This is a genomic window from Arthrobacter arabinosi (genome assembly GCF_054511115.1).
In genome coordinates, this window is record NZ_JBTNDF010000003.1 from 388,742 (window position 1) to 716,045 (window position 327,304).

The window sequence follows — 327,304 nt, forward strand, 5'->3', positions numbered from 1 at the left end:
GGCGGCGATCCGGAGGCGAGGAGTGCCATGAGCTACATCATCGAGCGTGAGGACGGGTTCGACTTCCTGTCCGCCCAGTACGGCGCCCTGCACGCCGCCTCAGCCGCGACGGCGTTCCAGCACGGCGTCTGGCTGCACTGCCTCTACACGACACTGGTTCCGGCGCGGGGCGCCCGCCCGGTCGTGGTGACGGTGCGCCGGGAGGCCGACCGGGAGCTCGTGCTGGTACTGCCGCTGGTCCGCACGGGCGGGGTCGTCCGGACGCTCACCTTCGCCGACCTCGGAGTCGCGGACTACAACGCCGCCGTCGCCTCATTACCCGTGCTGGTGGAGCTCAGCTGCGACCCGGAGGTCGTCGCCGGGATCCGTCGCGCCCTCGGACGCTTCGACCTGCTCCGGGTGGACCGGGTCGCGGGCTCCCCGGATGCGACGGCGGCCCTGCTCGGCGGCGCGATCGTGCAACGCCACCACTACGACACCCACCTGATGACGCTGGAGGACACCCCGGAGGCGTGGCGCCGGACCCTGGATGCGGCATTCGTGCGCCACCTCGAGCGCAAGTACAAGCGTCTGCGCCCCAGGGGGGAGCGGGTCCTGCGAGTGGTGACGGACGTCGCGGAGGTCGAGCCCCTGATGCTGAGGCTGCGCGCCTTCCGGGCGGCCCGGTTCGCCGAACGGCGCGGCGTGGACCTCGTGCAGGACGATGCCACCTTCGCCTTCTATCAGGCCGTCGCCGAGGACAGCGTGCGACGGGGAGGCCCCGGACGGGTGGTCGTGCTGGACGTCGCGGGCGAACCGGTCGCGATCGCCCTCGACCTGGTGGAGCCCGACCGCGAGCTGTTCCTGCTCGTGGGCTACGACGTCGAACGTCTCCGGAACTACTCGCTCGGCCTCCTGATCGTCGACGGCCTCGTGCAGGACGCGATCGCCCGGGGCAAGTCCTACTTCGACCTCACCGTGGGTGACGAGTCGTACAAGTCGGACTTCGCCGCGCGGCCCCTGCCGCTCCACCAGGTGCGGGTACCCCGAACGGTGCAGGGCCGGGTGGCCATGGTCTCCGACGACGGCGTCCTCGCGGCGCGTCGCCTCGCCAAGCGGACTCTGGTGGCGTGGGAGGCACGGCGTCCGCGGAAGCAGGCAGTAGCGGTGAGCGCCGGAGCGGAGGGATCAGCGCCGCCGGTGCAGTCTCAGGCGCAGTGAGTGCCGTGCCATGCGAGCCACCAGGTGCGCCGGGGTGTCGCGCGGGCTGACGTAGCAGCGCGGCAGGGCGAACCGGTCGCCGGGGTCGTAGCTGCCGATCACGCATCCGTGGTCGTACCCGGCGGCACGGACGGCTTCCGTGGCTGCGTCGTCGAACTCGCCGTACGGGTAGCAGAAGCTGGCGACTCCGGCCTGCAGGACGTCCTGCAGGACCTCACGGCTTCCGCTGATCTCCTCGCGCAGGAACCGCGGACCGGCGCCCCGAAGGTGGGGGTGGGTCATGGTGTGGCTGCCGATCTCCTGCCCGGCGGCGGCGACGGTGCGCACCTGGTCCGCGTCGATCAGGTCGAACCGGGGGCCCCCGTCCCACTCGTTGGTGCCACCGAGCCGGCCCGCCACCACATACAGCGTGCTGGTCATGCCGTACCTCCGAAGGGTCGGGAGTGCATGCTCGAGGTAGTCGGTGTAGCCGTCGTCGAACGTGAGCCCGACCAGGCGGTGAGCCTCCCCCCGTTCCTCCGCGTGCAGCAACTCGGACAGGGACACCCCACGCAACCCCAGCCGCCGTAGCAGCCTCAGGTGCCGGTCCAGCCGGTCCGGGTGGACCCGCAGCCGATGGGGGTCCGGCAGGGTCGACGGGCTGATGGAGTGGTACATGAACACCGGCGGCGTGGCCAGTCGGACCTGCTTCGCGGGTGCGGCAGCTTTGTCGAACAACGCGGTTCCCCCTGATCGACGTGCGACGTGTGCCGACAGCGTATCAACGGGCCCGGTCAGCCCCGGGCACACTGCCCTGCGGAGACGGCGTCGCCGAGCCCGGGCGCACCCGCCGCGATGGGGCGCAGCTCCTCGAGGGACAGGGCGTAGCCCACGGGCGCGTCCGCCGTGGACTTCGCGAAGACGACGCCGACCACCCGTCCCTGCAGGTCCAGCAGCGGACCGCCCGAGTTCCCCTGCCGCACGTCGGCGGCGAGGGTGTAGATCTGCAGGGGCTGGGGGTCCGCGCCGTGGATGTTGTTGACGAGCACGGGCGAGAGTCCCTGCACGCTCGCCGGCTGGATCCGGTACGGACCGCCCGCCGGGTAGCCCGCGAAGGCCGCCGTCGCACCGTTCCCGAGGTCCTCGCCGAGGGCCAGCGGAGCGGCCTGCAGGCCGTCGACGGCGATCACGGCGATGTCACGAGCGGTGTCGAGCTGCACCACCCGGCCCGGCAGGGCACCGCCGCCGGGGACCTCGACGACGGGCTGGTCCACGCCGGCGACGACGTGCGCGTTCGTGATGACGCGGTCGGGTGCGACGACGAAGCCCGAGCCGGTCTGGTTCTGCCCGCACTGGAACGCCGTGCCGGTGATGCGGACCACCGAGGCCCCGGCGGCGGCGAGCTCGGGCGTGTCGACGGAGGCGTCGGGCACCTGTGCGGGGGCGGCGGGCCCGACGCTCTCGAGGATGGTGGGGATGCCGTCGTCGACCGCGATGGACCGCAGCTGGGCGGTCCACGAGCGGACGGGCCCGGGCGTCGCCGCGTCGATGGAGCGGATGACCTGCGATGACGCGAGCTGCTGGGACAGGAACGGCACCCCGAGGGTCCCGACGCTGAAGGCGAGCATCGACAGGACCAGGGCGGCGACGACGACGTTCACCAGCCCGCCGAGGACCCGGTCGATGACGCGCAGCGGCGGAACGTCGGTCCAGCGGCGGATCGACGCCCCCAGGGCGGAGCCGATGCCCTGCCCGACGACGATGAGGACGATGACCGTGCCGATGACCGCGATCAGGCGCCAGGGGTTGTCGGGCACCCAGCCGACGACCAGCGGCACGGCGAAGAAGGCGGCAACGGCCCCGGTGACGAAGCCCGCGATCCCGCCGAGGGTGACGAGGAACCCGTTGCGCAGCCCGGCGACCAGATACCCGAGGAGGACCACCACCAGGATGATGTCGAGGAGGGTGAGCCCCCCGAGATTGACTTCCGGCACGAACGTTCTCCCCTGGCTATGGTCACGGGACGGCTGCACAGCTCCCGGCACTGCGAGCGATTCTAGCGGCGAAGAGTGGGAGAAGGGTGGGAGGGACCCCGCCCCGGCCTGCAATACGGGCGATCGCGGTGTGTATCAGTCGTCACAGCCGCCCGGGTACGGCAAGATGGACAGGAGCAGACAGCGGTGACCGCTGCGGAACGACGCACTACAGACGCATCAGGAGAATTAATGGACATCGAGGTACTGCGCCGGGCACCCCTCTTCGCATCATTGGGCGACGACGTCTTCGCCGCGCTGACGGACGAGCTGATCGAGGTCGATCTGCCCCGCGGGTCGTCGGTGTTCCGCGAGGGCGACCAGGGCGATCAGCTGTACTTCATCGTCTCCGGCAAGATCAAGCTCGGGCGCACGGCCCAGGACGGCCGCGAGAACCTTCTCGCGATCCTCGGGCCCGGCGAGCTGTTCGGCGAGATGGCGCTCTTCGACCCGAGCCCCCGGACCGCGACGGCGACCGCCGTGTCCGAGACGCGGCTGGCCGGGCTGAAGAACGAGGACCTGCGCTCGCTGCTCGAGACCCGCCCCGAGGTCTCGGCCCAGCTGCTGCAGGCCCTGGCCCGCCGCCTGCGCCGCACCAACGAATCCCTCGCCGACCTCGTGTTCTCGGACGTGCCGGGTCGCGTCGCCAAGGCCCTGCTCGACCTCGCGGATCGCTTCGGCCGGCCTGCGACGGACGGCATCCTCGTAGCGCACGAACTCACGCAGGAGGAACTGGCGCAGCTCGTGGGTGCTTCCCGCGAGACCGTCAACAAGGCCCTGGCCGAGTTCGTCCAGCGGGGCTGGCTGCGCCTCGAGGCGCGTGCCGTCGTCATCCTCGACATCCAGCGTCTGCGCCAGCGCAGCCGCTGACCCTCGGGGTCCTGGCCCTCCCGGCCTGAGGGTGCGGTTGTGGTGGGTGTCAGGCATGACGGCACCCACCACACGTGTACGACGAATCGCGACGAGCCCGGGGGAAGACGGCAGACCCGGTCAGCGCCCCCGCTGGACCGACCCGCCCTCGGTGAGCTTGGGGCACTCGACCTTCAGCAGGAGGTCGCCGTCGTGCTCCGAGAGCTCCGGATGGTAGACCGTCACGGGGCGCTTGTGGGACAGGTAGGCGATGCAGCCACGCGAGGACCCGATCTTCTCGAGGATGATCTCCACGGCGGGCACCGCGAGTTCGCTGAGCGTGCGGCCCACGGTGTTCGGCTGGCCCACCTCGTCGCCGAGCCGCGCGGTGTCGCGGTCGGCCACCTCCTGGGCCGCCCAGCGCCACTGACCCCAGACGCCCTTGCTCTCGAGGATGCTGGGTTCCTGGTTCACGGGCTGCGCGGCGGCGAAGTAATGCGTGTCGAAGCGGCGGTGCGCGAAGTCGGGGGTCAGCCAGTGCGAGAGCGGTTTGATGAGGTCCGTCCGGACGCCGAGGCCACGGCGGCCCAGGATGTCCGCGAACCGGCACTCCCCCTCGTTGATGGCTTCGCGCGCCTTCATCCATTCCCTGGCCTGGGTGCCCTCGACCAGCGAGGACGCATCGGGCCCGGCCAGCAGCACGCCGGTCTCCTCGAAGAGCTCCCGGATGGCGCACAGCACGTGGCGCCGCGCGGCCTGGTGGTCCTCGACGCCCAGCGTCCTCGCCCACATGGACGGCGTCGGGCCGAACCACAGGACGTCGTCGTCGTCGGACTCCTCGACGCTGCCGCCCGGGAAGCCGAGGACGCCCAACGGGGACTGCCCGCGGCGGTAGGTGAGATACGTCTCCGTGCCGATCGCGCTGTCACGCAGGAGGACGACGGACGACGCCGGGCGCGCCTTGAGCGGGGTGCGCTCCCCGTGTTCGATCCAGCTCCGGGCCGCCGAGCGCTGGTCCGGGGATACGGGGAAGAGCCTGGTGCTGAGACGGTCCACGGTCTAGGTGAACTCCGCGACGATCTCGACCTCGACGGGAGAGTCGAGGGGAAGGACGGCCACGCCGACGGCGGACCGCGCGTGCACGCCGGCGTCGCCGAGGGCCCTGCCGAGGAGGTCCGACGCGCCGTTGATCACGCCGGGCTGGCCGGTGAACGAGGGGTCCGAGGCGACGAAACCGACGACCTTCACGATCCGCGTGACGCGGTCGAGGTCGCCGATCACGCTCTTGATCGCGGCGAGCGCGTTCACGGCGCAGGTCGCGGCAAGGCTCGTGGCGGTCGCGGCGTCGACACCTGCCCCGACCTTGCCCGAAGCTGGGAGTTTGCCGTCAATGAAGGGGAGCTGTCCGGAGGTGTACACGTGGTTGCCACTGATCACGGCGGGCACGTACGAGGCGACCGGCGGGACGACATCGGGCAGCGTGATCCCGAGGTCGGCGAGACGCGCTTCGACCCCCGGGACCACCGGATTCCCTGCGGACACTGCTAGCTCTTCTCCCTCTTGAGGTACGCGACGAGGCCGTTGCCGTCGGGCCCGGGAACCACCTGGACCAGCTCCCAGCCATCGTCGCCCCACTGATCGAGGATCTGCTTCGTCGCGTGGATGATGAGCGGAATCGTGGAGTACTCCCATTTCGTCATGAAGAAAGCCTAGCGCGTGCTTGTAAACTGGAATAATGGCTGCGCGCAAATCACCCCTCTTCGACACGGCTACCACTCTCGGCAGGATCACCGCATTCCTCGGAATCAGTGGCCTCGCCGGTGTGCTCGCCGCAGGGCTCCTCGTACCGGTGGCCGCGGCTGCCGGCACCGGCGCGTCCGCTTCGATCCAGTTCTTCGAGGAACTGCCGGCGGAGCTGGAGCTGGAGGCGCTCGCCCAGCCGACGAAGATCCTGGCGGCCGACAACTCCCTCATCGCCACCCTGTACGAGGAGAACCGGCAGCCGGTGACGCTCGACCAGGTGTCGCCGACCATGAAGGACGCCCTCATCGCGATCGAGGACTACCGCTACTACGACCACGGCGGCGTGGACCTCGAAGGGATCTTCGGTGCCATCGCCAGCAACGTCTCGAGCGGGACGAGCCGCGGCGCGTCCACGCTGACACAGCAGTTCGTCACCAACGTGCTGAACGACTCCGCCCGGCAGAACGGCGGGACGGTCACCCTCAACGGTGGCGGGAAGTCGGTGGGTGACAAGCTCCGCGAGATGAAGCTGGCCATCGCCGTCGAGAAGGAACTCTCCAAGGACGAGATCCTCGAGGGGTACCTGAACATCGTGCAGTTCAGCGGCACGAGCTACGGCGTCCAGGCCGCCTCGAAGTACTTCTTCGACGTGGACGCGAAGGACCTCAACATCCAGCAGAGCGCGTTGCTCGCCGGCGTCGTGAACGGTCCGACCTACTACAGCCCCACGGAGAACCCGGAACGCGCACTGGAGCGCCGCAACCTCGTCATCGACGCCATGCTCACCCGCGGCAAGATCACCCAGGAAGAACACGACGCAGCGATCGCGACGGACCTCGGACTGAAGGTCACCCCGACCCTCAGCGGCTGCGTCGGCGCGGCCCAGGCACCGTACTTCTGCGACTACGTCTCCCACCTCATCCTGAACGACCCGGCCTACGGCGAGACGCCGGAGGATCGCCAGAAGGTCCTCTACCGTTCCGGGCTCACGATCAAGACCACGCTCGATTCCCGCGTCCAGGCCGCCGCCCAGACCGCCGTGACCGAGACCGCCAACCCGGACACCACCGACGGCAAGGTGGGGCACACGATGGTGAGCCTCGATCCGAAGACCGGCAACATCCTGTCCATGGCCCAGAACACCCGGTACAACCCGGAAGCGGGTACGGGCAACACGGTCCTGAACTTCAACGTCGACCAGTTCGACGGCGGCGACCCCACCAAGAGCCTCGGCGGCGGCGGCGGTTTCCAGCCCGGCTCGACCTACAAGCCGTTCACGGTGGCCGCGTGGGTCGAGGACGGCCGGTCGCTGAACCAGTACCTCGACGGCGGCAAGCGAACCTATCCCCAGAACGACAAGTGGAAGGCGAGCTGCGCCCAGGGCGGGCAGTTCCTGGTGCAGGAGGAGGACGGCTACACGCCGCAGAACTACGGGGACACGAACTACTACACCACCACCGTCCTCGAGGGCCTCGCGAAGTCCTTGAACACCATCACCATGGCCAGTGCCCGGCAGCTCGACCTGTGCCGGATCCGCGACATCGCCTACGACCTCGGCGTCCACCAGGCCAAGAGCTCGGAGGGCGAGGAGGAGCGCTTCGGGTTCCAGCCCTCCGCCCTGATCGGTGGCGGTGGCGAGGCCGCCCCCATGTCGATGGCCAAGGCCTTCTCCGGTTTCGCCAACGAGGGTGTCGTCTGCGACCCCCGGGCGCTGACCGAGGTGACCGCGGTGGACGGCACGAGCTACCCCGTCCCGGCGGAGTCCTGCGAACGCAAGATCTCCCAGGACGTGGCGCGGGGAGTGAACTACGCCACCGAGCGCGTGATGACCGAGGGTTCGGGCCAACTGCTCGAGTACGGCGACATCCCGATGGCCGGCAAGACGGGCACCAACGACGCCCGCTCGCAGACCTGGTTCATGGGCTACAACTCGGGGATGGTCACGGCGAGCTGGATCGGCAACTGGCAGGGCGAGGGCCCCGACAGCTCGCTGGGCGGGCTGCAGATCGGCGGCCGGGTCTACCCGGAGATCGACGGATCGCTCATCGCCGGTCCGTCCTGGGCCCGCTTCATGCAGCAGATCCCCGGACTGTACGTGGGGAAGCCCTTCGTCGACCCGCCGTCGCGCATGATCAACGGTCCGCAGCGCAGCATCACGGATCCGAGCAACCGCGGGACTGGCACGGGTGGCGCCAACGGTGGTACCACTGGAGGAGCTGCCGGCAACGGCGGAACGACCGGGAACGACGGCACTGGAGGAAACGGCTAGCGTGACATCGACTCAGACATCCCGGAGCGGGGCACCGCTCGGCTGGGCGGCAGGGCTCACCCTGACCGCCGCGGCCGCAACCCTCGCCTACGCCTCGGCTGTCGAGCGCACGCTGTACGAGGTACGGGAGGAAACCGTCCCGGTCCTCCCGCCCGGCTCCGCTCCCCTGCGGGTGCTGCACCTCTCGGACATCCACATGGTGCCCCGGCAGAAGTCCAAGGCCGACTGGCTGCGCAGCCTCGCGAGCCTGAAGCCCGACCTGGTGGTGAACACCGGCGACAACCTCAGCCATCGGAAGGCCGTCGGACCCCTCCTCGACGCGCTGGAACCGCTTCTGCGGTTTCCCGGCGTCTTCGTCCCGGGCTCCAACGACTACTACGCGCCGACGCTCAAGAATCCGCTGCGCTACTTCGCGGGACCCTCGATCGCGCCCAAGGAGTCGACACCGAAGGACCTGCCCTGGGCGGACATGTTCAGTGCGTTCGGCGCGGCGGGCTGGGTGGACCTGACCAACAGGTCACAGTCGGTCGGCTTCGGGAACATGCGCATCGACTTCACGGGCGTCGACGATCCGCACCTCGACCGCGACCGGTACGTGCCGTATCCCTCCGGGAGCAGCACCTCGGCCCAGGCTCCGCACATCAGGGTGGCCGTGGCCCACGCGCCCTATCAGCGCGTCCTGGACTACTTCACGGCCGGCGGTGCGGACCTCATCCTCGCCGGTCACACGCACGGGGGCCAGGTGTGCGTCCCGGGCTACGGCGCGCTCCTGAGCAACTGCGACCTGCCACCCTGGCGCGCGCGGGGGCTCACCCGGTGGGAGTCGGACGGGCGATCCGTCCCGCTCAACGTCTCCGCGGGCATCGGGACGTCGCGCTTCGCGCCCGTCCGGTTCGCCTGCCGACCGGAAGCCGTGCTGCTCACGCTCACCCCTCGGAGTGGGAGCTAGCCGACAGCTGCCTGCTTCTTCAAGTCCCGCCGTCGTGACCGGCACCACAGGCTCCGTGCCCTAGGATCGTTGCTGAGGGACACCAACAACCGTCGATCACCGAAGAGTTGGCATGAAGAACCAGAACACGCTGTGGGAATCGCTCGGTCGCCTGTACCCGCACGTCCGGCCCATCCTTCCGCGGCTGCTCCTCGGCCTGCTGTGCGCGCTCGGTGCCAGCCTCATGGCCCTCGCGATCCCCCAGGTGCTGCGCGTCCTCGTCAACGACGCCCTGGCCGAGGGCGGGTCGGCCCGCACGGTGTGGGCGGCGTCCGGCGTCGTCCTGCTCCTCGGGGTGCTCGAGGCCACGTTCGTGGCGCTGCGGCGCCAGTTCGTCATCACGCCGGCGACGACCGTCGAGACGGCCATGCGCACGTCCTTCTACCGCCACCTGCAGAACCTGACCATCGAGTTCCACGACCGCTGGGGCAGCGGGCAACTCCTCTCCCGCGCCATGAGCGACCTCAACCTGATGCGGCGGTGGATGGCGTTCGGGCTCATCATGCTCGTCGTCACGTCGCTGACCGTGGTGATGGGCGTCGTCGTCATGTTCTTCATGAGCTGGGTCCTCGCGCTCATCTTCCTCGCGGCCGCCGTGCCGCTGATGGTCTACGGCTACCGCTTCCGCACGTCCTACAGCCGCGTGTCCCGCAAGAGCCAGGACCAGGCCGGCGACCTCGCGACGACGGTCGAGGAGTCCGTGCACGGCATCCGGGTCCTGAAGGCGTTCGGCCGCAGCCGCGAGGCACTCGAGGACTTCGAGGAGCAGGCCGAGGAGCTCCGCCAGACCGAGATCTTCAAGGCGCGATCCCTCGCGAACTTCTCGATGATCGTGACCCTGCTGCCCGAACTCGCGCTCGGCGCGTCCCTCGTCGTGGGAGTGATGCTGGCCGCAGGCGGTGATGTCAGCATCGGCGCCCTCGTGGCCTTCTTCGCCACGGCCGCCGCGGTGGCCGGGCCCGTCGAGTTCATCGGCCCGCTGCTCGCCATGACCTTCACCGCGAAGACGGCGATCGACAGGCACTACGAGGTCATGGAGTCGGAGAACACCATCACCGACCCGGCCACGCCCGTGCACCTCGAGGCACCGCGGGGTGACATCGTGTTCGATGCCGTCCACTTCCGCTACCCCGACGCGCCGGAAGGCACCCGCGACGTGCTCGACGGCGTCGACCTCACCCTGCGGGCCGGGGAGACCATGGCCCTGGTCGGGGTGACGGGATGCGGCAAGAGCACGCTCCTCCAGCTCGTCCCCCGCCTCTACGACGTCACGGAGGGGAGCATCACGATCGACGGCGTGGACCTGAGGGACGTCACGCTCGGGGAGCTGCGGACCCTCGTGGCGGTGGCCTTCGAGGACACCACGCTGTTCTCGAACTCCGTCCGCGACAACGTCCTCATGGGCTCCGACGCCGCGGGTGCCGAGGCCGAGCGGATCCTCGCCGAGGCCCTCGACGTCGCGCAGGCCCGGTTCGCCCACGACCTGCCCGAGGGTCTCGACACCCTCATCGGCGAGGAGGGCCTCAGCCTGTCCGGCGGGCAGCGCCAGCGCATCGCCCTGGCCCGCGCGATCGCCGCGCAGCCGACCGTTCTGGTCCTCGACGACCCGCTCTCGGCGCTCGACGTCGCCACCGAGGAGCGCGTCGAGCAGGGGCTCCGCGCCCTGCTGCGCGCCACGACGACGCTCATCGTCGCCCACCGCCCCTCCACCGTCGCCCTCGCGGACCGCGTGGCCCTCATGCAGGACGGGCGGATCGCCGACGTCGGCACGCACTCGGAACTGCTGGCCCGCAACGACCACTACCGCTACGTCATCGCCAGCCTCGACGACGAGGAGATCGCGCAGCTCGGACGCACCGTCCAACCCCTACCCGACGACGAGGAGGCGCTGGCATGAGCCGCACCACGGCGGCGCCAGGCGGGACGCCCAAGGACGAGGACGGGCAGGGGGCGACGTCGTCCGGTGTGCTCAACGAGGACGACGTCCTCCTCGGCCGGGCCCAGAGCAGGTCCGTGCGGTCGAGGTCCTTCCGCCTCCTCGGCTCGCTGATCCGGCCGAACCGGCGGCAGTTCGTCTGGACCGTCCTGCTGGTCGTCATCTCGCAGGCGGCGCGCGTGGCCGGACCGGCGATCATCGCGTTCGGCATCGACCGGGCCCTGCCCGCCCTGATGGCGGGTGATCCCCGGTTGCTGTGGGTCGCCGGCGGCACGTACCTGCTGGCCGCCGTCCTCGCCTCGGTCCTCACGGCCGGGTACGTGCGGGCGACGGCGCAGCTCAGCCAGGCCATGCTGCTGGATCTGCGGGTGCGGGTCTTCCGGCACACGCAGCGCCTCAGCCTGGAATTCCACGAGAAGTACACCTCCGGGCGCATCATCTCCCGGCAGACCTCGGACCTCGAGGCGCTGCGGGAACTGCTCGATTCGGGGGTCAGCTCGCTGGCGTCCGGCGCCGTCTTCATGCTGTTCACCGCTGCCACGATCGCCGCCCTCGACTGGCGGACGGGCCTGCTGATCCTGGCCGCGGCGGTCCCCATGTTCTTCCTCGCCCGCTGGTACCAGAGGCACTCGCAGATCGCGTACCGCGAGTCCCGCGTGGTGTCGGCGAAGCTGATCGTCCACTTCATCGAGACGATGACCGGGATCCGCGCCGTGAAGGCGTTCCGGCGGGAGACGGTCAACGCCGACCGGTACGACGAGCTGGCGGAGGACTACCGGCGGGTCACGGTCCGCTCCATCAACCTCAACGGCGTCTTCCAGCCCGGGCTCGTACTGATCGGCAACGTGACCGTCGCCGTCGTCCTGGTCTTCGGCGGGTTCCGGGTGCTCGGCGGCACACTCGAGGTCGGAGCGCTGCTGGCACTGCTGCTGTACAGCAAGCGGTTCTTCCAGCCGGTCGACCAGATGGCGATGTTCTACAACTCGTTCCAGTCCGCGGCCGCCGCGCTGGAGAAGGTCTCCGGCCTGCTCGAGGAGGTGCCCACCGTGCGCCCCCCGAAGCACCCGGTGTCCCTCCCCGATCCCCGCGGCACCGTGGAGTTCCACGACGTCGCGTTCCGTTACGGGAACGGACCCATGGTGCTGCCCCGCATGGACCTGACCATCCACGCCGGGCAGACGGTGGCCCTCGTGGGCCGGACGGGTGCCGGCAAGTCCACGCTGGCCAAGCTCATCGCCCGGTTCTACGACGTGTCCGAGGGCCGCCTCACGCTCGACGACGTCGACCTCCGTGATCTCGCGCCGACCGACCTCCGGCGCGCCGTGGTCATGGTGACGCAGGAGGCGTTCCTCTTCAGCGGCTCCGTGGCGGACAACATCGCCCTCGGCAGGCCCGAGGCAGGCCGCGACGAGATCGTCGCGGCGGCCCGGGCCGTGGGTGCCGAGGAGTTCATCCGGGAGCTGCCCGAGGGCTTCGACACGGACGTCAACAAGCGCGGCGGGCGCGTCTCGGCCGGCCAGCGGCAGCTCATCAGCTTCGCCCGCGCGTTCCTGGCCGACCCGGCGGTCCTCATCCTCGACGAGGCGACGTCGTCCCTGGACATCCCGAGCGAGCGCCTGGTGCAGGAGGGCCTGCAGAAGCTGCTGGGGAACCGCACGGCGCTGATCATCGCGCATCGGCTCTCCACCGTGGCCATCGCCGACCGCGTGCTCGTGGTCCATGACGGCCGGGTGGTGGAGGACGGCACCCCCGCGGAGCTCATCGCCGGCACGGGACGCTTCGCGACGCTGCACGCGGCGTGGAAGGACTCCCTGGTGTGAGCAGCCGCGCCGGTTTTCCTCGCCGCTGATCCTCCGCTATCCTTGGACAGTTGCTGTTCGGGAGGTCCGCCTCCCGGGAGCGGCACCGGGGTGTGGCGCAGCTTGGTAGCGCGCGTCGTTCGGGACGACGAGGTCGCAGGTTCAAATCCTGTCACCCCGACCAGTGGGAGGCCCGCCGGCAGCAGCCGGCGGGCCTCTCGCATGTCCGGCCGCGGAAGCCGGGAACGGCGACACGTCCGGGGAGGATCAGGCGAAGGTGCGGCCCGTCAGGCGTTCGTACGCCTCGATGTAGCGGGCGCGCGTGCGCTCGACGACGTCGTCCGGCAGGGCCGGCGGCTCCGACCGCCGGTCCCAGCCGGAGGCGCCGGAAGTCAGCCAGTCGCGGACGAACTGCTTGTCGAACGAGGGCTGAGCCTGCCCGGGCGCGTAGAGCGCGGCGTCCCAGAAGCGCGAGGAGTCCGGGGTGAGCACCTCGTCCCCGAGGGTGACGCGGCCGGTGAACGGGTCGAGGCCGAACTCCACCTTCGTGTCCGCGAGGATGATGCCGCGTCCCCGCGCGATCGCCTCCGCCGCGGTGTAGATGTCGAGGGTGAGGGACCGCAGCCGGGCCGCGGTGTCGTCACCGACCGTCATGACGACGGCGTCGTACGTGATGTTCTCGTCGTGCTCGCCCACCTCCGCCTTCGCCGACGGCGTGAAGAGGGCCGGCTCGAGGCGGGACCCGTCCACGAGGCCCTCGGGTAGCGGCAGGGAGCAGACGGTCCGGGACGCCCGGTACTCCAGCAGCCCGCTCCCGGTCAGGTAGCCGCGGGCGATGCACTCGATCGGGTACATCACGAGCCTCCGGCAGATCATCGCCCGGCCCTCGACGGCGGCCGGCACGCCGCCGGCGACGTCGGCGGCGAGCACGTGGTTCGGGATGCCGGAGAGCCGCTCGAACCACCAGAGGCTGAGCTGCGTGAGCACGCGCCCCTTGTCGGGGATCGCGGTGGACAGGACGTGGTCGTAGGCGCTGATGCGGTCGCTCGCGACCACGAGCACGACGTCGTCGCGCCCGTCCTCCGGCTCGTACAGGTCGCGGACCTTGCCCGAGTAGACGTGGCGCCAGCCCGGCAGGTCGGGGTGCTCGGGGGCGAAGGTGCTCATGCCGTGGCCGCCGCGGGGCCCGCGACCGTGATCTCCGAGCGGGACGCCCTGAGGGCGATGTCCGTCCGGAACTGCCCGCCCTCGAGGTCGATGCGGCCGAGGCTCTCGTACGCGGTGGCCCGCGCGTCCGCGAGGTCGTCCCCGAGCCCGACGACGGCCAGCACCCGACCGCCGGAGCTCACCACCCTGCCGTCCCGCAGGGCGGTGCCTGCGTGCAGGACCTGCGCGCCCTCCACCTTCACGGCCCTCTTCAACCCGCGCACGCGCCGGCCGGTCACCGGGGCGTCGGGGTAGTTCTCGGAGGCGAGCACGACGGCGACGGCGGTCTCGGGCGACCAGTTGAGGGGGTCGATCTCCTCCAGGGCGCCCTTCGCCGCGGCGAGGAGCACCCCGCCGAGCGGTGTGGTCAGGCGGGCGAGGACGGCCTGCGTCTCCGGGTCCCCGAACCGTGCGTTGAACTCGATGACGCGCGGGCCGCGCGCCGTGAGCGCCAGGCCGACATAGAGGACGCCGACGAAGGGGGTGCCGCGGTGCGCCATCTCGTCGATCACGGGCTGCGCCACGCGCGTGACGACCTCCTCGACGAGGCCGTCCGGCACCCATTCGAGCGGCGAATAGGCGCCCATGCCGCCCGTGTTGGGACCCTGGTCGTCGTCGTGGATGCGCTTGAAGTCCTGCGCGGGCGCCAGCGGGACGACGGTGCGGCCGTCGGAGAGGACGAACAGCGAGACCTCGGGTCCGTCGAGGTACTCCTCGATGACCACGGAGCCTCCTGCGGCGAAGCACGCGGACGCGTGGGCCCGGGCCTCGTCGACGTCGTCGGTGACGACCACCCCCTTGCCGGCGGCGAGCCCGTCGTCCTTCACCACATAGGGGGCTCCGAAGCTGCTGAGCGCCTCATCGGCCTCCTCGTCGGTGGAGGCCACGTGGGCCATCGCGGTCGGCACACCGGCGGTAGCCATGACCTGCTTGGCGAAGGCCTTGGAGGCCTCGAGCTGGGCGGCAGCCCGTGTCGGGCCGAAGACGGGGATGCCGGCGTCGAGCAGGGCATCCGCGACGCCGGCGGCGAGCGGCGCCTCGGGTCCGATCACCACGAGGCTCGAACCCAGTCGACGGGCGAGCTCGACGACGGCGCCGGGATCGTTCGCGTCGATGTCGTGGGTGGGGACGTCCTCGGCGATCCCGGCGTTGCCGGGGGCCGCATGCACCTCCCGGACGAAGGGATCGGCCAGCAAGGCCCGGACGATGGCGTGTTCGCGGCCGCCGGGGCCCAGTACAAGAACCTTCACAGTAGGACAGCGTACTGGAGGGGTCCGCGCCCGGCACGGCACCGGGCGCCTGTTACGCCGACCGCGGCCACCCATACGCCCTCCGAACCTCTCCGAATACTTCGCATGAGCAACTCCACGACGCCCCGCCGCAGCCTTCCCCTGGCGGCCGCACTGGCCGGCATCGTCGCGGCCGGGGTGGTGCTCGGGGTCGCCGAACTCGCCGGGGCCTTCTTCCGGGCAAGCGCCACCCCGGTGATCGCCATGGGGTCCACCTTCATCGACTTCACCCCGCCGTGGATGAAGGACTTCGCCATCGCGACGTTCGGCACCGACGACAAGCTGGCACTGCTCGTGGGCATGGGCATCACGATCACACTGCTGGCGGCGGTCCTCGGGATCGTGGCGTTCCGCCGGTGGGCGCTCGGCGCCGCCGGGGTGCTGCTCATGGGCGCGATCATCCTGGCCTGCGTCCTCACCCGGGCGGGAGCCGCCCTGCCGGACGCCATCCCGACCGTCGTCGGCACCGCCGCCGGGCTGCTGGCGCTCCGCTGGCTCATCGCCCGCCTGCGACACGCCGCCGTCGTTCCCGCGACGACGACGGTCACCACAGGTTCCACAGGTTCCCTGGCCGCCGACGCGTCGGCGGCTTCCGGCGGTTCCGGTGCGACGGGCTTCCGGTCTACCTCGCGACGCGGTTTCTTCGCGGCCGCGGGCGTGACCGCCGTCGTCGCGGCCGCGGCTGCCGGCGGGGGCCGCCTGCTGGCAGGCGCCCGCACCAACGTCGCCGCGCTCCGGGACAGCCTGCAGTTCCCGGTTCCGGCCAGTCCCGCGCCGGCGCTGCCGGCCGGCGTGCAGTCTCCCGTGGCGGGCGTGACACCCTTCGTCACCCCGAACGGCGACTTCTACCGGATCGACACGGCGCTCAGTGTCCCGCAGCTCACCACCGACGACTGGGTGCTCCGCGTGCACGGCATGGTGGAGGAGGAATTCGAGCTCACCTACCAGGACCTCCTCGACGCCGACCTCATCGAACGCCACGTCACCCTCACCTGCGTCTCCAACCCCGTGGGCGGTTACCTCTCCGGGACCGCGAAGTGGCTCGGTTACCCGCTGCGCGAGGTCCTCGCGCGAGCGAAGCCGCTGGACGGCGCGGACATGGTCCTGTCCACGAGCTCGGACGGCTTCAGCGCCTCCACTCCCCTGCCCGTGCTGCAGGACGACCGCGACGCCGTCCTCGCCGTCGCCATGAACGACGAGCCGCTGCCGGTGGAGCACGGGTTCCCGGTCCGCATGGTCGTCCCCGGCCTGTACGGCTACGTCTCGGCGACCAAGTGGGTCGTCGACCTGGAGGTGACACGCTTCGCGGACCGGACGGCGTACTGGACGGACCGCGGGTGGTCCGAGAAGGGCCCCATCAAGACGATGGCGCGCGTGGAGGTCCCGAAGTCCTTCGCGCAGGTCGACGCCGGCAGCGTCGTGCTCGGCGGTGTCGCCTGGTCGCAGCGGCGCGGCATCACCGCCGTCGAGGTCTCGATCGACGGCGGCGACTGGGAAGAGGTGGATCTCGCCGCCGAAGCCTCCGTGGACACCTGGCGTCAGTGGTCGCACGAGGTCCCGCTCGAGCCCGGGCTGCACACGGTCAGGGCGAGGGCAACCGACGCCGTCGACGGCCTGCAGACCGACGAGCGGGCGGATACCGTCCCGGACGGCGCATCGGGCTGGCAGTCGGTGCAGTTCACGGTGACGTAGCCGCCCGCCCCGACGTTCCCCGGGCCTGCGCCCACCGGATGACCGTCCTCTCCGGTGGGCGCAGCCGTGCAGGAGGAGAATGCCCTCTCCGGGCGCAGCGGATGGTGAATACTGGGACCATGCCCTCCACCTTCACCACGGCTGACGCCGTTGACTTCGCCGTCCTCGAACGCAACGGTTTCATCGAGTCCCGCCACGTGGGCGCCGCCGTCGTGCTGGCCGCCGACGGCTCCGTGGTGACCGAGCTCGGGGACATCACGAGCCCCATCTTCCCGCGCTCCACCCTCAAGCCCTTCCAGGCCCTGGCCAGCATGAAGGCGGGGGTTCCCCTGCGGGGTCCGCAGGTGGCCCTCGCGGCCGCCAGCCACGTGGCCAGCAAGGAGCACATGGACGTGGTGCGCACCATGCTCGACGCCGCCGGCGTCACCGAGGACCACCTGCAGTGCCCCGCGGACTGGCCGCAGGACGAGGAGGCCCGCAACGGGCTCGTGCGCAGCGGCAAGGGCAGGCAGCGCATCGCGTTCAACTGCTCCGGCAAGCACGCGGCCTTCCTGTGGGCCTGCACGGAGAACGGCTGGGACACCGACACCTACCTCGACCCCACCCACCCGCTGCAGCGGGCCGTCGCCTCCGTCATCGAGGAGTACACGGAGGAGTCCGTGTCCGCGTGGGGCGTCGACGGGTGCGGCGCGCCCGTGGCCGCCGTCTCCCTGACGGGCCTCGCCCGCGGGATCGGGAGGATCGCGAAGGCGCCGTCGGACAAGCACGCGGACGCGCGCGCCGCGACGATCGCGACCGCCATGCTCGACTACCCGTGGGCCGTGCACGGCCACGGCATGGAGAACTCGGTGGTCATGGAGGATCTCGGCGTGCTCGCCAAGAGCGGGGCCGAGGGCGTCCTCGTGCTCGCCGCCCCGACCGGCGCCTGCCTGGCCCTCAAGGTCCTCGACGGCAACGCCCGCGCGGCGACCCTCGTCGGGCTGACGCTCCTCGCGGCGTCCGGTGCCATCGACGCCGACAAGGTCGGGGCCACCCTCGAGAAGGTCGTCTCCCCGGTCCTCGGCGGAGGCCGCACCGTGGGCAGCCTGCGCCTCGCGGCCCCGGTCCTCGCCCTCCTCGACTAGGAGCGGCAGCGCATGGCACGACGACGTATCTCCGGGGAGGACGGCCACCGCGCGCTGGCGCAGGTGGCCGGCGGCTCTGCCGCCCGCGCCGACCTCGCGACGGCGGTGCGGTTCACCCTCGAGGAACTCGCGGAGCTCGCGCCCGGGAACAGCGTCGAGGTGCGCGTCCCGCCGTTCGGGGTCACCCAGTGCGTCGAGGGGCCGCGCCATACCCGCGGCACCCCGCCGAACGTCGTCGAGACCGACGCCGCCACCTGGCTCGCGCTCGTCACGGGTGCGGAGGCGTGGCCGGACGCCGTGGCCGCGGGGAGGGTCGCTGCCTCGGGCCAGCGGGCCGACCTCAGCGCCTGGCTGCCCCTCGTCGGGCGCCGCCCGTGACCGGCGGCGCGGCGAGCTCGGACCCGGCCCCCGGGAGGACCCGACAGGCGCGGCCGCTCGGAGCCGGTTCGGACCCCCTGCCGATGGCGACGGCGCCCGGGCGGCGCGCGACCGGCCCGGCCCGGCCGACGGGGAGCCGCCCCGCCGTCGTCCGCGGACGGGCGGCGGCTGCGATCCGGCGGCAGCCGCTCGGCGCCTGGCTGACCGGCATCGGGGCCATTGTCCTCTACACCGTCTTCTCCGTCTCCCAGTGGTTCCGGCTGGATTCGCCGTCCTGGGATCTCGGGATCTTCACGCAGCTCGCGAAGACCTATGCGGGCTTCGACGCGCCGATCGTCCCGATCAAGGGCGAGGACTTCAACCTCCTGGGTGACCACTTCCACCCGCTGCTCGTCCTGCTGGGACCCGCGTACGCCGTCGTGCCGTCCGGCCTGACCCTCCTGATCGTGCAGAACCTGCTCTTCGGTCTGTCCGTGGCGGTCGTCGCGCGCACCGGCATGCGGCTGCTCGGGCCCGTCGCAGGCATCGCTGTCGGCATCGCCTACGCGCTGTCCTGGGGCCTGCAGTCCGCCGTCGCGGCGCAGTTCCACGAGATCGCGTTCGCGGTCCCGCTCCTGGCGCTCAGCCTCGAAGCCGTGCTGGCGCGGCACGTCCTGTCCGCCGTCCTCTGGGGCGGGCTGCTCGTCTTCGTGAAGGAGGACCTCGGGCTCACCGTCATGGCCCTCGGGCTGGTCGTCGCCTGGCGGCTCCGCACGGCGGCCGGCCTGTGGCTGGCCGCGTGGGGCGCGCTGTGGCTGGTCCTCTCCGTGCGCGTGATCCTGCCGGCGCTCAACGCCTCCGGCCAGTACGACTACTCGGACCGCATCGACGCCGGCGCGATGGTCGCGGACCCCGCGGGCGCCGTCGTCGGCCTCCTCACCGGCTCCGCGAAACACGAGACGCTCCTGCTGCTCCTGCTCGCGGGCGGCGTCCTGTTCCTCCGCTCGTCGCTGAGCCTGGTCCTCCTGCCCACCCTGCTGTGGCGGTTCGCCTCCGGACAGGAAGGCTACTGGGGGCCGGAATGGCATTACAGCGCGGTCCTCATGCCCGTGCTCTTCCTGGGCCTCGTGGACGGCGTGCACTCCCTCCGGACAAGCCGCCGGCGCTGGGTGCGGTCCGCCGCCCTGCTCGGTGTCCCCGCCGCCGTCGCCGCCTGCCTGGTCCTGCTGCCGGGCCAGAAGTTCGCCGCCCTCGCCGACCCTGCCACGTACCAGCGGTCCGCACGCTGGGATGCCGCCCACCGCATGATGGGCCTCGTTCCCGAGGGGTCCACGGTGGAGAGCGGCGTGGTCCTCATGGCGTACCTCGTACCGGAGACCCGCGTGTACTGGCTGGGCAACACCAACCCGGCGCCCGACTACCTCATCGTCGACGCCGACGACTGGAGCTGGGGACCGACCCGCCCGAGCGACGCCGAGGCCCACGCCGAGCAGCGCTACCCGGGCACCGACTACACCCCGGTGTTCGACGAGGCCGGCTACCAGCTCGTCCGGCTGGAACGCTGATCCCCGGTAGCCTTAAAGCATGACCCCCGAGCAGCCGATGCCGCACACCTCCCCCGACCAGCCGGACCCGCGGGGCGACGACGGGACGCCGTCGTCGGACGGTCCGCAGATCCCCGAGGATCGCCGGGCCGGCCGCGGTGAGGCGCAGATCGACGGCGCCCCCGCGGCAGGACAGCCGGCCTCACCCGTCCCGTCCGTCGCGCCCGACGTCCGTGAGGTGACCGTCCGCCGGGCGCCGAAGTTCATCCCCTTCATGGCGCTCGGGGCGATCCTCGGTTTCCTCGCCGCCCTGGTGCTCGCCTACACCGGCCCCGAGGACCCCACGCTCACGCGCGAATCGCTCCTCGGCTTCTTCAGCGTGGCCTTCGCCCTGCCCGGACTGCTCCTCGCCGCGATGCTGGTCCTCGTCATCGACCGCCGCAGCATCAGGCGTGCGGAACGTGCCCGCGCGGAGCGCACCGACGACGCCTGACGACGCCTGACGCCGCACCGAATCCTCGGCGGATCGTCTTACACCGCGGTCCAGGATGACGACAGTAGGGCCTGATGGGGGGCAACCACCGAGCCTGAGAAGAGGACTGTGCCATGAAGGCATTCGCATGTGGAGACGTCGTACCGGGCTGTGAAGCCCGCTGGGTCTGCAGCACGGAGGATGAGATCCTCGCCCGGGTGGGCGCGCACGCCGCGTCGGCCCACGGCCTGACCGTGATCACGCCGGAGCTCGTCGGCGCGGTCCGCGGCAGCATCATCGCCGCCTGAGCCCGGCCCCGGTGGAAGCCCCTGACCAGGCCGCGGTGCGGGAGGCCGCCGAACTCGCTGCCGCATGCCGCGGTCAGGGGATCACCTCCGCCTACCAGCCCATCATCGACACCGCCCGCGGCACGGTGGTCGGCTACGAGGCCCTCGTGCGCTTCCCGGACTACGGCGAGAAGAACCCCGAGGTGTGGTTCGCCCGTGCGCGGCGCGAGGGATGCGCGGCGGAGCTGGAGGCGGCGGCGCTCCGCAGCGCGTTCACGCACCGGAGGACGCTCCCGTCGAACTGCTTCCTCACCGTGAACGTCTCCCCCGCTCTGCTCGCCTCACCCCTGGTGCGGCGGGTGTGGGCCGAACAGGGGGACCTCGGCGGCCTCGTCGTCGAACTGACCGAGCAGACGCCCATCGATTCCTACCTCGCGCTGGAACCGCACCTGAACGCGCTGCGTGCAGCCGGCGCCATGATCGCCGTCGACGACGCCGGGTCGGGGTACGCCGGACTGCAGCACCTGCTCGCCCTCAAGCCCTCCATCATCAAGATGGACCGCGAGCTGGTGCGGGACATCGACGCGGACGAGGCCAAGCGTGCCCTGATGGAGATGATCGGACGCTTCGCGGGCAGGGTCGACGCCTGGATCCTCGCCGAAGGGATCGAACGGGTCGAGGAACTCGACACCCTCACCGCCCTCGGGGTCCCCCTCGTGCAGGGGTACCTGCTGGGACGGCCGGGTCCGCCCTGGCAGACGCTCGACCTCGACCTCGCGCTCCGACTGTCCGCGCGGTCGCGCGACGCCGCCGCGTCGACGGTCCGCGGAGTGCTCGAACCGGCAGCGACCGCGCCCTCCCCCGGTACGGCGGCGTCGCTCTTCACGGAGAACCCGCAGCTCACCGACGTCGTGCTCCTCGACGGCCTGAGGCCGCGGGTGGTCCTCACCGAGGAGGCGGCCCGCCTCGGCAGCGTGACCACCGGTCTCGTCGTCAACGTGGACACCCCGATCGGTGAGGCCCTCGCCCGCTCCATCACGCGGGAGGCGGCCTCCCGCTTCGCGCCTCTGCTCGTGACGGACAGCGCCGGACGGTTCCTCGGGATCGCCCGGATGGAACGACTGATCGGGAAGCTGTCCGGCGCGCAATAGGCGCTCCCCGAAGAGGGACGGTCGGGCGTGCCGTGAGAGAATGGCGGCATGCTGCGCGGCGACGGACACCTCTCCCACGATCTTCTTCCCGGCGAAAAAGGACCCCAGGACGCCTGCGGGGTCTTCGGCGTCTGGGCGCCCGGTGAGGAGGTGGCCAAGCTCGCCTACTACGGCCTGTACGCGCTGCAGCACCGCGGCCAGGAATCGGCGGGCATCGCCACGAGCGACGGCCGCCGCATCAACGTGTACAAGGACATGGGCCTCGTGTCGCAGGTCTTCGACGAACCGACGCTCAACACCCTGACCGGGCATATCGCCGTCGGCCACTGCCGCTACTCCACCACCGGCTCCTCGCACTGGGCCAACGCGCAGCCCACCCTCGGCGCCACGGCCGCAGGCACCGTCGCCCTGGCCCACAATGGCAACCTCACCAACTCGGCCGAGCTCTACCAGATGGTCCTCGCCCGCCACGGCAAGCCGCGTGCCGGGGAGATGGCTCAGGGCAACACCACGGACACCGCCCTCGTCACAGCGCTCCTCGACGGCGACGACGACCGCTCGCTCGAGCAGACCGCCCTCGAACTGCTGCCGAGCATCCGCGGCGCCTTCTGCTTCGTCTTCATGGACGAGGGCACGCTGTACGCGGCCCGCGACACGTTCGGCGTCAGGCCCCTCGTCCTCGGCCGGCTGGAGCGCGGCTGGGTCGTCGCCTCCGAGCAGGCGGCGCTCGCCACCGTGGGGGCGAGCTTCATCCGCGAGATCGAACCCGGCGAGTTCATCGCCATCGACGAGGACGGCGTGCGCAGCAGCCGCTTCGGCACCCCCACCGCCGCCGGCTGCGTCTTCGAATACGTGTACCTGGCCCGGCCGGACGCCGCGATCGCCGGGCGCTCCGTGTACGAGGCCCGCGTGGAGATGGGCCGCCAGCTGGCCCGCGAGAACACGGCCGAGGCGGACATCGTGATCCCCGTCCCCGAATCCGGGACCCCCGCGGCCGTGGGCTTCGCCGAGGAGTCCGGCGTCCCCTTCGCCCACGGCTTCGTGAAGAACGCCTACGTGGGCCGCACGTTCATCCAGCCCAGCCAGACCCTCCGCCAGCTCGGCATCCGGCTCAAGCTCAACGCCCTCGAATCCGTCATCCGCGGCAAGCGCATCATCGTCGTGGATGATTCCATCGTCCGCGGCAACACGCAGCGCGCCGTCGTCCGGATGCTGCGCGAAGCGGGCGCCGCCGAGGTCCACGTCAAGATCTCCTCGCCTCCGGTGCGCTGGCCCTGCTTCTACGGCATCGACTTCGCCTCCCGCGCGGAGCTCATCGCCAACGGTGCGGCGGTCGACGAGATCAGCAAGTCCGTCGGCGCCGACAGCCTCGCGTACATCACCGAGGACGGCATGATCGATGCCACGCAGCAGCCCCGCGAGCGCCTGTGCACCGCCTGCTTCACCGGGCAGTACCCCATCGAACTGCCCGACGACGACCGCCTGGGCAAGAACCTGCTCGAACGCCTCGACCCCGCCGACCGGTCGGGTGCCACCGGCTGCGATCCCGGGCCGGACGCCGAACTCGAAGCCGTACTGACCGTCGACGACAAGAAAGAGCGGGTATGAGCTCCCCCAACCCCATCACGTACGCCAGCGCAGGAGTGGACGTCGAGGCGGGTGACCGCGCCGTCGAGCTCATGAAGGACGCCGTCCGGGCCACGCACGGCGAGCAGGTCATCGGCGGGGTCGGGGGTTTCGCGGGGCTCTTCGACGCGTCCCGCCTCCTCTCCTACACGCGGCCGCTCCTCGCGACGTCGACCGACGGCGTGGGTACGAAGGTCGCCATCGCGCAGGCCATGGACATCCACGACACCATCGGCTTCGACCTCGTGGGCATGGTCGTGGACGACATCGTGGTGGTCGGCGCCGAACCGCTGTTCATGACCGATTACATCGCGTGCGGGAAGGTCGTCCCCGAGCGTATCGCGGACATCGTCCGCGGCATCGCGGCCGGCTGCTCGGCCGCCGGGACCGCCCTGGTGGGTGGCGAGACCGCGGAGCACCCGGGGCTGCTCGGCGAGCACGAGTACGACGTCGCCGGCGCCGCGACCGGCGTCGTCGAAGCGGACCGCGTGCTCGGCCCCGAGCGTGTCCGTGCTGGCGACGTCGTGATCGGCATGGCGTCCTCCGGGCTGCACTCCAACGGCTACTCGCTCGTCCGCCGCGTCATCAACCAGGCGGGCTGGGCGCTGGACCGGCAGGTCTCCGAACTGGGGCGGACCCTCGGTGAGGAACTGCTCGAACCCACCCGCGTCTACGCCTCGGACTGCCTCGCGCTGGCCCGGAACGACGCCGCGCAGGTGCACGGGTTCAGCCACGTCACCGGCGGCGGACTCGCGGCGAACCTCGCCCGCGTGCTGCCCCGCGGACTCGAAGCCGGCGTGGACCGCTCCACCTGGGGACTGCCCCCGATCTTCACGCTCGTCGCGCAGCTCGGCAACGTCCCGCTGCCGGACCTCGAGCGCACCCTCAACCTCGGCGTCGGCATGGTCGCGATCGTCGGAGCCGCGGGTGCCGACGCCGCGCTCGCGCAGCTGAACGCGGCAGGCGTGCCGTCGTGGGTCATGGGCACCGTGCAGGCCGCCGACAGCGGCAGCACCGACGGGCCGGACTACGTGCAGGGCGCCAAGGGCGTCGACGGCGGGTCGGTGCGGCTCCTCGGGGACTACGCCTCCTAGCCCCGGGCCGCACTCCTGATACCAGGTCGCCGTCGTGACGTCCCTGCCGGGTCACCGTCTCGACCTTTCTGCCCACTGACTCGCCGGGATCGGCGGGCATCCGTACTCATGCCCGCCGAGCAGACCGGCTGAGTGGGCAGGAGCGTCTGCCCGGGACGCTCCCGTCGTGCCCCGGGCCAGCAAGGAAGCCCCTGCCCTCGGAGAGGACAGGGGCTTCACTGCTGCCGCGGAACGGTCAGGGCTTCCCGGGCTGCTTGCGGACCACGATGACGTCGAAGGAACTGGTCCGGGTGTTCCCGGCCTCGTCCGTCGCCGTGCAGGTGACCGTCGTGGTGCCGATGACGAAGCGTGAGCCCGACGCCGGATCGCAGACCAGCGGCACCTCCCCGTCAAGGGTGTCGATGCCCGACGGCAGGGTGTACTTCACCTTCACGCCGCCGGCACCGTTGGAGACGGCTCGGACGTCCGACCGGTCGGCGATCCGCGGCGGGAGCACGTCGGCCGGCCGGGCGGGGAGCCTGGACGGGTCCACGATGCCCCAGTACGCCGGGGTGACCTGCAGGTCGTCGTCGAACGGCAGCGGCTGTTCCCACGGTCGGGCCATCGGCCACGTGCGCAGCCAGGTGCGGGCGTTGCTGATGCCCCAGAACGTCACCGAGTCGACCGACTCGTTGTGCTCCCGCAGCATCGCGAACAGGTCCCGGTAGTAGTAGCCCACCTCGGCCGCCGCGTCCTCGTCGTTCCCGAAGGCGGGGCTGTAGGGATCGACCGGAGCGCCGCTGACGTCGGCGCCCTGGTTCTCCGTCGACGCGTTCACGTCGAGTTCGGTGATCGCCTGCAGGAGATCGGGGTCGAGGGCCTCGACCGCCTCGATGGAGTCCTCGAGCCACTCCACCGGCCGGGCGACGTCCACGTGGGCCTGGTGCCCCACGCCGTCGATCGGCACGTTGCGCGCCTCCAGCGCCCGGATCAGGTCGAGATAGTCCGCGCGCTTCTCCGGCATCTCCGTGTTGTAGTCGTTGATGAACAGGGCCGCGTCGGGGAAGTGACGGTCGGCCAGGCGGAAGGCCTCGTCCACGAAGCCCTCACCGAGCACCTGGAACCAGCGGCTGTCCCGCATGTCGTGCGGGTTCGCGGTGTCGCCGTCGGCGATGACCTCGTTGACCACGTCCCAGGCCCAGATGGGGCTGTCGCCGTCGGGGTAGCGGGCGTTGACATGGTCGGCGATGCCCTTGATGTGGGCCTCCATGCGGGCCTTCAGCAGTGCCTGGTCGGCGGGGCTGTCGGTCAGGTCGCGGGTGCCGTCCTTGAAGAACCACGCCGGCGTCTGCGAGTGCCAGGCGAGCACGTGGCCGTAGACCTGCACGTCGTTGGCGTCGGCGAAGTCCAGCAACTGGTCGAGCTGGGTGAAGGAGAACCGACCCTCGACCGGCTGCACGCTCTCGGGCTTGCCCGCGTTCTCGGGGGTGAAGGCGTTGAAATGCTTGCGGACGAGGTCCGCCGCCGTTCCCACGGTCTCCCGCGCGTCGATGGCGACACCGACGTGCTCGATCCCGTCCGCCCCGAGGACGTCCTTGAGCCCGGGCACATCGGCCTGGATGGGCTTCTCGCCGAAGGGGGCGAGGCTGAAGTCGTCGAGGAGGAAATCGACGCCGACGGGGCCCTCGACGTAGATCTGCGCCTTGTCGGCCGCCGCCCCGAGGGTGTAGGTGCCCTTCAGCTGCGTCCAGCCGTCGGCGGTGACGGTTGCCGCGGCACCGGCCACGCCCTCGTACGCACTTGCGCCGCCGTTGTCGCGCTGTACGGACACCTTGAGGGAGGCGGGTGACTCGCCCGGAGCGAGCTTCGCCCAGACCGACACCTCCATCGCCGATCCCACGGGGAGCCCGGCGGTGACGTCCAGGGCTGCACCGTGCCAGGGCTGGGTGCGGTTCGTGACGAGCAGGCTGCCGGTCCCGGTCCGGGCATCGGTGCCCGGGGCGACCGCGACGCCGTCGCCCCGGGGCGTCCAGCCGTCGGTCCCGGTCTCGAAGCCCGAGGTGATCGCGGTCGGCGTGTCGGCCGCTCCGCCGGCCGGCAGGGCGAAGATCCAGCCCTCGGCCAGCTTCTCGGTCACCACCGTCGTCACGGCCCTGACCGTGGCGGACCGGTCGCCGCCGCCGTCGTGCGCGAGCACGACGGCACCGGGCGTGAACGCCTTGCGGAGGTTCGCGGTCAGCGTGGCCTCGCCGAGGTCGTTGCCGTCCCAGTCGAAGATGACGTTGCCGAGGCCCAGCGGCTGCATGCCGAGGGCGGCCGCGACCTCGCCGGTGGCACCCCAGCTGCCGTTCGGCGCCCGGAAGTACGGCACCTGCAGGGACGGGTCCCCGGCCGCTTCGCGGATGATCCGGAGGTTCTCCTTGAGGTCGGTCTCGACCTGGGCCTGCGTCCACGAGCCCATGTCCGCGTAGGACGTGCCGTGGTTGCACAGCGTGTGCCCTTCGGCGACGATGCGCCGCAGCAGGTCCGCCCCGCCGTCCGCCTGCACGTTCTGCCCGATCAGGCAGAAGGTCGCGGTGATGCCCTTGTCCTTCAGGAGGTCGAGGAGCGCGGTGGTCTCGCCCGGGTTGGGGCCGTCGTCGAAGGTGAGGGCGACGACGTTCCCGGTGCCACGGGCCGAGGCGAGGGGGGTGGAGGTGGGGTTGGCGGCCCCGCCGGGGACGAAGGCCGGATCGGGCGTGGGCTGCCAGGTCCCGCCGTCGCCCGGTCCGGCGGTGCCGGTGATCACGACGTCGTCCACGAGGTAGTCGTACGGTGCACCGAGGTCTCCTGTCCCGAGGTAGGCGCGCAGGGTGGCCGGGTCGGCTCCGGCAGGGGCGTTGAACGTGCCGCTCACCGTCGTCCATGCGTCGGCCGACACCGTGGTGTTGCCCACCCAGCTGTACGCCGGTTCGACGACGAAGCGTGCCGACGTCGTCGTGCCGGCGGCGGCTGCGAGCTTCACCTGTGCGGAGAAGGAGTAGGTGCCCCCTGCCTGCAGGAGGTTGGCGGGCGTCTTCACGCCGTCGTAGTCGTTGGCCCTGCCCTTCACCAGCAGTGCCTTGTCGCCGTCGGCGTCGACCACCGAGAGGGCGGCCCCTCCGTTCTGGACCAGCGGCCCGAACGCGCCGTCCTCGAAGTCCTCGTTGAGGAGCACTGCGGGCTCCTCGGCGTTCGCCGCGGGCAGCGCCAGCGCGCCGGCTCCGGCCACCAGGCCGAAGGCCGTGGCGCCCGCGATCAGACAACGTCGTCTCATGGTTCTTCCTGTCCTGTCGTCGATCATCAGCGGTTGCCGCGCCCGGGGGACGCCTGCTCGAGGGTGCGCTGCAGCGCGTAGTAGGAGGGCTTGCGGGTGAAGTCGTTCCACATGACCGTCGCCTCCCCCTCACCGCTGAAGAACACGGGCACCCAGGAGTACTTGTCGGTGAAACCCCAGATGGTGAAGGAGTTGCACTCCTCGACCGAGACGCAGGCCTCGAGGGCCCGCTGGTAGTAACTCGCCTGCTTGGTCAGCTGCGCGTCGGTGGGTGACGTCCCCGCCGCGACGTCCATGCGCACGTCGATCTCGGTGATGGCGGTCTCGAGGCCGAGGTCGTCGAAGCGCTGCAGGTTGGCCTGCAGGTCGCCCGGGAAGCCGTACCGCGTGCTGAGGTGGCCCTGGATGGCGAAGCCGTCCACCGGCACCCCCTCGGCCTGCAGCCGCGGGATCAGCTCGAGGTAGGCGTTGCTCTTCGCGTTGATGCCCTCGACGCCGTAGTCGTTGAAGAACAGCTTGGCCTTGGGATCGGCCTCGTGGGCCCAGCGGAAGGCGTCGGCGATGATCTCCGGGCCGAGTTCGCGGATCCAGATGTTGTCCGTGGTGCGCAGCGTACCGTCGCCGTTGAAGATCTCGTTGGCGACGTCCCACTGCTGGATCTGGCCCGCGTACCGGCCCACCACGGTCTCGATGTGGTCCTTGAGGATGGCGCGCAGCTCGTCCTTCGAGAAGTCGCCCTCCTCGAGCCAGGCCGGGTTCTGGCTGTGCCAGAACAGGGTGTGGCCGCGGACCACCTGCTTGTTCTCCTGCGCGAACTTCACGATCGCGTCCATCTCGGCGAACCGGTAGGTGCCCTGCTCCGGGTGGACGAACTCCCACTTCAGCTGGTTCTCGGGTGACACCGAGCTGAATTCCGCCGCGAGGTGCCGGCGGTATTCCTGGTCGAAGGTGAACGGTGCCGGGTAGGGCTGCGTCTCGTGGTGACCGCCGCCCGCGACGGCCGTGCCGATCTTCAGGTCCTGGGGGGCGACCCCGCGGAGGGTGTCCTTCTTCTCGATGCCCTGCGGGCGGGGCGACTGGTGCTGCGCCGCGAGTGCGGGCGCTGCCGCGGGAAGGATCATGGCGGACGCCAGGACTGCCGCGGCGATGGATGAACGAACCTGCATGAGCTCTCCTTTGAGGTACCTGAGGCACGGTGGCCGACCCGATGATCGGAACATTTCCGGAAGTTTCCGGAAATACCGTTGCTGTAGGTTAGGAACAACGCCCCAGGCAGGTCAAGGGTGCGGTGATTTTCGCCCTGGGGATGCCCCGCCGCAGCGTCGGGGCTTCCCGAGGAGGACGACATGCAGGACAATGCCCAGCCCGCAGTGACGATCTCCGCCATCGCCTCCGCGGCGGGCGTCTCGATCCCCACGGTGTCCCGCGTCCTGAACGGACGGTCCGACGTCGCCCCCGCCACCCGCGAGCGGGTCGAGGTCCTGCTACGGGAGTACGGCTACCGACGGCGCGGAGTGGGGCGGACGGCGTCGTCAGGACTGGTGGACCTGGTGTTCAACGATCTCGACAGCCCCTGGGCCGTCGAGATCATCCGGGGCGTCGAGGAGTTCCTGAACACCGAGGGACTGTCCGTGGTGGTCTCCGCGATCCACCGCCGGGGCGGCAGCGACTCGACGCGCAAGTGGCTCGATACCCTGGCCGCCCGGCCCAGCGACGGCGCCATCCTCGTGACGACGGACCTGGATTCGTTCCTGCACGCTGAGCTGCAGCGCCTCAACCTCCCCCTCGTTGTCGTCGACCCCGCCGGAGTACCCGACCTCGAGGTGCCGACCATCGGGGCGACGAACTGGACCGGCGCGGTCACCGCGACCGAGCACCTGCTGCAGCACAACCACCGCCGGATCGGGTACGTGGCCGGCCGCCCCGGCCTCTGGTGCAGCAGGGCGCGCCTCGATGGCTACCGCGCGGGACTCGACGCCGCCGGCATTCCCTTCGACCCGGACCTCGTGATCGGCGGGGACTTCGATTACGCCTCGGGATTCGCGGCCGGCACCGAACTCCTCACGGGACCCGGCCGGCCGACCGCGATCTTCGCGGCGAGCGACCAGATGGCGCTCGGGGTGTACGAGGCGGCGCGCCAGCAGGGTCTGCGCATCCCGGACGACCTCAGTGTGATCGGCTTCGACGACCTCCCCGAGGCGGGCTGGGCCTCCCCTCCGCTGACGACCGTCCGCCAGCCCCTCTCGGAGATGGGGAGCCTCGCGGCCCGCACGCTCGTCCGGCTCATCCGCGGCGAGACCGTCGACAGTCCGCGGATCGAGCTCTCCACGCGCCTCGTCCAGCGGGCGAGCGTCCGCGCACTGCAGCCGTAGGCACGTCGGGGAAGCGGGATTTTCCGCTTGACTCCAGCCGTGAACCTAATATGTTTGTAACGGCAACATATTAATCACTTCTTCCCTCTGGAGCACTCAATGGCGATCGAGCCCACCCGCGACGACAAATTCTCCTTCGGCCTCTGGACGGTGGGCTGGGAGGCCCAGGACCAGTTCGGGTCGGCCACCCGCGCGCCCCTCGACGTCGTCGAGGCCGTCAACCGCCTGAGCGACCTCGGCGCGTACGGCATCACCTTCCACGACAACGACCTCTTCCCCTTCGGCTGCTCGGCAGCGGACCGCCAGCGAGAGATCGACCGGCTCACCGGCGTCCTGAAGTCCACCGGCATGGTGGTGCCCATGGTGACGACGAACCTCTTCAGCCACCCGGTCTTCAAGGACGGCGGCTTCACCAGCAACGACCGCGGCGTCCGCCGCTTCGCCATCCGCAAGGTGCTGGACAACATCGACCTCGCCGCCGAGCTCGGCGCCAAGACGTTCGTCATGTGGGGCGGCCGCGAAGGCAGCGAGTACGACGCCGCCAAGGACATCCGCGGCGCCCTCGAGCGCTACCGCGAGGCCGTGAACCTGCTCGGCGACTACGTCACCGACAAGGGCTACGACATCCGCTTCGCGATCGAGCCCAAGCCGAACGAACCGCGCGGCGACATCCTCCTGCCCACGCTCGGGCACGCGATGGCGTTCATCGAGACCCTGGAGCGTCCCGAACTGGTCGGCATCAACCCCGAGACCGGCCACGAGCAGATGGCGGGCCTGAACTTCACCCACGGCATCGCCCAGGCCCTCTACCAGGGCAAGCTGTTCCACATCGACCTCAACGGCCAGCGCAGCATCAAGTTCGACCAGGACCTCGTCTTCGGCCATGGCGACCTGCAGAACGCGTTCTCGCTCGTCGACCTGCTGGAGAACGGCGGCCCCACGGGCGGCCCCTCCTACGACGGGCCGCGCCACTTCGACTACAAGCCCAGCCGTACCGAGGACATGGACGGCGTGTGGGACTCCGCGGCCGCGAACATGCAGACCTACCTCCTGCTCAAGGAACGCGCCGCCGCGTTCCGTGCCGACCCCGAGGTCCAGGCGGCCCTCACGGCCTCCCGTGTCTCCGAGATCAACGAGCCCACGCTCAACGAGGGCGAGGGCTACGAGGCCCTCCGCGCGGATCGCGCCTCCTACGAGGACTTCGACGCCGACGCCTACTTCAACGGCAAGGGTTTCGGGTTCGTGAAGCTGCAGCAGCTCTTCATCGAGCACCTGCTCGGAGCCCGCTGACCCATGGCCCTCGTTGCGGGCGTCGACTCGTCGACGCAGAGCTGCAAGGTCGTCGTCGTCGACTCCGTGACCGGCGCCGAGGTGCGCGCCGGCCGTGCCGTCCACCCGGAGGGTACGGAGGTGGATCCGGAGGCGTGGTGGCAGGCGCTGCGCGCGGCGCTGGACGCCGCGGACGGGCTGGGCGGCGACGTCGAGGCGCTCTCCATCGCGGGGCAGCAGCACGGGATGGTGCTGCTGGGCCGGGACGGGCGGGTCCTCCGTGACGCGCTGCTGTGGAACGACACGCGGTCCGCGGGCGCCGCCCGGGACCTGATCGGCGAACTGGGCGTCGAGGAGCTCGTCGCCCGGACCGGGTCCGCGCCCGTGGCGTCCTTCACGGGCACCAAGGTGCGGTGGGTGCGCGACGCCGAACCCGGTGTCGTTCCGTCCATCGCCGCCGTGGCACTCCCGCACGACTGGCTGACCTGGCGGCTGCGCGGGTACGGCCCCGAAGGCGAGTCGCCGCTCGGCCCGGTGCTCGAGGAACTGGTCAGCGACCGCTCGGATGCGAGCGGTACAGGCTACTGGAACCCCGCGGAGGACGCGTACGACCTCGCCCTGTTCGAGCACATGCTCGGTCGCCCGGCCCGCGAAGCGCACCCGGCTGGTGGGGCACACCCGGACGAAGGGGCGCACCGGGACGGGGCGGCCGGCGCCGACGCGGTGGTCCTCCCCCTCGTCCTGCGTGCGGATCAGGCCGCCGGCACGGTGCACCCCTCCCTCACCGCCTCGGGTGACCGGCGCATCACGCTCGGCCCGGGTGCGGGTGACAACGCCGGCGCTGCCCTGGGGCTCGGCGCCGAGGAGGGCGACGTCGTCGTGTCCCTCGGCACCAGCGGCACGGTCTTCGCCGTCGCGGCCGACCCCGTGGCAGATGCCAGCGGGACCGTCGCGGGCTTCGCCGACGCGAGCGGCCTGTTCCTGCCCCTGGTGGCCACCCTCAACGCGGCGCGGGTCCTCTCCTCGGTGGCGGGGGTCCTCGGCGTGGACCATGACGGCTTCGCGGAGCTGGCCCGGGCAGCCGGGCCGGGCTCCGACGGCGTGGTCCTCGTCCCCTACTTCGAGGGGGAACGCACACCCAATCTCCCGACGGCGAAGGCCAGTTTCCACAACCTGAGCATCGCCTCCGCCACACGGGAGAACCTGGCGCGGGCCGCCATCGAGGGCATGCTGTGCGGACTCGCCGACGCCCTGGACGCGGTGCGTGCCACGGGCGTCGAGCCGCGCCACCTGCTGCTGATCGGTGGCGCCGCCCAGAACGCGGCGGTGCAGGAGGTCGCGGCGCAGGTGTTCGATCTGCCCGTGCGCATCCCGGCACCCGGGGAGTACGTGGCGCGGGGAGCTGCGGTACAGGCCGCCTGGGCGTTGACCGGGTCGAGGCCGCGCTTGGCGCTCGACACCCGCGAGCGCGCCGCCGATCATCGGCCGGTCATCCGCGAGCAGTACCGGGCGGCGGTGGGGTCCCTGCGTCTCTGAGGTCCCGGAACGGCGAGAGGCACCACCCGCAGGGGTGGTGCCTCCCGCCGTCTGCGGTGCTCCGGGTCGGCCAGGGGCCGGCGCGGTGGTTGATGCCGGCCCGATCCACCATGCGGTGGACGTGCATGCCGGCCTTCCCGTCGGCGCCCGGTGCCTCCTAGCGTGCGGTCGCCGGGGAGGGGAGTTCGCCGCTGGTGATGAGGTGGTCGGCGACGCCCCAGAGCTTCAGGTGCGTGCGCTGGCTGGCCATCGACAGCACGATGAACGCCTGGGCCCCGGTGATCTTGTGACGTTCCATGAGGATGCCCTTGGCCTGGCCGATGATGTCCCGGGAGTCCACCGCCGCACGCAACTGCCGGCTCTTCTCGGCCTCGGCGAACGCCACCGAGGCATGGGAGGCCACCAGCAGACCGATGTTCTCCGACTCGTCGGTGAACGCGTCCGCCTCGTGCGAATAGAGATTCAGGGCCCCGAGGTCATCGCCCTCGACCCACAACTGGATCGACAGCATCCCCCGGGCGCCGGCCTCCGTGGCCCGCCGGGCGAAGAGCGGCCACCGCTCTTCGTGCGCCATGTCCGGCACCCGGACGGTCCGGTGCTCGTACGCCGCCTCCAGGCACGGACCCTCCCCGGTCTCCATCTGCAGCGCGTCGATGCGCTCGGGAAGCTCCCCGGACGGCGCCCGCGACCCCACGTTCTCCCGTCCCAGGACCACGCTGACGGACCCTTCGTCAGCGCCCGGGATCAGTTCCAGGGCCGCGTGGACGAACCCGGCGAGGACCGCCTCCGAATCCGGTTCCTGCTGCAGCGACCGGGCCAGCTCCGCCAGCTCCGTGGCGAGATCACGCTCCCGGTCCTCATCCCCGTACTGCGCCGATGTCCCGCCCCGACTCCCGCGGGGCTCCTCATCGGTGATGGGCCCCTTCCCGCTGGTCGGCTCCTCGTCGATACGGCTCCCACTGCTCTCATCCATACCGTTCATGGTGTCAGACGGGACGCGCGCCTGGTTGCGCAGGTCGGTTCCGGCGGAGGAATCCGGCGATGGTGGTCGCCACGACGCGGGCGGCGCTGTGGTGCGCGGCGTGGGGTGCGCCGTCGATGGTGGCCGATTCCCCTCGCGGTACGGAGCGCGCGAGCCTGTCCGACCAGGCGACGCCGGCAACGACGTCGCGCGAACCGCGCAGCACGAGCACGGGCTGTTCCACCCGGGGCAGCCGCTCCTCCAGCGGGTAACCCATCGCCAGCCCGAGCTGGGCGACGTACCAGCGCGGACCGCAGCGCAGGACGTCGAGGAACTGCACCATGCTCAGCAGTGGCTTCTCGAAGACCGAGTTGATACCCAGCCTCAGGGCCTGCTGGTGAATGGTGCGGTGCTCGGCGTCCACTGCGGCGCCGATCAGGACGAGGCGGGAGACGAGGTCCGGATGTTCGATGGCCAGTTCCGTGGCGCTCTGCACGCCCATGGAGTGGCCGACGACGACACAGGATGATGCACCGGCGTCGTCCAGGAGCTTCCCCACGAGGTCCGCCGTCCCCCCGATGGTCCTCGCGTGCGTCGGTCGGCGGGTCCACCCGTAGCCGGGCAGGTCGATGAGGTGCACCGTGCCGTAGGCGGAGAGGAGGGCCCCGAGCCGGCGGAAGTAGCGGTGGGACATGCCGATCCCGTGGATCAGGACGAAGACCGGCGCGGGCGTGCCGTCGTCGGCTCCGACCGCGGGCGCGCCCGAGCCGTGGCTGCCCGGGTAGGAGCGGCACTGCGTGTCCCCCACCATGACGCTCCGCATCTCGACGACCTCATCGGGCGCCTGCGAACCGGGCCGGAAGGTCCTCGAGGTCCGGGTGAAGTACAGCGGGGCCGGCTCCGCCTCCAAGGTCCCTCGACCGGGGAGGGAGTCGAGGAGCGCGGCCGCGATGGCGACGGCACCTCCCCGGTGGGCCGCATGGGGCAGGCGGGCCAGTTCGAGCAGGGAGCCGTCGCGTGCCGTGCGGGCGAGCTTCTCGCACCAGCCGCGGCCCGAGATGATGTCGAGGGACCCCCGCACCACCAGGACCGGGCAGGAGACCAGGGGGAGCCTGTCGTCGAGGCGGTAGTCGAGCATGACGGGCAGCTCCCCGAAATACCAGCGGATGCCGCACTGGGCGTAGGCCGTCCCGACCATCAGGTTGGTGACAGGGTGTTCCAGGAGTGTGTCCGCCGCGAGCATGAGGGTGTGCTTCACGGGGGATGCGTGGGCGGTGTCGGTGACGGGACCGATCAGCACGAGCCGGGACACGAGATCCGGGCGGCTGACGGCGAGCTCGGTCACGAACTGGGCGCCCATGGAGTGGCCGATGAGCACGCACCCCTGCGCGCCGTCCTCGTCCAGGGCGCGTGCGATCACCGCCGCGTAGGCATCGACGCCGAGCGGGTGGTCCGGGGAGGGCGTACCGCCGAAACCGGGAAGGTCGAGGACGAGCGTGTCCCCATGGCCGACGAGCGCGCGCTGCAGGTCGTCGTAGTACCGGTGGGACATCCCGAGCCCGTGGACCATCACGAAGAGCGGCCGCGGCGATCCCGTGGCGGGGATCCGCCGGGCACGATGCACGCGGCAGGTCAGCTCCTCCTGCTCCGGCAGGCGGGCCATCGGCCCGTCGCGTGTCACGGCGGGGGAATCGGCGGCGCCATCGGCGATGTCGTGCACGTCGATGACGGTGGGCGGCTGGTCGGCCATGATGGTCCTCGACGGTCGGAGTGGGTGCCGCATGCAGGTCATCCCCGTGCCGGAGGATCCATGGCACGGGGATGAGCGGAGGGGCTAGGCGTTGTAGTACTCGCGGCTTCCGGACTTCGCCAGTCCGCGGGACACCATGTAGCCGATGGTCAGGTACGTGATGAGCTGCATGGCGTCGCGACCGTCGAAGATGTCATCGCCGCCACCGTCGCCATTACCCACCATCACCGAGGTGACGACGGTGGCGAGGACCATGGCGACGTAGGCGAAGAACTCGGTGGTCTTGGTGGAGGCCTTCGTCTCGGTGGAGCGACGGGTCTCGACCACGTGGTCACCGGTGGCGCTGTTGGAGCGGGAGTTGGTGTGGGCGTTGCTGTTTGCCAAAGGATTCTCCTGGAAGGTGAGGGGCCGGGATGCGGCGATGGGGCCCTGCTCGGGCTCGTCCATGGGGTGTGAGCTGGAAGGTCCGCAGTGTTCTCTACGACCGCTCTCCACCCCGAGCCTACGGGGTTGCGTCCGAGATGCCAAGCCGGCTTACTAATGCGCGGCGGAGAAGGCGGCCGGAACCCTCCACGCCGGGGCCACCCTCCTGCGCCCCCGGCACGCGGGGACGATTGCCGGCAGCAGCCCCGACGCCCTGCAGCTCGACAGGACCCAGTACCCGGAAGGTAAGCTTGCTTGCAATAGGTGTCTGCCCGGGGCTATTCCGGTTCCCCGGTGGTGTTTTGAAGAGCACAGGCACGCGTCACTTCCCGGTCGAAGCCCGAGCAGGCATCCGCATGACCACACACGCGCAGCACCCCGTGGGTGCACCCCGGGGTCCGTGATGTCCGGCCCCACTCCCGAGGACCAGCGGCGACGCACCCTCGACGCCATCCGCGCGGTCGGTCTCGACCTGCAGGCCGTGTGGATGCGCTACTTCGAACTCACCGGGGACGCCGACAAGATCGACGTCGACGCCTATCTCAACGGCCTGCTCAGCCTCCCCCCACTGGACCGCGACCTCATCTCCCACGCGGTGAACGAACTCATCAGCGAGATCCCCCCACCCACGGCCCCGTACAGCAGGGACGACGCGTAGGCGGGACGCGAGCGTCCGAACAATCTCCGGCTCGATCCGGCCACGAGCCTCGTGGTGCGCCGGAGCACCGCCGGGCCGCCCGTCTCCCGCGCGGGCGGCGCGGCCGGCGCAGCAGCGCGCCTGACGGACGGCAGCCCGGGAGGAGCTGGATACGATAGGGCGAGGCAACGGCGCAGGGGACTCCTGCAGGACGAAGGAGAACCCAGGGCTGTGCGATCACTACCCGGCGTGGCGAACGGCACCGAGGGCCTGCGCGCACAGAATCTCTCCCAGATCCTCACGATGGTCCACCGGAGCGGCCCGCTGTCCCGCTCCGAGCTCACCCGGCGCAGCGGCTTCAACCGCTCGACGGTCGGCGCCCTGGTGTCCGCGCTCGCCGGGAAGAACCTCGTCCGCGAGACGGACCCGGCCGCCGCCGGCCGGGTGGGCCGCCCGAGCCCCATCGTGCAGGCGAACCCGGACGTGGCCGTGATCGCCGTCAACCCGGACATCGACGCCCTGACCGTGGGCGTCGTCGGGCTGGGCGGGCACGTCCACCGGAGGGTGCGCCGCGAGACCCGCGGCATCCCCTCGCTCGAGGACGCGATCGGGCTCACCCGCGAGATCGTGTCCGGTCTCCAGCCCACCCTGGCCGGCCTCGACCGGGTGCTCGGCGTCGGCATCGCGCTGCCCGGGCTCGTGAACGCGGGCACGGGCCGCGTGCTCGTCGCTCCGCACCTCGGCTGGCACGACGCCGACCTCACGGGACCCTTCGGCAGCGCCCTCGGGCTTCCGGCGGTGGCCGCGAACGACGCCTCCCTCGGGTCCCTCGCCGAGAGCATCTTCGGTGCGGCGCTCGGCGTCGACGATGCCGTCTATCTCAACGGCAGCGCGAGCGGCATCGGCGGCGGCATCGTGACCGGGGGCGCGCAGCTGGTCGGCGGCCGCGGGTACGGCGGCGAACTGGGCCACACGCTCGTCAGCCCGGGCGGGCGGGCATGCCACTGCGGACGGTCGGGCTGCCTGGACGCGGAGGTCCGCCTCGAGCGCCTGCTGGAGGCGGCGGACCTGGACGGCGGGGGCATCGAAGCCCTGGAAGGCGTGCTGTCGGGCGACCCGCCCGCCGGCGTCCGGAGGGAGGCCGACCGGCAGCTGGGGCTGCTCGCCGTCGCCCTCACCGACTTCGTCAACATCTTCGACCCTGCGCTGATCGTGCTCGGCGGATTCCTCGGATCGCTCGTCGGCTTCGGCGGCGGGCAGCTGGCCGACGCCGTCAACGCGGCCTCCCTGGCGGGCCGTGTGGAGGTGCGGCGCGCGGCGCTGGGGCCGGAGCTCCTGCTCGTCGGCGCCGCGGAGCTCGCCCTACAGCCCCTCCTCGCGTCCCCCTCCTGAGGCGTGACGTCCCGGGCCGGGACGCGGTCCCGGGCGGATCCCGTCCGGGCACACAGAACGGCGCACCGCCCCGGAGGGGCGGTGCGCCGTGTGGTTCGCAGGAGGACGGCCGACCGGGGTCAGCCGGTGCGGCGCGAGCCGCTCCCCTCGCCGTCGTCGTCGAGCTCGTCGGCGTACTTGTCCGCATACTCCGAGTAGTCCGGTTCGACCGGCTCGAGAGGTTCGGTACGTCGGGCGGATGCGCGACTGCCCGGGCCTGTGAGCTCTCGCTGCAGTGCCGAATAGTCAGTGGCCGGGCTGAAGTACTTCATGTCCCGGGCCTGCTTGGTAGCTTTTGCCTTTTGACGGCCGCGCCCCATGGCGTGACCCCCTTTGTGCGTCGATCCGAGGTGGTCACTGGGGCACGAGGCCCAAGGCTGCAGCGAGGCCCCGGAGTATTTGGTCGATTTGTCGTAAGTATAGGTTACATGTTTTCGGGGGCACCCGAGTGCGCGCCCACCGAGGTCCCGCAGAACGCCGGCGCAGGCGATCCCGCGCCGCACGGTCCCTCCGCGGGCGATTGTGGATAGAGTCGACCCGACGTCGGAGCGCCGGCCATGGGACGGACCATGCGGCACCGGGAGGGCAAGGAGACAGCGAGCCGCCATGAGCAACGAGGAACAGGTACCCCGGGGCCCCGGGCACGAGTCCGGGCCGGACGAGACCGAGGAGCCCGGGACCGCCGCCGTGGTTGACCCCGACACCGTGATCCTCGACGACGGTGTCATCTCCGCCGAGGCGCTGGAGCCGGAGCTGACCGTCTCCCCCGACACCCTCGACCTCGAGGAGCCCGCCCTCGGACCCGCACGCATCAGCCCGGAGATCGCGGAGGCGGCGTCGCTCGACGATGCCGCCGCCGAGGCCCGCGCCCTCGCTGCCGAAGCCGAGGAGGCAGGGACCCTGGTGGGCGGGCCGATGCCCCCGAACGCCCCGTCCGTCGAGGCCGCGCCGGACGTCACGGCGCCGGCGGGAGGGGCCGCGGGCGATCGGGCGGACCAGGCGGCGCACAGGACTGAGGAAGCGGAAGCCGGCCCCGTCGGCGATTCGGCGGACGGCCCCGTCGGGGGCGCCTACGCCTTCTCGCCGGAGGGAGGCGGATCCGGTGCGGGACATCCCGGGCCGTATCCCGGTTCCGACCCGGGACGCACCGGCCCTTCGGCCCCCGGAGACCCAGGAGACCTCGGCAGGGACCCGGGCGGGACCGGCGGAGCCACCCGCGCAGGGTGGATCCCGACGACGACGGACAGCGACGCCTCCGCCGAGGGCCACCCGAAACGTGACCGGACCCGGGCCGGGAACAGCAGCCTCCCGCTCCTGCTGATCATCGGCGGCGCCGCCGTGCTGCTCGGGCTCCTCATCTGGCTGCTCGTCTCGCTGTTCGGCGGGGCCGGGGACGAGGCCCGCGTGGACCCGTCCTCGCTCGCCGCCGGGGAGTGCCTCGCGGAGTTCACTGACATCACGGAGGAGGCCGTCCTGGTGGACTGCGGGGAACCGCACAACGCGCAGCTCGTGGCGAGTGAGAACTACGCCGAGGACGCCGCGTTCCCGGGGCGTGACCAGCTGGGCCTGCGCGCGGAGGCTGCCTGTGCGGCGGCGTCGGCCGGCATCGACCCCGACGTCCTGGCGGGAGACCTGCAGGTCACGCTCCTGCGCGCCACACCGACGGAACGGACCTGGGCGGACGGGGACCGCCGCGTGGACTGCTTCGCCGTCGTCGAGGACGGCGGCCCCGTCCGCCAGAGCCTGCTGGCCCGCTGACACGACCCGCCGGGTCAGCGGGCGGCGTGCACCAGCAGTCCGCCGCCCTTGGACCCGTCCTCACCGAGGGCGTCCACGTCCGGTTCGGGACGGTCGACGACGACGGTGTCGCCGTCGACGATCTCCCCCGCGAGGATGCCCTTCGCCAGCCGGTCGCCGATCTCGCGCTGCACGAGCCGGCGGAGCGGGCGGGCCCCGTATGCGGGGTCGAACCCGGTGAGGGCGAGCCATTCACTGGCCGCCGCGCTGACGTCGAGCTCGAGCCGGCGGTCGTGCAGCCGGTCGCCGAGGGCCCTGACCTGCAGGTCCACGATCCTCGAGAGCTCGTCCAGGCCCAGCGGATCGAAGATCACGACGTCGTCGAGGCGGTTGAGGAACTCCGGCCGGAAATTCGCGTTGACCGCGGACATCACGGCGGCGCGCTTCGCCGCGTCGTCGAGGGATGGGTCCACGAGGAACTGGGAGCCGAGGTTCGAGGTCAGCACGAGGATGACGTTGCGGAAGTCCACGGTACGGCCCTGCCCGTCGGTGAGGCGCCCGTCGTCGAGCACCTGCAGCAGCAGGTCGAAGACCTCCGGGTGGGCCTTCTCGACCTCGTCGAGCAGCACCACGCTGTAGGGACGGCGCCGGACGGCCTCGGTGAGCTGCCCGCCCTCCTCGTAGCCCACGTAGCCGGGGGGCGCTCCGACGAGGCGCGCCACCGAGTGCTTCTCCGAGTACTCGGACATGTCGATGCGGATCATCGCGCGCTCGTCGTCGAACAGGAAGTCGGCGAGGGCCTTCGCGAGCTCCGTCTTGCCCACGCCCGTAGGGCCCAGGAACAGGAAGGACCCGGTGGGGCGGTTCGGGTCGGACACCCCGGCCCGGGCGCGCCGGACGGCGTCGGACACCGCGTTCACCGCGCGCTTCTGGCCGATCAGCCGTGCCCCGATGACGTCCTCCATGGCGAGCAGCTTCTCGCTCTCGCCCTGCAGCATGCGCCCGGCCGGGATGCCCGTCCAGGCGGAGATGACCTCGGCGATGTCGTTCGCCGTGACCTCCTCGGCGACCATCAGCTCCGGCGACGTCGCGGTCTGCTCCTCGGCGGCCTGCGCCTCGCGCAGCTCGCGCTCCACGCCCGGGATCTCGCCGTAGAGGATGCGCGACGCCGTCTCGAGGTCGCCTTCGCGCTGGGCGCGGTCCGCGTGCGAGCGCAGCTCGTCGAGGGACGCCTTGAGGTCGCCCACGCGGTTCAGGCCCGCCTTCTCGGCCTCCCACCGCGCGTTCAGGGCGTCGAGTTCCTCCTGGCGGTCGGCCATCTCGGCCCGCAGGGCCTGCAGCCGTTCGAGGGACGCCTCGTCCTTCTCGCGGGAGAGTGCCATCTCCTCCATGTTCATGCGCTCGAGGGAGCGGCGCAGCTCGTCGATCTCGACGGGCGCGGAGTCGATCTCCATGCGAAGCCGCGAGGCCGCCTCGTCCACGAGGTCGATCGCCTTGTCCGGGAGCTGCCGGCCGGGGATGTAGCGGTGGGAGAGGGCGGCTGCGGCGACGAGCGCGGAGTCGGCGATGGAGACCTTGTGGTGGGCCTCGTAGCGCTGCTTCAGCCCGCGGAGGATGCCGATGGTGTCCGTCACGGACGGCTCGCCCACGTAGACCTGCTGGAACCGGCGCTCCAGCGCCGGGTCCTTCTCGACATTCTCGCGGTACTCGTCCAGCGTCGTCGCGCCGATCAGCCGGAGTTCGCCGCGCGCCAGCATGGGCTTGAGCATGTTGCCGGCATCCATCGACCCCTCGGACGCGCCGGCCCCCACCACGGTGTGGAGCTCGTCGATGAACGTGACCACCTGGCCGTTGGAGCCCTTGATCTCCTCGAGCACGGCCTTCAGCCGCTCCTCGAACTCGCCACGGTATTTCGCGCCCGCGATCATGGACCCGAGGTCCAGGCTGATGAGCCGCTTGCCGCGGAGCGATTCCGGGACGTCCCCGGCGATCATGCGCTGCGCCAGTCCCTCGACGACGGCGGTCTTGCCGACGCCGGGCTCGCCGATGAGCACCGGGTTGTTCTTGGTGCGGCGGCTGAGCACCTGCACCACGCGGCGGATCTCGGCGTCACGGCCGATCACCGGGTCGAGCTTCCCGCTGCGGGCCACCTCGGTCAGGTCCACGCCGAACTTCTCGAGCGCCTGGAACGTGTTCTCGGGATCCGGCGTCGTGACGCGCTTCTCGCCCCGCACGCCGGGCAGCTCCGCGGCGAGCGCCTCGCGGGTGAGCCCGACGGACCGCAGGATCCGGCCCGCCGCTCCGCCGTCGGCGGCCAGGGCCAGCAGGAGGTGCTCGGTGGACACGAACTGGTCCCCGAGCGTCTCCGCTTCCTGCTGTGCGGCGCTGACCACCTGCAGGGCGCCCCGCGAGAGCTGCGGCTGCGCCACGGACGAACCCGACGACGACGGCAGGGCCTTGATCGCGGAGCTCGCCTGCACGCTCACGGTGTCGGGATCCGCGCCCGCCGCCCGCAACAGGGCGACGGCGATGCCGTCCCGCTGGTCGAGCAGCGCCTTGAGGAAATGGGGCGCCTCGATCTGGGCGTTGCCCGCCGTCGAGGCGTTCATCGCCGCGGCTGACAGCACCTCACGGCTCTTGGTGGTGAAGTTGGTATCCACGCGCGGTTCCTTTCTGGCCTGGGCCGACATCCTTCTGACGCCTTGAGTGTACCCGACTCAACTTTGACGGACAGTCAGGAATTCCCCGACCGTCGAAGCTCCGCGTCGACGGCGGCGGCGAGCACCCGGACGACGGGCCACGCACCCTCGGAGCTGTTGCCCAGCACGCTCACCGTGGTCTGCCTCCCGAGGATGTGCGTGGAGCGGAAGGACGCGCCGGCGTCGTACCCCTCGAGGACGGCCGCCGGACCCGAGGGGTGCAGCCAGAAGCCCATCCCGTACCGCAGCCCCTCCTCCGGCACGTCGTGGCGCGGGCGGATCATCTCCGCGACGGTGCCGGGCGCGACGATGCGTCCGTCGAGGAACGCACGCCAGAACCGGTGCAGGTCCGCCGCCGTCGTGAACGCGCCGCCGTCACCGTTGCCGAGCACCGGGAGGTGCAGGGTGTTCACCAGATCGCCGTCGTCGAGGACGTAGCCGGGAGCGGCGTCCGCCGGCAGGTCGTTGAGTGGCAGGAATCCGGTGCGATCCAGCTCCGCGGGGTCGAGGACGAGCCTGCGGACGGCGTCGTGGTAGGTCATGCCGGTCACCCGCTCCAGCAGCACCGCCAGCACCATGTACCCGCCGTTGCAGTAGGCGAACCGCTCCCCCGGAGCGGACCGCTGCGGGCGGCCGCCGAGCAGAGGCAGGAACGCCCTGGCCGTGGTGAGCGTATGCACGGGCACGGGGAGGACGTAAGCGGACGCCGTCCAGTCGGCGCCCTCGTCCAGGTAGTCGCCGATGCCCGAGGTGTGCGTCAGCAGGTGCTCGATCGTCACGGCGTCGTCGATCAGGGGCAGGTCGTCGCCGAGGAGCCCGCGCACCCGCTGCCCGAGCCCGAGCGTGCCGTCCTCGACCAGGCGCATCAGCGCGAGGGCGGTGAAGGCCTTGCTGCCGCTGGCGATCGCGATGCGCGCGTCGGGCGTCATCGGCACGCGCAGACCCCGGTGCAGGAAGCCCTCGCAGCGCTCCAGGGTCCGGCGCTCTCCGACATCGATCGTGGCCACGCCCGTGAACGCGTTCCGCACGACCGCGTCGTCGAGTGTTCGTGGCTCGATGTGCATCATTGCCCCCGGGGGTCGTGGACCTCGAATGGTACGCCGCGTCCACGACGGGCGCGACGCCCCGGGGAACAGGCGGAACGGGGCGTGGCGGGCTCCTCGGACATAATGGGCCGTATGGGGAGAATTCAGCGTGCCACGTCCGTCCTGACCACCGTCGCCCTGGCCCTCGCGCTCGCGGCCTGCACGGACGACCGGCCGACCGCCGAGGACGCCGCCGCCACGCTGGCCGAGGGGCTCGCACGGCTCGACGTCGGGCGGTCCACCTTCACCGCCGCGGAGCCCGCCGACGTGACCGCCCAGCTCGCGGCGATCACCGAGGGCTTCGCGCCGGAACCGCCGAACGTCACCGTGGCCGGCGTCGAGGAGACCGGCGAGGACACGGCGACCGCGACGCTCGAGTACACCTGGGACCTCGACGCGACGGGTCAGGACTGGACGTACAGCACGACGGCGGACCTCACGCGCGTCGGGGACTCGTGGCGGACGGCCTGGGAACCCGGTGTCTTCGCCCCCGACCTCCTGCCGGACGAGAAGCTCACCCTGACGCGCACCCCGGGGGACCGCGGCGACATCACGGGTGCGGGCGGCGCGGTCATCGTCACGCAGCGGCCCGTCCTCCGCGTGGGCATCGACAAGACGCTGGTCCCGGAGGCACAGCGGGCCGCCTCCGCACGCGCCCTCGCGACGCTGCTCGACGTCGACCCCGCCGGCTACGAGGAGCAGGTGACGACCGCCGGCGCGGAAGCCTTCGTCGTGGCCCTCGTGCTGCGCGACGACGCCTCCCGGACCGTGACCGACGCGCAGATCGACGCCATCCCCGGAGCGCTCCGCCAGGCGGACACCCTCGAACTCGGGCCCACCCGTACCTTCGCCCGGGAGCTGCTCGGCGGCGTCGGGGAAGCCACCGAGGAGCTCGTCGAGGAGTCCGACGGCGCCATCAGGGCCGGGGACATCACCGGCATGGGCGGCCTGCAGCTGCAGCACAACGCCCGGCTCGCCGGCACCCCGGGCCTGTCGGTCGACGCGGCGCCTGCGGGCGGTGGATCGACGGCCCCCCGGAGCCTCTTCACCACGGCGCCCGTGGACGGCGAGGACCTTGCCACGACCCTCGACCCGCGGCTGCAGAGCCTCGGCGAGGAAGTGCTCGCGGACGAGCCGTCGGCGTCGTCGATCGTGGCGATCCGCCCGAGCACGGGTGAGATCCTCGCGGCCGCCAACGGGCCGGGCAGCGAGGGCCTGCAGACGGCGCTCCTCGGCCAGTACCCGCCGGGCTCCACGTTCAAGGTCGCCACGAGCCTCGCGCTGCTGCGCAAGGGGTTCACGCCCGGGACGCCGACCGAGTGCAGCGAGGAGGTCGTGGTGGACGGCCGGAGGTTCACCAACGCCGGCACCTTCCCCGCACGGTTCGTCGGCACCATCCCCCTCCTCGAGACCTTCGCGCAGTCCTGCAACACGGGGTTCATCTCCGCCCGGGACAGGATCAGCCAGGCGGACCTGGAGGGCGCCGCCACCGACCTCGGGATCGGCGTCGAGGCGAGCATCGGGACACCCGCCTTCTTCGGCTCCGTACCGGACACGGCCGAGGGGACCGCCCATGCCGCCGCCATGATCGGCCAGGGCGAGGTCCTCGTCTCGCCCCTCTCGCTCGCCACCATGGCGGCCTCCGTCGGTGCCGGCGCCCGCGTCACCCCGACGCTCCTCGCACCCGGGGAGCCCACGGACCTCGAACCGGGGTCGGAGAGCGCCGCGGCATCGCAGGAGCCCGACGGCGATTCCACCGGGTCAGCGTCGCCGTCCGGTCCCGCTCCGTCCAATCCCGCTTCGTCCAATGCCGCTCCGTCCGGTCCCGCTTCTTCCAATCCCGCTTCGTCCAATCCCGTGGAGCCGAGCGCGCTCACGGCCGCGGAGTCCGCGACGCTGAAGACCCTGATGGGCGCCGTCGTCAGCCAGGGCGGCGCGCAGCTGCTGCAGGACGTCCCGGGGGCTCCCGTCCTGGCCAAGACCGGCACCGCCGAGTTCGGCAGCGAGACTCCCCCGCGCACGCACGCCTGGGTCGTCGCCCTGCAGGGGGACCTCGCCGTGGCAGTCTTCGTCGAGGAGGGCGAACTGGGCTCCACCTCCGGCGGGCCCCTCATGCAGGCGTTCCTCACCGGAGCCGCCGCCTAGAACCACCGGCCCGCGGCGCGGGTCGTCCACTTCGACGACATGGGGGTCGGATCAGCACAGTGCACGCATCAGCTTGATCATGCTCCGGCGCGCACCCGCGCCCCCGGAGCCTCCTCGAAGACCATTGAAAGGGTCGCAAGTGGATCTCACGTTCATCCCGCTCATCATCGGCGCGGTGGTACTCCTCGTCCTCGTCGTCGCCGCCGTCGTGCTCGCCCGGATGGCGCTGCACATCGCCAGCCCGGACCAGGCGCTCATCATCTCGTCCAAGGACAGCAAGGGGCAGCCCGATCCGGACAGCCAGCGCGTCGTCTTCGGCCGCATCTTCATCAATCCGTTCTCCCAGCGGGCCTACCCGCTGTCCCTCGCCTCCCGGCAGGTGTCGCTGCGCATCGAGGGCATCTCGAAGAACGGGATCAAGCTCCACCTCACCGGCGTCGCGCAGGTCAAGGTGGGCGGCGACGCCGACGCCGTCCGCAAGGCGGCCCAGCGCTTCCTCAACCAGCAGGACGCCATCGACCACTACACGCAGGAGACGCTGTCCGGTTCGCTGCGCTCCATCGTGGGCACCCTGACCGTGGAGTCGATCATCCGGGACCGCGCCACCTTCGCCAAGAGCGTCAAGGAGGAGGCGGAGCACTCCATGCACAACCAGGGCCTGGAGATCGACACGTTCCAGATCCAGTCCGTGGACGACGACTCCGGGTACCTGAAGAACCTGGGCCGGCCCGAGGCGGCCCTCGCCGAACGGAACGCGAAGATCGCCGAGGCGCGGTCCATGCAGGAGTCGGAGCAGGCCCGTGCCCTGTCCGACGAGCAGGTGGCCCTCGCGCAGCAGCAGCTGATCATCCGCCGGGCGGAACTCAAGGAGGAGGCCGACGCCCGTCAGGCGCGGGCCGACGCCTCGGGTCCGCTCGCCCAGGCGGAGCAGCAGGAGCAGGTCATCATGCGCGAGCAGCAGGTCGCGCAACGGCGCGCGGAGCTGCGCGAACGTGAACTCGACACCGAGGTGCGCAAGCCCGCGGACGCCGAGAAGTACCGCCTCATCCAGCAGGCCGACGCGAAGCTCGAGGAGCGCCGTCGTGCCTCCGAGGCGACGGAGATCGAGGCCCGGGTGGACCTCGCGCGCCGCAAGCTCGTCGCCGAGGGCGACCGCGTGGCCGCGGAGGCCGACGCCGCCGCCAACACCGCGCGCGGCACCGCCGAGGCATCCATCAGCGAGGCCAGGGGCCGCGCCGACGCCGCCGTCATCGCATCCCGCGGCGACGCCGAGGCCGGGTCCACGGAGGCCCGCGGCAAGGCGGAGGCCGCGGGCATCGCCGCGCAGGCGGAGGCCTACGAGAAGTTCAACCAGGCCGCCATCCTGTCCAAGGTCCTCGAGGTCCTCCCAGCGATGGCCCGCGAGATCGCCGCGCCGATGTCCGCGATCGACACGATGACCGTGGTCTCCAACGACGGCGCGAGCCAGCTCAGCAGGAACGTCTCCAACGGCGTCCACCAGACCACGCAGATGGTCAAGGACACCACCGGCCTGGACATCATCGCGCTGCTCGGGGACCTGCTCAGGACAGCCGACAAGCCCGGGCAGAACGGGGCGGCAGTCCGCAGCTCCACGGCGGACTAGCCGTCGGGCACCGGTGGGCCGCCGCCGGGTGTCCGGCGGCGGCCCGTCGGCCGGGAGGTCAGCGGTACGTCGGCAGGTACGTCCCCTGCGACGGGACGATCACCTTGCCGAGCGGTGCCAGGGACACGGGGATGAGCTTGAGGTTCGCGATGCCCAGGGGGATGCCGATGATGCTCACGAACATCGGGATCGCCGTGACCACGTGGGCGATGGCGATCCAGATCCCGGCGACGAGCAGCCAGATCACGTTGCCGATCGTGGACCACGCACCCACGCGCCCGCCCCGGTTCACGACGGTCTGCCCGAAGGGCCAGAGCGCGTAGACGCCGATCCGGAAGGAGGCGATACCGAAGGGGATGGTCACGATCAGCAGGCAGCAGACCACGCCCGCCAGAAAGTAGCCGAGAGCGAGCCAGATGCCGCCGAACAGGAGCCAGATGACGTTCAGGAGTGCGTTCATCCGGCCATTGTTCCCCACGCGGCACGCTCCCGCACCACCCGGAACGCGTGAGGCCCCCTACCCGGGCGGGTAGGGGGCCTCACGGACGTGCGGAGTGCTAGCGCGGGCGGCGGTCGTTCGACGCCGGCGCGCTGGCCCTGCGGGTGCCGCCGGCGCGGCGGGCACCCTCGGGACGTGCACCCTCGGAGCGCGGGGCCGACGACGGCGCGTGGCTGCGCTGGCCGCCGGCCGCGGGAGCACCCGCGGCGGTGCGGCGGACGGCGTCACCGACGCGCTGGCCCGACGCCGGACGGCGGCTGCGGGTCGTCGTCTCCGATGCGGTGCGGGGCTCCTCGGTCCGACGGCGGGAACCGCCGGACTTCGCTGCCGCGCCGGTGTCGGTGCCGAAGCGGGGTGCCTGCGGCTGGTCCTTGCGGCGGTCGGCGCGGTTGCCCTGGGCGGCCTGCGGATCAGCGGAGACGCGTCCGCGCCCGCCCCGTCCTCCACGGCCTCCGGCCGCCGGAGCGGCCGTGCCGCGACGGGCGCGCTTGCGCTCGGCGTTGGCGCCGGTCGAGGTGCCCTGGCCGCGGGATGCGTCGCGGGAGGCGATCAGCGCCGCACGCGTGCGGGGATCGATCTTGTCCGCGAGGTCGCCGATCAGGGACATCACGAGCGGTGAGGTCGCCTTGACGTTCTCGAACGCGACGTCGACGCCCGCGGCCTTCATCAGCTTCTGCACCTCGGACTTCTGCTCGGGCAGCGTGATCGTGACCACGGTTCCCGAGGAGCCCGCGCGGGCCGTACGGCCGGAGCGGTGCAGGTAGGCCTTGTGCTCGGTGGGCGGGTCCACGTGGACCACCAGTTCGACGTCGTCCACGTGCACGCCGCGGGCGGCGACGTCGGTCGCGACGAGGACTCGGACGTCACCGGAGGAGAATTCCGCGAGGTTGCGGTCGCGGGCGTTCTGCGACAGGTTGCCGTGGAGGTCGACGGCGGGGATCCCGGCGTCGGTGAGCGTCTTGGCGAGCTTCCGCGCGTGGTGCTTGGTGCGCATGAAGAGCAGGCGGCGCCCGGTTCCCGACGCGAGCTGCACGATCAGCTGCTTCTTCTGCGTCTGGTCGCCGATCAGCAGCACGTGGTGCTCCATCGTGGTGACCGCAGCCTGCGGGTCGTCCACCGAGTGGGTGACGGGGTTGGTCATGTAGCGGTTGACCACCTTGTCCACGCCGTTGTCGAGCGTGGCCGAGAAGAGCAGTCGCTGACCGTCCTTCGGGGTGGTGTCGAGGAGTTTCTTCACGACGGGGAGGAAACCGAGGTCCGCCATGTGGTCGGCCTCGTCGAGGATGGTGATCTCCACGGACTCGAGCGAGATGACCTTCTGGCGCATCAGGTCCTCGAGGCGCCCGGGGCAGGCGATGACGATGTCGACACCGGCGCGCAGGGCCTTCTCCTGGCGCTGCTGGGAGACACCGCCGTAGATGACGGTGGTGTTCAGTCCCAGTTCCTTGGCCAGCGGCTCGACCGTGGCGTTGATCTGCGTGGCGAGCTCACGCGTGGGAGCCAGGACCAGGGCCAGCGGGCGTCCCGGCTTGCGGCGGTAGGCCGCTTCCTGCTCGGCGAGGCGCGCGACCATGGGGAGCGCGAAGGCGAGGGTCTTGCCCGAGCCGGTGCGGCCGCGGCCGAGGACGTCGCGCCCGGCCAGCGAGTCGGGGAGCGACTTGACCTGGATGGGGAATGGTTCGGCGATCCCCTGCGCGGCGAGGTTCTCGACCAGCGCTTTGGGCACACCGAGGGCAGCAAAAGTAGTCATGTGAGGTACACGAACTTTCTTCTCATGTTCCCCGGCGCCGGTCGGCGCAGGGGTTCGCCGAAGAAGAGTCAGACAGTGTCCACCGCGCTCGCGATCGCGCGAGCTGGATGCGGGACAAAAGAATGCGTTCTATCGACGCAGGCTGCGCACTGGTGCGGCTGACGTGGTCGGCCGTGCGCAGGCAAGTCTGTCCAGTTTACCAGCCGGAACGCCGGAAACCCGCATCGAGGCCCCGGCCGGTAGCCTTGGGAACGATGGATTCTCACGTACAGACCCCCGATCAGCCGCACCGCACCCAGCCCGTGTCCTTCGTCCGGCGGGGCTCCCGCCTGCAGGGCAGGCGGCGGGAGGCATGGGACGAACTGGCCGAGGCCTTCCTCCTGGACGTACCGCGCGTCCACACCGCCGACACCTCGGTGGCACCCGGCTTCGTCCTCGACGTCGACGCCGCCTTCGGCCGGTCCGCGCCGCTCGTCGTCGAGGTCGGATCGGGCCTGGGCGAAGCCATCACCCACGCCGCCGAACAGGACCCGCACCGCGACTACCTGGCCCTCGAGGTGTACCGTCCCGGCCTCGCCCAGACCATGCTGCGCATCAGCCAGAAGGACCTGACGAACGTGCGGACCGCGCAGGTCGACGCGGCGGCGGCCTTCGCGGGGATGATCCCGGCGTCGTCCGTCGCCGAACTCTGGACCTTCTTCCCCGACCCCTGGCACAAGGCCCGCCACCACAAGCGCCGGCTCGTGAAGGAGGACTACGTCGAGCTCGCCGCCCGCATCATCGCCCCCGGCGGCCTCTTCCGCCTCGCCACCGACTGGTCGAGCTACGCCGTGCAGATGCGCGCCGTCCTCGATGCGCACCCGCACTTCGAGAACCTCCACGCCGGTGAGCGCACCGGTGCCGACAGTCCGCTCACCCAGGTGTGGGACAGCGGCGTGGAATCCGTGGTCGGCGGGGCCCCCGTACGGGCGGGCCGGGACCCGGTGAGCACCGGGAACACGGGCGTCAACGAGGGGACGGACATGCTGGGCGGCTGGGCCCCCCGCTTCGAGGGCCGCACCCTCACCAGCTTCGAGAACAAGGCGATCGAGGCCGGTCGCATGGTCTTCGACCTCACCTACCGTCGCTGCTGAGCGGTCGCGAGCACCGGGGGATGCAGGAGTGATGGGTATTTTCAGCCGCCGGAGCGCGTCCGGCCGCAGGGCGGGCACGGACCCGATCGACGCCTTCTGGCGGTGGTGGTCCGAGGACGGCGAGGACCTCCTGACCACGGCCACGCGGGCCGGGGACTTCGACGCGTACGTGGAGGTCATGACACGGCGCGTGACGGCGATCGCGCGCGGCCTCGAGTGGGAGACCCGGGCGGGCACCGACGCCGAGCACACCCTGTGCGTCTCCAGCGGCGGCGACGCGTCGCTGCGCCCGGTCGCCGAGCGGTGGTACCGGGCGTCCCCGCCGCCGAGCCCCCGGTGGGACTTCGTGCCGGCCCGCAGCGCCAAGCCGGACATGCTGGACTCCACCATCACCTACCGCGGTCGGACCTTCGATCTCCGCCTCACCCGCGTGCATGCCGCCGCGACCCGCGAGGGTGACGGCTTCATCATCTCGGTGTACAACCCCGGTTTCACCGGACAGTGGGACGACGAGTACGGATTGTGCGTCCTGCTGCTCGAATGGCTGCTCGGGGAGGACGACGTCGAGCGCTGGGTCCGCCGGGTGGACTGCATCGTCCACGACGTCGTGGACAGCATCCCGGCCGCCGCGCTGCCGGCCCGGGTGGCGGAGCTCGCCGCCTCGCTCCCCGCGCCGACCTGGCTGCTGATGCAGGGGACGCTCGGTGCGGGTGATCCGATCCTCGTGCGGGTCCTGCGCCCGCTGCGCTGGATCGACCACCCGCGTTTCGACCTCCACACGGCGCTGCGGGTCCCGTTCGACGCCGACGAGCAGGGCCTGCCCCGGCCCGCGGCCTTCGATGCCCTAAACGACCTCGAGGATTCGCTCGTGACGGCTCTCGGGATCCGCGGGATGCTGGTGGCCGCCGAGACGTCGAAGGGCGTGCGGACCTTCCACTTCTACTCCGATTCGGAGGACCAGAACGGCAGGGACGCGCTCGACGCCGCGGCCCGCGGGCAGCGCGGCATCACCGCGAAGCACTCGCTGGACCCGGGCTGGAAGAAGGTCCGGGACTTCGCCTGACCCGCCCGCCGGCGGTGTCCGGGAGGGCCCCGGCGCTCAGGGCACAGGGGGCGTCGGTCCGGCGACGGCGCGCAGGGCCGTGCCCGCGATATGCCGGCCCTCGGCGGTGGCGGTGTCCACGTCCGTTCCGCGCAGGATCATTCCGAGGACACCGGTGTAGACGAGAACGAGCCGACCCGCCAGCAGCGGCGCCTGCTGCGCGCCGACAAGGGGCTCCGCCAGTTCCTCCAGCCGGCTCAGGAGCAGCCGGGTGTCGGCGGCGAGTGCGTCCTCGAGGTCCCGCCCGGGGTGCGGGGTCTCCGCGGCGACCCCGAGGAACACGCACCACCGCGAGGGCGTGAGGACGTGCCGGTGCCGGGAGAGTGCGGTGAAGACGGCGAGCAGCTTCTTCTCGGGAGTGGGTGCCTCGTCGACGCATTCCTGCCACGTGGTGTCCCACCTGGCCAGCCGACGACGCAGGGCCTGCGTGATCAGGCCCTCCTTGTTGCCGAAGTGCGCGTAGAGCGTCGCCGGCGACACCCGGGCGCGCTGGAGGATCGCATCGACGGGGGTGACGCTCACCCCCTGCGTCGCTGCGAGGTCCTCCGCCGCATCGAGCAGCCGGTCCCGTGCCGTTGGTTGTGACGCCATGGGACAAGGGTATAACGTTCGTTTCAATGAAACGGTCGTTACAGTCATTCGCCCCTCCCCACCCCCTGCTTTTCGCGACGTCCGGTGTCGCGCTCGTCGCCGTCACCTACGGTCTGGCCCGCCTCGGGTACGGACTGTTCCTGCCGGCTTTCTCCGCGGCGTTCGCCCTGACTCCCGCGGTGAGCGGGCTGCTGGCGTCCGGCGCTTCGGTCCTCTACTGCGTGTCCGCCGGGATCGGCTTCCGCCACGCCTCCCTCCGTCCCCGCGCGGTGACCGTGCTCGCCGGGCTTTCGGCGGCCCTCGGCAGCCTGGGTATCGCCGCCGCCTCGAACACCCCGGTCTTCGCGGGAGGAGTCCTGCTTGCCGGGATGGGAGCGGGGTTCGCGTCGCCTGCCATGGTGGAGCTGGTCCGCCGCAACGCCGACGCTTCGGCTCAGGGGTGGCTCCAGTCGGTGGTGAATTCCGGGACGGGGTTCGGCGTGGTCCTCGCAGGCGCCCTCTCCCTCGTGCTCGGCGAGGCGTGGCGCCTGGCCTGGGTACTGGTGGCGGTCCTCGCCGTGGCATCCATGGCCGCTGTCCTGCGGCTGGACAGGAGGAGCGGCACGCCCGGCCCCCGCCCGGCCGAGCAGCGGGCCGTCCCCTCGCCGGTCGCGCGGTCGCGCGTGCACGGACTGGCCAGGCCGCTCGCCGGGGCCCTCGTCTTCGGGAGCGGGTCCGCCGCCGTATGGGTCTACGGCAGGGTGACGCTCGAGCAGGCGGACGGCATGGGGATCGGTCTGTCCGCCGGCGCCTGGATAGCCCTGGGGCTGGGTGGCGCCGGGGCCGCCGGGGTGTCCCGCTGGCTCGCAGGGCACTCCATCCCCGTGACGTGGTCGCTGTCGACCGGCGTCACGGCGGCGGCGACCACACTCGTCGGAACAGCACCCGACTCCCTCCTCCTGGCCTACCTCGCCGTCTTCTCCTTCGGGCTCGCCTACACGGCAGCGACGTCCGTGCTCATCCTGTGGGCCTCCGCGGCGGCGACCGACAGCGCGGCCGGGACGTCGCTCCTGTTCATCGCCCTCGTCCTCGGGCAGGCTGCCGGAGCGTCGCTCACAGGACTCCTGCTCCAGACGGGCAGCACCGCTGTCGCCTTCCCGGTGGCGGCTCTTGCGTGCGCGGCCAGTGCCGTCGCCGCCGTCCCGACGACGGCCCGCGTCACCCGGATGCGGCAGGCCGGGGCCGCTCCCCGGGCTGCCGGAGTCAGAACGACGACGACGGCAGGTCCCGCTCGCCGTCGCGGATCCCGGTGACGATGCGCGCGGCGACGGCCACCGGGTCCTTGCCCTGCGGCAGCCTGGGGGCCTCCCCTGCGATGGGCCGGGTGGCCAGCCCGGTCTCGGTGTGCGGCGGACGGACATCCAGGATGCGGACGCCCTGGCGGCGCAGCTCCAGCGTGAGCGCCTTCCCGTACGCGCTGAGGCCGGCCTTCGTCGCCGAGTACGCCGCCATGCCCGCCGTCGGGCTTTCCGCGACGACGGCGCTGATCTGCGCCACGAAGGAATCCTTGCCGAGCCTCGGGCCGACCTCGCGCATGAGCCGCATGTAGCCGAGGAGGTTCACGAGCACGAGCTCGTCGAGGGTGTCGTCGTCGACCTCCATGGCCGGCCCGAAGGCGACCACGCCGGCGGCGAAGACGACGCCGTCGAGCTCACGACCGTAGACCGCCGCCGCGATGTCGGCGGGCCCCGACGGCTTGCCGAGATCGGCAGCGACGGACCCGACGACGGCGTCCCCGAGCTCGTCGACGAGACCCGCCAGCTTCTCCCGGGAGCGGCCGGACACCGTGACCCTGGCACCCTGGGCCGCGAGCTGGCGGGACAGTTCCGCCCCGAGGACTCCGGTGGCACCGACGACGAGGACGTGGGACCCGCTCAGCTCAGTCATGCGCCGAGTGTAGCAACGCCCGTCGGCGCCTCTCCGGTGTGCGGATCGGGCGTGCGGACCAGGCGCGCGGACCCCGAGAATCATGCGCCACCGCTGCCGCTACAGTGTGGGCATGGCCGAGATGCAGAGCTGGCAGTCGAAGGTGGATGCGAACGCGGCACGCCTCCTCCGGACCACCGGGCGGACGTCCTCGGACTGGGCCGACGACGCCCGCGCCGCGGGCATCACGACGCGCGAGGACCTGTCGCGCTGGCTCAGGGAGCAGGGGGTCACCGGGTACAACCTGATGAGCGTCGACTGGGAGGTCTTCGGGCTCCCCGAGATGTTCCTCCGGTCCGCCGACGAGCTCTACGACGCCCAGTACGCGGACCGGCCGGCCCTCAGACCCGTCGCCGACCGGATCCTGCTCTGGGCCGCGGCGACACCCGGGACGATCATCCAGATGCGGAAGACCTATGTCTCGCTGCAGTCGTCACGGCGGAAGTTCGCGCAGCTCGCCCCGACCACCCGTACCGCCGTCGATCTGTCCTTCCGCCTGGCGGTGCCGGACCTGCCAGGACTCGAGCCTGTCCGTGGCGACGACCCGTTCGCCTGGCGCGTCCGGCTGCGGCACGAGGACGACGTCGACGACGCCCTCCTGCGGGCGCTCAGCGCTGCACTGGAGGATAGCCTCGGTCGTTCCGCCGCTTGAGGTCCTCGAGCTCCTGCTGCATCGCCGCTTCGGCCTCGAGTTCCTCGAAGGCCTGCTGCAGGCGCGGTGAGGACGGGTCGGTCCAGGAGAGCTCCTCGCGCGCCTGCGCCTGGGCCTCGAAGCGCCGCACCTCGAGCTCGGCGTTGCGGCGGGCGGCGTCGATCGCCGCCGCTTCCCGGGAGGAGGAGGCGAGGGCGTCGTGCACGCCGATGGTGGCCTGCGCCGCGGCACGCCGGGCCCGCATGGCGTCGTACTCCATGGCGTTCTGCTGCACGCGCTGTTCGAGCCGCTGGACGTCCTGCTGCAGCCGGCGGGACTGCTCCTCCGCCTCGCGGAGCTGCCGGGTCAGGGTGTCGAGGCGTCGTCGAGCCGTCATCCCCTCGCGGATCGCGGCCCGGGCGGCGTCGTCGTCCCCGCGGCGGACCGCCGCGGCGGCGGCCGCCTCGACCCTGTTCAGGTAGGCGGCGGCCTCGTTGGCCGCGAGCCCCACGCGGTGGTGGTGCGCCGCGACGTCGGCCGCCCCCCGACGCGCCTGGTCCAGCAGGGAGTGCTGCGCCATTTGGGCGTTCTGCGCCTGGACCCGTGGGTCCTGCTTCGCTTCGGCCGCCGCGTTCCGGTTGGCCTGCACGATCCGCGTGATGCGGCGTTTGATCGACATTGCTCCCCTGGCTACTGGTTGGTGTGTGGCTGTCCGGTCGAACCGCTCACCACGTCTGCCGGTTCCCGTAGGTGTCCCGCCACGTGCCCATGGCCGAGATCTCGGTGCGCAGGCGCGTGGTCGCGCGCTCGAGCTGGAGCGTGTCGATGGACCGGGACGTCTGCAGGAGGCACCGGCGCAGGTCTGCCGAGAGTTCGTCGAGGGCGTGCGCCTGGGCGGAGAGGTCCCTGGTCCATTCCTGCTTGAGCGCGCGGTTGGGCTCCCGGTCCGCGGCACGGAGCAGGTTCTCGAGCGATGCGGCCGCCTGGTCGATCTCGGCGGCAGCCCGCGGCAGGTCGCCGACAGGGCGCCCCTGCGACGTCGCCTCCACCAGGGCCAGGTGCGTGGCACGCGAGGACCGGGCCAGAGCGCCGATCAGCCGTGCCGGCTCGCGTGTCAGCGCGTCCGGGGAGTAGGCGCGGGCGGCCAGCATGCCGCGGTCCCGGGTCCGCTCGATGATGCGGGAGTTCCTGACCCTCCGCACGACCACCCAGCCGGCGACCCCGGTGCCGGCCCCCAGGGCGAGGAGCACCCCGAGGCCGATGGCGAAGGCTTCGACGAGCGGCTCAAGCATGATGGTGCTCCGGGAAGTGTTCCATCCCTCCAGTCTGACGGCCTCCCCTGACAAATTCCACCCGTCAGGGGGACCCGCGGTCACTCCGGGGCAGGGGTCGGCACGCCGGGCAGACGCCACACCTGCACGCCCGGCCCGCGACCCGAGACCACCAGCGCGTCGGTCGCCTCGGCCGCCGACGCCCCCGGCATCCCCAGGTCGACCGGCCGCGCGGCGGCCCATCGCCCGGGCAGCAGATCGAGCGGCACCCGGACGCCGTCGAAGTCCGTCCGTGCGGCCGCGACGAGGAGGCATTCCTCCTCGTGTTCGCGCACGAACACGACGACGTCCGGCGTGGCGGCCAGCCAGCGTACCGCGCCGTCCCGCAGCGCCGGGGAGGAACGCCGCAGCGCGGCCAGGTCCGCGATCAGGGGCCGCAGGTCGGAGGGCCTGCGGTCCGCGTCCTCCCACGGCATGGGCGTCCGGGCGTCCTCGCCGTTGATGCCGTGGAGGCCGAACTCGTCACCCGCGAAGAGCGTGGGCAGCCCGGGCAGCAGGAAGGCGAGGGCCAGCCCGACGGCGGGCCCGCCGTCGACCATCACCGTGGCGGCGCGTGCGGTGTCGTGGGTGTCCAGCGCCGTCATGTTCTGGGAGCGGACCCGCCAGGAGAAACCCGAGGACAGGGCGGTGTGCGTGGCGACGAGATCACCGCCGTCGATCCGCGGCACGCCGGGCGCGGGCGTGCCGAACAGGTTGATGCCCCTCGTCTCCTCGTACTCGCGGGCCAGCCACTGCCAGAGCGGGCGCGTGAGGTTCGAGTAGGTCATGCCGCCGTCCCAGGTCCGCCCGGACAGGTCGCCGGTGGCGTCGCCCGTGGATTCGGCGAGCAGCATCAGCCCGGGCCGGACGGCGTCCATGGTGTTGCGGATGAGCGCGGCGACCTCCCGGTTGAGGTCGACGCTCCCGTGCCGTCCGATCATGTTGGCGACGTCGATGCGCCAGCCGTCCAGGTTGAAGGGAGGGAGCAACCACCTGGCCACCGCCGATGACGGGCCCTCGACGAAGCGCCGCCGCAGTTCCTCCGAGGACCAGTCGAGTTTCGGCAGGCTGGGCACGCCGAACCAGCTGGCGTACTCCGTGCCGTCCTCGCTGACGTAGTAGAAGCCGGCCTCCTCGGAGGTCGGATCGGCAGAGGCCTTCCGGAACCAGTCGTGGGCGTCACCGGTGTGGTTCACGGTGAGGTCCCCGAGGACGGCGATGCCGCGGGCGTGCGCTGCCTCGACGAGCCGGACGAGGGCGGCGTTCCCGCCGAGAAGCGGGTCGACCTCGTCGAACGTCGAGGCGTCGTACCGGTGGTTGGACCGGGCCGGGAAGAAGGGGGTCAGGTACAGGACCGTGGCGCCCAGCGCCCGGATGTGATCGAGGTGTTCGGTGATGCCGTCGAGGTCTCCCCCGTACACCTGCCGGGGCGTGAGCTCGCCGCGCGGCTGCACCGCATCGTCCCAGGAACAGGCGACCGCCCAGTCGGGGAGGGCGTCGAGGGGCACTGCGGCGGACGACCTCGCGTACCGGTCGGGGAAGACCTGGTAGATCACGGCGTCGCGCGCCCACGGCGCCGGCGCGGGACGGCAGTCGATCCGGAAGTCGTCGCGGTCGGGGGTGTCCAGGCGGGACGCGCCCACGGCGTTGAGCCACAGGAGCGTGGGCCCGGCGGCGCCCGGCACCTCGAACAGGAACCGGTAGCGGAGCGTGGGGTTGACGGCGGTGACGCGCGCCTCCCAGCATGCCCAGCCGCCGTCGTCCGCCTCCCCGGGAAGGAGCCGCGCCTCGTCGTAGTGGCCTTCGCCGTCGCGCAGCGACCGCACGAACACCCGCCCCGGTGTTCCCCACCGGGCGGGGATCCGCACGCGCACCGCGAGGGTGTCCCCCACGCCCGGTGACTGCTCGGGCACGTACAGGCGCGAGCCGTCGTGGTGCGGTGCGAGGAACGGTTCCTGCACGGTCAGCCCTTGACGGAGCCGGAGACGAGACCCGTGGTGATGTACTTCTGCAGGAAGAGGAACAGGGCCATGACGGGCACTGCGGCGAGCACCGCGCCCGCCGCGAAGACGCCCCAGTTCTCCGACCGCTGCTGCGCCACGTAGGAGTACAGGCCGACGGCGAGGGTCTGCGAATCGGGATCCGTCAGCACCACGCTGGCGATCACGAATTCGCTGCTCAGTCCGATGAACGCGAGGAGCCCGACGACCGCGAGGATGGGCGTGACGAGCGGCAGGATGATCGTGAAGAACACCTGCACGTGGCTGGCGCCGTCGATGCGCGCGGCCTCGTCGAGGGACTTCGGGACGGTGTTGAAGAACCCGTACATGAGGTACGTGTTCACGCCCAGGGCGCCACCCAGGTAGACCATGATCAGGCCGAGCTGGCTGCCGAGGCCCAGCCACGGGACGACGTCGGTGATGGCGTTCAGGAGCAGGAAGATCGCGACGACGGCGAGCAGCTGCGGGAACATCTGCAGGATCAGCAGCGAGAGCAGGCTCACCCGGCGGCCCTTGAAGCGCATGCGGCTGAACGCGTAGGCGGCCAGCGCCCCGAGGAACACGGTGGCCGCGGAGGTCACCACGCCGATGATCATGGTGTTCATGAACCACCGGCCGAAGGGCCTGCTCGGGTTGCTGAACAGCGCCTCGAAGTTGCCGGTGTCGAACCTGCTGAAGAGGGCGTTGGAGCCGGCCATGGTGCCGTTGGAGTTCAGCGCGGCGGAGAGCACGTAGAGCAGCGGGAACACGGCGAAGACCGTGGTCACGACGCCGACGACGTGGCGCCAGCCCTTGTGCCTGAACCACTGGCCGAACGTGCGCCGGCGCTGCGCCGGGACGCGGCGGGACCCGCCCGCGCGCGTCTCGGCGGGGGCGGCTGCCTGGGGATCGGTGAACGTGCTCATCAGTTGATGTCCTCCAGGGCCTTGGTCTGCCGGAAGCTGAGGGCGGAGATCACGGCGACGATGATGAAGATGATGATGGACAGGGCGCTGGCGAGGCCGTAGTCGCGGCCCACCCCGGTGCCGAACGCGATCTCGTAGACCATGGTGATCAGGATGTCGGTGTGGCCGATGTTCGCCGTCGTGTCGGAGAAGCGGGGTCCCCCGTCGGTCAGCATGTAGATGACGTTGAAGTTGTTGAAGTTGAACGCGAAGCTCGCGATCAGCAGGGGCGCGACCGAGACGAGCAGCAGGGGCAGCTTGATGGCGGTGAACGTGCGCCAGGCGGTCGCGCCGTCCATGCGGGCCGCCTCGTTGACCTCCTCGGGCAGCGACTGCAGGGCGCCGGTGCACACCAGGAACATGTAGGGGAAGCCGAGCCAGAGGTTCACGACCAGGACGCTGATCTTCGCGAGCAGCGGGTCCGTGAGCCACGGGATGTCCGCGCCGCCGAAGAAGGTGTTGTTGACGAACCCGAACTCGGGGTTCAGCAGGCCCGACCACACGAGGCCGGCGAGGAAGGCCGGGAAGGCGTAGGGCAGGATCATCAGGATGCGGTAGATCCGCTTGCCGCGGAGGTCCGGGAGGTTGAAGGCGTTCGCGAGGAACAGGCCGAGCGCGAACGTGGACAGGACGGAGACGATCGCGAAGGTGAAGGTCCACAGGATCACCTGCAGCAGGGGTCCGCGGATGTTCGGGTCGGAGAACGCCTTCACGAAGTTGTCGAAGCCCACGTTGATCTTCCAGCCGGTGCTCAGCTGCTCGCCGTCCGCGGACCGGAAGGAACCCTCGCCGGTGTCGGAATAGGTGGTCCCGGTCTCGAGGTCGGTGAACGTGCTGGTGGCCTCGTCGTAGCTGAGCGACGGCCGGTAGACGTAGGCGTTCGAGCCGTCGCTGGTCTTGAGGCTGCCGTCCTCGGGGTCGTCGGAGAACGGGACGGTGATGGCCAGGATGTCCTCCTGGTTCGCGAGTACCTCCCCGAACTGGAGCGTCCGGTAGCCCTCGAGTTCCACGCCCTTGCCGGTGCTGTCGGTGACGGCGTCGTCGGCCTCCTCGAGCGGCACGCCGGTGGTGCCCACCGACACCCCGCCGTCGGGGTCGGTGGCGAGGAGGTGGAATACACCGTCGGCCTCGAGGACCGAGACGCGGTAGGCGGGGGAATCGGGGACCCGCTGCTGCGCGGAGAGCTGGATGGCGCTCACGGCGTCGGCCTTGGTGCTGTTGTGGCCGTCACCGTAGTTGGTGAAGGCCACGTAGCCGCTGTAGATCATGACGAACACCTGGAAGACCACCAGGAAGAAGATCCCCGGGGCGAGGTACTTCGCCGGCAGGCCGCCCCTGCGCAGGTAGATCCAGTTGATGAGGACCGTCACGGCCGCGCCGACGAGGAGGATCACCCACTTCTCCTGCAGGAAGAGCGTGATCAGGACGTAGACCGCGAAGGCGTCCACGAGGCCCAGCAGCGCGATCTTCGCGAGCAGGCCGAGGGTGGAATCGGAGCGGACGGCGGTCGTGGACGGACGCGGTGCGGCCGGGCCGGGAGGGGCCGTTGTGAGCATGGCGGAGGCTTTCGGTGATCGGCGCGGAAGGCCGCTGCTGCGGTGCCGCCACCTCGAAGGGGTGGCGAGGAAAAGGGTGGCGCCCGTCGCCGGGGCGACGGGCGCCGATGGTGCTGCGTTGATGCATCACTGCGGGTACTACGGGTACTACGGGTACTACTGCGCGGCGATCTTCGCCTCGATGTTCTCGACCATGGTCGGCCAGGCCGTGGCGGGGTCGGCGCTGCCCTTGATCAGGGCGAGCTCGGTGCCTCCCCAGTCGGCCCAGACGGCCTGCATCTCGGGCAGCGCGGGCATCGGCACGCCGTTGGCGCCGATCTCACCGAACGCGGCGACGATCGGATCGGTCGCTGCCTTGTCGAAGCTGGTCTTGAGCGCCGGCGGGCGGCCACCGACCTTGTACATGGCATCCTGTGCGGCTTCGGTGCTCAGGTAGTTCACGGCGAACTCGTTGGCGGCGAGTGCGTTGGCGCTCTTCGAGGAGATGAAGAAGCCGTTGACGCCGATGAACGGCTGGGCGTCCTGGTCGCCGACGGTCGGCAGCTTGTCGACGGCGAGCTCCAGGCCTGCGGCCTGCGCGTCGGGGACGTTCCACGGGCCGGTCAGGAAGTAGGGGGACTCGCCGGCGTTGAACTTCTCCTTGGCGATGTCACCCGTGATGTTCGAGTTGATGATCTTCGATCCCTTGTCGCCCCACTCCACGAGTTTCTTGGCGAATTCCACGCCGTTCGGCTCGCCGAGCAGCAGTTCGTCGGCGTTGTAGCTGCCGTCCTCGTTCTGCCCGAACACCGGCACGCCCATGGAGGTCTGCAGCGGGTACAGGTGGTACGGGTCGCCCTGCTTGGGGTCCATGCCCACCAGGAACGGGTAGGTCGCCTTGCCGTCGGCGACGGCGGCCTCGCCGTTGGCGATGACCTCGTCGAACGTGGCGGCAGCCTCGGGGACGAGCTCCGTGTTGCGCAGCAGCGCGATGTTCTCCAGCGCGTAGGGCACGCCGTAGACGCTTCCGTCGTAGGTCATGGCCTGGATCGCGGAGTCCTGGAACTCGGACGCCTTGTCGCCGAGCTCCACGGGGGCGACGACGCCGTTCTGCACGAAGGTCCCCAGCCAGTCGTGCGGGCCCACGATCAGGTCGGGGCCCTTGCCGGTGGGCACCTGGGTGATGAAGTCGTCGCGGACGGCGGCGAAGTCCTTGACCGCGAGCTTGACCTCGATGCCGGTGTCCTCCTTGAAGGACTTGGTGATCTCCTCGAGGGCGGGAGCGCGCTCGGCGTCGACCCACATGGTGAGGGTGGTGGCGCCGCCCTCGGCGAGGTTCGGGGCGGCAGAGCTGGATGTGGCCGAGGAGGACTCGGTTGCCCCTCCGCCGCAGGCCGTGAGGGCCAGGACGGCGACCGACATGACGCCGGTGATCAGAGCGTGCCGACGCGTCGGCTGGGTGGATCGCACCTTCATTGGTGAACCTTTCATGAGCGGCTTCTGTCGATCCCCCGGACGAGGCCGGGGCCTTCGTGAGCCGGGAGACGTAGGTGTCGCAGCCGCTCCCCAACGGAGGCGACGGTGACCCGAGTCACAACTGTAAACGCTTGCATCACTTTTGATCAAAGCTGAACCCGCGACGCGCCGGAACCTGAAGAAAGTCGCAGAAACAAGAGGTTCCCCGTTGAAAACGCTTCCATAATCCGGTCCGCAGCAGTCTAGGATGATCCGCATGTCTGAGATTGCCCCCCTCCTGCACGGCGAGGACCTGTCCGCGCCCGATGCCTTCCATGCCCCGCTCCACGCCGCGTCCGACGGCGACCAGTGGTGGCGTTCGTCCGTCATCTACCAGGTGTACCCGCGCTCGTTCCGCGATTCGAACGGGGATGGCATGGGCGACCTCCCCGGCATCACCGCCGAACTGGCGCACCTGGCAGAGCTGAGCATCGACGCGGTGTGGCTCTCGCCGTTCTTCACCTCGCCCCAGCGGGACGGCGGCTACGACGTCGCCGACTACTGCGACGTCGACCCCCTGTTCGGCACCCTCGCCGACTTCGACGCGCTCGTGGCACGCGCGGACAGCCTGGGCATCCGCGTGATCGTGGACCTCGTGCCCAACCACTGCTCCAGCGAACACGTGCTCTTCCAGGCCGCCCTCGCGGCTCCCGCGGGGTCCGCCGAACGCGCGATGTTCATCTTCCGGGACGGCCGCGGCACCGACGGCAGCGAGCCGCCCAACAACTGGCAGTCGCACTTCGGCGGGCCCGCCTGGACCCGCGTCCTCGATGCCGACGGCACGCCGGGCCAGTGGTACCTGCACCTGTTCGACTCCTCGCAGCCCGACTTCAACTGGGACAACCCCGCGGTGCGCGCCGAGTTCGAGAGGGTCCTGCGCTTCTGGCTCGACCGCGGCGTCGGCGGTTTCCGCGTCGACGTGGCGCATGCCCTCATCAAGGCCGAGGGGCTGCCGGACTGGGGTGGGCGCGCCGACGGCGGATCCTCCGAGGGCTTCCCCGGCTCGGAGGCGCCCATGTTCGGCCAGGAGGAGATCCACGACATCTACCGGCAGTGGCGGTCCATCCTCGCCGAGTACGACGGCGAGCGCATCCTCTGTGCCGAGGCTTCGATCGATCCCCTGCCGCGGCTCACGAACTGGGTGCGCCCCGACCAGATGCACCAGGCATTCAACTTCGCCTACCTCCACCACCCGTGGGACGCACACGGCCTCCGGCACGTCATCTCCTCCTCCCTCACCGCGTTCGACGCCGTCGACGCGCCCACCACCTGGGTGCTCAGCAACCACGACGTCGTCCGGCACGCCAGCCGCTTCGGGCTGACGGACGGCCCGCCGCGCGGCGGCGACGGCATCGGGCGCTCGGATGCCCAGCCCGACGCCGCGACCGGCCTCGCCCGTGCCCGCGCCGCGTCGCTCGCCATGTTCGCGCTGCCCGGCGGGATCTACCTCTACCAGGGCGAGGAGCTGGGACTGCCCGACCACACGGCCATGCCCGACGACGCGCGGCAGGACCCGACGTTCGTCCGCACGGCGGGCGAGAGGATCGGCCGTGACGGCTGCCGCGTCCCCCTCCCCTGGCAGGCGGAGGCGCCGGCCTTCGGGTTCGGCGATGCCTCCGTGACGCCCTGGCTGCCGCAGCCCGAGGGCTGGGCGGAGTACGCCCGCGACACGCAGGCCGGTGACCCCGAGTCCACCCTCTCGCTGTACCGGACGGCGCTGCAGCTTCGTCGGGACCTGCGCCTGGGCGCCGGGTCCCTCGCCTGGTCCCGTGACTTCGAGTGCTCCGACGTCGTCGCGTTCCGCAACGGGGAGGTGCTGGTGATGCTCAACATGGGCGAGTTCCCCGCTCCCCTGCCGGACGGCACCGTCATCGCCGACAGCACGCCGGGCGCGGTCGCGGACGGCATGCTCGCCCCCGACGCCTGTGTCTGGCTGATGGCCGCAGCCGGGTAGGAGATCCGGGCAGCATCGGCGATGATCGGACGGGGACGCCATGTTGGGGTGTCCCCGTCACCGCCGCCCACACGGAAAGGGGACCATGGCCGGCATCAAGGACGTCGCCCAGCTGGCCGGCGTGTCCACGGCGACCGTCTCCCGGGCCCTCAGCGGCAACGGCCGGGTCTCCGAGCGGGCGCGCGCCCGCGTGCTGCAGGCGGCGAGGGAACTCGGCTTCGTCGTGAGCTCGACGGCGTCCTCCCTCGCGTCCGGACGGCACCGGAACATCGGCGTCGTCGTGCCGTCGGTGGCCCGCTGGTACTACTCGCAGATCGTCGACAGCGTCGCGGCGTCGCTCCTCACCGCCGGGTACGACCTCACCCTGTACAACCTCAACGAGGACGCCGGCATCCGCGACCGCGTCCTCTCCGAGTTCCTCCTGCGCCAGCGCTGCGACGGCGTCATCGCGGTCTCGCTCGAGCTGAGCCGGGAGGAACTGGGGCAGCTCCTCGCGGTCGGCAAGCCCGTCGTCGGGATCGGCGGCCCGCTCCCCGGCGCGGAGACCTACAGCGTCAACGACCGCGAGATCGCGGAGCTCGCCACCGAGCACCTCATCACCCTCGGGCACCGCCGCATCGCGCACATCGGCGGGTCCGACGCCTTCGAGAACGACTTCCGCATCTCGGGCACACGCCGTCACGGCTACGAATCGGCGATGGCCGCTGCGGGCCTGGAGATCCTCGACTCCTGGCGTGTCGACGCCGACTTCACCATCCAGGGCGCCCGGAGCCAGGCGAAGCAGCTCCTCGGCTACCCGCGGGACACCCCGACGGGCATCTTCTGCGCCTCGGACGAGATGGCCATCGGCGCCGTCCTGGCGGCCCGCGAGCTGGGCCTGCGCGTCCCCGAGGACGTGTCCGTCATCGGGATCGACGGGCACGAGCTCGGCGAGGCCCTCGGCCTGACCACCGTGGCCCAGTTCCCGCAGCAGCAGGGCAAGCGGGCCGTCGAGCGCCTGCTGCAGATCCTGCAGGATCCGGATGACTACCGACCCTTGAACCACTCCGCCCGGACGGCGCTGATCATCCGGTCGAGCACCGCCGCCCCGGCGGCCTGACGCCCCCGGCCCGCCCCTGAGCCGCCCCCGACCCGCCCCCTGAGCCGCCCCTGAGCCGGCCCAGGCGCGGCCCTGCCCCTGACCCCTTACCGGTTCCGGGGCCTTTCCACCCCCGAGCGGCGTGTCGGGCTGCGACCCGCCGTGCAGCCCTGCCCGATCCGCGCCGAAGTCCCCGGCTCCGACCGGGAAGCAGAACGGCCCGGCACCCCGTGAGGGGCGCCGGGCCGTACGGGAGGCCGGTCAGCGCGCCTCGAACACCGCCACGGTCCGGGCAGGGACCGTGAAGACCCCGTCCGTGGTGGCCGTGGCCCCGCGGACGACGTCGTCGCTCCCGCCCGCCTGGACGGCGTGCAGGGCGAAGCCCTTGCCGGCGGCGGCCGGGACGCGCTGCGTGGTGGGCTCGTCGGCGGCGTTGAAGACCACCACGATGCCCTTGCGCCCCGGGTCGACGTCGGGACCCACGGTGTCGTCCAGGTGCATCACGATGACGCCGGGCGCCTGGTCGGGACCGCTGCCCGGGAAGGACAGCTTCTGCTGGACCAGGCCGGCCGTGCCGAGGCTGAACAGGGGGCTGCCCTGTCGGATCCGCAGCAGCTCCTGCGCCTGCTCGCTCGCGGCCTCGATGTCCGCCGGTGACGGCTTGAGCGCCGGATCGGCCAGCAGCGGCCGCATGAACGCGTACTTGCCCTCGTTGTCCGCCCGCGGCGGCAGGCCCCGGCCGAAGCCGTTGTCCGCGCCCGTGTGGTCGAGGATGTTGAACCAGTCACCTGAATCGTAGCTGTTGCGGTCCAGGGACTTGCTGCGCAGCGCGTCGCCGCCGGCGTGCCAGAAGGAGACGCCCTGGCCCAGGGCCGTGGTCGAGAGCGCGAGGGTCTGCATCCTGACGCGGTCGGCCATCGGGGTGCCGGCCGGCAGCTTGAACGCGAGGGCATCGAAGAGCGTCTCGTTGTCGTGCGCCTCGACGTAGGTGATGCTCTCCTGCGGGTCGGTGGTGTATCCGGTCGGCGACCCGTTGTAGTCGACCTCGGCGCCCGTGACCTGCCGGCCGGTGCGGTCGGTGAACGTGTAGTCCTTCAGGTTGCCGGTCAGCCCCACCCGGATCTGGTCCTGCGACAGGAGCAGCTCGGCGCGCTGGTCGGCCTCGGTGCCGTTGCCGGCCACGCCGTTCGGGTCGGTCAGGAGCCCCGAGGCGAAGCCCTGGATCCGCGGGTCGTCGTCGAACGGTCCGCCGCCGCGCACGGCGTCGCGGAGCCGGTCGTTGAACGTGCCGATGCCGGTCCCCGCCATGGTGACCTGCGTGGCCTGCACGAACCGGGCGTTGTTCGCGACCTCCCCGAAGTTCCAGCCCTCCCCGTAGAGGTAGATGGACGTACCGTCCACGCCGTCGCGCTCGAGGGTCAGCCTGTCGAGGGCCGCGCGGACGTCGAGGATGTTCTGCCGGGAGTGGTGCCCCATGAGGTCGAACCGGAAACCGTCGAGCTTGTAGGTGCGCGCGAGCGTGACGATGGAGTCGACCATCAGCTTGCCCATCATGGTGTGTTCCGTCGCCGTGTTCGGGCAGCAGGTCGAGGTCTCGACGGCGCCCGACTCGGGGTCGAGGCGGTGGTAGTAACCGGGGACGATCCGGTCGAGGTTGTTGTCCGAGGACTGCCCGGCGCCGGCGGTGTGGTTGTAGACGACGTCCTGGATGACCCGCAGCCCCGACGCGTTCAGGGAGGCGACCATGCCGCGGAACTCGCGGATGCGCGTGGCATCCGCGGGGTTGGTCGAGTAGGAGCCCTCGGGCGTCGTGTAGTGCAGCGGGTCGTAGCCCCAGTTGAAGCCGTCCCGCCCGGCGACCTCGGTGACGCACTCCTGCTGCCCGGTGCTGTCGGGGGCGAAGGAGGGGAGGTCGCAGTCGGGTTCGGCCTGCTGCGCGCGGTCCTCCTCGATGGTGCCGATGTCGTTCACGGGCAGGAGGTGGACGGCGTTGAGCCCGTTGTCGGCCAGGTCCGAGAGGCGCTGCATCCCGGCGCTGTCGGGCCGGCTGAAGGCCGCGTAGGTGCCGCGTTCGGCTTCGGGCACCGTGGTGTCGGTGATCGAGAAGTCGCGCACGTGGAGTTCGTAGACGGACAGCTCCTCGGGCCGCTCGAGGGCCGGCTTCGCCAGCCGGGACCACGACGACGGCGTGAGCGCCGGATCCGTGAGGTCCACGAACAGGGACCGCTCCGAGTTGGTGGACAGGCCGACGCTGTAGGGGTCGGTCACGAGGTTGTGTTCCACCGCGCCGGTCTCGGGGACGAAGACCTCGACGTCGTAGAGGTAGTAGGCGCCGTTCCAGTCCTTCTCGCCGTCGACGCTCCACACGCCGTCCTTGCCTGCGCGCAGGGGGCGCGTCGCGATCGGGTCCCCGCCGGAGCCGTCGCGGAAGACCTGCACGGAGACGCTGCGGGCCGTCGGGGCCCAGAGATCCAGGTGCGGCTTCCTGCCCTTCCAGCTGAGGCCGAGCTGCTGGCGGGAGGCTCCGGCGTAGAGGTCGTCGAGCACGCCGGGCACCTGGACGCCCGTGGTGGCCAGGACCGTCCCGCCGGGCGAGACGGCGGCGAGGAGCAGCTGTCCCTTGAGCAGGTCCCCGGCCTTCCGGGCATCCTTCTTCCCGAGCGTCACCGTCGTCAGGCCGGCCAGATGCGGGTACCGGGCGGCGAGCTCGGCGGGCAGGGCGTCGCTGCCGCGCGCGAGGTCGATGTACGTACCGCCCGTGACGCCCTCGTCGTCGGCGACGAGTCCGCCCTCCGGGGCGGAGTAGAGCCGGAAGCGGGCGTCGGCGGGCACGTCCGGGCCCCACGCGAGGGTGTCCGCGGTCAGCCAGTGCGCGGACGTCGATCCCGTGGGCGCGGAGGGCGCGTCGCTCGAGATGACGTGCGTGCGGTGGTTGTAGGTGAAGGTCACCGGACCGCCCGGCGCCTGCAGCGCCAGGTTCGCGCCTCCGGCAGCGCCGTCGGCGCCGTAGTTCTCACCCCAGGACTCATTCAGCGCCACCTTGTACTCGTAGGATCCGGCGGGGACGTCGAAGGTCGCCGACCAGGTGTCCGGAGAACCGGCCACGGGTACGAGTCTGGTGGCCGCACACTCCGGCTGCCAGTCGCCGGGGCACCCGAGTTCTCCTTGCAGGGAGCCCACGAGCGCCACCGTGCCCGGCGTGGTGGTGTGGTCGGCCAGCGCGGGAGCGGGCGTGAAGGTCGCGAGAAGGGGTGCGGCCAGGACGACGGCGGCCAGCCGGGACCCGCGCCGCAGGGCTGGTCTCCCGCCGGTCCGGTCGGTCTCCGAGGTGTTCAGGGTCATGGTGGTCCTTCCCCGGCCGTGCGTCGCTGCAGGCCGGACTGGGGGTGGGTACCTCGATCATAGGGACGCCGCACGGCGAGCAACAGGACTTTCCAAAACTTTCACGCAATCTTTCTGATGCCGATCCGGGGCTGCGTTAGATTGGGACCATGACCCCCGCCAAGCGCACCGAGCGGCCGCGCCTGGACGACGTCGCCCGCACCGCGGGCGTGAGCGTCCCCACCGTGTCGCGCGTGCTGAACGGCAAGGGCGGCGCCTCGCAGGAGACCCGGCACGCCGTCCTGGCGGCGATGGACAGCCTGGGCTACGAGCGGCCCGCCCGCTCCGCCGGCCGCTCCAAGGGGCAGATCGGCGTCGTCGTCCCGGACCTCGTCAACCCGATCTTCCCGGCGTTCGCGGGTGCCATCGCGGCCCTGCTGGCGCCCAACGACTACATCCCCGCCCTGTGCACCCTGCCCGGCGGAGGCATCACCGAGGACGAGTACGTCGCCCTCATGCTGGACCAGGGCGTCAGCGGGATCATCTTCGTCTGCGCCGCACACTCCGACGGCCGGGCGAGCATGGAACGCTACCGGCGCCTGCGCGGCCGCGTGCCGTTCGTCCTCGTCAACGGGTCCCGGCCGGAGATCGACGCCCCGTCCGTCGCCAACGACGACGCCTCCGCCATCCGCACGGCCGTCCGGCACCTCGTGGCGCAGGGCCACCAGCGCGTCGGCTTCGCGACGGGGCCCGACCGCTTCATCCCCACCCGGCGCAAGCTGGAGGGATTCCGGTCGGGCCTCACGCAGTTCCTCGGCGAGGACGACGGCGAATCACACGTCGCGACGAGCATGTTCACCATCGAGGGAGGGCAGAGTGCTGCGAACGAGCTCATCGACAGCGGGCACACGGCGATCGTCTGCGCCTCCGACGTCATGGCCCTCGGCGCCGTCCGCGCCGCGCGGACGCGCGGCCTCCGGGTCCCCGAGGATATCTCGGTGGTCGGCTTCGACGACTCCCCGCTCATGGCCTTCACCGATCCCCCGCTGACGACCCTGCGGCAGAACGTGGCGGCGATGGCTGAAGCCGCCGTCCACGCCCTGGTCACGGAGCTGGACGGGGACCGGGCGCCGCGGAACGAGATCCTGTTCCAGTCGGACCTGGTGGTCCGCGGGTCCACCGGGGCGGGACCCGCGGTGCGGGCCGGCGCCCACCCCTAGGACCGATACGTCTCGTCCCCTGCCCGGCTGCACGCGGGCGGTATGCGCGGCGGCGCGCTCAGTTGCGCGGCTGCTTCGCGGTACGCGCCGGCTCGGGACGCCACACCATCAGGGCCTGGCTGCGGGCGCGGGGGCGCTGCCCGCGGACGAGGGTGACGACGTCCCCCGCCAGGCCGGCAGCGAACACCCGGCTCGACTCGGCCTGCACGCGGCGAGCCGACAGTTCCGCGGTCAGCTCCGCGACGCGCGACTGCAGGGCCGCGACCTGGTTCTCGAGGTCGAGGATCCGCCGGATGCCCTCGAGGGACACGCCCTCCTGCGACAGTCGCTGGATCTCGCGCAGCGTGCTGACGTCCTTCTGCGAGTAGCGCCGGGCGCGGCCCGGTGCCCGGCTGGGCGTCACGAGGCCCAGGCGGTCGTACTGGCGGAGCGTCTGGGGATGCATGTCCGCGAGCTCGGCAGCCACGGAGATGACATAGACGGGTACCGTGTGGTCCACCCTGGTCTCCTTCCGTCCCCGGCACTCCCGGGTAGTGCTCGTGCTGCAGGGCTCGGACGTACTGCTACAGGCGCGCCTTCGCGGCCAGGCCCGCCCGCGGATCGGCGTCCCGCGTGGCGGCGCGGAACGCGTCCACGGCGTCCTGCGCCTCCTTCGACAGGTTCTGCGGGACGACGACGTCGACGGTCACCAGCATGTCTCCGGTGGTCTTCGACGTCTTGACCCCTCGGCCCTTCAGCCGGAGGGTCCTGCCCGACGGCGTGCCGGCGGGAACGCGCATCGTGACCATCTCGCCGGAGAGCGTCGGCACCTGGATCTCGGCGCCGAGCGCCGCCTCCGGGAAGCTGACAGGTACGTGTACACGGATGTTGTCGCCGTCGCGCTTGAAGAGCGGGTGCTCCTTCACGCTGACACTGACCATGAGGTCGCCGGGGCCGGCCTGGCCCGGCTGGCCCTTGCCCTTGACGCGGACCTTCTGGCCGTCGCGGATGCCTGCCGGGATGCGCACGTCGATCTGCTCCCCGGAGGGTTCGCGCAGGCCGATCGTCGTGCCGTTGATGGCACCCGCGAAGGAGATGGACGTGCTCGCCGTGCGGTCCGCGCCCTTCTGCGGGCGCGTGGACTGGAAGCCGCCGGGGAAACCGCCGCCGCCCATGCCCCCGCCGCCGAACAGGTCGGCGAACTCCGGGGGCAGGTTGCCGTTCGAGAAGCCCGTGCGCTGGCGGGTGCCGGCGCCCTGGCCGAAGAGGTTGCCGAAGACGTCCTCGAAGCCGCCGCCGCCGCCCGGGCCGCCGCCGGCCCCGCCGGCGGAGAAGCGGGCGCCGCCGCCCATCGCGCGGATAGCGTCGTACTGCTGGCGCTGCTCGGCGTCGGACAGCACGGAGTAGGCCTCGGAGACGTCCTTGAACGTCCGCTCCGACGCCGCAGCCCCCTGGTTCTGGTCGGGGTGGTGCTTGCGGGCGAGCTTCCGGTACGCCTTCTTGATGTCGTCACCGGACGCGTCCTTGGAGACACCCAGGATCTTGTAGAAATCCTTGTCGACCCAATCCTGACTGGCCAATGGGCGTCTCCTTCCGTTGTACTGCTGAAAAATTGGGGCCGACGTGGTGGTCGCAGCTTCCTGCACCCACCACGTCGGGAAAGCCGGGTGGGGTGGTCTTCTGTAGGGCCTTTAATATTCCTCCGCGAGCTCTGCGAGCGCAGGAATTTCGTTGGCCCGGGAAGACCATCCCACCCGGCGGGAAGAGCTACTCGGGCACTGCCACGATCACCTGGGCGGCCCGCAGGACGCGCTCCCCCTTGCGGTACCCCGCGCGGAGGATCTGGCTGACACTGTCGGCCTGCACGTCCGCGCTGGGCTGCTGCATGAGCGCCTCGTGGATGGTCGGGTCGAACGCGACGCCCACCTCGTCGATGGGGGTCAGCTCGTACGTCTTCAGGACGTTCTCGAGCTTCCCGGCGATCGCCGCGAACGGGCCCTCCGCGAGGTCGCCGTGCTGGCGTGCGGCGTCGATGTCGTCGAGGACGGGCATCAGCGAGTTCAGGACGCCGATGACCGCCTGGTCGCGGGCGACGTCCCGGTCACGCTCGACGCGCCGCCGGTAGTTGACGTACTCCGCCTGCAGGCGGAGCAGGTCGTTGCGGAGCTCGGCGACGACGTCCACCGCGGGGTTGCTCTCGCCGTCGGCGCCTGCCTCGTTCAGGATGGCCTCGGCCTGGGCCAGTGCATCCCCCTCGGAAGCGTCGGCCGCCGGAGCGGCCTGCGCCCCGGCCGCGGATTCCTCCGCGGCCGGCTCGCCTGCGTCCTTGTGCTGCCCACGGACTTCGCCTGTCTCAGGGTCGATCTTCCGGTTGTCGGATGAGGTCACCGGCTCTGACTGGTGCTCTTCTTCATTTCCGTGGTGCGGCATGACTACTTCTTCTCGTTGGTGTCTTCGTCAACCACCTCGGCGTCGACGATGTCCTCGTCGGCACCGGCGGAGGCTGGCTGGTCGTCGGCGGACGGGGCGCCGGGCTGGCCGGCCTCCTGCTGCGCCGAGGCGTAGATGGCTTCACCGAGCTTGGACTGCGACGCCTGCAGCTTCTCGAAGGCCGTCTTGACCTCGTCGTCGTTGTCCTGCGTCTCGAGGGCCTTCTTGAGGGCGTCGACGTCGGCCTGGACCTCGGTCCTCACGTTCTCGGGCAGCTTGTCCGAGTTGTCGGCGATGAGCTTGTCCACCGAGTAGGCGAGCTGCTCGGCGCCGTTGCGGATGTCGGCGGCCTCACGGCGCTTCTTGTCCTCGGCGGCGTGCTCCTCGGCCTCGCGCACCATGCGGTCGATGTCCTCCTTGGAGAGGGATGACCCTCCGGTGATGGTCATCGACTGCTCGGTCCCGGTGCCCTTGTCCTTGGCGGACACGTGGACGATGCCGTTGGCGTCGATGTCGAAGGTGACCTCGACCTGCGGGACGCCGCGCGGAGCCGGTGCGATACCGGTCAGCTCGAACGTGCCCAGGGGCTTGTTGTCGCGGGTGAACTCGCGCTCGCCCTGGAACACCTGGATCGCCACGGACGGCTGGTTGTCGTCGGCCGTGGTGAAGGTCTCGCTGCGCTTGGTGGGGATGGCCGTGTTGCGCTCGATGAGCTTGGTCATCATGCCGCCCTTGGTCTCGATGCCGAGGGACAGCGGGGTGACGTCGATGAGGAGGACGTCCTTGCGCTCGCCCTTCAGGACACCGGCCTGCAGTGCGGCGCCAACGGCCACGACCTCGTCCGGGTTGACGCCCTTGTTGGGCTCCTTGCCACCGGCGAGCTCCTTGACGAGCTCGCTGACGGCGGGCATGCGGGTGGAGCCGCCGACGAGGACGATGTGGTCGATGTCCGAGACCTTGATGCCGGCCTCGGTGATGACGTCGTGGAACGGCTTCTTCGTGCGGTCCAGCAGGTCCTTGGTGAGGTCCTGGAACTTGGCGCGGGAGAGGTGCTCGTCGAGGTGGACGGGTCCGTCCGGCGTCACCGAGAGGTACTGCAGGGAGATGTTGGTGGACGTCGCCGAGGACAGTTCCTTCTTGGCCTGCTCGGCGGCTTCCTTCAGGCGCTGCAGCGCGATCTTGTCCTTGGAGAGGTCGGCACCCTTGGACTTGGCCTGCGAGAGCAGGTAGTCCACGACGCGCTGGTCCCAGTCGTCGCCGCCGAGGCGGTTGTCGCCGGCGGTCGAGCGGACCTGGATCGTGGAGAAGGCGTCCTCGTCCTTGCCGACTTCGAGCAGGGAGACGTCGAACGTTCCGCCGCCGAGGTCGAACACGAGGATCAGCTCGTCCTCCTTGCCCTTGTCGAGGCCGTAGGCGAGGGCCGCGGCGGTGGGCTCGTTGACGATGCGCAGCACCTTCAGGCCGGCGACCTCGCCCGCCTCCTTGGTGGCCTGGCGCTCGGCGTCGTTGAAGTACGCGGGAACGGTGATCACGGCGTCGGTGACCTTCTCGCCGAGGTAACTCTCGGCGTCGGTCTTGAGCTTCTGGAGGATACGCGCCGAGATCTCCTGGGGCGTGTACTTCTTGTCGTCGACGGCGATGGTCCAGTCGGTGCCCATGTGGCGCTTGACCGACGCGATGGTGCGGTCGATGTTGTTGACGGCCTGGCGCTTGGCGATCTCGCCGACCAGGACCTCGCCGGACTTGGAGAATGCGACGATCGACGGCGTGGTGCGGGCGCCCTCGGCGTTCGCGATGACGGTGGGCTCGCCGCCTTCGAGAACCGAGACGACCGAGTTGGTGGTTCCGAGGTCAATACCTACTGCACGTGACATGCAAGTTCCTTTCGACTGCCCGGGGTTTGCGAGGCGCTCATCCGCCGGGCGCGTAGATTGAGCGTTCTGCACTCAACTATACGGGCCGGCCGGGCCAGGTCAAAACGGAGTTGAGTCCCGCCGACTCAACTTCGGCCGTCAGGCGGCCGGCACGGCGGTGATGAGCCCTTCGCGGAAGGCGTCGACGAAGAGCGTGTGATCCTCGCGCACCGTCTCGCCGTAGGCCTCCCCGAACGCGACGATGTCCTCGAGGAAGTCCTCGCGCGCTCGGTCGACGACGGCGAGGATGGCGGTCTCCGTGCGGAACGGCACCAGATCATGGTCGCTGTCCTCGTCGGTCGAGCAGTGGATCTTCGCCGTCGCCTGGCCGAGGGCCTCGAGCACCGGCACCATCTGCTCGGGCTCGGTCAGGTCCTCCCAGGACAGGTCCCGCTTGTAGGGCGAGAGTTCCGACACCACGAAGGAGACCCCCCGGATGGTCGTGTAGCCGAGGAACGGGTCGGTGTGGGTCTGCAGGGACCGCTGGCTGATGACGGCACGGTGTCCGTCGTCCTCGAAGTAGCCGCGGACCCGCTCGTCGTCGACGATCCGGCTGGGCGCGGCGATGTTCGACTGCTTCATCGTCAGGATGATGTCGTTCTCCTGGGCCTCGTCGAAGCCCTCGATGAGCACGTTGTAGGTCGGAAGGCCTGCGCTGCCGATCCCGAACCCCTTCTTGCCGACGATGCCCTTCACCCGGTAGAACACCTGACGCCGGGACCGCTCGCCGTCGGGGATCGTACGGAGGTAGCGGTCGAAGGCGTCGGCCACCTCCCGGTGCTCGTCGTCGTCGAGCACCCGGATGGATCCGTCGTCGCGGAACTTCCGCTCGTAGTCCTCGATGAGCGTGAGGGCGTCGAGGAGTCGCGTCCGCCGGGCCGCCCGGGCCTGCTGGAGGACCTGGTAGACCGGCCCGTCGGTGTTGTCGAGCCCGAAGGCGAACGCGGACTGCTCGTCGTCCACATAGTCAGCGACCCGGCCGAGGTAGGCCTCGAGGTAGACGCGCGAGAGGTCGCGTACGGACTGCGACGGCAGCGCCTTCTGCCAGCAGAGCAGCGTCAGCGAGGCGACGAAGCGGCGCAGGTCCCAGGAGAAATGGCCCACGTACGCCTCGTCGAAATCGTTGACGTCGAAGGTGAGCCGGCCCTCGTTGCTCATGTAGGTCCCGAAGTTCTCTGCATGCAGGTCGCCGTGGATCCAGACCCGGCTGGTTCGCTCGTCCGCCCAGGCGTCGTCGAGCCGGGCCATGTCGGTGTAGAACAGGGCCGCGCTGCCCCGGTAGAAGGCGTAGGGATCCGCTGCCATCTTCCGGAAGCGTGCCCGGAAGGCGAGGGGGTCCGCGCCCATGAGGTCCCGGTGGGCCTCGACGAGGGTGCTGACGATGTGCTGCTGACGGGACTCGGTGGCTGCCATCAGGCCACCGTACGCGCGTCGCCCGTCATCGCGGAGTGCCCCACCCGCGGCGAGCCGGCCGTGGACTACTCGCGGTGGTCCCCGCGCGGATCGCCTCCGTGGCTGTCACCGGCCTGGCTGGTCACGGTGGTCAGCAGGAACACCGAGTCCTCCAGCGCCTCGACACCATGGCGCACGTGGGTCAGCGCGACGATCTCCCCGGCAGCCACCTCGGACGGGTCCTGTCCGGTGACCCGCACCCGACCCCGCAGGACATACATGCTCGCAGCAGGCGGGGAATTGTGCTCGGCGAGGACCTGACTCCTCCTGAGCCCGATCACGGTCTGACGAAGGGGCCCGTCATGGACGAGGATCTCCGCCGAGCGGCCCTTGTCACTGGTGGTTGCTCCGCGGAGTGCCTTCGCGAGAGCCGACTCGACGTCGGGCATGGTGCCTCCTGTGATCCATTCCTGTCGCGGGTCCGACCGGTCGGTGCTGGCAAGTCTAGGGGGCGAGGCGTCCACCGTGGCGGCGCGCCGGGGAGAACGCCCGCGGATGCCATACTGGCGGGCATGGATCTCGAACACTGGTGGAACAGCGTCACGCCGCAGAGCCGGGACTGGCTGATCGCCCACAACGGGGAGGCTCTCACCCCCGAAGTGGTCGCCGACATCAGCAACGCCGGCGGACTGGTGGCCTCCAAGTCCTGGTGGATGGGTGAGCGAGGCCCCGACGGCCTCTTCCTCTCCGACGCGGCGACGGACTGGATCGAGGAGCGCGCCAACCAGGAGTAGCCGCGGGCAGGGCGGTCGCCACCGACGCTCGTGCCACCCCGTCGAGGTCGCCGCGTGGCCTTGTCGCGCTGGACGGTCCTCCGTACCGTGACCTCGCACTTCAGGGATCAGGAGCCGCGGCGGATCGTCTCCCAGGACCAGTTCGAGACCAGTTCGGTGACCCCGAGCTCCAGCAGTCGTCGGTTCCCGAGCAGGCTGTCGTCGAATCGAGCACCGCCGCACCACGCACCCACCCGCGGTGCGCGGCCGGCGAGACGGGTGAGCCGGCGCACGACGTCGGTCACTTCCGAGGTCACGGACGCGGGTGTGATCTCGTCTGCCGAGCGGTGGGTGAGCGTGTGGAAGCCCAGCGTGTGTCTCCGAGCCAACCGGGCCAGCTCGTCGTCGCCCACGGTGCCGGCACGGTGATCCGCGACTTCGAGGGCGATCGGCAGGATCACGACGGGGAGACCGAGTCGTTCGCAGATCGGCACGACCATCTCTGCGGCATCCCTGTACCCGTCGAACAGGAGAACGACGATGCGCGGGCAGGGCCCTGCGGTCCCGCCCTCCTCCAGGAGATCCCGGAGCCGCGCCAGCCCGGTCAGCCGTCCGTCCGCGATCCCGCGGTGCTCCGGTGAGACATCGTGGAAGTTCAGGGTCAGGCGCGGGATCGCCGACAGTTCGTCCCGGGACCAGCCGGCGCCTTCACTCTCGAGCAGATGTTCCCCGAGGACGCTCTGCAGGACGTAGGCCTCGTACGTGAACGGCGTGGGCCGTCGGATCGGTTCCGGGAGTGGGCGCAGGATCCCGGGGATCAACCTGGACGGGTCGGCTCCGGCCGCGACGGCGGTGTCGTCGAGCAGGACCACGGGTGCTCCGCCGGGCCGTCCACCCTGGTCGAGGATGTACGTCTCGAGTTCGCCGGCGTCCTGGCCGCCGCTCATCGTCGCGTCCGCCATGGATGCGGGAGCATCAACGCTCACCGAGGACGAGTCGGGCGGCGTGCCGGCCGGGCTCCCGGTACAGCGGCAGCAGTCCGGCCGCGGCGGCGTCGACGGCGTCACGATCCAGCCACGCCGGGCCACCGAGACGCTCGGCGGCTTCGGACGTCAGGATCACTTCCCGCCACCCGTCGCCTTCGGGCCGTCGGCCCACGCGCGCAAGATCGTCCCGACCGTCGTCGACCAGTCGCCGCACCCCTGCCTCGCCGATCCGGCCGTAGGCGACGGTCTCGACCTCTGTCCCGGGCACCACGACCTTGACCGCCCGAGCCGCGCCGTCGTCGTCGGTGGATCCGGGCGGCGTCAGGTCGGCGACGAGAACCTCGAGGCCACGCCCCGCCATGAGCGCCAACGGGTCGGCCGTCGGGCTGGAGGGCAGGTCGTGGAACCGCACGACGGATCGGCGGGAGAACACCGTCGCGTCGAGGCGGGCGCGCACCGCTGCATCCTGCTCCGGGCCGACGGTCAGCCAGGCCAGGGTCGCTTCGAGGACGCGTGGCTCCTCGGCCGCCGGATCGACGACGGTCAGCGCGTCGTCCAGGTAGTCCTGCGGGGCGACCCGTCGGACCGCGCCCAGGGGACCGTGCATGAACGCCTTGCGTGCCCGGGCGGAAGCGAACTCGAGCACCGCTTTGCGCAGCGCCACCTCCCGGTCGGGGTGTGCCGCCTCCCCGCATGCCGTAGCGACGACGAGATCGTCGCCGGGCGCGTACCCGACGACGTAGAGGTTGGGTACCCCCCGGTCGATCGAGGCGAGCTTCACCATCACCTCCACCCCGGCCCTGCGGAGGGCTTCGAGCGCCCGGCGCGTCCCGGCGTCCCCGTCGCCGGGGCGCAGGTCGACGACGGCGCCCCGGTCGAGCGCCCGGAACGTCAGACCGTTGCCATCGCGTTGGAGGATCTCGAGGACGCCGTGGACGACGGCCTGCCGCAGGCTCGTGCCCGCTCCCATCCCGTTCGCGACGGGCATCAGGAGGCGCCCGCCTGCATCCCGGCCGTTCAGCTCCGACGGGCTGCTCGCGACGAGATCGACCGGGACGAGCACGGCGTCCTCGTCGAGCTGAAGGGTCGGCACGCCCGTCCGGGGCGAACCGGGGCCGCCTCGACCGGCCCGGGCACGGCGCATCGGCAGCCAGGCCAGGACCATGTCCTCGTGATAGGGGGAGCCCGCCGGGAGCCCCAGGGTCCGTGGATCGGCGACTCCCGCCGGGCCGCGACGGCGTCGGAGTTCGCGGTAGGACGCCACGGTCCGCTCGAGGCGCGCCGCCGCGAGGAGGGAGAAGGCGTTCTCGACCGTCTCGCCCAGGGCGCCGACCCGCGCGTGCGCCGCCGACGCACCGTACCCGATCCCGCCCAGCGCCCCGACCGGGCTTCGCCACCACGTCGCCCATGTCGGGACTCCTGCCCGGTCGAGGCCGTCGATGGCGAACTGCGCACGCAACCCCGGCAGAGCGGTCTCATAGGCGTCTGCGGCCGCGGCCAGCGCTCCCCCAGCCGGTCGAGAGGGCCCGCCCCTGTCCGTCATGCCCCCAGTAGAGCACACGGTCCGTCGGTCCCGTCAGGGGGCTCCTGCCCCTCTGCAGTGTCGGAACGGTGTTGTAGGTTGTGACCTACCTCACCCGAAAGGCAGGACGATGACGGTTTCCAGGCGGCAGATCCTTGGCGGAGCAGGTTTCCTCGCGGCGGCGGCGGCGCTGAACGGATGCGCCGGTTTCTCGGGTGGCGCGAACACCGGCGGTGATGACAGCGGGGAGAAGACCCTGAGCTTCACCACCTGGGGCAGTCCTGCCGAGGAGGAGGGCTTCCGCCGCGGGATCGACGCCTTCAAGGCAGCGAACTCCGGCGTCGACGTCCAACTCAATCTCGTGCCCTACGAACAGATCTTCCAGAACATCGACGCCCAACTGCAGGCGGGCACGGCGCCGGACCTGTTCCGCGTCGACTACGGCACCATCGGTGCCTACAGCAGCCAGGACCAGCTCCTGGACCTCAGCAGCTACATCGACACGGCGGCCGGGGAAGAGTTCCTGCCCGCCATGTGGCAGGCGGTCCAGTTCGACGGCAAGCCCTACGGAGTCCCGCACCAGACCGACACCTCGGCCCTCGTCTACCGCACCGACCTCTTCGAGCAGGCCGGGATCACGGGCGTCCCCGACAGCCTGGACTCCGCGTGGACGTGGGAGGAGTTCCGGCAGGTCGCGGAGCAGCTCCGCGGCTCGCTCCCTGACGACCTCTACCCCTTCGTCTACAACTGGCAGCTCGGCGGCTCCACGCGCTGGTTGAGCTGGCTCTTCCAGGCCGGCGGCCGGCTTCTCGACGACGATCTCACGGGGTCGGCCATCCAGTCCGACGCCGGGGCGAAGGCGCTGGAGTTCACGCAGGGCTTCTTCACCGACGACCTCGTACCTCCCAGCAGTTCCGTGAAGTCCTCCACCTACGCGGACAGCGCCTTCTCCGCCGGGACCACCGCGATGGCCTTCGTGGGCAACTTCGTGCTTCCGGGCCTGGATGAGGCAATCACCGACTTCGAATGGAGTGCCACCTATCTGCCCCGTGATGAGCGTGGTGCGTGCGACCTGGGCGGCAACGCCCTCGTGGCCACGAAGAACGCCCGGAACCCCGAGCTGGCAGCCGAGTTCCTGAAGTTCATGACCCAGCCCGACCAGATGTCGGACTTCTGTGCACGCGCCATGGAACTGCCCACCCTGAACAGCCTCGTCGACACGGAACTCGACTACCAGACGCGGCCCGACATCGCGGGCATCTGGGTCGAACAGGCGACCACCCTCGAGCCGTCCGACGTGGAGCAGCTCACCTCCCCCGCGATGGCGGCCATCAATCCGAAACTGCGCGACCAGCTCGAGGCCGCCTTCACGCAGGGCCAACCCGTCGAGGAGACCCTGGCGAACATCGCGGCAGCTGTGGATGAGGCAGCCGGCTGATGTCGGCCGGCACGTCGGCCCGCGAGGAGTCCACCGGTGACATGCAGGGGCTGCCCCCGCCGGTTGCCACCTATGCGGCCCGGCCCGCGCGAGCCGCCCGGGGCCGGCGGACCCTCGCCTCCTACGGCTTCCTGGGACCCAACCTGGTGCTGCTGGGGATCTTCCTCTTCCTGCCCCTGGGGTGGGCCTTCCTGATCAGCTTCCAGGAATCCAAGGGCTTCGGGGCCAGTGGCTGGGTGGGGCTGCAGAACTACCAGCGGCTCGTCACCGACCCGACGTTCTGGCAGTCGGCGGTCAACACCGCGGCCTTCACCGTGATCACCGTGCCCGCGAGCCTCGCCCTCGGGCTGGCCCTCGCCGTCCTCATGAACTCCGTCCTTCCGGGTCGCAGGCTCTTCCGGACCCTGATCTACCTGCCGATGGTCATCTCGGGCGTCGCCACGGCACTCATGGGGGTACTGCTCTTCGACGAGGCGACGGGCATCATCAACAAACTGCTCCGCGGGGGCGGTCTGGCGGGCATCCCCTGGCAGTCGCAGGGGTCTGCAGCATTCGCCTCGGTCGTCCTCGTCACCCTGTGGATCCGCGTCGGGTTCAACATGGTCATCTACCTCGCCGGGCTGCAGAGCATCTCCCCGGAGCTCTACGAGGCGGCGACGCTGGAGGGAGCGAGTTCATGGCAGCAGTTCCGCTATCTCACCGTGCCGCTCGTCGGCCCGTCCACGTTCTTCCTGCTGATCATGGACGTCATCTACTCCTTCCAGGTCTTCGACACCATCTTCGTGATGACCGGGGGAGGTCCCGGCCGCTCGACGTCGGTGCTCGTCACCTACGCCTATGAGAACGGCTTCGTCACCCGCGACCAGAGCTACGCGGCGGCAATCGGCATCGTGATCTTCCTTCTCACCCTCGTCTTCACCGCGATCCAATGGCGAGGCAACCGCACCCGCGACACGACCGGCTAGCTGCGCGTGATCCCGGCCGCCACTGCTCCCGGGACTTCCGGGGATCACGAGCCCACCAGGACAGGATTCACCATGGCGCATCCACCTCCCTCCGAAGGCGGCGACCCGACGGTCCGCGCCGCCGCGCCCACCGCCGCAGCGGACGTCGTCGTCCCCCGCGTCAAGCGGGTCTCGCCCGCCCAGCGTGCCTCCGCGGCCGCCCGGCTCGTGGCCGCCGTCGTCGTGGGCCTCGTCATGATGTTCCCGCTGTACTGGATGGTGACGCTCGCCTTCTCCCCGAACACGGATGTCTTCAGCCGCGAGCTGCGCATCTGGCCGTCGGAGTGGACGCTGGAGAACTTCCGGACCATCTTCAGCCGCTTCCCGACGGCCACGTGGTTCGGCAACTCCGTGGTCATCACCGCGATCGTCACGGTCCTCACCGTGACCGTGAACCTGCTGGCCGGCTACGCCTTCGCCAAGCTCGACTTCCGGGGCAAGGGAGCGATCTTCCTGCTGGTGCTGAGCACGATGATGGTCCCCGTCCAGGTGCTGATGGTGGCGCAGTTCCGCCTCGTCACGGAACTCGGGATCTACGGCACGTTCTGGGCGGTCATCCTCCCGTCCGCCGCCTCCGCGTTCGGGATCTTCCTCGCCCGCCAGTTCATGATCGCCATCCCCGACGAACTCGTCGAGGCAGCGAAGGTCGACGGCGCGGGTACCCTCCGGATCTTCCTGCAGATCATCCTCCCGCTGTGCAAACCGCTGATCGCCGTGCTCGTGCTCCTCACGGTCATGTACCAGTGGAACGACTTCGCGTGGCCACTCATCGCGCTCAAGGACAGCCGGCTCTTCACCCTGCCCATCGGCCTGCTGTACCTGAGGGGACAGTACGGCGCGGACTACGGCGCCATCATGGCGCTGGCACTGGTGTCCATCACGCCGATCATCCTCATGTTCCTGGCGTTCCAGAAATACTTCGTGCAGGGCCTGGCACGCAGCGGCATCCGGTAGGCGCAGGGCAGGCTCCCGACCCCCGACGCCCGCGCTATCGCAGGACGAGGAGCACGGCCAGCAGGAGCATGACGGCGGCGATCACCGCATCCAGGATGCGCCAGGCCCAGGGGCGGGCGAAGACCGGGGCCAGGAAGCGGGCGCCGACACCCAGCACCGAGAACCAGAGGACGCTGCCGAGGGCGGCGCCCGCGGCGAACCACCACCGCCCCGGCGTGCCGTGCGTGTTCGCGAGGGATCCGAGCAGCAGGACGGTGTCCAGGTACACATGCGGGTTGAGCCAGGTCAGGGCGAGGCAGGTCCCCAGCGCGGCGCGCCAGGACATCGATGCGGGTCCGCCGCCCACGTCGAGTCGCTCGCCCCGGACAGCGCGCCAGGCGGCCAGGGCCGCGTATCCGGCAAGGAAGGCCGCACCGGCCCACCGCACCACCTCCAGGATCACGGGGGCCCGCTCGATCGCCGCCCCCAGCCCTCCGACGCCGAGGACGATCAGCACGAGGTCGGAGACGGCGCACACCGTCACGACCAGCGCCACGTGGGATCGCCGCAGGCCCTGGCGCAGCACGAAGGCGTTCTGCGAACCGATGGCGACGATCAGGGTCAGGCCGGCGGCGAGGCCGGTGGCCGCAGTGGACATCATGGACTCACGCTAGGCCCGCCCTCCATTTTCAGGCCAGCTAAAGATTCTTCAACATGGTAAGAGTGGCTTATGAAATCCATCGATCCGGGCCAGGCCGAGGCTCTCGCGGCCATCATCGACCAGGGCAGTTTCGAGGCAGCAGCCTCCAGGTTGTCCGTCTCCCCCTCGGCGATCAGCCAGCGGATCCGCGCCCTCGAGACGGCCGTCGGCCGCCCGGTCGTCACCCGGACGCGACCCCTGCGCCCCACCGACGCAGGCCGGTCGATCATCCGCTTCGCGCGGCAGCTCGACCTGCTGACGGCGGATCTCGCCGCCGAGCTCGGTTCCTCCCGGAACGATGCCCACCGGCGCATCACGATCGTGGTCAACGGCGACTCGCTGCACACCTGGGTACTGCCGGCCCTCGCCCGGGTCGCGGACACCCTGCAACTCGAGATCCTGCGGGAGGACGAGGAGTACTCGCTCGAACTGCTGCGCAGCGGAGCCGCCTCGGCGGCCATCACCTCCGTGGCCTCCCCCGTGCCGGGGTGCTCCTCGCAGCCGCTCGGCGTCATGCGCTACGTGCCCGTCTGCTCCCCGGATTTCAGGGACACCTGGTTCGCGGCCGGGGCGACGCCCGAACGGCTCTCCCTCGCCCCCGTGGTGCTCTTCGACCGCAAGGACGACCTCCAGGACCAGTACCTGCGTTCACGCACCCGCCGGTCCCTTGATCCGCCCCGCCACTACGTACCCGCGGCACAGGAATTCGCGGATGCGGTCCGCCTCGGCATGGGGTGGGGCCTCCTGTCCGACCTGGAGCTGCGCTCCGACCCGCGGGACCTCGTCCCGCTCGACCCGGGAAGCCACGTGGACGTCCCGCTGTACTGGCAACAATGGCGCCACGGTTCCACGACTCTCGCCGCTGTCGGCGAAGCGGTGCTGCAGGCCGCCGCACCGCTCCTCCGACCGCGTGCGCGGAGGAGCTGACCGCGAGGGCGGCTCCTCGGGCGGGCGCCCGTGGCGCCACGCTTCGACGCCGCTCCCGGACGGGCTACAAAGGTGTCGGTGGGGGTTGCTACTATCGTCGGGCGAGCAGCCGCTCGTCGACAAAGGCAAACCCGGTGCGAGCCGGGGACGCAAAGCCACGGGACCCTCGAGGTCAGCCGGGCCGCCGAAGAGAACAGGTCCATGGAATATGCCTCGGACACGCCAAGTCCCCACCGTTCCTCCACCGGCCTGCCCGCAGGCACCGGCCGCCCTGCACGGCCGTCCCGGGACAGCACGCGATGAATAGCCCGGCACCCGGAGACCGCCGCGCGGCTGTCGTCATCGAGGACGATCTCGACATCCGGAACCTGGTCTGTGCCGTCCTCGAGCAGGGCGGCTTCGTGGTCAGCAGTGCGACCACCGGGCGCGAGGGCGTCGCCGTCGTCCGCCAGGAGCACCCGATGGTGGTGACCCTGGATATCGGGCTTCCCGACATCGACGGGTACGAGGTCCTGCGTCGGATCCGCAACAGCACCGACTGCTACGTGATCGTGCTCAGCGGCCGCAGCGACGAGATGGACATCCTCACCGCGCTCCAGGCAGGAGCCGACGACTACGTCGTGAAGCCGTTCCGGCCCCGCGAACTCCGGGCGCGTATCGACGCGATGCTACGCCGCCCCCGCGTCGAGCAGAACGCGAAGCATCCGCCGGGCCAGTCCGCGGCCCCCGCGGCGTCCGCAGCGTCCGACGGCGGCGACACCGTGCAGGTGAAGTCCGCGAACCTCCTGCGGAACGGAAGCATCGTGGTGGACGGCGACGCGCGCATCGCCCGCTGCGACGGGGTGGAGCTGCAGCTCACGAAGACCGAGTTCAACCTGCTTCATGACCTGATGCGGAGCAACGGCGCCGTGCGGACGAAGGAGGATCTGGTCCGTGTGTCCCGGGGAGCGGACTACCGGGGGTACAACTTCGTCAGCCGTACGGACGAGCGCGCCATCGAGGTGCACGTCGCGAATCTCCGTCAGAAGCTGGCGCGTTTCGACGGCGGCCCGGAACTCATCACGACGGTGCGGGGCGTGGGGTTCCGCATCATGCCCAGGAGCACGGACGAGCCCCCGACCGACGCCGCATCACGGTCCGTCCGGATAGCCCGCCCGTAGCTCGCGGAGCGTGCCGGCTGCGCATGCGTGCAGCAGGGCGAGCGTGCGCCGGGCGCCCTCGATGTCGGCGGCGCCGATCAGCCTGTGGGTCGCGCGGGCAGCGTGGTGGAGGCGTACCGCGCCCACCATCAGGGCCGACGTCGTCACGCTGAGGACGGCATCCTCAGCGCCCGGGGCGTCGCCGTCCCGGAGCCGCGACTCCAACCGCTCGATCTTGCCCTCCAGCGTCGCGCAGAAATCTTGCGCGAACCGGGCGACGACGGCGGGGTCGGAGAAATCGCGCACCATGTCCGCGAGGACGGTGGGATCGACGAGGGGCGCGGCCGTCCCGGATCCGGCAAGGGGCTGCCCTGCATCATCAGGAAGGCGTGCCGCGCCGCCCGCGGGGTACCGCGCCTGATACTGGTCAGGGCCTGACGGAGTCGAAGGTAGGGGCACGATCCAAGGGTACCGAGGGCGGGTGCGCGGCGTGCATCCCCGGGCGTTCTTGCGCAAAGCTTGCGCTGGAACATACCGTTCCCCGGCAGGACCACTGCGCTTCACCTCAGCACCCCCGTACCGGACCCCCGTACCGGGGCGGGGGGGGGGGGGGTGGCGCGGCACCCGTCGGCGTCCTCGGATCAGCCGGACGAGGCCCGCCGCCCTGCGGTCGGCATCGGGTGCTGCCGCCGTCCCTGGATGATCTGTTCCAGCTCGTCCAGGACAGCGAGCAGAGGCCCGTCGGCGTCCACGCGCCGGAAGCCGGTGAACTCGGGGAGCCCCAGATAGCCGTCGCGGTAGGCCCGCAGGTCCTCGACGCGTTCGGTGTCGGTCCCCCGGGCGGTGATCCGGCGGGCGGCCTCCTCCGGGCTGACATCGAGGAAGACGACGACGTCCGAGGCCGGCAGCAGCCGGGTCAGCAGGGCGAGCAACCTGCCGCGCGGCAATCCGCGGGCGGCGCGCAGTGCCTGCTGGCAGTACAGGTGCCGGTCCAGGATCACGACGCCGTCGAACCGGCGGGCCCGCACGTGATTGGCGAGCACGTTGGCTGCCCGGACCACCGATTCGAGGAGATCGAGGATCCGTGGCGGGACGGCGATGCCGAGCTGCGCCGTCCACGCCGTCATCGTGCGCCGCCCCGAGGGGTTGGCGAGGACGAGGGCGGGCGTCGCCGTTCCCAAGAGGTCGCCAAGCGCGCGGGTTGCCGTCGTCTTGCCGGCGCCGTCGATCCCCACGACCGCGACCACGACGCGGCTGGGCCCGGCGGTGCGGCCTCGGGGAGTCATCCTCCACTTGTACCGACAGATCCTAGGAGGCATCTCCACCCACCATGTGAGGGGGCTGTGAGACGGGAAGCTCCCCGCGGACCCGGGTCTGTCCCGGTCCGCTGCGGGGACCCGTCACGGCTGCGCTCCCAGCACCCGAAACCCGGCCGGGCGTCGGAACCCCTACCGCGGGGACGGCACCATGCCCAGCTTGGACGGCCACCAGATCTTCGGCCCGATGTCGTACGAGAGCGCGGGGATGAGCAGCGAACGCACGAGGATGGTGTCGAGGAGGACGCCGAAGGCCACGATGAACGCGATCTGCGCGAGGAACAGGATCGGGATCACGCCCAGCGCGGCGAACGTCGCCGCGAGGACCACGCCGGCCGAGGTGATGACGCCGCCCGTCACGCCGAGTCCGCGCAGGATGCCGGGCCGCGTGCCGATGCGGAGGGCCTCCTCCCGGACCCGGGTCATCAGGAAGATGTTGTAGTCCACCCCGAGGGCCACGAGGAACACGAAGCCGAACAGCGGCACGGACGCATCCGCCCCCTCGAAACCGAAGACGTTGTTGAACACCAGCGCCGAGACGCCGAGGGCCGTCGCGTAGGAGAGCGCCACGCTGGCCACGAGGAGCACCGGGGCGAGCACGGAGCGGAGCAGGAGGATCAGCACGACGAGGATGACCGACAGGACGATCGGGATGATCTTGACGAGGTCCGCGAGCGCGGTGTCGTTCGTGTCGATCGCCACCGCCGTGACACCGCCGACGAGCGCGTCTCCTCCGCCGGCGTCGTCGAGCACGGTCCGCAGCTCACGCACCACGTCCTCGGCCTCCTCGGAGTCGGCCTGGTAGGCGAGCGTCCCGCTGATGAGGACCCGCCCGTCCTGGACGACGGCGGCGCCGCTCCGGTCCGCGGTCAGGGCGACGTCGGAGATGCCCGCCTGCGCCGTGACGACGTCGAGCGTCGCGGCCTGGTCCGCCTCGGGTGCGACCACGTAGACGGGGCTGCCGGAGCCTGCGTCGAAGTGGCGCGCAAGGGCCTCCTGGCCGTCGACCGCATTGGACGGCGTCAGGATCACGGCGGACTGCGGGACCCCGTTCGCCTGCAGCTGCGTCAGCCCCAGGGCGCCTGCGCCCAGGACGAGCACGGACGCGATCCACAGCACGCGGGGTCGGCGGGCCACGAGCAGGGCCACACGCCGCCAGAGGCCCTTGAGCTGTTCGAGCCCGGTCTCCGGCCCCGCATCCGTCACCGCCGCATGCCTGCCGTGGTGGGGCGCGACGACGGCGGCCGCCGCGGGGTCGTGGCGCGGGATCATGGGCCAGAAGGCCGCCCGGCCCAGGAGCAGCAGGAGCGCGGGCAGGAGCGTGAGTGCCGCGGCGAGCGAGAAGGCGATGCCGATGGCCGCGATCGGCCCGAGGCTCCGGTTCGAATTGAGGTCGGAGAAGAGCAGGCACAGCAGGCCGAGGATCACGGTGGCGCCGGAGGCGAGGATCGGCTCGAAGGAACCACGGAAAGCCTCGCGCATGGCCTCCCACTTCGTCGCGTTCCCCACCAGGGCCTCCCTGAACCGGGCGACGAGCAGCAGCGCGTAGTCCGTTGCCGCGCCGATCACGAGGATCGAGAGGATGCCCTGGCTCTGGCCGCTGAGCTGGATCACGTCGAGCTTCGCGAGCCCGAAGATCAGCAGGATCGACGTCGCCAGGGCGAACACCGACGTCAGCAGGACGAGGAACGGCAGCACGATGGACCGGTACACGGCGAGCAGGATGACGAACACCGCGCCGAGCGCGACGGCGAGCAGGATGCCGTCGATCCCGCCGAAGGCGTCGACGAGGTCGTTGGTGAGCCCGGCGGGGCCGGTCACGTAGCCGGTGACGCCGTCGGGCAGTTCGTCGTCGAGGATGGTGCGCAGTTCGCCGACCACCTCGGTGAGTTCGGCGTCGGCGGAGACGAAGGCGATGTACTGGACGGCGAACCCGTCCTCCGAGGGGATGGGACCGGCGACCGCCGGCGCCCCCTCGGCCGGGGGCTGGAGTCCCTCGACCTCCCCGAGCGTCGCGCCCAGCTCCTCGTAGGTGCCGAGGTCGCGCGGGTCGATCGCGGTGTCCGATTCGGCGACGATCACTGCGGGGAGGGCGTCCGAGTCACTGAACCCCTGCTGCAGCTCCCCGGCCTCGGTCGACTCGGCGCTGGCCGGCAGGAAGGACGCCTGGTCGTTGCTCGAGACCTCCTCGAGCCGCCCGAAGGTGGGGCCGCCCACCGCGGCACCGACCAGCCAGATCAGCACCACGACGACGGGCAGGAGCACCCGCAACCACTTGTTCTTCATCGATGTCAACGCCTTCCTCGGATTCCTTCTGCAACAAAGTATATCTATGATGGAGATAAAGGGAATCGGCCTAAGCTGGAGGGAAAGAAGAAGGCGAGGATTCATGGCCGCGAGGGACGAACTCATGGCACTCATGCGGCAGTTCACCATCGAGACCGAGCGTTACGTGGAGGCCGTCAGTGACCGCGACCGCCTGTACCGCACGGATCTCCACGCCCTGAGCATCATGATGGGCGCGGCGCGGGCCGGCCTCACCGTCACCCCCGGGCTGCTGCGCGAGGAACTCAATCTGAGCTCGCCGGCCACCACCGCCCTGGTCGACCGCCTCCATTCCGCCGGCCATGTCACGCGGCGCCGCAGCGAGACGGACCGGCGGCAGGTCCACCTCCAGATGACCGACAAGGCCCTCAGCACCGGCGCGATGCTGTTCGCGCCCCTCGCCCGCCACATCAACGGCGTCCTCGACCGGTACACCGACGAGCAGCTGGGCCTGCTGCGGGACATGATGCAGGAGGTCACCGACGCCACGATCGCCGCGAAGGACGAGGCGCGGGACGGCGTCGGGCTGGCTGGGGACCGGCCCGACGGTTAGCCTTCGAAGCATGAGTGATGAGGTCTACTCCCACGGACACCACCCGAGCGTGACGTCCGCGCATGCGCTGCGCACCGTCGCGTCCTCGGCCGCCTACCTCGAACCCCTCCTCGAGAGCGGGATGGACCTGCTGGACATCGGGTGCGGGCCGGGCAGCATCACCGCCGGGTTCGCGGATCTCGTGGCGCCCGGGTCCGTGCTTGGCCTCGACCGGTCCGCCGACGTGGTCGCGCAGGCGTCGGACACCTACGCGGACGTGGCCAATGTGGAGTTCCGCGAGGGCAACGTGTACGACCTCGACGTCCCCGACGAGTCGTTCGACGTCGTGCACGCGCACCAGCTGCTGCAGCACCTCGCCGATCCGGTGGCGGCGCTCCGGGAGATGCGGCGCGCCGTGCGGCCCGGCGGGATCGTGGCCGCCCGCGAGGCGGACTTCGGCGCGATGACCTGGTATCCCGCCGTGGCCGAGCTCGACGCGTGGCGGGACCTCTACGGGGGGCTGGCGCGCGGGAACGGCGGCGAGCCCGACGCCGGTCGGCGCCTCCCCGGGTGGGCGGCTGCGGCAGGCTTCGCGGAGGTCGAGGTGTCGTCGTCGACGTGGGTGTACGCCACCCCGGCGGACCGGCGCGCGTACGCGGAGTCCTGGGCCGAGCGCGTGCTGCACTCGGCCTTCGCGGAACAGACCCTGGAGCGCGGCCTCGCCGACCAGCCCACCCTGCAGGGCCTCGCAGAGGGGTGGCGCAGGTGGGGGCGCGCGGACGACGGCGTGTTCCTCCTGCCGAGCGTGGAGATCCTCGCGCGCGCCTGACCGGCCGCCGATAGGCTGGCGGGATGTACCGCATCGTCACCGTCTGCACCGGCAACATCTGCCGCTCCCCCATGGCCGAGCTCATGCTCGCGCACGCCTTCAGGCGGGCGGGCCTGCAGGACGACGTCGCCGTCGACTCCGCGGGGACCACCGACTGGGAGGCCGGCCGGCCGATCGACCGGCGTGCGGCAGCCAGGCTGGCGGAACTCGGCATCGAGAGCCACCTGCACCGTGCCCGACGCTTCGAGGCCGACTGGTACCACGAGCGCGACCTCATCCTCGCCCTGGACCTGGACCACTACCGCGTGCTGCGCCGGGACGCGCCCGACGGCGACGCACGGGACAGGATCCACCTCCTGCGCGAGTTCGACCCGTCGACCACGGACACGGACCTGCAGGACCTCGGCATCTACGACCCCTGGTACGGGGACGCCAGCGACTTCGACGCCACGTGGCGGATGGTCGACGGAGCGGTGGACGGCGTCGTCCGGTTCGTGCGCAACGAGCTCGGCGCGTAGCGTTCCGCCGCCCCGGCCGGCGATGCGTACCATGAACGGGTGAATCCCTCCCTCTGGCTGGCGCTGCTCGGCGCCCAGACGCTCATCAGCTTCATGCCCGGGGCGGGAGCCGTGAACACCATGAGCAACGCGCTGACGGTCGGGTTCCGCCGCTCCATCTGGGGGATCCTCGGCCAGCAGGCGGCCCTGCTGGTGCACGTCGGGATCGCCGGCGCGGGGGTCGGCCTCCTCGTCGCCAACTCGCCGCTGGCCTTCAACCTCATCCGGTACACCGGCGCCGCGTACCTGGTCTACCTGGGCGTGCGGAAGTTCCTCGCTCCACCGGAGCCCGGCGACGTCCGCGCCCGGCAGGTCGACGAGGGCGCACTCTCGATGGCCCGCCGCGGCCTCTGGGTGAACCTGCTCAACCCGAAGGCCATCGTGTTCTTCCTCGCCCTGATCCCGCAGTTCATCCGCCCGGACCGCCCGCTGCTCGCGCAGTACGCCGTCCTGGCCGTGACCGTCGTCGTCATCGACGTGCTCGTCATGTGGTTCTTCTACGCCGGTGCCGCCCGCTCGTTCCGCCGGTTCACGCGCGACGACCGCGGGCAGGTCATCCTCAACCGCACCTTCGGCTCGCTCTTCGTGGGCGTCGGCGCCCTGCTCGCCGCGGCCTGACCGTGCCCTCCGACGCGCCCCTGCTCATCGCCCTCGACGGGCGGTCCGGGGCCGGGAAGACCACCCTCGCCGTCGAGCTCGCCGCACTCCTCCGCGAACACCACAGCGTCAGCGTCTTCCACCTCGAGGACATCTACCCGGGCTGGGACGGGCTCGACGACGGCATCGGCCGCTACGTGGAGCGCGTGCTGCGCCCCCTGCGGGCCGGCCGGCCGGCCCGCTGGAGCGCCTGGGACTGGGACCGCGGGCAGGACGGCCCGGAACGGACGACGGCGCCGGCCGAGATCGTACTCCTCGAAGGCGTGGGAGCGGCGGCTGCCGCGGCCCGGCCCCACCTGGACGCCGTCATCTGGATCGAGGCGGACGCCGAGGTACGGCACCGGACCGCGATCGCACGCGACGGCGAGGCCTATGTGCCCTTCTGGCAGCGCTGGGCGGACCAGGAGGAGGCCTGGCTCGCGCACGACGATCCCGGGGCCGCCGCCGACGTCGTCGTGCAGGGCCACCGGGGGGTCCCGTCACCGCACGCCGTCCGCCTCGCCCTCACCGGGGTGCCGGCGTGCGCGATCCTGCTCGCGCCGGAGCGCGCGGGCCGGCGCGGGCTCCGGCTGGACTGCGAGCGCATCGACGCTGTACCGGACACCGCGGCGCTGTTCTCGTCCCTGTACGGAGCGTCCCCCGCGGCGGTCTGGCTGGACAGCTCCGATGCCGCGACCGCGACGCCCCTGCCGGACGGGCGGAATCGCTTCAGCATCCTGGCGGACGCGTCGGGCGTCTTCGGGCAGCAGGCCCTCCACCGGGACGGCACCACGGAGATCACCGCCGGCCCGGTCACCACGCGCATCCGCGAGCCCTTCTTCCGCTGGCTCGACGACGTCTGGGGCCGCCGGGCGGTCCGCACCCCGGAGGGCTTCGACTGCGGCTTCGCGCTGGGGTGGCTGGGCTACCTCGGCTACGAGCTCAAGCGGGAGACGGGAGGCTCGGCCGTGCCGACCCCGGCCGGGGCCCTCCCCGACGCCGCGTTGCTCTTCGCGGGCCGAGCCGTCGTCGTCGACCACGCGGAGAGTGCCGTCTTCCTGCTCACGCTCGCGGATGGCCGGCGCGACCCGGACCGTGAGGCCTGGCTGGCGGAGGCGCGCCGGGCCGTCGCGGCCCCGGCGCCCGTCCCGCCGTCGGCCCCGCCCCCGGCGCCCCGCTTCACCGCCCGGGATTCCCGCGAGGAGTACCTCGGGAAGACCCGGCGCGCGCAGGCCGAGATCGCCGACGGCAACACCTACGAGGTCTGCCTGACGACGTCGCTCTCGTCGCGGGTCGAGCGCCTCGATCCGCTGGCGACCTACCTCCGCCTGCGCGCCGCGAGCCCGGCGCCCTTCGCGCACTACCTCCGCTTCCCGGGCTTCGCGGTCGCCAGCACCTCCCCCGAACGCTTCCTCAGGCTCACGCAGGACGGCCGCATGCGGGCCGAACCGATCAAGGGCACGCGCGGGCGGTCCGCGGACCCGGCGGAGGACGCCGCCCTGCTCGAGGACCTCCGGGGCTCGGCGAAGGACCGCGCGGAGAACATCATGATCGTCGACCTGCTCCGCAACGACCTCTCGCACCACGCGGTCCCGGGCTCGGTCACCGTGAGCCGGCTGTGCGACATCGAGTCCTACGCCACCGTCCACCAGATGGTGAGCAGCATCGACGCCCGCCTGCGCCCCGGCACTGCGCGCGCCGGGGTGGTCGCATCCGCCTTCCCGGCCGGCTCCATGACGGGTGCGCCGAAGATCAGCACCATGGGCATCCTGGACCGCCTGGAGCAGGGTCCTCGCGGCCCCTACTCGGGCGCCGCCGGGTACTTCAGCCTGACCGGCGCCACGGATCTCGCCGTCGTCATCCGCACGCTCGTGCTGGCGGACGACGGCGACGCCACGCGCCTCACGCTGGGCGTCGGCGGGGCGATCACCGCCGACTCGGACCCGAACGAGGAATGGGCCGAGGTGCGGACGAAGGCGCGCGGTGTCCTGTCCGCCCTGGGGTCCGACTTCCCCTCCGATGCCCCGGCCGCGGCGCCGGGACGGCACCGATGACCGGCCGCAGGGCTGGTGGGCGGTGGGGGCGGACCATGACTGCCTCTCCCCGATGACCCTGCACGGGACACGCGTCCGGGGCCGATCCTCCCCGAGGGCGGATGTCAAGCGGATCCTGCCGGTACCGGGGCCCTCCCGTCGGGTGGACGATGAACGGGTCAGACTGCGGCAGCCCACGGCGGACCGCGGACCGGTTCGGCTGGAAGAGGACTGTATGGCGGACAGTGGTGGAATGGCCGACACGGCCAAGGATCATGCACAGGACAACGATCGGAAGTAACCGATCCCGACCCTGGGCCGGGCCGCATCCCTGCGGCCCGGCCTTCCTGTCTCCGCCTCCCCGGTCGGTGCCGAGCGGATACGCTGTGGCCCATGACAGTTCTCGTGTTCCTGGACCCGGCCCACGACGACGGCGAGGTCGTCGACGCGTCGCGGCCGCAGCTGATGGCCACCGATCTCGGCGCCACCCGCGGGGACGGCATCTTCGAGTCCCTGCTCGCCGTCGACGGCTCCCCCCGCAAGGAGCAGGCGCATCTGGCCCGCCTGGCGTCGTCGGCCGCCGCCCTGGATCTCACCGTGCCGGCCGCCGACGCCTGGAGCCGCGCGATCCGCACGGGCCTGCGCGAGTTCGCGGCGGCGGAACCGGACCAGGGACACGCCGTCGTGAAGCTGATCGCCACGCGCGGTGTCGAGGGCGCCGGGCGGGCCACGGCCTGGGTGCAGGTGTCGCGCGTCCCGGACGCCACCCTCCGGCAGCGCGAGACGGGCCTGAAGGTCCTCTTCCTCGAGCGCGGCTACGACAGCACCGTCGCCCAGCGCGCGCCGTGGCTGCTGATGGGCGCCAAAACCCTCTCCTACGCCGTCAACATGGCCGCCGTCCGATACGCGAAGGCGCACGGCGCCGACGACGTCATCTTCACCTCCTCCGACGGCAAGGTCCTGGAGGGCCCGACGTCGACGGTGCTCCTCGCCCACGACCGCGACGGCCGGAAGACCCTCCTCACGCCGCAGCTCGAGAGCGGCATCCTTCCGGGCACCTCCCAGAGCGCGTTGTTCGCCGCCGCGAAGGAGCAGGGGTGGGAGCTCGGCTACGGGCCGCTGGAACCGCACCACCTGCTCGACGCCGACGCCGTATGGCTGATCTCGAGCATCCGGCTCCTCGCGCCGGTGCTCTCCCTGGACGGCCAGGAACTCCGCACCTCGAGCGCCCTGACCGCGGAACTCACGGACCTCGTGGACCGTTTCGTGTAATCTCCGCCACACAAGGGCCCTCGAACGCCCCTGTGCTACGTCACGTGTCGCATTTCGGCCCTTCTCGTTTTGACCCGGCGCTCCGTGCTGCCCTAGCGTTTTGCCTGCAATCAAGAGTTCCAGCCCTCGGCCCTGGCCGGCTGGACAGCAACCCTCTCCCGTAGTGGGGTGCTCCAGGTGAAGATTCGGCCGCCGGGACAAGTCCCCCGGTTGGCAAGTACGGCGTCGTGCGGCCCCCGAACCCTCCCGGTGACGGCGACCGCGCCTGCGCACAGCCCAGAACAGTGAGCGTGTCACCCAGCAGCCCAGCATCCTCCTCGCCGTGATCCGGTCCCCGGCACCACCCGTTCCCGCGCCCCCACCCGGGGCCAGCATTCCCGAAGGACACCATGAACCTCTCCCGCAAGGCCCTCGCGGCCCTCGCCGTCCCCCTCCTCGCCCTGACCGTCTCCTGCGGCAGCGGCAGCAGCGAGCCCGCCGAGACCACCGACGCGCTGGCCGGAAGCGACCAGCAGTCGCTCGACCAGTACACGACCGACTCCACGACCCCGGTCGACGAGATCGACACGTCGAAGCTCGGCCTCATCTCCGACGGCACCCTGCGCGTCGGCACGCTCTCCGACGCCCCGCCGAACATCTTCCTCAAGGACGGCGTCTTCACCGGCTACGACAACGAGCTGCTCCGCGCCATCGGCGACGAACTGGGCCTCGAGGTCGAATTCGCGTCGACGGACTTCTCGGCGCTCCTCGCCCAGGTGCAGAACAAGCAGTTCGACGTCGGATCCTCCTCGATCTCCACCACCGCCGAGCGCCGCGAGAACGTCGGCTTCAGCAACGGCTACGACTTCGGCTACATGGCCGTCGTCACGAAGAACGGCTCCTCGGTCACGGGCTTCGACTCCCTCTCGGAGGGCACCCGCATCGGCGTCGTCCAGGGCACCGTGCAGGACGACTACGTCTCCAACACCCTCGGCCTCGAGCCCGTGCGCTTCCCCGACTACAACACCGTCTACGCGAACGTGAAGAACGGCCAGGTGGACGCCTGGGTGGCCCCGTCGCAGCAGGCCACGGGACAGGTGAAGGACGGCGACGACACCACGATCGCAGAGACCATCATCAACACGGAGAACTTCACCGCGTACGCCGTGAACAGCGACAACCAGCCGCTCATCGACGCCCTCAACGCGGGCCTCGACGCCGTGATCGCCGACGGCACGTGGAGCGAACTGACCAAGGAGTGGTACCCGGACCGCGAGATGCCCTCCGACTGGAAGCCCGGCAGCAAAGCCGTGGAAGTAAAGTAGCGGTTCCTGCATGGATGCCCTCGAACAGCTCGGGAAGACCTTCTTCGACTGGGAGGCGATGGCGGCGGTCCTGCCGGACCTCCTGACCGTCGGACTGCCCAATACGCTCATGCTCGCCCTGGTGTCGGGGATCATCGGCACGATCGCCGGGATGATCCTCGCCGTCATGGGGATCTCCCGCAACCGTGTGCTGCGGTGGATCGCGCGCATCTACACGGACATCTTCCGGGGCCTGCCCGCCGTCGTGATCATCCTGCTCATCGGCCTCGGGCTCGGACCGATCTTCCGGCAGGTCACGGGCAGCACCAGCCCGTACCCGCTGGGCATCCTCGCCCTGTCGCTGATCGCCTCCGCGTACATCGGCGAGATCTTCCGCTCGGGGATCCAGAGCGTGGAGAAGGGCCAGCTGGAGGCGTCGCGGGCCCTGGGCTTCAGCTACAGCTCCTCGATGCAGCTCGTCGTGATCCCCCAGGGCGTGCGGCGCGTGCTGCCCGCCCTGGTGAACCAGTTCATCTCGCTCATCAAGGAGTCCTCGCTCATCTACTTCATCGGCCTCGTGGCCAGTGAGCGCGAGCTCTTCCGGGTGGGTAACGACGCCGCGAGCAACACCGGCAACCTGTCACCGCTCATCGCCGCCGGCGTGCTCTACCTGTGCCTGACCATCCCGCTCACGCACCTGGTCAACTTCATCGACAACCGGCTCCGTGTGGGCAAGAAGCAGAAGCCCGAGCCGGACGAGCTGGCCGCGAAGATCGGCGAAGGAGCCAAGGCGTGAAGACGATCGAATCAGGCACCCTGACGGGCAGGAACCTGCACCTGTCCTTCGGCTCCAACCACGTGCTGCGTGGGATCGACCTGCACGTCGAGCAGGGCACGACGGCGTCGGTCATCGGCCCCTCCGGGTCCGGCAAGTCCACCCTCCTGCGCGTCCTGAACCGGCTCATCGAACCCGACCAGGGGGACATCCTCCTGGACGGCCGGTCCGTCCTGAAGGACAACCCGGACGAGCTGCGCCGGCGCATCGGCATGGTGTTCCAGCAGTTCAACCTGTTCCCGCACAAGAGCGTGCTCGACAACGTGTCGCTGGCGCTGCGGAAGCTCCGGAAGATGCCGGCGGACGAGGCCCGGAGCAAGGCCCTCGCCCAGCTGGACCTGGTGGGACTCAGGCACAAGGCGGACGTCCGTCCCGGCAACCTCTCGGGCGGGCAGCAGCAGCGCGTGGCGATCGCCCGTGCGCTGGCCATGGACCCCGAGGTCATGTTCTTCGACGAGGCCACCTCGGCGCTGGACCCCGAGCTCGTCAAGGGCGTCCTGGCGCTCATGGCGGATCTCGCGACGGCGGGCATGACCATGGTCGTCGTCACCCACGAGATGGGTTTCTCGCGCAACGTCTCGGACACCGTGACGTTCATGGACGGCGGCGTCGTGGTGGAGTCCGGCCCGCCGGCCGCGATCTTCGACGATGCGCAGACGCCCCGCCTGAGGTCGTTCCTCTCGGACGTGCTCTAGCCGGTCCCGTCCACGCTGTCCCACCCGGCACCGGGGGCCCGCTCGAGCGGGCCCCCGGGGGCCGAGACCGCGTCGGGACGCCGGATCAGGACAGGACGAAGTTCCACGTGCCGGCGAGGACGGCCGCCGTCGTCGCCCCCACCGCGATGCCGAGCCCGACGACGGCCACGCCGACGTCGAGCACCGAGAACGTGCTCGTTCTCGCCCACGTGCGTGTACCTCCGCCGAAGCCGCGGGCCTCCATGGCCGTCGCGAGCCGGGTGGCACGCCGGATGGCCTGCACGATCAGGCCGAACGACTGCCCCAGCAGGTTCCGGGTCCGGGCGACGACGGATCCGTCCGAGCCGATGCCGCGGGCGTGCCGGGCGAGCCCGAGCATCTCCCACTGCTCCACCAGCAGGCCCACGAGCCGCAGCGACGCCAGCGCCCCGAGGACGAAACGGTGCGGGAGGTGCAGCTTCTGCGCCAGGGCGTCGGCCAGGTCCGTGGGGTCCGTGGTGAGCAGGATGAAGATCCCCGGCAGGGCGAGCGCCAGGCCGCGCAGCCCGACGGCGATGCCCCCGGCCACGGAGCCCTCGGTGAAGAGGAACGGCCCGACGTCGAGCAGGACGTCCCCCGTCTTCTCCGCGAGCAGCGCCGTCCCGTACGCCCCCAGCAGGGCGGCGACCAGCAGGGGCCAGATCCGCCGGGCGAGCCCCACCACGCTGATGCCCAGCAGCGGCAGAAGGGCGAGCTCGCAGCCGAGGACCACCGCGGCGCTGACCCAGTCGATGCTGGCCAGGAGGGCCAGCGTGATGACGGTGGCCGCGAACAGCTTCGACACCGGGTTGGCCCGCAGGAGGGTCCGGCCGGTGAGGACCGGCGTCAGGTGGTCGCCGCTCACCGGGCCACCAGCCGGCCCGCCCCGCCGCTGACGCGCAGGGTCGCCCCGCCGAGGGCCGCGATGAACTCGGCGTCGTGCGTCACCGGGACGACGGCGACGCCGTCGCCGATCAGTTCCCGCAGGAGCGTCACGAGTTCCGCCCACGTGAGGGCGTCCTGGCCGAACGTCGGCTCGTCGAGGATCAGGACGCGCGGCGCGGTGGCGAGCATCGTCGCCACCGACAGCCGCCGCTTCTCCCCGCCGGAGAGCGTGAACGGGTTGGCCTGCAGCAGGTGGGTGAGCCGCAGCCGTTCGGCCAGTTCCGTGGCGCGCCGGGGGTCCGGGGGCCCGCCGACCCTCCGCGGCCCGAACGCGAGCTCCTCCCCCACGCTCGGGGTGAGGAACTGGTGCTCGGGTTCCTGGAAGACCGTCCCGATGCGCTGCACGAGCTGCGCGGAGCGCCAGCGGAACGGGTCGGCGCCGGCGGTGCCGGCGAGCTCCGGCGACGCCTCGATCCGTCCCGCGCGGGGGCGCAGCAGGCCGCCGAGCGTGAGGGCGGCCGTGGATTTCCCGGCGCCGTTGGGCCCGGTGATGCTCAGCGCCTCCCCGGCCCGCACGTCCAGTGCGAGGTCCGCGACGGCGGCGGGGCCACGCTTCGACCGGGCGACCGCCAGGCCCCGCGCGGACAGCAGGACCGCCCCGCCGCCGTCGGGCACCGGTCCGCCGACCGGCGGTTGCCGGCCGGGGAGCCATACGCCCGCCTCGGCGAGCCGGGCGCGTGTGTCCTCCCGGACCAGCACCGTCCCGGGGGCGCCGTCGGCGAGGACGCCGCCGGCGGCGTCGAGCACGATCACGCGGTCGACGACGTCGGCCCAGACGGCGACGCGGTGTTCGACGACGACGAGGGTCGCGCCGGTGCGCTCGAGGACGCGGACGACGGCATCGCGGACCTCCAGGACGCCGTCGGGGTCGAGGTTCGCGGTCGGCTCGTCGAGCAGGAGCAGGCCCGGTTCCATGGCGAGGACGGCGGCGAGGGCGAGACGTTGCTTCTGGCCACCGGAGAGCGCGGTGGTCGGGTGGTCGAGCGCCAGGTCGAGGCCGACGTCGTCGAGGGCGCGGTGCACGCGCCGCCAGATCTCCTCCCGCGGGACCGCGAGGTTCTCGGCGGCGAAGGCCACCTCGTCGCCGACGCGCGCGAGGACCACCTGGGTCTCGGGGTCCTGCAGCACCAGGCCGGCGCGGCCCCGTACGTCGGCGGGGCGGGCGCCGTCGAGCAGGAGCTCGCCCTCCTGCTCGCCCTCGTCCTGGCTGCCGAGCAGCCCGGCCAGGCCGTGCAGCACGGTGGACTTGCCCGCACCGGACGCGCCGAGGAGCAGGACGCGCTCACCGGGCCGGAGGTCGAGGTCGAGGTGGCGGGCGGCGAAGGCCTTCCGGCCCGCGTGGCGCCAGCCCCACCCCCGGGCGCTGACCGAGACAGCGCCCGGGGACGGCACCTGTGCTGGTGTCACACGTCCGCCGTGCGGCCGGCGGCGAAGGAGGACAGCACGCCCGTCCTGGCGAGCCCGCGCATGGCCAGCCACGACAGCAGGCCCGCGATGACGACGCCGGAGACGGCAGCGAACACGACGTACAGGAGCTTGAACTCCAGGCTCCAGAGCGCGTTGTAGAGGATGTTCTCGCTGATCGCCAGCGCCAGGCCCGCGCCGAGGCCCGCGAGGAGGGCGACGGGCAGGTTCCACTTCCGGTAGAGGAACAGCAGGAACACGAGTTCGGCGCCCGCCCCCTGGATGGCGCCGGAGAGGAGGACGCCCACGCCCCACTGCGTGCCGATCAGGGCGGAGACCGCGGCCGCGAGGACCTCGCAGTAGATCGCGGCGCCGGGTTTCCGGATGATCAGCCCGCCGAGCACGCCGGCGATGAGCCACCCGCCGGAGTACAGGCCCGCGAGCGGCGGGAAGCCCGCAGTGAGCACGCTGATGCCCGAGTAGCCCGCGGACCAGGCGAAGAACAGCACGCCGACGGCGACGGCGATGACCGAGGCCACCACGATGTCGACGACGCGCCACTGGCTGGTGCGGGGGGAGAGGCCGTTGAGGGCCGTTGATGATGCCATGCTGATTCCTCCTGGGTGGCAGGAGGGGAGGGCGCACGGTTGCCGCGCGCCCTGAGAACTCGACTCCCTTCGCCGGTACTAGCCGGATCAGGTTCGAGGGTCTGCGGCGGTCCGCACTCTCAGCGCCCGCTCCGGCAGCATGCTGCGGATCGGCGCTCCCCTGTCGTTGTTGCTTGAGCGCTACCGAGCCTACACCTGCGTCGAGGGGATCGGCCCGGCTAGGCTGGACGCAGGAACCAACGGACCAGAAGGAGAAAACCATGAACGTCGTGTTCAAACTGCTCGGTGTGGGATTGAGTGCGGGCGCGGGCTTCGTCGGGACGAAGCTCGTCGACTTCCTGTGGGAGAAGATCACGGGCGAGGCACCGCCCAAGAGCAAGGACGGCCTGGAGAACACCCTGCGCTCCGCCCTGGTGTTCGCCGTCATCTCGGGTGCGGTCAGCACCACCATCCAGGTCCTGACCAACCGGTCGACGCAGAAGGCGATCGCCCGCTACTCGAAGACCCGCGACCTGACCTGAGCCGCACGCAGCACGGAAAGGGCGCTCTCCGGGGCGCCCTTTCCGGCGTCCTGGGTCAGGGCTCCCCGGCGGCGCGCGGCTCGGGCCGGACGGCCTGCAGGATGCGGTGCAGGTTCATGCCGATCGCGGCCGCCGATCCGAACGGGACGGTCGCCGAGGAGGACTCGTAGGCCGCCCTCTCCAGGTCCTTCAGTGCCCGCTCGGCGTCCTCGACGGTCCCGGCGTCCATCTCCTCGACCGTCCACAGGTCCAGGACGTTTCCCACGGCCACGAACGCCGCCTGCAGGGGCACGCGGACCGCCGCGGACAGGGGACGCTCGGTGGCCGTCCCGTGCAGCCCGTCCTGCAGCATGTTGGTGATGTTCAGGGTGTGGGCGGCGACGACCTCCAGGACCTCGACGTGCCGGTAGTCCTGGGTCATGTCCCGCGGGTGGAAGCGCCGACGCACGTTGCCCTTCCGGCTCTCGTCCGCGAACTGCAGGGCGCTCCGCGCGCTCCGGGCCGACGCCGTGAGATCGTCGCGGCGCTCCGTCCACCGCGGGTCCTCCTCCGCCCAGTCCTCCTCGAGCGCCTCACCCATCTCCTGGAGCTGGCGTGCCGCGGTCCGGCGCAGGCTGCTCATCTGCCCGACGGCGTCATCGAGGTGGAGTGGCGGCAGGATCAGCGCACTGACCGCGAGTCCGACGCCGACCCCCACGACGGTCTGGACCAGGTAGCCCAGCGAGTAACCCAGGTCCTCATTGCCGATGACGAGCACGAACAGTCCGGCCGACGCGATGCCCGACCCCCCGCCGGCCGTCCGCCTGAGCACCCCGCCGAGGAGCACTCCGACCCCCACGACGAACGCGATGGTCAGCCAGTTCGGGTCCCCCGCCCACACCGCGACGTACGCGAGGAGGATCCCGATGGTGAGCCCGACGACGGTCTGCAGGCCGAGCTTCACGGTCCCCGCGACGGTCGGGTAGATCGCCAGGAGCGCGCCCAGTGGGGCGTAGTAGGGGTACTGGGAGGCGGTGCCGGGGATGGCGAGGGCGATCGTCCAGGCGAGCGCCGCGGCGAGCGCTGCCTTGGCCGCCAGGAGCAGCTGCGGAGTGATCGCCGCGGCGCGGAGCCGGTCCCTGAGGCCGCCGTCGAAACGGGCCCTGAGGGCGCCGAGGCCCGGGTGGATTCGGAGTCGGGGCATCCCGCAGTATGGCAGCCGAACCTTGACGCCCCGTCGGAGAGGTGGGGAGGTGCCCCTCCCGGCCGGGCGCACGCGGACCACGGCGGCCGCCGACACGACGGAGGGCCGCCCCCGAGGGGACGGCCCTCCCGATGGCGGGGCTAGCCGCGAGCCTCGACCAGGGACCGCTCCGCCTCCAGTGCGGCACGGTGCTTCTCGATGCGGGCCTGCTGGAGGGGCGTCCTACGGTTGACGGACCACGCCGCGCCGAGGAACAGGAACCACAGAGGAGCCACGAACAGGGCCAGGCGGGTGTCGTCCGCCTGCGCGAGCGCGACCAGCATGAACAGGAAGAACGCCAGGACCACGTACGGCATGAACGCGGACCCGGGCATCTTGAACGCCGACTGCTCGTGCAGTTCCGGGCGGCGGCGGCGGAACGCCAGGTAGCTGATCAGGATCATGGACCAGACGAACATGGTGAGGACGGACGCCACCGAGGTGACGATCGTGAACGCGCCGATCACGGAATCGCCCGAGTACAGCAGGATCAGGCCGGCGAGGAGGAAGATGCACGAGAAGAGCAGCGCGTTCTGGGGTACCTGGCGTGGGCTCAGCTTCCCGAAGGACTTCGGCGCGTTGCCGTCCTGCGCCAACCCGAACACCATGCGCGACGTCGAGTAGATCCCCGAGTTCGCGCTGGAGGCGGCGGAGGTCAGCACCACGAGGTTCACGACGACGGCGGCGATCCCGAGCCCGGCGAGCGTGAACATGCCGATGAACGGACTGTTGGCGGCGTCGATGGTGCGCCACGGGTTGACGGCCATGATGACGGTGAGGGCGCCGACGTAGAAGAGGAGCACCCGGACGGGGATCGAGTTCACCGCGCGCGGGAGGGTCTTCTCGGGGTCCTTCGTCTCCGCCGCCGCGGTCCCGACGAGCTCGATGCCGGCGAAGGCGAAGATCGCGATCTGGAAGCCGAGGATGAAGCCGAACAGGCCGTGCGGGAACATGCCGCCGTCGTTCCAGATGTTCTCCAGCGCCGCGACCTGGCCGCCGGGCGAGGTGAAGTGCGTGGCGATCATGACGATGCCGGTGACGATCAGCGCCACGATGGCGACGACCTTGATGATCGCGAACCAGAACTCCGCCTCACCGAACGCCTTCACCGTGGGCAGGTTCAGGAGCAGCAGCACCACGGGGGTGGCCAGGGCGGGGATCCACAGCGGGGTCCCCGGGGCGAGGATGTCGACGTAGCCCGCGATGGCGACGATGTCCGCCACCCCGGTGACCACCCAGAAGAACCAGTAGGACCAGCCGGTGAAGAACCCCGCCCACGGTCCGAGGAGATCGCCGGCGAAATCGCTGAAGGACCTGTACTCGAGGTTGGAGAGCAGGATCTCCCCCATGGCGCGCATGACGAAGAAGAGCATGAACCCGATGATCATGTACACGAAGATCACGGAGGGCCCGGCGAGCGAGATGGTCTTCCCTGACCCCATGAAGAGCCCGGTGCCGATGGCACCGCCGATCGCGAGCAGCTGGATGTGGCGGTTGCTCAACGCCCGGGTCAGGTGGGGGGACTGATGGTCACCGGCGGGCGCGTGGGTGGACGCGGGCGCCGGAAGGGAGGAGGCAGGCATGGGGGTGGGGGTCCTTCCGCGCCCGCAGGCTCCGGAACGGAACCGCGACCGCGTGGTGTGAACGGATGTGACAGACATCAAACCCTGAACGGTGGCCGACGGCGAGTCAAATCGACGGCCCCCGGTGCCCGGGCCCCTGCGGGGTGCTCCGCCCCCGCACTGGCCGTCGGACCGGCTCCGGGACCTTCACGGACCCGGGGTCTCCGGGCCATACTGGCCGCATGACCATCCTCACCACGCAGCAGCTCCTCGATGCCGGCCTGGACGACTGGCGCAAGCTGGCCCGGGCCCTGCACGCCCGCTTCGTGACAGGCGATTTCGCCACGGGCCTCGCCCTCGTCACGGCAATCGGTGAGCTCGCGGAGCAGGCGGGCCATCACCCCGACGTCGTGCTGACCTACCCGCACGTCGACGTCACGCTCCTCAGCCATGACGCCTCCGGCGTGACGGAGCGGGACGTCGACCTCGCCCGCCGGATCAGTTGGATCGCCGGCGAGCGGGGCATCGCGGCGGACCCTGCGGCGCCCGCCGTCGTCGAGCTCGCCCTCGACACGGCCGACGTCGCCGCGATCGGACCGTTCTGGGCGGCCCTGCTGACCGGCGACGCGGGCGTGGTGGACGGTGACGACGTCGCCGACCCGGGAGGGCGCGTCCCCCTCCTGTGGTTCCAGCACACCGACGCCCACGAGACCCCCCGACAGCGCTTCCACATCGACCTGTGGGTGCCGCACGACGCCGCGGAGGCCCGGATCGCGGCCGCCGTCGCCGCGGGCGGTACGGTGGTCGACGACGCGGAGGCGCCGTCGTTCACGGTCCTCGCCGACGCCGAGGGCAATCGCGCCTGCGTCTGCACGATCCTGGGGCGCTGAGCGGCGCCCGCCGCCGATCGCCATGGGGGATACGACAGGACGGGACACCGACGTGCTGGTGGTGGGCGCGGGTCCCACGGGCCTCATGCTGGCCAACTGGCTGACGAGGCTCGGCGTCCGCGTGGTCGTGGTGGACGGCAAGGACGGCCCCACCCTGGAGTCCCGCGCCCTCGGCGTGCACTCGCGGTCCATGGAGATCTACGACCAGCTCGGCGTCGTCGACCGCGTGCTGGCCGCAGCGGAGCACGCGGATTCGATGCGGCAGGGGTTCGGCCGGAAGGCCTTCGCACCCATCCCGCTGACCGGGCTCGGGCGGGGCCTGACCCCCTACCCCGGCATGTACATGCTGGAGCAGAGCGCCAACGAGAGGATCCTCGCCGGGCGCCTCGGCGAGCTCGGCGGCGCCGTCCGCTGGCGGCACCGCCTGGCAGGCCTGGAGCAGGGCGACGACGGCGTGGTCGCCCTGATCGACGGGCCGGACGGGCCGTCCTCCCTCCGGGCCCGGTTCGCGGTCGGGTGCGACGGCGCGTCCTCGACGGTCCGGTCCCTGTGCGGGATCCCGTTCGAGGGCACGACGAACCGGCAGACCTTCTACCTCGTCGACGCGGTGGGCGTGCGCGGACTCGCACCGGCCACGGTGAACATCCGGCAGGGCGCCGAGGAGTTCCTCCTCGCCTTCCCGATGCGGCCCGAGGGCACAGCGCGGTCGAGGCAGCGGCTCATCGGGATCGTCGACGACGGTGCCGCGGCGGTGACGGAGGCGTACGCGCGGCATCACGTGGCGGAGGTGTTCGGCGTCACCTACGAGGACTACCGCTGGTTCTCCACCTACCGCGTCCACCACCGGGTCGCCGCGCACTTCCGTGACCGCTCGGTGTTCCTCGCAGGCGACGCCGCCCACGTCCACTCGCCGGTCGGCGCCCAGGGCATGAACACCGGGCTCCAGGACGCCCACAATCTCGCGTTCGCGCTCGCCGACGTCCTCGCCGGGCGGGAACCCGCGGCCCGCCTGGACCGCTACGAGGCCGAACGCCGCCCCGTGGCGCTGCGCCTGATCCGCACCACCGACCTCGTGTTCCGCGGCGTGACGTCCCGTTCGCGGGCTGTCACGTTCGTGCGCAGGTACGCGCCCCGGCTGGTGCTGCCCGTCGGGGTCGCCCTCCTCCCCCACCTGCCGATCGGGCGGAGGATGGCCGGCTACCTGGGTCAGATCCGGATCCACTACCGGATGGACGGGTCATCCCGACGGCGCCGGGACCGCGTGGTCGGCCGCCGGCTGCAGTGGACCGGGGAGAACTTCGACGTGCTGCGGTCGGCGTCATGGCAGCTGCACCTGTACGCCGCCGACGACGCCGCGGTACGCGGCGCCGAAGCCGCTGCCGTCGACCTCGGGCTCCCGCTCCACACCTTCGGCTCCACCGGCTCCACGCCCCTGAAGCCGGGCACCCTGTACCTCGTGCGGCCGGACGGCTTCGTGGCCGCAGCGTCGCCGCCCGCCGAGGCCGTCGCCGCGTTCCGCGCTGCCCGGCAGGACACCACTCGGCCGACCGGGAAGGAAGGACCGCCATGACAGGCGCTTCGGGCCGTTCCGGGACGCCTTCGCCGCCGCCTTCGAGGGGCGGCCCCGCAGGGGCGCGGCCCTCGCCGTCCGTCCTCATCGCCCGGCTCGTCGAGGCGGGCAGGCTGGACCACGACACCCGGGTGAGCGAGCTCCGGTCCGGGTTCGGGGCCCGGGGGAAGGGCGGGATCACCGTGGGGGATGCGCTCGCACACCGCGCGGGGGTGTCCGCACTCCGGCACCCTGTCAGCCTCGACGAGGCCCTCGACCGGCGGACCATGGCGGGCCCGCTCGCCGGACAGGAGCCCCTGTGGGAGCCGGGATCCGGGTACGCGTACCAGCGCTGACCCACGGCTGGCTCACGGGGGAGATCATCCGCCGCGTCACCGGGAGGATGCCCGGCGCCCACCTCGAGGACGCGCTGTCCTCCCCGCTCGGGGCCGAGGTCCGTCTGGGCGTCCCCGCCGGCCGGCAGTCCGGCGTCGCCCACCTCGAAGCGTCCGACACCCTGCGGGACATGGTGCGGGCTCCACGGGCTGCCGACGGACCCGGCGGAACGGACCTGCCGACCCTGGCCGTGACGCTGGGGGACGCCTTCCCCCAGGAGGTCACCGGTCCGGACGACGGCTCGGACAGGTGTCGTTCGCGCAGCCTGATCTGGGCGTGAGCATGGCGTTCCTCACCAACCGGATGGAAGCCGGCGACGACACCCGGCCACGACCGTCGTCGATGAACGGCGGACCGTGCTGGCGACATAGGACGCAGCTCCTCGCGCCGGGGTGCACTCCTCGGCGTCGGGGACAGTCGGGAGCGCCGGCGGGCGCTACGCGGCGTCGGGGAGGGGGAGGACCCCGTCAAGGTAGGCGCGCAGCGCGCGCGGACTGAAGGGCTTCGCCATGAACTGGTCTGAACCCGCGGCCAGGCACTGTTCCTCGGTGAGCTGCGGGGGTCGCGCGGAGATCGTGAGGATGTGCGCGTCCGAATGGGTTCGGAGCCGCAGGCAGAGATCGAGGCCGTCCACATCCGGCAGGTTGAGGTCCAGCGTGATGAGGGCCGGCTGGACCGCGTCGACGAGGCGCTGTCCCTCGGCGCCCGTGCCGGCCTCGTGCACGGTGAACCCCCGCCCCGTCATCACGATCACGAGCAGTCGGCGGATGTCGGCGTCGTCCTCGATGACGACCGCGCTGCGCTGCAGCATCTCCATGCCGAACCCTCCAGTACCGTGTGGATCATCAGCAGCAAGCTTATCGTTCGCGGGGAGTGAGACACGGGAGCGGCGTCCTCCCGCCATTGGTTGACACGCCGGCGCCACCGGCGTCAGGCGCGCGTCGGTGCTGGCGCACCCCGTCAGGGCGTCCTGCCGCCGGTCCTGTGGTCCGAGCCTCCGGCCCAGCCGCGGTGTGCCGGATCCTCCCCCGCTGCATGCGCCACGACGTCGTCGAGCTCGTCGAGGGTGAGCAGGTCCCGCCGCAGGTGCCGCGTCCGGTAGCCTGCCCGGCCCACCATGTGCGCCGACACGGGGCTGGTGAGGAGCTGGAAGATCCAGCACAGCGCCAACAGGGGCACGAGCAGCCAGTTCTCGAACTCGACGGCGAGCGCGAGGAGGAACAGCAGCAGTCCGAGGACCTGTGGTTTGGTCGCCGCGTGCATGCGCGAGAGCAGATCGGGGAAGCGCACCAGCCCGATGCCGGCCGCCAGGGACATGAGCGCGCCTCCGATCAGCAGGACCGAGACGATGGCGTCGTTGATCACGGCGCTACTTCCTGTCCGTGACGAACCGGGCGACGGTGACGGAGCCGATGAACCCGATGAGCGAGATCGTGACGAGCAGCACGAGGTTGTCGAGGTGGCGGCCCATCACCATGTTCAGGACGAGCCCGGCCGCGATGATGGCGAGCACGACGTCGAGGGCGAGGACGCGGTCCAGGATGGACGGGCCGCGAACCGCCCGGGAGAGAGCCAGCAGGACGGCGACCGCGAGTATTCCACCGGCCACATATATTGCTGCCGTCATCGGGCGGTCTCCTCTGCTGCGAGTCGGTCCAGGTCGGCGCGGCTCCCCATGATCCGGATGAGCCAGATCTCCGTGGCGCGGACGGCCCGCCGGACGGCCTCGGCGTCCTCCGCGGACCGGATGTCGAGGCAGTGGAGGTAGAGCGTCGACGTCGATCGGTCGACCTCCAGCACGAGGGAACCCGGGATGAGCGAGATCGCATGGCCCGTGGCCGTGACGAGGAAGTCCGAGTGGCTGCGGAGGGACACGGCCACGACCGCGCTCCGGAGAGACGGCCCCCTCCTCACGGCCAGCCAGAACACCTGGGCACTGGCGACCACCAGCTGGTACAGGAACCGGCCGAGGAACGGGAGGACCCACAGCACGTTGAACCGGCCCGTCAGCTCGACCGGCGGCAGGTAGAAGACGTTCACGACGCCGTACGCGATGACGGCGCCGAACACGAGGGTGCCGGGGCTGAAGTCCTGCCACAGGGCACCCCACACGAGGACGAGCCAGATGACGAGTGGCAGCTCGGTGACGAGGGGGATGCGCTGGCGGCTCATCCGTCCGCTCCCGGCCCGAGGACGGCCTCGATGTACGGTGTCCGGTCGAGCATCTCCTGGGCTGCGTCGTCACTGAGCGTGAACAGGGGCCCGGCGAGGACCGTGAGGGCGAGGCCGAGGGCGACGAGGCCGATCGTCGGGCCCGTCATGGTGCGCGGCAGGAGCGTCACGGGATCCTTGCCGGCGAAGCGGCCGGTGTCCTCGCCCGTGACGTGGCGCGAGGTGCCGAGGCTGGAGCCGTCGGCCTTGCTCGCCAGCAGGATGGGGTCCGGGTCCTCGGCGTCGGCGGGGCTGCGCCAGAACGCACGGTTCCAGACCCGGGCCATGACGAGGAGGGTCAGCAGGCTCGTCAGCACGCCCCCGGCGACCAGCAGGTACGCGAGCGGGGTCCCGAGTTCCACGCCCGCCTGGATGAGCCCGAGCTTGCCGAGGAAGCCCGAGAACGGGGGGATCCCGGCGAGGTTCATGGCGGGCAGGAAGAACAGGACGCCGAGGAGCGGCGAGAGTTTCGCCAGGCCACCGAGGCGGTCCACGTTCGCCGTCCCGCCGCGGCGCTCGATCAGCCCGGTGACGAGGAAGAGGCTCGTCTGCACGGTGATGTGGTGGGCGACGTAGTAGACGGCGGCACCGAGTCCGATCCGCGAGGACAGGGCCAGCCCGAAGACCATGTAGCCGATGTGGCTGACGAGGGTGAAGGACAGGAGCCGCTTGATGTCCGCCTGGGCGAGCGCCCCGAGGATGCCCACCACCATCGTGAGCAGCGCGACGACCATGAGGAGGGAGTTGATGCGGTCGCCGGGGAAGAGCAGCGTCTCCACCCGGACCATCGCGTACACGCCCACCTTGGTCAGCAGGCCGGCGAACACGGCGGTGACCGGGGCCGGGGCCGTCGGGTAGGAGTCCGGCAGCCAGAAGGAGAGCGGGAAGACCGCGGCCTTGATGCCGAAGGCGACGAGGAGCATGAGGTGGAGCACCAGCTGCGTGGCGGGGTCCACCGTCTCCAGCTTCACCGCGAGATCGGCCATGTTGACCGTCCCGGTGGCACCGTAGATCATCGCGATACTGATGAGGAACAGCATGGAGGACACCACGCTGACGACGACGTACGTCACGCCCGCCCGGATGCGGGGTGCGGTGCCGCCGAGGGTCATGAGGACGTAGCTCGCGGTGAGCAGGATCTCGAAGCCGACGTACAGGTTGAAGAGATCGCCCGTCAGGAAGGCATTGGACACCCCGGCCACGAGGATCAGGTAGGTGGGGTGGAAGATCGAGACCGGCCCCTCCTCGTCGCCGTCGGCCATGCCCTGGCCGGCGGCATAGACCAGCACCGCGAGGCTGATGGCGGAGGACACCACGAGCATCAGGGCGGAGAACTGGTCCACCACGAGCACGATGCCGAACGGGGCCTCCCACCCGCCGAGCCTCACCGCGTGCGTCCCGGAGGACGGTGCGGCGAGCAGGATCACCACCTCGATGATCAGGGTCACGCCGAGGGTCGAGATGCTGACGACGCGCTGCGCCCGGGAATGGCGGATGAGCAGGAACGTGACGGCCGCCCCGAGGAACGGCAGGACGACGGCGAGGGGCGCCAGGTCGGCGGCGATCACAGGGCATTCCCCCGCCGGGGCACCCGGGCGGGGGGCCCGTCGTCACCGGGTGCTGTGCCTCCGGCGGGCGTCGCGGCGCTGCGGGCACCGGGCCCGTCCGCGTCGTCGAAGAACTCCGAGGTCTCGGCAACGACGTCGGCGTCGTCCTCCCAGTCGTAGCTGTCCTGGTCGGCGACGCGGAGATCCTCGGGATCGTCCTGCACGTCGTCCTCGCGCCCGAGGACCCATGAACGGTAGATGATGCCGAGCATGAATGCGGTGACGGCGAAGGTGATGACGATCGCCGTCAGGATGAGGGCCTGCGGGAGGCTGTCGGTGTACTCCTCGGCGGGGGTCCCGGAGACGTAGAGCGGCGACTTCCCGCCGCCCCCGCTCATCGCGAGGATCAGGATGTTCGCGCCGTTGCCGACGAGGATCAGGCCGAGCAGTACGCGGGTCAGGCTGCGTTCGAGCAGCAGGTAGATCCCGGCGGCGAAGAACGCGGCCATGAGCACGATCAGCGTGAGGTTGACGGTCATGGCTGGGCTCCTTCGGCGGCGGGCGGGACGAGGGCGTCGGACCCGGGGTCCTCCTCGACGGGCCCGTCCGCCTCGCTGCGCTCGTCGATCTCCGAGCCCAGGCTGCGCAGGACGTCGAGGACGAGGCCGACGACGATGATGTACACCCCGATGTCGAAGATGGTGGACGTCACGAACTTCACGTCCCCGAAGACCGGCAGCCAGAACTCGAGGATGTAGCTCTCCAGGACCGCACCACCGATCAGCAGGGGCGCGGCCGCGGTGAGGGAGACGATCGCCAGCCCGACACCGAGCAGGGTGCCGGCGCTGACCGGGCTGGCTTCGGCCAGTTCGAACCGGCCGCCCGCCAGGTACCGGATGGCGAGGGCGAGCCCCGCGGTGAGACCGCCTGCGAAGCCGCCGCCGGGCAGGTTGTGACCGGCGACGAGCAGGTAGACGGAGAGCACGATGACGGTGTGGAACAGCAGCCGTGTGATGACCTCGAAGATGATCGACCGGCGCTCGGGGGCGAGGGTGCGCCCGGCCACGAGCCAGGGGTCGCGGGGGACGTCGGTGAACCGCGCGGCGAGCTCCCGGGCGGCGCCTGCCCGGCCGCCGGCGTCCAGCGGCTCCTGGCCGCGGTCCACCGACCCGTCCTCGACGCCGTGGGCCCGGTGACGCTTGTCGCCGCGCCCGCGGATGAAGATGAGGCTCGCGATCCCGGTCGCGGCGATCGCCAGGACGGTGATCTCGCCGAAGGTGTCCCAGGCCCGGATGTCGACGAGCAGGACATTGACGGCGTTGGCGCCGCCACCGTCGTCGTAGGCCAGCCCCGGGTAGGCCAGGGAGACGGGCGCGGCGTTGCGGGATGCCATGGCGGACATCGCGATCACGGCCATGATGCCGCCGAACGCCAGGCCGAGCCCGGCCCGCAGGAGTCGATGCCGGCTCCCGGCGCGGTTCCAGAGCCGGGCCGGGAGGGAGCGCAGCGCGAGCACGAACGCCACCAGCACGATCGTCTCGACGAGCATCTGGGTGAGCGCCAGGTCGGGGGCGCCGTGCAGCGCGAAGATCGCAGCCATCCCGTACCCGGTGATCCCGACCATCAGGACGGCCATGAACCGCTTGGTGGACCGGAGCGCCGCCAGGATGCCGATGATGATGACGATCGCGGCGACGACCTGCGCGGGCGACTCGGCGATCCGGATGTCCGAGGGCAGGGGGGCGTCGAAGAGGATGAGCGCGGCGAGCGGGGTGACGACGGCCGTCGTCAGGATGACGAAGAGGTAGAAGGACAGCGAGCCGCGCTGCGTACGCCCCGTGACCCACACGGCGACGTCGTCGAGGACGCCGATCAGCGAGCGGTAGACCACCTCCGCCTCGCGGACCGTCGGGACGCCGTCCTGCAGCCGCGCGAACGGCGCGCGCAGCAGATACAGCGCGGTGCCGCCCACGAGGGTGACGGCCGAGAGCAGCAGCGGCAGTGTGAAGCCGTGCCACAGGGCCAGGTACGGCGCCTCCCCCTCGCCGGGGAACAGGGCGGCGTACGGCTGGACCACGGCGTCCAGCGGTGCCGGCCAGAGCCCGAACAGCACGGTGGCGACCGCGAGCACGGCGGGCGCCAGCAGGAAGGAGGTGCGGACGTGCTCGAACGGGGTCTGCGGGCGGCCGTGCTTCAGGGCGAAGGCACCCCACACGAAGCGCGCGCTGTAGGCGAAGGTGAGGATGGACCCGAGGACGACGCCGCCGAGCAGGAGGGTGCCGGCGGTCCCGTCCTCGGCGCGGTGGACGAACGCCTCCAGGACGGACTCCTTCGCCACGAAGCCCAGCAGCGGCGGCACGCCTGCCATGGAGCCGGCGGCGACGAGCGCGACGGCGAACAGGGCGGGCGACGTCGAGCCGACCCCGGACAGGACCCGCAGGTCGCGTGTGCCGGACTGGTGGTCGATGATGCCGACCACCAGGAAGAGCGTGGCCTTGAAGAACCCGTGCGCCAGGAGCAGCCCGAGACCCGCGACGGCGCCGTCGGGCCCGCCGAGGCCGACCACCATGGTCAGGAAGCCGAGCTGGCTGACCGTCCCGTAGGCCAGCACGAGCTTGAGGTCGAACTGCCGCAGCGCGCGCCAGCCCCCGATCAGCATGGTGGCCATCCCGAGCCCGAAGATGACGGGGTACCAGAACGTGGTCTCCGCGAACCCGGGGGCGAAGCGCGCCACGAGGAAGACGCCCGCCTTCACCATCGCGGCCGCGTGCAGGTAGGCGCTGACGGGGGTGGGCGCGGCCATGGCCCCGGGCAGCCAGAAATGGAAGGGGACGAGCGCCGACTTGGTGATGGCACCCACCAGCACGAGTCCGATGGCGACGTCGATCAGCAGCCCGCCGGCCGTGAGGGTCCCGGCGTCGGCCATGATCTCGGAGATGCGGTAGGTCCCGGCCTCCTGCCCGAGGACGACCAGGCCCACGAGCATCGCCAGGCCTCCGAACGTCGTGACGATCAGCGCCTGCAGTGCCGAGCGCCGGGCGGAGAGCCGCTGCCGCGAGTAGCCGATGAGCAGGTAGGACAGGATCGTGGTCAGTTCCCAGAAGATGAACATGAGGATCAGGTCATCGGCGGTGACCAGCCCGAACATCGCGGCGGCGAAGGCGAGGAGCTGGGCGCCGAACGCGCCCACGTCGGGATCGTCGTTCTTGAAGTAGCGCGCGCAGTAGAAGAGGACGAGGGCCCCGACGCCGAGGATCAGGATGCACAGGACCGCCGCGAGGGCGTCGAGCCGGAAGGCGAGCTCGAGCTGCAGTGCGGGGATCCAGGGGACGGTGAGCGACGGCGGTGCCCCGGGGCTGCCGTTCGGCGCCTGCTGGTCGGCGGCCATGACGTCCGGGAGCCGGGTCAGGAGCCAGACGAAGCCGGCGGCGGGGGCTGCGGCGAGGACGAAGAAGGCCGAACGGCCGAACCGGGAGAAGAGGACGGGCGCCCCGAGTGCCAGCGCGAACATCGCGAGGAGCACGGTGAGCATGAAGGTCTCGATCTTCCGCTGGGGGACGGTCGGGCTGCAGCCAGTCTATCGGGCGCATTGCTTGAGGGTTCCACTATCCCCTCCGGCGGGTGCTGGGACGCGGGGTGCGGGACCCGGGCCTGCGCCTCGCCGTGACGGGGATCACGCGGCGCTAGCATTCACCGTATGAGCACTCGTGAGCCACTTCCGCTTCCGGCCGAGGCACCCGCTCCCGCGCCCCCCGGGTCCGGCCGCATCTTCAGCCGGCCCGTCCTGGCCTGGGCGTCGTGGGACTGGGGATCGGCCGCCTTCAACGCCGTGATGACGACCTTCGTGTTCACGGTCTACCTCACCTCCGACGCGTTCGGCGGCGAGGAACGCGCCTCGCAGGTGCTGGGGTGGGGCCTCGCTGCCGCGGGGCTGCTCATCGCACTGCTCGCCCCGGTCACCGGCCAGCGCTCCGACAGCGGGGGCCGCCGGAAGCTGTGGCTCGGGGTGAACAGCGGGATCGTCGCCGTCCTGACCGCCCTGTGCTTCTTCGTCTCCCCCAGCCCGGAGATGCTGATCCTCGGGGTCGCGCTGATCGCCGCGGCGAACATCTTCTTCGAGTTCGCGGGCGTCAACTACAACGCGATGCTCACGCAGATCTCGACGCCGGCCACGATCGGACGCGTCAGCGGGTTCGGCTGGGCCATGGGCTACGTGGGCGGCATCGTGGCCCTCGTCGTGGTCCTCGTCGTGTTCATCCAGCCCGTCGTCGACTGGCCGGGGGCGTCGAGCGAGAACGGGCTGAACATCCGCCTCGTGGCCGTCTTCTCGGCGCTGTGGTTCGCGGCTTTCGCCCTGCCCGTGCTCCTCACCGTGCCGGAGGTCCCCCGGAAGGCCCGGGCCGCGCAGCTGCCCTTCCTCGCCTCCTACGGCCTGCTCCTGCGCCGGGTGAAGGCCATCTACCGCGAGAGCCCGCACACCCTCTACTTCCTGCTGGCCAGCGCCATCTTCAGGGACGGACTCGCGGCGGTGTTCACCTTCGGCGGCATCCTGGCGGCGGGCACCTTCGGCTTCTCCACCAGCATGGTGATCGTCTTCGCCATCGCGGCGAACGTCATCGCCGCGATCGGGGCTGTGGTCGGCGGGTTCCTCGACGACCGCATCGGACCCAAGCGGGTCATCATCGGCGCCCTGGTCGGCCTGCTCCTGGCGGGGACGGCCATCCTCGTCCTCGGAACGGGATCGTATTCCTTCTTCGGCATGGAGTGGACCGCGGACACGACGTTCTGGGTGTTCGGCCTGCTGCTGACGCTCTTCGTCGGCCCGGCGCAGTCGTCGTCCCGCGGGTATCTCGCGCGCCTCGCCCCGGTGGGGGACGAGGGAGAACTGTTCGGCCTCTACGCGACGACGGGGCGGGCCGTCAGCTTCCTGGCGCCCACGCTCTTCGCGCTGTGCATCGGCATCTTCGGCGCGCAGCTCTACGGCGTGGTCGGGATCCTCGTCGTCCTGCTCGCGGGGCTCCTCGTCCTGCTCCCGGTCAAGCCACCGTCGCAGGTGGCGCGCGCCGTCGTACCCGAGGCCTGAACGGCCGCCGGATCAGATGCCGGTGCGGTGGAAGTTCAGGTGGCTGCGCGACGCCGTCGGGCCCCGCTGCCCCTGGTAGCGGTTCCCGTACTCGCCCGAGCCGTAGGGGTGCTCCGCGGGGGACGTGAGCTTGAAGAAGCACAGCTGGCCGATCTTCGAGCCCGGCCACAGCTTGATCGGCAGGGTGGCCATATTGGACAGCTCGAGGGTCACGTGGCCGGAGAACCCGGGATCGATGAACCCGGCCGTGGAGTGGGTGAGCAGCCCGAGCCGGCCGAGCGAGGACTTGCCCTCGAGGCGCGCGGCGATGTCGTCGGGCAGGGTCACCGTCTCGTAGGTGGAGCCGAGGACGAACTCGCCGGGGTGCAGGATGAACGGCTCGTCGGGCGCCACCTCGACCAGGCGGGTGAGCTCCGGCTGGTCCTCGGCGGGGTCGATGTGTGCGTACTTGTGGTTGTCGAAGAGCCGGAAGTATCGGTCGATGCGGACGTCGACGCTGGAGGGCTGCACCATCGCGGGATCGTGCGGGTCGAGGACGATCCGCTGGGCTGCCAGTTCTGCTCGGATGTCGCGGTCGGAGATCAGCACCGTCCAAAGTTACCAGTCCGGCGCGTGTCTCCCGGCGGCGATCAGCGTCCGATCTCGGTGCGCACGGCGAAGAGTTCGGGGAAGAACGTGAGCTCGAGGGCGCGCTGCAGGAAGCCGACACCGGAGGACCCGCCCGTCCCCGCCTTGAACCCGATGGTCCGCGCGACGGTCTTGAGGTGCCGGAAACGCCACAGCTGGAAGTTGTCCTCGAGGTCGACGAGCTCCTCGCATGCCTCGTAGACGTCCCAGTGACCCGCGGCATCCTCGTAGACCTGCTTGTAGACCGCGACGAGCGCGGGGGTGAACTCGTGGGCCAGCCGGACGTCGCGGGCGAGCAGGTCCTCGGGGACGGCGTATCCGCGCCGGGCCAGGAGGGCGATGAACTCGTCGTAGACGCTGCTCGTCGCCAGCAGTTCCGCGAGCAGGGCGCGCGCCGCCGGGTCGGCGTCGAACACCTCGATCATGGCGGCGTTCTTGTTGCCGAGCAGGAACTCGACGGCGCGGTACTGGTAGGACTGGAAGCCGCTCGAGGACCCGAGGTCCCCGCGGAACTCCGCGTACTCGGACGGCGTCAGGGTCGCCAGGACGGACCACTGCTCCGTCAGCGAGCGCTGGATGTGCTTGATGCGGGCGATGCCCTTCATCGCCGCCCGCAGGTCGTCGGCCCGCAGGTGCAGGCGGACGGCGCGGAGTTCGTGGAGCACGAGCTTCAGCCACAGCTCCGAGGTCTGGTGCTGGATGATGAACAGCATCTCGTCGTGGTGTTCCGGGGAGCTGACGGGGTGCTGGGCGTCGAGCAGCCTGTCCAGCCCGAGGTACGAGCCGTAGCTCATCCTGTCCGAGAAGTCCCGCTCGATGCCCTGCTCCAGGTCGCGGGTGTTCCGCTCCACGCTCATGCGGCCAAGCCTACGTGCCGTGCCGTGCTGCGGGAATGTCGGCCCGTCGGCCTACCGTGGGGACCAGTCGAAGGAGGCCCCCTTGCAGCGCATCCACTGCAGCATCGTCCCGCCGCACCTGCTCACCCGCCTGGCCGGTCTGCGGGACACGCGGCATGCGGCCGCCGCGGAGGCGGCCAGGCACGCCCTGCTCGAACTCGACCCCCTCCGGCTCGCCCGTGCCGAGGCCTTGCGGGCACCCGTCCGGCGCGGGTCCGCCGTCGCCGGGACGCTGACGCGCCGCGTGTACGACGCCGGCGGCAGGGAGGAGCTCCCCGGCTCCCTGGTGCGGGGCGAAGGAGCCGCGGCGACGGGAGACCCGGCGGCCGACGAGGCCTACGACGGGCTCGGATCCACCTACCGGCTGTTCAGCGAGGAGTACGGGCGCGCGTCCATCGACGGTGCGGGCAAAGCGCTCGAAGCCTCGGTGCATTACGGGACCGGCTACGACAACGCCTTCTGGGACGGCGACCGCATGGTCTTCGGCGACGGCGACGGCGAGATCTTCGGCCGCTTCACGGCGTCGCTCACGGTCATCAGCCACGAGCTCGCCCATGGTTTCACGCAGTACTCGACGAACCTCGAGTACCAGAACCAGTCCGGGGCGCTGAACGAATCGATCTCGGACGTCTTCGGGGTGCTCGTGGAGCAGCGGCAACTCGGGCAGGATGCCGCCGCGGCGTCCTGGCTCGTGGGTGCCGGCATCTTCACGGCGGCGGTGCAGGGCGTCGCCCTGCGGTCGCTCCGGGCGCCCGGGACCGCGTACGACGACGACGTCCTGGGCAGGGATCCGCAACCGGCGATCATGGCGGATTACGTGGAGACGGTGTCGGACAACGGCGGGGTGCACATCAACTCGGGGATCCCCAACCACGCCTTCTACCTCGCCGCCACCGCACTGGGCGGCCGCGCCTGGGAGGGGGCGGGGCGCATCTGGTACGACGCCATCCTCAGCGGCGGCATCCCGCCGGACTGCGATTTCCCGACGTTCGCCGCCGCGACGCGGGACGCCGCCGCCGTGCAGTTCGGGACCGGCAGTCGCGAGGCGGGCGCCGTCGCCGACGCGTGGACCGCCGTGGGCGTCCTGCCGTGAGGATCGAGATCACCCGGTCGGGCGGCATCGGCGGGATCACCAGGACGTGGAGCCTCGAGGTCAGCCGGGCGGAGGCCGAGCAGCGGTGGCTGCCGCTCGCCGAGGCGGAGGAGGCCTCCGGGGAGGGGTTCGGGGAGGGGGACACCGATCCGCCGGCGCCCGACGCCGCGCGGGACCGCTTCACCTACCGCATCACCGTCGGTTACACCGAGGTCTCCGTCCCCGAGAGCAGGCTCGCGGAGCCCTGGCGGGAACTCATCGAGCGGGCCAGGGCGGCGGCGCGGAGCGCGCCCGAGGCGGACCCCGGTCCAGCGCTCGATGCAGCCCCTGATGCGGCCCCTGATGCGGCGTCCGGCGCGGTCCCCGGCACAACCCCTGGCGGGGCGACCGCACCGGGCTCGGACGGCTCCCCGGGGGCGGGGCACGGCACGCCCCGAGAACTGTTGTAAGGTGATGGAGCGGTTCCAGACGCCGTGCGGGCGTAGCTCAATGGTAGAGCGCTAGCTTCCCAAGCTCGATACGCGGGTTCGATTCCCGTCGCCCGCTCCCTTCCGTCCCGGCCGGGCCTTCGAGGCCGCCGCGTGTGCCGCAGGACACCCTGGCGACCGGCCCGCGCACGGCCTCATCGGCAGTATCCTTGAGTCGATGAATCGCACATTGTTCAAGTCGAAAATCCACCGCGCCACGGTCACGCACGCGGACCTGCACTACGTCGGCTCGGTCACCGTGGACCTCGACCTGCTCGAAGCCGCCGACATCCTGCCCGGCGAACTCGTGTCGATCGTCGACATCACCAACGGTGCCCGGCTCGAGACGTACACCATCGCCGGCGTCCGGGGATCCGGGGTGATCGGCATCAACGGAGCCGCAGCGCACCTCGTGCAGCGCGGTGACCTGGTCATCCTCATCACCTACGCGCAGATGACCACCGAGGAGGCCCGCGCGTTCACGCCCACGGTCGTCCACGTCGATGCGGCCAACCGGATCATCGAATCGGGCACCGATCCGGCCGAGGCCGTCGCGGAGGGCGTCCGGCGCCCGCCGTTCGCCCTCGACAACACCACCGCCTCTGCCTGAGCCGCCCTACACCTCCGGCCGCACCATCCGGGCTGCCGCCTCCCGTCGCGTAACACCAGCATGCTGCCTAGCGCTTCCTGCCCACAGGGCATAGGGTCGAAAAGCAAGCTTGCTTAGGCTGTCGATTCGATCGAACCGTCAGCCGGGCTGTCTACGAGGATGTGGAGGCTCGGTACGAATGCCGACTAGTCGAAGAACGCGCAATTCCGTGAAGGGCCGTCCGAAGGCCGCCGTCCTGGCCGGCCTGGTGATCGGCACGATGGCCATGAGCGGGTGTGGGCCCGCGGAGGCCGACAACAGCCTGACCTGGTACATCAACCCCGACGCCGGGGGCCAGGCGGCAATCGCCCAGAAATGCAGTGACGAGTCCGGTGGCCGCTACCGCATCGAGACGTCGCTCCTGCCGAGCGACGCCGCCTCGCAGCGCGAACAGCTCGCCCGGCGCCTCGCCGCGGGGGACACGTCGCTCGACATCATGAGCCTCGATCCCCCGTTCATCGCCGAACTCGCCGAGCCGGGCTTCCTCGCTCCCGTTCCCGACGACGTCGCCGCGGCCACCACCGAGAACGTCGTCGAGGGCGCCCTGGCCGGGGCCACCTGGAAGGACGAACTCGTCACCGTCCCGTTCTGGGCCAATACGCAGATCCTGTGGTACCGGAAGTCGGTCGCCGAGGCCGCGGGCCTCGACATGTCGAAGCCGGTCACGTGGGAGCAGATCATGGAGGCCGCCCGGAGCCAGGAGAAGAGCCTCGGGGTGCAGGGTGCCCAGGCCGAATCGATGACCGTGTGGGTGAACGCGCTCATCGAATCCGCGGGCGGATCCATCATCGTGGACCCCGAGGCGACCGCCGAGACGATCGAACTCGGCCTGGATTCCGACGCCGGCGTCGCCGCGGCCGAGGTGATCTCCACGATCGGCGAGGACGGCCTCGGCGGTCCCGGCCTCCCGACGCAGGACGAGAACGGTTCGCTCATCGCCTTCCAGGGCGATTCCGGCTCCTTCATGGTCAACTACCCGTTCGTCTGGCCCGCCACCAACGGGGCCGTCGAAGCGGGCACGCTGGACCAGGCGGTCCTGGACGACATCGGTTGGGGCATCTTCCCGCGGATGTCCGCGGACCAGGAGTCCGCGCCACCGCTGGGCGGCATCAACCTCGCCGTCGGCGCCAAGAGCGACAACCCCGAACTGGCGTACGAAGCCATCCAGTGCATCGTCTCCGTGGAGAACCAGGCGGAGTACTTCGTGACGAACGGCAACCCGCCGGCGAACACGGAGGCCTACGAGGACCCGCGGATCGCGGAGTCCTTCCCCATGGCGGACACGATCAGGGATTCCCTCCAGGTGGCGGCACCGCGCCCGCAGACACCCTTCTACAACGAGGTATCCACCGGCATCCAGCAGACCTGGGCGCCGCCCGCAGGCGTCGACCCGGAGAGCACTCCGGAGACGTCGAGCGACTTCATCACTTCGGTCCTCAGAGGGGAGCAACTCCTGTGACCTCCGCCATCCCAGCGAGAACAACGACGGCGGCCTCCGCCGAGCCAGGCCCGCGGCTCGACCCGGGCAAGGGCAGCGGCAACGGCAACGGCAAGAAGCCCCGCAAGCAGTACAGCGATCGGGCGCGGGCGGAACGACGGCTCGGGTGGATACTCGCCGGACCGGCGTTCATCATCATGCTGCTGGTCACCCTGTACCCGATCCTGCAGGCGGTCTACGACTCCCTGTTCCAGTTCCGCCTCACGGCGCCGGACGAGCGGGCCTTCATCGGCCTGGAGAACTACGCCGTGATCCTCACCGACCCGGTCTGGTGGAGCGGGCTGAGGACCACGGTGTTCATCACCGTGGTCACCGTGCTCGTCGAACTCGTCCTCGGTTTCGCCCTCGCACTCGTGATGCACAAGGCCCTGAAGTCCGTCCGTGGGCTGCTGCGCACGGCGATCCTCGTGCCGTACGGCATCATCACCGTGGTGTCGGCGTTCGCCTGGTTCTACGCGTTCGACATCAACTCCGGCTACGTGAACAACTGGTTCGACTGGCTGCCCGGCATCGACGAGAACCTCAACTGGTTCGCCCAGGGCGGCACCGCCCTGTTCGTCATCATGGCCTCCGAGATCTGGAAGACCACGCCGTTCATCTCCCTGCTGCTCCTCGCGGGCCTCGCTCAGGTCCCGGACGAGCTCACCGAGGCGGCGAAGGTCGACGGCGCCACCTGGTGGGAGCAGATGCGCAAGGTCATCATTCCCAACATGAAGGCCGCGATCATGGTCGCGGTGCTGTTCAGGGCACTGGACGCGTTCCGGATCTTCGACAACGTGTTCATCATGACCAACGGCGCCTACGGCACGGAAGTGCTGTCGCTGCTCGCCTACCGCCAGTCGATCAGCAGACTCGAGATAGGCCTCGGATCCGCCGTGTCCGTCCTCCTGTTCCTCTGCGTCCTGCTGATCTGCTTCGTGGCGATCAAGCTGTTCAAGGTCGATCTCGCCGGATCGCAGGGAGGAAAGTAATGACCAACAACAGCACCAGGCACAAGGTTCTGTGGGCGATCGTCTCCGTCCTCGTGATCGTCTACGCCCTGTTCCCCGTCCTCTCGATCCTCGCGACGTCCTTCAAGGCGCCCAGTGATCTCACGAGCGGCAAGTTCCTCCCGTCGTCGGGCACGGCCACGACGAGCAACTACGAGCAGATCCTGGTCGGCGACGCCCAGGGCCTGTTCCTCTCGGCGCTGCGCAACTCCGTCGGCATCGCCCTGATCGCGACGTTCATCGCCGTCGTGCTCGCCACGCTGTGCGCCTACGCGATCGCCCGCCTGGACTTCCCCGGCAAGAAGCTGATCCTCACCACGGCGCTGGCCGTCTCGATCTTCCCCGTGATCTCGATCGTGACACCGCTGTTCAACCTGTGGCGCACGATCGGCCTCTACGACACCTGGCTCGGCCTCATCATCCCGTACCTCTCGCTCACCCTGCCCATCTCCATCTGGACCCTCGCCGCGTTCTTCCGGCAGATCCCGTGGGAGCTGGAGCAGGCCGCCCAGGTGGACGGGGCGACGACGTGGCAGGCGTTCCGCAAGGCGATCGTGCCGCTGGCGGCGCCGGGCGTGTTCACGACGGCGATCATCGCGTTCTTCATCGCGTGGAACGACTTCGTCTACGGCATCTCGCTGACCTCGACCGAGGCGGCCCGCCCCGTTCCGGCGGCGCTCGCGTTCTTCACCGGCGCCTCACAGTTCGAGGCACCCACGGGAGCCATCTCGGCGGCCGCGATCATCGTCACGATCCCTGTCGTCCTGCTGGTCCTGCTCTTCCAACGCCAGATCGTCTCAGGCCTGACCTCGGGCGCCGTCAAGGGCTAACGCCCCCGGTTCAAGTAAAGGATTCGCACCATGGCTTCAATCACCCTCAACCACCTGGTCAAGAAATACGGCGACGGGTTCCCCGCCGTCAACGACATCAGCATCGACATCGCCGACGGCGAGTTCATCATCCTGGTCGGCCCGTCCGGCTGCGGGAAGTCCACGCTGCTGCGCATGATCGTGGGCCTCGAGGACATCACGGAGGGCGACCTCCTGATCGACGGGCAGCGCGTGAACGACAAGGCGCCCCGCGACCGCAACCTCGCGATGGTGTTCCAGAACTACGCCCTGTACCCCCACCTGACGGTGTACGAGAACATCGCGTTCCCGCTGCGCCTGGCCAAGGGCAAGCACACCGAGGAGCAGGTGGACAAGCTCGTCACCGAGGCCGCGGCAACCCTGGAACTCACCGACCACCTGCAGCGCAAACCCGCGAACCTCTCCGGTGGGCAGCGGCAGCGCGTCGCCATGGGCCGGGCGATCGTCCGGCAGGCGGACGCCTTCCTCTTCGACGAGCCGCTGTCCAACCTCGACGCCAAGCTCCGCGGCCAGATGCGGTCCGAGATCTCGCAGATGCAGCGGCGCCTCGGCGTCACATCGGTCTACGTCACCCACGACCAGACCGAGGCCATGACGCTGGGCGATCGCGTGGCCGTCCTCAAGAAGGGCGAACTGCAGCAGATCGCCTCACCGCGCGAGCTGTACGAGCAGCCGGTGAACCTCTTCGTCGCCGGCTTCATCGGTTCGCCGTCGATGAACTTCCTGCCCGCAACCCTGGAGGGCACCACGCTCAGGACCGCCATCGGCGACCTCCAGATCCCGCAGGAGAAGGCGCAGAAGGCCGCCGGCAAGAGGGTCGTCCTCGTGGGCGTCCGGCCGGAGTTCTTCGAGGACGCCAAGCTGGTCGAGGACAGCAAGCGACCCCACGGATCGACCTTCGCGGCGACCCTGACGCATACCGAGTGGCTCGGCAACGAGCAGTACGGGTACATCAACTTCGACCCGGCACCGGAGATGCGGGAACTGCTCAACAGCCTCGCCCGGGAGATGGACGCCGACGAGCTGCGCCCGCAGGTCGTCGTCACCCTCGACGCGTCGAGCCGGATCCGGGGCGGGCGCGAGTCGGAGCTCTGGGTGGACACCCGGAAGCTCCATCTCTTCGACGCCGAGTCCGGGGAGAACCTGACGCGTGACGTAGAGGCCGGTGCCGCGCTGACCCGCGAGGCCGCCGAGGAGCGCGCCGAGGAGATCGCGACCGCCCAGCAGGCCGACGGCCGGGGGGACGGCAGCGGATTCGGGGGCCCCAACGGGGCGCCCGGCGGCCGGGACGCGGCCACGGTCGACGCCGGCCGGACCGGTGGCGCGACGGCGGCAGGCGGCAAGCACGCCGACGGCTGACACGGAGCCGCGCGCGGCCGCACGGGCGCCCGCCGCAGGACCACCGGACAGGACCGGCGCCCGGGAGGGTGCCGGTCCTGCTGTGTAGTCTGGCCCTATGGTCGAACACGACGGCGCCGCCCGGGTCACCGCCATGAGCGCCGGATACGTCGTCGACGGACCGGGGCGGGGCCTCTCCCACGGGAAGGCGCACGGACGCTTCGGCACCAGCCCCCGCAGGCCGCGGTACTGACGCGATGCGCCGTGCGGCCGGGCCCCGATCATGCTGATCGAGATCGTCAGTTCCACCCTCGTCGTGCTGGGGCTGGTGCTGCTCGCCGCCGCGCTCGTCGTCCGGCTCGTGTACGGCTCCTGGACGAAGACGCAGGCCATCACGTTCGAGCACGAGGGACACCCCTACCTGCGCTGGCACGACCACCGCTTCCGCATCGTCGAGGCCCTGTGGTCCAGCGGCTCGCGACGACGGCGTGGCCGGGTCCCCGCCCCTCCCCCGCTGCCCCCGGGTCAGGACGTCACCATGTTCTACTCGGCCCGCCATCCCACCCACTGGTCGCTCGAGGAACCGTATCGCGGCTCACGGCTGATCGCCGTCGTCGGGCTCGTGTGCGCCGTCGCCGGCGCCGCCCTGGGCTTCCTGCCCGGCTGACCCCGGGGCCGGCCAGCCGGTAACGTGGGACCGTGCACATCACCCCGGTCGTGAAGGTCCTCGCCGCGTGGCTGATCGGACTCCTGCTCGTGGGAGTTGCGTTCTTCGCCACCGTCGCCTTCCTGAACGGGCGGCTCTACAGCCCCGAACACCAGGTGGATCTGTACCTGGACGCGCTGCACGACGGCGACGGCGGAAAGGCCCTGGGACTGCTCAACGCGTCGGTCCCGGAGGGAGCGAACCCCGCCCTGCTGGACGGCGAGCCCCTCCGCCGGGCGAGCGCCCCCGTGGAGGACGTCGAGATCGGGGAGGCGCGGGAAGCGGGCGCGGACCGGGTCGAGGTACCGGTGAGCTACACCCTGGACGGCGCGGAGACGACGACGGTCTTCACGCTCCAGCGCATCGGCACCGAGTGGGGCTTCTTCAACGTCTGGCGGTTCGAGCGGACGGTGCTGCCCACGGTGCAGGTCACGGCCCTGAACAGCGTGGAGGCCGCGGTGAACGGCCTCGACGTGGGGTTGCCCGAGGGTGCGGCCGTCCTCGCCTCCTTCTACCCGGCCGCCATCACGGCGGAGTACGACGGGCGGTACGTCGCCGCCCCCGAGCAGCATGCGATCGTGACCACCCCGGAGCCGGCCCCGCCTCCCCTCGCCCTGGCCACGGAGGCGACGCCCGAACTCACCCGGGCCGTCGACGGCAAGCTGCACGCGTTCCTCGACGGGTGCGCGGAGCAGACCGTCTTCCAGCCCACGAACTGCCCGTTCAACTACGTGACGAACGAGCGCCTCGCCGGGGACATCACCTGGTCCATCGAGGAGTACCCCGCCGTCGAGATCACCCCGGCCGACGGCGCATGGCTCCTGGCGCCGCTGCGCGGGTCCGCGCGGATCGACACGCAGCTGCGCGACTTCTTCTCCGGGGCGGTCCGGGACGTCTCGGAGACGGTCCCGTTCGAGTTCGAGGCGGACCTCACGGTGACCGAGGACGAGATCACCGTCACGCCCGTCGTCCGGTACTAGCGCCCTGCAGCCGCTCCCGCTCGTCAGGGGATGAGCCCCTCCGCCCGGTAGCGCTCGAACAGGGCCGTGAACGCATCGGGGGTGCGCCGGTACCCGGTGAAGCCGGCGACCCGGCTCTTGCCCATGTCGGTGACCACCTCGATCCCGCGTCCGAGGTCGCCGTCCGTGTGCCACCAGGACGCCATCCGGTCCAGCCGGGGTTCAGCGAGGCCGTGACGCGCGGCGAGGTCCGCCCACTGGTCCTGCCGCCCGGCCATCGCCTGCTCCAGCGGCCGGGGCGCGCCCTCGTACCCCTCCCACTCGACGCCGAACCAGGCGGCGAGCTGCGGCCACATCCAGCGCCACCGGAAGACGTCGCCGTTGACGACGTTGAACGCCTCGTCGGCGGCCGCCGGGGTCGTCGACGCCCACACCATGTGTTCGGCGAGCAGACCTGCGTCGGTCATGTCGGTCAGGCCGTTCCACTGGGTCTCCGACCCGGGGAACACGAAGGGCTCGGCCGCGTCCCGGCAGAGTGCCGCCTGCGTGGCGAGGGTGAGTCCCATGTTCATCGCGTTGCCGACCGCGTGGCCGATGACGGTGTGCGCGCGGTGCACCGACCACGTGAATCCCTGGTCGGCCGCGGCGGCGAACAGTTCGTCCTCCTGCGCGTAGTAGAAGTTCCGGACCGGCAGGCGCGGCTCCTCCTCGTGGAAGGGCGTGTCCGCCATCTCCCCGGCCGCGTAGGCCTCGAAGGGGCCGAGGTAGTGCTTCAGCCCGGTCATGAGGGCCACGTGGGCCACGTCCTTGCCGCGGAGTGCGGCGAGGAGGTCGCGGAGCATGGCTGCGTTGACCTCGATGTTCTCCTCCTCGGTGTCCCTGCGGGACCACGCCGTGAAGAAGACGTGCGTCGGGTGCTCGGGTGCGAGGACGGCGGCCAGCGCCTCGGCGGAGGTCAGGTCCGCGGACAGCCAGCGCACGCCGTCGCGCTCGGCCCCGGGCCGGCGGGACAGCGCCAGCACGGGCCACCCTGCGGCGGTGAGCGCCTCGACGAGCGCGGAGCCGGCGATGCCGGTCGCCCCCACCACCAGTGCCGTGCGTTGCGTGGGTGCGGGGCTGGTATCGGTCGTCATGGGTGCTCCTCGTGGTCGGGCGGCCGACGTCGGGTCGGCACGGTGGGTGGGACGCGGTCGGCCGCGCCCCGCTGTGCGACGGGAGTCGGCGCCGAAGCCGGGGTGTCGGAGCGGTCCCGGGGGAAGGCCGCATCGGGTCGGGACGGCGCTCCCCGGCGGCGGCTTCCCTACCGCGGGTCAGTCGAGGCCGCGCAGCTCCAGGGTCAGACTCGTGTCGCCGCCGTCCGAGACGGTGACGGGGATCCCCCAGTCCTGCTGGTACAGGTGGCAGGCCGCGTGGTCGGGGATCTCGCCGCCCGGCTCGCCGTCGCAGGACGCCGCGCGGGCCGTGATGTGCAGGACGCCGCCGCCGGCCTCCGGGGAGAGCACGAGGTCACGGGTCAGGCCCGGGGACGTGCCCCCGCCCGAGACGAGGAGCGATTCCGGTGACGCACTGATCTTCAGCTGCGTGGGATCACCCCAGCGGTCGTCGAGCTTCTGGCCCGTCGGCGCGGTGAAGCGCACGGTGAGGCCCACGGGGCCCGGCGCCATGGCCGTGGTGGGCCGCTGAGTCTGGGAGGCCCCCTCGTCGACGGCGAGGGCTTCCTTGGGCAGCGGGACGCGGACCAGCTGGTGCCGGTTGGTCTCGACGACGATCAGCAGCGGGTCCCCGCCGTCGGCCACCGGCGTCAGGTCGACGAGGACGTCGGACGGCTCGGAGAGGCCGCGGAGCAGCGTGGACACCTGGCGGGTCGCGGGATCGTACCGGCGGACGGCACCGTTGTAGGTGTCGGCGATGGCGATGGAGCCGTCCGGGAGGGCCGTCACCCCGAGCGGGTGCTGCAGGCGCGCCTGGTCGGCGTCGCCGTCACGGAAGCCGAAGTCGAACAGGCCCGTCCCGACGGCGGTCTGCACCTGCACGCGGCTGCGGCCGTTGACCTCGAGGAAGGACAGGATCCGCACGGAGGAGGTCTCCGAGTCGGCGATCCAGATGCTCCCGTTCGCGTCCTCCGCGAGGCCCGAGGACTGGGCGAACCATGCGGCCGACGCGTCGCCGTCGAGCAGTCCCTCCAGGCCCGTGCCGGCGAGGACGTCGACGGCGTGGGTGCGGGGGTCGTAGGTGAAGATCTGGTGCGTGCCCGCCATGGCGATCACCACGCGGTCCAGGACCGTCGAGTGGAGCACGTCCCACGGCGAGGACAGCGATACGTTCAGCGCGTCGCTGCCCAGCTGCGTCTCCGTGAGGCGCGGTGCCTCGCTCTCGGCGTCCACCTCGAAGGCGTTCTCCTGGAGTCCGGCCTTGCTGTGGTTGGCGGCGTCGAGCAGTCGCTGCGTGCCGTTGCCGGCGAGGGTACGCACCTCGCCCGTGGCGAGGTCCACGCCGCGCAGGCGGTGGTTCACGGAGTCGGCGACGACGACGTCGTATCCGACCTCCACGGCCAGCGCTGCCGGGAGCAGGGCGAGGCCCTGCGGCTCGTTGAACTCGGCCTCGCCGGGACCGCCGTCGCGGAAGCCCTTCGCGCCGGACCCGATGGTGCGGCGCACGGTGACGAGGTCCGCCTCGAGCTCCACGAGCCGGTGATGGCCCGTGTCGCCGGCGAGGAAGGTCCCGGTGGCGGGGAGGGCGAGGAGCTTGCCGGGGAACTTGAGGTCCCCGGCGGTGCTTGCCGCGGGGACGTAGGGGCCGTCGCCGCGGTGCAGCGTGCCCTTGGCCTCGTGCTCGGCGACGAGCTCCTCGACGAGCGAGGTGAGCCCGGCGGCGTGCCCCTCACCGGAGAGGTGAGCCACGATGTAGCCCTCCGGGTCGATGACGACGAGCGTGGGCCAGGCACGCGCGGTGTAGGCCTGCCAGGTGGTCAGCTCCGGGTCGTCGAGCACGGGGTGGTGGATGTCGTAGCGTTCGACGGCGGCGGCCAGCGCGTCGGGGTCGGCCTCGTGCTCGAACTTCGGCGAGTGCACGCCGACCGTCACCAGGACGTCGGAGTACTGCTCCTCGAGGGGACGGAGCTCGTCGAGGACGTGCAGGCAGTTGATGCAGCAGAAGGTCCAGAAATCGAGGATCACGATCTTGCCGCGGAGGTCCTCGAGCTGCAGTTGCCTCCCGCCGGTGTTGAGCCAGTTACGGCCGGTCAGGGCTGAGCCGCGCACGCGGTAGTCGGCGCGGGCACGCACAGTGGTCTCGGTCATTCATCGTCTCCTGCGGTGGTGGTCACCCGCGGCGTGGACTGCCGGCCCGGGCGGGCGGGGCCGGCGTCGCGCGCGGCGAGGTCGGCGAACATGCTGTTGTAAGCCGCGAGGTCGGCGTCGTTATTCCTGTCCGCCGCGCGGTCCTTGCGCTTCGTCTCCCGCGCGTCCGACCGCGACCACACGATCGCGACGCCGATCGCCAGCAGCAGCGTGGGGATCTCGCCCACACCCCAGGTGACGGCGCCGCCCACTTGCTGGTCCGCGAGGGCGGAGACACCCCACTCGCGGCCCATGTTGCCGAACCAGGACGCCTCGAGCAGCGACGTCGAGCCCATGAGGGTGACGCCGAAGAAGGCGTGGAAGGCCATGGTCGCGAAGAGGAGCAGCAGGCGCATCGGGTAGGGGGCGCGGAACGGGACGGGGTCCGAGCCGATCATGGACAGCACGAAGATGTAGCCGGTGATCAGGAAGTGGGTGATCATCAGCTCGTGGCCCACGTGCTCGCGCAGCGCGAAGCCGAACAGCGGCGAGTAGTAGAAGACGACGATCGACGCCACGAAGTTGCCGGCCGCGAACAGCGGGTGCGTCACGAGGCGTGACGGCCGGGAGTGGACGATCACGAGGATCCACTCGCGGATGCCGCGGGTGCCGTCCCGCCGGGCGCTGAGGGCCTTGAGCGCGAGGGTGACGGGCGCGCCGAGGACCAGGAACAGCGGCACCACCATGGTGAGGGCCATGTGGTCCACCATGTGCGCGCTGAAGAGCACCATGCCGTAGATCGCGGGCGCACCGGAGGTGAAGTAGGTGAGGAGCGCGAGGCCCACCAGCCAGCTCACGAGTTTCAGCGGTGACCAGGAGTCGCCCCGACGGTGCAGCTTCACCACCCCCAGGACGTACGCGACGGCGAAGGTCAGGGCGACCGCGATCCACAGCCAGTCGGGCCGCCACTCCGTCAGCCAGCGGGCCGGGGTGGGTTCGGGCGGGAGGTCGTAGCCGGTCAGGATCCGCCCGGGCCCCGCCTCGGTGGGCAGGACCTCGGACCGGGGCGGGGCCGTGCGCCCGAGGGCTCCGGCCACGCCGGACACGGCGGCCATGATGACGAGTTCGACGACGATCAGCTGCCACAGGACGCGGCGCGCGGTCATCCTCGACGCGCTGGTGCCGTCCGGCGCCTCGAGCTGCGGGATGATCCACTGCCGGTGCATCCAGCCGATGCCGCCGAGCAGGATCGTGGCGATGGTCTTGAAGGTGACGAGCAGGCCCCACGACGAGCTGAGCTGCGCCAGGTCGGTGATCCGGAGGCTTGCGTTGACCACGCCGGAGGCGACCACGAGGATGAACGCGAACCCGGCCAGGGCGGAGAAGCGCCTGAGGACCGGGAGGGTCTGCTCGCCGAGCCTGCCGCTCACCGAGGCGAGCGCGATGATCCCGCCGACCCACAGGCAGACGCCCACCAGGTGCAGGGCGATCGAGTTCACTGCGGCGTTGTGGTCGTCCCCGCTGGCGGAGTGGCCGATCAGGGCCATGGGCAGCAGGTTCAGGAGCGCGAGCACCAGGGTCAGTGCCAGGCCGGTCTGCGACCGCACCCCGAACAGGAGGGTCGCCAGGAGGGCCGCGACGATGGTGGTCACGAGCCAGGCGCGCCCGGTGGAGAAGTCGGTGAGGAAGGAGGCGAGCCCCTGCGTGTAGGCGGGGTCGGCGCTGAGCGGCAGACCGGCCGCGTCGGAGTAGGTGAACACCAGGACGCCGAGCGCCCCGAGCGTCCAGGCGACGGCGGCGACGGCGGCGAGCAGCATGACGCGCGAGAAGGCCGGATGCTCCGCCGCGGTGTCCGCGGGCTTCCTGCCCGGGCGCCCGACCCTGCGCGGGAGCATGACGACGGCGAAGACGAGCGCACCGATGGTCGCTGCGGCCGCCGTGTTGTTGAGCACCTTCGCGACGGGCAGCCCCCACCGCGTCAGCGCACCGGGGTCCCCGAGTTGCCGGGCGGCGGCCGCACCCGAGTAGAGCAGGGCGACGGCGAGGGCGACGAGGACCACGACGCCGGCCAGGACGAGCCAGCCGGTCCCGACGGCGCGCTCGGGGGCGGCGGCGGCGGTCTCCCGGGGTTGCTTCACAGTGGTCGGCACATCCACCATTCTCTACCCCTAGTAGAAATAGGGCCAATCTCCGGCCGGCCCGCGCCGGGTGCGGAAGTGCCCCGCAACACGAGGGGACCACTGCCTGACGGCAGCGGTCCCCTCGTGTGTCATGCCTGGAACTACTTGGCGGAAGCCTTCAGCTTCGAGCCGGCGGTCAGCTTGACGCTGTGGCCGGCGGCGATCTGGATGGTCTCGCCGGTCTGGGGGTTGCGCCCCGTGCGGGCCGCGCGGCTGGTGCGCTCGACGGCGAGCCAGCCGGGGATGGTGATCTTCTCGTCCTTGGCGATGGACTCGGAGAAGACGTCGAACAGCGCATCGAGGACGCTGTTGACTGCAGCCTGGCTGGTGTCGGCCTTCGCTGCTACCTCTGCGACAAGTTCACTACGGTTCTTAGCCAATGTTTGTCCTCCTGGACGTCACTCTTCGGAAAGAGCTTTTCGCGGTGTTCGAAAAGCCTCTGTGCGAAAACTTACCAGCTTGGGCGCCCCGACCCGCGTGTTTACAGGGCTTTTCGGCACAAAGAGGGCGTGTGGCGGCTGTTTCCGTCCGCCCTCCCCATGGGCCACCAGCGCGAAGAAGCCGCCACCCCGGAGGGTGGCGGCTTCTTCGGTGACCGCGCGCGGCGGCCGGTGGGGCGTCGTGCCCCGGGCGCTGTCTACCAGCTCGACTTGGTCACGCCGGGCAGCTCGCCCCGGTGCGCCATGTCGCGGAAGCGGACACGCGAGATGCCGAACTTCTGGAGCGTGCCGCGGGGGCGGCCGTCGATCTGGTCGCGGTTGCGCAGGCGCACCGGCGAGGCGTTGCGGGGGAGCTTCTGCAGGCCGAGGCGTGCGGCTTCGCGTGCTTCGTCGGTGGCGTTCGCGTCGACGAGGGTCTTCTTGAGCTCGAGGCGCTTGGCCGCGTAGCGCTCGACGATGACCTTGCGCTGCTCGTTACGAGCAATCTTTGACTTCTTGGCCATGGTTAGCGCTCCTCTCGGAATTCGACGTGCTTGCGGATCTTGGGGTCGTACTTCATCAGGACCATGCGGTCCGGGTCGTTACGACGGTTCTTGCGCGTCACGTAGGTGTAGCCCGTCCCTGCGGTGGACTTCAGCTTGATGATCGGACGTACGTCCTTGTCCTTGGCCATTAGAGCTTCACTCCCCTCGCGAGGATGGACGCGACAACCGCGTCGATGCCGCGCACGTCGATCGTCTTGATACCGCGGGCCGAGACCTGCAGCGTCACGTTGCGGCGCAGGGAAGGCACGTAGTAGCGCTTCTTCTGAATGTTGGGGTCGAACCGGCGCTTGTTACGGCGGTGCGAGTGCGAAATGCTGTGTCCAAAGCCGGGCTCGGCTCCGGTCACTTGGCAGTGGGCTGCCATAACTCTCCTCCAGATTAGATGAACGTGACGGAATCACTTGTCGAGCGTCCCGCCACCAGTAATGACACCGTTATTACTGCAGCTTTCCGGAGGTTGACCTGGCAGGGTGAGAACCTGCCGAAGCGCCTCGCCGCGGGGAAGACGGTGAAGTTCAGGCGGCGCGGCCTTGCGGCCGGCACAGCCTTGAATTCTAGGTAGTCGCGGGTAGCTGGGCAAGTTCCTCCCGTCCGTGGACGGGCGGCACGAGCCACAGCCAAACGCCTTACCATACTACCGGCAGGATCAGGCGTCGCCAAAACGGGTCAGTCGTCGATCAGCCCGTCCCGGCCGACGACGGCGGGCGCGTCCGGCCCGGTGCCGAGGCGGTCCCCGTCCACGACGGCGTCCGAGTCCACGACCGCGTTGCGGACGACCGCCCCGGCCTTCACCCGGACGCGGTTCAGCAGCACGGAATCCTCGACGCGAGCGCCGGTCTCGACCGTCGCCCCGGACCCGATGACGCTCCGCCGCACGGTGCCGTGCACGCGTGCCCCGGGGGAGATCAGCGAGTTCACGACGACGGCACCGTCAGCGATGAACGCGGGCACCAGCTCCGGGGGCTCGGTCAGGATGGGCCAGGCCGGGTCCGCGAGGTCCAGGCCCTCGCCGTCCACGAGGTCGAGGTGGGCCCTGAGGTAGTTGCTCGGCGTCCCGAGGTCGCGCCAGTACCCGCGGAGCCGATGCTCGACGACGGAGCCCTGCTCCACGAGGTGCGGCACGAGGTGGTTCCCGTAGTCCCCCAGTCCGTCCTGCGTGTCGTCCAGGTGCTCGAGGGCGTCGAGGAGGGCTGCGGTGCTGTAGAGGAAGATCTCCGCGCTGACGAGGCGCGTCTGCGGCTCCTCCGGCTTGTAGGCGAAGTCCGTCACGCGGCCGGCGTGGTCCACGGCGACGACGCCGTGGGCGGAGGCGTCGCCGTCGAAATCGACGGTGACCATCGTGAGCGCGGCCCCGCTGTCCAGGTGGGTGTCGACGACGTCACGGTAATCGAGGCGGTAGAGGTGGTCGGAGCTGAGGACGAGGACCACGTCCGGCGCGAAGTCGCGGATCGCGGAGGCCTGCCGGAGCAGTCCGTCGGCGTTGCCCTCGGCGAATCCCTCCCCCCTGTCCCCGCTGAACGGGGGCAGCATCAGGAGCCCGCCGCGCGTGCGGTCGAGGTCCCAGGGCCGGCCGTTGCGGAGGTGGTCGTTGATCGTCTTCGGCTGGTACTGCTCCATGACCCACACGTCGGAGATCCCGCTGTGGTGCAGGTTGGACAGGGGGATGTCGATCAGCCGGAAGGTGCCACCGACGGGCATGACGGGTTTGGCCCGGTGATCGGTGAGCGCCCCGAGACGCCCTCCCGCACCGCCGGCGAGCACGATCGCGAGGATGCGCGGCTGGTGCCGGGCCTTCGACTGCTGGTCCATGGAGCGTCCTGTCGTGTCATGTGGTCTCGGGGGCCCTGCGCGGGCCGGGTGGCCCTAGGGACCGTCGGGCGAGTCTCCCCGTGCTGCCGGGGCGCCGCTGAGCGCGGCCTCCGGGGCCGCCGCACCGTCGGCCAGGATCCAGTGCGCGCTGTCCATCCCGCGGAGGATCTTGCGGCCCACCCGATCGAGGTCGGCGACGTCCTGGTCGTCGAGGGCATCGAAGACGGTGGAGCGCACCAGCGCGACGTGGGCGACCGCGAGTTCCGTCAGCATCGCGAGCCCGGCCGCGGTGAGGGAGGCCGTGGTCACCCTCCCGTCGGACGAGGACGGCAGCCGGGTGACCCAGCCGCGGCCCTCGAGCTTCTTGACCACGTGGCTGAGCCGTGAGAGGGAAGCCGTGGACCGGGCGGCGAGCTCGCTCATGGGCAGGCAGGTGCCCTCCGCCTCCGAGAGCATCGCCAGGACGTGGTAGTCGAAGAGGGTGATCCGTGCTTCGCGGAAGAGGTGGGCGTCGAGGTGCGCGGGGAGCAGTGAGGTCAGCGCATAGAGGGCCAGCCATGCCCGCCGTTCGTCCGGTGTGAGCCAGTGCGCCGCCATGCGCTCATTCTGGCATATCGCCTCCCCCGCCCGGCGGGGCCCGGCCCGGGAGCAGGCGTGGTTGCGGGCACGGCTGCAGCCGTGCAGGGGCGGGCCTCAGGCGGTGATCGACACCCACGGGGGGCGGCCAGGGACCGGGTATTTCGGCGTCAGGTCGTCGCCGGAGGAGACACCCCGCAGGCGCCTGCCCACCCAGGGCGTCAGGTACTCCCGCGCCCACTGGGCGTCGGCCCGCAGCTGGTCCGCCCGCTTCAGGGCGGGGCGGGCCTCGAGCTCGGGGAGGTCGATCCGGTGGGAGGCCTTCATGGCCTCGAGGACGCGCGTGGCCATGAGCGTGTGCCCTGCGGCGGACATGTGCATGCGGTCGACGTCCCAGTAGCGCCAGTCCTGGAATTCACGCAGGCGCCAGTAGTCCACGATCGTCGCGCCGTGCCGGTCGGCGATCTCACGTACCCACTCGTTGTACAGGGCGGTCCGGCCGCGGGTCCTCGCGAAGACGGCGGACCCTGCCGTGTCGAAGCCGGTGAACAGCACGACGTCGGCTCCCGCCGCGCGGAGCCGGCCCACGCCGTCGTCGTACCGGGACATCAGGAGGTCGATGTCGACGCGTGGCCGCAGGATGTCGTTGGCGCCGGCATAGACGGTCACGAGCGTCGGCTCGAGCGTCAGGGCGGCGTCGATCTGCTCGTCGAGGATCTGGTCCATCTTCTTGCCGCGGATGGCGAGGTTCGCGTAGCCCCAGGACCCGTCGGCGAGGATCAGCTGCTCGGCGACGCGGTCGGCCCACCCCCGGACGCCGTTGGGTGACGCCGGGTCCCAGTCACCCACCCCTTCGGTGAAGGAATCGCCAAGGGCCACGTATCGCTGGGTGAAGGTCACGACCAAAGATTACCCCCGGCGCGTGCATGCCCCGGGATAAGCTCGACCAAACCCTTCCTTCCCCCTGCCCAAAGGACATCATGCCCACCGAAGCAACACTCGAAGCGTCCCCCGAGGCGGCCCCCGATTCGGGGTCCGGCCGCCGCCGCGCCGCGCTCATCGTCAACCCGATCAAGGTCACCACGGTGGACGTCGAGGCGGCGGTGAAGCGCATCTCGTCCGAGGACGGGTGGGAGGAGCCGCTGGTCATCGAGACGACGGCGGACGATCCGGGCCACGGCCAGGCCAGGGAGGCGCTCGAGGCCGGCGTGGACCTGGTCATCGCGGCGGGCGGGGACGGCACCGTGCGGTGCATCGCCGAGGAACTCTCCGGTACCGACACCATGATGGCCCTCGTGCCGCTGGGCACGGGAAACCTCCTGGCCCGCAACCTGGACATCGCCGTCGACGATCCCGATGCCGCCGTCGAGGCCGCGTTCCGCGGGACCGAGCGCACCATCGACGTCGTGCACGTGACCGTGGACCGGGCGCAGGACGCCCACGTCTTCCTCGTCATGGCCGGCATGGGCTATGACGCCGCCATCATGTCCGACACGCGTGACGACCTGAAGGACAAGGTGGGCTGGCTCGCCTACGTGGACGCCGGGATCAGGAACCTCCCGGGCAAGCCGGCCCGGACCACCATCTCGGTGGACGGGGGCAAGCCTTTCCACCGCCGCCTGCGCAGTGTCATGGGCGGCAACTGCGGCAAGATCATGGGCGGCCTGGAGATCTTCCCGGGCGCGAAGATCGACGACGGCCTGATGGACCTCATGACCGTCGCCCCGAAGGGGAAGCTCGGCTGGCTCGCCGTCGCCGGCAAGCTCTTCGCCCGCGGCAAGGGCAAGGATTCCTCGCTCGAGTACTTCCAGTGCCGTACCGCGGAGATCACCCTGCACGAGCCCCTGGAGGTGCAGCTCGACGGCGATCCCCTCGGCAAGGCGACCCACATGGCGTTCGAGGTCAAGCCCGATTCGCTGCGCCTCCGGATGCCGCTGGGCTACAAGGACCCTGCCGTCGTGAGCGAGCCGCTGCCCTGACGGTCGGCCCGCCCGCGGCGTGGGTCGGTCGCGGCGGTTCGGGCTGCCGCGAGGCGCTCCAGCCAGGGCTGCGGGTCCACCGTCCCGTCGTCGACGAGGACCTCGACGTGGAGGTGGCGCCCGGTGCCGGTGCCGGTGCCGGACCCGGCGGGTGCCGCCCTCGGCCTGCTGCGGTGGGACGCAGGAGGGGCCGGCCCTTACGGGCGGGGTGCGTGGTCGTACGGCGTCAGGACAGCTCCGCGCGCCCCCTGCGCCAGTAACCCATGAACGCCACCTGCTTCCGATCCACGCCGACGTCGCGCACGAGGTAGCGGCGCAGGCCGCGGACCACGGCCGCTTCGCCCGCGATCCAGGCATAGAAGGGCTGCGTCCCCGGGGGTCGCTGGGGGTTGACCGTGGACTGCACGACGGCCGTCTCCAGCAGCTGCGGCGTCTCCCAGAGGATCGCGCCGTCGATGTCGACGTCCTCCGGCTCGCGTCCACCGCTCGCCGCGGTCCGGCCGGACAGGGAGACCCAGCCGGGGACACGCACCGCATCCCGGACCGCCGCCTCGAGGCGCTCACCGTGCGGGCGGCCGTCGCGGGCCAGCCAGGTGGCCCGGACGGAGGACCGCGAGCGGAGGGGCTGGATGTCCTGCTCGCCCGGCACCTCGAGGAACGCATGGCCGCCGACGTCCTCGGGGAGCGATTCGAGGATGGCACTGATGGCGGGCACGGCGGTCTCGTCGCCGGCGAGGAGGACGTGCTGCGCGAGCCCCGGGCTCCACTCGATCCCCCCGTACGCACCGGCCGTCCGGCACTGGGCCGCGGAGGCGTTCGGTCCGATCATGCAGACCCTGTCCCCGGGCTGCGCCGCCGCGGCCCATTCCGACGCCGGACCACCCCGGCCGTGAGCGTTGAGGTGCAGCACGAAGTCGACGTCGATCTCGGGGCGTGGACCGTCGCAGCGGGACGCCCGGACCGTGTAGGTGCGCATGGAGCCGCGCGCGGCGGGGTCCAGGCCGAGCCAGCGCTGGTACCAGCCTCCCGTGTCACCGCCGGTCATCATCGCCGCGAGGTCGGGGCAGGCGCGGCCCTCGGAGGGGATGACGATCTTGATCCGCAGATCGAGGGTGTCCCCCGCCACGCCGAACCCGGCAAGGCATGCGCCACCGAAGGTGATGCGGCGGAAGGTCGGCGTGAGGTCCCGGACGGCCGTGACGACGACGTCGAACGCCAGCACCATCGGCTCGGTGTCCGCGGCGGTCCGCCGCGCGCTGCGCCGGGTGGTCCCGGTCATGATGCGGCCTCCACGGGAGTGGGCACGGCGTCCTGCGGGACGGGCGGGCGGTCCCTCACCGGGGCCGTCCTCGAAGGGGTCCGCGTCCCGGATCCTCCCGCCACGGCGCGGCCGTGGTGCCGGCCGTGGTGCCGGCCGACCGGGACCACCATCGGGGTCCCGGAGACCGGGTCGGCGATGACGCGGCACTCGAGGTTGAAGACCTCCGAGACGGTCTCCTCCGTCACGACGACCGAGGGCGGGCCCTCGACCACGATCCGGCCGTCCCGCAGGGCGATCAGGTGATCCGCGTAGCGTGCGGCGAGGTTGAGGTCGTGCAGCACCATGACCACCGTGGTCCCCGCCCGCCGGTTGAGGTCCGTGATGAGGTCGAGCACCTCGATCTGGTGGGCGACGTCGAGGAACGTGGTGGGTTCGTCGAGCAGCAGGATGTCGGTCTGCTGGGCGAGGGCCATCGCGATCCAGACGCGCTGGCGCTGCCCGCCGCTCAGTTCGTCCACGGAGCGCCCCGCGAGCGCCAGCGTGTCCGTGGCCTCGAGCGCGCCCGCGACGGCGTCGTCGTCCTCCGGCGTCCACTGGCGGAACCAGCCCTGGTGCGGGTACCGGCCGCGGCCCACAAGGTCGGCGACGCTGATGCCGTCGGGAGCGAGCGGAGTCTGCGGGAGCAGGCCGAGGACGCGGGCGACGGCCTTGGTGGACTGCGTGGCGATGTCCGAGCCGTTGAGCAGCACCGAGCCCCCGGCGGGCTTGAGGAGGCGCGCCAGCCCGCGCAGCAGTGTGGACTTGCCGCACGCGTTGGCGCCGACGATCACCGTCACCTTCCCGGCGGGCAGCGCGACGGTCAGCTGGTCGACGACGGTGCGGTCGTCGTACGCGAGGGTGAGGGACTCGGCGGAGAGCGTTCCCTCCGTCGTCGGGTTCCTGGACTGGAACATGGTCAGCCTCCCTGGCCTGATCGGTTCGCCGTGGCGAGCAGCCACAGCAGGAACGGCGCGCCGAGTGCGCCGGTCACGACGCCGACGGGCAGCGACGTGCCGGGTACGAGGTTCGCGGCCACGAAGTCGGCGCCGAGCACGAGGGCCGCACCCACGAGGGCCGCCATGGCCAGCGACGGCCGGTTGCCGAGCAGGCGCCGGGCGATCGGGCCCGACAGGAAGGCGATGGAGGCGACGGGGCCGGCCGCGGCGGTCGCGACGGCGGCGAGGGCGACGGCGGTGGACATCAGCCCGAGGCGCGAGGCCTCGACGCGGAGCCCGAGACCGGCGGCGGCGTCGTCGCCCAGTTCGAGGCCCTGAAGGCTGCGTGCGAGGACAGCGGCGGCCGGGAGCAGGACGCCGAGGCACGCGGCCAGGACCGTGGCGCGGTCCCAGGTGCTGGAGTTCAGCGACCCGTTGAGCCACAGCAGCGCCGCCGACGCCGTGCGGAGGTCCGTCCGGGTGATGAGGAAGCTCACGAGCGCATGCATGACGGCCGCGAAGCCGATGCCGACGAGGATCAGGCGGTAGCCTGCCACGCCGCCCCGACGGGAGATCAGGTAGATCGCCGCGGCGATCACCATCGCGCCGACGAGGGCGGCGACGGACACCGCGGCACCCGCGGCACCGAAGAGGACGATCGCGGTCACGGCGGACGCGCTGGCACCGTAGCTGATGCCGATGATGTCCGGGCTCGCGAGCGGGTTCCGCAGCATGGTCTGGAACACGGCGCCCGCGATCCCGAAGGCGACCCCGATGAGGAGCCCGATCACCGCGCGTGGCAGCTTGTTCTCCAGCACGATGAAGCTGGCGCCCGGGATGTCGGCGCCCCCGAGGATGCGGAGGAAGTCGGGGATGGTGACCGTGTAGGAGCCCAGCAGGACGTCGACGGCGAAGAGCACGACGACGACGCCGGCCGCCAGGGCGAGGCGGGCTCCCGTACTCCTGCGGCTGCGGGCGCGGGCGGTGGCGAGGCTTCCGGCGGTGCGGCCCGCGCGGGGCGTACCGCCGGGAGCCTGATCCAGGGACACGCTCACAGCTGTGCCATCCGGCGTCGACGGACGAGCCAGACGAACACGGGGGCGCCGAGGACGGCGGTCATGATCCCCACCTGCACCTCGCCGGGCGGCAGGATGATCCGGCCCACGATGTCCGCCCCGAGGAGCAGCACGGGCCCCAGCAGCGCGGAGAAGGGCAGGATCCACCTGTAGTCGGAGCCGACCACGAGACGCACCAGGTGCGGGATGACGAGTCCCACGAAGGCGATCGGCCCGGCGGCGGCCACGGCCGCGCCGCACAGCACCACGACGCCGACCGCGGTGACGGCGCGGGCGAGGGGGACGTTCTGGCCGAGGCCGCGGGCCACGTCGTCGCCCAGCGCCAGGGAGTTGAGGACCCGGCCGGTGGCCAGGGTCAGCACGAGGCCCACCGCGAGGAAAGGGGCCACCGCGCCGATGACGTCCCAGCCGCGGCCGGCGAGGGTGCCGACCTGCCAGAACCGGAAGGCGTCGAGGGTCTCCTGGCTCGAGACGAGGACGGCGTTCGTGAGACTCCCGAGTCCGGCGGCCAGGGCGGCGCCGGCGAGTGCCAGCTTGACCGGCGTCGCGCCGTCCCTGCCGAGGCTCGCCACGGCGTAGACGACTGCCGCCGCGGCGCCCGCACCGGCGAAGGCGAACCAGAGATAGCCGGAGGCGCTGCGGAGGCCGAAGAGGTAGATGCCGACGACGACGGCGAGGGCCGCGCCGGCGTTGATGCCGAGGATGCCGGGATCCGCCAGCGGGTTGCGCGCGATCCCCTGCAGGGCGGCGCCCGCGGCGGCGAGAGCTGCACCCACGAGCAGCCCGACGACGGTGCGGGGGACGCGAGAGAGGACGACGGCGTGGTCGCCGTTCGCCGGGTCGAAGTCCGTCACGGCGTCGAGCATCGTCGGGACACCGACGGAGCGAGCCCCGATGGTGAGCGACGCGAGGCAGAACAGTCCGAGGACCAGGGCGGCGAGCAGCAGCTTCGCGATATTCCGTGCACGCGGGGACCCTCGGAGGGGTCGGGCAGCAGGGCCGCCGGCGGGGCGCAGGGCGGAGGCCTGGACTGCCATGTGCCTCCCTCGGACGGACGATCGGTCTGAGGTAAGGCTAGCCTATGCTCGGGGCCATTACGAAACGTGTTTGTTTCCTAATAGCTCCTGGCAGGACCGCTGCAGTGCACGCGGCAGCCCCGCCCGGGTCAGGCGGCGGCCGGGGGCGTGCCGTCACCGAAGGGTCGACCGCCGAGAGCCTCGCGCCCATGGTCCGTGCTCCAGTCGGCGAGGTCCGGGCCCTTCGGGACGATCCCCGTGGGGTTGATGTCCTCGTGGACGATGTAGTAGTGCTGCTTGATCTGCTCGAAGTCGATCGTGTCCCCGAATCCGGGCGTCTGGTAGAGGTCGCGCGCATAGCCCCACAGCGCGGGCATCTCGGTCAGCTTGTTCCGGTTGCACTTGAAGTGGCCGTGGTACACGGGGTCGAAGCGGACCAGCGTGGTGAACAGGCGCACGTCCGCCTCGGTGATGGTGTCACCCACGAGGAAGCGCCGGCCGGCCAGCCGCTCCTCGAGCCAGTCCAGGGCTGTGAAGAGGCGGTCGTAGGCGGCCTCGTAGGCGTTCTGCGATCCCGCGAATCCGCAGCGGTAGACCCCGTTGTTGACCTCGGTGAAGACCCGCCGGTTCACGGTGTCGATCTCCTCGCGGAGGTGTTCCGGGTAGAGGTCCGGCGCTCCCTCGCGGTGGAATTCCGTCCATTCCCCGGAGAAGTCCAGGGTGATCTGCGGGAAGTTGTTCGTCACGACCGCCCCCGTGGTGGTGTCCACGATGGCCGGCACCGTGATGCCTCGGGAGTAGTTCGGGTCCCGCTTGAAGAAGGCCTCCTGCAGGCGCTCGATGCCGAGCACCGGGTCGCGGCCGCCGGGGTCGAGGTCGAAGGTCCAGGACCGGCTGTCGTGCGTGGGCCCCGGGGTGCCGAGCGAGATGGCGTCCTCCAGCCCGAGAAGCCTCCGCACGATGATGGTCCGGTTGGCCCAGGGGCACGCCCGGGCCGCGATGAGGCGGTAGCGGCCGGCCTCGACGGGGTAGCCGTCGGAGCCGTCCCGCGTGATCCGTGTCTCGATGTACTGGGTGTCCCGGGTGAACTCCTCGCCCGAGGTCACGTAGGACCCCTTCGTGGAGTGCTCGGACGGCTCCGCCTGCTGCATGTCGGTCATAGTGCCAGTCTAGGTCGGCGGACATGCGGGAGGCCCGGCCGTTTCCACGACCGGGCCTCCGCAGGGTTACGGAAGGACTGTCAGTGCCGCGCGGACTCGCGCCCGTACTTCTCGCGGAGTTCGCGACCCTGGTTGACGAGCTTGAGGTGCTTCTCGCTCTTCTTCTCGGCGGCCTTGGTGTCGCGCGGGGGAAGCTGGATGGTCTCCTCGGCCTCGATCCCGCCCTGCAGCTGGCGGCCACGCTCCATCTCGGCGTCGAACTCGACACCGAACAGGAGCGAGATGTTGGCCAGCCAGAGCCACAGGAGCAGGACGATGACGCCGGCGATGGCACCGTAGGTCGCGTTGTAGTTGCCGAAGTTGGCGACGTACAGGGAGAACGCGGCCGTCGTGATGGCGAGGACGAGCAGGGCGATGAACCCGCCGAGGCTCATCCAGCGGAACTTGGGCTGCTTGATGTTCGGGGCGCCGTAGTACAGGACGGCGATCATCAGGACGGCGAAGAGGACCATGACGGGCCACTTCGCGATGTTCCAGATGGTCACTGCGGTGCTGCCCAGGCCGATGGCGTTGCCGACGGCCTCGGCCACGGGGCCGGAGAGCACGAGCATGAGGCCCATGGCGACGATCAGGAGCAGGACGATGATGGTGATGAGCAGCATCTGGGGGCGGAGCTTGATGAAGCCCCGGCCTTCCTCGACCTCGTAGACGCGGTTCATGGCGCGGGAGAACGCGTTGACGTAACCCGAGGCCGACCAGATGGCACCGAGGAGGCCGATGATGAACGTCAGGCCCGCGGCCTGGTTGGACGCCAGGTTCTCGATGGTGGGCTTGATCGTGTCGAGGGCGTCCTTGGGCGCGAACTGCCCGATGATCCCCATGACCTGGTCGGTGGTGGCCTGCGCCTGCCCGAAGAGTCCGAGCAGCGAGAGCAGGGCGAGGATACCGGGGAAGATCGCGAGGACCGCGTAGTACGTCAGGGCGGCGGCGAGATCGGTGCACTGGTCCTTGCCGAACTCGTTGACCGAGCGCTTGAACACGTACTTCCAGGCCGGCTTCTTGACGTCCTTCGGGTCGTCCGGCTTGCGCGGATCGTTCGGGTCGGGTGCGCTCTGGGCCTTCTGCCCGGCTGCACTGCGGGGCTCGCTGCCCACCCTGCTGTTGCTGCTCACGGATACCTCCCGGTCTGGCCCCGCAGACGGTGTGGGGCACTCTTTCGGCTATGCGTCTGCTTCAACTGCACCATAAGCTCACTTAGTAGTCCAGTTCCGTCGGGTCACCCCATGCACCTCCACCCACCACGTCAGGAGCAGCAATGCGCATCGCAGTCATCGGCGCCACCGGAAACGTCGGCACGGCGGTCCTCTCGCGGCTCCGTCGCGCGGCCGGCAGCACGGACGGACTCTCGATCACAGGGATCGCCCGGACCCTCCCGGACACGACCCGGTTCCCCTACGCGGACGTCGACTGGCAGTCCCTCGACATCGGCACCGACGAGGGCCGGGACGCCCTGACCGCTGCACTCGCCGGCGTGGACGCCGTCGTGCACCTCGCCTGGGCGATCCAGCCCAACCGGGACGAGGAGGCCATGTACCGGACGAACGTCACGGGCACCGCCAACGCCCTGCGGGCGGCAGGGGCGGCCGGTGTGCGGCAGTTCGTCTGCGCATCCTCCGTCGGTGCCTACTCCCCCTCGGACAAGGCCGTCCGCCGGGACGAGTCCTGGCCGACCGGCGGCATCCACTCCTCCCACTACAGCCGGCACAAGGCCGACCAGGAGCGGCTGCTGGATGCCTTCGAGCAGGACTTCCCGGAGATCGCGGTGGCACGGCTGCGGCCGGGGCTCATCTTCCAGGGCCAGGCCGGCAGCGAGATCGGCCGATACTTCCTGGGCCCCCTCGTGCCGAAGATCCTGCTCGGCGGCCTGCCGCTCCCGCTGCTGCCCGTCCCCGCGTCCTTCATCTTCCAGGCCGTGCACGCGGAGGACGTGGCGGAGGCCTTCTGGCAGGTGGTGGCGCAGCGTGCCTCCGGCGCCTTCAACATCGCGGCCGAGCCGGAACTCACCCCCGAACGCGTCGCCGACCTGCTGGGGGCCCGACGGGTGATCGGCCTGCCCGTCCGCGTTCTCCGCCTGCTGGTCGGGGCGAGCTGGGCGCTCGGCGTCCAGCGGACGGATCCGGGCTGGATCGACATGGCCGCCGGGAGTCCCGTCATGGACACGACGCGGGCACGCGAGGAGTTGGGCTGGGAGCCGCGCCATTCCTCGCGGGACGCCCTGGCCGAGGTCCTGGCGGGCCTCCGCGGCGGGGTCGGTCGTGGCGGCTCCCCGAAGCTGTACCCCCGCTCGGGGTCCTGAGCGGCCTCAGCGCGTGGGGACCCGCGGGTCCTCGTCCACGCCGACCAGCGGGATGCCCTCCGGGAGCTGATCCGGCGCTCCGGGGAGTGTGACCGTGAATTCGGCGCCGCCCCCGTTGACATTGCGGACCCTGATCGAGCCGCCGTGGCTTTCCGCGATCCGCCGGCAGATCGCCAGCCCCAGCCCGGTGCCGGTCGCCTGACCCAGTCCGTTCTCCGAGCGGTGGAACTCCTCGAACACACGCTCGAGATCCCCGCCCGGGATGCCGATGCCGTTGTCGCGCACATGGACCTCGGTCCTGCCGTCCGCGTCGTCCATCGAGGTGTAGACGGCGATCTCTCCCGAGCCGTCGGTCCGCCCGTATTTCATCGCGTTGCCCACGAGGTTCTCCATGAGCTGCAGGAAGAGCCGCTCGTCCGCGTACACGGGGTGGAGGGCACGCACGTCGAAGCGCATCGCGGGCAGTTGCGTCCCGGGCAGCGCGGTCCGCAGGTCGATGATGCCCTCCACGACACGCCCGACGTCGATCCTCGAGGCCGTCAGTCTCTCCTCCTTGGCCAGGCTGTAGGCGAGGAGGTTGCGGATGAGGTTCCGCATGCGCAGGCTGGCATGCTGCAGGCGTTCGATGCTGGCCTGCCGTTCGGACGGCGGCAGGTCGGGGTCCTCGAGCATCTCGAGCCAGCCGTCGAAGACCGTCAGGGGTGTGAGGAGGTCATGGGCGACGACGGACGCGAACCGGCCGAGGTCCCGCTGGTAGGCGCGCTCGTCGGTGACGTTCCGCATCACCACGAGCGCCCCACGCTCGCCCGGCAGCGGCATCGCATCGACGGAGAGGTGCACGCGCTCACCCGACGCGTGCGTGAGGTCCACGTCCATCCGCTCGGTCGCCGATCCCTGCAGGGCCAGGGTCAGCGGGTTGTCTGCCTCCCCCAGCTGCTCGCCGTCGGGTCGGGTGACCTCGTAGTCGCGCCGCCACACCTCGCCGGGGCGGGCCGTCCCCGGTCCCAGCCAGCGCTCGCTCGTAGCGTTCTGGAAGATCAGGCGACGGTCCGGCCCCGCGACGAGCACGCCGTCGTTCATGCGGCCGATCACGAGGTCGCGCAGCTCCGCCGCCGCCTTCGCCTCGTCGGTGGCGCGGTACAGGCGCTCGATCAGCCGGCGTCGCTCGTCCATGCTGAGTGCCAGGACGGCGGAGAGCGAGAACGCGATGAACATGAACGACTGCGCCACGTAGGCGCCCGCACCCGGTTCGAGGTCCTGGAACGGACCGAGGCCGGCGAGGGTGAAGAAGACGAGGAATCCTCCACTGACGAGTCCGTGCAGCATGGCCCACCCGGCGCGCAGGCGGAGCCCGGCCCACATGTGGGCCGGGATGGTGGTGTAGGCGATGGGCAGCGCCGCCCCGGCTCCGAAGGTGACGACGTAGAGCAGCACGGACACCAGGGTGAGGAGCGCGTATTCGGCGCGTCGGGCGCTGGTGAGCGGGGGCTGCACCTCGCCCGCGGCGCGGGCACTGAGGCTGGCAGCGGCCACGATGCCGAGCGAGCCGATCGCGGTGAGCGAGACCGCATGGCGCACCAGCCACGGGATGAAGGCCGAGAACGGGTGGGCGTCGCCCTCGAGCGCGACACCGAGGACGATGAACAGCGCCCCGATGGAGCAGGCGCCCAGCGCCACCAGGCCGAGGCGCAGGTAGTCCCCCACGCTCCGCACGCCCATGGACGGCACGAGGCGCCGGAACGTGACGGCGGCCACGGCGGTCTGCGCCACGCTTCCGAGGGCGACCGCGAGGGCCAGTTGGGGGCTGAGTCCGGTGGCCAGGTTCACTCCGGTCAGCAGCGGTACGGTCGCGACGAGGGCGACGGCGAGGTCACGCCGGGAGCGGGCGGCCCACAACCCCCAGAGGAAGTTGATCCCTGCCGCAGGCCAGACGAGCGCGAGGCTGGAGGATTCCAAGGTCGTGTAGCGGCCGAAGAGCGCCGCCACCACGAGCATCGCCGCGAAGGCTGCATGGGCAGCCGCAGGAGGCATCCGTATGAGTCCCCCAGCGACCGTCCGCATCCGCCCCTCGTCCATCCCATGTCCTGCCAGAGTCATGTGTCCCGCGGTCGAGACCAGACCCCGCGGAGGTGGCCGAAACTAAGCCACCGAGGCATATCCTACGTGCTGCCTCCCCCATCGTGCCTGCCCCTGCGTCCGACGGCGCGGGCAGAGGGACCAGGGCGGCGGTCGGCCCGGGCCGGGCCGACCGCCGAGCGTGGCCGCCTAGCCCAGGGTGGCGGTGTCGATCACGAAGCGGTAGCGGACGTCGGAGGACAGGACGCGCTCGTAGGCCTCGTTGATGGTGTCCGCGGAGATCAGCTCGATCTCGGGCGCAATGCCGTGCTCGGCGCAGAAATCGAGCATCTCCTGGGTCTCGCGGATGCCGCCGATCCCGGACCCGGCGAAGGACCGCCGCTGGTTGAAGAGCGTGAACACGTGCAGGGGAAGGGCGTCGGCCGGGGCCCCAACGTTGACCATGGTGCCGTTCAGGCCGAGCAGCCCGAGGTGCGCGTCCAGGTCGATCTTGGCGCTCACGGTGTTGATGATCAGGTCGAAGGTGTTCGCGAGCTGCTTGAACGTATCGGGGTCGCTCGTGGCGTAGTAGTGCTCGGCGCCGAAGCGCTTGCCGTCATCCTGCTTGCTGAGGCTCTGCGAGAGCACCGTGACCTCGGCCCCCATCGCCGAGGCGATCTTGACGGCCATGTGCCCGAGCCCGCCCATGCCGACGACGGCGACCTTCTTGCCGGGACCCGCATTCCAGTGGGACAGCGGCGAGTAGGTGGTGATGCCCGCGCACAGCAGGGGTGCGGCAGCCTCGTAGGGGATGCTCTCGGGCACGGTGAGGACGAAGTCCTCGTCGACCACGATGTGCGTCGAGTACCCGCCCTGCGTGATCGACCCGTCGCGGTCCACGGAGGCGTAGGTCCCGACGTTGCCGTTGAGGCAGTACTGCTCCTCACCCTGCAGGCAGTTCGCGCACTCGCGGCACGAGTTCACCATGCAGCCGACGCCCACTCGGTCCCCGACCGAGTGCCGCGTCGCCTCGCTGCCGGCCTCCTCGACGACGCCGACGATCTCATGGCCGACCGTCAGCGGGTACTGCTGGGGGCCCCATTCGCCGCGCACCGTGTGGATGTCGGAGTGGCAGACCCCGGCGTAGGCAATCCTGATCAGGACGTCCCTCGGTCCGACGTCGCGGCGTTCGATGGTCGTGGGGATGAGCGGGTCCGTGGCGGACGGCGCTGCGTAGGCCTTGACGGTCTTCATGGGGTTCCTCCTGGGGGTGTCGGGCAGACGGCTCGCAGGGTGCGGGCCGCGGGTCTGGTGGTCGGGGGTGCGATCCTGCACCGTGATGCGGGCACGCCTCGAGGTGGGGAGGTCGCGGACGTCCCGGTGGCCTCCCCTGTTCCAACGGTAAGCCGGATCGCCGGCGCATGGGGGGTCTTCCGGGCGCCGCACCGTCCTTGCCACCACCCCGGCGGGGAATCCGTTGTGGCCCCGGTGGGATCCGGTGGAGGATGGGACGAGCCACCCCGGACGACCTCAAGGAGCACTCCATGGACTACACGTTCGATGTCCTCGTCATCGGCGGGGGGCCAGCCGGCATGGCGGCCGCCACGCGCGCAGCCGAACTCGGGGCGCGTACCGCCGTCGTCGAACGTTCGGCGCTGGGCGGGACGTGCGTGAACTCGGGGTGCGTCCCCACCCGCGTACTCGCCAAGACCGCGCGGCTGTTCCGCGAGGTCCGCACCGCCTACGACTACGGGATCGTCGTCGCCCAGCCGGCCGTGGACTGGGACAAGACGGTGCAGCGGGTGCGAGCCACCGTGGCCCGGGTGCTCGACGCCAAGGGCTACGGGCCGACCATGGAGCGTCTCGCCATCGAACTCGTCGAGGGTGACGCCGAGCTCACCGGGGAGCACAGCGTGGTCGTGGACGGGCGGGAGATCACCGCAGCCGCGATCATCCTCTGCATCGGCGGGAGCGGCCGCCGCCTGCCCATCGAGGGCGCGGAACTGGCCGTCCTGCCACATGAGGTGCTGGACCTCCAGAACCTTCCCCGCACGGTCGCGATCATCGGTGGCGGACACACCGGCGCCCAGATGACCACCATCTTCGACGCCATGGGCTCGGAGGTCCTCCTCCTCGACGTCGCGCCGCGCATCCTGATGACGGAGGACGAGGACGTCGCCGCCGTCGTCACCACCAGCTTCAGGAGCAGGGGGATCCGCGTGGAGGCCGGCATCGGCGGTATCGACAGCATCCGCCGGGGCGATGACGGCAGTCTCACCCTCACCTGGCAGCGTGACGGCGAACCGGAGTCCCTCGCCGTGGATGCCGTGGTCATGGCGGCCGGCTGGCCCGCGAACCTCGCCGGGCTGGGCCTCGACGCGGCGGGTGTCGGTGCTACCCGCTCCTTCATCCCCGTCGACAACTACCTGCGGTCCAACGTGCCGCACATCTTCGTCGCGGGGGACGCCAACGGCAGCAGCATGCTGGTGCAGGCGGCCGTCTTCGAGGGCGAGACCGCGGCCGAGAACGCCGTGATGGGCGCCATGCGGACCACGCCCCATCACCTCCTGCCCGAGGGCGGCTTCACCGACCCGGACTATGCGGGCGTGGGGTTGACGGAGGCGCAGGCGAGGGACCGCGATGCGGAGTGCCACGCCGTCACCGTGCCCTACGCCGCCGTCGAACGGCCCATCATCGACGACCGCGAGCAGGGCTTCCTCAAGCTCGTCGTCGACCGGCACCGCGAACTGATCCTCGGCGCCCATGCCGTGGGTGAGAACGCTGTCGAGGTCATCACCGCGGTGGCCGCCGCCATGGCCGCGGGCACCGACCTGGCGACGCTCGCCCGGGTGAAATTCGCCTACCCGACGTACAGCGCGATCATCGGGCACGCGGCGAGGGCCGGCCTGCGCAGTTAGCGCCGCCCTCGCAGGCGACCATCCCGGGTGCGCCGATGCAGTGGTGCACCGTCGCCTCGGCGCACCGTTGCGTCGGGCGCGCCGTCGCTGCCGGGGCGCGGAAACGTCAGGAGGTGCGGGCCAGCGTGCGGTACTGCGGATTCTGCTGCAGGAAGAGCTGGGCCTCGGCGCATCCGGCCACGAGGTCCAGCCGCCGCCCGTGGGCGCTGAGCACCGCGCGCCGTATGAGGACGGGCCCCAGTCCGCGCTGCTCGAAGCCCGGCATCTCGACCAGCGCACGCAGGGTGAGGCGGCTGCCGAGCATCGAGTACCTGAGGTACGCCGCCAGGCCGCCGTCGACGAACAGTTCGAAGCGCGAGCCGAGGGCCGAGTCCTTGAAGACCTCCCGCGTGGTGGCGCCGCCTCCGCGTGCCGCAGCCCGGCGGGCACGGTGCTCGATCTCGCCGACAGCCGCCGCGTAGCGTTCGGCGGCGTGCGGGGGCGGGACGGCGGCGTCGAGCAGGCTGAACATCCTGTTCGCCAGGGTGCGGAGATCGGCGAGGGACGCGGTGCCGACGTCGGACGCCGTCGCGGCCTCCATCCACTGCGCCTCGCGCTCCCGCTTCGTGGGAGGCGCGACGACGGCGGGGCCCGGGTCCTCGGGCAGGACCGGCAGGGTGTGCAGTGCGCGGCCACCGGCTGTGCCGGTGGCATCAGGAACGATCGATGGGTCTGTCATGGGAGGTCCGATGGTGTGGAGAGAACCGAGGCCTGCTACTAGACCGCGACAGAAGGGATGCTAACCGCTGCCACCCCCAGAAATTCCCTGCCCCGGCCGGCGCGAGGGCCGGGCCCATTCCGGCCCGACTGCACCTGCCGACACGCAGGTGGCGCTGCTAGTCTTGCACTCAGCCGAATGGCAAGTGCACTTAGTTCTTCAGGATCGGCAGGGACGGCGAGGGCTATGACCGACAAGAAATTCACTGCGACCGAGGGTTCGACGAGCAAGCATCCGCACGACTGGGGACGCGCCATGGCGGTCGCCATCAGCCGCCTGACGGACATGGCGCGCGAGGCCGGCGACACCGTGCACGACGAGGCCCTCATCGGCGAGGACCTCCAGCTCTTCGTGGAGGACACCGAGGACGGCGTGGACATCTCCATCTCCTGGACCCCCCGCGAGCAGGGAGAGCACTTCGATCCCACGGGCGGCAGTACGGCCGGCGTGGGGCAGTGAGCGCAAGTATGAGCTGCCCGAGGAAGCAGTAAGCAAGCTGATGGTTCTTTGCGTAGGGTGGAGGGAGCAGCCGGCCAACCACGCGGAGGACAGCATGAGCGAACGAAAGAACCCGGATCCCTCGAATGCGGGAAACCCCGATCCGGAGGAGATGAACCTGACGGGACTCGAACCGGGCGGGGGCGTCCCTCCGGGCGAGACACCTCCCGGCGAGGCCAGCACCACCTGGCAGCAGCCGACCATCGAGAACAAGACGCAGTCCAAGGGCATCACCGGCCTGTGGATCGGCATCATCGCCGTCGTCGTCCTCCTGGTCCTGCTGTTCATCGTCGGCAACATCGTCGGGCTGTTCAACCTGACCTGAGCCGACCGGACCAGCGAAGCCCCCGTCCACGTCCGCGGGCGGGGGCTTCGTCGTGCAGGAGCGGTCAGCCCTGTGCGCCGTCGCGCAGGCCGTAGTGGTCGATCAGGACCGACTCCTCCTCGGGCGAGAGCTCGATGCTGCTGTTGGCGCTGGGGGCGTCGGAGATCTGCTTCTTCGTCCAGGCCAGGTGCAGGGCGTCGCCCTCGAAGCGCGAGTTCGCGAGGGGCACGTAGTGCTTCCGCGAGTTGAGCAGGCCGAGTGACACCGTCACCCACGCGGGGATGCCCGATTCCTTCTCGAGGTGCACGTCATTGACGTCACCGAGCTTCTTGCCCTTGCTGTCCCAGGCCGTTGCCGACTGGAGTTTCGTGATTTCCGCCTGAGCCATCGGGCATTTCCCTTCGTTGGACGCTGTTCGGTACTCCCTCCATTCCAGCCCAGATACGGCCTGAGGGCAATCGGGCTCCGCGCTGCCGGTCCGCTCAGGCCTTGTCGGCGGCCTCACCGAGCAGGGGCAGGAAGCGGTCGAGCGCCCACGGCAGACTCAGCGGGTTGGCTGCGGAGATGGACAGCGTCAGCGTGTCGTCACTGTCGGCCACCAGCGCCCCGCTCTCGACCGCCGGGATCTGGCCCAGCAGCGGGTCGGCGGCGATGGCCTGCTTGGTGGCGTCGTCCGCGACCCAGGTCACGAAGAGGTCGGAGTCGAGCTCGTCGGCTCGCTCGGCCGACCACGGGATGAAGAACTCCGTGGAATCCTTCGTGTTCTCGGTGATGACGTCGGCCTGGACCATGCCGAGCTCCGCCAGGAAACGCGGGCGGTTGTCGTTGGCGGTGTAGATGCTGACGCCGTCGGCGGCGGCCGGGTCGAGGCTGCCGTAGATGAAGGTCTTGCCTTCGAGCTGCGGGTACTCGGCGGCGGCGTCCGCGATGGCCTGCTCCGTGTCGGAGACGAGGCGCTCGGCGTCCGCGGACAGGCCCAGGGCCTCGCCGATGATGCGCGTGGAGTCCTGCCACGCGGTCCCGTAGGCGATCTCGGGGTAGGCGACGACCGGGGCGATCTTGCTCAGGGTGTCGTAGTCCTCCTGCGAGAGGCCCGAGTACGCGGCGAGGATCACGTCCGGATCCGTGGCCGCGATGTCGTCGAAGGCGATGCCGTCGGTCTCCGAGTACTGGGCGGGGGCGTTCTCGGAGCCGATGGCGGCGCCGAGCTCCTCGAGCCTTGCGTCCTTCCACGGGGTGGACTCGTTCTCGTTGCCGCCGTAGGTGTCGGCGGGCATCCCCACGGGCACGACGCCGAGCGCCAGCACCACATCCGCGTTCACCCAGGAGACCGTGGCCACGCGTTCGGGCTTCTCGGTGAGGGTGGTCTCGCCGAAGGCGTGCTCGATGGTGACCGGGAAGGCGCCCGCATCGGCAGGGGCTGTGGCGCCGTCGGCTGCGCCGGACCCGGTGTCGGCCGGGCCGGTAGAGCATGCGGAGAGGGACAGGACGGCAATCGCGGCAGCGGCCACGAGGCTGCGCAGGCGGGAGGGGGCCATGAGGCTCCTTGACTTCTGGGCCTCGGGAGGCCTCGGGAGGGACAGAAGTAAGGCTAGCCTAAGGTGGATGCGATTACGAAACGCTTTCGTTGCGTAATGGCTGGTCTGCGCGGGCCCGCCGCGTCTCGCGGTCGTTCGCCTTCTGCAGCGCGTCGACGAGTTCGGCCTTGGTCATGCCCGACCGGCCCGGCACGTCGAGCTTCCTGGCCAGGTCGTAGAGATGCCGTTTGGAGGCGTTCGCGTCCACACCGCCCGCCGTGCGTCCCGTGCCGGCGCCGGCAGCCTGCTCGTCCGAGGGCCCCTTCTCCTCCTTCGGTTCCCAGTGGTCGCCCACCTTCTCGAAGCCGTGCTTCAGGGAGGCGAAGGCCGTGCGGCGCGCGCGTTCGCCGTCGCCGTACTGCTCCTCCGCGGAGTCGAGGGTCGCGGCGAAGGTGTCCTGGGCCTTCTCGTCTGAACGCTGGAGCGTGCTCGGGAGCGTCTCCGTCTTGACCTTGCCGTCCTTCGTGAACCGGGACATCGCTGCATCCTTCCGGGTCGTGGCCCCGGGCTGTCGGGGGTCTGCCAGCACGCTACAGCAGCCGGACGGGGGGGTGCCGTCGTCGTCGTGCCGTCCCGCAGCCCACCACCGAGCCGCTCGCGAGGAACGACGGCGTCAGCCGAGCGTCGCGAGGTATCGCACCAGCTCGCGGGGAGCGGATTTCGGGGCTGCCGCCTCCACCGCAGCGTTGTAGTTCGTGTTGGTGTTGACGTCGTAGGTGAGGACGCGCCCGTCCGCGGTCTCGATGAACTCGATGCCGCAGACCTCCAGGCCGTTGCGCCGCGCGAAGTCCTCGAACTGTGCGATCACGGGGTGGTCGAACCCCTCGCGGAGGGTGAAGAGCTGCTGGCCCGGCTCGGGGGCGATCGTGGCTCCCGGGGGCATGATCGGCCTGCCGGTCGCCGGGTCGATGGCGCAGGCGTCGGCGGGGCAGAGCTGGAAGCCGCCGCGGGCCGTGTCCGCCTTGATCGCGTAGACGAACCGCCCACCGACGATCTCCGCGCGGGTGATGAAGGGTTCGGCGGCCTGGATGTACTCCTGCACGAGGGTGATGCCGTCCTGCGGTTCTTCGAACCCGTCCGACCCCACGTACTCGGCGAGCTCCTCGTGGGAATCGAACTTCCGCACCCCGAGGCCCTTGCCGCCCTGGTTGTGCTTGACGATGAACGGCGTCGCGAAACCCTGCGCCGCCTCGATGATGCGGTCGCGTCCGACGGCGGCGACCGTGCGCGGGGTGTCGATGCCGGCGGCCTTCAGGGCCGTCAGCTGGTCCACCTTGCTCATCTCGAGCTCGAGGACGCGGCGGCCGTTCACCGTGCGGCGCCCGTGGGCCTCGAGCCAGGAGAGGACGGACCGCGCGTAGTCCTTCGACAGGCCGTGGTCACGCGTGTGGGCGGAGGCGCTGATGCGCGACCAGAAGATGCCCTCCGGTGGCACGGCGTCGAGGTCCAGCACGCCGTCCGTGAGCAGCCACTCGACCACCTCGACGCCCTCGGCGTCGAAGGCGCGGGCGAACGGGGGGAACCACTCGGGGTTCTCGTGCAGGGCGTAGACCGTCGTCACGGGGGGCCTCCTAGGGAGTCGATGAGCCTGTCCGGGTAACCGGTGGCCCCACGCACCTATTCCGGTCCGCTCCGCGTCGAGAACATAACGTCCCGGAAACACAGCCGCAACAGCGCTGGCGAAGGATGAGGGGAGCCCGTCGTCTCAGCGGGCAGCACCGAACCAAGGAGCACCGATGACCGTCATCGCCACCCGCACCACCGCCCGCGTCCTCGACCTCGGCATGCTGCGCACCGGCACACTCCTCGAGGCCCGCCGCCGGAACGAGGTGCACTACCGCGGGTACGTCGAGGAGACCGCCCCCGGCCTCGGCGTCGTCTGGATCCGCGACGACACCACAGGCCACCGCGCCATCCTCCACCTCGACGAGTACAGCATCTGGCACGTCACGGCCTGAGCGCCCCGGTTCGCGGTGCAGCCCATCCACGGGACCTGCGCGGTGGGCATCCGCGTCTCTGCCCACCGACCGGCCCGGGCCGGTGGGCAGAGACCGCGAGCCGGCGGGGAACGCCCCGCCGGGAAGGCCTGCCCTCCTAGACTGGAGGGATGACTGCAACCCTCGTGGCGAAGGACCTGTCCGGGGGCCACGCCCACCGCACCCTCTTCTCGAAGCTCGACCTCACCGTCTCGCCCGGGGACGTCGTGGGCGTCGTGGGCGCCAACGGTGCCGGCAAGACCACGCTCCTGCGCCTCCTCGCCGGAGCGGACGCACCGCTCGCCGGTACCGTCCGCACCACCCCGGCGGACGCCTTCGTGGGCTGGCTCCCGCAGGAGCACGAGCGGGTCGAGGGGGAGACGGTGGCCGCCTACCTCGGCCGCAGGACCGGCACGACGGCGGCGACCCGCGCCATGGAGGACGCCGCCGCGGAGCTCGGCGGCGGGGCGAAGGGCGCCGATGACGCCTACGCCCTGGCGCTCGACCACTGGATGTCCTCCGGTGCCGTGGATCTCGAGGACCGCATGCCGTCCGCGCTGGCCGACGTCGCGGACGGCATCGACCCCGCATCCCTGACCACCGACCTGTCCGGCGGGCAGCTCGCACGGGTTGCCCTGGCCGCCCTGCTGCTGAGCCGCTTCGACATCGTGCTCCTCGACGAGCCGACCAACGACCTCGACCTCGCCGGCCTGGACCGTCTGGAATCCTTCATCCGGAACCTGCGCGGCGGCGTGGTCCTCGTCTCGCACGATCGCGAGTTCCTGGCGCGCTGCGTCACCACCGTCGTCGAACTGGACCTCGCCCAGAACAAGGTGGCGGTGTACGACGGCGGCTACGACGCCTTCCTCGAGGAGCGCGCCGTGGCGCGGCGGCACGCCCGGGAGGCGTACGAGGAGTTCTCCGAGAAGAAGCAGGACCTCGTGGGCCGGGCCCGGACGCAGCGCGAGTGGAGCTCGCAGGGGGTCCGCAACGCGATGAAGAAGAACCCCGACAACGACAAGATCCGGCGCAAGGCGAGCGCCGAGTCGTCCGAGAAGCAGGCGCAGAAGGTGCGGCAGATGGAGTCGCGCATCGCACGGCTGGAGGAGGTCGAGGAACCCCGCAAGGAGTGGCAGCTGCAGTTCACCATCGGCTCCGCGCCACGATCGAGCGCCGTCGTCGCGACCCTGAACAACGCCTCCGTCACGCTGGGCGGCTTCACCCTCGGGCCCGTCTCCGCCCAGGTGAACGCCGGTGAGCGCATCGGCATCACCGGTCCCAACGGAGCCGGGAAGTCCACGCTGCTGCGCCTGCTGCTCGGTCACCAGCGGCCCGACGACGGCGCGGCGGCCCTCGGCCCGAGCGTGGCCGTCGGCGAGATCGACCAGGCGCGCGGGCAGCTCGCCGACGCCCTCCCCCTCGGTACGGCGTTCGAGTCCCTGGTGCCGGAGCTCTCCCAGGGTGAGGTCCGGACCCTGCTCGCGAAGTTCGGGCTGAAGGCCGACCAGGTCCGTGCCGCCGTCGGGTCCCTCTCCCCCGGCGAGCGGACCCGCGCCGGGCTCGCCCTGCTGCAGGCCCGGGGCGTGAACCTCCTCGTCCTGGACGAGCCGACGAACCACCTCGACCTGCCGGCGATCGAGCAGCTGGAGGACGCCCTCGAGTCCTACACGGGCGCGCTCCTGCTGGTCACGCACGACCGTCGGCTGCTGGAGAACGTGCGCCTCGACGAGCGCTGGCAGGTGGAGGCCGGCAGGGTCACGGTCGGCTGAGCACCGGCATGCTACAGGCGCCGGACCCCTTCCACGCCCCTGGATGCAGACCTCCCCCGCCACGCATCCGTGACAGCATGGAACGTGGAGCGCGCGATGCCGCTTCCCGGACGAGAGGCGCCGTACCCGGTGTGCGACAAGACGGCCCAGAGAGAGTCATGGCCTGGATCGTCCTCGTAATCTCCGGAGTCCTCGAAGCCGTGTGGGCGACGGCCCTCGGCAAGTCGGAGGGCTTCAGCCGGCTGGCCCCGACCGTCGTGTTCGTCGTCGCCATCGTCGCGAGCATGGCCGGCCTCGCCTACGCGATGCGGACCCTGCCGATCGGCACCGCGTACGCGGTCTGGGTGGGCATCGGCGCAGCGCTGACCGTCGTGTACGCGATGGTGACCGGCACGGAACCGGCGTCGCTCCTCAAGATCGTGTTCCTGCTGATGATCGTCGGTGGCGTCGTCGGGCTGAAGCTCACGCACTGACCTCCTTGCGTTAAAACTGAGCCTGGACCCACGGTTCAGTTGACGTTGGCCCGGCAGGATCGGAGGAGGCTCCGTCGGAGCCACGACGAGGGGCTGAGCATGACGCAGAACAACGAGACGTTGATGGCCATGGAGTTCGCCGGGCTTTCCGCCTACGAGACGTGGATGCACCACTGCAACATGGGCGGCGCCGTCGACTACCTCGAGTTCGACGCGTACCTCCACGGGCTCCTCACCCTCGACGCCGAGGACGCCGACCTGGTCTCCCAGGCCGTCAACGAACTGATCGACGACGTCCTCCCGGCCGAGGAGTCCCGCTTCAACCGGGCCCCCTACTCGTGGAGCCGCTCCCCGGGCCCGGTCGGCGCCGCACCGTGCGACCTCGGAATGCCCGACGGCGGGGTGGCCGACGACGCGCCGGTCCGCGTCCCGGTCGACGACCTCGTGGGCCCGCACTCCGCACATACCTTCGGCTCCAGTTCACTGGCCGGGCTCGACGTCGACGGACTCACCGGGCGCCCCGGCGTGCCCCTGCCGCCCGGCGCTCCGCTGGAACTGCTCGGCGACGTCCTGGACAGCGGTGTCATCGGCCGCATCGTCGCGGGCGAGCGGGCCTGAAGATCCGGCGCCCTACCCGCGCGGCTCCCGCTCGAGCGCGGCGTCGTGCTCGACGTGCGCCGTGCGGATCAGCTCCATGAACTCGGTCTCGTTCCGGATGAGGCGCTTGAACCTCTCGGGCAGCTTCTTCAGGCCCTCCTCCTCCGCGCACAACCTGGCGAAGATCTTCTCGCGTTCCGCCATGTCGGTCTCGTAGTTGAGGTCCAGGTATTCGGTCGCGTGCCGCTTGGCGCCGGAGATGGCGTTCTTCGCCCGCCCCTTGGGGCTCAGGACCGAGGCCAGGACGGTCACGGTAAGCACTCCGAGGATCACGCCCAGGGAGAGTCCGGTACTGATCTCGACCACCTCGACGTGCTCACCGCCGTTGATGAACGGCAGGGTGTTCTCGTGCAGGGCGTGGAGGATGAGCTTCACGCCGATGAACCCGAGGATCACGGCGAGGCCGTAGGAGAGGTAGATCAGGCGGTCCAGCAGTTCGTCGATCAGGAAGAACAGCTGCCGGAGGCCCATGAGCGAGAACGCCGTGGCGGTGAACACGATGAACGTGTTCTGGGTCAGCCCGAAGATCGCCGGGATGGAGTCGAGGGCGAAGAGGATGTCCGTGCCGCCGATCGCGATCATGACCAGCAGCATCGGGGTGAGGACGCGCTTGCCGTCCACGATCGTGAACAGCTTGTCGCCGTCGTAATGCTCGGACGCCGGGAGGAAGCGCTTCGCGAGCCGGATGACGAGGCTGTCGCCGTCGTCGTCGTGGGCGTCCGGTGTCAGCAGGTTGCCCGCGGTGAGCAGGAGGATCAGGCCGAAGACGTAGAACACCCAGGCGAAGCTGTTGATCAGCGCGGCACCCAGGAAGATGAATCCGGTGCGGGCGATCAGCGCGAAGACGATCCCGAAGAGCAGCACCTTCTGCTGGTCGGCGCGGGGCACCTTGAAGCTCGCCATGATGATGAGGAAGACGAACAGGTTGTCCACGGACAGTGCCTTCTCCGTGACGTAGCCGGCGAAGTACTCGGTGCCCATGGTGGGGCCGCCGAAGACGAGCACACCGACGCCGAACAGCAGTGCGATGCCCACATAGATCGAGGACCAGACCGCCGATTCGCGCAGCGTCGGGGAGTGCGCCTTGCGCACGTGGAAGAAGAAGTCGAACAGCAGCAGACCGACGATACCGATGATGGTGCCGATCCAGACGTAGAACGGTACTTCCATGCCGCACATCTCCCGCCGTCGTTGGTGATGGTCCTGCCTGTTCCGCCAACGGTACGGGCACGACCCTAGACTGGCTCCGTCCGTACCTTTATGACGAGGGATGCCATGAGCCCGATGATGCGCGCCGCGGTGCTTCGCGCCGCCGAACTGCCCGCCCCCTACGGGGACAGCGCCCCGCTCTCCCTGGAGACGGTCGCCGTCCCGGAGCCGCGCCGGGGTGAGGTGCTCGTGCGGATCGCCCGGGCGAGCCTGTGCCACTCGGACCTGTCGGTCATCGACGGGTCCCGCATCCGGCCCCTGCCCATGGCGCTCGGCCACGAGGCGACCGGCGTCGTCGAGGACGTCGGCGAGGGCGTCGACGACGTCCGGGCCGGCGACCATGTGGTGCTCGTCTTCGTCCCCGCCTGCGGACAGTGCCGTGCCTGCTCGGCCGGCCGGCCGGCGCTCTGCTACCGGGGCGCGGAGTCCAACGGCAGCGGCGACCTGCTGCACGGGCCCGCCCTGCTGCGCGACGCCGACGGCGGGCGCATCAACCACCACCTCGGCGTCTCCGCGTTCGCGGAGTACGCCGTCGTCGCCCGCGAATCGGTCGTCGTGATCGACGACGACGTCCCGTTCGACATCGCCGCGATGTTCGGCTGTGCGGCCCTCACAGGGATCGGCGCCGTCCTCAACACGGCCGCGGTGCAGGAGGGGCAGTCGGTCGTCGTCTTCGGCCTCGGCGCGGTGGGCCTCATGGCGGTGATGGCAGCGGCCCAGATCCCCGGCACCACCGTGATCGCCATCGACCCGCTCGCGTCCAAGCAGGACCTCGGCCTGCGCTGCGGCGCGCAGCATACGGGCGCGCCCGACGACGCCGCCGACCTGGTGCGGCGTGTCACGGACGGCGGGGCGGACGTCGTGATCGAGGCGGTGGGCAGCGCCCGCGTGATGCAGGCGGGCCTTCAGCTGCTCGCGCGGGGCGGCGCCCTCGTCTCCGTGGGTCTGCCTCATCCCGATCAGGAGCTCTCGACGCAGGCCCTGCAGTTCGCCGGGCTGGGGAGACGCCTGCTCGGCTCCTACATGGGGGACGCCGTCCCGGAGCGGGACATCCCCGCCTTCCTCGAGCTGTGGCGGCAGGGGCGGCTGCCGGTCGAGCTGCTCCACACGGACACCCGGCCCCTGGAGGACCTCAATGAGAGCCTCGACGCACTGGCGCAGGGCCGCGTGGTACGGCGGATCTTCACTCTCGGCTAGTACCGATACCGGGCGCCGCACGCTGCGAAGCATGCTTACCATGTGGTCGGCACGTCTATCCAAAGGAGAACGACCATGCAGCAACGCACGCTCGGCGGTACCCCGGTCAGCGCCCTCGGTCTGGGCGGCATGCCCATGTCCATCGAGGGACGTCCCGACGAGGACCGTTCCATCCGCACCATCCACGCCGCGCTCGACGCCGGGGTCACCCTGATCGACACCGCGGACGCCTACCATCGCGACGCGGACGAGGTGGGCCACAACGAGCTGCTGATCGCGAAGGCGCTGGCCCACTACGGCGCGGACAGTTCGCGTGTCCTCGTCGCCACCAAGGGCGGGCACCTCCGGCCGGGTGACGGGTCCTGGACGCTGAACGGGCGTCCGGAGTACCTGAAGGAGGCGGCGAAGGCCTCGGTCAAGCGGCTCGGCGTCGACGCGATCGGCCTCTACCAGTTCCACCGGCCCGACCCCGAGGTCCCCTACGAGGACTCCGTGGGTGCCCTCAAGGACCTCCTCGACGAGGGCGTCATCCGCATGGCCGGGATCTCCAACGCCACCGTGCACCAGATCCGGAAGGCGAACGAGATCCTCGGCGGCGCCCTGGCCTCGGTACAAAACCAGTTCTCCCCGGCCTTCCGGTCGAGCGAGGACGAGCTCCGGTACTGCGGCGACAACGGGATCGCGTTCCTGCCGTGGAGCCCGCTGGGCGGCATCAAGAAGGCCGGCGGACTCGGCGAGCAGTTCACACCCTTCCAGGAGATCGCGGACACGCACGGCGTCAGCCCGCAGCAGGTGTGCCTGGCGTGGGAACTGGCCCTCGCGCCGACGGTCATCCCGATCCCCGGCGCCTCCCGACCGGAGAGCATCCAGGACTCGGCCCGCGCGGTGGAGCTCGAGCTGTCGGCCGACGAGATCGCGACGCTCTCGCACACCGACTAGCCGCCCCGTGCGGCGCCGGTAAGGACGCCCGACCGTCGACGCAGGAACGCCCGCACTCCCTCAGGGGATGCGGGCGTTCCTGCGTGAGGCGTCAGGCAGGCAGTTCCATCGCGACGGCTCGGATGGGAGCGCCGTCCGTCCCGGCCAGGGCCAGCGGGAGCACCGACACCAGCGGGCGGTCCCACGTGACCTGCGCCAGGTTCGCGAGGTTCTCCACGATCACGCCGTCCGCCCCGAGGAAGACGGAGTGGAACGGCAGCTCGTCCCCGTTGTCGAGGGTCGCGTCGGGGTTGAGGGTGTCGACGCCGACCACGGTGATGCCGGCTTCCAGCAGCCGGTGCGCCACCTCGGCCGCGAGGACCGGGTGTTCGAGGTAGCGCTCGGATCCGAAGTGCTCCGACCAGTCCGTGCGGAACAGCACCATGGCGACGCCGTCGAGGTCCTGGAGCTGGTCCGCGACGGACGACCACGTGATCGTGCCGCGGGCGGCGAGGCCCGTGCACTGCACGATCCTCGCGGGCCCCACGAGCCGGTCGAGGTCGATGGCGTCCACGGCCCGGCCACCGGGGATCGAGTGGAGGGGCGCGTCGAGGTGGGTCCCCGTGTGGGAGCCCGCGTGCAGCGAGGCCACCTGGTAGCCGTCCTCGACGACGGTTGCCACCGTGGTCAGCGTGACCTCGGGGTCCCCGGGATAGACCTGCATCCCGGTGTGGACCGGCTGGGACAGGTCAACGATCCGCACGGGCGCGGCTCTCCTCCGGCAGGTCGAGGAGGTGGGTGTGCGGGCGCCGCGTCCGCTCGATCCGCCCGGTGCCCGCAGCCCAGGCCAGGTACAGCAGGGCCGAGAGCACGAAGGTGGGGATGGTAGCGCCGATCGGGCTCGGGACACGGTAGGTCAGGACGAGGGAGGCGCCCGCCCCGATCAGCCACACCAGCACGGCGGCGATGTTGACCCCGCCGCGGTACCAGTACTCCCCGCCGCGGGCGCGCAGGATATCGCGTCCGTAGCGGCGCGACTTCACCACGTAGTAGTCGACGAGCATGACGGCGAACACCGGGATGAACAGCGCGCCGATCAGCACGAGGAAGGCGGTGAACTGGTCGAGGAGGGCCAGCCAGGTGGAGCCGAGGATCGAGATCACGCCGAGGACGATCGCCGTCGGCAGGAAGGTGACGCGGCGCGACGGCGCCATGTTCACCACGGAGGCGACCATCCCGTAGACCACCATCGTGTTCGTTGCCATGACGGACAGGAAGATCACGACGGCCAGGGGCGCGCCGAACGCCGCGACGATCACGGTGGGGTCGAAGGGCACGGCCTCACCGCCGTCGAGCACCACGTAGCCGATGGCCGTGGCGCCGAGGGTCATGGCGAGGACCGTGGACAGCACGTAGCCCACGCCGGAACCGATGATGCCGGCCGACTGCGTCCGGGCGAGGCGGTTGAACTCGGCGGAGAGGACGGTCCAGGAGATCGCGGTCGCGATGACCACGTCGAGGGTCGCGACGGGCGTCCACCCGGCGGCGGCGTCCTGCGGGATCGACGCGAACTCGGCGGGACTGTGGGCGAGGAACGCCGTGATGAAGATGTAGGCCATGAACGCGAGGATCACGAGGGCCAGCCACGGCTCCACGCGGGCGATGCCCGAGTGGCCGAAGATGGCGAGGCAGACCACGAGCAGCTGGCAGAGGACGGAGAACAGGACCGGGCTGGAGAACCCGGTGGCCTGCTCGACGAGGAAGTTGACCGTGACCCCGGCGAGCATCGCCTGGACCCAGCTCCAGCCCATCAGGATGATCACGTTCGCGGCGACCGGGAGGAAGGATCCGCGGAGCCCGAAGGACCCCTTGGTGAGGGACATCGTGGGCAGGCCGGTGCGCGTGCCCATGTTCCCGACCAGCACCAGCACCGAACCGCCGATCAGCGTCCCGAGGACGATCATCCCGACCGCGAGGCCCCAGCTGATGCCCGGGACGAAGAGCGTCCCGGTGAGCAGTGTCGTCACGACCAGGTTGGCGGCGAGCCAGATCATGCCCATGCGCGCGGTCCCGAGCGTGCCGCGGAGGGGACCGTAGCCGTCGGAGTTCTTGTCGAGGTGGTCGGACAGGCGGCGGTACGCCGAGGTCCGGGTGGCCTGCGTCATGCGGCACTCTCTTCCGTGGAGTCGTCGGCGGCGGGGCTCAGGTGTTCGTGGACGGCGTCGATCGAGGCCCCTGCGCGGCGGAAGACGATCGTCTCCCGCTCGCTGGTCGTCTCGCTCGTGCCACCGACCGCGGTGGTCGTCCGGACATGGTGGCTGAAGACGGCGGTCGTCCCGAACACCTGCACGCGCGGATCGCTGCTGATGCAGTCCGTCACGCGCCAGCCGTCGGCCATCCATCCGGCCCACAGCTCCTCGTACGCGGCGCGGTCCTCGAGCCGGCGGGGTTCCGAGTGGAACACGAAGGAGGCGTCCGGGGCGAAGCACCGGAAATAGGCGTCGGTGTCGGTCGCCCGGAAGGCGACGACGAGGGCGTCGGCTGCCGCGAGGACCTCGGCCTCCGTGAGGGACCCATCGGGCGGATTCAAGTCAGGCATGTGCGCTCTCATCTCGTGAAGTTGTCCCCCAGTGAACTTTTGTTGTCAAGCGATCTTGGGTGACGTGGACCGCATTGTCAACGCACGCCCACGGGACGGGCAGGGCGGCGTCCGGCGGGAAGGGGCGCGTTGCTAGGGTTGGGCGCATGTCCTCCTCCCCCGTCGCCCTCATCACGGGTGCTTCCCGCGGCATCGGCCGCGCCATCGCCGACGAGCTCGGCTCCACGCACCACCTGCTGCTCGGCGGACGCGATCTGACCGCGCTGGCGGAGCTGTCGTCGTCGTTCCCCTCGGCCGAGCCGTTCGCAGCGGAACTGCGCGATTCCGGCCAGGTGGCCGCGGCGGTTGCCGGCATCCCGCGGCTCGACGTCCTCATCCACTCCGCGGGGGTCCTGCGGATGGGCGCGGTGGCGGACCTGTCCGACGACGCCTGGCGGGAGAGCTTCGAGGTCAACGTGTTCGCCGTCGCCGGCCTCACCCGTGCCCTGCTGCCGGCGCTGCGCACCGCCGGCGGCCAGGTCATCGCCATCAACAGCGGTTCCGGCTACAGTTCCGGCGCAGGCTCCGCGGTGTACAGCGGGACGAAATTCGCGCTGCGCGCGCTCACCGACGCCCTGCGCGAGGAGGAACGTCCGCACGGGGTCCGGGTCAGCTCCATCCACCCCGGCCGGGTGGCCACGGACATGCAGGTGGAGCTGCATGCCTGGGAGGGCAGGGACTACCGTCCCGAGGCGTGGATCCAGCCCGACCAGGTGGCCCGGGCCGTGCGCCTCGCCGTGGATGCGACGCGTGAATCGACGATCGAGACGCTCAGTATCCGGCCCTCGGGCATCGCGCTGTCCTGACGGCACCGCAGCAGCCTGACGCCGTGGGAGGTCCTGACGGCGTGCCTCTGCGGTACCGGACGGGGAGCGCGCACGTCAGCTGATGCAGAGGCAGAACGGGTGCCCGGCCGGATCCAGGAACACGCGGAACGTGGTGCCGGGCTGGTGTTCGTGCTTGACGGCGCCGAGGGCGATCACGGCGGCTTCGGCCTCGTCGAGGTCGTCCACCACCACGTCCAGATGCGCCTGCTGGGGCCGCTCGGAGGACGGCCACTCCGGGGCGGTGTAGTGCTCCACCTTCTGGAAGCACAGGCTCTGCCCGTGGTCGGCCCTGATCTCTGCCCAGTCGTCCTTCATATCGCTGGTCCAGCCCAGCATCTCGCCGTAGAAGGCCGCGAGCGCGGCGGGGTCGGGGCAGTCGAGGACAGTGGTGGGGAAACGTGCGATGGCCATGCGCCGACGCTACCGCTGCATGGGGACGGATGGTGTCCGCATCGACCGCAGGACGTGGGGCCCGGGATCAGCCGGCGTGGACGACACGGGGCTTCCCGAACTGCGTCTGCACTCCCGGCGAGAACAGGACGGACTCGGGCGGACCCTCGACGAGGAGTCCCGCCGCGCCCAGCAGTCCGTCGTCGAGTTCCGTCAGGGTGGCCGGGTGGAGCGGCCACGGCGTGTGGGTGTTGGGGATGTAGAGGGTCCGTCCGGCGAGCACGCTGTGCAGGCCAAAGCGTGCGGTGAGGTCCAGGGACAGCGCATCCGCCGCCGTCCTCCCCGTGTCCGGTCGCACCGCGAAGCGGGAGTCCGCCTGCCGCCTGTACCGGACGACGTCGTACCCGTACTCCTGGCGCGCACCCTCCCCGCGCGTGATCGGCGTGCACTTCGACCACACGTACGGGATGCCGCCCGCACGGGCCGCGAGGACGACGGCCAGGCGGGATGCGTCCAGCGTCACGAAGACGACGCCGCGGGTGCCGTCGGGGCCGCGCGAGTACAGCCTCACGTTGATCTCGGTGAAGGAACCGAAGTAGGGGACGGGCAGGCCGCGGCCCAGTCCGGCGCCGACCATCCGGAAGCCGATCAGACCCACCCAGGAGGAGCCGTCGACCTCGTCCGGCACGACGCCGGGCGGCATGAAGCCTGCCACGGCAGCGGCGTCGATCCGCCAGTGCAGGAAGACGGCGTCCGCCCAGTACTGGTCCATGATCACGGGGCGGGGCAGCTCCGGGGCGAGATGCCGGCCCAGGTCCTGGTGATGATCGGTGGTCATGACAGCGGCTCCCACAGTCCTCGGGTCGGTCGGCGAAGCGGTACCGGTCGGGCAGCACCGCCGTGAAGTCGGAGCGGACGGCCGGGTCCCCGACCACGGTCCGGTCCACGACCGAGCCCACCTCGGGCTCGGACGTGTTCCACTCGAACCAGTTGACCACGGCGAGCCGCGGAAAGTGCTCGTGGGTCGGCAGATCGAAGACCTGCTGCCACCACGCACGCGTGATGTTCACGGTCCGGTGACCGCCTCGATCCCCTCCCGGGGCTCCGGCGTCAGCAGGAGCACGAGCGCTGTCAGGAGGCGCGCTGGGTTCGGGACCACGGCCACGATCCACCGTCGCCCGGGCCGTGTCCCCTGCGAGCGCCGAGGTCAGAAGGCGTAGCGGATCCGGCAGTACGGCAACCGCTCGGCGGCCAGGCGGAGGAACTCGTCGAGGTAGCCGCGCTTGTCGTAGGCGACGTAGCGCACGTTGGTGAAGCCGTTCTGGGACTGCTTGGTCTCCTGGAGGTCGGGCCGCCACAGGATCTCCTCGGCCTGCGGGTGCCATCCGAGGTTGACCTCGTGCAGTTGCTGGTTGTGTGTCAGGAAGATGACCTCGGCGGCGAGCTGCTTCCTGGCGGCAGGTGACAGGGCGGCGTCGAGCTGGTCGAACAGTTCCCGCCAGTCCTCCTGCCAACCGGGCGTGATGATCACCGGGGAGAAATTGACGTGCACCTCGTAGCCCGCCTCGACGAAGTCGTTGATGGCGGCGATCCGCTCCGCGACCGGCGTGGTCCGCACGTCCACCATGCGGGCGAGCTTCCCGGGCATCAGGGAGAAGCGGATGCGGGTACGTTGCTGGGGATCCCAGGCCAGCAGGTCCCGGTTCACGAACTTGCTGGCGAAGGAGAGCTTGGCGGTCGGCAGGTCCCGGTACAGCTCCACGAGGTCCCGGACGTTGTCGCTGACGAGCGCGTCCACGGAGCAGTCACTGTTCTCCCCGATGTCGTACACCCAGGCGTGCTCGTCGCACTGGTTGGGCTCGAGCTTCATGCCCTGACGGGCCACGTGCCGTTCGAGGTAGCCGCTGATCTGGTCGATGTTGGCGAAGACGGTGATGGGGTTGCTGTAGCCCTTGTGGCGTGGGACGTAGCAGTAGGCGCACGCCATGGCGCAGCCGTTCGCCGTGGACGGCGCGATGAAGTCCGCCGATCTCCCGTTGGGCTTCGCGGTGAGAGACTTCTTCACGCCGATGATCAGGGCCTCGGTCTTGATGCGCACCCATCGGCGCACATTCGCCTCGTCCCCGCTCAACTCCGGGATGCGCCAGTGGCTCGCCACCTCGACGACGTCCGCGTCCGGCCAGCGCGCCAGGATCTCCTGGCCCCGGGGCAGTACGGCCGCAGCCGGTTCCACATAGATGCGACTGATCTGGAGGAGCTTGTCGGCCTGGAGCATGCGACCCTTCGAGGTGTCCGTTGTTGCCCTGACGGTACCGCCCGCCACCGACACTTCCGGCCCGCCGCGTGCCGGTCTACTGTGGCTGCACGGGCGCCGACGGCGCGCCCCCGGGGAAAGGGCCGGATCGTGGCCGAACCGCTGACGCAGCCGACGGATCAGGACCCGCGCTCCTTCATCGAGGCGGTCGCGCACCCGACGCGACGCGCCGACGCGCTGGTCCTGCTGGACCTCATGGGCCGGACCACGGGTGAGCGTGCCGTCATGTGGGGTCCCTCGATGATCGGCTTCGGCCGGTACCACTACCGGTACGCGTCGGGGCGCGAGGGCGATGCCCTGTGCGTCGGGTTCTCGCCCCGCACCACGGCGCAGGCACTCTACGGCCTGCTCGCCGCACCCGGGGCGGAGGATCTGCTGCCACACCTCGGCAGGCATCGGCGGGGTGCCGGGTGCCTGTACGTCACCTCCCTGGCCGCCGTCGACCTCGCCGTCCTCGAGGACCTGGTGCGGCGGGGGCACGATTTCATGACGACGGAGAACTTCGCGTAGGCGCCGTACGCCGTCCTCCCTGCCCGGAATCCCTAGTACCCTGACCAGTAGTTCCCTGCCTCCAACCGGTAAGCAGCGCGGAGATCGCCCTCCCTGCTCGGGACGCCGAAAGGAACCACCAGTGAGCGCGAAGGATCCGCTGTCGACCCGCTTCATGCAGGCCACCGGCAAGCTCCGCATGTTCTTCGGTCCCGCGCAGCGCGGCAGCACCACGGGCCCGATCGTCTACCTCGACGACGACGCGCACCGCGCCCGACAGGAGGAGCTGCAGCAGTGGACGGTGGTGCGCAACCCGGATGGATCGACCTACCTCACCTCGAGACGGGAGCCCTGACGGACGGTGAGGGGCGCACTGCCCGTACTCGTCGGTAACCCAGGGACTTCTTGCGGCACGGGATCCCGCGGAATATGGCGGGCAGGTGGCACACTGTCCCTGTCAATGCCTTTTTCGCCCCGGACCAGTGCCAGGGTGCCCCACACACCGAGGTCTCAGATCCATGAGCACACAGTGCCCGCCTGCCCCCACAGCCGCGGACCAAGCCACACCGCACCGGACCGCGCTCCTCATGGTGCCCGACGTGCGCGATGCGCAGGGCAGGGACGCCCTCCTCCATCCGCTCCGGGCCGAGACGGACGCCCTGCTGGGGCAGCTCGAGGGGACCGTCGAGCGCCTCGCCCTCGCGCACCGTTCGATCACTCCTGACGCCGAGACGCAGAGGACGGACGACGAAGCCTTCGCGTGGGTCCAGCAGTCCATCGAGGACATCGCGGCGACCCTGCGGGGACTGGCTCCGCAACGGTCGAGGGAGCACGCGACCGGGGGACGGCTCCACGCCGTCGCCGACCACCCCTGAGGCGCACCGGGTGGTGGCGGACGCGGTCCCCGACGTCGATCGGGTAGCCGGAATCGGCGCCGGGCCCCTAGACCCTAGATGGACTGGCGGGCGCGGATACCGGCCCGGCCCATCGCGTCGGTGTAGGCCGCCTGGATCTCCTTCAGCCACAGCTCCTGGTTGGCGGGCGTTCCCTTGAACGCCCGCTCCCCGGGGGAGCGCACCTCGTAGATCTTGAAGCCGCGCTTGGCGATGGCCCGGTTCTCGAGCTTCATGAGCCGGCGGGCAGCCTTGTGCGCGTCCGCGCCGTGCGCCACGAGTGCCGACGCCCGGGGGACCTGCTGCAGGAAGGTGAGAAGGGGTTTCACGCCGTCGGCGATCTGGTCCATGGTCAGCGCCCGTTCCTTGCCCTCGGGCAGGTACCAGGGGTGGGCGTTCCACGGCATGAAGGCATCGGGCCTCAGGCCGACGGCGTCGTAGATCCCGGCCATGCGGACCGAGCTCGGATCGTCGTTCTCGAAAGAGACGAAGCCGGAGGGCAGGGATGCTCCGGGGTTCGAGAAGAGACTGACGATCTTGCAGCCGTCGACGTCATGGATCGGGTCGATGTAGGGGACCGCCGAACCCGGCTTCGACTCGGCCAGGGTGTCACACAGCCGGTTCACGTCCTCGATCTGCGGATCGTATCGTTGTTCCCACTGCTGCGCCCTGTACGTGGGGTCTGCCATACGCTGTACCAATTCCGCCTCCTCGCGGACGGCGCCAGAGGTGGCGCGAACGTGTCCGCACTTCCTACCCTACGCCAGTACCCGGCGGGCGTCCCGGCCACCGGCCGCCGCCGGGTACCCGACCTCGCCGGCGCGCCGGCGGCCACCGGGTCGTGCGGGGGAACTCAGGTCAGGGTTGCGGCGTACGGGTCCCAGTCCTCGGGCAGCGGTTCGGCGGCGGTCGCCGTGCTGGAGAGCGGGACGAACCCGCCGGTGGCGATGCTCTCCGCGATCGAGACCATGGCGTCGAGGACGTGGTAGGCCATCTCGCCCTGGGCGCGGTGCGGGCGCCCCTCGCGCAGGGCGCGTGCCATCTCGAGCACGCCGCTGCCGCGCGTCGCCGTTGCACCGACCGCCGGGATGACCTCCGGCTCGTCGCGTCCGCGGCGCGTGAGCACGAGCTCCCCGGTGAAGGTGTTCGGGTCGGGGAACGCGAGGGTCGCCTCCGTGCCGGTGACCTCGATGAAGCCGGTGCGCTGGAGCGGAGAATCGAAACTGAAGATGCTCTGCGAGGACTCGCCGCCCGCGAACTGGGCGATCGCGCTGACGTGGGAGGGCACCGTGACGTCGAAGACCTCTCCGGCCCTCGGCCCGGATCCGATGGTGCGTGTCCGCCTGGACGTCGACCCGAAGCCTCCCACCGTCGTGATCGCGCCGAAGGTCTGGACGAGGGCGGTCAGGTAGTAGGGACCCATGTCGAACAGCGGCCCGGCGCCCTCCTGGAAGAGGAAGGCGGGGTTCGGGTGCCACGATTCGGGGCCCGGGGACTGCATGAGGGTGAGCGCCGTCAACGGGACGCCGATGTCGCCGCGTGCCACGAGGCGCAGCGCGGTCTGCAGTCCCGCGCCGAGGAACGTGTCGGGGGCGCAGCCGAGGCGCATGCCGGCGGCGTCGGCGGTCTTCAGCAGGCCGATGCCGCTCTCGCGGTCCAGCGAGAAGGGCTTCTCGCTCCACACGTGCTTGCCTGCTTCGACGACGGCGGTTGCGACCTCGACATGCGCGGCGGGGATGGTCAGGTTGACGACGATCTCGACGTCGGGGTGGTCCAGTGCATCCTGCAGGCCGCCGGAGGCGGGGATGCCGAACTCGGCGGCTCGGGCCGCGGCCACCTCCTCCACCATGTCGGCCACGATGTGCACCCTCACGTCCGGGAAGGCCGTCAGGTTGGTCAGGTACTCCTTGCTGATGACCCCTGCGCCGATGACGGCGACACCGACGGGCCCTGTCCGCCGGGCGGAGGTGCTCATTTCCTTCCTCCGTCCAGGTACGCGAGGCTGCCGGCGACGGCGCTGAAGATGTCGCCGTCGAAATCGTCGAGTTCGACGACGGCGGCCTCCAGCCCGGGGGCGGCGTCGAGCACGTCCCAGACACGCATGCTGCCGGAACCGACGGCCACCTGCTCCTTGTCGTTCCTGGTGAGCGGGCCGTCCTTGATGTGGACGAACCGCACGCGGTCGCCGAGGCGGCGGAGCAGCTCCACGGGATCCTCGCCGCCCACGGCAGCCCAGTAGGTGTCCACCTCGAGGACCACCGCGGGGTCCAGGTACCCGGCGAGGACCTCCAGCGCGGAGGTGCCGCCGATCCGCTCTTCGAGCTCGAATTCGTGGTTGTGGTAGCCGACGGTGATGCCGTACTCGGCACCCTTCTTCGCGGCCTGGTTGAGCGCCTCGGCGGTGGCCCTGATGTCCTCGTCCGAGGTCCAGTGCGAGCGCTCCACGTGGGGGTCGATCACGGTGCCGATGCCGAGCGTGCGCGCGGCTTCGAAGATCTCGTCCTGGTCCGCCCGGAGGAGCGGCGCGTGGCCGGAGGGTGCGGCGAGCCCGCTCTGCGAGAGGGCGGCCGCGAGTTCGTCTGCGGTGGCCACGAAGTTGTAGGGCTCGACGGCGGTGTAGCCGAGTGCGGCGACGCGCTTGATGGTGCCGGGCAGGTCCTCCCCCAGTGCTGTCCGCAGGGTGTAGAGCTGAAGTGAATACTTCACGGGGATTCTCCTCGCTGGGAAAGGGGTGCTGAACCGGTTCAGGTCTGACCCGAACCTAGGTGATCCACCGGGGCCGGTCAAGCACTGCGTGGAGTTATCGTTTAGGCCATGGCCAAGGAAACCATCGCCGGCCTGGCGAAGAGACTGGGCATCTCGAAGGCGTCCGTCTCCTACGCGCTCAACGGCCAGCCCGGGGTCAGCGAACTCACCCGGCGCCGCGTCCTGGACCTCGCCGAGGAACTCGACTGGTACCCCAGCTCGTCCGCGCGCGCCCTCTCCCGGTCCCGCGCGGGCGCGGTCGGGGTGGTGCTGTCAGCCGATCCCCTGCTGATCGGTACGGAGCCCTACTTCATGGGGCTGCTTGCGGGCGTCGAGACGGCCCTCGCCGAAGGGGACATGGCCCTGATGCTGCGCATGGTGGGCAGGGATCCCGCCCAGGAGCGGACCACCTACGCACGCTGGGCGGGTGAACGGAAGGTCGACGGCGTCCTCGTGTTCGATCACCTGCACGAGGATCCGCGGCCCGCGCTGCTGGACCGGCTGGGCATGCCGTTCGTCCTGCACGGAGCACCGGGATCACCCGTGGCCCCCGGGTTCTCCGGGACGACGACGGACCACGCCGCCGACGCCAGCACCATCGTCGAGCACCTCCACGACCGCGGACACCGGCGGATCGCGCATGTCTCGGGCCCGCGCCGGTTCGTGCACGAGAAGGAGCGCATCCGGGGTGTTCGGGAGCGAGCGGCACGCCACGGCATCGAGGTGACCCAGGTGGAGGCGGACTACGCGCTCATGTCCGGGCATGACGCCGCGGCGACCCTCCTCGGCGCATCGGAGGCGGGTCCCGGTGAGGCACCGGTGACCGCCGTGGTGTTCGGCAACGACCTCATGGCGATGGGCGGCCTCCTCGCCCTCCGCGAGCTCGGGCTGCGCTGCCCCGACGACGTCGCGATCGTCAGCTGGGACGACTCCCTGCACTGCCGACTCGCCGCTCCCGCCGTGACGGCCCTGTCCCGCAACCCCGCCATGCAGGGGCGGGTGGCGGCGGAACTCCTGCTCGCCCTGCTCGACACCGGGCGCATCCAGACGAGGTCCATGCCTCACGGCGACCTCGTGGTGAGGTCCAGTACGGCCCCGGGCTGATCATCCCGGGCTGCGCTGCGCGCCGCTGTCACAGACCGCCCGCGAGCGGTGTCCGAAGTGTGTCCGAGGATTCCTGAGGAAGTGAGGCGTGATGAGCGGGACGATGCGCGTTGTGGTGGTCGGCGGAGGATACGCGGGGGTGATGGCGGCGAACCGGATCGCGGGAGGCACGAAGGCCGGGCCCCCGGTCGAGGTCACCCTGGTGGATCCGGGGGCACAGTTCACGGAGCGGATCCGGCTGCACCGCGTCGCCGCCGGCAGCCGCGACACGGCGGGCGTGCACTGGGCGGCGGTGCTGCACCCTCGGGTACGGCGCGTCGCCGCCCGGGCGCTCCGGATCGACGCCGATCGTCGGCTGGTCATGCTGCAGGGCCGCGACCCGATCGGTTTCGACCGGCTCGTGTACGCGGTGGGCAGCGGCGAACCGCCCACTCCCCTGCTGTCGGTGACCAATGCCGCGGCAGCAACCGCGACACGGCACGCCCTCACGACCTTGGCCCACGGCGCCACGGTGACGATCGCCGGTACCGGGCCCACCGGCGTCGAGCTGGCGTGCGTGCTCGCGGTCGCGCGGCCCGATCTGCTGATCACCCTCGTCGCGCCGTCGGGACTGACCCATCCCCTCACCGGCAAGGACGCGGTGGCCCGCCGCCTGCGCCACCTCGGCATCACCGTCGAACGCGGGAGCGTGGATACGGCCACAGGGTCGGTGACTCCGGCGGCGACGGCGGCGAGGGCGGCGGAGGCGACGACGGCGACGACGACGACGGCGACCGTGATGACGGCGGCGAGGGCGGCGGAGCCCACCGGCGCGCAGCCCCGCCCCGCCGCGGCGGCGACCATCTGGACGGCAGGCCTCGCCGTGCCGTCCCTCGCGGCGGACAGCCGGCTGCCCGTGGACAGCCGGGGCCGGCTCCTCGTGGACGCCACACTCACCGTTCCGGGACAGGGGCGTATCCTCGGTGCCGGTGACTCGGTGTCCGTCATCGGAGCGGCTGGGGACCACCTGCGCGCGTCCTGCGCAATCGCCCTGCCGATGGGCGCCCATGCCGCGGACAACGTCCTCGCCCGCCTGGCCGGCTCTGCCCCTGCGGCGATCGACATCGGCTACCTCGCGCAGTGTCTGGACCTCGGCGCGGGGCGGGGGCACGTGCAGTTGGTGCACCCCGATGACACCGCCCGCCGCTGGGCGCTCGCCGGGCGTCCCGGAGGATGGGGCAAGGAGAAGGTCTGCCGCCTGACGGTCGGTTGGCTGGCCGGGGAGGCGCGCAGGCCGGGGTCCTACACCTGGCCGGCCGGCCCCGCGGTGCCCGTAGGCTGAGGTCCATGGCCCCCTCGACGGAGCAGGACGAGCTGTTCACGGCGCACCGCCCGATGGTGTTCGCGATCGCCTACGAGATCCTCGGCACCCGGGCCGACGCCGACGACGTCGTCCAGGACAGCTACCTCCGCTGGGCGGGCGTCGATGCGACCGGGGTCCGGGACCCGCGGGCCTACCTCGCGACGATCGCCACCCGGACGGCGCTCAACGCGATCCGGACGGTCTCCCGCCGCCGCGAGTCCTACCCCGGGCCCTGGCTGCCCGAGCCCCTCGTGGCCGAGACCGACGACCCCGAGCATCGCCTGCTCCTGAGCGAGCAGCTCAGCTACGCCCTGTCGGTGGTGCTGCTGCAGGCCACCCCCGAGCAGCGTGCCGTGTTCATGCTCCACGACGTCTTCGGGCTGCCCTACCCTGCGGTTGCCGAGGCGCTCGGCAAGAGCCAGGCCGCCGTGCGGCAGATCGCCGTGCGGGCCCGGGCCCGGATCGGCGCCGCCGATCGTCCAGTGGCCGGCACGGGGGACGGCGCGGCAGCGCTCGAGGCCTTCCGGTCCGCCGTGGGCACCGGCGACCTCCAGGCCCTGATGGATGTACTGGCCCCCGACGCCGTCCTGCTCTCGGACGGGGGCGGCAGGGTGGTGGCGGCCCGCAAGCCGATCCTGGGGGCCTCGGCGATCGCGGGGTTCCTGCTGAAGATCGCGCGCACGCTGACGCCGGAGGCGCGCGTGGACATCGGCCCGCTCAATGGCGGCCAGGGGATCCTGGTCCGTGCGGGGGACCGACTGGAACTGACCGTGGCGGTGAGGGTGGACGGGCTGGGCAGGATCAGCGGGATCTACCTGGTGCGCAACCCGGACAAACTGGGCGGACCCGGGGTGTCAGGCCTCCCGCCGGGTGGTTCCCGCGGAGGGCACCTCACCGGCCCGGGGCAGTCGAGCGGGTGAGGTGAAGTGGAAGGCCCGCCGACTGAGGTGGTGGGTCGCGTGCCGTCGGGGAACGCGGTACGGCGTGACGGGCAGGTCCTGGCGTGCCCGGGAGAAGAACCACTGTTTGGCGATCTCGACGAGGGCCAGGTACACCAGCACCATGCCCGCGAGGGCGAGGAAGAACGGTGCAGGGAGCGGGTCGAAGCCCAGGACGGGACCCAGGGGCGACAGCGGCAGGGCGACCCCCGCGACGACGACGCCGAGGGATGCGACGGTCAGACCGATGGAGGGCCGGCTGCGCAGGAACGGGACCCTGCGCGTGCGGATCACGAAGATGATCAGGGTCTGGGTGGCGATCGATTCGATGAACCACCCGGCGCGGAACTCGCCGGGCACGGCGTCGAACGCGATGAGCATGAGGGCGAAGGTGGCGAAGTCGAAGATCGAACTGATCGGCCCGAAGAGGACCATGAAGCGGCGGATGAAGGCGATGTCCCAGTGGGCGGGGGCCTGGAGTTGTTCCCTGTCCACCCGGTCGCTGGGGATGGCCATCTGCCCGGTGTCGTACAGCAGGTTGTTGAGCAGGATCTGCCCCGGGAGCATGGGCAGGAAGCTCAGGACCACCGACGCCGTCGCGGCGCTGAACATGTTCCCGAAGTTGCTGGACGTCCCCATGAGGACGTACTTGATCGTGTTCGCGAAGATCCGCCGTCCTTCCCTGACGCCTTCGGCCAGGACGCCGAGGTCCTTGTCGAGCAGGATCACGTCCGCGGCTTCCTTGGCGACGTCCATGCCGGTGTCGACGGAGATCCCGATGTCGGCCCTGTGCAGGGCCAGGGCGTCGTTGACGCCGTCCCCCATGAACCCGACGGATCCCCCGCTCCGGCGGAGCGCGGTGATGATGCGCGCCTTGTGCTCGGGTGAGACCCGGGCGAAGATCGTCGCGTCCCGCGCAGCGGACGCCAGGGCCTCGTCGGAGAGCGCATCGACGTCGGCGCCGGTCAGTGTGCCGCTGGACACCACGCCGATCTCCGCGCAGACGGACTCCGCGACCCTGGCATTGTCCCCCGTGGCGATCTTCACCGTGATGCCCAGTGCTTCGAGCTGGTCCAGTGATTCCTTCACGTCGGCTTTGGGCCGGTCCAGGAAGACCAGGAGGCCGGCGAGGGTGAGGTCGAGTTCGTCGGCCTCGGTGAGGCTGCGCCGTCCCGGCATCCTCCGGGTGGCCACCGCCACCACGCGGGCTCCGGCGTCGAACTGTTCATCCAGGGCCGCCAGCATGGCGGGTGATGCAGGGCGGCAGAGGGCCAGGACGTCCTCCGGTGCGCCCTTGGTGATGAGCAGTTCCGTGCTTCCCGCCTCCTCGACGAGCACGGTCGTGCGTCGTCGCTGATGGTCGAAGCCGATGACTCCCAGGCGGAGGAAGCGCGTCAGGTCGAGCCGCGCGGCGTCCGGACTGGCCCAGAGCGCGGCATCCAGGGGATTCTGCCCCGCTGCGGAGAGCCTGGCCGTGGCGTAGTCAGCCTCCGTTGCCAGCAGCCCCAGGGTGAGCAGGTCGTCGCCGGTCATCGCGGGGTTCGCAGGGACGACGCCCGTGTAGGCGATCCTGCCATCGGTCAGGGTTCCGGTCTTGTCCGTGACCAGCACGTCCATGTCGCCCAGGTCCTCGATGCACACGAGGCGTTTCACCAGCACCTTCCGCCGGGCCAGTTGGCGCGTGCCCGTCGCCAGACTGGTGCTGACGACGGCCGGCAGCAGTTGCGGCGTGATGCCGACCGCGATGGCCAGCGAGAACAGCAGGGATTCCAGGACCGGGCGCTGCAGGAGCAGGTTGCCGACGAAGATGAGGGTGGTCAGTCCGAGGGCGACCTGCAGCAGCAGGAACGAGAACCGTTTGAGCCCGGTCTGGAACTCCGTCTGCGGCTGTCGTTCTCCGAGCCCTGACGCGATCCGGCCGAACTGGGTGCTGCTTCCGGTGGCCACGACCACGCCGGTCCCGTCACCGCCGTGGACGACAGTGCCCATGAACGCGCACGAGGCGAGCTCAGCCAGAGCCGTGCCCGGCACAGGCGCCGCATCCTTCAGGGCCGGCAGGGATTCCCCCGTGAGGATGCTCTCGTCGCAGAGCAGGTTCCCCGTTTCCAGCAGCCGGAGATCAGCGGGGACGATCGTGCCGAGGCCGAGCTGGACGACGTCGCCCACGACCACCGCCGTCACGTCCGTCGTCACCGTCCTGCCGTCGCGACGCACCAGGGCCTGGTGCGTGATCCGGGAGTGCAGGGATGCCGCCGCGCGTTCGGCCCGGAATTCGTTGAGGAAGCCGAGCCCGACACTCATCAGGAGGATCACCCCGATCACCAGCGCGTTCGTCGTGTCCCCCAGGACCATGGACACCGCCGCGGTGATCAGCAGGAGGATCAGGATGGGGCTGGCCCACTGCCGCCGCAGGACCAGCCAGCCGCTCACCCGGTGGGAGACGACGGCATTGGGGCCGAGCTCCGCAAGCCGCGCGGCCGCTTCCTGTTCCGACAGCCCTGCCGGACCCGAGCCCACCCGGTCCAGGACCTGCTCGACGCCGACGCCGGCCACGCTCACGATGGGTGGCGGCGCAAGGGCCCGCTGATCGTGGTCGAAGTGGGGCATGCCGGATCCGTCCGCTGGTGCGACTGCTCGAGCTGTCGGAACAGAGTACGACCACCGTCGACGAAAAGGGAGGAGCGGAATACCCTTCCGGGGTGAACAGCATCGCCCGGGCCGGCGGACCTCACACGCGGGAGAGCAGCTCGAGCACAGCATGCCCGCATCGGAGGGTGTCGAGGTCCACGCGGGACAGGGAGACCCCTTCCGTTCTCGACGGACCGTGCACAGGGGATCTGCGCATCCCACTGGATTCTGCTGTCCGCGGCTGGTGCTGGTGTGGTTTGCTGTCGTTAGATTCTTTAGCAATCACCGATGGTCATCAGAAGGTCTCACGCCCATGCATCCTGCCCAGGTCCCGGTTCGCGCTCTTCTCACGCCCCCGACAGCCCCCGGCCCTGGATCTGCATCATCCGGTGCGTCCGCCGTGATCGGCGACGGCCGCCGCGTGTGGGACATCGAGTCCTTGCTCCTCCGGGTCGGGCAGGGTGACGCACAGGCGCTCGAGGACCTGTACAGGCAGACCTCCCCCCGCGTGTACGGGCTTGCCCGGAAGGTGCTCCTCGATGCCGAGATGAGTTCGGAGACGACGCAGGACGTCTTCCTCGCCCTCTGGCAGGGCGCCGCCGCGCGCTTCGACCCCGGCCTGGGGAGCGCGATGTCGTGGATCATGACGGTCACGCACCGGCGCGCGGTGGACAAGGTCCGGTCCGAGGAATCCCACCGGACCAGGGACCTGAAATGGGGCATCACGAATCAGGACATCGCCTACGACCAGGTCGCGGACACGGTCCTGCAGCAGGCGGAGGCCGAGACGCTCCGGGCAGGCCTTCGGACCCTGTCCGCGGCTCAGCGCGAGGCGATCCACCTCGCCTACTACGCGGGTCTGACCTACCTCGAGGTCGCCGAGCACCTCGGCATCCCAGGGTCGACGGCCAAGACCCGGATCCGGGACGGGATCAAACGCCTCCGGACCTCCCTGCAGGACACTCAGGTCGTATAGTTCTCTGGAGGATTCCGCGTCTGCACCTCGACACAACCAGGGTTCCGGACCCGCCGACCGCTTCGTTCAAGGAATCAGCCCCATGCCCGACGAGAAGGACCTTGCCCGCGAGATCGACCGCGACCCGGTCACCGCGCTCCTGCAGGACATGGTCCTCGAAAGCGGCGACGTGAAGGACTTCCTCACGGGGCTGGCGACCATAGCCTCCGAGGCGTTCAGCGGCGCATACGGTGAGGTGTTCTGCGGCGTCACGCTCCTCCGCCCACGATCCATGATCACCGTGGCCAGCAGCAGCGACAGGGCCCGTGAGGTCGACGAGGTCCAGTACGGGTTCGACGACGGCCCCTGCCTCCGGGCTGCGCGTACCGGGGAGACCATCTACATCCGGGACTTCCTCACGGAACGGCGCTTCCCCGAGTACCGGAGGGCCATCGCGTCCCACGGCCTGCGGTCGGCCCTCGGCATTCCCATCCGTCTCGAGGACGGGGCGAGCGCCGGGCTGGATTTCTACTCCACCTCCCCGGATGCCTTTGACGCCAAGGGCATCACCGTGGCGGAGGGCCTCGCGCGCGACGCCTCACGGTCCCTTCGCTTGGCCGTCCGGATCGCGAAACTCAGCGAGGACACCCAGCACCTCAAAGCCGCCATGGCGAACCGCACCACCATCGACACGGCCATCGGGGCGATCATGGCCCAGAACAGGTGTACGCAGCAGGAGGCGTTCGCGATCCTCCGGCAGGCGTCCTCCACACGGAACGTGAAGCTCGCCGAGCTCGCCGCCGGCATCCTGGCCTCGGTGGGGCAGTCGGAACCTCTCACCACGCACTTCGACCACTGACGGAGGTCATCTGCAGCGGGCGCCGGCATCCCTGGTGCGCTAGCGCGCCTTCCGCTGGGGGAGTTCGCCGCTGTTGATGAGGTGGTCGGCGACGCCCCAGAGCTTCAGGTGCGTGCGCTGGCTGGCCATCGACAGCACGATGAACGCCTGGGCCCCGGTGATCTTGTGACGTTCCATGAGGATGCCCTTGGCCTGGCCGATGATGTCCCGGGAGTCCACCGCCGCACGCAGCTGCCGGCTCTTCTCGGCCTCGGCGAACGCCACCGAGGCATGGGAGGCCACCAGCAGACCGATGTTCTCCGACTCGTCGGTGAACGCGTCCGCCTCGTGCGAATAGAGATTCAGGGCCCCGAGGTCATCGCCCTCGACCCACAACTGGATCGACAGCATCCCCCGGGCGCCGGCCTCCGTGGCCCGCCGGGCGAAGAGCGGCCACCGCTCTTCGTGCGCCATGTCCGGCACCCGGACGGTCCGGTGCTCGTACGCCGCCTCCAGGCACGGACCCTCCCCGGTCTCCATCTGCAGCGCGTCGATGCGCTCGGGAAGCTCCCCGGACGGCGCCCGCGACCCCACGTTCTTCCGTCCCAGGACCACGCTGACGGACCCTTCGTCAGCACCCGGGATCAGTTCCAGGGCCGCGTGGACGAACCCGGCGAGGACCGCCTCCGAATCCGGTTCCTGCTGCAGCGACCGGGCCAGCTCCGCCAGCTCCGTGGCGAGATCACGCTCCCGGTCACTGCCACCGAAATGGGACGAGGGCATGCCCCTGTCGACCGCGGAATCCTCGCTCATCGTTCGTGCCTTCCAGCAGCCGGACCGCATCCACCACGGGTCATCTCCTGCTCGTTCGAAGCGTTCACCACTACAGATTGGCACATGTACCTGCATTCCACCGCTGCTGCCTCGAGCACCTCCCCCGGCCCGCCCCTCTCCGCCACCCGCATCGACTGCTTCCACACACACTTTCCTGACGGATGGGCTGGAAGTGCACGAGTTGATCCCCTGCCGGATCGGCTCTTGACTGGGAAGAGTCCTCGGGTCAAGCAGCCGGCACCGGGGGCGGCAGGGGTGCAGGGCTCACCGCCCTGCACTCCTGTTCAGGCCTCCCGTGGGCCGACCGGGCATATGCAAGTCACGGACCGTCGGGAAATACCCCTGCGGCAGACCGCCTCGATCATGCATCCTGAGACAATGAACGACGCGCCAGGGCTCGTGGCTCCTGCACAGCATCTCCCGGCAGTGACCGCCCCTGGGACGACGCTGCTCCCCGGGACGTCCGCCGGCCTCGGCGCCCTCGTCGGGGCGTTCGGTGCCATGGCCGAGGACATCGACCTCAACAGCGTCCTGGAGCGGGTCGTGTCGGCTGCCTGCGAACTGGTCGGTGCACGCTACGGGGCGCTGGGTGTGATCGGGCCGGACGGATTGCTCAGCGCCTTCATCACCGTCGGATCCGGGACCGACGAGACCGCTCCCCTGCCCCGGGGACAGGAGGATCCACGGAAGCCGGGGGTGAGAACCTTCGTCGACGTCCCCATCCGGATCCGGGACAGGGTCTTCGGGAACCTGTACCTCACCGAGAAGAACGACGGAGGCGGATTCACCGGCATCGACGAGAAACTCCTCGTCGCTCTGGCCGCCGCGGCCGCCATCGCCATCGCGAACTCCCGGCTGTTCGACGACTCGACGCGCCGGAGCCGGTGGCTCGAGGGAGGCCTCGAGGCCGTCCGCGGGATCCTCGAACAGACCGATCCGGCCCGAACCGACTCGGAGTCGGTCGCGCACTTCGCGCTGCGGGCATCGCACAGCGACGTCGTCCTCGTTCTCCGCGAGGTCGGCGACCAGCAGGGCCTCCACTGCGAGGCAGCTGCCGGAGCGGACGCCGGCTCCTATAACGGCGGCTCCGTGAACTATCCGGCACTGCTGGACGGTCTCACGGCAGCCTCTCCTCCGCTGCTGCTGACAGCCGCGGATATCGCGCTCCTGCTGCCCTGCTCCTCCCCGCTTGTCCCGTCCACGGCCCTGTGTGTCCGGTTGGCAGGGTCGGGAGAGCGGGAGTACCTCCTGTTCGGCCGCCGGGCAGGTGTCCCGTTCACCGACGTCGACCACGACATGGTGCGGACGTTCACGTCCCATGCGTCGTTGGCCCTGGAACTCCTGCGGGCGCATCGGTGGCGGGCGCAGGAAGCGGTGTTCGGCAACCGGGACAGGATTGCGCGCGATCTCCACGACCTCGTCATCCAGCGCCTGTTCGCGGCAGGGTTGAGCATCCAGGTCCTCCGCGGGCACCTCACGGATCGCAAAGCGCTCGAACGCATCGGCACTGTGACCACCGAACTCGATGCCACGATCAGGGAGATGCGCGACACCATCTACTCACTGCGGTCGGTCCCGCGGATCACCTCGACCTTCAGCGCCGGGATCTTCGCCCTCGTGGCGACCACGGTCGAAGGGCACCTCCCTCATCCCGTGCTGCACCTCTCCGGCCCCCTCGACGCTGCAGTCGACCCCGAACTGGCCGATCATGTGCAGGGAGTCCTCCGGGAGAGCCTGTCCCGCGCACTCCGTCACGCCGCAGCGCGCTCCATCATGATCACTCTGCAGGCACACCCCGATCGCCTCGAGATGGGAGTCACCGACGACGGGCGGGGACTCACGGACCCGTCGTCCTGGCCCGGCCTGGCCCGGATGCAACGCCAGGCCGAACTCTGCGACGCCACTCTGTCCATCTCGAGCACCCACGGCCAGGGGACACAGGTTCTGCTCGTCGCACCCCTCAGCACCCAGGAAGGCTGAGCGTCCCCGCCCCCTCCGGGGCGAGGGGAGGGACCACTCGGAACTTCCGAAGACGGTGAGGTAGTGTCGTTCTCGCCTCTAGAAGCGGGGCCCTTGAGTTCTTGGTACCTGAATGAGGCACTTCGTGAGTGATAGCAGCAGGTTGGACCCGGAGAAGATCTTCCCGGAGGATCTGACGTCGATCGATCGGGATGACCTGGACATCCTGAACAGCAGGAATCACCGGTCCAGGGATGCACAGTACATCCGGGACGGTGAGGTGGACCCGGAGACCGAAGGACAGCACCACGAGCTGCGGGAGGAACTCGACCGCCGCCAGCTGGTCCGCGACGCCCCGGCCCCCGAGGTCGACGCCGACAGCGAGGCGAAGGAGGCCTGATCCCGCCGGCGACGGTCGCGCCGGGACGGCACCCGACGGACCTCGCTCAGAGCGCTACGAGGGCATCGATGATGTCGCGGGTCTCCGTGCGGCTCGTGTAGTCGGCGTGCACGTCGATGAAGCGGATGGTGCCGGTCGCGTCGGCGACGATCACCGTGGGGAAGGGGATCCTCGGCGTCCGGTCCATGTTGGACCCTGCGACGTCCACCCCCAGGGCGATCCGCGCCAGCGTCGACTCGGGGCTCGGCGAGGCGACGATCCCGAGCCGGGAGGCGAGGGTGTTCCCCGCGTCGGAGTACAGCGGGAGGTACAGGCCCCTCTCCCGCGCCGTCTTGTGCGCGATCTCCGGGTCCTGCGGGCTGATCGCCATGAGCTGTGTCCCGAAGGATTCCGCGAGGGGGCCCAGTTCCCGCTGGTAGGTCTGCAGGGTGATTCTGCAGTAGGGGCACCAGCCGCCGCGGTAGAAGACGATGATCGCGGCAGCGGCCCCGAGGACCTCACGCAACTGCACCGGGCATCCCCCGTCCCCGTACAGGAGGGCATCGGGAAGCTGCTCGCCGACGCGGGCGATTCCTTCCGGGACCCCCGCGCGGCGGAGGTCCTCCTGCTCCAGTGCGAAGACCTCTGCGAGCGCCGGACCGATCTGCGCGTCGAACATCGTGTTGAACTCGTCGACCTGCGCAGCGATCGTGTCCGTGAATGCCTGTTTCTGATTCATCAGTTCCCCCTCGGCGCATCGGCGGCGGGTGCCTCGAACCCGTCGCTGCTCCAATTGTGGTGCAGGGCACACGTTTTCCCAAGACCGGCCGCCGTTACGCTGCGTCACAAACCCGTCGAGCACGCTGCGGAAGACCTGCCGGATTCCTGTGCCATCCCTCGGCGGAACCCGACCCCTGCCCTGCAGGTGCGGCAGGACAATGGGGTGGGACCCGCTGCCGCGCGGGGACCGACCACGCCCGGGCGAGCGCCCGGCGCCAAAGGCAAACCCGGCGCGAGCCGGGGACGCAAAGCCACGGGACCCTCGAGGTCAGCCGAGCCACCGAACCAGCGAGGTGCAGATCATGCTTCCCCTCCCCCCTCCCGCCGTCCCGACCACCGCCGGTGCAGTTCGCGCGGGCGCCGCGCGCCTCGCCGTCGTCGTCGCGACGCTGGCCGTCCTGATGGTCGGGATGACGCCGGCGAGCGCCCAGGCCGCACCCACGATCACGCTCAGCGCCACCTCCGGGACACCGGGCACCGCCGTCATCGTGACAGGGGCCGGTTTCCCGAAGAAGACCAGGGGGACCGTGGTCGCCGGGACCGCGAGCGCGCCGCTGACCACGACGGCGGCCGGCAGCGTCACGGTGTCGATCGTCCCGGCCGGGACCGGGCCGGTGAACATCACGGTGACGGTCGGCGCCGCCTCCGCGACCGCCCGCTACACCGTTGCGGACCCGACACCCGCCCCGGGCACGCCGAAGGGCATCCGGTTCGGCGTCGGCACCGACGGCGGGCCCGCGGCCGGCGGCGAGCTCGACGAGGTCAGCGCGCTCGCCGGCGAGGCGCCCTCGCTCGTGCTGTCCTACAAGGACTTCGACCAGCCCGCGCCCATCGCCGAGCTGGACGCCGTGCGCGCCCGCGGCGCCGAGACGCTCCTGACCTGGGAGCCGTGGACGTGGGGTGGCGGGACCGAGCAGCCCGCCTACTCCCTCGACCGCATCGCCGCCGGCGAGTACGACGCCTACCTCCGTGACTGGGGCACCGCCCTGGGCCGCTGGGGGCAGCCCGTCTACCTGCGTTTCGCGCACGAGATGAACGGCGACTGGTACCCGTGGGCCACGGGCGTCAACGGCAACGCGGCGGGCGACTACATCGCCGCGTACCGGCACGTGCACGACGTCGTCGCCTCGACCGGCGCGACCAACGTCAGCTGGGTGTGGAACCCCAACGTCCCCTACTGGGGCTCCACACCCCTGGACGAGCTGTACCCCGGTACCGGTTACGTCGACGTCGTCGCGCTGGACGGCTACAACTGGGGAACGTCGCAGTCGTGGAGCTCCTGGCAGGATCCCGAGGCGCTGTTCGGCGACGGCATGGCGCAGCTCAGGCAGCTCGCGCCCGGGACGCCGATCATGATCGCCGAGACGGCGTCGTCCGAGCTCGGCGGCTCCAAGCCCCAATGGATCTCCAGCCTGTTCCGGTACGTCTCCGCACAGCAGGACGTCGTCGCGGTCGTCTGGTTCCATATCGCCAAGGAGACCGACTGGCGCATCAACAGCACCACCGCGTCCGCCGACGCCTTCGCCGCAGCCCTCGCCGCGCGGCGCTGACCGTCACCGACCCGGCGGGCCGAGGGACTCGGGCCGGCGGCGTCACCCCCTCGACGGCAGCGGCTGGCAGCGCGGGCACCACCAGGTGCGACGGCGGCCCGGGTCGTTCGGCACCTCCGCCCGAAGGCGCACGGCGGCGCCGCACCGGAGGCAGGGCCTGCCCGCACGGCCGGCCACCCAGTGCTTCTCCCCACGGCGGGTGTTCCCCGTGGTGACCTGGAGCGCGCCCGGCTGCGTCGCCGAGAACCGCAGGCACCGGGCGCCGAGGGCCACCAGCGCTGGGACGTCGACGTCGGCGACGGCCGTGTCGGGGTGGATGCCGCGCAGGAAGCAGAGCTCGTTCGCCCACAGGTTCCCGAACCCGGCGACGTTCCGCTGATCGAGCAGGGCCGCCGCCACCCGTTGCCCCGGGTCGCGGCGCAGCCTGCGCACGGCCTCGTCCGCCGACCAGTCGCCGCGCAGCGGGTCCGGGCCGAGGTGGCCGACGGCCTCGCCCTCCGCCCGGGTGGGCAGCAGGTCGACGACGGGCAGGTCCAGTCCGTACGCCGTCGGGCCGTCCCGCACCGCCAGGATGACCCGCGCATCCGGCAGGAGCGTCCGCGGCAGCGACTTCCCCGGGGCCGTGACCGTCCACGATCCCTGCATCAGCAGGTGGGTGTGGAGGGTCAGTCCGCCGTCGAACCGGGTCAGCAGGTGCTTGCCGTGGGTGACGTGCTCCGTGATCCGCAGGCCGTCGAGCGGCGTCGTGGCGTGGGCGGGAACCCGGAGGTCGCCGCGACGGAGCGTGCGTCCGTCGAGGGATCTCCTCAGGCGGACCGCGAGCCGGAAGACGCTGTCCCCCTCGGGCATCGGGCCTCCCTGTCCTGTTGCTGACGGCGCCACCCTAGCGCCCGGCACCGACGCTTCGGCACGGCATGGGCCGCACCACGTGACCCCTTACAGCATGGCGCCGGTGGAGACCACTCTCGCCGCGGTCGGCGTCGTGGTCTAGATTCGGAGGGAACGCAGTCCGACGAAGGGAGAGCACCATGAAGAACAAGCTTGTTTTCGCCGCCGGCATGGCGGCCGGCTACGTCCTCGGGACGCGCGCCGGCCGGGAGAGCTACGAGCAGCTCAGGACCAAGGCTCAGGAGCTGTGGAACAGCCCGAAGGTCCAGGACAAGGTCTCGTCGACCACCGGCACCATCAAGAGCAAGGCCCCCGAGGTGCAGGAATCCCTGAAGGGTGTGCTGAAGAAGGGCGCCTCCGGCCCGGCCGGGGGCGGCACGCCGACGCCCGCCACGGGCACCACGCCCACGACGGGCACGGGGACCACGGGACCCAGCGGGGGCAACCCCCGCGACATCGAGGACACGCCGTTCCAGGCCCAGGACGGCGAGACCCGCCCCGACCTCGGGAAGGATCTCGGGAAGTAACCGTTCCGGCAGGAGGCGGGCCCGGGCAGCACGCCGGGGCCCGCCTCCTGTGCTGTCCGGGCCCGTCAGACGCCTCCGCTGACCGCCTCCTGGGCGTCCAGCAGCTCCGCGCAGTCCTCCTGGACCAGGACGGCATTGACGGCGACCGCCGTCCGGTAGGCGTCGCCGGCTGCGGTGACGAGGTGGGCGGAAGGATCCGCGGCATTGCCGACCGCCCAGATCCGTTCGTGGGACGCCCGTCCCCGATGGTCGGTGACGATGCAGCCGTCGTCGCCCAGCTCGGATGCCAGGGAGGCGACCAGCGGCGATCCCGCATCGGCTCCGGGCTCGCAGAACACCGCGATGCACGGGACCCGCTCCCCGCCCGTGGACCCGTCGTCGACCTCGACGGCGAGGAGCGCCCTCGGGCCGTCGTCGTCGGCATCGTCCAGGAGGAACTCCCTGACCGTGCCTTCCACCACCCGCACGCCCCTGGCGCGCAGGCGGCGTGCGTCCTCCTCCGGCACCGGCCCCAGCAGGTGCGGGAAGTAGGTCACATCCGCCGACCACTGGCCGAGCAGGAGCGCCTGGGCCAGCGAGGCCTCGGTGGAACCGATCACGCCGAGCGCCTGGTCCCTGACCTCCCAGCCGTGGCAGTACGGGCACTGCAGCAGGCCGCGGCCCCACGCCTCCCGCGCGCCGGGGACCTCCGGGAGGACGTCCCGCAGGCCGGAGGCGAGGATCAGGTGCCGCGCCCGTGCCGTGCCGCCGTCCCTGATCCTCACGGTCCATACATCGGCACCCTCCTGCGCGCCGTCGTCCTCGACGCCGTCCACGACGCCGTCCACGACGCCGTCCACGAACTCCACGCCGTAGGGTTCCAGTTCCGCCCGGCCCAGTGCCACGAGCCGCTCCGGGGTCGTGCCGTCGCGGGTGGGAAAGCCGTAGGCGGCGTCCGCCGGCGCGTTGCGGGGCGTCCCCGCGTCGATCACGAGGACGCGCCGCCTCGACCGCCCGAGCACGAGGGCCGCACTCAGGCCTGCGATCCCGCCGCCGACGACGATGACGTCATGAATTCCTGGCTTGTCCATACCGTCATCCGACCACGGAGCCGGGAAGCGGCGCGACCGCACGTTCCGCTTGCGCTCCGGCTGCCGGTCCCGTGGCGGGGCGCGGGGTCCCCGGAGCGGCGGACAGGCCCAGTGACGCCACGAGGGACGAGAAGCGCTCGTTGGCGGCGAGGTCCTCGACCAGGACGGCCCGGCCGTCGGCGTCGGCAAGGGGGATCCTCCAGTTGGGGTACTCGTCCTTGGTGCCCGGCTGGTTCTGGGTGCGCCGTTCCCCGACGGCGTCGGCGAGCGCGACGCCCAGCAGGACGGACGGCGTCTGCGCGATGAACGCGTGCAGCGCTTCGACGGTCTCGGGGACGCCGGCCGGGCCGTCCGCGAGCAGATGGCGGTTCCGGAGGAGGGCCAGGAACTTCTCCTGGACAGCGCGGTCCTCGGCCTGTTCCTCCTCGACGGACCGGCTGAGGAGGCCGAGCCTCTCGCGCAGCATCACGTGCTCCCCTGCCAGGTAGCCTGCGCTGGGCGGGAGGTCGTGCACGGTCACCGTCGTGAGGCAGCCCTTGCGGTAGGCCTCGGGAGGACGGGGCCCGTCCTCGTCCTGCTCGAACCACAGGATCGAGGTGCCGAGGATGCCGCGCTCGGCGAGGTACTCCTGCACGCCGGGCTCGAAGACCCCGAGGTCCTCCCCGACCACGATCGCGCCGGCGCGTTCCGCCTCGAGGGCGAGGATGCCGATCAGCGCCTCGTGGTCGTAGTAGACGTAGGCTCCCGCGCCGGGCGCGGCGCCCTGCGGGATCCACCAGAGCCGGAACAGGCCGAGGATGTGGTCCACCCGGATGCCGCCCGCGTGCCGCAGGATGTTGCGGAGCATGTCCCGGAAGGCCGCGTACCCGGACGCGGCCAGGCGGTCCGGATGCCACGGCGGCTGGCTCCAGTCCTGGCCGAGCTGGTTGAACATGTCCGGCGGTGCGCCCACGCTGATCCCCGCGGCGAGGACGTCCTGCAGGGCCCACGCATCGGCCCCGCTGGGGTGGACGCCCACAGCGAGGTCATGCACCACGCCGATGGACATCCCGGCGTCGGTCGCGTCCAGCTGGGCCTCCTGCAGCTGTTCGTCGAGGAGCCACTGCAACCAGGCGTGGAACTCGATCCGGCCCGCGTGACGCCGGGCGGCCTCTCGGGTTCCGGGCGAGCCGGGGCGTCCGACGGCCTGCCATTCCGGGGCGTCCGGCGCATACGCCTCCGCGAGCGCCGACCACAGCGCGAAGTCGGCCAACCCCTGGCCCTGGTGTGCACGGTAGGCGTCGAAGTCCTGCTGGCGCTGGGCGGGGCGTTCGACGGCGAAGACCAGTTCGAGGGCCTCCAGCTTGGCGGCGTAGGAGGAGTCCCGGTCCAGCAGGTCGGTGGCCGTGTTCGCCGCGGCGAAACCCACGGCAAGCCCCTCGATGCGGTCCCGCGCCGCGGCGCCGAGCCTCGCGTACTCGGGGATGTCCTCGACCCGCAGGTACAGGGGGTGGAAGTAACGGCGTGTGGTCGGGAGGTAGGGCGAGGGCTCCACCGGCGGGACCGGCTCCGCGGCGTGCAGGGGGTTCACCAGCACGAAGTCGCCCTCGTGCTGCGCGGCCGCCTGCGCGATCCGCCCGAGGTCGGCGAGATCGCCGATACCCCAGGAATCGGCGGAGCGGACCGAGTACAGCTGCGCCATGAGGCCCCACCGGCGGTGCTCGGCCAGCGCCGTCGTCGTGCTCAGCCGGTCCGGCGTGACCACGAGGGTGCACGAGCTCTCCTGCCCGTCGATGGCGGCGCGGAGCGTGTGCCAGCCGAGCGGGAGGGCGTGGGGCAGGGTGGCGTCGCGCCGCTCGAGGTGCCGGCCGTCGACCGTCCGTGTCTCCCGCGCCTCGCCGACCGTCACCGTGTAGTGGACGCCGTCCTCGCCCACGGCGCTGAGCTCCACCGCCGCTCCGGCGGGCACGTGGAGGGCCACGGGGTCGGCGCGGCCCCGGCGCACGACGACGACGGCGGGCAGGACCGAGCGCCACGGGCCAGTCACGGCGTCCTCGAGGGCCTGCGCGACGGCGGTGTCGGACGAGGCGTCGACGCCCAGGGCCGCGAGGACCGTCACGAGCGTCTCGGGGCTCACCCGGGCGGGTTCGCCGTCCCATCCCTTGGAGGTGGTCCCCACCCGGTGCGCCTCGGCGAGCTGTTCGAGGGGCGAGGGGGCGGGCGGGCGTGGGTCGTCGTGCTGCGTCGTCTCGGCCATGGCTTCAATCTAGGCGGCCATCGGCAGGCTGTGCATCCGCTCCTGCGGTGCATCACGGATTTGACGGGGACCGGAACGCCGCGCCGCGCGGTTCCGGGGCCGCTACCAGGTGTCCTTCGTGTAGGTGCTGTTCAGGCGGGCGATCAGCGCTCCGAGCGTCTGCACGTCCTCGGGTTTCCAGCTGCGCATGAGGGCCGTGAACGCCGTACGCCGGCCGCACTGTGCGGCTGCGAGCTGCTGCTGTCCGAGCGGGGTGAGGACCACGCGCTGGGAGCGGGCGTCATGCGGGTCGAGCTGGCGGAGAACGAGCCCCAGCCGTTCGAGCCCGGCGAGCTGGCGGCTCACGGACGGCTTGCCCACCCCGATGCTCAGGGCGATGTCCGTCGCCCGGAGGGAGCCCTCCCGCTGCAGGAGGGTGAGGATGCCGTAGGCGGCAGGCTCCATCTCGGGGTGCACGTGCTTCGCGAGCGCATGCGACGTGGTCCGTTCCCGGCGCCACAGTACGCTCGTCTGCTCCTCGAGCACCTCGATGGCGTGGTCGAATTCGACGTCACCGGCCTCCGCTGCTGTCTCCATCCCCGAAGCGTATAGAGGACCGGCCCGGGCCGGGAGGGCCTCCGGCCAATAATCCGAAGATTTCAGGGCACAGGCGGCGTGGGCGCGCTGACGAAGTCCCGGTGCATCTCCGTCTGGGAGAGGGCGGAGAGCAGCTGGAAGCCCTGCAGCCCCTCCCAGCCCGCGGTCCAGGTCAGCCGCGAGGCGAGGTCCCAGACGCTGGGATCCTCGCCGGCCTCGAGGATCGCCGCCACCTCCCGCGTGCGCGTCAGGTGATGGCCGGCGCTTGCTTCCGCTCGGCCCCCCAGCCCCGTGAACCGGTAGCCGTGGCCGGGAAGTGCCTCGTAGTGCCCGTAGCGGCGCACGCGGTCGATCGAGGCCAGGTAGTCGGCCAGCGGGTTCGACGGCGTCGGCCCCCCGAGCCCCAGCCCGGCGAACACCGCGGGCAGCACGTGGTCCCCGGTGACGAGGAGCCCGCGGTCGTCGTCGCGCAGGCAGACGTGGCCGGCCGTGTGCCCCGGTGTGCCCATCACGACCATCCTGAACCCGGGAACCGGCAGGACGTCGCCGTCGGACAGGGTGCGGTCCACGGCCGGCACGAGCCCGACGGGCGACCGGTCCACGAACCGGGTCAGCTCGGCGTGGCGCTCGGGCGGGACGCCCCACGCTCGGAGCCGCCGGGCGTTCTCCTGCGGGTCGAGCAGCCGGGTGCTGTGCCGCTCGAGCGCGGCACGCTCCGCGGCGTGCATCGCCAGGGGTGCGCCCGAGGCCTGCCGCAGGCGGGCTGCCATGCCGACGTGGTCGGGGTGCAGGTGTGTCCCGGTGATCCCGGTGACCGACGCCGCACCGCCCGGTGCGATCCGGGCGAGCGCCGCCGTCAGCCGGGCCCAGTTCGCGTCGGAGTCCCACCCGGGGTCGACGACGTGGACGCCGCCGTCGGCACCCAGCAGCAGGTACGTGAGGGAGTAGGCGAGGTGCCCGCCCGGCATGGGCTGCGCGAGGGACCAGACGTCGGCGCGCACCTGCTCCAGCGGCGGAAGCTCTCCGCGTTCGAGGGCCTCGACCTGCTGCGTACTGGTGCTCTTCATGCGTCCTTCCCGACGGTCTCCCCCCACGATGGGACCTCGCAAGGGCGTCCCGGTCAGCCCCCGAAGAGGGCCGCTGCTTTGGTGAGGGTCTGGAAGACACCGTAGGCGAGGGGCACTCCTACGAGTGCCCAGACGGCGGTGATTCGTGCACGGGCCATGTCAGGCCTCCTTCGCAAATTCTCGGGGCGCGTTCCGGACGGGTTCGTGGTAGCGGGCGTTCACGGGCTTGACGAGCAGGTTGGCGATGAATCCGATGATCAGCAGCGCCACCATGGTGAGCAGGGCGGGCTGGTACGCACCCGCGGTGAGCTCGCCCGGGGTGCCCTGGGCATCGAGGAAGGCGTTCACGATCAGCGGTCCGGCGATCCCGGCGGCGGACCACGCGGTGAGCAGGCGGCCGTGGATGGCGCCGACCTGGTAGGTGCCGAACAGGTCGCGCAGGTAGGCCGGTGCGGTGGCGAAGCCGCCGCCGTAGAAGGAGATGATCACGAAGGCGAGCGCCACGAACAGCAGAGTCGTGGAGGAGCCCGCCAGGGCGAGGATCAGGTACAGGACCGCGCCCACGCCGAGGTAGACCATGTAGATGCGCTTGCGGCCGACGAGGTCCGACATCGTGGACCACCCGAACCGACCGCCCATGTTGCCGATGGACAGCAGGCCCACGAAGCCACCGGCGACGGCGACAGAGACCGCCGTCGTGCCGTCCGCGCCGCGGAAGAAGTCCTGGATCATCGGGGAGGCCTGCTCGAGGATGCCGATGCCCGCCGTGACGTTGCAGAACAGGACGACCCACACGAGCCAGAACTGGGGTGTCCTGATGGCGTTCGCGGCCGAGACGTTGTCCGTGGTGATGAGCGGCTTTGACTTCAGCTGGGAGGGATCGAAGCCGTCCGGCTTCCAGCCCTCGGCCGGCACCTTGATGGTGAAGGCCCCGAACATCATGTAGACGAAGTAGATGACGGCGAGGGTCAGGAACAGCTTCCCGACGGCGTCGCCGCTGGCCACCCAGCCCTCGGTGCCGGACTCCGGGTCGTACATGCGGAGCAGCTGTGTGGACAGGGGGCTCGCGATGAGTGCGCCGCCGCCGAAGCCCATGATCGCCATGCCCGTGGCGAGGCCCGGGCGGTCCGGGAACCACTTGATCAGCGTGGACACGGGAGAGATGTAGCCGATACCCAGGCCGATGCCGCCGATGAACCCGTACCCGAGGTAGACGAGCCACAGCTGGTTCGTGAAGATGCCGAGCGCTCCCACCAGGAAGCCGGAGGTCCAGAGCACGGCCGAGGTGAACATGGCCTTGCGCGGACCGTTGCGGTCCACCCAGGTGCCGAGGAGCGCCGCCGACAGGCCGAGCATCACGATCGCGATCGAGAAGATGATGCCGATCTGCGTCAGCGAGGCGTCGAAGTGCGTGGTCAAGGCGGTCTTGTAGACACTGGTCGCGTACGCCTGGCCGATGCACAGGTGAACGGCCAGCGCGGCGGGCGGGATCAGCCAGCGGTTGAATCCCGGTCGGGCGATGGTGTGGTCGCGGTCGAGCCAACTCATCGGTGGCCTCTCTGTCAGCTGGAGCGGCCTCCCCCGGCCATTGTTGTCGAGAGCAATTATGCTGTGCGTCACAGCGATCGGCGTGCACGCCACGATCGGCGGTAGTGGTGGCGCGTCGAGCGGTTCTGTGATCCGGCAAGTACGCAGCCGGCTTAGCAATCTCGCCTACACTGGCGCTCATGACCATCACCGAGCAGGGCGCCGACACCAGACTGAGACGCGGGATCACCGGACCGCTCCTGTATCTCTTCATCCTCGGTGACGTCCTCGGAGCCGGTGTCTACGCCCTGGTGGGCGTCATCTCCGCGGAGGTGGGCGGCGCCATCTGGATGCCGCTGATGGTCGCGCTGGCCCTCGCCCTCCTGACGGCCGGCTCCTACGCCGAATTGGTCACCAAGTACCCGAAGGCCGGGGGAGCCGCGGTCTTCGCAGAGCGCGCCTTCAAGAGGCCCTTCATCTCGTTCCTCGTCGGCTTCTGCATGCTCGCTGCCGGAGTGACCAGTGCCGCCGGACTCGCCCAGGCGTTCGCCGGCGGGTACCTCACCACCTTCATCGACGTGCCCACGACGCCGGCCGCGCTCGTCTTCCTCGTCCTCCTGGGCCTGCTGAACATGCGCGGCATCAAGGAGTCGGTGCGCAGCAACGTGGTCATGACCGTCATCGAGGTGTCGGGCCTGGTCCTGGTGATCGTCGTCGTGGGGATCTTCGTGGCCGATGGCAACGGCGACCTCTCGCGTGTCAACGAGTTCCCTCCCGGTGTGGGCGCGGCGTCGGCCGTCCTGGCGGCGTCGCTCATCGCCTACTATTCCTTCGTCGGCTTCGAGGTCTCCGCGAACGTGGCCGAGGAGGTCCACGACATCAGCCGCGTCTACCCGCGGGCCCTCTTCGGCGCACTCCTCACGGCCGGCGTCGTCTATCTCCTGATCGGGCTGGCATCCTCCGCCGCCCTCGCCCCCGACCAGCTCGCCGGGTCCAGTTCGCCGCTGCTCGACGTCGTGGCTGCCACCGGCGCAGGCGTGCCCGGCTGGCTCTTCAGCTTCGTGGCCCTCATCGCGGTCGCCAACGGCGCCCTCCTCACCATGATCATGTCGAGCAGGATCACCTTCGGGATGGCCGAGCAGGGCCTCTTCCCGTCGGTCTTCGACCGCGTGCTGCCCCACCGCCGCACCCCGTGGGTGGCCATCGTCGCCACGACCCTGGTCGCGATGGCACTGACGCTGACCGGTGGCCTCGAGTCCCTCTCCCAGACCGTCGTCCTGCTGCTGCTGTTCGTCTTCCTCAGCACCAACATCGCCGTGCTCGTCCTGCGGAAGGACGCGGTGGAGCACAAGCACTTCCGCATCCCGGTGGTCTTCCCCTACCTCGCCATCGCGTCCTGCATCCTGCTGCTCACCCAGCAGACGGCCGAGATCTGGGTTCGCACCGGCATCCTCCTCGCCATCGGCCTGGCCCTGTACGGCGTGCAGCGATTCGCCCGCAGGCGGGCACCGAGGGCCGCCGACCAGTAACTTCTCCCGCAAGGTGGCAACGGGCAGCGCCACCCTCACGGAGGGCGCGGCGAAGCTCGCGGACGGTACGAGCCGCCTCGCGGACGGGACCGACCGGCTGGCCTCAGGATCGACGGAACTCGCCGCCAAGACCCCGGCGCTCGTGGACGGTGCGTCCACAGCGGCCACGGGGGCGGTCGCCCTGAACGACGGCGCCGTACGCCTGGGCGAGGGCACGGCGAAGCTCGCCGACGGCGCAGCCGACCTCACCGTGGGAACGCAGAGGATCGCGGACGGGACGGCCAGCCTGGATGAGGGCCTGGTCGCCCTGAACAGCGGTGCAGCGGCCCTGGAGACCGGGTCGGGCGACCTCGATGACGGCGCCGCGGCACTCACCGACGGCAATGCACGCCTCGCGGACGGGGCGGCCACGCTGGCGTCCGGCAACGGGGAGCTGGCCGAGGGAACCAGCACGATGCACGCGTCCACCGCGGCAATGACACCGGCATCGATCGCAGGGTCGCCCGGCATCGCGGCCCTGGCCATCCCGTTCGCCGTCGTCGTCGGACTGCTCGCAGCCATGCTGCTCCCCCGCACCCGCCGGGCACGCTAGCCTCCGGCGCGCGGACGAAGGGAGGCGGCCCGCGGGGCCGCCTCCCTTCACGGTTGCCGCCTGCACCGGACGCCTGACGTCACGGCGCCTGGCTACCAGGCGTGGGGTGCGGGCTTCCTGGTGCTGGGCAGCGCGTTGTTGAGGCGCCACTCGTGGATCCACCCGGGCAGCACCAGGTCCGCCGGTGGCGCCCCGAAGGCTGCGATGATCTCCTCGTTACCGACCGGACCCGACGGCGAGACGAGCCTCGTGGCGATGAAGGCACGGGCATGGATCTCGCCGTCGGCCACGGCGCGCTGCTCGAAGTAGACGGCTCGCTCGTCGAGGCCGATGATGCGGGTCTCGACGGCGTAGCGCTGCCACAGCTGGAGCGACCGGCGGAAACTGATGGTCTCCCCGGCGGCGACGGGCGTCCAGCTGCGCCGGCGCATCTGCCGCCACACCCCGCTGCGCACCATCAGGTCGAAGCGGCCGAGGTCGAAGACCGAGAAGTACATCCCGTTGTTCATGTGCATCGCGATGTCGATGTCTGTGGGGAGGACCCGGAAGGTCGCGCTGCCGGCTCCCCAGATACTGAGGCGCGAACGTCGGCCGGACAGGAAGAGCTGCAGCATCGTGCGGAAGATCAGGTGCATGGCCCCGATATTACCGGGCAGTAACATCACCCCGTCGAAGGTGCCCCGCCTAGACTCGGTGGATGGACCAGGCTTCCCCGCACGCCCTCCCGATGGACCGGTACCGGGAGTTGCTGGACAGGGCGTACCGGACCCTGGCGGACCTCGTCCCCGCCACCCTCGACCTGCCGGTGCCGGCGTGTCCGGGCTGGACGGGTGAGGACCTCGCGCGACACACCGCGATCGTCTTCCTCCACAAGGCCGAGACCATCCGGACGGGGGAGCGTCCGAGCCATGGCTGGCCGCCCGTGAGCATCGGCAGTCTCCCCCCGCAGGCGCTGCTCGCCCACTCCTTCACCAGCCTCACCGACCAGTTCGACCGACACCGCCCCGAGGACCGTGCGGAGACGTTCGTTCCGTGGGACCAGACCGTGGGCTTCTGGATCAGGCGGCTCACCCACGAGACCACGATCCATCGCATCGACCTCGAGGACGCGGCGGGAGGCGAACCCACCCCCGTGGACCCGGACCTGGCCCTCGACGGCATCGACGAGGTGCTGACCGTGATGCTCGCCCGGAGCCGGCCCGACCGCACGGCCTCCGGGGCGGCGCTCCGCCTCGAGGCGGGCGGGCACTCCTGGGACCTGCACCTCGACCCGGAGCGTGTCGCCGTCACCCGCGACACGGCGGCGCGTGGGCAGCCCGTCCTCCGGGCCGATCCCGACGCCCTGCTCCTGTGGCTCTGGGGCCGGGCACTCCAGCCGACCCCGCCGTCGGACGCGGCCCGGGAGCTCCGCGACCGCCTGGCCAGGGCGCTGTAAACGGAATAGATCCTCCGGATCCGGGGTTGGCACGTTCAGGAAGCACCCGAGCACCAGGAGCAGCAATGAACGTCAGTACCCAGATCCAACTCGTCCGCCGTCCTGTGGGCACGCCCGTCCCGGAGGACTTCGCCACCGTCACGGTGGAGCTGCCGGCACTCGGCCGGGACGAAGTACGCGTCCGCAACGAGTACGTGTCCGTCGACCCCTACATGCGGGGCCGCATGAACGATTCGAAGTCCTATGTGGCACCCTTCGGCCTGAACGAGACCATGACCGGCGGAGCAGTGGGCCGCGTCATCGAGTCGACGTCCGAGGCGATGCCCGTCGGCACGGCGGTCCTGCACGGCGAAGGGTGGCGCGACGTGGCCCAGGGCCCGGCTGCACTCTTCTCGCCCCTGCCGGACACGGAACTGCCCCTGTCCGTCTTCCTCGGTGCCGCCGGCATGACCGGCCTCACGGCCTATGCGGGGCTCAAGCGCGTCGCGGGGCTCAAGGAGGGAGACGTCGTCTTCATCTCCGGCGCTGCGGGCGCCGTCGGCTCCATCGCCGGCCAGATCGCCCGCAAGCTCGGCGCCTCGCGCGTGATCGGCTCGGCCGGCTCGGCGGAGAAGGTGGCCCTGCTCAAGGAGAAGTACGGCTACGACGAGGCCTTCAACTACAAGGACGCCCCCGTGCGCCGGCAGCTGCGGGACCTCACCCCGGACGGGATCGACGTGTACTTCGACAACGTGGGCGGGGACCACCTCGAGGCCGCCATCGATCGCCTCACCACGGGAGGCCGTGCGGCCCTGTGCGGCGCGATCTCCCAGTACAACAGCACCGAGCGCGCCCCCGGCCCCGACAACCTGTCCAACCTGGTCACGCGGTCGCTCAAGCTGGAGGGTTTCATCGTGGGCCGGCACCAGGACCTGCGGGCCGAGTTCGCCGAGCGCATGACCGGCTGGCTCGCCGAGGGCAGCGTCGTGTTCGACGAAACCGTGGTGGATGGCATCGAGAACGCCGTCGGAGCCTTCCTGGACATGATGGACGGCGCCAACACGGGCAAGATGCTCGTCCGCGCCTGAGCGCCCAGGCGCGTGTCGCGGCTGTCACCCGACGCACCCCGACGGCCCGCGACGATACTGGGGTCATGACCGCAGCCTTCACATGCACGACGACGACCACCGTGGGCGTGGCCGAACTGTTCGACCGCTCGCGCAGCATCGACGCCCACGCGACGTCCATGCGCTTCTCCCGGGAGCGGGCCGTCGGAGGGGTGACCAGCGGGCTCATCGGCCTCGGCGAACACGTCACGTGGCGTGCCTGGCACTTCGGGGTGCCCATCAGGATGACCAGCGTCATCACGGAGTTCGACGCACCTCACCGGTTCGTGGACGAACAACGCACCGGGCCGTTCCGGGACTTCCGGCACGTCCACGAGTTCTCGGAGGCCGGCGGCATCACGACGATGGTGGACACCATCCGGTTCACCGCGCCGTTCGGACCGGCGGGTGCGGTGGCGGAGCGGCTATTGCTCCGGCCGTACCTGCGCTATCTGATCACGGTGCGCAACCGCTTCCTGACGGCGGACGCCTCGTGACGGCTCAGGCGTCCACGGAGACGCGGAGGGTCGCTTCGAGGCGCTTGCGCTGGTCCACGGGCAGGAGCGCGCGGTACTGGGGGAAGTCGCGGAGGAACTCCCGCACCCTCGGGCAGTAGGGGACGACGGCGATGCGCCGCTGGTGGGCGTTCAGGAGGACGCGGCGGATCAGGGCGGGTTCGATGTCGACGGGGTCGAACTGCGGGTCGACTACCGCCTGGATCAGCACGGCGTGCGCGCCCTTCATCTCGTACTTGACGTGGCCCACCATGGTGCCGTCGCTGAAGAGCTCGAAGCGCGAGAACAGGGAGTTGTCCCGGAAGCCGCCGCGTGCCTTCGTGGGCTCGCTGCGGGTCTCGGCCTGGACCTCGCGCCGTTCGATCTCCTCGACCAGCAACTCGTAGTGGTGGACGGCTTCCATGGGCGGGAAGTCGCGGTCCAGTACCCGGTAGGTCTGGTTGCAGAGGACCCTCAGCTGCCGGTTCGACACGACCGAGAGGTCGGTGGGGAATTCGGCGTCATCCGCACGGGGTGCGGGCGCGGGGGCACCTCCGGGAGCCACAGCCCAGCCGAACTGCTGGGGATCGACGGCCTGCGCCGTCTGGGTGCCGGGATCGGCCAAGAGGGAAGTTTGCATGGTCAGCTCCACGATGGTGGTTCAATGGCCCGCTGCTAGGCCCGTCCTTAGACTATAGGCCTGTCCGGGCCCGATGTGAAATTAAGCGGACCGGGCGTACCTTTCCGGCCGTCGAACAGTCCGTGCTGCGCGTCGGAACGAGTCCTGGGCGGCCGCGACCGAAGCCCTGCCGTGGGGAGCCATCGTGACGGCCGTTTGACGGCGGGTGCGGCGCGGGACAGGCTGGTACCGACCCAGCATCCGTCGAGCAGGAACACCACCATGGCACTCGCCCCCACCGTCCAGCTGCGCAGCGGCGCCCACCTCCCCCTCCTCGGCCTCGGGACCTGGCCACTGGACGACGCCGAGGCAGCGGACACGGTGGCCCTGGCCCTCGATGCCGGCTACCGGCTGGTCGACACGGCGGAGAACTACCGCAACGAGTCGGGCGTCGGCGAGGGGATTCGTCGCTCCGGCGTGCCGCGGGAGGAACTGTTCGTCACCACGAAGTTCAACCGGGAACACCACAGCCGGGACGGCGTCCGGCGCGCCTTCGAGACCAGCGCGGACCTGCTGGGGCTCGAGTACATCGACCTGCTGCTGGTCCACTGGCCCAACCCGGGCCAGGGGCGCCACGTCGAAGCCGTCGAGGGCATCGCCGCGCTGATGGAACAGGGCCTCGTGCGCGCGGTAGGTACCTCGAACTACAAGCCCGCGCACCTGCAGCAGGTCATCGACGCCGGGATCGTCCCCGACGTGAACCAGATCCAGCTCGACCCCCGGCGGCCCCGCATCGTGGAACGGGCGTTCCACAACGAGCACGGCATCGTCACGGAGTCCTGGAGCCCGCTGGGCCAGGGCGGCGGGCTGCTCGACGAGCCGGCCGTCACGGCGATCGCGGAGGCCCATGGCCGGACACCCGCTCAGGTGGTGCTGCGATGGCACGTGCAGCAGGGCATGGTCGCCATCCCCAAGTCCTCCAACCCCCAGCGGCTTGCCCAGAACCTCGACATCTTCGACTTCGAACTCTCCGGGGCGGAGCTGGCTGCCGTCTACGCGCTCGACTCCGGCCGCGCCGACGTCGTCGACTCGGACGAGTTCGGGCACTGAACCGGCCCTCCGTCGTCCCGCAGTGATCCCCTGACGATCCCGGAAGGACGTCCAGCACGTGCTCGAGATCGCCGTGATCCTCCTTGCCGGGTTCTGGGCGGGCATGATCAACGTCGTCGTGGGGTCGGGTACCCTCGTCACGTTCCCCACCCTGCTGCTCTTCGGCTACCCGCCGATCGTCGCGAACATCTCCAACAACATCGGCCTGGTCGGCGGCGGGCTCTCCGGCTCGTGGGGCTACCGCCGGGAGATCGCCACCAACAAGCGGCTCCTCCTGCGACTGCTGCCGCTGTCGGCGGTCGGCGGCCTGATCGGCGCGCTCCTGCTGCTGGTCCTCCCGCCCGAGGCCTTCCGGGCGATCGTCCCCGTCCTGATCATCATCGGCCTCGCCATGGTGGCGCTCGCGCCGCGCGTCCAGCGCGCAGCAGCAGCGAAGGCCCTCGAGGCCGCCCCCGACGCCGCGCCGTCGCGGCGCCGCTCCCTGCTGCTGCTCACGGGGATCGGGGTCCTCGGGATCTACGGCGGGTACTTCGGTGCCGCGCAGGGCATCCTCATCGTCGGGCTGATGAGCATGGTGACCATCGAGAGTCTCCAGCGGATCAACGCCATCAAGAACGTCCTGACCACGGCCGTCAACGGCGTCGCGGCCGCCACGTTCATGATCTTCGGCCGGGAGTCCATCGACTGGACGGTCGTCCTCGTGATCGCCGTGGGGGCCACCCTCGGCGGCCTGCTCGGCGCGCGCGTGGGACGCCGGCTCTCCCCGGTGGCGCTCCGCGCCACGATCCTCGTGATCGGCGGGGTCGCGCTGATCCGGATCGTCTTCTTCGGCTGACCTGCCGGCGGCGGGGCGGGCCTAGGGCCAGAGCATCTCCCGGCGCCAGCCCTCGCCGAACCGGGTGTACAGCAGGCGGGTGTGGCGCCGCTCCTGGTCGGCCTGCCAGAACTCGACGGCGTCGGGCGCCACCGTGAACACCGTCCAGGTCGTCGACGCGACGCCGCCCTCGGCCTCGATGTGGTGCACCTGCTCCGCCACCGCGGCGGCGACGTCGCCCCGGCTCCGCACCACCGCGCTCTGGCTGCCGGCCAGCACCAGGGCGCGGGCCACCGGGTGGCGGCGCTGGAAATCGGCGTCGTTCTCCTCGGTCGTACCGGTGGACACGGGACCGCGGATGCGGATCTGCCGGCCGGCCTCCGGCCAGAAGAAGGTCAGCGCGGCGGCGGGGTTCCCCGCCAGCTGCCGGCCCTTCGGGCTGTCGCTGCTGGAGGCGACCTGCCATCCGTCGGGTGTGAGGTCCTTCAGGATCACGACGCGCGCATCCGGCAGGCCGTCCTCCCCCACCGTGGCGAGGTTGACGGCGTGGGGAGCCGCGACGCCGTCGTCCACCGCGCGCTGCAACCACTCGACGAACAGCGGGAGCGGGGAGTCGGGGGCCGCCTCCGGATCGAAGGGCGGCATCTCGTCGGGGAACACCGGAACGCCGCGTACGATGTCGCGGATCATGCCTGGATCGCTCATGCGGCCAGCCTAGCCCCCACGCCCCTGGAACCCCGCCGCCGCGATCGTGCAACCCGGCCTCGCGGAACACCCTCCAGGGATGCCCTTCCCGGGGCCGCAGCATAGAGTCGGTGGATGCCAGCGCACCAGGACCAATACGTCGGACCACGAGACCTCACCCGGTGGACATCCCCGGTGGGCCGCTTCCTCGTCCGGTGCGTCCGCCCGCTCGCCCGCTGGGTCGGCCCGCACGCCGCACTGCTGCTCCTCATCGCGATCGGCGGCGGCGTGGCCGCGGCCCTCACGGCAGCGTCCGCCGAGGTGTACGAGTCCGTGATGGAGGCCGACGGCGTGGCGGCCCTCGACCACCCGGCCCTCGACCTCGCCGTGTCCCTCCGCCAGGACTGGCTCAACGCCTCCGTCACCGGGTACACCAACATCGGCGGACCGATCGGCATGCCCGTCCTCGCCCTCTCGATCATGGTGCTGCTCGCCGTGCACCGCCGCTCCTGGACTCCCGTGATCCTGCTGCCCGCGGCAGCATTCGGCTCCCTGCTCATGACGATCGCGGGCAAGGACGCCATCGGGCGCCTCCGCCCTCCCACCGACCTCGCTGTCCCGCCCTACGAGACCTCGCCGTCGTTCCCCAGCGGGCACTCCCTCAACGCCGTGGTCATCGCGGGCATCGTCGCGTACCTGCTGGTCCTGCGGGAACACCGCAAGCGGACCCGCGCACTGACCGTCGCTCTCGCCGTCGCCTTCGCCGTGACCATGGGACTCAGCCGGGTCTACCTCGGCCACCACTGGCTCACGGACGTCCTGGTCGCCTGGACGCTCGGGGTCGCCTGGCTCGCCGTCGTCATCACTGCGCACCGGCTCTTCCTGACGTTCCGCCTGCGCCGGACAGCCACCCGTGGCGCCCCCGTCTGAGCAGCCCCCGCCCGACGCCGGCCCCCTCCCGCCAGGTCCCCTTCCCGCCGCGCGCCCGCTCCGCCGCGACGCCCGCCACAACCGCGAGGTGGTCCTCGCGGCCGCCCGGCGCATGTTCGCGGTCCACGGCGCGGACTGCAGCTTCGAGCACATCGCCCGCGAGGCCGGCGTGGGCGTGGGCACCGTGTACCGCCGGTTCCCCGATCGCCGGACGCTCATCGAGGCCATTCTGGAACAGCGGGTGGCCGACGTCGACGCGGCCGTGTCCCGGGCCCTCACCCTCGAGGATCCGTGGGCGGCCGCCCGGCTCTTCCTCGGCGCGGCGGCCCGCATGCAGCTCGAGGACCGCGGACTGCGGGAGCTCCTGCACGACCACGGGTTCGTCTCCGCGGGGCTCGCGGTGCTGCGACGGCGGATCGCTCCCGCCGCCGAGGAACTCGCCGCCCGCCTGAGACAGGGCGGCGCGCGGCCGGACCTCGGCGGCGACGACGTCCTCATGCTCGTCCGCATGCTCGGCTCCCTGCCGCCCGAAGCCGCCGCGACCACCCGGAACGCGGGGCTCGAGAGGTATCTCGACCTCGTCCTGGACGGTGTCCGTCACCGCCGGACCGGCGAAACGTAAGCAGAACCGACGAATTCCCATCACCAAAAATGATTACCCGCGAACGTCCCGCCGCCCCATACTGGGTGGTGCACACGAGCACCCCCCACCCAGAACGGACGATGATGTCGGAGAACCCAACCCTGCAAGGGTCGCAATCGGTGTTGCGGCGCAAGCCGATCGACAACGTGGAGGACGAGACGGGCCGCAGCGGCCTGTTCAAGAGCCTCGGCCTATGGCAGCTGACGGCCATCGGCGTCGGCGGCATCATCGGGGTCGGGATCTTCACGCTCGCCGGACTCGTCGCGAACGGCGGCCCGGACGGCACCCCGGTGGGCCCGGCCGTCCTGATCTCGTTCCTCATCGCCGGCCTGGCGAGCGCGGCCGCCGCGCTGTCCTACGCCGAGTTCGCCGGGATGATCCCCCGCGCCGGCTCCGCCTACACCTACGGCTACGTGGCCCTCGGTGAGATCATCGGCTGGTTCATCGGCTGGGACCTGCTGCTCGAGTACATCGCCATCGTGGCCGTCGTGGCCATCGGCATCTCGGGGTACTTCACCGAGTTCATGTCCGGCATCGGTGTCGACGTACCCACCTGGATGCAGGGGACGCCGGACACGATCGAGGGCGGCGTGATCAACCTCCCCGCCATCATGGTCTGCCTGCTCGTCACCTTCATCCTCAGTCGCGGCACCAAGACCTTCGGCCGGTTCGAGCTCGTCGCCGTGGGCCTGAAGATCCTGCTCATCCTCGGCATCGTGGGTCTGGGCTTCTTCTACGTGAACGCCGAGAACTACTCGCCGTTCGTCCCGTCGGGCTTCGGTGCCGTGTTCGCCGGGGCCGCCACCGTCTTCTTCGCCGTGTTCGGCTACGACGCCATGAGCACCGCCGCCGAGGAGGCCAAGGACGGCAAGAAGCACATGCCGAAGGCCATCCTCCTGTCCCTCCTGATCGCGATGATCCTGTACGTCCTGGCGACCCTCGTCCTCACCGGGATGCAGAACTACAAGGACATCAGCCCCACCGCGGGCTTCGCCTCCGCCTTCCAGTCCGTGGGCCTCCCCGTCGTCGCGACGGTCATCTCGGCGTTCGCCGTGATCTCCATCCTCACCGTCATGCTGACCTTCCTCCTCGGCGTCACCCGCGTCTGGTTCTCCATGAGCCGCGACGGGCTCCTGCCGGCCTGGTTCTCGACGACGGACCGCAACGGCACGCCGCAGCGCGTCACCTGGATCGCCGGGATCGCCTCGGCCCTGCTCGCCGGGGTGTTCCCGATCCGCGCCGTCGCGGACCTCACCAACATCGGCATCCTCGCGGCGTTCGTCGTCGTCTGCATCGCGGTGATCGTCCTGCGGCGCACGCGGCCCGAGGTGCCCCGGACGTTCAAGCTGCCGCTCATGCCGATCGTCCCCGCGTTCGGCGTCCTCGCGTCGCTGTTCCTGATGCTGCAGCTGCACTGGGAGACGTGGGCGCGCTTCGGCGTGTGGCTCGTGATCGGCCTGGCCATCTACTTCTTCTACGGCCGGAAGCACTCGCTCATGAACCCCGACAGCCCGCGCCACGCCCTCCTGAAGCGGCAGGGCTGACCCCTCCCGGCGGCACCCCGGGGCGTGAGGTGCCCGCCGTCCGCGTCACGAACGTGCGGCGGGCCCCCTCACCTCCTATCCTCGACAGGGGTCGCGGGCTCCCTCCGCGGCCGCAGACCCATCCCCACCACCGAAGGACCCGCCCTCCATGGACCTCTTCCGGACCAAGTCGATCGAGCAGTCGATCAAGGACTCCGATGAGAAAGGGCACGGTCTCAAACGGTCCCTCACCGCATGGGACCTCATGATCATGGGTGTCGCCGTCGCGGTCGGCGCCGGGATCTTCTCGGTGGGCGCGCAGGCCGCCGCCTTCAACGCCGGCCCCGCGGTGACCATCTCCTTCGTCCTCGCCGCGATCACATGCGCCCTGGCGATCATGTGCTACGCGGAGTTCGCGACCGCACTGCCCGTCGCGGGCAGTGCCTACGTCTTCACCTACGCCACGATGGGCGAGCTGATCGCCTGGATCATCGGCTGGAACCTGATCCTCGAGCTGCTCATGGCGGCGGCCGTCATCGCGAAGTTCTGGGGCGTGTACCTCTCGGACCTCTTCAGCGCCCTCGACCTCGACGTACCCGCGGAGGTCAGCCTGCTGGGCCTCGACCTCGCGTGGGGACCGCTGCTGATCGTCGCCGTCTTCACCGCCGTCCTCGTCTGGGGCACCAAGCTCTCCGCGCGCGTCAACAGCGTCTTCACCGTCATCAAGATCGGCATCGTGCTGTTCGTCATCGTCGTCGGCTTCTTCTACGTCAACCCCGAGAACTACACGCCGTTCGTGCCTGCCTCACAGCCCGCGGAGGGCGGCGCCGGCTGGGCCGAGCAGCCCTTCCTCTCCTTCCTCAGCGGTGCAACGCCGGCAGCGTTCGGCTTCACCGGCATCATCTCGGGGGCGGCGCTCGTGTTCTTCGCGTTCATCGGGTTCGACGTCGTCGCCACCTCCGCCGAGGAGGTGAAGAACCCGAGCCGCACGCTCCCCCGGGGCATCTTCGCGGGGCTCGCCGTCGTCAGTGTCCTCTACATCCTGGTGACCCTCGTGGTGACCGGCATGGTCCCCTACACCGAACTCGGGGCCTCCGGCGCGCCGTCGCTCGCCACCGCCTTCCAGCTGGTCGGCGCGGACTGGGCCGCCGGCGTCATCTCGGTGGGCAGCCTCATCGGCCTGACCACCGTGATCATGGTGCTGCTGATGGGCCTCGCGCGGGTGATCTTTGCACTCAGCCGCGACGGGCTGCTGCCCCGCGTCCTCAGCCGCACCTCGGACAAGCACGGGACGCCGGCGCGCACGCAGGTGCTCTGCGGCGTCGTCGTCGCCCTGCTCGCCGGGTTCACCCAGGTGGAGATCCTCGCCGAGATGATCAACATCGGTACGCTGTCCGCCTTCATCACGGTGAGCCTCGGGATCATCGTGCTGCGCCACAGGCGCCCGGACCTGAAGCCGGCCTTCCGCGTCCCCTTCGGCTCGGTCATCCCCATCGCGTCGGCCCTCCTCTGCCTCTACCTGATGTTCAACCTCGCCACCATCACCTGGCTGTTCTTCGCCGTGTGGCTCGTGCTCGGCTTCGCCCTCTACTTCGCCTACGGCAACCATCACTCCCGCCTCGGGGCGCAGCAGCGCGCGGACCGCAGGGCTCCCGCGTCCGCATGAGGTGCGCCGGCGCCGCGGACACGAGATGATGGTGCCCCCGGAGCAACCCTTCCCGGGGCCCGCCGAGCAGGAGAACCACGATGTCCCAGGATCCTTATCCCAGTGAACTCCCCTCCCCCGGCCGCAGGGATCCGTACGACGGCGGTGCCTACGGCTACCCGCCGAACCGGACGGGCAGCCCCTACCAGCCGACCGGCAGCTACCCGTCGGGCCTCTACCAGTCCTCGTACCAGACGATGGAGGGTGAGAAGGCCGCCCAGCTCTCCCTGATCCTCGGTCTCGTGGGGTTCTTCGTGGCGGGCATCATCCTCGGGCCGCTGGCCATCTGGCAGGCCCGGAAGGCGGAGCGGCTCGGCGTCCCCGCGACGGCGGGGAAGGTCCTCGGCTGGGTCGTCACGGCGCTCTATGCGCTGGCGATCCTGGCGGGCATCCTGTTCTTCGTCCTCATCTTCGTGGGATTCGGCGCCACGGCCCGCTACAGCTACTGAGTCACGCCGGGTGCCCCGGGCCCGGAGGGGACGTCAGAGCGTGGGGAACAGGTGGGTGGACTGCTCCCCCGCCTCGAACACCCGCGAGTGCGGGCCCGTCCCGACGATCAGCGGATCGGGCGTGCCGACGACGTCGTGGTCCTTCTCGTCGTAGTCGAGGACGTGGAGGACGTAGCGCATGGCTTCGATCCGGGCCCGTTTCTTGTCGTTGCTCTTGATGACCGTCCACGGGGCGTCCGCCGTGTTGGTGTAGAAGAACATGGCCTCCTTGGCCGCCGTGTAGTCGTCCCACTTGTCGAGGGACTGCAGGTCCATGGGGCTGAGCTTCCAGCGCCGCACCGGGTCCGTGTGGCGCTTGGCGAAGCGGCGGCGCTGTTCCTCCTGCGACACCGAGAACCAGAACTTGGTGAGGTGCGTGTCGCTGCGCACGAGCATGCGTTCGAATTCAGGAGCCTGCCGCATGAACTCGAGATACTCCGTGGGCGAGCAGAAGCCCATGACGCGCTCGACCCCGGCCCGGTTGTACCAGGAGCGGTCGAACAGCACGATCTCGCCGCCCGACGGGAGTGTGGAGACGTAGCGCTGGAAGTACCACTGGGTCTTCTCCTTGTCGCTCGGCTTGTCCAGGGCGACGATCCTCGCCCCGCGGGGGTTCAGGTTCTCCATGAAGCGCTTGATGGTCCCGCCCTTGCCGGCGGCGTCACGCCCCTCGAACACCAGCGCGACCTTGGCCTCGTTCGCCCTGACCCACCCCTGCATCTTGAGCAGTTCGATCTGGAGGGCCCTCTTGGCCTTCTGGTACTCGCGCTCCGTCATCTTCTGCTCGTACGGGTAGTCCTCGCGCCACGTCGGCTGGTCCGGGTGCGGCAGGAGCACCTGGTCCTCGCCCTCCGGGCGGGGGACCGGGACCGGGATGGCGGGGGCTTCGGGGGCGGGGGCTTCGAGGGCGGGCACCGCGTCGAGCACTGCGTCGTCGGGGGTTGCTTTTCCTGAACTCATCCCTGGTCCTCCGGGTTCGACCGTGCCGCACGGATGCCCATCTTCTCAGAGAAAGCCTCGGCGAGCACCCGCGCCGGGGAATCCCCTGCAGCCCCAGCGGGTTACAGCCCACACCCGGCCCGTCGAGCAAGGAGACCCGTGAGTACCGACCAGACCCCCGAGGAACGCTGGCGCCGTTTCCGGGACGCCCGGAATGCCGCCCTGGCCGAGGACCACGGCTGGCTGACCCTGACGTCCTTCCAGTGGCTGGGCGGGGAGCCGGCGCAGGTCGACGGCGTCCCCGGCGCCTGGTCCTCCACGGGCGATTCCGCCCGGCTCACCGCGCGGGCCTCGGGCGGCCTGACCGATCTCACCGACCCGACGGGCGGCAGGGTCGAGGGGACCATCACGGCCACCCTCGACGACGAGGACTCGCTTCTGTGGGTGGCGTACGGCGGGGAGGACGGACGCCGCGTCGTCGTCGAACTCGCGCGGCGCGCCGGCCGTTACGCCCTCCGGACCAGGGATGCCGCCTCGCCCGTGCTCACCGGTTTCGCCGGTGTCCCGACCTTCGGCTACCGGCCCGATCTCGTGGTGGAGGGACGGTTCGAGCCCTACGGGGAGCCCCGCCACGAGCCGATCGCCACCGCGCACCCGGAGGTGCCGGGATCGCACGAGACGGCAGGCGAGGTGGTCTTCTCGCTTCCCGGTGACAGCCGCAGGTTCCGGCTCCGCGCCGCCCAGGACGGGGCCGGGTCGCTCTCGATCACCTTCCACGACGCGACCAACGGCGTCAGCACCGCGGCCTGGCGCTCGGTGACCACACGCCGCCCCCGCCCGGACGGCGGCGTGGTCCTCGACTTCAACCGCGCGATCAACTACCCGAGCGCGTTCACGCCCTTCGGGACGTGCCCGGCGCCGGTCGGCGCGAACGTCGTCGACGCGCTCATCGAGGCCGGCGAGAAGGACCCGGGGGGCGGTCAAGCCGCGTCCCGGGCGTCCGTGTCGCGGTAGCTGCTCCGGGTCCCGGTCCGGCGGTCCCCGGCGGTCGGCCACCGGGGATCGGGTCGACGAACGGCGTGGCCCTCCCGAAGCACAATGGTGGGGTGACCGATCCGTTCGACGCCCTGATCCCGCGCCCGCCGCAGCAGCTCGCGCCCGGGGCCGTGCACATCCCCGACTGGCTGGACCCCGGGCAGCAGCGCCGCCTGGTGGACGTCTGCCGCACCTGGGCCAGCGGGCCCGTCCCCATGCGTGCAGTGACCATGCCGAACGGCGGCGTGATGTCCGTGAAGAGCATGAGCCTCGGCTGGCACTGGCTGCCGTACCGTTACAGCCGCACCGCGGACGACGTCGGGGGCGCCGCCGTCGCGCCCTTCCCGCAGGTACTGCGCACCCTGGGGCGCGACGCCGTCACAGCGGCGTACGGGGAGGAGGCGGGGGCCGCCTACGAGCCCGACGCCGCGCTCGTGAACTACTACGACGACGCGGCCCGGATGGGCATGCACCAGGACCGCGAGGAGCGGATCGATGCGCCGGTCGTCTCGCTCAGCCTCGGTGCGGCGTGCGTGTTCCGGTTCGGCAACACGGAGAACCGGAACCGGCCCTGGCAGGACGTCCAGCTCGCCTCCGGTGATCTCTTCGTCTTCGGGGGCCCCTCACGCTTCGCCTACCACGGAGTCCTGCGCACCCTGCCCGGGACGACGCCGGAAGGGCTCGGCCTCGAGGGGCGGCTGAACATCACGCTGCGGCAGACGGGCCTGGTCTAGCGCTTCCCGTCGGCGAGGATGATCCCCCGGGCGTAGGCGGCCTGACCGGCGTGCTGCACGGCGTCGTCGATCACGCTCACGAGCCGGACCAGCAGGGTGACCGGCGGATCCCACCGCTCGTCGACCACGCGGTGCAGGTCCTGTTCGTCGAGGTCCGCGACGAGGCCGAGGGAGAGCCCGTGGACCGCGTCGAAGTAGTCCAGCAGCTGCTGCGTCGAGGCCACGCGCACGGCGTCGACCTGCTCCTGCGCATGCCCGTACCCGGTGTCGCCGCGGTCCAGCGCGAGGTCCCAGCGATCGGCGAAGCCCTGGGCCAGCCAGACCTGGTCGTGGCCGAACGCCTCGGCGAAGTGGCTGTCCTCCACGCGGGTCAGGTGCCAGACCAGCCAGGCGATCGGGTTCGCGGATCCTCCCGGCCGGACGGACAGCTGATCGGCGTCGAGACCGCGGACGGCGCCCCGGACGAGGTCCGGCAGCCGACCGAAGGCTTCGGAGAGGACCTCGACGGACGTCACCGGCCGTCCTGCCCGGGCGCCGTGACGCGAGCCGCCCTCGGCAGGCGGAGGCGACGTCGCCTGCCGGAGGGGACGAACGGGAGGACCAGGGCGTCGCCCCGGATCGGCACGGGCCCGCCCTCAGGCGACCGCTCCGCGTGGGCTTCGCGCCGCTCGAGCTCCTCCACGAGCTCGTGATAACGCTCCCGGGTCTCGCGGGACGGACGGTCGCGCTCGAGGAGCTGGTAGGTGCGGTTGCAGAGGATGCGCAGCCGGCGGGTGGACACCTCGCGGAGGTCGTCCGGGACGCGGAGCTCCGCGCCGAGGAGGAGACCGGGCAGGTGGGCACGCCGGGTCTCCCGGACGGCGCTCATCCCGGTCGGCCGAGCGATGGGATGGTCGGTGATGCGCGAACGAGGATCCATGGCCTGCTCCCGATCGGGGTTCCATGGCCCGCTGCTCGACCAGTTCCTGCAGTCTAGGTGTCGGGCACCGTGAGGGAAAGCCTTCCGGACCGGAAGGAATCGGTTGCATCCCGGTGGACGCCCGCCTCCCGGTAGAAACCCTCGATGTGGTGGCGGATGAGGTCCGCCGCCGCCTCGCCCCGACCGGCCAGCACCGCCTCGAGGATGGCGCGGTGCTCCCCCCTGAGGCGGTCCGAGGTGGTGCTCCAGTCCGGGAGCCCGGCGGTGAGCCGCTGCGTGTACGCGGCGATGGACCCGCGGAGCGATCCCATCATCGCGCCGATCAGCACATTGCCCGCGGCTTCCGCGAGCGCCACGTGGAAGAGGGCATCACGCTCCAGGAAGTCGCCGGGGCCGTCGTCGTGCCGGTCCATCCCGTCGAGGAGGTCGGCCGCCCGGGCCAGGGCGGGCGAGTCCGGGGAGGCGTGGGTGACGGCCCATGTCTCCAGCAGCAGCCGGGTCTCGACGACGTCCCTGACGGGCAGGTGCGTGCTCGCGACGTGCAACCGCAGCGCGGAATCCAGGGCCAGCGCGGGATTGCCGGTGATGACCGTCCCGGACCGCGGTCCCGAGCCCACACCTGCGCGGACGACGCCGAGCGCCTCCAGGACGCGGGTGCCCTCGCGCACGGAGGCGCGGGAGATCCCGAGCTGGTCCGCCATCGCGCGCTCCCCCGGCAGTCGCGATCCGATGGCCAGCCGGCCCGCCGCGAGTTCCTCCTCGAGCCATGCCGAGACCACCTGGTGATTGCGCATGCCGCAAGCATAGCTTGTGTGGTCCGACCACAGACCGTAGGATCTGTGGTCAGACCTCGCGAACGGCCCATGGCTCAGCGTGGACCGGGGCCCGACGACGAGCAAAGGCAGACCATGCAGACACCACCGGATGCACCCGTCCCCCCCGCCCTGCGGCGCCGGGTCCCCCGGGTCGCCCACCTCGCCCCGCTCCTGCAGTTCACGAAGCCGGAGTTCAGCGCCGCCGGGCGGCTCCGGCGGGCCAACACCGTCTGGGACCTCCGGGACCTCGCCAAACGGCGTACGCCCACAGCACCCTTCGACTACACGGACGGCGCCGCGGAGGCCGAGATCTCCCTGGGGCGCGCGCGGCAGGCGTTCCTCGATCTCGAGTTCCGGCCGGGCATCCTGCGGGACGTGGCAACCGTCAGCACGGTCACCCCCGTCCTCGGAAAGGAATCCGCGCTCCCGTTCGGCATCGCCCCGACCGGCTTCACCCGCATGATGCAGTCCGAGGGCGAGTACGCCGGGTCCCAGGCTGCCGCGGCGGCGGGCATCCCCTACACGCTCTCGACCATGGGCACCGCGTCCATCGAGGACGTGGCGCAGGCGGCTCCCGGCGGTCGCAACTGGTTCCAGCTGTACCTGTGGACGGACCGGGACCGCTCCCGGGAACTCATCGACCGCGCCGCCGCCGCAGGCAATGACACCCTCATGGTCACAGTGGACACCGCCGTCGCGGGGGCCCGCCTCCGGGACGTGCGGAACGGGATGACCATCCCGCCCGCGCTCACCCTGAAGACCGTCGCCGACGCCTCGTACCGGCCGGCCTGGTGGTTCAACTTCCTCACCCACGAGCCGTTGTCCTTCGCCTCCCTCTCGCGCTACTCCGGCACCGTGGCGGACCTCATCAACTCGATGTTCGACCCCACCCTGACGTTCGAGGACCTCGACTGGCTGCGCAGCGTGTGGAAGGGAAACCTCGTGGTGAAGGGCATCCAGACGCTCGACGACGCCAAGAAGGCCGTGGACCACGGCGCCGACGGCATCATCCTGTCCAACCACGGCGGGCGGCAACTGGACCGTGCGCCCGTCCCGCTGCACCTCCTGCCGCGCGTCGCCGCCGAACTGAAGGGCCGGACGACGATCATCCTCGACACGGGCATCATGAGCGGCGGCGACATCGTCGCCGCCATGGCACTCGGCGCGGACTTCACCCTGATCGGCCGGGCCTACCTGTACGGGCTCATGGCCGGCGGCCGCAGGGGCGTGGACCGCACCATCGAGATCCTCGGCACGCAGACCGCACGCACCATGCAGCTCCTGGGCGTGAACAGGATCGGCGACCTCCACCCCGACCACGTGCGGCTGCTCGGCGAAGCCCCCGCCGGTGCGGATCTGCCGAGGGACGCGATGACCTTGTAGGCGGTGCGGACGGATGTCCCAGATCTCGATTCGGTATCGGATCGAGGGACAGTCCCGAATCGGCCCTAGTCTTTGCTCCAATGGTCCTGCCCTGGGCGGACCCGAGGGACGAGTCCGGGGAGACGACCATGGAGCGCAGGCGGGTGCACCAGCCGTTGCCGTACAGGCGCGCGCGGTCCGTGCTCTACCTGGTCGGCCTCTTCTGGCTGTGGCTGTGGCTCGGCAGCACCGCCCTCCTGGCCGGCCTCCACGAATCGCCGGTCCACGCGGCCCTCGCGATGTACGCCGTCGCCGTCCTCATCCCCGTGTCCATCGCCGCCGCGCTGCTCGCGGTGGTGCGGATGCTCCTCACGCACCCGGGCCGGAACGCCGTCGTGGTGGCCCTGCCCGTTGCTGGGCAGGCACCGCGCGGGGAGGCGCACTGGTGGTACGGCGAGAAGGCCTCCTGAGGACAGCCCGCGACACGCGGAACGGCGCCCCCGGAGGGAGCGCCGTCCGTCGGCAGGAACGGAGGGCCTAGCCCTCGCAGTCGCTGCAGTACTGCCGGCCGTTCTTCTCGAGGGCGATCTGGCTGCGGTGCCGTACCAGGAAGCAGGACGCACACGTGAACTCGTCCTCCTGGGGCGGGATCACCTGGATGAGCAGTTCCTCGCCGGACAGGTCGGCGCCCGGCAGGTCGATGCCTTCCGCGGTGTCCGCGTCCTCGACGTCGACCGACGACGACTGGGCGTTGCTGCCGCGGTTCGCCTGGAGCGCCTCCAGGGAGTCCGCTTCCTTGTTCTCGTCGTTGTTGCGCGGTGCGTCGTAGTCCGTTGCCATGCCGATGCCGTTCTTCGTGGGGGATCTGGTGCCCGCTGGGGCGCGTGCAGCACCTGAGTCTAGTGGCAAGAATCGGCGCGGATGCGGCTTCCGGCGCTCCCCGTGACGCTTGTCATACCATCGGTTCCCGGCCCCCGGCGACGGGGAAAACCGTGGACGGCGGCAGGGCGCCGCTGACACGCTGGACACAGCCGAACCCATCGACGACGGGGCATGCCATCGCTTCATCCACCCGACCTCCTCCACCCGCTCCAGCGACCGGGCCACGCCGCTCCGGGCGTCGGAACGTCCTGGTCGGGGTCCTCTTCGGCTGCGGGATCATCGCCTTCGTCGACGAGGCCGTGTTCCACCAACTGCTCCACTGGCACCATTTCTACGACCGGTCGACACCTGCCGCCGGGCTGGTGTCGGACGGCTTGTTCCATGCCTTCAGCTGGTTCGCGACCGTGGCGTCGCTCTTCCTGTTCGCCGACCTGCGGCGCCGCGGCGCGCTCGACACGCGCCGGTGGCTGGGCGGCACCCTCGTGGGGACCGGCGCCTTCCAGCTGTACGACGGGCTGATGCACCACAAGGTCCTGGGCCTGCACCGGATCCGCTACGGCGTCGACCTCCTTCCCTACGACCTGCTGTGGAACGGCGCGGCCGTCGCGTTCGTCATGGCGGGCCTCCTCGTGCTCCTGTCGGCCCGGCGCAGGAGCAGGAACGACACCGCGGATCGTGGCTGACGGCCCGCACCACCCGGGCGGTCCGGCGTCGGGCCTCGGCGATCCGACTGCCTTCCTCCAGGACGCCGCCGCCGTCATCGCCTGGCTCTGCCTCGCCGGGCTGTACCTCGCCGGCGGGCGGATCGCCGCGCTGCGCGGGCGGCCCGCCCTCCCACTCCGGCGGCCGGTCGCCTGGCTGTCCGGGACCGCCCTCGGGCTCGCGGTGACGGCCGGCCCCCTCGCCCGCGCCGCCGCGGGGAGCTTCACGGGGCACATGGCCGTGCACCTGGTCCTGGGCATGCTCGTGCCGCTGCTGCTCGTCCTCGGTGCTCCCGCCACGGTCCTCCTGCGCGCCGCGCCGACCCGGGTGGCGCGCCGGTACAGCAGGACCCTCCGAAGCCCGGCCCTGCAGCTGCTGACCCACCCCGTCCCCGCGATGCTCCTGGCCACGGTACCCATGGCCCTCCTGTACTGGGACGGCGCCGGGCTCGCCCTGGTGCATCACCGCATCCTCGGGCCGCTCCTGCACGTCCACTTCGTGGCAGCGGGCACCCTCTTCGCCTATGCCGTCGTCGGTATCGATCCGCATCCCCACCGGGCTCCCGTGTGGGTCAGGGCGGGTGTGGTCGTTGCCTCCATCGCCGTGCACGGGATGGTCGCGAAGCACCTGTACGCCGTCGCGGGTCGCGGCATGCCACCCGACACGGAGCAGGCTGCCCGACTCATGTACTACGGCGGCGATGTGGCGCACGCGCTGCTGCTCGTGCTGTTCTGCGCGCAGGCCTATCGCGAGGCCGGACGGCGCCTCCGCCGGGCCGGGACGCCGGAGCCGGGCCCTCACCGCCGGGCCGACACGCGAAATGGACACCGGTCCGTCCGTCCGCATATAACTAGGTTGTCGAACTAGTTGACAGAATCGTTCGTTGTTCCGAGTCGAAAGGTCAGGCCATGACGCAGACCACCGGGACCACGCTCAGCGGGGAAGAGGCCGCCGTCGGCGCCCCACTGCACTGCGGGGACCCCATGACCCTCCGTGAAACCTCCTACCACGGCTCCCCCTACGGCATGGTCGCGCCCTCCGCAGAGGGATCCGACGTCGAGCTCGTCTGGGCCTGCTCCTGCGGCTTCCAGCTCTCACCGGCGGAACCCTCCCAGCTCGCCAATCCCCTTCCTCCCGCCCTGCACCGGGTTGCTGCCGCCGCTGCCGACCTCGAATCCATGGAATGGCACCTCGACGAGCTCGCCGGTGAGCTTGAGGCCGCCGTCGTCCGGGCCGCGGACGCGGGCGGGGATCTCGACGCCATCGCGGAGGCCGCCCACCTCGATCCCGGCGACGTCCGGCAGCTCGCCGTGGGCGGCCGCCCGCTGGCCGACGTAGGCTAGTCAGCGCACCGGCTGCGGCCGGCCGCCGCCCGACCAGGGCAGGCGCAGGCGGACGGGAAGGCCGGCTCCATGAACGAACCCGAGTGGGTCCAGCACGCGATCTGGTGGCAGGTCTACCCCCTCGGCTTCGTCGGAGCGGAGAAAGCCGCCACCGCGCATCCCGCGGCAGCGCACCGGCTGCTCGATCTGATCCCGTGGCTCGACTACGTCGTTGAACTGGGCGCGTCAGGGCTTGCCCTGGGCCCGGTCTTCGCGTCCGAGACGCACGGCTACGACACCACCGACTACTTCGCGATCGACCCCCGGCTGGGGACCCTCGAGGACTTCGAGACCCTGGTCGCGGAGGCGCGCAGGCGCGGTCTGCGCATCCTCCTCGACGGCGTCTTCAACCACACCGGCCGCTCCTTCGCGCCGTTCCAGCAGGTCCTCGCGGAGGGCCCGGGCGCCCCGACGTCCGCCTGGTTCTCCCTCGACTGGCCCGACGGCGCCGGGCCCGGCTCCGAACCCCGGTACCGCGACTTCGAGGGCCACCACCACCTGGTGGCGCTGAACCACCGGGAGCCCGCCGTCGCGGACTTCGTCGTCGAGGTCATGGAGTACTGGCTGGGGCGCGGGGCGGGCGGCTGGCGGCTGGACGCCGCCTACGCCGTGCCGTCGTCGTTCTGGGCCGGCGTGACGCGGCGCGTCAGGGCCTCGCACCCCCAGGCGTACTTCGTCGGCGAATACATCCACGGTGACTACGCGGCCGCCGTCGAGGCCGGCGGGATCGACTCCACCACGCAGTACGAGCTGTGGAAGGCCGTCTGGAGTTCCCTGAACGACGCGAACTTCTACGAGCTCGCCGCCGCCCTCGAGCGCCACGACGCGCTCCTCGCCTCCTTCGCGCCGCTGACCTTCGTCGGGAACCACGACGTCACGCGCATCGCGAGCAGGCTCGAGGACCCGGCCCTCGTGCAGCACGCCGTCGTCATCCTCTTCACGGTGGGCGGGACGCCCTCGGTGTACTACGGGGACGAACAGGGCTACCGGGGTGTTAAGGCGGACCGCGAGGGGGGCGACGACGACGTCCGCCCGCTCTTCCCGCCCACCCCGGCGGACCTCTCCCCGATCGGCGGCCCCGTGTTCGCCCTGCACCAGGAACTCATCGGGCTGCGCCGCCGGCACGCGTGGCTGCACCGGGCGAGAACCCGGGTGCTCCACCTGTCCAACGAGGTGCTCGCCTACCGTGTCGCGGACGGCTCCGACGCGCTCGTGGTCGTGCTGAACCTCTCCCCGGAGGCGCAGCGGGTCGGCGCCGCCGGGGCGTCGTCCGTCCTGGCCGGGCAGGCAGCGCTCGACGACGGCGCCGACGCCGCGCTCGTGCCGCCGCGCGGCTGGGCCGTCCTCGGCTGAGCACCCCAGGGGTCCCGGATTCGCGGCCCCCATGGATAATGGAGCCACACGCCACGTTGCAGGGAGATCAGATGAGCTGGGACGCGCAGCCCGGGGATACCGGTACGGCCGACTTCGCGCCGTGGCCGCGTCCCGTCCCGTCCCACGTGCTGACCGCGGTCAAGAAGGTCCTCCTCGTGGCCGCGGTCCTCGTGGGCGTCCACCAGCTCTTCCCCGCCACGACCCTGGGCTCCTCCCTGAGCAGCACGTTCACCCTGCTCGTGGTGATGTCCTGGCTCGGGCCGCTCACCCGGATGGTCGCGGCGAAGCCCTGGACGCGGAGGGCGCCGGAGGCCGACTGACCCCGGCTCGTGCTTCCGCGGACCTTCGTCCCGACGAGAAGAAGCGAGGCCCCTGACATCAGGGACCTCGCTTCTTCTGTGCGGCGCTGTGGAGCTTAGGGGAATCGAACCCCTGACCTTTTCATTGCGAACGAAACGCTCTACCAACTGAGCTAAAGCCCCGGATACCACTGCCGAACACCAACACTGTACCCAAGAGTTCCCGCTACGCCCAAAGCACGCGCCCTTCCCGGCCGCGGCGCGGACCGTCGGTGGGCGGGCGTAGTCTTCTCCCCATGTCCAGCACCCCCGCCCCGGCGACCGCCGAACGCTCGCAGCACGACGAGATCAGGGCGTGGCCGGCCCTCTGGTCGCTCGTCATCGGCTTCTTCATGATCCTCGTGGATTCGACGATCGTCTCGGTGGCCACCCCGGCCATCATGGAGGGCCTCGACGCCGGCATCGACAGCGTCATCTGGGTGACCAGCGCCTACCTGCTCGCCTACGCGGTGCCGCTGCTCGTGACGGGCAGGCTGGGTGACCGCTTCGGCCCGAAGCGCATCTACCTCGTGGGACTGGTGGTCTTCACGCTCTCGAGCGCCTGGTGCGGACTCTCCGGCACGGTCGAGGCACTCATCGTCGCCCGCGTGCTGCAGGGCCTGGGCGCCGCGCTCATGACCCCGCAGACCATGTCCGTCATCACCCGCATCTTCCCGCCCGAGCGTCGCGGTGCCGCGATGGGCCTCTGGGGTTCGGTCGCCGGCGTCGCCACGCTCGTGGGCCCCGTGCTCGGCGGCATCCTCGTGGACTCCGCCGGGTGGGAGTGGATCTTCTTCATCAACGTCCCGGTCGGCGTCGTCGGCTTCCTCCTCGCCAGCCGCCTCGTCCCCACCCTGCCGACCACCTCGCACCGCTTCGACATGCTCGGCGTGTTCCTCAGCGCTGCCGGCCTGTTCTGCCTCGTCTTCGGCATCCAGGAGGGCGAGACCTACGACTGGGGGACCATCGCCGGCCCGCTCTCGGTCTGGTCGCTGATCATCACGGGGATCGTCCTGCTCGTCGCCTTCGTGGTCTGGCAGAAGGTCAACCGCGGCGAGCCCCTCGTGCCGCTGCGGCTCTTCCGCGACCGCAACTTCTCCCTCGCCAACACCTCGATCACCGCCATGGGCTTCTCCATCACCACCATGACGCTGCCCCTCATGCTGTACGCACAGACGGTCCGGGGTCTCTCGCCCACGCAGGCCGCGCTGCTCCTGACGCCGATGGCCGTCATCTCCGGCGCCCTCGCCCCCTTCGTCGGGAAGTTCGTCCAGCGGAGCAACCCCAAGTACATCGCCATCGCGGGCTTCGCCGGCATGTCGGCGTCCCTGTTCTGGATGGGCTCCATCCTGACCCCGGACGTCCCGATCTGGCAGCTCCTGCTGCCGATCTCCCTGCTGGGCCTCTCCAGCGCGGGGATCTGGGCGCCGGTGTCCCTCACTGCCACACGGAACCTCGCGCCGTCCCTCGCGGGCGCCGGGTCCGGCGTGTACAACACCACGCGCCAGATGGGCGCCGTCCTCGGCAGCGCCGCGATCGCCGCGATGATGCAGTCACGCCTCGTGGCCAACCTGGATGGCGGCGGTATGGGCGCGACCCCGGGAGGGGCGCTGCCCGACGAGGCCAAGGCGGGGTACGCCCTCTCGATGGGCCAGTCCCTCTACCTGCCGGCCGTCGTCGTCGTCATCGGCTTCCTCGCCGCGCTCTTCTTCGCCAGGCCGCAGAAGAACAACCACTGGGCCCGTGACGCGGGGACCGCCGGCGCCGGACAGGACGCCCGGGGGCCGGCGCACCCGACCGCGGACTCCCGGGAAGCGACGGCCGCCGGATCCTGACCCGTTGCCTCGGAGAACGACCGGTAGTCTTCTGCCATGGCTGATGAGACGAAGACCACACCGAGTACGGCTCCGAGGGAATCCGGGGTCCCGCCCAAGGAGATGACCGACGACTTCGTCGTCCGGGAGCACACCTCCGTCTCGGGCCTGAAGTACACGACGACGACCGGGCGCCTCGTCCTGCGGCGCGAGGAGACGAAGGACGGCAAGACCGACGGCTTCCGGCCGAAGGCCGAGATCTTCATCGTCGCGTACACCAGGCAGGACGCCGAGCCGGGCCGGCCGGTGACGTTCGCCTTCAACGGCGGCCCCGGTTCCGCCTCCGTCTGGCTCCACCTGGGCCTGCTGGGTCCGCGCCTGGTGGATTCGGGGGACGTCGGTTCCATGACGCCCGCCCCGTTCGGGCTGGTCGACAACCCGGACAGCCTCCTCGAGTCGAGCGACCTCGTCATGATCGACCCCGTGAACACCGGTTTCTCCCGCGTGGTCGACGGGGAGACCGCCGACGAGTTCCACGCCTTCATCCAGGACAGGGACCTCGTGGCCGAGGTCATCCGCCTCTGGACGACGCGCAACAACCGCTGGCTCTCCCCCAAATACCTGATCGGCGAGTCCTACGGCACGCTGCGCGCCGTGGCGGTGGCCGGCCGCCTGTTCGACGCCCACGGCATGGCGGTCAACGGACTCGGCCTGATCTCGACCGTGCTCAACATGTCCACCCTGCGTTTCTTCCCGGGCAGCGACCTGCCCTACGCGCTCCACCTGCCCACCTATGCCGCCATCGCGCACTACCACGGGCGCCACGGCGACCGGGAGCTCGCGGACGTGCTCCGCGAAGCCGAGGAGTTCGCAGCCCGCGACTTCGGCTACGCCCTGACCCAGGGCAGCCGGTTGAGTCCGACGGAGTACGACGACGTCGTCGCGCGGCTGCAGGCCATCACGACCCTCGACGAGGGCTTCATCCGCCGCACCGACCTCCGCTGGGCCTACCACGAGTTCGCGGCCGAACTCCTGCGTGCACAGGGCCTCGCGGTCGGCCGCATCGACGGCCGGTTCGCTGCGCGCCCCGAGAACCAGCAGGCCTCCGACTCCTTCGACGACCCGAGCATGCGGGCGATCACGGGACCGTACTCGGCGGCGATGAACCACTACGTCCGGGCGGAACTCGGCTACGAGAACGATCTCCCCTACGAGATCCTCACCGCCCGCGTCCAGCCCTGGAGCTACCGCACGTTCGAGGGTGCTCCCGTCGACGTCTCCGGGGTGCTCGAGCGGCTCCTCGTGCACAATCCCGCGCTGCGCGTGCATGTCGACTACGGCTACCACGACGGCGCCACGCCCCACTTCGCGGCCGAGTACGTCTGGGCGCACATGAACCTCGACGACGACGCCCGGGCCCGCTTCACGCACCATTACCACGAGGCCGGCCACATGATGTACCTGAACCCGGTAGCACGTGATGCGCAGCTCCGCGCGCTGGCCGCGTTCGTCACGGAGAACAGGACCGCGCGGTAGATCATCAGTAGGATGATGAAATCGACCGGCCGTGACCTTCGCGGCCGGACCTGACCGTAAGGACCCACCATGCTGCTGAAGAGAATCCTCTGGGCCCTCGTGCCCGTCATCGCATCACGCCTGATGAACCGACGCACGGGCCAGACGTCCCGCGCCAGCAAGACGCGCTACAACGGCAGGTAGCGGCACCCGCACACGGTGGAACAGGACGTAGCGGGTAACGCGGTCCGGGATGAGGCGGGCTTCGTTGATCTCCGCTCCTATGCAGCGATCGGCGACGGCCGGACCGTCGCACTCGTGGCCCTGGACGGCTCCATCGACTGGTACCCGACCCCGGACCTCGACTCGACGCCCGCCTTCGCCCGGCTCCTCGACGCCGACGAGGGCTTCGTGTCCCTCGCGCCCACGGAGGACTTCACGGTGGAGCGCCGCTACGCGGACGGCTCCAACGTGCTCGAGACCACGTACACCACGGCCGGCGGCTCCGTCCGGGTCACCGACTCGCTCAACACGGGGGTCGCAGGCCGGCTGCCATGGGGCGAGCTCGCCCGACGCATCGACGGCCTGTCGGGCGCCGTGACGATGGCGTGGTCCGTGGCGCCCGGCACCTGCTTCGGCGCAGCGTCCCCGTGGGTGGATACCGGAGCCGGGCATCCCATCCTGCGCATCGACGGCGTCGCGCTCGGCGTCCTCGGCATCGATCACGGCCTCCTGCCTGCCGAGGGCCGGTCCGTCGCCGGCGCGTTCACGACGTCGCCGGGATCGCGGCACCTGGTCGCCGTCGTCTCCACGCATGACGAACCGCTCCCGCTCCCCGACCCGCGGACCATCGACGACGGCGTGGACCGCACCATCGCGAACTGGCAGTCGTGGTCGGACGACTTCGCCTACGACGGCGACTACCGGCACGCCGTACTGCGCAGCGCCCTCGCCCTGAAGCTGCTCCTGCACAGCCCCTCCGGGTCGATCGCCGCCGCTGCGACGACCTCCCTTCCCGAGAGCGCCGCGGGTGGCAAGAACTGGGACTACCGCTATGCGTGGGTGCGCGACACCGCCTACACGCTGCACTCCCTCACGCGGGCGGGGCTCCGCGAGGAGGTCCACGCCGCCGTGTCCTGGATGCTGAAGAACCTGCGGTCGCAGGGCTCCGACCTGGAGGTCTTCACCCGGTTGAACGGCGACCTCCCCGAGGGGACGCAGCGGCCGGACCTGACCGGCTGGCGGCACATCGGCCCCGTCGTCGACGGGAACCCCGCTGCCGGCCAGCTCCAGCTCGGCGTGTTCGGGGACGTGTTCGACATCGTCTGGCAATACGTCCGCGCGGGCCACGCGCTCGATCCCGCGACCATGCGCCAGCTCGCCGACCTCGCGGACCTGACCTGCGACATCTGGCAGCGGCGCGACGCCGGCATATGGGAGCTGCCGGAGGAACGGCACTACGTGACGTCGAAGCTCGGGTGCTGGAACGCCCTGCGGTGCGCCGTCCTCCTCGCCGAGCGCGGGCAGCTCCAGGGGCCGGTGGAGCGGTGGGCGGCGGAGCGCGACCGCATCCGCGACTGGGTGCACGAGCACGGCTGGTCCGAGGAGCGCCAGAGCTACATCTGGTACCCCGGATCCACGGAGCTCGATGCCTCGATCCTCCTGCACGCGATCAGTGAGTTCGACACGGGGCCGCGCATGTCCTCGACGCTCGACGCCCTCCGCGCGGAACTCGGCGCCGGACCCCTGCTCTACCGCTACAGCGGGATGCAGGAGGAGGAAGCCACGTTCGTGGCGTGCGCCTACTGGATGGTCTCCGCGCTCGTCGTCGTCGGCCGCCGTGACGAGGCCGTGGACCTGATGGAGGAGCTCGTGCCTCTGGCGAACGACGTCGGCATCATGGCCGAGATGATCGAGCCGTCCGATCTCGCGTTCATGGGGAACCTGCCGCAGGGTCTGAGCCACCTCGCCCTGATCGTCGCGGCGCTGACCCTCTCCGGGAAGTCCTGACGCCTACCGGGTGGAGAAGTAGACCCAGACCCCGATGACCCACGTGGTCCCGGCGAGGCAGGCGAGCGCCAATTCGGCGAGGATCCCGAGGCCGGTCGCCTTCAGGGCGTGGAGGCTGGACGCCACCGCCTCGCGCGCGTCCCGCTGCCGGGCGAACTCGCTGAGGAATAGCCCGAGGGCGAATCCGACGAACAGGCCGACGACGGGGATGACGAACATGCCCGCGATCCCCGTGAGGACGCCGACGGTCACGGACCTCCCCGGGATCTGGCGCCGGCGGAGCGTCCTGCCGGTGAGGACCAGTCCGGCGGCGAGCCCGGCACCCGCCAGGACCGTCCCGAGCGCGAACACCGTCCACCCCTCGGCGCTGCCGACCATGAGCGCCCACAGGAGCAGGGACACGATGATCAGGACGCTGCCCGGCAGCACCGGGATCACGACGCCCGCGATCCCGACGGCGATCAGCGCCCCGCACACCACGGTCATGAACACCTGGAGATCCATGGCTCCAGTCTTCCATCCCCCGGCGCGGCACCGCGCCACCGGTCTTTCCACCCGTCGTCATGGGATACTTCTGAGGAATACTAAGCCACCTTAGCGAGCCTGCGGGCCCTGAGATCAGGAGGACCGATGAGCACACCGGGAACAGGGAACACGGACGGCGAGCGCCGAGGCGCCAGCGCCGCCGGACCCGAGCACACCCAGGACAACCCGACCGAGCTGATGGACACGCACCGCGGGGCCGCCGGGGCGTCGGCCACGGGCCCGTCAGCGGTGCGGCGCGAGGGCGACGACGGCGGGAGCGGCTACGTGCCCGGCGCCTACTCCCCCGATGACGACTCGAGCGGCGACTACGTCCCGGGCATGTACTCCGGCGGCTCCGGCGGCAGCCGCTCCTCGGCCGGGGACAGCACCACGCGTCCGCAGGCGCCCCCGATCTCCGCCTCGAGGGAGGAGCCGCGTCCCGCCGGGGACGCGACGACGCAGGCCCACACGCAGGTCGTCCCCGTGACGCCCGTCGGCAAGCGTGACAAGCGCGGAGCCGCCGAGGACGGCCGCGACAGGCCCCTGCCGCGCGGCGCTGCGGCCGGATCGGGGGTGCCCACCGTGGCCGACCGCAAGCTGCTGCACCAGCGCGAGAAGGAACACTTCGGCGGCATGAAGTTCGGCTCCGCGTTCTTCGGCTGGCTCACCGCCACCGGAATGTTCGTGCTGCTCTCCGCCCTCGTGGGCGGTGTCGCCGCACTCTTCGGCGTCGGCGCCACCCTCTCGATGCAGGACATCACGAGCGGTTCCGGGGAGGCGCAGACCGCGGGCATCACGACCGCCGTCGTGCTCGGCGTCGTATTGCTCCTCTCCTACTTCACGGGTGGGTACGTCGCGGGACGCATGGCGCGCTTCAGCGGCGCCAAGCAGGGTGTCGCCGTCTGGCTCTGGGCGCTCATCGCGGCCGTGGTGCTCACCATCATCGGCGTGATCGTCGGGAACCAGGCGGGCGTGACCGAGCAGGTCCAGGGGCTCGGCATCCCGTCCTCGCAGAACCTCACCGGGCCCGGACTCATCGCTCTGCTCGTGGTCGCCGCCGTCGCCCTCGTCGGCGCCATCCTCGGCGGGCTCGCCGGCATGCGGTACCACCGCCGGATCGACCGCACGGACTTCGACGCACTGGACGAGGCCGCGTAGGACGACGCCGCGTAGCCCGCCGACACGACGGGCCATGGAACACAGCAGCCCCGGACTCCACGGAGTCCGGGGCTGCTGGCGTCCACGGTTACGGCGTCGGCATGCCGCCGTTGACGTTCAGGGTCTCGCCGATCACGTAGCTCGCCTCCGAGGACGCCAGGAACACGTATGCGGGAGCGAGTTCAGTGGGCTGGCCCGCGCGGCCCAGCGGGGTGTCCTTGCCGAACTCGGGCAGAGCCTCCTTCGGCTGTCCGCCCGAGGGCTGCAGCGGGGTCCAGATGGGCCCGGGCGCCACGGCGTTGACGCGGATGCCCTTGGGTGCGAGCTGCTGTGCCAGCCCCTTGGTGAAGTTGTTGATCGCGGCCTTGGTGCTCGCGTAGTCGACGAGGGTCGGCGAGGGCTCGTAGGCCTGGATCGACGTGGAGTTGATGATCGCCGAACCGGGCTGGAGGTGCTTGAGCGCCTCCTTGGTCACCCGGAAGAACGAGTAGATGTTCGTCTTGTAGGTGTGGTCCAGCTGCTCGTCGCTGAGGTCCTCCAGCGACTCGACGGCCACCTGCTTGCCGGCGTTGTTGACGAGGATGTCCAGGCTGCCGAGGCCGTCGACGGCCTGCTGCACGAGGGAGATGCAGTACGCGGGGTCCTTCAGGTCACCGGGAATGCAGACGGCCGTGCGGCCCTCCGCCTCGATGAGTGACTTGACGACCTGCGCGTCCTCCTCCTCCTCGGGGAGGTAGGAGAGGGCGACGTCGGCTCCTTCACGCGCGTAGGCGATGGCGACGGCGGCGCCGATTCCCGAATCCGCCCCGGTGATGAGGGCCTTGCGGCCCTGGAGGCGGCCCGTTCCGCGGTAGGAGGTCTCCCCGCGGTCGGCCTTGATCTCCATCTCGGACTCGAGCCCGGGCTCGTTCGTGTGCTCGGCGGGCGGCGTGATGCTCTCGAACCGGGTGACGGGGTTCTGGAAGGTGTACTGGTCGGTCGATCCTGTGGTGCTCTCGGAGGTCATGGCTGTTCTCCCTGGGTGAGTGCGTATCCAGCGTCGCGAGGGACGTCGGAACGGACGGCGACTAGCCGATGAAGCTAAGCCTACTTACTACCCTAGGCGTGGAGCGATGCCCTGGACAAATGGGGGGTCCGGCGGGTCGGCTCTGGCGGGAAGCGGTCCGGGCGGTTACACGGTCACAGGCCCCGGCACGCGAGGTGCTCCCCGGACGACGCTAGAGGACGACGGAGAAGAGACCTGCCCCGATGCTGAGGACCATGGCGGCGACCACGAGCCAGACGATCGGGGTGCGGAGCCTGCGCATGTGATCCATAGGCGTCGAGTCTAGTCGCCGGGCGGACGGCGGCACAGGGAGGAAATAATTCCCGCCCCGTCGTGGCTGTGCCCGGCATGGAGCAGCGCATCGCAGTCACAGGGTCCACCGGCGTCGTGGGCGGGCGCGTCGCCCGGATGCTCGCCGCCGACGGGGTGCCGCTGATCCTCCCGGTCAGGTCGCCGGACCGGGCGCAGCACCTGCCCGAGGCCGTCGTCCGGCAGTGCACCTACGCCGACGCCGACGCATCCGCCGAGGCGCTGACCGGCGTCGACGTCCTGTTCATGGTCTCGGCGGCCGAGGAGGCCGACCGCGTGGCGACCCACCGCACCTTCATCGACGCGGCGAAGGCGGCGGGCGTGCGGCACGTCGTCTACACGTCGTTCCTCGGCGCCGCCCCCGACGCCACGTTCCTCCTCGGCCGCGACCACTGGTTCACCGAGGAGCACCTGCGGCGGTCCGGGATGGCCTGGACGTTCCTCCGCGACAACCTGTACCTCGACGTCGTGCCAGCCCTCGCGGAGGACGGCGTCATCCGGGGCCCGGCCGGCGAGGGTAGACTCTCCGCCGTCGCCCAGTCCGACGTCGCCCGCTCCGCCGCGGCGGTGCTGCGGACGCCCGCGGACCACGAAGGGAGGGCGTACCGGCTGACCGGCCCCGACGCCTTCACCCTGGCCGAGGCCGCCGCCCTCCTGACCGAACTGACGCAGGCGACCGTGCGGTTCGAGGACCAGTCGTACGACGAGGCGATGGCCTCCCGCGCCCACCACGGAGCGCCCCGCTGGCAGGTCGAGGCCTGGGTGAGCACGTACACGGCCATCGCCCGCGGCGAGATGGCCGAGGTGACCGGTGACGTCGAGCGCCTCACCGGGCGGCGCCCGGTCGGCTTCCGCGACCTCCTCTCGGCGCAGGGGTAGGTCCCGCATGCGCAGGGACATCGTCCCGGGTCCCGCGAACAGCCGCGCGTTCTACCGGTTCCTGACCTCCGTCGTCGTGCCCCGCCCCATCGCGTGGGTGTCCTCGACGTCGGCGGACGGCGTGGACAACCTCGCCCCGCACTCGTTCTTCACCATCGCGTCGGTCGACCCGCCGATCGTCCAGTTCACGTCCGTGGGCCGCAAGGACTCCGTGCGCAACATCGAGGCCACCGGCGAGTTCGTGGTCAGCTTCACGCCGGAGGAGCTCTTCGAGGCCGTCAACGCGACCGGCACCGACTTCCCGCCGGACGTCAGCGAGTTCGACGCCGTCGGCCTCACCCGTGAGCCCAGCGTCACGGTGCGGCCGCCGCGGGTCGGGGAGTCCCCCGTGGCGCTCGAGTGCAGGCTGCACCTCGTCCAGGAGATGGGGAACTGCACCCTCGTCTTCGGCGAGGTGGTGCACGCCGCGGTCTCGGAGGACGTGCTCGACGGTGATCTGCCCTCCATCGCAGCGCTCAGGCCGCTGTCGCGGCTCGGGAAGAACGAGTGGGGATCGGCGGGGACCATCCGGGAGATCACGCGCATCCCCGTCCGCGGGTGGCCGGGGCACTACCACGGGATGCACGCCGGCGCCTGATCCGGCCACCTTCGTCCTTTCCCGGTGCCGTCCGGATCCGTCCCGTACAGTGCGGATATCTGCGGTTCCCACCCGCTCCCGGGCTGGGAAGCCAGCGTCGAACCAGGAATCCCCCCATGAGCGTCAGCACCTCCCCGCGTACCGTCCGCATCTCCCGGCCCAACGATGTGGTCGCGTCCTATTCGGTGCTGCTGAAGCAGGTCCGCAGGGAAGGGCTGCTGAACCGGCGGCGTCGTTTCTACGCCTGCGTGTTCGCAGCCCTGGCCCTGGCCATGGGCGCCGCGTGGACCGGTTTCGCCCTCCTCGGCGACACCTGGTTCCAGCTCCTCATCGCCGCGGTCCTCGGTGTCCTGCTGACCCAGGTCGCGTTCCTCGCCCATGAGGCCTCCCACCGCCAGATCTTCGCCAGCCGCACCGCCAACGACTGGTCCGGCCGGATCCTCGCCGCCGGCGTCGTGGGCATCAGCTACGCCTGGTGGATGGACAAGCACACCCGCCACCACAACGATCCCAACACCCGCGGCAAGGACCCCGACATCGCCGTCGACACCATCTCCTTCCTCGAGGAGGACGCCGTCAAGGCGCGCGGCCTCCAGGCCTGGATCACCCGCCGCCAGGGCTACCTGTTCTTCCCCCTGCTCACCATGGAGGGCATCAACCTGCACGCCCGCTCCATCGCCACCCTCTTCGCCCGCCGCACCGTCCCCGGCCGCTGGATCGAACTGGCCCTGCTCGGCGCCCGCTTCGGCGCCTACCTCGGCATCCTCTTCTGGTTCCTGCCCGTCGGCATGGCGTTCGCGTTCCTGGGCGTGCAGCTGGCCGTCTTCGGCCTGTACATGGGCGCCAGCTTCGCCCCCAACCACAAGGGCATGCCCATCGTCCCCAGGGACAGCACGCTGGACTTCTTCCAGAAGCAGGTCCTGACCTCACGCAACATCCGCGGCGGCTCCTTCATCAACAACGCCTTCGGGGGGCTGAACTTCCAGATCGAGCACCACCTCTTCCCCGACATGCCCCGCCCCCACCTCCGCCGGGCCGCGATCATCGTGAGGGAACACTGCGAGCGCCTCAGCGTGCCCTACACCGAGGTCGGCGTCGCCGCCTCCTATGCCGCCGTCGTCGCCTACCTGAACCGCGTGGGCCTCGCCGCCCGCGACCCCTTCGACTGCCCCATGATCAACCGCTACCGTCGCCCCTGACTACCACGCGGAACCTCGGACGGGGAGATAGTAAGGGGCCTTTCTTCCTTGCCTGCGGGCCCCTACCGTGGAGAGATGTTCTTCCTCTTCGGCCTCACCACTCGTGAGCACCTCCAGTCCACCCGCTCCGCGTCCTGCCGTTACTGCGGGATGTTCGCACCCCAGCAGGTGATCCAGCGCAGGACGAAGATCTCCGTGTTCTTCATCCCGCTCCTCACCGTGAGCAGGACGCGCCTGCAGGTCTGCACGAACTGCGGCGGCACGTCGCGTATCAGCGGCGCGGAAGAACGCGCCCTCGCCCACTGACACCCCCCCCCCGGGCCGGGCCGTCAGCCCCCGACGGCCCCGATGGTGCCCCTGACCATGCTGACGCTGGAATGGGTGGGGTTCCCGTCGAAGGGCTCGTCGGAGATGTCGACGATGGGGTACTGCGCCAGGTCGATGTCGGCCGGTACCGCGAAGCTGCCGTGATCGGCCTCCAGGAGGCCGATGCTGTACATCTGCTTCAGGTCGGGGGCGATCAGCCAGACCTGCCGGAACCCGTCCGGTGCCGCCCCCGTGAGATCGACGTCGAGGCTCCGGGAACCGTCGTCGGCCCGCGAGATCGTCGCCTCGCCCGACCCCGAGAAACCGGGCAGGGGCGCCAGGTCGGCCTGGGCCAGCACGACGCCGTTCCCGCCCGAGCGCAGCGACTCCGCCGCCCACAGTGCTCCTCCACCCACCAGGATCCCGACACCGGCGGCAACAGCCAGCCAGCGGGTCGAGTACTGCCGGTTCCTGCGGCCCCGCCGCTCCCGGGCCGCCGACAGGGACGGCACGTTCCCCGATGACTGCGCCTCCGCGGCGTCCGTGCCCGGGTCGGCGCGCAGCCCGAGTTCGGCCCTGATCGCCTCCCAGACCGCCGGGCCCGGCCGTTCGAGGACCGTGACCGAGCCGTCGGCCCTCGCCGTGCTGACGACGGTCCGCAGTCCGTTCACGTCCGCGGAACACGTGCCGCACCGTCCCAAGTGCTCCTGCGACCAGAGGTCGAGTGGTTCACCCAGCGCAGCGAGACCGACGGCGTCCGGGTCAAGATGCTGCATTCCACTCCTCCAATCGATTGCGTAGGTGCACGAGACTCCTTCGGATGTGACTCTTGACGGTCCCCAGGGGGAGATTCATCCGCGCCGAGATCTGTTGATGTGTCAGGTCTTCGTAGAAGGCCAGCTTGAGGATGGAACCCTGGGGCTCCCCGAGCCTCTCCAGCTCCGAACCGAGGACCACGCGGTCGGTGATGGTGTCGACACCATGATCGAAGCCGGCGCCCATGTCCGGGGCGACGCCGGCCCGGACCACCAGGTGCTCCTGCCGGGTCCTGGCCGACAGGCTGTCGAGGATGACGTTCCGGCAGATCCCCATGAGCCAGGCCGGGAGGACGCCCGAGTCGGGATCGAAGCGGTCCCTAGACCGCCACGCCCTCACGAACACATCCTGCGTGATGTCGTCGGCGGCCGCGCGGTCCTTCATCGAACGCAGGGCGATCGTGTAGACGAGGGGGGCGAAACACTCGTACGCGGCCGTCATTGCACGCTCGTCCCCCGCGGTGAAGTCGAGGTCGAGCTGCCTCGTCCATTCGGGGCCAGGAGGTGCCACGTGTCACTCCTCAAGCCGGGGCCGGCGCCGCGCCAGTGCGGCAGCCGGCGATCCTGGGCTCTTACCCCATCAGACTCAGAGCGGTAAGGCTGTGAGCACTACATTATCCTCATAGTCCCCCTTCTCCGACAGCCATTCCCCCCCGCAGGTGATGATCTTGAGTTCGGGGGCGCCGTCGCGCCTGAAGATCTCCGACCCGTTCAGTGTGGCCTTCGGGACGTTCCGGACGTCGGAGACCGCATAGGCCAGGGACCGTCCGTCCTCCAGTCCCACCGTGACCGTGGTTCCGACCGGTACGTCCTTCAGCTGGGCGAAAGGCATCACCTCCGTGAGGCTGTCGACGTGGGCGGCGATCACCGCGTTGCCGGCCTTCGCGCCGGGCGCGGGACCGTAGCGGTACCATCCCGCTTCGTAGAAGCTGTCCGGGATCTCCATGGCGTTGTTGTCCTCGATACCCACCTCCACGACCTTCACGGAGATGTCGGTGCCGGCGATGACCAGGGACACGGGGGCCGGGTCTCGCGGCTGGAGTGCACCGTTGGCCTGCTGGATGGGCACCGGGGGGATCGTCGCGGGTGTTCCCGCCGGGCTCGGTGTCGGGCTCGGTGTCGGGCTCGCCGGGGCGTCGGTCGCGCGCGCGGCGTCCGCCGCCGGGTCCGCGGCACCGGCCGTGGGTGCCTGCGGGGCGGGGACGGGGGCCGTGAGAACCGGTGCCGGGTCCGCCGGCGCGGCATCATCGGCCTGCGCGCACCCTGCGAGGAGGACGGCGGCCAGCACGGCGGCGGGGATCGCTGATCGACGGGGATGCACGGTGGTGGACTCTCCTGTGGGTGACGTGACGGGCGGGGAGGCGGAAACGGCCTCCCCGCCCGTCACTGCCGGATTCAGACGCGTGCGGTCCGACGGCGGGCGGCTGCTGCCACCCCGCCCAGCACGACCAGGAGGAACGCCCCCAGCCCGATGGCCGCTCCGTTGTCGTCCTGGGCCGCGAGGCCGGACTGGCCTCCCGGGACGGCACCGGGTGAGGAGTGCAGCCCCTCGATCGTCTGCGTGGCGAGCGCGAGGTTTCCGGCCTCGAGGCTGCCCCAGGCGTAGACGATCGTCGAGGTGCCCTCGGGGAGGTTCAGGTCCGCCGGGCCGATCACCGGGGTGGTGGTGCCCGCAGCGGCGACGGCCGCCGACACCGTGCCGGGATCCGTGGTCAGCGAGGCCTCACCGGGATTGCTGAGGTTCGGGACGATCGCCGCACCTCCGGCGAGGACGTCGACCGCCGGTGCCGCCGCGACGTGGCGGACCGTCAGGCGCGTCTTGCCGGCCTCGATGGCGGAGACGTCATTGGTGTAGAAGTTCGCCGTCGGCTGGCCTGCGGCATCGAGATTCGCCGTCGCCGTGTAGTTCCCACCGGCCTCGAGCGTCACGTCGACGGGACCGATCACCGGCGCGCTGGCGTCGGCGGCATCGGATGCCGTGATGGCCAGCTGGTAGTCCCCGGCCGGCAGGGCGAGAGGACCGGCCAGCGTGCCCGGGGTGAAGTCGTCCAGCGTGAGCGCGCCATTGACGTAGACGTCGACCGTGAGGTCGGGGACGCCGTGGAGGACGGACAGGGACGCATCGGCCGGTGCTTCGGCGGCAGTGGCCGGGGCGGCGATGGACGCGGCTCCCAGGGCTGCTACGGCTCCAATGGCGTACAGGCTTCGTTGCATGACTACTCCTTGGTGTGGCCCCGGTGACGGGGTTTTTTCGCTGACACCCGGTACTACCCGGCGGCGGGGCGATTTGGATGCAAGGAGGTCGAGGGAATTTTCCCGGTCAGGCGTTCCAGAGCCCGTAGGAGTCCGCGAGCGAGGAGATCTTCTGCGCCCGGGCGAGGCGCGGGAGGTAGGAGCCGTCACCCACCACGGCTCCGGCGGCGTGCTCACGAAGGAGTTCCGAGGCCCAGCTGATCTCCGACTCGCTGGGCGACAGTCCGCGGTTGATGGTGTCGGTGGCGTCGGTCAGCAGGCACAGTTTGCCCGTCATGCCCATGGAGGCAGTGACCTTGCAGGCCTCGAGCAGCTCGTCCCCCAGGGCGCCGACGGTGGGACCGTCGATCGGACCGGGCAGCTGCCCCACGCGCGAGGCGACCACGAGCTTGGAACGCGCATAGGCGAGCGCCATCGGGTCGTCGGAGGCTCCCGTGTCACGCCGGAAATCGCCCACCCCGAACGCGAGGCGGAAGGTGCCGGGGGCGCTGGCGATCGCCGTCGCGTTCTCGATGCCGAGCGCCGACTCGATCAGGGCGAGCACGGGCGTACCGGCCTGCAGGCGCATGGCCGTGTGCGTGACCTGCTCGGGCTTCTCCGTCATCGCGAGCATGACGCCGCGCAGGCCCGGCGCCCTGGACAGGGCGGCCAGGTCGTCGGCCCAGTACTCCGTCTCGATACCGTTGACGCGCACCCATGCCGTCATGCCGGTGGACAGAGCCTCGACCACGCGCTCACGGGCTTCCACCTTGCCCGGGGCGGGAACGGCGTCCTCCATGTCGAACACCACGGAGTCGGCCTCGGAGGTGAGGGCCGGGATGAAATTGTCCTCGGAAGCCGCTGAGGCCAGGAGCCAGGATCGGGAGAGCTTGGCGGGAAGCGCGGCGGCGCGGCTGTTTCTGAGCGAGGTGGCCATGCTCAAACACTACTGAGGATCGCTCCGTGTTACCCAACGAACTTCACCGCATCGCGTGAACACTACGACCAAAAGGGCCCGGCCCGCGTCACGGGACCCTTGACCCCCCAGCGCTCCACGCCTAGCATTCGTATACGATTTCGTGCCACCGGGCGAGGACCATGACGTCCCCGCCCCGTCCGGGCACGCGCGTAGCCACGCACCGCGAAAACAAGGGAGTTTTTCATGGCACCAGCGTCAGAGCGGCCGGACGCACAGTCCCGGCACGGCATGAGCGCCGCCGACCGCAAGGTCCTCGCCGGCACCATGGTCGGCACCACGATCGAGTGGTACGACTTCTTCATCTTCGCCCAGGCCGCGGGCCTCGTCTTCGCGACCCTCTACTTCGGCCCCCTCGAGGGCGAGAGCCCGGGCCTCGCCCAGCTCGTGGCCTGGGCCACCATCGGCATCAGCTTCTTCTTCCGCCCCCTGGGCGCCGTCATCGCCGGGCGCCTCGGCGACCGCATCGGCAGGAAGGCCATGCTCGTCTTCACGCTCGTCATGATGGGCTCCGCCACCGCGCTGATCGGCCTGCTGCCCACCTACGCGCAGATCGGCGTCTGGGCCCCGATCCTCCTGATGCTCCTGCGCATCCTCCAGGGCTTCTCCGCCGGTGGCGAGTGGGGCGGCGCCGCCCTCATGGCGGTGGAGCACGCACCGGTGGACAAGCGCGGCTTCTGGGGCGCCTACCCCCAGATCGGGGTGCCCGTCGGGATGATCCTGGCGACCCTCGTCCTGTTCCTGCTCCGCAGCTCCCTGTCCCCCGAGGACTTCCTCGCCTGGGGCTGGCGTATCCCGTTCCTGCTCTCCGTCGTCCTGATCGTCGTCGGCTACTTCATCCGCGCCGCCGTCGCCGAGAGCCCCGTGTTCAAGCGCATGATCGAGCGCAAGAGGGACACCGCGACCCCGCTGCGGGACCTGATGCGGACGCACAAGCGCCCGGTGATCCTCGCCGCCCTCATCTTCATCGGCAACAACGCCGCCGGCTACCTCGTGATCGCGTTCCTCTCCTCCTACGCCCAGCGGATCCTGGGCATGCCCGCCGCACCGGTGCTGCTCGCCACGCTGCTGGCGTCCTTCGGCTGGCTCATCTTCACCCTCTACGGCGGGATCCTCTCGGACCGCATCGGACGGGTGCGGACGTTCCAGATCGGGTACGGGCTGATCTTCGTGTGGATGATCCCGATGTTCATGATGATCGACACCCGGAACGTCTGGGCCTACGGCATCGCGATCTTCGTCCTCACCATCGGGCTCGGGCTGTCCTACGGCCCCATGTCCGCGATGTACGCGGAGATGTTCCCGGCGAACGTCCGCTACTCCGGCATCGGCATCGGGTATGCCCTCGGCGCGATCCTGGGCGGCGCCTTCGCCCCGCTGATCGCCGAGGCCCTCCTCAAGGGCACCGGCTGGTCGGGCTCGATCGGGCTCTACATCATGGGCCTCTGCGTCATCTCCTTCATCGGCGTCACCCTGGTCAAGGAGACCAAGGGTGCGCCCCTGGAGGCGGAGAAGGAGGACGCCGCCGCGGGGGTCGGGCGCCGCGCCTGACCGGCCGACGTCGTCCGGCCCTGTCCGGCTTGCGTCCTCGCGTCGACGGTGATGCCCACCGGTCGCCCCCGGCCGGTGGGCATTCTCGCGCATGCCCACGGGCCCGACCTCACCAGTGGGCGGGGCGGAGACGGACCACACCCCGGTCCCGTTATAGTGGCAGGTGTCGGGTGCCACGGGCGCCGTGCCTGAAAAAGAGGCAATAAGGGCGCAGTCGCCCGAGGCACATACGGAATCCACCCATCACGTCCCTGGGTCGACCGTGTGCCTGCACCAGCGCCACCGGGGACTTCGCCCCGCAAGGATCCGACCATGGCCACCGTCTCCGCCCGCATCGTCTCCGCCCTCCTGCCCGCTACCACCGAGGTGTTCGGGGTCATGGGCAACGGCAACGCGCACTTCCTCGACGCCGTCATGGCCGCACCGTCCCTGCACTTCACGGCCGTACGGCACGAGGCCGGAGCCGTCGCCGCCGCGGACGCCTACCACCGCGCCGGCGGCCGCCTCGCGGTCGCCACCACCACGTACGGCGCCGGGTTCACGAATGCCCTGACACCCCTGGCCGAGGCCGTCCAGGCGGACATCCCGCTCGTCCTCGTGGTCGGCGACGCCCCCACCACCGGGATGCGCGCGTGGGACGTCGACCAGTCCCTCGTGGCCAAGGGGCTCGGCGCCACGACGTTCACCGTGTCCGCCACCCATCCCGTGGCGATCACGGCGGCGGCGGTCGAGCACGCGCTCCACCACCGCGAGGCCGTGGTCCTCGCGATCCCCTACGACCTCGCCGCCGCCGAGGCCGCGGACGAGGACCGCGCCGTAGCACCCACCCCCGCGCCCCTCGTGGAGCCCGCCGCGGCGGACATCGGGCGCATCGCAGCCCTCCTGTCCGCCGCCGAGCGGCCCCTCGTCCTGGCCGGCCGCGGCGCCTGGGTGAGCGGCGCCGGCACGGCGGCGGCAGCGCTCGCGGACCGTCTCGGCGCCCTGACCGCCACCTCGGCCCTCGGCGCAGGACTGTTCGGGGACGACTCCGCGGCGCTCGGCATCGCGGGCGGCTGGGCGTCGGACCGGACGGCCGGCCTCGTCGAGGAGGCCGACGTCGTCCTGGTGCTCGGCGCTCGGCTCAACCAGTTCACGATGCGCTTCGGGCACTCCTTCTCCCCGGACGCCCGGGTCATCCAGGTGGACATCGCGACCGGCCCCACCTCGCCCGCCGTCACCGACTTCGTGCACGCCGACGCACGCCTCACGGCGGAGGCGCTCCTCGCCGCCGTCGACCGCCGCGAAGGACTGCTCCGGTGGAGGACGCGCGCCGCCGGCGACGCCCTGGACGCCCATGACGCGCGCGACGGCGGCGAGGCGATGGCTCCCGACGGCCGCCTCGATCCGCGGAGCCTGTGCCGGGTGCTGGACCGGGTGCTGCCCGCGGACCGGACGGTCGTGCAGGACGGCGGCCACTTCATCGGCTGGGCGCCCGGCTATCTCCGCGTGCCCGCGGCGAACCGTCTGATCATGGTGGGCACCGCGTACCAGACCATCGGTCTCGGCTTCCCGAGCGCCGTCGGTGCCGCCCGCGCCCTGCCGGACTCCACCGTGGTCCTGTGCACGGGCGACGGCGGCGCACTCATGGCCCTCGCGGATCTCGACACGCTCATCAGGACGGCGCGCCGGGCCGTCATCGTGGTCTTCAACGACGCCGCCTACGGGGCCGAGATCCACCAGTATGCCGTCCGCGGTATCCACCCGGGCCCCATGATGATCGACGAGGTGGACTTCGCCGCCGTCGCTGCGGCCCTCGGGGCGCGGTCGGCGACGATCGCCTCCCTCGAGGACCTCACCGCCGTCGAGGGCTGGCTCGCGTCCGACGACGACGGCGTGCTGCTGCTCGACTGCAGGATCTCCCGGCAGATCGTGGCCCCCTACATGCAGGAGATCGTGGCCGTCGCCGCCCGGGTGAGCACGCGCTGAGGTCAGCGCTTCACGCGGTAGCGGGAGACAACGACGCCGGAGCCGAAGACACGGCTGCCCACGAGCTCGAGGGCCACCCGGTGCCGGTGGGGCGGGAAGAACGCGTGCCCGCCCCCGACCAGCACCGGGTGGACCCGCACCTGGTACTCGTCGATGAGGCCCAGGGCGGCAGCCTCCTCGGCGAGGGTCGCCCCGCCGATGGCGATGTCCCCTTCCGCGGGGTCGGCTCGCAGACGCTCGATCTCCTCCGCCAGGCTCCCCGACGCCAGGCGCGTGTTGCTGCCCCGGACCTCGGACAGCGAGTGGGAGAACACGACCTTCGGCAGCTGCTTCCAGAGCGCCGTCCATTCGCGGTCGGCCTCGTCGGCCGACGGGTCCTGGTCGGCGGTCTCCCAGTACAGCATCGTCTCGTAGAGCCGGCGCCCCAGCAGATGGGCGCCGACCGTGCGGATCTCGTCGATGGCGGAACGGAAGACCTCCTCGTCGGGTGTCGTGAAGTCGAAGCCGCCATCCGGACCGATGACGTAGCCGTCCAGGGAGACCCCCATCGAGTAGGTCACATTACGCATCAGCTCTCTCCTCCGTGATGTGTCAGCACGCGGCACTTCGCAGTGTCACGAGGTCTCCCACGCTGATCGTGCCGATGCGGTCCACGCGGGCCTGCACCCCGAACTCCCCATTGTGGACCGAAAGGGCCTTCAGCGCCTTCGGTCCGGCGACCGTTCCCGCCTGGGGCTGGTCGATCATGGTGCAGCGGGGCATGCCGGCGCCGACGGTGATGACCACCTCGCCCCCGATCGCCAGTTCCACACCCGCCCAGTCGCGGTCGAGGAACAGCGGAGCGGACCCCGTGTCCAGGACGAGGTTCGGGCGGAAGCGGCGCTCCTCGACCGCTCCTCCCAGCACCTCCGCGAGCGCGGCGAGGGACGACGTCGACACCAGGTGGAGCGGCGACTCGTCGTGGTGCTGGAGCGTCGTCCCCTGCCGCAGCGTCAGCTCCTGGCCGAATGCCGCGGTCAGCGCCTCGGAGGCCCCCGGCTCGGCCACCCGGTACGGGACCCCGGCGGGGCTGCGGAGGACAGGGACACCGCCGGGCCCCTCCATCCCCGACGTCCAGTGCAGGAGCCCCGGGACGGGACGGAAGCGGCTGGTGCGCTTACCGCTGGCGATCCCGCCGTCGTGCGTGTAGACCGCCCAGCGGCGGTCGTGCTCGAGCCCCGACGGCGTGACGGTGGCGGTTCGCAGGGCCTGGCCCGCTGTCGACTTCACCGGATAGCGGTACAGTGCGCGGACCCGTCCGACGGGTGCTCCGTGGTGCGGCATGCGGCCATTCTCGCACCGCGCTCCACCGTCGTCGCGGGAGGCGTCACCGGAGGGACCACCCGGTCCGGGCGAGACACCGTCCGGCGGGAGGACCGGGGGGCCGCCGGAGCGTACGATGAGGCCCTACCCAGGGGGCTCCCATGTCGCTCGAGGATGTTGCGCAGGTCCGCGCCCCGGCCCGGCATGAGCCGGCAGCGCCCGCCCCGCACCGGACGGGCGGGTGAACCGTGCGCGCCTGGTGGATCGACGACGACGCCCGCGAAGCGGGTGCGGTGGACGCGTCCGCCCTGGTGTCCGGCACCCGGCCCGACCCCGTGCCCGGTGCCGGCGAGCTCCTGGTGGGCGTCCGTGCGTGCGGGGTGTGCCGGACGGATCTGCACCTGGTCGAAGGCGATCTGCCCGCGAAGCATCCGCACACCGTGCCGGGGCACGAGATCATCGGTGAGGTCGTGGACACCGGGGCCGGCTGCCGGCTCTTCCATGTGGGCGACCGCGTGGGCATCGCCTGGCTCCGCTCGACGTGCGGCGTCTGCCGCTTCTGCCTCCGGGGCGACGAGAACCTGTGCCTGGCGCCGCGGTTCACCGGCTGGGACGACGACGGCGGGTACGCCGAACTCGTGACCGTGCCCGAGGCCTTCGCGTACGCAGTGCCGGAGGGGTTCGCCGACGAGGAGGCGGCCCCACTGCTCTGCGCGGGGATCATCGGATACCGGGCGCTCCGCCGGTCCGGGGTGCGGCCCGGCGGTCGGCTCGGCATCTACGGGTTCGGGGCGTCGGCGCACCTGGCCGCACAGGTGGCGATGTTCGAGGGCGTGGAGGTGTCCGTCATGACGCGCTCGGAGAGCGCGCGCCGGCTCGCCGTGGAACTCGGCGCCGCCTTCGTGGGGGGCGCGGCCGACGAACCGCCCCGGCCGCTGGACGCCGCCATCCTCTTCGCGCCCGCCGGTGGCCTGGTGCCCGCCGCCCTGCGGGCCCTGGACCGGGGCGGCACCCTCGCCGTCGCGGGCATCTACCTCAGCGACATCCCGGTGCTGCACTACGCGGAGGACCTCTTCCAGGAACGCCGGCTGTGCAGTGTCACGGCGAACACGCGGACCGACGGGCGTGAACTCCTGGCACTCGCCGCCCGCATCCCGCTGCGCCCCACGATCCAGGGGTACCCGTTCGCGGCCGCGGACCGCGCCCTGGCGGACCTGGCGGCGGACCGCGTCAACGGTGCCGCGGTCCTGCGCCTGACCGGCGGTCCCGGTGGGGCCTGAAGACGCCGTCGGCGTCGGCCCCGGGGCGGGCGACGACGGGGCCGGCGACGGTGAGGCGGCACCGACCGCCCGCCCCTGGCAGCGCGGGACCGGCTCCCCCACGGTCGCAGGCACCGTCTCCCCCTACGATGCGGTGATCTTCGACCTGGACGGGGTGGTCACGGACACCGCGTCCGTGCATCGGGCCGCCTGGAGGCAGCTGTTCGACGTCGTGCTGGCGGACCCGCGGATGCCCGCCGGCGCGGACCGGCGACCGTTCGACGACCGCGACTACTACGCTTTCGTGGACGGCCGCCCCAGGGAGCAGGGCGTCGCCGTGTTCCTGCGCTCCCGCGGTATCGACCTGCCGCCCGGTACGCCGTCGGATCCGCCCGAGGCCTGGACCGAGCAGGGCCTGGGCGCGGCGAAGAACGCGCTGTTCCTCGACCTCCTGCGCCGCGACGGGGTGAGGTCCTTCCCCGGCACCGTGGAACTCATCGACCGGCTGCAGGACAGCCGCGTCCCGTGCGCCCTGGTGACGGCGAGCCGCAACGCCTCCTCGGTGCTTGCCGCCGCCGGCCTGGACGGGGCGTTCGACGTCGTCGTCGACGGGACGGTCGCCGGGGAGCTGGGGCTGCCGGGCAAACCCGACCCTGCCACCTTCCTCGAAGCGGCACGCCGGCTGGAGGTGCAGCCATGCCGCGCCGTGGTCGTCGAGGACGCCACGAGTGGCGTGGCCGCTGCCCGTGCCGGCGGATTCGGGCTGATCGTGGGCATCGACCGCGCGGCGCAGCGGGCGGCGCTGGAACACGCCGGCGCGGACATGGTACTCGACGACGCCCGTCAGCTCGACATGGGCCTGGTCCTCACGCACCGGTGGCACCTGATCTACGACGGCTTCGACCCCTGGCACGAGGGCCACCGCGAAGCGCTGACCACCCTCGGCAACGGCCGCATGGCCACCCGCGGGGCCGCCCCGGAGGCGTCCGCCGACGCCGTCCACTACCCCGGCACGTACCTGGCGGGCGTCTACAACCGGCGCCCCGAACTGGTGCACGGGGAGGAGGCGGAAGGTGAGCACCTGGTCAACCTCCCCAACTGGCTCCCCCTCGACGTCCGGGTGCACCCCGGCCCGTGGTGGTCCGACGGCGGGCTCACGCTGGTGCGGCAGCACCGGGAACTGGACCTGAAGCGGGCCGTCCTGTCCCGGCGTGCCGTGCTCGAGGATGCGCGGGGCCGGCGGCTGGAGGTCCGTCAGCGGCGCATCGTCTCCATGGCCCAGGCCGGCCTGGCCCTGCTGGAGACCACGCTGACCGCCCGCGGCTGGGACGGCACGGTGGAGATCCGCACGGGCATCGATGCGGACGTGGTGAACGGCAACGTCCCGGAGGACGCCGCACTGGGCGGCCGGCATCTCCGTCTCCTCGACCGCCGGGTGCGGGCCGGCGTCGAGACCGTGGAGGTCCTGACCCGGCAGAGCGGCCTCCGGATCGCCGTCGCCGCCACTGTCACGTTCACCGGTCCGGGCGGCGTGCCCGCGGCGGTGGGCAGCACCCCGATCCCCTCCGACGGCGCAGCGCACCAGGGCGACGGCGCGGGCCCGGATGACGGTCCAGGGCCGGTCGACGGCCCGGACGGCGGGCCCGGACCCTCGCGTTGGCTGCAGCACCACGTCGCCACCCTGGCGGACGGGGTGCCGCTGACCGCCTGCAAGGCGGCCGCCGTCGTCAGTTCCAGGGACCGCGCGCTGTCCTCCCCCCTGTCTGCTGCCCTCGCCGTCCTGGCCCGCTCGCCCGGCGGCTTCGGGCCGGCCCTCGCCGCGCACGAGGACGCGTGGCGGCCGCTGCTGGACCTGTTCGGTGTCGACCTGCACGCCGACCGGCAGACCCAGTTCATCCTGAACCTCCACGTGTTCCACCTGCTGCAGACCGTCTCTGAACACACCGCCGAGCTCGACGCCGGCGTCCCGGCGCGGGGGCTCCACGGCGAGGGCTACCGGGGGCACATCTTCTGGGACGACCTCTTCGTGCTGCCGCTGATCACGTCCCGCCTGCCGTCGGTGACCCGCTCACTGCTGGACTACCGGTGGCGCCGGCTCGACGCCGCCCGGGACCGGGCGCGCGCGGCCGGACTCGACGGTGCCATGTTCCCCTGGCGCAGCGGCAGCGACGGCACCGAGGACACCCCGCCGTGGCTCTACAACCGCTTCGCCCGGCGGTGGACGCCGGATCACTCCGACCTGCAGCGCCACGGCAGCCTCGCCGTGGCGTACAACGCCTGGCAGTACTACGAGGCCACCGCGGACAGGGAGTGGATCATGGGCCACGGCGCGGACCTGATCGTCGAGGTGGCCCGGTCCTTCGCCGCGGCGGCCGAGTTCGACGCCGGGGACGGCAGGTTCCACCTGCGCGGCGTGGTGGGACCGGACGAGTACCACGACGGCTACCCGGGCCACGCCGGGCAGGGCGTGGACGACAACGCCTACACCAACGTCATGGCCTCCTGGGTGTGCTCCCGTCCGGCGAAGATCATGGACGCCGTCCGCGGGCGGGACGGCCGGGACCTGCGTCGCCGGCTCCGCATCACCGGCGGCGAGGTGGACCACTGGGCCCGCCTGGCGCGCCTGCTCCACGTCCCCTTCCACGACGGCGTCATCAGCCAGTTCGCGGGCTACGAGCAGCTCGAGGAGCTGGACTGGGAGCACTACCGGCGGACGTACGGCACCATCGAGCGCCTGGACCTCCTCCTCGACGCCGAAGGGGACAGCACCAACCGGTACAAGCTCTCCAAGCAGGCGGACGTCCTCATGCTGTTCTACCTGCTCGGCGAGGACCAGCTGATGCGCCGGCTCCGACGCATGGGGTACGCGCCCACGAAGGAGCAGATGGCCCGGACCGTCGAGTACTACCTCGCGCGGGTGGCCCACGGTTCCACCCTCAGCCGGGTGGCCCACGCCTCGGTGCTCGCGGCGTCGTACCCGGAGCGCGCGTGGGCCACCTTCCGCGAGGCCCTCGACGCCGACCTCGACGACACCCAGGGCGGTACCACGCGCACGGGGATCCACCTCGGGGCGATGGCCGGCAGCGTGGACGTCGTCCAGCGGAGCTTCGCGGGCCTGCGCATGCACGCCGACGCGCTCGTCTTCACCCCGCGCCTGCCCACGGAACTGCGGCAGGTCTCCTTCCGGATCCGGTATCGGGGACTGCCGCTCGGGATCACCCTCGAGAAGGACACGTTGACGGTGGTCGCCGCAGAGAGCGCCGCCGATGCGGTCCGCGTGCGCGTGGGCCGGCACACGAGGGTCGTGGAGCCCGGCAGCTCCGTGCGGATCAGCCTGCGGACGGGCCCGCCCTCCCGGGGTGCCTGAGCCGCTTGTGCCAGTGGTCCGCCGCCAGCAGGGCAGGCATGGAGAGGACTGCCACGAGCAGCCCGGCCACCGTGGGGGGCGCGTGCCCGAGCATGTCGGCCACCGGCACGATCAACAGGAACCCGAGCAGTGCCAGCAGTTCCACTCCCACGGCCTTGAGCATCAGCGGATTGGTCCGCCAGCCCAGGCGCCACGGCGGCAGGGACTCGCTGCGGCAGGCGAAGGCGTTGGCGAGCTGGGCCAGGACCACCGTGGTGAACGCCGCACCGGATGCCGCCGCGAGGACCCCGTAGCCCGGGAACTCCTGTCCGGGACGCCATCCGGCCAGCCACAGGGTCAGCGTGAACGCCGCCATCTCGGCGACGGCCTCCACCGGACCGAGGACGGCGAAGACACGCACCATCAGCCGGGTGTCCATCAGGTGGCGCCGTTCCGGCGGCCGGTGCATGACGCGCCTGTTGGCACGCTCGCTGCCCAGCGCCAGGGCGGGGAGGAGATCCGTCCCGATGTCCAGGAACAGGATCTGCAGCACCCCGAGCGCCAGCGGGAAGCTCCCCCCGGACAGCGCCCAGACCACGAAGGGGGTGAGCTCCGCGACGTTGTCGGTGAGGTGGTAGGTGAGGAACCGTCGGATGTTCGCGTAGGTGGCGCGTCCCTGCTCGATGGCGGCGACGATGGTCGCGAAGTCGTCGTCCAGCAGCACCAGGTCCGCCGCCTCCCGCGCCACGTCCGTGCCGCTGGCGCCCATGGCCACGCCGATGTCCGCCTCCTGCAGGGCCGGACCGTCGTTGACGCCGTCACCGGTCATCGCCAGGACGTGCCCGCGCAGCTGCAGGGCCTTGGCCACCCTGAGCTTCTGCTCCGGGGACACCCTGCTGACCACCACCCCGTCCCGGTCCAGGAGGGCCCCGAGCAGGTGCTCGTCCTCCGGGAGGTCCTTGCCCTCGAGGACGGTCCGGTCGGCGCCGAGCAGCCCGATCTCCGCGGCGATCGCCCCCGCCGTCGTCGGATGGTCCCCGGTGAGCATGGCGACCTTGATACCGGCCCTGCGCGTGGCCCGCAGCGCTTCGGCCACCGATTCCCGCGGCGGGTCGTGCAGGCCCACGAGCCCGAGCAGGGTCAGCTCGCGTTCGAGGACGCCGGGGTCCTCCGGCCAGGCCCGGTCCGGCCCCGGCGTCCCGGGCAGGGTCCGCTCGGCCACGGCGAGGACGCGCAGTCCGCGGCCCGCCATGTCGTCGAGTGCGGCCGCGCAGGCCGGTAGATCCGCGGAAGCCACGCACAGCGGGAGGACGAATTCGGGGGCGCCTTTGACCAGGAGGCGGCCGCCGGCGGCCACGGACTCCCGTTTCCGGGCCGGGTCGAACGGCCACCGGGCATCGACGGGCAGGTCACGCCCGCCGGCGTCGTCCCCCTCGGATCGGTTCCCGCCGCCGTCGCCCCCGCCCGCACCGTCCAGGCGGCGGGTCAGCGCGTCCAGGGCTGCTTCCATCGGGTCCCCTTCGGCGATCCACTGGTCGCCGTGCAGCACCGCCCTGCCGCGGGACGCCGCCCGCGCCGCCCGCGCCAACCGGAGGGCAGGCGCGACGGCGTCCGCCCCGCCGGTGATCGTCGCGCCCGGGTCGTAGCCGGTACCGCTGAGCGCCACGACGCCGTTCGGCGTCCACACCTCGACGGCGCTCATCCGGTTCTGTGTCAGGGTGCCGGTCTTGTCGGTGCAGATGAACGTCGTGGAACCGAGCGTCTCCACGGCCTGCAGGTGCCGCACCAGGGCGTTCCGGCCTGCCATGCGCTGAGCCCCCATGGCGAGGGACAGCGTGACCGTGGGCAGGAGTCCCTCGGGGATCAGGGCCACGGACACCCCGATGGCGAACAGGAACGCGTCCCGCCAGGACGTCCCGGCCAGCAGGGAGACCGCGAAGAACACGCCACCGAAGGTGAGGGCGACCACCGAGATGATGCGGACCACCCGGCGCAGCTCCACGTTGAGGGGGCTCTGCGGGGGCCGGGCGGCGGCCGTCAGGGTGGCGATGGCCGCGAGCCTCGTCCGCGCCCCGGTGGCGGCGACCTCCGCCTCGGCGTCCCCGTTGACGAGGAAGGTCCCGCCGAACCCGGCATCGCCGGATTGCTTCGTCACGGGTTCGCTCTCCCCCGAGAGCATCGACTCGTCCACGGTGCAGGATTCCGTCACGGTGAAGGCGACGTCCCCCGGGATCCTGTCACCCGCCGAGAGGAGCACCACGTCCCCGTGCACGATCTCCGCGGCGGGAATGCTCACCGCCCTGCCGTCACGCCGCACCCGGACCGACGCCGGGAGCATGGCACGCAACCTGGATGCGGCGCGTTCGGCCCGGGCCTCCTGCACATAGGCGAAGACCCCGTTGATGATGACCACGATGGTCACCGCGACCCCGATTTGCGGCATGCCCGCGACGAAGGCCAGGGCCGCAGCCACCCACAGCATCACGGCGAAGAAGTGGGTGAATTCGGCGGCGAACACGCGCCAGCGGGGAACGGTGTGTGTCTGCGGCAGGAGGTTGGGCCCGTCCACGGCGAGGAGGCGGGCCGCGTCCGCGGTGCTGAGTCCCGTGACGGTGGTGGTCATGCCCGGGACCCCGGGCAGGCCGCTGTCGGGGCGGTTGCCGACCGCGGCGTTCCCGCGGGCTCGCATCGATGAGCAAGGACCATGATCCACTCCGACCATCAGGGCACGGGTCCCAGTATGGTCCCCGGAGGCGCCCATGGGGAGTCCCCTTGGTCACCCGCCGGTCAGCGGGGGAAGTGCGAGGGAACGACGGGGGAGCAGAGCCGGATCAGCGGGCGAGGGCGACATCCTCGCCCGTCAGGTCTGCCCGGAAGCCGTCGTCCTGCACGGTGACGTCCCGGAGCACGAGCCCATCGGGCAGGCCCTCGATCTCGTGCTCGATCGTGACGAACCGGCGGACGACGGCGGCGATCCCCTGGGAGAGGAAGCCCGGGCCGCCGACGTCGATCGAGCGTGGCTCCATGACGAGCCTGCCGCCCTCGACCTCCACGGTGCCCGTGGCGGTGACGTCCAGATCCCGGCCGAGGGCCTCGACGGTGCGCACCACGGTGGCCTGTCCGTCGTCGGCCGGGCGGACCACGGTACCGTCCCCGAGTTCCGCGGCGACGACGTCGAACGGCACCGTCGCGTCCACGGCGAGGCGGTCTGCGACGAGCCCGCCGGGTCCGGTGACCACGCCCTGCCCGACAGCCCGGACGTCCTGCAGTGTCGACCCCGCGGCGACCACGGTCCCGGCGTCGAGCTCCAGGTCCGCGAGCCACACCTCGTCCTCGCCCAGACCGGCGGGCGGCTCCGAAGGCGGCTGTGTCGAGGGCTGGGCTCCGGACTCCACGACCGGCGGCGCGGAGGGCCCCGCACCCGCCGGGCTGGTCACCGCCCACCAGAGGACCACCACGGCGACCGCCAGGACGAGGAGCATGCCGAGAGCACCGATCAGCCAGTCCCTGACGCGCGTCCATCCCATCAGGACAGTCTGGTGGAGCGGCGCCGCGGACGCGAACGTCCGGTACGGGCCGTGCCGAGGGACGAGCGTGCCGCCGTCAGCCGCGGGGCCGGAGGTCGTAGATCCGCCGGAGCTTCCCGCTGGAGCGCACCAGCGACCCCTGGTCGACCACGGTGACGGCGCACGTGGAGCCGATGTGCGTCTTGACCTGGTGCCGGAGCTCGACGGCGGCCGCGGCGGCGTCGGCGGCCGAGACCCCGTCGCGCGGTTCCACCTTGATGGTCAGCTGGTCCATCCGCTGACCCTCGGGCCGGGTCAGTTCGAGCTGGAAGTGCGGGCTGAGGGCGGGGATGCGGAGCGTGAGCTCCTCGACCTGCGTGGGGAACAGGTTCACGCCCCGCACGATCACCATGTCGTCGCTCCGCCCGGTGATGCGCTCCATGCGGCGCATGCCCGGCCGGGCCGTCCCGGGCTGCAGGCGGGTGAGGTCGTGGGTGCGGTAACGGATGATGGGCAGCGCCTCCTTGGTGAGGGACGTGAACACGAGTTCGCCCGCCTGGCCGTCGCCCTGTACCCGCTCCGTGAACGGGTCGATGATCTCCGGCCGGAAGTGGTCCTCCCAGATGTGGGAGCCGTCCTTCGATTCCACGCATTCGCCCGCGACCCCGGGGCCCATGACCTCGGACAGCCCGTAGATGTCGCACGCGTCGAAGCCCCCGCGCCCCTCGAGTTCCTGCCGCATCCCCTCCGTCCACGGCTCCGCCCCGAGCACGCCGGTCTTCAGGGACGTCGACGACGGGTCGATCCCGGCGGCGACCATGGCGTCGAGGATGGTCAGCAGATAGGTGGGTGTGGCGAGGATGGCGTCGGGTTCGAAGTCCCGGATGAGCTGCACCTGCCGCTCCGTCTGGCCGCCCGAGATGGGGATGACGGTGCAGCCCAGCCGCTCCGCGCCCGCGTGCGCGCCGAGACCGCCCGTGAACAGCCCGTAGCCGTACGCGTTGTGGACCTTCCAGCCGGGCTTCACGCCGGAGGCACGCAGCGAGCGCGCCACGAGGGAGGCCCACCGGTCGAGGTCCCCGGCCGTGTAGCCGACGACGGTTGGCTGGCCCGTGGTGCCGGAGGACGCGTGGATACGGGCCACGCGCTCCTGCGGGACGGCGAACATGCCGAACGGGTAGGTGCTGCGCAGGTCCTCCTTGGTGGTGAAGGGGAACATCGCGAGGTCGGCGAGCTCGCGCAGGTCCTCGGGGTGCACACCGGCGTCGTCGAACTTCCGCCGGTACAGGGGCACCTGCGCGTAGGCGTGGGCGAGCGTGGCCTTGAGGCGGTCCAGCTGCACGGATTCCAGGTGGTCACGGGACCACGTCTCCTCGGCGTCGAGGGTGGCGGGATCCGCGGCGGACGCACGGAGGGGGGTGGTGGTCATGGCTGATCCTTCGCACGGAGGGGGATGGGGTGGTGGGGCCGTCTCACAGGACGGATCCGACGGCGCGGGCCGCCTCGGCGACGCGGGCGCCGATGGCCTCCACCGTGCGCCCGCTGCGGAGGTAGACGACGGCGAGCGCGGCCGGCAGCTGGCCACGGACGTGCACGGGGGCGGCGACGGAACTGACGCCCGGGATTACCTCGTCCCGGCTCGTCGCGTACCCGGTGGCCGCCGCGATCCTGGCGGCCTCCCGGTAGGGCGAGCCCGGCGCCAGGCGCTGCCAGTGGGCCTCGGTGAGGGCGGACTGGATGGCGATGCCGGGCGCCCCGGCGTCGAACGGGTGGCGTGAGCCGGGCCGCTGGACGAGGGTGCCCTCCCCGTGGGGCGGTTCGACGGCGACGAGGGTGACGCAGTGGTGCCTGTCCCAGACCGCGATGAACGCGGTCATCTGCAGCTCGCACGCGACCGCGGTGAGTTCGGGCAGCGCGGCCGTCTGCAGCCGGGGAGCCACGCCCCGGGCCAGGTTCGCGAGGCCCGGGCCGGCCTGGAAGCGTCCCCCGGCGTCCCGGACCACGAGCGAGTGCTCCTCGAGGGTGCGCAGGATCCGGTAGGCGATGGAGCGGTGCACATCCAGCGCGCCGGCGATCTCCGCCGTCGTCAGCCCGTCCGGGGCCTCCGCAAGGATCTCCAGTGCCCGGATGCCCCGCGACAGGGTCTGGGAGGCGGGGGCCGACGGCGCGGCTGTGGCTGACGCCGTCGGCCCCGTGTGCGCGGCGCGCATGTCAGGCGAAGGCCCGGCCGGCTCCGCGCGTGCCGGGACCGTCCGTCCCGGTCGCCAGGAGCGGGCCGAAGAACGCGGCGAGGCCCGCGGTGTCGGCGAGCGGGAGCACGTGCGCCACGTACTGGTCCGGCCGGACGACGACGACGACGCCCGCCCGGTCCAGGCTGCGCAGATCGAAGATGTCCGCGGCCGGATCCGCGGCGTACACCTTCTCGTAGTCGGTGAGCCCGAACGGCCCGACCGCCGGAGTGAATTCCTTCGGGACTCGTCCGATGTCCACCCTCGTGTGGTCCTGCTGGTAGACCACCTTCACGTCGAACCAGGCGTCCCGGTCGGCGTCCGGGGGTGTGGCGGCGAGCGGCGAGTCGGGGTGCGTGCCGATCCAGTCGGCGAACGCCGCCACGCCGGAGGCCGCCCCCGGCTCCGCCCGGTCCGCGAACACGTAGATGCGCCACCGGCCGTCCGCCGTCGCGTGGTGGCCGAGGTGCATGGGCACGCCGTCGCACACGCGGACCACGGGCGCCGACTTGAAGCGCTTGCCGACGGGGAAGCCGGCGGCGAGGCCCTGGTGCGAGGCCTCTGCGACGAGCATCGACGGCGCGTACTGCGTCATGAAGCCCGCGGGGAACTCCATGGTCCGCACATAGAAGTCCTCGAGTTCGGACGGGTCGGCGAACTCCTCCGGCTTCCGTGCCATGAGCGCCGACCACTCCTTGTCGAACGCGATGAGGTCCCTGGCGACGACCTGCCGTTCGGCCGAGTACGTGGCCAGCAGGGCCTCCGGGCTGCGGCCCTCGAGGACGTGGCCGAGTTTCCAGCCGAGGTTGAAGCCGTCCTGCATGGACACGTTCATGCCCTGGCCGGCCTTGGCGCTGTGCGTGTGGCAGGCGTCGCCGGTGATGAAGACGCGCGGGGTGCGGGTGCCCACGTCCTCGGGCAGGACGTCGTCGAACCTGTCGGTGAGGCGGTGGCCCACCTCGTAGACGCTGTGCCAGGCGACGTCGCGCACATCCAGGGTGTAGGGGCTGAGGATCGTGTTGGCCTTCACGATGATCTGCTCGAGCGTCGTGGACCGGACCGCTCCCTTGTCCGCCGGGTCCACCTCGCCGAGGTCGACGTACATGCGGAAGAGGTGCCCGCCCTCGCGTGGGATCAGCAGGATGCTGCCGCCGGCCCCGGACTGGATGGCGCACTTGCGGCGGATGTCGGGGAAATCGGTGACCGCCAGTGCGTCCATCACGCCCCACGCGTGGTTGGCCTGGTCCCCGGCCAGGGTGCAGCCGATCGCCTGGCGTACCGGGCTGCGTGCGCCGTCGGCCCCCACCACGTATTTCGCGCGCACGATGCGCTCCGCACCCGCGTGCTCCCCCACCGTGGGCGTGAGGGTGACCCGGACCGGGTACTCCTGCGCGTCGTCGACCTCCAGCCCCACGAATTCGAAGCCGTAGTCGGGTTCCATGCGGGTGGGCGCGTTCTTCATGAACTCGGCGAAGTAGTCGAGGACCCGGGCCTGGTTGACGATCAGGTGCGGGAACTCGCTGATGCCGGTCGGATCGTCCTCGGGGCGGGCCGTGCGGATGATGCGCGAGGAATCCGCGGGATCGGGCTTCCAGAAGGCCATCTCGACGATCCGGTACGCCTCGTCGATGATCCGGTGGGCGAACCCGAAGGCCTGGAACGTCTCGACGCTGCGGGCCTGGATGCCGTCCGCCTGGCCGATCACGAGCCTGCCCGGGCGGCGCTCCAGGATCCGCGTACTGATGCCCGGGAACTGGGAGAGCTGCGCGGCGGCGATCATGCCGGCGGGTCCGGTGCCGATGATGAGGACGTCGACCTCGTCGGGGAGCTCCGGCGGACGGTCCAGTCCGACGCCGGCCGCGGGCTGGACGCGGGGGTCACCGGACACATAGCCATGGTGGTGGAACTGCACGGGCTGGCCTCACTTCATCGTGGTTGTGCCGCTACTCACGCGTTCGATAATCGAATACGCCGTTCTTCTTTCGTAGGCCGATGGTAGCCCGGGCGTGGGCGGGACTCAATCGCCTGCCGCCCGGCACGGGTGACGGCTCCCGCCTCGATGAGGCTCGACCGGGTTCGGGCTCCCGGGTGGACGCATGAAGCCCTCACCGCCGGTTCCCGGACCCCGCGGGTCCAAGTTCCATCGGGTGTGGCGTAGATTACTTGCCATGCAGGACAACACACGGTCCGATGCCACTGATCCCCAGTCCCTGCTGCTCGAGGACCGGGACATCACGGACTTCCTCGACCAGTTGTCCGTCCTGGGTGAACAGCTCTTCACCAACGGTGAGCCGGTGCCGTGCGGACTGATGTCCCGACGCGGGAACCGGCACCTGAACGTCAGGAGCGGCTCGGAAACCGCCACGGCCCTGAACGAGCTCCAGCACCATGTCGGAGAGGGCCCATCGCTGGCTGCGATGACCGGACGTGGGACGGTCGTCGTCGACGACGCACGACGTGACCGGCGGTGGCCTCGCTACTTCAGCTCCTCAGCAGCAACAGGGTTCGCATCGATGCTCAGCATCCCGCTGGAACTCGGACCGGAAGGAAGCGCGACCCTGAACTTCTACGCCCGCCCGACCGCGTTCTTCACCCCTGACCGACAGCGGGTGGCCGCCGTGTTCGCCTCCCAGGCCGGCAACGCCCTCGAGATGGCGATGCGCGTGGCCCGCCACCAGGACGCTGCGTCCGATCTGTACTCGGCGATGGAGACACGGACCAATATCGACATCGCCGTCGGAATCATCCTGGGCCAGAGCCGGTGCACCCAGGAAGAAGCGTTCGAGATGCTTCAACGGGCCTCCAACACCCGGCGCCAGAAACTGAGCGAGGTCGCGCGTGAACTGATCGTCCAGGCGACCGGCTCCACCCCTCGCACCCATTTCACGAACTGACACGCGCAGGGAACGACGACGGCCGGCCCGCTCATTCACTCTCGGCAGGCCCGAGAGGGTCCGGTCCCGATGTTCCCTCGCCACTGATACCCATGGCCTGGTGCCAGACGGAGGTACCGGTGCTGGTCGCCAGGTCGATGAGTTCCGCCATGGCTGTCTCCCTGTCGATCCCGTGGCGTTCCATGAGGATGCCACAGGTGATCCCGATGGTGTCCCGGCTGGCGAGGGCAGCCTTGAGTTCGTTGCCGGCACGTTGTGGGAGGTCGTCGGTCTGGATGTGACCGAGCAGGGCTGCCGCGGATCGGGCGAGGTTCAGCAGGAGTCGGCGGTCCACGTCCGAGAACGCGTCAGGGCTGGCCGAATACACCTTCATCGCTCCGAGGGCTGCCTCCTGCTTCACCAGTGGCACGCTGAGGCAGGATCTGATCCCGTTCCGCGCCGCCGCTGTCATCCACCGCGCCCACCGGTCATCGGCCCGGGTGTCGGCGACGTAGATGGGAGCGCCGGTCGCCCACGCGCTCAAGCAGGGCCCCTCGCCGAACTCGTACTGCAGGGCGTCGGCGTCGAGTACGGCGTTGCTGGTGGCCCCGACGCTCACCCGCCGGCCGGCGGTGTCGATGAGGCTCACGCCCGCACCCTCCGCGGAGCGGATGATGCCGACGGCGGCCTCGGCCAGGCCGTCGACGGCGTCGTGCGCGGTCTGCTCGGTCAGGAGCCGGCCCCTGATGTGCCCGAAGATGGGAGACGGGTCGGAGGATGAAGGCGGTGTGGCCATGGGTTGCCGTCCGATCGGTTGAGGCGGGGTCCGGGTGCTCGGGGCCTTCAGTTGGTGAAATGGGTGACTGGCTGCTGTGGGTCGTAGGTGCTGACGATCCGTTCTGCGATGGCGCGCAGTCGCGTGCCCTGCGTGTTCGATGCCCGGCGGAGGATCGAGACGGCCTGCTGGTGGGAGCACCGGTTCTGGGCCATGATCATCCCGACCGCGAGGTCGATCACCGTCCGGGACTCGAGCGCCGCGCGCAGGTTCGCCTCCCGCTGCGTCGTGGAACCCAGCCGGAGGACGAGGTGAAGCGAGCGCGCAGCGGAACGGGCGAAATCCTCCGCCCTGCGGCGCCGTCCGGCAGAGAACGTCCCTTCGTCGGTGCCGTAGAAGGACAGGGCCGCAACGCCGTCGTCCTCGAGATCGAGGGGCACCGTCATGAGTGAGCGGACGCTCAGGGCTCGTGCTGCGGTGCTGAACGAGTTCCGCGCCTCCGAGCGGCGGTCCGCGGTGGGGTGCTGCTCCTCGGGGAGCCACCCGTGGTGGCGCGCGAGGGCCGCCAGATCAGGGTCGCTCGCCGCGACGAAATGGCTTCCCCGGGCCGACCGGAAATACAACGTGCACCGGGTGCGGGCACCGGCGTGCTCGGACATGTGGGCCTCCGCGAGGTGGACCAGCGCGTCACCGAAGTCGGTGACATCCCGGTGCTGGAGGACGAGTCGGTGCAACTCGTCTACCGGATCCCGAACCCATCGGCCGTCGGACCGGCGCGTGGCCATCGTGGAAGTGCCACCATCGGGCACCGTCGAGGCGGGATCAGGCCCCGGCGGCCCTGAATCGTAGGCTTTCAACATGTCGAGACTCCTTGGCGCCAGAAAGAATACCGTGCCACCAGGGTCTGGGGTGTCAGCTACAACACTCCGCCATGCCCGCCCTTTCGTCAATGAACGTGGTCGTCCGTTTGTCGTGACCTCAGGAGTCCTGCACTGGAATACTGGGCGTGCACGTCCCTCGGACGGGAAGGTCGGGCTATGGTGGGGAGCGGTTCCGTGTGGAATCCAGTGATCAGGGGCAGGTTGTCGAAGGGCTTTGAGAGCGATGAATGCCTGCGGCCGTAGGGCCGACGATCCGAGGCCGGCCACGACCAGTCCTCACCCAGCCCCATGCCCTGGCGGGTCGGCGTGCTGAACCTCGCCGGCAACGAGGACCTGTGTGCACCCTTCCTGACGGAGTTGCCGGTGGCCGGTGCTGCTATCTCCGTCTTCGTCGGAACCGCGAACGAGACCCGTATCGGTGCGACGGGCGACCGCGCGATCGCCCTGGATGAGGCGCAGTTCTCGGTCGGAGAGGGGCCGCGATGGGACGCCATGCGGACCCGCGCCCCCGTGATCGTTCCGGACACCCGCGCAGCCCACCTCACCTGGCCCGCCCTCGGTACGTCCCTTGCCGACGCGGGGGCGGCCGCGGTCTTCGTCCTGCCGCTGATCGTCGGTGCCGTCAATATCGGTGTGGTCGAACTGCATCACACCCTTCCCGGCGCGCTCAGCACGTCCAGCCTCCTTCACGCGCAGATGCTGACCGGCAAGACGTCCTGGGCGCTGCTGCACTCCATCCTGGACGAAGGTCGCCGAAACCCGGGAGCGATGACGGAGTCCGAGCCGCTCGCACGACGAGAGATCCACCAGGCGACGGGGATGATCCTCGTGCAGGCAGATGTGTCGGCCGCCGATGCCCTGATGCTGCTGCGTGCCCACGCGTTCGCCCACGAACAATCCCTCGAGGAGGCGGCACGGGCGGTCATCAGCCGACGTCTCACCTTCACCGCGGAACCGGATGCCGTGTCGGACACTGCCGGCAGTGAGGAACACTGATGGAAGTACTTCTTTATCCCAGCCACCAGGGCGACAACACGAAGCAGTGCCGGAGGACGGAACAATGGTGACCCGATCACGACCAGAAAAAGTGAGCACCGCGTTCGTCAGGCTCGCCGACACCCTGGTCGCCGACTACGACGTTCTCGACATGCTCCACACCCTGACCGAGGAATGCGTCGACCTCCTGCAGGTCGATCAGGTGGGCCTCCTCCTCGCCGGCCCCCAGGGTGACCTGCAGGTCGTGGCGTCGACCAGCGAGGAGTCGGAACTCGTCGAGATCTTCCAGTTGCAGGCAGGGGAGGGCCCCTGCATCGAGTGCTACCACTCCGGATCCGTCGTCACGATCGCCGATATCGCCGCTCTCGACAAGTGGCCTGCTTTCCGGCGGGCTGCCCTCCGGCAGGGTTTCGCGTCCGTGCATGTCGTTCCCCTGCGCATCCACGAACGAGTCATCGGCGCCATGGGCCTCTTCGGCTCGACGATCGGTGACCTGGAGCACGAGGACGCGGTGATCGCCCAGGCCCTGGCCTCCGTGGCCACGATAAGCCTCCTGCAGGAGCGGACGATCCGGGAGAGCCAGATCGTGAACGATCAGCTGCAGAGAGCCCTGAACAGCAGGATCATGATCGAGCAGGCCAAAGGCGTCATCGCCCAGATATCCACCGTGACCATGGACGAGGCGTTCAACCGCCTGCGCAACCACGCCCGCTCCGCACACCAGACCCTCAACGACACCAGCCAGCAGGTCATCGACCGCACGCTGGTTCTCTGACGCGGGTTCGGCCTCCACCCGGGCAGAGTGGAGGCAGGTATCCCCTCATGAGAGTCGAGTGCGGCCCCACCTGACCATGGGCCCGGAGGGTCTCTAGACTTGGGAGCACAAGGGTCACCGGGACCTCGACCGACCCGCATGATCTTCCCAGCAGGTGATGCACATGACCGTGAACGAGGCGTCAGGGCTGGATCGGCTGTGTTCGACTCTGTGCGCGACCTTCATCGAGGCGGTACCGGTGTCGGGGGCCGCACTCTCCGCGTTCACGGGTTCAGCCCGGGAGACGATGCTGGGGGCCAGCGACGGGCTCGCCGCCAGGCTCGATGAGCTCCAGTTCGATCTCGGCGAAGGCCCCCGATGGGAGGCCGCTCGCTCCCGCATGCCGGTCCTCCTCCCCTATGTGCGGACGATGGCCCATGAGAAATGGCCGGTCTTCGGAAAAGAGTTGACGGACACCGAGGTGCAGGCGCTGTTCGTCTTCCCCCTGATCATCGGCGCCCTGGATGTGGGGGTCGCAGAACTCTACCGAACCACTCCTGGAGAGCTGAACCGATCCGAGATGATCACAGCACGCTCGCTGGTCGACGGCACCGCATGGAGTCTGCTGCGCCATTTCCTCGTCCCCGACGATGAGGACGATCCCGAAGCGGGCCTGACACCCTCACGCCGCGAGATACACCAGGCAACGGGCATGGTGCTCGCGCAGACGGGCGGGACGGCGGCCGAAGCCCTGCTTCTGCTCCGAGGGCATGCTTTCGCGAACGGACAGAGCGTACGGGAGACATCCTGCGATGTCCTCGACAGACGGCTGGCCTTCACGCCTCCTCCGAACCCATGAGATCGATCTAAGGAGGCCTACAGTGGGCTTCATGAAATCCACCACCCGGGCAAGCCGGGTCAGTGCCGCGTTCGTCAGGATCGCGGACACGCTCGTCGACGAATTCGACGTGCTTGATCTTCTGCACACGCTCGTGGAGGAGTGTGTCGGACTTCTCGACGCGACCGCCGCCGGGTTGATGCTCGCCGGACCGGACGGCGTCCTGCAGGTGCTGGCGTCGACCAGCGAGGAAAGCCACCTCATCGAAGTCCTCCAGCAGGAGACAGGTGCCGGCCCGTGCGTGGAGTGCTTCGTCACGGGCATTCCCGTCACCATCCGCGACATCGCCGGAACCGGCGACCGGTGGCCGAGGTTCAGGGAGGCGGCGTCCGCCCAGGGTTTCCAGTCCGTGCATGCCTTTCCACTCCGCGTACGTCGCAAGACCATCGGTGCGATGAACCTGTTCCGCACCGATACGGGAGAACTGAGCGAGGAGGATGTCGCCATCGGGCAGGCGCTGGCCGATGTGTCGACGATCAGCATCCTGCAGGAGCGCACCATCAGGGAGTCAGCGGTCGTCAATGATCAGCTGCAGCGGGCACTGAACAGCCGGATCCTCGTCGAGCAGGCGAAGGGAGTGATCTCCCAGACGTCGAACGTCACCACCAATGAAGCCTTCGAACGCCTGCGTGCCTACGCCCGCTCCCACAGAGCCAGTCTGACCGATACGGCAGAAGCAGTCCTCGGCCGCACCCTGGCCCTCTGACGACGGATGCCCTCAGCGGGGGTTCAGGGGCACGATCAGCAGGACATGCGTCCCCTCGCCGAGGGTGCTCGCGATCGAGAGGGTGCCCTTGCAGCGTGCGGCGTGGCGCCGCATCGCCGTCAGGCCCGGGCAGGACGGCGGCTCCGTGAACCCGGAGCCGTCGTCGGTGATGCGCAGCTCGAGACGATCCGGGAGGGCCTCCAGCGTGATGGTGATGGAGTGTGCTGCAGCGTGCCGGAGCGCATTGCACAGGCCCTCCCGAAGGACTTCCTGCACATGGTCCGCCACGTCCGGGCCGATTGCGGCGTCCAGGGGCCCGGTGAGGTGCACCGAGGGTTGAAGGGCAGGAACCCGGGCTGTGGCCGCGACAAGGGCGACGATGCTGGAGCTGAAGGTCGGGGCGACGAGCGGGACCGACCGCAGGGAATGGATGGTGTGACGCAGTTCCCTGATGGCGGCATCGAGCTCAGCGGACACGAGGCCGATGCGGTCCAGGGATTCACGGTCCGACGTGTGCCTGCGGAGACCCTGCACGCGCAGGCCCACCGCGAAGAGGCGTTGGATGACCTCGTCGTGCTGCTGAACCGCTCGCTCGGCCCCTGCCGCTCCGTCCCCCGAGATCGAGGGGACGCGGGATATGGGGGCTCGTGAATCGACGATCGACGACATGATGTGACTCCTTGGCAGCAGGAAGAAAACGGCGCCACCAGGGTCCGGGGTGTCCAGTACAAGACTGGACCTTCGCCGTCCTCAGGTCAACGACTATCGCGGCCACCCCGGATACCGACTGCGGCCGGCATTCGCGCTCACGGCGAATGGCCCCGTGGTCCCGAACGGGACGAAGCCGTGCAGGGCGGAGCGAAGGCCGCGGATCGCGTCGACGGCGTCGTCACCCGCCGGGTCGTACGCGGCGAGCACCTCGGCGATGATCTGGATACCTGCGGGCGACACGGCCTCGTCCTCGAGGTCGCGTCGTGCGCGACCGAGACATCGCGATGCATCCCCGCCATCGAGTCGATGTGGGTGTGGAGCGAGGGCTGCCGGGCGCCGAGCCGTAAGGCCAGGGCGGCATGGTGACCGCCTTCGCCGATGTGGCCCGATCCCGCCTACCGCACCGAGTAGCCCCTAGCGGCGGATCCCCTTCCAGAAGTACGCCACGGGGCCCACGAAGTTGATGGCGATGATGGCGGCCCACATGCCCTTGCTGCCGTTCACCGTGTCCCTGGGCCGGGTAGCCAGGTCCGTCCAGGCGAAGGCAGCCAGGGAGAGCTGGAGGGTGCCGAGGACCATCACCCTCGCCTTCTGCCCGTCCGTCAGGTCGCTCCAGTGCTTCCGAGCGGCTCTCTTCGAGGAATGCGTCGATGCTTTGCGGTCAGCCATGGGGATCTCCCGGGTCGGCGCCGGTGCCGGAAGCGGGGCTGAAGCCTCATTCCCGGGTGCACGGGCGGGGCGGAACGTTCGGATGCCAAATTCCACCACGGACCGCGGTCCACCGCCATGCCCGGGGCGAAAATTCCGGGGCACCGCAGCAGACCCGACCTTGACGCACCGGGACCCCCCTGCCTACTGTTCGTATACGATTTCGGACTCGATGAGGAGCAACGGGTGGAACTGGTCGACGACGGCGTCCTGGCCGCAGCCCGCAAGGTCATCGCGGTACACATCAACTACCCCAGCCGGGCCGCGCAGCGGGGCCGCTCCCCCGAGCAGCCGTCCTACTTCCTCAAGCCGTCCTCCTCCCTCGCCCTGTCCGGTGCCGCCGTCGAGCGCCCCGCCGGCTGCGAACTGCTCGGCTTCGAAGGTGAGATCGCGCTCGTCATCGGCTCCCCCGCCCGCAGGGTCTCCCCCGAGGCCGCGTGGGGCCATGTCCGCTGGGTCACGGCCGCCAACGACCTCGGTGTCTACGACCTGCGCTACGCGGACAAGGGTTCCAACCTCCGGTCCAAGGGCGGGGACGGCTTCACTCCGGTGGGACCGGGCCTCCTGCCGGCCGATGCCGTCGACCCCGCCGCCCTCCGGATCCGCACCTGGCACAACGGCGTGCTGGTGCAGGACGACACCACCGCGGACCTCCTCTTCCCGTTCGCCCGGCTCATCGCGGACCTGTCCCAGCTCCTCACCCTCGAACCCGGCGACCTGATCCTCACCGGCACGCCCGCCGGAGCGTCGGTCGCCGGACCGGGCGACCTGCTGGAGGTGGAGGTGACCGCGGGTAGCGTGTCGACAGGCCGGCTGGCCACCACCGTCCGCGAGGGTACGACGCCGCTGGCCGCGTTCGGGGCCCGGCCGATGGTCGACGACGTCCAGCGCGAGGAGGCCTACGGCTCCCGCGCGGCGGCCGGACTGCCCGTGGCGGTGAGCGTCCTGACCCCCGAGCTGAAGGCGATCCTCGAGAGCGTCTCCACCGCCACCCTCTCCTCCCAGCTGCGCAAGCGCGGTCTGAACAACGTCAGCATCGACGGCCTCACCTCCACGCAGCCGGGCCGGCGCGTCGTCGGACTCGCCCGCACCCTCCGCTACGTGCCGAACCGTGAGGACCTCTTCAGCGCCCACGGCGCCGGCTACAACGCCCAGAAACGCGCGATCGACACCGTCGGCGACGGCGAGATCCTCGTGATGGAGGCACGCGGCGAGAAAGGCACCGGCACGGTCGGGGACATCCTCGCCCTCCGGGCGCAGGTGCGCGGGGCTGCGGCGATCATCACCGACGGCGGCGTCCGCGACTTCGCCGCGGTGGCCGCCCTGGACATGCCCACCTTCTACGCCACTCCGCACCCGGCCGTGCTGGGGCGGCGCCACATCCCCTGGGACACCGACATCACGATCGCCTGCGGAGGGACGACCGTCCAGCCCGGCGACATCATCGTGGCGGACGCCGACGGCATCCTCGTGATCCCGCCCGCTCTCGCGGCGGAACTGGCCGGCGACGCCGTCGTGCAGGAACGCGAGGAGACGTTCATCGCCGCGATGGTGGCCGACGGGCACGGCGTGGACGGCCTGTACCCGATGGACGCCGCCTGGCGGGAGCGCTTCGACGAGTGGCAGGAACGGCACGCCGATGGCTGAGCCGGCAGCTACCACCGACGACGCCCCCGCGACAGGCAGCAAGTCGCAGCAGGCCTACGGCGCCGTCAAGCAGCGGATCGTGGACGGAGCCTACCCTCCGGGCCACCGGCTGGTCCTGGCCGCGATCGCCCAGGACCTCGGGGTCAGCGTGGTGCCCGTCCGGGAGGCCATCCGCCGCCTCGAGGCCGAGGGCCTGGTGACCTTCCGGCGGAACGTCGGAGCGACGGTCGCGGGCATCGACCCCACCGAGTACCTGTACACCATGCAGACCCTGAGCCTCGTGGAGGGAGCGGCGACGGCGCTGTCCGCACCGCTGGTCGGCGCCGAAGACATCGCACGGGCCCGGGCGGTCAACGAGGAGATGCGCGCGAGCCTGCAGGATTTCGATCCCCTCCGCTTCACCCGCCTGAACCAGGACTTCCACGCCATCCTCTTCGAGCACTGCCCCAATCCGCACATCCTCGACCTGGTGCACCGCGGCTGGAACCGGCTCGCGTCGTTGCGGTCCTCGACCTTCCGCTTCGTCCCCGAGCGGGCCCGCGAGTCCGTCGAGGAACACGCGCACCTGCTCGCCCTCATCGCGGACGGGGCCGACGCCGACACCATCGAACGAGCCGCACGCCTCCACCGCAGCGCCACCCTCGACGCCTACCTGACGCACTTCGGCGCCACCGAAACAGACCCCGAAACAGACCCCGAACCAGACCCCGAACCAGACTCCGATGCAGCACACGACCACGGTTAGGACCCACCCATGACGATCCCCCGCGCTCAGCCCGCCGCAGCCACCGCGCAATACATCCCGGACGGCCTGCCGTCCTCGATCCAGCACTACATCGGCGGCGAGTTCGTCGACTCCGTGGGAGGCGCGACGTTCGACGTCCTGGACCCGGTGTCCAACACCACCTATGCCACCGCGGCAGCGGGCCGGCAGGAGGACATCGATCGTGCGGTCGCCGCCGCCCGCGAAGCGTTCACGAACGGCCCGTGGCCCCGCATGAAGCCCCGCGAGCGCGCCCGCGTGCTGAACCGGATCGCCGACGCCGTCGAGGCGCAGGAGTCCCGGCTCGCCGAGCTCGAGACGTTCGACACCGGCCTGCCGATCACGCAGGCGAAGGGCCAGGCCCTGCGCGCGGCCGAGAACTTCCGTTTCTTCGCGGACCTGATCGTCGCCCAGTTCGACGACGCCATGAAGGTCCCCGGCTCCCAGATCAACTACGTGAACCGGAAGCCGATCGGCGTCGCGGGGCTGATCACCCCGTGGAACACGCCCTTCATGCTGGAGTCCTGGAAGCTCGCGCCCGCCCTGGCCACGGGTAACACGGTGGTCCTGAAGCCCGCCGAGTTCACGCCGCTCTCCGCGTCCCTGTGGGCGCAGATCTTCAAGGACGCCGGGCTGCCCGACGGCGTGTTCAACCTCGTCAACGGTCTCGGCGAGGAGGCCGGGGACGCCCTCGTCAAGCACCCCGACGTCCCGCTCATCTCCTTCACCGGGGAGACCACCACGGGCCAGACGATCTTCCGGAACGCCGCCGCGCACCTGAAGGGACTCTCGATGGAGCTCGGCGGGAAGTCGCCGTGCGTGGTGTTCGCGGACGCGGACCTCGACGCCGCGATCGACTCGGCGCTCTTCGGGGTCTTCTCCCTCAACGGAGAACGGTGCACGGCCGGCTCCCGCATCCTCGTCGAGCGCCCCGTCTACGAGGAGTTCTGCGAGAAGTACGCGGCCCGCGCGAAGACCATCGTCGTCGGCGACCCCCACGATCCGCGGACCGAGGTCGGGGCGCTCGTGCACCCTGAGCACTACGCCAAGGTGGCCTCCTACGTGGAGATCGGCAAGACGGAGGGCCGGCTCCTCGCCGGCGGGGGGCGCCCCGAGCACCTGCCCGAGGGCAACTACATCGCACCCACGGTCTTCGCCGACGTCTCCCCCGACGCGCGGATCTTCCAGGAGGAGATCTTCGGGCCCGTCGTCGCCATCACCCCGTTCGAGGACGACGCCGAGGCCCTGGCGCTGGCCAACAACACGCGGTACGGGCTCGCGGCCTACGTGTGGACGAAGGACCTCACCCGCGCGCACACCTTCGCGCAGGACGTGGAGGCAGGGATGGTGTGGCTCAACAGCCACAATGTCCGCGACCTGCGCACCCCGTTCGGCGGCGTCAAGGCCTCCGGGCTGGGCCATGAGGGCGGCTACCGCTCCATCGACTTCTACACCGACCAGCAGGCCGTGCACATCACGCTCGGCACCGTCCACACCCCGAAGTTCGGCAGCGTCACGGACTCGGCCGCCAACGAAGGCTGACCCCCGTTCGCTCGACGAGGAGAGAATCCCATGACCACCCCCGTTCCCACCCCCTCGGTCCCCGCCCCGGACATCGTCCGCTGCGCCTACATGGAGATCGTGGTCACCGACCTCGCCCGCTCCCGTGAATTCTACGTCGACGTCCTCGGCCTGCACGTCACGGAGGAGGACGAGGACGCGATCTACCTGCGTTCGCTCGAGGAGTTCATCCACCACAACCTGGTGCTGCGGCGCGGCCCGATCGCCGCCGTCGCCGCCTTCGCGTACCGCGTGAAGTCGCCCGCGGAGGTCGACGCCGCCGAGGCGTACTACCGCGAACTGGGCTGCCGGACCGAACGCCGCGCAGGAGGCTTCACGAAGGGCGTCGGCGACTCGGTGCGCGTCGAGGACCCCCTGGGCTTCCCGTACGAGTTCTTCTACGACGTCCAGCACGTGGAGCGCCTCACCCAGCGCTACGACCTCTATTCGGCCGGCGAGCTGGTGCGGCTGGACCACTTCAACCAGGTCACCCCGGACGTGCCGCGCGGCCGCGCCTACCTGGAGGACCTCGGCTTCCGCGTCTCCGAGGACATCCAGGACTCCGACGGCGTCACCTACGCCGTGTGGATGCACCGCAAGCAGACCGTGCACGACACCGCACTGACCGGCGGGAACGGGCCGCGCATGCACCACGTCGCGTTCGCGACCCACGAGAAGCACAACATCATCCAGATCTGCGACAAGATGGGTGCGCTGCGGATCAGCGACCGCATCGAGCGCGGGCCGGGGAGGCACGGCGTCTCGAACGCCTTCTACCTCTACATCCTCGACCCGGACGGCCACCGCGTGGAGATCTACTGCCAGGACTACTACACGGGCGATCCGGACAACCCCACGATCACGTGGGACGTCCACGACAACCAGCGCCGCGACTGGTGGGGCAACCCCGTCGTCCCGTCCTGGTACTCGGAGGCGTCGCTCGTGCTGGACCTCGACGGCAACCCCCAGCCCGTCGTCGAACGGGACGAGCGCAGCGAGATGGCCGTCACCGTCGGGGCGGACGGCTTCTCCTACACGCGCAGGAACGACGACGACGGCGTCGAGGGCTTCAAACTCGGCACCCAGCTCTGACCGCCGCCCGCCCACCGAAGGAAGCCCATGCTCGATCCGCAGACCATCAGCCAGATCGCCGACGAGCTCCTCGACGCCGCCCGGACGCGGACCCCGGTACCGCTGCTGACCGCGCGGTACCCGGGCATGACCGTCGACGACTCCTACGCGGTGCAGCGGCTGTGGCGGCAGCGGAACGAGGACGCCGGCCGCACCCTGGTGGGGCGGAAGATCGGCCTCACGTCGCGGGCGATGCAGGTTGCCACAGGCATCACGGAACCGGACTACGGCGCCATCTTCGACGACATGGTCCTCGGGACGGGCTGCTCCGTAGCGTGGGACGCCTACACCCGCCCGCGGGTGGAGGTTGAACTCGCGTTCGTGCTGAAGGACGACCTCGCCGGGCCGGGCTGCACCATCTTCGACGTCCTCAACGCCACCGATCACGTGGTGCCCGCCCTCGAGATCCTCGACTCGCGGATCGAAATGGAGGGGCGCACCATCGTGGACACCATCTCCGACAACGCGGCGATGGGCGCCATGGTGGTGGGCGGCAGGCCCGTGAGGCCCGACGCCGTCGACCTCCGATGGGTGTCCGCCATCCTCTACAAGAACCAGGTCGTCGAGGAGACCGGCGTGGCCGCCGGGGTCCTCGACCACCCGGCCGCGGGCGTGCACTGGCTCGCCAACAAGATCGCCGCCCACGGGGACGGACTGCATGCCGGGGACATCATCCTCGCCGGGTCCTTCACCCGCCCGCTCTGGGTGGACAGGGGCGACACCGTCCACGCCGACTACGGACCGCTGGGAGCCGTCACATGCCGCTTCCACTGAGGGATTCCTTCCGGGAGGCGCTGGCCGCTGCCGATCGCCCGCTCGTGGGCATGTGGGTGTGCTCGGGCAGCCCGCTCGTCGCCGAGATCTGTGCCGGGTCCGGGCTGGACTGGCTGCTCGTGGACGCCGAGCACAGTCCGAACGGCCTCGAGTCGATCCTCTCCCAGCTGCAGGCCGTCCACGGGTATCCGGTGCAGACACTGGTCCGGCCGCCGGTCAACGACACCGTGCTCATCAAGCAGTACCTGGACCTCGGCGTGCAGAACCTGCTGATCCCGATGGTGCATTCCGTCGCGGACGCGCGGGCGGCCGTCGCCGCGACCCGCTACCCGCCCGAGGGGGTCCGCGGCGTCGGGTCGGCGCTCGCGCGGGCGGCCCGCTGGAACCGGGTGCCCGAGTACCTGACGCGCGCGTCCTCGACGATCAGCGTCACGGTGCAGATCGAATCGGCGGCCGCCGTCGACGCCGTGGAGGACATCCTCGCGGTCGACGGCGTCGACGCGATCTTCGTCGGACCCTCCGATCTCGCGGCGTCCCTGGGCCTCCTCGGCCGGCAGGAACACCCCGAGGTGGTGGCCGCCGTCGAGCAGTGCCTCGCCGCTGCCACGCGGGCCGGGAAGCCGGCGGGCGTCAACGCCTTCACCCCGTCCGTCGCCCGGCGGTACCTGGACGGCGGGGCCGGGTTCGTCCTGGTCGGCGCCGACGTCGCGCTCCTGGCGCGCGGCTCCGAGGCCCTGGCCGCCGGGTTCATCCCGGCGGCCGACGGCGGTCCGGGCGCCAGCTACTGACGGCGCCCGGCAGCCGGGCCGGGCGGCGGTGCGCGACGGCGGCGTTCCCGCCCTGACCCGCGCCGGACCGTCAGGCTCCGGTCAGGACTCGGGCGATCCTGACCCGCCCTGCCACGGACCGGGCGCCGGGCCATCGTCGGCTCCGTCCCCTGCGTCCCGACGAGAGCCTCCACCCGCATCTCCTCAGGCGGGTGACTGCTGAGATTGCCGGTCGATGTCGTCCAGCTGGGAGACGAGACCGGCGCGAATCACCGGATCGAGCGTCGATGTCTCGATCGCTGTCCGGACTCGTGCCCGGTGGCCCTGCAGGGCGGGCGCGTATGTCGCGAGAGTGCCGGCCCGGGATGCGCTGGACGTGATCTCGGACAGCATGGCGATGCTCCGGCTCGCCGTCCGAGGGCCTGCGAACGCATAGGTGATGAGCTGGTCCATGACGAGATCGAGAAGTTCCGTGAAGGAGGGAAGCGTCAGGTTCAGCCTGGCTCGATCGTTCGTGTCGTACAGCGTGACGGGCCCGGTCGCCCTGGTGGTGAGGGAGCAGAGGACCCCGGAGATATGGCTGAGTGCGTGTACGGCGGTCGTGGGGTCGTTCACGCCGGGTGAGAGGGCCTTGTCGGTGACGTCGAGGAGCTGTTGCAGCCCGAACGACGGGTCCTGGGTGGAGGTGCGCTCGAAGTCGGTTCTCACTGACCGGGACACCGCGTCCACCAGCTCAGCGAGCCGGTCGCCGTCGAGCGGGATTGTCTGTGCACTCCACACGCGAGCGATCGGCATCCCGGCGACGAGTGACGCTCCGGGTGCAAAATCGACGGAGACGAAGGCTTCGATCCGCGTTGACGCCGACAGGAGGGCCCTGGTGTCGATGCGGGTGAGGAAGCCCGAGGACGGCGCGCGGACCACGTCCGGTCGCCCGTCCGGGGACGAAACACTCGGCCTTCGGGAGTCGTCCTCGGGGAAGACACGATCCAGGGTCTCGTCGGTCTCGCGATGGACATCACGCAGCATGGTCTCGACGCGGATCTGCCGTGCCAAGTGGGCCAGGAAGAGGACGAGGCCGATGACAGTGAGGATCGTCAGCACGAAAGCCGTGGTCACGGCGATCTCGGGGACGAACGCCGGCCCGGCACTGGATTCCACCCGGATACTGCGCAGCACCGTGAGCGCGAAGACGAAGGTCCCAAGGAACAGGGCGAGTATGTTGTGGACGAAACGGTCCCGTGTGAAGGTGCGCAGGAGGCGCGGGGAGAACTGGCTGCTCGCGAGCTGCAGGGTGACGACCGTCAGGGAGAAGGTCAGCGACGTGACGGTGATGGTCGAACCGGCGATCGTCTCCAGCAGTGACCGCGCTGCTTCAGGCCCTCCGCCGAACAGGATCCCGGAAACCACCGGCGGCATAGTGTCGTCGAACTGTTGATCGAGAGAGGGAAGACCCTGCCCGAGGATGAGGGCAACGATCACTGCGGTCAGTGGAACAGGCCACAACTGGACACGCAGGGACTCCCGCACGGACTCTTTACCCATATCCATGCTGCTCATTCTGGCCCACCCGCAGGATCCATCGAACTGCTGATACCACCGGTCGTTCGCCTGAGGAACACCCCCGTCACATCCCAGGAGGTCCCGTGCTCGTTGCTGATCTTTCATCGCTCCGCCGTCCGATCATCGGGGCGCCCATGGCCGGAGGACCCTCGACGCCCGAGCTGGTGGCGGCGGTCACCAGCGCCGGCGGCATGGGGTTCCTCGCCGCCGGGTACAAGTCGCCGGATCAAATCGCCCGGCAGATCCGTGCCACCCGGACGCTCACCGGCGGCCCGATCGGGGTCAACCTCTTCGTCGTGTCGGCGAACGACGCCGACGAGGAGGAGCTCGAGGCATACCGCCGCGAGCTCCAGGTGGAGGCGGACCGGTACGGCATCGAACCCGGGAGGCCCCGTTGGGACGACGACGCCTGGGAGGGCAAGCTCGACGTCGTGCGCGCTGAGCGACCGGACATGGTCTCCTTCACCTTCGGCTGCCCCGCCGCCCCCATCCTGCAAGAACTCGCCGCGCTGGGCGTCCTGACCGCGGTGACCGTCACGGACGCCGCTGAAGCACGCACCGCCGCAGACAGCGGCGCCCGGGTCCTCGTGGTGCAGGGACCCGAAGCCGGAGGCCACCGTGCGACCTTCGACCCTGCGGCCGCACCCGGCACTCAGTCGCTTCCCGAACTCCTCTCCACCATCCGCTCCGTGACCGACCTGCCTCTGATCGCGGGCGGAGGCATCGGTACACGCACCCTCGCCGCAGAGACGCTCGGCGCCGGGGCGGCCGCGGTCCACGTGGGAACCGCCCTGTTGCTGGCCGACGAGGCGGGAACAAGCCCTGCCCACCGCTCGGCGCTGAAGGATTCACGATTCACCGAAACGTCGGTCACACGCGCGTTCACGGGACGACCGGCTCGGAGCCTGCGCAACCGGTTCATCGACGACCACCCCACCACCCTTCATGCCTACCCGCACATCCACCACATGACCGCCCCCCTGCGTGCAGCGGCAGCAGCGAACAACGACGCGCAGGCACTCCACCTCTGGGCGGGTACCGGACACCGCGACACGCGGCAGGGATCCGCGGCCGACATCGTCGCCGCGCTGACCCCCTGACCGGGCGCATCCGCATCAGCTCGGCCCCGACGGATGAGCCGGCCGTGGGGTCGCTCCGTGGTGACAGGTTCACCGTGGAGGTAGGTCCGGCGGACAGCTGCCCCTTCCCGGCCGATCGGGCGAGCTCGGACCACGAGGGGATCGTCCCCGGCTTCACGCCTCCACCGGACCGTCGCACCCGTCAGGGCACTGTACGACGGACCCACCTACGATGTCCTGCCCGGGGTCATCCGGTCGGGGCTGCGGAGTGATCCTCGGGACAGCGCTCTTCCCGCCGCGCGGGCCGTGGTTCTGCTGCACCGGGTGTGCCAGGCCGGCCTCTTTGCGTGGACGCAAGAATAGGCCGGATACTGGCGGTCATGACCGAGCATGAGGTGTCCGACGGTGAGATCGACGCGATGATGCGCGCGTCCCGGGCCCTGATCGCCGTGGTGGCCATGTCCCTGGCGGAGATCGGGGATGTGGTCTCGCCGGCCCAGCTGCGGGTGCTGGCGCTCATCGCCAGCCGTGGGGCACAGACCCTCGGGTCCGTGGCCGAGGACCTGGGAGTGCATGCATCCAACGCCACCAGAACCTGTGACCGCCTGGTCGCCAGGGGCCTGATCGAACGCGGCGAGAACCCTGCGGACCGGCGTTTCCTGCAGCTTCGCCTGACCGACGCCGGTACGCAGTTCGTGGGGGATCTCATGGCGTATCGGAGGACCGCCCTGGCAGAGATCGTCGGCCGGATGCCGGTCCAGGACCGCGTGGGGCTGCAGACGGTCATGGCTTCGTTCGCCGAAGCGGCGGGGGAGGATGCCCACGAAACCCTGCCGGCAGTCCTGGGACTCGGTTTCTGACCCGCCATCGCGGCTGATCCAAAATGGTTGCGATCGCGCAACGATCCGCCGGACGCGGGCCATCCCGCTTGATCAGGTAAAGGAAGCCTACTTACGATCAACTCACGCATCGGTGAGGACGCGACGATGGCCTTCGCGACTCCTGAGACCGAGCACACGGCCCCCGCCTGCTAAAGATCCGGCGGAGGACACGCGCACCCCAGTCTTCCGCAGCCGATCCACCTGACGCCAGAACCATCCGGCCGCACACAGAGGAGTTCCATGCAACGCACTCGCCATCAACGGTTCCTGATCCGACGTTCAGCCGCCCTGACCTTGATCGCCACACTGGCGATGACCGGCTGCAGCGGGCCGGAAGAAAGCATGGACGCGATCGCCAACGGTGAGGACGGGCAGGTCGGTGTCGTGAAACTGCGCAGCATGCTCATCGTCTCCGCGGACGAGGGCGAGCCGGGCCGCCTCCTGGGAACGCTCGACAACGAGTCCTCCGCGGCCGTCGAGGTCGTGATCAGCGACTCGGACGATCAGGTGGCGGTGACGGTGCCCCCGGACGGCCAGTACCCGCTGGACACCAATGAACAGCTCCTCGGTACCGTCGGGGAGCCTCCCGGTTCCCTTACGCAGATCACCCTCGCGACGCCGTCGGAATCCACCACACTCGACGTGCCGGTGCTCGATGGCACTCTCGACCAGTTCGAGCCGTATCTCCCCGACTGAGCGCGGACCTGCAGGCTCAGGGCGGTCTACTGGTAGGTCACGAGCCACGGTTTCGGATCGACGAGGGAGTACGTCTGCTCGGGGGTCAGCATGGGCTGGTCTTCGTCATAGAAGTTCTTCCATGACGGCCAGACCCCTGCGGGAGACACCCCCTGCAGCGCCGACCACGTCTCGAGCTTCTCCCCCGGCGTGCCGTGGCCGTCGGCGTGGAGGGTGAGGGCGAGTTCACCCCTGGACATGTCGAGGTCCTCCCTCCCGCTGAGCATGTCGACGCGGAACTGGTGGACCATCACGAGTTTCTGAGGCAGGGCCCGGTCCCGCGTGAGGTCCGCGAGCCAGGCGGTGGTGGTATTGATCTCCGCCGCATCGACCGTGCCGACCTGCCGGAGCGGGACCTGGCCCGGGGCGAGCCGCCACTCGGGATCCAGGGCGAGGCCCACGGACGGACGCGCGAGGAGTTCCTCGTACAGCCTGGCCTGGGAGAGGAAGTCGGATCTCCCCGACTGCAGGTCCAGGACGACGTACACGCCCTGTTCCTCGGCGGCGTCGACCCAGGGCCGAAGATCCTCGACGGGCGTCTCTCTCGAGTAGTCGCCGTCGTTCCCGGGTTCCGCACTGGCGACAGTGGCGATCAGGTCGAGGGCGGGTACCACGGGTTCGTCGCTGAACGGCTGGTACCGGGCGGCAAGATCCTTGACCCGGGTGATCGTCTCGTCGATACCCTGCTCGCCCAGCGCTCCGAGGGCCGGTCCGCTGGTGTGTCCGTACAGAGCCACCATCCGGCGTCCGGGAAAGACGGTCTGGCCGCCTCCCGGCAACTGGGGGGCTGTTGCCGCGACCTGGACCCGCTGGGCGAAGGTCTCCTCGGCGCCGAAAGGGACACCGATCGCGACGACGGCGTCGTCGGCGTGGGACCGGACGGCATCCACGGTGCTGACGGTGGCCCGCGGGTCCGCGTCCGCGGCCAGTTCGACGTCGGCTCCGGCAGCCCGGGCGGTGGCAAGGGGTCCGAGAGCCGAAGTCGGTGTGGCCAGGACGAGTGCGTCGACCGGCCGAGCTGGGGGCGTGAAGGGCGGGATACGCGCTCCAGTAGCGGTGTCGGTCAGCGCCGAGCCGGAGGAGGGGATGGTGACGGCGCCGGGTGTGGCTCCCGTGGCCGAGGGGCCTGCCGCCGGGGCGGATTCCAGCGTGAGCAGACGTGGGTGGCCTGCGTCCAGATCGCCGATCGAGGCGACGACGTCGGCTGCCGGAACAGTCTCGGGGGTGGCCGACAGCCCGAGGACGGCCTCGAAGTCGGCCGCTGCGGTGGGGCCGACGACGAGGGCTCGCGGCCCCGCCACGGCGGCCCATTCCGCGGTCGGGTCGCCGTACCCGATGACCGTCTCGACCCCGAGCCTGTCGAGCTCGGCGCCGACCTCTGCGCCGTTCGATCCACCCGGCCCGATGACGAGCAGGGGGATCTGCAGGCCTACGGCAGCACTTGTTGCCGCCGCCAGGTCGGCGTCCGTGAGATCCAGACCGGTCTCGGCCTGACGGGTGAACACCACGGCAGCAGGACTGCGCTCGAACAGCATGCCGCTCATGGCGACGGACGACTGCGCTTCGGTACCCGCCAGGACACGGCGCGTGCCGGTGCCGGGCTCTGCATGGAGCACCGAGGGGGCGGAGGACGTTGCCGCCTCGCCGGTACGGGGCGGCTCGCTCGAGGTGCAGCCGACCCCTCCGAGGAGGATGGCGATCGCAAGGGGGACGGTGGTGCGGGGGATACGGCGGAAGATCTGTTGCTGCTTTCGTCAGGGGTTCCCACGACTCTATCGCTGCCACCGACGGACGAGGCTTTCGACCGGCTTGCCTCCTACAGCTGGTCCTCGAGGTGGAAGACCTCCTCGAGCCTGAGGAAACCCTCGTCCGGGCGGCCCTCGAGCGCCACGAAGAACGACCCCATCTCCGCCTGCCACCGTGCATTGACCTCGGTCTCGGCCATGGCGGTCTGCGAGGCGCCGAAGTCCTCGCACTCCACGTCCATGGGTCTCCGTTCGTCGTCGTGGATCTCGCGGGGGAGATCAGAGAGAGAGACGTGGCGATGCTCGACGCGCCGTCGAGGAAGTTCAGGGCTGGATCTCCGTGAAGGACCCTCCCGCGCCCATGGCCTGCCCCGCGAGCATCGCGATGGAGGTCCGCAGTTCGTATTCCCCCGCCATGGGGACGCCGCGGGCCGTGAGGATGGACGCACCGGGGATCATGCCCGCCCCAGGCGTTCGTGCTGCTCCCCGGCGAGGCCGCGGTGGTAGTAGGCGAGCGAGTCGAGGTCGAACTCCGTGATGAGCCGGTCGAGCCCCACCGAGACCTTCGCGCCCCACGCGAAGTCGTCGTCGTTCACGGACCCGTCCACGGCGAACAGGCTGCGCGCGAGGCCCACGCGCTCACGGACCTGGCTCTCCGTCGCCTCGCCGACGAACGCGCGGAGTTCGCGTCCCTGACCGATACCGGTGGCACGGTGGGCGACCTGCTGAACGCCGCGATGGACCCCACGATCAGCTACGACGACCGCGCACCCATCCCGTTCCGCCTGCTCCCGCAGGCTGGCGGTCGCGAGGGCGTGGACCGGGTGCATCGCGACGAGCTGACATCTCCGTAGGAGCGGAGAGCACCGCATCCCCTGGCAGTAGCCACGAGTATCGCCAGTCCGCGCTCGCGCCCGCCTGCCCGGAAGCGGTCGCCTCCGTCGTCCGTCCCGGATGAAGGATCGCTCGCCACCATCCGGTCGCCTTCTCACGCTCGTCCACGATCCTCCTGCGTGCGGAATCGGCAGGAACGGTCTGCGTCGCCCCTCGCGTGTCGGAGGAACGGTGAGGGGCCGGCGGGCTATCCACGGCGTGTCCCTGTCGCATGACCGCGGGAGAGCGCTGTCAGCAGGAAGGTGCGCAGGGTGCCGTACCGCTGCTCCTCCTCGCGCGTGTGCCCTGCGGTCCCTCCGGACGGGCGCGCCGCCATCGCTGCGATCCAATCCCCGTGCTGCGTGATGTCCCGGCCCTCGGCGGCGGCCACCGCGTCGCAGGCGAATCCCACGGCGGTGGTCCCGTCGGTGAGGTGCACGGAACCGAGCAGCATGGGTTCGGGCAGCACCGCCAGGAACCGCCCGAGTGCTGCTTCGGAGAGGATCCACCGTTCACCGACGAGCTCCGCGCCGTTGTGGGAGCGGTAGACGCCGGGCTTCGGTGGATGCGTGTCCAGGGCCACCATGCGGTACCGGGCGGCCGTACGCACGGGGCCGTCCCAGAAAGCACCCAGCTCCTCGAGCTGCGGGGCGAGGACCTGGCCCCGACGGTGCGCTCCGACCACGACGAGCGGGACACCGGCTGCTCCCGCTGCCAACGGCCACGGCCCGGCGGCGTCCATCGGGCCGACGGCCGCGTCCGCGAACAGGGCAGGAGGAGCGGGAGTGTGCTCGATGCGGCGGGCGATGTCGGCGACGACGGCGTCCTCGAACGTGCGCCCGACCAGCGTCACACCGAACTGGGCCCCGTCCACCGTCCCGGCCGGCACCGCGACAGCGCACATGTCGAAGAGGTTGCAGAAGTTCGTGTACGTCCCCATGCGCGAGTTCACGCCCACCGGGTCCGCTGCGACCTCGGAGAGGAGGGGATGCGCCGGCGCGGTGGGCACCAGGAGGGCATCGAAGCCTTCGAGTTGCACGAGTGCCGCCCGCTTCAGCTCGGCCAGGCGCGCCGTGTCGGAGACGTACCGGTGCGCGGGCAGCGCGCCCGCACGGCCGATGATGCCGGCGACGGTGGGATCGAGGCCGGCGGGATTGCCGTCCCCGGCGGCGTCCTCCACGAACTCCCCCACGGCGGCGTGGCGCTCCGCCACGAGCGCCCCGTCGTAGAGGAGCCGGGCGGCCTGGAGGAAGACGTCGATCGGTACCGGTTCCACGTCGACGCCGGATGCCGCGAGCCGGGCGACCTGCCGGCCGAACTCCGCAGCCCAGGCCGGCGACAGCTCCGGCAGATCGGCCGGATAGGCGACGCGCGGTCGGGACGGAGCTGCGAGGCGTACATCGGCCGGCCACGCTCGTGCTCCCCCGGCCATGACACCCATCGCCCGCTCCGCCGTCGACAGGTCGCGCGCCAGGATGGTGACGGCGTCCCAGGAACGGCAGGCCGGGACGACGCCGTCCGTCGGGACCACGTGCAGCGTCGGCTTGATGCCCACGATGCCCTGCAGGCCTGCGGGGATGCGCCCCGATCCGGCGGTGTCGGTGCCGATCGCGATGTCGGCGAGGCCCAGGGCGACGGCGACGGCCGATCCGGAACTCGACCCGCCCGAGATGTACTCGGGACGGCGTGAATCCCGGACAGCGCCGTAGGGGCTGCGCGTACCCACCAGGCCCGTGGCGAACTGGTCGAGGTTGGCGGAGCCCAGCACCACGGCTCCTGCTGCCCGCAGGCGGCGGACCGCCTCCGCGTCCCTCGCGGGGAGGAAGGAGAAGCCCGGGCAGGCCGCCGTGGTGGGGGTCCCTGCCACGTCCACGTTGTTCTTCACGGCGAGCAGCAGGCCCGCCAGGGGAAGCTCCTCGCCGCCTTCGACCCGCGCGTCGACGTCGGCCGCGTCGGCGAGGAGGTCCTCCGCCGTCCGCAGGGTCACCCAGGTCTCGGGACGGTCGACTGCCGTGACGGCCGTGAGGGCGGCGCGCACACGATCGGTTGCCGGGGCGCTCATGCTGCGACCTCTTCCGTCTGTCGTGACCCGGCATCCTGTCCCGGTCCGGGCGACGCGCCCAGCACCACCAGCGCCTCGCCGGCGACGACCTGCGACCCGGCGAGGGGAAGGACCTGCAGTACGGTGCCGTCGCAGGGAGCGGTGAGGACGGTCTCCATCTTCATGGCTTCGAGCGAGATCAGTGCCTGGCCCTTCAGCACGGTGTCCCCCACCGCCACGTCCACCTTCCAGACGCTGGCGGCGAAGGGCGCCGGAACGAGGGAGGCGCCGTCCGGCACCACCAGGTCCTCCGACGCGAGGACGACGGCGGCAGCGGCATCGGCGCGGTCGAACTCACCGGCATCGGCCCACGCCTGCCGCTCGACGGAGAAGGCTGCGGACTGCCGGACGCGGAACTCCGCGATGGACGCGCTGTTGTCGGCGAGGAAGCGCTCGTGCTCGGCGAGCGAGAACGTCCCCTCCTCGATCTCCACGCCGCGCCCCCGGCCTGCTGCCATGTCGGCGCGCAGGTCCATCAGCTCCTCCGGACCGACCGGGTACCAGGAGATGCGGTCGAAGAACCGCAGCAACCATGGGGACCCCGCCTGGAACGGCGCGGAGTCGGCGTAGCGCGACCAGACCTGGGTGGTGCGGCCCACGAACTGGTAGCCGCCCGGTCCCTCCATCCCGTAGATGCACATGTAGGCACCACCGATGCCGACGGCGTTCTCCGGTGTCCAGGTGCGCGCGGGGTTGTACTTGGTGGTGACGAGGCGGTGCCGGGGATCGAGCGGTGTGGCGACGGGCGCTCCGAGGTACACGTCGCCCAGGCCGAGGACCAGGTACTCGGCGTCGAACACGGTGTCGAAGACGTCGCCGACCGAGCCCAGCCCGTTGATGCGCCGGATGAACTCGATGTTCCACGGGCACCACGGGGCATCGTCCCGGACGCCCGCCATGTACCGCTCGATGGCCTCGCGGGTCGCCGGGTCGTCCCAGGACAGGGGCAGCCGCACCGACCGGCTGGGCACCACGAGCTCCGAGCTGGCCGGGAGGGCGCCCTCGACATCCTGCACCACCTGCAGCAGGCGGCGGGTGGACAGGACGGAGGGGTCCACCTTGATCTGCAGGCTGCGGATCCCCGGGGTCAGGTCGACGACACCGGGAAGCCGCAGGTGCTCGACGGCCTGGTGCAGGGCGTGGACGCGGGCCCGGAGACCGAGGTCGAGCACCATGTCACCGTACTCGACGAGGAGATTGTCGTCGCCGGAGCGCCGGTAGGTCACGGCGGGCCTGCCCGGTTCCTGCCCTGCGCGCGCCAGCACGCCGTCGTCGCCGTCGCCCCGACGGAGGATCCGGTTCGCCACGGATCCCATGCCCGCCGGATCCGTGGCGTCCGGGATCAGCTGCCGGCCCGGACCGAGATCACGGATGGACGGCGCCTGGACGGCCCGGATCGGGACGAAGCGCACGGTGTCGCCCGGGCGGAGCTGCCCGAGCTTCCAGCGGTCGGCCGTCACGACGGTCACCGGACACACGAACCCGCCGAGGCTGGGACCGTCCGGTCCGAGGAGGATGGGGGTGTCCCCGGTGAAGTCCAGCGCGCCGACGGAGTAGGCGGTGTCGTGGATGTTCGAGGGGTGCAGCCCGGCCTCGCCGCCGTCGTCCCGCGCCCAGCGGGGCTTGGGCCCGATGAGCCGGACGCCGGTCCGTGCGGAGTTGAAGTGCACCTCGTAGTCGGCCGCCAGGAGTTCGTCGATGTCCTCCCGCTGGAAGAACTCCGGGGCGCCGTGCGGGCCCTCGACCACCGTGAGCTCCCATCGCGTGGTCAGCGTGGGCCGGGCGTCGAGCGGCACCGGAGCGGCGACTCCCGCAGGTAGCACGGTCGGCACGGTCCTCAGGACGTCGCCGGTCCGGAGGACGCGGCCGGCGTGCCCGCCGAACTGGCCCAGCGTGAAGGTGGACGCGCTCCCGAGGTACAGCGGGATGTCGAGGCCGCCCGCGAACAGGATGTAGCCGCGCAGGCCGGACCCCTCCGCGCTCCCGACGTCGAGCGTTCCTCCGGCGGGAACCGTGATCGGCTCCCATGCGGCGACCTCCCCACCGTCCACCGTGACGCGGACCTCCGCGCCGGTCACGCACAGCGTGGTCTCGTGCGAGAAGGTCAGGGCCGGTCCGGTCATCGTGAACTCGAGGCCGGGGGCGCCCTCCTCGTTGCCGAGGGCCCGGTTGCCGAGCCGGAACGAGAGGTCGTCCATCGGGCCACTCGGCGGGACGCCCACCTGCCACAGGTTGGTGCGGCCCGGCCAGTCCTGCACGCTGGTCTGCAGGCCCGCACGCTCCACGGTGATGCGCGGTTCGGGATCGCCCACCGTGTCCAGCGTGCTGGTCGAGTGCCCTGCCGCGCGGACGACGTCGAGGGTGCTGACGGCGCGCAGCATGCCGAGGTTGGTCTCGATGCCGTCGATCCGCGTCCCGGCCAGGGCGTCGGCCAGCCGGTCGAAGGCCTCATCACGGCCGGCACCCGAGGTGATGATCTTGGCGAGGAGCGGGTCGTAGTTGGTGGAGATCTCGCTGCCGGTCTCGGCCCAGGTGTCCACGCGCACGTGGCCCGCGTCGGGATAGGCGGCGTTCGTGATCGTGCCTGCACTGGGCTGGAAGCCCCGGGCGGGGTCCTCCGCGTAGACCCGGGCCTCGACGGCATGACCGGAGACGGGGACGGCGTCGGGCACCCCGGCGAGGACGGCCGCGGCATCCTGTCCGCCCTGGGCGAGGCGGAGCATCCATTCGACCAGGTCGACGCCGGTGATCGACTCGGTGACAGGGTGCTCGACCTGCAGGCGCGCGTTCACCTCCAGGAACGAGGCCTCCTGGCGTGCGGAGTCGTAGACGAATTCCACGGTTCCGGCCGAACGGTAACCCAGCGACGCACACAGGGCCCGTGAGCTGCGGTGCAGTTCCTCGCGGAGCTCGTCCGGGAGGTCCGGCGCCGGCGCTTCCTCGAGCACCTTCTGGTGGCGGCGCTGCAGTGAGCAGTCACGGTCGCCGAGGCTGACCACGCGGCCCTCGCCGTCGCCGAAGACCTGCACCTCGACGTGGCGGGCGTTCTCCACGTAGCGCTCGGCGAAGACGCCGGCCGTCCCGAAACTGGCTCCGGCGAGCCGGGCGACGCGCGGGAAGCTCTCGGCGAGCTCCTCCTCGGTGCTGCAGACGGTCATGCCGATGCCGCCACCGCCGCCCGTCGCCTTGAGCATGAGCGGGAACCCGATCGAGGCTCCGGCCGCGAGGGCGTCCTCGACGCCGTCGAGCAGTCCGGACCCGGCGATCATGGGGACGCCGGCGGCGGATGCGGCATCACGGGCGGTGTGCTTGGTGCCGAAGATGCGCAGCTGCTCGGGCGTGGGTCCCACGAACACGAGTCCGGCGGCCTCCACGGCCTCCGCGAAGTCCGCGTCCTCGGACAGGAAGCCGTAGCCGGGGTGGATGGCTCCCGCGCCGGTGGCCGTTGCGGCCGCCAACAGTGCGTCGACGCGGAGGTAGGACTCCTTGGCCGGTGCCGGGCCGAGGAGCACGGCCTCGTCGGCGAGCCGGACGTGGCGGGCGCCGCGGTCCGCCTCGGAGAACACGGCGACCGTGCGCAGCCCGAGCTTCCGGGCCGATTCGATGATGCGGCAGGCGATCTCCCCGCGGTTGGCCACGAGCAGGGTGTCGAAGCGGTTCATGCGGCATTCTCCGGGCGGGTGACGATCATGCGGACGGGGGTGGGGTCGAAGCCGTTGCAGGGGTTGTTGATCTGCGGGCAGTTCGAGACGAGTACCAGGGTGTCCACCTCGGCCCGCAGGGCGACGCGCTTGCCCGGGGCGGAGAGGCCGTCGACGATCCCGAGGGCTCCGTCGGGATCGACGGGCACGTTCATGAACCAGTTGATGTTGGAGACGAGGTCGCGCTTGCCGAGTCCCCAGCGGGATCCCTCGATGAGGAAGTTCTCCACGCAGGCGTGCTGCTCGCGCGTGTGCTGGCCGTACCGGAGCGTGTTCGATTCCTGGGAGCAGGCGCCGCCGATGGTGTCGTGCACGCCGACCTCGTCGGCGACGACGGTCATGAGGGCGAGACCGGTGTCGGCGCGGAGCACGGAGCCGGTGGTGAGGACGATGGAGCGCTGCTGCGCGATGGTGACCGGCGCGGAGTACCGGACGGTGGTGTCCCCGGCGGCGTAGAGCAGGCAGTCGACGGCCTGGTTGCCCTCGAGGTCCACGATGGTGAGGACGTCGCCCGCGGCGACGACGGCGGACCAGGGGCCGCGGGCCTCGACGTACTCGTCGAGGACGACGGCGCCGGGCACGAGGGCGGCGTCGGGGGCCTGGTGCGTGGCGGTGGTGGTCATGGGGTGCTCCTTGCAGCGAGGTCGTGCTCGGTGTTGTGCAGTGCCTGCAGGTGTTCGGGCGCCAGCGGGCCGGCCAGTTGCCCGGCTGCGAGGGCGGCGAGGTCCCCGGGGGCCCGCCAGGCGGCGATCCCGACGGCGGTGCCGGTGAAGTCGGTGCGCGGATCGAGCGGATGCGCGGTGTTGGCCAGCACGACGACGGCGTCCACGTGCAGCAGCAGGTCGACGTGTGCACCCGGGCCGGCGCCTCCGGTGAAACGGAGGCCGCCATCGGGGTCGACGCGGATGCCCTTGAAGAGGGTGAGCGACGGGGCGACGTCCCTGGGCCCGAGCCCGTTCTTCAGTGCCCCGAGGGTGAGCAGCTCGCGGGCGGCCGGGAACGCGCTGTGCGCCGTCCCTGCTCCGTACCGGGCGGTGTTGCCGGCCAGGGTCGTGGCGCCCGTCAGGGCGTCGTGGTGGCCCGAGGTGTCCGCGACGATCGTCGCCAGGACCCGCCCCGCGTCGGACAGGAGGGGGTGCCCGGTCCCCGGGTAGGCCTGCCACGGCACCTTGACGGTGTCCGCCGCATTGAAGCGTTCGTGCAGGGCTCCCGCCCGGTACAGGAGGGTGTGCACGCAGGCGTCACCGGTGTCCGTGAGCCGGATGCGGGTGCCCCGGGCGAGGTGCAGGGTCGTGTAGCGGCCGAAGGCCAGCGTCTCGGACCAGACGAGGTGGTCCGCGGCGTCGTCGGGCAGCGCATCGGTGAGCGAGGCGGGGGCGGAGGCCACCGGTATGTGGCGCATGGTGTCCGCCGTCCGGGTGTGCTGGTCCCGCGCGTGGGCCCGGGCTCCGGCCGTGGTGGCCGTCCCCGCCGGGGTCTCGGTGGTCTGTGTCATGGCGATCCTGTCGGTCCTGTCGGTTCTGTGGAGGGCAACTGGTGCGGCGGGGCTGCTAGGAGGCCCTGGACGTGATGCTCCGGCGGACCCAGAGGCCTCCGAGCAGGACGACGGCGACCATGAGCGGGGCGGAGTAGAGGAGGATCCCGTTCTCACCGGCGGGGTCGTACACCTCCGGGCGGGGCCATGCCAGGTTGACCACCATGACGGCCCCGTAGAGGACGGCGAGCACGTTCACGGGGAGACCCCACCGGCCCAGGGAGAAGAGCCCGGAGGGCATGGTCTGCCCCACCCGGTGCCACTCCCCACGCAGCCTGTTGAGCAGCTGCGGGACGGTGACCAGGAGGTAGGCGATGTAGACCATGACGATGCAGACGCTGGTCAGCGTGGTGAAGAGGGCGGCGTTCCCCACGTTGATGGCCAGGACTCCGACGGCGAGGGCGCCGATGGCGACGGATGGCCACATCGGGGTTCCGCGGCGGGGGTGGACGGTGGAGAGCAGCCCGGAGGCAGGGAGCTTGCCGTCGCGCGCCATCGAGAAGACCAGGCGCGACCCGGCGGTCTGGATGGCCAGGGTGCAGACGAAGATCGCGACGGCGACGTCGACCAGGAGGACCTTGCCCCAGAAGGTCCCGAGCACCGCGGTCAGGACGTACGGCAGGCCCTCGGTGGCGAGGCGGCCGTCGTCGAGGCTGGGTGCGGCCATCAGGGCGGTGATGATCATGAGGGCCCCGCCGATGCCGGAGATCGCGAGCGCGGAGATGATGGTCCGTGGGGCGGTGCGGCGGGGGTCGCGGGTCTCCTCGGACAGTTCGCCCGCCGAGTTGAAGCCCACCATGACGTAGGCGGCCATGAGGCCGGAGACCAGGAACGCGCCCACCGCGCCGAGCTCCGACGTCTGCAGCACGGTGGTGTCCAGGACGACGTCGGGCCCGCGCTGTGCCGTGGTGATCAGGGCGAGGACGACGGCGACGACCCCGATGATCTCGCAGGTCACACCGATCGAATTCACGTGCGCCATGAGCCGGACGCCCACGACGTTGATGACGGTGGTCGCCACCAGGAGGATGGCGCCGAGGACGACGGCGTTGGCGGCGCCCGTGACGGTGTTGAGGGCAGGGTCACCGCCGACGAGTTGGAAACCGCTCCACAACTGGGGCAGCACGACCTGGAGGGCGATGGCAGCAGCGGCGGCGGTGACCACCTGGGCGATGGCCATGAACCAGCCGGCGAACCACCCCACGGTCTCCCCTCCGACACGTCGCGCCCACTGGTAGACGGCACCGGACAGGGGATACCGTGCGGCCAGTTCCGCGAAGTTGAGAGCCACGAGCAGCTGGCCGACGAGGACGATGGGCCAGGTCCAGAAGAACGCCGGTCCGGCGAAGGAGTAGCCGAAGGCGAAGAGCTGGAAGATCGTGGTGAGGATGGAGACGAAGGAGAAGCCTGCCGCGAAGGAGGCGTACCGGCCCAGCTTGCGGTGCAGGGACGGTTCGTACCCGAGGGAAGTGAGGTCGGCGTCGTCCGCGTGGGTCGAGAGTGGAATCGTCATCTGTGTCTCCGGGCTCGGAACGGGTGGGTGCCGGCAGAGAGGCGTCGGAACCCTCGGTAATACCGGTCACCTGATAGTTTTCCAATCCGAGGTCCCGCCCGGGTTTCACCTGCGTTAAACCCTCGTGAGGAGGACGTTTCGGTGATGTTTCGCGCCTCCCGGAACGGGGGCGCTGCCGACGGAGAGGTCTCTGTCCGGGTGTAAGAATGAGGCGTGACCTCAGCCGGACCGGGACGTCCCCGCGCGCAACAGTCGACCCGCCGCGGAGCAACAGCCCGCGAGGAGATCCTCGACGCGGCGGCCGAGCTCTTCACCACGCAGGGCTATGCCGCAACCTCCACCCGCGCCATCGCGGACGCCGTCGGCATCCGCCAGTCCTCCCTGTACCACCACTTCGCCACCAAGGACGACATCCTCGAGGCACTCCTGACCGGGACGGTGGCGGAGGGGCTGTCCTTTGCGAGGGCGGTATGCGCTGCCACGGGAACAGTCACGGATGACCCGTCCCCAGCGGCACGGCTCCACGCCGTGGCGCTGTTCGACGGGACGCAGCTGTGCAGCGGCCCGTGGAACGTCGGCATCCTCTACCACCTGCCCGAGGCCAGGGATCCGCGGTTCGGCGATTTCCTCGCGGCTCGTGCCGAGTTGCGGAGCCTCTACCGTCGACTCGGCTCGGCCGTGGCGCCCGATCCGCTCTGGAGCGATGACCCCCAGCACCACGGCGAGATAGCCTTCCGCCTGGTCGAGTCCCTCATCAGCCTCCGGGCCGACGGCCTGGTGACACCGGACTCACCGGTTCAGGTGGCCGACGCAGCACTGGCGCTCTGTGGCGCCGCGGAAGATCTTGAAGCTGTCCGCAGCGGGAGCTTCGCGCTTATCAGCCGGCTGCCGAAGCAGTCGAGCCCGGCCTTCTCGGCGGGGGCCACCACGAGCCACAACGGGCGGACAGGAGGCCCCGGTGACCACCAGGGCCTCCTCCGTCGTTGAGCGCGTCACCGAAGCACACCGCGACCGGCATGTGCCTCCATGCCGCCCCGCGGGCCGCACGGCGCCGTCCTCAACGGGGTGCCCGCAGCACGACCGGGCCCTTCGCCGTCGACGGATCGACGACGGCGCCGCGCTGCACCATCTCTGCGAGGCCCCGGTTCACGAGGCGGCGGGCGGCACTGCGGGCAGGCTCGCTGAGGGTACTGCCGTCGGCGGCGAGCGCGGATGCCGCGTCCGCCGGGTCGACCGTCGCCCTCCGCCCGGCCCGCTGCAGGCACGCAAGGAGCCATTCCTCGAGGGCGGCGTCGATCGGCGTCACCTTGCGTGCCCGGCACGCGTCGCTGCAGTACAGCACCGCGTCCCACGACCGCTCCCACTTCTTCCGCCACTCCATGCGGCGTCCGCACGACCTGCAGTACTTGGGCTCGCGCCCTGCCGCCGGGGTCACATGCGCTCTCACATGCGTCCGAACACGGCTCGGACGACGGCGAAGATCCCGTAGCAGATGAGTCCGACCGCGATCGCGGTCAGGATGTACACGCCCAGAGGATGGTGCTGGAGCGCCTTCAGACTCCCGTCGAGCGCGGTCGACTCCTCCGGCCGGCGGTCGAGGCCCGCGAGGACGAACAGGCCGCCGACGAGAAGGAGCGAGACCCCTTTCGCCACGTGCCCCACGACGCCCAGGATCTCGATGACCCGACCGCGAGCGGTGTCCTCGAACGCCTGGAGTTCGGGGCGGAACCCCCGCCTCAGCCCCTTGATCACGAAGTACACGCCGATCCCGAGCACGACCCCGGCCGTCACGAACACGAGGGCCGCACCCGGACCCGAGGTGAGCAGCGACCGCGTGAAGTCCACCGTGGATTCGGAGGAATCGGGGCCGTCGCCCAGCGCGAAGCGGGCAAAGGTCCCCGCCATGGACCCGTAGATGATCACGAGGGCGCCGGACGAGATGTGCTTGCCGAGGCGCTGGGCAGCACCGAGATGGCGCGCCCGCAGCGTCGCCTCGCTGAACTGCCACAGTGCCAGGCCCGCGCAGCCGACGGCGCAGATCCACATGAGAAGCGGTCCGAGCCGCCCCTCGGCGACCTCCTCCAGTGGTCCGGTCGGCTCGGCCTCCCCGCTTCCACCGAAGGCGAGGCGCAGGGCGATCACGCCGATCAGGATGTGCACCGCCGCGAGCGCCGTGAAGCCGAGGCGCGCCGCGACGTCCAGGGGGCGGGAATCGGAGACCTGTTCGACGGCGTCGGCCGCCCGGCTCACCGCACCCTGGCCGTCCGCACTGCTGTCCGTGGTCACGGCGGTCCTTCCTGTGATCCCTGGCGGTCCTGCGGTGGGCCGACGCGGGGGGACGGCAGCTCCGTGGTGCATCAAGCATAGGAGACGCGGACACGCCCGGAACGGCACCCGCCTCTCCGCGCGAGCGCTGAACGGCGCGTCGAAATCCGTGTGCCGGGACCCTTGAGGCGATGCCTCCGACACGGCAGACTGATCACACGCCAGTCTCATCCGGCATGTCAGCGCACACCATGGTCTCGTTCACGCTCCACGGTCAGCACAACAGCGCTGCCCGACCACCTGGAGCCACACCATGAATGACCCCGTCATCGAGAGCGGTTCCCTCCGCCTCGCCCAGGAGAGCGACCTCATCGCGACCCTCGAAGCCGTCGAGATCAGTGCCGATCTCCCCCGCGCCGTGGCGGACGCCGCCGAGATCAGGGCCTTCGCGGAGACGCTGGGCCGCCTCGACGTCGCGTTCTGGGCCGAGGTGACCGGGCTCGATGCGATGGCCCGCACGGACGGGGCGCCCGGCGCGCGGACGCGGGGCCAGGAGATCCTCGAATGGGCCACCGAGCAGGGCGACGCGAGGCTCGCCAGCCGCTGCCACGCCCTGATCGCGATGATGGACCTCATCGCCGGGCACTCCGGCTCCGGTGCCGAGCAGGCGACCATCGCCGTCACGCTGCTGGACGGTACTGAACTGCCCCAGCTCCGGGCGAAGTTCCTGACCCGCCAGGCGGTCGGCCTCCTGGTCGCGGGGCTCCTCCAGCACGGCTTCGACGTGTCCCGCCGCGCCCTCGCCCTCGCGGATCAGCTGGCCGACCCCGAACTCCTGGCCCGGATCGCGTCGAATGCGTTCCACGCCGCACTGGACGAGTCGATGCCGGACGAGGCACGCTTCTGGATGCGGCGGCTGGAGGCCGTGATCACCATGTCCCCGGACCTCGAAGCCGAACTCTCGGATGTGCTCGCCCGCGGTCACCTGGCGGAGAACCGTCCCTGGGATGCGCTCGACGTGCTGGAACGGGCCGGCGTGGACGACGCCGCGACGTCGCAGCCGGAGACCCGCGCCACCCGGATGCTCCTGCTCGCGCAGGCACACCACGGTGTCGGCAACCTCCCCGCGGCGCGGCTCGCCCTCGACCGGGCGGAACAGATCACCATGCACCACGCGCTGGAGGAGGTCGCCTCCACGGTCCTCGAGGAGCGCGCCGCCATCGCGGCGTCCGCTGCGGACTTCCGGCTCGCCTACGAACTGCACCGGCAGTTCCACCAGGCGGCACGAAGCCGGTGGATCGAAGCCCGCCGCTCCCGGGTGGACCACCTGTTCGCCGAGCAGAACGTCACCGAGGCACTCGAACGCGCGGAGCAGGCGGAGGCGGCCGTCGCGGTCGACCCCCTGACCAAGGTCCGCAACCGGCGGTGGGTCGAGGACACGCTGCCCGACGTCGTGCGGACCTGGCAGACCGGCGGTCCGTGGACCGGGTCCCTGGCCATCCTCGACCTCGACCACTTCAAACTGGTCAACGACCGCTACGGGCACGCGGCAGGGGACGACGTGCTGGTCGCCGTCGCCTCGGCCCTCCAGACCTGCAGCGGCGTCCAGCACGTCGCCCGGATCGGAGGCGAGGAGTTCCTGCTGGTCCTGCAGCAGGACGCCGACCCGGAGCAGGTGGCGGCGCGGGTGCTGTCCGCCATCCGGGACCTCCGCTGGCCCGAGATCGACGGCGGCCTGCGGCTCACGGCGAGTGTCGGCTTCGCCGACTGTGCACCGGGGACGACGACGACCGACCTGCTGCGGGAGGCCGACCGGCGCCTGTACAGCGCGAAGCGGGCCGGGAGGGACCGGTCGGTCGGCTGCTGACCAGCCTGCGGAGCCGGCCGGTCAGGGGGTGCGAACGAGCCAGGCCTCGAGCGCGGCCCGGACGAATTCCGCGCCGCCGGGGCCGCCGTAGTTCACCGCGAACCGTGGATCCTGGACGTACATCTCCCCGAGTCCCCGGACGTACTCGGGCAGGAGTGCGCCGTCGTCGTCGCGCGGCACGCCCGGGACGGAGGAGAGCCAGGCGGTATGACGGCCGGCCAGCTCCTGGGCTTCGACGTCGGTGGGTGGAACCCCCCGGGACGCGGCGTCGGTCCAGGCCGCATTGAGCTCGGTGACCACCCTCCCGAACGCCTCCCTCTCCTCGTCCGTCTTGCCGCGCCACCAGGCGTCCCCCTGCGCATAGGCGTCCTGACCCCACCGCTCCTCGACCTCCTCCCGGTGACGCGTGTGGTCGAATCCGTCGAACATCTTCCCGGGCATGGGTTCCTCCTCGTTCCAGGGCCTCGACCGTCATGAGGACCGCACCGATCTGGCGGTCGAGCCGTTGCTGCTCGCCGCGGAGGTGGTCGAGGTGGGCCCGCAGGGCGGAAGCCGGAGCCGCCGCATCGCCGTCGTCGAGCACCGCGCGGATGGCCGGCAGCGGCAGTCCGAGGGAGCGCAGCAGCAGGATGCGCTGGAGCCTGACGAGTGCCGCGGAATCGTAGAAGCGGTAACCGTTGGCGCCCACGCGGGACGGTTCCAGCAGGCCGACATCACCGTAGTGGCGCAGCGTCCGGCTCGTGGTGCCGGCCAGCCGGGCCACGGTGGCGATCGGATAATCCACGCCGTCCTCCTCCGTCCACCTCCTCCCGCCGCACGGTGCGCCGGGAGGATTCAACAGTAGGAATTGACGCTGCGTGAAGGTCAAGGGGGCTCTGGGCCCTCTGTGGTCAGGCGGTCAGTTGTACCAGAACCACTGCGGCGGTCGCCACGAGGCCGGGACGGCGTGCGCGTTGAAGGTCCCGCACTCGGAGCACGTGTAGCTCGCGCTCGCGGGGAGGAGGTCGGTGGAGTGGTCGGCCTGGCGTGCGGGGACGAACTCCTCGAAGATCAGGTAGTCGGCTGTGAGGCAGAGGGGGCAGGAGGGTTCTTCCTCCGTGGACTGGACCGGGAAGACAGAGCTACTGGTGCGAAGGCTCCGCCCGTGATCGATGGTTGTCATGAGGTTCACCGTTTCCGTGCCCGCAACCGACGCTGGGTGCAGGCACTAGGGGTACGTATACGCCGAGAGTAGACCTCTGCTACTCAATGCGGAACCCTCGGCTACCGAGTAATCGTGTCGGTTCCGGACAGCGGGTGCCACAATGGCCCCATGACCATCAGGGCCCCCAGATCCGCGGCCGCGCTTCCGCCCGAACAGGCCGCTCCGCTGCGCCGTGCACTGAGCGGCAGCGCCGACGTCACCGTGTTCGTCGACGGCACGGCGCACCGGTTGCCCGGGGAGGCGCAGGCCGCCGTCATCGACCTCCTCGCCCGCCTCTCCGACGGCGACGCCGTCCAGGTGACCTCGGTCGCCGAGCTGCTCACCACCTCGCAGGCGGCCGAGCTCGCCGGTATCTCGCACAGCTATCTGCGCAAGCTCACCGACGCCGGCACCCTCCCGGTGGAGTACCGCGGATCGCACCGGCGTCTCCGTCGGGCCGACGTCGAGGACTGGCTGCGCAGCCAGCTGCGCCGTTCGGAGCCCCCGGCCGGGCAGCCCGGGACGGTGGAGCCTTCCGCCGCGGAGCACGGCGAGGCGTGACGGGCTGCTGGACGGGCTGCTGGACGGGCGATCCTAGGACTGCTCGAAGCGGGGGCGGGAGCGCCACCTGCGGGCCTTGAGGGCGAGATGCAGTTCCAGGCGCACCATCCCGGCGAGCGGGTCCGCGCCGATGATGGAGCGGATCCTCGTCAGCCGGTTGTAGACACTGCTGCGATGCAGATGGAGTTGCAGGGCCACGTCCTGCACGGAGCCGTTCTTGTCGTAGAGCAGTTCGAGGACCGGCAGGAGTTCGTCCAGGCGGTCGGCCTCGCACAGCTCGTCGAACCGCACGCTGCCGCGCGCCGGAGCCTGCCAGCCCACCGCGCCGAGGAACTGGTAGACGCCCGTGTCGGCGTACGCCGACACGCCGCCGAGCTGGGGGTCCACTGCAGCTGCCTGGGCCGCGTGCTGGGCCTGGCGGAAGGCGTCCGCCAGGTCGCGCGGGTCGGGGGCGGGCTCGCTGAGGCCGAGGACGAACCGCCCCGCGGGGCGGCCGGCACGCTTGGCGACCTCGACCCGGCACCGGTCCACCACGTGCTGCAGGGCGCTCCGGCCCACCCCGGCCTCGCACAGCAGGACGGAGTGGGTGGGTGCCCCTGCGCTGAACAGGACGGGCCCGACGCCGACCGTTGCCTGCAGGGCGATGGTGCGCTGGAGGAGGGCGGCCTCGTGCGGGTCCTCCGCCCCGGCATTGGGTGACGGTTCCGACAGTTCGTGGACGACCGCCGCCCGCCAGGGACCATGGCCGCCGAGCTCCCGCCACCCACGGAGGTCCTCCACGGCGGAAGCGACCCCACGGCAGGCGGCGAGGAACGTGGTCTCCCGCTGGGTGCGCCGCTCCGAGGACGCCGTGTCCGTCTCGAGGAGCAGTTCGGCGAGGCGATCGATCGTCGGCCGGACCGCCGGCAGGGCGGCGAGGATGCCCGGGGCGGGATCCTCGCTCGACTGCTGCTGCACCCACAGGTAGCCCACGCGGAAGCCCCGGACGAGGAGGGGAACGCACACGCGACCCAGCATCCCGAGCTCCTCGTTGGCGGGGACGGCGACCGCGCGGACGGCCTGCGCGATCCCGTGGCGGAGCTGCCACTCGCTGACGTCCGCTGGAACCTTCTTGCTCAGCAGGAAGTTGACGCGCACACGGTCGGCGGAGGTCTGGTGGCTGCTGTAGGCGAGGAGGACGCCGTCGGGGTCCTCGAGGGACAGTCCGCGCCCAAGCGTCTGCGCGAGCGACTCCACGAGGTCCTCGATCTGCTGGTTCTGCACAGCCCAACAGTAGGCGCGCCGCCCGCCGGGGGCGACACTTGCCGCCCCCGGACTCGACATCTGTCGATGGTCGCCCCGTCGGGCATCTGCTAGTGGTCCAGCTCACACCTCGCTCGAGGTGCGGAATGATGCGCTTCTCGCTGCCACCCCGCGCGGATTCCCAGGCCGGCCATGGCGGCACCTGCGAAGGGGCCCGCCTCCGGGCTCCATCTTGTTCCCTATGGTGGAGCTACCCCGTCCGCCCGATCGAACCCGTGGAGAACCCAATGATCATCGGCGTCCCCAAAGAAGTGAAGAACAACGAATTCCGCGTCGCCATCACCGCGTCCGGCGTGCACGAATTCCGGGCCCACGGGCACACCGTGCTCGTGGAACGCGGAGCGGGCATCGGCTCGACCATCACGGACGCAGCCTACGAGGCTGCGGGCGCCGAGCTCGTCGACGCAGCGGACGATGTGTGGGCGCGCGCTGACATGGTCCTGAAGGTCAAGGAACCGGTCGCTGCCGAGTACCACCGCTTCCGCGAGGGCCTCATTCTCTTCACCTACCTCCACCTCGCCGCGGAACCCGCACTGACCCGGGCCCTGGTGGACGCCGGCGTCACCGCCATCGCCTACGAGACCGTCCAGGACGGCCGCTCACTGCCCCTGCTCGCCCCGATGTCCGAGGTGGCCGGGCGACTGTCCGTCCAGGTCGGCGCGCAGGTCATGACGGCCCCCGCGGGCGGCCCCGGCCTGCTGCTCGGCGGTGTCGCCGGTGTCCGCCCCGCCAAGGTCGTGGTCCTCGGGGCCGGCGTCGCGGGCACCAACGCGACGGCGATGGCGGTCGGCACGGGAGCCGAAGTCACCATCCTCGACATCGACATCGCCCGGCTGCGGGAGATCGACGCGCTGTACTCCGGGCGCGTGAAGACGGTCGCCTCCAACTCCCTGGAGATCGAGACGTCCGTCCTCGAGGCCGACCTCGTGATCGGGTCCGTCCTGATCCCCGGCGCCCGCGCCCCGAAGCTCGTCACCAACGAACTCGTGTCCCGCATGAAGCCGGGCAGTGTCCTCGTGGACATCGCGGTGGATCAGGGCGGGTGCTTCGAGGACTCCCGCGTCACCACGCACGAGGACCCCACCTTCACGGTGCACGGGTCGCTCTTCTACTGCGTGGGCAACATGCCCGGCGCCGTCCCGAACACGTCGACCTACGCGCTGACCAACGTCACGCTCCGGTACGCCGTGGCGCTCGCCGACCGGGGCGTCCGCGCCGCCTTCCATGCGGACCCCGCCCTCGCGCGCGGCCTCAATGTCGCGTCGGGCCGGGTGGCGCACCACTCGGTGTCCGAGGCGCACGGCCTGGAACTGGCGGACGACTGGTCCGCCCTGGTCTAGGCATGCCCCGCGCCTGACCGGGCCGACCCGTCCGGTCAGGCGCCCCGCGGGCCGGGCGGGTACGCGCCATGGACCCGCTCGATCACCCGCACGACGTCGAGGGCGTCCTCCGGGGTCACAGGGACCGGCCCGTCCCCTCGGATCGCTGCGACGACTCCGGCGTAGAAGTCCGGGTACCGGCCGGAGCCCACGACGAGCGCCTCGGTGTCCCCGTCGCGCCCCTGCCGACCGCGGGGAGCACCTTCGGTGGCGCGGGCCGTGTCCGGGATCCCGGGGGGTGATACACCCGCCGCGAGCAGGGCCTCCTGCGGGTCCGCGCCCGTGATCGTCAGGCCTGCCTGCGTCCCGGTCACGCGGAAGCGGTCCCGGGCCAGCGGCGCCCGGGTCCCTGCGTGGAGGTGGCTGGTGGTCCCGCCGTCGTGCTTCAGGACGAGGAACGCGGAGTCCTCGGCCGCGCCGCCGCGGTCATTGCGCAGGTCGGCGTACACGGGGACCGCCGGGCCGAAGAGGGTGAGGGCCTGGTCGATCAGGTGCGAGCCGACGTCGTAGAGCACGCCCCCGCCGTCCTCCGGCCCTGCATCACGTTTCCAGGGCTTCCTGACAGACGGCTTCCACGACTCCATCGCCGACTCGAAGAGGCGCACCCCGCCCAGCACCCCCGACGCGACGGCCTCACGCACCAGCAGGAAATCCCCGTCCCAGCGTCGGTTGTGGAACGGGACGAGGAGCCGGCCGGCCGTACGGGCGGCGCCGACGAGCCGCTCGCCGTCTCCGGAGTTCACGACGAAGGGCTTGTCGACGACTACGTGCAGGCCCCGCCCGAGGGCCGCGGCGGCCAGCGGCGCATGCGTGGCGTGGGGGGTGGAGAGGACGGCCAGGTCCAGATCCGGCACGGCCCGCAGCGCCTCGTCGAGGGTCGCGACCACCAGGACGGCGGGGTACGCGGCCCTGGTGGCCTGCCGGCGGTCGGCGCTCGGTGTGACGACGACGGCGAGGTCCAGCCCGGGATCGTGCTGGATCAGCGGAGCGTGGAAGACGCTGCCGCCGTGGCCGAAGCCCACCAGCACCGTGCGGATGGGCCGGTGCGGCATCACAGCCACAGGGCTCAGGAGGGGTTGAAGTGGGCGCGGGGAACGGTGCCGTTCAGCCCGGCGACCATGCCCGCGGCGAGCACCCGGAGCTTGACGTTGCGGGAGTTGGAGGCCCGGCGCATCTTGTCGAACGCCTCCTTCTGCGAGCAGTTGTCCTGGCCCATGATGATCCCGACGGCGAGGTCTATCTCGGTGCGGGTCTGCAGCACGGCGTGGAGATCCTCCGCCGCGGCGGCATGGTGCGCCACGCGGACGGCGAGCTTCAGGGCCTGCGACGCCTGCACGGTGAAGGCGCGGGCGATGCGCCGGAAGTCCTCGGAGAACACGGAGGCGTCCTCGGCGTACAGGTTCAGCGCTGCGCGGGCCGTCCCCTCGAGGTCCAGAGGCAGGCAGAACATGGCGCCGACGCCGTTGCGCCTGATGTGCTCCATGAACTCGGGCCAGCGTGCCTCGGTGCGGGTGTCCGCGATGAACACCTCGTCGTGCACGCGGAGGGCGTGCAGGCACGGGCCGTCGTCGTGCTCGTACTGGACCTCGTCCATGGCCCGGGCCTTCGCGCCGCTGCTGCCCACGGTCAGTTGCTCGTGGAGGGAACGCTGGAGGGTGATGCCGCAGTAGGTGTCGCCCCGGGTGCCGAGGGTCTCCGCGCTGAACTCGGCGAGTTCCTGCAGGAAGGCGTGGACATCGGGGTGGTCCACCAGCAGGTCCTGGAGGCGCGCGGCTGCCGCCCCGGGGGGAAGAGCAGCGAAGTCCTGGGCCGCCGCGTCGGCCACCGCGTGGAGGCGCCGGCCGGTCCCGTCCTCGAGTGCCTCACGGGCGCCGGACATCTCCTCGGGTATCTCCTCCACGCTCCACCAACCTCGTCTGACGGCCGACGGGACGTCGGCGGTTGACAGTCTACAACGGCTCCGTGGGAGTCCTGCCGTGTACGGAACCTGCCGCGAGGGCAGAGACCAGGACGCGCCAGGACGCGGCGAGGCGGGCGTTCGACATGCCCCGGTTCTCCTGCAGGTGGAGCAGGAGGCCCGCGTTCAGGAAGGCCGACAACTGGTAGGCGGCCAGTTCCGGGTCCGGCGCGTCGAGGCCGCGCAGCAGCAGCGAGAGGTGCAACCGTGTGAGCTGCTGCGTGGCGTGCTCGAGGTCCGGTCCGCCCTGCTGCTCGGCGGCCCTGAGGATCTGCCCGTCGAACCGCATGCGCTCGATGCTCGCCTCTCCGAAGGCGATCAGCCGTTCGAGGGGCGGCGCCCCCGGCCCCAGGGGAGGAGGGCCGGCCATGAAGGCGTGCTGGAAGGAGCGTCCCGCCTCGTCCGCGAGCGCGTGCATGAGTCCCGCCCTGTTGCCGAATCTCCGGAAGACGGTGCCCTTGCCGACCCCGGCGCGGCGGGCCACGGCGTCGGTGGTGAGCCGGTCGGGCCCGCAGATCGCGACGATCTGGGCGGCGGCGTCGAGGATGAGGCGGCGGTTGCGGGCCGCGTCGGTGCGTTCACCGTCGTCGCCCGTGACCCGGAGCGATTCCTCCTCCTGCATGCGGCAACTATAGCGGCGGAATAAAACGGACTGCGGTCCGCTTGTAGGAGGGAGACGCGCCCGTCGCGTGACCGATCAACCCGGCCGTACGGCCCTCCAGCCCTGGGAGACATCTTGACCACCACGATCCTGACCCTCGTCGGAAGCCTGCGCGACGGCTCCATCAACCGCCAGCTCGCCGAGGCCGCTGCCGCACACGCCCCCGAGGCCGTCGATGTCGTCACCTTCGATGCGCTGAACGATGTCCCGTTCTACAACGAGGACATCGACAACGACACCGACCGCCCCCGGGCCGCCGTCGCCCTCCGTGCCGCGGCCGCCGAGGCGGACGCCATCCTGCTCGTCTCCCCCGAGTACAACGGCAGCATGCCCGCGGTCCTCAAGAACGCCATCGACTGGCTCTCCCGCCCCTACGGCGCCGGGGCGCTCTCGAGCAAGCCCGCCGCCGTCATCGGGTCCGCCTTCGGCCAGTACGGCGGGGTGTGGGCCCACGACGAGGCCCGCCGCTCCCTCGGCGTCGCCGGCGCGACGGTGCTCGACGACGCCCGGCTCTCCATCGGCAGCTCCGTGACCCGCTTCGCGGAGCTGCACCCGAGGGACGACGCCGAGGTGGCCGGGCAGGTCACCGATGTGCTGACGGCTCTCGCCGGGGCAGCCGCTCCCGTCGCGGCCTGATCCTCCGGGACCACGGGTACGGCACTACTCGGGCCGCGTCCTGTGTGCTCCTGGCCCTGCGCCCTCGAACCCCGCTGGGCGCCTCAGTGCCAGAGGCTGTCCGCCCAGGCGGCGTCCCTCAGGTAGTCCCGTGCCGGTCCGATCTCCCACAACTGGCCCTGCGAGGCGAGGACGCCGTCGTTCTGCATCGACTCGACCTCCTCGGACGAACAGCCGAGGGCCTCGGAGAGGTCGGCGTCGTCCAGGGCCAGGACGATGGTGGTCCTTGCGTTCATGGTGCAGTCCTTCGCTCGATGGGTGCGCCCCGCTACGAGACGGTCCGCGCCGCCCGGGTCGGATCGATCTGCGGCCGCCAGCTCCGCGCGTACAGCCCGAGTGCCGCTTCCTCGCGGGCGACGAAGCCGAGGCGGTTCAGCGCCATGTGCGCCTGGTACACCGTCAGGTGCTGGGCGCTGCGGCTCACGCGGACCTTGTCCGCGCGGTACAGGTAGGTGTCGAGTGCGCGGTACCAGCGCCGTCGCCAGGTCTGGACGGCGGATTCGGACGCCGTAGCCGCCATGAGGGCGTGGAAGCCCGGCGCTTTCGCGGCGACCTGCGCAGCCATCGCCTCGCGGACACCGGCGGCGCGCGGGCCGACGTCGGCGGTGCACGTGCGCAGGTGGCTGTCCCAGTAGAAGTCCCAGGAGAGCCGGCGGCGATCCGGCCACCCTGCCGAGCGGGGCCCCTGCATCATGCTCTGGGCGGAGTCGAAGAGGATCAGCGCCCCGAGCGCCGAGCGGCTCTGCATGCGGGGAAAACGCCGGTTCGCCCAGAGGGCCAGTTCGGAGCCGAGTTCGAAGACCTCCTCGGCGAGGTGCAGTCCCTCGACGCCCCCGTACTTGACGAGGTTGGCCTCGAGCTGTGGGTCGGCCATCTCCCGGCCGCCGGAGTAGTAGGTGTTGCCCGCGGGCGCGGTGAAGTGCTGGCGGACCACCAGCAGTGGCATGCTCCTCGCGCTGCGGGCATGGAGTACCCGCTGGAAGGCGCGTAGCGGTTCGAGGACGCGGGGATGGGCGTGGATACTGAGTCTGACCTGCCCCACGATGCCCGTCGGCTGGTCCTCGCACCGCGAGAAGTACCACCGCTTGGCGCCGAGCGCCCGGGCCTGCGCCACCAGCGGGGTGACCAGTTCTTCGATGATGCCGTCCGCTACATCGAAGCCACCCGTCGAGAGGGAGAGGTGCCACCACTGAGTGCTGAGGGCCGTCCGTGAGGCGGTTCGAACGGCGGTCAGCTGGCTCATGGCTCTCTCCTTCAGGGTCTGTGATCACCCCCGCTGGGGCGGGCTCTGGAGGTGCCCTCCGGGCTCTGCCCCGGAGGCACCTGTTACTTCGGCCAGTCCCAGCTGCTCGCTGTGGGCTGGCCCTTGGGCCAGTCCCAGCTCGCGGCACTGACGGACTGGCCCGCCGGCAGAACAGCTCCCACCACGATCAACAGGCCTGCAGTTGCGCCGAATACCTTCTTCATGGCGATCCTTCCTTGCCCGCGTCCCGGGTGGTCGAGCTGTCCCCGCACTGCCGAGGGGCAGTGCCCGGTCCGTCGCTGGAAGCCCTCCCTCGGGCCTTCCGTCGAACCGGCTTCATCAGAATGTCGGGCGCCTGCGGGTAGTGTCCAGCGGTAGGGATGGCCGTTTGTGGACATGGCGCGAACAGGACGCGGGGGTGCTGCGCAGCCACACCACGTGGAGGTGCACAGGGCGGAGTTCCGCGGAACGGCGCGGATCCCGGCGCTGTCCGGCCGGTCGAATTGCCAGCCCCGCCTGCGTGTCATTAACTGGACATGTCATCTTTTTCGCACGCGATTCGCCGCTGGCACCAGCGGTGGGGACAAGGAGCTCTCATGCTGGGTGCGACGTCGCTCGAGGTCTACCGGTACGCCGTCGGGCACCCGGGCTGGACGCGCGCCGAGGCCTCGGAGGCCCTCGGCCTGACGCTGCGCCGTATCGACGAGGCCGTCGGCGAGCTGTCGGACCGTCGGCTGCTCAGCGCGCAGGCCGGGAGCGCCGACGGTCTCGTCGCGGTCTCCCCCGACGTCGCCCTCGCCGACCTCGTCGACGCCGACGAACGCGAGATGCAGGAGCTCAAGGCGCGCATCAGCACCCAGCGCCGCGAACTGTCGAGCCTCCTGCCCACCTTCCTCGACGCCCGCAAGCACGTCCTCGCCAGCACGTCGGTGGAGACCCTCGAGGACCCGCATCTCATCCATCGCGTCCTCATCGACTACGGGCGCGACGTCACCGAGAAGGTGTACATCGCGCAGCCCGGGCAGGGCTCGACGGCGGACGTCCACGAGGAGAGCGTGCGCAAGGATCTCGAGCTCCTGGGGAACGGGGTCCGGCGGCGGACCCTGTACGACACGAGTACGCGCGACCACGTGCCCACCCGCAAGGCCGTCCAGGCGATCGCTGCGGGCGGCGGTGAGTTCGGCGTCCTCCCGTTCATCCCCCTGCGCATGCTCATCTTCGACGAGAAACTGGCGCTCGTGGGCCGCCAGCTCACACGCGACGACAAGGCCGCCCTGGTCATCCGCGACCACAGCCTCATCAACATCTTCACGCACCTGTTCGACATCGCCTGGGAGCTCAGCGAGTCCTTCCTCAGCCCGCAGCAGGTGGGATCCCCCCTGAGCGCGATGCAGCGCTCCATCATCCAGGGCCTGGCCAACGGGCTGTCCGACGAGTCGATCGCGCGGCGCCTCGACATCAACGTGAGGACGTGCCGCCGGCACATCGCCTGGATGCTCGAGACGCTGCGGGCGGACAGCCGCTTCCAGGCGGCCCTGAAGGCCCGCGAGGCGGGATGGATCTGAGAGTGGGGTGACTCGGCCCCAGTTGCACCGCTGGGCAACACCTGTTGCCTGATGGTGAACCCGCGCCTAGACTCTGGGCGTGACATCCTCCAGCGAAGCCCCCGCCGACCTCCTGCCCGCCGAGACCGAAGCAGCTCTGGAGCGCGCCGTCGATTCCGCCGCGCGGCATGACCAGCTCTTCTCGCTGCGCGCAGCCAATATCAAGCAGTCCGCCGTGCGGGATGTCTTCGACATCTCCATCCGCCCGGGCCTCGTGTCCCTCGCGGGCGGGAGCCCCTACCTGAAGTCCCTGCCCCTGGACGACCTCGGCCGGACGGCCCAGAGGATCATCGCCGACCACGGGCTCGAGGCGCTGCAGTACGGCGGCGGCCAGGGCATGGAGGAACTCCGTCGGCTGGTCTGCGACGTGATGGCGGCGGAGGGCATCGAGGGTGCGAGCCCCGATGACATCGTGATCACGACCGGCTCGCAGTCGGCGCAGGACGTCGCCGCCAAGGTGTTCTGCGATCCGGGCGACGTGATCCTCTGCGAGGACCCCACCTACGTCGGGGCGCTCAACACGTTCGAGGCCTACGAGGTGGACGTCGTCACCATCCCGATGGACGACGCCGGGCTCGTCCCCGACGAACTCGAACGCGTCATCGCGGAACTGCAGGCGCAGGGCCGCTCGATCAAGCTCCTCTACACGATCCCCAGCTTCAACAACCCGAGCGGCATCACCATGGCCGCCGATCGCCGCCAGCGCGTGGTCGACATCTGCCGTGAGAACAACATCCTCGTGCTGGAGGACAACCCCTACGGCATGCTGCGCTTCGACGGTGAGCCACTGAAGCCCATGCGCGCGGACAACCCCGACGACGTCATCTACCTCGGCTCCTTCTCGAAGATCTTCGCGCCCGGCGTACGGCTGGGCTGGGCGCTGGTGCCCAAGCACCTCCACCGCCGGTTCTACCTCGCCTGCGAGGCCGTGGTGCTGTGCCCGTCCCCGCTCACCCAGATGCTCGTGAGCGCCTACCTCACCGAGTACGACTGGCGCGGGCACCTGCGCTCCATGCGGGACCTCTACCGCGAGCGGTGCGACGCCATGCTCGGCGCCCTCGCCCAGGAGTTCCCGGAGGGCGTCCACTGGACCACCCCGGACGGCGGCTTCTTCGTGTGGGTCACCCTCCCGGAGGGCATCGACACCTACCCGCTGCTCTACACGGCGATCGACGCCGGTGTCGTGTTCATCCCCGGCGCCGCCTTCACACCGTCCGACGAGCCGTCGAACAAGCTCCGGCTGGCCTTCAGCGCCGTCTCACCCGAGGACATCGTCGAGGGCGTCCGACGGCTGGCGCCGATCCTCCGCGGCGCGATCGAGCAGAACCGGTAGTCCCCGTCCCGCGTAGGGTCGCGCGGCGCCGCGCACGCGTCTGAAGCAGGACGGGCTAGCGCGGCGGGCGCTTCTGCTGCCGCAGGGTCACGGCGATCGAGACGAGTGCGGCGATGATCACCAGGATCGACAGCCGTGCCACCGTGCCGAGGTCGGGGAAGACCACCTGCAGCGCGCTCGAGGCCAGGAAACCGATCAGCACGACGAGCAGGAGCCTGCTCGGCGGGTAGCGGGGTCGCGGGCTCCGGCGTGGTCCGCCGGGTAGCTGCTGGTCCATGGCCCCACCCTAGTCCAGCAGCAGCGCCGGCTCCTCGAGGATCGAGGCGACGTCGGCCATGAAGCGCGCGCTGAGGTCGCCGTCGACCACGCGGTGGTCGAAGGAGCCCCCGAGCGTGGTGATCCAGCGCGGGATCACCTCGCCGTCGAGCACCCAGGGCTTCTGCTTGATCGTCCCGAAGGCCACGATCGCCACCTCGCCCGGATTGATGATGGGTGTACCGGTGTCGATCCCCAGCGCCCCGATGTTCGTGATCGTCAGCGTTCCGCCCTGCATCTGGGCGGGCTGCGTCCTGCCCGCCCGTGCAGTCGTCGCGAGGTCGTTGAGGGCCAGTGCCAGCTCCTTCAGCGAGAGGTCCTGCGCGTCCTTGATGTTCGGGACCATGAGCCCGCGCGGTGTCGCGGCGGCGATGCCGAGGTTCATGAAGTGCTTGACGAGGATCTCGTCCTCGGCCCAGGTCGCGTTGACCGACGGGTTCCGGGCCGCCGCCCAGATGACCGCCTTGGCCAGGATCAGCAGCGGCGACACGCGGATGCCTTCGAAGTCACGGGACGCCTTGAGCCGCTTCACGAACTCCATGGTCCGGGAGGCGTCGACGTCCACGAAGATGCTGACATGCGGTGCGGTGAACGCACTCTGCACCATCGCCTTCGCCGTCGCCTTCCGGACGCCCTTGACGGGTATGCGCTCGATGCGGCCGCCCCCGAGGAGCGTGCGGTCCGACCAGAAGGAGTCCGCGCCGTCCTGCTCTGCGTCACGCTGGGACTGGTAGCTCATGAGGTCCTGCTTGGTGACCTCGCCCGCGGATCCGGTGGCCGGGACGTCCGCGAGATTGATGCCGAGGTCCCGCGCGGCCTTGCGGACCGGCGGCTTCGCCAGGACGCGGTTGATGAGCTGGTTCAGCGGGTTGGTCCTGCCGGGCGCCTCGGCGGGCCGGTCCGGGCGCCCCGCAGGAGCACCGGGAACCGCGGGCGCGGCCGACGACGGAGCGGGTGCAGGTGGCGCGGCCGACGACGGAGCGGGTGCAGGCGGTGCGGGTGCAGGCGGTGCGGCGGGAGCGGGCGGCAACGGTGCACGCCGTTCTGCCGGTGCCGGCTGCGTCCTGCGCGGCCGGCGCTTCACGGCGTCGGCCTTCGGCCCGGTACCCACGAGAGGACCGGGGGTGGACTCGGGGTCTGCGGCGCCCGGATCGGCGGCTTCGGCGCCGGGCCCCTCGGGTTGCGCCCCGGCCAGCTCACCGGGCATCTCGGGGACGGGAACGGGAGCCTCGTCGGCAGGGGCTGCGGAAGCATCGGCGGCGGCGCGATCGTCGACGGCGACGGCGTCCTCGACGGCGATGATCGGCGTGCCGACCTCGATGGTCTCCCCCTCCGCGACGAGGAGTTCGGACACGGTCCCCGAGTAGGGCGAGGAGAGTTCCACGAGCGACTTGGCCGTCTCGATCTCGCAGATGATGTCGTTGACCTCCACCGTCGCCCCGGCGGCCACCTTCCACTGCACGATCTCCGCCTCGGTGAGGCCTTCACCGACGTCGGGCAGGTTGAACGTCTTGAGTGTCATGACGGTCCTTCAGTATGCGAACGCACGGTCGAGGGCCTCGAGGATGCGGTCGATGTCCGGCAGGTAATGCTCCTCCACGCGGGCCACGGGGTAGGGCATGTGGAAACCGCCGACGCGGATGACGGGGGCCTCGAGGGACAGGAACGCGCGTTCGGAGATCCGTGCGGCGATCTCCCCGCCGATGCCGCCGAAGGTCGGCGCCTCGTGGGCGACGATCAGGCGGCCCGTACGGGTCACCGAACGAGCGACGGTATCGAAGTCGATCGGCGAGATGGAGCGCAGGTCGATCACCTCGACGCTGTGTCCGTCCTCCTCGGCTGCAGCGGCCGCCGCGAGGGCGACGGGCACGAGCGGGCCGTAGGCGACGATCGTCGCGTCCGTGCCCGTGCGCAGGACGTGGGCGGAGAACGGGTCGCCTGCGGGTGCCGAGGTGTCCACCTCGCCCTTGAGCCAGTAGCGGCGCTTCGGCTCGAACACGATCACCGGGTCCTCGCAGTCCACGGCCTGCTGGATCATCCAGTAGGCGTCCTGCGGGTTCGAGGGCGTGATGATGCGCAGGCCTGCCGTGTGCGCGAAGAGCGCCTCCGGCGACTCCGAGTGGTGCTCGACGCTGCCGATGCCCCCGCCGTAGGGGATGCGGATCACCACGGGGGCACTCAGCATGCCGTCGCTCCGGGTACGCAGCTTGGCGAGCTGGGTGGTGATCTGGTTGAACCCGGGGAAGACGAAGCCGTCGAACTGGATCTCGCAGATGGGCCGGTAGCCGCGCAGGGCGAGCCCGATCGCGGTGCCGATGATGCCTGATTCGGCGAGCGGCGAGTCGACGACGCGCATCGCCCCGAACTCCTTCTTGAGGCCGTCGGTCACACGGTAGACACCCCCGAGTTCACCGATGTCCTCCCCCATCAGGAGGGTCTTCGGATCCTGGGCGAGGGAAGCGCGGAGCCCCTCGTTGATCGCCTTCGCGATGGTCATCGTCGCCATCAGGCGTGCTTCCCTTCGTCGGCGAATCCGGCCTCGTACTGCTGGAAGAACCGGAGCTCCTCCTGCACCAGCGGATGGGGCTCGGCATAGACGCTCGCGAAGCGGCTCTCCAGGTCCGGCACCGTCATGGACAGGACGGCTTCGCGGAGGGCGGTGGCCATGGTCCGGGCCTCGGCGGCGAGTTCGTCGAAGAACGCGTCGTCGGCCAGTCCCTGGGTACGCAGGTGGGCTTCCAGGCGGACCAGGGGGTCGCGCGGCTGCCACTCCTGCTCGTCGCCGGAGAGCCGGTACTTCGTCGGGTCGTCGGCGGTGGTGTGCGCGCTCATCCGGTAGGTGTAGGCCTCGATGAGGACGGGCCCCTTCCCGGACCGGGCATGGTCGAGGGCCCAGCGGGTGACGGCCTCGACGGCGACGACGTCGTTCCCGTCCACGCGGATGCCCGGGAACCCGTATCCCTCGGCCCGCCGCGCCAGGGGGACCCTGCTCTGGACGGCCGCGGGGACGGAGATGGCCCACTGGTTGTTCTGGCAGAAGAACACCACGGGTGCGTCGAAGGACGCGGCGAACACCATGGACTCGTGGATGTCGCCCTCGGAGCTCGCGCCGTCGCCGAAGTAGGCGATCGAGGCGGCGTCCGGCAGCGAGGGGTCGGCGAGCTGGTCCCGCTGGATGCCCATCGCGTAGCCGACGGCGTGCAGGGACTGCGCAGCGAGCACCAGGGTGTAGAGGTGGAAGTTCCGCTCACGGGGGTCCCACCCGCCGTTCGTCACTCCCCTGAACAGGCGCAGGATCTCCTCCGGCCGGACGCCGCGGGTCAGGGCGACACCGTGCTCCCGGTAGGTCGGGAATGCGTAGTCCTGGGGCTGCTGGGCGCGTCCTGAACCGATCTGCGCGGCTTCCTGGCCTGTCAGGGGGACCCACAGGGCGAGTTGACCCTGACGCTGGAGGGCTGTGGACTCCTGGTCGAAGCGCCGGATCAGGAACATGTCCCGGTACAGCGAGCGCAGGTGGGCTGCATCCGTCGCTACGAGGTAGGGCGAGAAGTCGACGGTCTCGCCGTCGATCTCCGCAGACAGCCCGTCGGCCATCGTTCCATCGGGTGCGAGGACCTGCAGCATGTCCTCCGCCGGCTCCTGCGGCTCCCCGACCGCGGAGTGGGCGGCCCGCAGGACCTCCTCGACCTCGAACTCCGCCGCAGGCACACGACTGCCGCTCATAACCACTCCTCACATGACGCAATACATTCCAGTCGGGGAATGTATGTCGTAAGTCATACATCGGACAACATATGTTTCCGGGGCGTACTGATCAAGACTAGTCAGGGCGGGCCCGCAGGCCTATTTAAGTCCTTGCAGGCCGGTCATGGACGGTGCGTGTACTCTCTGCACAGTTCGAGGAAGCGCGTGTTGGCCGCCTCCTCGCCGATGGAGACGCGGACGCCCTCCGATCCGAAGGCCCGCACGGACAGGGCCCGCTCGCCGGCCTTCGCCGCGAAGTCCTGGGTGTGCTCGCCGAGGGCGAGCCACACGAAGTTCCCCTCGGCTTCGGGGATGCGCCAGCCCAGTGCTTCCAGGCCGTCGACGACGCGGACGCGTTCGTCGACGATCGACTGGACACGGGCCTCGACCTCCCCGATGTGCCGCAGCGAGGTCACGGCGGCGTGCTCGGCGATCTGCGACACCGCGAACGGGACGGCGCTGACCCGGAGGTGCTCGGTCAACGGCTGTTGGGACACCGAGTAGCCCACCCGGAGGCCCGCCAGACCGTGGGCCTTGGAGAAGGTCCGCAGCACGATCACGTTCTCGTGGTCCCGGTACAGCTCGATGCCGTCGACGGCGTCCGGGCGGCGGACGAACTCCTGGTACGCCTCGTCGATGACGACCACCACGTGCGGTGGCACCGTCGCCAGGAAGTCGACCACCTGGTCCCGCGTGAGGATGGGTCCGGTGGGGTTGTTGGGGGTGCAGAGCAGGATGACGCGGGTGCGGTCGGTGATGGCCGCCGCCATGGCGGCAAGGTCATGCGTGCCGTCCTCCCGGACCGGGACCTGCACGCCGGCAGCCCCTGCGAGGCCCACGCTGATCGGGTAGGCCTCGAAGGAGCGCCACGCGTAGACCACCTCGTCGGGGGCGTCGAAATCGTTCTGCCCGGCGAAGGTGGCGAGGATCTGGTTCAGGGCGCCGAGGCTGCCTGCGCCGGTGACGATGTCGGTCGCGGGAACGCCGAGATAGCCGGCGAGCTCCGTCCGGAGCGCCGTCGTCAGGGGATCCGGGTACCGGTTGATGGACGTCTCGGCGGCGATCGCGTGGAGGACCGCGGGCAGGGGCGGCAGCGGGTTCTCGTTCGACGACAGCTTGAAGCTCTCGAGCCCTTCCACCACGACGGGCGGCTTGCCGGCCGCGTAGCGGGGCAGTTTCCCGAGGACGCCCCGTGGGCGGATGCCTGCCGCAGGAGTGGAGGATGGTGCCGGGAGGTCCTCGATCGATGTCATGGCCATAGCCTAGACCGGGCGTCCGCCTCGCGGCGCTCGCCCCCGGAGGGTGGGGTGCCGTCGGTCCGCGGCCGACGCGTGGCCGTGAAGGAGTACCGGCGTGCAACGCCGCCCGCGCCGGCGGCGGCCAGCAGCGCGGCCGCGGGGGCGAGCGATGCCGCGTCGCTGGTGTCGACGAGGCGCGCACCCCGCGCATAGTTCTCGAGGCCGTGCGCCGCGCCGAGGCCCTGCGGTCCGGGGGAACCGTCGGCGCCTTCTCCGGGGCCGGGCACCGGGGTGGTGAGGGTGACGGTGGTCCGGTGGCGGTCGTCGCTGTTGGGTGTCGAGTCGAGATCGGGCACGGGATCCGCCGCGTGCTCGAGGTGCAGGTACTCCGTGCCGCCGGTCGCGGACCAGCCCGTGGGCGACCCGACGGTCAGGACCAGCTGGACGTCGTACCGGCCGGTCACCCCCTCCGAACCCGCGAGGTTGACGGCGTGCAGGCCGCCCTGGCTGTAGCCCGCGACCAGGAGGGCGTCCCCCTCCCGTGCACCGGCCCGGGCGAGGGCCCGCAGGACGGCCTCCTCGGTGAAGCGGCTGTCCTCGGCCAGGGCCTCGGCGATCCCGCCGGCGTCGAAGGGATTACTCGCGGGCCCCGCGGTGCCGCTGGACTGGGTGCCCGGGAGGACGACGACAAAGAGGGGCGCTCCAGGGGTCCCTGCCCGCAGCACCTCGAAGGTCCCGGGCTCCTCGCCCTCGACTGCCGCCACCCGGTCCAGCACGCCCCCGACGGTGCCGTCGAACGGCACGGACGTCCCGGTGTCGACGGCCTCCAGCGCGATGGGGCCCACGGCCAGGGCTCCCTGGTCGATGGCCGCCCGGGCGAGGTTCCGGGCCGCCGCTCCGGTCGCGTGCCGTGCCGCCTCGGTGGTGGCGAGGACGACGTCGTCGGCGAGGTGGTAGGCGAGCAGTCCGGTGCGGAGCCGTGCCTCGGCTGTGGCGAGGGCGCGGGCGTTCGCCAGGGAGGCGCTCCACGCGGCGTCGACCTGGGCCAGCACCGCCTGGCACCGCGGCCCTGCCGCTCCCCCGGGCAGGTGGAGGTGCATGACCCGCCAGGGGAGCTCGCTGACGTCCTGGTGGAGGTACCCGAGGCCGACGGCGACGTCCCCGGCGTCCGCGGCCAGGACCGCCAGCACCCGCGCGGCTTCCTCGAGCTCCTCCCACTGGAACCGGATCCCGCCGACGCCCCCGCGGACGGCCAGCCGGCCGTCGTCGTCCGGTACGGGCCGCAGCCCGTCCGTCACGGTCCTACCCCTCGCTGCAGTTCCTCGGCATGGCGCACCAGGCGGGCGAAGGCGCTCAGTTCCTGCGCCGCGCCGTCGAGCAGGTCCGCGGTACGGCCGAGCTCCGCGCACCGCTCCGCGAGGTAGGCCCGGAAGGTGCCGCCCGCAGGCGAGTCCCAGGACAGCAGGCCGACCGACAGGGCGTGCCCGCGGATGTCCCCGAGCCGCCCTGCATGCCACTGGAGGCGCGCCGCCATCGCCGCAACCTCGGAGCTCGCGACAGCCCATGCCTCGCAGGACGTCCCGCCCGGCATCCCGTCCATGACCCCTCCCCCTCATCCGCTGGTCCGTCAACGCTAGGAGGGAAGGCGGGGGCGGCCGGACGGCCGGGCCCGGTATGTGGACAGCGACGGACGTGCGGGCCCGCACCGCCGACGTGGCACCCGCCGTCGGTACCGTGGAAGGATGGGGGAATGGCTGACTCCGCGCTCCCCCGGGTTGAATTCGCTGCTCTGCCCAGAGGGGAGGGGTCGTCCCTGACGCTCGGGCCGCTCGACGGCCGCTACCGCGAGGCCGTCGCCCCGCTCGTCGACTTCCTCTCGGAGGCGGCGCTCAACCGCGACCGCGTCCACGTCGAGGTCGAATGGCTGATCCACCTGACACGGCATGCCGTCCTGCCCGGGACCGGCCCGCTGGACGCGGATCAGGAGGCGCGGCTGCGCACGATGGTCACGTCCTTCGACGCGGGGTCCGTGGCGGAGCTCGGCGAGATCGAGGCCGTCACGGTGCATGACGTCAAGGCCGTGGAGTACTTCATCGGCCGACGGCTGGACGGGATCGGCATCGGCCACCTGAAGCCGCTCGTCCACTTCGGCTGCACGTCGGAGGACATCAACAACCTCTCCTACGCCCTCGGGGTGAAGGGCGCGGTCCTGGACGTCTGGCTGCCGGCCGCCCGCGCCCTCGTCGCGTCGATCGCGGACCTGGCACGCTCATCGAGGGACACCCCGATGCTCTCCCGTACGCACGGCCAGCCGGCCACCCCGACGACGCTCGGCAAGGAGATGGCCGTCGTCGCGCACCGGCTCACGCGGCAGCTGGACCGCATCGCCGCCACGGAGTTCCTGGGCAAGATCAACGGGGCCACGGGCACGTACGCCGCCCACTACGCCTCGGTCCCGCAGGCCGACTGGCAGGACGTCGCCCGGTCCTTCGTCGAGGGCCTCGGCCTGGCCTGGAACCCGCTCACCACGCAGATCGAGTCGCACGACTGGCAGGCGGAGCTGTATTCCGACGTCGCCCGTTTCAACCGGATCCTCCACAACTTCTGCACGGATGTGTGGAGCTACATCTCGATCGGGTACTTCGCGCAGATCCCGGTGGCCGGGGCCACGGGGTCCTCGACGATGCCGCACAAGGTCAACCCGATCCGCTTCGAGAACGCGGAGGCGAACCTCGAGATCTCCTCGGGCCTGCTCGACGTCCTGGCGTCCACCCTCGTGACCTCCCGCTGGCAGCGCGACCTGACGGACTCGTCGAGCCAGCGCAACATCGGGGTCGCCCTCGGGCACTCGCTGCTGGCCGTCTCGAACGTCGCGAAGGGACTGGCGCGGCTCGACGTCGCCGAGGACGTCCTCGCGGCGGACCTCGACGGCAACTGGGAGGTCCTCGGGGAGGCGGTACAGATGGTGATGCGCGCCGAGGCGATCGCCGGCGTGCCCGGCCTCGACGACCCGTACGAGCGACTGAAGGACCTGACCCGCGGACACCGCGTGGACGCCGGACGCATGCGCGAGTTCGTCGGCGGCCTCGGGCTCAGCCCCGACGCCGAGGAGCGGCTCCTCGCCCTGACGCCCGCGCGCTACACGGGTATCGCCGCGGACCTCGTGGACCACCTGGGCTGACCGTGCGCCGGCGTAGCGCCGGGCCGCAGCCACAGTCCACGTGCCGCCCCGGAAGGGCCCCATGCCACGACCACCCGCACCATCCCCGTCCCCGTCCCCGGCCCTGATCAAGGCGAGCCGTTCCTCCCTCCACGTCATGAGCCTGAACATCAGGTACGACCGTCCGTCGGCGCAGCCCGATGACGTCGACTTCTGGCCGGACAGGATCGCACCCCTGCAGGACCTGCTGCGGCGGGAGGTCCCGGTGGTCCTCGGGGTGCAGGAGGCCCTCCACCACCAGCTGACCGTGATCCAGGCCGCGCTGCCGTCGTGGTACCGCATGATCGGGGACGGCAGGGACGGCGGCAGCCGCGGCGAGTACTCGGCGATCTTCTACGACGCCCGCCGCCTGCGGCTCGTCGAATGGGACCAGTTCTGGCTCTCGGACAGCCCGAAGCTCATCGGCTCGTCCACCTGGGGTAACGGCGTGACGCGCATCGTGACGTGGGGCCGGTTCCTCGACAGCGGGACGGACCGGGAGATCCTGCTCGTGAACACGCACTTCGACCACGAATCCGAGCACGCGCGGCTCCGCAGCGCCGGTTCGGTGCTCGACCTCGTGCGCTTCTTCCACCCCCGGCTGCCCACCATCGTGATGGGCGACTTCAATTCCGACGCCGGATCCTCCTCCGCGTACCGGAGGTTCCTCGACTCGGGGGTCCTCGTCGATGCGTGGACCCGGGCGGACGAGCGCCTCACCCCCGCCTACGGCACCTATCCCCGGTACGGCCAACCCGTCGACGGGGGACGGCGGATCGACTGGATCCTCACCACACCCGACGTGCTCGTCCGCCAGGCTGCGGTGAACACCTCCACCCTGGACGGCCGGTATGCGAGCGACCACGCCGCCGTCCAGGTGCTCGTCGACCTCCCGCGCGGCGACCACGAGCCGGGACTCCCAGCAGCCACCCAGTAGCACGGAGTGCCGCGATTCGGACGGAGTGCCGCGATCCCGCGGGACCGAACGCCCTTGACGCTCCCACCCGGAGAGCTGACGCTGAGGGGATGGAGTGGATCGCCGACGTCCTCGCCGCCGAGGACTACGAGGTGGGGCGGCAGATCGCGCAGCGCGGGGTCGCCGCCGTCTACCTCATCGCGTTCCTGTCCGCCATCGCGCAGTTCCCTGCCCTCCTCGGGGAGAAGGGCCTCATGCCCGTCCCCGTGTTCCTCGAACGGGCGGGCCGGCGCGCAGGGCCGTCGCTCTTCCACCGCGGCTACACCGACCGCAGGCTGCGCGCCGTCGCCTGGACCGGTGCGGCCGTCTCCGCCCTGCTCGTCCTCGGTGTCCCGCAGGCCGGACCACCGTGGGTGCCCCTGGTCGGGTTCCTCCTGATCTGGTGGCTGTACACGTCCATCGTGAACGTGGGCCAGGCGTTCTACGGCTTCGGCTGGGAGAGCCTGCTGCTGGAGGCGGGGTTCATCGTCGCGTTCCTCGGGTCCGACGGGATGGCGCCGCCGTTCCTGGTGCTCCTGATGATCCGCTGGCTCGTCTTCCGCCTCGAGTTCGGGGCCGGGATGATCAAGATCCGCGGCGACCGCTCGTGGCGGGACCTCACCGCCCTCTACTACCACCACGAGACCCAGCCCATGCCGAACCCGGCCAGCCGGTTCTTCCACCTGCTGCCGAGACCGCTGCACAGGATCGAGGTCGCCGGCAACCACGTCACCCAGCTGGTTGTCCCCTTCCTCCTCTTCGCGCCGCAGCCGGTGGCGGGCTTCGCCGCGCTGGTCATCGTCGTCACGCAGGGCTGGCTCGTGCTCTCCGGTAATTTCGCCTGGCTCAACACCCTGACGATCATCCTGGCGTTCGCCGCGGTGCCCGATTCCTTCTACGAGGCGGCGTTCCCGGCCCTCGAGCTGTCCGGCACCTACCCGCCGACCCCGCTGTACGCCACCGTCGCCGTCGTCCTTGCGATGCTCCTCCTCGCCTACCTGAGCGGGCCGGCGCTGCTGAACCTGTTCGCCCGGCGGCAGCTCATGAACGCGAGCTTCAACCGGTGGCACCTCGGCAACGCCTACGGGGCGTTCGGGAGCGTGACGAAGGTGCGGTACGAGGTGATCGTCGAGGGAACGCTCGACGACGTCGGCCCCGACGCGCGCTGGCGCGAGTACGAGTTCAAGGGCAAGCCCGGGGACCCGGCGCGGATGCCGCGCCAGTTCGCGCCGTACCACCTGCGGCTGGACTGGATGATGTGGTTCCTCGCCCTGGGCTCGGAGCGGGGCTGGTTCACGCCGTTCCTCGTCAAGCTCCTGGAGGCGGATCCCCTGATCCTGAAGCTGCTCCGCCGGGATCCGTTCGACGGCGCACGCCCCCGCTACGTGCGCGCCCGGATGTTCATCTACCGCTTCTCCACGCGGGAGGAGAAGCGGGCCACCGGCCTCTGGTGGATCCGCGAACCGCAGGGCGTCCTCGTCCGCCCCGCGTCACTGCGTACCGACGTCCTCTGACTCCCCGACCTCTGCACCGCCGCCGTCGGCCAGCAGGATCAGCCGTTTCTCGTGCGCGTCCCACCGGCGGACGGCGCCGGCGCGGAGCCGCTGGGGTGAGCGGTCCCGCAGGACACCGAGGGCGGCGGCCAGCTGGTCGGCCGTCAGCCCGTGGCCGAGCGTGATGTGCGGGGTCCACGCTTCCGGGACGGTCGTGGGCACCGGGTCCGCGACGCGGTCCAGGGCGGACCAGACGCGGCGGTGGAGACCGGTCAGGGCGGTTCCCGGGACGACCTGCCGGGCGAGCACGTAGTGGCGCCGGGTCGGGAAGACGAGGAACCCGCCGGTCACGAGTTCCATCCGGTCGCCCTGCGCCGCGCTGGCGAGGCGGGCGTCGTGGCTGTCGTCGATCCGCCCGGCGGCCGCGAGGGTGACGTGCGGCGCGTTGCTGAAGGACCGGTGGCGTGACTGGTTCGGCAGGCCCGCGGCCTCGAGCGCGGCCCAGTCCTCGAGCAGCACGAGCTCCGACGGCGCATCCAGCAGGAGTTCGACGCTATCCGCCACGCCGCACCCGTCCACCGGCCGCTGCGGCACTCCGTGCGGTCGGGTGCACCAGGGTCAGCGCGGCCGTCGTCGGAAGTCTCCGACGCCCGCGGAGCCGTCCACCTCGGTGACGCCCGTCCGCGGATTGCGCTGCGGACGCTGGTAGGCGAGTTCGCCGCCGCTGCGGCCCCCGAACGGCCGTCCATGGTCGGCGTACTCCTCACGGAAGAACGCGACCGCCCACCCCCCGAACTGGACGCGGGCACCGGTGCGGAGGACGGAGGGTTCCCTGCCGTTGACGCTGCCCGTGACCGTGCCGCGCGGCACCAGCACGTATTCGTCGTCCTCCGTGTGGATCACCTCGGCGTGCAGGGCGTCGAGGCCCGGGAGGTTGAGCATCGCGTCCTCGCCGCTGCCGATCGTGGTGCGGTCGGCGACCAGCTCGAACTCACGCGGCACCTGGCCGCTCCACGTCGCGGAGTTCTGGACGAAGATGAGCCGCGGACGACCGCTTCCCGGCAGGTAGTGCGTCGTCGTGATGGTCCGCCGGATACTGCGGTTGACGGTCGGGACGAGCGGGAACGGCGTGGAGGGAGGGACGAGCGACGGCGCATCACGCTTCTCGAGTGCGCGCCGGCCGATCCCGAGCAGGGGCGCGAGCGTACCGGGGGAGCCCAGACGGATGTGCGGGGACCGCGTGACGAGCCGCTGCGCCACGGAGGATTCCACGGCGCCGATGCTCACGAGCAGCCCCTTGGGTCCGGAGACCGAGACCGCAAGACCCCGCCGGGCCAGCTGCCGGGCGACGTCCCGCACCTGGCCGAGGCGGGGGAGGTTGTTCCCGCGGAAGGCGCCGGGATCATCGACGAAGATCTCGACGGTCGTGCCGGCCGCCTTCACGGTGCCGGACAACCCTGCCTCCGGCTTGCCGTCCATGGCCGGCTCCCCCAGCGAGAAGTCGATGTCGATGTCGAGCCTGAGTGACGAGGCCATGACGCGACGGATCAGGTGGGCTGGCCGGAGCCGCCGACTGCGTTGTCGCTGGTCGTGATCCGCAGGGTGCCGTTGAACTTCCACGTGGCGCGCGGGGCATCCGGGCCGATATCGCGGGGGACCTCGATGGTCATGTCCTGCAGCGTGTAGTTGATCGCGGCGCCGCGACCGGTCAGGTAGGACCACATCTCCTCCGCGAGGTCCGTCCAGTCGCGGATGGTGTGGGACTCGCCCGTGGTGACGCCTGAGGTGTTTTCGGTCATGTCGATTCCTTCATCGGTGATCCAACAATGACAGACGTCCTCTAACTCCGTCTGACCTGACAGAGCCCACCATAGCGGAGCGTCAGTCCCGGCGGAACCCGCCCGCGGTACGGGCGGGCCCCGGGCGGGAGGTCACCACTGCGGGTGCACGGTGGCCCTGAAATGGCGGTCGTAGATGCCGGCGACGGCGGCGTTCAGTTCGGCGCCGAGATCCGCGTGCCCGGCCGCTCCCGCATTGGACCTGGCCTGCTCCGGACTGCGGGCACCCGGGATGACGGTGCTCACGCCCTCCTGCGCGATGATCCACGCGAGGGCCGCCTGGGCGGTCGTGACGCCGTCGGGCACCAGCTCCGCGAACTCGCGGGCGGCCTCGACGCCGGTCGCGTAGTCCACACCGGAGAAGGTCTCGCCGACGTCGAAGGCGGCGCCGTCGCGGTTGTAGTTGCGGTGGTCGTCCTCCGCGAAGGCGGTGTCCTTCGTGTACTTGCCGGACAGCAGCCCGGAGGCCAGCGGGACGCGCGCGATGATGCCGACGCCGGCGGCCCGCGCCGCCGGCAGGACCTCGTCGAGCGGCTTGAGGCGGAACGCGTTGAGGATGATCTGCACGCTGGCCGTGTTCCCGCGCGCGATGGCCGCCAGGGCCTCGTCGGTGCGCTCCACACTGACGCCGTAGTTCCTGATGGCGCCGTCGGCCACGAGGGTGTCGAGGGCGTCGTAGACCTCGTCGGAGCTGTACACGGCGGTGGGCGGGCAGTGGAGCTGGACGAGGTCGAGGGTCTCGACACCGAGGTTGATCCGGGACCGGTCGGTCCACTCGCGGAAGTTGGCCAGTGTGTAGTTCTCGGGGGCCTGGTCGACGCGGCGGCCCATCTTCGTGCCGACGAGGACGTCGAGGCCCGGGTTGTCCTTGAGGAACGCCCCGATGGTGGATTCGCTGCGCCCGTCGCCGTAGACGTCCGCCGTGTCGAAGAAGGTCACACCGGCGTCGACGGCCGCCTCGAGGACGGCGACGGCGTCCTTGTCCTCCACCTCGCCCCAGTCCGCGCCGAGCTGCCAGGTGCCGAGGCCGACGACGGAGACGGGACGGCCGGTTCTTCCAAGGGTTCTCTGTTCCATGATTCCGACTATAGGCCGGTCAGCGTGGCCTCCGTCTACAGGCCGGGCAGCGTGGCCTCCGTCGCCGAAGGCTGCCCGGCCTGCCTCCCGGGTGCCGGCTGCTCGAGGGGCGCCCTCGCCTCTGTGCGCGTGAGGCACGGGTCCGCTCCGGACGTCGACCCGTCGGCGGGCAGCCACCGTGCCGCCTCGTGCTGCAGATCCTTCTGCCGCTCGGCGTCCATGCGGTCGAGAAGGACCACCACCATGTTGGACCGCGGATTGCGGGCGAACAGGTCCCGGTAGTCCCGGACGAACTCCCAGTAGAGGGCGTCCCAGCTGAAGCGCCAGGAGCCGTCCTTGAAGTCGCTCATCTTCTTGATGTAGTTGCTGCCGCTGACGTAGGGCTTGGTGGTGATCATGGTGCCGGCCGCGTACTGGCTCATGGCGTAGACGTTGGGCACCATCACCCAGTCGTAGGCGTCGATGAACATCTCCATGAACCACTCGTAGACGGCATCCGGTCTGGCCCGCATGAGCAGGGCGGCGTTCCCGAGGATCATGAGGCGTTCGATGTGGTGGGCGTAGGCGGTGTCGAGGATGCGCGTGATGACCGAGTCCACCGGTTCGAGCCCGGTGTCACCGGTCCACCATCGGGGGTCGAGGTCCGCGGTGAGTTTCAGCGTGTTACCGGTCCGCATCTCACGACCGCGAAGCCCGTAGGACGCGCGGATGTACTCCCTCCAGCCGATGACCTGGCGGATGAAACCCTCCACGCTGGCGATGGGCGTGTCGTGGCGCTCGGCGAAATCGAGCGCGAGGTCCACCACCTCGGCGGGATTGAGGAGCCCGATGTTCATGCTGGAACTCAGGGCGGAATGGAACAGGTAGGTCTGACCGACGGCGATCGAGTCCTCGTAGGGTCCGAAGAGTTCGAAGCGCTCGGTGAGGAATGCCTCCAGGGCGTCGGACGCCTGGCGGTGCGTGACCGGCCAGTTGAAGGATTCCGCGGTGCCGGGGTTGTCGGGGAAGGCGGTCGCGACCCAGGTGATGGCGTCCTCCACCTCCGGGAGCCGCTCGAAGGCGGGCAGATCCGGGAGGGCGATCTTCTTCGGCAGCTTCTTGCGGTTCTCGGTGTCGAAGCTCCACTTCCCGCCCGTCGGGGAGCCGTCGGCCTCCACCATGATGCCGAGACGCTTGCGCTGCCACTCGTAGAAGGTCTGCATGCGCCAGTTGTGGGAGGAGAAGTAGGTGCCGAGGACGTCCCGCGCCGAGAGGAACTGCGGCGTCTCCAGGACGCGTGTCTCCACCCCGGCGTCGGCGAGCGTGCGGGTGAGCCGGCGCTCGAGCCAGTCGTCGACGACGTCGTAGTAGGTCACGCGGGTGGCGTCGCGGTCGGCGAGCACCGCCGACAGCCGCTCCTGGCTGGTGGCCTCCGCGGAGGTCTCCACATAGTCGGCGCTGTAGCCCGTGTCCCGGATCCTCCGCGCGAAGATGGTCATGGCGGCGCGGTGCAGGACGAGTTTCTGCTGGTGGAACCGCAGGCTGCGGAACAGCAGGTCGTCCTCGAGGAAGACGAAGTGCGTGTCCGGGGACGCCTCGAGGTGCTCCTCGAAGAGCTGATGCGGAAGGACGAGCTGGACGTGCACGGGGATTCCTTCGCAGAGGACGGTGATCGGGCCACCCTAGCGCCCACCGCCGACAGGACCGGATGCTTGACCATGACCCGGCTTGGTGGTTCGGTGGGGACCACCGACCGGCTCCCGAAGGGATCATCATGAGATCGCTCTGGCTCGATACCGCCCCCCACATCCCGGCCGACGCCCTGCCGGACGGCGCGGCCTACGATTCCGTCGTCGTCGGGGCCGGGCTGACGGGGCTGACGACGGCGCTCCTGCTGGCCCGCGCCGGGCACCGGGTGGCGGTCCTCGAGGCCCGCACGATCGGAGCGGTGACCACGGGCAACACCACCGCCAAGCTCTCGCTGCTGCAGGGGACGAGCATCTCGACCATCCTGAAGCACCATGACGCGGAGCTCGCCCGCGCCTACGTCCTCGGGAACCGCGAGGGCCAGAGCTGGCTGCTGCGCTTCTGCGACGAGAACCGCATCGGCTATCAGACCCGCGACGCCGTCGAGTACGCCATCACGGACACGGGGGCACGGAAGCTTGCCGCGGAACACGAGGCGTGCCGCGAGGCCGGCCTCGACACCGAGCTCGGCAACGCGGCCGCCCTCCCCTTCCCCGTGCGGAAGACCCTGCGCCTGAAGGACCAGGCGCAGTTCCACCCCCTCGAGGTACTGGCCGGGCTGGCGTCCGCGTTCAGGCGGCACGGGGGCACGCTGGTCGAGGGCGTCAGGGTGGAGGGCGTCGCGAGGACCTCGGAGCAGGGCGTGGAGCTGAGGACGAGCGCGGGCCCGGTGACGGCGTCGAACGTCGTCCTCGCGACCGGCATCCCCATCCTCGACCGCGGCGGCTATTTCGCCGTGCTGCAGCCCATGCGCTCGTACTGCGTCGCCCTGGCCGTGGAGGACGAGGTCCCGGAGGACATGTACCTCAGCGCCGACTCCCCCACCCGGTCGCTGCGCACCGCGACGGTGGACGGAACGAAGTACCTGATCGTCGGCGGCAACGGCCACAAGGTGGGCCACAGCTCCGCCACCCGGGCGAGGGTGGACGGCCTCACGCGGTGGGCGCAGGAGTACTTCCCGACGGCACGCCCCGCCTACGCCTGGTCCGCCCAGGATTACACGCCCGCCGCGGCCGTCCCCTACGTGGGCAGGGTGCCGGGCGGCGGCGGCCACATCTACGCGGCCACCGGCTACAACAAATGGGGCATGACCAACGCCGTCGCGGCGTCGCTGGCCCTGTCGGGCGAGATCCTCGGCGGCAACATGCCCTGGGCGGAGACGCTGTACCGGACGAAGGTCAGCCCGGCGGACGCGCTCCAGACGGCGCAGGCGAACGCCGCCGTCGGGCTGGAGATGGTCACCGGCTGGCTGGGCGGCCTCGCGAGGTCCTCGTCCTCCACGCCGGGCGAGGGCGGGGGCCGGGTGATCCGCGAGGGCGCACGTCCCATCGGGGTGTGCACGGTGGACGGCATGCAGTACCGCGTGTCGGCCGTCTGCCCCCACCTGAAGGGCATCCTCTCCTGGAACGACGCCGAACGGTCCTGGGACTGCCCGCTCCACGGGTCACGCTTCACGGCGGACGGGAGGCTGCTCGAGGGGCCGTCGACGTCGGACCTCGCCGACACCCGGCGGTGAGCGCACGCGCTTCCGGGCGCGGGTCAGGCGCGGGTCAGGCGCGGCCCCGCCGAGCCTCACCGACGAGGTCGGCGACCGGTCGGGTGTGGCGGCTGACGAGGATCACGACAGCACCGAAGGCCAGGAACGCCGCAGCGATGCCGACGACGTACAGGAGGACCGACGCGTAGCCGGTGGCGGGGTCGAGGAACGGGTACGGCACCCAGCCGTCGGTGGCGCCCCGCACGAGGACCACCACGACCCAGACCAGCGGGTAGACGAGGACGAGGCGCAGCACCCGGTAGGAGAGCGGGCGCCGGTCGGCGGCCACGATCCAGTCGAGGACCGCGTAGACGGGGAAGCCCACGTGCATGACCCAGTTGGCCCAGGCGAGTTCGACGCCCCCCGGCAGACCGGACAGCAGCAGGTTGTAGACGACCCCCACCACGAGCATGTACGTGGTGGCGGCGGCCCGGACGGGCTGCAGCCACTCGGGTTCGGCGGGCCCGCGGAGCTGGATCACGGCCACGAGGAGCAGGATCACCGCCGCCAGCACGTTGCTCTGGATCGTGAAGAAGCCGAAGAAGTTGAACGGGTTCACCGCGCTCCGCGATGCCGTGTCGAGGAACGTGGACAGGACCGCCACGAGCACGACCGCGGCCACCACCAGGCGGACGGCGGCGCGGAGCGGCAGGGTCTGCGGGCGGAGGAAGCCCGGGCCCGCCTGCGGACCGGCATGGCCGGTCACGGGCGGACGCCCCGTGCCGCGATGTCCTTCAGCAGGTCCCGCATCTCGGTGAGGAGGGCGGTGTCGACGGGGGTCGGTGCCTCTTCGGGGTCCTGCGGGGCGGCGAGCGCGCGCAGCCGCGCGCTCGCGCGGTTCATGGGCACGACGAACAGGAAATAGACCACGGCCGCGGTGATGAGGAAGGTGACCACCGCCGTGAGCACGGCACCCACGTCGACGAAGGTGGCGTCATTGCCGGGCCGGATCCGGAAGCCGAAGCCCGCCGCATCGATCCCGCCGGCGGAGGCGATGACGGGGTTGATGATGTTCGCCGTGAAGGCGCCCACGAGGGCCGTGAACGCGCTGCCGATGACGACGGCGATCGCCAGTTCGATCACGTTCCCACGCAGGATGAAGTCCCTGAAACCCTTGATCATCCGCCGTCCCCTCGCTGTGTGCCCACCCTGTGCCTCCGCAGGCGCAGGGCGGACCCTGCCTGCACGCCTCACTCTAGTAAGCCGCATCCCGTTCCGGACCCTCCCGACGCCGGACGACCGGGAGGCGTCGTCAGGACCCGCCCTGCCCGCTCCGGCCGACGATGAGGTCCACGACGTCGAGCAGCTCGTCGATCTCCGCCCCGCCGGTACGCCCGGTCCCCGCCGAGGCGAAGAACGCCGCGTCGTAGTAGAGGCCGTCGCCGAGGAGCTTGACGGCGTGCGCCGTCGTGCGGTCTCCGAGTTGGGCCTCGAGCGCATCGAGCCATCGTTCCTGGATGTCGGCGAGGGACGCCTTCGCCGTCGGGTGCCCCTGCTGGGCGAGGCGCGCCATGGACACGAGTGCGCGGTCCAGTGGGCTGTCCTCGAAGACGGAGGTGCGGACGTAGTAGCGCGCCGCCCCGTCGGGCGCCGCCGTCATGCTCTCGCGGTCCTTGTCCGCCAGCGAGCGCAGGCGGTCGGCCAGGCCGTCGACGAGCGCCTCCTTGGAGGGGAAGTGGTAGAGCAGTCCGCCCTTGGAGACGTCGGCGGCGGCAGCCACGGCTTCCATGGTGGCTGCCCTTTCGCCGTCACGGATCAGGGCGTTCTCGAAGCTGTCGAGGATGCGCTCACGGGAACTGGACACCTCCCGATGATACCGGTCACCTTTGTTGTACTGTACCGGCTGGACGGTATAGCTTGGAGGCATGACCACGACGCCCTCCTCCGCACGCGTGTCCGGGGTGAACCCGCGTGCCGTTCAGTCCCCCGTCCCCCTGGCCGGCCGCCGCGAATGGTTCGCCCTGGCCGTGCTGATGCTGCCGGTGCTGCTGGTCTCGGTGGACAACACCGTGCTGAGCTTCGCCCTGCCCGAGATCTCCCGCCACTTCGCCACGAGCGGGACCACGCTGCTGTGGATCGTCGACAGCTACCCGCTCGTCCTCGCCGGCCTGCTGGTCGCGATGGGCAGCTTCGGCGACCGCTTCGGCCGCCGTCGCCTGCTCATGATCGGCGCCGTGGGGTTCGCCGTGTTCTCGGTCGTCGCGGCGTTCGCCCCGACGGCCGCGTTCCTGGTGGCCGCGCGCGTGGGCCTCGGCGTGTTCGGCGCCATGCTCATGCCCTCGACGCTCTCGCTGATCCGCAACATCTTCCTGGACCGCAACCAGCGGCGGATCGCCATCGCGGTCTGGGCTGCCGGCTTCTCCGCGGGCGCGGCGCTCGGCCCGCTGCTCGGCGGCGCGCTCCTGGAGCACTTCTGGTGGGGCTCCGTGTTCCTCCTCGCCGTGCCTGTGCTCCTGCTCATGCTCGCACTGACCCCGGGCCTGGTACCCGAGTCGAAGGATTCCTCTCCGGGCCGCGTGGACTACGCCGGCATCGTGCTGTCCATCGGGACCATGCTGCCCGTGGTCTACGCGATCAAGAACCTGGCGAAGGGGGGCCCGCTGCTCGTCTCGGTGACGGCGGCCTTCATCGGGATCGCCGCAGGCATCGCGTTCGTCGCCCGGCAGCTGCGACGCCGCGACCCCATGCTCGACGTCCGCCTCTTCGCGGTGCGTGCGTTCAGTGGCGCCGTCCTGGTGAACCTCTTCGCGATCTTCTCGCTCGTCGGCTTCCTGTTCTTCGTCTCACAGCATCTCCAACTGGTCCTCGGGCTCAGCCCACTCGACGCCGGTCTCGTGCTGCTGCCGGGCCTGCTGGTGACGATCGTCGCCGGCCTCGCAGTCGTGCCGTTGGCCCGCCGGTGCCCGGCGCATCTCGTCGTATCGATCGCCCTGCTGTTCTCGGCCGTCGCCTACGCGATGATCGCCCTCCTCGGCGAGGGCGGGTCCGCGGGCTTCCTCATGACCGCCTTCGTGATCCTCGGGATCGGGGTCGGCGCGTCCGAGACCGTCTCCAACGACCTCATCCTCTCCTCCGTCCCCGCAGCCAAGGCGGGCGCGGCGTCCGCCGTCTCCGAGACCGCCTACGAGGTCGGCTCGGTCCTCGGGACCGCCGTACTCGGCAGCATCCTGCTGGCGTCCTACCAGCGGGACCTGAGGCTCCCCGCCGGACTCAGCACCAGTGAGGCGCAGTCGTCCACCGAGACCCTCGGCGGTGCCGTCGAGGTCGCCACCCACCTCGGTCCGGCCAGCGCGTCGCTCCTCCGGGAGTCCGCGTTCCACGCCTTCGACAGCGGCATCACGCTGACGTCCGGCATCGCGGCACTGCTCATGGTCGGCGCGTCGGCCCTGGCCGCCTGGAGCCTGCGCGGCACGACGGCCGAGCGCGTGGACCACTGACCGGCGATCCCCGGAACGCCAGAAAGGGCCCATTCCGTGGGGAATGGACCCTTCGTGCCGCCGGGCCGGCCGATGCTTCGAGCCGGCCCGGCACCGGATCAGTGTCCGGTGCGGTTCACGTCGTTGACGCTCGTGGCGCCGTTGGCACGGTGATCGACGTGCTCCTTCTTGTTCTTCTTCAGCAGACCTGCCAAGCCGAGGAGGCCGAGGAGGCCCCACAGGCCGTTGTCGCCGTTGTCGTCGTCGGTTTCCTGCGTCTGCTGCGTGGCGGGAGCTGTGGACTCGGCGGCCATCGACGGGGCTGCGATCCCCGTGAGGATGGCGAGGGAAAGGGCTGCAGTGGCGGCGGTCTTGTGAATCATGGCGCTCCTTGGTGTAGGGAAGGGACCCTGCTGGGACTCCTATCATCAGCCTACTTACTATTTGCTTCCCGACGGCGCAGATGCGGGTTCGGGAAATGCTTGCTGGAAGTGGGACAGATGAGGTACGCGGGTGCACGAGGGGCCGGGGAGCCTGGCACCCCATTGTCTGCCGGGGGTGCTGGTGCAACAGTGGGGGAATGGTGATCGAGGTGCGTCCCGCAACGGAATTCGACGACGTCGCGATCATGGTCGGGCCCCGGCGCGCCGATGCGGCTGCGTGCTGGTGCCTCAGCTACCGCCTCCCGGGGAAGCAGAATTCAGCACTGGCAGGGCGGGAGCGCGGCGACTTCGTGCAGCGCCTGTGCCGGCAGGACCCGCCGCCCGGGGTGCTCGCCTACGACGGCGACGACGTCGTCGGCTGGGCCGCCGTCCACCCGCGTGCCGACACGGCATTCGCCCGCAGCCGCACGATCCCCCGCGTCGACGACGCCGACGTGTGGTCCGTGTGGTGCATCCGCGTGCGGCCGGGCCATCGCGGCAGGGGCATCTCGCATCGACTGCTCGCGGGCGCGGTGGACTTCGCGGACAGTCACGGGGCCCCCGCCGTCGAGGGGTACCCGGTCGACAACAAGGGGCTGAAGGTCGACCTCACGATGGCGTACGTCGGCACGCGCCGGCTCTTCGAAGCAGCCGGCTTCACGAAGGCCGCGGACACCGCGTCGGTGGCGAACGGGTTCCCCCGGGTCCTCATGCGACTCGACCTGCACTGACGCCGACGGCGCCGTCGGAAGCAGCGGCGACAGGCCCCGTCCGGACCGCCCGCACCCATGCGCACAGCGAACAGGTGCCCTCGCCGACCGGGACCCCGCCCGCATCGGGGACAATGGGAGGGTGGCCCTGCTAACCGAATCCCCCGTCCTCGACGCCGATGCCGTCCGCCGCGAGGCCGGACGCCGTCGCACCTTCGCCGTCATCTCGCACCCCGACGCCGGCAAATCGACGCTGACGGAGGCGCTGGCGCTCCTCGCCCGGGCCATCCAGGACGCCGGCGTCACCCACGGCAAGTCGAGCCGTCACGCCACCGTCTCGGACTGGATGGGCATCGAGCAGGAGCGCGGCATCTCGATCAGCTCCGCCGCCCTCCAGCTGACCTACCGCGACACCATCCTCAACGTCGTCGACACCCCCGGCCACGCCGACTTCTCGGAGGACACCTACCGCGTCCTCGCCGCCGTCGACTCCGCGGTGATGCTCATCGACGCCGCCAAGGGCTTCGAGCCGCAGACCGTGAAGCTGCTCGCCGTGTGCAAGGCACGGAACATCCCCATCATCACCGTCATCAACAAGTGGGACCGGCCGGGCCTCGACGCCCTCGGCCTGATCGACGACGTCGGGGAGCGCACCGGGATGACCCCTGTCCCGCTCACCTGGCCGGCAGGGATCGCCGGCGAGTTCGAGGGCCTCCTCGACCTCCGGGCGGAGCGGGCGATCGCGCTGACGGCCGTGGACGCCGGGGCCCAGGCCGCGACGGAGACGGAGATCGACATCGACACCCTCGACCCCCGCGACGCCGGCGCCTGGCTCGACGCCCGCGAGGAGTCGGGCCTCGTCGAGTCCTCGAACGGCTCCTTCGACCGCGACGAGTTCGAGGCGGCCCGCCAGACCCCCGTCCTGTTCGCGGCCGCGGCCAAGAACTTCGGGGTGTCCCAGCTCCTCGACATCCTGGTGGACGTGGCCCCCTCCCCCACCCCCCGCCCGTCCAAGGAGGACGAGCCGCGCCCCATCGACGCACCGATGTCCGGCTTCGTGTTCAAGGTGCAGGCGGGCCAGGACAGCGCCCACCGCGACCACATCGCGTACCTGCGCATCTGCTCCGGCACGTTCGAGCGCGGCATGGTCATCACCAACCAGCGCACCGGGAAGCCCTTCGCCACCAAGTACGCGCACCGCGTCCTCGGCCGCAGCCGTGAGGTGGTGGACACCGCCTGGCCGGGCGACGTCGTCGGGCTCGTGAACGCGACGAGCCTCCGCGTGGGCGACAGCCTGTTCGCCGAGGAGCCCGTGCAGTTCCCCGACATCCCGCGTTTCTCCCCAGAGCTGTTCGCCGTCGCGCGGGCCAAGGATCCGGGACGGTACAAGCAGTTCCGCCGCGGGATCGAGCAGCTCGAGCACGAGGGCGTGGTGCAGGTGCTGCGCTCGGACCTCCGTGGTGACCAGGCGCCCGTGCTCGCCGCCGTCGGGGCCCTGCAGTTCGAGGTCGCCGCCCAGCGGCTCGGCACCGAGTTCAACGCGCCGACGTCGCTGGACAACCTCTCCTACACACTCGCCATGCGCGTGGCCCCGGAGAGCCAGGGCGTCCCGGGGACCTTCCGCGGCGGCGAGATCCTCTTCCGGTCCGACGGCGAGATCGTCGCCGTGTTCGGGGACAGGTGGAAGGTGGGCCACTTCAGGAAGGACTTCCCCGACGTCGTCCTCGAGCCGATCGGCGCCGCCGTCGACCTCTAGGGTGGCGGCCGACGGCGCCCGCACCCGCGCGCACGATGCTTGCTCAGGCGCGCGTCGGGCCCTTAGTTTCGGCGAGGGGGAAGAATCGGTCGATACAAAGGAGTACCACCTCGTGAAGTTCCGCATCCCGTCCCTGATCGCTGCTGCCGCCCTCTCGGCGGGCCTCATCACAACCCCATCCGCGTCTGCGGATGTCCCTGATGTCGGTGGTGTTCTGAGCGTCTCGCCTGCGGGGTCCAACGACTGGTCCTGCACGCCCTCCGCCGAGCATCCTGAGCCCGTGGTCCTGGTGCCCGGCACGTTCGAGAGCATGGTGAAGAACTGGTCCACGCTCTCACCGGTCCTCAAGAAGGCCGGGTACTGCGTCTTCGCCCTCGACTACGGCGTCACCAACGGTGTTCCCGCCGCCGGCCCCGTGCGGGAATCCGCGGCCGAACTGGGTGAGTTCGTCGATCGCGTTCTCGCTGCTACCGGGGCCCGGAAGGTGGACCTCGTAGGCCACAGCCAGGGTGGGATGATGCCTCGCTACTACCTCGGCTTCCTGGGAGGGGCGAAGAAGGTGGACCACCTCATCGGACTCGCGCCGTCGAACCACGGCACCGAAGGCGTCATCAGTCCCGCCACGGGAGAACTCACGGCAGGCGGCAATCTGGGCATGCTGTGCCAGGCGTGTGATGACCAGGCCGCGAGTTCGCCGTTCATGCAGGAGTTGAACTCGATCGGGGACCTCGTCAACGGCCCCGTATACACGGTCGTGTCGACACGGTACGACGAAGTGGTCACCCCCTACCAGAGCCAGTTCCTTGCGGGTTCCCCACGCCGTGTCACCAACATCACCCTGCAGGACCTGTGCCCGCTCGATCCCATCGAGCACGACCAACTGCCCAACGATCCGGCCGCCCACCAGCTCGTCGTGCACGCGCTCAGCCGCACCGGTGCCCCCGCGGATCCCGCCTATCGGCCCGCCTGCCTCTAGGATGGCCCGCGACCTATCTCCGGGCAGGAGGCCTCGCGTCCTGAGTCGATGTACTCGACCCAGGTGTTGGTCGAGATGCCTCATCCCAGCGGTCCGTCTCACAAACCCCATACGACACGACTGCTGAAACACTCTGCGGTGAGACGGCTTTCCAAGACAGACGGCGTCCCGGGATTTCGGGGAAGGTCGCGAGCTTCGGCGTCGACGGCCAAGTGTCTTGCAAAACTGTAATTTTATGAGACACCGCTAAAGCGACCCTGGCATCGCAAGTCGGGCGCGTCGTTGGATCTCCCGGTACACGGTTGTCCGGGAGACTCCCATGATTTCGGCGATCTCGCCTCGCGTGTATTCGCCCTCATCGACGAGGCCGAGCAGGTGCTTGCGCTGGTGGTCCGAGAGTTTGGGCTGCTTGCCGCGGAGTCGGCCCTTGGCTTTCGCGACAGCCATGCCTTCCCGGGTGCGGGCACGGATCAGGTCGGACTCGAACTCGGCCACTATGCCCAGGACGTTGAACAGGAGCTTGCCGATCGGGTCCGTCGGATCGTAGATGCTCCCGCCCAGACTCAACGCGACGCCTTTGCGGGTCAGCTCGTCGGCGATGTCACGCGCATCGAGTACCGAGCGAGCCAGCCGGTCGAGTTTCGTCACGACCAGGGTGTCACCCCTCCGGCAGGAAGCCAGCGCCTCCCGCAGACCAGGCCGGGTTCGGTTCGTGCCGGTGAAGCCGTGGTCAACGTGGATGTTCTCCTCCTCGACGCCAAGGGACATCAGACCCTCGCATTGAGCGGTGAGGTCCTGGCCGGCGGTCGAGACGCGCGCGTATCCGATCTTCATCGGATCAGTGTTGCAGACAAGGTACCCATGCGCCCGTCTTCATCGTCCCGGCTATACGTACGCTCCCCCGGCCTGGTGCGGTCAGCAGGTCCGGATCCCCTGCGTGGCGCCTGAGGACGACCGGCTTGCGGGCGCCCACCGGTTCACTGATCGACCGACTAACAGACGTTCAACCGCCCACCTGACGCGTTGGTCGGAGAAAACGTCGCGGACTTAGGCCACACTGATCAAATGACCATCGAACTGCCATCGCGCTACGAGGATCTCCGACCTGCGTTCCGAGCACAACTACGACCAAACCGCTCTCTCATCGAGAAGGTCAAGCTGGCGCATAAAAAGATGAGCATCAGCAAAGGTGTGCGGTTCCTACCTGTTTATGGGCTTAGCGGCGCAGGAAAAACCAGCGCCGCACTTGAGCTTGCAACCCACTTGCAGGGCGTAAATGTCGTGCCCTTGCCACCCAAGGTTGTAGACGGCAATCAAACTCTCGAATCCGCACTGCCTCAGACCTCCGCAACCTTGATCATCGCGGTGATTGATCAATATGAGGAAGCAGTCGCGCGCAGGGAGGATGTTCCCACGCGCTTCGTTGAAGCGTTGAGTCGCTTGGACCGGGCGCGCTTTCACACACCGGTGCTTTTCATCTGGCTGACTACTAGTAGGGACTTCCAGCGGGATCTGGCTGCGGCCACGAGCCGCAACTCAAGGTTGCTTGTTGACGAATCCTTCGAGTTGCAGGCGTTGCCGCAAGACCAATGGTCAGACGTGATCGAAGAAACATTTGATTTCCACAACGAAGGAAAGGAGCTCGCGGACTTCCAAGTTTTGCGATCGGATATCCAACAGATAGCAGCGGCCGCGCCCTCGCTTGGCACGGCAATTGAACAAGTCGGTGAACAGTTCGATGCCGACGTGCTGCATGACATATCCGAGTATCAGCTCGTGATGGTTTGGCCCGTCACCGATGGCGTTCGACTAAGCAACGTGCGTAGTTTCACTAACCCGCGAGCTGGCTACAAGCTGGACTGGAATTCGTTTTATCGAGCACTCAACTCGAACGACCAGTCTCAGCTCCCTCTCGATGCTTACAACAAGGCACGGCTGTACTTTGATGTGCGACTCGTACCGGTGCAGGTTGCCGATCTTCACTCCATCTGTCTGAATCTCGACAATCCAGATAAGCCGCCCGCTCGGTCCTACGTTGAAGGCTTCCGCTCGACACATCTGTTTAACGTGGTCTCTGACACTTTTGAGCCGGAGTCTTATCGGCCAATGAAGGACCACGGGAACGCAACAACTGCTCCCCAGCGCTCAGCAAGAGCTCGTGATTGGTACTCGGAGGCTACCCGCCACCCGACTCACATCGGCCGTCGCATTGCTGCTGTCCTGACAGCAGACGGGTTTCCTGCGCGGGCAGAGCGCGAAGTCAAGACACCGCATTCGCGTGTCGTTGCGGATGTCTTGATGGAGCGAGTTGGGAGCGAACGCGACAAGGTAATCATCGAACTGAAGGCATTCTCACCAGATAGCACTACCCCTTCAAAGATCGCAACACAGATACGCGGCACTCTCCGCAAGCATGCCGAGCTGGCTGGGTATCTCGAACGACGCTGACATCTCGAAGTCGCCATGAGTTTGTGTCGGTAAACGATCCCGTTGCGCACATCCTGGCGCTATTCGGTGAGCCACGAGCCGAGCAACTTACCCTGCTCTTCGCTCAACCAAAAAGCGATTGGCTGCTGACCATCTGTGGTTTCAACGCTGAGAGTCACGGAGAAACCGATCTCGCTACCAATGGTCGGGCTTACGCTGATTCCTTGAACTCGTGGCTCGGACGGTAGGTCGCGTCCCATCATGATCGTGACATCGGCTGTACCTTCCGATGCTCCGAGCGCTCCTGTCGATGTACCCGGATTGGCCATCCAACGAGCACCGGCCTCCAGGCTCGTCTTGTGGTCTGAGCAGACGGGCACTTTACGGTCTGAATAGGGCGCCAACACGAACGAGGTCGTTGGAGTCGCGAGACAACGCAATACGGAGCAAGCGGTCATGACCGCGATCGTACCGCTACGCAAAAATGAATGGCTTAGCGTTCACTGCCGAGGAAGGTGCGCCGCTGAGGGATGGCTTTTCGTGCATGCGATTGTGGGTTACTGATCAGCCCTCGGATGCTGGTGTGGCTGGAACGGTGCGACCGTCGGAAAGGGTCAGGCTCTCGACGACTGTCCCGTCGCTGAGTCGGATACCTTTCAGGCCCATGGTGAGGGTGTTGTCCGAGAATCCGCCGGATTGTTCGTAGGCGTAGGTCATGCCCTCGGGGAGCTCGCCCAGATCTGCCTGTGCAGTGAAGCGGACATCGAAGGGGGCGCGGCGGGCGGATTCTTCGCAGATCTCCACGGAGCCGTCAGGGTGCAGCAGGCCGACGAGTTCGGTGGTGGCAGGCGATGTCATAACCCCGTACAAGCTATACCCCGATGGCGGCTTCCTTGCCGATGACCCACCGCTGTCGCTCTCAAGCCCGGCAGCGTCATCCTGTTCGGCCTGCTCGAGGGCCTGGCAGGCGTTGAGCGCCTCGATGGGAGGGCTGATCTTTTCTGGAGGTGGGGTGTCATCGGGCGAAGGGAGAAGGGTGAGTCCACCGAAGAGGCCAACCAGGACAAGCCCGCCCGTGAGGATGCGCTTGCGTTTCGAGGGTGCGGGACCGTTGTGGGGATGGGCGGACGGTTCCTCTGGTGCGTCGGCACCCAGATCGAGAATCTGGATATGACCATCCTGATGCTTGCCGTTGTCGAAATCATCAGCGTAAGTCCCCATAATTCAACCCTAGGGCGCACCGGTCGCGGGCACCCTAGGACCTGCCATGCGTGTCTGCCCGCCTGCCGGGGGAAGAGGTTGGTCGGCGGACCTGTCCGGCGCGTAGCGGTGATCCCCGCCATGGGTTCGCCGGCGGGACCCTTCCCGGGCCCGTAACCAGATCTTCTAAGGGGCGGCGCCAGTGCCGTTGACCCCGCCATCCAGCCTGCGAAAAGCCCGCCATGCTGACGAAAAGTCACATCCACTAGACCTTCAGGTTGTCCCGTAACCGGTCGTATAAGTGACAGGAGTCCTGGGATGCTCGTCGGCTACATGCGCGTGTCGAAGTCCGACGGGTCGCAGACCACCGACCCGCAGCGGGACGCCCTGCTCGAAGCCGGCGTCGATGAAGCGCAGCTCTATGAGGACCTCGCCTCGGGCAAGAAGGACGACCGCCCTGGACTGGCATCCTGCCTGAAGGCCCTGCGGAAGGGTGACACGTTGATCGTGTGGAAACTCGATCGGCTCGGCCGGAACCTGCACCACCTGGTGAACACTGTGCATGACCTGACCGCCCGCGGTGTCGGACTAAAAGTGCTCACCGGACAGGGCTGTGCGATCGACACCACCACCGCAGCAGGCAAACTCGTGTTCGGGATCTTCGCGGCCCTCGCCGAATTCGAGCGGGAGCTGATCTCCGAGCGGACCGTCGCAGGTCTTACCTCCGCTCGGGCGCGAGGCCGGGTCGGTGGTCGACCCTTCACGATGACCCCCGGCAAGGTCCGCTTCGCAATGGCGTCGATGGGCAAGCCCGACACGAACATTGGCGAACTCTGCAAAGAACTAGGAATTTCCCGCCAGACGCTCTACCGACACGTCTCACCCACCGGAGAAATCCGCCCCGACGGAGAACGGGTACTCAAGAAGAAGTGACCACTCCCCTGCTCACCGCGACGATCATCTAGCCCTGCAACTACAGGTTGCTGCAGGCGAGTACGAGCAACGGCTGCTCACACTCGCCTGCACGGAAGCCGGAACCCAGCGGCTCGGCGTGCAGAGGACTTCGAGGAACGACAGATCCTGTCGATTCCCGAAGTCGCCTATATGGACGGAGAACGACCCCACAAGCCGATCCTGATACACGTCGCACGTTACGATCACCGCATGACCGCATGTTCTGTACTGCGTTGCTTGGAAGCTGCCTCTGGCTCATTCGTCCTACTGCCACACTCAGACCGTGAGGTGTCTGTCTGCTCAAGCCATCAGGAAGTCTTGAACAATGGTGCCCCTTGGATGGTTCACTCAGGTACGGACGTGAGGGCGCTTCGCGAAGGAACTGGTCTCGTTGAGGCAACAATCGTCATCGGTCCCGACCTTCCACCCCGTCCGATGGTGGCGACAATCAGCCTGAGCCCGACGTTGGGTGACGAGGTCGGACTCTCCGTGGGAATATCCTTCGAGGCCTCGAGCGGTCACCAGGAGGTCAACTTTTGGCTTCCCGAGGACCAGGCGAAGGATCTCCGATCAATGCTCATCAAGGCACTGCCAGAATGACCGTTGATCGGATCCTGCTGCGTACTCTTCGAACCGCGCTAACTCGGGGCGAAAGCCGAGATGTACACCGGTTCTCCGGCGTTGGGGTTCCTTCCGAGTAACCGGATGAGTCCGCTCTTGCGTGGACTGGTGAAGGGTCCCACCGGCTCGTGCTGCATCTCGACGAAGAGCTCGAATCGACGTCCACGCGCGTTCTCTTCTATCCACTGGTGGACCTGCGTCAGATCCTCAACGTCGCTAAGGACGAAAGCATCGAGCATCCAGCCCCGCGGCGGTGATGCTTGTTCCCAGAAGTTGACCCGGTAGAACGGAGAGTCAACGAAATCGTGGTTCTCCGCGTGGGCAGTCTCAGATGCCTGCATGCTCTCTACGGTAGGCACCTACATCCCCGCAGGCGGCTCACGACAAGAGAACGTGACCTAGTCGCAACGGATCAGCGCCGCAGGCGGATCCTGCAGCGGGACAGGGAGGTCAGCTCCGTTGGCGTGTCAGCCAGGTGATGCCGAAGCCGCTAATGGCCGAGATTCCGGCGACGGATCCCTCAGGGGAGAGCCAATATTGCGGCACGGTGACCAGGAGTACGAGCAGTCCTGCTCCTAGTGCGCAGTCCGTGGCTGCGCGCCAGGGTCTGCGGGCGTAGTGGTCAAGAAGCAGCAGAACCCAGGGAAGGAAGGCAAGCAGGTAGGCAATCGGGTTGGGCCAGAAGAGGGCCAGCCCGCTCAGTAGTGCTGCCACGATGATGCCGAGGACCAGCCTGAGTAGCCGGGCGAGAAAGCGGTACGGCCGTGAGCTCGTGGTCAGTTCACTGGATAGGAACGCCCAGGCGGTAAGCCCCAAGGCCCAGGCACCGGCCCAGTACCCTCCTCCGAGTGCGGCGATGAGGGCGAGAAGGCTTCCGGGAAGAAGGAACACACCGACGGCTGGGAGGGACGGCCGAAAACCTAGGACGGCAGCGCCGACAGCGAGATGAAGAGCGCCGTAGGCCACCCCGAGCCGCATGTTGGTGACTGGACCGCCGACTTCACCGATATGCATCAGCAACAGCATGCCGATGCTTTGAAGGATTGTTGCGCCGACGACGCGAACCTTCACATCCTCAGCAGCCGCACTGGGGAATGACCGCCGTCGCGGTACTCCGTTTGATGCGTGCAGCGAAGCCGGCCCCATGAAACGATCATGTCACCGCGGCGAGAGAGATCTATCTTCACGACAACCGACACACGCTCGAGGATCGCTCTGCGGACTGCGTGAGCGGCACCAGCTCGGTTGCGCATAGAGCCACTTCGTGACCGCGGTCGTCGCGGCGAGCGACTACTGCACAGCCGTGTTGCCCGCGTTACCCGTAAGCACCATCACGACAAACCCAACCGCCACAATCACTGTGATCAGTAGGACGACCACTTGCACTCGGCTCACTACGACTCCTGAGGTTAGTGACTCGCAGCATACGGGCTGCGGAAGGGGACTTCGACCGGCCCGGTGGCCGATCCCTGGTCGGTCAGTGGCACGAGGCCTCGCTCAGCGACGTAGTCTCTAGCCATGAGTGACGATAAGTCTGCCAAGCGGGTTGAACCGAGGATGAATCGTGGGAGCTTTCGCTTGCAGTTCATCATTTGGTCTGTCTGGACGGTCCTTCAACTACTCCTCTTCATCGGTAACGTCCTAAGCGGCGAGGAGTGGGCGTTTGGCGAGTACCTCAGTGCTGCCGCGTTGCTCCTAGGGCTGACCTTTCTTGGTTACCTCCTCTATGTGCGTCGACGTGACGAGCACCATTGGAGGGCTGAAGAAGAACGGCAAGCTGACTGGGAACGTCGAGGTCGAGCACTTTAGGCTCCGCCAAGCATTCCAGAAGCGGATCCCGTTACGGGAGTGCGATCAGTTGGATGTTTGAAGCACTGTATGAGTAGCCGTCCTGATCGCCCTGGATCCACTCGAAGTCGACAACCTGCCCAGCGATGAGGGTTCTGAATCCGTCGAAGTCGATGACGCTGAAGCCTGCCCAGCAGCCGCCGGGGGTCTGTTCAGAATCGATGACACCCCACCCTTCATCGCTGGGCCAGAATCGGACAACTCCGCGTGTAGTCACCAAGTCAGTGTATGGATTAGATCGAATGCAGCTGTCCGCTGATCGATGGGCATTCGGGGACCACTCGGACCCTACCCACCCTTTCTGGAACGCGCGATGGCACTACCGTCACCACCCACGTTGGCCGCGTGGCTACCTATTGACTCCGCCTTTAGTCTCAGGTCATGAGGGCGAAAACCAGAAGATGGCCAACGAAAGGCCAAGCTGTGGCAATGGGGCTATTTGCGCTGCTGTGGATCGCCAGCAACTGGGTATCCGTTGCGTACGAAGGTCGCTCAGCAACTGCGTTCTACTGGGCCGTTCAGGCTCTTACTGTCGTTCTCTTCGCAGCAAGCGTGTGGTTCTACCGCAGAGCTGCGAAACACCCATCGACTCCGAGGTAATAAAGGTGTTGACCAGGCACGAGGCTCACCGACGATCGCCAACCGTTCGCTGAGCCACCGGCTAATGGGCATCACCGGCCCGCTCGTCTCCGGCTTGGATCCCGGGAATAAGTCTTTCCAGTTCCATCCGGCGCCCGGTAAGCGAAGTGGGGGCAGCACCGGGGCGTCCTGATGTCTAGTACGTGGGGAAGGCGCTGCGGATAAGGGCGGGAATCCTCCGTGCCACGTTAACAGACGGCCCCAACCACCTCTAACAGAGAGCGGGTCTTCGATCTTCACCAGCCCGGACATCAGGAACACCTGAAACATCAGCCGTTGTGAGGAAGGTCGAGTACCACCCGTTTATAGGCGAGCGACCAGGGGTCCTTACCCCGGGAGATCTGTTCCCAGCCGTCCTTGGCCAGATCGCGCCGCAGTTCTTCCAGCGCCGCCGTCATTCCTGGAGCCCATTGCTCTTGAGGGGGCATCGGGCTCACCGCTCCTGCTGCGGGAAAGGTGGAGCTTTTGTACCGGGTTCTCCCGTTGACCTTGCCCACGAAGCGCTGCTGGGTGCTTCCGTACTGGGAGCTGAGGGTTGTCAAGATCCGGGCCCACCATGAGGTGGCACCTACATCTTCCAGAGCAATCGTGAGCGTTTCTGCAGGCAGAGTCATCTACCAATGGTCATGGCAGGGTCAAGCCCCTGGGAGTGGTGTAGCGCTGCGTGATCCCTCGCGGGGTTAAGCGGTCAGTGCGGGGCGGGCCTCCTT

315 protein-coding genes, 3 tRNA genes, 1 pseudogene and 5 riboswitches are annotated in these 327,304 nt (G+C 70.5%); of the genes and pseudogenes, 152 read left to right on the top strand and 167 right to left on the bottom strand.

Going from position 1 to position 327,304, the window contains the following annotated elements; genetic code table 11:
* Positions 1-27: 27 nt before the first annotated feature.
* Positions 28-1,200 (top strand): GNAT family N-acetyltransferase, encoded by a 1,173-nt coding sequence (locus ACX80P_RS09780; protein ID WP_459277880.1) that lies wholly within the window; start codon positions 28-30, stop codon positions 1,198-1,200.
* On the opposite strand, the gene ACX80P_RS09785 is transcribed toward ACX80P_RS09780, so the two are convergent.
* Together ACX80P_RS09785 and ACX80P_RS09790 are read right to left on the bottom strand one after the other, a co-directional pair.
* Positions 1,168-1,917, bottom strand: coding sequence for a polysaccharide deacetylase family protein (locus ACX80P_RS09785; protein ID WP_459277881.1), 750 nt, complete (start codon positions 1,915-1,917; stop codon positions 1,168-1,170). The two genes, ACX80P_RS09780 and ACX80P_RS09785, sit on opposite strands and share 33 nt — an antisense overlap.
* Positions 1,918-1,973: 56 nt before the next feature.
* Positions 1,974-3,173 carry a MarP family serine protease gene (locus ACX80P_RS09790; RefSeq protein ID WP_459277882.1) on the bottom strand — a complete coding sequence of 400 codons (1,200 nt, stop codon included), beginning with the start codon at positions 3,171-3,173 and terminating at the stop codon, positions 1,974-1,976.
* 231 nt (positions 3,174-3,404) lie between these two features.
* Here ACX80P_RS09790 and ACX80P_RS09795 point away from each other — a divergent pair, with 231 nt between their 5' ends.
* On the top strand, positions 3,405-4,082 hold the full coding sequence (locus tag ACX80P_RS09795; protein ID WP_459277883.1) for a Crp/Fnr family transcriptional regulator: 678 nt from the start codon (positions 3,405-3,407) through the stop codon (positions 4,080-4,082).
* Between the two features lie 120 nt (positions 4,083-4,202).
* Here ACX80P_RS09795 and ACX80P_RS09800 read toward each other — a convergent pair whose 3' ends face one another.
* Genes ACX80P_RS09800 through sp36 form a run of 3 tightly spaced genes read right to left on the bottom strand, consistent with a single transcriptional unit; the run spans position 4,203 to position 5,761 of the window.
* A complete protein-coding gene (locus tag ACX80P_RS09800) occupies positions 4,203-5,117 on the bottom strand; it encodes an NUDIX hydrolase (protein WP_459277884.1) in 915 nt (304 codons plus the stop codon).
* A gap of 3 nt (positions 5,118-5,120) precedes the next feature.
* Entirely contained in the window at positions 5,121-5,603 is a 483-nt protein-coding gene (locus ACX80P_RS09805; RefSeq protein ID WP_459277885.1) for a RidA family protein, read from the bottom strand.
* 2 nt (positions 5,604-5,605) lie between these two features.
* A complete protein-coding gene (gene sp36, locus ACX80P_RS09810) occupies positions 5,606-5,761 on the bottom strand; it encodes a Sp36 family protein (protein WP_137370103.1) in 156 nt (51 codons plus the stop codon).
* Positions 5,762-5,796: 35 nt separating this feature from the next.
* Here sp36 and ACX80P_RS09815 point away from each other — a divergent pair, with 35 nt between their 5' ends.
* From ACX80P_RS09815 to ACX80P_RS09835, 5 genes are all read left to right on the top strand, one after another.
* Positions 5,797-8,073, top strand: coding sequence for a transglycosylase domain-containing protein (locus ACX80P_RS09815; RefSeq protein ID WP_459277886.1), 2,277 nt, complete (start codon positions 5,797-5,799; stop codon positions 8,071-8,073).
* Position 8,074: 1 nt separating this feature from the next.
* Positions 8,075-9,022 (top strand): metallophosphoesterase, encoded by a 948-nt coding sequence (locus tag ACX80P_RS09820; protein ID WP_459277887.1) that lies wholly within the window; start codon positions 8,075-8,077, stop codon positions 9,020-9,022.
* 112 nt (positions 9,023-9,134) lie between these two features.
* Positions 9,135-10,958 (top strand): ABC transporter ATP-binding protein, encoded by a 1,824-nt coding sequence (locus ACX80P_RS09825; RefSeq protein WP_459277888.1) that lies wholly within the window; start codon positions 9,135-9,137, stop codon positions 10,956-10,958.
* Positions 10,955-12,817 carry an ABC transporter ATP-binding protein gene (locus ACX80P_RS09830; protein ID WP_459277889.1) on the top strand — a complete coding sequence of 621 codons (1,863 nt, stop codon included), beginning with the start codon at positions 10,955-10,957 and terminating at the stop codon, positions 12,815-12,817. Before ACX80P_RS09825 ends, ACX80P_RS09830 begins: the two co-directional genes overlap by 4 nt.
* A gap of 86 nt (positions 12,818-12,903) precedes the next feature.
* Positions 12,904-12,980: transfer RNA gene (locus ACX80P_RS09835), tRNA-Pro, on the top strand.
* An 83-nt stretch (positions 12,981-13,063) separates the two neighbouring features.
* Here the strand turns inward: ACX80P_RS09835 and ACX80P_RS09840 are convergent.
* Positions 13,064-13,963 carry a phosphoribosylaminoimidazolesuccinocarboxamide synthase gene (locus tag ACX80P_RS09840; RefSeq protein ID WP_459277890.1) on the bottom strand — a complete coding sequence of 300 codons (900 nt, stop codon included), beginning with the start codon at positions 13,961-13,963 and terminating at the stop codon, positions 13,064-13,066.
* Positions 13,960-15,252 carry a phosphoribosylamine--glycine ligase gene (gene purD, locus ACX80P_RS09845; RefSeq protein WP_459277891.1) on the bottom strand — a complete coding sequence of 431 codons (1,293 nt, stop codon included), beginning with the start codon at positions 15,250-15,252 and terminating at the stop codon, positions 13,960-13,962. Before purD ends, ACX80P_RS09840 begins: the two co-directional genes overlap by 4 nt.
* Before the next feature lie 105 nt (positions 15,253-15,357).
* Between purD and ACX80P_RS09850 the strand changes: the two genes are divergently transcribed.
* From ACX80P_RS09850 to purM, 9 genes are all read left to right on the top strand, one after another.
* Positions 15,358-16,983 (top strand): molybdopterin-dependent oxidoreductase, encoded by a 1,626-nt coding sequence (locus ACX80P_RS09850; protein WP_459277892.1) that lies wholly within the window; start codon positions 15,358-15,360, stop codon positions 16,981-16,983.
* A gap of 119 nt (positions 16,984-17,102) precedes the next feature.
* Positions 17,103-18,107: an asparaginase gene (locus ACX80P_RS09855; protein WP_459277893.1), complete on the top strand. Its 1,005-nt coding sequence runs from the start codon at positions 17,103-17,105 to the stop codon at positions 18,105-18,107.
* Positions 18,108-18,119: 12 nt separating this feature from the next.
* Positions 18,120-18,485, top strand: coding sequence for a sterol carrier family protein (locus ACX80P_RS09860; RefSeq protein ID WP_459277894.1), 366 nt, complete (start codon positions 18,120-18,122; stop codon positions 18,483-18,485).
* 83 nt (positions 18,486-18,568) lie between these two features.
* Positions 18,569-20,029, top strand: coding sequence for a DUF2079 domain-containing protein (locus tag ACX80P_RS09865; RefSeq protein ID WP_459277895.1), 1,461 nt, complete (start codon positions 18,569-18,571; stop codon positions 20,027-20,029).
* A gap of 19 nt (positions 20,030-20,048) precedes the next feature.
* Complete coding sequence (locus ACX80P_RS09870; protein WP_459277896.1) at positions 20,049-20,501, top strand: hypothetical protein; 453 nt, start codon at positions 20,049-20,051, stop codon at positions 20,499-20,501.
* A 113-nt stretch (positions 20,502-20,614) separates the two neighbouring features.
* A complete protein-coding gene (locus ACX80P_RS09875; RefSeq protein WP_459277897.1) occupies positions 20,615-20,788 on the top strand; it encodes a DUF1059 domain-containing protein in 174 nt (57 codons plus the stop codon).
* Positions 20,789-20,799: 11 nt separating this feature from the next.
* Positions 20,800-21,918 carry an EAL domain-containing protein gene (locus ACX80P_RS09880; protein WP_459277898.1) on the top strand — a complete coding sequence of 373 codons (1,119 nt, stop codon included), beginning with the start codon at positions 20,800-20,802 and terminating at the stop codon, positions 21,916-21,918.
* 48 nt (positions 21,919-21,966) lie between these two features.
* A complete protein-coding gene (gene purF / locus ACX80P_RS09885; protein ID WP_459277899.1) occupies positions 21,967-23,526 on the top strand; it encodes an amidophosphoribosyltransferase in 1,560 nt (519 codons plus the stop codon).
* Positions 23,523-24,638 (top strand): phosphoribosylformylglycinamidine cyclo-ligase, encoded by a 1,116-nt coding sequence (gene purM, locus ACX80P_RS09890; RefSeq protein ID WP_459277900.1) that lies wholly within the window; start codon positions 23,523-23,525, stop codon positions 24,636-24,638. Before purF ends, purM begins: the two co-directional genes overlap by 4 nt.
* A 235-nt stretch (positions 24,639-24,873) precedes the next feature.
* Here the strand turns inward: purM and ACX80P_RS09895 are convergent, their stop codons facing one another.
* Entirely contained in the window at positions 24,874-27,912 is a 3,039-nt protein-coding gene (locus tag ACX80P_RS09895) for an endo-1,4-beta-xylanase (protein WP_459277901.1), read from the bottom strand.
* Between the two features lie 26 nt (positions 27,913-27,938).
* Positions 27,939-29,078, bottom strand: a complete 1,140-nt coding sequence (locus ACX80P_RS09900) for an endo-1,4-beta-xylanase (protein ID WP_459277902.1) — start codon at positions 29,076-29,078, stop codon at positions 27,939-27,941.
* 180 nt (positions 29,079-29,258) lie between these two features.
* Between ACX80P_RS09900 and ACX80P_RS09905 the strand changes: the two genes are divergently transcribed.
* From ACX80P_RS09905 to ACX80P_RS09915, 3 genes are all read left to right on the top strand, one after another.
* Complete coding sequence (locus ACX80P_RS09905; RefSeq protein WP_459277903.1) at positions 29,259-30,284, top strand: LacI family DNA-binding transcriptional regulator; 1,026 nt, start codon at positions 29,259-29,261, stop codon at positions 30,282-30,284.
* 99 nt (positions 30,285-30,383) lie between these two features.
* Positions 30,384-31,574: a xylose isomerase gene (gene xylA, locus ACX80P_RS09910; RefSeq protein WP_459277904.1), complete on the top strand. Its 1,191-nt coding sequence runs from the start codon at positions 30,384-30,386 to the stop codon at positions 31,572-31,574.
* Between the two features lie 3 nt (positions 31,575-31,577).
* On the top strand, positions 31,578-33,089 hold the full coding sequence (locus ACX80P_RS09915) for a xylulokinase (protein WP_459277905.1): 1,512 nt from the start codon (positions 31,578-31,580) through the stop codon (positions 33,087-33,089).
* Between the two features lie 157 nt (positions 33,090-33,246).
* On the opposite strand, the gene ACX80P_RS09920 is transcribed toward ACX80P_RS09915, so the two are convergent.
* From ACX80P_RS09920 to ACX80P_RS09930, 3 genes are all read right to left on the bottom strand, one after another.
* Positions 33,247-34,062, bottom strand: coding sequence for a GAF and ANTAR domain-containing protein (locus ACX80P_RS09920; protein ID WP_459277906.1), 816 nt, complete (start codon positions 34,060-34,062; stop codon positions 33,247-33,249).
* A gap of 13 nt (positions 34,063-34,075) precedes the next feature.
* Complete coding sequence (locus ACX80P_RS09925; protein WP_459277907.1) at positions 34,076-35,800, bottom strand: alpha/beta fold hydrolase; 1,725 nt, start codon at positions 35,798-35,800, stop codon at positions 34,076-34,078.
* An 84-nt stretch (positions 35,801-35,884) separates the two neighbouring features.
* Positions 35,885-36,247 (bottom strand): hypothetical protein, encoded by a 363-nt coding sequence (locus tag ACX80P_RS09930; RefSeq protein ID WP_459277908.1) that lies wholly within the window; start codon positions 36,245-36,247, stop codon positions 35,885-35,887.
* Between the two features lie 379 nt (positions 36,248-36,626).
* Here ACX80P_RS09930 and ACX80P_RS09935 point away from each other — a divergent pair, with 379 nt between their 5' ends.
* Both ACX80P_RS09935 and ACX80P_RS09940 read left to right on the top strand, forming a co-directional pair.
* A complete protein-coding gene (locus tag ACX80P_RS09935) occupies positions 36,627-36,881 on the top strand; it encodes a hypothetical protein (RefSeq protein ID WP_459277909.1) in 255 nt (84 codons plus the stop codon).
* 210 nt (positions 36,882-37,091) lie between these two features.
* On the top strand, positions 37,092-38,252 hold the full coding sequence (locus tag ACX80P_RS09940; protein WP_459277910.1) for an ROK family protein: 1,161 nt from the start codon (positions 37,092-37,094) through the stop codon (positions 38,250-38,252).
* Positions 38,253-38,371: 119 nt separating this feature from the next.
* On the opposite strand, the gene ACX80P_RS09945 is transcribed toward ACX80P_RS09940, so the two are convergent.
* On the bottom strand, positions 38,372-38,611 hold the full coding sequence (locus tag ACX80P_RS09945) for a DUF3073 domain-containing protein (protein WP_459277911.1): 240 nt from the start codon (positions 38,609-38,611) through the stop codon (positions 38,372-38,374).
* Positions 38,612-38,897: 286 nt separating this feature from the next.
* Between ACX80P_RS09945 and ACX80P_RS09950 the strand changes: the two genes are divergently transcribed.
* On the top strand, positions 38,898-40,049 hold the full coding sequence (locus ACX80P_RS09950) for a septum formation family protein (RefSeq protein ID WP_459277912.1): 1,152 nt from the start codon (positions 38,898-38,900) through the stop codon (positions 40,047-40,049).
* Positions 40,050-40,063: 14 nt separating this feature from the next.
* On the opposite strand, the gene clpB is transcribed toward ACX80P_RS09950, so the two are convergent.
* Together clpB and ACX80P_RS09960 are read right to left on the bottom strand one after the other, a co-directional pair.
* On the bottom strand, positions 40,064-42,688 hold the full coding sequence (clpB, locus tag ACX80P_RS09955; RefSeq protein WP_459277913.1) for an ATP-dependent chaperone ClpB: 2,625 nt from the start codon (positions 42,686-42,688) through the stop codon (positions 40,064-40,066).
* Between the two features lie 74 nt (positions 42,689-42,762).
* Entirely contained in the window at positions 42,763-43,794 is a 1,032-nt protein-coding gene (locus ACX80P_RS09960) for a serine hydrolase domain-containing protein (protein WP_459277914.1), read from the bottom strand.
* A gap of 111 nt (positions 43,795-43,905) precedes the next feature.
* On the opposite strand from ACX80P_RS09960, the gene ACX80P_RS09965 reads away from it, so the two are divergent.
* Both ACX80P_RS09965 and ACX80P_RS09970 read left to right on the top strand, forming a co-directional pair.
* Entirely contained in the window at positions 43,906-45,957 is a 2,052-nt protein-coding gene (locus tag ACX80P_RS09965; RefSeq protein WP_459277915.1) for a penicillin-binding transpeptidase domain-containing protein, read from the top strand.
* Between the two features lie 139 nt (positions 45,958-46,096).
* Complete coding sequence (locus ACX80P_RS09970; RefSeq protein ID WP_459277916.1) at positions 46,097-47,581, top strand: flotillin family protein; 1,485 nt, start codon at positions 46,097-46,099, stop codon at positions 47,579-47,581.
* Positions 47,582-47,639: 58 nt separating this feature from the next.
* Here the strand turns inward: ACX80P_RS09970 and ACX80P_RS09975 are convergent, their stop codons facing one another.
* A complete protein-coding gene (locus ACX80P_RS09975; RefSeq protein ID WP_459277917.1) occupies positions 47,640-48,041 on the bottom strand; it encodes a YccF domain-containing protein in 402 nt (133 codons plus the stop codon).
* 97 nt (positions 48,042-48,138) lie between these two features.
* Complete coding sequence (locus ACX80P_RS09980) at positions 48,139-49,830, bottom strand: DEAD/DEAH box helicase (RefSeq protein ID WP_459277918.1); 1,692 nt, start codon at positions 49,828-49,830, stop codon at positions 48,139-48,141.
* A 254-nt stretch (positions 49,831-50,084) separates the two neighbouring features.
* On the opposite strand from ACX80P_RS09980, the gene trmB reads away from it, so the two are divergent.
* Together trmB and ACX80P_RS09990 are read left to right on the top strand one after the other, a co-directional pair.
* Positions 50,085-50,963, top strand: coding sequence for a tRNA (guanosine(46)-N7)-methyltransferase TrmB (trmB, locus tag ACX80P_RS09985; protein WP_459277919.1), 879 nt, complete (start codon positions 50,085-50,087; stop codon positions 50,961-50,963).
* A 31-nt stretch (positions 50,964-50,994) separates the two neighbouring features.
* Positions 50,995-52,026: a DUF695 domain-containing protein gene (locus tag ACX80P_RS09990; RefSeq protein WP_459277920.1), complete on the top strand. Its 1,032-nt coding sequence runs from the start codon at positions 50,995-50,997 to the stop codon at positions 52,024-52,026.
* 36 nt (positions 52,027-52,062) lie between these two features.
* Here ACX80P_RS09990 and ACX80P_RS09995 read toward each other — a convergent pair whose 3' ends face one another.
* On the bottom strand, positions 52,063-52,656 hold the full coding sequence (locus ACX80P_RS09995) for a TetR/AcrR family transcriptional regulator (protein ID WP_459277921.1): 594 nt from the start codon (positions 52,654-52,656) through the stop codon (positions 52,063-52,065).
* Positions 52,657-52,682: 26 nt separating this feature from the next.
* On the opposite strand from ACX80P_RS09995, the gene ACX80P_RS10000 reads away from it, so the two are divergent.
* On the top strand, positions 52,683-53,948 hold the full coding sequence (locus ACX80P_RS10000) for an MFS transporter (protein ID WP_459277922.1): 1,266 nt from the start codon (positions 52,683-52,685) through the stop codon (positions 53,946-53,948).
* On the opposite strand, the gene ACX80P_RS10005 is transcribed toward ACX80P_RS10000, so the two are convergent.
* Positions 53,899-54,582, bottom strand: a complete 684-nt coding sequence (locus tag ACX80P_RS10005; protein WP_459277923.1) for an SDR family NAD(P)-dependent oxidoreductase — start codon at positions 54,580-54,582, stop codon at positions 53,899-53,901. The genes ACX80P_RS10000 and ACX80P_RS10005 overlap by 50 nt on opposite strands.
* Positions 54,583-54,694: 112 nt before the next feature.
* Here ACX80P_RS10005 and ACX80P_RS10010 point away from each other — a divergent pair, with 112 nt between their 5' ends.
* Positions 54,695-55,273, top strand: a complete 579-nt coding sequence (locus tag ACX80P_RS10010; protein ID WP_459277924.1) for a DUF5655 domain-containing protein — start codon at positions 54,695-54,697, stop codon at positions 55,271-55,273.
* Here ACX80P_RS10010 and ACX80P_RS10015 read toward each other — a convergent pair.
* The 6 genes from ACX80P_RS10015 to ACX80P_RS10040 form a co-directional block, all read right to left on the bottom strand.
* Positions 55,230-55,931, bottom strand: coding sequence for a PspA/IM30 family protein (locus tag ACX80P_RS10015; protein WP_459277925.1), 702 nt, complete (start codon positions 55,929-55,931; stop codon positions 55,230-55,232). The genes ACX80P_RS10010 and ACX80P_RS10015 overlap by 44 nt on opposite strands.
* 46 nt (positions 55,932-55,977) lie before the next feature.
* A complete protein-coding gene (locus ACX80P_RS10020; protein ID WP_459277926.1) occupies positions 55,978-56,544 on the bottom strand; it encodes a hypothetical protein in 567 nt (188 codons plus the stop codon).
* A gap of 80 nt (positions 56,545-56,624) precedes the next feature.
* Positions 56,625-58,523, bottom strand: a complete 1,899-nt coding sequence (locus tag ACX80P_RS10025; RefSeq protein ID WP_459277927.1) for a glycoside hydrolase family 13 protein — start codon at positions 58,521-58,523, stop codon at positions 56,625-56,627.
* Between the two features lie 2 nt (positions 58,524-58,525).
* On the bottom strand, positions 58,526-59,467 hold the full coding sequence (locus tag ACX80P_RS10030; protein WP_459277928.1) for a sugar ABC transporter permease: 942 nt from the start codon (positions 59,465-59,467) through the stop codon (positions 58,526-58,528).
* Positions 59,467-61,062 carry an ABC transporter permease subunit gene (locus ACX80P_RS10035; protein ID WP_459277929.1) on the bottom strand — a complete coding sequence of 532 codons (1,596 nt, stop codon included), beginning with the start codon at positions 61,060-61,062 and terminating at the stop codon, positions 59,467-59,469. Before ACX80P_RS10035 ends, ACX80P_RS10030 begins: the two co-directional genes overlap by 1 nt.
* A 156-nt stretch (positions 61,063-61,218) precedes the next feature.
* Entirely contained in the window at positions 61,219-62,517 is a 1,299-nt protein-coding gene (locus ACX80P_RS10040; protein ID WP_459277930.1) for a sugar ABC transporter substrate-binding protein, read from the bottom strand.
* Between the two features lie 256 nt (positions 62,518-62,773).
* Between ACX80P_RS10040 and ACX80P_RS10045 the strand changes: the two genes are divergently transcribed.
* A complete protein-coding gene (locus ACX80P_RS10045; RefSeq protein ID WP_459277931.1) occupies positions 62,774-64,510 on the top strand; it encodes a glycoside hydrolase family 13 protein in 1,737 nt (578 codons plus the stop codon).
* Positions 64,511-64,595: 85 nt separating this feature from the next.
* Positions 64,596-65,609 carry a LacI family DNA-binding transcriptional regulator gene (locus tag ACX80P_RS10050; RefSeq protein WP_459277932.1) on the top strand — a complete coding sequence of 338 codons (1,014 nt, stop codon included), beginning with the start codon at positions 64,596-64,598 and terminating at the stop codon, positions 65,607-65,609.
* A 240-nt stretch (positions 65,610-65,849) separates the two neighbouring features.
* On the opposite strand, the gene pulA is transcribed toward ACX80P_RS10050, so the two are convergent.
* Positions 65,850-68,930 carry a pullulanase-type alpha-1,6-glucosidase gene (gene pulA, locus ACX80P_RS10055; RefSeq protein ID WP_459277933.1) on the bottom strand — a complete coding sequence of 1,027 codons (3,081 nt, stop codon included), beginning with the start codon at positions 68,928-68,930 and terminating at the stop codon, positions 65,850-65,852.
* 149 nt (positions 68,931-69,079) lie between these two features.
* Here pulA and ACX80P_RS10060 point away from each other — a divergent pair, with 149 nt between their 5' ends.
* Positions 69,080-70,129: a LacI family DNA-binding transcriptional regulator gene (locus ACX80P_RS10060; RefSeq protein WP_459277934.1), complete on the top strand. Its 1,050-nt coding sequence runs from the start codon at positions 69,080-69,082 to the stop codon at positions 70,127-70,129.
* A gap of 58 nt (positions 70,130-70,187) precedes the next feature.
* Here the strand turns inward: ACX80P_RS10060 and ACX80P_RS10065 are convergent, their stop codons facing one another.
* From ACX80P_RS10065 to ACX80P_RS10090, 6 genes are all read right to left on the bottom strand, one after another.
* Complete coding sequence (locus tag ACX80P_RS10065; protein WP_459277935.1) at positions 70,188-70,628, bottom strand: heat shock protein transcriptional repressor HspR; 441 nt, start codon at positions 70,626-70,628, stop codon at positions 70,188-70,190.
* Positions 70,629-70,692: 64 nt separating this feature from the next.
* Positions 70,693-71,688, bottom strand: a complete 996-nt coding sequence (locus tag ACX80P_RS10070) for a DnaJ C-terminal domain-containing protein (RefSeq protein WP_459277936.1) — start codon at positions 71,686-71,688, stop codon at positions 70,693-70,695.
* Positions 71,689-71,875: 187 nt separating this feature from the next.
* Positions 71,876-72,538 (bottom strand): nucleotide exchange factor GrpE, encoded by a 663-nt coding sequence (locus ACX80P_RS10075; RefSeq protein WP_459277937.1) that lies wholly within the window; start codon positions 72,536-72,538, stop codon positions 71,876-71,878.
* A 2-nt stretch (positions 72,539-72,540) separates the two neighbouring features.
* The gene (gene dnaK, locus ACX80P_RS10080; RefSeq protein WP_459277938.1) at positions 72,541-74,412 is read right to left on the bottom strand and encodes a molecular chaperone DnaK; all 1,872 of its coding nucleotides are present in this window, start codon (positions 74,410-74,412) and stop codon (positions 72,541-72,543) included.
* A gap of 138 nt (positions 74,413-74,550) precedes the next feature.
* Positions 74,551-75,864: a DUF2252 domain-containing protein gene (locus ACX80P_RS10085; RefSeq protein ID WP_459277939.1), complete on the bottom strand. Its 1,314-nt coding sequence runs from the start codon at positions 75,862-75,864 to the stop codon at positions 74,551-74,553.
* A 65-nt stretch (positions 75,865-75,929) separates the two neighbouring features.
* Positions 75,930-76,292, bottom strand: coding sequence for a cupin domain-containing protein (locus tag ACX80P_RS10090; RefSeq protein ID WP_459277940.1), 363 nt, complete (start codon positions 76,290-76,292; stop codon positions 75,930-75,932).
* Positions 76,293-76,415: 123 nt separating this feature from the next.
* Here ACX80P_RS10090 and ACX80P_RS10095 point away from each other — a divergent pair, with 123 nt between their 5' ends.
* Positions 76,416-76,637: a hypothetical protein gene (locus ACX80P_RS10095; protein WP_459277941.1), complete on the top strand. Its 222-nt coding sequence runs from the start codon at positions 76,416-76,418 to the stop codon at positions 76,635-76,637.
* Positions 76,638-76,744: 107 nt separating this feature from the next.
* On the opposite strand, the gene ACX80P_RS10100 is transcribed toward ACX80P_RS10095, so the two are convergent.
* Complete coding sequence (locus tag ACX80P_RS10100; protein WP_459277942.1) at positions 76,745-77,602, bottom strand: polysaccharide deacetylase family protein; 858 nt, start codon at positions 77,600-77,602, stop codon at positions 76,745-76,747.
* Positions 77,592-79,145, bottom strand: a complete 1,554-nt coding sequence (locus ACX80P_RS10105; protein ID WP_459277943.1) for a YcaO-like family protein — start codon at positions 79,143-79,145, stop codon at positions 77,592-77,594. The genes ACX80P_RS10100 and ACX80P_RS10105 overlap by 11 nt, the downstream gene beginning before the upstream one ends.
* Positions 79,146-79,254: 109 nt before the next feature.
* Here ACX80P_RS10105 and ACX80P_RS10110 point away from each other — a divergent pair, with 109 nt between their 5' ends.
* The 3 genes from ACX80P_RS10110 (at position 79,255) to ACX80P_RS10120 (ending at position 82,520) form a co-directional block, all read left to right on the top strand.
* Positions 79,255-80,562 (top strand): ABC transporter substrate-binding protein, encoded by a 1,308-nt coding sequence (locus ACX80P_RS10110; RefSeq protein WP_459277944.1) that lies wholly within the window; start codon positions 79,255-79,257, stop codon positions 80,560-80,562.
* The gene (locus ACX80P_RS10115; RefSeq protein ID WP_459277945.1) at positions 80,562-81,527 is read left to right on the top strand and encodes a carbohydrate ABC transporter permease; all 966 of its coding nucleotides are present in this window, start codon (positions 80,562-80,564) and stop codon (positions 81,525-81,527) included. Before ACX80P_RS10110 ends, ACX80P_RS10115 begins: the two co-directional genes overlap by 1 nt.
* Before the next feature lie 72 nt (positions 81,528-81,599).
* Positions 81,600-82,520 (top strand): carbohydrate ABC transporter permease, encoded by a 921-nt coding sequence (locus ACX80P_RS10120; protein ID WP_459277946.1) that lies wholly within the window; start codon positions 81,600-81,602, stop codon positions 82,518-82,520.
* A 34-nt stretch (positions 82,521-82,554) separates the two neighbouring features.
* On the opposite strand, the gene ACX80P_RS10125 is transcribed toward ACX80P_RS10120, so the two are convergent.
* Positions 82,555-83,160, bottom strand: coding sequence for a LysE/ArgO family amino acid transporter (locus ACX80P_RS10125; RefSeq protein ID WP_459277947.1), 606 nt, complete (start codon positions 83,158-83,160; stop codon positions 82,555-82,557).
* A gap of 69 nt (positions 83,161-83,229) precedes the next feature.
* Here ACX80P_RS10125 and ACX80P_RS10130 point away from each other — a divergent pair, with 69 nt between their 5' ends.
* Positions 83,230-84,126, top strand: a complete 897-nt coding sequence (locus ACX80P_RS10130) for a LysR family transcriptional regulator ArgP (RefSeq protein WP_459277948.1) — start codon at positions 83,230-83,232, stop codon at positions 84,124-84,126.
* 114 nt (positions 84,127-84,240) lie between these two features.
* Positions 84,241-84,315, top strand: a riboswitch (cyclic di-GMP riboswitch).
* 110 nt (positions 84,316-84,425) lie between these two features.
* Positions 84,426-85,286 (top strand): response regulator transcription factor, encoded by an 861-nt coding sequence (locus ACX80P_RS10135; protein WP_459277949.1) that lies wholly within the window; start codon positions 84,426-84,428, stop codon positions 85,284-85,286.
* Here the strand turns inward: ACX80P_RS10135 and ACX80P_RS10140 are convergent.
* From ACX80P_RS10140 to ACX80P_RS10150, 3 genes are all read right to left on the bottom strand, one after another.
* Positions 85,257-85,724 (bottom strand): hypothetical protein, encoded by a 468-nt coding sequence (locus tag ACX80P_RS10140; protein ID WP_459277950.1) that lies wholly within the window; start codon positions 85,722-85,724, stop codon positions 85,257-85,259. The genes ACX80P_RS10135 and ACX80P_RS10140 overlap by 30 nt on opposite strands.
* Positions 85,725-85,906: 182 nt before the next feature.
* Entirely contained in the window at positions 85,907-86,551 is a 645-nt protein-coding gene (locus tag ACX80P_RS10145) for a nucleoside/nucleotide kinase family protein (RefSeq protein WP_459277951.1), read from the bottom strand.
* A 162-nt stretch (positions 86,552-86,713) separates the two neighbouring features.
* The gene (locus ACX80P_RS10150; RefSeq protein ID WP_459278198.1) at positions 86,714-88,867 is read right to left on the bottom strand and encodes an MMPL family transporter; all 2,154 of its coding nucleotides are present in this window, start codon (positions 88,865-88,867) and stop codon (positions 86,714-86,716) included.
* 103 nt (positions 88,868-88,970) lie between these two features.
* Between ACX80P_RS10150 and ACX80P_RS10155 the strand changes: the two genes are divergently transcribed.
* From ACX80P_RS10155 to ACX80P_RS10195, 9 genes are all read left to right on the top strand, one after another.
* Positions 88,971-89,459, top strand: a complete 489-nt coding sequence (locus ACX80P_RS10155; protein WP_459277952.1) for a MarR family winged helix-turn-helix transcriptional regulator — start codon at positions 88,971-88,973, stop codon at positions 89,457-89,459.
* 10 nt (positions 89,460-89,469) lie between these two features.
* Positions 89,470-90,267, top strand: coding sequence for a methyltransferase domain-containing protein (locus tag ACX80P_RS10160; protein ID WP_459277953.1), 798 nt, complete (start codon positions 89,470-89,472; stop codon positions 90,265-90,267).
* A gap of 23 nt (positions 90,268-90,290) precedes the next feature.
* Positions 90,291-90,785 carry a low molecular weight protein-tyrosine-phosphatase gene (locus ACX80P_RS10165; protein ID WP_459277954.1) on the top strand — a complete coding sequence of 165 codons (495 nt, stop codon included), beginning with the start codon at positions 90,291-90,293 and terminating at the stop codon, positions 90,783-90,785.
* A gap of 39 nt (positions 90,786-90,824) precedes the next feature.
* The gene (locus ACX80P_RS10170; protein WP_459277955.1) at positions 90,825-91,442 is read left to right on the top strand and encodes a LysE family transporter; all 618 of its coding nucleotides are present in this window, start codon (positions 90,825-90,827) and stop codon (positions 91,440-91,442) included.
* 2 nt (positions 91,443-91,444) lie between these two features.
* Positions 91,445-93,514: an aminodeoxychorismate synthase component I gene (gene pabB, locus ACX80P_RS10175; RefSeq protein WP_459277956.1), complete on the top strand. Its 2,070-nt coding sequence runs from the start codon at positions 91,445-91,447 to the stop codon at positions 93,512-93,514.
* Between the two features lie 372 nt (positions 93,515-93,886).
* Positions 93,887-94,765, top strand: coding sequence for an aminodeoxychorismate lyase (locus tag ACX80P_RS10180; protein WP_459277957.1), 879 nt, complete (start codon positions 93,887-93,889; stop codon positions 94,763-94,765).
* Positions 94,766-94,873: 108 nt separating this feature from the next.
* Positions 94,874-94,991: riboswitch (SAM riboswitch) on the top strand.
* Positions 94,992-95,154: 163 nt separating this feature from the next.
* Positions 95,155-96,069, top strand: a complete 915-nt coding sequence (locus ACX80P_RS10185) for an ABC transporter substrate-binding protein (protein ID WP_459277958.1) — start codon at positions 95,155-95,157, stop codon at positions 96,067-96,069.
* A gap of 10 nt (positions 96,070-96,079) precedes the next feature.
* Positions 96,080-96,844: an amino acid ABC transporter permease gene (locus ACX80P_RS10190; RefSeq protein WP_459277959.1), complete on the top strand. Its 765-nt coding sequence runs from the start codon at positions 96,080-96,082 to the stop codon at positions 96,842-96,844.
* Positions 96,841-97,578 carry an amino acid ABC transporter ATP-binding protein gene (locus ACX80P_RS10195; protein ID WP_459277960.1) on the top strand — a complete coding sequence of 246 codons (738 nt, stop codon included), beginning with the start codon at positions 96,841-96,843 and terminating at the stop codon, positions 97,576-97,578. The genes ACX80P_RS10190 and ACX80P_RS10195 overlap by 4 nt, the downstream gene beginning before the upstream one ends.
* A gap of 85 nt (positions 97,579-97,663) precedes the next feature.
* Here the strand turns inward: ACX80P_RS10195 and ACX80P_RS10200 are convergent, their stop codons facing one another.
* The 3 genes from ACX80P_RS10200 to ACX80P_RS10210 are packed head-to-tail and all read right to left on the bottom strand — an operon-like array spanning position 97,664 to position 100,553.
* Positions 97,664-98,461, bottom strand: coding sequence for an energy-coupling factor transporter transmembrane component T family protein (locus ACX80P_RS10200; protein WP_459277961.1), 798 nt, complete (start codon positions 98,459-98,461; stop codon positions 97,664-97,666).
* Positions 98,458-99,948 (bottom strand): ABC transporter ATP-binding protein, encoded by a 1,491-nt coding sequence (locus tag ACX80P_RS10205; RefSeq protein ID WP_459277962.1) that lies wholly within the window; start codon positions 99,946-99,948, stop codon positions 98,458-98,460. The genes ACX80P_RS10200 and ACX80P_RS10205 overlap by 4 nt, the downstream gene beginning before the upstream one ends.
* A complete protein-coding gene (locus ACX80P_RS10210; protein ID WP_459277963.1) occupies positions 99,945-100,553 on the bottom strand; it encodes an ECF transporter S component in 609 nt (202 codons plus the stop codon). Before ACX80P_RS10210 ends, ACX80P_RS10205 begins: the two co-directional genes overlap by 4 nt.
* Positions 100,554-100,600: 47 nt before the next feature.
* Positions 100,601-100,725, bottom strand: a riboswitch (TPP riboswitch).
* Between the two features lie 88 nt (positions 100,726-100,813).
* Between ACX80P_RS10210 and ACX80P_RS10215 the strand changes: the two genes are divergently transcribed.
* A complete protein-coding gene (locus ACX80P_RS10215; RefSeq protein ID WP_459277964.1) occupies positions 100,814-101,074 on the top strand; it encodes a DUF4235 domain-containing protein in 261 nt (86 codons plus the stop codon).
* Positions 101,075-101,129: 55 nt separating this feature from the next.
* On the opposite strand, the gene ACX80P_RS10220 is transcribed toward ACX80P_RS10215, so the two are convergent.
* Together ACX80P_RS10220 and cycA are read right to left on the bottom strand one after the other, a co-directional pair.
* Entirely contained in the window at positions 101,130-102,257 is a 1,128-nt protein-coding gene (locus tag ACX80P_RS10220) for an FUSC family protein (protein ID WP_459277965.1), read from the bottom strand.
* A gap of 140 nt (positions 102,258-102,397) precedes the next feature.
* The gene (gene cycA, locus ACX80P_RS10225) at positions 102,398-103,879 is read right to left on the bottom strand and encodes a D-serine/D-alanine/glycine transporter (protein WP_459277966.1); all 1,482 of its coding nucleotides are present in this window, start codon (positions 103,877-103,879) and stop codon (positions 102,398-102,400) included.
* Positions 103,880-104,100: 221 nt separating this feature from the next.
* Between cycA and ACX80P_RS10230 the strand changes: the two genes are divergently transcribed.
* Genes ACX80P_RS10230 through ACX80P_RS10245 form a run of 4 tightly spaced genes read left to right on the top strand, consistent with a single transcriptional unit; the run spans position 104,101 to position 106,973 of the window.
* A complete protein-coding gene (locus tag ACX80P_RS10230) occupies positions 104,101-104,748 on the top strand; it encodes a 4a-hydroxytetrahydrobiopterin dehydratase (RefSeq protein WP_459277967.1) in 648 nt (215 codons plus the stop codon).
* A 22-nt stretch (positions 104,749-104,770) separates the two neighbouring features.
* Positions 104,771-106,318 (top strand): FAD-dependent monooxygenase, encoded by a 1,548-nt coding sequence (locus ACX80P_RS10235; RefSeq protein WP_459277968.1) that lies wholly within the window; start codon positions 104,771-104,773, stop codon positions 106,316-106,318.
* Complete coding sequence (locus ACX80P_RS10240; protein WP_459277969.1) at positions 106,315-106,653, top strand: serine hydrolase; 339 nt, start codon at positions 106,315-106,317, stop codon at positions 106,651-106,653. Before ACX80P_RS10235 ends, ACX80P_RS10240 begins: the two co-directional genes overlap by 4 nt.
* On the top strand, positions 106,617-106,973 hold the full coding sequence (locus ACX80P_RS10245; RefSeq protein ID WP_459277970.1) for a hypothetical protein: 357 nt from the start codon (positions 106,617-106,619) through the stop codon (positions 106,971-106,973). Before ACX80P_RS10240 ends, ACX80P_RS10245 begins: the two co-directional genes overlap by 37 nt.
* Before the next feature lie 156 nt (positions 106,974-107,129).
* Here ACX80P_RS10245 and ACX80P_RS10250 read toward each other — a convergent pair whose 3' ends face one another.
* From ACX80P_RS10250 to ACX80P_RS10280, 7 genes are all read right to left on the bottom strand, one after another.
* The gene (locus ACX80P_RS10250) at positions 107,130-107,510 is read right to left on the bottom strand and encodes a response regulator transcription factor (RefSeq protein WP_459277971.1); all 381 of its coding nucleotides are present in this window, start codon (positions 107,508-107,510) and stop codon (positions 107,130-107,132) included.
* 143 nt (positions 107,511-107,653) lie between these two features.
* The gene (mnhG, locus tag ACX80P_RS10255; protein WP_459278199.1) at positions 107,654-108,055 is read right to left on the bottom strand and encodes a monovalent cation/H(+) antiporter subunit G; all 402 of its coding nucleotides are present in this window, start codon (positions 108,053-108,055) and stop codon (positions 107,654-107,656) included.
* 7 nt (positions 108,056-108,062) lie between these two features.
* Positions 108,063-108,320: an MrpF/PhaF family protein gene (locus tag ACX80P_RS10260; protein ID WP_459277972.1), complete on the bottom strand. Its 258-nt coding sequence runs from the start codon at positions 108,318-108,320 to the stop codon at positions 108,063-108,065.
* On the bottom strand, positions 108,317-108,865 hold the full coding sequence (locus ACX80P_RS10265) for a Na+/H+ antiporter subunit E (RefSeq protein ID WP_459277973.1): 549 nt from the start codon (positions 108,863-108,865) through the stop codon (positions 108,317-108,319). Before ACX80P_RS10265 ends, ACX80P_RS10260 begins: the two co-directional genes overlap by 4 nt.
* Positions 108,862-110,472 carry a Na+/H+ antiporter subunit D gene (locus ACX80P_RS10270; RefSeq protein ID WP_459277974.1) on the bottom strand — a complete coding sequence of 537 codons (1,611 nt, stop codon included), beginning with the start codon at positions 110,470-110,472 and terminating at the stop codon, positions 108,862-108,864. Before ACX80P_RS10270 ends, ACX80P_RS10265 begins: the two co-directional genes overlap by 4 nt.
* Positions 110,469-110,990 (bottom strand): Na(+)/H(+) antiporter subunit C, encoded by a 522-nt coding sequence (locus ACX80P_RS10275; RefSeq protein ID WP_459277975.1) that lies wholly within the window; start codon positions 110,988-110,990, stop codon positions 110,469-110,471. Before ACX80P_RS10275 ends, ACX80P_RS10270 begins: the two co-directional genes overlap by 4 nt.
* On the bottom strand, positions 110,987-113,983 hold the full coding sequence (locus tag ACX80P_RS10280; RefSeq protein WP_459277976.1) for a Na+/H+ antiporter subunit A: 2,997 nt from the start codon (positions 113,981-113,983) through the stop codon (positions 110,987-110,989). The genes ACX80P_RS10275 and ACX80P_RS10280 overlap by 4 nt, the downstream gene beginning before the upstream one ends.
* A 165-nt stretch (positions 113,984-114,148) precedes the next feature.
* Here ACX80P_RS10280 and ACX80P_RS10285 point away from each other — a divergent pair, with 165 nt between their 5' ends.
* Positions 114,149-115,534: an MFS transporter gene (locus ACX80P_RS10285; protein ID WP_459277977.1), complete on the top strand. Its 1,386-nt coding sequence runs from the start codon at positions 114,149-114,151 to the stop codon at positions 115,532-115,534.
* Positions 115,535-115,546: 12 nt separating this feature from the next.
* Here ACX80P_RS10285 and dcd read toward each other — a convergent pair whose 3' ends face one another.
* Positions 115,547-116,122 carry a dCTP deaminase gene (gene dcd / locus ACX80P_RS10290; protein ID WP_459277978.1) on the bottom strand — a complete coding sequence of 192 codons (576 nt, stop codon included), beginning with the start codon at positions 116,120-116,122 and terminating at the stop codon, positions 115,547-115,549.
* Positions 116,123-116,163: 41 nt separating this feature from the next.
* Positions 116,164-117,018 carry a tryptophan 2,3-dioxygenase gene (locus ACX80P_RS10295; RefSeq protein ID WP_459277979.1) on the bottom strand — a complete coding sequence of 285 codons (855 nt, stop codon included), beginning with the start codon at positions 117,016-117,018 and terminating at the stop codon, positions 116,164-116,166.
* Between the two features lie 91 nt (positions 117,019-117,109).
* Between ACX80P_RS10295 and ACX80P_RS10300 the strand changes: the two genes are divergently transcribed.
* The 11 genes from ACX80P_RS10300 to ACX80P_RS10350 all read left to right on the top strand — a co-directional run bounded on the left by ACX80P_RS10300 (position 117,110) and on the right by ACX80P_RS10350 (position 125,646).
* The gene (locus tag ACX80P_RS10300; protein WP_459278200.1) at positions 117,110-118,150 is read left to right on the top strand and encodes a M4 family metallopeptidase; all 1,041 of its coding nucleotides are present in this window, start codon (positions 117,110-117,112) and stop codon (positions 118,148-118,150) included.
* On the top strand, positions 118,147-118,599 hold the full coding sequence (locus tag ACX80P_RS10305) for a protealysin inhibitor emfourin (RefSeq protein WP_459277980.1): 453 nt from the start codon (positions 118,147-118,149) through the stop codon (positions 118,597-118,599). Before ACX80P_RS10300 ends, ACX80P_RS10305 begins: the two co-directional genes overlap by 4 nt.
* 26 nt (positions 118,600-118,625) lie before the next feature.
* Positions 118,626-118,696 (top strand) — tRNA-Gly (locus tag ACX80P_RS10310).
* 99 nt (positions 118,697-118,795) lie between these two features.
* Complete coding sequence (panD, locus tag ACX80P_RS10315; protein ID WP_459277981.1) at positions 118,796-119,227, top strand: aspartate 1-decarboxylase; 432 nt, start codon at positions 118,796-118,798, stop codon at positions 119,225-119,227.
* Positions 119,228-119,486: 259 nt separating this feature from the next.
* Positions 119,487-120,725 (top strand): extracellular solute-binding protein, encoded by a 1,239-nt coding sequence (locus ACX80P_RS10320; RefSeq protein WP_459278201.1) that lies wholly within the window; start codon positions 119,487-119,489, stop codon positions 120,723-120,725.
* The gene (locus ACX80P_RS10325; RefSeq protein ID WP_459277982.1) at positions 120,722-121,735 is read left to right on the top strand and encodes a carbohydrate ABC transporter permease; all 1,014 of its coding nucleotides are present in this window, start codon (positions 120,722-120,724) and stop codon (positions 121,733-121,735) included. The genes ACX80P_RS10320 and ACX80P_RS10325 overlap by 4 nt, the downstream gene beginning before the upstream one ends.
* On the top strand, positions 121,735-122,583 hold the full coding sequence (locus ACX80P_RS10330; RefSeq protein WP_459277983.1) for a carbohydrate ABC transporter permease: 849 nt from the start codon (positions 121,735-121,737) through the stop codon (positions 122,581-122,583). Before ACX80P_RS10325 ends, ACX80P_RS10330 begins: the two co-directional genes overlap by 1 nt.
* A gap of 30 nt (positions 122,584-122,613) precedes the next feature.
* Positions 122,614-123,981 (top strand): ABC transporter ATP-binding protein, encoded by a 1,368-nt coding sequence (locus ACX80P_RS10335; RefSeq protein WP_459277984.1) that lies wholly within the window; start codon positions 122,614-122,616, stop codon positions 123,979-123,981.
* A 97-nt stretch (positions 123,982-124,078) separates the two neighbouring features.
* On the top strand, positions 124,079-124,213 hold the full coding sequence (locus ACX80P_RS10340) for a hypothetical protein (protein WP_459277985.1): 135 nt from the start codon (positions 124,079-124,081) through the stop codon (positions 124,211-124,213).
* A gap of 30 nt (positions 124,214-124,243) precedes the next feature.
* Positions 124,244-124,627, top strand: coding sequence for a hypothetical protein (locus ACX80P_RS10345; RefSeq protein ID WP_459277986.1), 384 nt, complete (start codon positions 124,244-124,246; stop codon positions 124,625-124,627).
* 32 nt (positions 124,628-124,659) lie between these two features.
* Positions 124,660-125,646, top strand: a complete 987-nt coding sequence (locus ACX80P_RS10350; RefSeq protein WP_459277987.1) for a hypothetical protein — start codon at positions 124,660-124,662, stop codon at positions 125,644-125,646.
* A gap of 23 nt (positions 125,647-125,669) precedes the next feature.
* Here ACX80P_RS10350 and ACX80P_RS10355 read toward each other — a convergent pair whose 3' ends face one another.
* From ACX80P_RS10355 to ACX80P_RS10400, 10 genes are all read right to left on the bottom strand, one after another.
* Positions 125,670-126,758: an SDR family oxidoreductase gene (locus tag ACX80P_RS10355; RefSeq protein ID WP_459277988.1), complete on the bottom strand. Its 1,089-nt coding sequence runs from the start codon at positions 126,756-126,758 to the stop codon at positions 125,670-125,672.
* A 177-nt stretch (positions 126,759-126,935) separates the two neighbouring features.
* Positions 126,936-128,924, bottom strand: coding sequence for an NHL domain-containing thioredoxin family protein (locus tag ACX80P_RS10360; protein ID WP_459277989.1), 1,989 nt, complete (start codon positions 128,922-128,924; stop codon positions 126,936-126,938).
* On the bottom strand, positions 128,921-131,053 hold the full coding sequence (locus ACX80P_RS10365; protein WP_459277990.1) for a bifunctional copper resistance protein CopD/cytochrome c oxidase assembly protein: 2,133 nt from the start codon (positions 131,051-131,053) through the stop codon (positions 128,921-128,923). Before ACX80P_RS10365 ends, ACX80P_RS10360 begins: the two co-directional genes overlap by 4 nt.
* Positions 131,054-131,184: 131 nt before the next feature.
* The gene (locus tag ACX80P_RS10370) at positions 131,185-131,463 is read right to left on the bottom strand and encodes an HU family DNA-binding protein (protein WP_043441577.1); all 279 of its coding nucleotides are present in this window, start codon (positions 131,461-131,463) and stop codon (positions 131,185-131,187) included.
* A gap of 257 nt (positions 131,464-131,720) precedes the next feature.
* Positions 131,721-132,026, bottom strand: a complete 306-nt coding sequence (gene rpsN / locus ACX80P_RS10375) for a 30S ribosomal protein S14 (protein ID WP_026532176.1) — start codon at positions 132,024-132,026, stop codon at positions 131,721-131,723.
* Positions 132,027-132,028: 2 nt separating this feature from the next.
* A complete protein-coding gene (gene rpmG, locus ACX80P_RS10380; RefSeq protein WP_019481734.1) occupies positions 132,029-132,196 on the bottom strand; it encodes a 50S ribosomal protein L33 in 168 nt (55 codons plus the stop codon).
* Positions 132,196-132,432: a 50S ribosomal protein L28 gene (gene rpmB, locus ACX80P_RS10385; protein WP_043441573.1), complete on the bottom strand. Its 237-nt coding sequence runs from the start codon at positions 132,430-132,432 to the stop codon at positions 132,196-132,198. Before rpmB ends, rpmG begins: the two co-directional genes overlap by 1 nt.
* A 302-nt stretch (positions 132,433-132,734) precedes the next feature.
* Positions 132,735-133,877, bottom strand: a complete 1,143-nt coding sequence (locus ACX80P_RS10390; protein WP_459277991.1) for a glucose-1-phosphate adenylyltransferase family protein — start codon at positions 133,875-133,877, stop codon at positions 132,735-132,737.
* A 54-nt stretch (positions 133,878-133,931) separates the two neighbouring features.
* A complete protein-coding gene (locus ACX80P_RS10395; RefSeq protein ID WP_459277992.1) occupies positions 133,932-134,474 on the bottom strand; it encodes a MarR family winged helix-turn-helix transcriptional regulator in 543 nt (180 codons plus the stop codon).
* Between the two features lie 96 nt (positions 134,475-134,570).
* Positions 134,571-135,353, bottom strand: a complete 783-nt coding sequence (locus ACX80P_RS10400; protein WP_459277993.1) for an SGNH/GDSL hydrolase family protein — start codon at positions 135,351-135,353, stop codon at positions 134,571-134,573.
* Positions 135,354-135,433: 80 nt separating this feature from the next.
* Between ACX80P_RS10400 and ACX80P_RS10405 the strand changes: the two genes are divergently transcribed.
* On the top strand, positions 135,434-136,432 hold the full coding sequence (locus ACX80P_RS10405) for a diacylglycerol/lipid kinase family protein (protein ID WP_459277994.1): 999 nt from the start codon (positions 135,434-135,436) through the stop codon (positions 136,430-136,432).
* A gap of 226 nt (positions 136,433-136,658) precedes the next feature.
* On the opposite strand, the gene ACX80P_RS10410 is transcribed toward ACX80P_RS10405, so the two are convergent.
* From ACX80P_RS10410 to ACX80P_RS10435, 6 genes are all read right to left on the bottom strand, one after another.
* Complete coding sequence (locus ACX80P_RS10410) at positions 136,659-137,711, bottom strand: siderophore-interacting protein (protein ID WP_459277995.1); 1,053 nt, start codon at positions 137,709-137,711, stop codon at positions 136,659-136,661.
* Complete coding sequence (locus ACX80P_RS10415; protein ID WP_459277996.1) at positions 137,708-138,646, bottom strand: ABC transporter ATP-binding protein; 939 nt, start codon at positions 138,644-138,646, stop codon at positions 137,708-137,710. Before ACX80P_RS10415 ends, ACX80P_RS10410 begins: the two co-directional genes overlap by 4 nt.
* Positions 138,647-138,648: 2 nt before the next feature.
* Positions 138,649-139,608 carry a FecCD family ABC transporter permease gene (locus tag ACX80P_RS10420; RefSeq protein ID WP_459278202.1) on the bottom strand — a complete coding sequence of 320 codons (960 nt, stop codon included), beginning with the start codon at positions 139,606-139,608 and terminating at the stop codon, positions 138,649-138,651.
* A gap of 110 nt (positions 139,609-139,718) precedes the next feature.
* Positions 139,719-140,780, bottom strand: coding sequence for a FecCD family ABC transporter permease (locus ACX80P_RS10425; RefSeq protein WP_459277997.1), 1,062 nt, complete (start codon positions 140,778-140,780; stop codon positions 139,719-139,721).
* Between the two features lie 128 nt (positions 140,781-140,908).
* Positions 140,909-141,919 (bottom strand): glutathione S-transferase family protein, encoded by a 1,011-nt coding sequence (locus ACX80P_RS10430; protein WP_459277998.1) that lies wholly within the window; start codon positions 141,917-141,919, stop codon positions 140,909-140,911.
* Between the two features lie 80 nt (positions 141,920-141,999).
* A complete protein-coding gene (locus ACX80P_RS10435) occupies positions 142,000-143,091 on the bottom strand; it encodes a YihY/virulence factor BrkB family protein (protein ID WP_459277999.1) in 1,092 nt (363 codons plus the stop codon).
* Positions 143,092-143,234: 143 nt separating this feature from the next.
* On the opposite strand from ACX80P_RS10435, the gene ACX80P_RS10440 reads away from it, so the two are divergent.
* Positions 143,235-144,275, top strand: coding sequence for an NAD-dependent epimerase/dehydratase family protein (locus tag ACX80P_RS10440; protein WP_459278000.1), 1,041 nt, complete (start codon positions 143,235-143,237; stop codon positions 144,273-144,275).
* Between the two features lie 6 nt (positions 144,276-144,281).
* Here the strand turns inward: ACX80P_RS10440 and ACX80P_RS10445 are convergent, their stop codons facing one another.
* Together ACX80P_RS10445 and ACX80P_RS10450 are read right to left on the bottom strand one after the other, a co-directional pair.
* Positions 144,282-146,306, bottom strand: coding sequence for a sensor histidine kinase (locus ACX80P_RS10445; protein ID WP_459278001.1), 2,025 nt, complete (start codon positions 146,304-146,306; stop codon positions 144,282-144,284).
* Between the two features lie 234 nt (positions 146,307-146,540).
* Positions 146,541-147,584, bottom strand: coding sequence for an NAD(P)-dependent alcohol dehydrogenase (locus ACX80P_RS10450; protein ID WP_459278002.1), 1,044 nt, complete (start codon positions 147,582-147,584; stop codon positions 146,541-146,543).
* A 290-nt stretch (positions 147,585-147,874) separates the two neighbouring features.
* Between ACX80P_RS10450 and ACX80P_RS10455 the strand changes: the two genes are divergently transcribed.
* Positions 147,875-149,248: a dihydrolipoyl dehydrogenase family protein gene (locus ACX80P_RS10455; RefSeq protein ID WP_459278003.1), complete on the top strand. Its 1,374-nt coding sequence runs from the start codon at positions 147,875-147,877 to the stop codon at positions 149,246-149,248.
* Between the two features lie 106 nt (positions 149,249-149,354).
* On the opposite strand, the gene ACX80P_RS10460 is transcribed toward ACX80P_RS10455, so the two are convergent.
* A complete protein-coding gene (locus ACX80P_RS10460) occupies positions 149,355-149,966 on the bottom strand; it encodes a GNAT family N-acetyltransferase (protein ID WP_459278004.1) in 612 nt (203 codons plus the stop codon).
* A gap of 225 nt (positions 149,967-150,191) precedes the next feature.
* Between ACX80P_RS10460 and ACX80P_RS10465 the strand changes: the two genes are divergently transcribed.
* Together ACX80P_RS10465 and ACX80P_RS10470 are read left to right on the top strand one after the other, a co-directional pair.
* A complete protein-coding gene (locus ACX80P_RS10465) occupies positions 150,192-150,464 on the top strand; it encodes a hypothetical protein (protein ID WP_459278005.1) in 273 nt (90 codons plus the stop codon).
* 94 nt (positions 150,465-150,558) lie between these two features.
* The gene (locus tag ACX80P_RS10470; protein WP_459278006.1) at positions 150,559-150,828 is read left to right on the top strand and encodes a DUF6480 family protein; all 270 of its coding nucleotides are present in this window, start codon (positions 150,559-150,561) and stop codon (positions 150,826-150,828) included.
* Positions 150,829-150,892: 64 nt separating this feature from the next.
* On the opposite strand, the gene ACX80P_RS10475 is transcribed toward ACX80P_RS10470, so the two are convergent.
* The 4 genes from ACX80P_RS10475 to ACX80P_RS10490 form a co-directional block, all read right to left on the bottom strand.
* Entirely contained in the window at positions 150,893-151,216 is a 324-nt protein-coding gene (locus ACX80P_RS10475) for a PRC-barrel domain-containing protein (protein ID WP_459278007.1), read from the bottom strand.
* Positions 151,217-151,310: 94 nt separating this feature from the next.
* Entirely contained in the window at positions 151,311-152,366 is a 1,056-nt protein-coding gene (locus ACX80P_RS10480; protein WP_459278008.1) for an iron-siderophore ABC transporter substrate-binding protein, read from the bottom strand.
* A 73-nt stretch (positions 152,367-152,439) separates the two neighbouring features.
* Positions 152,440-152,883 carry a ChaB family protein gene (locus ACX80P_RS10485; RefSeq protein WP_459278009.1) on the bottom strand — a complete coding sequence of 148 codons (444 nt, stop codon included), beginning with the start codon at positions 152,881-152,883 and terminating at the stop codon, positions 152,440-152,442.
* 135 nt (positions 152,884-153,018) lie between these two features.
* The gene (locus ACX80P_RS10490; RefSeq protein WP_459278010.1) at positions 153,019-153,966 is read right to left on the bottom strand and encodes an ATP-grasp domain-containing protein; all 948 of its coding nucleotides are present in this window, start codon (positions 153,964-153,966) and stop codon (positions 153,019-153,021) included.
* 175 nt (positions 153,967-154,141) lie between these two features.
* On the opposite strand from ACX80P_RS10490, the gene ACX80P_RS10495 reads away from it, so the two are divergent.
* The 4 genes from ACX80P_RS10495 to ACX80P_RS10510 all read left to right on the top strand — a co-directional run bounded on the left by ACX80P_RS10495 (position 154,142) and on the right by ACX80P_RS10510 (position 157,241).
* Positions 154,142-154,363 (top strand): hypothetical protein, encoded by a 222-nt coding sequence (locus ACX80P_RS10495; protein WP_459278011.1) that lies wholly within the window; start codon positions 154,142-154,144, stop codon positions 154,361-154,363.
* A gap of 149 nt (positions 154,364-154,512) precedes the next feature.
* On the top strand, positions 154,513-156,150 hold the full coding sequence (locus ACX80P_RS10500; RefSeq protein WP_459278012.1) for an ABC-F family ATP-binding cassette domain-containing protein: 1,638 nt from the start codon (positions 154,513-154,515) through the stop codon (positions 156,148-156,150).
* An 86-nt stretch (positions 156,151-156,236) separates the two neighbouring features.
* Positions 156,237-156,301: riboswitch (guanidine-III (ykkC-III) riboswitch) on the top strand.
* 7 nt (positions 156,302-156,308) lie between these two features.
* Positions 156,309-156,623: a DMT family transporter gene (locus tag ACX80P_RS10505; RefSeq protein ID WP_459278013.1), complete on the top strand. Its 315-nt coding sequence runs from the start codon at positions 156,309-156,311 to the stop codon at positions 156,621-156,623.
* A gap of 99 nt (positions 156,624-156,722) precedes the next feature.
* The gene (locus tag ACX80P_RS10510; protein ID WP_459278014.1) at positions 156,723-157,241 is read left to right on the top strand and encodes a hypothetical protein; all 519 of its coding nucleotides are present in this window, start codon (positions 156,723-156,725) and stop codon (positions 157,239-157,241) included.
* Between the two features lie 12 nt (positions 157,242-157,253).
* On the opposite strand, the gene ACX80P_RS10515 is transcribed toward ACX80P_RS10510, so the two are convergent.
* Positions 157,254-158,450, bottom strand: coding sequence for a TerC family protein (locus tag ACX80P_RS10515; protein WP_459278015.1), 1,197 nt, complete (start codon positions 158,448-158,450; stop codon positions 157,254-157,256).
* Between the two features lie 117 nt (positions 158,451-158,567).
* On the opposite strand from ACX80P_RS10515, the gene ACX80P_RS10520 reads away from it, so the two are divergent.
* Entirely contained in the window at positions 158,568-159,686 is a 1,119-nt protein-coding gene (locus tag ACX80P_RS10520) for an alcohol dehydrogenase catalytic domain-containing protein (RefSeq protein WP_459278203.1), read from the top strand.
* A 75-nt stretch (positions 159,687-159,761) separates the two neighbouring features.
* Positions 159,762-160,625, top strand: coding sequence for an aldo/keto reductase (locus tag ACX80P_RS10525; RefSeq protein ID WP_459278016.1), 864 nt, complete (start codon positions 159,762-159,764; stop codon positions 160,623-160,625).
* A 91-nt stretch (positions 160,626-160,716) separates the two neighbouring features.
* Here the strand turns inward: ACX80P_RS10525 and ACX80P_RS10530 are convergent, their stop codons facing one another.
* The 3 genes from ACX80P_RS10530 to ACX80P_RS10540 are packed head-to-tail and all read right to left on the bottom strand — an operon-like array spanning position 160,717 to position 163,203.
* Entirely contained in the window at positions 160,717-161,367 is a 651-nt protein-coding gene (locus ACX80P_RS10530) for a cyclase family protein (protein WP_459278017.1), read from the bottom strand.
* Positions 161,354-162,769 (bottom strand): purine-cytosine permease family protein, encoded by a 1,416-nt coding sequence (locus ACX80P_RS10535; RefSeq protein ID WP_459278018.1) that lies wholly within the window; start codon positions 162,767-162,769, stop codon positions 161,354-161,356. Before ACX80P_RS10535 ends, ACX80P_RS10530 begins: the two co-directional genes overlap by 14 nt.
* Positions 162,766-163,203 (bottom strand): nuclear transport factor 2 family protein, encoded by a 438-nt coding sequence (locus ACX80P_RS10540; RefSeq protein ID WP_459278019.1) that lies wholly within the window; start codon positions 163,201-163,203, stop codon positions 162,766-162,768. The genes ACX80P_RS10535 and ACX80P_RS10540 overlap by 4 nt, the downstream gene beginning before the upstream one ends.
* 146 nt (positions 163,204-163,349) lie before the next feature.
* Here ACX80P_RS10540 and ACX80P_RS10545 point away from each other — a divergent pair, with 146 nt between their 5' ends.
* Entirely contained in the window at positions 163,350-164,048 is a 699-nt protein-coding gene (locus ACX80P_RS10545; RefSeq protein ID WP_459278020.1) for an SDR family oxidoreductase, read from the top strand.
* 75 nt (positions 164,049-164,123) lie between these two features.
* Here ACX80P_RS10545 and ACX80P_RS10550 read toward each other — a convergent pair whose 3' ends face one another.
* The 3 genes from ACX80P_RS10550 to ACX80P_RS10560 all read right to left on the bottom strand — a co-directional run bounded on the left by ACX80P_RS10550 (position 164,124) and on the right by ACX80P_RS10560 (position 166,734).
* A complete protein-coding gene (locus ACX80P_RS10550) occupies positions 164,124-164,480 on the bottom strand; it encodes a VOC family protein (RefSeq protein ID WP_459278021.1) in 357 nt (118 codons plus the stop codon).
* A 67-nt stretch (positions 164,481-164,547) separates the two neighbouring features.
* Positions 164,548-165,297: a YqjF family protein gene (locus ACX80P_RS10555; RefSeq protein WP_459278022.1), complete on the bottom strand. Its 750-nt coding sequence runs from the start codon at positions 165,295-165,297 to the stop codon at positions 164,548-164,550.
* A 369-nt stretch (positions 165,298-165,666) separates the two neighbouring features.
* Positions 165,667-166,734 (bottom strand): spore photoproduct lyase family protein, encoded by a 1,068-nt coding sequence (locus tag ACX80P_RS10560; RefSeq protein ID WP_459278023.1) that lies wholly within the window; start codon positions 166,732-166,734, stop codon positions 165,667-165,669.
* A gap of 129 nt (positions 166,735-166,863) precedes the next feature.
* On the opposite strand from ACX80P_RS10560, the gene ACX80P_RS10565 reads away from it, so the two are divergent.
* From ACX80P_RS10565 to ACX80P_RS10575, 3 genes are all read left to right on the top strand, one after another.
* Positions 166,864-167,283, top strand: coding sequence for a DUF1801 domain-containing protein (locus ACX80P_RS10565; protein ID WP_459278024.1), 420 nt, complete (start codon positions 166,864-166,866; stop codon positions 167,281-167,283).
* 121 nt (positions 167,284-167,404) lie between these two features.
* Positions 167,405-167,617: a hypothetical protein gene (locus tag ACX80P_RS10570; RefSeq protein ID WP_459278025.1), complete on the top strand. Its 213-nt coding sequence runs from the start codon at positions 167,405-167,407 to the stop codon at positions 167,615-167,617.
* A 163-nt stretch (positions 167,618-167,780) separates the two neighbouring features.
* On the top strand, positions 167,781-168,137 hold the full coding sequence (locus ACX80P_RS10575; protein ID WP_459278026.1) for a hypothetical protein: 357 nt from the start codon (positions 167,781-167,783) through the stop codon (positions 168,135-168,137).
* Positions 168,138-168,211: 74 nt separating this feature from the next.
* Here the strand turns inward: ACX80P_RS10575 and ACX80P_RS10580 are convergent, their stop codons facing one another.
* From ACX80P_RS10580 to ACX80P_RS10590, 3 genes are all read right to left on the bottom strand, one after another.
* Positions 168,212-168,844, bottom strand: a complete 633-nt coding sequence (locus tag ACX80P_RS10580; protein WP_459278027.1) for a uracil-DNA glycosylase family protein — start codon at positions 168,842-168,844, stop codon at positions 168,212-168,214.
* Positions 168,845-169,008: 164 nt separating this feature from the next.
* A complete protein-coding gene (locus ACX80P_RS10585) occupies positions 169,009-170,130 on the bottom strand; it encodes a Gfo/Idh/MocA family protein (RefSeq protein ID WP_459278028.1) in 1,122 nt (373 codons plus the stop codon).
* Complete coding sequence (locus tag ACX80P_RS10590; protein WP_459278029.1) at positions 170,127-170,861, bottom strand: sugar phosphate isomerase/epimerase family protein; 735 nt, start codon at positions 170,859-170,861, stop codon at positions 170,127-170,129. Before ACX80P_RS10590 ends, ACX80P_RS10585 begins: the two co-directional genes overlap by 4 nt.
* A 108-nt stretch (positions 170,862-170,969) precedes the next feature.
* Between ACX80P_RS10590 and ACX80P_RS10595 the strand changes: the two genes are divergently transcribed.
* From ACX80P_RS10595 to sigJ, 3 genes are all read left to right on the top strand, one after another.
* Positions 170,970-172,004, top strand: a complete 1,035-nt coding sequence (locus ACX80P_RS10595) for a LacI family DNA-binding transcriptional regulator (RefSeq protein WP_459278030.1) — start codon at positions 170,970-170,972, stop codon at positions 172,002-172,004.
* A gap of 91 nt (positions 172,005-172,095) precedes the next feature.
* A complete protein-coding gene (locus ACX80P_RS10600) occupies positions 172,096-173,325 on the top strand; it encodes an FAD-dependent oxidoreductase (protein WP_459278204.1) in 1,230 nt (409 codons plus the stop codon).
* Between the two features lie 5 nt (positions 173,326-173,330).
* Entirely contained in the window at positions 173,331-174,266 is a 936-nt protein-coding gene (gene sigJ / locus ACX80P_RS10605; RefSeq protein ID WP_459278031.1) for an RNA polymerase sigma factor SigJ, read from the top strand.
* On the opposite strand, the gene mgtA is transcribed toward sigJ, so the two are convergent.
* Positions 174,201-176,891: a magnesium-translocating P-type ATPase gene (gene mgtA, locus ACX80P_RS10610; protein ID WP_459278032.1), complete on the bottom strand. Its 2,691-nt coding sequence runs from the start codon at positions 176,889-176,891 to the stop codon at positions 174,201-174,203. The two genes, sigJ and mgtA, sit on opposite strands and share 66 nt — an antisense overlap.
* Before the next feature lie 421 nt (positions 176,892-177,312).
* On the opposite strand from mgtA, the gene ACX80P_RS10615 reads away from it, so the two are divergent.
* Positions 177,313-177,888: a sigma-70 family RNA polymerase sigma factor gene (locus tag ACX80P_RS10615; RefSeq protein ID WP_459278033.1), complete on the top strand. Its 576-nt coding sequence runs from the start codon at positions 177,313-177,315 to the stop codon at positions 177,886-177,888.
* An 82-nt stretch (positions 177,889-177,970) separates the two neighbouring features.
* Positions 177,971-178,726 (top strand): ANTAR domain-containing protein, encoded by a 756-nt coding sequence (locus ACX80P_RS10620; protein ID WP_459278034.1) that lies wholly within the window; start codon positions 177,971-177,973, stop codon positions 178,724-178,726.
* A 39-nt stretch (positions 178,727-178,765) separates the two neighbouring features.
* Here the strand turns inward: ACX80P_RS10620 and ACX80P_RS10625 are convergent, their stop codons facing one another.
* The gene (locus ACX80P_RS10625; RefSeq protein ID WP_459278035.1) at positions 178,766-179,518 is read right to left on the bottom strand and encodes a GAF and ANTAR domain-containing protein; all 753 of its coding nucleotides are present in this window, start codon (positions 179,516-179,518) and stop codon (positions 178,766-178,768) included.
* A 399-nt stretch (positions 179,519-179,917) separates the two neighbouring features.
* Between ACX80P_RS10625 and ACX80P_RS10630 the strand changes: the two genes are divergently transcribed.
* Both ACX80P_RS10630 and ACX80P_RS10635 read left to right on the top strand, forming a co-directional pair.
* Positions 179,918-181,519, top strand: coding sequence for a sensor histidine kinase (locus ACX80P_RS10630; RefSeq protein ID WP_459278036.1), 1,602 nt, complete (start codon positions 179,918-179,920; stop codon positions 181,517-181,519).
* A 124-nt stretch (positions 181,520-181,643) separates the two neighbouring features.
* Entirely contained in the window at positions 181,644-181,898 is a 255-nt protein-coding gene (locus ACX80P_RS10635; RefSeq protein WP_459278037.1) for a hypothetical protein, read from the top strand.
* A gap of 46 nt (positions 181,899-181,944) precedes the next feature.
* Here the strand turns inward: ACX80P_RS10635 and ACX80P_RS10640 are convergent, their stop codons facing one another.
* On the bottom strand, positions 181,945-182,616 hold the full coding sequence (locus tag ACX80P_RS10640; RefSeq protein ID WP_459278038.1) for a peroxiredoxin-like family protein: 672 nt from the start codon (positions 182,614-182,616) through the stop codon (positions 181,945-181,947).
* A 251-nt stretch (positions 182,617-182,867) separates the two neighbouring features.
* Positions 182,868-182,942, top strand: a riboswitch (cyclic di-GMP riboswitch).
* Positions 182,943-182,959: 17 nt separating this feature from the next.
* Here ACX80P_RS10640 and ACX80P_RS10645 point away from each other — a divergent pair.
* Positions 182,960-184,207, top strand: a complete 1,248-nt coding sequence (locus ACX80P_RS10645; protein WP_459278039.1) for a glycosyl hydrolase — start codon at positions 182,960-182,962, stop codon at positions 184,205-184,207.
* Positions 184,208-184,249: 42 nt separating this feature from the next.
* On the opposite strand, the gene ACX80P_RS10650 is transcribed toward ACX80P_RS10645, so the two are convergent.
* A complete protein-coding gene (locus ACX80P_RS10650) occupies positions 184,250-185,056 on the bottom strand; it encodes a DNA-formamidopyrimidine glycosylase family protein (RefSeq protein ID WP_459278040.1) in 807 nt (268 codons plus the stop codon).
* 179 nt (positions 185,057-185,235) lie between these two features.
* Here ACX80P_RS10650 and ACX80P_RS10655 point away from each other — a divergent pair, with 179 nt between their 5' ends.
* A complete protein-coding gene (locus tag ACX80P_RS10655) occupies positions 185,236-185,622 on the top strand; it encodes a YtxH domain-containing protein (RefSeq protein ID WP_459278041.1) in 387 nt (128 codons plus the stop codon).
* A 65-nt stretch (positions 185,623-185,687) separates the two neighbouring features.
* Here ACX80P_RS10655 and ACX80P_RS10660 read toward each other — a convergent pair whose 3' ends face one another.
* The 6 genes from ACX80P_RS10660 to ACX80P_RS10685 form a co-directional block, all read right to left on the bottom strand.
* Positions 185,688-186,692 (bottom strand): NAD(P)/FAD-dependent oxidoreductase, encoded by a 1,005-nt coding sequence (locus ACX80P_RS10660; RefSeq protein WP_459278042.1) that lies wholly within the window; start codon positions 186,690-186,692, stop codon positions 185,688-185,690.
* Positions 186,693-186,696: 4 nt separating this feature from the next.
* A complete protein-coding gene (gene malQ, locus ACX80P_RS10665) occupies positions 186,697-188,928 on the bottom strand; it encodes a 4-alpha-glucanotransferase (protein ID WP_459278043.1) in 2,232 nt (743 codons plus the stop codon).
* Positions 188,929-189,030: 102 nt separating this feature from the next.
* A complete protein-coding gene (locus ACX80P_RS10670) occupies positions 189,031-189,504 on the bottom strand; it encodes a MarR family winged helix-turn-helix transcriptional regulator (protein WP_459278044.1) in 474 nt (157 codons plus the stop codon).
* A 62-nt stretch (positions 189,505-189,566) separates the two neighbouring features.
* Positions 189,567-190,571: an MBL fold metallo-hydrolase gene (locus ACX80P_RS10675; protein ID WP_459278045.1), complete on the bottom strand. Its 1,005-nt coding sequence runs from the start codon at positions 190,569-190,571 to the stop codon at positions 189,567-189,569.
* 53 nt (positions 190,572-190,624) lie between these two features.
* Positions 190,625-190,729 (bottom strand): MFS transporter small subunit, encoded by a 105-nt coding sequence (locus ACX80P_RS10680; RefSeq protein ID WP_459278046.1) that lies wholly within the window; start codon positions 190,727-190,729, stop codon positions 190,625-190,627.
* A gap of 1 nt (position 190,730) precedes the next feature.
* Positions 190,731-192,119, bottom strand: coding sequence for an OFA family MFS transporter (locus tag ACX80P_RS10685; protein WP_459278047.1), 1,389 nt, complete (start codon positions 192,117-192,119; stop codon positions 190,731-190,733).
* A gap of 179 nt (positions 192,120-192,298) precedes the next feature.
* Here ACX80P_RS10685 and ACX80P_RS10690 point away from each other — a divergent pair, with 179 nt between their 5' ends.
* Together ACX80P_RS10690 and ACX80P_RS10695 are read left to right on the top strand one after the other, a co-directional pair.
* The gene (locus tag ACX80P_RS10690; RefSeq protein ID WP_459278048.1) at positions 192,299-193,627 is read left to right on the top strand and encodes an APC family permease; all 1,329 of its coding nucleotides are present in this window, start codon (positions 192,299-192,301) and stop codon (positions 193,625-193,627) included.
* Positions 193,628-193,640: 13 nt separating this feature from the next.
* A complete protein-coding gene (locus ACX80P_RS10695) occupies positions 193,641-194,219 on the top strand; it encodes a hypothetical protein (protein ID WP_459278049.1) in 579 nt (192 codons plus the stop codon).
* Positions 194,220-194,311: 92 nt separating this feature from the next.
* On the opposite strand, the gene ACX80P_RS10700 is transcribed toward ACX80P_RS10695, so the two are convergent.
* Positions 194,312-194,854: an acyl-CoA thioesterase gene (locus ACX80P_RS10700; RefSeq protein ID WP_459278050.1), complete on the bottom strand. Its 543-nt coding sequence runs from the start codon at positions 194,852-194,854 to the stop codon at positions 194,312-194,314.
* Positions 194,855-194,916: 62 nt separating this feature from the next.
* Here ACX80P_RS10700 and ACX80P_RS10705 point away from each other — a divergent pair, with 62 nt between their 5' ends.
* From ACX80P_RS10705 to ACX80P_RS10715, 3 genes are all read left to right on the top strand, one after another.
* Complete coding sequence (locus tag ACX80P_RS10705) at positions 194,917-195,654, top strand: maleylpyruvate isomerase family mycothiol-dependent enzyme (RefSeq protein WP_459278051.1); 738 nt, start codon at positions 194,917-194,919, stop codon at positions 195,652-195,654.
* A 65-nt stretch (positions 195,655-195,719) separates the two neighbouring features.
* Positions 195,720-196,721: an NADP-dependent oxidoreductase gene (locus ACX80P_RS10710; protein WP_459278052.1), complete on the top strand. Its 1,002-nt coding sequence runs from the start codon at positions 195,720-195,722 to the stop codon at positions 196,719-196,721.
* Between the two features lie 65 nt (positions 196,722-196,786).
* The gene (locus ACX80P_RS10715; protein WP_459278053.1) at positions 196,787-197,236 is read left to right on the top strand and encodes an SRPBCC family protein; all 450 of its coding nucleotides are present in this window, start codon (positions 196,787-196,789) and stop codon (positions 197,234-197,236) included.
* A 4-nt stretch (positions 197,237-197,240) separates the two neighbouring features.
* On the opposite strand, the gene ACX80P_RS10720 is transcribed toward ACX80P_RS10715, so the two are convergent.
* Positions 197,241-197,873 (bottom strand): GNAT family N-acetyltransferase, encoded by a 633-nt coding sequence (locus tag ACX80P_RS10720; protein ID WP_459278054.1) that lies wholly within the window; start codon positions 197,871-197,873, stop codon positions 197,241-197,243.
* Positions 197,874-198,134: 261 nt separating this feature from the next.
* On the opposite strand from ACX80P_RS10720, the gene ACX80P_RS10725 reads away from it, so the two are divergent.
* On the top strand, positions 198,135-198,962 hold the full coding sequence (locus tag ACX80P_RS10725; RefSeq protein ID WP_459278055.1) for an aldo/keto reductase: 828 nt from the start codon (positions 198,135-198,137) through the stop codon (positions 198,960-198,962).
* Positions 198,963-199,020: 58 nt separating this feature from the next.
* Complete coding sequence (locus ACX80P_RS10730) at positions 199,021-199,797, top strand: sulfite exporter TauE/SafE family protein (protein ID WP_459278056.1); 777 nt, start codon at positions 199,021-199,023, stop codon at positions 199,795-199,797.
* A gap of 21 nt (positions 199,798-199,818) precedes the next feature.
* Here the strand turns inward: ACX80P_RS10730 and ACX80P_RS10735 are convergent, their stop codons facing one another.
* A complete protein-coding gene (locus ACX80P_RS10735; protein WP_459278057.1) occupies positions 199,819-200,481 on the bottom strand; it encodes a pyridoxine/pyridoxamine 5'-phosphate oxidase in 663 nt (220 codons plus the stop codon).
* 114 nt (positions 200,482-200,595) lie between these two features.
* Here ACX80P_RS10735 and ACX80P_RS10740 point away from each other — a divergent pair, with 114 nt between their 5' ends.
* From ACX80P_RS10740 to ACX80P_RS10760, 5 genes are all read left to right on the top strand, one after another.
* Positions 200,596-201,390, top strand: coding sequence for a phosphatase PAP2 family protein (locus tag ACX80P_RS10740; RefSeq protein WP_459278058.1), 795 nt, complete (start codon positions 200,596-200,598; stop codon positions 201,388-201,390).
* On the top strand, positions 201,374-202,012 hold the full coding sequence (locus ACX80P_RS10745; RefSeq protein WP_459278059.1) for a TetR/AcrR family transcriptional regulator: 639 nt from the start codon (positions 201,374-201,376) through the stop codon (positions 202,010-202,012). Before ACX80P_RS10740 ends, ACX80P_RS10745 begins: the two co-directional genes overlap by 17 nt.
* A gap of 104 nt (positions 202,013-202,116) precedes the next feature.
* Positions 202,117-203,577, top strand: a complete 1,461-nt coding sequence (locus ACX80P_RS10750) for an amino acid permease (RefSeq protein ID WP_459278060.1) — start codon at positions 202,117-202,119, stop codon at positions 203,575-203,577.
* Positions 203,578-203,725: 148 nt separating this feature from the next.
* Entirely contained in the window at positions 203,726-205,222 is a 1,497-nt protein-coding gene (locus ACX80P_RS10755) for an amino acid permease (RefSeq protein ID WP_459278061.1), read from the top strand.
* An 80-nt stretch (positions 205,223-205,302) separates the two neighbouring features.
* A complete protein-coding gene (locus tag ACX80P_RS10760; RefSeq protein WP_459278062.1) occupies positions 205,303-205,710 on the top strand; it encodes a DUF4190 domain-containing protein in 408 nt (135 codons plus the stop codon).
* A 33-nt stretch (positions 205,711-205,743) separates the two neighbouring features.
* Here ACX80P_RS10760 and ppk2 read toward each other — a convergent pair whose 3' ends face one another.
* Positions 205,744-206,709 (bottom strand): polyphosphate kinase 2, encoded by a 966-nt coding sequence (ppk2, locus tag ACX80P_RS10765; RefSeq protein ID WP_459278063.1) that lies wholly within the window; start codon positions 206,707-206,709, stop codon positions 205,744-205,746.
* A 138-nt stretch (positions 206,710-206,847) separates the two neighbouring features.
* On the opposite strand from ppk2, the gene ACX80P_RS10770 reads away from it, so the two are divergent.
* Positions 206,848-207,702, top strand: a complete 855-nt coding sequence (locus ACX80P_RS10770) for a DUF1684 domain-containing protein (protein WP_459278064.1) — start codon at positions 206,848-206,850, stop codon at positions 207,700-207,702.
* Between the two features lie 92 nt (positions 207,703-207,794).
* A complete protein-coding gene (locus ACX80P_RS10775) occupies positions 207,795-208,457 on the top strand; it encodes an alpha-ketoglutarate-dependent dioxygenase AlkB family protein (RefSeq protein WP_459278065.1) in 663 nt (220 codons plus the stop codon).
* Here ACX80P_RS10775 and ACX80P_RS10780 read toward each other — a convergent pair.
* From ACX80P_RS10780 to ACX80P_RS10790, 3 genes are read right to left on the bottom strand one after another with little or no spacing between them, the layout of a single operon-like run.
* Positions 208,454-208,972, bottom strand: a complete 519-nt coding sequence (locus tag ACX80P_RS10780; RefSeq protein WP_459278066.1) for a mycothiol transferase — start codon at positions 208,970-208,972, stop codon at positions 208,454-208,456. The two genes, ACX80P_RS10775 and ACX80P_RS10780, sit on opposite strands and share 4 nt — an antisense overlap.
* Positions 208,969-209,376 (bottom strand): hypothetical protein, encoded by a 408-nt coding sequence (locus ACX80P_RS10785; protein WP_459278067.1) that lies wholly within the window; start codon positions 209,374-209,376, stop codon positions 208,969-208,971. The genes ACX80P_RS10780 and ACX80P_RS10785 overlap by 4 nt, the downstream gene beginning before the upstream one ends.
* A 53-nt stretch (positions 209,377-209,429) precedes the next feature.
* The gene (locus tag ACX80P_RS10790; RefSeq protein ID WP_459278068.1) at positions 209,430-210,170 is read right to left on the bottom strand and encodes a FadR/GntR family transcriptional regulator; all 741 of its coding nucleotides are present in this window, start codon (positions 210,168-210,170) and stop codon (positions 209,430-209,432) included.
* 114 nt (positions 210,171-210,284) lie between these two features.
* Here ACX80P_RS10790 and ACX80P_RS10795 point away from each other — a divergent pair, with 114 nt between their 5' ends.
* Entirely contained in the window at positions 210,285-211,574 is a 1,290-nt protein-coding gene (locus ACX80P_RS10795) for an alpha-hydroxy acid oxidase (RefSeq protein ID WP_459278069.1), read from the top strand.
* Between the two features lie 80 nt (positions 211,575-211,654).
* The gene (locus tag ACX80P_RS10800) at positions 211,655-212,023 is read left to right on the top strand and encodes a hypothetical protein (RefSeq protein ID WP_459278070.1); all 369 of its coding nucleotides are present in this window, start codon (positions 211,655-211,657) and stop codon (positions 212,021-212,023) included.
* A 67-nt stretch (positions 212,024-212,090) separates the two neighbouring features.
* On the opposite strand, the gene ACX80P_RS10805 is transcribed toward ACX80P_RS10800, so the two are convergent.
* Positions 212,091-212,393, bottom strand: coding sequence for a DUF4193 domain-containing protein (locus ACX80P_RS10805; protein ID WP_459278071.1), 303 nt, complete (start codon positions 212,391-212,393; stop codon positions 212,091-212,093).
* Between the two features lie 152 nt (positions 212,394-212,545).
* Between ACX80P_RS10805 and ACX80P_RS10810 the strand changes: the two genes are divergently transcribed.
* The 5 genes from ACX80P_RS10810 (at position 212,546) to ACX80P_RS10830 (ending at position 216,213) form a co-directional block, all read left to right on the top strand.
* Positions 212,546-213,118, top strand: coding sequence for a DUF2243 domain-containing protein (locus ACX80P_RS10810; RefSeq protein WP_459278072.1), 573 nt, complete (start codon positions 212,546-212,548; stop codon positions 213,116-213,118).
* Positions 213,111-214,004, top strand: a complete 894-nt coding sequence (locus ACX80P_RS10815) for a cytochrome c oxidase assembly protein (protein ID WP_459278073.1) — start codon at positions 213,111-213,113, stop codon at positions 214,002-214,004. The genes ACX80P_RS10810 and ACX80P_RS10815 overlap by 8 nt, the downstream gene beginning before the upstream one ends.
* Positions 214,005-214,045: 41 nt before the next feature.
* Positions 214,046-214,480 (top strand): hypothetical protein, encoded by a 435-nt coding sequence (locus tag ACX80P_RS10820; protein ID WP_459278074.1) that lies wholly within the window; start codon positions 214,046-214,048, stop codon positions 214,478-214,480.
* A gap of 69 nt (positions 214,481-214,549) precedes the next feature.
* On the top strand, positions 214,550-215,872 hold the full coding sequence (locus tag ACX80P_RS10825) for an alpha-amylase family glycosyl hydrolase (protein WP_459278075.1): 1,323 nt from the start codon (positions 214,550-214,552) through the stop codon (positions 215,870-215,872).
* Between the two features lie 71 nt (positions 215,873-215,943).
* Positions 215,944-216,213 (top strand): hypothetical protein, encoded by a 270-nt coding sequence (locus ACX80P_RS10830; protein ID WP_459278076.1) that lies wholly within the window; start codon positions 215,944-215,946, stop codon positions 216,211-216,213.
* An 89-nt stretch (positions 216,214-216,302) separates the two neighbouring features.
* Here the strand turns inward: ACX80P_RS10830 and ACX80P_RS10835 are convergent.
* Positions 216,303-216,375 (bottom strand) — tRNA-Ala (locus tag ACX80P_RS10835).
* Positions 216,376-216,488: 113 nt separating this feature from the next.
* Here ACX80P_RS10835 and ACX80P_RS10840 point away from each other — a divergent pair.
* The 3 genes from ACX80P_RS10840 (at position 216,489) to ACX80P_RS10850 (ending at position 221,570) form a co-directional block, all read left to right on the top strand.
* On the top strand, positions 216,489-218,066 hold the full coding sequence (locus ACX80P_RS10840) for a DHA2 family efflux MFS transporter permease subunit (RefSeq protein ID WP_459278077.1): 1,578 nt from the start codon (positions 216,489-216,491) through the stop codon (positions 218,064-218,066).
* Between the two features lie 36 nt (positions 218,067-218,102).
* A complete protein-coding gene (locus ACX80P_RS10845) occupies positions 218,103-219,581 on the top strand; it encodes a S10 family peptidase (RefSeq protein WP_459278078.1) in 1,479 nt (492 codons plus the stop codon).
* Positions 219,582-219,779: 198 nt separating this feature from the next.
* Positions 219,780-221,570 carry a glycoside hydrolase family 15 protein gene (locus ACX80P_RS10850; RefSeq protein ID WP_459278079.1) on the top strand — a complete coding sequence of 597 codons (1,791 nt, stop codon included), beginning with the start codon at positions 219,780-219,782 and terminating at the stop codon, positions 221,568-221,570.
* A 3-nt stretch (positions 221,571-221,573) separates the two neighbouring features.
* Here the strand turns inward: ACX80P_RS10850 and ACX80P_RS10855 are convergent, their stop codons facing one another.
* Positions 221,574-222,074 (bottom strand): DUF456 domain-containing protein, encoded by a 501-nt coding sequence (locus tag ACX80P_RS10855; RefSeq protein ID WP_459278080.1) that lies wholly within the window; start codon positions 222,072-222,074, stop codon positions 221,574-221,576.
* A 126-nt stretch (positions 222,075-222,200) separates the two neighbouring features.
* Between ACX80P_RS10855 and ACX80P_RS10860 the strand changes: the two genes are divergently transcribed.
* Positions 222,201-223,253: a hypothetical protein gene (locus ACX80P_RS10860; protein WP_459278081.1), complete on the top strand. Its 1,053-nt coding sequence runs from the start codon at positions 222,201-222,203 to the stop codon at positions 223,251-223,253.
* Positions 223,254-223,341: 88 nt separating this feature from the next.
* Here ACX80P_RS10860 and ACX80P_RS10865 read toward each other — a convergent pair whose 3' ends face one another.
* Positions 223,342-224,259 carry an SDR family oxidoreductase gene (locus ACX80P_RS10865; RefSeq protein ID WP_459278082.1) on the bottom strand — a complete coding sequence of 306 codons (918 nt, stop codon included), beginning with the start codon at positions 224,257-224,259 and terminating at the stop codon, positions 223,342-223,344.
* Positions 224,260-224,631: 372 nt separating this feature from the next.
* Between ACX80P_RS10865 and ACX80P_RS10870 the strand changes: the two genes are divergently transcribed.
* The 4 genes from ACX80P_RS10870 (at position 224,632) to ACX80P_RS10885 (ending at position 227,628) form a co-directional block, all read left to right on the top strand.
* A complete protein-coding gene (locus tag ACX80P_RS10870) occupies positions 224,632-225,486 on the top strand; it encodes an SDR family oxidoreductase (RefSeq protein ID WP_459278083.1) in 855 nt (284 codons plus the stop codon).
* A gap of 7 nt (positions 225,487-225,493) precedes the next feature.
* On the top strand, positions 225,494-226,123 hold the full coding sequence (locus tag ACX80P_RS10875; RefSeq protein WP_459278084.1) for a flavin reductase family protein: 630 nt from the start codon (positions 225,494-225,496) through the stop codon (positions 226,121-226,123).
* Between the two features lie 116 nt (positions 226,124-226,239).
* The gene (locus ACX80P_RS10880) at positions 226,240-227,322 is read left to right on the top strand and encodes a fatty acid desaturase family protein (protein ID WP_459278085.1); all 1,083 of its coding nucleotides are present in this window, start codon (positions 226,240-226,242) and stop codon (positions 227,320-227,322) included.
* Positions 227,323-227,397: 75 nt separating this feature from the next.
* A complete protein-coding gene (locus ACX80P_RS10885) occupies positions 227,398-227,628 on the top strand; it encodes a zinc ribbon domain-containing protein (RefSeq protein WP_459278086.1) in 231 nt (76 codons plus the stop codon).
* A gap of 23 nt (positions 227,629-227,651) precedes the next feature.
* Here the strand turns inward: ACX80P_RS10885 and ACX80P_RS10890 are convergent, their stop codons facing one another.
* The 5 genes from ACX80P_RS10890 to ACX80P_RS10910 all read right to left on the bottom strand — a co-directional run bounded on the left by ACX80P_RS10890 (position 227,652) and on the right by ACX80P_RS10910 (position 231,612).
* Positions 227,652-228,404, bottom strand: coding sequence for an anti-sigma factor domain-containing protein (locus ACX80P_RS10890; RefSeq protein ID WP_459278087.1), 753 nt, complete (start codon positions 228,402-228,404; stop codon positions 227,652-227,654).
* On the bottom strand, positions 228,391-228,954 hold the full coding sequence (locus ACX80P_RS10895) for an RNA polymerase sigma factor (protein ID WP_459278088.1): 564 nt from the start codon (positions 228,952-228,954) through the stop codon (positions 228,391-228,393). Before ACX80P_RS10895 ends, ACX80P_RS10890 begins: the two co-directional genes overlap by 14 nt.
* Positions 228,955-229,029: 75 nt before the next feature.
* Complete coding sequence (locus ACX80P_RS10900) at positions 229,030-229,764, bottom strand: class F sortase (protein WP_459278089.1); 735 nt, start codon at positions 229,762-229,764, stop codon at positions 229,030-229,032.
* Between the two features lie 74 nt (positions 229,765-229,838).
* Positions 229,839-230,657 carry a DUF4397 domain-containing protein gene (locus tag ACX80P_RS10905; protein ID WP_459278090.1) on the bottom strand — a complete coding sequence of 273 codons (819 nt, stop codon included), beginning with the start codon at positions 230,655-230,657 and terminating at the stop codon, positions 229,839-229,841.
* A gap of 106 nt (positions 230,658-230,763) precedes the next feature.
* The gene (locus ACX80P_RS10910) at positions 230,764-231,612 is read right to left on the bottom strand and encodes an HpcH/HpaI aldolase/citrate lyase family protein (protein WP_459278091.1); all 849 of its coding nucleotides are present in this window, start codon (positions 231,610-231,612) and stop codon (positions 230,764-230,766) included.
* 225 nt (positions 231,613-231,837) lie between these two features.
* Between ACX80P_RS10910 and ACX80P_RS10915 the strand changes: the two genes are divergently transcribed.
* Entirely contained in the window at positions 231,838-233,202 is a 1,365-nt protein-coding gene (locus ACX80P_RS10915) for an MFS transporter (protein ID WP_459278092.1), read from the top strand.
* A gap of 312 nt (positions 233,203-233,514) precedes the next feature.
* Positions 233,515-235,167 carry a thiamine pyrophosphate-binding protein gene (locus ACX80P_RS10920; RefSeq protein WP_459278093.1) on the top strand — a complete coding sequence of 551 codons (1,653 nt, stop codon included), beginning with the start codon at positions 233,515-233,517 and terminating at the stop codon, positions 235,165-235,167.
* A gap of 2 nt (positions 235,168-235,169) precedes the next feature.
* On the opposite strand, the gene ACX80P_RS10925 is transcribed toward ACX80P_RS10920, so the two are convergent.
* Both ACX80P_RS10925 and ACX80P_RS10930 read right to left on the bottom strand, forming a co-directional pair.
* Positions 235,170-235,736, bottom strand: a complete 567-nt coding sequence (locus ACX80P_RS10925; RefSeq protein ID WP_459278094.1) for a dihydrofolate reductase family protein — start codon at positions 235,734-235,736, stop codon at positions 235,170-235,172.
* A 22-nt stretch (positions 235,737-235,758) separates the two neighbouring features.
* A complete protein-coding gene (locus ACX80P_RS10930; RefSeq protein WP_459278095.1) occupies positions 235,759-236,490 on the bottom strand; it encodes an MOSC domain-containing protein in 732 nt (243 codons plus the stop codon).
* Between the two features lie 227 nt (positions 236,491-236,717).
* Here ACX80P_RS10930 and ACX80P_RS10935 point away from each other — a divergent pair, with 227 nt between their 5' ends.
* Together ACX80P_RS10935 and ACX80P_RS10940 are read left to right on the top strand one after the other, a co-directional pair.
* A complete protein-coding gene (locus ACX80P_RS10935; RefSeq protein ID WP_459278096.1) occupies positions 236,718-237,749 on the top strand; it encodes a zinc-dependent alcohol dehydrogenase family protein in 1,032 nt (343 codons plus the stop codon).
* On the top strand, positions 237,739-241,095 hold the full coding sequence (locus tag ACX80P_RS10940) for a beta-phosphoglucomutase family hydrolase (protein ID WP_459278097.1): 3,357 nt from the start codon (positions 237,739-237,741) through the stop codon (positions 241,093-241,095). The genes ACX80P_RS10935 and ACX80P_RS10940 overlap by 11 nt, the downstream gene beginning before the upstream one ends.
* Here the strand turns inward: ACX80P_RS10940 and ACX80P_RS10945 are convergent.
* From ACX80P_RS10945 to ACX80P_RS10965, 5 genes are all read right to left on the bottom strand, one after another.
* A complete protein-coding gene (locus ACX80P_RS10945; RefSeq protein WP_459278205.1) occupies positions 241,058-243,697 on the bottom strand; it encodes a cation-translocating P-type ATPase in 2,640 nt (879 codons plus the stop codon). The two genes, ACX80P_RS10940 and ACX80P_RS10945, sit on opposite strands and share 38 nt — an antisense overlap.
* A gap of 208 nt (positions 243,698-243,905) precedes the next feature.
* Positions 243,906-244,601 carry an LmeA family phospholipid-binding protein gene (locus ACX80P_RS10950; protein WP_459278098.1) on the bottom strand — a complete coding sequence of 232 codons (696 nt, stop codon included), beginning with the start codon at positions 244,599-244,601 and terminating at the stop codon, positions 243,906-243,908.
* Positions 244,602-244,677: 76 nt separating this feature from the next.
* Positions 244,678-246,009 carry an AMP-binding protein gene (locus ACX80P_RS10955; protein WP_459278099.1) on the bottom strand — a complete coding sequence of 444 codons (1,332 nt, stop codon included), beginning with the start codon at positions 246,007-246,009 and terminating at the stop codon, positions 244,678-244,680.
* Between the two features lie 43 nt (positions 246,010-246,052).
* On the bottom strand, positions 246,053-246,790 hold the full coding sequence (locus ACX80P_RS10960; protein ID WP_459278100.1) for an IclR family transcriptional regulator: 738 nt from the start codon (positions 246,788-246,790) through the stop codon (positions 246,053-246,055).
* Between the two features lies 1 nt (position 246,791).
* Positions 246,792-248,720, bottom strand: coding sequence for an FAD-binding monooxygenase (locus tag ACX80P_RS10965; protein WP_459278101.1), 1,929 nt, complete (start codon positions 248,718-248,720; stop codon positions 246,792-246,794).
* Positions 248,721-248,976: 256 nt separating this feature from the next.
* Between ACX80P_RS10965 and ACX80P_RS10970 the strand changes: the two genes are divergently transcribed.
* The gene (locus ACX80P_RS10970; RefSeq protein ID WP_459278102.1) at positions 248,977-249,702 is read left to right on the top strand and encodes an ANTAR domain-containing protein; all 726 of its coding nucleotides are present in this window, start codon (positions 248,977-248,979) and stop codon (positions 249,700-249,702) included.
* Between the two features lie 31 nt (positions 249,703-249,733).
* Here the strand turns inward: ACX80P_RS10970 and ACX80P_RS10975 are convergent, their stop codons facing one another.
* Positions 249,734-250,477, bottom strand: coding sequence for a GAF and ANTAR domain-containing protein (locus ACX80P_RS10975; protein ID WP_459278103.1), 744 nt, complete (start codon positions 250,475-250,477; stop codon positions 249,734-249,736).
* A gap of 47 nt (positions 250,478-250,524) precedes the next feature.
* The gene (locus ACX80P_RS10980) at positions 250,525-251,190 is read right to left on the bottom strand and encodes an ANTAR domain-containing protein (RefSeq protein ID WP_459278104.1); all 666 of its coding nucleotides are present in this window, start codon (positions 251,188-251,190) and stop codon (positions 250,525-250,527) included.
* Positions 251,191-251,625: 435 nt separating this feature from the next.
* Between ACX80P_RS10980 and ACX80P_RS10985 the strand changes: the two genes are divergently transcribed.
* The 4 genes from ACX80P_RS10985 to ACX80P_RS11000 all read left to right on the top strand — a co-directional run bounded on the left by ACX80P_RS10985 (position 251,626) and on the right by ACX80P_RS11000 (position 254,691).
* A complete protein-coding gene (locus ACX80P_RS10985; RefSeq protein WP_459278105.1) occupies positions 251,626-252,333 on the top strand; it encodes a GAF and ANTAR domain-containing protein in 708 nt (235 codons plus the stop codon).
* A gap of 91 nt (positions 252,334-252,424) precedes the next feature.
* Complete coding sequence (locus ACX80P_RS10990) at positions 252,425-253,108, top strand: ANTAR domain-containing protein (protein ID WP_459278106.1); 684 nt, start codon at positions 252,425-252,427, stop codon at positions 253,106-253,108.
* A 163-nt stretch (positions 253,109-253,271) separates the two neighbouring features.
* A complete protein-coding gene (locus ACX80P_RS10995) occupies positions 253,272-253,946 on the top strand; it encodes a GAF and ANTAR domain-containing protein (RefSeq protein WP_459278107.1) in 675 nt (224 codons plus the stop codon).
* A 31-nt stretch (positions 253,947-253,977) separates the two neighbouring features.
* On the top strand, positions 253,978-254,691 hold the full coding sequence (locus tag ACX80P_RS11000) for a GAF and ANTAR domain-containing protein (protein WP_459278108.1): 714 nt from the start codon (positions 253,978-253,980) through the stop codon (positions 254,689-254,691).
* 12 nt (positions 254,692-254,703) lie between these two features.
* Here the strand turns inward: ACX80P_RS11000 and ACX80P_RS11005 are convergent, their stop codons facing one another.
* From ACX80P_RS11005 to ACX80P_RS11015, 3 genes are all read right to left on the bottom strand, one after another.
* Positions 254,704-255,360 (bottom strand): sensor histidine kinase, encoded by a 657-nt coding sequence (locus ACX80P_RS11005; protein ID WP_459278109.1) that lies wholly within the window; start codon positions 255,358-255,360, stop codon positions 254,704-254,706.
* A 93-nt stretch (positions 255,361-255,453) separates the two neighbouring features.
* The gene (locus ACX80P_RS11010; protein ID WP_459278110.1) at positions 255,454-255,642 is read right to left on the bottom strand and encodes a TetR-like C-terminal domain-containing protein; all 189 of its coding nucleotides are present in this window, start codon (positions 255,640-255,642) and stop codon (positions 255,454-255,456) included.
* 174 nt (positions 255,643-255,816) lie between these two features.
* A complete protein-coding gene (locus ACX80P_RS11015; protein ID WP_459278111.1) occupies positions 255,817-256,071 on the bottom strand; it encodes a PLDc N-terminal domain-containing protein in 255 nt (84 codons plus the stop codon).
* 225 nt (positions 256,072-256,296) lie between these two features.
* Here ACX80P_RS11015 and ACX80P_RS11020 point away from each other — a divergent pair, with 225 nt between their 5' ends.
* Genes ACX80P_RS11020 through ACX80P_RS11045 form a run of 6 tightly spaced genes read left to right on the top strand, consistent with a single transcriptional unit; the run spans position 256,297 to position 262,773 of the window.
* On the top strand, positions 256,297-257,757 hold the full coding sequence (locus ACX80P_RS11020) for a fumarylacetoacetate hydrolase family protein (protein ID WP_459278112.1): 1,461 nt from the start codon (positions 256,297-256,299) through the stop codon (positions 257,755-257,757).
* Entirely contained in the window at positions 257,750-258,502 is a 753-nt protein-coding gene (locus tag ACX80P_RS11025; protein ID WP_459278113.1) for a GntR family transcriptional regulator, read from the top strand. Before ACX80P_RS11020 ends, ACX80P_RS11025 begins: the two co-directional genes overlap by 8 nt.
* A 9-nt stretch (positions 258,503-258,511) precedes the next feature.
* A complete protein-coding gene (gene hpaE / locus ACX80P_RS11030) occupies positions 258,512-260,062 on the top strand; it encodes a 5-carboxymethyl-2-hydroxymuconate semialdehyde dehydrogenase (RefSeq protein ID WP_459278114.1) in 1,551 nt (516 codons plus the stop codon).
* Between the two features lie 30 nt (positions 260,063-260,092).
* Positions 260,093-261,172 (top strand): 3,4-dihydroxyphenylacetate 2,3-dioxygenase, encoded by a 1,080-nt coding sequence (gene hpaD / locus ACX80P_RS11035; RefSeq protein ID WP_459278115.1) that lies wholly within the window; start codon positions 260,093-260,095, stop codon positions 261,170-261,172.
* Between the two features lie 27 nt (positions 261,173-261,199).
* Entirely contained in the window at positions 261,200-261,985 is a 786-nt protein-coding gene (gene hpaH / locus ACX80P_RS11040) for a 2-oxo-hept-4-ene-1,7-dioate hydratase (RefSeq protein WP_459278116.1), read from the top strand.
* Positions 261,970-262,773 (top strand): HpcH/HpaI aldolase family protein, encoded by an 804-nt coding sequence (locus ACX80P_RS11045; protein WP_459278117.1) that lies wholly within the window; start codon positions 261,970-261,972, stop codon positions 262,771-262,773. The genes hpaH and ACX80P_RS11045 overlap by 16 nt, the downstream gene beginning before the upstream one ends.
* 183 nt (positions 262,774-262,956) lie before the next feature.
* Here ACX80P_RS11045 and ACX80P_RS11050 read toward each other — a convergent pair whose 3' ends face one another.
* Positions 262,957-264,300: a DUF2254 domain-containing protein gene (locus ACX80P_RS11050; protein WP_459278118.1), complete on the bottom strand. Its 1,344-nt coding sequence runs from the start codon at positions 264,298-264,300 to the stop codon at positions 262,957-262,959.
* A gap of 95 nt (positions 264,301-264,395) precedes the next feature.
* Between ACX80P_RS11050 and ACX80P_RS11055 the strand changes: the two genes are divergently transcribed.
* From ACX80P_RS11055 to ACX80P_RS11065, 3 genes are all read left to right on the top strand, one after another.
* Positions 264,396-265,412 carry a nitronate monooxygenase gene (locus tag ACX80P_RS11055; RefSeq protein WP_459278119.1) on the top strand — a complete coding sequence of 339 codons (1,017 nt, stop codon included), beginning with the start codon at positions 264,396-264,398 and terminating at the stop codon, positions 265,410-265,412.
* Between the two features lie 359 nt (positions 265,413-265,771).
* The gene (locus ACX80P_RS11060; RefSeq protein WP_459278120.1) at positions 265,772-266,251 is read left to right on the top strand and encodes a MarR family winged helix-turn-helix transcriptional regulator; all 480 of its coding nucleotides are present in this window, start codon (positions 265,772-265,774) and stop codon (positions 266,249-266,251) included.
* Positions 266,252-266,512: 261 nt separating this feature from the next.
* Positions 266,513-266,968: a hypothetical protein gene (locus tag ACX80P_RS11065; protein ID WP_459278121.1), complete on the top strand. Its 456-nt coding sequence runs from the start codon at positions 266,513-266,515 to the stop codon at positions 266,966-266,968.
* A gap of 26 nt (positions 266,969-266,994) precedes the next feature.
* Here the strand turns inward: ACX80P_RS11065 and ACX80P_RS11070 are convergent, their stop codons facing one another.
* The 9 genes from ACX80P_RS11070 to ACX80P_RS11110 form a co-directional block, all read right to left on the bottom strand.
* Complete coding sequence (locus tag ACX80P_RS11070; RefSeq protein ID WP_459278122.1) at positions 266,995-268,623, bottom strand: hypothetical protein; 1,629 nt, start codon at positions 268,621-268,623, stop codon at positions 266,995-266,997.
* A gap of 200 nt (positions 268,624-268,823) precedes the next feature.
* Complete coding sequence (locus ACX80P_RS11075; RefSeq protein ID WP_459278123.1) at positions 268,824-268,994, bottom strand: L-rhamnose mutarotase; 171 nt, start codon at positions 268,992-268,994, stop codon at positions 268,824-268,826.
* A gap of 82 nt (positions 268,995-269,076) precedes the next feature.
* A complete protein-coding gene (locus tag ACX80P_RS11080) occupies positions 269,077-269,211 on the bottom strand; it encodes a hypothetical protein (protein ID WP_459278124.1) in 135 nt (44 codons plus the stop codon).
* Positions 269,208-269,582, bottom strand: a complete 375-nt coding sequence (locus ACX80P_RS11085; protein ID WP_459278209.1) for a hypothetical protein — start codon at positions 269,580-269,582, stop codon at positions 269,208-269,210. The genes ACX80P_RS11080 and ACX80P_RS11085 overlap by 4 nt, the downstream gene beginning before the upstream one ends.
* Before the next feature lie 251 nt (positions 269,583-269,833).
* A complete protein-coding gene (gene atzF, locus ACX80P_RS11090) occupies positions 269,834-271,687 on the bottom strand; it encodes an allophanate hydrolase (protein WP_459278125.1) in 1,854 nt (617 codons plus the stop codon).
* Positions 271,684-275,388, bottom strand: a complete 3,705-nt coding sequence (gene uca / locus ACX80P_RS11095) for an urea carboxylase (RefSeq protein WP_459278126.1) — start codon at positions 275,386-275,388, stop codon at positions 271,684-271,686. Before uca ends, atzF begins: the two co-directional genes overlap by 4 nt.
* Positions 275,385-276,050: an urea amidolyase associated protein UAAP2 gene (locus tag ACX80P_RS11100; protein ID WP_459278127.1), complete on the bottom strand. Its 666-nt coding sequence runs from the start codon at positions 276,048-276,050 to the stop codon at positions 275,385-275,387. The genes uca and ACX80P_RS11100 overlap by 4 nt, the downstream gene beginning before the upstream one ends.
* Positions 276,047-276,922: an urea amidolyase associated protein UAAP1 gene (locus tag ACX80P_RS11105; RefSeq protein WP_459278128.1), complete on the bottom strand. Its 876-nt coding sequence runs from the start codon at positions 276,920-276,922 to the stop codon at positions 276,047-276,049. The genes ACX80P_RS11100 and ACX80P_RS11105 overlap by 4 nt, the downstream gene beginning before the upstream one ends.
* 55 nt (positions 276,923-276,977) lie before the next feature.
* Entirely contained in the window at positions 276,978-278,474 is a 1,497-nt protein-coding gene (locus ACX80P_RS11110) for an amino acid permease (protein ID WP_459278129.1), read from the bottom strand.
* A 213-nt stretch (positions 278,475-278,687) separates the two neighbouring features.
* Here ACX80P_RS11110 and ACX80P_RS11115 point away from each other — a divergent pair, with 213 nt between their 5' ends.
* On the top strand, positions 278,688-279,461 hold the full coding sequence (locus ACX80P_RS11115) for a TetR/AcrR family transcriptional regulator (protein WP_459278130.1): 774 nt from the start codon (positions 278,688-278,690) through the stop codon (positions 279,459-279,461).
* 70 nt (positions 279,462-279,531) lie between these two features.
* Here the strand turns inward: ACX80P_RS11115 and ACX80P_RS11120 are convergent, their stop codons facing one another.
* Entirely contained in the window at positions 279,532-279,921 is a 390-nt protein-coding gene (locus ACX80P_RS11120; protein ID WP_459278131.1) for a DUF3253 domain-containing protein, read from the bottom strand.
* A complete protein-coding gene (locus ACX80P_RS11125; RefSeq protein WP_459278132.1) occupies positions 279,918-280,760 on the bottom strand; it encodes a DUF1206 domain-containing protein in 843 nt (280 codons plus the stop codon). Before ACX80P_RS11125 ends, ACX80P_RS11120 begins: the two co-directional genes overlap by 4 nt.
* Positions 280,761-281,052: 292 nt before the next feature.
* Between ACX80P_RS11125 and ACX80P_RS11130 the strand changes: the two genes are divergently transcribed.
* Entirely contained in the window at positions 281,053-282,606 is a 1,554-nt protein-coding gene (locus ACX80P_RS11130) for a GGDEF domain-containing protein (protein ID WP_459278133.1), read from the top strand.
* A gap of 21 nt (positions 282,607-282,627) precedes the next feature.
* Here the strand turns inward: ACX80P_RS11130 and ACX80P_RS11135 are convergent.
* Both ACX80P_RS11135 and ACX80P_RS11140 read right to left on the bottom strand, forming a co-directional pair.
* Positions 282,628-283,390, bottom strand: a pseudogene (locus tag ACX80P_RS11135) (TipAS antibiotic-recognition domain-containing protein).
* Positions 283,391-283,504: 114 nt separating this feature from the next.
* Complete coding sequence (locus ACX80P_RS11140) at positions 283,505-283,768, bottom strand: hypothetical protein (protein WP_459278134.1); 264 nt, start codon at positions 283,766-283,768, stop codon at positions 283,505-283,507.
* A 150-nt stretch (positions 283,769-283,918) separates the two neighbouring features.
* On the opposite strand from ACX80P_RS11140, the gene ACX80P_RS11145 reads away from it, so the two are divergent.
* Positions 283,919-284,350: a helix-turn-helix domain-containing protein gene (locus ACX80P_RS11145; protein WP_459278135.1), complete on the top strand. Its 432-nt coding sequence runs from the start codon at positions 283,919-283,921 to the stop codon at positions 284,348-284,350.
* 33 nt (positions 284,351-284,383) lie between these two features.
* Here ACX80P_RS11145 and ACX80P_RS11150 read toward each other — a convergent pair whose 3' ends face one another.
* A complete protein-coding gene (locus ACX80P_RS11150) occupies positions 284,384-285,613 on the bottom strand; it encodes a PucR family transcriptional regulator (RefSeq protein ID WP_459278136.1) in 1,230 nt (409 codons plus the stop codon).
* A 266-nt stretch (positions 285,614-285,879) separates the two neighbouring features.
* On the opposite strand from ACX80P_RS11150, the gene ald reads away from it, so the two are divergent.
* A complete protein-coding gene (gene ald / locus ACX80P_RS11155; protein WP_459278206.1) occupies positions 285,880-286,992 on the top strand; it encodes an alanine dehydrogenase in 1,113 nt (370 codons plus the stop codon).
* Positions 286,993-287,027: 35 nt separating this feature from the next.
* Here the strand turns inward: ald and ACX80P_RS11160 are convergent, their stop codons facing one another.
* Genes ACX80P_RS11160 through ACX80P_RS11170 form a run of 3 tightly spaced genes read right to left on the bottom strand, consistent with a single transcriptional unit; the run spans position 287,028 to position 289,610 of the window.
* Complete coding sequence (locus tag ACX80P_RS11160; RefSeq protein WP_459278207.1) at positions 287,028-288,083, bottom strand: Gfo/Idh/MocA family protein; 1,056 nt, start codon at positions 288,081-288,083, stop codon at positions 287,028-287,030.
* 14 nt (positions 288,084-288,097) lie between these two features.
* A complete protein-coding gene (locus ACX80P_RS11165; RefSeq protein WP_459278137.1) occupies positions 288,098-288,931 on the bottom strand; it encodes a GAF and ANTAR domain-containing protein in 834 nt (277 codons plus the stop codon).
* Positions 288,932-288,980: 49 nt separating this feature from the next.
* The gene (locus tag ACX80P_RS11170; protein WP_459278138.1) at positions 288,981-289,610 is read right to left on the bottom strand and encodes a TetR/AcrR family transcriptional regulator; all 630 of its coding nucleotides are present in this window, start codon (positions 289,608-289,610) and stop codon (positions 288,981-288,983) included.
* A 111-nt stretch (positions 289,611-289,721) separates the two neighbouring features.
* On the opposite strand from ACX80P_RS11170, the gene ACX80P_RS11175 reads away from it, so the two are divergent.
* The gene (locus ACX80P_RS11175) at positions 289,722-290,285 is read left to right on the top strand and encodes an NAD(P)H-dependent oxidoreductase (RefSeq protein ID WP_459278208.1); all 564 of its coding nucleotides are present in this window, start codon (positions 289,722-289,724) and stop codon (positions 290,283-290,285) included.
* A gap of 83 nt (positions 290,286-290,368) precedes the next feature.
* On the opposite strand, the gene ACX80P_RS11180 is transcribed toward ACX80P_RS11175, so the two are convergent.
* The 3 genes from ACX80P_RS11180 to ACX80P_RS11190 form a co-directional block, all read right to left on the bottom strand.
* Positions 290,369-290,560 carry a hypothetical protein gene (locus tag ACX80P_RS11180; protein WP_459278139.1) on the bottom strand — a complete coding sequence of 64 codons (192 nt, stop codon included), beginning with the start codon at positions 290,558-290,560 and terminating at the stop codon, positions 290,369-290,371.
* Positions 290,561-290,592: 32 nt separating this feature from the next.
* Positions 290,593-291,567, bottom strand: a complete 975-nt coding sequence (locus ACX80P_RS11185) for a lantibiotic dehydratase C-terminal domain-containing protein (RefSeq protein ID WP_459278140.1) — start codon at positions 291,565-291,567, stop codon at positions 290,593-290,595.
* An 83-nt stretch (positions 291,568-291,650) separates the two neighbouring features.
* Positions 291,651-291,791 (bottom strand): hypothetical protein, encoded by a 141-nt coding sequence (locus ACX80P_RS11190; RefSeq protein WP_459278141.1) that lies wholly within the window; start codon positions 291,789-291,791, stop codon positions 291,651-291,653.
* 372 nt (positions 291,792-292,163) lie between these two features.
* Here ACX80P_RS11190 and ACX80P_RS11195 point away from each other — a divergent pair, with 372 nt between their 5' ends.
* Both ACX80P_RS11195 and ACX80P_RS11200 read left to right on the top strand, forming a co-directional pair.
* A complete protein-coding gene (locus ACX80P_RS11195; protein WP_459278142.1) occupies positions 292,164-293,132 on the top strand; it encodes a helix-turn-helix transcriptional regulator in 969 nt (322 codons plus the stop codon).
* Positions 293,133-293,211: 79 nt separating this feature from the next.
* Positions 293,212-294,504, top strand: coding sequence for an aminotransferase-like domain-containing protein (locus tag ACX80P_RS11200; protein WP_459278143.1), 1,293 nt, complete (start codon positions 293,212-293,214; stop codon positions 294,502-294,504).
* Between the two features lie 55 nt (positions 294,505-294,559).
* Here ACX80P_RS11200 and ACX80P_RS11205 read toward each other — a convergent pair whose 3' ends face one another.
* The 7 genes from ACX80P_RS11205 to ACX80P_RS11235 all read right to left on the bottom strand — a co-directional run bounded on the left by ACX80P_RS11205 (position 294,560) and on the right by ACX80P_RS11235 (position 301,401).
* On the bottom strand, positions 294,560-294,781 hold the full coding sequence (locus tag ACX80P_RS11205) for a hypothetical protein (protein ID WP_459278144.1): 222 nt from the start codon (positions 294,779-294,781) through the stop codon (positions 294,560-294,562).
* Positions 294,782-294,790: 9 nt separating this feature from the next.
* Positions 294,791-296,341 (bottom strand): dihydrolipoamide acetyltransferase family protein, encoded by a 1,551-nt coding sequence (locus tag ACX80P_RS11210; RefSeq protein ID WP_459278145.1) that lies wholly within the window; start codon positions 296,339-296,341, stop codon positions 294,791-294,793.
* A 9-nt stretch (positions 296,342-296,350) separates the two neighbouring features.
* Positions 296,351-297,325, bottom strand: coding sequence for an alpha-ketoacid dehydrogenase subunit beta (locus tag ACX80P_RS11215; protein WP_459278146.1), 975 nt, complete (start codon positions 297,323-297,325; stop codon positions 296,351-296,353).
* Positions 297,325-298,542: a pyruvate dehydrogenase (acetyl-transferring) E1 component subunit alpha gene (gene pdhA, locus ACX80P_RS11220; RefSeq protein WP_459278147.1), complete on the bottom strand. Its 1,218-nt coding sequence runs from the start codon at positions 298,540-298,542 to the stop codon at positions 297,325-297,327. The genes ACX80P_RS11215 and pdhA overlap by 1 nt, the downstream gene beginning before the upstream one ends.
* A 143-nt stretch (positions 298,543-298,685) precedes the next feature.
* A complete protein-coding gene (locus ACX80P_RS11225) occupies positions 298,686-299,822 on the bottom strand; it encodes a histidinol-phosphate transaminase (protein ID WP_459278148.1) in 1,137 nt (378 codons plus the stop codon).
* Positions 299,813-301,099, bottom strand: a complete 1,287-nt coding sequence (locus ACX80P_RS11230) for a hypothetical protein (RefSeq protein WP_459278149.1) — start codon at positions 301,097-301,099, stop codon at positions 299,813-299,815. Before ACX80P_RS11230 ends, ACX80P_RS11225 begins: the two co-directional genes overlap by 10 nt.
* On the bottom strand, positions 301,096-301,401 hold the full coding sequence (locus tag ACX80P_RS11235) for a hypothetical protein (protein WP_459278150.1): 306 nt from the start codon (positions 301,399-301,401) through the stop codon (positions 301,096-301,098). Before ACX80P_RS11235 ends, ACX80P_RS11230 begins: the two co-directional genes overlap by 4 nt.
* Positions 301,402-301,551: 150 nt before the next feature.
* Between ACX80P_RS11235 and purB the strand changes: the two genes are divergently transcribed.
* The 3 genes from purB to ACX80P_RS11250 all read left to right on the top strand — a co-directional run bounded on the left by purB (position 301,552) and on the right by ACX80P_RS11250 (position 305,469).
* Positions 301,552-302,982: an adenylosuccinate lyase gene (gene purB, locus ACX80P_RS11240; RefSeq protein WP_459278151.1), complete on the top strand. Its 1,431-nt coding sequence runs from the start codon at positions 301,552-301,554 to the stop codon at positions 302,980-302,982.
* A 61-nt stretch (positions 302,983-303,043) separates the two neighbouring features.
* Complete coding sequence (locus tag ACX80P_RS11245; protein ID WP_459278152.1) at positions 303,044-303,937, top strand: endonuclease/exonuclease/phosphatase family protein; 894 nt, start codon at positions 303,044-303,046, stop codon at positions 303,935-303,937.
* Positions 303,938-304,026: 89 nt separating this feature from the next.
* Positions 304,027-305,469, top strand: a complete 1,443-nt coding sequence (locus ACX80P_RS11250) for a lipase maturation factor family protein (protein ID WP_459278153.1) — start codon at positions 304,027-304,029, stop codon at positions 305,467-305,469.
* Here ACX80P_RS11250 and ACX80P_RS11255 read toward each other — a convergent pair.
* The 5 genes from ACX80P_RS11255 to ACX80P_RS11275 form a co-directional block, all read right to left on the bottom strand.
* Complete coding sequence (locus tag ACX80P_RS11255; RefSeq protein ID WP_459278154.1) at positions 305,446-306,012, bottom strand: 2'-5' RNA ligase family protein; 567 nt, start codon at positions 306,010-306,012, stop codon at positions 305,446-305,448. The genes ACX80P_RS11250 and ACX80P_RS11255 overlap by 24 nt on opposite strands.
* A gap of 54 nt (positions 306,013-306,066) precedes the next feature.
* Positions 306,067-306,984: an FHA domain-containing protein gene (locus ACX80P_RS11260; RefSeq protein ID WP_459278155.1), complete on the bottom strand. Its 918-nt coding sequence runs from the start codon at positions 306,982-306,984 to the stop codon at positions 306,067-306,069.
* Between the two features lie 11 nt (positions 306,985-306,995).
* Complete coding sequence (locus tag ACX80P_RS11265) at positions 306,996-307,247, bottom strand: hypothetical protein (protein ID WP_459278156.1); 252 nt, start codon at positions 307,245-307,247, stop codon at positions 306,996-306,998.
* 132 nt (positions 307,248-307,379) lie between these two features.
* Complete coding sequence (locus ACX80P_RS11270) at positions 307,380-308,363, bottom strand: aldo/keto reductase (protein WP_459278157.1); 984 nt, start codon at positions 308,361-308,363, stop codon at positions 307,380-307,382.
* 35 nt (positions 308,364-308,398) lie between these two features.
* A complete protein-coding gene (locus tag ACX80P_RS11275) occupies positions 308,399-309,988 on the bottom strand; it encodes a cryptochrome/photolyase family protein (protein ID WP_459278158.1) in 1,590 nt (529 codons plus the stop codon).
* 128 nt (positions 309,989-310,116) lie between these two features.
* Here ACX80P_RS11275 and ACX80P_RS11280 point away from each other — a divergent pair, with 128 nt between their 5' ends.
* Entirely contained in the window at positions 310,117-311,604 is a 1,488-nt protein-coding gene (locus tag ACX80P_RS11280; RefSeq protein ID WP_459278159.1) for an FAD-dependent oxidoreductase, read from the top strand.
* Positions 311,605-311,638: 34 nt separating this feature from the next.
* Here the strand turns inward: ACX80P_RS11280 and ACX80P_RS11285 are convergent, their stop codons facing one another.
* From ACX80P_RS11285 to ACX80P_RS11295, 3 genes are all read right to left on the bottom strand, one after another.
* Entirely contained in the window at positions 311,639-312,331 is a 693-nt protein-coding gene (locus ACX80P_RS11285) for a Pr6Pr family membrane protein (RefSeq protein ID WP_459278160.1), read from the bottom strand.
* Positions 312,328-312,747 (bottom strand): large conductance mechanosensitive channel protein MscL, encoded by a 420-nt coding sequence (mscL, locus tag ACX80P_RS11290; protein ID WP_459278161.1) that lies wholly within the window; start codon positions 312,745-312,747, stop codon positions 312,328-312,330. The genes ACX80P_RS11285 and mscL overlap by 4 nt, the downstream gene beginning before the upstream one ends.
* Before the next feature lie 130 nt (positions 312,748-312,877).
* A complete protein-coding gene (locus ACX80P_RS11295; RefSeq protein ID WP_459278162.1) occupies positions 312,878-313,429 on the bottom strand; it encodes a TetR/AcrR family transcriptional regulator in 552 nt (183 codons plus the stop codon).
* A 61-nt stretch (positions 313,430-313,490) separates the two neighbouring features.
* Here ACX80P_RS11295 and ACX80P_RS11300 point away from each other — a divergent pair, with 61 nt between their 5' ends.
* Positions 313,491-315,062 (top strand): MFS transporter, encoded by a 1,572-nt coding sequence (locus tag ACX80P_RS11300; RefSeq protein ID WP_459278163.1) that lies wholly within the window; start codon positions 313,491-313,493, stop codon positions 315,060-315,062.
* 98 nt (positions 315,063-315,160) lie between these two features.
* Here the strand turns inward: ACX80P_RS11300 and ACX80P_RS11305 are convergent, their stop codons facing one another.
* Complete coding sequence (locus ACX80P_RS11305; protein WP_459278164.1) at positions 315,161-315,424, bottom strand: WGxxGxxG family protein; 264 nt, start codon at positions 315,422-315,424, stop codon at positions 315,161-315,163.
* 197 nt (positions 315,425-315,621) lie between these two features.
* Between ACX80P_RS11305 and ACX80P_RS11310 the strand changes: the two genes are divergently transcribed.
* The 3 genes from ACX80P_RS11310 (at position 315,622) to ACX80P_RS11320 (ending at position 318,905) form a co-directional block, all read left to right on the top strand.
* Positions 315,622-316,194: a GNAT family N-acetyltransferase gene (locus tag ACX80P_RS11310; RefSeq protein ID WP_459278165.1), complete on the top strand. Its 573-nt coding sequence runs from the start codon at positions 315,622-315,624 to the stop codon at positions 316,192-316,194.
* Positions 316,195-316,315: 121 nt separating this feature from the next.
* On the top strand, positions 316,316-317,929 hold the full coding sequence (locus ACX80P_RS11315) for a peptide chain release factor 3 (RefSeq protein WP_459278166.1): 1,614 nt from the start codon (positions 316,316-316,318) through the stop codon (positions 317,927-317,929).
* A gap of 112 nt (positions 317,930-318,041) precedes the next feature.
* Positions 318,042-318,905: an esterase/lipase family protein gene (locus ACX80P_RS11320; protein ID WP_459278167.1), complete on the top strand. Its 864-nt coding sequence runs from the start codon at positions 318,042-318,044 to the stop codon at positions 318,903-318,905.
* Positions 318,906-319,151: 246 nt separating this feature from the next.
* Here ACX80P_RS11320 and ACX80P_RS11325 read toward each other — a convergent pair whose 3' ends face one another.
* Complete coding sequence (locus ACX80P_RS11325) at positions 319,152-319,739, bottom strand: recombinase family protein (RefSeq protein ID WP_459278168.1); 588 nt, start codon at positions 319,737-319,739, stop codon at positions 319,152-319,154.
* A gap of 231 nt (positions 319,740-319,970) precedes the next feature.
* Here ACX80P_RS11325 and ACX80P_RS11330 point away from each other — a divergent pair, with 231 nt between their 5' ends.
* Positions 319,971-321,353, top strand: coding sequence for a hypothetical protein (locus tag ACX80P_RS11330; protein WP_459278169.1), 1,383 nt, complete (start codon positions 319,971-319,973; stop codon positions 321,351-321,353).
* Positions 321,354-321,412: 59 nt separating this feature from the next.
* On the opposite strand, the gene ACX80P_RS11335 is transcribed toward ACX80P_RS11330, so the two are convergent.
* Together ACX80P_RS11335 and ACX80P_RS11340 are read right to left on the bottom strand one after the other, a co-directional pair.
* Positions 321,413-321,790 (bottom strand): hypothetical protein, encoded by a 378-nt coding sequence (locus tag ACX80P_RS11335; protein ID WP_459278170.1) that lies wholly within the window; start codon positions 321,788-321,790, stop codon positions 321,413-321,415.
* A 106-nt stretch (positions 321,791-321,896) separates the two neighbouring features.
* Positions 321,897-322,553, bottom strand: coding sequence for a hypothetical protein (locus ACX80P_RS11340; RefSeq protein WP_459278171.1), 657 nt, complete (start codon positions 322,551-322,553; stop codon positions 321,897-321,899).
* 297 nt (positions 322,554-322,850) lie between these two features.
* Between ACX80P_RS11340 and ACX80P_RS11345 the strand changes: the two genes are divergently transcribed.
* Positions 322,851-323,465 carry a recombinase family protein gene (locus ACX80P_RS11345; RefSeq protein ID WP_459278172.1) on the top strand — a complete coding sequence of 205 codons (615 nt, stop codon included), beginning with the start codon at positions 322,851-322,853 and terminating at the stop codon, positions 323,463-323,465.
* Positions 323,466-324,124: 659 nt separating this feature from the next.
* Here ACX80P_RS11345 and ACX80P_RS11350 read toward each other — a convergent pair.
* Positions 324,125-324,448 carry a hypothetical protein gene (locus ACX80P_RS11350; RefSeq protein WP_459278173.1) on the bottom strand — a complete coding sequence of 108 codons (324 nt, stop codon included), beginning with the start codon at positions 324,446-324,448 and terminating at the stop codon, positions 324,125-324,127.
* A 109-nt stretch (positions 324,449-324,557) separates the two neighbouring features.
* Entirely contained in the window at positions 324,558-325,178 is a 621-nt protein-coding gene (locus tag ACX80P_RS11355; protein ID WP_459278174.1) for a hypothetical protein, read from the bottom strand.
* Positions 325,179-325,625: 447 nt separating this feature from the next.
* On the opposite strand from ACX80P_RS11355, the gene ACX80P_RS11360 reads away from it, so the two are divergent.
* Positions 325,626-325,916 carry a hypothetical protein gene (locus tag ACX80P_RS11360; RefSeq protein ID WP_459278175.1) on the top strand — a complete coding sequence of 97 codons (291 nt, stop codon included), beginning with the start codon at positions 325,626-325,628 and terminating at the stop codon, positions 325,914-325,916.
* A gap of 31 nt (positions 325,917-325,947) precedes the next feature.
* On the opposite strand, the gene ACX80P_RS11365 is transcribed toward ACX80P_RS11360, so the two are convergent.
* Positions 325,948-326,172 (bottom strand): S1 domain-containing protein, encoded by a 225-nt coding sequence (locus ACX80P_RS11365; RefSeq protein ID WP_459278176.1) that lies wholly within the window; start codon positions 326,170-326,172, stop codon positions 325,948-325,950.
* 691 nt (positions 326,173-326,863) lie between these two features.
* Positions 326,864-327,208 (bottom strand): hypothetical protein, encoded by a 345-nt coding sequence (locus tag ACX80P_RS11370; protein ID WP_459278177.1) that lies wholly within the window; start codon positions 327,206-327,208, stop codon positions 326,864-326,866.
* Positions 327,209-327,304 lie beyond the last annotated feature (96 nt).

Excerpts from the sequence above, each read along its gene's own strand:
- ACX80P_RS10250 (WP_459277971.1), bottom strand. The coding sequence starts at position 107,510 with ATGGAGATGCTGCAGCGCAGCGCGGTCGTCATCGAGGACGACGCCGAC.
- ACX80P_RS10625 (WP_459278035.1), bottom strand. The coding sequence starts at position 179,518 with ATGAGCGAGGATTCCGCGGTCGACAGGGGCATGCCCTCGTCCCATTTC.
- ACX80P_RS10680 (WP_459278046.1), bottom strand. The coding sequence starts at position 190,729 with ATGGCCCGTGCACGAATCACCGCCGTCTGGGCACTCGTAGGAGTGCCC.
- ACX80P_RS09795 (WP_459277883.1), top strand. The coding sequence starts at position 3,405 with ATGGACATCGAGGTACTGCGCCGGGCACCCCTCTTCGCATCATTGGGC.
- ACX80P_RS11145 (WP_459278135.1), top strand. The coding sequence starts at position 283,919 with ATGACCATCAGGGCCCCCAGATCCGCGGCCGCGCTTCCGCCCGAACAG.
- ACX80P_RS10410 (WP_459277995.1), bottom strand. The coding sequence starts at position 137,711 with ATGACCGGGACCACCCGGCGCAGCGCGCGGCGGACCGCCGCGGACACC.
- ACX80P_RS09915 (WP_459277905.1), top strand. The coding sequence starts at position 31,578 with ATGGCCCTCGTTGCGGGCGTCGACTCGTCGACGCAGAGCTGCAAGGTC.
- ACX80P_RS09875 (WP_459277897.1), top strand. The coding sequence starts at position 20,615 with ATGAAGGCATTCGCATGTGGAGACGTCGTACCGGGCTGTGAAGCCCGC.
- ACX80P_RS10085 (WP_459277939.1), bottom strand. The coding sequence starts at position 75,864 with ATGGCAGCCACCGAGTCCCGTCAGCAGCACATCGTCAGCACCCTCGTC.
- ACX80P_RS10330 (WP_459277983.1), top strand. The coding sequence starts at position 121,735 with ATGACCAACAACAGCACCAGGCACAAGGTTCTGTGGGCGATCGTCTCC.
- ACX80P_RS10210 (WP_459277963.1), bottom strand. The coding sequence starts at position 100,553 with ATGGCATCATCAACGGCCCTCAACGGCCTCTCCCCCCGCACCAGCCAG.
- ACX80P_RS10955 (WP_459278099.1), bottom strand. The coding sequence starts at position 246,009 with ATGACCACCACCCCCCTCCGTGCGTCCGCCGCGGATCCCGCCACCCTC.
- ACX80P_RS10945 (WP_459278205.1), bottom strand. The coding sequence starts at position 243,697 with ATGACCACCACCGTCACGGGACTCAGCACCGCGGACGCGGCCCGCCTC.
- ACX80P_RS10830 (WP_459278076.1), top strand. The coding sequence starts at position 215,944 with ATGAGCTGGGACGCGCAGCCCGGGGATACCGGTACGGCCGACTTCGCG.
- ACX80P_RS10845 (WP_459278078.1), top strand. The coding sequence starts at position 218,103 with ATGGCTGATGAGACGAAGACCACACCGAGTACGGCTCCGAGGGAATCC.
- ACX80P_RS11330 (WP_459278169.1), top strand. The coding sequence starts at position 319,971 with ATGACCATCGAACTGCCATCGCGCTACGAGGATCTCCGACCTGCGTTC.
- ACX80P_RS11045 (WP_459278117.1), top strand. The coding sequence starts at position 261,970 with ATGCCGCTTCCACTGAGGGATTCCTTCCGGGAGGCGCTGGCCGCTGCC.
- ACX80P_RS10180 (WP_459277957.1), top strand. The coding sequence starts at position 93,887 with ATGACAGTTCTCGTGTTCCTGGACCCGGCCCACGACGACGGCGAGGTC.
- ACX80P_RS10480 (WP_459278008.1), bottom strand. The coding sequence starts at position 152,366 with ATGGCCCCCTCCCGCCTGCGCAGCCTCGTGGCCGCTGCCGCGATTGCC.
- pdhA (WP_459278147.1), bottom strand. The coding sequence starts at position 298,542 with ATGAGCGGCAGTCGTGTGCCTGCGGCGGAGTTCGAGGTCGAGGAGGTC.
- ACX80P_RS10675 (WP_459278045.1), bottom strand. The coding sequence starts at position 190,571 with ATGAAGAGCACCAGTACGCAGCAGGTCGAGGCCCTCGAACGCGGAGAG.
- ACX80P_RS10505 (WP_459278013.1), top strand. The coding sequence starts at position 156,309 with ATGGCCTGGATCGTCCTCGTAATCTCCGGAGTCCTCGAAGCCGTGTGG.
- ACX80P_RS10110 (WP_459277944.1), top strand. The coding sequence starts at position 79,255 with ATGACGGTTTCCAGGCGGCAGATCCTTGGCGGAGCAGGTTTCCTCGCG.
- ACX80P_RS10015 (WP_459277925.1), bottom strand. The coding sequence starts at position 55,931 with ATGTCGATCAAACGCCGCATCACGCGGATCGTGCAGGCCAACCGGAAC.
- ACX80P_RS09905 (WP_459277903.1), top strand. The coding sequence starts at position 29,259 with ATGCAGGACAATGCCCAGCCCGCAGTGACGATCTCCGCCATCGCCTCC.
- ACX80P_RS10485 (WP_459278009.1), bottom strand. The coding sequence starts at position 152,883 with ATGTCCCGGTTCACGAAGGACGGCAAGGTCAAGACGGAGACGCTCCCG.
- ACX80P_RS10150 (WP_459278198.1), bottom strand. The coding sequence starts at position 88,867 with ATGAAGAACAAGTGGTTGCGGGTGCTCCTGCCCGTCGTCGTGGTGCTG.
- ACX80P_RS10905 (WP_459278090.1), bottom strand. The coding sequence starts at position 230,657 with ATGCAACGAAGCCTGTACGCCATTGGAGCCGTAGCAGCCCTGGGAGCC.
- ACX80P_RS10595 (WP_459278030.1), top strand. The coding sequence starts at position 170,970 with ATGGCCAAGGAAACCATCGCCGGCCTGGCGAAGAGACTGGGCATCTCG.
- ACX80P_RS10925 (WP_459278094.1), bottom strand. The coding sequence starts at position 235,736 with ATGCGTAATGTGACCTACTCGATGGGGGTCTCCCTGGACGGCTACGTC.
- dnaK (WP_459277938.1), bottom strand. The coding sequence starts at position 74,412 with ATGTCACGTGCAGTAGGTATTGACCTCGGAACCACCAACTCGGTCGTC.
- ACX80P_RS10580 (WP_459278027.1), bottom strand. The coding sequence starts at position 168,844 with ATGGCAGACCCCACGTACAGGGCGCAGCAGTGGGAACAACGATACGAT.
- purB (WP_459278151.1), top strand. The coding sequence starts at position 301,552 with ATGGCTGACTCCGCGCTCCCCCGGGTTGAATTCGCTGCTCTGCCCAGA.
- mscL (WP_459278161.1), bottom strand. The coding sequence starts at position 312,747 with ATGATCAAGGGTTTCAGGGACTTCATCCTGCGTGGGAACGTGATCGAA.
- ACX80P_RS10885 (WP_459278086.1), top strand. The coding sequence starts at position 227,398 with ATGTTCTTCCTCTTCGGCCTCACCACTCGTGAGCACCTCCAGTCCACC.
- ACX80P_RS11250 (WP_459278153.1), top strand. The coding sequence starts at position 304,027 with ATGGAGTGGATCGCCGACGTCCTCGCCGCCGAGGACTACGAGGTGGGG.
- ACX80P_RS11195 (WP_459278142.1), top strand. The coding sequence starts at position 292,164 with ATGCTGGGTGCGACGTCGCTCGAGGTCTACCGGTACGCCGTCGGGCAC.
- ACX80P_RS11245 (WP_459278152.1), top strand. The coding sequence starts at position 303,044 with ATGCCACGACCACCCGCACCATCCCCGTCCCCGTCCCCGGCCCTGATC.
- ACX80P_RS11265 (WP_459278156.1), bottom strand. The coding sequence starts at position 307,247 with ATGACCGAAAACACCTCAGGCGTCACCACGGGCGAGTCCCACACCATC.
- ACX80P_RS11105 (WP_459278128.1), bottom strand. The coding sequence starts at position 276,922 with ATGACACAGACCACCGAGACCCCGGCGGGGACGGCCACCACGGCCGGA.
- ACX80P_RS10510 (WP_459278014.1), top strand. The coding sequence starts at position 156,723 with ATGACGCAGAACAACGAGACGTTGATGGCCATGGAGTTCGCCGGGCTT.
- pulA (WP_459277933.1), bottom strand. The coding sequence starts at position 68,930 with ATGACCCTGAACACCTCGGAGACCGACCGGACCGGCGGGAGACCAGCC.
- ACX80P_RS10000 (WP_459277922.1), top strand. The coding sequence starts at position 52,683 with ATGAAACGGTCGTTACAGTCATTCGCCCCTCCCCACCCCCTGCTTTTC.
- ACX80P_RS10800 (WP_459278070.1), top strand. The coding sequence starts at position 211,655 with ATGGTCCTGCCCTGGGCGGACCCGAGGGACGAGTCCGGGGAGACGACC.
- rpmB (WP_043441573.1), bottom strand. The coding sequence starts at position 132,432 with ATGGCAGCCCACTGCCAAGTGACCGGAGCCGAGCCCGGCTTTGGACAC.
- ACX80P_RS10230 (WP_459277967.1), top strand. The coding sequence starts at position 104,101 with ATGACCATCCTCACCACGCAGCAGCTCCTCGATGCCGGCCTGGACGAC.
- ACX80P_RS11100 (WP_459278127.1), bottom strand. The coding sequence starts at position 276,050 with ATGACCACCACCGCCACGCACCAGGCCCCCGACGCCGCCCTCGTGCCC.
- ACX80P_RS10355 (WP_459277988.1), bottom strand. The coding sequence starts at position 126,758 with ATGACGACCGATACCAGCCCCGCACCCACGCAACGCACGGCACTGGTG.
- ACX80P_RS10640 (WP_459278038.1), bottom strand. The coding sequence starts at position 182,616 with ATGAATCAGAAACAGGCATTCACGGACACGATCGCTGCGCAGGTCGAC.
- ACX80P_RS11050 (WP_459278118.1), bottom strand. The coding sequence starts at position 264,300 with ATGGATATGGGTAAAGAGTCCGTGCGGGAGTCCCTGCGTGTCCAGTTG.
- ACX80P_RS11280 (WP_459278159.1), top strand. The coding sequence starts at position 310,117 with ATGAGATCGCTCTGGCTCGATACCGCCCCCCACATCCCGGCCGACGCC.
- ACX80P_RS10920 (WP_459278093.1), top strand. The coding sequence starts at position 233,515 with ATGGCCACCGTCTCCGCCCGCATCGTCTCCGCCCTCCTGCCCGCTACC.
- ACX80P_RS10155 (WP_459277952.1), top strand. The coding sequence starts at position 88,971 with ATGGCCGCGAGGGACGAACTCATGGCACTCATGCGGCAGTTCACCATC.
- ACX80P_RS10760 (WP_459278062.1), top strand. The coding sequence starts at position 205,303 with ATGTCCCAGGATCCTTATCCCAGTGAACTCCCCTCCCCCGGCCGCAGG.
- ACX80P_RS10875 (WP_459278084.1), top strand. The coding sequence starts at position 225,494 with ATGCGCAGGGACATCGTCCCGGGTCCCGCGAACAGCCGCGCGTTCTAC.
- ACX80P_RS10360 (WP_459277989.1), bottom strand. The coding sequence starts at position 128,924 with ATGACCGAGACCACTGTGCGTGCCCGCGCCGACTACCGCGTGCGCGGC.
- ACX80P_RS10275 (WP_459277975.1), bottom strand. The coding sequence starts at position 110,990 with ATGACCGTCAACCTCACGCTGATCGTGCTCATGGCCGCGTTCTTCGCC.
- ACX80P_RS10265 (WP_459277973.1), bottom strand. The coding sequence starts at position 108,865 with ATGAGCCGCCAGCGCATCCCCCTCGTCACCGAGCTGCCACTCGTCATC.
- ACX80P_RS10970 (WP_459278102.1), top strand. The coding sequence starts at position 248,977 with ATGCAGGACAACACACGGTCCGATGCCACTGATCCCCAGTCCCTGCTG.
- ACX80P_RS09920 (WP_459277906.1), bottom strand. The coding sequence starts at position 34,062 with ATGGATGAGAGCAGTGGGAGCCGTATCGACGAGGAGCCGACCAGCGGG.
- ACX80P_RS10165 (WP_459277954.1), top strand. The coding sequence starts at position 90,291 with ATGTACCGCATCGTCACCGTCTGCACCGGCAACATCTGCCGCTCCCCC.
- ACX80P_RS10455 (WP_459278003.1), top strand. The coding sequence starts at position 147,875 with ATGGACTACACGTTCGATGTCCTCGTCATCGGCGGGGGGCCAGCCGGC.
- ACX80P_RS10190 (WP_459277959.1), top strand. The coding sequence starts at position 96,080 with ATGGATGCCCTCGAACAGCTCGGGAAGACCTTCTTCGACTGGGAGGCG.
- ACX80P_RS10075 (WP_459277937.1), bottom strand. The coding sequence starts at position 72,538 with ATGCCGCACCACGGAAATGAAGAAGAGCACCAGTCAGAGCCGGTGACC.
- ACX80P_RS10415 (WP_459277996.1), bottom strand. The coding sequence starts at position 138,646 with ATGTTCCAGTCCAGGAACCCGACGACGGAGGGAACGCTCTCCGCCGAG.
- ACX80P_RS10535 (WP_459278018.1), bottom strand. The coding sequence starts at position 162,769 with ATGACGCAGGCCACCCGGACCTCGGCGTACCGCCGCCTGTCCGACCAC.
- ACX80P_RS10390 (WP_459277991.1), bottom strand. The coding sequence starts at position 133,877 with ATGGACCAGCAGTCGAAGGCCCGGCACCAGCCGCGCATCCTCGCGATC.
- ACX80P_RS10690 (WP_459278048.1), top strand. The coding sequence starts at position 192,299 with ATGACCATCACCGAGCAGGGCGCCGACACCAGACTGAGACGCGGGATC.
- ACX80P_RS10985 (WP_459278105.1), top strand. The coding sequence starts at position 251,626 with ATGCCCTGGCGGGTCGGCGTGCTGAACCTCGCCGGCAACGAGGACCTG.
- ACX80P_RS09855 (WP_459277893.1), top strand. The coding sequence starts at position 17,103 with ATGCCCTCCACCTTCACCACGGCTGACGCCGTTGACTTCGCCGTCCTC.
- sigJ (WP_459278031.1), top strand. The coding sequence starts at position 173,331 with ATGGCCCCCTCGACGGAGCAGGACGAGCTGTTCACGGCGCACCGCCCG.
- ACX80P_RS10495 (WP_459278011.1), top strand. The coding sequence starts at position 154,142 with ATGACCGTCATCGCCACCCGCACCACCGCCCGCGTCCTCGACCTCGGC.
- ACX80P_RS10185 (WP_459277958.1), top strand. The coding sequence starts at position 95,155 with ATGAACCTCTCCCGCAAGGCCCTCGCGGCCCTCGCCGTCCCCCTCCTC.
- ACX80P_RS10405 (WP_459277994.1), top strand. The coding sequence starts at position 135,434 with ATGCCCACCGAAGCAACACTCGAAGCGTCCCCCGAGGCGGCCCCCGAT.
- rpsN (WP_026532176.1), bottom strand. The coding sequence starts at position 132,026 with ATGGCCAAGAAGTCAAAGATTGCTCGTAACGAGCAGCGCAAGGTCATC.
- ACX80P_RS11140 (WP_459278134.1), bottom strand. The coding sequence starts at position 283,768 with ATGACAACCATCGATCACGGGCGGAGCCTTCGCACCAGTAGCTCTGTC.
- ACX80P_RS11215 (WP_459278146.1), bottom strand. The coding sequence starts at position 297,325 with ATGGCGACGATGACCATCGCGAAGGCGATCAACGAGGGGCTCCGCGCT.
- hpaD (WP_459278115.1), top strand. The coding sequence starts at position 260,093 with ATGACCACCCCCGTTCCCACCCCCTCGGTCCCCGCCCCGGACATCGTC.
- ACX80P_RS10515 (WP_459278015.1), bottom strand. The coding sequence starts at position 158,450 with ATGGAAGTACCGTTCTACGTCTGGATCGGCACCATCATCGGTATCGTC.
- ACX80P_RS09830 (WP_459277889.1), top strand. The coding sequence starts at position 10,955 with ATGAGCCGCACCACGGCGGCGCCAGGCGGGACGCCCAAGGACGAGGAC.
- ACX80P_RS10890 (WP_459278087.1), bottom strand. The coding sequence starts at position 228,404 with ATGCAGCATCTTGACCCGGACGCCGTCGGTCTCGCTGCGCTGGGTGAA.
- ACX80P_RS10975 (WP_459278103.1), bottom strand. The coding sequence starts at position 250,477 with ATGGCCACACCGCCTTCATCCTCCGACCCGTCTCCCATCTTCGGGCAC.
- ACX80P_RS10750 (WP_459278060.1), top strand. The coding sequence starts at position 202,117 with ATGTCGGAGAACCCAACCCTGCAAGGGTCGCAATCGGTGTTGCGGCGC.
- ACX80P_RS10525 (WP_459278016.1), top strand. The coding sequence starts at position 159,762 with ATGCAGCAACGCACGCTCGGCGGTACCCCGGTCAGCGCCCTCGGTCTG.
- ACX80P_RS11210 (WP_459278145.1), bottom strand. The coding sequence starts at position 296,341 with ATGACACTCAAGACGTTCAACCTGCCCGACGTCGGTGAAGGCCTCACC.
- ACX80P_RS11160 (WP_459278207.1), bottom strand. The coding sequence starts at position 288,083 with ATGCCGCACCGGCCCATCCGCACGGTGCTGGTGGGCTTCGGCCACGGC.
- ACX80P_RS10705 (WP_459278051.1), top strand. The coding sequence starts at position 194,917 with ATGGACCAGGCTTCCCCGCACGCCCTCCCGATGGACCGGTACCGGGAG.
- ACX80P_RS11190 (WP_459278141.1), bottom strand. The coding sequence starts at position 291,791 with ATGAAGAAGGTATTCGGCGCAACTGCAGGCCTGTTGATCGTGGTGGGA.
- ACX80P_RS10860 (WP_459278081.1), top strand. The coding sequence starts at position 222,201 with ATGAGCACACCGGGAACAGGGAACACGGACGGCGAGCGCCGAGGCGCC.
- ACX80P_RS10130 (WP_459277948.1), top strand. The coding sequence starts at position 83,230 with ATGAAATCCATCGATCCGGGCCAGGCCGAGGCTCTCGCGGCCATCATC.
- ACX80P_RS10790 (WP_459278068.1), bottom strand. The coding sequence starts at position 210,170 with ATGCGCAATCACCAGGTGGTCTCGGCATGGCTCGAGGAGGAACTCGCG.
- ACX80P_RS11015 (WP_459278111.1), bottom strand. The coding sequence starts at position 256,071 with ATGGCTGACCGCAAAGCATCGACGCATTCCTCGAAGAGAGCCGCTCGG.
- ACX80P_RS09960 (WP_459277914.1), bottom strand. The coding sequence starts at position 43,794 with ATGATGCACATCGAGCCACGAACACTCGACGACGCGGTCGTGCGGAAC.
- ACX80P_RS10855 (WP_459278080.1), bottom strand. The coding sequence starts at position 222,074 with ATGGATCTCCAGGTGTTCATGACCGTGGTGTGCGGGGCGCTGATCGCC.
- ACX80P_RS10910 (WP_459278091.1), bottom strand. The coding sequence starts at position 231,612 with ATGGCCACCTCGCTCAGAAACAGCCGCGCCGCCGCGCTTCCCGCCAAG.
- ACX80P_RS10550 (WP_459278021.1), bottom strand. The coding sequence starts at position 164,480 with ATGGCCATCGCACGTTTCCCCACCACTGTCCTCGACTGCCCCGACCCC.
- ACX80P_RS10555 (WP_459278022.1), bottom strand. The coding sequence starts at position 165,297 with ATGACCACCGATCATCACCAGGACCTGGGCCGGCATCTCGCCCCGGAG.
- ACX80P_RS10795 (WP_459278069.1), top strand. The coding sequence starts at position 210,285 with ATGCAGACACCACCGGATGCACCCGTCCCCCCCGCCCTGCGGCGCCGG.
- sp36 (WP_137370103.1), bottom strand. The coding sequence starts at position 5,761 with ATGACGAAATGGGAGTACTCCACGATTCCGCTCATCATCCACGCGACG.
- ACX80P_RS10260 (WP_459277972.1), bottom strand. The coding sequence starts at position 108,320 with ATGACGGCAGCAATATATGTGGCCGGTGGAATACTCGCGGTCGCCGTC.
- ACX80P_RS10425 (WP_459277997.1), bottom strand. The coding sequence starts at position 140,780 with ATGGCAGTCCAGGCCTCCGCCCTGCGCCCCGCCGGCGGCCCTGCTGCC.
- purM (WP_459277900.1), top strand. The coding sequence starts at position 23,523 with ATGAGCTCCCCCAACCCCATCACGTACGCCAGCGCAGGAGTGGACGTC.
- ACX80P_RS10005 (WP_459277923.1), bottom strand. The coding sequence starts at position 54,582 with ATGACTGAGCTGAGCGGGTCCCACGTCCTCGTCGTCGGTGCCACCGGA.
- ACX80P_RS10700 (WP_459278050.1), bottom strand. The coding sequence starts at position 194,854 with ATGCACCTGATCTTCCGCACGATGCTGCAGCTCTTCCTGTCCGGCCGA.
- ACX80P_RS09995 (WP_459277921.1), bottom strand. The coding sequence starts at position 52,656 with ATGGCGTCACAACCAACGGCACGGGACCGGCTGCTCGATGCGGCGGAG.
- uca (WP_459278126.1), bottom strand. The coding sequence starts at position 275,388 with ATGAACCGCTTCGACACCCTGCTCGTGGCCAACCGCGGGGAGATCGCC.
- ACX80P_RS11065 (WP_459278121.1), top strand. The coding sequence starts at position 266,513 with ATGCAACGCACTCGCCATCAACGGTTCCTGATCCGACGTTCAGCCGCC.
- ACX80P_RS10620 (WP_459278034.1), top strand. The coding sequence starts at position 177,971 with ATGCCCGACGAGAAGGACCTTGCCCGCGAGATCGACCGCGACCCGGTC.
- ACX80P_RS10440 (WP_459278000.1), top strand. The coding sequence starts at position 143,235 with ATGCGCATCGCAGTCATCGGCGCCACCGGAAACGTCGGCACGGCGGTC.
- ACX80P_RS10280 (WP_459277976.1), bottom strand. The coding sequence starts at position 113,983 with ATGCTCACCGTGCTCCTCGCGATGTTCGCGCTGGCACTCGGGGCGCCC.
- ACX80P_RS11130 (WP_459278133.1), top strand. The coding sequence starts at position 281,053 with ATGAATGACCCCGTCATCGAGAGCGGTTCCCTCCGCCTCGCCCAGGAG.
- ACX80P_RS10010 (WP_459277924.1), top strand. The coding sequence starts at position 54,695 with ATGGCCGAGATGCAGAGCTGGCAGTCGAAGGTGGATGCGAACGCGGCA.
- ACX80P_RS10540 (WP_459278019.1), bottom strand. The coding sequence starts at position 163,203 with ATGCCTGACTTGAATCCGCCCGATGGGTCCCTCACGGAGGCCGAGGTC.
- ACX80P_RS10020 (WP_459277926.1), bottom strand. The coding sequence starts at position 56,544 with ATGCTTGAGCCGCTCGTCGAAGCCTTCGCCATCGGCCTCGGGGTGCTC.
- atzF (WP_459278125.1), bottom strand. The coding sequence starts at position 271,687 with ATGAGCGCCCCGGCAACCGATCGTGTGCGCGCCGCCCTCACGGCCGTC.
- ACX80P_RS10095 (WP_459277941.1), top strand. The coding sequence starts at position 76,416 with ATGGATCTCGAACACTGGTGGAACAGCGTCACGCCGCAGAGCCGGGAC.
- ACX80P_RS10335 (WP_459277984.1), top strand. The coding sequence starts at position 122,614 with ATGGCTTCAATCACCCTCAACCACCTGGTCAAGAAATACGGCGACGGG.
- panD (WP_459277981.1), top strand. The coding sequence starts at position 118,796 with ATGAATCGCACATTGTTCAAGTCGAAAATCCACCGCGCCACGGTCACG.
- ACX80P_RS10125 (WP_459277947.1), bottom strand. The coding sequence starts at position 83,160 with ATGATGTCCACTGCGGCCACCGGCCTCGCCGCCGGCCTGACCCTGATC.
- ACX80P_RS10600 (WP_459278204.1), top strand. The coding sequence starts at position 172,096 with ATGAGCGGGACGATGCGCGTTGTGGTGGTCGGCGGAGGATACGCGGGG.
- ACX80P_RS11060 (WP_459278120.1), top strand. The coding sequence starts at position 265,772 with ATGACCGAGCATGAGGTGTCCGACGGTGAGATCGACGCGATGATGCGC.
- ppk2 (WP_459278063.1), bottom strand. The coding sequence starts at position 206,709 with ATGAGTTCAGGAAAAGCAACCCCCGACGACGCAGTGCTCGACGCGGTG.
- ACX80P_RS11180 (WP_459278139.1), bottom strand. The coding sequence starts at position 290,560 with ATGAACGCAAGGACCACCATCGTCCTGGCCCTGGACGACGCCGACCTC.
- ACX80P_RS10105 (WP_459277943.1), bottom strand. The coding sequence starts at position 79,145 with ATGACGGACAGGGGCGGGCCCTCTCGACCGGCTGGGGGAGCGCTGGCC.
- ACX80P_RS09975 (WP_459277917.1), bottom strand. The coding sequence starts at position 48,041 with ATGAACGCACTCCTGAACGTCATCTGGCTCCTGTTCGGCGGCATCTGG.
- ACX80P_RS10820 (WP_459278074.1), top strand. The coding sequence starts at position 214,046 with ATGACGCAGACCACCGGGACCACGCTCAGCGGGGAAGAGGCCGCCGTC.
- ACX80P_RS10650 (WP_459278040.1), bottom strand. The coding sequence starts at position 185,056 with ATGCCCGAGGGGGACAGCGTCTTCCGGCTCGCGGTCCGCCTGAGGAGA.
- hpaH (WP_459278116.1), top strand. The coding sequence starts at position 261,200 with ATGCTCGATCCGCAGACCATCAGCCAGATCGCCGACGAGCTCCTCGAC.
- ACX80P_RS10145 (WP_459277951.1), bottom strand. The coding sequence starts at position 86,551 with ATGACTCCCCGAGGCCGCACCGCCGGGCCCAGCCGCGTCGTGGTCGCG.
- ACX80P_RS11025 (WP_459278113.1), top strand. The coding sequence starts at position 257,750 with ATGGCTGAGCCGGCAGCTACCACCGACGACGCCCCCGCGACAGGCAGC.
- ACX80P_RS09925 (WP_459277907.1), bottom strand. The coding sequence starts at position 35,800 with ATGGCCGACCAGCCGCCCACCGTCATCGACGTGCACGACATCGCCGAT.
- ACX80P_RS10220 (WP_459277965.1), bottom strand. The coding sequence starts at position 102,257 with ATGCCCCGACTCCGAATCCACCCGGGCCTCGGCGCCCTCAGGGCCCGT.
- ACX80P_RS10715 (WP_459278053.1), top strand. The coding sequence starts at position 196,787 with ATGACCGCAGCCTTCACATGCACGACGACGACCACCGTGGGCGTGGCC.
- ACX80P_RS10450 (WP_459278002.1), bottom strand. The coding sequence starts at position 147,584 with ATGAAGACCGTCAAGGCCTACGCAGCGCCGTCCGCCACGGACCCGCTC.
- ACX80P_RS11305 (WP_459278164.1), bottom strand. The coding sequence starts at position 315,424 with ATGATTCACAAGACCGCCGCCACTGCAGCCCTTTCCCTCGCCATCCTC.
- ACX80P_RS10475 (WP_459278007.1), bottom strand. The coding sequence starts at position 151,216 with ATGGCTCAGGCGGAAATCACGAAACTCCAGTCGGCAACGGCCTGGGAC.
- ACX80P_RS10630 (WP_459278036.1), top strand. The coding sequence starts at position 179,918 with ATGAACGACGCGCCAGGGCTCGTGGCTCCTGCACAGCATCTCCCGGCA.
- ACX80P_RS10735 (WP_459278057.1), bottom strand. The coding sequence starts at position 200,481 with ATGAGCGATCCAGGCATGATCCGCGACATCGTACGCGGCGTTCCGGTG.
- ACX80P_RS11340 (WP_459278171.1), bottom strand. The coding sequence starts at position 322,553 with ATGGGGACTTACGCTGATGATTTCGACAACGGCAAGCATCAGGATGGT.
- ACX80P_RS10520 (WP_459278203.1), top strand. The coding sequence starts at position 158,568 with ATGCGCGCCGCGGTGCTTCGCGCCGCCGAACTGCCCGCCCCCTACGGG.
- ACX80P_RS10725 (WP_459278055.1), top strand. The coding sequence starts at position 198,135 with ATGGCACTCGCCCCCACCGTCCAGCTGCGCAGCGGCGCCCACCTCCCC.
- ald (WP_459278206.1), top strand. The coding sequence starts at position 285,880 with ATGATCATCGGCGTCCCCAAAGAAGTGAAGAACAACGAATTCCGCGTC.
- ACX80P_RS09780 (WP_459277880.1), top strand. The coding sequence starts at position 28 with ATGAGCTACATCATCGAGCGTGAGGACGGGTTCGACTTCCTGTCCGCC.
- ACX80P_RS10340 (WP_459277985.1), top strand. The coding sequence starts at position 124,079 with ATGGTCGAACACGACGGCGCCGCCCGGGTCACCGCCATGAGCGCCGGA.
- trmB (WP_459277919.1), top strand. The coding sequence starts at position 50,085 with ATGGATTCTCACGTACAGACCCCCGATCAGCCGCACCGCACCCAGCCC.
- ACX80P_RS10045 (WP_459277931.1), top strand. The coding sequence starts at position 62,774 with ATGTCTGAGATTGCCCCCCTCCTGCACGGCGAGGACCTGTCCGCGCCC.
- ACX80P_RS11300 (WP_459278163.1), top strand. The coding sequence starts at position 313,491 with ATGACCACGACGCCCTCCTCCGCACGCGTGTCCGGGGTGAACCCGCGT.
- ACX80P_RS10345 (WP_459277986.1), top strand. The coding sequence starts at position 124,244 with ATGCTGATCGAGATCGTCAGTTCCACCCTCGTCGTGCTGGGGCTGGTG.
- ACX80P_RS09990 (WP_459277920.1), top strand. The coding sequence starts at position 50,995 with ATGGGTATTTTCAGCCGCCGGAGCGCGTCCGGCCGCAGGGCGGGCACG.
- ACX80P_RS10575 (WP_459278026.1), top strand. The coding sequence starts at position 167,781 with ATGAGCACACAGTGCCCGCCTGCCCCCACAGCCGCGGACCAAGCCACA.
- ACX80P_RS10035 (WP_459277929.1), bottom strand. The coding sequence starts at position 61,062 with ATGCTCACAACGGCCCCTCCCGGCCCGGCCGCACCGCGTCCGTCCACG.
- ACX80P_RS10670 (WP_459278044.1), bottom strand. The coding sequence starts at position 189,504 with ATGGAGACAGCAGCGGAGGCCGGTGACGTCGAATTCGACCACGCCATC.
- ACX80P_RS09895 (WP_459277901.1), bottom strand. The coding sequence starts at position 27,912 with ATGAGACGACGTTGTCTGATCGCGGGCGCCACGGCCTTCGGCCTGGTG.
- ACX80P_RS10060 (WP_459277934.1), top strand. The coding sequence starts at position 69,080 with ATGACCCCCGCCAAGCGCACCGAGCGGCCGCGCCTGGACGACGTCGCC.
- ACX80P_RS11235 (WP_459278150.1), bottom strand. The coding sequence starts at position 301,401 with ATGGACGGGATGCCGGGCGGGACGTCCTGCGAGGCATGGGCTGTCGCG.
- ACX80P_RS10460 (WP_459278004.1), bottom strand. The coding sequence starts at position 149,966 with ATGACAGACCCATCGATCGTTCCTGATGCCACCGGCACAGCCGGTGGC.
- ACX80P_RS10120 (WP_459277946.1), top strand. The coding sequence starts at position 81,600 with ATGGCGCATCCACCTCCCTCCGAAGGCGGCGACCCGACGGTCCGCGCC.
- ACX80P_RS09840 (WP_459277890.1), bottom strand. The coding sequence starts at position 13,963 with ATGAGCACCTTCGCCCCCGAGCACCCCGACCTGCCGGGCTGGCGCCAC.
- ACX80P_RS11345 (WP_459278172.1), top strand. The coding sequence starts at position 322,851 with ATGCTCGTCGGCTACATGCGCGTGTCGAAGTCCGACGGGTCGCAGACC.
- mgtA (WP_459278032.1), bottom strand. The coding sequence starts at position 176,891 with ATGCCCCACTTCGACCACGATCAGCGGGCCCTTGCGCCGCCACCCATC.
- ACX80P_RS10215 (WP_459277964.1), top strand. The coding sequence starts at position 100,814 with ATGAACGTCGTGTTCAAACTGCTCGGTGTGGGATTGAGTGCGGGCGCG.
- ACX80P_RS09945 (WP_459277911.1), bottom strand. The coding sequence starts at position 38,611 with ATGGGGCGCGGCCGTCAAAAGGCAAAAGCTACCAAGCAGGCCCGGGAC.
- purF (WP_459277899.1), top strand. The coding sequence starts at position 21,967 with ATGCTGCGCGGCGACGGACACCTCTCCCACGATCTTCTTCCCGGCGAA.
- ACX80P_RS10235 (WP_459277968.1), top strand. The coding sequence starts at position 104,771 with ATGGGGGATACGACAGGACGGGACACCGACGTGCTGGTGGTGGGCGCG.
- ACX80P_RS11085 (WP_459278209.1), bottom strand. The coding sequence starts at position 269,582 with ATGCACCCGGTCCACGCCCTCGCGACCGCCAGCCTGCGGGAGCAGGCG.
- ACX80P_RS10240 (WP_459277969.1), top strand. The coding sequence starts at position 106,315 with ATGACAGGCGCTTCGGGCCGTTCCGGGACGCCTTCGCCGCCGCCTTCG.
- ACX80P_RS10560 (WP_459278023.1), bottom strand. The coding sequence starts at position 166,734 with ATGCTCCAGGCCGACAAGCTCCTCCAGATCAGTCGCATCTATGTGGAA.
- ACX80P_RS09930 (WP_459277908.1), bottom strand. The coding sequence starts at position 36,247 with ATGGACGAGCCCGAGCAGGGCCCCATCGCCGCATCCCGGCCCCTCACC.
- ACX80P_RS09965 (WP_459277915.1), top strand. The coding sequence starts at position 43,906 with ATGGGGAGAATTCAGCGTGCCACGTCCGTCCTGACCACCGTCGCCCTG.
- ACX80P_RS11350 (WP_459278173.1), bottom strand. The coding sequence starts at position 324,448 with ATGCAGGCATCTGAGACTGCCCACGCGGAGAACCACGATTTCGTTGAC.
- ACX80P_RS10050 (WP_459277932.1), top strand. The coding sequence starts at position 64,596 with ATGGCCGGCATCAAGGACGTCGCCCAGCTGGCCGGCGTGTCCACGGCG.
- ACX80P_RS11075 (WP_459278123.1), bottom strand. The coding sequence starts at position 268,994 with ATGGACGTGGAGTGCGAGGACTTCGGCGCCTCGCAGACCGCCATGGCC.
- xylA (WP_459277904.1), top strand. The coding sequence starts at position 30,384 with ATGGCGATCGAGCCCACCCGCGACGACAAATTCTCCTTCGGCCTCTGG.
- ACX80P_RS11310 (WP_459278165.1), top strand. The coding sequence starts at position 315,622 with ATGGTGATCGAGGTGCGTCCCGCAACGGAATTCGACGACGTCGCGATC.
- cycA (WP_459277966.1), bottom strand. The coding sequence starts at position 103,879 with ATGCCTGCCTCCTCCCTTCCGGCGCCCGCGTCCACCCACGCGCCCGCC.
- ACX80P_RS09980 (WP_459277918.1), bottom strand. The coding sequence starts at position 49,830 with ATGACTACTTTTGCTGCCCTCGGTGTGCCCAAAGCGCTGGTCGAGAAC.
- ACX80P_RS11260 (WP_459278155.1), bottom strand. The coding sequence starts at position 306,984 with ATGGCCTCGTCACTCAGGCTCGACATCGACATCGACTTCTCGCTGGGG.
- ACX80P_RS10040 (WP_459277930.1), bottom strand. The coding sequence starts at position 62,517 with ATGAAGGTGCGATCCACCCAGCCGACGCGTCGGCACGCTCTGATCACC.
- ACX80P_RS11110 (WP_459278129.1), bottom strand. The coding sequence starts at position 278,474 with ATGACGATTCCACTCTCGACCCACGCGGACGACGCCGACCTCACTTCC.
- ACX80P_RS11185 (WP_459278140.1), bottom strand. The coding sequence starts at position 291,567 with ATGAGCCAGCTGACCGCCGTTCGAACCGCCTCACGGACGGCCCTCAGC.
- ACX80P_RS11080 (WP_459278124.1), bottom strand. The coding sequence starts at position 269,211 with ATGATCCCCGGTGCGTCCATCCTCACGGCCCGCGGCGTCCCCATGGCG.
- ACX80P_RS10880 (WP_459278085.1), top strand. The coding sequence starts at position 226,240 with ATGAGCGTCAGCACCTCCCCGCGTACCGTCCGCATCTCCCGGCCCAAC.
- ACX80P_RS10865 (WP_459278082.1), bottom strand. The coding sequence starts at position 224,259 with ATGACCTCCGAGAGCACCACAGGATCGACCGACCAGTACACCTTCCAG.
- ACX80P_RS10805 (WP_459278071.1), bottom strand. The coding sequence starts at position 212,393 with ATGGCAACGGACTACGACGCACCGCGCAACAACGACGAGAACAAGGAA.
- ACX80P_RS10740 (WP_459278058.1), top strand. The coding sequence starts at position 200,596 with ATGCCAGCGCACCAGGACCAATACGTCGGACCACGAGACCTCACCCGG.
- ACX80P_RS09815 (WP_459277886.1), top strand. The coding sequence starts at position 5,797 with ATGGCTGCGCGCAAATCACCCCTCTTCGACACGGCTACCACTCTCGGC.
- ACX80P_RS10470 (WP_459278006.1), top strand. The coding sequence starts at position 150,559 with ATGAGCGAACGAAAGAACCCGGATCCCTCGAATGCGGGAAACCCCGAT.
- ACX80P_RS10960 (WP_459278100.1), bottom strand. The coding sequence starts at position 246,790 with ATGCGCGCCGCGCACACGGGGCCGACGGCGTCAGCCACAGCCGCGCCG.
- ACX80P_RS10840 (WP_459278077.1), top strand. The coding sequence starts at position 216,489 with ATGTCCAGCACCCCCGCCCCGGCGACCGCCGAACGCTCGCAGCACGAC.
- ACX80P_RS10995 (WP_459278107.1), top strand. The coding sequence starts at position 253,272 with ATGACCGTGAACGAGGCGTCAGGGCTGGATCGGCTGTGTTCGACTCTG.
- ACX80P_RS10915 (WP_459278092.1), top strand. The coding sequence starts at position 231,838 with ATGGCACCAGCGTCAGAGCGGCCGGACGCACAGTCCCGGCACGGCATG.
- ACX80P_RS10585 (WP_459278028.1), bottom strand. The coding sequence starts at position 170,130 with ATGAGCACCTCCGCCCGGCGGACAGGGCCCGTCGGTGTCGCCGTCATC.
- ACX80P_RS10030 (WP_459277928.1), bottom strand. The coding sequence starts at position 59,467 with ATGAGCACGTTCACCGATCCCCAGGCAGCCGCCCCCGCCGAGACGCGC.
- ACX80P_RS10115 (WP_459277945.1), top strand. The coding sequence starts at position 80,562 with ATGTCGGCCGGCACGTCGGCCCGCGAGGAGTCCACCGGTGACATGCAG.
- ACX80P_RS09860 (WP_459277894.1), top strand. The coding sequence starts at position 18,120 with ATGGCACGACGACGTATCTCCGGGGAGGACGGCCACCGCGCGCTGGCG.
- ACX80P_RS11335 (WP_459278170.1), bottom strand. The coding sequence starts at position 321,790 with ATGACCGCTTGCTCCGTATTGCGTTGTCTCGCGACTCCAACGACCTCG.
- ACX80P_RS09870 (WP_459277896.1), top strand. The coding sequence starts at position 20,049 with ATGACCCCCGAGCAGCCGATGCCGCACACCTCCCCCGACCAGCCGGAC.
- ACX80P_RS11170 (WP_459278138.1), bottom strand. The coding sequence starts at position 289,610 with ATGCAGGAGGAGGAATCGCTCCGGGTCACGGGCGACGACGGTGAACGC.
- ACX80P_RS10295 (WP_459277979.1), bottom strand. The coding sequence starts at position 117,018 with ATGAGCGTGGAGCGGAACACCCGCGACCTGGAGCAGGGCATCGAGCGG.
- ACX80P_RS10755 (WP_459278061.1), top strand. The coding sequence starts at position 203,726 with ATGGACCTCTTCCGGACCAAGTCGATCGAGCAGTCGATCAAGGACTCC.
- ACX80P_RS09825 (WP_459277888.1), top strand. The coding sequence starts at position 9,135 with ATGAAGAACCAGAACACGCTGTGGGAATCGCTCGGTCGCCTGTACCCG.
- ACX80P_RS10500 (WP_459278012.1), top strand. The coding sequence starts at position 154,513 with ATGACTGCAACCCTCGTGGCGAAGGACCTGTCCGGGGGCCACGCCCAC.
- ACX80P_RS10320 (WP_459278201.1), top strand. The coding sequence starts at position 119,487 with ATGGCCATGAGCGGGTGTGGGCCCGCGGAGGCCGACAACAGCCTGACC.
- ACX80P_RS10160 (WP_459277953.1), top strand. The coding sequence starts at position 89,470 with ATGAGTGATGAGGTCTACTCCCACGGACACCACCCGAGCGTGACGTCC.
- rpmG (WP_019481734.1), bottom strand. The coding sequence starts at position 132,196 with ATGGCCAAGGACAAGGACGTACGTCCGATCATCAAGCTGAAGTCCACC.
- hpaE (WP_459278114.1), top strand. The coding sequence starts at position 258,512 with ATGACGATCCCCCGCGCTCAGCCCGCCGCAGCCACCGCGCAATACATC.
- ACX80P_RS09850 (WP_459277892.1), top strand. The coding sequence starts at position 15,358 with ATGAGCAACTCCACGACGCCCCGCCGCAGCCTTCCCCTGGCGGCCGCA.
- ACX80P_RS09935 (WP_459277909.1), top strand. The coding sequence starts at position 36,627 with ATGTCCGGCCCCACTCCCGAGGACCAGCGGCGACGCACCCTCGACGCC.
- ACX80P_RS10090 (WP_459277940.1), bottom strand. The coding sequence starts at position 76,292 with ATGCCCGACGTCGAGTCGGCTCTCGCGAAGGCACTCCGCGGAGCAACC.
- ACX80P_RS09950 (WP_459277912.1), top strand. The coding sequence starts at position 38,898 with ATGAGCAACGAGGAACAGGTACCCCGGGGCCCCGGGCACGAGTCCGGG.
- ACX80P_RS10135 (WP_459277949.1), top strand. The coding sequence starts at position 84,426 with ATGAATAGCCCGGCACCCGGAGACCGCCGCGCGGCTGTCGTCATCGAG.
- ACX80P_RS11000 (WP_459278108.1), top strand. The coding sequence starts at position 253,978 with ATGAAATCCACCACCCGGGCAAGCCGGGTCAGTGCCGCGTTCGTCAGG.
- ACX80P_RS11370 (WP_459278177.1), bottom strand. The coding sequence starts at position 327,208 with ATGACTCTGCCTGCAGAAACGCTCACGATTGCTCTGGAAGATGTAGGT.
- ACX80P_RS11270 (WP_459278157.1), bottom strand. The coding sequence starts at position 308,363 with ATGGAACAGAGAACCCTTGGAAGAACCGGCCGTCCCGTCTCCGTCGTC.
- ACX80P_RS09900 (WP_459277902.1), bottom strand. The coding sequence starts at position 29,078 with ATGCAGGTTCGTTCATCCATCGCCGCGGCAGTCCTGGCGTCCGCCATG.
- ACX80P_RS10545 (WP_459278020.1), top strand. The coding sequence starts at position 163,350 with ATGTCCTCCTCCCCCGTCGCCCTCATCACGGGTGCTTCCCGCGGCATC.
- ACX80P_RS10395 (WP_459277992.1), bottom strand. The coding sequence starts at position 134,474 with ATGGCGGCGCACTGGCTCACACCGGACGAACGGCGGGCATGGCTGGCC.
- ACX80P_RS09865 (WP_459277895.1), top strand. The coding sequence starts at position 18,569 with ATGGCGACGGCGCCCGGGCGGCGCGCGACCGGCCCGGCCCGGCCGACG.
- ACX80P_RS11205 (WP_459278144.1), bottom strand. The coding sequence starts at position 294,781 with ATGGACCAGCAGCTACCCGGCGGACCACGCCGGAGCCCGCGACCCCGC.
- ACX80P_RS10445 (WP_459278001.1), bottom strand. The coding sequence starts at position 146,306 with ATGCCTCCTGCGGCTGCCCATGCAGCCTTCGCGGCGATGCTCGTGGTG.
- ACX80P_RS10825 (WP_459278075.1), top strand. The coding sequence starts at position 214,550 with ATGAACGAACCCGAGTGGGTCCAGCACGCGATCTGGTGGCAGGTCTAC.
- ACX80P_RS10720 (WP_459278054.1), bottom strand. The coding sequence starts at position 197,873 with ATGCAAACTTCCCTCTTGGCCGATCCCGGCACCCAGACGGCGCAGGCC.
- ACX80P_RS10785 (WP_459278067.1), bottom strand. The coding sequence starts at position 209,376 with ATGGATCCTCGTTCGCGCATCACCGACCATCCCATCGCTCGGCCGACC.
- ACX80P_RS10655 (WP_459278041.1), top strand. The coding sequence starts at position 185,236 with ATGAAGAACAAGCTTGTTTTCGCCGCCGGCATGGCGGCCGGCTACGTC.
- ACX80P_RS10710 (WP_459278052.1), top strand. The coding sequence starts at position 195,720 with ATGAACGTCAGTACCCAGATCCAACTCGTCCGCCGTCCTGTGGGCACG.
- ACX80P_RS10465 (WP_459278005.1), top strand. The coding sequence starts at position 150,192 with ATGACCGACAAGAAATTCACTGCGACCGAGGGTTCGACGAGCAAGCAT.
- ACX80P_RS10430 (WP_459277998.1), bottom strand. The coding sequence starts at position 141,919 with ATGACCGACATGCAGCAGGCGGAGCCGTCCGAGCACTCCACGAAGGGG.
- ACX80P_RS10685 (WP_459278047.1), bottom strand. The coding sequence starts at position 192,119 with ATGAGTTGGCTCGACCGCGACCACACCATCGCCCGACCGGGATTCAAC.
- ACX80P_RS10645 (WP_459278039.1), top strand. The coding sequence starts at position 182,960 with ATGCTTCCCCTCCCCCCTCCCGCCGTCCCGACCACCGCCGGTGCAGTT.
- ACX80P_RS10285 (WP_459277977.1), top strand. The coding sequence starts at position 114,149 with ATGAGCACTCGTGAGCCACTTCCGCTTCCGGCCGAGGCACCCGCTCCC.
- ACX80P_RS10950 (WP_459278098.1), bottom strand. The coding sequence starts at position 244,601 with ATGGGATGGACGCGCGTCAGGGACTGGCTGATCGGTGCTCTCGGCATG.
- ACX80P_RS10660 (WP_459278042.1), bottom strand. The coding sequence starts at position 186,692 with ATGGACAAGCCAGGAATTCATGACGTCATCGTCGTCGGCGGCGGGATC.
- ACX80P_RS11225 (WP_459278148.1), bottom strand. The coding sequence starts at position 299,822 with ATGGCCATGACATCGATCGAGGACCTCCCGGCACCATCCTCCACTCCT.
- malQ (WP_459278043.1), bottom strand. The coding sequence starts at position 188,928 with ATGGCCGAGACGACGCAGCACGACGACCCACGCCCGCCCGCCCCCTCG.
- ACX80P_RS11360 (WP_459278175.1), top strand. The coding sequence starts at position 325,626 with ATGAGTGACGATAAGTCTGCCAAGCGGGTTGAACCGAGGATGAATCGT.
- ACX80P_RS11005 (WP_459278109.1), bottom strand. The coding sequence starts at position 255,360 with ATGTCGTCGATCGTCGATTCACGAGCCCCCATATCCCGCGTCCCCTCG.
- ACX80P_RS11325 (WP_459278168.1), bottom strand. The coding sequence starts at position 319,739 with ATGAAGATCGGATACGCGCGCGTCTCGACCGCCGGCCAGGACCTCACC.
- ACX80P_RS10930 (WP_459278095.1), bottom strand. The coding sequence starts at position 236,490 with ATGCCGCACCACGGAGCACCCGTCGGACGGGTCCGCGCACTGTACCGC.